This is a genomic window from Flavobacterium sp. B183 (assembly GCF_023539155.1).
GTDB lineage: Bacteria > Bacteroidota > Bacteroidia > Flavobacteriales > Flavobacteriaceae > Flavobacterium > Flavobacterium tructae.
Genome location: NZ_CP097434.1, coordinates 57672 through 519044, shown reverse-complemented (window position 1 = coordinate 519044; position 461373 = coordinate 57672). Strand labels below are relative to the sequence as shown.

General features: G+C 35.4%; 407 protein-coding genes, 10 tRNA genes, 6 rRNA genes, 2 pseudogenes and 1 riboswitch. Of the genes and pseudogenes, 265 read left to right on the top strand and 160 right to left on the bottom strand.

The window, feature by feature from the left end; translation table 11 throughout:
- Positions 1 to 88 precede the first annotated feature (88 nt).
- From queA to M4I44_RS02415, 3 genes are all read left to right on the top strand, one after another.
- Positions 89 to 1138 (top strand): tRNA preQ1(34) S-adenosylmethionine ribosyltransferase-isomerase QueA, encoded by a 1050-nt coding sequence (queA, locus tag M4I44_RS02425; protein ID WP_017496163.1) that lies wholly within the window; start codon positions 89 to 91, stop codon positions 1136 to 1138.
- Between the two features lie 196 nt (positions 1139 to 1334).
- Positions 1335 to 2612 carry a kynureninase gene (kynU, locus tag M4I44_RS02420; protein ID WP_249966413.1) on the top strand — a complete coding sequence of 426 codons (1278 nt, stop codon included), beginning with the start codon at positions 1335 to 1337 and terminating at the stop codon, positions 2610 to 2612.
- A gap of 185 nt (positions 2613 to 2797) precedes the next feature.
- Complete coding sequence (locus M4I44_RS02415; RefSeq protein WP_249966412.1) at positions 2798 to 3250, top strand: glycine zipper family protein; 453 nt, start codon at positions 2798 to 2800, stop codon at positions 3248 to 3250.
- Positions 3251 to 3307: 57 nt separating this feature from the next.
- On the opposite strand, the gene M4I44_RS02410 is transcribed toward M4I44_RS02415, so the two are convergent.
- On the bottom strand, positions 3308 to 5119 hold the full coding sequence (locus tag M4I44_RS02410) for a hypothetical protein (RefSeq protein ID WP_249966411.1): 1812 nt from the start codon (positions 5117 to 5119) through the stop codon (positions 3308 to 3310).
- Between the two features lie 129 nt (positions 5120 to 5248).
- Positions 5249 to 6811 (bottom strand): hypothetical protein, encoded by a 1563-nt coding sequence (locus M4I44_RS02405; RefSeq protein ID WP_249966410.1) that lies wholly within the window; start codon positions 6809 to 6811, stop codon positions 5249 to 5251.
- A 116-nt stretch (positions 6812 to 6927) separates the two neighbouring features.
- Between M4I44_RS02405 and M4I44_RS02400 the strand changes: the two genes are divergently transcribed.
- Complete coding sequence (locus M4I44_RS02400; protein WP_249966409.1) at positions 6928 to 9318, top strand: penicillin acylase family protein; 2391 nt, start codon at positions 6928 to 6930, stop codon at positions 9316 to 9318.
- Positions 9319 to 9480: 162 nt separating this feature from the next.
- Here the strand turns inward: M4I44_RS02400 and M4I44_RS02395 are convergent, their stop codons facing one another.
- The 6 genes from M4I44_RS02395 to M4I44_RS02370 all read right to left on the bottom strand — a co-directional run bounded on the left by M4I44_RS02395 (position 9481) and on the right by M4I44_RS02370 (position 15600).
- Entirely contained in the window at positions 9481 to 9924 is a 444-nt protein-coding gene (locus M4I44_RS02395; protein WP_017496156.1) for a hypothetical protein, read from the bottom strand.
- 205 nt (positions 9925 to 10129) lie between these two features.
- Entirely contained in the window at positions 10130 to 11593 is a 1464-nt protein-coding gene (locus tag M4I44_RS02390) for a serine hydrolase domain-containing protein (protein ID WP_249966408.1), read from the bottom strand.
- Positions 11594 to 11950: 357 nt separating this feature from the next.
- Entirely contained in the window at positions 11951 to 13480 is a 1530-nt protein-coding gene (locus M4I44_RS02385; RefSeq protein ID WP_249966407.1) for a class A beta-lactamase-related serine hydrolase, read from the bottom strand.
- A gap of 80 nt (positions 13481 to 13560) precedes the next feature.
- Positions 13561 to 14355, bottom strand: a complete 795-nt coding sequence (locus M4I44_RS02380; RefSeq protein WP_249966406.1) for an AraC family transcriptional regulator — start codon at positions 14353 to 14355, stop codon at positions 13561 to 13563.
- A 29-nt stretch (positions 14356 to 14384) separates the two neighbouring features.
- Positions 14385 to 14942: an HD domain-containing protein gene (locus M4I44_RS02375; RefSeq protein WP_249966405.1), complete on the bottom strand. Its 558-nt coding sequence runs from the start codon at positions 14940 to 14942 to the stop codon at positions 14385 to 14387.
- Between the two features lie 64 nt (positions 14943 to 15006).
- A complete protein-coding gene (locus tag M4I44_RS02370) occupies positions 15007 to 15600 on the bottom strand; it encodes a GNAT family N-acetyltransferase (RefSeq protein WP_249966404.1) in 594 nt (197 codons plus the stop codon).
- Between the two features lie 219 nt (positions 15601 to 15819).
- Here M4I44_RS02370 and M4I44_RS02365 point away from each other — a divergent pair, with 219 nt between their 5' ends.
- Positions 15820 to 17160 carry an NAD(P)/FAD-dependent oxidoreductase gene (locus tag M4I44_RS02365; protein ID WP_249966403.1) on the top strand — a complete coding sequence of 447 codons (1341 nt, stop codon included), beginning with the start codon at positions 15820 to 15822 and terminating at the stop codon, positions 17158 to 17160.
- Between the two features lie 146 nt (positions 17161 to 17306).
- Here M4I44_RS02365 and M4I44_RS02360 read toward each other — a convergent pair whose 3' ends face one another.
- The gene (locus tag M4I44_RS02360) at positions 17307 to 18824 is read right to left on the bottom strand and encodes a helicase HerA-like domain-containing protein (RefSeq protein ID WP_249966402.1); all 1518 of its coding nucleotides are present in this window, start codon (positions 18822 to 18824) and stop codon (positions 17307 to 17309) included.
- A gap of 379 nt (positions 18825 to 19203) precedes the next feature.
- Between M4I44_RS02360 and M4I44_RS02355 the strand changes: the two genes are divergently transcribed.
- From M4I44_RS02355 to M4I44_RS02320, 8 genes are all read left to right on the top strand, one after another.
- A complete protein-coding gene (locus tag M4I44_RS02355; RefSeq protein WP_017496148.1) occupies positions 19204 to 20028 on the top strand; it encodes a MotA/TolQ/ExbB proton channel family protein in 825 nt (274 codons plus the stop codon).
- Between the two features lie 52 nt (positions 20029 to 20080).
- A complete protein-coding gene (locus M4I44_RS02350) occupies positions 20081 to 20707 on the top strand; it encodes a biopolymer transporter ExbD (protein ID WP_017496147.1) in 627 nt (208 codons plus the stop codon).
- 19 nt (positions 20708 to 20726) lie between these two features.
- Positions 20727 to 21284, top strand: a complete 558-nt coding sequence (locus M4I44_RS02345) for a biopolymer transporter ExbD (RefSeq protein ID WP_017496146.1) — start codon at positions 20727 to 20729, stop codon at positions 21282 to 21284.
- A gap of 37 nt (positions 21285 to 21321) precedes the next feature.
- On the top strand, positions 21322 to 22122 hold the full coding sequence (locus M4I44_RS02340; protein WP_017496145.1) for an energy transducer TonB: 801 nt from the start codon (positions 21322 to 21324) through the stop codon (positions 22120 to 22122).
- A complete protein-coding gene (locus M4I44_RS02335) occupies positions 22122 to 22352 on the top strand; it encodes a hypothetical protein (RefSeq protein WP_017496144.1) in 231 nt (76 codons plus the stop codon). The genes M4I44_RS02340 and M4I44_RS02335 overlap by 1 nt, the downstream gene beginning before the upstream one ends.
- Before the next feature lie 2 nt (positions 22353 to 22354).
- Entirely contained in the window at positions 22355 to 23272 is a 918-nt protein-coding gene (locus M4I44_RS02330) for a PstS family phosphate ABC transporter substrate-binding protein (protein WP_249966401.1), read from the top strand.
- Between the two features lie 17 nt (positions 23273 to 23289).
- Positions 23290 to 24957 carry a tetratricopeptide repeat protein gene (locus tag M4I44_RS02325; protein ID WP_249966400.1) on the top strand — a complete coding sequence of 556 codons (1668 nt, stop codon included), beginning with the start codon at positions 23290 to 23292 and terminating at the stop codon, positions 24955 to 24957.
- Between the two features lie 100 nt (positions 24958 to 25057).
- A complete protein-coding gene (locus M4I44_RS02320) occupies positions 25058 to 25690 on the top strand; it encodes a 7-carboxy-7-deazaguanine synthase QueE (RefSeq protein WP_017496141.1) in 633 nt (210 codons plus the stop codon).
- 86 nt (positions 25691 to 25776) lie between these two features.
- On the opposite strand, the gene M4I44_RS02315 is transcribed toward M4I44_RS02320, so the two are convergent.
- Both M4I44_RS02315 and M4I44_RS02310 read right to left on the bottom strand, forming a co-directional pair.
- Positions 25777 to 26322 carry a YfiT family bacillithiol transferase gene (locus tag M4I44_RS02315; protein WP_089077268.1) on the bottom strand — a complete coding sequence of 182 codons (546 nt, stop codon included), beginning with the start codon at positions 26320 to 26322 and terminating at the stop codon, positions 25777 to 25779.
- A gap of 11 nt (positions 26323 to 26333) precedes the next feature.
- Positions 26334 to 27041: a bifunctional 2-polyprenyl-6-hydroxyphenol methylase/3-demethylubiquinol 3-O-methyltransferase UbiG gene (locus M4I44_RS02310; protein WP_249966399.1), complete on the bottom strand. Its 708-nt coding sequence runs from the start codon at positions 27039 to 27041 to the stop codon at positions 26334 to 26336.
- A gap of 74 nt (positions 27042 to 27115) precedes the next feature.
- On the opposite strand from M4I44_RS02310, the gene M4I44_RS02305 reads away from it, so the two are divergent.
- The 12 genes from M4I44_RS02305 (at position 27116) to rrf (M4I44_RS02250) (ending at position 42124) form a co-directional block, all read left to right on the top strand.
- Positions 27116 to 27610, top strand: coding sequence for a YkgJ family cysteine cluster protein (locus M4I44_RS02305; protein WP_017498845.1), 495 nt, complete (start codon positions 27116 to 27118; stop codon positions 27608 to 27610).
- Between the two features lie 117 nt (positions 27611 to 27727).
- Positions 27728 to 28963, top strand: a complete 1236-nt coding sequence (locus M4I44_RS02300) for an ABC transporter permease (RefSeq protein WP_249966398.1) — start codon at positions 27728 to 27730, stop codon at positions 28961 to 28963.
- Positions 28964 to 29884: 921 nt separating this feature from the next.
- Positions 29885 to 31398, top strand: a 16S ribosomal RNA gene (locus tag M4I44_RS02295).
- A 127-nt stretch (positions 31399 to 31525) separates the two neighbouring features.
- A tRNA-Ile gene (locus M4I44_RS02290) sits at positions 31526 to 31599 on the top strand.
- Between the two features lie 142 nt (positions 31600 to 31741).
- Positions 31742 to 31815 (top strand) — tRNA-Ala (locus M4I44_RS02285).
- A gap of 154 nt (positions 31816 to 31969) precedes the next feature.
- A 23S ribosomal RNA gene (locus tag M4I44_RS02280) occupies positions 31970 to 34848 on the top strand.
- A 152-nt stretch (positions 34849 to 35000) separates the two neighbouring features.
- A 5S ribosomal RNA gene (gene rrf / locus M4I44_RS02275) occupies positions 35001 to 35110 on the top strand.
- Positions 35111 to 36900: 1790 nt separating this feature from the next.
- Positions 36901 to 38414, top strand: a 16S ribosomal RNA gene (locus M4I44_RS02270).
- Between the two features lie 125 nt (positions 38415 to 38539).
- Positions 38540 to 38613, top strand: a tRNA-Ile gene (locus tag M4I44_RS02265).
- A 142-nt stretch (positions 38614 to 38755) separates the two neighbouring features.
- A tRNA-Ala gene (locus M4I44_RS02260) sits at positions 38756 to 38829 on the top strand.
- A gap of 154 nt (positions 38830 to 38983) precedes the next feature.
- Positions 38984 to 41862, top strand: a 23S ribosomal RNA gene (locus tag M4I44_RS02255).
- A 152-nt stretch (positions 41863 to 42014) separates the two neighbouring features.
- A 5S ribosomal RNA gene (gene rrf, locus M4I44_RS02250) occupies positions 42015 to 42124 on the top strand.
- The 16S, 23S and 5S rRNA genes sit together here with 4 tRNA genes alongside, the layout of an rRNA operon.
- 620 nt (positions 42125 to 42744) lie before the next feature.
- On the opposite strand, the gene M4I44_RS02245 is transcribed toward rrf (M4I44_RS02250), so the two are convergent.
- The gene (locus M4I44_RS02245) at positions 42745 to 43206 is read right to left on the bottom strand and encodes an Lrp/AsnC family transcriptional regulator (protein WP_017498786.1); all 462 of its coding nucleotides are present in this window, start codon (positions 43204 to 43206) and stop codon (positions 42745 to 42747) included.
- 121 nt (positions 43207 to 43327) lie between these two features.
- On the opposite strand from M4I44_RS02245, the gene M4I44_RS02240 reads away from it, so the two are divergent.
- Positions 43328 to 44557: an aminotransferase class V-fold PLP-dependent enzyme gene (locus tag M4I44_RS02240; protein WP_249966397.1), complete on the top strand. Its 1230-nt coding sequence runs from the start codon at positions 43328 to 43330 to the stop codon at positions 44555 to 44557.
- 63 nt (positions 44558 to 44620) lie between these two features.
- On the opposite strand, the gene M4I44_RS02235 is transcribed toward M4I44_RS02240, so the two are convergent.
- Both M4I44_RS02235 and M4I44_RS02230 read right to left on the bottom strand, forming a co-directional pair.
- Positions 44621 to 44695 (bottom strand) — tRNA-Val (locus tag M4I44_RS02235).
- Between the two features lie 177 nt (positions 44696 to 44872).
- Positions 44873 to 46099 carry a folylpolyglutamate synthase/dihydrofolate synthase family protein gene (locus M4I44_RS02230; RefSeq protein ID WP_249966396.1) on the bottom strand — a complete coding sequence of 409 codons (1227 nt, stop codon included), beginning with the start codon at positions 46097 to 46099 and terminating at the stop codon, positions 44873 to 44875.
- Positions 46100 to 46230: 131 nt separating this feature from the next.
- Between M4I44_RS02230 and M4I44_RS02225 the strand changes: the two genes are divergently transcribed.
- The gene (locus M4I44_RS02225) at positions 46231 to 46923 is read left to right on the top strand and encodes a MotA/TolQ/ExbB proton channel family protein (RefSeq protein WP_017498783.1); all 693 of its coding nucleotides are present in this window, start codon (positions 46231 to 46233) and stop codon (positions 46921 to 46923) included.
- A gap of 3 nt (positions 46924 to 46926) precedes the next feature.
- A complete protein-coding gene (locus M4I44_RS02220) occupies positions 46927 to 47322 on the top strand; it encodes a biopolymer transporter ExbD (RefSeq protein ID WP_026110223.1) in 396 nt (131 codons plus the stop codon).
- A 136-nt stretch (positions 47323 to 47458) separates the two neighbouring features.
- On the opposite strand, the gene M4I44_RS02215 is transcribed toward M4I44_RS02220, so the two are convergent.
- The 3 genes from M4I44_RS02215 to M4I44_RS02205 form a co-directional block, all read right to left on the bottom strand.
- Positions 47459 to 48355 (bottom strand): energy transducer TonB, encoded by an 897-nt coding sequence (locus M4I44_RS02215; RefSeq protein ID WP_249966395.1) that lies wholly within the window; start codon positions 48353 to 48355, stop codon positions 47459 to 47461.
- A gap of 241 nt (positions 48356 to 48596) precedes the next feature.
- Positions 48597 to 49823 (bottom strand): Glu/Leu/Phe/Val dehydrogenase dimerization domain-containing protein, encoded by a 1227-nt coding sequence (locus M4I44_RS02210; RefSeq protein ID WP_017498779.1) that lies wholly within the window; start codon positions 49821 to 49823, stop codon positions 48597 to 48599.
- A gap of 143 nt (positions 49824 to 49966) precedes the next feature.
- A complete protein-coding gene (locus M4I44_RS02205) occupies positions 49967 to 50542 on the bottom strand; it encodes a chalcone isomerase family protein (RefSeq protein ID WP_017498778.1) in 576 nt (191 codons plus the stop codon).
- A 490-nt stretch (positions 50543 to 51032) separates the two neighbouring features.
- Here M4I44_RS02205 and M4I44_RS02200 point away from each other — a divergent pair, with 490 nt between their 5' ends.
- The 12 genes from M4I44_RS02200 to M4I44_RS02145 all read left to right on the top strand — a co-directional run bounded on the left by M4I44_RS02200 (position 51033) and on the right by M4I44_RS02145 (position 59787).
- Positions 51033 to 52175 (top strand): acyl-CoA dehydrogenase, encoded by a 1143-nt coding sequence (locus M4I44_RS02200; RefSeq protein ID WP_026110222.1) that lies wholly within the window; start codon positions 51033 to 51035, stop codon positions 52173 to 52175.
- A 105-nt stretch (positions 52176 to 52280) separates the two neighbouring features.
- Positions 52281 to 52958, top strand: a complete 678-nt coding sequence (locus M4I44_RS02195) for a Crp/Fnr family transcriptional regulator (RefSeq protein ID WP_017498776.1) — start codon at positions 52281 to 52283, stop codon at positions 52956 to 52958.
- 93 nt (positions 52959 to 53051) lie between these two features.
- A complete protein-coding gene (locus M4I44_RS02190; protein ID WP_249966394.1) occupies positions 53052 to 53648 on the top strand; it encodes a peroxiredoxin-like family protein in 597 nt (198 codons plus the stop codon).
- 6 nt (positions 53649 to 53654) lie between these two features.
- Positions 53655 to 54113 (top strand): YHS domain-containing (seleno)protein, encoded by a 459-nt coding sequence (locus M4I44_RS02185; RefSeq protein WP_249966393.1) that lies wholly within the window; start codon positions 53655 to 53657, stop codon positions 54111 to 54113.
- A gap of 4 nt (positions 54114 to 54117) precedes the next feature.
- Positions 54118 to 54507, top strand: coding sequence for a DoxX family membrane protein (locus M4I44_RS02180; RefSeq protein WP_070907936.1), 390 nt, complete (start codon positions 54118 to 54120; stop codon positions 54505 to 54507).
- A gap of 2 nt (positions 54508 to 54509) precedes the next feature.
- Positions 54510 to 54998, top strand: coding sequence for a DinB family protein (locus tag M4I44_RS02175; RefSeq protein ID WP_249966392.1), 489 nt, complete (start codon positions 54510 to 54512; stop codon positions 54996 to 54998).
- On the top strand, positions 54986 to 55696 hold the full coding sequence (locus M4I44_RS02170) for an NRDE family protein (RefSeq protein WP_249966391.1): 711 nt from the start codon (positions 54986 to 54988) through the stop codon (positions 55694 to 55696). Before M4I44_RS02175 ends, M4I44_RS02170 begins: the two co-directional genes overlap by 13 nt.
- A 10-nt stretch (positions 55697 to 55706) precedes the next feature.
- Positions 55707 to 56741, top strand: coding sequence for a hypothetical protein (locus tag M4I44_RS02165; protein ID WP_017498770.1), 1035 nt, complete (start codon positions 55707 to 55709; stop codon positions 56739 to 56741).
- Between the two features lie 3 nt (positions 56742 to 56744).
- On the top strand, positions 56745 to 57401 hold the full coding sequence (locus M4I44_RS02160) for a hypothetical protein (RefSeq protein ID WP_249966390.1): 657 nt from the start codon (positions 56745 to 56747) through the stop codon (positions 57399 to 57401).
- A gap of 28 nt (positions 57402 to 57429) precedes the next feature.
- Complete coding sequence (locus M4I44_RS02155) at positions 57430 to 58407, top strand: M20/M25/M40 family metallo-hydrolase (RefSeq protein ID WP_249966389.1); 978 nt, start codon at positions 57430 to 57432, stop codon at positions 58405 to 58407.
- A 36-nt stretch (positions 58408 to 58443) separates the two neighbouring features.
- Positions 58444 to 59121: an SDR family oxidoreductase gene (locus tag M4I44_RS02150; RefSeq protein WP_017498767.1), complete on the top strand. Its 678-nt coding sequence runs from the start codon at positions 58444 to 58446 to the stop codon at positions 59119 to 59121.
- A 72-nt stretch (positions 59122 to 59193) separates the two neighbouring features.
- Entirely contained in the window at positions 59194 to 59787 is a 594-nt protein-coding gene (locus tag M4I44_RS02145) for a SprT-like domain-containing protein (protein ID WP_249966388.1), read from the top strand.
- Positions 59788 to 59891: 104 nt separating this feature from the next.
- Here the strand turns inward: M4I44_RS02145 and M4I44_RS02140 are convergent, their stop codons facing one another.
- From M4I44_RS02140 to gcvP, 6 genes are all read right to left on the bottom strand, one after another.
- On the bottom strand, positions 59892 to 60653 hold the full coding sequence (locus M4I44_RS02140; RefSeq protein WP_017495095.1) for an ABC transporter ATP-binding protein: 762 nt from the start codon (positions 60651 to 60653) through the stop codon (positions 59892 to 59894).
- Entirely contained in the window at positions 60650 to 61399 is a 750-nt protein-coding gene (locus M4I44_RS02135; protein WP_017495094.1) for an ABC transporter permease, read from the bottom strand. Before M4I44_RS02135 ends, M4I44_RS02140 begins: the two co-directional genes overlap by 4 nt.
- 73 nt (positions 61400 to 61472) lie before the next feature.
- Positions 61473 to 62327, bottom strand: coding sequence for a glycosyltransferase family 2 protein (locus tag M4I44_RS02130; RefSeq protein WP_249966387.1), 855 nt, complete (start codon positions 62325 to 62327; stop codon positions 61473 to 61475).
- 92 nt (positions 62328 to 62419) lie between these two features.
- Positions 62420 to 62947 carry a methyltransferase gene (locus tag M4I44_RS02125; protein ID WP_017495092.1) on the bottom strand — a complete coding sequence of 176 codons (528 nt, stop codon included), beginning with the start codon at positions 62945 to 62947 and terminating at the stop codon, positions 62420 to 62422.
- Between the two features lie 190 nt (positions 62948 to 63137).
- Entirely contained in the window at positions 63138 to 64196 is a 1059-nt protein-coding gene (locus M4I44_RS02120; protein ID WP_017495091.1) for a 3-oxoacyl-ACP synthase III family protein, read from the bottom strand.
- 329 nt (positions 64197 to 64525) lie between these two features.
- Positions 64526 to 67375 carry an aminomethyl-transferring glycine dehydrogenase gene (gcvP, locus tag M4I44_RS02115; RefSeq protein ID WP_249966386.1) on the bottom strand — a complete coding sequence of 950 codons (2850 nt, stop codon included), beginning with the start codon at positions 67373 to 67375 and terminating at the stop codon, positions 64526 to 64528.
- A 135-nt stretch (positions 67376 to 67510) separates the two neighbouring features.
- Between gcvP and M4I44_RS02110 the strand changes: the two genes are divergently transcribed.
- Positions 67511 to 68323 carry a hypothetical protein gene (locus M4I44_RS02110; RefSeq protein WP_249966385.1) on the top strand — a complete coding sequence of 271 codons (813 nt, stop codon included), beginning with the start codon at positions 67511 to 67513 and terminating at the stop codon, positions 68321 to 68323.
- A 65-nt stretch (positions 68324 to 68388) separates the two neighbouring features.
- Here the strand turns inward: M4I44_RS02110 and M4I44_RS02105 are convergent, their stop codons facing one another.
- The 6 genes from M4I44_RS02105 to M4I44_RS02080 form a co-directional block, all read right to left on the bottom strand.
- On the bottom strand, positions 68389 to 68787 hold the full coding sequence (locus M4I44_RS02105; protein WP_249966384.1) for a DUF1090 family protein: 399 nt from the start codon (positions 68785 to 68787) through the stop codon (positions 68389 to 68391).
- 64 nt (positions 68788 to 68851) lie between these two features.
- Complete coding sequence (locus M4I44_RS02100) at positions 68852 to 69307, bottom strand: SRPBCC family protein (RefSeq protein WP_249966383.1); 456 nt, start codon at positions 69305 to 69307, stop codon at positions 68852 to 68854.
- Between the two features lie 282 nt (positions 69308 to 69589).
- The gene (locus M4I44_RS02095) at positions 69590 to 70498 is read right to left on the bottom strand and encodes a TIGR01777 family oxidoreductase (protein ID WP_249966382.1); all 909 of its coding nucleotides are present in this window, start codon (positions 70496 to 70498) and stop codon (positions 69590 to 69592) included.
- 66 nt (positions 70499 to 70564) lie between these two features.
- Positions 70565 to 71077, bottom strand: a complete 513-nt coding sequence (locus tag M4I44_RS02090) for a hypothetical protein (protein ID WP_249966381.1) — start codon at positions 71075 to 71077, stop codon at positions 70565 to 70567.
- Entirely contained in the window at positions 71044 to 71382 is a 339-nt protein-coding gene (locus M4I44_RS02085; RefSeq protein WP_249966380.1) for a hypothetical protein, read from the bottom strand. Before M4I44_RS02085 ends, M4I44_RS02090 begins: the two co-directional genes overlap by 34 nt.
- Positions 71383 to 71437: 55 nt before the next feature.
- Positions 71438 to 71941: a GbsR/MarR family transcriptional regulator gene (locus M4I44_RS02080; RefSeq protein ID WP_249966379.1), complete on the bottom strand. Its 504-nt coding sequence runs from the start codon at positions 71939 to 71941 to the stop codon at positions 71438 to 71440.
- A gap of 332 nt (positions 71942 to 72273) precedes the next feature.
- On the opposite strand from M4I44_RS02080, the gene M4I44_RS02075 reads away from it, so the two are divergent.
- The 18 genes from M4I44_RS02075 to M4I44_RS01990 all read left to right on the top strand — a co-directional run bounded on the left by M4I44_RS02075 (position 72274) and on the right by M4I44_RS01990 (position 96219).
- A complete protein-coding gene (locus M4I44_RS02075; protein ID WP_017495082.1) occupies positions 72274 to 72933 on the top strand; it encodes a hypothetical protein in 660 nt (219 codons plus the stop codon).
- Positions 72934 to 73021: 88 nt separating this feature from the next.
- Entirely contained in the window at positions 73022 to 73198 is a 177-nt protein-coding gene (locus M4I44_RS02070) for a DUF1843 domain-containing protein (protein ID WP_017495081.1), read from the top strand.
- A 73-nt stretch (positions 73199 to 73271) separates the two neighbouring features.
- The gene (locus M4I44_RS02065) at positions 73272 to 73445 is read left to right on the top strand and encodes a DUF1843 domain-containing protein (RefSeq protein WP_017495080.1); all 174 of its coding nucleotides are present in this window, start codon (positions 73272 to 73274) and stop codon (positions 73443 to 73445) included.
- Positions 73446 to 73629: 184 nt separating this feature from the next.
- Entirely contained in the window at positions 73630 to 75060 is a 1431-nt protein-coding gene (locus tag M4I44_RS02060; RefSeq protein ID WP_089077659.1) for a radical SAM/SPASM domain-containing protein, read from the top strand.
- A 1-nt stretch (position 75061) separates the two neighbouring features.
- Positions 75062 to 75640 carry a hypothetical protein gene (locus tag M4I44_RS02055; protein ID WP_249966378.1) on the top strand — a complete coding sequence of 193 codons (579 nt, stop codon included), beginning with the start codon at positions 75062 to 75064 and terminating at the stop codon, positions 75638 to 75640.
- Positions 75641 to 75698: 58 nt separating this feature from the next.
- Entirely contained in the window at positions 75699 to 76511 is an 813-nt protein-coding gene (locus M4I44_RS02050; RefSeq protein ID WP_017495077.1) for a hypothetical protein, read from the top strand.
- 48 nt (positions 76512 to 76559) lie between these two features.
- Positions 76560 to 77786: a hypothetical protein gene (locus tag M4I44_RS02045; RefSeq protein WP_249966377.1), complete on the top strand. Its 1227-nt coding sequence runs from the start codon at positions 76560 to 76562 to the stop codon at positions 77784 to 77786.
- A 7-nt stretch (positions 77787 to 77793) separates the two neighbouring features.
- Positions 77794 to 78708 carry a glycosyltransferase family 2 protein gene (locus tag M4I44_RS02040; RefSeq protein ID WP_249966376.1) on the top strand — a complete coding sequence of 305 codons (915 nt, stop codon included), beginning with the start codon at positions 77794 to 77796 and terminating at the stop codon, positions 78706 to 78708.
- Between the two features lie 11 nt (positions 78709 to 78719).
- Positions 78720 to 79916 (top strand): hypothetical protein, encoded by a 1197-nt coding sequence (locus M4I44_RS02035; RefSeq protein WP_249966375.1) that lies wholly within the window; start codon positions 78720 to 78722, stop codon positions 79914 to 79916.
- A gap of 259 nt (positions 79917 to 80175) precedes the next feature.
- Complete coding sequence (locus tag M4I44_RS02030; RefSeq protein ID WP_249966374.1) at positions 80176 to 82020, top strand: hypothetical protein; 1845 nt, start codon at positions 80176 to 80178, stop codon at positions 82018 to 82020.
- A 104-nt stretch (positions 82021 to 82124) separates the two neighbouring features.
- Positions 82125 to 82538, top strand: coding sequence for a DUF1842 domain-containing protein (locus M4I44_RS02025; RefSeq protein ID WP_017495072.1), 414 nt, complete (start codon positions 82125 to 82127; stop codon positions 82536 to 82538).
- A gap of 182 nt (positions 82539 to 82720) precedes the next feature.
- Positions 82721 to 84541, top strand: coding sequence for a hypothetical protein (locus M4I44_RS02020; RefSeq protein ID WP_249966373.1), 1821 nt, complete (start codon positions 82721 to 82723; stop codon positions 84539 to 84541).
- A 608-nt stretch (positions 84542 to 85149) separates the two neighbouring features.
- Positions 85150 to 85881 carry a helix-turn-helix transcriptional regulator gene (locus tag M4I44_RS02015; protein WP_256472437.1) on the top strand — a complete coding sequence of 244 codons (732 nt, stop codon included), beginning with the start codon at positions 85150 to 85152 and terminating at the stop codon, positions 85879 to 85881.
- Between the two features lie 358 nt (positions 85882 to 86239).
- The gene (locus M4I44_RS02010; protein ID WP_017495067.1) at positions 86240 to 86461 is read left to right on the top strand and encodes a hypothetical protein; all 222 of its coding nucleotides are present in this window, start codon (positions 86240 to 86242) and stop codon (positions 86459 to 86461) included.
- 230 nt (positions 86462 to 86691) lie between these two features.
- Positions 86692 to 87402: a hypothetical protein gene (locus M4I44_RS02005; RefSeq protein ID WP_017495066.1), complete on the top strand. Its 711-nt coding sequence runs from the start codon at positions 86692 to 86694 to the stop codon at positions 87400 to 87402.
- Between the two features lie 85 nt (positions 87403 to 87487).
- Positions 87488 to 88213 (top strand): hypothetical protein, encoded by a 726-nt coding sequence (locus M4I44_RS02000; protein ID WP_017495065.1) that lies wholly within the window; start codon positions 87488 to 87490, stop codon positions 88211 to 88213.
- 242 nt (positions 88214 to 88455) lie between these two features.
- Positions 88456 to 92604 carry a glycosyl hydrolase family 18 protein gene (locus M4I44_RS01995; protein ID WP_249966372.1) on the top strand — a complete coding sequence of 1383 codons (4149 nt, stop codon included), beginning with the start codon at positions 88456 to 88458 and terminating at the stop codon, positions 92602 to 92604.
- 126 nt (positions 92605 to 92730) lie between these two features.
- On the top strand, positions 92731 to 96219 hold the full coding sequence (locus M4I44_RS01990; RefSeq protein ID WP_249966371.1) for a T9SS type B sorting domain-containing protein: 3489 nt from the start codon (positions 92731 to 92733) through the stop codon (positions 96217 to 96219).
- Between the two features lie 35 nt (positions 96220 to 96254).
- Here M4I44_RS01990 and M4I44_RS01985 read toward each other — a convergent pair whose 3' ends face one another.
- From M4I44_RS01985 to M4I44_RS01965, 5 genes are all read right to left on the bottom strand, one after another.
- The gene (locus tag M4I44_RS01985; protein ID WP_249966370.1) at positions 96255 to 96914 is read right to left on the bottom strand and encodes a vancomycin high temperature exclusion protein; all 660 of its coding nucleotides are present in this window, start codon (positions 96912 to 96914) and stop codon (positions 96255 to 96257) included.
- 144 nt (positions 96915 to 97058) lie between these two features.
- Entirely contained in the window at positions 97059 to 99086 is a 2028-nt protein-coding gene (locus M4I44_RS01980) for a M3 family metallopeptidase (RefSeq protein ID WP_249966369.1), read from the bottom strand.
- 115 nt (positions 99087 to 99201) lie between these two features.
- Complete coding sequence (purE, locus tag M4I44_RS01975; RefSeq protein ID WP_012022518.1) at positions 99202 to 99687, bottom strand: 5-(carboxyamino)imidazole ribonucleotide mutase; 486 nt, start codon at positions 99685 to 99687, stop codon at positions 99202 to 99204.
- Positions 99688 to 99754: 67 nt separating this feature from the next.
- Positions 99755 to 100903 (bottom strand): 5-(carboxyamino)imidazole ribonucleotide synthase, encoded by a 1149-nt coding sequence (locus M4I44_RS01970; RefSeq protein ID WP_017495047.1) that lies wholly within the window; start codon positions 100901 to 100903, stop codon positions 99755 to 99757.
- Positions 100904 to 101035: 132 nt separating this feature from the next.
- On the bottom strand, positions 101036 to 101590 hold the full coding sequence (locus tag M4I44_RS01965) for a hypothetical protein (protein WP_249966368.1): 555 nt from the start codon (positions 101588 to 101590) through the stop codon (positions 101036 to 101038).
- Between the two features lie 213 nt (positions 101591 to 101803).
- Here M4I44_RS01965 and M4I44_RS01960 point away from each other — a divergent pair, with 213 nt between their 5' ends.
- The 6 genes from M4I44_RS01960 (at position 101804) to murC (ending at position 109558) form a co-directional block, all read left to right on the top strand.
- Positions 101804 to 102334, top strand: a complete 531-nt coding sequence (locus tag M4I44_RS01960; protein ID WP_017495044.1) for a phosphoribosyltransferase — start codon at positions 101804 to 101806, stop codon at positions 102332 to 102334.
- A 74-nt stretch (positions 102335 to 102408) separates the two neighbouring features.
- Complete coding sequence (locus M4I44_RS01955) at positions 102409 to 102981, top strand: adenylate kinase (RefSeq protein ID WP_017495043.1); 573 nt, start codon at positions 102409 to 102411, stop codon at positions 102979 to 102981.
- Positions 102982 to 103192: 211 nt separating this feature from the next.
- Positions 103193 to 104467: a hemolysin family protein gene (locus tag M4I44_RS01950; protein ID WP_081603501.1), complete on the top strand. Its 1275-nt coding sequence runs from the start codon at positions 103193 to 103195 to the stop codon at positions 104465 to 104467.
- Positions 104468 to 104568: 101 nt separating this feature from the next.
- A complete protein-coding gene (gene obgE, locus M4I44_RS01945) occupies positions 104569 to 105570 on the top strand; it encodes a GTPase ObgE (RefSeq protein ID WP_017495041.1) in 1002 nt (333 codons plus the stop codon).
- Between the two features lie 230 nt (positions 105571 to 105800).
- Positions 105801 to 107945 (top strand): S46 family peptidase, encoded by a 2145-nt coding sequence (locus M4I44_RS01940; RefSeq protein WP_026109821.1) that lies wholly within the window; start codon positions 105801 to 105803, stop codon positions 107943 to 107945.
- 257 nt (positions 107946 to 108202) lie between these two features.
- The gene (gene murC, locus M4I44_RS01935) at positions 108203 to 109558 is read left to right on the top strand and encodes a UDP-N-acetylmuramate--L-alanine ligase (protein WP_249966367.1); all 1356 of its coding nucleotides are present in this window, start codon (positions 108203 to 108205) and stop codon (positions 109556 to 109558) included.
- 73 nt (positions 109559 to 109631) lie between these two features.
- Here the strand turns inward: murC and M4I44_RS01930 are convergent, their stop codons facing one another.
- Entirely contained in the window at positions 109632 to 110279 is a 648-nt protein-coding gene (locus tag M4I44_RS01930; RefSeq protein WP_017495038.1) for a DUF1287 domain-containing protein, read from the bottom strand.
- Positions 110280 to 110386: 107 nt separating this feature from the next.
- On the opposite strand from M4I44_RS01930, the gene radC reads away from it, so the two are divergent.
- From radC to M4I44_RS01915, 3 genes are read left to right on the top strand one after another with little or no spacing between them, the layout of a single operon-like run.
- Positions 110387 to 111124 (top strand): DNA repair protein RadC, encoded by a 738-nt coding sequence (gene radC / locus M4I44_RS01925; RefSeq protein ID WP_017495037.1) that lies wholly within the window; start codon positions 110387 to 110389, stop codon positions 111122 to 111124.
- Positions 111125 to 111127: 3 nt separating this feature from the next.
- Positions 111128 to 111814, top strand: a complete 687-nt coding sequence (locus M4I44_RS01920) for a YjjG family noncanonical pyrimidine nucleotidase (protein WP_017495036.1) — start codon at positions 111128 to 111130, stop codon at positions 111812 to 111814.
- 2 nt (positions 111815 to 111816) lie between these two features.
- Positions 111817 to 112563 carry a hypothetical protein gene (locus M4I44_RS01915; RefSeq protein ID WP_017495035.1) on the top strand — a complete coding sequence of 249 codons (747 nt, stop codon included), beginning with the start codon at positions 111817 to 111819 and terminating at the stop codon, positions 112561 to 112563.
- Positions 112564 to 112578: 15 nt separating this feature from the next.
- Here the strand turns inward: M4I44_RS01915 and M4I44_RS01910 are convergent, their stop codons facing one another.
- Positions 112579 to 113856, bottom strand: coding sequence for a replication-associated recombination protein A (locus M4I44_RS01910; protein ID WP_017495034.1), 1278 nt, complete (start codon positions 113854 to 113856; stop codon positions 112579 to 112581).
- Between the two features lie 219 nt (positions 113857 to 114075).
- Here M4I44_RS01910 and M4I44_RS01905 point away from each other — a divergent pair, with 219 nt between their 5' ends.
- Positions 114076 to 114840: a rhomboid family intramembrane serine protease gene (locus M4I44_RS01905; protein ID WP_017495033.1), complete on the top strand. Its 765-nt coding sequence runs from the start codon at positions 114076 to 114078 to the stop codon at positions 114838 to 114840.
- A 149-nt stretch (positions 114841 to 114989) separates the two neighbouring features.
- Here M4I44_RS01905 and rlmB read toward each other — a convergent pair whose 3' ends face one another.
- The 9 genes from rlmB to M4I44_RS01860 form a co-directional block, all read right to left on the bottom strand.
- Complete coding sequence (gene rlmB, locus M4I44_RS01900; RefSeq protein ID WP_017495032.1) at positions 114990 to 115724, bottom strand: 23S rRNA (guanosine(2251)-2'-O)-methyltransferase RlmB; 735 nt, start codon at positions 115722 to 115724, stop codon at positions 114990 to 114992.
- Between the two features lie 82 nt (positions 115725 to 115806).
- Positions 115807 to 116688 (bottom strand): hypothetical protein, encoded by an 882-nt coding sequence (locus M4I44_RS01895; protein ID WP_017495031.1) that lies wholly within the window; start codon positions 116686 to 116688, stop codon positions 115807 to 115809.
- Positions 116689 to 116707: 19 nt separating this feature from the next.
- Positions 116708 to 118423, bottom strand: a complete 1716-nt coding sequence (locus tag M4I44_RS01890) for a SusD/RagB family nutrient-binding outer membrane lipoprotein (protein ID WP_017495030.1) — start codon at positions 118421 to 118423, stop codon at positions 116708 to 116710.
- A gap of 11 nt (positions 118424 to 118434) precedes the next feature.
- Complete coding sequence (locus M4I44_RS01885; protein WP_249966366.1) at positions 118435 to 121590, bottom strand: SusC/RagA family TonB-linked outer membrane protein; 3156 nt, start codon at positions 121588 to 121590, stop codon at positions 118435 to 118437.
- Positions 121591 to 122156: 566 nt separating this feature from the next.
- A complete protein-coding gene (locus M4I44_RS01880; protein WP_249966365.1) occupies positions 122157 to 123590 on the bottom strand; it encodes a SusD/RagB family nutrient-binding outer membrane lipoprotein in 1434 nt (477 codons plus the stop codon).
- A 14-nt stretch (positions 123591 to 123604) separates the two neighbouring features.
- The gene (locus tag M4I44_RS01875) at positions 123605 to 126793 is read right to left on the bottom strand and encodes a SusC/RagA family TonB-linked outer membrane protein (RefSeq protein WP_017495026.1); all 3189 of its coding nucleotides are present in this window, start codon (positions 126791 to 126793) and stop codon (positions 123605 to 123607) included.
- Between the two features lie 314 nt (positions 126794 to 127107).
- A complete protein-coding gene (locus M4I44_RS01870) occupies positions 127108 to 128610 on the bottom strand; it encodes a SusD/RagB family nutrient-binding outer membrane lipoprotein (RefSeq protein ID WP_249966364.1) in 1503 nt (500 codons plus the stop codon).
- 11 nt (positions 128611 to 128621) lie between these two features.
- Complete coding sequence (locus M4I44_RS01865) at positions 128622 to 131834, bottom strand: SusC/RagA family TonB-linked outer membrane protein (protein ID WP_017495024.1); 3213 nt, start codon at positions 131832 to 131834, stop codon at positions 128622 to 128624.
- Positions 131835 to 132109: 275 nt separating this feature from the next.
- Positions 132110 to 133825 carry a hypothetical protein gene (locus M4I44_RS01860; RefSeq protein ID WP_249966363.1) on the bottom strand — a complete coding sequence of 572 codons (1716 nt, stop codon included), beginning with the start codon at positions 133823 to 133825 and terminating at the stop codon, positions 132110 to 132112.
- Positions 133826 to 133994: 169 nt separating this feature from the next.
- Here M4I44_RS01860 and rpsL point away from each other — a divergent pair, with 169 nt between their 5' ends.
- The 37 genes from rpsL to ctlX all read left to right on the top strand — a co-directional run bounded on the left by rpsL (position 133995) and on the right by ctlX (position 157684).
- The gene (gene rpsL, locus M4I44_RS01855; RefSeq protein ID WP_007136570.1) at positions 133995 to 134378 is read left to right on the top strand and encodes a 30S ribosomal protein S12; all 384 of its coding nucleotides are present in this window, start codon (positions 133995 to 133997) and stop codon (positions 134376 to 134378) included.
- 119 nt (positions 134379 to 134497) lie between these two features.
- Positions 134498 to 134974, top strand: a complete 477-nt coding sequence (gene rpsG / locus M4I44_RS01850) for a 30S ribosomal protein S7 (RefSeq protein WP_017495022.1) — start codon at positions 134498 to 134500, stop codon at positions 134972 to 134974.
- A gap of 11 nt (positions 134975 to 134985) precedes the next feature.
- Positions 134986 to 137142 (top strand): elongation factor G, encoded by a 2157-nt coding sequence (gene fusA, locus M4I44_RS01845; protein WP_017495021.1) that lies wholly within the window; start codon positions 134986 to 134988, stop codon positions 137140 to 137142.
- An 11-nt stretch (positions 137143 to 137153) separates the two neighbouring features.
- Positions 137154 to 137459 (top strand): 30S ribosomal protein S10, encoded by a 306-nt coding sequence (rpsJ, locus tag M4I44_RS01840; RefSeq protein ID WP_007803605.1) that lies wholly within the window; start codon positions 137154 to 137156, stop codon positions 137457 to 137459.
- 405 nt (positions 137460 to 137864) lie between these two features.
- Complete coding sequence (gene rplC, locus M4I44_RS01835; RefSeq protein ID WP_017495020.1) at positions 137865 to 138482, top strand: 50S ribosomal protein L3; 618 nt, start codon at positions 137865 to 137867, stop codon at positions 138480 to 138482.
- Positions 138482 to 139111, top strand: coding sequence for a 50S ribosomal protein L4 (gene rplD, locus M4I44_RS01830; RefSeq protein ID WP_017495019.1), 630 nt, complete (start codon positions 138482 to 138484; stop codon positions 139109 to 139111). Before rplC ends, rplD begins: the two co-directional genes overlap by 1 nt.
- A 7-nt stretch (positions 139112 to 139118) precedes the next feature.
- Positions 139119 to 139409, top strand: a complete 291-nt coding sequence (rplW, locus tag M4I44_RS01825) for a 50S ribosomal protein L23 (RefSeq protein WP_017495018.1) — start codon at positions 139119 to 139121, stop codon at positions 139407 to 139409.
- A gap of 9 nt (positions 139410 to 139418) precedes the next feature.
- Positions 139419 to 140243: a 50S ribosomal protein L2 gene (gene rplB / locus M4I44_RS01820; RefSeq protein WP_017495017.1), complete on the top strand. Its 825-nt coding sequence runs from the start codon at positions 139419 to 139421 to the stop codon at positions 140241 to 140243.
- Positions 140244 to 140249: 6 nt separating this feature from the next.
- Positions 140250 to 140528, top strand: coding sequence for a 30S ribosomal protein S19 (gene rpsS / locus M4I44_RS01815; protein ID WP_008464288.1), 279 nt, complete (start codon positions 140250 to 140252; stop codon positions 140526 to 140528).
- Between the two features lie 6 nt (positions 140529 to 140534).
- Positions 140535 to 140948 (top strand): 50S ribosomal protein L22, encoded by a 414-nt coding sequence (rplV, locus tag M4I44_RS01810; RefSeq protein ID WP_007803631.1) that lies wholly within the window; start codon positions 140535 to 140537, stop codon positions 140946 to 140948.
- A gap of 5 nt (positions 140949 to 140953) precedes the next feature.
- Positions 140954 to 141715, top strand: a complete 762-nt coding sequence (rpsC, locus tag M4I44_RS01805) for a 30S ribosomal protein S3 (RefSeq protein ID WP_007803635.1) — start codon at positions 140954 to 140956, stop codon at positions 141713 to 141715.
- Between the two features lie 19 nt (positions 141716 to 141734).
- The gene (gene rplP / locus M4I44_RS01800; RefSeq protein WP_017495016.1) at positions 141735 to 142160 is read left to right on the top strand and encodes a 50S ribosomal protein L16; all 426 of its coding nucleotides are present in this window, start codon (positions 141735 to 141737) and stop codon (positions 142158 to 142160) included.
- 13 nt (positions 142161 to 142173) lie between these two features.
- On the top strand, positions 142174 to 142365 hold the full coding sequence (rpmC, locus tag M4I44_RS01795; protein ID WP_007803639.1) for a 50S ribosomal protein L29: 192 nt from the start codon (positions 142174 to 142176) through the stop codon (positions 142363 to 142365).
- Between the two features lie 17 nt (positions 142366 to 142382).
- Complete coding sequence (gene rpsQ, locus M4I44_RS01790; protein WP_007803646.1) at positions 142383 to 142643, top strand: 30S ribosomal protein S17; 261 nt, start codon at positions 142383 to 142385, stop codon at positions 142641 to 142643.
- A gap of 2 nt (positions 142644 to 142645) precedes the next feature.
- Positions 142646 to 143014 (top strand): 50S ribosomal protein L14, encoded by a 369-nt coding sequence (gene rplN, locus M4I44_RS01785; protein WP_007803649.1) that lies wholly within the window; start codon positions 142646 to 142648, stop codon positions 143012 to 143014.
- 11 nt (positions 143015 to 143025) lie between these two features.
- On the top strand, positions 143026 to 143340 hold the full coding sequence (gene rplX / locus M4I44_RS01780; RefSeq protein WP_007803650.1) for a 50S ribosomal protein L24: 315 nt from the start codon (positions 143026 to 143028) through the stop codon (positions 143338 to 143340).
- A gap of 2 nt (positions 143341 to 143342) precedes the next feature.
- Positions 143343 to 143894, top strand: coding sequence for a 50S ribosomal protein L5 (rplE, locus tag M4I44_RS01775; RefSeq protein ID WP_017495015.1), 552 nt, complete (start codon positions 143343 to 143345; stop codon positions 143892 to 143894).
- Positions 143895 to 143897: 3 nt separating this feature from the next.
- A complete protein-coding gene (rpsN, locus tag M4I44_RS01770; protein WP_008464305.1) occupies positions 143898 to 144167 on the top strand; it encodes a 30S ribosomal protein S14 in 270 nt (89 codons plus the stop codon).
- Positions 144168 to 144271: 104 nt separating this feature from the next.
- Positions 144272 to 144670 carry a 30S ribosomal protein S8 gene (gene rpsH, locus M4I44_RS01765; RefSeq protein WP_017495014.1) on the top strand — a complete coding sequence of 133 codons (399 nt, stop codon included), beginning with the start codon at positions 144272 to 144274 and terminating at the stop codon, positions 144668 to 144670.
- 18 nt (positions 144671 to 144688) lie between these two features.
- Positions 144689 to 145231, top strand: coding sequence for a 50S ribosomal protein L6 (rplF, locus tag M4I44_RS01760; protein WP_017495013.1), 543 nt, complete (start codon positions 144689 to 144691; stop codon positions 145229 to 145231).
- A gap of 11 nt (positions 145232 to 145242) precedes the next feature.
- Positions 145243 to 145593: a 50S ribosomal protein L18 gene (rplR, locus tag M4I44_RS01755; protein WP_017495012.1), complete on the top strand. Its 351-nt coding sequence runs from the start codon at positions 145243 to 145245 to the stop codon at positions 145591 to 145593.
- Between the two features lie 3 nt (positions 145594 to 145596).
- Positions 145597 to 146121, top strand: coding sequence for a 30S ribosomal protein S5 (gene rpsE, locus M4I44_RS01750; RefSeq protein ID WP_085950926.1), 525 nt, complete (start codon positions 145597 to 145599; stop codon positions 146119 to 146121).
- A gap of 12 nt (positions 146122 to 146133) precedes the next feature.
- The gene (gene rpmD / locus M4I44_RS01745) at positions 146134 to 146316 is read left to right on the top strand and encodes a 50S ribosomal protein L30 (RefSeq protein ID WP_017495010.1); all 183 of its coding nucleotides are present in this window, start codon (positions 146134 to 146136) and stop codon (positions 146314 to 146316) included.
- An 11-nt stretch (positions 146317 to 146327) separates the two neighbouring features.
- Complete coding sequence (gene rplO / locus M4I44_RS01740; protein ID WP_017495009.1) at positions 146328 to 146780, top strand: 50S ribosomal protein L15; 453 nt, start codon at positions 146328 to 146330, stop codon at positions 146778 to 146780.
- Positions 146781 to 146793: 13 nt separating this feature from the next.
- A complete protein-coding gene (gene secY / locus M4I44_RS01735; protein ID WP_017495008.1) occupies positions 146794 to 148140 on the top strand; it encodes a preprotein translocase subunit SecY in 1347 nt (448 codons plus the stop codon).
- Between the two features lie 7 nt (positions 148141 to 148147).
- Positions 148148 to 148363, top strand: coding sequence for a translation initiation factor IF-1 (gene infA, locus M4I44_RS01730; RefSeq protein ID WP_007136545.1), 216 nt, complete (start codon positions 148148 to 148150; stop codon positions 148361 to 148363).
- A gap of 12 nt (positions 148364 to 148375) precedes the next feature.
- Positions 148376 to 148492: a type B 50S ribosomal protein L36 gene (ykgO, locus tag M4I44_RS01725; RefSeq protein WP_002987490.1), complete on the top strand. Its 117-nt coding sequence runs from the start codon at positions 148376 to 148378 to the stop codon at positions 148490 to 148492.
- Positions 148493 to 148494: 2 nt separating this feature from the next.
- Entirely contained in the window at positions 148495 to 148869 is a 375-nt protein-coding gene (gene rpsM / locus M4I44_RS01720) for a 30S ribosomal protein S13 (RefSeq protein WP_012022478.1), read from the top strand.
- A gap of 8 nt (positions 148870 to 148877) precedes the next feature.
- Positions 148878 to 149261, top strand: a complete 384-nt coding sequence (gene rpsK, locus M4I44_RS01715; RefSeq protein WP_007803677.1) for a 30S ribosomal protein S11 — start codon at positions 148878 to 148880, stop codon at positions 149259 to 149261.
- 91 nt (positions 149262 to 149352) lie between these two features.
- Positions 149353 to 149958 (top strand): 30S ribosomal protein S4, encoded by a 606-nt coding sequence (gene rpsD / locus M4I44_RS01710; protein WP_008464326.1) that lies wholly within the window; start codon positions 149353 to 149355, stop codon positions 149956 to 149958.
- Positions 149959 to 149979: 21 nt separating this feature from the next.
- On the top strand, positions 149980 to 150972 hold the full coding sequence (locus tag M4I44_RS01705) for a DNA-directed RNA polymerase subunit alpha (protein WP_026109818.1): 993 nt from the start codon (positions 149980 to 149982) through the stop codon (positions 150970 to 150972).
- Positions 150973 to 151008: 36 nt separating this feature from the next.
- Positions 151009 to 151497: a 50S ribosomal protein L17 gene (gene rplQ / locus M4I44_RS01700; protein WP_017495007.1), complete on the top strand. Its 489-nt coding sequence runs from the start codon at positions 151009 to 151011 to the stop codon at positions 151495 to 151497.
- 249 nt (positions 151498 to 151746) lie between these two features.
- Complete coding sequence (gene carA, locus M4I44_RS01695) at positions 151747 to 152865, top strand: glutamine-hydrolyzing carbamoyl-phosphate synthase small subunit (RefSeq protein ID WP_017495006.1); 1119 nt, start codon at positions 151747 to 151749, stop codon at positions 152863 to 152865.
- A 102-nt stretch (positions 152866 to 152967) separates the two neighbouring features.
- Positions 152968 to 154260 carry a phosphopyruvate hydratase gene (gene eno, locus M4I44_RS01690; RefSeq protein ID WP_017495005.1) on the top strand — a complete coding sequence of 431 codons (1293 nt, stop codon included), beginning with the start codon at positions 152968 to 152970 and terminating at the stop codon, positions 154258 to 154260.
- Positions 154261 to 154418: 158 nt separating this feature from the next.
- Entirely contained in the window at positions 154419 to 155696 is a 1278-nt protein-coding gene (locus M4I44_RS01685) for a citrate synthase (protein WP_017495004.1), read from the top strand.
- A 66-nt stretch (positions 155697 to 155762) separates the two neighbouring features.
- A complete protein-coding gene (locus M4I44_RS01680; protein WP_070907887.1) occupies positions 155763 to 156677 on the top strand; it encodes a dimethylarginine dimethylaminohydrolase family protein in 915 nt (304 codons plus the stop codon).
- Between the two features lie 71 nt (positions 156678 to 156748).
- Positions 156749 to 157684: a citrulline utilization hydrolase CtlX gene (gene ctlX, locus M4I44_RS01675; protein WP_017495002.1), complete on the top strand. Its 936-nt coding sequence runs from the start codon at positions 156749 to 156751 to the stop codon at positions 157682 to 157684.
- 77 nt (positions 157685 to 157761) lie between these two features.
- On the opposite strand, the gene M4I44_RS01670 is transcribed toward ctlX, so the two are convergent.
- Positions 157762 to 158391 carry a MarC family protein gene (locus M4I44_RS01670; protein WP_017495001.1) on the bottom strand — a complete coding sequence of 210 codons (630 nt, stop codon included), beginning with the start codon at positions 158389 to 158391 and terminating at the stop codon, positions 157762 to 157764.
- A 154-nt stretch (positions 158392 to 158545) separates the two neighbouring features.
- Between M4I44_RS01670 and M4I44_RS01665 the strand changes: the two genes are divergently transcribed.
- From M4I44_RS01665 to M4I44_RS01325, 69 genes are all read left to right on the top strand, one after another.
- On the top strand, positions 158546 to 158911 hold the full coding sequence (locus tag M4I44_RS01665; protein WP_070907885.1) for a CoA-binding protein: 366 nt from the start codon (positions 158546 to 158548) through the stop codon (positions 158909 to 158911).
- A gap of 85 nt (positions 158912 to 158996) precedes the next feature.
- On the top strand, positions 158997 to 159617 hold the full coding sequence (gene recR, locus M4I44_RS01660; RefSeq protein WP_017494999.1) for a recombination mediator RecR: 621 nt from the start codon (positions 158997 to 158999) through the stop codon (positions 159615 to 159617).
- Between the two features lie 70 nt (positions 159618 to 159687).
- Complete coding sequence (locus M4I44_RS01655) at positions 159688 to 160482, top strand: polysaccharide biosynthesis/export family protein (protein ID WP_017494998.1); 795 nt, start codon at positions 159688 to 159690, stop codon at positions 160480 to 160482.
- 15 nt (positions 160483 to 160497) lie between these two features.
- Entirely contained in the window at positions 160498 to 162939 is a 2442-nt protein-coding gene (locus M4I44_RS01650; RefSeq protein WP_249966362.1) for a polysaccharide biosynthesis tyrosine autokinase, read from the top strand.
- Between the two features lie 10 nt (positions 162940 to 162949).
- A complete protein-coding gene (locus tag M4I44_RS01645; protein ID WP_249966361.1) occupies positions 162950 to 163933 on the top strand; it encodes an SDR family oxidoreductase in 984 nt (327 codons plus the stop codon).
- A gap of 31 nt (positions 163934 to 163964) precedes the next feature.
- On the top strand, positions 163965 to 165356 hold the full coding sequence (locus M4I44_RS01640) for a UDP-glucose 6-dehydrogenase (RefSeq protein ID WP_249966360.1): 1392 nt from the start codon (positions 163965 to 163967) through the stop codon (positions 165354 to 165356).
- Positions 165357 to 165439: 83 nt separating this feature from the next.
- Complete coding sequence (locus tag M4I44_RS01635) at positions 165440 to 165904, top strand: UpxY family transcription antiterminator (RefSeq protein ID WP_089077693.1); 465 nt, start codon at positions 165440 to 165442, stop codon at positions 165902 to 165904.
- Positions 165905 to 166172: 268 nt separating this feature from the next.
- Entirely contained in the window at positions 166173 to 167486 is a 1314-nt protein-coding gene (locus tag M4I44_RS01630; protein WP_249966359.1) for a nucleotide sugar dehydrogenase, read from the top strand.
- Positions 167487 to 167514: 28 nt separating this feature from the next.
- Positions 167515 to 168522, top strand: a complete 1008-nt coding sequence (locus tag M4I44_RS01625) for a mannose-1-phosphate guanylyltransferase (RefSeq protein ID WP_249966358.1) — start codon at positions 167515 to 167517, stop codon at positions 168520 to 168522.
- Between the two features lie 12 nt (positions 168523 to 168534).
- A complete protein-coding gene (gene rfbB / locus M4I44_RS01620; RefSeq protein ID WP_249966357.1) occupies positions 168535 to 169581 on the top strand; it encodes a dTDP-glucose 4,6-dehydratase in 1047 nt (348 codons plus the stop codon).
- A 49-nt stretch (positions 169582 to 169630) separates the two neighbouring features.
- Positions 169631 to 172150: an SLBB domain-containing protein gene (locus tag M4I44_RS01615; protein WP_249966356.1), complete on the top strand. Its 2520-nt coding sequence runs from the start codon at positions 169631 to 169633 to the stop codon at positions 172148 to 172150.
- 7 nt (positions 172151 to 172157) lie between these two features.
- Entirely contained in the window at positions 172158 to 173219 is a 1062-nt protein-coding gene (locus M4I44_RS01610) for a Wzz/FepE/Etk N-terminal domain-containing protein (RefSeq protein ID WP_249966355.1), read from the top strand.
- Between the two features lie 28 nt (positions 173220 to 173247).
- The gene (gene lhgO, locus M4I44_RS01605) at positions 173248 to 174441 is read left to right on the top strand and encodes an L-2-hydroxyglutarate oxidase (RefSeq protein ID WP_249966354.1); all 1194 of its coding nucleotides are present in this window, start codon (positions 173248 to 173250) and stop codon (positions 174439 to 174441) included.
- 34 nt (positions 174442 to 174475) lie between these two features.
- The gene (locus tag M4I44_RS01600; protein ID WP_249966353.1) at positions 174476 to 175663 is read left to right on the top strand and encodes a UDP-N-acetylglucosamine 4,6-dehydratase; all 1188 of its coding nucleotides are present in this window, start codon (positions 174476 to 174478) and stop codon (positions 175661 to 175663) included.
- 2 nt (positions 175664 to 175665) lie between these two features.
- A complete protein-coding gene (locus M4I44_RS01595) occupies positions 175666 to 176811 on the top strand; it encodes a LegC family aminotransferase (RefSeq protein ID WP_249966352.1) in 1146 nt (381 codons plus the stop codon).
- Positions 176801 to 177427, top strand: coding sequence for an acetyltransferase (locus M4I44_RS01590; protein ID WP_249966351.1), 627 nt, complete (start codon positions 176801 to 176803; stop codon positions 177425 to 177427). Before M4I44_RS01595 ends, M4I44_RS01590 begins: the two co-directional genes overlap by 11 nt.
- A gap of 23 nt (positions 177428 to 177450) precedes the next feature.
- On the top strand, positions 177451 to 178530 hold the full coding sequence (locus M4I44_RS01585; protein ID WP_249966350.1) for a nucleotidyltransferase family protein: 1080 nt from the start codon (positions 177451 to 177453) through the stop codon (positions 178528 to 178530).
- A complete protein-coding gene (locus M4I44_RS01580) occupies positions 178531 to 179949 on the top strand; it encodes a lipopolysaccharide biosynthesis protein (protein WP_249966349.1) in 1419 nt (472 codons plus the stop codon).
- 4 nt (positions 179950 to 179953) lie between these two features.
- Positions 179954 to 181099, top strand: a complete 1146-nt coding sequence (locus M4I44_RS01575) for a hypothetical protein (protein ID WP_249966348.1) — start codon at positions 179954 to 179956, stop codon at positions 181097 to 181099.
- Positions 181096 to 181710, top strand: a complete 615-nt coding sequence (gene hisH / locus M4I44_RS01570) for an imidazole glycerol phosphate synthase subunit HisH (RefSeq protein WP_249966347.1) — start codon at positions 181096 to 181098, stop codon at positions 181708 to 181710. Before M4I44_RS01575 ends, hisH begins: the two co-directional genes overlap by 4 nt.
- A 1-nt stretch (position 181711) precedes the next feature.
- Positions 181712 to 182458 carry an AglZ/HisF2 family acetamidino modification protein gene (locus M4I44_RS01565; protein ID WP_256472436.1) on the top strand — a complete coding sequence of 249 codons (747 nt, stop codon included), beginning with the start codon at positions 181712 to 181714 and terminating at the stop codon, positions 182456 to 182458.
- A gap of 26 nt (positions 182459 to 182484) precedes the next feature.
- On the top strand, positions 182485 to 183633 hold the full coding sequence (locus tag M4I44_RS01560) for an N-acetyl sugar amidotransferase (RefSeq protein WP_371922990.1): 1149 nt from the start codon (positions 182485 to 182487) through the stop codon (positions 183631 to 183633).
- A gap of 2 nt (positions 183634 to 183635) precedes the next feature.
- Complete coding sequence (locus tag M4I44_RS01555; RefSeq protein WP_249966344.1) at positions 183636 to 184769, top strand: hypothetical protein; 1134 nt, start codon at positions 183636 to 183638, stop codon at positions 184767 to 184769.
- 13 nt (positions 184770 to 184782) lie between these two features.
- Positions 184783 to 186006, top strand: a complete 1224-nt coding sequence (locus M4I44_RS01550) for a glycosyltransferase (RefSeq protein ID WP_249966343.1) — start codon at positions 184783 to 184785, stop codon at positions 186004 to 186006.
- 16 nt (positions 186007 to 186022) lie between these two features.
- Positions 186023 to 187039 carry a Gfo/Idh/MocA family protein gene (locus M4I44_RS01545; RefSeq protein ID WP_249966342.1) on the top strand — a complete coding sequence of 339 codons (1017 nt, stop codon included), beginning with the start codon at positions 186023 to 186025 and terminating at the stop codon, positions 187037 to 187039.
- Complete coding sequence (locus M4I44_RS01540; RefSeq protein WP_249966341.1) at positions 187039 to 187509, top strand: acyltransferase; 471 nt, start codon at positions 187039 to 187041, stop codon at positions 187507 to 187509. Before M4I44_RS01545 ends, M4I44_RS01540 begins: the two co-directional genes overlap by 1 nt.
- Positions 187509 to 188615, top strand: coding sequence for a DegT/DnrJ/EryC1/StrS aminotransferase family protein (locus tag M4I44_RS01535; RefSeq protein WP_249966340.1), 1107 nt, complete (start codon positions 187509 to 187511; stop codon positions 188613 to 188615). Before M4I44_RS01540 ends, M4I44_RS01535 begins: the two co-directional genes overlap by 1 nt.
- A 4-nt stretch (positions 188616 to 188619) precedes the next feature.
- Positions 188620 to 189333, top strand: a complete 714-nt coding sequence (locus tag M4I44_RS01530; RefSeq protein WP_249966339.1) for a glycosyltransferase — start codon at positions 188620 to 188622, stop codon at positions 189331 to 189333.
- Between the two features lie 168 nt (positions 189334 to 189501).
- A complete protein-coding gene (locus M4I44_RS01525; RefSeq protein WP_249966338.1) occupies positions 189502 to 190635 on the top strand; it encodes an SDR family NAD(P)-dependent oxidoreductase in 1134 nt (377 codons plus the stop codon).
- Complete coding sequence (locus M4I44_RS01520; protein ID WP_249966337.1) at positions 190632 to 191666, top strand: hypothetical protein; 1035 nt, start codon at positions 190632 to 190634, stop codon at positions 191664 to 191666. Before M4I44_RS01525 ends, M4I44_RS01520 begins: the two co-directional genes overlap by 4 nt.
- Before the next feature lie 10 nt (positions 191667 to 191676).
- Positions 191677 to 192567: an NAD(P)-dependent oxidoreductase gene (locus M4I44_RS01515; protein ID WP_249966336.1), complete on the top strand. Its 891-nt coding sequence runs from the start codon at positions 191677 to 191679 to the stop codon at positions 192565 to 192567.
- A 33-nt stretch (positions 192568 to 192600) separates the two neighbouring features.
- Entirely contained in the window at positions 192601 to 193572 is a 972-nt protein-coding gene (locus tag M4I44_RS01510) for a glycosyltransferase family 4 protein (RefSeq protein WP_249966335.1), read from the top strand.
- On the top strand, positions 193562 to 193987 hold the full coding sequence (locus tag M4I44_RS01505; protein WP_249966334.1) for a hypothetical protein: 426 nt from the start codon (positions 193562 to 193564) through the stop codon (positions 193985 to 193987). Before M4I44_RS01510 ends, M4I44_RS01505 begins: the two co-directional genes overlap by 11 nt.
- The gene (locus M4I44_RS01500; RefSeq protein WP_249966333.1) at positions 193980 to 195119 is read left to right on the top strand and encodes a DegT/DnrJ/EryC1/StrS aminotransferase family protein; all 1140 of its coding nucleotides are present in this window, start codon (positions 193980 to 193982) and stop codon (positions 195117 to 195119) included. The genes M4I44_RS01505 and M4I44_RS01500 overlap by 8 nt, the downstream gene beginning before the upstream one ends.
- A gap of 29 nt (positions 195120 to 195148) precedes the next feature.
- Complete coding sequence (gene rfbC / locus M4I44_RS01495; RefSeq protein ID WP_249966332.1) at positions 195149 to 195697, top strand: dTDP-4-dehydrorhamnose 3,5-epimerase; 549 nt, start codon at positions 195149 to 195151, stop codon at positions 195695 to 195697.
- Complete coding sequence (gene rfbD / locus M4I44_RS01490; RefSeq protein ID WP_249966331.1) at positions 195697 to 196542, top strand: dTDP-4-dehydrorhamnose reductase; 846 nt, start codon at positions 195697 to 195699, stop codon at positions 196540 to 196542. The genes rfbC and rfbD overlap by 1 nt, the downstream gene beginning before the upstream one ends.
- 72 nt (positions 196543 to 196614) lie before the next feature.
- Positions 196615 to 197499, top strand: a complete 885-nt coding sequence (rfbA, locus tag M4I44_RS01485; protein WP_249966330.1) for a glucose-1-phosphate thymidylyltransferase RfbA — start codon at positions 196615 to 196617, stop codon at positions 197497 to 197499.
- Positions 197500 to 197584: 85 nt separating this feature from the next.
- The gene (locus M4I44_RS01480; protein WP_249966329.1) at positions 197585 to 199555 is read left to right on the top strand and encodes a nucleoside-diphosphate sugar epimerase/dehydratase; all 1971 of its coding nucleotides are present in this window, start codon (positions 197585 to 197587) and stop codon (positions 199553 to 199555) included.
- A gap of 204 nt (positions 199556 to 199759) precedes the next feature.
- On the top strand, positions 199760 to 200623 hold the full coding sequence (locus M4I44_RS01475; protein WP_249966328.1) for an ABC transporter permease: 864 nt from the start codon (positions 199760 to 199762) through the stop codon (positions 200621 to 200623).
- A gap of 23 nt (positions 200624 to 200646) precedes the next feature.
- Entirely contained in the window at positions 200647 to 201915 is a 1269-nt protein-coding gene (locus tag M4I44_RS01470) for an ABC transporter ATP-binding protein (RefSeq protein WP_249966327.1), read from the top strand.
- Position 201916: 1 nt separating this feature from the next.
- Complete coding sequence (locus M4I44_RS01465) at positions 201917 to 203161, top strand: glycosyltransferase (RefSeq protein ID WP_249966326.1); 1245 nt, start codon at positions 201917 to 201919, stop codon at positions 203159 to 203161.
- Complete coding sequence (locus M4I44_RS01460) at positions 203158 to 204234, top strand: DegT/DnrJ/EryC1/StrS aminotransferase family protein (protein ID WP_249966325.1); 1077 nt, start codon at positions 203158 to 203160, stop codon at positions 204232 to 204234. The genes M4I44_RS01465 and M4I44_RS01460 overlap by 4 nt, the downstream gene beginning before the upstream one ends.
- A complete protein-coding gene (locus tag M4I44_RS01455; protein ID WP_249966324.1) occupies positions 204228 to 204503 on the top strand; it encodes a hypothetical protein in 276 nt (91 codons plus the stop codon). The genes M4I44_RS01460 and M4I44_RS01455 overlap by 7 nt, the downstream gene beginning before the upstream one ends.
- Positions 204455 to 204877 carry an acetyltransferase gene (locus tag M4I44_RS01450; protein ID WP_249966323.1) on the top strand — a complete coding sequence of 141 codons (423 nt, stop codon included), beginning with the start codon at positions 204455 to 204457 and terminating at the stop codon, positions 204875 to 204877. The genes M4I44_RS01455 and M4I44_RS01450 overlap by 49 nt, the downstream gene beginning before the upstream one ends.
- Before the next feature lie 29 nt (positions 204878 to 204906).
- On the top strand, positions 204907 to 205338 hold the full coding sequence (locus M4I44_RS01445; RefSeq protein WP_249966322.1) for a glycosyltransferase family 2 protein: 432 nt from the start codon (positions 204907 to 204909) through the stop codon (positions 205336 to 205338).
- A gap of 453 nt (positions 205339 to 205791) precedes the next feature.
- Positions 205792 to 206658: a glycosyltransferase gene (locus M4I44_RS01440; protein WP_249966321.1), complete on the top strand. Its 867-nt coding sequence runs from the start codon at positions 205792 to 205794 to the stop codon at positions 206656 to 206658.
- Positions 206655 to 207287, top strand: a complete 633-nt coding sequence (locus M4I44_RS01435) for a CatB-related O-acetyltransferase (protein ID WP_249966320.1) — start codon at positions 206655 to 206657, stop codon at positions 207285 to 207287. The genes M4I44_RS01440 and M4I44_RS01435 overlap by 4 nt, the downstream gene beginning before the upstream one ends.
- Before the next feature lie 18 nt (positions 207288 to 207305).
- Positions 207306 to 208112, top strand: a complete 807-nt coding sequence (locus M4I44_RS01430) for a glycosyltransferase family A protein (protein WP_249966319.1) — start codon at positions 207306 to 207308, stop codon at positions 208110 to 208112.
- Positions 208112 to 209257 carry a glycosyltransferase family 4 protein gene (locus M4I44_RS01425; protein ID WP_249966318.1) on the top strand — a complete coding sequence of 382 codons (1146 nt, stop codon included), beginning with the start codon at positions 208112 to 208114 and terminating at the stop codon, positions 209255 to 209257. The genes M4I44_RS01430 and M4I44_RS01425 overlap by 1 nt, the downstream gene beginning before the upstream one ends.
- On the top strand, positions 209257 to 210159 hold the full coding sequence (locus M4I44_RS01420; RefSeq protein WP_249966317.1) for a beta-1,6-N-acetylglucosaminyltransferase: 903 nt from the start codon (positions 209257 to 209259) through the stop codon (positions 210157 to 210159). The genes M4I44_RS01425 and M4I44_RS01420 overlap by 1 nt, the downstream gene beginning before the upstream one ends.
- Positions 210156 to 211169, top strand: coding sequence for a glycosyltransferase family A protein (locus M4I44_RS01415; RefSeq protein WP_249966316.1), 1014 nt, complete (start codon positions 210156 to 210158; stop codon positions 211167 to 211169). Before M4I44_RS01420 ends, M4I44_RS01415 begins: the two co-directional genes overlap by 4 nt.
- On the top strand, positions 211169 to 212239 hold the full coding sequence (locus tag M4I44_RS01410) for an acyltransferase (RefSeq protein ID WP_249966315.1): 1071 nt from the start codon (positions 211169 to 211171) through the stop codon (positions 212237 to 212239). Before M4I44_RS01415 ends, M4I44_RS01410 begins: the two co-directional genes overlap by 1 nt.
- Before the next feature lie 3 nt (positions 212240 to 212242).
- The gene (locus M4I44_RS01405) at positions 212243 to 213127 is read left to right on the top strand and encodes a glycosyltransferase family 2 protein (RefSeq protein ID WP_249966314.1); all 885 of its coding nucleotides are present in this window, start codon (positions 212243 to 212245) and stop codon (positions 213125 to 213127) included.
- Position 213128: 1 nt separating this feature from the next.
- Complete coding sequence (locus M4I44_RS01400) at positions 213129 to 213797, top strand: cytidylyltransferase domain-containing protein (RefSeq protein WP_249966313.1); 669 nt, start codon at positions 213129 to 213131, stop codon at positions 213795 to 213797.
- Between the two features lie 16 nt (positions 213798 to 213813).
- Positions 213814 to 214854 carry an N-acetylneuraminate synthase gene (gene neuB, locus M4I44_RS01395; protein ID WP_249966312.1) on the top strand — a complete coding sequence of 347 codons (1041 nt, stop codon included), beginning with the start codon at positions 213814 to 213816 and terminating at the stop codon, positions 214852 to 214854.
- The gene (gene neuC / locus M4I44_RS01390; RefSeq protein ID WP_305881776.1) at positions 214847 to 215980 is read left to right on the top strand and encodes a UDP-N-acetylglucosamine 2-epimerase; all 1134 of its coding nucleotides are present in this window, start codon (positions 214847 to 214849) and stop codon (positions 215978 to 215980) included. The genes neuB and neuC overlap by 8 nt, the downstream gene beginning before the upstream one ends.
- Positions 215981 to 216040: 60 nt before the next feature.
- The gene (locus M4I44_RS01385; protein WP_249966311.1) at positions 216041 to 217432 is read left to right on the top strand and encodes a hypothetical protein; all 1392 of its coding nucleotides are present in this window, start codon (positions 216041 to 216043) and stop codon (positions 217430 to 217432) included.
- Positions 217423 to 218523 carry a glycosyltransferase family 4 protein gene (locus M4I44_RS01380; protein ID WP_249966310.1) on the top strand — a complete coding sequence of 367 codons (1101 nt, stop codon included), beginning with the start codon at positions 217423 to 217425 and terminating at the stop codon, positions 218521 to 218523. The genes M4I44_RS01385 and M4I44_RS01380 overlap by 10 nt, the downstream gene beginning before the upstream one ends.
- Positions 218524 to 218540: 17 nt before the next feature.
- Positions 218541 to 219974, top strand: coding sequence for an MBOAT family protein (locus M4I44_RS01375; protein ID WP_249966309.1), 1434 nt, complete (start codon positions 218541 to 218543; stop codon positions 219972 to 219974).
- On the top strand, positions 219974 to 220855 hold the full coding sequence (locus tag M4I44_RS01370) for a hypothetical protein (RefSeq protein WP_249966308.1): 882 nt from the start codon (positions 219974 to 219976) through the stop codon (positions 220853 to 220855). The genes M4I44_RS01375 and M4I44_RS01370 overlap by 1 nt, the downstream gene beginning before the upstream one ends.
- A gap of 3 nt (positions 220856 to 220858) precedes the next feature.
- Positions 220859 to 222010: a glycosyltransferase family 4 protein gene (locus M4I44_RS01365; RefSeq protein WP_249966307.1), complete on the top strand. Its 1152-nt coding sequence runs from the start codon at positions 220859 to 220861 to the stop codon at positions 222008 to 222010.
- A gap of 4 nt (positions 222011 to 222014) precedes the next feature.
- The gene (locus M4I44_RS01360; protein WP_249966306.1) at positions 222015 to 223553 is read left to right on the top strand and encodes a glycosyltransferase family 2 protein; all 1539 of its coding nucleotides are present in this window, start codon (positions 222015 to 222017) and stop codon (positions 223551 to 223553) included.
- Positions 223546 to 225180: a hypothetical protein gene (locus M4I44_RS01355; protein WP_249966305.1), complete on the top strand. Its 1635-nt coding sequence runs from the start codon at positions 223546 to 223548 to the stop codon at positions 225178 to 225180. Before M4I44_RS01360 ends, M4I44_RS01355 begins: the two co-directional genes overlap by 8 nt.
- A 6-nt stretch (positions 225181 to 225186) precedes the next feature.
- Positions 225187 to 226056 (top strand): hypothetical protein, encoded by an 870-nt coding sequence (locus M4I44_RS01350; RefSeq protein WP_249966304.1) that lies wholly within the window; start codon positions 225187 to 225189, stop codon positions 226054 to 226056.
- 4 nt (positions 226057 to 226060) lie between these two features.
- On the top strand, positions 226061 to 227074 hold the full coding sequence (locus M4I44_RS01345; protein ID WP_249966303.1) for a glycosyltransferase family 2 protein: 1014 nt from the start codon (positions 226061 to 226063) through the stop codon (positions 227072 to 227074).
- Positions 227071 to 228189 (top strand): glycosyltransferase, encoded by a 1119-nt coding sequence (locus M4I44_RS01340; protein WP_249966302.1) that lies wholly within the window; start codon positions 227071 to 227073, stop codon positions 228187 to 228189. The genes M4I44_RS01345 and M4I44_RS01340 overlap by 4 nt, the downstream gene beginning before the upstream one ends.
- Positions 228186 to 229265, top strand: a complete 1080-nt coding sequence (locus M4I44_RS01335; RefSeq protein WP_249966301.1) for a glycosyltransferase — start codon at positions 228186 to 228188, stop codon at positions 229263 to 229265. The genes M4I44_RS01340 and M4I44_RS01335 overlap by 4 nt, the downstream gene beginning before the upstream one ends.
- Entirely contained in the window at positions 229262 to 230611 is a 1350-nt protein-coding gene (locus M4I44_RS01330) for an O-antigen ligase (protein WP_249966300.1), read from the top strand. The genes M4I44_RS01335 and M4I44_RS01330 overlap by 4 nt, the downstream gene beginning before the upstream one ends.
- A 56-nt stretch (positions 230612 to 230667) precedes the next feature.
- Complete coding sequence (locus M4I44_RS01325; RefSeq protein WP_249966299.1) at positions 230668 to 232062, top strand: sugar transferase; 1395 nt, start codon at positions 230668 to 230670, stop codon at positions 232060 to 232062.
- Between the two features lies 1 nt (position 232063).
- On the opposite strand, the gene M4I44_RS01320 is transcribed toward M4I44_RS01325, so the two are convergent.
- Positions 232064 to 233200: a DUF4105 domain-containing protein gene (locus tag M4I44_RS01320; RefSeq protein WP_249966298.1), complete on the bottom strand. Its 1137-nt coding sequence runs from the start codon at positions 233198 to 233200 to the stop codon at positions 232064 to 232066.
- Positions 233201 to 233237: 37 nt separating this feature from the next.
- Positions 233238 to 234221 (bottom strand): PorV/PorQ family protein, encoded by a 984-nt coding sequence (locus tag M4I44_RS01315; protein ID WP_249967401.1) that lies wholly within the window; start codon positions 234219 to 234221, stop codon positions 233238 to 233240.
- A 296-nt stretch (positions 234222 to 234517) separates the two neighbouring features.
- Between M4I44_RS01315 and M4I44_RS01310 the strand changes: the two genes are divergently transcribed.
- Together M4I44_RS01310 and M4I44_RS01305 are read left to right on the top strand one after the other, a co-directional pair.
- On the top strand, positions 234518 to 235234 hold the full coding sequence (locus tag M4I44_RS01310; RefSeq protein WP_017494921.1) for a phosphatidylcholine/phosphatidylserine synthase: 717 nt from the start codon (positions 234518 to 234520) through the stop codon (positions 235232 to 235234).
- A gap of 11 nt (positions 235235 to 235245) precedes the next feature.
- Positions 235246 to 236106, top strand: coding sequence for a glycoside hydrolase family 25 protein (locus M4I44_RS01305; RefSeq protein ID WP_249966297.1), 861 nt, complete (start codon positions 235246 to 235248; stop codon positions 236104 to 236106).
- Positions 236107 to 236150: 44 nt separating this feature from the next.
- On the opposite strand, the gene lptB is transcribed toward M4I44_RS01305, so the two are convergent.
- The 4 genes from lptB to M4I44_RS01285 all read right to left on the bottom strand — a co-directional run bounded on the left by lptB (position 236151) and on the right by M4I44_RS01285 (position 239105).
- On the bottom strand, positions 236151 to 236891 hold the full coding sequence (gene lptB, locus M4I44_RS01300) for an LPS export ABC transporter ATP-binding protein (RefSeq protein WP_017494919.1): 741 nt from the start codon (positions 236889 to 236891) through the stop codon (positions 236151 to 236153).
- Between the two features lie 87 nt (positions 236892 to 236978).
- Complete coding sequence (locus M4I44_RS01295; RefSeq protein ID WP_249966296.1) at positions 236979 to 237332, bottom strand: carboxymuconolactone decarboxylase family protein; 354 nt, start codon at positions 237330 to 237332, stop codon at positions 236979 to 236981.
- Entirely contained in the window at positions 237325 to 238140 is an 816-nt protein-coding gene (tatC, locus tag M4I44_RS01290) for a twin-arginine translocase subunit TatC (RefSeq protein WP_017494917.1), read from the bottom strand. Before tatC ends, M4I44_RS01295 begins: the two co-directional genes overlap by 8 nt.
- Positions 238140 to 239105 carry an SIS domain-containing protein gene (locus M4I44_RS01285; RefSeq protein ID WP_249966295.1) on the bottom strand — a complete coding sequence of 322 codons (966 nt, stop codon included), beginning with the start codon at positions 239103 to 239105 and terminating at the stop codon, positions 238140 to 238142. Before M4I44_RS01285 ends, tatC begins: the two co-directional genes overlap by 1 nt.
- 87 nt (positions 239106 to 239192) lie before the next feature.
- On the opposite strand from M4I44_RS01285, the gene recQ reads away from it, so the two are divergent.
- Positions 239193 to 241388, top strand: a complete 2196-nt coding sequence (gene recQ, locus M4I44_RS01280; RefSeq protein WP_017494915.1) for a DNA helicase RecQ — start codon at positions 239193 to 239195, stop codon at positions 241386 to 241388.
- 122 nt (positions 241389 to 241510) lie between these two features.
- Here the strand turns inward: recQ and M4I44_RS01275 are convergent, their stop codons facing one another.
- Positions 241511 to 241750: a hypothetical protein gene (locus M4I44_RS01275; RefSeq protein WP_017494914.1), complete on the bottom strand. Its 240-nt coding sequence runs from the start codon at positions 241748 to 241750 to the stop codon at positions 241511 to 241513.
- A gap of 249 nt (positions 241751 to 241999) precedes the next feature.
- Here M4I44_RS01275 and M4I44_RS01270 point away from each other — a divergent pair, with 249 nt between their 5' ends.
- Positions 242000 to 243559, top strand: a complete 1560-nt coding sequence (locus M4I44_RS01270) for an NAD(P)/FAD-dependent oxidoreductase (RefSeq protein WP_249966294.1) — start codon at positions 242000 to 242002, stop codon at positions 243557 to 243559.
- 68 nt (positions 243560 to 243627) lie between these two features.
- A complete protein-coding gene (locus M4I44_RS01265) occupies positions 243628 to 244710 on the top strand; it encodes a hypothetical protein (protein ID WP_249966293.1) in 1083 nt (360 codons plus the stop codon).
- 89 nt (positions 244711 to 244799) lie between these two features.
- Here the strand turns inward: M4I44_RS01265 and M4I44_RS01260 are convergent, their stop codons facing one another.
- The 3 genes from M4I44_RS01260 to msrB all read right to left on the bottom strand — a co-directional run bounded on the left by M4I44_RS01260 (position 244800) and on the right by msrB (position 247088).
- Positions 244800 to 245759, bottom strand: a complete 960-nt coding sequence (locus M4I44_RS01260; protein ID WP_249966292.1) for a quinone oxidoreductase — start codon at positions 245757 to 245759, stop codon at positions 244800 to 244802.
- A gap of 148 nt (positions 245760 to 245907) precedes the next feature.
- The gene (gene msrA, locus M4I44_RS01255) at positions 245908 to 246525 is read right to left on the bottom strand and encodes a peptide-methionine (S)-S-oxide reductase MsrA (RefSeq protein WP_249966291.1); all 618 of its coding nucleotides are present in this window, start codon (positions 246523 to 246525) and stop codon (positions 245908 to 245910) included.
- Positions 246526 to 246533: 8 nt separating this feature from the next.
- Positions 246534 to 247088: a peptide-methionine (R)-S-oxide reductase MsrB gene (gene msrB / locus M4I44_RS01250; RefSeq protein ID WP_017494909.1), complete on the bottom strand. Its 555-nt coding sequence runs from the start codon at positions 247086 to 247088 to the stop codon at positions 246534 to 246536.
- Between the two features lie 292 nt (positions 247089 to 247380).
- Between msrB and idi the strand changes: the two genes are divergently transcribed.
- From idi to M4I44_RS01215, 7 genes are all read left to right on the top strand, one after another.
- Positions 247381 to 247908 (top strand): isopentenyl-diphosphate Delta-isomerase, encoded by a 528-nt coding sequence (gene idi / locus M4I44_RS01245; RefSeq protein WP_017494908.1) that lies wholly within the window; start codon positions 247381 to 247383, stop codon positions 247906 to 247908.
- Positions 247909 to 247930: 22 nt separating this feature from the next.
- Positions 247931 to 248344: a 6-carboxytetrahydropterin synthase gene (locus tag M4I44_RS01240; protein ID WP_017494907.1), complete on the top strand. Its 414-nt coding sequence runs from the start codon at positions 247931 to 247933 to the stop codon at positions 248342 to 248344.
- Complete coding sequence (locus M4I44_RS01235) at positions 248345 to 248803, top strand: peroxiredoxin (protein WP_202702467.1); 459 nt, start codon at positions 248345 to 248347, stop codon at positions 248801 to 248803.
- 143 nt (positions 248804 to 248946) lie between these two features.
- A complete protein-coding gene (locus M4I44_RS01230; RefSeq protein ID WP_017494905.1) occupies positions 248947 to 249213 on the top strand; it encodes a hypothetical protein in 267 nt (88 codons plus the stop codon).
- A gap of 76 nt (positions 249214 to 249289) precedes the next feature.
- Positions 249290 to 249363: transfer RNA gene (locus tag M4I44_RS01225), tRNA-Thr, on the top strand.
- A 104-nt stretch (positions 249364 to 249467) separates the two neighbouring features.
- A tRNA-Thr gene (locus M4I44_RS01220) sits at positions 249468 to 249541 on the top strand.
- Positions 249542 to 249867: 326 nt separating this feature from the next.
- Entirely contained in the window at positions 249868 to 250326 is a 459-nt protein-coding gene (locus M4I44_RS01215; RefSeq protein WP_017494904.1) for a hypothetical protein, read from the top strand.
- A gap of 66 nt (positions 250327 to 250392) precedes the next feature.
- Here M4I44_RS01215 and M4I44_RS01210 read toward each other — a convergent pair whose 3' ends face one another.
- From M4I44_RS01210 to htpG, 3 genes are all read right to left on the bottom strand, one after another.
- Entirely contained in the window at positions 250393 to 251109 is a 717-nt protein-coding gene (locus tag M4I44_RS01210) for a DUF4369 domain-containing protein (protein ID WP_017494903.1), read from the bottom strand.
- A gap of 131 nt (positions 251110 to 251240) precedes the next feature.
- Complete coding sequence (locus M4I44_RS01205) at positions 251241 to 252071, bottom strand: hypothetical protein (protein WP_017494902.1); 831 nt, start codon at positions 252069 to 252071, stop codon at positions 251241 to 251243.
- A gap of 185 nt (positions 252072 to 252256) precedes the next feature.
- Positions 252257 to 254140 (bottom strand): molecular chaperone HtpG, encoded by a 1884-nt coding sequence (htpG, locus tag M4I44_RS01200; RefSeq protein ID WP_017494901.1) that lies wholly within the window; start codon positions 254138 to 254140, stop codon positions 252257 to 252259.
- Positions 254141 to 254344: 204 nt separating this feature from the next.
- Between htpG and M4I44_RS01195 the strand changes: the two genes are divergently transcribed.
- The 3 genes from M4I44_RS01195 (at position 254345) to M4I44_RS01185 (ending at position 256618) form a co-directional block, all read left to right on the top strand.
- Positions 254345 to 254848, top strand: a complete 504-nt coding sequence (locus tag M4I44_RS01195) for a lipocalin family protein (protein ID WP_026109809.1) — start codon at positions 254345 to 254347, stop codon at positions 254846 to 254848.
- A gap of 18 nt (positions 254849 to 254866) precedes the next feature.
- On the top strand, positions 254867 to 255562 hold the full coding sequence (locus M4I44_RS01190) for an OmpA family protein (RefSeq protein WP_017494899.1): 696 nt from the start codon (positions 254867 to 254869) through the stop codon (positions 255560 to 255562).
- Between the two features lie 105 nt (positions 255563 to 255667).
- Positions 255668 to 256618: an ABC transporter ATP-binding protein gene (locus tag M4I44_RS01185; protein WP_017494898.1), complete on the top strand. Its 951-nt coding sequence runs from the start codon at positions 255668 to 255670 to the stop codon at positions 256616 to 256618.
- Positions 256619 to 256717: 99 nt separating this feature from the next.
- Here the strand turns inward: M4I44_RS01185 and M4I44_RS01180 are convergent, their stop codons facing one another.
- Positions 256718 to 259129 (bottom strand): prolyl oligopeptidase family serine peptidase, encoded by a 2412-nt coding sequence (locus M4I44_RS01180; protein WP_249966290.1) that lies wholly within the window; start codon positions 259127 to 259129, stop codon positions 256718 to 256720.
- Between the two features lie 264 nt (positions 259130 to 259393).
- Between M4I44_RS01180 and M4I44_RS01175 the strand changes: the two genes are divergently transcribed.
- The 3 genes from M4I44_RS01175 to M4I44_RS01165 all read left to right on the top strand — a co-directional run bounded on the left by M4I44_RS01175 (position 259394) and on the right by M4I44_RS01165 (position 261776).
- Entirely contained in the window at positions 259394 to 260401 is a 1008-nt protein-coding gene (locus M4I44_RS01175; protein ID WP_017494896.1) for a 3-oxoacyl-ACP synthase III family protein, read from the top strand.
- A 194-nt stretch (positions 260402 to 260595) separates the two neighbouring features.
- Positions 260596 to 261267: a copper homeostasis protein CutC gene (locus tag M4I44_RS01170; RefSeq protein ID WP_249966289.1), complete on the top strand. Its 672-nt coding sequence runs from the start codon at positions 260596 to 260598 to the stop codon at positions 261265 to 261267.
- Positions 261268 to 261563: 296 nt separating this feature from the next.
- Entirely contained in the window at positions 261564 to 261776 is a 213-nt protein-coding gene (locus tag M4I44_RS01165; RefSeq protein WP_017494894.1) for a SymE family type I addiction module toxin, read from the top strand.
- Positions 261777 to 261896: 120 nt separating this feature from the next.
- On the opposite strand, the gene M4I44_RS01160 is transcribed toward M4I44_RS01165, so the two are convergent.
- Together M4I44_RS01160 and M4I44_RS01155 are read right to left on the bottom strand one after the other, a co-directional pair.
- Entirely contained in the window at positions 261897 to 264311 is a 2415-nt protein-coding gene (locus M4I44_RS01160; RefSeq protein WP_249966288.1) for a TonB-dependent receptor domain-containing protein, read from the bottom strand.
- A 388-nt stretch (positions 264312 to 264699) separates the two neighbouring features.
- On the bottom strand, positions 264700 to 267114 hold the full coding sequence (locus M4I44_RS01155) for an outer membrane beta-barrel family protein (protein ID WP_089077507.1): 2415 nt from the start codon (positions 267112 to 267114) through the stop codon (positions 264700 to 264702).
- Positions 267115 to 267426: 312 nt separating this feature from the next.
- Between M4I44_RS01155 and argS the strand changes: the two genes are divergently transcribed.
- A complete protein-coding gene (gene argS, locus M4I44_RS01150; protein ID WP_089077506.1) occupies positions 267427 to 269205 on the top strand; it encodes an arginine--tRNA ligase in 1779 nt (592 codons plus the stop codon).
- 402 nt (positions 269206 to 269607) lie between these two features.
- Entirely contained in the window at positions 269608 to 270318 is a 711-nt protein-coding gene (locus tag M4I44_RS01145; RefSeq protein WP_249966287.1) for a YgdI/YgdR family lipoprotein, read from the top strand.
- 508 nt (positions 270319 to 270826) lie between these two features.
- On the opposite strand, the gene M4I44_RS01140 is transcribed toward M4I44_RS01145, so the two are convergent.
- Complete coding sequence (locus tag M4I44_RS01140) at positions 270827 to 271729, bottom strand: DUF6607 family protein (protein ID WP_017494888.1); 903 nt, start codon at positions 271727 to 271729, stop codon at positions 270827 to 270829.
- 104 nt (positions 271730 to 271833) lie between these two features.
- Here M4I44_RS01140 and M4I44_RS01135 point away from each other — a divergent pair, with 104 nt between their 5' ends.
- The 11 genes from M4I44_RS01135 (at position 271834) to M4I44_RS01085 (ending at position 286828) form a co-directional block, all read left to right on the top strand.
- A complete protein-coding gene (locus M4I44_RS01135; protein WP_017494887.1) occupies positions 271834 to 273945 on the top strand; it encodes a TonB-dependent siderophore receptor in 2112 nt (703 codons plus the stop codon).
- A gap of 20 nt (positions 273946 to 273965) precedes the next feature.
- Positions 273966 to 275048 (top strand): HmuY family protein, encoded by a 1083-nt coding sequence (locus M4I44_RS01130; protein WP_017494886.1) that lies wholly within the window; start codon positions 273966 to 273968, stop codon positions 275046 to 275048.
- A gap of 294 nt (positions 275049 to 275342) precedes the next feature.
- The gene (locus tag M4I44_RS01125; protein ID WP_070907797.1) at positions 275343 to 276827 is read left to right on the top strand and encodes an SGNH/GDSL hydrolase family protein; all 1485 of its coding nucleotides are present in this window, start codon (positions 275343 to 275345) and stop codon (positions 276825 to 276827) included.
- A gap of 82 nt (positions 276828 to 276909) precedes the next feature.
- Entirely contained in the window at positions 276910 to 278241 is a 1332-nt protein-coding gene (locus M4I44_RS01120; RefSeq protein ID WP_249966286.1) for a GDSL-type esterase/lipase family protein, read from the top strand.
- Between the two features lies 1 nt (position 278242).
- On the top strand, positions 278243 to 279928 hold the full coding sequence (locus tag M4I44_RS01115; protein ID WP_017494883.1) for an MBOAT family protein: 1686 nt from the start codon (positions 278243 to 278245) through the stop codon (positions 279926 to 279928).
- 322 nt (positions 279929 to 280250) lie between these two features.
- On the top strand, positions 280251 to 281603 hold the full coding sequence (gene ffh, locus M4I44_RS01110; protein ID WP_249966285.1) for a signal recognition particle protein: 1353 nt from the start codon (positions 280251 to 280253) through the stop codon (positions 281601 to 281603).
- A gap of 130 nt (positions 281604 to 281733) precedes the next feature.
- A complete protein-coding gene (locus M4I44_RS01105) occupies positions 281734 to 282618 on the top strand; it encodes a bifunctional 5,10-methylenetetrahydrofolate dehydrogenase/5,10-methenyltetrahydrofolate cyclohydrolase (RefSeq protein WP_017494881.1) in 885 nt (294 codons plus the stop codon).
- A 648-nt stretch (positions 282619 to 283266) separates the two neighbouring features.
- A complete protein-coding gene (locus M4I44_RS01100) occupies positions 283267 to 283884 on the top strand; it encodes a hypothetical protein (RefSeq protein ID WP_070907794.1) in 618 nt (205 codons plus the stop codon).
- Between the two features lie 8 nt (positions 283885 to 283892).
- Entirely contained in the window at positions 283893 to 284183 is a 291-nt protein-coding gene (locus M4I44_RS01095) for a transcriptional regulator (protein WP_017494879.1), read from the top strand.
- A gap of 122 nt (positions 284184 to 284305) precedes the next feature.
- Entirely contained in the window at positions 284306 to 285691 is a 1386-nt protein-coding gene (locus M4I44_RS01090) for a DUF4173 domain-containing protein (RefSeq protein WP_249966284.1), read from the top strand.
- Positions 285692 to 285901: 210 nt separating this feature from the next.
- Positions 285902 to 286828, top strand: a complete 927-nt coding sequence (locus tag M4I44_RS01085; RefSeq protein ID WP_017494877.1) for a magnesium transporter CorA family protein — start codon at positions 285902 to 285904, stop codon at positions 286826 to 286828.
- A gap of 76 nt (positions 286829 to 286904) precedes the next feature.
- Here the strand turns inward: M4I44_RS01085 and rluF are convergent, their stop codons facing one another.
- The 5 genes from rluF to M4I44_RS01060 all read right to left on the bottom strand — a co-directional run bounded on the left by rluF (position 286905) and on the right by M4I44_RS01060 (position 291618).
- Complete coding sequence (rluF, locus tag M4I44_RS01080; RefSeq protein ID WP_017494876.1) at positions 286905 to 287717, bottom strand: 23S rRNA pseudouridine(2604) synthase RluF; 813 nt, start codon at positions 287715 to 287717, stop codon at positions 286905 to 286907.
- Between the two features lie 141 nt (positions 287718 to 287858).
- A complete protein-coding gene (locus tag M4I44_RS01075) occupies positions 287859 to 288206 on the bottom strand; it encodes an antibiotic biosynthesis monooxygenase (protein ID WP_249966283.1) in 348 nt (115 codons plus the stop codon).
- A gap of 489 nt (positions 288207 to 288695) precedes the next feature.
- A complete protein-coding gene (locus tag M4I44_RS01070) occupies positions 288696 to 289547 on the bottom strand; it encodes an alpha/beta fold hydrolase (RefSeq protein ID WP_249966282.1) in 852 nt (283 codons plus the stop codon).
- Between the two features lie 192 nt (positions 289548 to 289739).
- Positions 289740 to 290519, bottom strand: a complete 780-nt coding sequence (locus tag M4I44_RS01065; RefSeq protein WP_026109806.1) for a zinc ribbon domain-containing protein — start codon at positions 290517 to 290519, stop codon at positions 289740 to 289742.
- Positions 290520 to 290523: 4 nt separating this feature from the next.
- A complete protein-coding gene (locus M4I44_RS01060; RefSeq protein WP_249966281.1) occupies positions 290524 to 291618 on the bottom strand; it encodes a Nif3-like dinuclear metal center hexameric protein in 1095 nt (364 codons plus the stop codon).
- Between the two features lie 84 nt (positions 291619 to 291702).
- On the opposite strand from M4I44_RS01060, the gene lpxK reads away from it, so the two are divergent.
- Complete coding sequence (gene lpxK, locus M4I44_RS01055) at positions 291703 to 292725, top strand: tetraacyldisaccharide 4'-kinase (protein ID WP_249966280.1); 1023 nt, start codon at positions 291703 to 291705, stop codon at positions 292723 to 292725.
- Positions 292726 to 292747: 22 nt separating this feature from the next.
- On the opposite strand, the gene M4I44_RS01050 is transcribed toward lpxK, so the two are convergent.
- The 3 genes from M4I44_RS01050 to lipA form a co-directional block, all read right to left on the bottom strand.
- The gene (locus tag M4I44_RS01050) at positions 292748 to 294916 is read right to left on the bottom strand and encodes an ATP-binding protein (RefSeq protein ID WP_249966279.1); all 2169 of its coding nucleotides are present in this window, start codon (positions 294914 to 294916) and stop codon (positions 292748 to 292750) included.
- Positions 294917 to 294942: 26 nt separating this feature from the next.
- Positions 294943 to 295941 (bottom strand): type I glyceraldehyde-3-phosphate dehydrogenase, encoded by a 999-nt coding sequence (gene gap, locus M4I44_RS01045; protein WP_249966278.1) that lies wholly within the window; start codon positions 295939 to 295941, stop codon positions 294943 to 294945.
- Positions 295942 to 296032: 91 nt separating this feature from the next.
- A complete protein-coding gene (lipA, locus tag M4I44_RS01040; RefSeq protein WP_070907788.1) occupies positions 296033 to 296899 on the bottom strand; it encodes a lipoyl synthase in 867 nt (288 codons plus the stop codon).
- 331 nt (positions 296900 to 297230) lie between these two features.
- Here lipA and M4I44_RS01035 point away from each other — a divergent pair, with 331 nt between their 5' ends.
- Complete coding sequence (locus tag M4I44_RS01035) at positions 297231 to 298094, top strand: M48 family metalloprotease (protein ID WP_017494867.1); 864 nt, start codon at positions 297231 to 297233, stop codon at positions 298092 to 298094.
- 68 nt (positions 298095 to 298162) lie between these two features.
- Here the strand turns inward: M4I44_RS01035 and M4I44_RS01030 are convergent, their stop codons facing one another.
- From M4I44_RS01030 to M4I44_RS00980, 11 genes are all read right to left on the bottom strand, one after another.
- On the bottom strand, positions 298163 to 298543 hold the full coding sequence (locus tag M4I44_RS01030; RefSeq protein ID WP_017494866.1) for a PH domain-containing protein: 381 nt from the start codon (positions 298541 to 298543) through the stop codon (positions 298163 to 298165).
- A 169-nt stretch (positions 298544 to 298712) separates the two neighbouring features.
- Entirely contained in the window at positions 298713 to 299534 is an 822-nt protein-coding gene (locus M4I44_RS01025) for an energy transducer TonB (RefSeq protein WP_249966277.1), read from the bottom strand.
- A 155-nt stretch (positions 299535 to 299689) separates the two neighbouring features.
- On the bottom strand, positions 299690 to 300241 hold the full coding sequence (locus M4I44_RS01020) for an RNA polymerase sigma factor (RefSeq protein ID WP_017494864.1): 552 nt from the start codon (positions 300239 to 300241) through the stop codon (positions 299690 to 299692).
- Positions 300232 to 301338 (bottom strand): glycosyltransferase, encoded by a 1107-nt coding sequence (locus M4I44_RS01015; RefSeq protein WP_017494863.1) that lies wholly within the window; start codon positions 301336 to 301338, stop codon positions 300232 to 300234. The genes M4I44_RS01020 and M4I44_RS01015 overlap by 10 nt, the downstream gene beginning before the upstream one ends.
- A gap of 83 nt (positions 301339 to 301421) precedes the next feature.
- On the bottom strand, positions 301422 to 302036 hold the full coding sequence (locus M4I44_RS01010; protein WP_249966276.1) for an FMN-binding negative transcriptional regulator: 615 nt from the start codon (positions 302034 to 302036) through the stop codon (positions 301422 to 301424).
- A 138-nt stretch (positions 302037 to 302174) separates the two neighbouring features.
- On the bottom strand, positions 302175 to 303188 hold the full coding sequence (gene murB / locus M4I44_RS01005; RefSeq protein ID WP_249966275.1) for a UDP-N-acetylmuramate dehydrogenase: 1014 nt from the start codon (positions 303186 to 303188) through the stop codon (positions 302175 to 302177).
- Between the two features lie 129 nt (positions 303189 to 303317).
- Complete coding sequence (hisC, locus tag M4I44_RS01000; protein WP_249966274.1) at positions 303318 to 304418, bottom strand: histidinol-phosphate transaminase; 1101 nt, start codon at positions 304416 to 304418, stop codon at positions 303318 to 303320.
- Positions 304419 to 304526: 108 nt separating this feature from the next.
- On the bottom strand, positions 304527 to 305588 hold the full coding sequence (locus M4I44_RS00995; protein ID WP_249966273.1) for a glycosyltransferase: 1062 nt from the start codon (positions 305586 to 305588) through the stop codon (positions 304527 to 304529).
- Positions 305589 to 305779: 191 nt separating this feature from the next.
- Positions 305780 to 306457 (bottom strand): DUF2461 domain-containing protein, encoded by a 678-nt coding sequence (locus tag M4I44_RS00990; protein WP_249966272.1) that lies wholly within the window; start codon positions 306455 to 306457, stop codon positions 305780 to 305782.
- A gap of 10 nt (positions 306458 to 306467) precedes the next feature.
- Entirely contained in the window at positions 306468 to 307166 is a 699-nt protein-coding gene (locus M4I44_RS00985; RefSeq protein ID WP_249966271.1) for a thioredoxin domain-containing protein, read from the bottom strand.
- A gap of 107 nt (positions 307167 to 307273) precedes the next feature.
- Positions 307274 to 308368 carry a DNA replication/repair protein RecF gene (locus tag M4I44_RS00980; RefSeq protein WP_249966270.1) on the bottom strand — a complete coding sequence of 365 codons (1095 nt, stop codon included), beginning with the start codon at positions 308366 to 308368 and terminating at the stop codon, positions 307274 to 307276.
- Positions 308369 to 308767: 399 nt separating this feature from the next.
- Here M4I44_RS00980 and M4I44_RS00975 point away from each other — a divergent pair, with 399 nt between their 5' ends.
- The 6 genes and pseudogenes from M4I44_RS00975 (at position 308768) to M4I44_RS00950 (ending at position 315156) form a co-directional block, all read left to right on the top strand.
- The gene (locus M4I44_RS00975) at positions 308768 to 309547 is read left to right on the top strand and encodes a tetratricopeptide repeat protein (RefSeq protein ID WP_017494854.1); all 780 of its coding nucleotides are present in this window, start codon (positions 308768 to 308770) and stop codon (positions 309545 to 309547) included.
- 76 nt (positions 309548 to 309623) lie between these two features.
- The gene (gene ribH, locus M4I44_RS00970) at positions 309624 to 310196 is read left to right on the top strand and encodes a 6,7-dimethyl-8-ribityllumazine synthase (protein WP_017494853.1); all 573 of its coding nucleotides are present in this window, start codon (positions 309624 to 309626) and stop codon (positions 310194 to 310196) included.
- A 218-nt stretch (positions 310197 to 310414) separates the two neighbouring features.
- Positions 310415 to 312373, top strand: coding sequence for a DNA mismatch repair endonuclease MutL (mutL, locus tag M4I44_RS00965; protein ID WP_017494852.1), 1959 nt, complete (start codon positions 310415 to 310417; stop codon positions 312371 to 312373).
- Positions 312373 to 313184: pseudogene (locus M4I44_RS00960) on the top strand (rhomboid family intramembrane serine protease). The gene mutL and the pseudogene M4I44_RS00960 overlap by 1 nt, the downstream one beginning before the upstream one ends.
- A 43-nt stretch (positions 313185 to 313227) precedes the next feature.
- Positions 313228 to 314091 (top strand): rhomboid family intramembrane serine protease, encoded by an 864-nt coding sequence (locus M4I44_RS00955; protein WP_249966269.1) that lies wholly within the window; start codon positions 313228 to 313230, stop codon positions 314089 to 314091.
- Between the two features lie 48 nt (positions 314092 to 314139).
- Positions 314140 to 315156 (top strand): endonuclease/exonuclease/phosphatase family protein, encoded by a 1017-nt coding sequence (locus M4I44_RS00950; protein WP_249967400.1) that lies wholly within the window; start codon positions 314140 to 314142, stop codon positions 315154 to 315156.
- Between the two features lie 190 nt (positions 315157 to 315346).
- Here the strand turns inward: M4I44_RS00950 and M4I44_RS00945 are convergent, their stop codons facing one another.
- The gene (locus M4I44_RS00945; protein WP_249966268.1) at positions 315347 to 316192 is read right to left on the bottom strand and encodes an AraC family transcriptional regulator; all 846 of its coding nucleotides are present in this window, start codon (positions 316190 to 316192) and stop codon (positions 315347 to 315349) included.
- A gap of 178 nt (positions 316193 to 316370) precedes the next feature.
- Here M4I44_RS00945 and M4I44_RS00940 point away from each other — a divergent pair, with 178 nt between their 5' ends.
- The 9 genes from M4I44_RS00940 (at position 316371) to M4I44_RS00900 (ending at position 334181) form a co-directional block, all read left to right on the top strand.
- Entirely contained in the window at positions 316371 to 317285 is a 915-nt protein-coding gene (locus M4I44_RS00940; protein ID WP_249966267.1) for a dihydrodipicolinate synthase family protein, read from the top strand.
- Between the two features lie 246 nt (positions 317286 to 317531).
- Positions 317532 to 319118, top strand: a complete 1587-nt coding sequence (locus M4I44_RS00935; RefSeq protein WP_249966266.1) for an aldehyde dehydrogenase (NADP(+)) — start codon at positions 317532 to 317534, stop codon at positions 319116 to 319118.
- Positions 319119 to 320129 (top strand): 4-hydroxyproline epimerase, encoded by a 1011-nt coding sequence (locus M4I44_RS00930; protein WP_017494845.1) that lies wholly within the window; start codon positions 319119 to 319121, stop codon positions 320127 to 320129.
- Positions 320130 to 320201: 72 nt separating this feature from the next.
- Positions 320202 to 321437 carry an FAD-binding oxidoreductase gene (locus tag M4I44_RS00925; RefSeq protein ID WP_017494844.1) on the top strand — a complete coding sequence of 412 codons (1236 nt, stop codon included), beginning with the start codon at positions 320202 to 320204 and terminating at the stop codon, positions 321435 to 321437.
- 3 nt (positions 321438 to 321440) lie between these two features.
- Positions 321441 to 322736, top strand: a complete 1296-nt coding sequence (locus M4I44_RS00920; RefSeq protein WP_249966265.1) for an aminopeptidase P family protein — start codon at positions 321441 to 321443, stop codon at positions 322734 to 322736.
- A 3-nt stretch (positions 322737 to 322739) separates the two neighbouring features.
- Positions 322740 to 324902, top strand: a complete 2163-nt coding sequence (locus tag M4I44_RS00915) for a DPP IV N-terminal domain-containing protein (protein ID WP_249966264.1) — start codon at positions 322740 to 322742, stop codon at positions 324900 to 324902.
- A gap of 262 nt (positions 324903 to 325164) precedes the next feature.
- The gene (locus M4I44_RS00910) at positions 325165 to 328371 is read left to right on the top strand and encodes a SusC/RagA family TonB-linked outer membrane protein (protein ID WP_249966263.1); all 3207 of its coding nucleotides are present in this window, start codon (positions 325165 to 325167) and stop codon (positions 328369 to 328371) included.
- A gap of 11 nt (positions 328372 to 328382) precedes the next feature.
- The gene (locus tag M4I44_RS00905) at positions 328383 to 329840 is read left to right on the top strand and encodes a SusD/RagB family nutrient-binding outer membrane lipoprotein (protein WP_249966262.1); all 1458 of its coding nucleotides are present in this window, start codon (positions 328383 to 328385) and stop codon (positions 329838 to 329840) included.
- Between the two features lie 492 nt (positions 329841 to 330332).
- On the top strand, positions 330333 to 334181 hold the full coding sequence (locus M4I44_RS00900; protein WP_249966261.1) for a M43 family zinc metalloprotease: 3849 nt from the start codon (positions 330333 to 330335) through the stop codon (positions 334179 to 334181).
- 76 nt (positions 334182 to 334257) lie between these two features.
- On the opposite strand, the gene M4I44_RS00895 is transcribed toward M4I44_RS00900, so the two are convergent.
- Positions 334258 to 335478, bottom strand: a complete 1221-nt coding sequence (locus M4I44_RS00895) for a Xaa-Pro peptidase family protein (protein ID WP_249966260.1) — start codon at positions 335476 to 335478, stop codon at positions 334258 to 334260.
- 178 nt (positions 335479 to 335656) lie between these two features.
- Between M4I44_RS00895 and M4I44_RS00890 the strand changes: the two genes are divergently transcribed.
- Positions 335657 to 336967: a S28 family serine protease gene (locus tag M4I44_RS00890; protein WP_017494835.1), complete on the top strand. Its 1311-nt coding sequence runs from the start codon at positions 335657 to 335659 to the stop codon at positions 336965 to 336967.
- 154 nt (positions 336968 to 337121) lie between these two features.
- On the opposite strand, the gene M4I44_RS00885 is transcribed toward M4I44_RS00890, so the two are convergent.
- The 6 genes from M4I44_RS00885 to M4I44_RS00860 all read right to left on the bottom strand — a co-directional run bounded on the left by M4I44_RS00885 (position 337122) and on the right by M4I44_RS00860 (position 342427).
- Positions 337122 to 337739, bottom strand: a complete 618-nt coding sequence (locus M4I44_RS00885; RefSeq protein WP_249966259.1) for a WbqC family protein — start codon at positions 337737 to 337739, stop codon at positions 337122 to 337124.
- Positions 337740 to 337829: 90 nt separating this feature from the next.
- On the bottom strand, positions 337830 to 339383 hold the full coding sequence (gene lepB, locus M4I44_RS00880; RefSeq protein ID WP_070907763.1) for a signal peptidase I: 1554 nt from the start codon (positions 339381 to 339383) through the stop codon (positions 337830 to 337832).
- 66 nt (positions 339384 to 339449) lie between these two features.
- Positions 339450 to 340151: a 4-hydroxy-tetrahydrodipicolinate reductase gene (gene dapB / locus M4I44_RS00875; RefSeq protein WP_017494832.1), complete on the bottom strand. Its 702-nt coding sequence runs from the start codon at positions 340149 to 340151 to the stop codon at positions 339450 to 339452.
- A 40-nt stretch (positions 340152 to 340191) separates the two neighbouring features.
- A complete protein-coding gene (locus tag M4I44_RS00870; protein ID WP_051041425.1) occupies positions 340192 to 340752 on the bottom strand; it encodes a DUF5683 domain-containing protein in 561 nt (186 codons plus the stop codon).
- Positions 340752 to 341654 (bottom strand): ParB/RepB/Spo0J family partition protein, encoded by a 903-nt coding sequence (locus tag M4I44_RS00865; RefSeq protein WP_017494830.1) that lies wholly within the window; start codon positions 341652 to 341654, stop codon positions 340752 to 340754. Before M4I44_RS00865 ends, M4I44_RS00870 begins: the two co-directional genes overlap by 1 nt.
- Before the next feature lie 5 nt (positions 341655 to 341659).
- Positions 341660 to 342427 (bottom strand): ParA family protein, encoded by a 768-nt coding sequence (locus M4I44_RS00860; protein ID WP_017494829.1) that lies wholly within the window; start codon positions 342425 to 342427, stop codon positions 341660 to 341662.
- A 608-nt stretch (positions 342428 to 343035) separates the two neighbouring features.
- Here M4I44_RS00860 and M4I44_RS00855 point away from each other — a divergent pair.
- The 3 genes from M4I44_RS00855 to M4I44_RS00845 all read left to right on the top strand — a co-directional run bounded on the left by M4I44_RS00855 (position 343036) and on the right by M4I44_RS00845 (position 344608).
- Positions 343036 to 343110, top strand: a tRNA-Pro gene (locus tag M4I44_RS00855).
- Between the two features lie 57 nt (positions 343111 to 343167).
- A tRNA-Pro gene (locus M4I44_RS00850) sits at positions 343168 to 343226 on the top strand.
- Between the two features lie 440 nt (positions 343227 to 343666).
- Positions 343667 to 344608 (top strand): pentapeptide repeat-containing protein, encoded by a 942-nt coding sequence (locus tag M4I44_RS00845; protein WP_249966258.1) that lies wholly within the window; start codon positions 343667 to 343669, stop codon positions 344606 to 344608.
- Positions 344609 to 344672: 64 nt separating this feature from the next.
- On the opposite strand, the gene M4I44_RS00840 is transcribed toward M4I44_RS00845, so the two are convergent.
- Positions 344673 to 346562, bottom strand: coding sequence for a prolyl oligopeptidase family serine peptidase (locus M4I44_RS00840; protein WP_249966257.1), 1890 nt, complete (start codon positions 346560 to 346562; stop codon positions 344673 to 344675).
- 326 nt (positions 346563 to 346888) lie between these two features.
- Here M4I44_RS00840 and trxB point away from each other — a divergent pair, with 326 nt between their 5' ends.
- Complete coding sequence (gene trxB, locus M4I44_RS00835) at positions 346889 to 347836, top strand: thioredoxin-disulfide reductase (protein ID WP_249966256.1); 948 nt, start codon at positions 346889 to 346891, stop codon at positions 347834 to 347836.
- Between the two features lie 597 nt (positions 347837 to 348433).
- Here the strand turns inward: trxB and M4I44_RS00830 are convergent.
- The 5 genes from M4I44_RS00830 to M4I44_RS00810 all read right to left on the bottom strand — a co-directional run bounded on the left by M4I44_RS00830 (position 348434) and on the right by M4I44_RS00810 (position 352906).
- Positions 348434 to 349303, bottom strand: coding sequence for a GIN domain-containing protein (locus tag M4I44_RS00830; protein ID WP_017498069.1), 870 nt, complete (start codon positions 349301 to 349303; stop codon positions 348434 to 348436).
- Between the two features lie 86 nt (positions 349304 to 349389).
- Positions 349390 to 350124 (bottom strand): head GIN domain-containing protein, encoded by a 735-nt coding sequence (locus M4I44_RS00825; protein ID WP_249966255.1) that lies wholly within the window; start codon positions 350122 to 350124, stop codon positions 349390 to 349392.
- Between the two features lie 3 nt (positions 350125 to 350127).
- Complete coding sequence (locus M4I44_RS00820; RefSeq protein WP_249966254.1) at positions 350128 to 351861, bottom strand: PspC domain-containing protein; 1734 nt, start codon at positions 351859 to 351861, stop codon at positions 350128 to 350130.
- Positions 351862 to 351864: 3 nt separating this feature from the next.
- On the bottom strand, positions 351865 to 352197 hold the full coding sequence (locus M4I44_RS00815; protein WP_017498072.1) for a PadR family transcriptional regulator: 333 nt from the start codon (positions 352195 to 352197) through the stop codon (positions 351865 to 351867).
- Between the two features lie 229 nt (positions 352198 to 352426).
- The gene (locus M4I44_RS00810) at positions 352427 to 352906 is read right to left on the bottom strand and encodes a DUF4870 domain-containing protein (RefSeq protein ID WP_083342557.1); all 480 of its coding nucleotides are present in this window, start codon (positions 352904 to 352906) and stop codon (positions 352427 to 352429) included.
- Positions 352907 to 353137: 231 nt separating this feature from the next.
- Between M4I44_RS00810 and M4I44_RS00805 the strand changes: the two genes are divergently transcribed.
- On the top strand, positions 353138 to 353590 hold the full coding sequence (locus M4I44_RS00805; RefSeq protein WP_017498074.1) for a DUF4442 domain-containing protein: 453 nt from the start codon (positions 353138 to 353140) through the stop codon (positions 353588 to 353590).
- 358 nt (positions 353591 to 353948) lie between these two features.
- Here M4I44_RS00805 and M4I44_RS00800 read toward each other — a convergent pair whose 3' ends face one another.
- From M4I44_RS00800 to M4I44_RS00775, 6 genes are all read right to left on the bottom strand, one after another.
- Positions 353949 to 354143 (bottom strand): hypothetical protein, encoded by a 195-nt coding sequence (locus tag M4I44_RS00800; RefSeq protein WP_070907754.1) that lies wholly within the window; start codon positions 354141 to 354143, stop codon positions 353949 to 353951.
- A gap of 198 nt (positions 354144 to 354341) precedes the next feature.
- Positions 354342 to 356579: a multicopper oxidase family protein gene (locus M4I44_RS00795; protein WP_249966253.1), complete on the bottom strand. Its 2238-nt coding sequence runs from the start codon at positions 356577 to 356579 to the stop codon at positions 354342 to 354344.
- 485 nt (positions 356580 to 357064) lie between these two features.
- Positions 357065 to 357610 carry an AraC family transcriptional regulator gene (locus M4I44_RS00790; protein ID WP_249966252.1) on the bottom strand — a complete coding sequence of 182 codons (546 nt, stop codon included), beginning with the start codon at positions 357608 to 357610 and terminating at the stop codon, positions 357065 to 357067.
- 2 nt (positions 357611 to 357612) lie between these two features.
- Complete coding sequence (locus M4I44_RS00785) at positions 357613 to 358143, bottom strand: DUF3347 domain-containing protein (protein ID WP_249966251.1); 531 nt, start codon at positions 358141 to 358143, stop codon at positions 357613 to 357615.
- Between the two features lie 165 nt (positions 358144 to 358308).
- Positions 358309 to 358695 carry a hypothetical protein gene (locus tag M4I44_RS00780; RefSeq protein ID WP_249966250.1) on the bottom strand — a complete coding sequence of 129 codons (387 nt, stop codon included), beginning with the start codon at positions 358693 to 358695 and terminating at the stop codon, positions 358309 to 358311.
- Between the two features lie 67 nt (positions 358696 to 358762).
- Positions 358763 to 359596 carry an AraC family transcriptional regulator gene (locus M4I44_RS00775; RefSeq protein ID WP_070907749.1) on the bottom strand — a complete coding sequence of 278 codons (834 nt, stop codon included), beginning with the start codon at positions 359594 to 359596 and terminating at the stop codon, positions 358763 to 358765.
- Between the two features lie 102 nt (positions 359597 to 359698).
- Here M4I44_RS00775 and M4I44_RS00770 point away from each other — a divergent pair, with 102 nt between their 5' ends.
- The 4 genes from M4I44_RS00770 (at position 359699) to M4I44_RS00755 (ending at position 368208) form a co-directional block, all read left to right on the top strand.
- Complete coding sequence (locus M4I44_RS00770) at positions 359699 to 360865, top strand: MFS transporter (protein ID WP_249966249.1); 1167 nt, start codon at positions 359699 to 359701, stop codon at positions 360863 to 360865.
- Between the two features lie 721 nt (positions 360866 to 361586).
- Positions 361587 to 364817, top strand: a complete 3231-nt coding sequence (locus M4I44_RS00765) for a TonB-dependent receptor (protein WP_017498083.1) — start codon at positions 361587 to 361589, stop codon at positions 364815 to 364817.
- Between the two features lie 18 nt (positions 364818 to 364835).
- Entirely contained in the window at positions 364836 to 366632 is a 1797-nt protein-coding gene (locus tag M4I44_RS00760) for a RagB/SusD family nutrient uptake outer membrane protein (RefSeq protein WP_249966248.1), read from the top strand.
- A gap of 22 nt (positions 366633 to 366654) precedes the next feature.
- Complete coding sequence (locus M4I44_RS00755; RefSeq protein WP_249966247.1) at positions 366655 to 368208, top strand: DUF4957 domain-containing protein; 1554 nt, start codon at positions 366655 to 366657, stop codon at positions 368206 to 368208.
- A gap of 148 nt (positions 368209 to 368356) precedes the next feature.
- On the opposite strand, the gene M4I44_RS00750 is transcribed toward M4I44_RS00755, so the two are convergent.
- The 6 genes from M4I44_RS00750 to M4I44_RS00725 all read right to left on the bottom strand — a co-directional run bounded on the left by M4I44_RS00750 (position 368357) and on the right by M4I44_RS00725 (position 371702).
- Positions 368357 to 368557 carry a hypothetical protein gene (locus tag M4I44_RS00750; RefSeq protein WP_249966246.1) on the bottom strand — a complete coding sequence of 67 codons (201 nt, stop codon included), beginning with the start codon at positions 368555 to 368557 and terminating at the stop codon, positions 368357 to 368359.
- Between the two features lie 70 nt (positions 368558 to 368627).
- The gene (locus M4I44_RS00745) at positions 368628 to 369548 is read right to left on the bottom strand and encodes an AraC family transcriptional regulator (RefSeq protein ID WP_017498087.1); all 921 of its coding nucleotides are present in this window, start codon (positions 369546 to 369548) and stop codon (positions 368628 to 368630) included.
- A gap of 3 nt (positions 369549 to 369551) precedes the next feature.
- Positions 369552 to 370115, bottom strand: a complete 564-nt coding sequence (locus M4I44_RS00740; RefSeq protein WP_249967399.1) for a DUF6642 family protein — start codon at positions 370113 to 370115, stop codon at positions 369552 to 369554.
- A gap of 177 nt (positions 370116 to 370292) precedes the next feature.
- Positions 370293 to 370691, bottom strand: coding sequence for a hypothetical protein (locus tag M4I44_RS00735; protein WP_198288060.1), 399 nt, complete (start codon positions 370689 to 370691; stop codon positions 370293 to 370295).
- 454 nt (positions 370692 to 371145) lie between these two features.
- A complete protein-coding gene (locus tag M4I44_RS00730; RefSeq protein ID WP_017498092.1) occupies positions 371146 to 371403 on the bottom strand; it encodes a hypothetical protein in 258 nt (85 codons plus the stop codon).
- 225 nt (positions 371404 to 371628) lie between these two features.
- Positions 371629 to 371702: transfer RNA gene (locus M4I44_RS00725), tRNA-Met, on the bottom strand.
- 155 nt (positions 371703 to 371857) lie between these two features.
- Between M4I44_RS00725 and M4I44_RS00720 the strand changes: the two genes are divergently transcribed.
- Together M4I44_RS00720 and M4I44_RS00715 are read left to right on the top strand one after the other, a co-directional pair.
- The gene (locus M4I44_RS00720; protein WP_017498093.1) at positions 371858 to 372250 is read left to right on the top strand and encodes an START-like domain-containing protein; all 393 of its coding nucleotides are present in this window, start codon (positions 371858 to 371860) and stop codon (positions 372248 to 372250) included.
- 54 nt (positions 372251 to 372304) lie between these two features.
- On the top strand, positions 372305 to 373144 hold the full coding sequence (locus tag M4I44_RS00715) for an aminotransferase class IV (RefSeq protein WP_249966245.1): 840 nt from the start codon (positions 372305 to 372307) through the stop codon (positions 373142 to 373144).
- Here M4I44_RS00715 and M4I44_RS00710 read toward each other — a convergent pair.
- From M4I44_RS00710 to M4I44_RS00685, 6 genes are all read right to left on the bottom strand, one after another.
- On the bottom strand, positions 373141 to 373701 hold the full coding sequence (locus M4I44_RS00710; RefSeq protein ID WP_026110149.1) for a YqgE/AlgH family protein: 561 nt from the start codon (positions 373699 to 373701) through the stop codon (positions 373141 to 373143). The genes M4I44_RS00715 and M4I44_RS00710 overlap by 4 nt on opposite strands.
- Before the next feature lie 128 nt (positions 373702 to 373829).
- Positions 373830 to 374102: an HU family DNA-binding protein gene (locus tag M4I44_RS00705; protein WP_017498096.1), complete on the bottom strand. Its 273-nt coding sequence runs from the start codon at positions 374100 to 374102 to the stop codon at positions 373830 to 373832.
- Positions 374103 to 374280: 178 nt separating this feature from the next.
- Positions 374281 to 375228: a methionyl-tRNA formyltransferase gene (gene fmt / locus M4I44_RS00700; RefSeq protein WP_249966244.1), complete on the bottom strand. Its 948-nt coding sequence runs from the start codon at positions 375226 to 375228 to the stop codon at positions 374281 to 374283.
- Positions 375228 to 377123: an ATP-dependent DNA helicase RecQ gene (locus tag M4I44_RS00695; protein ID WP_249966243.1), complete on the bottom strand. Its 1896-nt coding sequence runs from the start codon at positions 377121 to 377123 to the stop codon at positions 375228 to 375230. The genes fmt and M4I44_RS00695 overlap by 1 nt, the downstream gene beginning before the upstream one ends.
- 65 nt (positions 377124 to 377188) lie before the next feature.
- Positions 377189 to 377722 carry an AAA family ATPase gene (locus M4I44_RS00690; RefSeq protein ID WP_017498099.1) on the bottom strand — a complete coding sequence of 178 codons (534 nt, stop codon included), beginning with the start codon at positions 377720 to 377722 and terminating at the stop codon, positions 377189 to 377191.
- A 333-nt stretch (positions 377723 to 378055) separates the two neighbouring features.
- Positions 378056 to 378967, bottom strand: coding sequence for a carboxylesterase family protein (locus tag M4I44_RS00685; RefSeq protein WP_249966242.1), 912 nt, complete (start codon positions 378965 to 378967; stop codon positions 378056 to 378058).
- Between the two features lie 289 nt (positions 378968 to 379256).
- On the opposite strand from M4I44_RS00685, the gene M4I44_RS00680 reads away from it, so the two are divergent.
- The 4 genes from M4I44_RS00680 (at position 379257) to M4I44_RS00665 (ending at position 382649) form a co-directional block, all read left to right on the top strand.
- The gene (locus M4I44_RS00680) at positions 379257 to 379553 is read left to right on the top strand and encodes a DUF493 family protein (RefSeq protein ID WP_017498101.1); all 297 of its coding nucleotides are present in this window, start codon (positions 379257 to 379259) and stop codon (positions 379551 to 379553) included.
- A gap of 3 nt (positions 379554 to 379556) precedes the next feature.
- Positions 379557 to 380279 (top strand): DUF4290 domain-containing protein, encoded by a 723-nt coding sequence (locus M4I44_RS00675; RefSeq protein ID WP_017498102.1) that lies wholly within the window; start codon positions 379557 to 379559, stop codon positions 380277 to 380279.
- Positions 380280 to 380360: 81 nt separating this feature from the next.
- Positions 380361 to 381674, top strand: coding sequence for a UDP-N-acetylglucosamine 1-carboxyvinyltransferase (murA, locus tag M4I44_RS00670; protein WP_249966241.1), 1314 nt, complete (start codon positions 380361 to 380363; stop codon positions 381672 to 381674).
- Between the two features lie 99 nt (positions 381675 to 381773).
- Complete coding sequence (locus M4I44_RS00665) at positions 381774 to 382649, top strand: cation diffusion facilitator family transporter (protein WP_249966240.1); 876 nt, start codon at positions 381774 to 381776, stop codon at positions 382647 to 382649.
- Positions 382650 to 382842: 193 nt separating this feature from the next.
- Here M4I44_RS00665 and M4I44_RS00660 read toward each other — a convergent pair whose 3' ends face one another.
- The 3 genes from M4I44_RS00660 to M4I44_RS00650 all read right to left on the bottom strand — a co-directional run bounded on the left by M4I44_RS00660 (position 382843) and on the right by M4I44_RS00650 (position 386763).
- Positions 382843 to 385332: a DUF5686 and carboxypeptidase regulatory-like domain-containing protein gene (locus tag M4I44_RS00660; RefSeq protein WP_249966239.1), complete on the bottom strand. Its 2490-nt coding sequence runs from the start codon at positions 385330 to 385332 to the stop codon at positions 382843 to 382845.
- Positions 385333 to 385610: 278 nt separating this feature from the next.
- Complete coding sequence (gene aroQ, locus M4I44_RS00655; RefSeq protein ID WP_017498106.1) at positions 385611 to 386024, bottom strand: type II 3-dehydroquinate dehydratase; 414 nt, start codon at positions 386022 to 386024, stop codon at positions 385611 to 385613.
- Between the two features lie 178 nt (positions 386025 to 386202).
- Positions 386203 to 386763: a porin family protein gene (locus M4I44_RS00650; protein ID WP_017498107.1), complete on the bottom strand. Its 561-nt coding sequence runs from the start codon at positions 386761 to 386763 to the stop codon at positions 386203 to 386205.
- Positions 386764 to 387165: 402 nt separating this feature from the next.
- On the opposite strand from M4I44_RS00650, the gene M4I44_RS00645 reads away from it, so the two are divergent.
- The 3 genes from M4I44_RS00645 to M4I44_RS00635 all read left to right on the top strand — a co-directional run bounded on the left by M4I44_RS00645 (position 387166) and on the right by M4I44_RS00635 (position 390396).
- A complete protein-coding gene (locus tag M4I44_RS00645; protein ID WP_249966238.1) occupies positions 387166 to 387747 on the top strand; it encodes a porin family protein in 582 nt (193 codons plus the stop codon).
- Positions 387748 to 387826: 79 nt separating this feature from the next.
- Positions 387827 to 388723 (top strand): site-specific tyrosine recombinase XerD, encoded by an 897-nt coding sequence (xerD, locus tag M4I44_RS00640; RefSeq protein WP_017498109.1) that lies wholly within the window; start codon positions 387827 to 387829, stop codon positions 388721 to 388723.
- Positions 388724 to 388875: 152 nt separating this feature from the next.
- The gene (locus tag M4I44_RS00635; protein WP_249966237.1) at positions 388876 to 390396 is read left to right on the top strand and encodes a PAS domain-containing protein; all 1521 of its coding nucleotides are present in this window, start codon (positions 388876 to 388878) and stop codon (positions 390394 to 390396) included.
- 262 nt (positions 390397 to 390658) lie between these two features.
- On the opposite strand, the gene rny is transcribed toward M4I44_RS00635, so the two are convergent.
- The 3 genes from rny to M4I44_RS00620 form a co-directional block, all read right to left on the bottom strand.
- Entirely contained in the window at positions 390659 to 392221 is a 1563-nt protein-coding gene (gene rny / locus M4I44_RS00630; RefSeq protein ID WP_017498111.1) for a ribonuclease Y, read from the bottom strand.
- 209 nt (positions 392222 to 392430) lie between these two features.
- Positions 392431 to 392724, bottom strand: coding sequence for a cell division protein ZapA (locus M4I44_RS00625; protein ID WP_017498112.1), 294 nt, complete (start codon positions 392722 to 392724; stop codon positions 392431 to 392433).
- Between the two features lie 10 nt (positions 392725 to 392734).
- Positions 392735 to 393025 carry a Mis12-Mtw1 protein family gene (locus M4I44_RS00620; protein ID WP_017498113.1) on the bottom strand — a complete coding sequence of 97 codons (291 nt, stop codon included), beginning with the start codon at positions 393023 to 393025 and terminating at the stop codon, positions 392735 to 392737.
- 179 nt (positions 393026 to 393204) lie between these two features.
- Here M4I44_RS00620 and M4I44_RS00615 point away from each other — a divergent pair, with 179 nt between their 5' ends.
- The 3 genes from M4I44_RS00615 to M4I44_RS00605 all read left to right on the top strand — a co-directional run bounded on the left by M4I44_RS00615 (position 393205) and on the right by M4I44_RS00605 (position 398231).
- Positions 393205 to 394899, top strand: coding sequence for a M23 family metallopeptidase (locus M4I44_RS00615; protein WP_249966236.1), 1695 nt, complete (start codon positions 393205 to 393207; stop codon positions 394897 to 394899).
- A gap of 53 nt (positions 394900 to 394952) precedes the next feature.
- Positions 394953 to 397370, top strand: a complete 2418-nt coding sequence (locus tag M4I44_RS00610) for a carboxypeptidase-like regulatory domain-containing protein (RefSeq protein ID WP_017498115.1) — start codon at positions 394953 to 394955, stop codon at positions 397368 to 397370.
- A 138-nt stretch (positions 397371 to 397508) separates the two neighbouring features.
- Positions 397509 to 398231 (top strand): hypothetical protein, encoded by a 723-nt coding sequence (locus M4I44_RS00605; protein WP_249966235.1) that lies wholly within the window; start codon positions 397509 to 397511, stop codon positions 398229 to 398231.
- Between the two features lie 194 nt (positions 398232 to 398425).
- Here the strand turns inward: M4I44_RS00605 and M4I44_RS00600 are convergent, their stop codons facing one another.
- The 6 genes from M4I44_RS00600 to M4I44_RS00575 form a co-directional block, all read right to left on the bottom strand.
- Entirely contained in the window at positions 398426 to 399127 is a 702-nt protein-coding gene (locus tag M4I44_RS00600) for a hypothetical protein (protein ID WP_017498118.1), read from the bottom strand.
- A gap of 132 nt (positions 399128 to 399259) precedes the next feature.
- A complete protein-coding gene (locus M4I44_RS00595) occupies positions 399260 to 401089 on the bottom strand; it encodes an ABC transporter ATP-binding protein (RefSeq protein ID WP_249966234.1) in 1830 nt (609 codons plus the stop codon).
- Complete coding sequence (locus M4I44_RS00590; RefSeq protein ID WP_017498121.1) at positions 401086 to 402126, bottom strand: YhcG family protein; 1041 nt, start codon at positions 402124 to 402126, stop codon at positions 401086 to 401088. The genes M4I44_RS00595 and M4I44_RS00590 overlap by 4 nt, the downstream gene beginning before the upstream one ends.
- A 4-nt stretch (positions 402127 to 402130) precedes the next feature.
- Positions 402131 to 403858 carry a phospho-sugar mutase gene (locus tag M4I44_RS00585; RefSeq protein ID WP_249967398.1) on the bottom strand — a complete coding sequence of 576 codons (1728 nt, stop codon included), beginning with the start codon at positions 403856 to 403858 and terminating at the stop codon, positions 402131 to 402133.
- Positions 403859 to 403987: 129 nt separating this feature from the next.
- Positions 403988 to 404944, bottom strand: coding sequence for a glycosyltransferase family 2 protein (locus M4I44_RS00580; RefSeq protein WP_070907617.1), 957 nt, complete (start codon positions 404942 to 404944; stop codon positions 403988 to 403990).
- 8 nt (positions 404945 to 404952) lie between these two features.
- Positions 404953 to 405483 (bottom strand): DUF4199 domain-containing protein, encoded by a 531-nt coding sequence (locus M4I44_RS00575; RefSeq protein WP_202701459.1) that lies wholly within the window; start codon positions 405481 to 405483, stop codon positions 404953 to 404955.
- A 262-nt stretch (positions 405484 to 405745) separates the two neighbouring features.
- On the opposite strand from M4I44_RS00575, the gene M4I44_RS00570 reads away from it, so the two are divergent.
- From M4I44_RS00570 to M4I44_RS00560, 3 genes are all read left to right on the top strand, one after another.
- Entirely contained in the window at positions 405746 to 406000 is a 255-nt protein-coding gene (locus M4I44_RS00570; protein ID WP_008464817.1) for a type B 50S ribosomal protein L31, read from the top strand.
- A 294-nt stretch (positions 406001 to 406294) separates the two neighbouring features.
- Positions 406295 to 407470, top strand: coding sequence for a GlmU family protein (locus M4I44_RS00565; protein WP_249966233.1), 1176 nt, complete (start codon positions 406295 to 406297; stop codon positions 407468 to 407470).
- A 263-nt stretch (positions 407471 to 407733) separates the two neighbouring features.
- Positions 407734 to 409368, top strand: coding sequence for an ABC-F family ATP-binding cassette domain-containing protein (locus M4I44_RS00560; protein WP_017498126.1), 1635 nt, complete (start codon positions 407734 to 407736; stop codon positions 409366 to 409368).
- Between the two features lie 77 nt (positions 409369 to 409445).
- Here the strand turns inward: M4I44_RS00560 and M4I44_RS00555 are convergent, their stop codons facing one another.
- From M4I44_RS00555 to M4I44_RS00545, 3 genes are read right to left on the bottom strand one after another with little or no spacing between them, the layout of a single operon-like run.
- Entirely contained in the window at positions 409446 to 410603 is a 1158-nt protein-coding gene (locus tag M4I44_RS00555; RefSeq protein WP_249966232.1) for an ABC transporter permease, read from the bottom strand.
- Positions 410604 to 410605: 2 nt separating this feature from the next.
- The gene (locus M4I44_RS00550; RefSeq protein ID WP_017498128.1) at positions 410606 to 411559 is read right to left on the bottom strand and encodes an HlyD family secretion protein; all 954 of its coding nucleotides are present in this window, start codon (positions 411557 to 411559) and stop codon (positions 410606 to 410608) included.
- Positions 411560 to 411571: 12 nt separating this feature from the next.
- Complete coding sequence (locus M4I44_RS00545) at positions 411572 to 412954, bottom strand: TolC family protein (RefSeq protein ID WP_249966231.1); 1383 nt, start codon at positions 412952 to 412954, stop codon at positions 411572 to 411574.
- 267 nt (positions 412955 to 413221) lie between these two features.
- On the opposite strand from M4I44_RS00545, the gene M4I44_RS00540 reads away from it, so the two are divergent.
- The 3 genes from M4I44_RS00540 (at position 413222) to M4I44_RS00530 (ending at position 417085) form a co-directional block, all read left to right on the top strand.
- Entirely contained in the window at positions 413222 to 414454 is a 1233-nt protein-coding gene (locus M4I44_RS00540; RefSeq protein WP_249966230.1) for a hypothetical protein, read from the top strand.
- 98 nt (positions 414455 to 414552) lie between these two features.
- A complete protein-coding gene (locus M4I44_RS00535) occupies positions 414553 to 415632 on the top strand; it encodes a porin (protein ID WP_249966229.1) in 1080 nt (359 codons plus the stop codon).
- 22 nt (positions 415633 to 415654) lie between these two features.
- Positions 415655 to 417085, top strand: a complete 1431-nt coding sequence (locus M4I44_RS00530; RefSeq protein WP_249966228.1) for an anion permease — start codon at positions 415655 to 415657, stop codon at positions 417083 to 417085.
- Here M4I44_RS00530 and M4I44_RS00525 read toward each other — a convergent pair.
- Positions 417082 to 417366, bottom strand: coding sequence for a GNAT family N-acetyltransferase (locus M4I44_RS00525; protein ID WP_371923033.1), 285 nt, complete (start codon positions 417364 to 417366; stop codon positions 417082 to 417084). The two genes, M4I44_RS00530 and M4I44_RS00525, sit on opposite strands and share 4 nt — an antisense overlap.
- 317 nt (positions 417367 to 417683) lie before the next feature.
- Here M4I44_RS00525 and M4I44_RS00520 point away from each other — a divergent pair, with 317 nt between their 5' ends.
- The gene (locus M4I44_RS00520; protein WP_249966226.1) at positions 417684 to 418343 is read left to right on the top strand and encodes an alpha/beta hydrolase; all 660 of its coding nucleotides are present in this window, start codon (positions 417684 to 417686) and stop codon (positions 418341 to 418343) included.
- 228 nt (positions 418344 to 418571) lie between these two features.
- Here the strand turns inward: M4I44_RS00520 and M4I44_RS00515 are convergent, their stop codons facing one another.
- The gene (locus M4I44_RS00515) at positions 418572 to 419087 is read right to left on the bottom strand and encodes a hypothetical protein (protein ID WP_017498817.1); all 516 of its coding nucleotides are present in this window, start codon (positions 419085 to 419087) and stop codon (positions 418572 to 418574) included.
- Positions 419088 to 419252: 165 nt separating this feature from the next.
- Here M4I44_RS00515 and rpmH point away from each other — a divergent pair, with 165 nt between their 5' ends.
- The gene (rpmH, locus tag M4I44_RS00510) at positions 419253 to 419414 is read left to right on the top strand and encodes a 50S ribosomal protein L34 (protein WP_008464848.1); all 162 of its coding nucleotides are present in this window, start codon (positions 419253 to 419255) and stop codon (positions 419412 to 419414) included.
- A 147-nt stretch (positions 419415 to 419561) separates the two neighbouring features.
- Positions 419562 to 422417, top strand: a complete 2856-nt coding sequence (carB, locus tag M4I44_RS00505) for a carbamoyl-phosphate synthase large subunit (RefSeq protein WP_017498818.1) — start codon at positions 419562 to 419564, stop codon at positions 422415 to 422417.
- Positions 422418 to 422509: 92 nt separating this feature from the next.
- Here the strand turns inward: carB and yiaA are convergent, their stop codons facing one another.
- The 5 genes from yiaA to M4I44_RS00480 form a co-directional block, all read right to left on the bottom strand.
- The gene (yiaA, locus tag M4I44_RS00500) at positions 422510 to 422908 is read right to left on the bottom strand and encodes an inner membrane protein YiaA (RefSeq protein WP_017498692.1); all 399 of its coding nucleotides are present in this window, start codon (positions 422906 to 422908) and stop codon (positions 422510 to 422512) included.
- A gap of 162 nt (positions 422909 to 423070) precedes the next feature.
- Positions 423071 to 423610 (bottom strand): DUF4252 domain-containing protein, encoded by a 540-nt coding sequence (locus M4I44_RS00495; RefSeq protein WP_017498691.1) that lies wholly within the window; start codon positions 423608 to 423610, stop codon positions 423071 to 423073.
- Between the two features lies 1 nt (position 423611).
- Positions 423612 to 424139 (bottom strand): DUF4252 domain-containing protein, encoded by a 528-nt coding sequence (locus M4I44_RS00490; RefSeq protein WP_017498690.1) that lies wholly within the window; start codon positions 424137 to 424139, stop codon positions 423612 to 423614.
- Positions 424140 to 424156: 17 nt separating this feature from the next.
- A complete protein-coding gene (locus M4I44_RS00485; RefSeq protein ID WP_017498689.1) occupies positions 424157 to 424615 on the bottom strand; it encodes a hypothetical protein in 459 nt (152 codons plus the stop codon).
- Positions 424602 to 425111, bottom strand: a complete 510-nt coding sequence (locus M4I44_RS00480) for an RNA polymerase sigma factor (RefSeq protein WP_017498688.1) — start codon at positions 425109 to 425111, stop codon at positions 424602 to 424604. The genes M4I44_RS00485 and M4I44_RS00480 overlap by 14 nt, the downstream gene beginning before the upstream one ends.
- A gap of 166 nt (positions 425112 to 425277) precedes the next feature.
- On the opposite strand from M4I44_RS00480, the gene M4I44_RS00475 reads away from it, so the two are divergent.
- The gene (locus M4I44_RS00475; protein ID WP_249966225.1) at positions 425278 to 426750 is read left to right on the top strand and encodes a S41 family peptidase; all 1473 of its coding nucleotides are present in this window, start codon (positions 425278 to 425280) and stop codon (positions 426748 to 426750) included.
- Between the two features lie 63 nt (positions 426751 to 426813).
- Here the strand turns inward: M4I44_RS00475 and M4I44_RS00470 are convergent, their stop codons facing one another.
- The 8 genes from M4I44_RS00470 to M4I44_RS00435 all read right to left on the bottom strand — a co-directional run bounded on the left by M4I44_RS00470 (position 426814) and on the right by M4I44_RS00435 (position 434529).
- A complete protein-coding gene (locus M4I44_RS00470; protein ID WP_249966224.1) occupies positions 426814 to 427866 on the bottom strand; it encodes a YncE family protein in 1053 nt (350 codons plus the stop codon).
- Between the two features lie 4 nt (positions 427867 to 427870).
- Positions 427871 to 429724 (bottom strand): TonB-dependent siderophore receptor, encoded by a 1854-nt coding sequence (locus M4I44_RS00465; protein ID WP_249966223.1) that lies wholly within the window; start codon positions 429722 to 429724, stop codon positions 427871 to 427873.
- A 26-nt stretch (positions 429725 to 429750) separates the two neighbouring features.
- Positions 429751 to 429954: riboswitch (cobalamin riboswitch) on the bottom strand.
- A gap of 67 nt (positions 429955 to 430021) precedes the next feature.
- A complete protein-coding gene (cobC, locus tag M4I44_RS00460) occupies positions 430022 to 430555 on the bottom strand; it encodes an alpha-ribazole phosphatase (protein ID WP_249966222.1) in 534 nt (177 codons plus the stop codon).
- Complete coding sequence (locus tag M4I44_RS00455) at positions 430540 to 431325, bottom strand: adenosylcobinamide-GDP ribazoletransferase (protein WP_249966221.1); 786 nt, start codon at positions 431323 to 431325, stop codon at positions 430540 to 430542. Before M4I44_RS00455 ends, cobC begins: the two co-directional genes overlap by 16 nt.
- Before the next feature lie 57 nt (positions 431326 to 431382).
- A complete protein-coding gene (cobT, locus tag M4I44_RS00450; protein ID WP_249966220.1) occupies positions 431383 to 433062 on the bottom strand; it encodes a nicotinate-nucleotide--dimethylbenzimidazole phosphoribosyltransferase in 1680 nt (559 codons plus the stop codon).
- A 113-nt stretch (positions 433063 to 433175) separates the two neighbouring features.
- The gene (cobU, locus tag M4I44_RS00445; RefSeq protein ID WP_229998678.1) at positions 433176 to 433685 is read right to left on the bottom strand and encodes a bifunctional adenosylcobinamide kinase/adenosylcobinamide-phosphate guanylyltransferase; all 510 of its coding nucleotides are present in this window, start codon (positions 433683 to 433685) and stop codon (positions 433176 to 433178) included.
- A gap of 55 nt (positions 433686 to 433740) precedes the next feature.
- On the bottom strand, positions 433741 to 434115 hold the full coding sequence (locus M4I44_RS00440) for a four helix bundle protein (protein ID WP_249966219.1): 375 nt from the start codon (positions 434113 to 434115) through the stop codon (positions 433741 to 433743).
- A 51-nt stretch (positions 434116 to 434166) separates the two neighbouring features.
- Positions 434167 to 434529 carry a DUF5522 domain-containing protein gene (locus tag M4I44_RS00435; RefSeq protein ID WP_017498679.1) on the bottom strand — a complete coding sequence of 121 codons (363 nt, stop codon included), beginning with the start codon at positions 434527 to 434529 and terminating at the stop codon, positions 434167 to 434169.
- 179 nt (positions 434530 to 434708) lie between these two features.
- On the opposite strand from M4I44_RS00435, the gene M4I44_RS00430 reads away from it, so the two are divergent.
- The 3 genes from M4I44_RS00430 to M4I44_RS00420 all read left to right on the top strand — a co-directional run bounded on the left by M4I44_RS00430 (position 434709) and on the right by M4I44_RS00420 (position 437782).
- Positions 434709 to 435851, top strand: a complete 1143-nt coding sequence (locus tag M4I44_RS00430) for an ABC transporter substrate-binding protein (protein ID WP_017498677.1) — start codon at positions 434709 to 434711, stop codon at positions 435849 to 435851.
- A 5-nt stretch (positions 435852 to 435856) separates the two neighbouring features.
- Positions 435857 to 436885 (top strand): iron chelate uptake ABC transporter family permease subunit, encoded by a 1029-nt coding sequence (locus M4I44_RS00425; protein ID WP_371922989.1) that lies wholly within the window; start codon positions 435857 to 435859, stop codon positions 436883 to 436885.
- A 120-nt stretch (positions 436886 to 437005) separates the two neighbouring features.
- Positions 437006 to 437782, top strand: a complete 777-nt coding sequence (locus M4I44_RS00420; RefSeq protein WP_249966218.1) for an ABC transporter ATP-binding protein — start codon at positions 437006 to 437008, stop codon at positions 437780 to 437782.
- A 63-nt stretch (positions 437783 to 437845) separates the two neighbouring features.
- On the opposite strand, the gene M4I44_RS00415 is transcribed toward M4I44_RS00420, so the two are convergent.
- From M4I44_RS00415 to M4I44_RS00405, 3 genes are all read right to left on the bottom strand, one after another.
- Positions 437846 to 438304: a tRNA (cytidine(34)-2'-O)-methyltransferase gene (locus M4I44_RS00415; protein ID WP_202702912.1), complete on the bottom strand. Its 459-nt coding sequence runs from the start codon at positions 438302 to 438304 to the stop codon at positions 437846 to 437848.
- Positions 438305 to 438398: 94 nt separating this feature from the next.
- Positions 438399 to 438980, bottom strand: coding sequence for a pseudouridine synthase (locus tag M4I44_RS00410; protein ID WP_249966217.1), 582 nt, complete (start codon positions 438978 to 438980; stop codon positions 438399 to 438401).
- A 305-nt stretch (positions 438981 to 439285) separates the two neighbouring features.
- Entirely contained in the window at positions 439286 to 439762 is a 477-nt protein-coding gene (locus M4I44_RS00405) for a copper resistance protein NlpE (protein WP_249966216.1), read from the bottom strand.
- 421 nt (positions 439763 to 440183) lie between these two features.
- Between M4I44_RS00405 and M4I44_RS00400 the strand changes: the two genes are divergently transcribed.
- Positions 440184 to 443618: a T9SS-dependent choice-of-anchor J family protein gene (locus M4I44_RS00400; protein ID WP_249966215.1), complete on the top strand. Its 3435-nt coding sequence runs from the start codon at positions 440184 to 440186 to the stop codon at positions 443616 to 443618.
- 118 nt (positions 443619 to 443736) lie between these two features.
- Here the strand turns inward: M4I44_RS00400 and M4I44_RS00395 are convergent, their stop codons facing one another.
- The 5 genes from M4I44_RS00395 to M4I44_RS00375 are packed head-to-tail and all read right to left on the bottom strand — an operon-like array spanning position 443737 to position 447987.
- Positions 443737 to 444258, bottom strand: a complete 522-nt coding sequence (locus tag M4I44_RS00395) for a MepB family protein (protein WP_249966214.1) — start codon at positions 444256 to 444258, stop codon at positions 443737 to 443739.
- Positions 444259 to 444309: 51 nt separating this feature from the next.
- The gene (locus tag M4I44_RS00390; protein ID WP_249966213.1) at positions 444310 to 446106 is read right to left on the bottom strand and encodes a hypothetical protein; all 1797 of its coding nucleotides are present in this window, start codon (positions 446104 to 446106) and stop codon (positions 444310 to 444312) included.
- Positions 446103 to 446654: an RNA polymerase sigma factor gene (locus M4I44_RS00385; RefSeq protein WP_202702918.1), complete on the bottom strand. Its 552-nt coding sequence runs from the start codon at positions 446652 to 446654 to the stop codon at positions 446103 to 446105. Before M4I44_RS00385 ends, M4I44_RS00390 begins: the two co-directional genes overlap by 4 nt.
- A gap of 50 nt (positions 446655 to 446704) precedes the next feature.
- On the bottom strand, positions 446705 to 447103 hold the full coding sequence (locus M4I44_RS00380; protein ID WP_249966212.1) for a hypothetical protein: 399 nt from the start codon (positions 447101 to 447103) through the stop codon (positions 446705 to 446707).
- A gap of 8 nt (positions 447104 to 447111) precedes the next feature.
- Entirely contained in the window at positions 447112 to 447987 is an 876-nt protein-coding gene (locus tag M4I44_RS00375; protein WP_249966211.1) for a protease complex subunit PrcB family protein, read from the bottom strand.
- Between the two features lie 179 nt (positions 447988 to 448166).
- Between M4I44_RS00375 and rmuC the strand changes: the two genes are divergently transcribed.
- From rmuC to M4I44_RS00355, 4 genes are all read left to right on the top strand, one after another.
- A complete protein-coding gene (rmuC, locus tag M4I44_RS00370; RefSeq protein ID WP_017498837.1) occupies positions 448167 to 449540 on the top strand; it encodes a DNA recombination protein RmuC in 1374 nt (457 codons plus the stop codon).
- Between the two features lie 63 nt (positions 449541 to 449603).
- Positions 449604 to 450152 carry an acyl-CoA thioesterase gene (locus M4I44_RS00365; RefSeq protein WP_026110234.1) on the top strand — a complete coding sequence of 183 codons (549 nt, stop codon included), beginning with the start codon at positions 449604 to 449606 and terminating at the stop codon, positions 450150 to 450152.
- 247 nt (positions 450153 to 450399) lie between these two features.
- Complete coding sequence (locus M4I44_RS00360) at positions 450400 to 450792, top strand: VOC family protein (protein WP_249966209.1); 393 nt, start codon at positions 450400 to 450402, stop codon at positions 450790 to 450792.
- Between the two features lie 269 nt (positions 450793 to 451061).
- The gene (locus M4I44_RS00355) at positions 451062 to 451631 is read left to right on the top strand and encodes a YceI family protein (RefSeq protein ID WP_017498466.1); all 570 of its coding nucleotides are present in this window, start codon (positions 451062 to 451064) and stop codon (positions 451629 to 451631) included.
- On the opposite strand, the gene M4I44_RS00350 is transcribed toward M4I44_RS00355, so the two are convergent.
- Positions 451632 to 452543, bottom strand: coding sequence for a TIGR01777 family oxidoreductase (locus tag M4I44_RS00350; protein ID WP_249966208.1), 912 nt, complete (start codon positions 452541 to 452543; stop codon positions 451632 to 451634). It lies immediately after the preceding gene.
- A 98-nt stretch (positions 452544 to 452641) separates the two neighbouring features.
- On the opposite strand from M4I44_RS00350, the gene M4I44_RS00345 reads away from it, so the two are divergent.
- Positions 452642 to 453301, top strand: a complete 660-nt coding sequence (locus M4I44_RS00345) for a TetR family transcriptional regulator C-terminal domain-containing protein (protein WP_249966206.1) — start codon at positions 452642 to 452644, stop codon at positions 453299 to 453301.
- Positions 453301 to 454605: an AarF/ABC1/UbiB kinase family protein gene (locus tag M4I44_RS00340; RefSeq protein ID WP_229998662.1), complete on the top strand. Its 1305-nt coding sequence runs from the start codon at positions 453301 to 453303 to the stop codon at positions 454603 to 454605. Before M4I44_RS00345 ends, M4I44_RS00340 begins: the two co-directional genes overlap by 1 nt.
- A gap of 75 nt (positions 454606 to 454680) precedes the next feature.
- On the opposite strand, the gene M4I44_RS00335 is transcribed toward M4I44_RS00340, so the two are convergent.
- The 7 genes and pseudogenes from M4I44_RS00335 to M4I44_RS00305 form a co-directional block, all read right to left on the bottom strand.
- Positions 454681 to 455976, bottom strand: a complete 1296-nt coding sequence (locus M4I44_RS00335) for a deoxyribodipyrimidine photo-lyase (protein ID WP_249966205.1) — start codon at positions 455974 to 455976, stop codon at positions 454681 to 454683.
- A 51-nt stretch (positions 455977 to 456027) separates the two neighbouring features.
- Entirely contained in the window at positions 456028 to 456492 is a 465-nt protein-coding gene (locus M4I44_RS00330) for an SRPBCC family protein (RefSeq protein ID WP_017498461.1), read from the bottom strand.
- A 9-nt stretch (positions 456493 to 456501) separates the two neighbouring features.
- Complete coding sequence (locus M4I44_RS00325) at positions 456502 to 456942, bottom strand: sterol desaturase family protein (protein ID WP_249966204.1); 441 nt, start codon at positions 456940 to 456942, stop codon at positions 456502 to 456504.
- Positions 456943 to 457007: 65 nt separating this feature from the next.
- Positions 457008 to 457846, bottom strand: a pseudogene (locus M4I44_RS00320) (phytoene/squalene synthase family protein).
- A 3-nt stretch (positions 457847 to 457849) separates the two neighbouring features.
- Positions 457850 to 459316: an NAD(P)/FAD-dependent oxidoreductase gene (locus tag M4I44_RS00315; protein WP_249966202.1), complete on the bottom strand. Its 1467-nt coding sequence runs from the start codon at positions 459314 to 459316 to the stop codon at positions 457850 to 457852.
- 37 nt (positions 459317 to 459353) lie between these two features.
- Positions 459354 to 460253: a MerR family transcriptional regulator gene (locus tag M4I44_RS00310; protein WP_017498457.1), complete on the bottom strand. Its 900-nt coding sequence runs from the start codon at positions 460251 to 460253 to the stop codon at positions 459354 to 459356.
- 71 nt (positions 460254 to 460324) lie between these two features.
- Positions 460325 to 461287 (bottom strand): ion channel, encoded by a 963-nt coding sequence (locus tag M4I44_RS00305; RefSeq protein ID WP_249966201.1) that lies wholly within the window; start codon positions 461285 to 461287, stop codon positions 460325 to 460327.
- Positions 461288 to 461373: the final 86 nt, after the last annotated feature.

The following is a 461373-nucleotide window of genomic DNA, read 5'->3' as shown; positions in this document are numbered from 1 at the left end:
GCCTATCTCACAATCGTATATTTGCACACGATTTACAATTTTAGATAAAAAAATCTAAAATCTACACTCTAAAATCAGCAATGTCAATATGAAATTATCACATTTTCAATTCAATTTACCAAAAGAACTTTTAGCGGAATTTCCAGCAGAAAACAGAGATGAGTCTCGTTTAATGGTAATCGATCGTCAAAAACAAACTATAGAGCACAAAATGTTCAAAGATGTTATCAATTATTTTGATGACGGAGACGTTTTGATCCTTAACAATACTAAAGTTTTCCCGGCACGTTTGTACGGAAATAAAGAAAAAACAGGAGCAAGAATTGAAGTTTTCTTATTAAGAGAATTAAACTCAGAGCAGCGTCTATGGGACGTTTTGGTTGATCCGGCCCGTAAAATCAGAATTGGTAACAAACTTTATTTTGGCGATGACGATTCGTTAGTGGCTGAGGTAATCGACAACACCACTTCACGTGGTAGAACTTTACGTTTCTTATACGACGGTTCTTACGAAGAATTCAGAAATAAATTGACAGAACTTGGAGAAACTCCGATTCCTAAATACATCAACAGAGAAGTAACTGCTGAAGATGCTGAAAGATACCAGACCATTTATGCAAAAGAAGAAGGAGCTGTAGCAGCACCAACTGCAGGTTTACACTTCTCGAAACACCTTTTGAAAAAATTAGAAATTAAAGGAGTAAATTTTGCAGAAGTAACACTTCACGTAGGTTTAGGAACTTTTAACCCGGTTGAGGTTGAAGATTTGTCCAAACACAAAATGGATTCTGAAGAATTGATCATCAGACAAGAAGCGTGTGATATCGTAAATGCTGCAAAAACAGGTAGAAAACGTATCTGTGCGGTTGGAACAACTTCAATGCGTGCCATCGAAAGTTCAGTTTCCTCTCAAAATACTTTAAATCCGTATGAAGGCTGGACGAATAAATTTATTTTCCCTCCTCACGATTTTAGTATTGCCAACTGTATGATTACAAACTTCCACACACCAAAATCAACATTATTAATGATGATTTCTGCTTTCTGTGGTCATGATTTAATGAAAAGAGCTTACGAAGAAGCGATCAAAGAAGAATACAAATTCTATTCTTACGGAGATGCAATGTTAATTCTTTAATTAGAATTTATCTTATAGACAGACCCGACAGGTTTTTAAAACTTGTCGGGTTTTTTATTTTATAATGGTTTCAAGTTTCAAGTTTCAAGTTTCAAGTTTCAGGTTTCAGGTTTCAGGTTCTGTTGGTAACTTGAAACCTGAAACTTGAAACAAAATAAACAATTTTTGTTATTTTAGCATTCAAAACAAAAACACAATGACTTTTCAAAATACACGCGAATTCGCGAAACAACTCGATTCAGAGGATATTTTAAATCACTATCAGGACCAATTTATATTTCCAAAAGTTAATGACAAAAGAGTGATTTATTTCACCGGAAACTCTTTAGGATTACAGCCAAAACGTACCAAAGCTTATATTGATGAAGTGATGAACGATTGGGCAGATCTTGCCGTAGAAGGTCACTTTTATGCCGAAAAACCATGGTGGGATTATCAGGAAAGATTCGCCCAACCTCTGAGTAAAATAGTGGGAGCTTTACCTTCTGAAGTAACGGTAATGAATACTTTGACTGTAAATCTTCATTTGTTAATGGTTTCTTTTTATCAGCCAACCGCAACCCGTTACAAAATCATCTGTGAGGAAAAAGCATTTCCTTCAGATCAATATATGTTTCAGAGTCAGGTACATTTTCATGGTTATAAAACAGAAGATGCGATTGTAGAAATTAAACGCCGTGAAGGAGAACATAATATTCGCCTTGAAGATATTCTGGCCAAAATTGAAGAAGTTGGAGATGAATTGGCTTTAGTATTAATAGGAGGAGTAAATTATTATACCGGGCAGGTTTTCGATATGAAAACCATTACCGCTGCAGGTCAAAAAGCAGGAGCAAAAGTGGGTTGGGATCTGGCACATGCAGCCGGAAATATTAAACTACAGCTTCACGACTGGAATGTAGATTTTGCTGCCTGGTGCAGTTATAAATATATGAACTCAGGACCGGGAAATGCTTCAGGCTGTTTTGTACATGAAAAACATCACAACAACCCGGACTTACCAAGATTTGCCGGATGGTGGGGACATAACAAGGAACGTCGTTTTAAAATGGAGCCTAATTTTGATCCGGTTCATGGAGCAGACGGTTGGCAAATTAGTAATTTACCAATACTTTCCTTAGCACCTTATTTGGCTTCCGTTGAAATGTTTGCTGAGGTTGGAATGGATAACCTGATCGCAAAAAGAGATAAAATTACCGCTTATTTAGAGTTTATCCTACATGAAATTGATAAAGAGGTAAAAGGCAATTTTGAGATTATAACACCTTCAAATCTTAGTGAAAGAGCTTCTCAGCTTTCTGTTTTTCTACATGGAGAAGGAAGAAGCTTATTTGATTACCTGATGAAAAATGGAGTGATAACAGATTGGCGTGAACCCAATGTAATCCGTCTGGCACCCGTTCCGTTGTATTGTTCGTATGAAGACATGTATGATTTTGGGCAGATTCTTAAAAAAGGAATTTTAGGAGAATAAGTCAAAGTATAATCCCATGCAGATTCAAATAGATTGAAGTAGTTCTTTAAAAATCATTTTAATCTTTATAATCTGTGGCGAAACAGAACCTTCAAATTCTATAAGTTTTCTGCAAAATCCTGTAACCTTCCAGAAAAAAGTTCTTCTTTACTTTGTAGTGTAATAATTTTTTAAACTACAATCTCATGAAAGCTTTATATATTTTTATAGCTGCGGTATTTCTTGTTTCTTGCCAGAATCAGGGAAAAGAGGATATCAATAAAGCAAAACAAGCTAGTATTGATTCGATGAAAGTTGAAATCAGTAAACAAAGAGTTATTGATTCGATGAGAACGGAAATGGCAAAGATCAGAGAAGAGCAAAAGGTAGAGGCACAACAAAAGTTAGAAACACAAAAAGTGGTAGTGGTCAATCAAAAAGCTGACGGAACCCTGACTGCAACACAAACCACTCCCAAAAAGAAAGGTTGGAGTTCAGCTGCTAAAGGAGCTGTAATAGGTGCCGGAGTAGGAGCAGTGACAGGAGCCATTGTTAGCAAGAGAAAAGGTGAAGGTGCAATAATAGGCGGTTTAGCCGGGGCAGGTGTTGGAGCCGGAACCGGAGCTATTATCGATGGCAGCAAAAAGAAAAAAGAGTAAACTAGAAAACAGTTTTAAAATAAAACCGCCGATTTAAATTTTAAATCGGCGGTTTCTTTATACCAACTCACAAGTTGGAACTTTAATTGTAGCCAGTTCCAGTTTGTAAAAATCGAATTGGTATTTAATTTTTTCGGGATCTTCCTGAAAATAGAAAGAAGACGAAAACAAATTTTCATAATAGGCAATTCCTTCTAAGAGATTAGCTTTAAAAACAGTCCATTTCTTTAATTGGGCATTGGTGATTTCTCCCGAAATGTTACTTATTTCATTCCTAAAGTAATCGATATACATTTTTAATTCCTTTACAAATAGATTAGGCCTGTTATTAGCCCTCAGAATTGATTTATTTCCATAAATATGTGCCAGCATATCAGACAAAGAAACTTCTTGATCAAAATAGGCCATATTAGGGCCTGGACAGATAACAACTCCCTGCGCCTGACCTTTTATCTGAATATTATTTTCTAAATAAGATGCATTGGCCAATCCGACGCATAAACAGGCTTTTTCGGTGATCGAAAACTTCTCTCTCTCGTAAGCTTCCTCCGAAAGACTATTTTTTTTAGCATCTAATTCTGCCAGTTTAATGTCCTGAAATTTCTTCGACGCTGTGCAAATTCCATGTGGATCATATTCCTTACTCAAGGCCAGGAATTTTTTCGGGCAGGAACTTCCCGCTTTATTTTGCTCGATTCTTTTTTGCTTTAAAGCCTCATTTGTAGTGCCTTTTAACGTGTTAAACGGAACTCCCAGTGGAGAAATGTGGCTCAGATACAAGTCTTTTTCTTTAGCATCCATTAATAATTTACGAGTCGCGGGGTCTACAGAAGTTGCTTCGGGAACCAGTAAAAAAGGAGATCCCCATCCTACAGAGTTCACTTCGTAATTTTGCAATAAAAAATCGTGTTCTTCGGCAGTACCTACGCCTCCCTGAACCGTAATTTTCAAAGGCAGTGGTGCTTCAGGGACATGAACTTGTTTTTGCTGTAATACCTTTGTCATCAATTCATGTGCAGACTGAATAAGCTGATTCTTTTTCTGCCTGAATTCTTCTAAAATCGGACCTAGTAAAAGACCTTCAGTGGCAAAAGCATGTCCGCCGCAGTTTAGCCCTGATTCTATGCGGTATTCAGAAACCCAAAGGCCTTTTTTGGCCAGGAAATTTCCCTGTATCATAGCCGATCTGAAATCGCTGACTTTTAGAATGATTCTCTTTTTAAGTTCGTTTTTACTATTGGGAAAGAAATCTGAAAAATTTTCGAAATAGCTGTACAATTTCGGATTCATTCCGGCAGAAAGTACCACCGAAGATTCAAGATCACTATTAGCGAAACCTCGTAAAGCAGCATGAGCATCATTAAATTCAATCGGAAGCTGTTCGTTTTTTTCAAAATTATCTTTATCGATTTTGGTCATGATATTCACATCAATACAACCGGGTGAAAGATGTGATTCAATGTAGTTTTGGATATTTTCTTTAAAAGAAATCCCGTCCTCCAGTAAATTCTGAAACCCCTTTTTGATGTCGGAAGTATTCGGTAACATCGCAATGTAGTTTTCTAACGCAGTTTTACTTTCGATTAATTCCGTTTTAAAATTTTCAAATTTCTCTTTCACAATTTTATCGACCAAATTGAGATATGAAGTAATGCGCTGTGCCCTGTAGTCCTGAAATTTTTGACTTATCTCTTCGTACGGAAAATTAAATTTAGTACTGTAAAAATTACGCATCTTCTCAATCAGATCATCATCAGCGATAGAAATTACAGACGAAATACCAAATTGTGCCACTCGAATCGGACTGTCAATTGTATATGCGAGACCCATTACAGGAATATGAAAAGTGTGTAACGATGGTTTTGCCATTTGTTTTTAAATTAAAATAAAAGCAAATGTTGGGAAAATAAAATTCAAAAAACCTGATAAATATCAGGTTTGCAGTTTATTATTCCTTTGACCTTATCCGAAATGAAACTCTTCCGAAGAATAAATAAGTTAAATTAAAATTTGGGTAAAAGACGCTGCAATACTTCTCCATAGAAAATTGTAAAAAGATTTTTCGGGAATTCGGTCCAATTCAACATCAGCAGTTTTAGATGTTGCTCCCGAGTCATCTTTGAGTACTAAATTGGCAACTGCAGTTTTTAGTTTCGCCTCCTTTTCAGGATGTTTCTTTTTAAAGAGTTTTACTTTTAAATTTTCATAGTCCAGCAAAGCGTTTCCTTTAACGTTATCATCGTTTCCGTAAAAATCAAATTGATATTTATGGAATTTGCCGGTAAAAGTAGTGTTGATGTAAGGTTTGGTAAAACGTTCCATCGCGGCAACATTGAAACGGGAGATTGTCCCCTCAATATGAAAACTATCTTTAGGATCGAGAACATTAAAACTCCAATCAACATGTAAAGGAGACGTTTTCATGAACAGGCAATTGATTTTAATTTTCACATCAGCAGTTTTCTTTAAAGCAAAACCGCTTTTCAGATGGATAGCCTGCAAATTGAAATTGTCAAAATTTAGAATCCCGGGACCTTTTGAAAAGTCAATTTCTTCCTCATAAACCAATTTTGATTTTAAAATCCGGATCGTATCAATCTGCAGAGGAAACTTAATTTTTCGCAATAAGGCATTGTAAAGATATTTTTTACTCAAATCATCTTTCGGTATTTTATTGCGATAGATATTAGCGTTCAAATGATGAGCAACCAATGAGTTGGCTTTGAAGAAAAATTGCTCTTTTTTAAAACCCCAATCCATTTTTTCAATGTCGGCCGAATCCAGTTTTAGCGTATAGATATCTTTCTCTTTGTCGAGTTTTTGAACAAATTCTTTTCGATTAAATTCAGGCAAATAAGAAAAATCCTTAAGCCTTAGAAATTGATTTTCACTACTGATTTTGCCAATATTCAGGCGATAAAAGGCATTGGGTTTAAAATATAAACTATCACAGACCAAAACATACTTTTCAAAATGCATGGGAATTTTTTCTTTTAAAGTAGTAGCAGTAACCAAAATTCCCTCGAGCTTTAGAATCATTTTTTTGATGCTAAAAATAGGTTGGTTATGGTTCAGCGAAACCACATCAACACTTCCTTCGTTCAAATAGATATTGGAAACCGCAATTATTTTCTGAAAAGGGGTTATAATTTCTGTTTGAATACTTCTGCTATTGTTTAAAAGCTTATCCCCTTTTTTATATAAAATAACGCGGGGTTTGTTGATGATGATACTTTCGGCTTGAATAATATCGCGAAAGGCCAGATCCCAAATGTTAAAATGACGAATCGTAATGGATTCAATTTTGGAGTAGATTCCGTTTTTAGTTTTGCTGTTCTGAAGTTGATTTTTGGGATGGATCAGTAAGGTTTGCGCATTGATGCTTCGGCTCCATAATGAGACTTCGATTTTTTCGTAATGAATCGAATAAGCAGTTTTGTTTTTTTCGTGTACAATAAGAGGCAATTGTTTTTTTATCCAATAGTTGAGGCCAATATCGAATAAAATCACAAAAAAAAGGACTGAAATGATACCGATCGCTATTTTTTTATAGATTGACATTTATAGTATTGATTTTAAATACATAAATTTAGACTTTTAAAAGAGATGTTTCTTACAGGATTTTAAATTTAAGTTACATCATTGCAAAATCATTTATCATTATACGTTTCATAAATATGAGAAAAATTAAAAAAATTCTGTTGGTTTTATTGGTATTGATTGTTATTCTTGGAATTGGTCTTTGTGCCTACATCTTTCATCTGAAGCCTAAATACGAAGGTGAAGTACAACTGAAAAACCTCCAGAAAGAAACCACAGTGTATTTTGATGATTTTGGAGTGCCTCATATTTATGCCGATTCTGAAAAAGACGCGATGACGGCACTTGGTTATGTTCATGCGCAGGAACGATTATGGCAAATGGAATTACTTCGAAGAATTGCACCCGGAAGATTATCAGAAATCTTTGGATCGGTTGCACTAAAAAATGATAAATTTTTCTCCGGAATCGGTATAGAAGAAGCTTCGGCAAAAGCCATAGCAAAATTAGATCCGAACAGTCAGAGTTATAAAATGACCATGGCTTATCTGGACGGGATAAATCACTACATGGAAGAGGGAGTAACGCCGATTGAGTTTACTCTGGTAGGAGTGAAAAAAGAAAAATTTACCATAAAAGACGTGTATAATATTTTTGGTTATATGTCTTTTAGTTTTGCAATGGCGCAAAAAACAGATCCTTTGTTAACTTTTATTCGTGATAAATACGGCGTTGAATATTTAAAAGATTTAGGGATCGAGGGCGAGTTTAATACCACCAGGATCAAAAACTCAAAAGAGAATATCGAAGAATATACCACCATTTCAAAGTCAGTAGCGGCATTGCTGGAGAATTCGCTTATTCCTCCTTTTGTGGGAAGTAACAGCTGGGTTGCGGGGCCCACTAAAACGAAAAGCGGCAAAGTGATTTTTGCGAATGATCCGCATATTAGCTTTTCACAGCCTGCGACCTGGTATGAAGCGCATTTGATAACGCCGGATTTTGAATTGTACGGCTGTTATCTGGCCGGAACACCTTATCCGTTATTGGCGCACAATCGCAATTATGCTTACGGACTGACAATGTTCGAAAATGATGATATCGATTTTTATCAGGAAAAAAACAAAGAGGGTGATTCTAATCAATATCAGACACCAACAGGTTTTGCGGCTTATACGTCGATTAAAAAGACGATAAAAGTAAAAGATACGTCAGATGTAGTTCTGACGGTTAAATCAAGCCGCCACGGGCCTATCATGAATGATGTGCTGGATCGTTTGGGAAAAAAGAATCCTATTGCAATGTCATGGGTTTATACACAACAGCCTATCCAGATTTTAGATGCCGTTTACGGACTTTCGCATGCTAAAAACAAAGACGATTTCAGAAAAGCAGTTTCGCTTGTAGCGGCACCGGGTTTGAATGTGATGTATGGTGATGCTAAAGGAAATGTGGCATGGTGGGCAACCGGAGCACTTTATAAACACGATAAGGGAGTGAACACCTTTCTTATTTTGGATGGTGCCAGTGGTAAAGACGATATTAAAGAACATTTAGATTTTTCGAAGAATCCTTCTGCCGAGAATCCAAAATGGGGTTATGTGTATTCTGCCAACAATCAGCCTGAAGCTATTGACGGTTTTTTATATCCGGGATATTATTTGCCGGAGGATCGTGCCAAAAGAATTTCAGGTTTGATGGATGCAAAATCAGATTGGGATAAAGAAGCCATCAGTAAGATGATTTTTGATAATACTTCACTGGTTTCACCGGGAGTGGTGCAACGTTTAATTTCGACTGTAGCCGCAAGTTCGCTTTCCGCAGAAGAAAAAGAAGCGATAAATGCTTTGCAATCATGGAAAGGAACCAATAATACGGAGGATGTTGGACCAACGATTTACAATAAATGTGTTTATCTGTACCTGAAAAATACTTTTGAAGACGAAATGGGAGCCGATAACTTTAGTTTGTATCTTGATACCTCACTGGGAAAACAAATCATTGCCAGACAAATTCAGAATGAAAATTCTGTTTGGTGGGACAACATCAAAACCAAAAATGTAAAAGAAACCAGAAGTGATATTGTTTCAAAATCCTTCCATGAAGCCATAGCGGAACTTCAGGAACAATTTGGGAATCAGGTCGCAGATTGGAACTGGGGGAAAGCACACACCGTAGAACATGAACATCCTTTGGGTAAAGTAGCGGCTTTGCGCAGTTTGTTTAATGTAGGGCCATTTGCAGCTCCGGGATCGAATGAAGTAATAAACAATCAGTTTTTCGGATTCAATAAAGAAGGAAAGTATCACGTAAAAGGCGGGCCATCAACCAGAAGAGTAGTGGATTTCTCTGATATCGAAAATAGCTGGAGTATTTTGCCAACAGGACAATCCGGTAATCCGTTTAGTAAACATTATGACGATCAGGCCGAGATGTACAATGCAGGAAAATTCAGAAAGATGAAACTAAACAAAGAAGAGATCATTAAAACATCCACCAAATTGGTATTTAAGCCTGCCGGGAAATAGTTTTTTAGTTTCAGGATTGCTGATTTTACCGCAAAGTGCGCAAAGTCTTTTCGCAAAGATTCGCAAAGTTTCTTTTGCGTTTTTATGATTACATCTTTGTCAAAGTGTAAGCTTTGACAAAGATTAAAACCTTAGCAACTTAGAATCCCAGAATCTCTGAACCTATTTATACCTTCCCCGAACAATATCATTTGCAAATATTTCGAGATTATAACCCAGTGCATCGTTGGTAACCATGACATTGGTTGTTTGATAAACAGTATCTTTCTGATAGGTTTTTAAAAGTGTTTCCAATTCTATTTCATTATAAAAAGCAAACATATTATAAACGGCGTCCCGGAAGTTTTTGTAGTCGATACTCTCCGTTATTTCAATCGTTTTTTGATCGTTCCATTTTTCTTTAAGGGCAGCTTCGCTAATAGTTGCCAGACAAAAATCGGTCACATAATTTTTGTAACGGGCAGCCTCGACAATTTTATCAATGATAATTTTGTTTTGCTGACTGGGCATCGGGACGGTCTTGGTTGAGGTTTGAGCATTACCAGTAAGCGGAATAAACAGACATAGTACGAGTACTAAAAGAGTTTGTGTCTTTAATTTTTTCATAGGTTAAGTAAAAACAGTTCACAACAGTTCTTGTTGTAAATCGCATTGATTTGAGGGTTTACTATTGTTTTTTTGGGCAGCGCTAAAATAGTTCTTTTAATGCTAAATTATCGAATATGACTGTTAGAAATTGTAACAAAAAAACTCCGCTAAAACTGATTTTAAATCAATTTTAGCGGAGTTTTTTAAAGAGGATTGCTGAGAGCTATTTCGTTTTGTTTTTTGAAATTTCTTCTAAGACCTTTTTCCCGTTTTCATTTGAAGGATCTAGTTCCACCGATTTTTTATAGTTGGTTATCGCTAAATCTTTATTTCCATCTGTCAGATAGGCTTCTCCTAAACTATCATACACGTTTCCGGATTTTGGAAAAGTCTCCGCATTAATTTTAAAAACTTCAATTGCTTCTTTCTTTTTTCCGCTTTGCAGCAACTGATAGCCGGCTTCGTTCATATCGTTTTCTTTAATAACAAAAGTGGGGTCATTCTTTAGTTTTTTATAAGTATCCATTCCGGCTACTAATCCTTTTGTAGAGAAAACATCCAATAAATCAATTGCCAATGATTTTCTGGCAGGTTTATAAGGCTGGTTGTATAAAATAGCACGAATAGCAGTGTTCATTTCGCCCAAAACAGTATTGCCTGTATTGTTAAGTAACACTACTAGAATTTTATCGGCAGGAACACGTGATATGAGCGTGTTAAATCCGTTAATTCCTCCACCGTGCTCCGTAACTTTCAGTTTATCTTTACTGCCATTATTAGTTTCTGAAATAAACCATCCGTAACTGTAAAAATCACCCCAGGCTTTTATATAAGGTTTAAAAAAAGACTCCATCAATTTTTCTGAAAGCAATTTAGTGGTATAAAGTGCCTGATCCCATAAGTATAAATCTTCGACCGTAGAATATAAAGATCCCGCCGCATATGGAATACTCATGTCAATGAAAGAAGAATTGACAAAATTTTTGCCTTGTTTTTCATAACCCGCAGCTCTGTTTTTTAGGATAACTTCACTATGATCAAAACCTGTATTTACCATTTTTAGAGGAGTAAGAATAGTTTCCTGCAAATATTGTTCGTAGGTTTTACCGGTAATTTTTTCGATAATATACCCCAAGAGGAAATACCCGGAATTACTATAGTTGAATTTTTCACCCGGTGTAAACTCCAGAGGCAATTTATTAAATGTTTTTACAAAGTCTTCCGGAGTATAAGGATTGCGGCTTTTATCTCTTAGAAAATTTGGTGTAGCAGTATAATTTGGAATTCCTGAGGTATGTGTTAGTAAGTGATGCAGTGTTATTTTATCGCCGGTTTCTTTGGGGTAATCCGGTAAGTAAGTCGTGATAGGAACGTCCAGTTTTAGTTTTCCGTCGTCCACTAATTTTAAGATTAAAAAAGCGGTAAATTGTTTGGTGATCGAGCCCAATCTGAATTTGGTATCAGACTGATTCGGAATATCCCATTCCATATTGGCTGAGCCGAATCCTTTTTTAAAAATTACCTTTCCATTTTCGGCAACCAGTGCCGAACCATTAAATTGACCATATTGATTGTAGGTAGTTAATAATTGGTCAATTTGTTTCGCTTTGTCCTGTGCGGAAGTAATGTTCAAAGCGAAAAATAGCAAAAGAACGCTAAGAACAACTAGTTTGATTGGTTTCTGCATATTGATTGATGGTTAAGGTTAGTAAATCAGTGATTGATTTTTGATTTGATGATTGAAACTCTTTAATCTGTTCAGGATTATGTCGTTGTCTTTTGTTAGACGACGAATTTTTAATTATGTTTCAGAATCAATCCTTTTTTATCTTTTCTTAACACTCTTGCGGGAGAGCATAGACCGGGAACTGCCAGGAACCACCACTATTTATAGGCCTATGCTCATAACTAACAAATTTCTTTTAAATCAATAATAGGTTTATGCAAATAGAACTTCACTTAAAAATAACACAATAAGAATACATAATTTTACCATAGATTTCCGAATAATGATTATATACACATCACTTTTTTGTATTGAGATTTACTTGGTTTCAATCTCAATTATTTTCTTCCCTTTTTCACCCATATAATGTGTAAGGATTTTTTCGTAAACCTTATATCCATCATCAACATTGGTAAAAATAATCAGACCTTGTTTGGTTTTTGGAAGTAACAGGAAAATCGTCTGAACCCCATTGTCAGCTCCGCCATGTGACAAAGCAAAATCGTCATTTCCTAAATCATAAATCTCAAAACCTAAGCCAAAATATTTATTCTTTTTAGTTTGAACCTGATGTGCGGTCATGTCTTCGTAAACTTTTTTGCTCAAACCGTCACTGTTCATCACACTGCATAGAAATGTCCCGTAATCTTCAAGGGTTGTGAGCAAGTCATCGGCTGCACTTGCTGTTTTATTTTTGGTAGGCTCGTAAGCATTCCCCTTATTGTCGTAACCAGTGGCATATCTCGAAACATCGGTTATGGCGCCCCAGGTAAATTTGGTGTCATTTATTTTTAACGGTTTAAAAATCAATTCATCCGCTAATTGATCCAGTGATTTATGAAACTTTTTTTCCAGAGCCTTTCGCAAATATTCCATGCCTTCTCCCGAGTATTGGTATTTTGTTCCGGGTTTGAATTTGAAATCTAATTTGCCGGATTTGTTCATATACCTCCAATTCGGAAAACCGGTTTGATGACTTAAGACAATTCTCGTGGTCAATAATTTAGTATTCGGATCATTAGCGATATCCGGATCTGTCCAGTATTTGTATAGAGGCTCGTCGAGATCCCATTTTCCGGAACTTACCAATTTTAAAGTGACTATGGCAGTAATTGGTTTAGTCAGAGAAGCCACATTCCAAATCGTATTGTAGGGTGCTGCAACTCCTTTTTTAAGTTCACCAAAAACTTTTACTTCCTGTAGTTTCCCATCATTGATCACGCCAATACCCAGTGCCGGAACATTATTCTGAACCAGCCATTTTTTAATGGCAGCATCGTTGTCAAAGATATCCGATTGGGTGCCCGCTGTATTGGTCTCCTGATGATCGTAGCTAAGGGATCTTTTAAGTTTCCATGTCCCATTTTCTAAAATCCATAGGTGAGTAAATCGTGCAGTACTGCCAAATTTCTCCTTCACGTCTGCAAGAGATTCATTTTTTCCTGCTGATTTTTCGTAAAACTGATGAATTCCCATTTGAATGGCACCATACAATACGCCTTTTTGATATAACGGATAAACTTCGGTGCTGCCAGGAACCAGGTACCTTCTGGCTTTGTAAGTTTCAACCGATTTACATAAGCCTTTTTTGAGATTGACTAAAAAAAGAGCCTTATCCGAGGGACCGTCCTTGTCGTGATAAAATTCAAAACTGTCACTGTAAAGATTTTCAAACTGGCTAATGTCACAGGTATTAAAGCCAACATTAAAAAGAAGACTGTCTCGTGACATAATGATCTTGTACAATTCGGAGTTTTTTTCTTCCTGAGAAAACCCGGTTTGGAAGTGGAAAAGTAATATTCCAATTAAAAAAACTTTTAGCGGGAAAAGAGATGGATTGATTTTCATTTTATATTTGGTTTGATTGATTGATGATTTTGCAATAGTACTGCAATCTAAAACCTAAAAATTGTACAAATGCGAAAATCTTATCTTTTTTTAGAAAGAAAGTACAAACTGGAATTGAATGTTTTTGGAGTTGTTTTCATAACTTCTTTAAATTGTTTTATAAAATGCGACTGGTCAAAATACTTATTGTAAAGAGCAACCTCTGTCAGACTGAGTTTTTCAGGATTCGAATGTACCATCTGATCCACAGATTTTCTGAACTTCAGAATCTGAATGTATTTTTTAATCGTAAGCCCAGTTGCCGTTTTAAACTTCATTTGCAGCAATCGCTGAGAGACCTTTAAAATCTCCCCAATTTCCGAAACCGAAATTTCTTCGTTGTGATGTTTTATAATCTCGCAGATTTTTTCGATAGTATTTTTCTCTGAATGTAAAGCAGACAATTCTTCAAAATAAACATTTATAGCCTGCAACAAATTTTTAGTAACCGCATCAGATTGTATTTTAAAGGGAAGCTCTTCGGGATTAATCCTGATAATCGAATCGCTAAAATGGCTCAAATCATATTGAGGAAACATCGAAAGCGTCCAGGGCTGGAATTGAATGATGGTTACTTTGGTCTTAGGTCTTATGTTGACCAAAACCTTGTTCGTCATTTGCGAACAAAAGTAAAATCCTTCGTTCATCTCATATTTTCGCTTACTGGTGTGTACTTCTATTGATTCGCCACTAATAAGAGCGAGATTAAAGCAGCCGTTGGGTAAGACAAGCTTATTTTCAACTGTTGTTTTGCCATTGCCATTATCCAGACACCAGATTTTGGTAACAAATCGCTCGCTTTTTTTGCTTACATAATGTTCTGAATAGAGGTTCATTTTGAGATTATGTTTGGATGAGTTGTGACCTATGATTTTTCGACGGTACAATACAGTAAATAATTTTGAATTCTTTCTAAAAGTCTTTTTTCTAAATAAGCGTTGCCGTCTTTAAGTGTATTTAGTATTTGTATCGCTTGTTTATGATATTCTTTTATCTTTTCCACACTCCAGTCTTCTGGCGGAACCTGTAAATTAGTTATTCTGTCAGCTAATTTCACAGCCCAGACCTCTTTTGATAATGCTTTAATTCGGGCCAGACTATCGGTCATTCTTTCTTCTTTAGGTATTTTAGAATTCTTGGTTAGTGCCAGGACGGCCTGAGCAATTTCTTCATCAAATTCCGCTGTAAGTTCTTCAGAAGTAGTTGCTGTATCTTCTAGAATATCGTGAAGTAATGCAATTTGAATTGCAAATGCAGTATTAAAAGACGTTGTGTTTTGCGAAGCAAATAGAATTTCCATGGTTACATTGCTTAAATGAACAACATAAGGTAAATTGGTTCCGGGAATTACCTGATTCTGATCGGCGTGTCTTTTTGCAGCAAATTTTAGGGTTCTTTGATAGATAGTCTGTAATTCAGTCATAGAAGAGGTACTTTAGAAGAAGCTAAAATACCATTTTTCTATCACAATAGTTGAGGCGCTTTTCCTATATAAATTCAGGAAAGTAATTCGTTTTAACTGCTTGCCACTCTTCGGAAATAATACTGTAATACACATCATCTTTGCTTTTCCCTTCCGAATCGATATAATTGTTTCTGAAAAGACCTTCTTTGGTTGCTCCCAGTTTTTCAATTGCCCGTTGTGACTTTCTGTTTTCAAGATCAGCGCTGAATTGTATTCTTCTGAATTGAATGGCTTCAAATCCAAAATTTAGCAACTCAAATTTACAGGCTTTGTTTAAACCGGTTCCCTGAAATTTTTCCCCGTACCAGGTCCATCCAATTTCACATTTCTGACTAGTATGATTCAGGTAGCCGTATCTGGTGCTTCCTGCAACCCGGTTGGTAGCTTTGTCAATGATTAAAAAAGGATAACAAATCCCGGCGGCTTTTTGCTCTAGAGTATTTTGAATGTAATTTTCAAAATCTTTTTCATCGCGAACGTACATGCCCATGTATTTCCAGATCCCATCGTCAAAAATGATTTCTTTGAGTTCAATGTTTCTTCGGCTCTCAAACGGAATTAATAGTACTTTTTCGTTTTCCAGAATAATTTCTGATTGTAAAATTGTGCTGTCCATGATTGTGATATATATTAAGGTAAAAACGAAAGCGAATGTAAGAGTTTAAATTTTTTAGATAAATCGAATAAAATAACATTTTGTTATATTTTTAAATTAACTCTGAATTCTGGCAAAAATCGAAACGGTTGTGAGTAGCTACAGTAAATAATTGATTTATTTTAAAGCTTATGTACAATTATTACTTATTTTTACGATCTTATATTTAGATTTTTCTTGATGCAAACTCCACTAAAAATTGCTGTTGTTGGTTCCGGATTAGTAGGATCACTCTTGGCGATTTATCTTAAAAAAGCAGGTCATACCGTTCATGTTTATGATCGTAGTCCCGATATCCGTAAAATTAATTTCTCAGGTCGTTCTATAAATCTGGCAATGTCAAACCGGGGCTGGAAAGCACTTGACGGCGTTGGTGTTGGAGATGCCGTTCGGGAAATCGCTATCCCAATGGACAAACGAGCCATTCATTTGGTGGACAAACTCAATTTTCAGAACTACGGTCAGGAAGGCGAGTCCATTTATTCCATTTCCAGAGGAACTTTAAACCGGAAAATGATTGATCTTGCGGAAGAAGCCGGTGCAGAATTTCTTTTCGAACAAAAAATCTGGGACGTAACGTTAAATGATGCTACCTTACATATAGGTGAAACCGAAAGAGGAGAGTGGGAAGAGAAAAAATACGATATGGTTTTTGGTGCCGACGGTGCTTTCTCGAGAATACGACACAGAATGCAGCGTCAGAGCATGTTCAATTATTCCCAGGAATTTTTGAATATGGGGTACAAAGAACTAAACATCCCGGCAAATGCAGATGCTTCCCATAAACTGGATAAAAACTCTTTTCATATATGGCCACGTGGTGAGTACATGTTAATTGCACTTCCTAATCTCGATGGAAGTTTTACCTGTACTTTGTTTATGCCTTTTGAAGGCGAAAATTCATTTGCATCGCTTACAGATCGTAAAATGGTTGAAGACTTCTTTTTGAAGAATTTTCCCGACTCGATCGAAGTAATCCCCGAACTGGCAAATGATTTCTTTAAAAATCCAACCAGTACTTTGGTAACCATGAAATGTTTTCCGTGGACATACGAAGATAAAATTGCTTTAATCGGAGATGCTTGTCATGCCATTGTTCCGTTTTATGGACAAGGAATGAATGCGGGTTTTGAAGATATCACTGTTTTAAGTGAAATGATCGGGAAATATGGAGACGACTGGAAGAAAATCTTCTCCGAGTATCAAATTTCACGTAAACCGAATGCCGATGCAATTGCCGAATTGTCTTATCGCAATTTCATGGAGATGAGTACCAAAACGGCCGATGAAAAATTTTTATTGCAAAAGAAAATCGAAAAAGCATTCTCAGATAAACATCCTGATAAATGGATTCCGCTTTACAGTCGCGTAACCTTTAGTGATCGTCCTTATTCCGAAGCTTTGGCAATTGGCGATTTTCAAAATGTAATAATGGAACAAGTTTTACGAATAGAAAATATTGAAAACATCTGGAACAGTCCGGAAGTAGAAAATAAAATACTGGAATTATTGCAAAAATAGATCAATTACAATAGCAATATCAAAAAACAATATCAAAAAGCAATGTCAAAAGTCAATTTAAAATTAGCATTGACATTGCAATTGATTTTTGATATTGACATTGGCATTGCCATTGATTTTTGACATTGTCATTGATTTTTGATAGGTTATTTTTTGAATATTTTTGATAAAACTCCAAAAACACCTCTTATAAAGGTAGCGCTGGTAACCACTTTTAAAACCGATTTACCAACTACACTAGCTGTGCTGGGTTCAGATTTAGATGATTTTGTCGGTGTTTCTTCTTCCTGTTCTGCAGCTGCCTGAGTGGCATCTTCGATTTTTTTGTTCAGAATTTCGTAGGCACTCTCTCGATCAATTTCTTCAAGGTATTTTTTTACGAGTTTCGATTTGCTGTTGATCCCTTCAATTTCTTCAGCAGTTAACACATCCATTCGACTCATAGGTGCACGCATCATAGTCGCTACAAGCGGAGTAGGGACTCCCTTTTCATTCAATGCTGTTACCAAAGCCTCTCCAATTCCTAAACTGGTTAGTAACTCATCTGTCTTATAATAAGGAGAAGTTGGATAATTGTCTGCTGTTTTTTTAATCGCCTGACGGTCATTGGCAGTAAAAGCCCTTAGCGCATGCTGAATCTTTAAACCCAATTGTGCCAATACGCCACTCGGGACATCCATTGGATTCTGAGTTACAAAATAAATTCCAACCCCTTTAGAACGTATTAGTTTTACAATCGTTTCGATTTGTTCCAGAAGAGCCTTGCTGGCTTCATTAAAAATTAAATGTGCTTCATCAATAAAAATAACCAGTTCAGGTTGCACAACATCTCCTTTTTCCGGCATTTGCTGATAAATTTCAGCCAATAAACTCAGCATAAAAGTCGAGAACAATTTAGGTTTGTCCTGAATATCCGTCAAACGAATAATGTTTACGTAACCCTTTCCGTTTTCATCAATTCGCATTAAATCATCAATTTCAAACGAAAGTTCACCAAAGAACAAGTCACCGCCTTGCTGCTCCAATTCTATGATTTTTCTCAAAATCGTTCCTGTGGTTGCGGTTGAGATCTTGCCGTAGTTAGAAGTTATTTCATCTTTACCTTCCTCGGTAATATAATTAAGGACCTTTTTAATATCCTTTAAATCCAAAAGCGGCATTTTATTATCATCACAATATTTAAAGATAACGGCTACCACACCCGCCTGGGTATCATTCAGGTCTAATATTCGGGAAAACAATACCGGTCCGAACTCTGAAACAGTAGCTCTTAAGCGAACGCCGTTCTGTTTAGAGAGTGACATTAATTCAACAGGAAAAGAAGCTGTATTATAAGGTATGTTTATTTTAGCATGACGCTCCGTTATAAAACCTTCTTCTTTACCCTCTTTAGCAATTCCGCTAAAGTCACCTTTAATATCCATCATCAAAACTGGAACTCCCACATTCGAAAGCTGCTCAGAGAAAACCTGTATCGTTTTGGTTTTTCCGGTTCCCGTTGCTCCTGCAATCAGTCCGTGGCGGTTTAATGTTTTTAGAGGAATTTTGACATGAGCTTCTCCAAGTGGTTCTCCGTCCAGAATGGCACTTCCAAGAACAATACTATCTCCCTTCGAAGAATAGCCATTGTTGATATCCTGAATGAAATTGTCTTTTTTATTCATGTTTTTATTTGTAATTTAGATGATTATAAGAGGTTTGCTAGGTTTATTAACATTTTAGGCTGTTTTTCTTTAGTAGGAAAAAACTTTTTTGGGTTAAAAAAAATATAAAAAACAATTTCGCAACTTTTTAAGAAGATATCAATGGAATGTTTGAATATTTACTAAAACGTTGTAATTTTCCCATTATTAGCCCTTATTTTTGTTTTATCTAAAAAATGATATCGGCAATTTAATGAGATATTTTTTAAATTGACGTTAAATTTCCTTCAATTAAATTAAAAAAAGTTTTTTTATTTAAACTAAACGTATAAATTTGCTCCTCTACAAGTTAAATATAACTAAAAAATAAAATTATTTAAAACTATTAAAATTAAAAAAAATGGCAAACGTTAAAGTTAAAAAAGAAAGCACTTCAAACGGAGGAGGAATGATCACTGGAATCATTATTGTAGCGTGTATTTTAGTTGGGGTGTTTATTTGGAAAGTAATCATGGGAGATGCAGCTAACTTTGAAGGAGGAAATCCAGAAACTGGTCACCCTATCAATACATTAGGACAGGTTTATAAAGGAGGTTTTATCGTACCAGTATTATTAGGTATGTTTTTAATGGTTGTTGTTTTTTCTATTGAAAGATTTATTGTTATCGGTAAAGCTGCTGGTAAAGCTAACTTAGATACATTTATGAAAAATGTACAAGGAAGCATTAAAGAAGGAAACATCGAGGCTGCTATCGCTTCATGTGACAAACAACAAGGTTCAGTTGCAAATGCAATTAAATCTGCTTTGATTAAATATCAAGATGTTAAAAAAGAAGGTTTCAACAGTGAAGAAGCTTCAGAAGTAATCCACAAAGAAATCGAAGAGGCAACTTCATTAGAAATGCCAATGTTAGAAAAAAACATGACTATTATCTCTACTTTAGTATCATTAGGAACTTTAGGAGGATTATTAGGAACAGTATCTGGTATGATTAAAGCGTTTGGTGCGTTAGCTTCTGCTGGAACTCCAGACCAGGCTGCTCTTGCAACAGGTATTTCTGAGGCACTTATCAACACTGCAACAGGTATCTCTACTTCAATCTTAGCGATCGTTTCTTACAACTTCTTTACTGCTAAAATTGATGATTTAACTTACTCTATCGATGAGGCTGGTACTACAATCGTAAATACTTACAGAAGATTCAGAGGAAGTTTGAAACAATAATTAATTTTTGATATTATATAATTAATTATTTATCAAAATAAAATAAAAGAGAATGGCTAAAATAAAAATGAAAAAAAAGTCAACATCGACAGATATGACTGCCATGTGTGATGTTGCGTTCCTTTTGCTTACGTTCTTTATTTTGACCGCTACTGCTAAGGTGCCAGAAGCACTTCCTGTAGATATGCCTTCTTCTACTGTTCAAAGTAAATTACCAGATTCTGATTTGGCAATTATTACGATCGGTAAAGGAGCAGACGGAAAAAGCAAAGTGTTTTTTGATATCAAAGGAAGAGAGATTCGTAAAAGAACTCTTGAAGGAATGGGAGCTAAATTTGGTGTGACTTTCTCAGAAGATGATAAAACTAAATTTGCCTTAATGGATGACTTCGGTGTACCAGTAGCAAATTTGAAACAAATTATCGCTATGAAAGCTGCGGATAGAGTGAAAGCTGATCAACCTGGAATTCCAATTGATTCTTTAGACAATCAATTAAAAGAATGGCTTTTGGTTTCAAGAAGAGCCGCAATTGACCTTGATGATAAAGAATTGCAGATTGCGATCAAAGGTGACGCTAAAGAGCAGTATCCACAAATCAAAAAGATTATGGATATTTTACAAGATCAAAAAATCAATTCCTTTAACTTAGTTACAGGTATGAGAGGAAAAGACTTTTAATTAAAAAAGATACACTAAAATGGCTGAATTAAATACCGGCGACGGTGGTGGCGGAAAAGGTGGTAAAGTAAGAAGTAAAAAGCAAAACTCGAAAGTCGATTTAACGGCGATGGTAGATTTGGCATTCTTATTGATCACATTCTTTATGTTAACCACATCGTTGTCAAAACCTCAATCGATGGATTTGTCGTTGCCAAATAAAGATGAAGATCCTACCAAGAATAAAGATATTAAGGTGGATGAGAATCGTACGATGACCGTGATGTTAGGTGAAAATAACAAAATGGTTTATTATATGGGATTGCTTGAAAGTCCAATTGCTGGACCTAAAGACATTGCATATGGTAAAGATGGAATTCGTAAAGAAGTTCTTAAAAGAAAGAAATCAGTTTTAGAATATTCTACAGGTTTAGGGAAACCTAAAAACGGAATTATCGTGATCATTAAGCCAACTAAAAAGTCAACTTACAGAAATTTAGTTGATATGTTGGATGAGATGGCTATCACTGGAGTAGATACTTATGCTATCGTTCCTGAGTTTAGCCCTGAAGAAACAAAATTGATAGATAAAAAATAAGAGTTGTCTTGTTTTAACATCCTAATAATCAAGAAAAATGAAATTAGATATAATTAAAAATCAGTGGCTTGATATCGTATTCGAAGGGCGTAATAAGATATATGGTGCATATGAGTTAAGAAAATCGAACGGTAAGACGACTGTAAAGTCGCTTATTATTGGATCGGTTATTTTTAGCTTTGCTGTTGCAGCTCCTCTTATTGCAAGCTTTTTACCAGATTCTAGTGAAGAAGATGTGAATAATGATATTAAGATTGCGACAGTAAAATTACCTCCTAAAAAAGAGGAAGTAAAGCCAAACCAACCACCACCACCACCACCACCACCAAAAGTGGATCAGGTGAAATTCGTGAAGCCGGTTGTTGCTAAGGCAAATGAAGTTACTGAAGACCCTCCGAAAATTGAGGAACTTAAGGACAAAAAAGTAGGTAACGAAACCATCAAAGGAGATCCGGATGCAGTTTTAACTGTTGATGAGCCAGTTGGTAAAGGACCAGTTACAGAGATCATTCAGGAAGATAACAACGTTTATAATACTGCAGGTATCGAAGTAAAACCAGATTTCCCTGGAGGAATTGAGAAATTCTACAAATTCGTAGGAAACAATTACAAGACTCCGGAAGAAGAAGGTTTAAAAGGTAAAGTTTATGTTACTTTTGTAGTTGAAAAAGACGGTTCATTAACCGACATTAAAGTTTTAAGGGATATCGGTTACGGTACAGGAGCAGAAGCAATTCGTGTTCTTAAAAAGTGTCCAAAATGGACTCCCGGCGAGCAAAATGGTAAAAAAGTTAGGGTACTTTACTCTCTGCCTATTACTATTCAATCTGCAGAATAATGTTAAAAGGTATACTTAATAATATTCAGAAGAAATCGCTCAAAGAGCGATTTCTTCTTGTTTTAGGAATACTGTTCTTTTTAATATATCTTGTACTCGGTTTAATGATCATGTTTTGGGAGAAACTTCCGCTAAATATGGAGCAAAAGTATAGATATGCTTTTGGAGGATTATTGATAGTGTATTCAGCAATTCGTTTTTTGAGATTAATTAATTCAAACGCAGAATAATTATGTTAAAGTATAGTAAGATTGCAGGCTTGGTTGTTTTTGTTTTTTTGTTTGCCATGTGCAACCAAAAAAGTAAAAACGATAAAGAAACAATTTTAAAAGGAGCAATCGATATTACTGTCGATGAAACTATAAAGCCTATTGTGGACGATCAGGTTGCTGTCTTCGAAGGAACTTATTACGATGCAAAGATTACGGTAAAACCTAAGTCAGAAGCTGAGCTTATAAATGATTTACTCAATCAGAAAGCTTCAGTAGTAGTGACAACGAGAGATTTGACTAAAGAAGAATTGGCTAAATTCGAAAAAAGTAAAATAAAACCCAGAGTTACCCCTTTTGCGACCGATGCAATAGCTTTTATTTCGAACAAAGGCAATAATGATACATTAATAGCGTTGAAAACGGTAATCGATTTTATGCTGGGTAAGCCTGATGCAAGAATTAAAGGACTTGTGTTTGATAATCCAAATTCAAGTACCGTACGTTATATGAAAGAATTGGCTAAAGTTAAAGATGTTCCTGCAAAAGGTGTGTTTTCTTTTAAAACGAACGATGAAGTCATTAAATTTGTATCTGAGAATGATGGTATGATCGGGGTAGTTGGTGTAAACTGGCTTTCTCAGCCGTCACCAAACATGGCGGAAGTGGTTAAGAAAATAAATGTATTGAGTGTTAAAGGATTAAACAGTAATCAATATTATAGCCCAACTCAAAATGATCTTGCAGAAGTGAAATACCCTTTGGCACGTGATTTGTTTATCATAAATTGCCAGGGTTATTCTGGCTTGGGAATGGGGTTTGCATCCTTTATTGCTGGCGATATCGGACAGAGGATAGTTCTGAAATCAGGTTTGTTACCGGTTAGAACTCCTGGAAGAAAGCTTAAAATAAGGAATCAAATAGTAAAAGATAAAGAATAAATTAATTACAATTAGAGATGAATAAATTTAAAATTTTTAGTCTTGCCTTAGTTGCTTCAGCTACTGTAGTAAAAGCGCAAGATATCAAAGAAGCTAAAAAAGCAATCGATGCTGAGCAATTTCAAAAAGCAAAGTCATTGCTAAAATCAATCATCAAAGCAAAACCTTCTGATGGAGAAGCTAATTTTGTTTTAGGTAATGTATATTTAAATCAGGCAATCATTGATTCTGCTAAAATTTATTATGCAAATGGTTTACAGGCATCAGATAAGAAAAACTTAAATTATATTGGATTAGGTCAGTTGGATCTTGATGCGAAGAATGCTGCTGCAGCTCAGGCAAATTTTGCTTTGGCCGCAAAAGATATGAAGCGTAAAGATGTAGAGGAATTCATTTACATTGGTAGAGCTTACATGAATTCTTCTTCACCAGATTATACAAATGCGATAGCTGTTTTGAAGCGTGCGTTGGTAATTGATCCTCAAAATGCGACTGCACTTTTAGCTATTGGTGATGCATACTATGGAGCAAACAATCAAAACGATGCTTACAAGGCATACCGTGATGCATTTACAGCTGATCCAACGCTTTTAAGAGCAAAAATGCAGCTTGGAGTTTTATTAAAGGGTGCTAAATCTTATGATGAAGCAATTAAATCTTTTAATGAAGTAATTGCTTTGAACGCTAGTTATGGTCCGGTTTACAGAGAGTTGGCTGAGACTTACTATAAATGGGGAAGAAATAAACCATCTACTTCTAAAGTTAACATGCAAAATGCAATTACAAACTACGAGAAGTATTTAAGTCTTACGGATTACTCTTTAGATTCTAAAATGCGTCACGCAGATTTCTTAATCTTGGTTAAGGATTATAAAAGTTTAGAGACTGTTGCAAACAAAATGATTGCTGAGGATAAAGTAAATCCTAGAATTTTCAGATATTTAGGTTATGCTGCTTATGAGAATGGAAATGTAGATGTAGCGATCAAATCTATTGAAGATTATATCAAAGTACCTTCTAACAAAGTAATTGGTAGAGATTATTTGTATTTAGGTTTATCTAAAATTAAAAAAGGAACTGCTGCTGACGGAACTGTTGATCAGGCTTCTTTTGATGCTGGTATAGCTGATATCAAAAAAGCGATCGAACTAGAGCCTTTAGTGGTTGAAGAATTATCTGATTTAGGAAAAGCTTTGTTCGGGAAAAAACAATTTGCTCAGGCTGCTACTGTTTTAGAGCTTGGAACAACAAACAAAGAGTCTAAAAACTACTTAGATGATAATATTTACTACGGTATTTCTCTTTATTATGCTAACGCAAATAAAACAAATGGAGCTGCAGATGCTGTGGCTTTAGGAAAAGCGGATGTTGCTTTTGACAGAATCTTAGAAGCTTCTCCAACTTATAATGAGGCTTACTTATACAAAGGTAGAATCAACAACTTGTTAGAGAAAGATGATTTAATCATTAAAAACTACGAAGAGTACGTAACAAGAATTACTGCAAAAGGTGCTGAAGAATTGGCTAAGCCAGCTACAGTTAAAAAAGTTGTAGAAGCTTACAATAGTATCGGTGCTAGTTATGCAAATACTGATAAAGCAAAGGCAATTGAATATTTCAATAAGAGTTTAGCTTTAGATCCTGCAAATGCTTACGCTGCGCAATCTGTAAAAGCTCTAAAATAATATAAATTTACAGTCAAATATAAAGCCGATAGTTTCTTTGAACTATCGGTTTTTTTTGTTCCGTATTTAATTGACTATCTTTGCACTTTAAAATAGAATAATGTTATCAAAAGAAATACAATTAGAAGTAAATAAAGGAGCGATGTTGCCTTTGATGGAAGAATTTTATACCATTCAGGGAGAAGGGTTCCATACTGGGACAGCTGCTTACTTTATACGAATTGGAGGTTGCGATGTGGGTTGTCACTGGTGTGATGTGAAGGAAAGTTGGAATGCCGAGTTACATCCGCCAACAAGTATTGATTTAATTGTAAATAATGCATCAAGTCAGGCTGATACTGTTGTGATTACAGGTGGCGAGCCTTTGACCTGGGATATGAGTTTATTGACTCAACAGTTGAAGGATAAAAACATGAAAGTTCATATCGAGACTTCAGGAGCTTATCCGTTATCAGGTACTTGGGACTGGATTTGTCTTTCGCCAAAAAAAAATAAGTTGCCTACTCAAACGGTATATGACAATGCGCATGAGTTGAAAGTAATTATCTATAACAAACACGATTTTATTTTTGCAGAAGAGCAAGCTGAGTTAGTAAATGACAACGCAATTTTGTTTCTTCAGCCGGAATGGAGTAAAAAAGAAGAAATGACACCCCTGATTGTGGATTATGTGATGAACAACCCAAAATGGAGAGTTTCGCTTCAAACGCATAAATATTTAAATATTCCTTAAGGTATCTAAACAAAAAATCTCTTCAATTGAAGAGATTTTTTGTTTCTGGTAAATAGTATACACTGTGTAAAAAGGAAACATCAGATTTAGATCCAATTTTTGCTGTTTTTTAAATTTGTTATATGAGCCAGGTGATGGTTGCTGTGCCAGGCATACATTCCGATGATTTGTTTGATCAGAAATTCGGAATTGTTTTCGGGATGAATAAATGATTTGTTTAAATCTTTCGGACTTAGATTTTTCATGATATAAGCTAGTCTGTAATGTAGTCCTTCCAGTAATTGTAAGGTTGGTTGGATTGGCATGGTTAGATTGTCCTGCAATTCAGACCATAATTTTTCATCATAAGCTTTTATTACAGGGTTATTTTCGGTTAAAGCCCATTTTATTCTGATATAACAGTTCATGTGGCTTTCGGCACAATGATGAATTACCTGACGAACAGTCCATCCGTCCGGACGATAAGGAGTGTCTAGTTGTTCGTCGGTTAAATGAATCGTTTCTTTTTTTAATCTTTCGGGAAAAGAGGCAATGATGGCAACACTGTCGGAAATGTACTCCGAGGTATAATCTGTTGGAGTTTTAAACTTGCCGATCGGATATTTTAGTTTTTCTAAATCTGTTTCGTTCATGTTTTGTTGTTTTATAGAGAAAGTTTAGCCAAATAATCGTAGTGGTCGCCTTCAAGGATGAGCTCACATTTTAATCCATTTGCAGCAGCGGCATTTTGAAGAGTGTTGTAATCAAGGTACAGCCAGTCGAACGGCTCTTCTTTCTCGCCTTTATAAGAAATGTTGAACACAAGCTCTCCATAATAATCGTTATCGGATGGGATCCATTTTCCGCCATCTTCATCTTCGTCAAACATATAGATAATGTCTGAGCTGTCGAGTAAAATTTGTCCGCCCGGGTTCAGAAGTGATTTTAGTTTAGAAAGGTACTTGTTGCAATTTTCTAGTTTACCAAAAATTCCCACTCCATTCATTAGTAAAATGATAGTGTCGAATTTTCCCTCCTCAAAATCCAGGATATTTTTGACTATAGCATTTTTGACTCCGCGAAGCTTGCAGGTTTCGATTGCATTTCTTGAGATGTCAATTGAAACAAGCTCCAGATTTCTGTCATTTTGTAAAGATAAACTATGACTTCCGGCTCCGCAGCCTACGTCCAGAGTTTTTCCGAAGGCTAATTGCAATGCTTTTTGTTCGAGTTTAGGCATTTCATTGTACGAACGGAATAAATAATCCACACTCATTTCATCTTCTTCAGAAATCGAAGTTTCAGTGATAATATTCTCAGGTGAATTATTGGTTTGGAAATCGTACATGGCTTTCCCGAAAAGATCTTTCATTGTATTTTAGTTCAAAGTTTAAGGTTACAAGTTTAAAGTTGTTTAATTTTGCAGTTCAACTTTAAATCTTAAACTTGAAGCAAATTTTAAATAACTTAAATAAGTTAGCCAAAGATAAGCATATCGAAAATAAAAAGTATTTCGATAAGCTTAAAAAGAAACAGCCAAAGAATTTGGATTATGTAATGCAGGATTTACATGACGCCGAATTTAAAAAAACAGACTGCTTGCAATGCGCGAATTGCTGCAAAACTACCGGTCCTTTGTTTACTTTGGCTGATATTGAAAGGATTTCGAAATCATTCCGACAAAAGCCGCAGCAATTTATCGAACAATATCTTAGAATTGATGAGGACAAAGATTATGTTTTGAAAAGTGTTCCTTGTACTTTTTTGGACAATGAAAATTATTGTATGATTTATGATGTTCGTCCGAAAGCGTGCAGAGAATTTCCGCATACAGATCGTAAAAAGTTTCATCAGATAGCGGACTTAACATTGAAGAATGTTGCCATTTGTCCTGCTGCATATAATATAGTGGAGGAAATGAAGAAAAAGCTTCCTTTATAACCTTCTAACATTTGATAATTGTTCTTAGAAGCAATTCATTTTTGCTTTTTAAAATGTACTTTTGATTCGAATGAACCGGAAACGGGTGTAATTAATAATTTCAAGACAACATAAAATTTGAGTTTAGAATATTTCATAGCTAAAAGGCTAATTACTGCAAAAGATTTTAAAAGCAGTATTTCGGCGCCTATTATTAAAATTGCTATTTCGGCCATCGCTATTGGTATGATAATGATGATCGTTTCTGTTGCGACAGGGATTGGTCTTCAAAAAAAAATAAGGGATAAAGTTTCTGCTTTCAACGGGCAGATTATAATTTCAAACTACGATAATAACAATTCTGATGTTACTTTGATTCCTATTTCTAAAAAACAGGAGTTTTATCCTGAATTTAAATCAGTTCCTGAGGTAAATCATATTCAGGCAATCGCAAGTAAAGCGGGAATCATCAGAACAGAAAATTCTTTTGAAGGTATAATCTTCAAAGGAGTCGGAGCGGATTACGACTGGAAAAATATAGAAGAGTATTTGGTTGAAGGAAAGTTACCTGATTTTTCAGCTGCTTTAAACGAAGATGTTTTGATTTCAAAATTCCTTGCAGATCGACTTCATCTAAAAGTAGGAGATAATTTTAATACTTTTTTTATCAAAGAAGAACAAGGGAAAATGCCTAATAGCCGCCGATTCAGAATAGCAGGTGTTTTTAGTTCAGGCTTTCAGGATTTTGACGCCACCTATATATTGGGAGATATAAGGCATATTCAAAGAATTAATAAATGGAGTTCCAATCAGGTTGGCGCTTTTGAGGTATTCATTAATGACTTTGATGCTATTAAAGCAACAGGAGAAAAAATCTACGATCAAACATCGTCTAATCTGGATACCAAAACAATAATAGAGAAGTATAGTTATATATTTGATTGGTTGCAGCTTTTCGATTTTAATATCATAGTAATATTAGGGGTAATGATATTGGTGGCTACGATTAACATGGTTGTAGCGCTGTTGGTTTTGATTTTAGAACGAACCCAAATGATTGGAATTTTAAAAGCGTTGGGAGCTAATAACTGGATGGTTCGTAAAGTGTTTTTGTATAACGCATTCTATTTGATTGTTCGGGGATTGTTTTGGGGAAATTTAATTGGTATTGCTTTGTTGTTAATTCAGCAGCAGTTTGGAGTGATTCGCTTAAATCCTGAAAATTACTATGTAAATCAGGCTCCGGTCTATTTTAATCTTTGGCATATTATTTTATTGAATTTGCTTACGATTGGAGTTTGTTTTGTGGTGCTGTTGATTCCTTCCTATATAATCACAAAGATTTCTCCGGTTAAAGCTATTCGTTTCGAGTAATTGTATTGTTCTGGAGTGTATACACAACCCGACAGGTTTTCAAAACCTGTCGGGTTTGTTTTTTTACTACCTATATATAAGGAGTGATTCTGTCCATCTGAGCGAAGTCGAAGCTTGGTATTTGAGATTCTATACTATATAATAAGAGTAGTTTTTCTGTCCAGCTGAGCGAAGTCGAAGCTTTATCCCGCTATCCGCTGCAATCTTTTGCTTTTTAAAGGAAAAAGCAAAAGGATTTCCACTACTATCGGGGCTAGGGTATGGGTTTTCAAAGGAAATAAGACAAGAAAAACAAAAACTTCGCGCCTTTGCGTCTTTGCGAGATTAAAAAGAAACCAGTAAAAATGGGGCTTTGTATCTAAGAGTTTCATTTGAACGAAGAAAAACCTTTCAAACCTGAAAAAAGTTTAATTTGTAAAAGAGGTGTTATCAGAGTGTTAGGAAAAAGTTTTGAAAAAGATTTAAAATAAGTTTAGAAAAAGCTTGTAGAAGCGGATAAAGTGACTACTTTTGCACCCGCAACAGCGATAAACGTTCACTGAAATACTGACAAGCAAAGGAATTAAAAGGGAAAGAAATTTTCAAAAAAAGATTCCAAAAAGCTTGCGAGTAAAGAAAGAAAGTTTTAAGTTTGCACCCCGCAAAACAAGGGAAGTTCATTGAAAGATTGGTAAGGAGAGGAGTTAAAAACGAAAAGAGATTTTCTAAAAAAAAACTTCAAAAAACTCTTGCCGATTAGAAATAAGTTTTCTACTTTTGCACCCGCTTTGAGAGACAAGCGAGATTAAGAAAAAAGAATACGTTCGTAGACATATTGAATTGACAGCCGTCCCGATTAATCGGGACAAAAGAATAAGAGTAATAGAATCGTAAGATTCGAAAAGAACCGATAGATATCATCGCAATATAATATAAAAATATACGATGAAGAGTTTGATCCTGGCTCAGGATGAACGCTAGCGGCAGGCTTAACACATGCAAGTCGAGGGGTATATGTCTTCGGATATAGAGACCGGCGCACGGGTGCGTAACGCGTATGCAATCTACCTTTTACAGAGGGATAGCCCAGAGAAATTTGGATTAATACCTCATAGTATAGTGACTCGGCATCGAGATACTATTAAAGTCACAACGGTAAAAGATGAGCATGCGTCCCATTAGCTAGTTGGTAAGGTAACGGCTTACCAAGGCTACGATGGGTAGGGGTCCTGAGAGGGAGATCCCCCACACTGGTACTGAGACACGGACCAGACTCCTACGGGAGGCAGCAGTGAGGAATATTGGACAATGGGCGCAAGCCTGATCCAGCCATGCCGCGTGCAGGATGACGGTCCTATGGATTGTAAACTGCTTTTGTACGAGAAGAAACACTCCTTCGTGAAGGAGCTTGACGGTATCGTAAGAATAAGGATCGGCTAACTCCGTGCCAGCAGCCGCGGTAATACGGAGGATCCAAGCGTTATCCGGAATCATTGGGTTTAAAGGGTCCGTAGGCGGTTTAGTAAGTCAGTGGTGAAAGCCCATCGCTCAACGGTGGAACGGCCATTGATACTGCTAAACTTGAATTATTAGGAAGTAACTAGAATATGTAGTGTAGCGGTGAAATGCTTAGAGATTACATGGAATACCAATTGCGAAGGCAGGTTACTACTAATTGATTGACGCTGATGGACGAAAGCGTGGGTAGCGAACAGGATTAGATACCCTGGTAGTCCACGCCGTAAACGATGGATACTAGCTGTTGGAAGCAATTTCAGTGGCTAAGCGAAAGTGATAAGTATCCCACCTGGGGAGTACGTTCGCAAGAATGAAACTCAAAGGAATTGACGGGGGCCCGCACAAGCGGTGGAGCATGTGGTTTAATTCGATGATACGCGAGGAACCTTACCAAGGCTTAAATGTAGTTTGACCGATTTGGAAACAGATCTTTCGCAAGACAAATTACAAGGTGCTGCATGGTTGTCGTCAGCTCGTGCCGTGAGGTGTCAGGTTAAGTCCTATAACGAGCGCAACCCCTGTTGTTAGTTGCCAGCGAGTCAAGTCGGGAACTCTAACAAGACTGCCAGTGCAAACTGTGAGGAAGGTGGGGATGACGTCAAATCATCACGGCCCTTACGCCTTGGGCTACACACGTGCTACAATGGCCGGTACAGAGAGCAGCCACTGGGCGACCAGGAGCGAATCTATAAAACCGGTCACAGTTCGGATCGGAGTCTGCAACTCGACTCCGTGAAGCTGGAATCGCTAGTAATCGGATATCAGCCATGATCCGGTGAATACGTTCCCGGGCCTTGTACACACCGCCCGTCAAGCCATGGAAGCTGGGGGTGCCTGAAGTCGGTGACCGCAAGGAGCTGCCTAGGGTAAAACTGGTAACTAGGGCTAAGTCGTAACAAGGTAGCCGTACCGGAAGGTGCGGCTGGAACACCTCCTTTCTAGAGCCTTAATGTTAGCCTAGTGCACGTTAAGGAAAAAAGATGATTATTTATGGGTCTCTGAATTGGAGATTGTATTACTCTTGCTGTTAATTTAAAAAAAAATGAAAGAATTAAGTAAAAACAGAGTCTCGTAGCTCAGCTGGTTAGAGTACTACACTGATAATGTAGGGGTCGGCAGTTCGAGTCTGCCCGGGACTACTTTTTAAAAAGAATTGATAATTAATAATTAACAATTGATAATTAAAAAGGACTGAAAGCTTAATTTAAAAGGAAATTTTAGAGGTTGAGTAACCGTTTTAAGTACTGTTAACTGAAAACTGTTAACTGACAACTAAAAAATGGGGGATTAGCTCAGCTGGCTAGAGCGCCTGCCTTGCACGCAGGAGGTCAACGGTTCGACTCCGTTATTCTCCACGAAATAATTGACAATTATCAATTGATAATTATTAATTATAAAAGTTCATTGACATATTGAGATAAGAAAATAATAAGAAAGTAGAAAGCGTTTTTTATTAGCAATAATAAAAGACAAAAAAAAACGGTCTTGTTTTAAGAAACAAGATTGGTACAATAAGCAAAATAAGGGCGTATGGGGGATGCCTAGGCTCTCAGAGGCGAAGAAGGACGTGATAAGCTGCGAAAAGCTACGGGGACGAGCACACATCGATTGATCCGTAGATATCCGAATGGGGCAACCCACTATGTTGAAGACATAGTACACCGATAGGTGGGCAAACCCGCTGAACTGAAACATCTAAGTAGGCGGAGGAGAAGAAAACAAAAGTGATTCCGTAAGTAGTGGCGAGCGAACGCGGATTAGCCCAAACCAATGATGTTACGGCATTGTTGGGGTTGTAGGACCACGACATTTTATGTACAAGGAACCGGAATTGACTGGAAAGTCGAGCCATAGAGAGTGATAGCCTCGTATGGGTAACAAGTATAATAGATAGTGGTATCCTGAGTAGGGCGGGGCACGTGAAACCCTGTCTGAATTTGGCGGGACCATCCGCTAAGGCTAAATACTCCTGAGAGACCGATAGTGAACCAGTACCGTGAGGGAAAGGTGAAAAGAACCGTGAATAACGGAGTGAAATAGATCCTGAAACCATACGCTTACAAGCGGTCGGAGCCCTTTTGTGGGGTGACGGCGTGCCTTTTGCATAATGAGCCTACGAGTTAACGTTGCTGGCAAGGTTAAGTGATTAAGTCACGGATCCGTAGCGAAAGCGAGTCTGAATAGGGCGCTTTAGTCAGTAGTGTTAGACGCGAAACCGTGTGATCTACCCATGGGCAGGATGAAGCGCTGGTAACACAGTGTGGAGGTCCGAACCGGTTGACGTTGAAAAGTCTTCGGATGACCTGTGGGTAGGGGTGAAAGGCCAATCAAACTCGGAAATAGCTCGTACTCCCCGAAATGCATTTAGGTGCAGCGTTATTTTAGTTATATAGAGGTAGAGCTACTGATTGGATGCGGGGGCTTCACCGCCTACCAATTCCTGACAAACTCCGAATGCTATATAATGATTGATAACAGTGAGGGCTTGGGTGCTAAGGTCCAAGTCCGAGAGGGAAAGAACCCAGACCATCAGCTAAGGTCCCCAAATATATGCTAAGTTGAAAGAACGAGGTTTGTCTGCCCAGACAGCTAGGATGTTGGCTTGGAAGCAGCCATTCATTTAAAGAGTGCGTAACAGCTCACTAGTCGAGCGGACGAGCATGGATAATAATCGGGCATAAGCATATTACCGAAGCTATGGATTTTGTAGTAATACAAAGTGGTAGGGGAGCATTCTAACAGGGTTGAAGGTGTATCGTAAGGTATGCTGGACTGGTTAGAAAAGAAAATGTAGGCATAAGTAACGATAATGCGGGCGAGAAACCCGCACACCGAAAAACTAAGGTTTCCACAGCTATGCTAATCAGCTGTGGGTTAGTCTGGTCCTAAGGCGAACCCGAAAGGGACAGTCGATGGCCAACGGGTTAATATTCCCGTACTACTAATTACTGTGATGGGGTGACGGAGTGATGAAAGCGCCGCGAACTGACGGAATAGTTCGTTGAAGTACCTAGCTATATTCTCTATAGGCAAATCCGTAGAGAATGGTGAAATACGATAGTACTCGGAGTCTTCGGACAAAGAGATAGTGCGCCTAAGGGCTTCCAAGAAAAACCTCTAAACTTCAGGTAATTAGTACCAGTACCGTAAACCGACACAGGTAGTTGAGGAGAGAATCCTAAGGTGCTCGAGAGATTCATGGCTAAGGAATTAGGCAAAATAGACCTGTAACTTCGGGAGAAAGGTCGCCAGCGCAAGCTGGCCGCAGTGAAGAGGTCCAGGCGACTGTTTATCAAAAACACAGGGCTCTGCAAAATCGTAAGATGAAGTATAGGGCCTGACACCTGCCCGGTGCTGGAAGGTTAAGAGGAGATGTTATCTTCGGAGAAGCATTGAATTGAAGCCCCAGTAAACGGCGGCCGTAACTATAACGGTCCTAAGGTAGCGAAATTCCTTGTCGGGTAAGTTCCGACCTGCACGAATGGTGTAACGATCTGGACACTGTCTCAGCCATGAGCTCGGTGAAATTGTAGTAACGGTGAAGATGCCGTTTACCCGCAGTGGGACGAAAAGACCCTGTGCACCTTTACTATAGCTTAGTATTGACCTTGGATAAATGATGTGTAGGATAGGTTGGAGACTGTGAAGTGGCGTCGCCAGGCGTTGTGGAGTCATTGTTGAAATACAACCCTTTGTTTATCTGAGGCCTAACTCTTCGATGAAGAGGACAGTGCTTGGTGGGTAGTTTGACTGGGGTGGTCGCCTCCAAAAGAGTAACGGAGGCTTCTAAAGGTTCCCTCAGTACGCTTGGTAACCGTGCGTAGAGTGCAATGGCATAAGGGAGCTTGACTGAGAGACATACAGGTCGATCAGGTACGAAAGTAGAGCATAGTGATCCGGTGGTTCCGCATGGAAGGGCCATCGCTCAAAGGATAAAAGGTACGCCGGGGATAACAGGCTGATCTCCCCCAAGAGCTCATATCGACGGGGGGGTTTGGCACCTCGATGTCGGCTCGTCACATCCTGGGGCTGGAGAAGGTCCCAAGGGTTGGGCTGTTCGCCCATTAAAGTGGCACGCGAGCTGGGTTCAGAACGTCGTGAGACAGTTCGGTCTCTATCTACTGTGGGCGTTAGAAATTTGAGTGGATCTGATTCTAGTACGAGAGGACCGAATTGGACAAACCTCTAGTGTATCTGTTGTCCCGCCAGGGGCACCGCAGAGTAGCTACGTTTGGAAGGGATAAGCGCTGAAAGCATATAAGCGCGAAACCCACCACAAGATGAGATTTCTTTTAAGGATCGTGGAAGATGACCACGTTGATAGGCTATAGATGTAAAGGCAGTAATGTCATAGTCGAGTAGTACTAATAATCCGTAAGCTTATGTACGCACTTTTCCCTCCGAGCAATCGGAGGGAGAGAACTTTCTTAAGAAAAAAACTTATTTGTTTCTTTATCTCAGTATGTTAAAATATTGTTTTAATTATCAATTGTTAATTATCAGTTGTCAATTAAAAAGTTGCCCAAGCAACTAACAGCCTTAAGGTGGTTATTGCGGCGGGGCTCACCTCTTCCCATCCCGAACAGAGAAGTTAAGCCCGCCTGCGCAGATGGTACTGCAGTTATGTGGGAGAGTATGTCGTCGCCTTTCTTTTGAAGAACCCTATCCAAATCGGATAGGGTTTTTTGTTTTATACTAGTTTTAAATTCTTACGCGCTTTGCGGTTAAAAAAAAGTACACAGATGATACGGATTCGCCAGGCGAAAACGCGGATTAGAACGGATTTTTTATTAGGTGTATGGGTTTTTGCCCTTTCAGGGCGATATTTATTGCTCATTTTGGTTCGCACCATGCTTTCTGCTTTTCGGGCTTTCAGCCCTTTTTCCTTGTGTGCTTTGCGTAAACCTTTGCGGTTAAAAACTTTAGTCCTTTTTTTTCTTTGAATATTCTTTTATCGCAAATTGCGTTAGGGATGGAAGTGATATCCTTTTGCGATGCTCATACTTTTAAAAATTCCCTGAAACTTCTATCGCAAAAGATTTAGCGGACAGCCCGACCCAAAGGGGAACGCCATAATTGTGGGTTAAAAAGAAATAAAGAGATTGTATGTAAAATGTGTAATTCAAAGAGTTTGTAGGTTGAGTATAATTAATGTCTTTAAGATGTTTATTTCCTGTCCCCTGGTTTAATATGCAATTGCTAGCTTTTGTAGTTGATTAATTAAATAGTAATTTGTCTTGAAAGAGTCTTAGTGATAGAGAAACGATAAGCTTAGGGGTTGATGAAGATTATTGCTCAGAGTTTCTAAGAAGAGGTGGAGTCTCGGGGAAAGCATTTGTTCTGTTTTCGTGTTTTGTTAGATAAATAGCTATTCTTGATTGAAATTTTAGAGTTTTATGTTTGTTCTTGGAAAAAAGAAAGGAATTTTTTAATTGCTCAAATTTGATTTGTCTTTAAGTTTTAATCTTTGTAAGCTGTTTTGGTATTTGTTTGTTTTTTTTGTTTTTGTTTTTGTTTGAGTAAGCTAAGAGTTGTCTCTGACTTTTTGAGTCATGTTGATTTTAAAAGTTGATAAGTAGAAGTGTTTGGTATGAATGTCTTGTAAATCTAAAAGAATAATGGTTTGCTGCTTTCTTGAGTTTTTTTCGTTGATTTTTTATTGTGGTTAGTTATTTTGTAAAGAGATGGTTTAGGTGTTTGTGAAATCTGCTGTATTTATTTGAATATGTGTTTTGGTTGCTGTTTGGTTGGAAAAGTTGTCAAATGAGATGGAATTGACATGGTGTATGGGTTGGGATTTGGTGATAAATGACAAAATATATTGAGAATGGTATAAAAAGGGAATGGTATTGAAGGATAAAATTACGATAATTACAGATGATTTAAGAAAAATCGTATAAATTTAAAAAGAATGATAATTTGTAAAAGGGGTGTTATCAGGGTGTTAAGATAAAGTTCCGAAAAAGTTCCGAAAAAGATTAAAAATAAGTTTAGAAAAAGCTTGTAAAAGCGGATAAAGTGACTACTTTTGCACCCGCAACAGCGATAAACGTTCACTGAAATACTGACAAGCAAAGGAATTAAAAGGGAAAGAAATTTTCAAAAAAAGATTCCAAAAAGCTTGCGAGTAAAGAAAGAAAGTTTTAAGTTTGTACCCCGCAAAACAAGGGAAGTTCATTGAAAGATTGGTAAGGAGAGGAGTTAAAAACGAAAAGAGATTTTCTAAAAAAAAAACTTCAAAAAACTCTTGCCGATTAGAAATAAGTTTTCTACTTTTGCACCCGCTTTGAGAGACAAGCGAGATTAAGAAAAAAGAATACGTTCGTAGACATATTGAATTGACAGCCGTCCCGATTAATCGGGACAAAAGAATAAGAGTAATAGAATCGTAAGATTCGAAAAGAACCGATAGATATCATCGCAATATAATATAAAAATATACGATGAAGAGTTTGATCCTGGCTCAGGATGAACGCTAGCGGCAGGCTTAACACATGCAAGTCGAGGGGTATATGTCTTCGGATATAGAGACCGGCGCACGGGTGCGTAACGCGTATGCAATCTACCTTTTACAGAGGGATAGCCCAGAGAAATTTGGATTAATACCTCATAGTATAGTGACTCGGCATCGAGATACTATTAAAGTCACAACGGTAAAAGATGAGCATGCGTCCCATTAGCTAGTTGGTAAGGTAACGGCTTACCAAGGCTACGATGGGTAGGGGTCCTGAGAGGGAGATCCCCCACACTGGTACTGAGACACGGACCAGACTCCTACGGGAGGCAGCAGTGAGGAATATTGGACAATGGGCGCAAGCCTGATCCAGCCATGCCGCGTGCAGGATGACGGTCCTATGGATTGTAAACTGCTTTTGTACGAGAAGAAACACTCCTACGTGTAGGAGCTTGACGGTATCGTAAGAATAAGGATCGGCTAACTCCGTGCCAGCAGCCGCGGTAATACGGAGGATCCAAGCGTTATCCGGAATCATTGGGTTTAAAGGGTCCGTAGGCGGTTTAGTAAGTCAGTGGTGAAAGCCCATCGCTCAACGGTGGAACGGCCATTGATACTGCTAAACTTGAATTATTAGGAAGTAACTAGAATATGTAGTGTAGCGGTGAAATGCTTAGAGATTACATGGAATACCAATTGCGAAGGCAGGTTACTACTAATGGATTGACGCTGATGGACGAAAGCGTGGGTAGCGAACAGGATTAGATACCCTGGTAGTCCACGCCGTAAACGATGGATACTAGCTGTTGGAAGCAATTTCAGTGGCTAAGCGAAAGTGATAAGTATCCCACCTGGGGAGTACGTTCGCAAGAATGAAACTCAAAGGAATTGACGGGGGCCCGCACAAGCGGTGGAGCATGTGGTTTAATTCGATGATACGCGAGGAACCTTACCAAGGCTTAAATGTAGTTTGACCGATTTGGAAACAGATCTTTCGCAAGACAAATTACAAGGTGCTGCATGGTTGTCGTCAGCTCGTGCCGTGAGGTGTCAGGTTAAGTCCTATAACGAGCGCAACCCCTGTTGTTAGTTGCCAGCGAGTCAAGTCGGGAACTCTAACAAGACTGCCAGTGCAAACTGTGAGGAAGGTGGGGATGACGTCAAATCATCACGGCCCTTACGCCTTGGGCTACACACGTGCTACAATGGCCGGTACAGAGAGCAGCCACTGGGCGACCAGGAGCGAATCTATAAAACCGGTCACAGTTCGGATCGGAGTCTGCAACTCGACTCCGTGAAGCTGGAATCGCTAGTAATCGGATATCAGCCATGATCCGGTGAATACGTTCCCGGGCCTTGTACACACCGCCCGTCAAGCCATGGAAGCTGGGGGTGCCTGAAGTCGGTGACCGCAAGGAGCTGCCTAGGGTAAAACTGGTAACTAGGGCTAAGTCGTAACAAGGTAGCCGTACCGGAAGGTGCGGCTGGAACACCTCCTTTCTAGAGCCTTACTGTTAGCCTAGTGCACGTTAAGGAAAAAAGATGATTATTTATGGGTCTCTGAATTGGAGATTGTATTACTCTTGCTGTTAATTTAAAAAAATGAAAGAATTAAGTAAAAACAGAGTCTCGTAGCTCAGCTGGTTAGAGTACTACACTGATAATGTAGGGGTCGGCAGTTCGAGTCTGCCCGGGACTACTTTTTAAAAAGAATTGATAATTAATAATTAACAATTGATAATTAAAAAGGACTGAAAGCTTAATTTAAAAGGAAATTTTAGAGGTTGAGTAACCGTTTTAAGTACTGTTAACTGAAAACTGTTAACTGACAACTAAAAAATGGGGGATTAGCTCAGCTGGCTAGAGCGCCTGCCTTGCACGCAGGAGGTCAACGGTTCGACTCCGTTATTCTCCACGAAATAATTGACAATTATCAATTGATAATTATTAATTATAAAAGTTCATTGACATATTGAGATAAGAAAATAATAAGAAAGTAGAAAGCGTTTTTTATTAGCAATAATAAAAGACAAAAAAAAACGGTCTTGTTTTAAGAAACAAGATTGGTACAATAAGCAAAATAAGGGCGTATGGGGGATGCCTAGGCTCTCAGAGGCGAAGAAGGACGTGATAAGCTGCGAAAAGCTACGGGGACGAGCACACATCGATTGATCCGTAGATATCCGAATGGGGCAACCCACTATGTTGAAGACATAGTACACCGATAGGTGGGCAAACCCGCTGAACTGAAACATCTAAGTAGGCGGAGGAGAAGAAAACAAAAGTGATTCCGTAAGTAGTGGCGAGCGAACGCGGATTAGCCCAAACCAATGATGTTACGGCATTGTTGGGGTTGTAGGACCACGACATTTTATGTACAAGGAACCGGAATCGACTGGAAAGTCGAGCCATAGAGAGTGATAGCCTCGTATGGGTAACAAGTATAATAGATAGTGGTATCCTGAGTAGGGCGGGGCACGTGAAACCCTGTCTGAATTTGGCGGGACCATCCGCTAAGGCTAAATACTCCTGAGAGACCGATAGTGAACCAGTACCGTGAGGGAAAGGTGAAAAGAACCGTGAATAACGGAGTGAAATAGATCCTGAAACCATACGCTTACAAGCGGTCGGAGCCCTTTTGTGGGGTGACGGCGTGCCTTTTGCATAATGAGCCTACGAGTTAACGTTGCTGGCAAGGTTAAGTGATTAAGTCACGGATCCGTAGCGAAAGCGAGTCTGAATAGGGCGCTTTAGTCAGTAGTGTTAGACGCGAAACCGTGTGATCTACCCATGGGCAGGATGAAGCGCTGGTAACACAGTGTGGAGGTCCGAACCGGTTGACGTTGAAAAGTCTTCGGATGACCTGTGGGTAGGGGTGAAAGGCCAATCAAACTCGGAAATAGCTCGTACTCCCCGAAATGCATTTAGGTGCAGCGTTATTTTAGTTATATAGAGGTAGAGCTACTGATTGGATGCGGGGGCTTCACCGCCTACCAATTCCTGACAAACTCCGAATGCTATATAATGATTGATAACAGTGAGGGCTTGGGTGCTAAGGTCCAAGTCCGAGAGGGAAAGAACCCAGACCATCAGCTAAGGTCCCCAAATATATGCTAAGTTGAAAGAACGAGGTTTGTCTGCCCAGACAGCTAGGATGTTGGCTTGGAAGCAGCCATTCATTTAAAGAGTGCGTAACAGCTCACTAGTCGAGCGGACGAGCATGGATAATAATCGGGCATAAGCATATTACCGAAGCTATGGATTTTGTAGTAATACAAAGTGGTAGGGGAGCATTCTAACAGGGTTGAAGGTGTATCGTAAGGTATGCTGGACTGGTTAGAAAAGAAAATGTAGGCATAAGTAACGATAATGCGGGCGAGAAACCCGCACACCGAAAAACTAAGGTTTCCACAGCTATGCTAATCAGCTGTGGGTTAGTCTGGTCCTAAGGCGAACCCGAAAGGGACAGTCGATGGCCAACGGGTTAATATTCCCGTACTACTAATTACTGTGATGGGGTGACGGAGTGATGAAAGCGCCGCGAACTGACGGAATAGTTCGTTGAAGTACCTAGCTATATTCTCTATAGGCAAATCCGTAGAGAATGGTGAAATACGATAGTACTCGGAGTCTTCGGACAAAGAGATAGTGCGCCTAAGGGCTTCCAAGAAAAACCTCTAAACTTCAGGTAATTAGTACCAGTACCGTAAACCGACACAGGTAGTTGAGGAGAGAATCCTAAGGTGCTCGAGAGATTCATGGCTAAGGAATTAGGCAAAATAGACCTGTAACTTCGGGAGAAAGGTCGCCAGCGCAAGCTGGCCGCAGTGAAGAGGTCCAGGCGACTGTTTATCAAAAACACAGGGCTCTGCAAAATCGTAAGATGAAGTATAGGGCCTGACACCTGCCCGGTGCTGGAAGGTTAAGAGGAGATGTTATCTTCGGAGAAGCATTGAATTGAAGCCCCAGTAAACGGCGGCCGTAACTATAACGGTCCTAAGGTAGCGAAATTCCTTGTCGGGTAAGTTCCGACCTGCACGAATGGTGTAACGATCTGGACACTGTCTCAGCCATGAGCTCGGTGAAATTGTAGTAACGGTGAAGATGCCGTTTACCCGCAGTGGGACGAAAAGACCCTGTGCACCTTTACTATAGCTTAGTATTGACCTTGGATAAATGATGTGTAGGATAGGTTGGAGACTGTGAAGTGGCGTCGCCAGGCGTTGTGGAGTCATTGTTGAAATACAACCCTTTGTTTATCTGAGGCCTAACTCTTCGATGAAGAGGACAGTGCTTGGTGGGTAGTTTGACTGGGGTGGTCGCCTCCAAAAGAGTAACGGAGGCTTCTAAAGGTTCCCTCAGTACGCTTGGTAACCGTGCGTAGAGTGCAATGGCATAAGGGAGCTTGACTGAGAGACATACAGGTCGATCAGGTACGAAAGTAGAGCATAGTGATCCGGTGGTTCCGCATGGAAGGGCCATCGCTCAAAGGATAAAAGGTACGCCGGGGATAACAGGCTGATCTCCCCCAAGAGCTCATATCGACGGGGGGGTTTGGCACCTCGATGTCGGCTCGTCACATCCTGGGGCTGGAGAAGGTCCCAAGGGTTGGGCTGTTCGCCCATTAAAGTGGCACGCGAGCTGGGTTCAGAACGTCGTGAGACAGTTCGGTCTCTATCTACTGTGGGCGTTAGAAATTTGAGTGGATCTGATTCTAGTACGAGAGGACCGAATTGGACAAACCTCTAGTGTATCTGTTGTCCCGCCAGGGGCACCGCAGAGTAGCTACGTTTGGAAGGGATAAGCGCTGAAAGCATATAAGCGCGAAACCCACCACAAGATGAGATTTCTTTTAAGGATCGTGGAAGATGACCACGTTGATAGGCTATAGATGTAAAGGCAGTAATGTCATAGTCGAGTAGTACTAATAATCCGTAAGCTTATGTACGCACTTTTCCCTCCGAGCAATCGGAGGGAGAGAACTTTCTTAAGAAAAAAACTTATTTGTTTCTTTATCTCAGTATGTTAAAATATTGTTTTAATTATCAATTGTTAATTATCAGTTGTCAATTAAAAAGTTGCCCAAGCAACTAACAGCCTTAAGGTGGTTATTGCGGCGGGGCTCACCTCTTCCCATCCCGAACAGAGAAGTTAAGCCCGCCTGCGCAGATGGTACTGCAGTTATGTGGGAGAGTATGTCGTCGCCTTTCTTTTGAAGAACCTTATCCAAATCGGATAGGGTTTTTTGTTTTATACTAGTTTTAAATTCTTACGCGCTTTGCGGTTAAAAAAAAGTACACAGATGATACGGATTCGCCAGGCGAAAACGCGGATTAGAACGGATTTTTTATTGGCTGTAGATGGCTTTTGCCCTTTTAGGGCGATGTTTGCTGTTTATTTTGGTTCATAGTGCTTCGCATTTCGGGCTTTCAGCCCTTTTTCCTTGCGTGCTTTGCGTATACCTTTGCGGACTTTGCGGTTAAAAACTTTAGTTCTTTTTTTCTTTAAATATTCTTTTTATCACAAATTGCGTTAGGGATGGGAGCGATATCCTTTTGCGATTACCATTCATTTAAAAATTCCCTTAAACTTCTATCGCAAAAGATTTAGCGGACAGCCCGACCCAAAGGGAAACGCCATAATAATTAGCTAACATGAAAAGATGAATATGCAACCGCATAGGGAATGTGTAGTTGAGATGTTTTTTTAAGTGTTTTTTAGTGCTTTATTTTTAGTTTTATCCGGAGAGTGAGGTTCTTGTTTGTTTTAGATGAGAAAAGCGATTTAAACCCCCTGTTTTGAAGTGATTTTTATGGAAAGGAATATGAGGTTAAATTGCTACATCGTAGCCAACTTTTACCTTGTCCATTATTACATGAGTGTAGAAATGTTTAACATTCGGATCATCCATTAGCCATTTTTTGGCAAAAGATTCATAATGCTGCATGTCTTTTGCGTTTACAATAATAACAAAATCATAGGTACCGGTGACGAAATAACATTGCATCACTTCGTGGCATTTCCGCATAGAATCCTTGAATTTTTCTAAAGCTTTTGAATTTCCGTCCGCTAGAATGATGTCTACTATGCAAGTAATCGTTAAGCCAATAGTGCTTGGTGCTATTATTGATATATCGGCCTCTATTATTTTATTTTCTCTTAATCTTGCTAATCTTCTTTGTACGGCTGAACTGCTTAAATTTACTAAGTCGCCAAGTTCTTGGGCGGTCAGTCTATTGTTTTTTTGAATGTATTGTAAAATTTTTTTGTCGTATTCGTCGAGTGCTTGCATTTTTTACCTGATTTTCAAGTAAATTTAGGTTAAATTAGTTATTTGTAGTATTTATTTGCCGAAATAAAGCAGGAAGGTATAAGTAGTTTTGTGTTGTAATATTTAACATAAAAGAAGAATAATGAAAAGAAATGAAAGTGTTTTTTCTGAAGAAGAAATCGAAAAATTTAGAAGTGAAACAATTGGGTGTAAAAATGTAAACCATCTTAACAATGCAGGCGCAGGTTTAATGCCTGATGTGGTAACTCGGTCTATATTGGAACATGTAAAGTTAGAATCTGAAATTGGGGGGTATGAGGCTGCGGCTTTGAAGGCAGATGTAATAAAGGAATTTTACGCTCAGGCTGGAAAATTAGTTAATTGTGATCCCTCGAATATTGCTTTTACGGCGAGTGCTACGGATTCTTATACCCGTGCATTGTCTTCTATTCCTTTTTTGAGGGATGATGTGATTTTGACGGACAATGATGATTTTATTTCGAATCAAATTCAGTTTATTTCATGTCAAAAACGATTTGGAATTAAAATAGTAAGAATCAAGAATGCTGAGACTGGTGGTGTTGATCTAAAAGATCTTGAGGAAAAATTATTTTCTCTTCAGCCAAGATTATTGGCTATAACGCATATTCCAACCAATTCCGGTTTGGTTCAGCCTGTTAAAAGTATAGGTGAAATATACAATCGTTATAGAAAAGTACATGCTGATAAAACCTGGTATATTCTGGATGCTTGTCAATCGGCGGGACAAATGAAGTTGGATGTTGAGGAATTGAAATGTGATTTTTTAAGTATTACGATCAGGAAATTTTTGAGAGGTCCGCGTGGCACGGGGTTTCTGTATGTTTCAGACAGGGTTCTTGAGTCTGGACTCGAGCCTTTGTTTATTGATATGAGAGGTGCTGATTGGATTGAAAAAGATGAATATAAACAACAACCGGATGCTAAACGTTTTGAAGATTGGGAATTTGCTTATGCTCTTGTTTTGGGAAGTAAAGCTGCTATTGAGTATTGTTTAAGTATTGGAGAGGATAGAATTTGGAGGCAAATACAGTTGTTGTCAAAATATATGAGAGACGAACTGGCTAAAATTTCTAAAGTTAGGGTTTTGGATAAAGGACCTGAGCTTGGGGGCTTGGTGACATTTTTTGTCGAGGATTCTCAACCAAAATATATTGTTGATGAGCTACTGAAGAGAAAAATAAATGTGGTTCCGAGTTTTAGAAATTTCGCCGTGATTGATTTTGATGAAAAGGGGGTAAAATGGGCAGTGAGAGCATCTCCTCATTATTATAATACTTTCGATGAAATTGATTTGTTTATCGAGGCAGTTAAGGAAATTGTATCTATTTAATATTGCTAAGTCGTCGTGATAAATAGCAAAAAAAAACTCCTTAATTTCTTAAGGAGTTTTTTGTGGGCGATGAGGGGTTCGAACCCCCGACCCCCTCGGTGTAAACGAGGTGCTCTGAACCAGCTGAGCTAATCGCCCTATTTTACTAGGTTGCTATCGTTTGTGATTGCGAGTGCAAATATACGCTAGTTTTTGAGTTCTGCAAAGAAAATCGAATAAAAAATAAAACTTTTTTAAAAATGATTTATATCTCGCTGTTTATGAATTTGTTATTAAATTGTTTTTTTGCAGCTTTTTTTCTTTTGGGACTTTTGTTTAGGCAAGCGGCAATTCAGCGACTACAAAAGTGCTTCCTCCAACGTAAATAAAATCATTTTTTGAAGCATTTTTTCTGGCTGTAACAAAAGCATGCTCTACCGAGTCGTAATTTTCCCCTATTAAATGGTGCTTTTTAGCGGCTTCATTTAAAATTTCTGTCTTTAGACCTCTGGATGAATTTGGGCTGCAAAAATAGTATTGTGCATTTTTAGGAAAAAGAGGTAAAATAGAATCGAGATCTTTGTCGTTTACAACTCCCAGAACAATATGTAAATTTTCGAAACTCTCTTTTTGGATTTGTTTCATTACAACAGCCAGTCCGTGCTGGTTGTGGGCAGTATCACAGATGATCTTTGGGTTTTCTCCCAATTGCTGCCATCTGCCTTGTAAGCCGGTATTTTTTACAACCTGTAACAAACCGTTTTTTAGATTTTCGTCTGAGATTTTAAACTCATTTTGAGAATTTAAAATGTGGATTGTCTGCTGTACCGTTTTTTTATTGTGAAACTGATAATCCCCAATTAGATCGGAAGGAAAAACTTCTGTGATTAAATCGGAAGCAAAATAAATAGGAGCTTTATTTAGTTCTGCTTTAGCTAAGAATATAGGTTGAGTCTCAAAGGTGTATTCCCCAATAACAACAGGAACATTTGGTTTTATGATTCCGGCTTTTTCACCAGCAATTGCTGCCGGGGTATTTCCTAAAAACTGAGTATGGTCTAAATCGATGTTGGTAATAACCGATACTAATGGTGTGATTATGTTGGTTGCATCGAGTCTTCCGCCAAGACCAACTTCAATAATAGCAATGTCAGTTTTCTCTGAAGCGAAGTAATCGAAGGCTAGTCCAACAGACATTTCGAAAAAACTCATATCATTGGCTTCAAAAAAGTTTTTGTGTTTGGCTACGAATTGACAAACAAAATCTTCGGAGATTTCCTGGCCATTAATTTTAATTCGTTCCCTAAAATCTTTAAGGTGCGGAGAGGTATACAATCCTACTTTATATCCGGCTTCCTGTAAAACTGAAGCCAGCATGTGCGAGGTCGATCCTTTACCATTGGTTCCGGCAACGTGGATGCATTTTAACTGATCTTGAGGGTTGCCAAGATGTGCAGCCAGCAACTTAATATTAGTCAAATCTTCTTTGTATGCCGAAGCTCCCTGAAGTTGGTACATTGGAAGCTGATTAAACATCCAGTTTGTGGTTTCCTGATAGTTCATTGAATTGCGTTAAAATAGTTTCGAATTGAAATAATTTTCATTTTTTTTAGTTTTATAAGAGAGTGAAAATTATCTTTATTGCAAATTTCAAATATTTTTTAGAATTAATTATTAAAAACAAGAATTAATATATGTTTAGCTACATTCAATTACAAGCTGATACCATCGCAAATGCCTCAAACGTAGTTATCGAAAAGATTGCACCTGAAAATGAAATTTCAATGTTTGGGTTTATTATGAAAGGAGGAGTTTTCTTAATTCCGATTGCACTATTATTATTTTATACTATTTATATCATTTTTGAACGTTACTTATATATCAAAAAAGCATCAAGAATCGATTCCCGATTGATACAGGATGTGGGAGATAAATTAAATGCCGGAAATATTGAATTAGCCAGGACTATTGTGGAAAGAAGTGATACAGCAGCAGGAAATATTCTGAAAGAAGGTGTGCTGGTTATTGGAAGGCCAATTGCTGAGATTGAATCTAACATGGATCGTGCCGCTGATATTGAAATTGGTGAAATGGAAAGAAATTTGGGACATCTGGGACTTATTGCCGGGATTGCTCCAACGCTTGGTTTTATCGGAACTATTTCGGGTGTAATTAAGATTTTCTACAGTATTTCGGTTACTGAAAATATTAGTATTGGAAATATTTCTGGAGGATTGTATGAGAAAATGATCAGCTCGGGTTCCGGACTAATTGTGGGGATTATTGCCTATAGTGCTTATCATTTACTGAATGGAAAGATTGATGATTTTGCGTTGAAGATTCAGAAACAAATATTAGAATTTGTCAATATAATTCAAAGAGCATAAGGTATGTCTATTAAGAGAAAAAGAAGGTTTCATGCTGAAGTGGCGACATCGTCATTAAGTGATATTATGTTTTTCCTGTTGTTGTTTTTCCTTATTATATCAACACTTGCGAATCCTAATGTGATTAAAATGACATTGCCGAAAGCGAAAGCCAATGAAAAAACAAATAAACAATTAATTAGTTTGTCTGTTACCGAAGACAAAAAGTTCTATATCGACAAAGTACCTGTTGAATTTGATGCTTTGGAAACCACTTTAATGTCGAAAATTGGAGCTGACAAACAGCAAACCGTGGTGGTTCGAATTCCGTTTAATCTTCAGGTTCAGGATTTAGTTGATGTGTTGCAAATAGGAGTAAAGAATAATTTAAAGTTTGTTATTGCTACCAGTCCGAAGTAGGATAAACACACAGTTTTGTCCTCTTGGGACGACAGAAAAAAGAATAAACTACTTGATGAAAATAAAAAAGGCTTTCAGGAAATTATGAAAGCCTTTTTTATGGAAACAGATTTATGTAAATCTGTGCAATTTGTGTTTAATCCAGACTGAAATTGTAAATTATTTTTCCAACCTGTTTTGCGGCTGCTTTGTCGTCTGCTGACCATTTTGTGTTCAATGCCGCTATTTTTGCCTGCTCCAGTAAACAGCTTGCCGTATTAGTTGTTCCTTTTATTCCCGCAGTTGCGCTAATGGTTTTACCATTTTGGTCTACAGTAACTTCTACCACTACTTTTCCTTCTTCATTGCAGGTGTATTTTGGTGCCGGTTTAGACAGTGCTTTGCGTCCGTTTAGTGAATATCCAGATCCTCCACCGGAGCCGCCGCCACTTCCGGGGCCATAACCGCTTCCGGTACCAATTCCATTTCCGGTTCCGTTGCCACCGCCAGTTCCTCCTCCCGAACCTCCCGTTCCATAATATCCGTTTGAACTTAGACTGCCGTTCGCTTTTCCTTTGTTTCCAGCTGCTTTATCGTCGCCATCACCACCTTTATTCGATCCTTTTAAAATACTTGATAAAGCATCGTTTGTAGAATTGGAAACTTTTGGTTTTTCAGGAATCGGTTTTACTTCCGGTTTTACAACGGGTGTTGCTTTTTTTGGTTTTTCCTTTGTTGGAATTGCAACACTTTCATCGGTTGTGGTATTTTCCTGAGTTAAAATTGCTTCGTCCGGTGTTGCTTTTGCTGGAGTTTGTCGGGCTTCGTTTTTTACATTTAAAACTTCACTTTTATAATTTGCTCCCGAGCCTAAATCGCTGTCTCCAAAATTTACCGTAACACCTCCGCCACCTCCGCCAGAAGCCAAAGCCACATTGTTCTCCGGATTGTAAGGAGGCCAAAAGCGTATGAGAAATAACAACGCAATTAGTACTGCATAAATAGCAGTAGTGAGTAGTAAGGATTTCTTTTGATCTGAAGAAATGGAACTCATTTTTATTTTGAATTTTGAAATTGTATTATATAAAAAACGCTTAAAAGTAGTAAAAATTGTTTAGAATAGAAGAGTGGGTGATTTTGTGGCTTACTGTTTTTTGCACGCCGATTTAGCTGATTTGCGCAGGTTTTGTAATTAATGGGGAAGCTGAATCAAAAGGATCAGCTGAATCAGTGTGAAACATAAAAAAAAACAGGCCAGATGTTCATCTGGCCCGTTTTGATAAAGTATAAAAAAATTATACTAATTGTTTCAATGCAATTTCAAAAGCAGTTGCACTGATATTTGTTTTGGATGGATTTAAAGTGTGAGCTTTAACAATCGCATTTTTTATAATTTCTGAAGTATCATTAAAGATATCTTCGTCCGTCATCTGAACTTTTTTCTCCATGAAATAAGCAAAAACTCTTGCCATTCCACAGTTTGAAATGAAATCAGGAATCAAACTTACTTTGCTATCCACTTCTTCCATGATAGAACCGAAGAAAATTTCTTTATCAGCAAAAGGTACGTTTGCTCCACATGAAATAACTTCTAATCCATTTGCGATTAAGTTATCGATTTGTTCCTGAGTTACCAATCTTGAAGCTGCACAAGGGGTGAAGATTTCGGCACCAATTGTCCAGATTTTAGTGTTGATTTCGTCAAATGGAATCATGTTATCGGCAACTAATTTGTTTCCGTCTTTATTTAAAAACAAAGTTCTGATTTCTTCAAATGAAAAACCTTCTTCTTTAATTAATCCTCCGTCACGGTCAATAATTCCGATTACTTTAGCACCCATTTCAGCCAAATAGAAAGCGGCAGCTGAACCTACATTTCCAAATCCCTGAACAATTGCTTTTTTACCTTTGATGTCTCCACCGTAAGTGGCATAGAAATGACGAGCCGCTTCGGCAACACCATAACCGGTAATCATGTCGGCAACCGTATATTTTCGGGTTACATCAGGAGAGAACTTTGGGTTTTCGATTACTTTGATAACACCCTGACGCAATTGTCCGATTCTATTAATTTTATCTGCTTCGGTAGGTTTGAAGTGTCCGTTGAAAACACCTTCCTGCGGATGCCATACACCACATTCTTCGGTCATTGGAATTACTTCGTGAATTTCATCTACATTTAAATCTCCTCCAGTTCCGTAGTAACTTTTTAATAAAGGAGAAACGGCTTTGTACCAACGTTGTAATACTCCTTTTTTACGTGGATCATTTGGGTCAAAATTTATTCCTGATTTGGCACCTCCAATGGCTGGTCCTGAAACAGAAAATTTAACTTCCATAGTTTTGGCCAACGATAAAACTTCATTCATATCTAAGCCTTTTCTCATTCTTGTTCCTCCACCCGCAGCTCCACCGCGCAGTGAGTTGATAACAGTCCATCCTTCGGCTTCTGTTTCGGAATCTTTCCAGTTAAAAACAATTTCAGGTGCTTTATTTTCAAATTGCTGTAATAAATCTTTCATTTTGTTGAGATATGTTTAGTTTGTGTAAAAGTATAAAATAGAATAATGCGAATAATGTATCTCGTGTCAAAATTTTATGGAAGCGAAAAAAGAAAGCCGAAAACAATACGTTTTCGGCTTTTGAATTTTATAAATCTAACAAATTATATTCCTAATAAGTGTTTTTTTAATGTCTCATCAACAGGTTTGTCTGAAAGCCAGATTCCGAATAATGCTTTTTTGAAATCAAACCCGGGAATTTTTCCTTTTAAAACTTCATTTTTGTATACATTGATGGTTTGGTCCAGCGGATTATAAGCAAGAACAAACACATCTTTTTCAGTAATCATGTCACTTAAAAAAGTTTTAAATTCTTCGATTCGGGGACGCAATTGATTAAGATTGCTTGACGCAGATTTTTCAAAACCGGCATTCATCGCTTTAGTAAGTTTGCTTGAAGAAACCATTGAAGAAGTAATTTCAATTCGGATTGCCATTTCGGTATCGCTGTCAATAATAAATTGAGGATCCTGACTTAGCTGCGATAAATATAAGGCCTGAACATAAACTTCCAACCACATTTTTGATCGGCCTCCAGCACCATTAAGCTGTAAAGTTTTGCCCTGAAATTCAATTTTTCTTGGAACCGTTACGCCATTCACATCAAGCTGAGTCTGGGCTGAAACGGTTGAGAATTGTATACTAAAAAGGAATGTAAGTAGAAGTAAACTTTTTTTCATGTTTTATGGAAATTATAATTATTGAGCAAAAATAATGTTAATTTATTAATTTTATAGCGTTCTTAAATATGTTTTTTTTGACTCAATTTTGCTTTTTTTGTTTGTATAAGATTAGTAATCAAATTAGTAAGAGTTATTTTACGGGAAGCCGTATATTTTAAGAATTGTTTAATCTTTTGAGCAACTAAACTTTACTAAAATTTTAGAGATCGGACTTTTTTGATCCTGTATTTTATTCTTGTTTTTTAGAGTAATGATTGCAAATTTGATGCGTGTTACGCTAAATTTTTAAGATTATAACGAAAACGTTATCGTAATTATTGCCGATCTAGTAAATTTATATGCGCGCATTGTTAAACTCACTTTTAAAATTTATCTTTGGGAGCCTTTTTACAAAAAAGCAATTCAAAAAAACAAAACAAAAATAACCGTCATCTTAATTTCGATATTTTAAATCGGGTTAAGCTGAGAAAAATAAAAAAGGATAACTATGGATTTTAATCTTACCGAAGAACATTTAATGATTCAACAAGCTGCAAGAGATTTTGCTCAAAACGAATTGCTGCCGGGAGTTATTGAACGTGACGAAAAACAAATTTTTCCGACAGAACAAATAAAAAAAATGGGGCAATTAGGATTCCTTGGAATGATGGTTGATCCTAAATATGGAGGAAGCGGACTGGATGCCATTTCTTATGTAATTGCGATGGAAGAAATTTCAAAAGTAGATGCCTCAGCTTCTGTAGTGATGTCTGTAAACAACTCATTAGTTTGTTGGGGACTGCAGGAATTTGGAACTGAAGAACAAAAACAAAAGTATTTACCAGGTTTAGCATCGGGAGAGATTCACGGAGCATTTTGTTTGAGTGAGCCTGAGGCGGGTAGTGATGCGACTTCTCAAAAAACAACCGCGGTTGATATGGGAGATCATTATTTGGTAAACGGAACAAAAAACTGGATTACCAACGGAAATACAGCATCTGTTTATTTAGTGATTGCACAAACGGATCCGGAGAAAAGACACAAAGGAATCAACGCTTTGATCATGACGAAAGACATGCCAGGCTTTTCTATTGGACCAAAAGAACAAAAAATGGGAATCCGTGGTTCTGATACGCATTCTTTAATGTTTAGTGATGTAAAAGTTCCTAAAGAAAACAGAATTGGAGAAGATGGTTTCGGATTTAAATTTGCCATGAAAACGCTTGCAGGAGGTCGTATCGGAATTGCTTCTCAGGCTTTAGGAATTGCTTCAGGAGCTTATGAACTGGCTTTGAAATATTCTAAAGAGCGTAAAGCTTTCGGAACTGAAATCTGCAACCATCAGGCCATTGCTTTTAAATTGGCAGATATGGCGGTTAATATTGAAGCAGCGCGTCATTTGTGTATGAAAGCAGCCTGGGATAAAGACCAGCATAAAAATTATGATGTAAGTGGTGCAATGGCAAAATTGTTTGCATCGCAAGTAGCAATGGATACTGCCGTTGAAGCGGTTCAGATTCATGGAGGTAACGGTTACGTAAAAGAGTATCATGTAGAGCGTTTAATGCGTGATGCAAAAATTACTCAGATTTACGAAGGAACTTCAGAAATTCAGAAAATTGTAATTTCAAGAGCCGTTATTGCGGGATAAATCTCTTCGAAACTTAGATAATCAAAACCCTTTCAGGCTGCCCAATGTCTGAAAGGGTTTTTGTTTGGATTTTAATTTCGTTATATTTACAGAAATAAACTTTTTATGTACGAAGATTTAAAATACTGGTATTTACGAGACCATAAATTGTTTAGAACTTTGAGTTACTCACAGATCAAACAATTGTGCATTATCACAGGTTTTAAAAAAGCGTCAAAAGGAGAAATTATTTATTTTTCTACTTCAGATTTACCCCGCATATTTTTACTCAAAAAAGGAAATATTAAAATCGTATCTATTGATGAAGAAGGTAATGAAACCATAAAAGACATCATTCAGAAAGGGGATTTGTTTGGCGAATTAACTTTGGAAACAGATGCAAAAAATGAAGAATATGCAAAAGTACTTTCAGATGATGTTGCGATTTGCAGCTTCCTGATGTCAGATTTCGAAGATTTATTACTGAGAAATCCAACGCTCGCACTTTCATATACCAAATTTGTGGGGCTGAAAATGAAACGTATTAAAAATAGTTATGCTAATTTAGTTTCTAAAGATGCAAAAACCAGATTGTATCAGTTTCTTAAAGACTGGGCAGATAAGGAAGGAGTAGCGGAAGGGAATTCGGTAAAGATGGAAAACTATTTGACACAGAATGATATTGCACAAATTATTTGTACTTCAAGACAAACGGCAACCCAATTGCTGAACGAGATGGAAACGAATAAGCTGATACATTACAATAGAAAAGAGATTGTTATTGTTGATATTACCAAAATCTAAGTTATTTTAAGCTAAGTGTAAATTAGCCGACATTTGCCTTTTTCATACTACCGTAATTTTACATTATCAAATTAAGATGTAAAGTTAAAAATTATGAAAAAATTATTTTTTATTGCTCTAGTAGCCTTATGTACTGTTGCTACTGCGCAAAGTTCGCTTCCTAAAATGGCGACCGATATTGCTCCTTTATTAATAGGAGAGAAAATTCCAAATACCACATTAAAATCAGTTGAAAATGCAGCGGTAAAAATCTCTGATTTGCTTGAAAAGAAAAAAACGGTTTTAGTTTTCTATCGCGGTGGCTGGTGCCCTTATTGTAATATGCATCTTCAGGCTTTAGCTGAAGCAGAAAAACAAATTCTGGATCTTGGATACCAGATTATTGCAATAAGTCCTGATGCTCCGGAGCATTTAAAAATTACAGAAGAAAAAGATAAAGTAAAATATACTTTGCTTTCTGACTCTGAAGGAGAATTTACCAAAGCGATTGGAATTGCTTACGAAGCTCCTGAAAACTATAAATCAGTAATTAACGTACATTCTAAAGGAGTCAATAAAAGTTTCTTACCGGTTCCGTCAGTTTTTGTTGTGAATCCAAATGGTGAGATTGCATTCGAGTATATTGCTCCTGACTTTAAGCATCGCATTTCGACTGAATTACTCGTTTCAGTATTAAAAAACCTAAAATAAAACAAGATGAAAAAGCTGTTATTTTTTGTATTGATTTTGGTTTCGGGTATTTCATTTGCTCAGAATGATGCGAAAAGAATAAGTCAGTACAATCTGGAAAATAAAGTAGCCATTCAGGGCTATGATCCTGTGGCCTATTTTAGTCCGGGAAAAGCGATTAAAGGAAAGAATGAATTATCAGCTTCTTATCAGGGAGTGATTTATAAATTTTCTTCCAACGAAAATAAACAGGAATTTTTAAAAAATCCCTCAAGATATGAACCGCAATACGGAGGCTGGTGTGCCTATGCTCTGGGAAGTTCCGGAGAGAAAGTGGAAATAAATCCGGAAACTTTTAAAATTATCGACGGTAAACTCTATTTGTTTTACAATGCCTATTTTAATAATACTTTGAAAAGCTGGAATAAAAATCAGACTAATCTGAAAAAGCAAGCCGACGAGAACTGGAAAAAAATAAACAGGTAACAAGATGGAAAAATCAGAAAAAATAATCTGGGCTTTAAGGATTATAGCAGCCGGAATTTTGTTGCAAACCTTATTTTTTAAATTCAGCGGAGCAGAAGAAAGCATTTATATTTTCTCGACTTTAGGAATTGAACCATACGGAAGAATTGGATCAGGAATAGCCGAATTGGTTGTTGCGATTTTAATTTTAATTCCAAAAACAACATGGATTGGAGCTTTGGGCGGATGTGGAGTGATGGCGGGTGCTATTCTATCTCATTTATTTGTTTTGGGAATTTCAGTCCAGAATGATGGAGGCTTACTTTTTTTACTGGCCCTTATCACCTTATTATGTTGTTTAGGATTACTTTATTTCAATAAAAGTAAATTGTTTAATCTTCTAAATTTAAAATAGCCATGTTACTAAAATCAATACGCCACAGTTTAGATGAACTCGATGATCTGTTAGGTCAATTGACAGATACAGATTATGCAAGACCTTGCCCTGCTCTCAACAATGCAACAATTGGCGAGCATTTGCGACACATTCTGGAAATGTTTATAGGTCTGGAAAAGGGTTACAATTCAGGAGTTGTAAATTACGATAACCGTGAGAGAAATATTCGAATGCAAACGGAAACGGCGTTTGCAAAAGAACTTATAACCGGAATAAAAGCAAATCTGAAAAGTGAGAACAAAACCATTTATTTAGAACAGGTAATAGACGGGCTTGCCCTTCGAATTCAAAGCAATTATTACAGAGAATTGCTATACAATCTGGAGCATTGCATCCACCATCAGGCTTTGATCAAAGTGGCCGTTATGCCGTTTAAAGATGTTTTGATTCATGAGAATTTTGGTGTGGCCCGTTCCACCATAGAATACAGAAAACAATGTGTACAGTAAGTTTCGTCAACCATAACGGAGTGGTAATGATTACTTCAAATCGGGATGAAAAAGTAATCCGTCCGGAAGCTATTGCACCCAGAAACTATTGCCATAATGGTAAAAATGTGATGTACCCGAAAGATTCAAAAGCGGGAGGGACGTGGTTTGCCGTAGATAAAAACGGAACTGTGCTGGTACTTTTGAATGGAGGTACAGAGAAGCATCGGATTTCATTTTTGTATAGAAAAAGCAGGGGACTGATTGCTCTCGATATGATTTCGAGTTCGTCACCTAAGGATTTCTGGGATGAAATTAATCTGGAAGATATCGAACCGTTTACATTGGTTTTGTATCAAAATGAAGAATTATATGAACTGATTTGGGATGGTCTGGTAAAAATTAAGACTCTGTTGGAGAGTTCAAAGAATCACATCTGGTCATCGGTAACTTTATATTCTCCGGAAATTAGAAAGAAACGCTCCAATTGGTTTTTTGATTTTTTAGAGGGTAAGGATGAAATCTTCTCTGCCGATATTTTAGATTTTCATAAAAACACTCAAAATGATGATTCTGAAAACGGATTGGTCATTAATAGAGAAAATGTTTTGAAAACACTTAGCATAACTCAGGTGGTAATCAAGCAGAATAAAGGTACTATGAAGTATTGCGATTTAATTAAGACAAAGGAGTTCTCGACTTCTTTTATAAGTATTTAATGTAGTAAAGATGAAACTATTTTTTCATAAAGTAACCAATTGGGAGTACTGGCCTTTTAAAGTGCTGTACGTTCCTATTTATTTTCTTTGGGCCTATTATGCGATCAAAGCAAGATCAGTATTTTTCTTTAATGCGTCTAATCCGAAGATAAAAAACGGCGGGTTTATAATGGAAAGTAAAAAACAAATTTATGATTTGCTTCCCAGAGAATGTTATCCCAATACTATTTTGATCAAAGAGAATACGGATCTAAATAAGATTGCAGAAAAAATAGTCGAAAACAGAATTTATTTTCCTTTAATCGCTAAACCTGATATCGGTTTAAGGGGGTCTGGTGTGAAAAAAATAAGAAATGTTTTTGAGTTGAGTGAATATGCCGGAAAAGCAAATTTTGATTTTTTATTGCAGAATTTGATTCCATTTAAAAATGAAGTTGGTATTTTTTACGTGCGTCACCCACACCAAAAAGAAGGCAAAATTACCGGAATTGTTTCGAAAGAATTTTTAATTGTTACCGGTGACGGAATCTCGACTATTGAAGGGTTAATCTGTAAAACGCCAAGATTTCAATTGCAGCTTGATGTTTTAAAAGAGGAATACGGAGATCAACTGCAGCAGGTTTTGAAATATGGTGAAAGAGTAAATTTGGTTCCTTTCGGGAATCATGCTCGTGGCGCAAAATTTTTAGATGGAAGCGATTGGATCACACCAAAGTTAACCGCAATGATTGATAAAATTGCTAAAGAGGTTCCGGAATTTTATTTTGGGCGTTTTGATATTATGTACAACACTTTCGAAGAATTAGAACGTGGAGAAAAATTTCAGGTTGTAGAACTTAACGGGGCAGCCAGTGAACCAACACATATTTATGATCCTAAACATTCTGTTTGGTTTGCCTGGAAAGAATTGGCAAGACACATCACTTATATGTATGAGATCAGTGCTGCGAATCATAAAAAGGGAGTCCCATATCTGAATTACAAAGTTGGAATCCGGGAATATAAATTGCATTTGGCTCAGAACAGTAAGATTATAAATTTTTAAAAAATGAAAAGGTTAAAGAATATCTCAGTTGGATTTTTGGTGAGCTTCATCGGATCGATCCCGTTAGGATATTTGAACGTAGTAGGTTTGGAGATTTATTCGAAATCAGGACTTTTTAATTTGGTTTTCTTTCTGTTCGGAGTCATTTTTGTCGAAAGTTTTGTCATTTATTTTACTTTGCTTTTTGCCAGAGAACTAATCGATAATAAAAAATTAATGAAGCTAATTGATTTTTTTGCTATTGGGTTTATGTTTGTTCTGGCTTTTCTCTTTTATTATGGGTTTCATCAAGCCGAAAAATCAAACGATAAATTAAGGGAGTATTTAGGGTATTCACCATTTGTCATCGGAATGATTTTAAATTGTTTCAATTTTTTACAGCTGCCTTTCTGGACGAGCTGGAATCTGTATTTGCTTAACGGAAAGCATATTGTCGTAGAAAAAAAGTTAAAATATTATTATATTGCAGGAACTTTGATTGGTATTTTTTTGGGAATGTTAAGCCTGATTGTGGTTTTACAGACTATTTTTGAGAAAAGTAATCCATTATCAAGGTACGTGATGCCTGTTTTTATTCCGATATTTTTTATGGTCTTAGGGAGTATTCAGGTATTTAAAGTGTATAAAAAATATTTTAAATCGACCGCTTTAGAGGTTTAGCTCCTGAAGCGCAATTAAATCATTCTTTATGAAAAAACTTTATATTCTACTTCCTTTTGTTTTTCTGGCCTGTAAATCAAATCCCGTTACAGTGAACACTACATCTTCAACAGCTGTTTCAAAACCTATTGAAGTAACCTATAAAGTAAAAGAATCTGAGGTTTCAGATTTTCTGAAAGAATTGTCTTCCGATGAGATGGAAGGTCGTGAAACAGGCACAAAAGGTATCGAAAAGGCAGCCGCTTTTTTAGAAAATTTTTTAAAGAAGAACCATGTGACACCTTATTTTACTACCTATAAAGACACGTTGACGAACTTTAAAACACCAGCCTATAATATTGTGGGAGTGATAGAAGGAACCGATCCTGTGCTGAAAAAAGAATTTGTGGTCTTAAGTGCGCATTACGATCACATCGGATTAGAGAAAAAACAACAGGCAGATGTTGTTTTTAACGGAGCGAATGATGATGCGTCCGGAGTTACAGCAGTTGCAGAGATGGCAAAGTATTTTAGCGAAACAAAATCGAACAAACGCAGTATTCTTGTTGTGTTTTTTGCCGGAGAAGAAAAAGGATTGTTAGGTTCTAAAAGTTTGGTGCAAAAACTTAAAAAGCAAAATTTTAATTTATACACACAATTGAATATCGAAATGATTGGTGTACCTATGAAACGGGACTATCTGGCCTATATTACCGGTTTTGACAAAACCAATATGGCTGCGAAAATAAACGAATACACGGGTAAAAAGACTATTGGTTTTTTACCGAAAGAAGCAGAGTACAAACTGTTTTACCGATCGGATAATTATTCTTTTTATGAGGCATTCAAAAAACCATGTCAGTCTATAAGTACTTTCGACTTCGAAAACTTCGACTTTTACCATCATGTCTCAGACGAATTTAAAGTAATGGATATTTCACATATGACTTCTTTTATTCAGGAGTTTCTGCCGGCAGTGACCAAAATTGCAATCACACCAACTGAGGAAATTACAATGAATAAATAATTCTGTCCTTTTATTCGATTTGCTTATTTTTGCTTTATGAAAAATATTATTGTTACCGGAACCAGTCGTGGAATTGGTTACGAATTGGCATTGCAGTTTGCCAATGCAGGTCATCAGGTTTTGGCAATTTCAAGAAAAACACCTCAGGCTCTTTTGGAGCATCAAAACATTAGCTGTTTGTCAGTAGATCTGTCAGATGAAGCGGCTTTACAAGAAGTAGATCAATTTCTTTCGTCTGCCTGGAATAGAGTAGATGCGGTGGTTCATAACGCAGGTGCATTGTTGTTAAAGCCTTTTGCCGAAACCACTCAGTCCGATTTTGAAAGTATTTATAAAGTGAATGTTTTTGCGGTTGCCAACTTAACCCGTATTTGTCTTCCTTATCTTCAAAGCGGAAGCCATGTGGTTACCATCAGTTCTATGGGCGGCGTAAGAGGAAGTCTGAAATTTGCAGGTTTAGCGGCTTATAGTTCCAGTAAAGGAGCTGTAATTACTTTAACCGAATTGCTGGCGGAAGAATATAAAGAAAAAGGAATCTCATTTAATGTTTTGGCACTGGGCTCCGTTCAGACCGAAATGCTAAATGAAGCTTTCCCTGGTTATCAGGCGCCAATATCCGCCGAAGGAATGGCAACCTACATTTATGATTTTACGCTTAACGGAAATAAATATTTTAACGGAAAGGTTTTAGAAGTTTCGTCCACCAATCCATAAGCTAAAATTCCAAACATATATGTCAGGCCGAGCGAAGTCGAAGCCCTTTTTACAAATAACATTTAACTTATAGTGAACGAGACCCTTGCAAAATATATACCGGAGCATGCTGTAAGGCCTGTTTTTGATTTGATTGTTGCCAATCAGGTTCATCTGAAAATCGTCAATGAGCGTCAGACGCGCCATGGGGATTACAGAAGAGGGCCTAGTGGCAAACATGAAATTACGGTGAATGCAAGTTTAAATAAATATCGTTTTCTGATCACGCTGATTCATGAAATTTCGCATTTAGTGGCGTTTGAAAAGTTTGGCAGAAATATTAAACCTCATGGAAATGAATGGAAGTTTACCTTTCAAAGAATGATGGTTCCCTTTATTCGTCCTGAGATTTTCCCAAGTACTTTATTGCCGTTATTAGCCCGACATTTTAAGAACCCTTCAGCAAGTAGTGATACCGATACGACCTTGTCTTTGGCCTTAAAACAATACGATGCACACAACGATAAGAACTATATTTTTGAAATCCCCTATGGAAGTGTATTCAGGATTAAAAATGGTAAAACATTCAAGAAATTGGCCGTTAGAACCAAACGTTTTGAATGCATCGAAATTAGCTCAGGAAAAACATACCTGTTCAATCCAAATGCCGAAGTGGAGATAATCTAATAAAAGAAAATTTCAATAAAAAAAATCCAAATTCCAACTGCATAAGTATTGGAATTTGGAATTTTTTTATTGAGTTTTCCAACGGAATTTGGAATTTTAAAATCTTATCCTTTCAAATAAGCCTCTCGGACTTTTTTAAACAGATTAGAAGAATAAACGAATTTTACAATGGCTTCGTTATCCGTTCTAAAGATTTCTTCTTTAGTTCCCTGCCACGCTTTAACTCCTTTTTTCAGGAATACGATATTCTCACCAATTTCCATCACCGAGTTCATGTCATGGGTATTGATAACGGTTGTAATGTTATATTCTTCTGTAATTTCTTTGATCAGATTATCAATCAGAGTAGAGGTATTTGGGTCCAGACCGGAGTTAGGTTCATCGCAAAATAAGTACTTCGGATTATTTACAATTGCACGTGCAATCGCAACACGCTTCTGCATTCCTCCTGAAATTTCAGAAGGTAATTTTTTATGGGCATCAATTAAGTTTACTCTTTCCAGAACAAAATCAACACGTTCTTTGACTTTAGCCTTGTTATCGTTTGTGAACATTTTTAGCGGGAAAGCGACATTTTCTTCAACAGTCATCGAATCAAATAAAGCACTTCCCTGAAAAACCATTCCGATTTCAGTTCTTAATTCTCTTTTTTCATCCGGATCCAGTTCTGAATAAACACGGCCATCAAATTCAATAGTTCCATTATCGGGAGTATGAATTCCTAGCAGGCTTTTTAATAAAACAGTCTTTCCGGATCCACTTTGTCCAATAATTAAGTTCGTTTTTCCAGTTTCAAAAACTGTCGAAACACCTTTCAGAACTTTGCTGTCGCCAAATGATTTTTCTAAATTTTTTACTTCTATCATGATCCTAGTAACAATTGTGTTAGTATATAATTAAAAAGAATGATTGAAACCGAAGTCCAAACAAACGATACTGTACTGGCTTTACCTACCTCTAGTGCGCCACCTTTCATGTAATAACCGTGAAAAGAAGGAATAGTAGCTAAAAGCATAGCAAATATTAGAGTTTTAATAAAAGCATAAACGATGTGAAAAGGAATGAATTCTATTTGGGCTCCAATAATAAAGTCACTGCTGCTCGTAAAACCTCCGTAAACACCAGCAAGCCATCCACCAAAAATTCCCAAGAACATACTGATTCCAATCACAAAAGGATATAATAGTAAAGCAATAATTTTAGGGAAAACAAGATAGTTAAGAGAGTTTACACCCATAACTTCCAAAGCATCGATTTGCTCTGTAACACGCATAGTTCCGATGCTTGAAGTAATAAAAGATCCCATTTTTCCGGCCATAATTACCGAAATAAAAGTAGGAGCAAACTCCAAAATCACAGATTGACGTGTAGCAAAACCGATTAAATATTTTGGGATTAAAGGATTAGTTAAGTTTAAAGCCGTTTGAATCGCAACAACACCTCCAACAAAGAAAGAGATAAAGCAAACGATACCAAGAGAGTCAATAATCAAATCATCAATTTCTTTAAAAATTAATTGTCGCATAACAGGCCATTTAGTCTGTTTATTGAAAATCTCTTTCAGCATTAAAAAATATTTCCCAACCTGGGATAAGTAACGAATTAGCATCATAGTTTTACAAATATTGGCTAAATTAAGGATTAGTTTACAGTTTATAGTTTCAGTTTACAGTTTTTTAATTTTTTTAAGATTTAAAAAACTTCTGTTTCATTTTCTGCAAACGATAATTTCTAATAAATTTAGCTTGTTCGGGAGTAACGAGTAATGGCGTTTTTGCTTTTTTTGCTTTCCAGAATCCACGGATATAATCCAAAAAGAGAAATGGTTTTTTCTTCATCATGGCCAGTTTAGCCGATGCGATTGCGGTAATCCAGAAACCATATCCTAAAGTATAAAATGCTTCGCCTTGTTTGTATCGGGCCGTTTTGTTATAGTTGGCACCGGTTGGCTTTAGATGTTTTACGTGTAAAGAAGCGTCGGTGGCAATTTTCCATCCGTAATATTTACAAAGAAGTTCGTCTACAGTGTCCCAGCCCATAGCAGGTTTTAAACCTCCAATTTGCTGAAAAGTTTCTTTGCGATAGGCTTTGAGTGCTCCGCGAATATGATCTTTATCGGTAAGGTTTTCTAAAATCCAGTCTCCATTTTTTTCAATATAACAAAAACCTCCCGCCATTCCTACTTTTGAATCAGACTGAAAATGTGCGATAATAGTTTCGAAATAATTGAAAGGAAAAATAAGATCACCGTCTATTTTTACCATAATATCATAGTCGGAATCCAAAGTTTCTAAGCCTTTCTGAAACGCCTGAATCACTTTACTTCCCGGCATATGAATGGCATCTGATGTTTTGTTTACAACAGAAATAAAAGGATTTTCTTTTGCAAAACCCAGTACGATTTCTTCTGTTCGATCTGTTGAATTGTCATTTACCACAACAACTTTTGATGGTAAAACAGTTTGTGAAACCAAAGACTGTAAGGTTAAGCCAATTAAATCTTGTTCGTTGTGAGCCGGGATGACGATGTAATACTTCATAATTTTCAATTTAAATCCCAATTCTTTAAATTCCAAATTCCAATCAAAACGGGCTTAATTGGAATTTGGAATTTTTTTATTGGAATTTGACTTTAGGCTTTTATTTTTTCCGCCACAACAATATAATATCGTGGAGTAAAATATCTCAATAAAGGTCTGAAACCAAACTTCTTTACCGGATGCGTGAATTTTTGACGATCAGTAATTTTCCAGCCTGTTTTTTCTAAAAGCCAGTCCAATTGCCAGTCTTCGAATTCATGATAATGTCTGTCCCACATATCAGTTTTAGAACGATATGCAGATGAAAACCATAAACGTAATGGAATTGATATTAACAATTTATCACATTTTACATTTTGCAGAATAGTATAGGGATTTAGCAAATGTTCGAAAATTTCAAAAGCGGTAAAAACACTATATTCTTCCGTTTGTAAAGCCGTTTGATCGTTGTCCAGATCTTCGCCTTTTGTATTTTTTACAGTATAACCATTTTCTTCCATTATCTTAGAGAATGGATTTGGTACACCAAAATCAAAAATAGTCTCTGATGTTTTAACGTGTTTTTGTAAAAATTCTAAAGTAAGTTTGAATCTTTTATTGGGAAACGTTTTTTCGTACATAGTCATTGCGAGGAACGAAACAATTTCTCGTTCTTGATTTTATAATTAGGTCGCAAATATACTAAAAAAAGTCCGCACCATAGGTTACGGACTTTTTTAGTTTACAGTCGCAGTATTTAGTCACAGTATTCCGTCTCAGTTTGCAGTCTACTGAATACTGAGACTGAATACTGAAAACTGCGACTTAAAACTAATATCTGTAAACAAAAGCATTGACATTCATTCCTGCCCCAACAGAGGCAAAAATAACAACATCACCTTTATTTATTTCGTGATTTTCCAGTTTCCCCTGTATCAATAAATCATAAAGAGTTGGTACTGTAGCAACACTGGAATTTCCTAAATCATGTATGCACATTGGCATAATGTTTTCAGGAGGTGTTTTTTCGTATAGTTTATAAAAACGGGCAATAATGGCTTCATCCATTTTTTCATTGGCCTGATGAATCAGAATTTTTTTCACTTCATCAATGGATATTCCACTTTTATCAAGACAGCTTTTCATCGCACATGGTACCTGACTTAAGGCAAATTCGTAAATTTTACGTCCGTACATTTTGATGTATTTAATGTCCGGATCTAAATCGGGGTTGTATGATTTTCCAAAGAATAGGTAGTTGGCTTCATCAGTTGCAAAAGTAGCACTTTCATAAGATAGTAATCCTGCTTCATCATCAGAAGCTTCTAAAATAGAAACACCTGCACCATCTGAGTAAATCATAGAATCGCGATCGTGATCGTCAACTACTCTTGAAAGTGTTTCAGAACCAATTACCATCACTCTTTTTGCCATGCCTGATTTTATAAAGGCATTGGCCTGCAGGACACCTTCAATCCAGCCCGGACAGCCAAAAATAATATCATAAGCCACACATTTAGGATTTTTAATACCTAGTTTGTTTTTTACACGTGTTGCTAAACTTGGAAGAATATCAGTTTGATGGGTTCCCGCTTTTACGTCACCAAAATTATGTGCGTAAATGATGTAGTCTAAGGTTTCGCGATCTATTTTAGCATTTTCAAGAGCTTTTTCGGAGGCAAAAAAGGCCAAATCAGATGAGGTATGTTGGTCTTCGGCATAACGACGATTTTCGATACCAGTGATGCCTTTGAATTTTTTTATTACAACTTCGTTAGGGTAACCAAAAGGAGTTCCGTCCTCATTTAAAAAAACATGATCACCAAAGTCAGTATTACTTACTTCTTGAGTAGGAATGTAACTTCCTATACCTATTATTTTTATTTTCATTATTCCTTTATTGTCCGGTAAATTTAGGGCTAAAGTATAAATAAAATCATGATAACTATCATAAAAAATAGTATGCACGCATATAATTGAGGAATAGTAATTTTTTGGGAGATATATTGGTTATTTTATAATGAATTATAGATTTTAGCGAGATTTCAAACGTTTGCGATCGGTGGTTTATTGGTGTAATTTTTCTCTTAGAGTAAAAAGTTTTTTTTGATTTGTTACAAATGAAACAGAAGCATGTAAAAGTGTTGAAATAAAAAATCCGACAGGTTTTTAAAACCTGTCGGATTTGGATAATATATATTAAAAGAAAAACTTAATTTTTAGTTTTCCATATAAGCCTCAATAGGAGCACAGCTGCAAACTAAATTTCTGTCTCCGTATGCGTCATCTACACGACGAACTGATGGCCAGAATTTATTGTCGGCAATGTATTCTAATGGGTAAGCTGCTGTTTCTCTTGAATAAGGGAAATCCCAGGTGTCAGCAGTTAACATTGCTAATGTATGAGGTGCATTTTTTAATACATTGTTTTTATCATCAGCTGTTGCAGCTTCAATTTCTTTTCTAATTGAAATAAGAGCATCACAAAAACGATCTAACTCTGCTAAATCTTCAGATTCTGTAGGTTCAATCATTAAAGTTCCGGCAACCGGGAAAGAAACGGTAGGAGCATGGAAACCATAATCCATTAAACGCTTCGCGATATCACCAACTTCAATTCCGTTTTCTTTAAATGCACGGCAATCTAAGATCATTTCGTGAGCCGCTCTTCCGCATTCTCCTGTATAAAGAATTGGGTAGTGTCCTTCGAAACGTGTTTTCATGTAGTTAGCGTTCAAAATTGCATGCTCAGTAGCACTTTTTAATCCTTCACCACCCATCATTGTGATGTAGCCGTAAGAAATTAAACATACTAAAGCTGATCCGTAAGGTGCAGATGAAATGGCTGTAATCGCTTGTTCACCACCTACTTTAAGGATTGGGTTTGTTGGTAAGAAAGGAACCAGTTTTTCGTTCACACAGATTGGTCCAACTCCAGGTCCACCGCCACCGTGAGGAATAGCGAATGTTTTGTGTAAGTTTAAGTGACAAACGTCAGCGCCAATTGTAGCCGGGTTAGTTAAACCAACCTGAGCATTCATATTAGCACCATCCATATATACTAATCCGCCATTGTCGTGGATTAATTTAGTAATTTCAATGATTGAAGATTCGAAAACTCCGTGAGTAGAAGGATATGTTACCATCAAACAAGATAAATCATCTTTATGTTCGATCGCTTTTTCTCTTAAATCCTCTACATCAATGTTTCCTTCAGGAGTAGTTTTGGTTACAATGATTTTCATTCCGGCCATAGCTGCAGAAGCAGGATTGGTTCCGTGAGCTGATGAAGGAATCAAACATACATTACGGTGACCATCGTTTCTTGACATGTGGTAAGCACGAATAGCCATTAGACCGGCATATTCTCCTTGTGCTCCTGAGTTAGGTTGTAATGTTGTTCCCGCAAATCCGGTAATTACATTTAACTGCTGCTCTAATTTTTTAAGCATGGTGATGTAACCTTCTGCCTGTTCAACTGGTGCAAAAGGGTGAATGCTGTTCCAGTTCGGCATTGATAAAGGAAGCATTTCTGAAGCTGCGTTTAATTTCATTGTACAAGAACCTAATGAAATCATCGAATGATTCAATGATAAATCTTTACGTTCTAATTTTTTGATGTAACGCATCAACTGACTTTCTGAATGATGATTGTTGAATACATCATGTGTTAAGAAAGGAGATGTTCTTTCTAATGAAGCCGGTAACTGACTTGCCTCAGATAATTCAGAAACGGTAAAAGTTTCTTTTCCTAAAGCTTCAGCAAAAATGGCAATAATTTGGTTGATGTCAGCAATTGAAGTCGTTTCGTTAAATGAAATCGAAATGGATTCGGCATCAGGATAGAAGAAGTTTACTTCGTTTTTCTCCGCAACAGCTTTTACTTTTTGAGCGTCAGCTTTTACTAAAATAGTATCAAAGTAAGCAGTGTTGGTTTGGTAAACTCCTAATTTATTTAAGGCTTCAGCAGCAGTAACCGCCGATGCATGAACTTTGTTTGCAATGTATTGTAGCCCTTTTGGTCCGTGGTAAACTGCGTACATTCCGGCCATAACCGCTAATAATACCTGAGCAGTACAAATATTTGAAGTCGCTTTTTCACGTTTAATGTGTTGCTCACGAGTTCCTAACGCCATACGTAACGCACGGTTTCCGTTTACATCGATCGAAACACCAATGATACGGCCCGGCATAGAGCGTTTGTATTCTTCTTTAGTGGCAAAGAATGCAGCATGAGGTCCGCCATAACCCATTGGTACACCAAAACGTTGTGAAGTTCCAACTACTACAGCAGCTCCCATTTCTCCAGGAGAAGTTAAAGCAGCTAATGATAAAATATCAGCAGCGAAGGCCACTTTAATTTCATTTTCTTTTGCTTTAGCAACAAAAGTGCTGTAATCGTTTACCTGACCGTATTTTCCTGGGTACTGTAAAATAGCTCCGAAAAATTCATTTGAAAAATCAAATGTTTCATGGTTTCCAACTACTAATTCAATTCCAACCGGAGTTGAACGTGTTTGAAGAATAGATAAAGTTTGTGGCAAAATTTCTTCAGAAACGAAGAATTTGTTTGTATTGTTTTTCTTTTGGTCACGTGTACGAACGTCAAATAATAACGCCATAGCTTCTGCAGCAGCAGTTCCTTCATCTAATAAAGAGGCATTGGCGATTTCCATTCCAGTTAATTCAATAACCGTAGTCTGGAAATTTAAAATAGCTTCAAGACGACCTTGAGCAATTTCAGCCTGATAAGGAGTATAAGCTGTATACCATCCCGGGTTTTCAAAAATGTTTCTTTGAATTGGAGCCGGAACGATTGTTGGATGGTAACCCAAACCAATATATGATTTGAATACTTTATTTTTCTTTCCTAATTCCTGAATATGGTTTGCAAACTCATACTCCGTCATAGCCGGATCTAAGTTTAATGGTGCTTTTAAACGAATATCATCCGGAAGGGTTTCATAAACAAGTTGTTCGATCGATTCAACTCCGATAGTCTGTAACATGTGTTGAAGATCTGTTTCTCTTGGACCAATGTGTCTTAAAGCAAAAGCATCTGTTTTCATATAGTAGTAAAAGTGTTGTTTTTTAGTCGCGCAAAATTAAGTATTAATAATAATTTAATGCACATTTTTAACTTCATTTTTTGTGAAATTTTCAATTAAAGATATGGTTTCTTAATAATTGATTAGATTTGAATAATGAAAGTGTTAAAGTACATATTAGATTTTTACCTGAATGGCAGTATTCATGTGGCTTTATCATGTTACGCACTCATTCGGATTACCTTTCATGTGTTTCATATTCAGTACGATGAGTCGATGGCATTGTTTGGTTTTTTTGGAACAATTGTGGGGTATAATTTTGTTAAATACGATGTTTTGGTTCGTGTTCAAAAGAAAAAAATCGGAAACCAGTTGAAAATTATTGCCATTTTGAGTTTTATTTCACTGTTTTTGGTGGGCTATTATTTTTTTCAGTTGAAGCGGATTACTCAAATTGTTTCAATTGTGATTTTTTTAATAACGGCACTTTACACCCTTCCGTTTTTTCCGAATCGGAGAAATGCACGAAATTGGGCTGGGGTAAAAATTTATATCGTAGCAGTTTGCTGGGTGGGCGCTACCTTAGTTTTACCTTTGATAAATGCCGAAATTCCTTTTACCAGTGATTTTTTTATAAAATGCATTCAGCGTTTTGTTTTGGTTTTTGTTCTGGTTTTGGTTTTTGAAATTATCGATTTGGCCAATGACGATCCACATTTGCAAACGGTTCCTCAAACAATCGGGGTAAAACGAACCAAAATTTTAGGACTCTTATTGCTGATTCCTTTTTGGGGATTAGAAGTTTTTGTTTCTACTTTTAATTATCATGATGCTTTTATCAATCTGATTATGATTTTTGTATTGATGTTATTTATTGCATTTGCAAAACCCAATCGTTCCAAATATTATACTTCTTTTTGGGTGGAAAGTGTACCGATATTTTGGTGGCTGATGATATTGTTTCTTTAAAGTAGTTTTCCTAAAATAAAAAACCGATGCGCATACATCGGTTTCCTTAGGAGTGAAATAAAATCTTACTTCGTTTTTTGTTCTTCGAGGGCTTTATTCAGGTCGGCTTTAGCTTCGGCTAGTTTCTTTCTTTTCTTATCAATTTTTTCTTTACTTTCCTGATCTTTTATGGCTTTGTTTAGATCATCGGTTCTTTCCTTGACTTTTTGCTGTTTTTCCTGAACTTTTTTGTTAAGGTCTTTGTTTACTGTTTTTGTTGTACAGTTTTTTTTGGTTTTCGAGATAGCTTCTTCAACTCCTTTTATTTGATTTTGATTGCCGGCCTTTTTGGCAGCAATCAATTTTATGTTTAATTCACATAGTTTTCTTTCACAGCCTTTTAGTGTTTTGCAATTGCTTTGTGCAAATCCGATGAAAGAAATAGTAAAAAAAACAACCGATAGTATTTTCGCTTTTAATGTCATAAAGTTTAGTTTTAGTTAGTTTACGGATTCTCGAAAATCGTGTCTGACTATAAAAGTAAGAAATTTAAAGTTTTTTTTCCGAAACTATTTTGAGTGTTTTATTTCGTTCCAAAAGGAAGTTCGTTAGATGTTTTTCTAAAAATAAAATATCAAAAAGTTCACCCAAAATTCCAAATGGAGTTTCATATTGCAGTTTATCTTTCATGATAGTAAATCCGTCTTTTTCTTCAAAAAAATGTTCGTGTTTGAAAGATTTGAATTTGCCCTGCTCCATTTCGTCGACAAAGTAGGTATAAGGTTTCATTGCTGTAATTCGGCTTTTGTGAGTGAGATAAAAACCGAAATGTTTGCCACGCCAGGTTACTGTTTCATTTAAATGGATTAAACCGGATGTTACGCCGGCAATTGCTTTTTCTTTTGATGGACTTGCAGATTGCTGATGAATATCAATATTTCTTGAAGCATCAAAAACCGATTTTTGAGAGGCTTTTATTCGGGTTGTAAGGTTTAGGACCGTCATTTTCGGTATCATTTTTTTAGGTTGGGGATATGAGTGTTACCAATATGTAATCTCCCCGAGATTAATTGCCTCATATATTTAATTTTAGTTAATCACCACACTTCAATCCGTGAAACTGCTCCTGTAGGAGCGATATAATGATAATATATCCTATCTCGGAGAGATTACATATTGGTAAAACTACTTCGCCACTCTGCATAACTGTCCTGTAGGGACTATACGAGACTTAGCACAAAGTGATTTTTGTAGCTTTTCTGGTTTCAGTACAGTATTTCGTTTCTTTCAGGATAAGAGGTTCTGAAAAGCAGGATCAATATTTTCAAACTTAAACGCAAAACCTTTTTCTAATAGTCGTTTCGGAATCACATTTCTGCTCTTTAAAACCAGTTCTGTTTCTGTTCGAATAAAAAAAGACCCGATTTCTAAAAATAATTGGTTGAGTGAGATTCCAAAAGGTACACCAATTGCTTTTCGAAGCTTTTGCATAAAGTCAGTATTTGAAATAGGGTTTGGCGAAACGATATTTACTTTTCCGGTCATCTCTTTTTTTATTATAAACTCGATTGCACGTGCAAAATCATCTTCGTGAATCCAGCTGATCCATTGATTTCCTTTTCCTTGTTTTCCTCCAAAACCTATTTTAGCCAAAGTTTTTAACGGAAGGAGAGCACCGCCGTTTTTTCCCAAAACGATTGATGTTCGTAATGCCGTTTTCAGGGTATTTGGAGTTTCTGTTTTAAAAAAAGCTTTTTCCCATGAGAGAGCCACATTTATAGAGAAGTCATTTCCGATCTCGCCCTCGACTTCGTCCATTTGTTTGTCTAAAGAAAAACGGTAAATGGTGGAAGTTGACGAATTGAGCCAATGTTTTGGTGGATTTTTACAATTCAAAACGGCTTTGTTTAAAATTTTTGTACTTTCAAGACGAGACAATAAAATTGCTTTTTTATTTTTTGAAGTATAGCGACAATCAACAGATTTACCTGCCAGATTAATTAATACCGTGGCATTTTCCAGTTCGCTTTCCCAGCCTGAAAAAGTTTTGGCATTCCAGTTTACATATTTTATTCCATCAATGATTTGCGATTTCCCTCGAGTCAGAATAACAATTTCTTCAAATTTGTTTTTGAAATGATGTATTAAAACCTGTCCCAGAAATCCTGTTCCGGCTGCGATGATGAGTTTGCTCATTGTTGTGTTTTTTTGGTACGAATTGCCCGAATGGTAATCCGTGCAATCTGTGACGATTTTTTAAAATCAGTTTAAAATGAAGAATAAAGCAATAATTCGATAGAGAATCCAGGTGTAAGATAAGTAAATTGGAAGTTTCAAAATTTTGATTCTTCTGAAATGTTCCAGAAACAGGATCAAAACGGTGACTCCGAACCAGCCTAAAACGATACTGTCAGTAAGTGGTATAAATTTACTTAGAAGTAGGACAGGGCTTAAAATTAAGGAACCCATTAAAGAAACGGTCATTAGATTTCCGGCATAATTCATAATGGTTTGTCTGTCAAATTGGAATAAAAACAAACTTTGGAAAACAATTTGGCCCAATGTAATAATGATTTCTCTCGAAATACTGGTTTTCGGTAAACCCGGAATCAGATTAGCATAGCCAAAAAGGATAGAGCTTGTTACCATTAAGGCAAATCCGATAAACAGAAATCGATATTTATAATTAAAATCCGGAGTACATTGTAATTTGTTTTCTTCGACTGCATTTCCAGGGATAATTACTTTTCGATTGTAGGAAACAAAAGAATACATTTTTTGAGGATAAAGTGAATCGGTTTTAGAGTTGCAATTTTTTCAATAAACGGAAATGAAAAACCGACAACTTTAATTAAGCTGTCAATTCCATAAGTTACTGTTTTTGTTTTGTTATCAATTAAAGCGATTTCGTTTGGAGCGCGTTTTAAATCAACAAAATTTTGTTCTTCCTCAGATAGCTGACAGTATGATTTTCTTCCGTTTTGATCTAACATGCCGCTTTTTACAAAGCCAGTGGTATACAAACTGCATAGCGGACAATCTTCATCGTAAAGTAGGGTTTGGTTTTCCAGCGTTTTCATAGTTATTGTTTATTTTAAACTTTCAGAAAAAAATGAAAGTTTTGATTAAATTTTTTTATTTCATGATTTTAAGGACAAGACGTCCCAACCAGTTTTCATTAAATTCGGTCATTTTATCCATCATATTATCTGCTTTTAATACAAAATCATACAATTTAGAAGTCTGATCTACAAAGTGTTTTTCTTCAGCAGTATCATTTGCTCCAATTGTAGAAACTTCTTTCAATATTTTAAGAGCAGGTTTAATTTCTCTTTTACTTCTTTCTCTGGCAATTTTTACAGCTAGTTCGTCTAAATCCTTTTCAGCAGTAAAAAATTCCCTTCTTTCTCCGGCTTTGAATTCTTTGTACACAATTCCCCAATCCATTAAAGCTCTCAGGTTCATGCTGGCGTTTCCGCGTGAAATTTGTAATTCGTCCATGATATCTTCCATAGAAACAGCTTCGTTCGAAACCATTAACAGCGCATGAATCTGTGCCATGGTTTTATTAATACCCCACTGAGAACCTAATGCTCCCCAGGTTTGTACGAACTTATTTTTTGCTTCTTTGAATTCCATGAAACAAATGTAAGTAAAAGTTTTTAAACTTTCAAAAATAAATGAAAGTTTGTTTGATGAGGTTTTTCTAAGAATTATCTTATGTCTTGTTTTTTGTCTCTTATGACAGATAATTCTCATTTTATAACATTTTTTCGATTCGATCTTCATATCTAAAATAGCTTTGATATAGAAATTTAATGAAAGAAAATTATCTGATTAACTAGTTAATTATTAATTAGTTGTGATTGAAAAAAGTGGAGCAGAACCCACTTTAAAAAACGGACTGTTTCGCACAGTTAAAAGCGAAGGCGGATCTGAAAAGCCTCATGAGTAGGACAAAAACTATTATTATGCAAGCAATACCTCAAAAAGTAAAAAATGTAAATGTGTATCCTTATGTAGAATGGCATGGAGGAGGAGTTGGACCAGTTATTCTTCCTGTTGTTGAAAAAGCTACCGGTACCTTTGCAGTTGGAACACTTATTAAATCAGTGTTTTATAACCTTGATTTGAACACACTGTCCGAAAAACCAAAATTAGGTGTACACCAAAGATATATAGCAACTGGAGAATATGAAGACGGTACTCCTTTTACTACTCCGTGGATGTATTGTACAAATGCGGGTACACAGCCTGAGTTTGGAAGAACTATTACGCTTGGTAAACCAGAATCTGAAACAATTAATGCCGAAACTTTGCCTCCTTATATCACACTGGGAGAACTTACTGATATTACAGTTTCTCAGTTATTTCCGGCACCGGCAATAGGACAGAGAGTATTAATTGAAAATGGAACCGGAAATGTTATCGCTACCAGAACAGGAACACCTCATGAAATGGGAAGCGAAGTAAATACCGGAAATCGTTTAGGCAAATTAACAGCTGGAGCGAAGAATATTATTATCACCGGAAAAAATAATGAAGGTAGAACAGTGACTTTAGGTAATTTGACTTGCTTGAGTCCAAATGAACCAGCACTTTTCCTGCATCAGTTTGGTTATAGTAATTAAGGAATCAGAAAGTTTCTTCGGTAGAAATTTCTTCCTGAAAAAGGATAAATCCTCAAACAAAACAAATAATAACTAAAAAACAACAACTATGGGAATAATCATGCCTTATGGTGTCGCTGTTAGAGAAGCTCTTGCCTCTAATGACCTGGCTAAGATGGAAGCTGTTGCCAAGCAAGCAAAGCAAACAATACGAGATCATGGAGATCTGACTGTAGCTTTATTAGACTTATTGGACGCAATAGATTCTCTAAAGAACAAGAAATAAGCTGACTTGTACAGAAAAACAAGGGGGTATCTGAAAAACCTAAAGAGTAGGAATAATCCAAAAACAAAATAGTATGGCAACAGTACTTTACGGAGTAGGAATCAGAGAGGCGATTGCCTCGAATGATTTAGAAAAAATGGTTGCGGTAGCTGAACAAGCTAAGAAAACCATAAGAGAACAAAAAGATTTGCATGTAGCATTAGTAGAATTGCTTGATGCAATTGATGCCTTGAAAAAGAAAAGGTAATCTAAAAAAAGACGGTTTATCAAGTTTTACTTTTTAAACCGTCTTTTAAATAATTGTCAAACCACAAACAAAACTAATACCGATTGTATATTCAATATAGTCCAATTGCATGGTACTATTTTCATATTACATCGGCATTATATCAGAAAGCATTGAACTAAAATATAAGTAAAATTGATATAAGATGGATACTATTAAGACTTCAACAAGATACAGAGTAAGGGATGATTATGCAACGGCTACTCCAGTGCATGTCGTATGGGAAATTACGCTGGCTTGCAATTTGAAATGCTCACATTGCGGATCGAGAGCCGGAAAAGTAAGACCGGGTGAATTAACTACAGAACAATGTTTTGGGGTTATTGATAGTCTTAAACGTCTTGGTACCAGAGAAATTTCGATTATTGGGGGGGAAGCTTTTTTAAGAAAAGACTGGATTGAGATTATCGAAAGAATACATCAAAGCGGTATCGAATGCTCTATGCAGTCCGGTGCCTATAATTTAAACGAAGAAAGAATCATTGCTGCAAAAAAAGCGGGAATAAATAATATAGGTGTTTCTATTGATGGAATGCCGGATACTCATAATAAAATAAGAGGAAGAAGAGATTCTTTTGAACATGCTGTTAATTGTCTGGGATTACTTAAAAAGCACAATATAACTTCTAGCGTAAATACAGTAATTACAAAAAGAAGTAAAAATGAGATGAATGAGCTTTTGGATGTTTTGATTGAAAATAATGTAAAAAACTGGCAGATACAACTTGCCGTTGCTATGGGGAATGCCGTAGACAATGCGGATGAACTGATCGTTCAGCCTTATGAATTAATTGATTTTTATGATGAGCTTATTGTAATCTATAGAAAAGCCTTAGCCCATAATATCCTAATACAGGCGGGGAATAACATTGGTTATTTTGGACCGTATGAACACATTTGGAGACAGGGCAATGAGAAATATTATACCGGATGTTCGGCAGGGCATACCGGAATAGGGATTGAAGCAGATGGTAAAATTAAAGGCTGTCCTTCCTTACCAACAAGTGCCTATACAGGAGGAAATGTAAAAGATATGGCACTGGAGGATATTTGGAAATACAGTGAAGAGATGGTTTTTTCCAGATATAGAAATAAAGAAGAGTTATGGGGTGGTTGTAAAGGCTGCTATTATGAATCTTCTTGTCTGGCGGGCTGTACCTGGACAAGTCATGTATTGTTCGGTAAGAGAGGGAATAATCCTTTTTGTCATCATCGTGCTTTAGAATTAAAAAAGAAAGGTCTTAAGGAACGAGTAAGAAAAATACAGGAAGCACCAGGCGACTCTTTCGATATGGGACTTTTTGAAATTATCGTCGAAGATGAAAACGGAGTAATAGTAGAAATACAATCACCTCATACTGAAACTCCTGTTCCTGTTGTTGATGTGACAGCAAGAGTTCCAAGAATACCTAAAGCATTGAAGTTGTGTAACGGCTGTGATAATTATGTCTATGAAGAAGAAGAGGTTTGCAGTTTTTGTAACAGCAACGTGAAAGAGGTAAATGATGAATATGCCGCTAAAATGGAAAAAGCAAAACGCTCACTGGAAAAACTGGAATTCTTAATGATGAAATAGTATGGAGCAATTAAGAAGTATTCAATCAGAAATTGATCAGTATTTGCATCATATTGAAGAAGGTTTAAGTCTGTCGGAAATTACGATTAAATACGGACTCAACTCTTATCGATACGGATCTTCCAGTTTCTTAGAGGCTCTTTTTGACCCGCTTCCAATGACACCACAAACGGTATTTTATGATTTGGGTTCCGGTTATGGAAATATCATTTTATACGGTGCCGTAAAACATCCGGATGTTCAGTTTAAAGGAATCGAAATTCTTGAAGAGCGAAATAAAGTTTGTGTTGCTTTAATCGAAAAAGAAGGACTTGCGAATGCCAGGGCAATTTCGGGAGATATTTTAAAAGCAGATATCTCAGATGGAAATGTTTTTTATCTGTACAATCCTCTTTACGATTTTCAATATGCTGAATTATTAGAGAAACTCTATCACATCTCTCTCCGTAAAAACATTATAGTAATTGCCGAGTCCAGCTGCATCTTTTTCGATGAAGCCGATTGGTTAGAGCAATATCACTTTAAAGATATTGATGTGCTTCGGAAAATTAAATACTACCGCTCTAAATCTGTTCATTAAAAACCACCAACAAACAATAGAAATCAAAATCATTAATTAACCTAAAATCAAAACAGTTATGGCAAGTTTAAGTTCAATTATTCTTCCGGTTCTTGAAGGAATGGAAGAATCACATTTAAAAGATCAATTATTAAAATTCCTTCCAAATCAGGAGGAAGCATTTTCAAAAATTGAGAAAAGTTTCAATCAGCTGACTTCTAAAGTTCAGGACAAAGAACGTTTACAGCGTTTCTTTCACAGCTGGAGTCAAACCAATAACAGTGCAATGACAGTATCCGGAATCAGCAATCGTATGACCATGCTGGTTCATAAAAATCAACCTATTGCAGATGAAAAAGCACTATTGCAATCCATCACCAGCTTAAACCGTATCGTCGATGAAGATCTGGCAGTGGTAGGCAGAATTTTGCATTCGCAGCTGTTTTATACTATGGCCACTACAATTTGTACAGATGATGACTGGCTTTCCCGACGTTACCTGAATCAAAGCGCCTGTGATTTTAAAGCATGGAAAGATCAAAATTCATTACGAAATAAAGACATCATGATTGCTTTACTGACAACTTTGATACATGAAATTTATACGCATGGAGAAGTAGAAGTGATCTTGCCAAAATTCCAGTCCTGGTTGATTAATGATTACGGTTACACAGAAGAAGAGTGCGACAAAACATTAGCATGGATCAGTGTTCACTGTGGACCAACAGAGAAAAATCACTTCTTTTTTGCTGTTAGTTCAATTTTTCACTACGCCAAGGCCATGAATATCGATCTTGAATCGTATGATCTTGAAGCAATTGTCAACGACTATTTAGCAAAAAAATCGGCCGTGATGGTGGATCTTTTGGAAGTAGAAGAATTGAGTTTTTAAATCTACATATCTAATAATCTATTACAAAAAAATAAACTTCAATCTTATATGTCAAAAATTAAACTACAGCAAAACCAAGCTGATCAACAGGAAAAATGGAATCAGTTGTTTTTTGAATACTTTCAGAATATCAACATATTAGGCAGAGATGCTTTTGCTAATTCGTCTGTCGTCCTGTCTCCGGAGTATAACAAACCGATGGATCGCCTGTGTGCTGTTTTAAACAAAGCTTGTACAGCAATTGTTTTGAATTACTTTGAAGACAGTAGAATCCGGAACTATTATCAACTGGAGAATGACCTTGAAGCTTTATTAAAAAAGTGTAGTAACCAAAGCTATAATCAGGGTTTTTATCGCCCTGATTTTTTATATGATAGTAATGACCAGCCCAAAATCTGTGAAATAGGAGCACGTTATCCGTTAAATGGATGGATGATCAGTTACTATTTACACCTGATAAACAATCAGACTAATGAATATAAAGATCAAATAGCTGCGGGAGGTACAGATTTAAAAAATCTTATCGACGATCTGTCTCATCAGTTTGCTCCCCATAAAAAAGTAGCTCTTATTCATGATGATGAAAAAGGCAGCGATATTTTTAATGCACAAAGAGAGTTGGCAAAATTAAATATTGAATTAATTTCTGCAAAACCTCAGGAGCTCGTGATTGTAAAGGATTCAATAGAAGCCAACGGAGTACCGGTTTCACAATTTATACTTGAAATGGATCGGGAAGAATTAAAAAAAATTAGCCCCGATGTATTGGACAAGTTAATTGAAGAGAATTGCTATTTCAATGACATCCGAACTTTAATCCTTATTCATGACAAAAGAGTTTTGGCTGTTATGTATGATGCCGGGATTATGCAGGACTACCTGAGTAAGGAAGAGTACCATTTTTTGAAAGAGTACCTTATTCCAAGCTTTGTTATTACCGATCCTGTTGAATGCGATGAATTTACAAATACAAAACAAAATCTGATTTTAAAACTAAACAGCGGCGGAAGGGGAATCGGAGCCTATGTGAAAAGTGATTGCACTGATGAAAACTGGAATACTATAGTGAGAGAAAACTGGAAGAGCTATCTCATTCAGCATTTTGTAGATCAAAAAGAGTTTGACGATGCTGAAAACAACCGTCAGATTTATTTAGTGGGAATGCTGTTGTGTAAAGACGATAAAAGTTATGGATCCGGTATGTTTCGGGGATCAGATGAATCTGTTGTGAATGTGCATCAGGGAAGAGCTTTGATTTATCCAATAGCACAGTAGTCAAAATATGAAACATACCGTTGTGATACCTCTTTATAATAAGGAAGCTTACATCTATGATACTATTCGTTCTCTGGCTTTTCAGGAAAAAAAAGTGTCAGAGCTTATTATTGTCGATGATTGCAGTTCAGATCTGAGTTTGGTATATCTAAAAGACGCACTCTCTTTTTTTGCTCCTCAATTTTTGCAGACGGATGTTCAGATCATCGAGCTGGAAGAGAATAAAGGTCCGAGTAACGCCAGAAATATTGGAATTGAGTTGGCAACCGGAGATTTGATCAGCTTTCTGGATGCAGACGATTGTTATTTACCAACTTGTTTACAGGATAGTAGTTCTATGATGGAGAAGGAGAATCTCGATGTGCTGATACTTGGCATTCTGCTCCTCCCGTCAAACTATTACTTACCGAAAATTAAATCATTTGAAAAAGAAATGATTCCCTTTTCAGAGGAACTGTTTTTAATTCCGGATCCATTACACACTATTAGTTCTCCCGATTTTATTATGGGTTTTGGCAGTAATGTTGTGATCCGAAAAAAACATCTTGAAGATATTTTTTATGAAACGGATGTTTCAATAAGCGAAGGCATTGACTTATGGTATCGGGTACTAAAAACATTACCTCAGCCTTCCAGAGTTGGATTACTGAATAAAGCCTGCATTGAAGTACGGGAAGTAGAAGGAAGTTTGTCCAGAATCAGCCCCACAGATTGGAAAGCAATTGAAATCCCGATCATCATAAAGCGGTATAGAAAAAGCTCCAATCGATACGATCAGCAGTTAATGGGGATGTATTCGCAACGATGGCTGGAACACGCCATGGAGCGATTGCCATCCTGGCAGCAAAAAGGGCTGTTTATTTTCAATCATTTCAAACTATTGGTCAAGAACAGTTATTATTTAAAAAGAAGAAACTCCTAAAACAACTCCTTATGTATCCCGTTTGTATCCCTCCAAAAATAGACCATTCTGAATTACAGGATTACTTTGAATTGGCCAAACAAAATCCGTTGTATATTGAATTTTACAAAGGAAATGATTTTGCTGCCGGAGCACCTGTACTGAGTAAAAAAGAGTTAATGCCAATTTTAGAGACAAAGTTTAAACTTGAGGAAGAAAAAACAGGCGTTTATCTCGTACGCTCAGGCGGGAGCACTCAAAAGCCGTTGGTTTTTCCGGTTGATATTCAGGAGAATCATAATCAGCGTCTTGCATTGGCAGGCGAACTTACCCGAAATAATTTTTTTACTTCCAAAACAATTGCCCTGAACATTTTTGGTTATTCCGATATGTATCGTACGGCAGCTATCATGGATGATATTCTTGAAAAATGTCAGGCAACAACTTTGGCATTAAGTGCCCATGCCAGTTATGCCGATATGGAACAGGCAGCCCGTTATTTCAAACCTGATTTTATATTCGGAACTCCTTCAAAACTAATCTGCTTTGCTCATTTTTTACAAAAGAACAACAGAAAAATAGAAATCGGGAAGTTGTTTTATGCGGGAGAGTTTTTACGACCTAATACACAAAAATTTTTACAGCAGGTACTGGGTTTTCAGGAAGTGTATTCCATGTATGGTTCTGCCGAAACCGGAATTTGGGCCTGGTCCCATTGTACTAAAACGCCATCCTTGTTTTCCGTTATTAATGGTATTGTTGTTGAAATTATAAATCCCGATGAGGAAGGATACGGTACAATAGCGGTTACTAATACATTCCGTAAAAGGTTTCCGGTTTTTCGATATGCCATCGGAGATATAGGCCGATGGGTGGAACTGGATGGAAAATCTTTTTTGGAATTAAAATCCAGAGAGGCAAAATCTTTTATAGTTTGTGAACAGCATTACGACTTAGACAAATTTCTGTCGCTTACAAATGAGGCAACCGCTTTTCAGATTCAATTGTCAACAAATAAAAATTTTAAGGATGTTGTAAAGATGTTAATCGTACAAAATGTTTCTGAAGATAAAAAAGAGGCTTTCGTTGAGGAAAAAGGTGCGGCATTGAAAAAACTATTGAACTATGAAGACGGTTTTATGGAGGTTGAGGTTTTGCTGGTTACGGCGGCAGATCTGTACATAGATCCCAATACGACTAAGACACCAGTATTACTGGATCGTAGATAATGCTTTTGTGCAAGTTTGTAATTTTTATTCCCTCTTTAAAAGAATTCTGTTCCATTGATTATTCGCTTTATGGATAAAAAAACCAGTCTCATGACATTTTTTTATCTAGGGTTTCTTATGCATTGTAATTTTAATCGGGAAAATTAAAAATACTGGTTTCGTAAAGTTATTCTAAAGGAAATCAGAATGATAAGGTTATCCATTGAGAATCAAAACAATACCAAACAATCCGAATTAGTAACCCCAAAAGCAAACTACCATGAAAGATTTAACCTCTTCCTCGAAAAATTGCGTGGATCCGATACCAGATTCAAGATATCCGGTTTTGGAGACTTTTACAGGGCCTCAGCCCAGACTTCCACAATTTTGGAAATGTACTTGTGTACTTCACCCTTTTAGCCCCCTGCAGAGTAATAGTACTACTGCTGACAAAGAGAGCCCTTTTTTTGAAATTTGTACCGCGACGGTTTATTATGCCGAAGGACTTGGATTAAACGCTTTGCTGGTAGGTGCTTCCGGCAGAAGATGGTGGTACAAAGTAACGCCAACTCAAACAGAAGTGTCGACCGACGGAATCCGCTATACACCGATCAATGTAGGTTGGAGAATTCCAACTACAAACTGGTTTGGAAATGAAAGCAGTAGAGCAAAATGTTCCGGAACCAGTTATCTGAACTGGATGAAAGCACAAAAAGTAGATTGGTGGAAAATTCCGGTAGGTAACAGCAGTCCTGCACCTGCTACCTGGATGTGGTTTGATCATAAAACTAATTTTCCGGTGCGTCTTATGTTTGGACAAGGACCTGTTGCACGCCCGGGTTTAGGAGATGTTAATCAGTTGGCCTTATTTCAAATGTTCTCGTTTACTTATTTCTCTACTTTTGAGAAATTATCAAGCAATCCTTTAAACACACCTTTGGTACTTCCGGTTGTAGAAGGTTTTTCATTTGGAAACCCTGATAACTATGAGCTGTTTACATGGAATACTAATTTTGGGATGACTGTTTTCATGACACCAGTCAATGAAGCATTCAATCCTCTTCCTACAAGGGTTTTATACAATTGGAGAGACAATTCGCAATACAGCGTTTCATCAGACAGGAGTCAGAGTACCCTGATGAAATATACCTACAATCCCACAAATCCATTTACTGCGCAACAAGCGCTTCTTACCGGACCAACTCCTACCGGAATGACTCCGCCGCCTAATAGTGGTGCAGGATTTTTAATTAATTATGTAGGAGACAGAATAACAAATGCGATTGGTTTTGGAAATTTTCCATTCCCGCAACAACCGCCAAACTGGGTTCAGATTCCGGCGGTACAAGGAAAAATTCATGCCACTATTGTGAGGAATCCTGCGCTTTGTCCGGGTAATATAGCCACGGTTGTTGGTGTATTTTTTCCGCCTTCAGGAAATAATTATCCAGATTCTACTTATTTATGGACCTGGTATAGCCCTTTCGATCGAACCGGAAGACGCAGCCGACCAATAACTTTTATGCAATCGCAGTCAGGTGTAGGTTTAGGAACGAGTCTTGCTTTGGCAGATTATTTTGATTATGAAGAATTTACAACGCCAATTCCGGCTTGCAATTTCGCGGTTCCGCCAGTTGATTTTACCGTTCAGGCAAAACCGAATCCAAGTACTCCTGATAATCCTAATCCTTCTTATCCATGGTTGGATACAGGTGTTCGATTGAATCCTAGTAGAGTTGCTACCATAAAATATAAAGATGGGCTATGGACGGCGAATCCAAATATCAATAACGGTCATTTGTACAATTCTGCCGGAAACCCAACTTTTATTAGTGCTAAACCCGGTTACGCACTTCCAGGGGCAAACGAGGGAGCATTGGTAGGTAAAATAGGAGATACTGTTTTCTTAATCGGATTGGGAGCAAACACACCACCGGGATTAGTTGGAAAATTAGAATTATGCATCAATGACGATTTAAAAGGCATTTACGGAGCAGGTCTGACAGATAATATAGGACAGGTAAACGTGCAGATAAGTGTTAGTTCTCCAAGAAAGGAAAAACTGGAACCCGTAATAGAAAGCGGGACAGAACCCACTCTGGAAAACGAGCCGGTATCTGAATAAGGAGAAACTTGATCCAATAATAAAAAGTGGAGCAGAACCCACTATAAAAAACGAGGCGGTATCTGAAAAGCCCCATGAGTAAGAAAAATTTAAATTAAAAGATTATGGCAGATTTATTAGCAGGTGCCTATTTAGCAAAAGGCACAATCGGGAATGTAGGAACACCAGGTGCTCCAATTGCATCATTTAGTTTAGTTGTTGTACCATCACAACATTCTGTTTCGGGTACAGTAGTCATTACACAGGCCATCCCTGGTCCTGATAGTCATATCGTTGTTCATGTTAAAGGAAGAATATACGCAACCGGATTCGGTAAAATTACTCAGGTAGTTAGCCTAAGCGGACAATATGTTCAATCTGTTCCTCCTCCTGCAATTGGTTCTTTCTTGGCTAATTTTGAGGCGCACTTAGCAATCGATAGTTCATGGAACGGAACAGGAGGATTCTCTTATTGGAATCACCACATAGAGAATGTGCCGGTAAAGTCTGCAAAGACCCCGAAAAAAGAACTGGCATAGAAACTAAATTCTCCCCTAACAATTCAATACAGGAATACTGAATTAAGAAAAAAATCGTATTTCATTAAAATCTAAAGACCGCCTGCTTCGGGCGGTTTTTTTTTAAAGAGGTTCTGATAATTAAAAACTTCAGACGATTCAAAAAAGCAAACAAAAGAAACACCCATTAACTACACCAAATCATGAAAAAAATAAATATAAAAACAACAGCTACCGTTATCGCGGTTTTTGCCATCTTAATCCTTGGGTGCAAAAAAAATGATATACTGGCAAAGGTTGATTCCGATTACGAATACCTGCCACAAGATGTACAGGATTCATGCAGTGTTTCAGAAGATGAATTCAAGACCTGGTTTAAAACAAAAAAAATTACCGAAAATGGACTTGTTGAACCTGCAAACAGTGTTGATTTTCCACATAGAAATAATTGCGATTTTTATAAATGGTCTGAACAAATGTTTTTATGGATTACCTCTCCAGTTTCCGACGGGGACTATAAAAGTGGTGGCACTGTAATAGAATCTCCCGTTTTCTATAATGTTTCTGCAGAAGATCCGGTTACCAAAAAACGTGTTTTAACACCACATAAACCAAATACTTTATTGAGTGCTGTGAGTAATATTAGCCAAACAGGACCAAACAGACTTCCAATTATAATTGATAAAAAAGGAAGAGCATTTGAAGTAGAACCTCAAAGTAAAAATGAAGCTGTTAAAGATGCGTCAAATAAATCTGTGATAGTAGGTGGGGTTATTGCTAATGCCAATGGGGTGCATTCTTTTATAGATACCAAAGGAAAAGCTATTTCTAAGCCTAAAGCGATAATAGATACTAAAGGTCATCGTGAAAACATTGTGCAGGAGTTTATAACAAAAGATAATAAAACTTTGTTCCTGGATGCAAAGGGAGATGTAATTGATACAGAACAAGGACAGGCTGGTTCTAACGGAGCGTTAGTTGCGGTAAATAAATCACTGGTGTATTACATCACAATGGTAAACGATGTTTATGCTTATTTCCTCACGGGTGTACAAAACAAGAAATTAAATGGTAATCAGTTCCCTACTACAGCCAGTGCTAGAGATAGTATTCTTGCCTATGCAAAGAGCAGCGGTTTTGCCGCTCCACCGGATCCGGACGCTTTGGCAATAGAATTAAAAACATCATGGGTGGACGTAAAGGATTTACCAAATCCGGAGAGTTATGTTACGATCAAAGCTAAGATTCCTGTATACGACAAATCAGACCCTAAGTTGTGGAAGCTAACAAATAAAACAACAACAGCAACACTGGCGTTGGTTGGAATGCACATTGTAGGAAGTGTTGCAGGACATCCCGAAATGATCTGGGCAACTTTTGAACACCAAAAAAATGCACCAAACGAAGCGTATTCTTATAGAGATGTTAATGGTAAAATCAAGCAAGTAAAAGCTGATGGAGGAAAAGACTGGCTCTTTAATGTTAATGCCGACGATACAACAAAAAATACCCAGAAGATGACCGTTGAAAACAATACAATTAAAATTACTGACCCTGCGATAGACAAGCCTAATATAAAAAGAGTTATGGCTTGGGGAGTTGCTTCTGATACTGTTCCAAATCAAGAGAATAGAACTCCTGCAGATTCGAATAGTGAAGTTATTGCTATTAACAACAGTATACGTAAAATGCTGGCGGGTAATGATATTAGAAAGAATTATTTACTAATAGGTGCGACCTGGACTTTTGGTGGTGCAGGGCCTAATGGTAATTCATATCCTTACGGTGGAAATAACGGAGATGCAATTGGAACAGGGCGATTAGCAAATAGTACTATGGAGACCTTTTTTCAGTCCCCAAGCTCCAATTCTGTTCCGGATGGAAATTACAAATCAGTTACGTCCTGCTTTTTTTGTCACAGTGGCGGAAATAGTGTAAAACCAGATAGTCTGAGTCATGTGTTTACTCATATAATACCATTGTCTACAAAGACGAGAGATTTACTTAAAAGAAAAATAAATTAATTCAACAAAAGCCGGGACTAAATTTTAGTTACCGGCTTTTAATTTTGTAAAAGGAATGATGAAGATAAGTAAATTTATCTTTGGTATTTGTAGTCAGATCGAATCAAAAAAACCGAAGCATTTCTACCCCGGTTTTTAAATATATCTAATAATCTTAAAGTAACCCAGCTCTTTTCAATAAACTTCCGGTTTGGGTTTCTGACCACCGAACAGTTCGCAAAAAAAATATAAGTTTTAGAGACTTTTACAATTACAGCATTAAGAAAAATCTTATGACTGATTTATTTGTTTTCGTGCCATCATATAGGGATCTCGTGACATTTTCCGATATTAAATTGAATGGCTCGTTTAGTTTTGAACAGATAAAGATATAAAAGCCATAGATTTAGTATGCTGACCCCAAACAGTATAAAACATCCCTTTTTGAAAATTAGTTCGACATTATTTTTTTAGTTGGTTTTTAAATGTTTTTCTGTTTTGCAGTTCTTTCTCTCGGCTTGTCTTTATTTAAATATGATAAAGTATTATTTAAAGCGTACAAACTATGAAAGAACTTGAGATTGAAAAAAACATTAATTTATCGGATGAAATTTTTTTAAGGCAGATTGATGCTATCATGCAAGAAAAAAACGGACCCATCTTTTGGTGTCTCTCAATTAGCCGATCAGTTAAAGATCAGTAAAGCACAGCTTAATCGTAAAGTGCAAAATCAAATGAGTTTCCCGCCAGGGAAACTCATTTTGTATTATAGGATGCAGCTGGCCAAAGATATTTTAGAAACTAATAAATATTCTATTGAAGAAACAGCTCTTTATTGCGGTTTTAGCGGAGTGACTTCTTTCAGCCGTAAATTCAAACAAGAGTTTGGAATTTCCCCCTCAGTATATCGTAATGATAGTCTGATTACAGGATTTAAACCGGAAGATTGGAAAATTCCTTTAAGCAATGCGTGTTTCAACAAACTGATTCAGTTAAAAGAAGAATACAAATGGCTGGCGAAATTGCTGATCATCGTTATTGATAATCTTGATAACGAGGCATTCTGTATAGAGATGCTGTCAGCGAAACTTTTTATGAGTCAGTCAAATCTTAACCGTAAGGTGAAATCATTATTTGGATTTCCGGCTATACGTCTGTTACGAGATATACGCCTTCAATTTGCTGCTGAGGTATTAGTGGTACAAAAGAAATCAGTTACTGAGGCAGCCTCTCTTGCCGGCTTTTTTGATATCGCTCATTTTTCCCGTGTTTTCAAACAGAATTTTAATTATCCCCCAAGTAAGTATAATACAGATAACCGTTTATTTCCATTTGTTAATTTATTAAGAAAAGTGCTATGATTCAAATTGACAAAAAGTAGCTTATTCTGTACAAATAAAAGCAGGAACAAACAGATAATTTTGACTTATTAGAATTAAGGATTGTACAACCCGAATCTAAAAAACTCATTGAAGGATACTGCAGATCACGAAAATGAGAAAATCAATAGTAAGGTAAAAATGGAATCCGTCTCAACAATGTAAATGAGATTTTTATCTCAAAGAAAAAAGAAAAATACAGTTTGATTGATACAGATTTTGTGTTTACGTTATGGATAAAAGTATATCATTTATAGGAGTAAAATCCACAATTTTTCTGAGGCAGGCAATGAAAAAGAAATGCCTCATCAAGTAATGTTTAATTTAAAAAAGGAAAATCATGGCAGATGTATTAATTAAAAACGAAGCAGGAACCGGGCCTTTAGCAACAGGAAGAACAAATGACCCAATAAATGCTGATCACTTACATGTAACTGATATCGACCCTGTAGTTCGAATTGTATTAGGAAATGAGTACGTAGTAGGTTTGGACAATGGTACTAATATGGTAGGTCGTATGTGTACAGCATTAGCAGGAACTAATGCAACATTTACAAAATAAGTAAAGGTTCCGTTTGCGGGTCATTAGGTTTGTTTCTAAAAATAGGGTATCACTTTTACGAACCATGAAATTTTACTATTAGAGTTTCAAAAAGTGCAAACTATTTTACAGAAGCATTAATAAGGAGTGGAGCAGATTCCACTTTAAAAAACGAACTGTTTGCATTCAGAAAATAATGTAAGGCGTTACCCGAAAAGCCTCATGAGTAGGGCCAAACAAACAAATTTATTATGGCAACTTTTAACACGACAGTTAGTATTAGTCCTGAAGACGTAAAAATTTTAAAAGCAGAAGGATATTCTTTATACGGATTCAAATCTGTAGCAGCGTCAGGGGATGGTTCTCCAACCGTATGGTTTCATTTACCGGCTGAAAAATTATTGACTTCAACCAAAATTACCTGGCAAGAACAGTTTCAGGCCTACAATTCAACAAGTACGGTGGCACCTCAGGTTGTAATTGAAGCGAGTAATACCATCGATACAGATTTGGGGGAAAAGATAACAATTGAAAAAGGGTCCGGTAATATCGAAGCAACTTCAGACGGTTATCCGGGAACGGTATCTTTTTTGAACGAAGATACACAGCGTTTTACAGTGGGGATTAATCAGTTAGTAAACGGGAAATCGAACATTTTGTGTGCCTTTCCAATTTTAGGGGCTGGGTCTGCAAGAGTGATCACACCTATTACTAAAATTGCTCTTATTTTTTCTACAGAGAAGATAGAAACAGCAACCGTAATTACAAAAGCAATGTCTGCCGGAGCTTTTATTGACCTTACTGGTACAGAGTCACGTGTGGTTAATTATAACATAGATGAAGGTTGGAGTGCAAAAGGAGGTAATTGGCTGAAAAACTTTAATGCTTTTACAGATTTGAAAAAGCTGTTAATTGAAAATACCAGCGCCCGAGAAAAAGCGTTAAGCGAAAGAAGTAAGTAACAATATAGGGTAGTGTTGTTTGAATTACTCTTCATCTGTATTTGGATGAGGAGTAATTCTTTTGTTTAAACTTAAAGAAAATAGAATGGCCAATAGACTAATAATTAACTTCTCTCAGGAAACCGTTGAGGTATTAAATAAAGGAAACTATAGTTTATGCTGTTTTCTGGCCTCAAGATCCAGAAATGTTTCACAGTTCAGGCCTTTGTGTTGGAGTGTGACTAAAAATTTTCTGAGATCGGTCCTTATAGAATGGGAATACAATCTGAGTGGTTATATATCGACAAGTGAGATTACAGAAAATCAAACGATATATATTCCGCAGCCACAATCTGAGAGCCCCGCATCTAGTTCAACTTCAAGAAGAAGTATAGGAGGAACAAATTACAAAATAGAGTTAAAACAACGATTGCTGATTCAGGATTTTGGAGGACTTTCAGTAGATCCCCATAATGATAATCCAACCGTATTAATTCAGAACGAATCCGGTACAGAGTATGCCACTGGAATTTGTGTTCACAATACTAACGATAATCGGTACTATGGCAGCTGTACTTTTAGAATTTTCGGAAGGCAAAATATTGAGGTTACTCCCGACAATAAAGCCTTCTTAATGTTTAGTGACAACAATCCTCAAAACAATACGGTAATGCTTATTTCGGAAAGTCCAGGAATATTGGTTGATTTTGATTTGATGAATGATTCCAGAACAGTCACATTTGATGTAGATCAGGGCTGGAGTTCAAATGACGAAGCATGGGGAACAAAATATCCTGCGGGCACAAACTTGCAAACTTTGTTAGTTTCTTAAAGCAGTAAAAAATCCATTTGAAGGTATCGTTTCAAACTTTGACTATTACGACAAGTTTAGAAAAATATACCCCACATTCTATAATGCTTCGATAAAGCAGTCTTAATTTTTTGTAGAAGAAAATCTCCCTGCCAAATATTAACTATTCCGGTGTAATCTGCTGATTATTACATGTAACGAGCCAGTTGTTACACTGTGAAAGTTAATTCTATAACATAGCTTTATTTTTGAAAAAAAAAGTTATGAAACAACGCTACTTATTATTTTTATTTTCAGTTTTATTCCCAATCTTCTTAGTTTCTCAACCGAGTCATACTAAAAAAGTAGTTGGCTATTATGCACAATGGGCTATTTATGGTAGAGATTTTAATGTCCCTAAGATAGATGGAAGTAAATTGACACATTTAAATTATTCTTTTTACGGTACAAGTTATGATCCTGCCCATCCGGAGAATACAAAATTACAATGTTTGGATACCTATGCTGATTTTGAGCATATGGAAGGAGGGATTCCGTGGGATGCTCCCGTAAAAGGGAATTTTTATGATTTAATGAAGCTGAAGCAAAAGTACCCTCATTTAAAAGTACTAATATCTGTTGGTGGCTGGACAAAAGGTCAGGATCTTTCTCCAATAGCGGCCAGTCCTGTGGCAAGAGCCGCTTTGGCTGCCGATATGGTAAAATTCATGACTACTTATCCGTTTATTGACGGATTTGATATCGACTGGGAATATCCCCTCTCAGGTGGTACGGATGGTACTGAGATTCTTAATGGTGCCCCGGTTCCTCCTCAAAAATACAATCCTGACGACAACAAAAATTTAGTGTATTTATTAAAGGCAATGCGTCAGGCAATGCCCAATAAATTAATTACAATCGCGGCTGGGAACAATGTTCGCAATGTATCTAAACAATATCTTGGACCAAATAACAGAGCTCAATACGGAATGACAGAAGATATTTCGACCTATTGCGATTATATCACTTATTTTGGTTATGATTTTGGAGGAAACTGGTATGATAAAACCTGCTACAATGCTCCATTGTATGCAAGTGGAAACACCAACGATCCGCTTTATGGTGCAACGCAGTCAGAATCATTAGACGAATTAACGAGTCAATATTTGAATGTAGTTGGTTTTCCTGCCAATAAATTAATCATGGGATTACCTTTTTATGGAAAAAAGTTTGATCATGTTGCTAATGACGGAACCAACCCTAATTTGCCCGGATTATTCGTTGCCGCACCAAGAGATGTAGTTTCCGCCTGTAAAAATGCACAGCCTCCCCTCGGAACCTGGGATACAGGTGCTCCATGTGAAAATTCAGGAAGTATTGAAATTTGCGATTTGGTAGGGAATGCGGCAACCAATCCGCATCCTTATCTTGATCCTAATACCATGATGGTTACGCCTACTGCAGCAGCTGCAGGCTGGGTGAGATATTTTGATAACACCACCAAAGTTCCTTATTTATACAACTCGAAACTAAAACAGTTTATCTCTTACGAAGATAAGCAGTCGATCGATCTTAAAGCCAAATACATAGCGTCTAAAAACCTTGCAGGAGGTATGGTTTGGGAATTGTCCCAGGATACCAGAGGAGCTGTCCCTAATGCACTATTGAGTCAGATAAATGATTCGTTTAATGTTGCTGTTGAGGGAACTTTAGTCTTTAGTGGTGCTGTAAAAATGGGTGCAAATTTGGTTTCGGATGCCACAGTTCAGTTAAAAGATGAGAATGATGCCGTTATTCAAACTGTTAAATCTTCAGATGGAAATTTTACTTTTAACAAAATAGTTTCGGGAGGCAATTATTCGGTTACCGCTTTAAAAGTTTCCTATACTTTTACGCCGGTAAAATTAACAAAGGTTAATGCAAACCAAACAGGTATCGTGATACAAGGTACACAACCTCTTTATGCCATTACGGGAACCGTGCTAAATGGTACTACGGCAGTTTCTGGAGTAACCGTTACGGTAGCCTCGGCAACAGCTAATGCTACTGCGGTTTCAGATTCAAAAGGAGCTTATAGCATAAGCGGTTTAACAGCAGGAGCAGACTATACCATTACTGCTGCCAAAACAGGAATGACATTTTCACCAGTTTCTACTTTATACAGTGCGTTAAGTGAAAACAAAGTTTTAGATTTTAATCAAAATGCCACTCCAACTAATAAAATAAGCGGAATGGTTAAAAATGGTGCTGTGCCAATCGCTGGTGCAAAAATTGAACTAAATCTTCCATGGACAGATAGTACACATCCTTATGCTACTTTTGTTGCTACAACAGATACCTATGGGAAATATAGCTTTGACAATGCAATATTTTCGGGTTATACAACCATTTCAAGTTTAAAAATGAATGCCTGGGATAACAACTCTGTTGTTTATTATCCTACAGATTTGGCCAATTTACCAATTCCGGTTTTATCAAAAGAATATAATTTTAACTCAAGCGGTGTTACTCCGGAAGTGACAATCACGAGTCCGTCTGCGGCAAACCTTGCAATAGTTCCGGGAACAGCTATCCAGCTTAAAGCAAATGCCAGTATGACTTTTGAGGATGGAAAGACTACAGTATCATCCGTTGTATTTAATGTGAATGGGTTAAATATTACAGGAACTCCTACAACAGGTACAGAGTATACGGCAACATGGACACCGGCAACAGCTGATTTTAATAAAAACTATACGCTAAAAGCTACAGCTACAGCCTCTAATAATGCTACAGCTGAAAATAGTTTTCCATTTTATTTGCAATGTTCAGGTACAGCATGTCCAAATGTATTACCCGAAATTGTGTGGACTGCCCCAGCGTCAACCACAATTAATCAGGCATCAGGTTTTCAACCCATTTCAATAAGTGTTAATGTTACAGATAGAGATGGCACAATTTCAAGTGTTGCAGTAAATGTAAACGGAACTTATTTTCCTATGATAAAAGGTTCTGGAGACACTTACAGCTATACTTTTACTCCTAATAGCTATAAAGAATATCCAATAATTGTAAAAGCAATTGATAATAAAGGCGGTGAGAATTTATTGAATCAATCGATTACTATTGTTAACTCAAAGTTCAATCCGTTGCCGGCTAAAGTTATTGTTGGCTATGCACATGGATGGGAAAGTGGGAGTGCACCATTTTTGTATTTTAAAGAAATTGCAGACAAGAAATACAATGTTGTTGTTTATTCATTTATAGAAACGGTGAATAGAGATGGTTATACTCCAGTGTTAGTAGTAAATGAACCTCGATTTTTTACAAATGGAGTCTTTGATCCGCAATTGTTAAAAAATGATATCAAGACCTTAAGAGATAAAGGTATTCCGGTAATTGTGTCAATTGGTGGACAGAATGGACATGTTGTACTAAGCACCGCTGACCAGAAAAATATTTTTGTAAATGGAGTAAAAGCGATTGTTGATCAATATAATTTTGATGGTGTTGATATTGATTTTGAAGGCAGCTCTATGAATTTTGGAGCGGGAGCACTAAAAGATTTTTCTTATTCGGCGATTTCGGCCTACCCAAAACTTAAGAATGTAATTGATGCTTTCAAGGAATTAAAGGCCTATTATGGAACGGGTTTTATTTTAACTGCTGCTCCGGAAACCTATTATGTACAAGTTGGATATTCGGTGTATGGAGATGGAGCCGGATCTTTTTTGCCAGTAATTCATAATTTGCGTAATGAGCTGGATCTTTTGATGGTGCAATTGTATAACACCGGATCTGTAAATGCTTTAGATAACATAGCATATTCTCAAGCCACTCCGGATTTTTTAGTAGCCATGTCAGATATGTTGATGAAAGGATTTAATGTGGCTTCTACAGGATTTTATTTTGCACCATTGCCGGCTTCTAAAATAGTGATTGCAATTCCGGCTTGTCCGGGAGCGGCACCGGCAGGAGGGTATCTAACACCTGATAAAGGGATTAATGCTTTTAATTACTTACGATTTGGCACTACATATTCCGGAAGAACTTACACCATGAAATCTTCTTTACAGCCAGGAATAAGAGGTGTCATGACCTGGTCTATCAATTGGGATGCTAGTTGTGGCAGTGGGTATGAGTTTTCTAATAAGTATCACGACTACTTTAGTAAATCACTTTCAGTGGATCAATTTGATAAAACAGCTGGTAAAAATATAATTGCCCATTTTAAAAATAATGTATTAACAATAGCGGTACATAATGAAGCAATAGACATTGACCATGTTGAGGTTTATAATATTCTTGGCCAAGCTGTATTAAGCTATAAAAACAGTCAAAACCATAGAAATTTATTGTTAGAAGATGGAAGTTTCCTGACGAAGCAGCTATTTATTGTAGTCATAACCGATAATCTGGGACGAAGAAAATCGTATAAGCTGGTTAATTTCTAAGACTAAATAATATCCAATTTCCTGAAAAATGAAGTTGACTAATAAAGTTAAATTCGTTAGGTCATCTAATTCTTTATGCCGATCGAAAATGAACTGTTTGGAGATCCTAATAAATACAAATAAATAATGATGAAATTTTATAAAATACCACTTCTTTTATTGTTTTTTTTGTTTAACCTAAATAACGCGTATTCTCAAGTAAGTTATGAGTTTTGTATGACCGCTAAATATGGAAATACGATTGTTTTGGATTTTAAAGTTCATAATAATACGAATGCTTCCATACCGAATTATAGTTTTGTTTTTAATTGGAAAGGAGTCTCTAATGTTATCATGTGGTCCGGAATGGATGTCATTCAAAACGGAGATAACGGTATAGTTGAGCTTAAAAAAACGACTTGGGGAAATGTTCTGCCGGTAGGAACTACAACTTATAGTATCACGATGGATTATGTGCCGGGAATGTTTCCGCCGGGCCAGGGTACATTAAATGGTACTCCCATAAAAGGAATTACTTGTTATACTCCTCCGGCTACCGAGAATTTTAAGTGTGAAAAAAGCTTTAGCAGTATCTGCGCCATAAAACCTGCGGGACCTAATGGTAATGAAATAAAAATCGGTGAAGGTTCTGTCTGGGCATGGGGTGAACGTGTAGATGTTTATATTCCCGAAAACAGAAAAGGCTGGGCTATTGGTATGGCTGTTTCTCACAGTTTGTTTACCAACCTGATGGGATTTGAGGCCATGAGTATCAATGAGTATTTTGCAACAACAATTCAGGAAATAAACGCAGGCTGCGAAGGGAGTAAACTTATTGCTCCAAGTTGGGTCACAAAAAAATACCCTTATCAGGATTTAATTAACGGTGGAATTAATTGTTATGATACTACAGGGAGTGTCGCAGCAGGATACTTTCAGCAAGAGATGGGAGGAAGCTGGATGGAGATGTTTATGAACTATCCTTGTTTTATACCTCAGGTTCCTAAGAATAATTTTATAAGCGATCCGGCCATAGGAGCAAGTTTTGAGTTTCAATCGATTATAAAAACGTATCATGATTACAGAAATATTGCTTTTTGGCAATATGTTAAATGCTGGAATCCCGTAGGATTCATAAAAGACTCAAAAGATCCTTATGCAGCGGTTAAAATTTTAGCTCTGGCTTATAATCAGGGAATGAACAGTGGTGCTTTTGAACCTGTTTTTGTTAAAAATCGTGCGAACGCTGTCGCTGCAACAAATTTGATGGATTACATCTCTCCGGCTTCACCTTCCGGTCTGGACCGACTTTATGCAGAACAAATTAACCGGCTCACAAAAGTATTAGACGACAGGATAGCAGATATCAGCTGGACAGATGCGGCTATCTGGGGCGTAACCGATAAATCGGCTCATACATTTAGAGGATTTTATGACTCACAAATTGAATGGAGTGACGTAGACGAGTATATAAAAAAAATTACGCCTTTTTATGCTGCTTTCGGAGTAACAGAAACAAATTTCAGAGCCGCAGTCAAACCTGTTTTTGATCGTATCAATGGAGGGAATTCTATCTCTTTCAGATACCAGATGCACGATGTAGTAGAGGCAATAGTTGTCTTTTTGCCAGCCTTTGATCCTAAAAAAGGATTGTCTGAAGTTTATGGTAACGAATCAAACGGGTGTTATGCTCCTACAGCCAGAATGGAAGGATTTAACGGAGGCTGCGGAAAAGATTTAGGATTAACAGTTTATTTCTCCGGTACACCTCCTTATAAATTTACGTACAAGAGAACAGATGTATCTCCGGAAATTGTTTATCCGGAAATAACCACTTCACAAAATCCGTATTCGATAAATTCGGCATCTCTATCAGAAGGAACATATGCTATTGTTGCAATCAGTGATGCTAATTCTGCCGGAGAAGTTGTGTGCGAACCTATAGAAATAAAAAATGTTGGAGTTGCAATATCAGCAAAATTAGTTAAAGACGGAGGAGGAACATGTACGGGAACAGGAGCAGGGATTAAGGTTGAAATAAACGGCACTGGATCCGGTCCTTTTATAATAGAATATATAATAAACGGAGTGGCTCAATCTCCCGTAACAATAAATAATATAGGTTTGCATCCTTTAATAGTTGCTCCGGCTAAGGAAGGAACTTATCGATTGACTAAAATTTCTACAGGGGGATGTACTTCGGTGCTTGACGATACAATTGTTATTAATAAAGAAATTCCAGCATCAGCCAGTGCTAAATTAACGAGATATGGAGGAGTTTCTTGTTCTGGGCTAGGTTCAGGGATTCAAGTAAACATAACTAGTACGAAATCAGGACCATTCACAATAGAATATGAAATTAACGGAACCGTTCAATCTCCTGTAACGATAAGCAGTACAGGTTTGCACACCTTAATAATGGCTCCGGCAAATGTTGGAACGTATCGATTAACAAAAATTTCAGTTGAAGGCTGTGATTTTTTGCTGGATGATACTTTAATTATTTATGGAGGAGTGCCTCCTAAAGCCAGCGCCGACCTAATTAAATACGGAGGGAATGCTTGTTTAGGAGAGAATTCAGGAGTACAGGTAGAAATTATGAGTCCCGATTCAGGCCCTTTTGTAATAGAGTATGAAATTAACGGAATACCACAATCTCCTGTAACTATAAATGATGCGGGTTTACATACTTTAGTAACAGCTCCCTCTAAGGCCGGAATCTATCGAATTACAAAAATTTCAAACGGAGGATGTAGCTTTTCATTAGATAATACTCTTGTAATTGATAATGAAGAACCATTTACTGCAAACGCTAAATTAGTCAAGTATGGGGGAGATTTTTGTTTAGGAGAGAATTCAGGAGTTCAGGTAGAAATTACGAGTAAAGATCAGGGACCATTTACAATAGATTATGAATTAAATGGAATAGCTCAATCTCCCATAACAATAAACAATACAGGTTTGCATACATTAATCGGGTCTCCGGCTAAGGAAGGAACTTATCGATTGACTAAAATTTCAACAAGAAGTTGCAGTCTTTTAATGGATGATGTTTTAATTATTGAGGAGAATATAATACCGGCAGAGGTAGTAATTGAAGGAAATTTAATGATTTGTAAAGGGGACAATACTGTTTTGAAGGTGAACATTCCTTCAAATCACACAATTAAGTCCTATCAATGGGAAGTCGATGGCAATGCTATCTCCGGAGCCAGTACGAATACTTATGTTGCAACTCAGGAAGGAAACTATACCGTTAATGTTGTTACCAGTATGGGATGTTATTTACTTTCTTCTGTGGCAAAAGTGGTTTTTTTAAACAAAGAAGATTGTGAGTTACAAAAACCTGAATTAACCGAATTTGATTATCCTAAGTTTTTTACGCCTAATAGTGATGGATATAATGATACCTGGCATGTAAATAATTTGGAGAATTTCACCAAATTAGAGATCGATATTTTTGACAGATATGGTAAGTTCATCACTCATTTGACTAAAGATAGTCCGGGATGGGATGGCACTTATAGAAACAGTCCTGTTTTTGCTTCAGATTATTGGTTTGTTCTAACGTATGAAGAGATAAATAACCCGGGGATTACAAAACAAATAAGAAGTCATTTTTCTCTAAAAAGATAGTCCGGAAACTTTTGGGAAGTAAAAAAAGACCTTTATTATCGTTTATCCTCTTTCGAATAATTGGAAACACCATTTATATTAATTTCATTTCCTAAAAAGCGGGGTTCGCGATTTCTTAAAACATCAAAAAAAGACTTAAAAATAGAACCGCATTCTCTAAAAGTTACATATTGATATCCCAGATATTCTCCTTTGTTGGCAGAAAATCCAATTGATTTTACCCCAAGTTTTTGTCCAATGTAAATGGCCCTGTTTAAGTGATATTCCTGAGAAATTAAAGTTGCTTTTTTAATTTTAAAAATATGTGAGGCCCTGTACATAGTGGAGTAGGTGTCAAAGCCGGCGTAATCAATAAATATTTTAGTAGTGTCAACTCCGTGATTGAAACAATATGTTTTCATAACGGTAAGCTCATCATATTCATCTCGGCCATTGTCGCCTGAAAGCAGAATTTTATCTATTTTATGTGTTTTATACAATAGAATTCCGGCATCCAGTCTGTCTTTTAAATATTTACTGGGCTGATCACCGTTGATTCCGGCTCCAAAAATAATTCCCACCTCATTTTTTGGAAGATTGTTTACAGTGTGATGGATCAAATCACGAGTTGAGGATTTTACATACCAATTAATAGAAATGATTGCAATAACCCCAATGATGAAAAGGTAAATTAGTTTTTTGAAAAGCTTTTTCAATTTGAATTTCGAAGATAAAGGTTAAAAAGAATGGTGAAGATAAGTAAAATTATTTTTGGTATTTGTAGTCTGATTGAATAAAAAAACCGAAGCATTTCTACCTCGGTTTTAAATATATCTCATACGCTAAGAAGTCTAATACTCTTAAAGTAATCCTGCTCTTTTCAATAGAGCTTCCGGTTTTGGTTCCTGACCTCTGAAACGTTTGTATAAAGTCATAGGATGTTCCGTTCCTCCTTTTGAGAGAACATTGTCTCTGAATTTTGCGGCGACTTCGTAATTGAAGATGCCGTTTTCCTGAAAATATTCAAAAGCATCAGCATCCAGTACTTCTGCCCATTTGTAACTGTAATATCCTGAAGAATAACCGCCCTGGAAAATATGAGAAAAGGCAGTACTCATTGCATTCTCTTTTACGTCAGGGTATAATTGAGTGTTCGCAAATTGCTCTGTTTCAAAAGTTTTTAGATCCGTAATACCTGTCGGATCCTGTCCGTGCCAGGCCATATCCAAAAGTCCAAAACTCAATTGACGCAAAGTGGCAAGACCTTCTTGAAAACTGGCACTTTCTTTAATTCTTTGAACATATTCGATCGGAATAATTTCGTTCGTTTCGTAGTGATTGGCAAATAAAGCCAAAGCTTCAGGCTCGTAACACCAGTTTTCCATAATCTGACTTGGTAATTCTACAAAATCCCAAAATACAGAAGTTCCGGACAAGCTAGGGTAAGTGGTGTTGGCAAGCATTCCGTGTAAACCGTGACCAAATTCGTGAAACAAAGTAGTAACTTCATTAAACGTCAATAACGAAGGTTTGGTTTCTGTTGGTTTTGTAAAGTTGCAAACGTTCGAAATATGAGGTCTTTCGTTTGTCCCATCTTTTATAGATTGCGATTTGAAAGAGGTCATCCAGGCCCCGTTTCGTTTTCCTCTTCTAGGGAAAAAATCCGCATAGAAAATAGCAACTAAATTGTTTTCTGCATCTTTTACCTCGTATGTCATCACTTCTTCGTGATATTTATCGATATCAAAAACTTCCGTAAAAGTTAACCCGTAAAGTTTTTGGGCAACCGTAAAAGCTCCGTCTAAAACTTTTTCCAATTGAAAATAAGGTTTCAGTTTTTCGTCATCTAAGTTGAAAAGCTGCTGTTTTAATTTTTCAGAATAGTAAGCACCATCCCATTTTTCCAATTGTTCAATTCCGTCCAAATCTTTGGCAAAAGCGGTTAATTCGGCAAACTCTTTTTGAGCTGCAGGTTTTGCTTTGGCCAGCAAATCATTAAGGAAAGAGAAAACTTTTTCCGGACTCTCGGCCATTCTTTCCTCTAAAACAAAATGAGAATGAGTTTTGTATCCTAATAAATTAGCTCTTTTAAAACGTAATTTGGCAATTGCCAGTACGTTCTCCTGATTGTCAAATTCATTATTTTGAAAAGCTTTTGCACCAAAGGCAATCGCCATTTTTTTGCGTAATTCACGATTATCGGCATACGTTACAAACGGAATATAACTTGGATAATCTAAAGTGAAAATCCAGCCCTCTTTTTCCTGACTTTTAGCTAATAATCTCGCAGCTTCGATAGTGCCTTCCGGTAAACCTGCTAAATCTTTTTCGTCAGTTAAATGCAACTCAAAAGCATTGGTTTCGGCCAAAACATTTTCGCCAAACTGCAGGCTTAATTTCGACAATTCTTTATCGATTTCACGTAAGTTTTCTTTTTTATCTTCAGGTAAATTGGCTCCGTTTCTAGAGAAGCTTTTGTATTTTTTATCCAAAAGCGTAGTTTGCTCCGGATTTAAATTCAGCTTTTCCTTTTGCTCGTAAACGATTTTGATTTTAGCAAATAATGCTGCATTTAAGGTAATGTCATTTCCGAACTCCGAAAGTAAAGGAGAAACTTCCTGTGCAATTTTTTGCATCTCATCAGTGGTTTCTGCCGAATTCAGATTGAAGAAAATACTGGAAAGACGATCCAGAACATCGCCTGTAAAATCCATTGCTACAACCGTATTTTCAAAAGTGGGTTCATCCGGATTGTTTACGATGGCATCAATTTCGGCTTTAGCCAAAGCAATTGCTTCGTTGAAAGCAGGAACATAATCTTCGATTTTAATTTGCGAAAAAGGTGCTGTATTGTGTTTCGTATTGAAATGTTGTGTTAAGATGCTCATAGTATTTTTGTGTTACGCAAAGTTTCGCTAAGAAAACAAGAGCTTCGCAAAGTTTTTTTAATTATTCTTTGCGAAGCTTTGTGTTTGTTTTTGTGAATCTCTGTGGAATTAATTTTTACTTCTTTAATCCTTCAGCCGCTTTATTAACTGCCGCTTTTAATTCTTCTTTATACGAAATAATAGTATCAAGTACTTTTTTATCGTGACTTCCAATGATTTGTGCGGCTAAGATTCCGGCATTTTTAGCTCCGTTTAGCGCTACTGTTGCAACAGGAACTCCGCCTGGCATTTGAAGAATCGATAGTACCGAATCCCAACCATCAATAGAATTGCTTGATTTTACCGGAACTCCAATTACCGGAAGTGGCGACATTGAGGCAACCATTCCTGGCAAGTGTGCAGCTCCTCCGGCTCCGGCAATAATTACCGAAATTCCGCGAGTGTGTGCATTTTTACTGAAATCGAATAGTTTTTCCGGCGTTCGGTGTGCCGAAACGATGTCTACTTCAACTTCAACATTAAATTGTTTTAATATGTCGATAGCATCCTGCATGACCGGCATGTCAGAGATACTTCCCATGATGATGGCTACTTTGCTCATTTTATTTTTTTGTTTCAGGTTTTTTTGTTTCAGGTTTCAGACTGTTGACTGTGAATGAAAACTGCGACTATTCACTAATCACTCTAATCGTATTCTTAACGTCCTCAGCAATTCTTCTCGCCTCGGACATGTTTTCATTTACGATGGTAACATGCCCCATTTTTCTAAAAGGACGCGTTTGTTTTTTACCGTAAATATGTGGGGTAACACCGTTCCATCCCAAAATGGTTTCGATATTTTCATAAACAACATCTCCCGAAAATCCTTCGGCACCTACTAAATTAACCATAATTCCGGCAACTTTACTGTCGGTATTTCCCAAAGGAAGATCCAAAATCGCACGCAAATGATTTTCGAATTGCGAAGTATAACTGGCTTCAATCGAGTAATGTCCTGAATTGTGCGGACGCGGAGCTACTTCATTTACTAAAATATCATCGTCATTAGTCTGAAACATTTCAACAGCTAAAAGACCAACATGATTAAATTTTTCCGAAACATTTAAGGCAATCGCTCTTGCTTTTTCGGCTACTTTCTCATCAATTCTGGCAGGACAGATTACATATTCGACCTGGTTGGCTTCCGGATGAAATTCCATTTCAACAACCGGATACGTTTTTATTTCTCCTGATGGATTTCTACAGACAATAACAGCCAATTCATTTTTAAACGGAATCATAGTTTCTGCAATGCATTCTACATTTGGTAAAGCATCCAGATCCGAAATCTGACGAATTACTTTTACGCCGTTTCCGTCGTAACCAAACTCAGTGCATTTCCATACAAATGGTAATTTTATATCTTGAATTTTAGCTTTTAGACCTTCTAAATTTTCAAAGCGCTCAAATGGTGCTGTCGGGATATGGTGATCGGCGTAAAATTGTTTTTGAATTCCTTTGTTTTGAATTCCTTTTAAGGTTTTAGGCGAAGGATAGATTTTCAAGCCTTCATTCTCTAATTGTGTCAGGGCTTCAAGGTTAACCAGTTCGATTTCAAAAGTCAGAACATCTACTTGTTTTCCAAAATTATAAACTGTTTCATAATCCATTAAATCCCCCTGAAAGAATTTATTGCAGGCAAATTTACTTGGAGCTTCGTCGCTTGGGTCTAGAACATAAGTTTGGATGTCAAATTTTCGGGTGTCAAACAAAAGCATTTTACCTAATTGTCCGCCGCCTAATATTCCTAATTTAAAATCAGAAGAAAAATAATTCATTGTAGTTGTGTTTTTGCAAAGATACTTTTTAATCTTTTTTTAGCCAAAAAATCGTTTTGCACTATTTTTTTCGCCACGAATTCACGAATTTTTACTTTTTCTGACTTGGAAATATAATTCATGACAAAAATACTACTTCTCTATTTTCTTTAAAACTTCTTTGGCAACGGCTTTGTAAGCAGCAGAATGATCGCCATAATCCTTATTCAGAATAACTTGCAGTTCAGGATGTATCCAGTCATAATGGTTGCCTAATAGGTATAAAGTTCTGATTGAATAAGCCTTGGTGGCTACTTTTACATCATTGATAAGCCAGTCAAATGATGCTTCTATACAATCCTGCAGATTAGTTTCGGAAAGAGAAATGCCGTTTTCATTTTTTTTATAGTGGGCTTTTACCAATAGCTGAACAACTTTTGCGATAGGACGGATGGCACTTTCGTCTTTTAAAAGTTTCAAATTCGAACAGAAAAAATCAAGATACGGTTGCAGCCAGATCAATTCTTGGTATGAAACAAATTCCATAATCCAGCAGGCTTTGTGATTGTTTTTGTCTGATGGAGAAAAACAAATTGAAACAAGTTCTTTAAATAAGGATGGGTTTTCTAAAACTTCGTTTGCAACATTAAGACGGTTTTCCCGATAAGCTTTTACGTAGTCTAATTTCGTTTGTAATTCAGAAGACATTTTGAGGAGTTTAGGACAGGTCTAAAATAAGTAATTTAACGTTATGGTTTTAAAATCTGCTGATTTAATAAAATCAGACCTGTTTTTAAGAAAAGATTTCTAAATAGTAAGTGATATTTAACATTCTTAAAAAAATAGGTATGCAGTTTGTTTTGATACCCGCAGTTTATTTCTAATTCTGTATCTTTGCCCATTATTTTAAATGTAAAAATAATGATACAACTTCACGATAAACAATTTGTTCCGTTTATTTCGGCTAAAGAAATTGATTTCGCTTTAAGTAAAATAGTAGCACAGGTAGAAGATGATTTTGGAGACGATACCCCGATTTTTATTGGTGTATTAAATGGGGCTTTCATGGTAGTTGCCGATTTTTTGAAGAAATACAAAGGCCTTTGTGAGGTTTCATTTATCAAAATGGCTTCTTACGAAGGAATTGAAAGTACCAATACGGTAAAAGAGTTAATAGGAATCAATCAGGATTTATCAGGAAGAACGGTTATTCTTATTGAAGATATTATTGATACGGGAAATACAATTGAAGAGTTGAAAAAACTGTTTAAAGCGCAAAATGTAAAGCATTTTAAAATTGCTACATTGTTTTTTAAACCGGAAGCTTATAAAAAAGATATCAAAATAGATTATATCGGAATCAGAATTCCGAATAAATTTATTGTAGGTTATGGACTGGATTATGATGGTTTGGGAAGAAATTTGCCCGAAGTTTATAAATTGGCAGAATAAATTTAAACACGCACACAACTATATATTCATTTAAAACTTCTTGTAAAATAGAAGTCACAACACTTACTCATATTATGATTAACATTGTTTTATTTGGAAAGCCAGGGGCAGGTAAAGGAACTCAGGCAGAATTTTTAAAAGAAAAGTACAAATTAACACACCTTTCGACAGGAGATATTTTTCGTTTTAACTTAAAAAATGATACAGATTTAGGAAAACAAGCGAGAGTTTTTATGGACAACGGAGAGTTAGTTCCGTGCGAAGTAACTACTGCAATGTTAATTGATGAGGTGAAAAAACATCCTGATACAGCAGGGTTTTTGTTCGATGGTTATCCTAGAACTTTAGATCAGGCAGAAGCTTTAGATCAATTTTTACCAACGATCGGATCAAGTGTAACGGCGACTGTTGCATTAGAAGCAGATGATGAAATTCTAGTGGCTCGTTTGTTAGAAAGAGGAAAAACAAGCGGAAGAGCTGACGATCAGGACGAAGAGAAAATCAGAGTAAGATACCAGGAGTACAATGAAAAAACAGCTCCGCTAATTGGATATTATAAAGAGCAAAATAAGTTTCATGCCGTGAACGGTATCGGAACTATCGAAGAAATTACAGAGCGATTAACGTCAGTTATAGATAATTTGTAGAAGCTTTTTTCGGCTGTCGTTTCATCCCGACTGCGATCGGGACTTTTAAGAACTATTTTTCTTGTCATAAAACGTGCATCTTTGGGTTGCTGTTTTCTGGGAAGAAAAATTAGTTTTTTAAGACAGGATTCTTTTGAATGATAGGGAGACGAAGTTTTAAGATGACAGAATTATCTTGATGGAGACAATTTTATAACGAATAAACCAAAAATTGGAAATACTAATAATATTTTTTCTAATACTATTGAATGGTGTTTTTTCCATGTCAGAAATTGCATTGATTTCGGCCCGGAAAAACAGACTTGAAACTGCCGCAAAAAAAGGAAACAATAGTGCTAAAATAGCACTTGATCTGGCCAATTCTCCAAACAAGTTTTTATCCACCGTGCAAATCGGAATCACTTTAATCGGTATTTTGACCGGTATTTACAGTGGTGATAAGATAACAATGGATGTTGAAGTTTTTGTTAGCGGATTTACATTTTTAAAACCCTATGCACATTCTGTTGCAGTAGGGATTGTTGTCGTGGTTTTGACATTTTTCTCTTTGGTTTTAGGAGAATTATTGCCAAAACGAATTGGTTTAAATTATCCGGAGTCGATTGCCAAAATGGTAGCGCTGCCTATGAAAACCATCTCGATAATTACAGCGCCCTTTATCTGGCTGCTTACTTCTTCGACAGATTTTTTACTGAATGTATTTCAGATTAAACCAACTGCCGACGGTAAAGTAACAGAAGAAGAAATTAAAGCAATTATCAAAGAAGGAACTGAGGGTGGAGAAGTTCAGGAAATCGAACAAGATATTGTAGAACGTGTTTTTCACATTGGGGATCGAAAAGTAAATTCGTTGATGACACACCGTAAGTCAGTTGATATGCTGCCTTTCAATGCCGATAAAACGAAGATTAAGGAATTGGTTCTACAGGATTTGCATACTGTTTATCCGGTGTACAGAGACAATTATGATGATATTGTGGGGGTTGTAACCCTAAAGAATATCTTTGCAAACATAGAAAGTGAACATTTTGATTTGGCGGGAATCATGATTGATGCGCCTTATCTGATGGAGCAGACAACGGCATACAAGGCATTGGAGAATTTCAAAAAAACAGGAATTCATTATGCTTTAGTTTCTGATGAGTATGGTGTTTTTCAGGGAATTATTACCCTAAATGACATTCTGGAAGCTTTAGTAGGTGATGCATCTGATTTTTATAAAGATGAATTTCAGTTAATTGAAAGAGAAGACGGTTCGTGGCTCGTTGACGGACATTATTCGTTACACGATTTTTTAACTTATTTTGAGTTAGACGAATTGACAAACGATTATGAAGTAAATACGGTAAGCGGAATGATTATGACAGAGCTTTCACATATTCCAAAAGAAGGCGAAAAATTAATCTGGCAAAAATTTGTGCTGGAAGTAATCGATATGGATGGCGTAAAGATTGATAAAGTGTTGGTAAAAGCGCTTAAAGAGTAGAAAGAATTTGTTTTAAGTTTTAAGTTTCAGGTTTCAGGTTGCGCAATGCATAATCTGAAACCTGAAACCTGAAACCTGAAACTACACATAAACAAGTAAAAATGACAGAAGGAAATTTTGTAGATTATGTTAAGATTTATGTTTCTTCCGGTAAAGGAGGGAAAGGATCTACGCATTTACATAGAGAGAAATTTATTGAAAAAGGAGGCCCTGACGGAGGTGATGGTGGTCGTGGAGGACACGTGTATTTGGTGGGGAATAAAGGACTTTGGACATTATTTCATCTAAAATTTGCACGACATATTAAAGCGGGTCACGGTGGAGATGGAGGAGGAGACCGTAGTACAGGTGCTGACGGAGAAGATAAATTTATCGAAGTGCCTTTAGGAACTGTTGTAAAAGACAAAGAAACAGGAGAAACCTTATTCGAAATTACCGAAGATGGTGAAAAAAGAATCCTCTCAAAAGGAGGAAAAGGAGGTTTAGGAAACTGGCACTTTAGAAGTTCAACCAATCAAACACCTCGTTATGCTCAGCCGGGTTTACCGGGAGTAGAAATGGATGTAATTTTAGAGCTTAAAGTATTAGCCGATGTTGGTTTAGTAGGTTTTCCAAATGCCGGAAAATCAACCCTATTGTCTGTTTTAACTTCGGCAAAACCAAAAATTGCCGATTATCCTTTTACAACCTTAAAGCCAAACTTAGGAATTGTGGCTTACAGAGATTATCAATCTTTTGTAATTGCAGATATTCCCGGGATTATTGAAGGAGCTGCAGAAGGGAAAGGTTTAGGTCATTACTTTTTGCGTCATATCGAACGTAATTCAACATTATTGTTTCTAGTTCCGGTTGATACACCGGATATTAAAGCAGAGTACGATATTTTGGTTAATGAATTAACCAAGTACAATCCTGAAATGTTAGACAAAGAGCGTCTTTTAGTAATCTCTAAATGTGATATGCTGGACGACGAACTGAAAGCTGAATTGAAGACCGAATTAGACGTCGCTTTCAAAGACGTTCCATATATGTTTATCTCATCAGTTGCCCAGCAGGGTTTAACAGATTTAAAAGATAAGCTTTGGAAAATGCTTAACGAATAAAAAATACAATTTGTAATAAAGGTGTTCTGGAAACAGAGCACCTTTTTTGTTTTGTGTACTATTCATACAACAAGAAAATAACAGATTTTCTTGGGCTAAAATTAAACGCATTATTGGTGTTAAATTCGTAACAAAATGCTAAAAAATCACTGAGATATCTAATTTCGGCAGGAATTGCGGTAATATAATTATGAAAATGAATTATATTCGCATCACTTAAACAAAATAACATGAAAAAAATAGTTTTATTCTTGACCATGTGTCTGATGGCTTTTCCTGTAAGAGCTGATGAGGGGATGTGGTTTTTGATGTTTATCGAAAGATTGAACCATAGAGATATGGAAAAAATGGGCTTGCAATTGACAGCCGAAGAAATTTACAGTATCAACCATCATAGTTTAAAAGATGCTATTGTACAATTTAATGGAGGATGTACAGCAGAAATTGTTTCTAAAGAAGGATTGGTTTTAACCAATCACCATTGTGGTTATGACGCAATTGCAGAACTATCTTCGGCAGAGCAAAACTACTTAAAAGACGGTTTTTGGGCAAAACAAAGAAGTGCCGAAATGAAACCTAAATCATTGTATGTACGTTTCTTCGTGCGTATGGATGATGTTTCTAAAAGAATTTTGTCAAAAGTAAATGATAAGATGACCGAGGCTGAAAGAAGTAAAGCAATTCAGCAAGAAATTGCATTGATTGAAAAAGAAAATAATGAAGGTGGAAAATATACCGTTTCTGTTCGTCCTTTCTTTCAGGGAAATGAATATTACTATTTCGTTTACCAGGATTACACAGACGTACGTTTAGTAGGAACGCCTCCTGAAAGTGTTGGTAAATTTGGTGGAGATACGGACAACTGGGAGTGGCCTCGCCAAACAGGAGATTTTTCTATGTTCAGAGTGTACGCAGATAAAGACGGAAATCCGGCAGCATATTCTAAAGATAATGTGCCTTTGAAACCAAAGCATTACTTACCTGTAAGTATCAAAGGGGTTAAAGAGAATGATTTCGCTATGATCTTAGGATATCCGGGAAGAACAAACCGTTGGATGCCGGCTGGAGGAATTGAGCAAAACGTTAAGTTTGCTTACCCTGCTTGGGTTGAAGGTGCTAAAACCGGAATGGATCAAATGAAAAAGTACATGGACAAAGATGCAACAGTTCGTTTGCAATACGCGTCTAAATATGCTTCTACAGCAAATTACTGGAAAAACCGTCAGGGGATGATCGATGCTTTAACAAAAGCTGGAACAGCAGAGGTTAAAGCGGGACAAGAAGATAAATTTTACGAGTGGGCTACTAAACCGGCTAATAAAGAAAAATACGAGAATGTAATTCCAACGATCAATGATTATTACAGATCTACAAATGTAAAATCAACGCACGACAATTACCTGACACAGCTTTTACGTACGTCAGCTTACGCAACGGGACCTGCTAACCTAGGAAACGCATTGATCGCTTATTATAACGAAACTGATGCTAAGAAAGCTGAGATGCTGCCTAAGATCAACGCAATGATCGAAAACATCTACGGTGAATTTTATGCACCTCTTGAAAAAGATGTGTTAACAGCACAATTGAATTTGTACGCTTCTAAAGCTGCTGAATATGGTTTAGCGACACAAATTGCTAAAATGAAATCAGAGAACAATGGTGACTTTACTGCCGATGTAGCAAAAGCAACTGAAATCAGTTATTTTACTTCTAAAGACAAAGTATTAGCATTTATGGCTAATCCTAAACCATTAGCAATTGTACACGATCCGTTGTATATTATTTCTAACGATTTGTTGACAAAATACCGTGCTAAAACAGACGATCAGTTGAAAGCTGATGACGGTTTCGCAAACGCTTATCGTAAATTGGTAGAAGGTTTAAGAGAATCTAAATTGAACGCTATTCAATACCCTGACGCTAACTCAACATTGAGACTAACTTACGGAAAAGTAAGAGCTTTACCTGCTGATCCGCGTAACGATGCTAAAATCAATAATTATACAACAATGGAAAGTATGGTTAAAAAGTATAAAGCAGGAGATCAGGAATTTGACTTACCAAAGCGTTTATTAGAGTTAAACAAAGCAAAAGACTTTGGACAGTATGCTGATAAAGCTGGTTATATGCCGGTAAACTTCTTGACAGATAACGATATTACTGGTGGAAATTCAGGTTCTCCGGTATTGAACGGAAAAGGAGAATTAATTGGAGTTGCTTTTGACGGAAACATCGAAGCAATGGCAGGAGATGTTATTTTCGATTCTAAATTACAAAGAACAATTAACGTAGATATTCGTTACGTACTTTGGATTATCGACAAATACGCCGGAGCTAAAAACATTATTGACGAAATGACGATTATTAAATAATTCGATTTTTTGTATTGAAAAACACCCGACAGGTTTTTAAAACCTGTCGGGTGTTTTTGTTTCTAAACGATGATTTCGATGAAAGGTTGGGAATGATTAAAAAATATTATTCATACAAATTACTAATTTAGTATTAAAAGCAAAAAGGACATTTTATAATTCCTTATTTTTGAAAAATAATTAACCGATTTAAGCGTTGAATTGTACTTTCATTTCTCGAAGAAACAGTTCAACAAATAAACGATTTAACGTATTCAATGAAAACACATTTCATCGCCATAGGCGGAAGCGCCATGCACAATTTAGCACTTGCATTGCACAATAAAGGATATCAGGTTACAGGAAGTGATGATGCTATTTTTGAACCTTCAAAATCAAGATTGGAAAAGAAAGGAATTTTACCGGCTGAACTGGGTTGGTTTCCTGAAAAAATCACTGCCGATATCGACGCCATAATTCTCGGAATGCATGCGAAAGCGGATAATCCGGAGTTGCTAAAAGCGCAGGAGTTAGGTTTGAAAATTTATTCGTATCCGGAATTTTTGTATGAGCAGTCTAAGAATAAAACCCGAGTGGTAATTGGAGGTTCTCATGGAAAAACAACAATAACCTCGATGATTTTACATGTCATGCATTATCATAATATCGAAGTAGATTATATGGTTGGAGCACAGTTAGAGGGTTTTGATACGATGGTACATCTTACCGAAGAAAATGATTTCATGGTTTTGGAAGGGGATGAGTATTTATCTTCACCAATAGACAGACGCCCTAAATTTCATTTGTACCAACCCAATATTGCTTTGATTTCCGGAATTGCCTGGGATCATATCAATGTATTTCCAACCTATGAGAATTATGTAGAGCAATTCGAGATCTTTATTGGAAAAATTACAAATGGAGGGATTTTGGTATACAATGAAAATGATCCGGAAGTAAAACGTGTTGCCGAAGCTGCTACGAATCCAATTCGAAAATTAGCCTATTCTACTCCAAAGTACACCGTTAATGATGGTGTAACTTTATTAGAAACTCCTGAAGGTGATATGCCAATTGAAGTTTTTGGAGCGCACAATTTAAATAATCTTGCTGGTGCGAAGTGGATTTGCCAAAATATGGGTGTTGACGAAGCCGATTTTTACGAAGCAATTGCCAGTTTCAAAGGAGCTTCAAAGCGATTGGAGAAAATTGCTGAAGGAAAAGGAAAAGTAGCATACAAAGATTTTGCACACTCCCCAAGTAAAGTTGCTGCAACTACAAAAGCAGTAAAAGAGCAATATCCAAACAGAACCTTAGTGGCTTGTTTGGAATTACATACCTACAGCAGTTTGAATGCAGAGTTTCTAAAAGAGTATGAGGGAGCTCTTGAATATGCAGATGTTGCATTAGTATTCTATTCGCCTGATGCCGTAAAAATCAAACAACTAGAAGAAGTAACCTACGGGCAAATTGCAAGTTCTTTTAACCGTGAAGACTTAATTATTTATACCAATCCTGATGAATTTAAAAAATACCTTTTTAATTTAAATCTTGAAAACTCAGCTTTATTGTTAATGAGTTCCGGAAATTACGGAGGATTGAATTTTGATGATGTGAAAGGGTTGATTGAGTAATTCGTCAATTAGAAAATTTAATAAAGTGCCAATTGTTACACAGTTGGCATTTTTTTTTGATGGGGTTTGAAACTTATTTTTGATATTTAAAATGCCCAACAATTTTATATTCAAACAAACAATCTTCCAGAATCTGACCGTGTCCCACGTTATGTACGATTAAATTTCGTTTTCCATCTCTGGATTTTTTGTTGGTTACAATTCCGATGTGAGGCAATTTATTATTAATTATCCACGTTACAATTTCTCCGGTCTTATAATCTTTGGCATTTTGAGAAAGTGGTAATTTTGCGCCTTTTCGCTCAAAGAATACTTCAAGATTGGGAACCCTTCGATGGTCGATATTGGTGTCAGTTTTGATCATTCCCCATTTTTTTAAGTTTGGATAATCAGAGAAATTTTCAAGCATATCTTCGTGAACTTCCTTTTGTAAATCAATACCTAATTTTCTATAAGATCGAATAATGACGTCCGTGCAAACTCCTTTGTTTTTTGGGATATCTCCATTAGGATAATCAATTTTAAAGTAAGATGGATCGTAGTCTATAGAAGGATCAATGATCGAGATTGCTGCATCGGATAATTTTTCTGGAAAAGTTTTTGTAATACCCGATGACAAGCTTTCCGCAACAGCTGTTTTGTCCTCTTTTTGATTGCAGGAGAGGAGAAGAAGTAAGAGGGAAAAAGTACCTATTATTTTCATGCCCTTAAGATAAGCCATTTTGATGGGACATTTATAGTAATGAAATAATTAATTTGAGATTAGTATTGTTTTATTTGAGGGATTTTTCTTATTTTTATAAATTAACCCTCTAAGAGTATTGTAAAATGAGAGCAAGCTTAAAAGTTGTAAAAACAACAAATGAAAACGCGGATTTTGTAGCAACTTATTTTCCCATACCGGATTGGTCAGAAGAAGATCGTCCTCGTGAAAAATTGATGTTAAAGGGCAAAGAAGCTTTAAGTAATGCTGAGTTGATTGCGATATTAATAGGGTCAGGCAGTCGTAATGAATCTGCAGTAGATTTAAGTAAACGGATTTTGGCTAGTGCCGGAAGTTTAAATTCTTTAGGGAAAAAATCTACTGCTCAATTAATGGAATTTAAAGGAATAGGGGAGGCAAAAGCTATAACAATTATTGCGGCATTAGAACTTGGAAGAAGAAGAAGGGCAGAGGATGTGTCACAATTGAAGATAATAACTTCCAGTAAAATTGTCTTCGAAATCATGCAGCCTATTATTGGTGAACTTTCTCACGAAGAGTTCTGGGTGCTTTTTCTGAATAATTCCAATAAAGTAATTTCTAAATCCCAAGTGAGTAAAGGGGGAATTACCGGAGCCGTTGTGGATGTACGTATCGTTTTTAAATTGGCACTTGAAATTGGTGCTACAGGATTGATTTTGTGTCACAATCATCCGTCAGGAAATTTGCTGCCCAGTGATGCCGATAAAAAGTTGACGAAAAAGATCAAATTAGCAGGGGATAGTTTAGATGTTAAAGTTTTGGATCATTTGATTATAACTGAAGCAAAATATTATAGTTTTGTAGATCAAGGAATTTTATAAATTATGAATACCACTATTACCGATGTCTTTTTTGATTTAGATCATACACTTTGGGATTTTGACAAAAACTCTGAAATGGCTTTTGATCGAATTTTTAAAAGTAAATATCCCGAAATTAAAACAGAAGATTTTATCGAGAAATATGCTCCAATCAATCAGGAGTGCTGGAAATTATACCAGAATGATAAAATAACGCATCTGGAACTCCGTTACAATAGATTGAAGTTTTCATTTGATGCTTTAAATTACACCATGTCAGATGAAAATATCAATGAGATTGCCAATGATTATATTGAATTTTTAACCGACAACAATCATCTTTTCGAAGGAGCAATTGAAGTGCTGGAGTATTTAAAACCAAAATACAAGCTGCATATCATTACTAACGGTTTTGCAAATGTTCAGGATAAAAAAATTAATAATGCGGCACTTTCGGGTTATTTCGAAACCATCACAAATTCTGAGTTGGCTGGTGTGAAGAAACCAAATAGTATTATCTTTGATTATGCACTTAGTGCTGCCAAAACTTCAAAAGAAAACAGTGTTATGATAGGAGATTGCCTGGATGCCGATGTCAACGGTGCCTTAAATGCAGGTCTTGATGCTATTTTCTTTAATGAAAAAAGAATCGAAGCTCCGCAAAATATTAAACAAGTAAACCATTTATTAGAACTAAAAAAATATTTATAATTATGAGAATAAAATTTTTGTTAATTGCATTCCTTACATCAGTTATAGGATTTTCACAATCGGTTAATGATTACAAAGCGGTTATTGTTCCCTTAAAATATGATTTCCTTAAAACGGAAAATCAATATAGAACGTCAACAATGACTAAAGCTAATTTAAACAAAGCCGGTTTTCAGGCTTTTTATGCCAACGAGATACTTCCGGAAGGTTTTGGAGATCGTTGCGATCTTTTGTATGCCGATGTTAAAAGAGAGAATGGTTTTTTAATTACCAAGCTTTTTGTAGAGTTTAAAGATTGTTACGGTAAAGTGATTTTTACATCTGCAATAGGAAAAAGTAAAGAGAAGGAATATGAAACGGCTTACAGAGAGTGTCTTGATCTTGCGTTTGTTTCAATAAACGGTTTACGCTATAAATATAATGGAAAAAGTGCTAATACTGTAAAATCTTCAATTCCGGCTACTCCGTTGACAACTGCAGTTGTAGCTGCTAAAGTTGTAGAGGCGACTCCGTTGGTTGATCTTAAAGATCCAAATTTATTGTATGCACAACCTACAGAGAATGGTTACCAGTTAATTGATAAGACCCCAAAGGTGGTAATGAAATTGTTGAAAACATCTCGTCCCGATTCATTTATCGCTATAAAAGACGGAGTTCAGGGATCTTTAAATGCAAAAGACAATCAGTGGTTTTTTGAATATTATAAAAATGATCAGTTAGTTTCTGAAAAAGTTTCAGTTAAATTCTAAAAATAGAATACGGTTTTAATAACCGTATTTATCTTTCCAACGGTTCTTTAAAAATTCGCGGTTGCTGTTCTCTCTTGAATTGCGCCCCGGATTATAAAGAACCGTTTCTTTTATGGCATCCGGTAGAAATTCCTGTTCAGCAAAATTATTAGCATAATCGTGCGAGTATTTATAATCATCACCATAACCCAGTTCTTTCATAAGTTTGGTTGGAGCATTTCGTAAATGAATCGGAACAGGCAAATCCCCCGTTTGTTTTACTAATTGTTGAGCATTTCCAATCGCCATATACGAGGCATTGCTTTTAGGAGAAGTTGCCAGATAAATAGCGCATTGACTCAGTATGATTCTGCTTTCCGGATATCCAATGGTAGTTACGGCCTGAAAGGTATTATTGGCCATAATAAATGCGGTCGGATTCGCGTTTCCGATATCTTCACTGGAAAGAATAAGCATTCTGCGGGCAATAAATTTTACATCTTCACCGCCTTCAATCATTCTGGCCAGCCAATAAACAGCCCCATTAGGATCACTTCCACGAATGGATTTTATAAAAGCAGAAACGATATCGTAATGCTGTTCTCCACTTTTGTCATACAACACTGTGTTTTGTTGTACCAATTCAAAAACACGATCGTTGGTGATTATAATTTCATCGCCCGCAGAAGCGTTGATAACAAGCTCAAAAATATTGAGAAGTTTTCTTCCGTCACCTCCCGAAAGTCGCAGTAAAGCTTCTGTTTCTTTTAAAGTGATATTTTTTGAAGCCAGATACGTATCCGTTTTTAGCGCCCGGTGCAATAAAGCTTCTAAATCGGCTTTTGTGAAAGCATTTAGAATATAGACCTGGCAACGTGACAATAATGCAGGAATGACTTCGAAACTTGGGTTCTCGGTCGTTGCACCAACCAATGTAATCCAGCCTTTTTCGACAGCAGCCAAAAGCGAATCTTGCTGTGACTTACTAAAACGATGAATCTCATCAATAAACAGAATGGGATTTTTAGCAGTAAATAATCCACCGCTTTGTTTGGCTTTTTCGATCACATCACGGATATCTTTTACACCTGAATTGATGGCGCTCAGGATATAAAACGGACGCTTGGATTCCTGCGCGATGATTTGCGCCAAGGTGGTTTTTCCTGTTCCGGGAGGTCCCCAAAAGATCAACGACGGAATTATTCCTTTCGAAATTTGCTGCGTTAAGGATCCATTTGGGCCAACCAAATGACTCTGACTGATATAATCTTCTAAGTGTTGTGGGCGAATACGCTCGGCTAAAGGTGCTTCCATTTTGTAAAATTACAGTTTTCGGGTTTAATTTTATAGTTTTTAGAAGCTATTCCTGCTATTCGCTGTATCTTTTGCGTCCACCGTAGCGGAAACAAAAGGATGTCACTTCCATCAGGGCTAGAACAGGGTTTAAGAATATTTCAATAAGCTGACAAATTATCAGTAAATTGTAATTGGATAGTTTTTTGATGTTATCATTATAAATTTACCTTAAAAATTATGAACGACAACCACTTTAAATTTACGACTGCAGTTATTGGTCTTCCGGTATTTTTTGTTCTTTTTTTGTGGATCGTGTACTGGGTTCAGATACGCTTTGATTTCGACTTTTACCAATATGGAGTCTACCCAAGAGATCTGTCAGGCCTGCAGGGTGTTTTGTTCAGCCCTTTCATTCATGAAAATTTAAGCCATTTATACAATAACTCTATTCCTCTTTTGGTATTATTGGCGGCGCTGCAATTTTTCTATCCTAAACAATCCTTTGCAGTGATTGGTTATGGGATTTTATTCTCAGGGCTAATTACCTGGATTATTGGCCGCGAAAATTTTCATATTGGTGCCAGTGGATTGATTTACGTCTTAGTCAGTTTTATTTTTTTTAAAGGAATCCAAACCGGCTATTATCGTTTAGTGGCACTCTCATTATCTGTTATCTTATTGTATGGTGGAATGATTTGGTATGTCTTTCCGGAGGTTGATAAAACTATTTCCTGGGAAGGACATTTGGCAGGCTTCATTACCGGATTTGTTATGTCTTTACTTTATAAAACCCCTGAGTATGTAAAACCTATTGTTTATGAATGGCAGAAACCGGATTTTAATCCCGATGAAGATGCTTTTATGAAGCATTTTGATGAGAATGGAAATTTCATAAATACGGAGATTGTTGAGGAAGAACCGGAGGAATTAATGACTTATTTTAATTCAGATGTTTCGGTTAATTATATTGTGACTAAGCCTGAGACAAAGGAGGATAGGTAATGTTAGGCTCAGATGTTTATTTACCCGTAGCTTAAAGTAGTAAGTAAGAGCACTACAATTAAACTACAGGTTTTAAGAAAGAATCGATGAGTATATTTTGAAGACAATACTATATTATTTATCTCGTAATTCTCAATTCTTTGTGTTATTTAGCTTCTTTGGCGAACAGCCTCATATAGAAATGCACCGCAGGCAACAGAAACATTTAAGGATCCAATGGATCCGAACATAGGTAATTTTGCTTTTTCATCAACAATTTTCAGAACAGAAGGATTTATACCTCTGTCTTCAGATCCCATGATGATGGCTACGGGTTCATTTAAAGTTACGTCGTATATATTTTGGTCTGTTTTTTCGGTAGCAGCTACTGTTTTGATACCCGACCCCTGAAGATAAAAAATAGCATCTTTGATATGTTCAACTTTGCAAATAGGAACATTAAAAACTGCTCCGGCTGAAGTTTTAACTGTATCTCCGTTCACTGGGGCAGAACCAGCTTTCTGAACAATGATTCCATTTACACCGGTACATTCAGCAGTTCTTATAATAGCACCAAAATTTCTGGCATCTGAAATCTGGTCCAGTATTAAAAATAAAGGTTTTGATCCCGATTCGATTGTTGATTCAACCAAATGTTCCAGTTCAATAAAACCAATAGGGGAGATGGTCGCTACCGCTCCCTGATGATTGTTTGGAGTTAAGCGATTGAGTTTTTCTACAGGAACATACGAGAAATTAATGTTAGCGCGTTTCATCACCTTCATTAAATCTTTCATTAATTCTCCGGAAATTTCTTTTTGAATAAATACTTTATCAACTTCTTTTCCTGCCTGAATGGCTTCTATAATGGCTCTAATTCCAAATATTTGATGTTCTTTTTCCATGGGACAAATATAGGTATAATGTTGAGATAAAAAAAAACCACTCTGAGTGAACAGAGTGGTTTCAATATAAAATTTATTTTGATTAAGGAGCTTTAACTAAATTGAATGTATAGTCAGACGATCCGCTAAAACTAATTTTTAAATTAATGTCTCCGGTACATGAACTAACGTTACCGGTTCCGGTTACAGTATAAACCTGACCAGGCCCGTAATTCCATTGCTCATTGCTGGTAACGGTAACCGCATTTGTAGCCGGATTGATAGTACCAATAATATAAGAAGTACTTCCGTTTATCAAATAAGGGTTAGCTGTATTCAAAATTCTGAATACATATTTACCATTTGCTGCATTATAAACTACAGGAACAATATCTCCAATACTGTAATCCTGCCATGTGTCAGCAGTAACTTTATAGTTTCCATTGAACAGAGAAGCATCGTTTAAAGGACAAAGTGCAGTGTAAGTTTGTTGCACTTTCCATAATGTTGAATTGGCTACGTCAGCTCCGTATAATGGCTGGCCGTTATCAGTAAACATTTTCAAAACGCTACCGTCTTTCAATTTTAAATCAGCAGTGATTACTAATTTATCAGTAAGACCAAAACTTGCAAATGTTGGGAATGCCTTAATAAGGTCAGCTTTAGTATATTTTAGTGTTGCAGGAAAAGTGGTAACATTAGCTTGCAGAGTTGCTTTTGAAACTACACCGCTTTTTGTAAAATAACCCACTACATCCATAGAGGTAACATCACCAGTAGCAACTGTTAGAGTTAATCCTAGATTTACATCTCCTCCGCCTTGCAGTGCTATAATGTTTATACCCTGATCTGCAGTAGCGATTTTAATTAAGTTTGGAGTAGCCCCTTCAACAGCGCCAATCTGTGATGTTCCGCCATCGTCATCACATGAGAACGCTATTAGTAAAAATAGCATTGATGTGAATATTAGTTTTATATTTTTCATTTTATTCGTTTTTTAATGATTAAAGATCCCAAAAGATTTTGTAAGTACCTGGATTTTTCTGAGCTGGTGCATTAGCATTAGAGTTTAGCTCTACTTGTGGCCAGTACCATGATAGCTGAAATGGATTGTTCAGTACAGTTTGAGAATCATTCAGAGGGAAAGCATCATTGTTATTCAGCTGGTATTCTTTCGTGGTGCTAAGCGGGTTTGCTAATACAGGGAAGCCAGTTCTTCTGTAATCAACATATTGATCTGCTGGATCACCGAAAGTACCTACCCACTTTTGTGTCATAATAATTTCTAATTTCTTTGTAGCATCTGCAGCATTAAATTCAGTCATTATTTTTGTTATGAAGTTAGTTACTGCAGTAGAACCTGTCAGAACAGGAATTGTTGCTAACTGAGGCGATTGGCTTTTTGCTACTACCTGGTCTACTTTAGCAAAACTTGCCGTAATTGCCTGCTGAAGTTTAGTTGAGGCACTTCCAGCTAGTTTTCCAGTTTGTATTAACTCCGCTTGAATATATAGGAATTCATCATAAGTTAAAATTCTGTGAGGTGCAATACCTGTTCCTGATTTTGCAGCTAATGTTGATACAGAACCACCTTGTCCATCATCATATCTACCTCCTGAAGGGAAGATACCAGGATAGGTAAAAGTATTTTCAGCACTCTTATCTCTGTCCGGACCAGTACTTCCAAATCGAATACTAACAAAACCAGTTGATTTATCCCAATAATCTGCACCTGGGTTTCCTGTTGTGGTGTTTCCTTGGTCAGGAGGGAATTGGTTTGGCTTTAATTGGTTGTAGAAGTAATATTTCATCCTTGGATCCGGATTACCGTTATGGATGTTAGGATTTACTCCTTTTAAAATTTCATACATCCACGGGCTTTGGTAAGATCCAAACTGAGTACTCTCGTAAGATTCAATAAACAATCTGTTTCTTTCATTAGTAGGTGAAATTGAATTGAAACGTGCAAATTGAAAATCATCAGCATTAGAAGTGAAGAAGTCACCTTCGGCTACAAGTGCATTAAACCCTGCCTGATCAAAATCTGAAGTTAATCTTACCTGATTGTACAGTTTTAGTTTAAAGGTGTTCGCAAATTTGATCCATTTCGTATTGCTACCTCCATAAAAAACATCATCAAGACCTGGTTTTTTTAAACCGGCATTTGTTTTTAAGTTAGCTTTTGCAGCGTCTATTAATTTAAAAATACTGGCATAAATTTCTTTTTGGTTGTCAAATTTTGGCCCAAGGTTACCAGAAGTTAATTTGGTTGCTTCTGTATAAGGAACATCTCCCCACATGTCTACGGCATATGCCATAATATATGCCTTTTCCATCTGAGCAATACCAAGATATACTAAATTTCCTGATTCAGTAGCTTGCTTTATTAAGGTCTCAATGTCATTTAAACCTAAATAAACAGTATTCCAGTCATTATTCATTGGAATGTTGTCAACTTTTACGCCATATTGATCTTCTTCTTCTCTTGAAGTCATTTGATGGGTGTAGACCGCTAATATGTCTCCAGTACTGTTATTGAAATCACCTAGTTCAGAAATGGTCGTTTGCGTATTTGTTAACAGGTAATTTAACGGGGCAACTGTAGGGTCATCTGTATCTTTATCAACATCTAAATAATTACTGCAGCTACTGAAAAAAGTAGTGAGGGATAATAAAACCAGAGCAGTTTTATTATTTTTTATAGAGTTATATAATTTCATGTCGTTTTGTATTAAAATGTTAAATTAATTTTGAAGCCCCATCTTTTTGCAGTCGGAGCAGCTGAAGTCTCTATACCTTGTAATGTTGAATTACCGTAGCTTGTTGTTTCAGGATCAAAATTGGTATACTTAGGAACGTTTGGTGCAAAATACCATAAGTTGTTTGCAATAAAACTTAAACTGATTTTTCCAAATGGAGTTTTTTCCAAAATTTTACTTGGTACATCATAAGTTAAGTTTATCTCTCTTAATCTAAATACTGTTCCGTCATAAATTGTTGCTTCATCAACAGAATTTATTCCAAAAGTACTTCCTCCGGCAGGAGAAAAGTAAAGCTCATTCATACTTAATTGTGTGCTGTTTGGAATTTGATTTCCATTAGCATCTAAGATCGGAGTTCCATCGTTGTTTCCGTAATAACCTGGAATTATAAATGTTTTTTCTCTGTCTTCAGTATCTCTGGTTACACCTCTTCCTAATAATGACTCAATAGTAGAAGAAGATATGTCACCTCCTTGTTTCCAATCAATTTGTGCTCTTAAGCTCCACGCTTTGTAAGTAAAAGTATTTGCGAAACTCACTCTAAATTTAGCATTTGGATCTCCAATAACGCCAAGTGAAGGATCCTGAATAACTGCTCCTCCGGATCTGTTGATTAAATAGTTTCCATTGGCATCACGAGCAAATCTTGTTCCGTAGAAAACTCCAAAAGGTTGCCCTGGAATTGCATATGCAATTTGATTTGCATTAAGCTGAATTCTGTCTAAACCTTCTTTCAATGTTAATACTTCATTTTCGTTTTTAGTGAAGTTAGTTAGTAATGACCATGTGAAGTTTTTAGATTTAACCGGTACTAATGTTAATCCAAGTTCAATACCTCTGTTTCTAATAGAACCTGCATTAGTGTTTAACTCTGTAAATCCAGTTGAAGATGCTACAGTTACAGGTGTAATTAGGTCTTTTGTTGTTTTAGAGTACAAACTCAAATCTACTACGATTCGCTTTCTGAAAAATTCTAAGTCTGTACCAATCTCAAATTCTTCTGAGAATTCTGGCTTAACATCTTGATCTCCCAAGAAAGTATTGTTTCCAATTCTAGGAAGGCCATTGTAGGCTTGTCCTTGATTGTAAGATATTTTTAAGAATTCTGCAGGTACATCTCTACCAACTTTAGCGAAACTCGCTCTTAGTTTTGCAAAAGTTAAAATATCGCTTTGGATGTTGAAAGCATCAGTTATAACTGCTGAGGCACTTACAGATGGATAGAAATAAGAGTTTCTTTCTTTTGGTAAAGAAGAACTCCAGTCATTTCTGGCTGTAGCATTTAAAAACAGGTAATCTCTATAAGACAGAGTTACATCGGCAAATACTCCGACATTTCTTTTCATAGCTCGCTCATCTGTTAGATTTGCTATACTTTTAACATTTTTAAAAGTAAAGATGTTTGGAACAATGAATTCTCTTCCTTCGTTTGCAAGTCTTGAATACTCATTCTGCAATACGTTATTACCAACTATAGTTGCTAATTTAAAGTTCTCATTCAATTCATAATTGAAGTTTAATAAGAATGTAGATTCAATATCTTGGTTTACGTAGTTATCAGCAAGTAAATTACCTAATCCATTATTTGCTCTGGAAGCCAGATCACGAACCTGAGTTCTTGCTAATGAATATTTGTTAATACCAGCTCTGTAAGATGCAGAAATATTGTCGTTTAAAGTGTAGTTTAAGTTAATACCTGCAACAATTCTATCTGTATTAGTGATAATCTGATCGTGTTGCCAAGACCAAAGAGGGTGGTCAAATTGTGTTCCGTTTGGAGTAACAGATCCACCTGTTACAGGGTCTATGTATGGAAGATTTAAATCCCAGTTTCTAGCTAAGAACAAAGTTCTCGCAAATGAAGAAGAAGATCCTGCAAATTGATTTTCTCCAAAGAAACCTCCTACTTGTTTTGTTTTTGAGTAAGCTAAGTTGGCTCCAACAGTGAATTTTTTGCTTAATTTGAAATTTCCACCTGCAGACATTGATGTTCTGTCGTAAGAGTTGTAAGGAATGTAACCATCCTGACGTAAATCTGAAATAGTAGCATTAAAAGTTCCGTCTTGTCCGGCATAGTTAAAACCAATTGTTTTGTCTAGCACCGTTCCTGTTCTGAATAAGTCTTTTACGTTGTTTGGTTTTGCAACATAAGGAACTGTAGGTCCAAATTGGTCAGGGAAAGCAGCTAGCAATGTTGGCCAAGTTGGAATTGTAGCTAATGAATCAAAGCGTGGTCCCCATGAACCATTTGCGTTTGAGTACTGGAAATTTGCTCCTGAACCGTATGTGTTTTGGTAGTCTGGTAAGTTAGCAATGGTTTCAAAATAAGTACCCATTCCAACATTTACATTTAATTTTTGTGTTTTATTTGGTTTAGATGCACCGGATTTAGTGGTTACAACGATTACCCCGTTCATAGCTCTTGAACCGTAAAGTGCAGCAGCAGCAGTACTTTTAAGTACGTTGATACTTGCGATGTCATTAGGATCTAATGAAGATAAAGCAGATTCATATCCTCCTCCTCCAGTGATTTGACTAGTTGAAGTTACGGATACATTACTGTATGCAATACCGTCAACGATAATCAAAGGATCTGTATTACCTGTTAATGAGTTTACCCCTCTAATGGTAATTTGGTTGGCAGCTCCTGCAACACCAGTTGATGTATTAATGTTAACCCCCGCAACTTTTCCTGCAAGAGCTCTTGATAAATCTGGTTCTGAGTTTTGAGTAATTTGTTCTGCTTTTACTTCGCTAACAGAGTATCCTAGTTTTTTAGGGTTACGCTTAATACCGAATGCAGTTACAACAACACTTTCCAGCTGTTGTGCGGCACCATCTAATAATTTTACATTAATTGCAGAAGAGGTGGCTGCTACTTCCTGGCTTTTCATACCGATGTAGCTAAATACCAAAACCTGGTTTGAAGAAGCTTTGATAGAGTATTTACCATCAAAGTCTGTTTGTGTCCCTGTTTTTGTTCCTTTAATCAATACACTAACACCTGGTAAAGGCATTCCTGTATTGTCAGAAACTGTTCCAGAAACAGCTCTTTCTTGCGCAAAAGTAAGTTGCGCTACTAGTACTAATAAAAGTACTAGGAGTCCATTGAACTTTAGTTTCATTTTTATGTGTTTTGAATTAGTCTGGTAAAAATCTTAATTATTTGTTAATCTACCTAATATAAAAAGCTTTTTTTTTGGTCATTTTGCAGTTTTGTTGTGAGATGTGTTTTTTTAATGTTAAAAAGCAAGGGTTAATATTGCCTATTTCTTTTTTGTTTAACATGTGTTAATGCTTGATTTTGCTGGTTTTTTTCGCGATTTTGATCAATTTTAAAAGACACTTTTTTGAGTGTACTTTTGTCCTCGGCATCTTTTAAAAAAAAAGAGGCCATCCTGATATGGATGACCTCTTTTTTATTAGTTTCAGATTTAGGGTGCAAGGGTGTATTTTATTGCAATAGTCTGAAGAAGCAAAAGAATTGAATGTTTGATTTTTTTATATTGGGAAGTAAGTTTTGAAAATTAATTTGTAGAAAGGTCTCTTGTCAAATAAGCTTCCATGAGCAGATGGGCTGGCTGTTTGAGTTTTGTTTTCTTATTGCTTCAGCAAGTTATTCATGAAAAAAGGGCGCTCATCATTTGATAAGCGCCCTTTTTAGGAGTTGTTTTGTAAGTGAAGAATACTATTATCTAGTACCTCCAGCCCACCAAACTTTTTCTTTGTATACGTAAGAACCGTCTCCATATAGTTCTTTAACGTTTGTGTTTGAAGCAACGTCAGATTGACCGTAAGCAAATCTTTGTGGGAACAATTCAGGTTTTGGATTTACCATAGGAATTAGGTCTCCATTACCCATTGCTTGTAAACGTCTGATATCGTTGTAAGATTCAATACCTTCATTTTCGAAGAAAGAAATGTGTTTTTCTACCATGATCTTTTTCAACAATGCATTACCAGTTAATGCTCCAATAGAAGCAATGTAAGTATCTGCTTGCGCTGGTGTAAATGCTACAGCTGTTTTTTTAGCGTAAGCTGCTTTAATAGCTGCATTCATTGTAGTTTGTGCCTCAGGTAAACCTAATCTCGCTTGTGCTTCAGCTTTCAGGAATAATAATTCGTGGTAGCTTAATAAGTAGATTGCGTTTGCTTCACTCATAAGAGCTGAGATAGAATATCTACCTTGCGCTTCAACATCTTCTTTTGAATTGTCAAAAGGAAGTACTACACCAGCCTTTTTTGTAAAGAAAGAAGCTGTACGAGCGTCTGCTGGTCCGTTAGCAACCATAGTGTCGTAGAAACTCTTAGCAACACAAATAGCACCTCTGTTTAATTCGAATCTTGCGAAAGGATTTGGAACACCACCATTTACAAGTTTTAATTCGTCGCTAGCGTCTGCGAAAGAAGCATTTACATAGTTAATTACACCTTGGTAATCCGCTTTTCTAAGAGATAATCTCATAGTGTATCTTGCCAATAATCCGTTTGCAGCTTTGATCCATTTAGCAGAATTTCCACCATAAATAGGATCCTGAACACCTAAAGTTGCGTAAGTTGAAGTTTTGTTCAAGTTAGCAATACCTTCAGTAAGGTTTTTAAAGATGTCCTGATAGATAGCCTCCTGTTTGTCAACTTTTGGTTGAAAAATTACTCCTGGTTTTACAGCTTCAGAGTAAGGAACGTCTCCAAAAAGATCGGTAAGGATCGCTAAGTTGTAAGCCTTTAAGATTTGTGCTACACCTAAGGTTTGGAAGTTTCCTTTTTCTTTACCAGTTGTACAGTTGTCAATAATAACTCCTAAATTCAATAATTGTCTGTAGCTATTGTTCCAGCCGTTATTGTAAGTTGAAGATAATTGTGGATCAGCTCTTCTAATCTGAGCATTGTACATTTGATTGTGATTTCCTGCACTTAACTCAGAGTAGATACCTCCATAAAATGAAGCATCAGCACCAGTTACTGTGAAGGCAGAATTCACCATAACATCCGTAATGATTAAGCGGCTAGCCATCTCTGTCGGATTGTTCACATTCTTATTTATTTCGTCCATCTTGTCCTCAGAACAAGCTTGGAATAAGAACGTAGCCATTAAAGCTGTTAGTGTTATTTTTATATTTTTCATTTGATTTTTTTTAATTAAAATGTAAAGTTCAATCCAAAACCAATGCTCTTAGTTTGTGGCATTGACCATTGTTCGAATCCACCAGCAAAGTTGTTGTTTCCTTGTGTTGCTTCTGGATCAAGGTTTGGCATTTTAGACCATAACAAGATGTTTCTTGCGAAAACAGAAGCTTTAATGTCTACTGCGTTGTCTAATAATTTAGGGAATTGGTATCCTAAAGTAACCTCTCTTAATTTTACAAAACTAGCATCAAATACTGCAGACTCTGCAATACCATTTAAAGCTGCTTGTAATTGTTGAGCTCCGTTTGGATCTGCAGCACCACCTCTAACGATGTCGTTTGGAGTTCCGTCAGCTTTAACACCTGGGTAAACAAACTGAGAAGTTCTGTCTGCTGTTCTTGCATCTACACCGTAAAAGTTCATTAAGTTGTTAGATCCACTGTACATTTTTCCACCATTTTTCCAATCTACAACTGCTCCTAAAGATACTCTTTTGTATGTGAATTGCGTAGAACCTCCTAAAGTAAATTTAGGTGCAACTTCTCCTAATACTTTTAATTTACCGTCAGCTTGTGGAAGACCTTGAGCGTTTACAACGATGTTGTTGTTAGCATCTCTTAAGTATCCTGTACCGTAGATAACTGGGAAACGATCTCCAACGCTAGCTCTAAGCTGTGGAGTTGTAAATCCTCCAAGGAAGATGTTGTCTACACCGTTTGCTAATGCCTCTACGTAAGAATCAATTTGAGAATAGTTTACGTTAAATGTCCAGTTGAAATCAGCAGTACGAACCGGATTAACGAATAAACTTAATTCGTGTACGTCATTACGCATTTTTCCTCCGTTTGTTACAAGAGAATTTGCTCCTGTAGAACCTGATAATGGAACATTGAAGATTTGATTTGTTGAATTTTGCTTAGAGAAAGTATAATCAACTCCAACTCTGTTGTTGAAGAATTTTAAGTCAACTCCAAGTTCATACGATTTTGTATTTTGTGGTTTTAAGTTTGGATCGTATTGTACGTTGCTAGGAATAAATGAGCTAACTCCTCCTAATGGGTATTGTACAGGATTTCCAGACCAGAATCCACCTGAGTAACTTGGTGTTGTGAAAGAGTTACCAACGTAGTTTCCTGCTTGTCCTACTTCAGCAATAGATCCTCTAAGCTTAGCATAAGAAACAACTGAACCACCTTTTAATCCTTCTAATTCAGTTACCACAAAACCTAACGAAGCTGATGGGTAAACAAAATCTCTGTTACCTCTTGGCATATTAGACGCAACATCTTTACGGATAGTACCACTTAAGAAAACCATATTTTTATATGAGAACTCAGCATTACCGAAGAGACCAACAGTACGAATTTGTCTGCGGAATTCTGAAGCTGTTACGATTCTTGCGTTAGTGATAGTTGGGAAACCTCCAAAGTTGAAAGCTGTTCCATTATCATCATATTCTTTAGTGTTTTGGTGATTGTACTCGTTTCCAACCAAAACATTTAAGTTAAAATCATTAGTGATGTTCAAGTTGTAGTTTACTGTAAGTAAAGAGTTGATAACATCATTAGTTGTACCGTAAAGGTGTGCGCTACTAGTTTGTCCTGAAAGATCAAGTTTGCTTCCAAATTCAAAAATATCTCTGTAGTTTGTAGTCCAAGAGTCTACACCTGCTTGATATTTAACAGTAAGTTTTTGACTTCCGTTTTCACTGATAATTGGAGAGTATTGTATGTAAGCGTTACCGTAAACACGGTTTGTTTTTTCGCTGAACTCATTGTTTTTAGCAGCCCAGTAAGGGTTGTTGAAAACACCTGGTCTGTAATAAATCTGATCGTATGGGTTTGAAGGATTAGCATAACCAATTCCTTTTAAGTCGTAACTTCTTGGACCTCCAAATACACCAACAATAGCACCGTCATTTGCAGCTGAACTTTTGTTGATTTTAGTTTGAACGTAGTTAAAAGAGAAACCAGTTTTCCACTCGTTGTTTAACTTTGTATCTACAAGGGCTTTTACAGTATATCTGCTCATTCCTGTTTCAGGGATGATACCGTCTTGCTTAGAGTTTCCTACTCCAAAAGAGTAATTTGTTTTTTCAGTTGACTGAGCAATATTTAAAGTATTGTTGATTGTGAATCCTGTTTTGAAGAAATCACCAATATTGTCATAAGCACGAGGTGCAACCCATGGGTCTAATCCTGCTTTTGCTCTTTGTGGTACATAGTAAAGACCTGGTCTTAGAGTTCCACCGTTTAATGCGTTAGCAACGTTTCCTCCGTAAGTTGCATCATTTGGTAATTCAGAGATTTTTGGACCCCAGTTCATTGAAGAGTTTGGATCAAATTTTCCATTTATACCTTGTGCATACTCATTTTGAGTACTTGGTTTTTTTGAAATAGTTTCAAAACTTGTAGAAGTGTTGAAAGTAATAGTAGGCTTCCCGCTTTGTGCTAAGTTTTTACCACTTTTTGTAGTAATTAAAATTACACCATTAGAAGCTCTTAATCCGTATAAAGCAGATGCTGCTTGTCCTTTAAGAACGTTGATAGATTCAATTTCGTTTGGATCGATATCTACTGCTCTGTTAGCAACATCGGCTCCTGTTACACCGTTTCCAGTACCGAAATCAGGTTGAGATGCTACAGGCATACCATCAATAACATACAAAGGTGTGTTGTTTCCTGTGAAAGAACGGGCACCACGAATTATGATTTGAGAAGAAGCTCCAGGAGCACCACTAGAAGGAGTAATAGATACACCCGCTAATTTACCTTGTAAAGCTCCGGCAAGACTGTTGTTGTTTGCTCTTGTGATGTCTGCAGCTTTTACCTCCTGGGTTGCATATCCAAGTGCACGTGAACTTTTCTTAACACCTAAAGCTGTAACTACTACGCTTTCCAATTCTACTGAATCGTCTTTTAATTTTGTGTTAACAGTGGTAGAACTAGCTGATACTTCTTGAGCTTTCATCCCAATGTAGCTAAAAACTAATACTTGATTTGGTGCTGCTTTGATAGAGTATTTTCCATCAAAATCTGTTTGCGTTGCTGTCTTAGTTCCTTTTACTAATACACTAACACCTGGTAAAGGTATTCCTGTATTGTCAGAAACTGTTCCAGAAACAGCTCTTTCTTGCGCGAAAGTAAGTTGCGCAACTAGTACTAAGAAAAGTACTAGGAATCCATTGAACTTTAGTTTCATTTTTAAATATTTTGAATTAGTCCGACAAAAATCTTAATAATTAGTTAATATACCTAATCAAAAAAGTTTTTTTTTCAGTGAAACGGCATTTTTGCTGACGGGAGTTATTTTTTTATCGTTAAAATGCATTCAAAAATGATGAATTGTTATTTTTTTACTTAAAAAGCAATGGATAGTTTAGTTTGCGCCTGCTGAATTAAATGTTAAATTTTATAGGAAGGACGATGAATTTCAGTTTTTTCTGCGTTTTCAACAAAAAAACCACCCCGGAAGGAGGTGGTTTTGTGTTAAATTATGTTATTTTTTGGCGATTCCTATTTATCCCAAAAAATCTTTGTGCTTAGTTTATCTCCTCCAATCGAAGTTGATGCAGCGTTATAATTTGTTGCATTTAATGTTTGTTCTCTAATAGGGTATGCCATTCTGGATGGAACCTTACCTTCGGCAGCTGCGTCTGCACTTGCTGGTGCTGTCAAAACTGGGAAGTCTAGTCTTCTTGTTGATGTCCAGCCTTCAAATCCTCTATTGAACAATGCATACCATGCTTGTTCTCCTACTTTTTGTTGCCATGTTCCTGTGGCTGTAGCATATGCTACAGCTGGTTGGGCAAGATAAGCATTTGCATCTGCTGATGAAACGCCCCAGTCTTCCATAGAAGCTAGAATTGCTGCATTGTAATGTGAAGCAATTGTTCCTCCAACAGCAACTCCTCTTCCGGAAGCTTCTGCTAATAAGAATTCTACTTCGGCATAATCTAATAAAGTACCGCTAAAGTCCGGAGCTTTAATTTTGTCACTTGCATGAGTGTATCTTGATTGAGAGTTTTTTATTCCAACAATTCCACCTCTATAACCGGTTACAGTAATTAAGTCGCCTGCAGCATTTGTGTCTTTATAAGTTGGTCTGAAGTAAGGTGTTTTTCTTGGGTCATTTAGTGCGACCAGTTTGTCTACAAATGGTTTTGCTACAACAAAGTCATTTCTTCCTGAGAATACCATATCTACATAAAGCGGGTTAGTGTTTGGAAGATCTAACATATAAGGAAGTTTTGCGTTATCAGCATTTGATGTGAATCCGCCTGCTGCGCCAGAGATGATTGCTGCGTCTGCAATTGCTGATTCAAGACCAGATGATTTTAAGTTGATTCCTAATTTTAGTTTGATGCTATTGGCAAACTTAATCCAGGCAGTTAGGTTGTCTTTGTAGATAACTTCAGCAGAGCCAAAGGCCGGTTTTGAGGTGTCTAATCCAGCGATGTCTTTGTTTAGACGTACTATTAAGTCTTTATAGATGTCTACGGCTTTATCATATTTAGGTAAATAATCTCCGGATCCTTTTAGGGATTCTGAGTAAGGAACATCGCCAAAAGTGTCTACTAAAATTTGGTACGTATAAACCATTAATATGTCAATAAGGATCAATTGATTCTTTTTGACTGTAGTTTTTTGTGCAAATTCAGGATCTGCAGGTGAGATTACATCTTTTTCCAGAAAGCCCTTCGCTTGAGATAAATCAGCAAGTGGTCCTGCATAAAGCCTGTCCCAGTGATTGTCTGAAATTTTACGGGTTACCCAGTTGTAATTAGATTCATCCAGATAGGTGGTTTCAGTCCATTGTTGGTTTACTAATCTGAATATGTTTCTGTTTACATTGGTGTTGACAAGTTGCTCTGTTAAGTTTTTTTCAGCATTTGTAAATAAAGTGCTAGGGGGTACTACAGAAGGGTTTTTTACATCTACATTTAAGTCTGTTAGGCTGCTGTCGTCACATGAAACTGTGAGAAGCATGATTCCTAATGCATATAGTATTTTTTTCATTTTGTTCTGTATTAAAATTTGAATGTTAAGTTAAAACCAATATCTCTGGTAGTTGGAAGAGATCCAACTGAATAGCCTCTTGAGCTGTTTCCTGATGATAGTCCACTTTCTGGGTCTGCGTATGGTAGGTTTTTATGAATTATCCATAAGTTCGAACCAACTAAACTTGCTGATGCCGCGTTTATGAATGTATTTTCGAACATGCTTTTAGGGAAGTTGTAAGTGATAGATACTTCTCTAAGCTTAACAAACGAGGCATCGTAAATAAAAGCTTTGTTTGGTGCAGCTTGGTAGCCCATGCTGTTTGCGATTGATCCACCTTTTGTTTTTACAGTGTTTGGAGTTCCGTTAGGAGCAACTCCAGGATTTAAAAGACCATTTTCTCTAATGTCTCCTACAGCTGTTTCTCTGTATAGTCCGGATGCAAGCCCGTAGTACATATCTAATGAGAAGATGTCTCCTCCTTTTTGAGTGTCAATTAAGAATCCAAAAGTCAAATTTTTATAAGTAAATTTGTTTCTAACCCCACCAATCCAATCCGGAGTAATGTTTCCGATTGTGTTGCTTGAAGATGTAGTGATCATGTATTTACCTGTGGCTTGATCTATTGTTGGCTGTCCGTTTGTGTAAACGAAATCAGTTCCTTTTAGGGCGCCATAAGCTTCACCAGGAGCTGCGTTAACTGTAACACCACCTTGGAATGCACCTAATTGAAGATTATCTAGTCCATTTGGTAATGTGATAACTTTACTTCTATTGTTTGACCAGTTTACAATTATTTCCCAGCTAAAGTCTTTTGTTTTAATTGGAGTTCCGTTTAACTGAATTTCAAAACCTTTGTTTTCGATGTTTCCACCGTTAACAAGTGCGTTCGTAAAGCCGGATCCTGAAGATACTGCTGCCGCAACAATCTGGTCAACTGAATTTGTTTTGTAGTAGGTAATGTCAAATCCTAAACGTCTGTTTAATATACTTGTCTCTAGACCAACTTCGAAAGATTTTGTTCTTTCCGGTTTAAGGTCTGGGTTTTTGTTAATGCTACGGAATGGAAGTAATAAGGAGTTTGTGTAAAGAGGTTGTCCTTGAAAGTTAGGAACTCTTGTGTAAGTGTTGTTTAGTTGAAGTGCATCTGCATCATTTCCTACTTCAGCATAGTTCACTCTGAATTTTCCAAAATTTAACCAGTCAGCCTTTACTACGTTTGAGAAAAGGAATGATCCTGAAACCGCTGGATAAACATAAGAGTTGTTATTGTCAGGTAATGTAGAAGAAACATCTCTTCTGATAGAGGCATCTACAAAGTAAGTGTCTAGATAGCCAACAGATGCTTGAGCGTAGATACCATTAACACCTGAGGATATTTTGGCTTCTCTTGGGAATGGTAAGTCTAAACGTGAGTTAGATAGAGCATATATTCCAGGGGTAACTAAACCTCCAATAGTTGAAGAAAGTACATTGTCTCTTTTGTTTCTTCTGATGTTGGTTCCAATTACTCCATTTAAACTAATGTCTTCACCAATTTTTTTGTTGAAGTTTAACATGAAATCATAATTAATTTCCTGGAAGTCGATTTCGTTTCTTTGGTATCCTGATGATTCGTTAACAGGAGAAAGACCAAATCCTGAAGCAATTGACCCGACAGCTCTTCTTTCTTCCTGAAGTTGCTTATAGGTGTCAAGTGAGACTCTTCCTAATGCACTTAACCATGGAGCGATCTCATAATTAAGGGAAGCGTAGCTGAATAAACGGGTTCTGTCATCAGAAGAATAATTTTGATAACGTGTGAAATAAGGATTGTCCCAATATGCTGGTTTCAAACCTGAAGGATCTGTCGGATCAGTCCAGTTCCAGGTTATATTTTGACCACCTGATGCAAAGTAAACATCTTTTTGCGCTTGAACGTCAGTGTTGGTTTGCCACCATTGTCTGAAGTTACCCATAATGTTATCGTTATAACCAGTTGAGTTTCTACCTACAGTGCTTTGTAGGGTAACGGCAGCATAAGCATTAGCGGTAAGTTTATCGGTAACTTTTTGACTAAATCTTGCACTAATCTGATTTTTTTTCAATTCACTGTTTGGAAGAATACCAGTTTGATTAGTGTTTACATAAGTCAATGATAAGCTTGATCTGTCAGTTGATTTTTCTAATGCAATGCTGTTAACGAATGTATGAGCATTATTAAAGAAAGTTACAGGGCCATTTTTTGCAGCTGTCCATGGAGTGGCTTTTCCGTAGTTTGGCGAGAAAGGAGTAAAAGCATCCCATTGGTAAACTGGTTGGTTGTCAAAAGCATCTCCGTCAGAGGCATCATTTGATGTGTCTACAGTATCTGGTGTACCAGTTCCTAAAAATGAGGAGCCAATACCATATCCTGATCCATATCTGTTTTGATATTTAGGAAAAGTTGATTTGTCAACACTTCCGTTTGTGAATCCGCTTGAGAACGAAAAACCGATTTTGTTGTCTGATTTTCCTTTTTTAGTGGTAACCATTACAACTCCATTTGCAGCTCTGGATCCATATAATGCTGTTGCAGCAGCTCCTTTTAGGATGTTGATGCTTTCAATGTCTTCCTGGTTGATATCCGAGGCATTGTTACCGTAATCGTAACCGCCTCCACCAACTTGTTGCGAAGAAACGTTTGAGTTGGAGTTGTCAATAGGCACCCCGTCAATAACCCAAAGAGCCTGGTTATTTCCGGTAAGGGATTTATTACCTCTAATTACAACGTTAGTAGAACCTCCGAAGTTGTTGTTTCTTTGAACTTCTACACCCGCGGCTTTACCTGATAATAAATTGGCAACGTTGGTGTTTCCTGCCCCTCCGTTAACATCTTTTCCTGAAATTTGTTGAGAAGCATATCCTAAAGATTTTTTTTCTCTTTTAATACCCATCGCTGTGGTTACTACAACTCCTTCCAGTTGCTGGGCATCTCCGGATAATTTTGTGTTTACCTGTGATGAGCTGGCGGCAATTTCCTGAGTCTTCATGCCGATGTAGCTAAATACTAAAATTTGACTTGACGTGGCTTTGATGGAATACTTACCATCAAAATCGGTCTGTGTGCCTGTTTTGGTTCCTTTGATTTGTACGCTTACCCCTGGTAGTGGCATACCTGCATCATCGGTAACAGTTCCCGAAACGGCTCTTTCTTGCGCAAAGGTTAGTTGCGCGAATAGTACTAAAAGTAGTACTAAAAATCCATTGAACTTTGGTTTCATTTTTGTAATTATTTTGAATTAGTCCTACAATATTCATAATAATTTGTTAATAATCCTAGCGTTGTGTTGTTGAATTTTCTCACAATGTAAAAATTTAACATTGTAACATATTGTAATCATTGTGTTAAATAATTGGGTTAATTGGGTGTTTTGCCCGTCAATGCTGAGATTAATCTGATATAATGGGTGTTATTATTTAGAATTTTTCGGTATTTTTTATTCCTTAATAATTTGTTAATAATAAGAATATTGTTTTGGTGAATTTTCTCACAACGTTAAAATTTAACATTGTAGTGTATGTTAACGATTGTGTTAAATAATTTTATTTCCTGAAGATTTTCCCCGCCATTGCTGAGATTAATGCGGAGCAGACCACTCGTTGTCTGAATGGTTGTGCCGATTCCGACTCCTGATAATTTTTGTAATTTATTAAGATTTTGAGTGTTGGTTAAATCCTGATAAATGGCAAAATCGATAATGGAATTGATATACAGGTTGTTAGAGACTTTGTATCTGTATTCGGTAAGTAGTATAGAGGCGAAATTGCCCTGGAGACTGTTTTCTGCAAAACCTCTTATAGAGTTTGTTCCTCCAAATCGAAACAATTCGTTGGTAATGTAATTTTGACTTTTCAGATAAAGGATTTGTGGATTTATGTAGATGAAGTTTTTCTTGTTTAACTCAAAATTATAAGAGAGGTTAAGGTTGGTGTAGAATTGTTTGCTGGATTCGACGGTTTTAGGGCTGTTGTTGGTGTCTCTTTTTCCGTAGCCTAAAAGAAGGTTGAGGGAGGCTTTTTTTGGGAATAAACTTTGAAGATAATCTGTTTTTTTGTATTCAAGGGTAGAGGTGATATATGAATTTTTGTAGTCGCTAATTCTGGTGTTGTTTGTGTTTTGAATGTCGCTAGATTCTGTTGATTGATAGCCTAAGTATAGTCTTGTATTGTAGTTTAAAAAATAACCTAGGTCAATTGCGGTTTTGGTGTTTTGAAAAGTACTGTCCTGTTTGAAAATATTTAATTGTGCTTTGATGCCTAGTGAGGATTGAAATATGTAAGGAATTTCAATTTTAGTATTGAAGGTCTTTTGTTGATTTCCGTCACTTTTCCAGTATAGTGAAAATTGTTCTCCTGCGTGAAGAGTGTTTAATAATGATAAGTCCAGATATCCATTTAGAGTTGTTTTTTTATTTTCGTCATTAGAAAAACCAATATAGCCGTCAAAAGTGTTTGCTTGTCTTTTTTCTACATAGGTGTATATTTTTGTAGAATCGGTTGTGAATAATACCTCCGGATATTTGATTTGGGATGTAAATTCAAATGCATTAATGTCGTTGTATAATTGTTTTACGGTTTCCTGATTAAAAGTCTTATTTAAGTACTTCTTTTTAAGTTGTTTTAGATGTCCTTTTGGGAAATAATCTCTTTTTGTTGGGTCAGTCTGAGTTAGAATAATGGAATTTACGACGCGTTTTTTTTCGGATTTATAATTTAACTCCGCGTAAATTATGGATTTCTTTTTTTGTAGGTTTTCAAGTTTTAGTTTGTTTAAGGCGAAACCTGCTTTTTCAGCATCTAATGTTTTTTGGTTTAGATAATTTTCCAGTTCTTCATATGCTAGAATTAAAGTGTCGTTTTTGATTTTTGCTTCATCAAAAAAACGGTGATTCGCTCCTATATATATATGAACTTCTTTTGTTTTGTTTTTTAAGTCGATTTTTGAGATAAAAGTACTATCGTTTGTTTTTTTTGTTTCAAGTATAGCGTGGTCGAGATATCCTTGTTTGGTTAATTTTTCGGATACATTTTTAACTTCTTCGAAAAGAGATTTTATGTTAGTGTGATTTCCTGAATAATTCAGTGAATCAATAATTTGTGTTTCGATTTGATTTGCTCCTTTAATTTGTAAATGAAGGTTTTGAGCACAAGAAGAGATGCCGATTAGAAAAAACAGGAGAGGTAAAAGCGATTTCAAAAGCAATTGTTTCATTAAATTAAAAGTATTACAAATATCTATTGTTTGTTTGTAAAATCATATGCTTAAATAATGTTATTGAAAATTAATGAATTAACGTTTGTATAGTGAAAAATATTTTATACATTTGCAACCCCGTAAAAAGCGGGAATTTAATATACATAATAAATTTTTAGTATTAATTATGCCAACAATTCAACAATTAGTAAGAACAGGAAGAACTCAGATCACTAAGAAGAGTAAATCGGTTGCTTTAGATTCTTGTCCTCAAAGAAGAGGGGTTTGTACGCGTGTTTACACTACTACACCAAAAAAACCAAACTCTGCAATGCGTAAAGTTGCGCGTGTACGTTTGACAAATGGTAATGAAGTGAATGCTTACATCCCTGGAGAAGGACACAATTTACAAGAGCACTCGATAGTATTAGTGCGAGGTGGAAGGGTAAAAGATTTACCAGGTGTTAGATATCATATCGTTCGTGGAGCGCTTGACACGTCAGGAGTTGCAGGAAGAACGCAAAGAAGATCTAAGTACGGTGCTAAACGCCCAAAAGAAGCAAAAAAGTAATTTAAAACGTTAAGAGTTGGAGGTTAGGAGTTAAGGGTTGGGGTTTTAAGCATGTGCTTGAAATCTGTAACACATAACATTTAACGGATAACCTATAACTTTTTATTTAAAAAAAAGACATGAGAAAAAGAGCGGCAAAGAAAAGACCACTTTTACCAGATCCAAGGTTTAATGACCAATTGGTAACACGTTTCGTGAACAACTTAATGTGGGATGGTAAGAAATCTACAGCTTTCAAAGTATTTTATGATGCAATTGATATCATTGAATCTAAAAAGCAAAATGATGAGAAAACTTCATTAGAAATTTGGAAAGATGCTTTAACAAACGTTATGCCTCACGTAGAAGTACGTAGCCGTAGAGTAGGTGGAGCTACATTTCAAATTCCAATGCAGATTCGTCCAGACAGAAAAATTTCTATGGCAATGAAGTGGTTGATACTTTATTCAAGAAGAAGAAACGAAAAATCTATGGCACAACGTTTAGCGTCAGAATGTTTAGCAGCTGCTAAAGAAGAAGGTGCTGCGGTTAAGAAAAGAATGGATACTCACAAAATGGCAGAAGCTAACAAAGCATTCTCTCACTTTAGATTTTAATTCGTAAAGAAATGGCTAGAGATTTAAAATATACAAGAAATATCGGAATTGCTGCTCATATTGATGCTGGTAAAACAACAACTACTGAGCGTATTCTTTTTTATACTGGAAAGTCACACAAAATTGGTGAGGTGCATGATGGTGCTGCAACAATGGACTGGATGGCACAAGAGCAGGAAAGAGGTATTACAATTACTTCTGCTGCTACAACTTGTACTTGGAATTTTCCAACAGAGCAAGGTAAAGTTCTTCCGGAATCATTGCCTTACCACTTTAATATTATTGATACTCCTGGACACGTTGACTTTACTGTAGAGGTAAATCGTTCTTTGCGTGTATTGGATGGTTTGGTATTCTTGTTTAGTGCAGTTGATGGTGTTGAGCCTCAATCTGAAACTAACTGGAGACTTGCTGATCAATATAGAGTTCCTCGTATGGGATTCGTAAATAAAATGGACCGTCAAGGTGCTAACTTTTTAGGAGTATGCGGACAGGTTAAAGATATGTTGAAATCGAATGCGGTTGCAATTACTTTGCCTATTGGTGATGAGGCTGATTTTAAAGGTATCGTTGACTTAGTTAAAAATCAAGCTATTGTATGGCATGATGAGACTCAAGGAGCTACTTTTGATATCGTTGATATTCCAGCTGACATGGTTGACGAGGTTAGACAATATCGTTCTATTCTTATTGAAGAAATTGCTACTTACGATGAAAATCTTTTGGATAAGTACATGGAGGATGAGAACTCTATTACTGAAGATGAGATTAACAATGCTTTAAGAGCTGCTACAATTGATATGGCAATCATTCCTATGCTTGCTGGTTCTTCTTTCAAAAACAAAGGAGTTCAATTCATGTTAGATGCAGTTTGTAAATATTTACCATCTCCTTTAGATAAAGAAGGTATTGAGGGAATTCACCCTGATGATGCTGATTTATTAGAAGAAGATCAAACTAAAATCTTGCGTAAGCCAGATGTAAAAGAGCCGTTTGCTGCTTTGGCATTTAAAATTGCTACTGACCCATTCGTAGGTCGTTTAGCTTTCTTCCGTGCTTATTCTGGTCGTTTAGATGCTGGTTCTTATGTTTTAAATACTCGTTCTGGTAACAAAGAGAGAATTTCTCGTATTTACCAAATGCACGCTAACAAACAAAATCCAATCGAATTTATTGAGGCTGGAGATATTGGAGCTGCTGTAGGATTTAAAGATATTAAAACTGGAGATACATTATGTGATGAAAAGAATCCAATTATTTTGGAGTCTATGAAATTCCCTGATCCGGTAATTGGTATTGCTATTGAACCTAAAACTAAAGCTGACGTAGATAAAATGGGTATGGCTTTGGCTAAATTAGCTGAAGAAGATCCAACGTTTACAGTTAGAACTGATGAGGCTTCAGGTCAAACGATTATCTCAGGTATGGGTGAGCTTCACTTAGATATCTTAGTAGATCGTATGAAACGTGAATTCAAAGTTGAAGTAAACCAAGGTGAGCCTCAGGTTGAATACAAAGAAGCTTTCACAAGATCAGCTACGCATAGAGAAACTTATAAGAAACAATCTGGAGGTCGTGGTAAATTCGGTGATATCGTATTTACAATCGAGCCTGCTGATGAAGTTGATGGTAAAGTTCCTGTAGGATTACAGTTTATTAATGCTGTAAAAGGTGGTAACGTTCCTAAAGAATATATTCCAGCTGTTGAAAAAGGATTTAGAGAGGCTATGAAAACTGGTCCGTTAGCAGGATATGCTGTGGATAGTTTGAAAGTAACTTTAACTGATGGATCTTTCCACCCTGTGGATTCTGATGCATTATCTTTTGAGTTAGCTGCAAGAATGGGTTATAAAGAATCAGGACGTGCTGCCGGAGCTGTTATTCTTGAGCCAATCATGAAAATCGAGGTTATTACTCCTGAAGAAAACATGGGTGATATCGTAGGTGACTTGAACCGTCGTAGAGGTCAGGTTAATGATATGGGTGACAGAAATGGGGCTAAAACTATTAAAGCTGATGTGCCTTTATCTGAAATGTTTGGATATGTTACAACATTAAGAACATTGTCTTCAGGTAGAGCTACTTCAACAATGGAGTTTTCTCACTATGCAGAAACGCCTTCTAATATTTCAGAAGCGGTAATTAAAAAAGCAAAAGGTAACGCTTAATTCTTAAGAAAATGAGTCAAAAAATCAGAATAAAACTAAAGTCTTACGATCACATGTTGGTAGATAAATCTGCTGAAAAGATCGTGAAAACAGTAAAAACTACTGGTGCAGTTGTAACAGGTCCAATTCCATTGCCAACTCACAAAAAACTTTTCACTGTGTTACGTTCTCCGCACGTTAACAAAAAAGCGAGAGAGCAATTTGAAGTAATGTCATACAAGAGATTGATTGATATTTATTCATCTTCATCTAAAACTATTGATGCTTTAATGAAACTTGAATTGCCAAGTGGGGTTGAAGTAGAGATAAAAGTATAATTTTTTTATATTTTTTATATAAAAAGCGAGTCAGAAATGTCTCGCTTTTTTTTGTTTTAAAATATTGCTTTTTTACGGTGTGATTTTGAGTTTTTTTTATTTTTAATTTTTCTGTAAATTTTCATAAAGGCCTTTGTTTTAAGGGGATTCGGGTGTTTTTTGTTGTGAATTTATTAATTAATTGTTAAGCGTGAATGTGTTCAAAATGTAAAAAATGATTTCATTATTGGAAAAAAATATGGTTGTTTTTGAAGTTGTTTTGATGCTTGGTTTTTGATAATGAGCGATTTAATTTTTCTAACTGTTTGGTATATTCAATTTTAATATCTACTTTTGCACTCCCTGTTTGGAAATTTCTGTTATTTTCAAATTGAAGGGAATTTTAGTAATTAATAATTAATATTTATGTCTGGGTTAATTGGTAAAAAAATCGGCATGACTAGTATTTTCGACGAAAACGGGAAAAACATTCCTTGTACAGTAATCGAAGCTGGTCCTTGTGTTGTTACCCAAGTCAGAACCAAAGGTGTTGACGGGTACGAAGCGTTGCAACTTGGTTTCGATGACAAAAACGAGAAACATTCCACAAAAGCGGCTTTAGGGCACTTTAAAAAAGCTGGAACTGTAGCTAAGAAAAAAGTCGTTGAATTTCAAGATTTTGCAACTGAGCAAAAATTAGGAGATCTTATTGATGTTTCTATTTTTTCTGAAGGAGAATTTGTAGATGTACAAGGTGTATCTAAAGGTAAAGGTTTTCAAGGGGTTGTTAAACGTCACGGATTTGGTGGTGTTGGACAAGCAACTCACGGTCAACACAACCGTTTAAGAGCGCCAGGTTCTGTAGGAGCATCTTCTTATCCATCTAGAGTATTCAAAGGAATGCGTATGGCTGGAAGAATGGGAGGAGACAATGTAAAAGTTCAAAACCTTAGAGTTTTAAAAGTAGTGGCTGAAAAGAACCTACTTGTTATTAAAGGATGTGTTCCTGGACATAAAAACTCTTATGTAATCATTCAGAAGTAATGGAAGTAAAAGTATTAGATTTCAACGGAAAAGATACTGGAAGAAAAGTTCAACTTTCTGATTCAGTATTCGCAATTGAACCAAACAATCACGCTGTATACCTTGATGTTAAGCAATATCTTGCTAATCAAAGACAAGGGACTCACAAAGCTAAAGAAAGAGCTGAAGTGACAGGAAGTACACGTAAGATTAAAAAACAAAAAGGAACTGGTACAGCTCGTGCGGGAAGTATCAAAAATCCATTGTTTAAAGGTGGTGGAACAATTTTCGGACCAAGACCAAGAAGTTATTCATTCAAATTGAATAAAGGCTTGAAAAGATTGGCAAGAAAATCAGCTTTCTCAATCAAAGCAAAAGAGTCGAATATTATCGTTCTTGAGGACTTTAATTTTGAAGCGCCAAACACTAAAAATTTCATTAACGTTTTGAAAGCTTTAGGGTTAGAAAATAAAAAATCTCTATTTGTGTTGGGAGAGACGAATAAAAATGTATATTTGTCGTCACGCAATTTAAAGGCTTCTAATGTCGTAACTAGCTCAGAATTAAGCACTTACGCTATTTTAAACACTAACAATTTAGTGCTTTTAGAAGGTTCTTTGGAGTTAATCGAAGAAAATTTAAGCAAATAATAGGAGTATGAGCATCATAATTAGACCTATAGTAACAGAAAAAGTAACCAAAGAAAGTGAAGTTTTAAACCGCTTCGGATTCGTTGTTGACAAAAAAGCAAACAAAGTTCAAATTAAGAAAGCTGTTGAAGCTGCTTATGGAGTAACTATCGTTTCAGTTAACACGATGAACGTAAGACCGGACAGAACTACAAAATACACTAAAAGTGGTTTAATCAGTGGAAAGACAAATGCTATTAAAAAAGCAATTGTACAAGTACAAGAAGGAGAAACAATTGATTTTTACAACAATATCTAAGATAGAAAAATGTCAGTAAGAAAATTAAAACCTATTACCCCAGGTCAGCGATTTAGAGTTGTGAATGGTTATGACGCCATTACAACTGATAAGCCGGAACGCTCTTTGATAGCGCCGATAAAAAACTCTGGAGGTAGAAATAGTCAAGGAAAGATGACCATGCGTTATACGGGTGGTGGTCACAAGCAGAGATATCGTATTATTGATTTCAAAAGAACTAAAGTTGGAATTCCAGCTACTGTGAAATCAATCGAATACGATCCAAATCGTACTGCATTTATCGCTTTATTAGCTTATGCTGATGGAGAGAAAACTTATATTATCGCTCAAAACGGATTGAAAGTTGGTCAGAAATTAGTTTCTGGTCCAGAATCTCAACCAGAGATTGGTAATACATTGCCTTTAAGCAGAATTCCTCTTGGAACTGTTATATCTTGTATTGAGTTACGTCCAGGACAAGGAGCAGTTATTGCTCGTTCAGCTGGAACTTTTGCTCAGTTAATGGCAAGAGACGGAAAATACGCTACAATTAAAATGCCATCTGGAGAGACAAGATTGATCTTGTTAACATGTTCGGCTACAATTGGAGCTGTTTCTAATTCTGATCACCAATTAGTTGTATCTGGAAAAGCAGGTAGAACAAGATGGTTAGGAAGAAGACCTAGAACTAGACCAGTAGCGATGAACCCAGTTGATCACCCTATGGGAGGTGGTGAAGGACGTTCTTCTGGAGGGCACCCACGTTCAAGAAACGGATTGCCAGCTAAAGGTTACAGAACTCGTTCTAAGAAAAACCCGAGTAACAAGTATATCGTAGAACGTAGAAAGAAATAATAAGATATGGCACGTTCATTAAAAAAAGGACCTTTCGTTCATTATAAGTTAGACAAGAAAGTTCAGGAAAACGTAGAAAGTGGTAAAAATGCAGTTGTAAAGACTTGGTCTAGAGCTTCAATGATTACTCCGGATTTCGTTGGACAAACTATCGCAGTTCATAACGGTCGTCAATTTGTACCAGTTTACGTAACAGAAAACATGGTAGGTCACAAATTAGGAGAGTTTTCACCAACTAGATCTTTTAGAGGTCATGCTGGAGCAAAAAATAAAGGTAAAAAATAAGAAGCAATGGGAGTTCGTAAAAGAGAAACAGCAGATGCGAGAAAAGAGGCTAATAAGTCTATTGCTTTCGCAAAATTGAATAACTGCCCTACTTCACCTAGAAAAATGCGCTTAGTAGCGGACTTGGTAAGAGGTCAGAAGGTAGAAAGAGCACTTAACATCTTAAGATTCAGTTCTAAAGAAGCTTCAAGAAAATTAGAGAAACTATTATTATCTGCAATCAACAACTGGGAGCAAAAAAATAGTGAAGGTAATTTAGAAGAAGCTGGATTATTTGTTAAAGAGATCAGAGTAGATGGTGGAATGATGTTGAAAAGACTTCGTCCAGCTCCACAAGGTCGTGCACACAGAATAAGAAAACGTTCTAACCACGTTACAATCGTGCTTGGAGCTATCAATAACACACAAAGCAATTCTTAAGCAGCATGGGACAAAAGACAAATCCAATTGGAAATAGACTTGGTATCATCAGAGGGTGGGACTCAAACTGGTATGGTGGAAATGACTACGGTGATAAACTTGCCGAAGATCACAAAATCAGAAAGTATATCCACGCTCGTTTATCAAAAGCTAGTGTATCTAAAGTAATCATCGAGAGAACTTTGAAACTTGTAACCGTTACTATCACTACTGCTAGACCTGGTATCATTATCGGAAAAGGTGGACAAGAGGTAGACAAGTTGAAAGAAGAACTTAAGAAAGTTACTGACAAAGAGGTTCAAATCAACATCTTTGAAATTAAAAGACCTGAGTTAGATGCTTATCTTGTGGCGACAAGCATCGCTCGTCAAATCGAAAGCCGTATTTCTTACAGACGTGCAATCAAAATGGCTATTGCTGCTTCTATGCGTATGAACGCTGAAGGTATCAAAGTTTTGATTTCTGGTCGTTTGAATGGTGCTGAGATGGCGCGTTCAGAAGGTTTCAAAGAAGGTAGAATTCCTCTATCAACTTTCAGAGCTGATATTGATTATGCTTTGGCTGAAGCTCATACTACTTATGGTAGAATGGGTATCAAAGTATGGATCATGAAAGGTGAAGTTTATGGAAAGAGAGATCTTTCTCCACTTGCAGGAATGGATAAAAAACAATCTGGAACTGGTGGTGGTAAAGGTGGCGATTCTCCAAGAGGAGACAGAAAGCCTTTTAATAAAGGTGGAAAACCAGACGCTCGTAAAAGAAAGTAAATTTTTAAACTAAAGAAAAATGTTACAGCCTAAAAGAACAAAATACCGTAAGGTACAAAAAGGTAAGATGAAAGGTAACTCTCAAAGAGGGCATGAACTTTCTAATGGAATGTTTGGTATTAAATCTGTACATGAAGATGGAATGTTCTTGACTTCTCGTCAAATCGAAGCTGCACGTATCGCTGCAACTCGTTACATGAAGAGAGAAGGACAATTATGGATTAAAATATTTCCAGACAAGCCTATTACTAAGAAACCTCTTGAAGTACGTATGGGTAAAGGTAAAGGAGCAGTTGAGTATTGGGCTGCTGTTGTTAAACCAGGAAGAATTATGTTTGAAGTTGGAGGAGTTCCATTGTCAGTTGCAAAAGAGGCTTTACGTCTTGCAGCTCAAAAACTTCCAGTAAAAACTAAATTCGTCGTTGCTAGAGATTTCGAAGCATAATTAAATTTATATTATGAAACAATCAGAAATAAAAGATCTTTCTGCAGCGGAGTTGCAAGAAAAACTTAGTCAAACTAAGAAAATATATGCTGACCTAAAAATGGCTCACGCTATTTCTCCAATTGAGAACCCACTTCAAATTAGAAGTGTAAGAAGAACAGTTGCAAGATTGGCTACAGAGTTAACTAAAAGAGAGTTACAATAATTGTATTCTGCTGAAAGATGGAAGAAAAAAGAAATTTAAGAAAAGAAAGAATAGGTGTTGTTACTTCAAATAAAATGGATAAGTCTATTGTTATTGCTGAAGTAAGAAAAGTAAAGCACCCATTATACGGTAAGTTCGTGTTGAAAACTAAGAAATATGTTGCACACGACGAAACAAACGACTGTAACATTGGAGATACTGTAAGAATTAGCGAAACGCGTCCTTTAAGTAAAACAAAATGTTGGAGATTAGTTGAAATCTTAGAAAGAGCTAAATAATTATGGTACAACAGGAATCAAGACTAAAAGTAGCAGATAACACGGGAGCAAAAGAAGTTTTAACTATTCGTGTTTTAGGAGGTACCAAAAGAAGGTATGCCTCTGTTGGTGACAAGATTGTAGTATCTATTAAAGATGCAACTCCAAACGGAAACGTGAAAAAAGGAGCTGTTTCAACTGCAGTTGTTGTACGTACCAAAAAAGAAGTGAGAAGAGCTGATGGTTCTTATATCCGTTTCGATGATAATGCATGTGTTCTTTTGAACGCTGCAGGGGAAATGAGAGGAACACGTGTTTTTGGTCCGGTAGCAAGAGAACTTCGTGAAAAACAATTCATGAAAATTGTATCATTAGCACCAGAAGTGCTTTAATTCGTTTTAAGATGATAAAGCTAAAAATAAAATCAGGAGATATCGTAAGAGTTATTGCTGGAGACCATAAAGGTGCTGAAGGTAAAGTATTACGTGTTTACCGTGAGAAAAATAAAGCGATAGTTGAAGGTGTAAACATGGTTTCAAAACATACAAAACCAAGTGCTAAAAACCCTCAAGGTGGTATCGTTAAGAAAGAAGCTTCTATACAAATATCTAACATTTCACTAATTGATCCTAAAACTAAGGAAACAACTAGAGTTGGTATTAGAGTAGAAGGAGATAAGAAAGTAAGATTTTCAAAAAAATCTAATCAAGTACTATAGTAATGGCATATACACCTAGACTAAAAGAAGAATATAAGAGTAGAGTAATCTCTGCTCTTAAAGAAGAATTCGGATATACAAACGTAATGCAAGTTCCTAAACTTGAAAAAATCGTTTTGAGCCGTGGAGTTGGTGCAGCTGTATCTGATAAAAAACTAATCGACTATGCAGTTGATGAGTTAACAAAGATCACTGGACAAAAAGCAGTATCTACAATTTCAAAGAAAGACGTTGCGTCTTTCAAATTGAGAAAAGGGATGCCTATTGGAGCAAAAGTTACTTTACGAGGAGAGAGAATGTATGAGTTTTTAGACAGACTTATTACTTCTGCTTTGCCACGCGTTAGAGATTTTAGTGGTATCAAAGCTACTGGTTTTGACGGAAGAGGGAATTACAATCTTGGAGTTTTAGAGCAAATCATTTTCCCTGAAATTGATATTGACAAAGTAAACAAAATTTCAGGAATGGATATTACATTTGTTACTACTGCAAAAACAGACAAGGAAGCAAAGTCATTATTGGCTGAATTAGGATTACCTTTTAAAAAGAATTAAGACATGGCTAAAGAATCAATGAAAGCCCGTGAGGTGAAAAGAGAGAAAACGGTAGCTAAGTACGCTGAAAAAAGAAAAGCTTTATTAGAAGCTGGAGATTATGAAGGCTTACAAAGATTACCTAAAAATGCTTCACCAGTTCGTTTACACAACCGTTGTAAATTAACAGGTAGACCAAGAGGTTATATTCGTCAATTTGGTATTTCACGTGTAACTTTCCGTGAGATGGCAAATAATGGATTAATCCCTGGAGTAAAAAAGGCTTCTTGGTAATCTCGCAATAAGTTATTACTTTTGCAAACCGAAAAATAATTTTAATTGATTAAAGGTTCGGGAGACGGGTGTCTCCCGAAAACCATAATCGCAATCAAATACATATGTATACAGATCCTATTGCAGATTATTTGACTAGAGTTCGTAACGCTGTGGCTGCAAACCACAAAGTTGTTGAAATTCCAGCTTCTAATCTAAAAAAAGAAATAACTAAGATCTTATTTGATCAAGGTTATATCTTGAGTTACAAATTTGAAGACAACTCTGTTCAGGGTTCAATCAAGATCGCTTTGAAGTATGATAAAGATACTAAAGAGCCTGTAATTAAAGATATCCAAAGAATTAGTAAACCTGGTTTACGTAAATACGCAGGTGCTGCCAAATTACCAAGAATCCTTAACGGATTAGGAATTGCTATTGTTTCAACTTCAAAAGGTCTTATGACTGGAAAACAAGCGAAACAATTAAATGTAGGTGGTGAAGTAATTTGTTACGTATACTAATTTTAAAGACTAAATAAGATGTCAAGAATAGGTAAAAGCCCAATTGTAATCCCTGCTGACGTAACTGTAGAAGTTAAAGACGGTATCATTACAGTAAAAGGAAAAAAAGGTCAACTATCTCAGGAGTTTTCGGACGTAACTGTAAAAGTTGAAGGCGATCAAGTACAAGTTGAAAGATCGTCTGATCATAAAGACCAAAGAGCAAAACACGGATTGTACAGATCTTTAATCAGTAATATGATTGTTGGTGTATCTGAAGGTTTTACAAAAGAACTTGAATTAGTTGGAGTTGGTTATAGAGCTTCAAACCAAGGTCAAAAGTTAGATTTAGCTCTTGGATATTCTCACAATATTGTTTTAGAAATTGCTCCAGAAGTAAGTTTAGAAACAATATCTGAAAAAGGAAAGAACCCTATCGTAAAATTAACATCATTTGATAAACAACTTTTAGGTCAGGTTGCTGCGAAAATCAGAGGTTTCCGTAAGCCTGAGCCATACAAAGGAAAAGGTGTTAAATTTGTGGGTGAAGTATTAAGAAGAAAAGCAGGTAAATCAGCTTAAAAAATAAGATTATGTCATTAACAAAATCTGATAGAAGACAGAGAATTAGATTCAGAATTAGAAAATCGATTAGTGGTACTGCTGCTAACCCAAGACTATCTGTATTTAGAAGTAACAAAGAAATTTACGCTCAACTTATTGATGATGTAAATGGAGTTACTTTATTAGCTGCATCTTCAAGAGAAAAAGAAATAGGAAAAGGTACTAACGTTGAAGTAGCTGCTGCTGTTGGAAAACTAGTTGCAGAGAAAGCGTTAAAAGCCGGGATTGATACCATCACTTTTGACAGAGGTGGATATTTATACCACGGTCGTATTAAATCATTAGCAGAAGGCGCAAGAGCGGCTGGACTTAAATTCTAATATATTATGTCTAAATACAAAAATGTAGAATTGGTAAAACCAAGTGGTCTTGAACTTAAAGATCGTCTGGTAAGTGTTAATCGTGTTACTAAGGTTACAAAAGGTGGTAGAGCTTTCGGTTTTTCTGCTATTGTAGTTGTAGGTGATGAAAACGGAGTAGTTGGTCATGGATTAGGAAAATCTAAAGACGTTTCTGAAGCAATTGCGAAAGCAGTAGAAGATGCTAAGAAAAATTTAGTAAAAATTCCTTTGAACGGACAATCTGTTCCTCACGAACAAAAAGGTAAATTTGGTGGTGCACGTGTATTCTTAATTCCTGCTTCTCATGGTACAGGAGTTATTGCTGGTGGAGCTGTTCGTTCAGTTCTTGAATCAGTAGGTATTCACGATGTATTATCTAAATCTCAAGGATCATCAAATCCTCATAACGTGGTAAAAGCAACTTTTGATGCTTTATTACAAATGAGAAGCGCTCATACTGTTGCAAAACAAAGAGGTGTTTCTTTAGAAAAAGTTTTTAAAGGTTAATTCAAGGAAATTATGGCTAAATTATTAGTAAAACAAGTAAGAAGCAAAATCAACTGCCCTCTTTCTCAAAAAAGAGGTTTGGAAGCTTTAGGTCTACGTAAAATGGGACAAGTTGTAGAGCATGATTCAAATCCTGCAATCCTTGGGATGATAAACAAAGTTAAACACTTAGTTTCTGTAGAAGAAGCTAAATAACAAATACTGTTATGAATTTAAGTAACTTACAACCAGCTGAAGGGTCAACACACAATCAAAATAAAAGATTAGGTAGAGGAGAAGGTTCTGGAAAAGGTGGTACTTCTGCAAGAGGTCACAAAGGAGCAAAATCTCGTTCTGGTTATTCTAAAAAGATTGGTTTTGAAGGAGGACAAATGCCACTTCAAAGACGTGTGCCTAAGTTTGGTTTCACAAACATCAATCGTAAAGAATACGAAGGTGTTAATTTAGATACGCTTCAATTATTAGTAGACAATGGTGTGATTACTGATTCTGTTTCTATGACAGATTTCGTAGCAAATCGTCTAGCTACCAAAAATGAAATCGTTAAGATTTTAGGTAGAGGAGAGTTGAAAGCAAAATTAAAAGTAACTGCCCACAAATTTACCGCTACTGCAAAAGCTGCTATCGAAGCTGCTGGTGGAGAAGCTGTAACTATATAACTTATCTATTAAGATGAAGAAATTTATTGAATCAATAAGTAATGTTTGGAAAATCGAAGAACTGAAAAATAGAATCTTAATTACATTAGGATTGCTTTTAGTATATCGTTTTGGTGCACACGTTACGCTTCCTGGAATTGACGCAACTCAGTTAACAGGTTTAGCGGGACAAACTAAAAATGGTTTAGGATCTATCCTGGACATGTTTACAGGAGGTGCTTTCTCTAAAGCTTCAGTTTTTGCTTTAGGTATTATGCCTTATATTTCTGCATCTATTGTTGTTCAGTTAATGGGAATTGCGATTCCTTATTTGCAAAAACTTCAAAACGATGGAGAGAGTGGTAGAAAAAAGATTAATCAAATCACTCGTTGGTTGACTATAGCTATTACACTGGTTCAAGGTCCAACTTATATCTATAATTTGTACAGAACATTGCCTGGAAGTGCATTCTTACTAGGCTTTAATTCACCTGAATTTTTGTTCTCGTCAGTTATTATCTTAGTTACAGGTACAATTTTTGCTATGTGGCTTGGAGAAAAAATTACAGATAAAGGTATTGGAAATGGAATTTCATTATTGATTATGGTTGGTATTTTAGCACGCTTACCGCAAGCTTTTATACAAGAATTCACAACCAGAGTTACCAATAACAATGGAGGTCCAATGTTGTTAGTTATTGAGATTATCGTGTGGTTATTAGTAATCATTTCTTGTGTATTGCTTACAATGGCAGTACGCAGAATCCCGGTTCAGTACGCTCGTCGTACGACAACTGGAGATTATGAGCAGGATTTAGCTGGTGGTAACAGACAATGGATTCCTCTTAAGCTTAATGCTTCAGGAGTTATGCCAATCATCTTTGCTCAGGCAATTATGTTTATTCCTGCAGCTGTAGCTGGATTGTCTAAATCAGACACATCACAATCTATTGTTGGTGCGTTTAGTAATATGTTCGGATTTTGGTACAATTTTGTATTTGCAACTTTAATTATTGTATTTACATTCTTTTATACTGCAATCACTGTTCCTACTAACAAAATGGCCGATGATTTAAAAAGAAGTGGTGGTTTTATTCCTGGAGTTCGTCCGGGAGCTGAAACTTCAGACTTCCTTGATAAAGTGATGTCTTTAATAACTTTCCCAGGATCTTTATTCCTTGCTTTGATTGCTGTGTTCCCAGCTATTGTTGTAAGTATTATGGATGTACAACAATCTTGGGCAATGTTTTTTGGAGGTACCTCATTAATAATTATGGTTGGAGTTGCAATAGATACTATTCAACAAATCAATTCATACTTGTTAAACAAACATTATGATGGTTTAATGAAGACTGGTAAAAATAGAAAAGCGGTAGCTTAATATATTTATGGCAAAACAATCAGCAATAGAACAAGACGGATCAATCATCGAAGCATTATCAAATGCGATGTTCCGTGTAGAGTTAGAAAATGGACATATTGTAATTGCTCATATTTCCGGTAAAATGCGTATGCATTACATCAAGTTATTACCTGGTGATAAAGTGAAATTGGAAATGAGTCCTTACGATTTGTCAAAAGCAAGAATTACTTATCGATATTAAAGGATATTCACTATGAAAGTTAGAGCATCAGTAAAAAAGAGAAGTGCCGAGTGCATTATCGTGCGTAGAAAAGGGAGATTGTACGTAATAAACAAAAAGAATCCTAGATTTAAACAAAGACAAGGATAATTATGGCAAGAATAGCAGGGGTAGATATCCCAAAAAATAAGAGAGGTGTTATCGCACTTACCTACATCTTTGGATTAGGAAAAAGTAGAGCTATTGAGATTTTAGAAAAAGCTCAAGTTAGCCAAGATAAAAAAGTTCAAGATTGGAATGATGACGAGATCGGAGCAATTCGTGATGCAGTTTCATTTTACAAAATTGAAGGAGAATTACGTTCTGAAGTTTCTTTAAACATCAAACGTTTAATGGATATTGGTTGTTACAGAGGTATCCGTCATAGATCTGGTCTTCCGTTAAGAGGGCAAAGAACTAAAAACAACTCTAGAACAAGAAAAGGTAAAAGAAAAACTGTTGCTAACAAGAAAAAAGCAACTAAATAATAAGTAATATGGCTAAAGCAACTGCAAAAAAACGTAAAGTTATCGTTGAATCAACGGGTGAAGCTCATATTTCTGCCACTTTCAACAACATTATCATTTCTTTGACTAATAAGAAAGGTGAAGTTATTTCTTGGTCTTCAGCTGGTAAAATGGGTTTCAGAGGTTCTAAAAAGAACACTCCGTATGCAGCTCAAATGGCAGCAGAAGATTGTAGTAAAGTAGCTCTTGAGGCAGGACTTAAAAAAGTGAAAGTTTATGTAAAAGGACCAGGAAACGGACGTGAGTCTGCTATCCGTTCTATTCATAACGGTGGAATTGAAGTTACTGAGATTATCGATGTTACTCCAATGCCTCACAACGGATGTCGTCCTCCAAAGAGACGTAGAGTTTAATTTTATTTATTCATAGTATAAACAAGGTAGAGCATAGATTATCGAAGGATTAGACCTGAATTCATAATCTCTACCTTAAATTTTTTTTAAAATGGCAAGATATACTGGTCCTAAAACCAAAATCGCTCGTAAATTTGGCGAAGCAATCTTCGGAGATGATAAATCATTCGAAAAAAGAAATTACCCACCTGGACAACACGGGATGGCTAAAAAAAGAGGAAAAAAATCTGAGTACGCTGTTCAGTTAATGGAAAAGCAAAAAGCTAAATATTCTTACGGAATTTTAGAAAAACAATTCAGAAATTTATTCGAAAAAGCGTCAGCAACTAAAGGAGTAACTGGTGAAGTTTTATTACAATTATGTGAAGCAAGATTAGATAATGTTGTTTTTAGAATGGGAATTGCTCCATCTAGAAGAGGTGCGCGTCAAATCGTATCTCACAGACACATTACTGTTAATGGTGAAGTTGTAAATATTCCTTCTTACCACCTTAAGCCTGGTGATAAAGTAGCAGTTCGTGAAAAATCTAAATCTTTAGAAGCTATCGAACGTTCTTTGTCAAATTCAAGTCATGTTTATGAATGGATTACTTGGAACAATGATCTTAAAGAAGGAACTTTCGTTTCTGTGCCTGCAAGACTACAAATTCCAGAAAACATTAAAGAACAATTAATCGTAGAGTTGTACAACAAATAATAATTGACTTAGTCGAAATTTATGGCAATATTTAATTTTCAAAAGCCCGATAAAGTTATCATGATCGATTCAACCGATTTTGAAGGTAAATTTGAATTTAGACCTTTAGAACCTGGTTACGGATTGACAGTTGGTAATGCACTTAGAAGAGTTTTGCTTTCAGCATTAGAAGGTTATGCAATTACATCTGTTCGTATCGAAGGTGTAGATCATGAGTTTTCTACTATTTCAGGTGTTGTTGAAGATGTTACCGAAATTATCCTTAATCTAAAGCAAGTGCGTTTCAAACGTCAAATTGAAGATATCGATAATGAAGCAGTTACAATTTCTGTTTCCGGTAAAGATCAATTGACAGCAGGTGATTTTCAAAAATTTATTTCAGGTTTCCAAGTTTTGAATCCAGACCTTGTTATCTGTAATTTAGATTCTAAAATCAAATTGAACTTCGATTTAACAATCGAAAAAGGTAGAGGATATGTTCCTGCTGAGGAGAACAAAAAACAGAATGCTGCAATTGGAACTATTTTTACAGATTCTATTTTTACTCCGGTAAAAAATGTAAAATATGCAATTGAAAACTTCCGTGTTGAGCAAAAAACAGATTATGAAAAATTAGTTTTTGAAATTAAAACTGATGGTTCTATTAATCCTAAAGATGCTCTTACTGAAGCTGCTAAAGTTTTAATTCACCACTTCATGTTGTTCTCTGACGAAAGAATTACACTCGAGGCTGACGAAATTGCACAAACAGAATCGTATGATGAAGAGTCATTGCATATGAGACAATTGCTTAAAACTAAGCTTGTTGATATGGATTTATCTGTGAGAGCATTAAATTGCTTGAAAGCGGCTGAAGTTGATACACTTGGTGATTTAGTATCGTTCAATAAAAATGACCTAATGAAATTCCGTAATTTTGGTAAAAAATCTTTAACTGAACTTGATGAACTTGTTGCAGTGAAGAATTTAACTTTCGGAATGGATTTAGCTAAATACAAATTAGATAAAGAATAATTCAATCCGCTACGGCGGGTTAAATTTAAAATAGCAATGAGACACGGAAAAAAATTCAATCACTTAAGCAGACAGACTGGACATAGAAAAGCTATGTTAGCTAATATGGCTTGTTCTCTTATCGAGCACAAACGTATTAACACTACTGTTGCTAAAGCTAAAGCGCTTAAACAATTCGTTGAGCCTTTAATTACAAAATCGAAAGAAGATACGACTCACAACCGTCGTATTGTTTTTGCTTACTTACGTAGCAAATATGCAGTAACTGACTTGTTCAGAGACGTAGCTGCTAAAGTTGGTGACCGTCCAGGAGGATACACTCGTATCATTAAAGTTGGAAATCGTTTAGGAGATAATGCTGATATGGCAATGATCGAACTTGTAGATTTCAACGAACTTTACAATGGAGGTAAAAAAGAAGTTAAAAAAGCAAAAAGCCGTCGTGGTGGAAAAGCTAAAAAAGCTGAAGGTACTCCTGAAGCTCCAGCAGCTGAATCAGAAACGACTACTGAAGCTTCTGAATAATTATGAAAGTAATGATTCTATAGAAATCAAGGATAAACTAATTTTTAGTTTATCCTTTTTTTTTGATTTTTTTGGAGTGAAATTAAAATTTAACTGATCTGACTTTATTGGTTTTATTTTTAGAGAGGAAAGTTTTAAAAAATCTTGGAGGCACTCTTTTAAAGAAGTAAATTTGCAAAATATCTAATTACAATTGAAAAACCTATCGGGGATTTCATGAAACAATTAAAAAACAATACAAATTAAAGAATGAAATACACAACACGACAAAGCGCCATTTTATTACTTAGTGATGGGACTATTTTTCACGGAAAATCTATCGGAATTAGCGGTAAGACTTTTGGTGAGGTTTGTTTTAATACGGGAATGACCGGATACCAGGAGATTTTTACAGACCCTTCTTATTTTGGTCAAATAATGGTTGCGACTAATACTCATATTGGAAATTACGGTGTTAATGATTCTGAAGTTGAATCAGAAAGCATCAAAATTGCCGGTTTGGTTTGTAAAAATTTTAGCTTTAATTATTCCAGAGAAGATGCTTCCGGAAGTCTGGAAGATTATTTTACGAAACAAAACTTAATCTGTATTTCTGATGTTGATACCAGAGCTCTTGTAAGTTATATTCGTGACAATGGGGCTATGAATGCTGTTATTTGTACAGATGGTACTTCGATTGAAGATTTGAAAAAAGAATTGGCAAATGTGCCTAACATGGAAGGTTTGGAGTTGGCATCAAAAGTTTCAACTACTGAGCCTTATTTTTTTGGTGATGAAAATGCTACCTACAAAATATCAGCTTTAGATCTTGGGATAAAAAAGAATATCTTAAGAAATTTAGCTAAAAGAGATTGTTATATTAAAGTGTATCCATATAACTCAACGTATAAAGATTTGGCAGAATTTAATCCGGATGGATACTTTTTGTCTAATGGTCCCGGAGATCCGGATCCGCTTTTTGGAGCTATTGAAGTGGCAAAAGAAATTTTAGCAAATGATAAACCGCTGTTTGGAATTTGTTTAGGACATCAGGTAATTGCTTTGGCAAATGGTGTTCAAACGTATAAGATGTTTAATGGTCATCGTGGAATCAATCACCCCGTGAAAAATTTAATTACAGGTAAAGGTGAAATAACTTCTCAAAATCATGGATTTGCTGTAAACAAAGAGCAGTTGGATAATCACCCTGAATTGGAGATTACACATTTGCATTTAAATGATGAAACGGTTGCAGGTATGCGCATGAAGAATAAGAATTGTTTTTCAGTACAATACCATCCTGAAGCAAGTCCGGGACCTCACGATTCATCTTATTTATTCGATCAGTTTGTCGAGAATATAAAAGAAGCTGCTGCTAAAACGATGTAGTTAATAAATAAAGCTGTTTAATGAGTTAAATGCGTATTTGCTATTAAATATTTTTATAATTTCGAAAAAAAAATATAATTTATTAATAAAAAAATAAAAATAATGAGTATTATAATTAAAGTTCACGCTAGACAAATTCTTGATTCCAGAGGTAATCCTACTATTGAAGTTGATGTAGTAACTGAAAATGGTGTTTTAGGTAGAGCAGCTGTTCCATCTGGAGCATCAACAGGAGAGCATGAAGCTGTTGAATTACGTGACGGAGGTAAAGCTTATCTTGGAAAAGGAGTTTTAAATGCAGTGAACAATGTAAATACTGTTATTGCTGAAGAATTAGTTGGTACTTCTGTTTTCGAACAAAATACAATCGACCAGTTAATGATTGACTTGGATGGTACTCCAAACAAATCTAAATTAGGAGCTAATGCTATTTTAGGAGTTTCGTTGGCTGCTGCAAAAGCTGCTGCTAATGAATTAGGGTTACCATTATACAGATATGTTGGTGGAGTTTCTGCTAACACGTTGCCAGTACCAATGATGAACATCATCAACGGAGGTTCTCACTCTGATGCACCTATCGCATTTCAGGAGTTTATGATTTTCCCTGTAAAAGCGACTTCTTTTACACATGCTATGCAAATGGGAACTGAAATCTTCCATAGCTTAAAAAAAGTATTACACGATAGAGGTTTAAGTACAGCTGTAGGTGATGAAGGAGGTTTTGCGCCAAACTTGGCCGGAGGTACTGAAGATGCTTTGGATACTATCAAATTGGCAGTTGAAAAGGCTGGATATTCTTTCGGTGACGAAATTATGATTGCACTTGACTGTGCTGCTTCTGAGTTTTATGTAAACGGAAAATACGATTACACCAAATTTGAAGGAGAAACCGGAAAAATCAGAACTTCAGAAGAGCAAGCTGATTATTTAGCTGAATTGGCTGCTAAATATCCAATTATCTCTATCGAAGACGGTATGTATGAAGATGACTGGAATGGATGGAAATACTTAACGGATAAAATTGGAGATAAAGTTCAGTTAGTAGGTGACGATTTGTTCGTAACTAACGTAGCTCGTTTGTCTACAGGAATTGAAAAAGGGATCGCTAATTCAATTTTAGTAAAAGTAAACCAAATTGGTACTTTGACTGAAACTATTGCTGCTGTGAACATGGCTAAAAATGCTGGATATACTTCAGTAATGTCTCACCGTTCAGGAGAAACAGAAGATAATACAATTGCTGACCTAGCGGTTGCTTTAAACTGTGGACAGATTAAAACAGGTTCAGCTTCACGTTCTGATCGTATGGCAAAATACAATCAATTGTTAAGAATCGAAGAAGAATTAGGAAGTACAGCTTATTTTCCTGGCTTAAATGCTTTTAAAATTAAATAATTGTAAGAGTTATATATATTCAATTTAAACCATCTGCTGCGGCAGATGGTTTTTTTTTGGAGTTTTAACAAATTCATAGCAGGATTCTTTTTTTAATTAGTCTTAAATTCATTAGATTTGATAAATTATTATTTTATAAGATTTATTTCCGATATATTATGTCAAAAATAGCTACATTAGAAGTAGATGGTCAAAAAATTGAACTTCCGGTAATCACGGGGAGTGAAAATGAATCAGCTATCGATATTAACAAATTACGTGATTTAACTGGTATTATTACTTTAGACCCGGGATACAAAAACTCTGGTTCTTGTAAGAGTGAAATCACCTTCTTAGATGGAGAATTAGGGATTTTACGTTACAGAGGATATTCAATTGAAGATTTGGCTGAAAAAGCAAGTTTCTTAGAAGTATCTTACCTTTTAATTTTTGGGGAATTACCGACTGCTAAGGAATTAGAGCAATTTGAAAATGGTATTAAAAAGCATACTTTGGTAAACGAAGAAATGAAAAATATCATTGACGGTTTTCCAAAAACGGCTCACCCAATGGGCGTTTTGTCTGCTTTGACTAGCGCTTTAACGGCATTCAACCCAAAAGCAGTAAATGTTGAAAATGAAAAAGAGATGTACGAAGCCATTTGTAAAACAATGGGTAAATTTCTTGTAATTGCAACATGGACTTATAGAAAATCTATGGGGTACCCGTTGAATTATTATGACAATACAACTGGTTATGTAGAGAATTTTATGCAGTTAATGTTTAAACTGCCTACAGGACCATACTCTGCAAATCCAATTGTGATTGATGCATTAGACAAATTATTTATTCTTCATGCTGATCACGAACAGAATTGTTCTACTTCAACAGTAAGAATGGTAGGTTCTTCTCATGCTGGTTTATTTGCTTCTATTTCTGCAGGTGTTTCTGCGCTTTGGGGACCTTTACATGGTGGTGCAAATCAGGCAGTACTTGAAATGTTAGAGGAAATCAACAAAGATGGTGGAGATACGGATAAATTCTTAGCAAAAGCAAAAGACAAAAATGATCCATTCCGTTTAATGGGATTTGGTCATAGAGTTTACAAAAGCTTCGATCCTAGAGCGAAAATCATCAAAAAAGCGGCTAAAGAAGTATTAGATACATTAGGTGTAGAAGATCCTATTTTAGAAATCGCTAAAAAATTAGAGTCAGCAGCTCTTGAAGACGAATACTTCAAATCAAGAAATTTATATCCTAATGTTGATTTCTACTCTGGAATTATCTACAGAGCATTAGGAATACCAACAGATATGTTTACTGTAATGTTTGCTATTGGAAGACTACCAGGCTGGATTGCGCAATGGAAAGAAATGCGTGAGAACAAAGAGCCAATTGGCCGTCCAAGACAAGTTTATACTGGACATCCATTGAGAGACTTTAAGTCAAACAAATAAAAAAAAATTAAAGCTTCACTTAACCTGTGAAGCTTTTTTTATCTTTGCCCAAAATACAATATAGTTATGTTGCAATTAAATATAAAGAACGAAACGTCAAGACTGCGGGCAGTAGTTTTGGGTTCTGCAGTTCATAATGGGCCAACTCCATCTTTAGAGGAAGCTTATGATCCTAAATCATTGGAACATATTAAAGCCGGGACTTATCCAATCGAAAAAGATATGATTGTCGAAATGGATGCTTTTAATGCTGTTTTTCAAAAATATGATGTAAAAGTATATCGTCCGGAAATGATTGAGAGTTACAATCAGATTTTTGCCCGTGATATAGGATTTGTGATAGATGATACTTTCGTGAAATCTAATATTCTGCCTGACAGAGAGCGTGAGTTGGATGCAATTCAATACGTAATCGACCAGATGGATCCGTTAAAAGTAATTCGCCCACCGGAAGAAGTTCATATTGAAGGTGGAGATGTGATGTTGTGGAATGATCATGTGTTTATTGGAACTTATAAAGGAAGTGATTACAAAGATTACATTACGGCAAGAACTAATATGCATGGTGTTGAATATTTAAGGAAAATGTTTCCTAATAAAATTGTCAAAGAATTTGATTTGGTGAAATCTAAATTAGAAGCTCGCGACAATGCCTTACACCTTGATTGCTGTTTTCAGCCGGTTGGAAAAGATAAAGGAATTATCTACAAGAGAGGTTTCCGTGAAGAAGCAGATTATTTGTATTTGGTGAACCTTTTTGGAAAAGAAAATTTGTTTCATATCGAAAGAGACGAAATGTATAATATGTTTTCAAACGTATTTTCGATCGACGATAATGTAGTAGTTTCCGAAAAGAATTTTACCCGTCTGAACAATTGGTTGCGTGCTAATGGTTTTATTGTAGAGGAAATTCCATACGCAGAAATTGCAAAGCAGGAGGGATTGTTGAGATGTTCCACTTTACCATTAATAAGAGACTAAAAAAGTTTTAAGTTTCAGGTTTCACGTTCGTTAACATGAAACCTGAAACTTGAAACAAAAAAACATATAAAATGAAACAAACTACAAATGCAATCGTAATGATTCGGCCAGTAGCTTTCAGAATGAATGAGCAAACGGCAGTAAATAATTATTACCAAAAAGTATTAGACGGACTTTTACCAAGTACGGTAAATGCAAAAGCACAACAGGAGTTCGATACTTTTGTTGAAAAACTCAGAGCGGTTGGAGTTGATGTCACCGTTATTGAAGATACTTTAGAAACCGATACCCCGGATAGTATTTTTCCAAATAACTGGATTTCATTTCATGAAAATGGAGATGTAGCACTATATCCGATGTTTGCGGAGAATCGTCGTCAGGAGCGCCGTGAAGATATTTTAGATGTGCTTGAAGAGAAAGGCTTTGAAATCTCAAATATAGTTGACTATACATCGGCAGAAGAAGATGGTTACTTTTTAGAAGGAACCGGAAGTTTGCTTTTGGATAGAGCAAATGCAAAAGCGTATTGCGCTTTGTCTCCTCGTGCAGATGAAGAGTTGTTTATCGAATTCTGTGAAGATTTTGATTATGCTCCGGTTATTTTTGAGGCTTTTCAAACGGTTGACGGAGAACGTAAATTGATTTATCATACGAATGTAATGATGTGTTTGGGTGAAACATTCGCTGTTATCTGTGCAGATAGTATCGATGATAAAAAAGAACGTAAAATGGTTCTTGAAAATCTAAAAGCGGATAAAAAGGAAGTTATTCTAATTACCGAAGCACAGGTAAATAATTTTGCCGGAAATATGCTGGAAGTTAGAGGTACAAATGATAAGAGGTATATTGTAATGAGCGCATCGGCACATCAGAGTTTGACTCCGAAACAAATTGCACAATTAGAAAATCATGCGGAAATTTTAAGTTCCAGCTTGGATACTATTGAAGCTTGCGGGGGTGGAAGTGCCCGCTGTATGATGGCTGAAGTATTTTTGCCAAGAAGTTAAATAGAACGGTTAAGTATAAAAAAGGGGATAAAATTTATATTTTATCCCCTTTTTTATTAGATGTATGTTGATAGTGTTTACATCAAGTTTCCTTTAATAATATTGATGATGGAGCTAACGATATATTGAATTCCAATAGAAATTACAATAAAACCGACAATTCTGGAAATAGCTACAATTCCTGAAGCACCAAGTATGCGCGCTAAATAATGAGCGCTTTTAAGGATTGCAAAAATTGTAAATGCAATTGCCAGGATAGCTGAACATGAAATTATAATTTCGTTTATTCCGTGGTGTTCCTGATAAAAAGCAATTAATAGAGACATTGATCCTGGTCCTGCAAGCATTGGTATTGCAAGAGGTGTTAAAGCGATGTCGTTTCTTTGTTGTGCGTCCGTTTCGATTTTTTTATTGATTCCTCGTTTTTTATTGAATTTTCCCGAAAGTAAAGAAAAACCGGAATTTACAATTACGATTCCGCCCGCAATTCTTAAAGCATCAATGCTTATTCCAAAAAAAGTCAAAACATATTGACCGATAAAATAGGAGACCAATAAAATGATTCCAACATTAATAGCAGTCCAAAGTGAAATTCGGGAACGTTCTTTTTGAGAATCGTGTTGCGTTAGTCCAACAAAAATAGGCACGGTGCCGATAGGGTTTAATACTGAAAACAGTGCGGCAAATAAATAAATGAATAAATCCATAGAGTTTAGGTTAGTGCCGTAAAAATAGACATTTTTTAAAACTTCGGACTAAGATCATGTAAGGATATTGTTTTTTTTATTGCTTTTAATTCTAAAAAGATAACCTAAAATAAGCTCATTCTTTTTGATTACTTTTGCAGTATATTTAAAAATAATGAGAAATAAGAAAACCCTTGTTCTTGGTGCTACTACAAAACCGGAACGTTACGCTTTTAAAGCTATAAATATGCTGGTTGAAAAAGGACATACTGTATTGGCAATCGGTCAGAACAGAGGCGAAGTTGCCGGCGTGAAGATTCATACAAAAACAATTCCGGTAAAAAATATTGATACTGTTACGTTGTATTTAAATCCTGCCCGTCAGCGCGAATATTACAATTATATTATAGAAGCGCAGCCTAAAAGAGTTGTTTTTAATCCAGGAGCAGAGAATCCGGAATTTTATCAATTGTTAGAATTAAACAATATCAAGGCAGAAGTGGCCTGTACTTTAGTTTTATTGGCTACAAATCAGTATTAAGTTTTTTGTTTTTGACCTCAGAACATTGAGGAATTCATTTTTAATCGGATCAGAAAAGAAACATTAATGTATTACTTTTGTCGTCATGGAGTTTTCATCAAAATTAATAGAAAAAGCAGTAAGTGAAATGTCGCAGTTGCCCGGAATTGGTAAACGTACGGCGTTGCGATTAGTGCTGCATTTGTTAAAACAGCCGAAAGAACAAACCAGTTTTTTATCGCAGGCTCTATTGAATATGCGTGAGAATATTAAATTTTGTCAAAATTGTCACAACATCTCAGATACCAAAGTCTGCGAAATTTGTGCTAATTCATCAAGAAACCATCAAACGATTTGTGTTGTCGAGGATATTCGTGACGTTATGGCGATTGAAAACACAGGTCAGTATAAAGGAATTTATCATGTACTGGGAGGAAAAATTTCTCCAATTGAAGGAGTTGGTCCCAGTCAGTTGAATATTTCAAGTCTGGTCGAAAAAGTAAAGGCAGGAAAGGTGGTAGAAATTATTTTTGCACTCAGTTCTACAATGGAAGGGGATACCACTAATTTTTACATCTATAAACAAATTGCCGAATCGGAAATCATAATTTCTACCATTGCAAGAGGAATTTCGGTAGGAGATGAATTGGAATATGCAGATGAAATTACCCTTGGGAGAAGTATTTTGCATAGGGTTCCATTCGAAAAAACTTTCAAAAACAATTAAATAAACCCAAATAACACTTAGATTTTCTGAAGATTAAAGGAAAGTCTATATTTGCGATAAAATTTCACTAATGACAAAAAAAGGCTTTTATATACTGTTATTAATTAGCATACTATTTACTTCTTGTATTCCCGTAAAAGATCTGGTTTATTTACAAGATAAAAATAATTCGGGAGAACAGAATAATATTACTGCTGTGGAATCTAAGCCTTACAGATTGCAGGTAAATGATGTTTTAAGTATTGACATAAAAGCAATTGACCCAAAGTTGGTTTCTATTTTTAATACTACAGAAACTGCTTCTTCGGGAGCTGGAAAATCAGAGTCAGGATTGTATTTTAATGGATTTACAGTTGACGATCATGGAAATATCAGAATGCCAATCTTAGGAGAAATCAATGTTATCGGATATACTCTTGAAGAAGTGCGTGTTCGAATCGAAAAGAAATTACTTGAAGAGTATTTTAAAAGTGAGGCTAATATTTTTGTTACTGTGAAATTAGCTGGTTTTAGATATACCATAAATGGAGAAGTGGGAAGTACAGGTACAAAAACGCTGTTTCAGGAACACGTAAATATTATGGAAGCTATCGCAAATGCCGGAGATATCACAGTTACGGGTAATAGGAAATCGGTAACCGTAATTCGTCAGACACCGACTGGTGTACAAATGCAAGATATCGATTTGACGGATATTAATGTGATGAAATCGCCTTATTATTATTTGCAGCCTAACGATTATATTTATGTAAAACCGGTCAAACAAAAATCATGGGGGACTGGAAAGACTGGTATAGAATCTATTACAACAATTATTACCGTTTTGTCATTGGCTACAACGGTATATTTGTTGCTTAAAAACTAAAATTAAATTCAAAAGATGTTAGATATAAAAGATTTTTCCATTTTTGAAAATCATTCAAATTTTGATTTTAAAGGATTTCTACTGAAAATTGCCAGCTACTGGAAGCTCTTTGCGGTTAGTTTGATAATTGCTTTTGCCATTGCTTATCAGGTAAATATTCGTAAAGAAAAAATTTACGGAATGCAGACTATGGTTTCGATTAAGGAAGAACGAAACCCGTTTTTTACTTCTAATACAAGTCTGGTTTTTAATTGGGGAGGGGTTTCGGATCAGGTCAATGGAATTTCAACCGTTATACAATCAAGATCACACAACGAGTTAGTTGTGGATAAATTGGAGTTTTATATTGATTATCTTGTTCAGGGAAAATATAATTTGATTGATTCTTATGGAGCAGTTCCATTTTACGTAAAAATCAACAAAACAAAAGGACAGCTTGCCAATACATTAATAGGTATTAAGTTTTTAAGTCCAACTGAATATGAAATTCGAATTCCGTTTGAAGGTAATTCTGCTTCATTAATTACGTATTCCAATAACAGTTATAGCAATACAACCGTTCAGCCTAAAGAGTATGTAAGAAGGTGTAAGGCTGGAGAACAAGTCACGCTTCCTTTTTTAAATTGGAATTTACAGATAAATGATAATCCGGGATTTTACACAGGAAATGAGTATTTTGTTAGGTTTAATGATTTTGACGGAACCGTATCGCGTTATAGAGGTGTGAGTGTTAACGCTGATGAAAAAGGAGGATCAATATTGACTCTAGGAATGCAAGGTACAAATAAAGCCAGGATGGTTGATTATTTGAATGCAACGGTAAGAATGTTAATCAAAATTCAGCTGGACGGAAAGAATCAGTTTGCGACAAATACCATCCGATTTATCGATAGTACTCTTATTGCTATGGAAATGCAATTGAAGCAAACAGGTAATGAGTTGAAAACTTTTAGGAAGGATAAAAATATCTATGAAATTGAAGCCGGAGGAGCTAAAGTTTCGGATAAAATAATGGATTTTGATGTTGAAAAAGATCAGGTCACAAGAAAAATAGCCTATTACAATTCTTTAAAATCGTATTTAAATAATAGTACGGATTATTCAAGATTACCGGCTCCTACAGTTGCAGGTATTGAAGATCCAAACGTTATTTTGCATGTTTCAAAACTTATTGCGCTTTCGGCACAAAGATCGGAAATGGCTTATGCAGTAAAAAGCGACAAGATGTTTAAAGATTTTGACAATCAAATGCAAGCTGTAAAAAGTGTTTTGTTAGAAAATATAACTTCTGCAAAAGCTTTATTATTGACTGATTTGGCTATGGTAAATGCTAAAATTGGTCAGGCGGAAAGTACTGTCAAAAAACTTCCGGAAGAACAACAGGAGCTGTTAAAAATTCAGAGAAAATATGACTTAAGTGATAATATTTATACTGAATTTTTGAAAAAAAGAAACGAAGCTGAAATTGTAAAAGCATCGAACTTATCCGATATTCATTTTATTGATCCTGCAAAAGATATCGGAGGCGGATTAATTGGTCCGAAAACTTCAGTGAATTATATACTCGCCTTATTTATGGGGATATTAATTCCGTTGTTGTTCGTTTTTGGAATTTTCTTTGTCAATAACTCGATCCAGAATACCGAAGATATTAGTAAATTAACACAAATACCGTTAATTGGTATCATTGGAATAAATAAAGATTCGTTGAGTTTGGCGGTATTCGACAAACCAAAATCGGCGTTATCAGAAGCATTTAGAGCTATTCGTTCCTCTTTGCAGTTTTTATATAAGAAACAGCAGGTGAGCGGTTCGAAAACTCTAATGATTACGTCGTCAATAAGTGGTGAAGGAAAAACATTTTGTTCCATAAATATTGCTACAGTATTCGCTTTAAGCGAAAAGAAAACGGTAATTCTTGGTTTGGATTTGAGAAAACCAAGATTGGCAGATGAGTTCAATTTGAAAAATCAAACAGGTGTTGTTAATTACCTCATAAAGCAAAATAGTTTAGAAGAAATTACACACCCTACAGGAGTTCCAAATCTGGATGTTATACTTTCGGGGCCAATTCCACCAAATCCTTCAGAGCTAATTTTGAGTGATGCGATGAGAGAGATGATCTTAGAGTTGAAGCAAAAATACGATTATATTATTTTGGATACACCTCCGGTTGGGTTGGTTTCGGATGCGTTAGAACTTGCACAATTTGCAGATGTAACTCTTTATATAGTAAGGCAAAATTATACCAAAAAGGATATGATTACATTGCTAAACACCAGAGTTAAAAGAGGGGAGCTGAATAATGCCAGCATTGTATTAAATGGTTATGAGAATAAGGCAAAATATGGAGCTGCTTATGGATACGGTTACGGAGCTTATGCAAATGGTTATCATGATGAAGAAGAAAAACCTAGTGTTTGGAAGATGATTTTGAGTAAATTCAATAAAAAATAATTGGTAGCAAATGAGTACATCAAAACAACATACAATTTTGATTACAGGTGGAGCGGGATTTATCGGATCAAATTTATCGGAGTATTTTTTAGAACTTGGATATAAAGTGGTTTGTCTGGATAATTTTTCGACTGGTCATCGTCATAATTTAAAGGATTTTATTTCAAATCCTAATTTTAGATTAATTGAAGGAGATATTCGAAATTTTGCCCACTGTATTTCAGCTGTTGAAGGTGCTGATTATGTTTTGCATCAGGCCGCTTTAGGTTCTGTTCCGAGATCAATTAATGATCCTATTACGACAAACGATGTGAATGTCTCCGGGTTTTTAAATATGCTGACCGCTTCTCGTGATGCGAAAGTTAAAAGGTTTATTTATGCAGCTAGTTCATCAACTTATGGGGATTCTCAGGGATTACCGAAAGTTGAGGATGTAATAGGAAAGCCTTTGTCTCCATATGCTATTACAAAATATGTAAACGAACTCTATGCTGAGATTTTTAGTAAAACTTATGGATTAGAGACTATTGGATTGCGATATTTTAATGTTTTTGGCAGAAAGCAGGATCCTAATGGAGCTTATGCAGCTGTAATTCCAAAGTTTGTTATGCAGTTAATGAAATATGAAAGTCCTGTGATTAATGGGGATGGAAATTATTCCCGGGATTTTACTTATATAGACAATGTAATTCAGATGAATGAATTGGCCATGACGAGTGAAAATCCGGAAGCCATAAACACAGTTTATAATACCGCTTTTGGCGATCGAAATACTTTAAATGATTTAGTAGGTTATTTAAAGGAATACTTAGTAGCATTTGATTCTAAAATTTCTGATGTGGAGATAGTTTATGGGGCAAATCGTGCAGGAGATATTCCACATTCATTAGCAAGTATTGATAAAGCAAGAAAAATGCTGGGATATGATCCTAAATATTCTTTACAGGAAGGATTAAAGGAAGCGGTGAACTGGTATTGGAAGAATTTGAAATAGAAATAAGATAACAATAAAATAATAGAAGTAAATGAAAATTACAAAAATTTGTTGCATTGGTGCGGGTTATGTTGGAGGTCCAACTATGGCAGTAATTGCTCAAAAATGTCCACATATTCAAGTGACTGTTGTCGATTTAAACGAACAAAGAATTACAGACTGGAATGATCCAAATACGGATAATATTCCGATTTATGAGCCTGGACTTTCAGAAATAGTAGGGGAGGCCAGAGGAAGGAATTTATTTTTTTCGACAGAAGTTGAAAAAGCAATTGATGAGGCGCAGGTGATTTTTATTTCAGTAAATACACCAACCAAGACTTATGGTAAGGGAAAAGGGATGGCGGCTGATTTAAAATACATTGAACTATGTGCCCGACAAATTGCAAAAGTAGCCAAGGAAGACAAAATTGTTGTGGAGAAGTCAACTTTACCTGTACGTACAGCGGAAGCTATTAAAAGTATTTTGGATAATACAGGGAATGGAGTTCAGTTTCAAATTTTATCAAATCCGGAATTCCTGGCAGAAGGGACTGCGGTTACTGATTTGTTGAATCCGGATCGAATTTTAATTGGTGGAGATACAACACCGGAAGGTGAGGAAGCAATTAGCGCATTGGTTGATGTTTACGCAAACTGGGTAGACAAAGAAAAGATTTTGACTACTAATGTTTGGTCGTCGGAATTGTCTAAATTAACCGCAAATGCATTTTTGGCACAACGAATCTCTTCTATAAATGCAATGTCCGAATTATGTGAAAAAACAGGTGCTGATGTTAATGAAGTTGCCCGTGCCATTGGAATGGATAGCAGAATTGGACCAAAATTCTTAAAGGCATCAGTTGGTTTTGGAGGTTCTTGCTTTCAAAAGGACATTCTTAATTTAGTGTATATTGCAAAATCTTACGGATTAAATGAAGTAGCAGATTATTGGGAACAAGTAATTATAATGAACGATCATCAGAAGAAAAGATTCTCAAGTAAGATTGTTCAGACTTTATACAATACTGTCGCCGATAAGAAAATTACATTTTTAGGTTGGGCTTTCAAAAAAGACACCAATGATACAAGAGAATCTGCTGCAATATATGTAGCAGATGATTTGATTAATGAGCAGGCAAAAATTTCTGTTTATGACCCGAAAGTTTCAAAGACTAAGATATTAAATGATTTAAATTATTTAGAAACGAGGTCCGCGGAAGAGAACAATGTAGCAGTTTCAACGTTTGCTAACGCTTACGACGCATGTAAAGGTGCTCATGCAATTGCTATTTTAACAGAATGGGACGAGTTTACAATGTACGATTGGCAAAAGATATACGATTCTATGCATAAACCAGCTTTTCTTTTCGATGGCAGAAATATCTTAGATGCAAAAAAACTAGAATCAATTGGTTTTATTTATAATGGGATTGGTTCCTAATTGAAAAAGATATTGAAGTGAAATTCAATCTAAAATAAGGAAGAAGAGGGTGTTGGAGATTTTATTCATTGTAAAGGAAAATTATGAATTGGTATGTTGTTTATACAAAACCGAAATGGGAGAAGAAAGTTGCGGATAGACTGATCCAAATGGGTATTGAATGTTATTGTCCATTAATTACGCAAGTGAAAGAATGGTCAGATAGAAAGAAGAAAGTTGAAGTCCCCCTTTTTAATTCTTACGTATTTGTTCAGTTGAAAGATATTGATCGAAATTCAGTTTTCCAGATAGCCGGGGTAGTTCGTTATTTGTTTTGGTTAGGGAAACCGGCCATAGTTCGCGATGAAGAAATTAATAGTATAAAAGCAAGTCTGAAAGCTCCAAATATAAGCGATATATCAGTGACTTCAATTCAGGCTGGAGATCGAATTAAAATAGAATCCGGCGCTTTTAGTAATCAGGAAGCGATAGTTCAGGAAGTGTCAAATACACATTATATATTGGTTTTAGAATCTTTGGGATGTGTGCTTAAAATAAAATACAAATAAAATAGTTATAGTTTAACTATTTCAGTTAAAACAGAGGGTAAAATTCTTTAATTTGAGATTTTATTTCTCTGTTTTTTTTACAATGTAATTTTTTGCATGCTGATTGATAGAGGATTGTTGGATTAAGTTTTTTTAATAGTCCGTTTTTTTGGGTATTACGGGAAAGCGTATTGATTAACTTGAGTTAATATACTATATTTGCCGAAAATAAATGTAGGGTGTCTGGGGCAAAAAAATGTGACTCAGAAGGGCGGAGCCGTGAATTGAAATGACTGAAGTGGATAAAAAAGAATACAAATTGGATGAAAACATAAAGATAGCCGTTATTGGTTTAGGTTATGTTGGTTTGCCTTTGGCCAGATTATTTGCTACAAAATATGCTGTTGTAGGTTTTGATATCAATGAAGGGCGGGTTGCTTCTCTAAAATCGGGTACAGATACTACATTGGAAATAGACGACGAAACTTTACAGAAGGTTTTGGTCGATAATTCTGATGACAAACAAGGGTTGTACTGCACAACTTCTATAGAAGATATCGCAGATTGCAATTATTTTGTGATAACAGTTCCTACTCCGGTAGATAAAAATAATCGCCCTGATTTAACTCCATTGTATAAATCTAGTGAAACAGTTGGAAAAGTATTAAAAAGGGGAGATATTGTTATATATGAATCGACTGTGTATCCCGGTGTAACGGAGGAAGAGTGTGTGCCTGTTTTAGAAAATATTTCCGGTTTAAAATTTAATGAAGACTTTTTTGCAGGATACTCGCCTGAAAGAATAAACCCTGGTGATAAGGAACATACTGTTGAGAAAATTCTAAAGGTGACCTCAGGGTCTACTGCGGAGATCGGTCAAAAAGTAGATGCACTTTATAAAAGTGTAATTACTGCCGGAACCCATTTGGCACCTTCAATAAAAGTTGCGGAGGCAGCTAAAGTGATCGAGAATTCACAACGAGATATTAATATTGCCTTTGTAAACGAGTTAGCCAAGATATTCAATCTTATGGATATTGATACTCAGGAAGTATTGGCAGCAGCTTCTACAAAATGGAACTTTTTACCCTTCAAACCTGGATTGGTTGGTGGACATTGCATTGGTGTAGACCCTTACTATCTGGCACAGAGAGCTCAAGAATTTGGATATCATCCTGAAATAATTTTGGCAGGACGACGTTTAAATGACAGTATGGGGGAATATGTGGCCGCCCAGGTGGTAAAACTGATGATAAAAAAAGGAATTTCTGTTAATGGAGCTAATCTGTTAATGTTAGGAATTACTTTCAAAGAAAACTGTCCGGATGTTAGAAATACAAAGATTGTTGATGTAATCAAAGCGTTAAAAGAATACGGAATAACAGTCACATTATATGATCCTTTAGCCAGTATAGAGGAAGTTAAAAAAGAATACAAATTACAAACTATTAATTCTGTACCAAAAGAAAAATTTGATGCTGTTGTACTTGGAGTAGCGCATGCTGAATTTTTAAAACTGGATTTTTCAGAGTTGCAGAAAGAAAATAGTTTATTATACGATGTAAAAGGAGTCTTAGGTACTTTAGCTGATAACAGGCTATAGTAAAAAGGCTTTTTTTATTTTAAAGAAAATGGAAGTAAATAATTCAATCATACATGTTATTTTGACCGGAGGTATTGGCAGCAGACTTTGGCCTTTATCCAGAAAAAGTCAACCAAAGCAATATTTGGAGATGTTTGAAGGAAAGTCTTTATTTGAATTGACAGTCGATCGCAATAATCATTTAGCTGATAAAGTAATGGTTGTTGGTAATGTAGACAATCATTCTCTTAGTGCCAAAGTAATGGATAAGTCTAAAAGAGAGTATGTTAATATTGTTGAAGCGACTCCTCGAAATACAGCTGCGGCAATTGCTTTTGCTGCATTTGCTTGTGATTCTGATGATATTTTAATTGTAACCCCATCTGATCATATTATTGAAAAGATGGAAGATTACAATAAGGCTATAGATGAAGCGATTGTAAAGGCTAAAGAAGGGTGTATCGTAACTTTTGGGATTATTCCAACTAAACCGGAAACGGGATACGGTTATATTGAATCAAAAGGCGATAAAGTAGTTTCATTTCGTGAAAAACCAAACGAAACAACCGCTAAAAATTTCATCGCAAGAGGTAATTTTCTGTGGAATAGTGGTATGTTTTGTTTTAAAGCTGGAGTTCTTTTAGAGGAATTGAAACAATTTCAACCGGACGTTTTTGAGAAATCTAAAGCTGTTTGGGAAGCTAATAAAGAGGGTTTTTTAGATTTAGATTTGTCTTTAGAAATCCCATCCATAAGTATCGATTATGCTGTTATGGAACGCAGTAAGAAAATAAAAGTAGTTCCTGCAGCATTTTCATGGTCGGACTTAGGTTCGTTTGAATCCGTTTACGACTATTTAGTGTCAAGAGGACATCCTATCGATGATAATGGGAACATGATTATTGGTACCGAAAAATATACCGCATTTCTAGGATTAAAAAACACCATTTTTGTCTATACAGATACTGCAAATTTAATTCTGCAAAAAGAAAATTCGCAAGACGTAAAAGATTTATATGGTGAGCTGGAAAGGCAAAATTCAGAATTATTAAATTAATCAGAAAGTAAAATGAAAAAGATTCTTGTAACTGGCGGTGCCGGTTTTATTGGTTCACACGTAGTAAGACGTTTTGTAAATAAATATCCGGAGTATCAAATCTTTAACCTTGATGCATTGACTTATGCTGGAAATCTTGAAAACATTAAAGATATTGAGGATAAGTCTAATTATACTTTTGTAAAAGGAGATATTGTGGATGAAACTTTTATAAATGAACTTTTTTCAGAACATAATTTTGACGGTGTTTTACATTTAGCTGCAGAATCTCATGTCGATCGTTCTATTGAGGATCCCTTAGCTTTCGTTAAAACGAATGTGATAGGGACAATGAATTTATTAAACGCAGCGAAAAATCAATGGAAAGGGAATTTCGAAGGAAAACGTTTTTATCACATCAGTACGGATGAAGTTTATGGTTCACTTGGTGTTGAGGGACTTTTTACAGAAACCACTTCTTACGATCCTAATTCTCCTTATTCAGCTTCTAAGGCAAGTTCAGATCATTTTGTGAGAGCTTATGGTGAGACTTATGGTTTGCCTTATGTGTTGACAAATTGTTCCAACAATTATGGCTCTTATCATTTCCCAGAGAAATTGATACCTCTTTTTATAAATAATATTATAAATAACAAAGCTTTACCAGTTTATGGTGATGGTAATTATACACGTGATTGGTTATTTGTGGAAGACCATGCTATTGCTATCGATTTAGTTTTTCACGAAGGTAAAAATCATGAAACTTATAATATTGGAGGTTTTAATGAGTGGAAAAATATAGATCTGGTTAAATTATTATGTCAGATTATGGATCAGAAACTAAGTAGACCAGAAGGAACCTCACAGGGATTAATTACTTATGTGAAAGACAGACCTGGACATGATTTGCGTTATGCGATAGATGCATCAAAAATTAATAAAGAATTGGGATGGAAACCCTCGGTTACTTTCGAAGAAGGCTTAGAAAAAACGATTAATTGGTATCTGGATAATGAAGAGTGGTTACAGAATGTGACTTCTGGTTCTTATAAAGATTATTATCACAAACAATACTCATAAAATAAACATTTCGTTTCAACCAAACTTAAGGTTAAATTTTAACTCAAATATGAAAAAGATAATATACGTTCTTGCTTTGTTTTTTATTTTGCTAGCGTCTTTTAATGCAAATGCTCAGGATATAATAAAGTCGAAAGATTTAAGTACAGTAAAAGTGGATTATTTATCGGATGACGAAATAGGCAAAATTGTTGCTCAGTTAAAGAGCAATAATGCGACCATCAACGATGTTCAGTCTATGGCGTTGTCAAAAGGGATGACTCAAAGTGAGTTTGATAAATTAAGAACACGAGTAACGGAGTACGAGAAAAAAAACAGTAAAGACAAAGATAAGAACTCGAAAGATAAGGATAAAAAGAAAGATGATAAGTCAAAAGAATTTGATAAAGATTCTGAGTTTGGAAGAAAACAGGAGAAGATTAAAAATGAAAAAATAAAAGATTCATTAAACGCTTTGATTTTTGGATCCGAATTGTTTGATAACCCTACTTTAAATTTTGAACCGGATTTGAAAATGGCAACACCTGTAAACTATATCTTAGGGCCAGGTGATAAGTTAGAGGTTAGTATTTATGGTATTCAACAGTTTGATGATACTGTTCCGGTGAATTTTGAAGGTAAAATTGCGATTCAAAATGTTGGACAAATAGCAGTATCCGGGATGTCAATCGAAGCTGCCTCACAAAGAATAAAAGCTGCGATTGCGAGAGTTTATAGTACGGTTCGATCCGGACAATCTCAGGTTAGTGTTAGTTTAGGTGATATTAGAACAATTAAAGTAACAATTGTTGGAGGAAAGCAACCGGGTAATTATTCTATTTCTTCTCTTGCCTCTGTTTATAATGCACTTCACTTAGCAGGAGGTCCAGGTAAGAATGGCAGTTATAGAAATATAGAATTGATTCGAAATAACAGAGTTTACAAGAATGTTGATATTTACAAGTTTCTGGTAAAAGGTGATCAGTCAGATAACGTTAGTTTAAAGGATAATGATGTTATTAGAATTCCTGCTTATACTCAAAGAGTGACAGTTGAGGGAGAGGTGAAACGACCAGGGATTTTTGAGATGAAAAAAGGAGAAAAGTTTTCTGATCTTTTAAATTTTGCCTCAGGATTCAATGAGTTTGCTTATACTGCTTCAGTAAATGTACTTCAGAAAACAGGAAAGGAATTTAAAGTTCATGATATCAACGAAAGTGAATATGGTTCCTATGTTCCGCAATCGGGAGATGTTTTCAAGGTGACAAAGATTTTGAACCGATTCGAAAATCGTATTAAAATTGAAGGAGCTGTTTTCAGACCAGATTATTACTCTTATAGTGAAGGAATGAGAGTCTCAGATCTTATCACAAGAGCTGAAGGACTTAAGGAAGATGCTTATACCAAAAGAGCACGAATTATCCGTTTGAAGACCGATTTAACAACTGAAATCGTTAATGTAGATTTAAGTGCTGCTTTGTCGGGAGATTTAAATGCTGATTTGGAACTTAAAAGAGAAGATATTGTTACGGTGTATTCTATTTTAGAGTTTAGAGAGGAATACAAAGTAACTATTGATGGAGAAGTTAAAAATCCCGGTGAATACGAGTATTTCGAAAATCTAACTTTAAATGATCTAGTAGTACAAGTTGGTGGTTTGACTGGATCGGCATCAAAAAGAGTTGAAATAGCGAGAATGGTAAAATCTGATGTAATCGATGATGCTGACCCAAAAAAAATTGAATTGGTTGAGCTTGAAATTACCGCTGATAACAACGAACAGATTAAAAACTTTGTGTTAAAGCCTTTTGATGTGATCAACATAAGAAGAATGGCAGTTTATGAAAAGCCTGAAATGGTTAAGGTAAGTGGAGCTGTTACCTATCCAGGTAAATATGTTCTAGCCAATAAAAAAGAAACGGTTTACAACGTTGTAATGAGAGCAGGAGGTTTAACATCTATTGCGAACCTGGATGGTATGAAAATAAAAAGGCCAATAAAGCAAGAGCAAATAGAACAATTAGAAACTGTAAATCTTAATTTGGATAAAAAATTGACTGCGGAAGAAGAAGCATTGAAACCAAAACAGGAAGGTCTGAATTTAAAAGAAAAAGATACACTTAGTTCTAAATTATCTAAAAAACTTAGAGACGAATTAAAATTCGCGACTATTCCTGTAAACTGGGAAAAGATTGTGAAAGATAAAAATCACTATTCAAACGTTACTTTGTTTCCTGGTGATGAAATTGAGGTATCAGTTTATAATGAAGGAGTAAAAGTAACTGGGAATGTATTGTTAACTTCTGAAATTCCTTATAGAAAAGGAAAAGGATTTAAATATTACATAAATTCTGTCGGTGGTGTAGATAGTAAAGGATGGAAAAAGAAAGCTTACATTATTTATCCTAATGGGAAAGCTTCTGTAACGACATCATTTTTGTTTTTCAGATCTTATCCGAGAGTTGAGCCTGATTCGCAAATTGTTGTCCCTGAAAAACCTCAGACTAAGAAAATGACAGCTGGAGAATGGGTTGGTATCGGAAGTGTGATTTCTAGTTTAGCATTATTAATTGTTACAGCCTTTAAATAAAAAATAGATGGAAAATTCAGTTGCTAATGATGAAATTTCATTAAAAGAATTGATTGAAAAAATAAAAGTATTGTTTCACGTCTTAATTTTAAAATGGAGAATCATTATTTTTTGGGGTGTTATTGGAGCAGGTACTGGGGTGATCTATTCTTTTGTAGAGAAACCTATTTATACTGCGACATTAACTTTTGCATTGGAAGATGAAAAGCAGGGTGGTGGATTGGGAGCACTAGGCATCGCTAGTTCACTAGGTCTTGATATGGGGGGAGGAGGAGGAAGTCTCTTTACCGGTACGAATTTAACAGAATTATTTAAATCTCGTATCATGGTAGAAAAAGCCTTACTTTCTAGTGTTCAGTTAAACAAACAAACATTTTCTTTAGCAGAAATGTATATTCAAAATAAACAATGGAGAAAAAAGTGGGATGACAATTCTAAGTTAAAATATATTCAGTTTGCCCCAGAATCTAATCGTAAAAACTTTACTCGTGTACAAGATAGTATTTTTGGAGTTATTTATGATGATTTGACGAAAAATTACTTAAGTGTTCAACAAAAGGATAAAAAGAGTGCAATTATTTCAATGGATGTTAAATCAAATAATGAATTATTCTCTTTATATTTATGCGAGGCACTTGCTAAGGAAGTCGGAAAGTTTTATGTGGAGACAAAAAGTAGAAAAGCCCGCATAAATATGGATATTCTGGAGCGACAAACAGATTCTGTAAGAGCTGAATTAAATAGTGCAATTACTGGTGTCGCTGTAGCAAATGATAATACTTTCAATTTAAATCCTGCATTAAATGTTCGTCGAACCCCATCTGCAAAACGACAAGTTGATGTACAGGCCAATACTGCAATTCTTACAGAGTTAGTTAAACAAAGTGAAATGGCAAAAGTAACTTTGAGAAAAGAAACTCCCTTAATTCAAATGATTGATAGACCTATATTGCCTTTGCATAAGGAGAAAATTGGAAAAACTAAAGCTTTTGTACTTGGTTTATTTATAGCAAGTTTTCTTTGTATTTTATTTTTGAGTATTCAACATTTTATTAAAAAATTAGCCTAAGATTTTTTGCTATAATAGATTTAGAATTATGTATGATTATATTATAATTGGAGGAGGAATCGTTGGATTGTCATCAGCTTTACATCTGAAACAAAGGAATCCAAATTTGAGAATAATTGTTTTAGAGAAAGAAGCGAAAATAGCACGGCATCAAACAGGACACAACAGTGGAGTAATTCATTCTGGTATCTATTATAAACCACAAAGTTTGAAAGCGACCAATTGCAAAAGAGGGTATGAGCAATTATTACGATTCTCTGCTGAGCATGGGATTAATTTTGACATATGTGGTAAAATTATTGTTGCAACCGACAAAAGTGAGTTGCCAAGTTTGAATAATATTTACCAAAGAGGGATTGAAAATGGTTTAGTTGGCATTAAAAAGATAAATGCAGATCAAATTAAAGAAAGAGAACCGTTTTGTAGTGGTTTGGAAGGTATATGGGTGCCTCAAACTGGGATTATAAATTATACAGACGTTTCTAAGAAGTACGCGGAATTGTTTATTCAAGCTGGAGGTGAAATTTTACTTAATCAAAAAGTTTGTCAAATAAATCATAGTGGTTCAACGTCTGAAATTCAAACAGAAAATAAGATTTTCATAACAAAATATATAATAAATTGTGCAGGTCTATATTCTGATAAGATTGCTAAAATGAATGAAGACGTCGATGTACAAATTCTTCCTTTTAGGGGGGAATATTATAATCTTAAAAAAGAGAAGGAATATCTTGTGAAAAATCTAATTTATCCAGTTCCAGATCCAAATTTCCCATTTCTAGGAGTTCATTTTACAAGAATGATTGATGGAGGGATTGAAGCGGGGCCAAATGCGGTTTTGGCATTTGCTCGTGAAGGTTACACAAATAAAACAATTAACTGGAAAGAGTTATTGGAAACATTAGGCCATTCTGGTTTTCAAAAAGTTGCATTAAAATATTGGAGAGAAGGGATGTATGAAATGTATAGATCTTATTCCAAAGTTGCATTTACCAAAGCACTCCAGAAACTAATTCCTGAAATTCAAAAAGGTGATTTAGAGTCTGGAAATGCTGGTGTTAGAGCACAAGCTTGTAATCGATTAGGAGATTTATCGGATGATTTTTTAATTTTTGAGAATAAGAATGTAATAAATATATGCAATGCGCCGTCTCCAGCAGCAACATCTTCATTATCAATTGGAGAAAGTATTGCAGATTTAGCATTAAAAAGATATAACTAGTGAATTTTACGATCAAATATAAGACAATAAGAAAATGAATATTTTAAAACTAATAGGACGAGATGAAGAAATATTTGAAAAAGATATTTTAAAGCATGAACATGAATTGTCTCAAATTGTTAACATATCTTCTTTTTTAGTTATTGGTGGCGCAGGATCAATTGGCCAAGCTGTTGTTAAAGAAATATTTAAACGTAACCCAACTAAACTACATGTTGTTGATATAAGTGAAAACAATATGGTTGAACTAGTTCGTGATCTGCGTAGTTCATATGGATACATTGATGGAGATTTCCAAACTTTTGCTTTAGATATTGGATCTGTTGAGTATGACGCGTTTATAAAAGCTGATGGTAAATATGATTATGTTTTAAATCTTTCGGCATTAAAGCATGTACGTAGTGAAAAAGATCCTTTTACATTAATGCGAATGATAGATGTCAATATTTTTAATACTGAGAAAACATTAAAACAAGCTATAGAAAAAGGTACAAAGAAATATTTTTGCGTTTCAACAGATAAGGCTGCAAATCCAGTCAATATGATGGGAGCGTCAAAAAGGATTATGGAAATGTATTTGATGCGTAAAAGTGAGCAAATTAAAATATCTACAGCTCGTTTTGCCAATGTTGCTTTTTCAGATGGATCTTTGTTACATGGTTTTAATCAAAGAATTATTAAAAAACAGCCAATTGTAGCTCCAAATGATATCAAAAGATATTTTGTTACGCCTAAGGAGTCTGGAGAACTTTGCTTAATGTCTTGTATTTTTGGTGAGAATCGGGATGTTTTCTTCCCTAAATTAAGTGAAAACTTACATTTGATAACTTTTGCAGATATTGCAATTAAGTATTTATCTGAATTAGGTTATGAAGCTTATCCTTGTACTACAGAAGAAGAAGCTCGAGACAAATCTGAAGAATTAATCAAAGAAAGAAAATGGCCATGCCTGTTTACTGCTAGTGATACTACTGGTGAAAAAGACTTTGAGGAATTTTTTACAGAAAGTGAAATACTTGATTTGAAACGGTTTAATAATTTGGGCGTTATAAAAAATGAAGTTAATTTCCAACAAGATAAATTGGAGAACTTTTCAGAAAAAATAGCTGAAATGAAATCAAGTAGAACCTGGAAAAAAGATGAAATAGTTGATTTATTTCATACCATGATTCCTAATTTTGGACATAAAGAAACTGGTAAATATTTAGATTCAAAAATGTAATTATGAGTAATGCCATTAATTCTACAATCTCTTTTATAAAAGAACAATATAAAACAGAAAAATTTATACCTCTACATGTGCCTCATTTTGGAGGTAATGAAAAAAAATATTTAATTGAGACAATAGATTCAACTTTTGTTTCTTCGGTTGGAGCCTATGTAGATCAGTTCGAAGAAATGATGCAAAATATTACCAATACTGGAAAGGCGGTTGCTGTAGTTAATGGTACTGCTGCTATTCAGGTGGCTTTGCGTTTGATTGGCGTAAAGAATGGTGATGAAGTTTTAACACAAGCGTTAACTTTTGTTGCTACTGCTAATTCTATAAGCTATCTAAATGCTACCCCTGTTTTTTTAGATGTTGATCTTGACACTATGGGCTTGTCACCAAAATCTGTTGCAAATTTTTTGGAAGAATTTGGAGATTTGCGTGAAGATGGTTGCTATAATAAAAAGACAGGAAAGAAAATAAGTGCTTGTTTACCAATGCATACTTTCGGATTTCCTGTTCATCTCGACGAATTAATTGAAATTTGTAGTGCTTGGAAAATTCCAGTAGTTGAAGATGCTGCCGAGTCATTAGGATCTGAATACAAAGGAAAATCTACAGGAAGTTATGGAAAGCTAGGTGCGTTTTCATTCAATGGGAACAAGATAGTAACATGTGGCGGAGGTGGAGCAATCGTAACTAATGATTTTAAATTAGGAGAAAAGGGTAAATATTTGACTACTACAGCAAAGATTCCGCATCCCTACGAATATGTTCATGACGAAATGGGATATAATTTCAGAATGCCAAATCTAAACGCAGCTCTTGCATGTGCTCAATTAGAGCAATTAAATAGATTTCTTGAAAACAAAAGAGAATTAGCAAATGAGTATGAATCTTTTTTTGCTTCAAATGGAATAAATTTTAGAACTGAAACTCCCGATACTAAAGCAAATTATTGGTTAATGTGTGTTGAACTTGAAAATAAAATGGAGAGAGATTTATTTTTGAAAGAAACAAATGCAAAATCAGTCATGACTCGCCCAATTTGGCAACTTATGTATCGATTACCTATGTATAGCAATTGTCAAAGAGATAATCAGGTAAATGCTGAATTTTTAGAAGAAAGAATAGTAAATATACCAAGTAGTGTCCGATAAAAAAATAATTTTAGTTGGTTACTCTGGTCATGCATTCGTTGTTGCTGAGACTCTTATAGATAATGGTTTTGAAATAATTGGTTATTCAGAGAGGGAGGAAGTGATTTTAGATCCATATAATTTTTCGTATTTAGGATTTGAGAGCAATGAGGAATTTGGTGGTTGGAATTTAGATTGTTCGTATGCTATTGGTATTGGCGATAATAAATTGCGTAGTAAAATTGCTGATTTAATCGAGAGCAAAGGGAAAACGTTGCCGAATATAATTCATAAAACTGCTCAAATTTCAGCTACTTGCAAAATTTATACAGGAAATTTTATAAACAAAAATGTAACAATTAATGCATTAGTGCAAATTGGGAAAAATGTAATTTTAAACACTGGTTGCATTATAGAGCATGAATGTGTAATTGGAGATGGAGTTCATATTGCGCCAGGAGCCGTGTTGGCAGGAAACGTTACGGTTGGTAAAGGATCATTTATTGGCGCAAATTCAGTAGTAAAACAAGGTGTTAAAATAGGAGAGGATGTCGTAATCGGTGCTGGTTCAGTAATTATTAGTGATATAAGTGATGGCAATACTATAGTGGGAAATCCTGGTAGGATTATTAAATAAATTGATAAAATCTAAATTTTAAGATGAAAGAATTTTTAAATAAAAAAATAGAGAGTCTTTTTGTCTCTGAACTTTCTAATCTTACCGATGCACTAAAGCAGATGGATAATATTGGCAAAAAGCTGCTTATTGTAATAGATGTGTCTGGTAAATATAAAAGTGTTGTGAGTGTTGGTGATATTCAAAGGTATCTAATCGAATATCAGGATTTTAGCGCAAGTATTTCAAAAGTATTGCGCAATTTCGTAAGAGTTGCGACTACTTCTCAAACACTAGATGAAATAAAAAAAATAATGCTGGAGTTTCGAATAGAAATAATGCCAGTTATTGAAAATAATGAATTAGTTGGGGTTTATTTTTGGGAAGATATTTTCGGAAAAATACAAAAAAATAAGGAAGTTAGTTTGAATCTGCCAGTTGTAATAATGGCAGGTGGGAAGGGGACAAGATTACAGCCACTTACGAATGTAATTCCTAAACCATTAATACCTATAGGAGACAAAACAATTTTAGAAGAAATTATGGATAAGTTTGTTGATGTTGGTTGTTCTGAATTCTATATGTCAGTTAATTATAAAGCAAAGACTATTCAACATTATTTTACGGAATTAAATAATGAAGATTATAAAATAAATTATTTTCAAGAAGGAAAGCCATTAGGTACAGCAGGTTCAATGTATTTATTAAAAGACAAATTAAAATCTACTTTTTTTGTTTCTAATTGTGATATAATAATTGATCAGGATTTGGAAGAAATTTATAAATATCATAGAGATAACAAAAATGATATAACTATTGTATCTGCTTTAAAACACAATACAATTCCTTATGGGACAATTGAAACTGGAAAAAATGGTGTCTTATTGAAACTATCTGAAAAACCTCAAACCACTTACCAAATAAATACAGGCGTTTACATTCTTGAACCACATGTGCTTAATTTTATTCCGGAAGACGAATTCTATCATATAACAGATTTGATAGAAAATGTAAAAGATAATGGTATTGTTGGAGTCTTTCCTATTAGTGAAGGTGCTTGGCAAGATATCGGCGAATGGCCAGAATATAAAAAAGTAATTGCAAAAAAAGGATATATTATTTAAATGCTAAACAGTAAATCGCTTGCTCTCTTTTTAAAATTTTCTTATGGAGGTTTAATTTCGGCTGTTTTATCATTTTTAAGCACGCCTATAATTACAGCTTTAGTGTTACCAAATGAATTTGGAAAAGCTTCTATGATTACTTTAGGTTTTAGCTTGTTAATGAACTTCGTACAGTTGGGGGCAGATCAAAGTTTTGTCAGGTTTTTTTATCAGGATAAGTACAATCAAAGTACTAGTCTTTTACTGTTAAATTCAATAATAGTGCCTGTAATATTAAGCTTTGTCACTATAGGGGTAATTTTTTTACTAGGAGATGAAATCAGCCTTTTTTTAACTGATGAAGTTAACAAATCGGTGCCAATTTTATTGTCTTTATTACTTTTAGTGGGGGTAATTGAAAGATTTTCTACGCTATTAATTCGAATGAATCAGAAAGGTGTATTGTTTTCTAATTTAAAAATCATTCAAAGTTTGACTAACATTATTATTGTAATTTTATATGCTAATTTTATTAAAAGCTCTTTTATCGCAATTGTATATGGATTATTAATTTCAACTTTTCTGACAGGGATAATTGGAATATATGTTGAGAGAAAATATTGGTTAAATTCCACTAGTATTAATAAAAATGATATAACTGAAATCTTAAAGTATGGATTACCTTTTGTTCCCACATTTCTTATTTCTTGGATTTTTGAAGGAATTGATAAAATCGCATTAAAAAATTATTCTACATTTAGTGAAATTGGACTTTATACAGCAGCCTATAAAATTGTTGCAATATTGACTATTATACAAGTAACATTCTCCAATTTTTGGGTACCAATATCATATGAAGCGTACGAAAAAAACTCTAATGAAAGTAGAAAACTGTTTCAAAATATATTTAGTGGGTTAAGTGGCCTTTTCTTCATACTTGCTATTTTAATAATTTCTTTTAAAGATATAATCATAATTTTTTTCGCAAAAAAATATAATAGTGCAAGTATAATTATGCCTTTTTTAATTTTTATGCCGGTAATGTATACCTTGTCTGAGATAACGGTTGGAGGAATAAATTTTAAAAATAAGACATATTGGCATCTTATGATATCGATCATATCAGCCTTTGTAAATATTATAGGAGTATATTTTCTTGTCCCGTTATATGGAGCAATTGGGGCAGCTATATCGACAGGTTGTGCTTACATAGTATTTTTTTATGCAAGAACATTAATTTCAAATTATTATTTTCCATTGAATTTTCAACTTCTTAAAACTACGATTTCAATCCTAATTCTTTTTTTTGTCTGTACAATAAATACTTTTATATCTTCTTTAATTTTTTGCAGCATAATAAATTTTTTATCATTGGTTTTTATATGTTTTATTTATAGAAATGAATTGAATATTTTAATTGCCAAATTTTTAAAGAGATAGAAATATGAAAATTATAATTGTTACTTTAATTAAAGGTTCGTTTCCTTTTGTAGAAGAACTTAAGGATGAATTAATAAAAAAAGGGAATGTTGTTGAGATTTTTGATATGTTCGATATGTATACCTTGAAAATTGAAAATAATAGTACACAGATAAAATATCATTTACAATCATCTTTTTTAAGAAAACTATGCGGAATAAGATTTTTTGGAGCAATAATTAGGCTTTTTTTTTATAAAATCTATTTAATTTTTAAGCCTCTAAAATGCGATCATATAACTATTCATTATGTTTTACCATTTTATTCTTTCTTTATAGATGCATTTAAGAAAAAATCAAGTTCAGTTAGTGCTTGTGTGTGGGGGTCTGATTTTTATAGGATATCAGAGAAAAAACGAAATAAAATGAAAAAAATTTTCTATAAATGTGACTCAATTGTTATCGGGAATTTAGAGATGGGGAAGGAATTTTCTAATTTTTATGGTGAGAATATTTCAAAGAAAGTCCGAAATGTAGCTTTTGGAATAAAAAAAATAGATATCATTAAAGATTTTAAAGAAAAATATTCTACTAAATTTATTAAGTCATCTATAAATTTTCCTTTAAATAAATTAATTGTTACAATTGGCTATAATGGACTTTTTGCACAGCAGCATCTTTTAATTTTAAGATCACTTGAAAAATTATCAGACGAAATAAAGAATAATCTTTTTTTAGTAGTTCCTTTTGGCTATGGAGGAGATTTGAAATATAAAAATATATTAATAGATAAATTAGATTCTTTAAATATCGAATATATTATTTTTGATCATTTTATTACAGATGACGAGGTAGCAAAAATTAGAATAGGAACAGATTTAGTAATTAATGCACAAATATCAGATGCTGCTTCAGCGTCAATTCAAGAACATTTGTATTCTGAAAATGTTGTATTAGCAGGCGAATGGTTACCTTATGGTTACTTTTTAAATAAGGGGATACATTTGTGGACTTTTAAAGAAAGTGAACTTACTGAAGAAATAGAAAAAATTATTGGTAATTTTAGCAAATATCTAGAAGAAGTAAGATTCAATAGCGAAAGAGTTCATAATCTTTCTAGTTGGATGTTAAAAATAGATGAATGGATAAACGTTTTCGAAAATAAATTATGATTTCAATTATAAATTACGGCATGGGGAATTTAGGTTCTATACAAAACATGCTAAAAAAGCTAGGTGTCAGTTCTGAAATTGTTAGTAAACCTGAAGATTGTGTCAATGTAAAAAAAATAATACTTCCGGGTGTTGGACATTTTGAAGAAGGAATGAGAGTACTTAATGAAAATGGATGGATACCAATTTTAAATCAAAAAGTTATCGATGAGAAAATCCCTGTTTTAGGGATTTGTCTCGGTATGCAGTTAATGGCTTCTTATAGCGAAGAGGGAAATTGTGAAGGATTAAATTGGATAAATGCTAAAGTTAAGCGTTTCAAATTTGAAGATCAAAACTTGAAAGTCCCGCATATGGGCTGGAATGAAGTGCATCCAAAATTTAATTCTCCTTTATTTGAAGATTTTGAAATGTTAGAAGATATAAGATATTACCATGTTCATTCCTATTTTGTTGAACTTAGTGATCCTCAACTTGAAATTTCAGAAACAGTTTATGGAATTCCATTTACGAGCGGATTTCAAAATAAAAACATATATGGTGTTCAATTTCATCCGGAGAAGAGTCATAAATTTGGTTTAAAGATGTTGTCTAATTTTTCTAAAATATAAAATGCTAAAACCTCGAGTTATTCCGATCTTACTATTACAAAATGATGGATTGGTTAAAACAACTAAATTTAAAGACCCAAGATATGTTGGTGATCCTATTAATGCAATCAAGATTTTTAATGATAAAGAAGTAGATGAACTTGTTTTTCTTGATATATTGGCATCAAAAGGGAAAAAAAGCATAGATTATGAATTAATTTCAAATATTGCTTCAGAATGCTTTATGCCACTTTGTTATGGTGGAGGAATTAAAGATATTGAATCAATTAGAAAAATATTACAATTAGGAGTAGAAAAAATTGCCATTAATAGTTATGCGTTCGAGAACCCGAACCTAATTAAAGAAGCGGCACTTTTATTTGGGACTTCTACAATAGTAATTTCAATTGATGTTAAAAAAAATCTTTTTGGAAAATATGAGATTTGGACAAATGGAGGTACAAAAAAAATAAAAACAGGACTTAATGAAGCTGTTTTAGAAATGGAGCAACTCGGGGCTGGTGAAATATTGATTAACTCGATTGATAAGGATGGTACTATGCTTGGGTATGATTGTAAACTTATCGAACAAGTGAGTAAGTTGGTTTCTATTCCTGTGGTTGCTGCGGGAGGAGCGGGAAAAATTTCAGATTTTACAACTGCAATAAATAGTGGTGCGTCTGCTGTTGCTGCTGGTAGTATGTTTGTCTTTCATGGCAAGCATAAAGCAGTACTGATTACCTATCCATCCAGAAAAGAAATTTGGTAATTGAATAAATTATTTATGAATAAATTATGAGCGAAAAATATACAATGTGTACTAAATGTGTTATGGACACAACAGACCCAGATATTATTTTTAATGATCAAGGGGTTTGTAATCATTGTTTGCATTATGATAAACAAATCAATCAATTACCAAAAGGTGATGAAGCTGAGAGAGCTTTGGTTGAATTGATTGAGAAAATAAAAAAAGATGGAAAATCTAGAGAATATGATTGCATTATTGGATTAAGCGGTGGAGTAGATAGTACATATGTTGCTTATTTGGTAAAAGAAAAATTTGGATTGCGCCCACTTGCTGTACATTTAGATAATGGATGGAATTCTGAATTATCTGTTACAAACATGGAAAATATTGTTAAAAAGTTAGATATAGATTTATACACTCACGTAATAGATTGGGAAGAATTTAAAGATATTCAGCTTTCATTTTTAAAATCTTCTACTCCGGACTCAGAAGTTCCTACTGACCATGCTATATTTTCTGTTTTGCGACAAGTTGCAAAGAAATATAATATTAAAAATGTTATTAATGGCATTAATATAAAAACAGAGAGTCACCATGCATTAAGCTGGTCTCAAGGACATTCAGATTTTGGTTATATAAAAGGAGTACAAAAAATATTTGGAACTAAAAAAATAAAGACCTTTCCACATGGTAACAGATTAACTATACTCGAGGATATATTCTCAAAAAAATGGATTAATATATTAAATTATATTGACTATGATAAAAATGAGGCTAAGAAAATAATAACTGAAAAATTAGAGTGGAAAGATTATGGTGGTAAACACTACGAATCTATTTATACAAAATTTTATCAAGGATACATTTTGCCAACAAAATTCGGTTATGACAAAAGAAAGATGCATTTGTCTAGTCTTATTTGCGCAGGAGTGATCACTCGTGACGAAGCGATAGATGAGTTAAATCAGCCTCCTTATCCTGTTCATGAACAACTCGATGATAGAGAATATTTAATAAAGAAATTTAAAATTTCGGAAGAAGAATTTGACGAAATCATGAATCGTCCAATTAAGACCTACTATGATTATCCATCTTATTATGGTAAAATTCTTAAAAGCAAATATTTACATAGTATTAAGAGATTAGCTAAATTTATACTTGGGCAACGTACAAAAAAAAACTTAAATAATTAACCTTGAAGTTCAGAAAGATAGATGGTAAATATCTAGTTTATTTTATAGTAATTTTCCTTTTAACAATGGGGTCTGAACTGTTAAGTAACCTGATAATATTAATTTTGTTGTGTACACAATTTAAAGAATTAAAAGTCAAAATCAGTGATTTATTACTGACGATACTAATTCCCTTAATTTTACTGCCTTTTTATCTGTATTCTTTAAATGAACATTTGCTTCGTATTATCTTATATGTTCCTCGATTTCTGATCATCATATTAGTTTTTAGAAGTTTTCTTTCAAACGTTTCATATGGTTTACTAAGGAGTATTTTGCAGATGGTTTTTTTTATACATTGTTTTATCATATTGTTGTGTGCCGCTTATCCACCATTAAATGTATTTTTCAATGTTATATTAGGTAAGAGTTTTACTTCTGAATTTAGAATTTCAGGACTTTTTTCAGGGTATGATCTGATCTCTTTTTTTACAGTTTTATATCTATATGGTGAATATAGATGCAGTGATTATAAGTTTAATCTTTTTGGTTACTTGCAATTATTATTAGGCTTTGCAGCAACTTTAGTTACAGGAAGATTTGGTATAGTAGTGTACTTGGTTTTTTTTTGTATTATTTTTTTTAAGAAGATAACTTTCTATAAAATCATATCTTTAGTTCTAAGTGGAGTTATTTTGTTTTTTCTTTTTTATCAAAGGATTGTTTTATTTTACAGTACCTTTTTATTATTAAAAGATACTATACAGTTAGATGATCAGGAAACTAGCACACTTAGCTTAGAGGATTATGGGTCAGAAGTACAAGACGGGATGTATTCTTTAAGCCCATTAACATTGTACGAAGAAGCGGCAAGGCCATTTAAAGACATCACAAAATATATTTTTCCAAATACTATTGCAAGTGTAGTAGATTCTGGGCCAACTTTTATAATTTTAAATGCAGGCTTTATTCTTTTCTTTGTGTTATATTTTTATTACTTCAAACTAATATATAGGTCATTTACCGGAATTACATTCATAACAATATTGATTTTAATAATGGATTTTAAAATAAGAATTATGTTTACGGTATTGCCTGCTATTTGGATACTTGTAAATTTAGATAGAATAAAAAAATATGAATATTTACATAGATAAATTTTAATAAGAAATGCATATTACCTATTTTACAATTGAAGATATTGGTTCAGGATTGTTTAAAAATCAAGTAATCAATAAATTGAATGCGATACTTCATGTTGATTCAAGTGTTAGTTTTGAAATTATTGTTCTAAATAGCCCACTCAAGCATAAAAGAAATAAAAAAATATTACAGCATTATAAAAATATTCTTCCTGAACGAATCAAAATTAAATATTATGCTGTACTACCGCCATTGCGTTATGCATTAAGCAGTAAAATGCAATCCTATCTGCTTTTAAAATGGCTAGAATTATTTTGTAGAATATTTGTAAAATTTCGAGGAGATATTATTCACTGTCGAAGCTACTGGACAACTATTATCACATCGCGTATTTCTGATAAACCTATTGTATTCGATTTGAGAAGTCTATACCCAGCAGAAAATGTTGCCGCTGGAAACTTAATTTTGAATTCTAAGGAATATAATTATTGGTTAGAACTAGAGAAAGAATGCCTTATTCGAGCAACAGTAAATTGTGCTGTATCCCCAGCTATGGTGACATACATTAACGATGTAAATCCTAAATCAGTAACACGACTTAATCCTATAATAGTTAACACAGAAGAAATTTATTTTAATGAAGATTCACGATTTAAAATAAGAAAGCAATTAGGATGGCAAGAAAATATAATTTTAGTTTATTCTGGAAGCTTAGGTGTTAGTGGACTAAATGTGCAAACATTGTCTAATGTTTTATCACTTTTCGTAAAATCAAGCGATAATTTTAGGTTTCTATTTTTATCCAGTGATAGCAAAGAATCTATTGTAAATCTGTTGTCTAAAGCAGAGGTTCCAGAAGAGCGATATTATATTACTGAAGCGAAATCTAATGAGCTTTATAAATGGTTGTCAGCCTCGGATATTGGGTTTCATGCACTTCCTGTACAATTAGATTCTGCTACACGATTAGGAACAAAAGTAGTTGAATATTGGGTAAATGGTTTACCTGTTATAGTGAATAAGAATGTTGGCGCGGCAGTCGATTTAATTTCAGAATATGGAATAGGATATACAATAAACGAGACTATCAACTCAGATGAAGTAATGGAGGAAATTAAATTGTTACTGAATAAAAATAGAAATGAAATCGCTGAAATTAGTAAATCATTGTTTGATTCTAAGATAATAGCAAAACAATATGTAGAAATATATGAGTATTGCTTAAATAGCAACAATAAACAAAACAATTAAAATAAATATTAATATTATGAAACAGATAAATTTTGCAATTATCGGATGTGGTAGAATTGCTCAAAGACATGCCGAACATATAAATAACAATGGTAAATTAGTAGCAGTATGCGATAACGTTAAAGAAAAAGCAGATTCTTTAGCTCAAAAATATAATGCTAAAGCATACTATTGTATTTCTGATATGTTGCAATCTGAAGATTTAAATATTGATGTTGTAGCTGTTTGTTCTCCAAATGGATTACATTCAGAACATAGTATTGAGTCTTTAAAATCGGGTTATCATGTTATATGTGAGAAACCTATGGCGATAAGTTCTGGAGACTGTGGAGAAATGATTCAAGTTGCTGAAAAATCTAATAAAAGACTTTTTGCTATTAAGCAAAACAGATTTAACCCGCCTGTTGCTGCAATAAAACAAGCAATTGATGAAGGTAAATTAGGTAAGATTTATAGTGTTCAATTAAGCTGTTTCTGGAATAGAAATGAAGATTACTATAAAGATTCTTGGAAAGGAACGAAAGATATGGATGGAGGAACTTTATATACACAATTTAGCCACTTTGTAGATTTGCTTTATTGGATGGTAGGTGATGTTAAAAATGTTCATGCTTTGACAGGTAATTTTGCTCATAAAAATATAATTGAATTTGAAGATACTGGGGTGGTTGCCTTAGAGTTTAACAATGGGGCTTTAGGAACAATAAACTATACGGTTAATAGTTACGGTAAAAATATGGAAGGCTCACTAACAATATTTGGAGAAAAAGGAACAGTAAAAATTGGAGGACAGTACCTTAATGAATTAGAATATCAAAACATCGAAGGATTTAAGATCGAAAATTTACCTGCAGGAAATACAGCAAACAATTATGGAGCATATCAAGGGTCTATGTCTAATCATGATAAGATCTATGAAAACCTAGTTGACGTTCTGACTAATGACGGTGTTATAACCACAAATGCATTTGAAGGTTTGAAAACTGTTGAAATAATTGAAAAGATTTACAAATCAGCAAAAAAACAAAACTAATGAATACGCCTACTTATTTTAATTCACAAATCAAATCAGATGTTGAGTTCGGAAGTGGTGTTAAAATTGTTAATCCAGTTAATTTATATGGATGCTCTGTTGGTGATAATACATTCATAGGACCTTTTGTAGAAATACAAAAAGATGTTAAAGTGGGAAATAATTGTAAAATACAATCTCATACATTTATTTGTGAATTAGTAGAAATTGGAAATGATTGTTTTATTGGTCATGGAGTAATGTTTATAAATGATTTATTCTCAAAAGGAGGACCTGCGATGGGAGATAAGTCTTTATGGAAAAACACAAAAATAGGCGACAATGTATCAATAGGTAGTAACGCAACTATTTTACCTGTAGATATTTGCAGTAATGTTGTCATCGGAGCAGGAGCAGTAGTAACAAAGAATATAATTGAACCTGGAGTATATGTAGGTAATCCGGCAAAACTTTTAAAAAAAGAAAAATAATGAAAGTACCATTTGTAGATTTAAAAAGTCAATATCTTTCGATTAAAGAAAATATTGATAGTGCAATTGAAAATGTAATCAGTGAAACAGCATTTATTGGAGGGAAATATGTAGAAGAGTTTGAACGTAAATTTGCATCTTTATATGGAGTAAAGAATTGCGTTGCTGTTGGAAATGGTACAGACTCACTATACATTCTTATGAAAATGCTTGGTATTGGTAGTGGGGATGAAGTTATTACAGTTGCTAATAGCTGGATCTCTTCTTCAGAGACAATTACACAAACAGGAGCTAAACCAGTTTTTGTAGATATTGATCCGTCTTTATATACAATCGATGAAAATTTATTAGAAGCTGCTATAACATCAAATACAAAAGCGATTATTCCGGTTCATTTACAAGGACAAATGTGTGAAATGGATAAAATAATGAGTATTGCTAATAAATATGGAATTCCTGTAATCGAAGACTGTGCGCAATCTCACTTTTCAGATTTAAATGGGAAAAGAGCGGGTACTATTGGAATTGCAGGATCATTTTCTTTCTATCCAGGAAAAAACCTTGGTGCATATGGAGATGCAGGATGTATTTTAACAAATGATGATGATCTAGCTTTGAAATGCAGAATGTTTGCTCGTCATGGTGCATTAAAAAAGCATAATCATATTATTGAAGGTATAAACAGCAGAATGGATGGTTTGCAAGCAGCAATATTAACAGCAAAGTTACCACATATTTTGTCATGGACTGAAAGCAGAATTTCAAATGCTAAACTATATCAAAAATACCTAGGTGGAATTCAAGAGATTATTTTGCCAGTTATCAGATCAAATTCTAAACATTCATTTCATTTATTTGTAATTAGAACAAAGGAAAGAGAAAATCTAGCATCATTTTTAAAGGAACGAAATATTGAAACAGCAGTTCATTATCCTGTAGCACTTCATAATATGGAAGCATATAAATATTTAGGATACAAACCTGGTGATTTTCCTGTTGCAAATGCCTACCAAGATGAAATCCTTTCATTACCAATGTATCCTGAGCTTACTGAGGAACAGATTATGTATGTATCTGAAACTATAAAAGAGTTTTTTCAAAAATAATTGTATGATATCAGTTTGTTTAGCAACATATAACGGTGAAAAATTTATAAAAAAGCAAATCGAGTCTATATTACACCAACTTTGCTCAGATGATGAAATCATAATTTCAGATGATGGATCAGTTGATAATACCATACGTATTGTTAATGGCTTTAATGATAAGAGAATCAAAATTGTTTTTAATAAATTAGAAAGAGGCTACACAAATAATTTTGAGAATGCCATAAATCATGCAAGTGGTAATTATATTTTTCTTTCTGATCAAGATGATGTATGGATGGATACTAAAGTTTCAAAAACTTTAGAATTATTAAAAAATAATGATTTTGTAGTTAGTGACGCTTTATTCGTTGATACGGATTTAAATAATTTAAATTATACTTATTTTGGAATAAGAGGCGGAAAAAACGGCTTTTTTCAGAACTTATATAAATCACAATATTTAGGTGCTTGCATGGCATTTAAAAGGGAAATTTTACCACGAATATTGCCATTTCCTGTTAAAAAGGAATTATGTCCCCATGATATGTGGATTTCATTTATTGCCCAATTTTATTATAAAGCAACTGTGATTAAAGAGCCCTTAATCAAATATAGGAGGCATGAAAAAAATGTTTCTACTGGAGGTAAATCAAGTGAGAATTCAGTATTTAAAAAGCTTGAAATTAGATTTTATTGCTTTTTTCAGGTAATATCACGTTTTAGAATATCTTCATGAATTAATTGGGTAAGAGATATTTGATTTGTCAAAACCTAATATTAGGGCAATTATTATACTAAACTTATAAATTTTCCACAATAATAGAGAAGAAGGGGAATTGTAGTTTATAAAAAAAACAATATCTGAAAAGGGGAAATAATTAAAACTAAGCATTAATAAAAATAAATGAAAAATATACTTATAACTGGAGGGGCAGGATTTATTGGGAGTAATCTTGCATTGAAACTTATTGAAAAAGGTTATAAAATTACGGTTTTAGATAATCTTTCTCAGCAAATACACGGACAAAATCCAGAAATTACATCACCATTATACAATAGTATAAAAGATAAAGTCTTTTTTATTAAAGGAACAGTAACGTCAAGAGAAGACTGGACAAAAGCCTTAGAAAACCAACATATAATTGTACATTTTGCAGCCGAAACAGGAACTGGGCAATCAATGTATTGTATCGAAAAATATACAGAGGTTAATATTCAAGGAACAGCAATTATGTTAGATATTTTAGCTAATAATAAAAACTCTGTAGAAAAAATTGTAATTGCTTCTTCAAGATCTATTTATGGAGAAGGAAAATACAAACATCCTCAATTAGGAATTGTTTATCCTTCTCACAGAAAAGAAGAAAGTATGTTGGCTGGAAATTTTGAGTTAACATACAAAGACAATGAACTACTTGAGTTATTGGCTACAGATGAAGAATCGAAAATTCATCCTTCTTCTGTATATGGTATTACAAAGCAAAATCAAGAGCAAATGATTATGACTGTTTGCCCTACATTAGGTATAGCACCAGTAGGATTTAGATATCAAAATGTTTATGGCCCAGGACAATCACTTTCCAATCCATATACAGGTATTTTATCTATTTTTTCAACTCAAATTAGAAATAATAATCCAATTCAAATTTTTGAAGATGGAAAAGAAACTAGAGATTTTGTATTTATTGACGATGTCGTAAATGCGACAATTCTTGGAATTGAAAAAGAAGAAGCAAACGGACAAGTTTTTAACGTAGGAACTGGTGTTGCAACAGATGTCCTTGAAGTTGCAAATTCATTGATTAAAGCTTACGATATTAATGTTCCTGTAACTGTGACTGGAAAATTTAGATTAGGGGATATACGTCATAATTTTGCGGATTTAACTAAAATAAAATCCTTATTAGGATTTGAACCAAAAGTTTTTTTTAGAGAAGGTATTGCGAAATTTTCTGCATGGGTCTTAGAGCAAGAAATCCAAGAGGATAGACTAAGTATTTCATTGGAAGAAATGAAAAAGAAAGGTTTGTTAAAGTGATAAAAAATAAAAGTTTTAATAATAAAAGGATTCTTTTTTTCTCTGTTAAATTATTTAACTATGAAAATATCATTGCAGATAAGTTAAGGTCGTTGGGAGCTCATGTTGATTATTATGATGAGAGGCCTAGTAATTCAATATTAACGAAAGGAATAATCAGATTAAAAAGAAGTCTCTATTATGTTAAGATTTCAAACTATTATAGAGACATTTTAAAGGATATTGAAAATAAAAATTACGATTATTTTTTTTTAATTAAAGGAGAAGTTATTCCACAGTATTTTATAGAGAAGGTTCGAGAGTTAAATCCGAATATTACTCTTTTGTACTATACTTTTGATTCTTTTGAGAATAATCCAAATGGAGTGGATATTTTGAAAAATTTTGACAAGAAATACACTTTCGATTCAAAAGATTCACAAACTTATAATATTGCATTTAGACCTTTGTTTTTTTCTGATGATTACTATAAATTGGGAAGTATAAATAACCCAAAGTACGATTTACTTTTCATAGGGACCGCCCACTCGGATAGATATGTTATTAGTGAAAAAGTAGCTGAGTGGTGTAGACAGAAGAAACTTAAAAATTTTGCATTTTATTATTCTCCTAGCAGATTAGTTTTTTTCTTTTTTAAATTGTTTGATGAATCGTTTAAAAAATTTAAGTACAAAAATATTTCATTCAAGAGTTTAAAGCATGAAGAAATAATAAATTTATATAAAGATTCTAAAATCGTTTTGGATATAAATCATCCTAATCAAAGAGGATTGACAATGAGGGTTTTCGAAGCTTTAGGCAGCAGTAGAAAATTAATAACTACAAATACTGATATAAAACAATACCCTTTTTATAATACTAATAATATTTATGTGATTGATCGAAACGATATTAGTTTAGATTATAGTTTTTTTGAATTGCCTTTTATTGAAATTAATGAAGATCTATATGATAGAATGTCGATATCTGGTTGGCTTGAAGAATTATTTTTTGATGAATATTTTTTTAATTGGTTAGATTATAAATTTTAAATTTAAAGTTTTGATAAACACACTGCTAACAGGGGCAAACGGTTTTTTAGGATCAAATATTAGAGAGGAATTGTCTAATGTTTTTAATATTAAAACATTATCACGGAAAAATGCTGATTACAGTGTTTGCCTAGAAAAAGATAAACTTGAGCTTAAAGAAAAGTTTGATTTAGTTATTCATGCAGCTGGAAAGGCTCACTCCGTTCCGAAAACTGAATCGGAGATAAAAGAATTCTATAATGTGAATGTTTTAGGAACATTAAATTTATTGAAAGCACTTGAGAAATGTTTGCCTAAAGAATTTGTTTTTGTAAGTTCTGTTGCAGTATATGGACAAGAAAAAGGAAATAACATAAATGAAAGTTATTCATTAGAGGCCGTTGATCCATACGGTTTAAGTAAGATCGAAGCAGAGAGAGTAATTATCAATTGGTGTCATAAAAATGATGTTACGTGTACAGTTTTACGCTTACCACTATTAGTAGGTAAAAACCCTCCTGGTAATTTGGGAGCTATGGGAAAAGCTATAAATAAAGGTTACTATTTTAATATTGATAGTGGTAAGGCTAAAAAAAGTATGGTTTTAGCTAAGGATGTAGCTTCTTTTATTACTATAGCTGCCCCAGTTGGCGGAATTTATAATTTGACAGATGGTAAGCATCCGAGTTTTTTTGAATTAAGTTATGCAATTTCTAAAAAGAAATTTTTTAGTTTACCATTAAGTTTAGCTAAGTTATTAGGGAAAATAGGAGATGTTTTAGGTGATAAAGCTCCAATTACATCATTAAAAGTAAAAAAAATAACATCAGATTTAACTTTTGACGATTCAAAAGCAAGACTATTTTTAGATTGGAAAAGTGAACCAGTTTTAGATTACATAAAAAGAAAAAAAATATTTTAATTTGATAACAATCAGAATTATCATAAGTTAGTAATGGAATATACAATTCTAGGATTTTTTTTAATGATTATAATGCTGCTTTATTTTAAAGTAGCTGATCGTTTTAATATTATCGATAAACCCAATCAGAGAAGTTCGCATACAGAAATAACTTTAAGAGGAGGAGGGATCATCTTTTGGTTTTCTGCTTTGATATACTTTGTTCAGCATATCCAAAATAATTACTTTTTCTTTACAGGAATAACATTAGTTAGTTTAGTTAGTTTTTGGGATGATATTCAAAATTTATCTAATAAGATTAGAATTGGTGTACATTTTTTGGCAATCAGTTTAATTTTTTATGACCTAGATTTATTTCATTTACTACCAATTTGGGGCGTTGCAATTGCATATGTTTTGGCAATAGGTCTTATCAATGCTTATAATTTCATGGATGGTATTAATGGAATTACTGGCTTGTATACTTTGACCGTTATGGCATTGTTACTGTATGTAAATACAAATATTCAGCTTTTTACCGATGGAAGTTTTATTTGGTATGCCATGATGGCAAGTCTTGTTTTTCTTTTTTTTAATTATAGAAAAAAAGCAAAATGCTTTGCCGGAGATGTAGGAAGTATTGCTATAGCTTTTTGGGTAATTTATTTAGTATTAAAATTAATCCTGAAAACAGAATCACTTCTTTGGTTATTATTTTTGTCAGTTTATGGAGTTGATGCTGTTTGTACAATTCTGCACAGACTTTATCTTAAGCAGAATATTTTTGAAGCTCATAGATTGCATTTATATCAGATACTTAGTAACGAATATAAGATACAGCACAGACTGGTATCTCTTCTTTATGCTTTAGCTCAGGCAGGAATTTCGTTAGTAGTGATTTTTCTTTACCAAAAAGTTGAGGATGCAATTATATTCATAATTGTAATTGTACCCTTATTACTTCTTTATTCATCAAAATTTTATTTATTAAAAAAAAGTAATTTACGATTGAATCATGGAGCCTAAAATTATACAAGGAGGGAAATTTTCAGATTATAGGGGGAGTATCACCTATGTAAATGATTTTACTTTTGAAGATATTGAAAGATTTTATATAATTAGTAACTCTGTTGAAAACCCTATTCGGGCTTGGCAAGGGCACAAATTAGATGCTAAAAATTTTTATTGCTTAAACGGTTGCTTCAAAATTCATTTTATTAAAATAGATAATTGGGAAAGTCCTTCAAAAGATTTGCTTATCGAGACTGTTCTGGTGTCAGAATCTGACAGTAAAATAGTTCATATTCCGGCAGGTTATGCAAATGCTATTGAATCCTTGGAAGCAGGTTCAAAATTGATATCGTTCTCTACTTTGCCATTAACCAGTGTAAATGAAGATGATGTTCGTTATCCTTTAGATTATTGGTCTATAAATGGATAAAAAAAGGATCTACTTATCATTGTCGCAACAAACTGGCTTTGAAAATGAATATATTCAAAAAGCATTGGAGACAAATTGGATAACTTCTGGAGGACCAAATGTTGAGGAGTTCGAAAGTAAACTTGAAAATTATTACAAAAATGATTCATTTGTAACAGTATTAAATTCAGGGACATCCGCAATTCATCTAGCCTTAATTTTACTTGGAGTTAAAGCAGATGATGAGGTAATTTGTCAAACCATGACATTTTCAGCATCAGCTAATCCTATTTTATATCAAGGAGCAAAACCTATTTTTATTGATAGTGAAAGTGACACCTGGAATATCTGTCCTGAGAGTTTGGAAATTGCGATAAAGGACAGGATAAAAAAAGGAAAGAAACCAAAGGCAATAATTGCTGTTCATTTATATGGTACGCCTTATAAAGTTGACGAAATTCATGCAGTCGCTGATCGTTATGAAATACCTGTTATAGAAGATAGTGCCGAAGCTCTAGGTAGTGCTTACAAAGGAAAAAAATGTGGTAGTTTTGGTAGTTTTGGAATTTTATCCTTTAATGGTAACAAAATTATTACCACTTCATGTGGAGGGGCATTAATTTCTAATTCCAAAGAGATAAAAGAACGAGCCATTTTTTATGCAACGCAGTCAAAGGATAAAGCAGTTCATTTTCAACATAGTGAAATAGGTTATAATTACAGAATGAGTAATATTTGTGCAGGTATTGGCCTAGGACAAATGAGAAGTTTGGAAGCAAATATTGAATCAAAAATTATAAATCATAACTTCTATAAAAATATTTTTAGTTCAATTGATAATGTTGAACTTTTTGAAGTCTTTAACGAAGATCATTTTTCAAATTACTGGCTAAATACTATTTTGATTGATCCGGATATTACTAGTAATATAATTAGAGAAAGTTTACAATTGGCTTTGGAAAAAGAAAATATTGAGAGTCGTCCGCTTTGGAAGCCTTTGCATTTGCAGCCTGTTTTTGAAACATATCCGTATTATGGAAGTAAAATTGCAGAAGACTTGTTTGAAAAAGGATTATGTTTACCTTCAGGTTCAAATCTTACAAATGAGAATAAAAATAGAATTGAGGAAGTAATAAATGCTTTTTTTAAGTAATAATTTAGTTTAAAGAATATAATATAAAAATGAAAATAGAGAAAACATTTATAAAAGATCTAGTGATTGTAGAACCGACCATTTTTGGAGATGAACGTGGTTACTTTTTCGAATCTTATAGTAAAACTAAATTCGAAGATTTAGGAATTGATATTGAATTCGTTCAGGACAATCAGTCCTTTTCAAAAAAAGGAACTTTGAGAGGTTTACATTATCAGAACCCTCCGTTTGCTCAAACAAAATTGGTTCGTGTTTTGGAAGGCGAAATTATTGATGTTGCAGTAGATTTAAGAAAAGATTCACCAACTTATGGAAAATCGTTCAGTGTTTTATTATCGGCAGAAAATAAAAAACAGCTATTAGTTCCTCAAGGTTTTGCTCATGGATTCTCTGTGATAAGCGAAACAGCATCTGTGATGTATAAATGTGATCAGTTTTATAATAAAGCTTCCGAAGGAGGAATTAAATTTGACGACCCATCTTTAAATATTGATTGGGGGATGGATTTAAAAGAAGCCATCGTTTCTGAAAAAGATCAAATTCTTCCTTTTATTGAAAATTGTAATAGTTTATTTTAATGAAAAAGATTCTTGTAACAGGAGCAACCGGACAGTTAGGATCTGAACTTTCAGTTTTATCTACTTCTTGTTCTCAATACGAATGGATTTTTGCTGACCGTACAAAAGCGACTTTAGATAATTTAGAATTATTGCAATTTCAATTAAATGAAATTAGTCCAGATGTTATATTTAATTGTGGTGCCTATACGGCGGTAGACAAAGCCGAAAATGAAAAAGAGTTAGCATTTATTGTTAATAATAAAGCTGTAGAATTAATTGCTAAATATGCTAAAGACAATAACACACAGCTGATTCATGTTTCTACTGATTATGTATTTGACGGAACTTCATCAGTTGCTTTAGATGAAGAGGCAGAAACGAATCCGGTAAATGTTTATGGAGAAAGTAAATTAGCTGGAGAAAATTGTTGTATAAAAGAATGTCCTAATTCAATTATTATTAGAACTTCATGGGTTTATAGCAAATTCGGAAATAATTTTGTTAAAACCATGCAACGTTTGATGCAGGAAAGAGAAGAGATTAACGTGGTTAATGATCAGGTTGGCTCACCAACTTATGCTGCAGATTTAGCTCAGGCAATGGTAAATATTCTTGAATCTTCAAAATGGATTCCTGGGATTTATAATTATTCAAATGAAGGAGAAATTAGCTGGTACGAATTTGCGTTAACTATTAAAGAATTTGGTGCTTATAACTGTAAAGTAGGAGGGATTCCATCGTCATCTTACCCAACTCCAGCAAAGCGACCAAACTTTTCATTATTGGATAAGAAAAAAATCAAAACTATTTATAATTTAGATGTACCAAATTATAAAGAAAGTTTAAAAAAAATGTTTGTTTAAAAATCTAACATTAGAATTTTTGGCGTTTTGAGTAATCAGAGTCTAAAATCTAAAATCTAAAATTAAAGATTTATGAAAGGAATTATATTAGCAGGAGGCTCTGGCACCCGTTTGCATCCTTTAACACTTGCCATGAGCAAGCAGATGATGCCTGTTTACGATAAACCGATGATCTATTATCCTTTGTCAACATTGATGATGGCTGGAATTAATGAAATTTTGATAATTTCAACGCCTCATGATTTGCCAAATTTTAAAAAGCTCTTAGGTGATGGGAGTGCAATCGGATGTAAATTTAGTTATGAAGAGCAGCCAGATCCTAATGGACTAGCTCAGGCTTTTGTAATTGGGGAAGACTTTATTGGTAATGATAAAGTGGCATTAGTTCTTGGAGATAATATCTTTTTCGGAACAAATATGCAACAATTATTAAAAGATAATGCAGACCCTGAAGGAGGCGTTGTTTTTGCTTACCATGTTTCAGATCCTGAAAGATATGGGGTGGTTGAATTTGATGAGAATAAGAAGGCTGTTTCTATTGAAGAAAAACCTCTGGAACCAAAATCAAATTATGCCGTTCCGGGATTATATTTTTATGATAATTCGGTTGTAGAAATTGCTAAGAATATTAAACCTAGTGCACGTGGTGAATACGAAATTACTGATGTTAATAAAGTTTATCTTGAAAAGGAGAAATTAAAAGTTGGTATTTTAAGCAGAGGAACGGCTTGGCTAGATACAGGGACTTTCAATAGTTTGATGCAGGCTGGCCAATTTGTGCAGGTACTTGAGGAAAGACAAGGTTTAAAAGTGGGTTGTATTGAGGAAATTGCTTGGCGACAAGGGTTTATTAATGATGCTCAATTAGAGGAACTTGCATTACCTTTAGTGAAATCAGGATATGGAACATATTTATTAGAATTTTTAAGACAAAAGAAAAAAGGTGTTAAAATCTAATTTATATAGGGGAATAATTTTTTAAAACCTTTAATTTGTACCTTTGTAGGTTATACAAAGTTTACAAAATCAAACGGAACCAGAATTGGATACTGATAAATCAACCAAAATAGCTTCTATATTGCATAATTCTTTCTCACCAAGAAACTTGCGAGCTAGTATTAATAACCTAAGTTATTTGCCTAGGTGGATCATTATTGCCATTGATATAATGGTGTTGATCTTCTCGTTTACTTTTACCTATATGCTGTTTGAAGGAACGGCATTAGGCTATATTATTACCTCTCATCAGTCTTTTTTCGTCTCGAGTTTAATAGGTATTAATATATTTTTCTTTTGGTTATTCAGAACATACTCTGGTATTATACGACACTCTTCATATATAGACGCTATAAAATTACTGTTTTCTCAAATGTCAGTTTTGGTGTTTTTCTTGTTTTTCAATTTGGTTTTTGAATTGTATACAGGTCATAAAGCATTTTTAAACACGGCTCTTTTTATTAATTTGGTATTGTCATTCTGTGGATTGTTTTTATATCGTGTGATTGTAAAGCAAACATTTGAACTTTACTTTTCTGAAAAAACAACCACAAAGTTAATTCGAACTGTAATTTACGGAACAGATGCCAATGCAATTTCTGTTGCTAATGCATTAAAGTTTGAAACTCCTTCGAGATTTAAAATTGTTGGATTTGTTGACAAAAACAATCAGAATGCATCTAAGCGAATGCTGGATTTGCCTATCCTGATTTTAAGAAAAAAATTACCGGCTTTAATGCGTTCTGTAGCTGCAGAAGGTGTTATTATTGCTGATAAAAGTTTATCCAAAGACGAACAATTAATTATTGTAGACCAGTGTTTAGAGTTCAATTATAGAGTATACACAGTTCCCTTGATTTCGGATTGGGAGAACCAAAAAGAGATTTCTCAAAAAGTAAAAAATATTCAGATTGAAGATTTATTAGAAAGAAAACCTATTGTTCTCGACAGTAAGTCAATTTCGAAACAATTAAAAGACAAAACAGTTCTTATTACTGGTGCAGCAGGATCTATAGGGAGTGAAATTGTTAGACAAGTTCTAGGTTTTAATCCCAAAATGGTTGTTATTTTGGATCATGCCGAAACGCCGCTTCATAATTTGTGTTTGGAAACCGCAACATTTGGTTCCGAATCAAAAATTATAGCTGTAGTTGCTGATGTTAGAAGTAAAAAAGCTTTGGAAAAAGTTTTCAAAAATTATAATCCACATGTTGTTTTTCATGCCGCTGCATACAAACATGTTCCATTAATGGAAGAAAATCCGGCACAGGCTATTCATACTAATATTAAAGGAACTAAGAATTTAGCAGATTTATCCTGTAAGTATCATGTCAAGAAGTTTGTCATGGTTTCTACAGATAAGGCCGTGAATCCTAGTAATGTAATGGGAGCGAGTAAACGAATCGCTGAAAAATATGTTCAATCTTTATTCCTGAAAAATCAGAGAGAGAATGGTGGTGAGAGTGTAACTAAATTTATCACAACACGTTTTGGTAATGTACTAGGCTCAAATGGATCAGTTGTTCCTTTGTTTACGAAACAGATTGCGGAGGGTGGTCCTGTAACTATAACTCATCAAGATATTATTCGTTATTTCATGACTATTCCTGAAGCTTGTCAATTAGTTTTAGAAGCTGGGGCGATGGGAAATGGAGGCGAGATTTATATTTTCGATATGGGTAAACCTGTAAAAATTATCGATCTGGCTAGGAAAATGATTAAACTTGCGGGCTTTATTCCTGATAAAGAAATAAAGATTAAAGTGGTTGGTCTTAGACCTGGAGAGAAGCTTTATGAAGAGTTGTTAAACGATACTTCTAAAACTTTACCAACGTATCACAATAAAATTATGATCGCTCAGGAAATTCAGGACGAGTACGAGAATCTGCATATCGAGATTGATGAACTTATTGGAATAGCTGATTTTTATGATAATGAAGATATTGTAGCCAAAATGAAGAAAATTGTTCCTGAATTTAAAAGCATGAATTCTACTTTTGAAGTTCTGGACAAATAAATTGACTTTATTTGAATTAGGATTTAATTTTAAGATATTAAAAGGTGTTTTTTTAAAAACGCCTTTTTTGCTTTTTTGAACGTTTTTAACCGAATAATAATCCTGTTAATTATCTATTGATTGGCCGCAATTAAAGGAAAAATTGAGTTTTAGAAAATAGTTTTATCAAAAATTTAGCTGCAATGTGTTTGCAGCAATTATTAAATGAACAACAATAGCCCCAATGATTGGTTGTTTGAAATAACACCTAAAAATAAGTTCTTCTCGTTAAACTTAAAAGAAGTTTGGCAGTATCGTGACTTATTATTTCTTTTCGTAAAACGTGACGTAATCACGGTTTATAAGCAAACTGTTTTAGGCCCACTTTGGTATCTGATTCAGCCATTGTTTACTTCAATAACTTTTACAATAATATTTAATAATGTTGCTGGGATTAACACAGGAGCGGTTCCTCCATTTTTATTTAATCTGGCGGGAATAACAGTTTGGAATTATTTTACCGCCTGCCTGACTGGGACATCAGACACTTTTAAGGCTAATGCCGCGATTTTTGGAAAAGTATATTTTCCGAGAATCATTACTCCTCTGTCCGTTGTAATTTCAAATCTTGTAAAGTTCGGAATACAATTTTTTATTTTTATTGGATTCTATATTTTCTACTATTTTCAAGGAGCAGATTTAAGTCTAAACGGTCTTGTTTTATTTTTTCCTGTTTTAATAATCATAATGGGGATTTTAGGATTAGGTCTCGGAATGCTTATCTCAGCGATGGTAACAAAATATCGCGACTTTAGTCATCTAATTGGTTTTGGTATACAATTGTTGATGTATTTATCAGCAGTGATGTATCCTATGGAGCTTATTAAAGATAAATTACCTAGTTACGGTTGGCTCGTCGGGTATAACCCTTTAGCTTACATTATTGAGACTGCCCGCTTTATGTTATTGAATGTTGGGGAAATTTCGATTTTAGGATTAGTCTATACTTTAGTTGTCACTATAACAGTATTTTTTATTGGACTTCTGGTTTTTAATAAAACAGAGAAAAGTTTTATAGATACTGTTTAATTACTGATTTACCATTTACAATTTTGAAAAGAGATATAATATTAAAGGCCGAGAACATTTCTAAACAATATCGTTTAGGACAAGTAGGTACCGGAACCTTAAGTCATGACATTAATCGTTGGTGGCATAAAATTAGAGGTAAAGAGAATCCTTATTTAAAAATTGGGGATACAAATGATCGTTCCACAAAAGGAAATTCAGATTATGTCTGGGCACTGCAAGACATTAATTTTGAAGTTGAACGAGGAGAAGTTCTCGGAATTATTGGTAAAAACGGAGCGGGAAAATCGACACTTTTAAAGATACTTTCAAAAGTAACAGCTCCAACTACAGGAAGTATCAAATCTCGTGGTCGTATTGCTTCACTTCTTGAAGTGGGAACTGGTTTCAATGGAGAAATGACCGGAAGAGAAAATATTTTTCTAAATGGTGCCATTCTTGGAATGACCAAAAAAGAAATTTCTTCTAAGCTTGATGAAATTATAGAATTTTCAGGTTGTGAACGTTATATAGATACGCCTGTAAAAAGATATAGCTCCGGAATGACCGTTCGTTTAGCTTTTGCGGTAGCGGCATTTTTGGAACCCGAAATTTTGGTAGTTGATGAGGTTTTGGCAGTTGGAGATGCCGAATTTCAGAAAAAGGCTATTGGTAAGATGCAGGATATATCGCGTGAAGGTGGCCGGACTGTTTTGTTTGTGAGTCATAATATGGCGGCTGTAAAGAGCCTATGTACCAGAGGAATAGTTTTAGAGAATGGAACTGTAAAATTTAATGGGGATATTAGTGAAGCTCTCAATGTATATAATTTTAATTTATCTGATCTTGTTACTACTATAAAATGGGAGGTTGAAGAAGCACCAGGCAATTTAAACGCTAAAATAACTTCTATAAAACTTATTGCAGAAAAAGATTCATTTTTTATTGAAAATCAAATTAGATTAGAAATTGAGTATATAAATTTTATTGAAAATCATTTACTTAATTGTTCAATATCTATTTTTGATGATAAAGAGGTGTATGTTTTAGCTTCCCCAAATTTAGAAAGAACACCTTTAGGAAAGGGAGTTTATAAAAGTGTATGTACTATTCCTGAAAATCTATTAAATAAGGGTAGATATTTTTTTACAATAATATTAGTGGGTAATAATTTTGAGATTGTTACTCAGCTCGATAAAATGATTTCCGTAGATCTTGATGAAGAAGGGATTTATAGAAAAGATTATTTTGGGTATTGGGGGGGAACTGTTCGACCTTATTTAAACTGGGAGAATACTCAAATAGGAGAGTAATATGAATATTTTTAGAATTATTAAGCAAAAAATCAGGAACAGTTTTTACATAATTAAGTGTCTTTATCGTCAAGAGCTTTTTATCCCGTTTAAAGTTTTTAAAAAAAACGATATTTTAATATTTGATGATATTTTTCCCCATCCAGCTTCAGGTTTTAGATTTGAAGAGTTTCGAGTTTTACTTGAAAACTTTACAAAATCAAAAGTTATAGTTGAACCAACAGCTTATCGTATCGTAGGGACTCCTATAGAGAATCATCAAAAGCATATTAATGAGTTTGAGGGACAATATAAATCATTAAAGAATAAAATAAGCTCTAGAAAAGGATTTGTTAATATAAATAGCAAACTGTTCTACTGTGTTTTTATTAATAACATTTTCAGAAACTTAAGCTGGTTAGAAAAACATAAAATACCTTTTGTTTTTACTTTATATCCAGGTGGCGGATTTCAGTTAAATGAAATTACAAGTGATGATAAATTAAAAAAAGTTTTTCTTTCACCAATGTTTCGTAAGGTTATTGTAACACAAAAAATTACTCATGATTATTTATTAGATAAAAAACTGTGTGATCCTGAAAAAATAGAATTTATTTTTGGCGGAGTTGTTCCGCAAGTATCTTTAAAAAAAGATTTGAAGGAGAAAAAAAACTATTTAGACAACAAAACAACTTTTGATATTTGCTTTTGTGCTGCTAAATATATGTCAAAAGGAGAAGATAAAGGATATGATGTTTTCATAGAATTTGCTTTGGAAATTGCTAATAAATACGATTTTATAAGATTTCATGTTGTTGGCGGTTTTACAGATGAGGACATTGATATAATACCAATTAAGGATAAGATCAGTTTTTATGGATATCAAAATTTTGAATCTTTAGGAGTGATATATAAAAATATGGATGTCTTAATTTCTCCAAATAAAGCCTTTATTTTAGGAAAAGGAGCATTTGATGGCTTCCCTTTAGGAACAGTTGTAGAAGCAGCTTTAAATGGCGTAGTCGTACTGATTACAGACGAATTAAGACAAAATAATGCTTTTGTTCCGGATATAGACCTTATTTTAATTGAAAGTAAAAAAGAATCAATTGTAAAGGAGGTAATAAATTTAATAGAAAATCCAAAAAGATTATATGCAATTTCGAACAATGGCAGGTCTAAATTTGAAAACGTATATTCAAATGAAATTCAGATGTCACCTAGAATTGCATTACTTCAAAACGAAATTACAAGAAATATAAAATGATAAATGTAACAAAAACATTTCTTCCTCCTTTAAAAGAATACAACAAGCAGGTACAGCGTGCCTGGGATAACGAATGGTTAACTAATAGAGGAGAACTTGTTTTAGAACTTGAAGAAAGATTAAAGAGCTATCTAAAGGTTTCTAATATTATTCTAACAAATAACGGAACGATACCACTACAAATTGCATTGAAACTATTAGGCGAAAATGGAGAAATTATTACAACGCCATTTAGTTATGTAGCCACTACCGCTGCAATTGTTTGGGAAAATTGTACTCCCGTTTTTGTAGATATTCATCCAGACTATTTAACAATTGATGAAACTAAGATAGAAGCAGCTATCACATCAAAAACAACTGCAATATTGGCGACACATGTTTTTGGGAATCCATGTAATATAAATGCAATTGAAATTATTGCAAAAAATAATAATCTGAAGGTAATTTATGATGCTGCTCATTCTTTTGGGGTAACTTATAATGGACAATCTATATTTGATTTCGGAGATATTAATACTTGTAGTTTTCATGCAACCAAATTATTTCATACAGGAGAAGGAGGAGCTATGTTTGCTAACGATCTAAATTTAAGTAACAAATTATTTCATAGTCATAATTTTGGACATAACGGGCCATTGTCATTTCATGGGTTAGGGATAAATGGTAAGATGTCTGAATTGCAGGCAGCACTAGGATTGGCCGTTTTACCTTATATGGAGGAAATAATCTCAGAAAGAAAAAAAGTAGTTAGTTACTATAATTCGAAATTAGATTTATCCAGAATCCAAACTTTAAAAATAAGAGAGAATACAAATTGGAATTATAGTTATCACCCCTTAATCTTTGAGAGTGAAGAACTATTATTAAAAGTTCAAAAAGAGTTAAATGAAAACGAAATTTTTAGTCGACGTTATTTTTATCCTTCTTTAAATACTATTGAATATACAGAAGGGGAGCCAATGCCGATATCTGAAAGCATTGCCTCCAGAATTATGTGTTTACCACTATACGTTGGTTTAAAGGAACAAGATTTATTTAAAGTAATTACGATAATAAATAGTATAGTATGCTAATTGTAGGATCAAAAGGTTTTGCTAAGGAAGTTTTAGAAGTAGTATATCAATTAAACCAACTTGAAGATTTGGTTTTTTATGACGATGTAAATCTTGATGTAAAAGGTACTTTGTATAATAAATTTACTATTCTAAAAAATACAGAAGAAGTATTGTCTTATTTTAAAACAATAGATAATAGATTTACAATAGGAATAGGCGGTCCTGTTTTAAGAAAAAAATGTATGATAAATTTAGCGCTTTGGGAGGTATTTTTACCTCGACTATAAGTCCTTTATCTAACATAGGTAATTTTGGAAATGAAATCGAATTAGGTTGTAATATTATGACTGGAACAGTTATAACCTCTGATGTTACTATAAAAAAAGGATCTTTAGTGAATTTGAACTGTACAATTGGTCATGATTCGATATTAGGAGAATTTGTAGAACTTTCTCCGGGAGTAAGTATTTCCGGAAATTGTATCATTGGTACGTATTCTCTTTTGGGAACAAATTCTACAGTCTTACCAAAAGTTACAATTGGTAAAAATGTTATTGTTGGAGCCGGAGCAGTAGTCACGAAAGATATTCCAGATAATTCGATGGTAGTAGGAATACCCGGAAAGATTATCAAAGAGTTAAAGCCTTTAGAATTTTTTTAATGAACCGGAATCTGAAAGTTAGTGTTTGTATGATTACATATGGTCATGAGAATTATATTCTTCAGGCTATAGAAGGAGTTTTGATGCAAAAATGTGATTTTGAAATTGAACTAATTATTGCTAATGATTGTTCACCGGACAATACAGATCTTGTTGTTAAAGACATATTAGCTAATCATCCTAAAAAATCAAGGATTAAATATTTTAACCATAAAAAGAATCTGGGTATGATGCCTAATTTTCTTTTTGCTTTAGATCAATGTTCAGGTAATTATATTGCCGTTTGTGAAGGTGATGATTATTGGATTGATCCTTTAAAACTTCAAAGACAAGTTGATTTTTTAGAAATGAATAAAGAATATACTATTTGCTGGACTAAGTATTTGATAAAAGAATCAGAAAATTTATCTTTATTAGCAGAACCTGACTGGGTGTCACAAATAGAAAAAATAAAAATGTGACTATTGATTTAGATACAATATTTACACCTTATTGTACCTATACTTTGACCGTTTTGTTTAGGAGAAAAAGTCTTGAGTTACCTCTGTTAAAGAGTTTGAAACATAGTAAAGATAACAGTTTGTACGCCCTTTGTTTGAGTAAGGGAAAAGGAATTTTACTAGATTCTTTTTCTGCTGTTTATCGATTGCACGAAGGAGGAATTTATTCGAATGCATCACTTTTTAAACAAAGATATTATAGTTATTTAAACTTAAAAGAAATCACTTTTAGAATTCCTCTGTGCGATAATTCAAATATTAGAAATGTTCGCAATTATCTGTTATGTGAGTCAATAAAGTTGCACCCCAACCATTTTTCATTAAACTACATAAAGCTGTTAAAAGATAGATTTATTTTTTTAGGGATTAAAGGAAGTCTATCATTTATATATCATAAAATTTTAAAATAAAAAATTGGAAACTATTTCTTTAGTTAGCATTATCATGCCTGCTTATAATGCTTCAAATTATATTCGGGAAGCAATTGAATCAGTTTTATCTCAAACATTTTCAGAATGGGAATTGATAATAATTGATGACGGTTCAACGGATGATACGGCTGAAATAATAAAAGAATACTTAAAGAAGGATAATCGTATTTATTATTATTACCAGGAAAATGGAAAGCAAGGAAAAGCAAGAAATCTTGCTATAACAAAATCGAAAGGAGATTATCTTGCATTTTTAGATGCCGATGATATGTGGGTGAGTAATAAATTAGAGGTTCAGTTAAATCAGATAAAAAAGAAAGAAGCTGATTTGGTTTTTTCAGCGGCTTATACAATGAATGGTGCATCTGTAATAGACTCAAAGAGTATAATCATGGGACATTTTGGTTTTCTATCGTATGAAAATGGATTGGAAAAAATGATTGAAAGAAACAGAGTCCCTATTTTAACAGTTTTAGTAAAAAAGGCAAAAGTTATAGAGGTGGGAATGTTTTCTGAAAAGTTAGAAGTTCAAAATGCAGAAGATTCCCATCTTTGGATCAGATTACTAGTGAATAGATTAATTTTTTACGGTTCTGAAGAAATATTAGCTGTTTATAGAATTCATGAAAAATCTGTTACTAAAAATGAGAAGGATCATCTGAGATTATATATAAATGTTCTTTCAGATATAGGTTTTAATAATGAAGAATTCAATTTTAAAGTCTTGTATCATTTAATAAGTAAGCAAATTAAAGATCTAGATCAGCTGCAAAATGAAGTTAAAAAAATAAAAAGTAGTTTCTTTTACAAGTTTAAAAACTATTTTACTATCAAGAAAAATAAAGGATGACAAAATTAAAAATTGTAATAATCTTTTTTAAAACATTCTTTTTTAAAAAGAAACTTAAAGACGAGGTTTCGGTTAACAATTCCAATGCCGTGCTCATGAAGAATGTTGATTTTCATAATTCTGAAATAGGAGATTATTCTTATGTTTCAAATAATTCAATTGTTCATAATACGATAATTGGAAAATTTTGTTCTATTGGACCAAATGTAGTAGTTGGTTTTGGAAACCATCCAATCCATCAGTTATCAACTTCTCCAGCTTTTTATAGTTCTGATTGTAGTTTTGATATAAAACCCTTAAATGATTTGTATCTTGGAAAGCAAACTGTTCACATAGGTAATGATGTCTGGCTAGGAGCGAATGTTTTTGTGAAAAATGGAGTAACAATAGGTCATGGTGCTATTATTGGAGCTGGTGCTGTTGTGTTAAAAGACATTCCGCCTTATGCGGTGGTAGTAGGTGTACCTGGTAGTATAAAATCATATCGTTTTTCTGAGAATGTTATAGAAAAGTTATTATTAAGTAAATGGTGGGACTTATCTCCTAAAATCATAAAAGATAATTTTGAACTTTTTACTTCAGATAAAATAATTGATAGTTTAGAGTCGATTTTAAAATTAAAAAATTAAGACTATAATTTCTAATTCATGCAAAATCCCAAAATCTCGATAGTTATAACCTGTTATAATCTTGGTCAGTATCTTAAAGAAGCTATTGATAGTATCAAAGATTATCAGAAAAAAGAAGATTATGAAATCATTCTGGTAAATGATGGTTCAACAGATCCGGTAACAAATACTATTTTAGATGATATTGTTTTGAAAGATAAAACGATATACTACATAAATCAGCCTAATTTAGGATTAGCAAAGGCTAGAAACAATGGAATTAAAGAGGCGCATGGACAATATATTATTCCGTTAGATGCCGACAATAAATTAAGGACTGAGTTTATTACTCGAACAATAAGTATTCTGGACAATAATAAAGATGTTGATGTTGTGCATGGGAATGCTCAGAATTTTGGGAATAAAAATAATATCTGGCAATCTAAGTCTTTTTATTTTCCGGAAATACTTCTTAATAATTATATTGATGCCTGTGCCGGATTTAGAAAGTCTACATGGGTAAAACTAGGAGGATATGATGAAAATATGCCTGTTATGGGATTTGAAGATTGGGATTTATGGCTTAGGATGGGTAATATAGGATGTAAGTTTGAATATGTAAATGAAATATTTTTTGATTATAGAGTTAGAGATAACTCAATGTTGACAGATGCATGGGAAAAAAGGAAAGTTTTATTAGATTATATTTTCAATAAAAAAGAGCTAAAACATTTAGGCCTTTTTAGAGCGTATATTATCGAAAATCAAAGATTAAAAGAAGAACCTTCGTTTAAATTTTTAATGAAAGTAATGATCAAAAAAGTAAAAAGAAAATTTCATGTTTAATGGATAATTCTACAAGAATATTATTTACCACTGAAAATGTTTCTTGGGGTGGGAGTGAACTACTTTGGACTCAAACGGTAATAGAATTGTTTAAGATGGGGTTTTCGATTGCCATTTGCATTCATGAAAAATTAAAACTTCCGAAAGAATTAACCTCATTGGAAAAAAAAAAGGAGATCAAAATTATTCGTTTCAATAATGATAAGCTGTCATCTTCGAAAAGAATTGCAAATCGATTTCTACCCTATCATAAAAGATTTAAGTCAACTAATTTAAAAGAAGTTTATATTTTAGAATTTAACCCAGATTTATTAATCATTAATCAGGGATTTAATTTCAATGGAGTTGATACAATGTTATTTGCTTGCCAGAATAAAATAAAATATGTGACATTATCTCATGCTGTAAATGAAGGTTTATGGCCTAATGTCGCATTAAGAAAAAAAATGGAAATTGGTTTTCAAAATGCGATTAAAAACTATTTTGTAAGTCAGGATAATCTTTTGGTAACTCAAAATCAGGTGGGAACAATTTTAAAGAATGTAGAAATTGTCCGTAATCCTTTTAATGTTTCTTTTAAGAATGAGTTAGATTTTCCACAATCAGCTAATTTTACATTAGCTTTTGTGGGGAGATACGATTTTTATGCTAAAGGTCAGGATGTAGTATTACAGGTTTTATCAGATGAAAAATGGAAAAACAGAAATTTGATTGTTAATTTTTATGGAGAGGGAAATGATATCGAAAATCTGAACGATTTAGTTCAAATGTATCAATTGAAAAATGTTATAATTCATTCGCATACATCAACAGAGGAAATCTGGAAAACAAATCAAGGACTAATCTTAACTTCTAGATTCGAAGGTTTACCTATTGTAATAGTGGAAGCAATGCTCTGCAAGAGATTTGTAATTGTTACCAATGTAAGTGGAAACAAGGAACTTGTGATAGATAATGAAACAGGATTTATTGCTGCTGCCCCAAGGCCGGAGTATGTTAACGAAGCTCTAGAACGTGCATGGCAAAAGAGACTAGACTGGAAGGTAATGGGACTTAAAGCAAGACAAGAAATCATTACTCAGATCCCAGAAAATCCGGCGCTCAATTTTGCACTTAAATTGCAAGTTATATTAAATAATTTGTGATGTATAAAAAAGCATACTGTATTCTAGCACATAAAAATCCTGTTCAAATTAAAGAGTTGATCACGCTATTAGATGATAATAATTCAGTTTTTTTTGTTCATCTTGATAAAAAAGTAAATCAAATTGAATTTCAGAGGTTACTTGAAAACACACCTTCACATTTTGTAAAAAATAGAATTTCATGTTCATGGGGGAAATATAGTTTAGTTCAGGCAACTTTAAACAGTATGAAAGAAGTTCAAAAATTTATGGATTTCAATTATAAAAACTCAGATTATCATTTTATCCTATTGTCTGGGGAAGATTTACCTTTAAAATCTAATACTTTTATACATGATTTTCTAAAAAGTAAAGCCAAAACTTCGTTTATCAACTATTGGGAATTGCCATATAAAAAGTGGTGGGGTGGAGGTTTATTTCGATTTGAAAATTTCTACTTTTTTGAGTATAAAAAAAATCCTGGATTAAATTATTGGGCGAATAAAATTATAAAAAAGATAAATTTAAAATCTTTACTTCCGATGAATCGATTCAAAAAACAATTTCCGGATTTTAAGATTTATGGAGCTAGTCAATGGATGTTGCTTAATAATGAAATGATTAGTTTTATTCTTGAAACAAATAATGCTAATAAAAAATTCAATTCCATATTTAAGTATGTTTTAGCGCCCGACGAATTATATTTTGCCACTTTAATTTTAAATTATGACAGGGAAAAACAATTTCCGATAGATAATTTAGAAACACATTTAGTTTGTTTTAGTGGAGCAGAGGCTAGCCCAAAATATTTAGAAGTTGAAGATTTAGAGATTAATAAAAATGATTTATTATTTGCGAGGAAGTTTGATTCTGATGTAAATCAGGAATCTATTGATAAAGTTAAAAAAATAATTGCCCAATGAAAAAGTTGGCTGTTTTAATTCCGACTTATAATTCGGCTCAATATCTAAAAGAAAGTATTGATTCTATTTTAAATCAAACCTATTCTAATTTTGATTTATATATATATGATGATTGTTCTACAGACAATTCAAAAGAAGTAATAGAGAACTATAGCGATAAAAGGATTTTTTATAGAAAAAACAATGAAAATCTGGGTATCTCAAAAACATTAAATAAAGGTCTGGACGAGCTTTTACCGAATTACCAGTTTATAGCAAGGATGGATGCAGACGATTGGGCATTTCCGGAGCGATTTGAGAGACAGATGTGCTATCTTGAAGAAAATGAATCTATAGTGTTATGTGGAACTCAGGGGGTTTGGCTTAAAAATATAAATGAAAACGTTTCATCAGGATGGGAATATCCCGGTGAAGATAATTATCTGAAATTGTACCTGTTGTTTAGTGCGTCTTTTGGGCATTCTTCAGTTTTTTTAAGAAGTGTTTTTTTTGATTCAAATGCTTTAAGATATGATGAAGATATAAAAACTTGTGAAGATTGGGATTTATGGATTAAAGTTTCTGAAAATGGTGAAATGCATAATTTGCCTGATTTTTTGATGAAATATAGAATAGTCGAAAATAGTAATCATCGTTCAGCAGGAAATAAAAATAAGCATCTTAGAGAACGATCTATTATTATCTCAAATTATTGGAAAACGTTTGATATCAATTTATCTCCAGAACAAGTGTTTGAATATTATTATGCTACAGATGGAATCATTAGCCAAAATTTTAGATGTAAACTAGAAATATTAATTACTTGCTTTAATCACTTATTTTTTAATTACACTAAAAACTTAAGCAATTCGGATAAAAAGAAATTTAGTTATTTGCTGTCTCGTAAAATTTCTGATTTTTGGAAACGATCAAACAGTAGTAAATACAATCTCGTGGTTTGGTTCGTACTATTGACTAAAGTTAAATTTATTGGCAATATCCGATTAATAAAAAACCAGCTTACCTTATAATGCAAAATAATAGGATTGAACTTTTAGATAGTTTTAGGGCAATTGCCATTATTATGGTGATTTTTTTTCATTTTTTCTCTCGTTGGAGTAATTTGTATCCATATCAAAATGAATATGATTTTTTTAGATATGGTAAATTTGGAGTACACTTCTTTTTCATGATTAGTGGTTTTGTAATTTTTTTTACACTTGAAAAAACAAAAGCGTTAGGGCAATTTTGGTTCAATCGATTTATAAGGTTATTGCCTTCGATGTTCTTTGCTTCAATTATAAGCTACATCTTTTTTAATTTATTTGATGATAATTTTTTATTTCCATCAACTCATTATGTAAAGAATATTTTGGTTAGTTTAACTTTTATTCAACCAGATCTTTTGTCGAAACTAACAGGCTATTCGATTGATTTGGATTACATAAGTGGTTCTTATTGGAGTTTATGGCTTGAGATTCAATTTTATGTTTTGGCTTCATTTTTTTATTTTTTTTATCAAAAGAAGTTTTATTTCTACTTCTTTATGGCTGCAGTATTTTTAGTCATTTTTAATTTCTTATTATCACATATTTACATTGATAATTATATTATTTTAAAACTGAAGTCATTAAGATCTACCTTTAATTTATTAGATTCCTTATCTTTTTTTTCATTAGGAGCTATTTTTTACATCTTTTATAAAAATCATTCAAATCAAGTTAATAATTCAGTTTTTGAAATTGGTGTTTTTGCGTTTTTTTTATTGTTTTTAGTATTTACGAATTATCAGGATTTAAAAAAAATTTCACTCTTTGGTCTCTTTATTACACTGTTTTTATTAATGATTTATTATCCTAAAAGCATATCATTTTTAAATAATAAACTTTTAAATACAATCGGAATTGCATCTTATTTTCTGTATTTGATACACGAGAATATTGGCGTTTTTTTAATTCATCAAAATTATATATCGATAAGTGCCTTGCCTTTTCTGGCGCCACTTTTTTATATGTTACTATTAATTAGTGTCAGCATTTTTTTTACGAAACAGATCGAAGGAAAAATTATAACATTTTTAAAGAAATTATATAAGTTTTAATTCATGAGAGCTTCAATTTTAATTGTTTCAAAAAATCGTAAAAAAGATTTACTTAAAACACTACTAATTTTAGATTCATTAATTAATAAATCTGAAGTTGAGGTTTTGGTTTTCTTAGACGGGTGTACAGACAACTCAATTGATTTGCAAGATGAATTGAATTGGGTAAGATGGTTTGTTTCGTTTAAATCGATAGGTGCTTCTGCGGCGAGACATCAAATTTATCCACTGGCAGTTTCTGAGATTTTAATTGGTTTAGATGATGATGCTCATCCATTAAATATTGAGTTTATTTTTAAAATTGAAAATTTATTTAAAATTTATCCAAATGTTGGAATTTTGGCCTTTGAAGAAGTAAAGGGTGTTTTTTCCTCTGATTCTGAAGCTTTGGAGCAATCAGAGAAACAAGGTAAAGTATTCCTCACTTCTGAATTTATTGGTTGTGGTTTCGCTATTCGGAAATCTGTTTATAATCAAACCAATGGATTTCCGGTATGGGTCGATATTTATGGGGAAGAAGCTTGTCTTTCCATTGAAGTTTTGTCTAAAGGACAAGATATCTTATATTCTAATGAAATTAAAGTAAATCATAGAGTTAATAAAGAACAAAGAAAACTAAATAACCAAAATTATTTTAGATTTGGAAAGCAATTAAAAAATTCAACCTATTATTTTTTAGTATATTATCCATCGCCACTAGTGAAAATTCTCAAATTATACTGGCATAATTTTAAAAAATATGCTTTAACTGATTTGCACTATTTTAAAATTTATTTTAAAACTATTTTTATGGTACTAATTCATGCTCCAAAAATTTTAAAATATAGACAACCGGTTGAGAAAAGGGTGATCTTGAATATGAAAAAATTATCAAGTTTAAAATTCTAAAATGAAAAATATCGTTATCATTCCTGCTCGAGGCGGGTCTAAGAGATTACCTCAAAAAAATGTAAAACTACTGGATGGGATGCCATTGCTTTCATTTAGTATATTATTTGCGAAGACAAATAGTGAAATTATAGATGAGGTTTATGTTTCGACAGATGATAAGGATATAAAAAAAATAGCTCTCGAATATGGTGCAAAAGTTATCGACCGACCTGAGAATATTTCGGGAGATTTTGAGCCGACAGTTTCGGCTTTAAAACATGTTTTAGAAAGTATTGATACTGAGGTTGAAAATGTTATCCTATTACAAGCAACAAATCCATTTCGTCCTGATAATTTATTGAAAGATGCTTTTAAAATTTATCAGAAAGAGAACTTTAACAGCTTATTTACCGTTTCAAGAAATCATAAAAAATTAGGAAAAATCATCGACCAAAAATTTGTTCCCTATAATTATGAAATTGGACAAAGAAGTCAGGATCTTGAGCCTCTTTATTTTGAAAACGGATTACTTTATATCACAAAAGCATCTTTAATTTTACAAGATATAATTATTGCCGAAGATGCATTTCCTTTCGAAATAGATCATATTTTTGCCAACGTAGATATCGATACTCAGGAAGATTTTGATTATACCGAATATTTGTATCATATATATATAAAACCCTAAATACCAAACCTACTTTATGAATCCATATATAGAAATAGCAGGAAGAAAAATCGGGCAGGATTTTCGACCTTTAGTAATTGCCGAAATAGGAATTAATCACGAAGGTTCTTTGCAGGTAGCCAAAGAAATGGTTGATGCAGCACATAGAGCAGGGGTTGAAGTTGTAAAACATCAAACTCATATTGTTGAAGATGAAATGAGTGGTGCGGCTAAAAAAGTGATTCCGGGTAATGCAGATGTTTCTATTTACGAAATCATGGAACGTTGTTCATTGAATGAAACCGATGAATTAGAACTTAAAAACTATGTAGAAAGTAAAGGAATGATTTTCATTTCGACGCCATTTTCTCGTGCTGCAGCTGATCGATTGAAGAAATTCGACATACCGGCTTATAAAATTGGTTCAGGAGAGTGTAATAATTATCCGCTCCTTGAACATATTGCTTCATTTGGAAAGCCGGTAATTTTAAGTACAGGAATGAATACGATAGAAAGTGTTCAAAAAGCAGTCGCTATTTTTGACAAACATAATATTCCGGTTGCCTTATTGCACACCACAAATTTATATCCAACTCCAATTCATTTGGTAAGATTTGGCGCAATGATAGAATTGCATATTGCTTTTCCGGATAAAGTTTTTGGCTTGAGCGATCATACTTTAAATAACAATGCCTGTTTAGGTGCTGTTGCACTTGGAGCAAGTATTTTAGAAAGACATTTTACAGACCATATGCAACGCACAGGTCCGGACATTGTTTGTAGTATGGATGAAAAGACTTGTCAGGAATTAATTGTTTCATCAGCAGAAATGGCACAGATGCGGGGCGGAATAAAAAAACCAGCTTTAGAGGAGCAAGTTACGATAGATTTTGCTTTTGCTACTGTTTGTAGTATTAAAGAGATAAAAAAAGGAGATGTTTTTACCAAAGATAATATTTGGGTGAAACGTCCCGGCACCGGTAAAATTCTGGCGGAACATTTTAATGATTTAATTGGAAAAGTGGCAACCCGTGATATTGAAAATGATGAACAATTAGATTTCTCTGATTTTGAATAACACAATTAAAAAAGTTCTATTCCTTACAGGCACGCGTGCAGATTTTGGCAAAATAAAGTCATTAATTCAAACTCTTGAAAAACAAGAAGATTTTGAAGTGTATATTTTTGTTACCGGAATGCATTTGCAGGAAGTTTATGGTTACACTTTAATCGAAATTGAAAGATGTAATTTTAAAAACATTCACACTTTCAAAAATCATACTGACGAAACCACAATGGATTTAACTCTTGCAAAAACCATAGAGGGATTATCGGCTTATTGTAAAGGTGTAAATCCGGATATGATAGTTGTTCATGGTGACAGAGTTGAAACTCTTGCCGGAGCTATTGTAGGATCGCTTAATAATATTCTTGTCGCACATATTGAAGGCGGAGAAGTTTCAGGAACTGTAGATGAATTAATTCGTCATAGTGTGAGTAAATTAAGTCACATTCATTTTGTTTCTAATAAGCAAGCACAGAAACGATTGATACAAATGGGAGAAATCAAAGAATCGATATTTACAATTGGTTCACCAGATGTAGATATTATGTTTTCAGATCAATTGCCAGATTTAGATATTGCGAAAGCCTATTATAGGATAGATTTTGAAGAATATGCCGTGGTCATGTTTCACCCGGTTACTACCGAAATTAGGGAGATGCAGCATTATGTAGAGAATTTTGTTACTTCATTGTTAGCAGACAAGCATAATTACATTGTTATTTTTCCAAACAATGATTTAGGGAGCCAATTTATTCTTGAGGCCTATGAAAAGTTAAAAGGAAATGAAAGATTTAGGGTTTTTCCATCTCTGCGATTTGAGTATTTTTTGACCTTATTAAAAAACAGTCAATTTATTATTGGTAATAGTAGTGCCGGAATTAGAGAAGCTCCTTATTATGGAATTCCAATTATAAATATTGGAACTCGCCAGCAAAACAGGGCAATACATGCTGATATTATCAATACAGACTATTCTGAAACAGGAATAAAAAAAGCACTTTCGATTATTAACTTACATGAGGTAAAAAGTATTCAGGATGATTTCGGAAAAGGGAATAGTAATGAATTATTTCTTCGATGTCTTCAAAAAACTGACATTTGGCAACTCAATCATCAAAAACAATTCAGAGATATTTGATTTTTATAATTGAAAAATATCTTTTAACATAATATATCGCCTTTTTGGTACAGATTAGAAATGAAAAAACTAGGAATAGTAATTACGGATGGCGTTGGTTTCAGGAATTTCATTTTAAGTGATTTTTTGGTTGAGGCAGAAAAGACATTTGATGAGGTGGTAATTCTTTCTTGTTTACCATCTACAATATATTCTGGTTTTGTTGCAAAATCAAGAATTATCGAGTTGGATGTTTTTGAAGAAAAATTTAAGACTTGGTTTTTTAGAAAAGCAAAAGAGGTTGCCCATTTAAAATTGCACAAAAAGAATAATTTTGGTATTCAGGATAGTTTAAAAATAAATGCATCGACTTCTAAAAGCAACAGAGGTTATGCAACGCGCTTTATTTTTAAAGTAACATCGGTTTTGCATTCAGAAAAATGGATTCAAAGATTTAATTTCTGGCAACAATTGTCTTTTAAGAATGACTCAAAAACAGTTGGTTACAGAGAGCTGTTGATAAGAGAGAATTTTGATCTTTTGTTTTTTACACATCAACGACCTCCATTTATAGCCCCATTGGTTTATCAGGCAGAAAAACTAAATGTTAAGACAGCTTCTTTTATTTTTAGCTGGGATAATTTGGCATCAAAAGGCCGAATGGCTGCTAATTTTAATTATTATTTGGTTTGGAGCGATTTGATGAAATCTGAATTGCAGCAATTTTATTCAGCTGTTAAATCCGAAAACATTGAAGTTGTAGGAACTCCTCAGTTTGAACCTTATGTTTTAGATCATTATAAAGTTTCCCGAGAAGAATTCATTTCAAGGTTCCAATTAAATTCAAACTTTAAAACAATTTGCTTTAGTTGCGGAGATATTGCAACTAGTAAAAATGATGAATTGTATATTGAGATTATCGCAAATGCTATAAAAGAAGGAGAAATAAAAAAGGTGAATCTTATTATTAGGACCTCTCCGGCAGAAGACCCGATTCGTTTTTCTGAATATGTAGAAAAATTTCCTTTTATAAAGTGGAATTATCCAAAATGGAATTTATCAAGAGAAAATCATCAGGAATCCTGGTCACAAAGAATACCTTCAATTGAAGATGTTAAAGATTTAAGAAGCCTGTTAGAATATTCAGATCTTAATATCAATATGTTGTCCACGATGAGTCTGGATTTTATTCAGTTTGACAAACCTGTAATAAATACCGTTTTTGGTAATTCTAAAAATGGATTATATGATGATCAAAGATTTTTAAATTACGCTCATATAGAAAATGTTGTAAACAGTAAGGCAACAAAAATTGTAAAAAGTAAAGAAGAGTTAGTTGATGCAATAAATTTATATCTGGAAAATCATAAATTGGATTCAGAAAACAGAAAACAATTGCTCCAATTGCAAGTTAGCAAGCCATTGCAAAGAACAGGTAAAAGAATCGCTGAGACACTTTTAAAATGGGCTTAAATCAAAGTAAAATAGCAGTTTTGTGCAATTATGAATTGCTTCCGGAAAGAGTTGGGGGGATGGACTATTTTTTCTGGTATTTTGATAAAAAATGCAAAGAAAATGATATTGAAGTAGATTGGTTTTTTCCAAATCAATCCGATCATGGACTTTATTCAGCTTTGAATATCAATAGTAGTAAAATTAATAATGTAGAAAATTATTTTCTTAGTTTTTGCAGTATAAATAAACCTGAGTATACGCATATAATTACTCATTTTATAGAATTGTGTACACCTTTTTTCTTTCAAGTAAAGAAGCTTTCAGGGGCTAAAATAATAGCGGTTGATCATAACCCAAGACCTTTAAATGGGTATCCATTCAAAAAGAGAATAAAAAAGAGGGTAAAAGGAATTTTATTTTCAAGGTATATTGATGTCTTTGTTGGAGTATCGAATTATACCGTAAATGAACTTTTGAAAGATTTTGGGGGGCATTTAAAATCTAAGACTTTAACCATTTATAATGGTGTTATTTTAGATGCCATAGCAGTAAGAAAAACTAGGGCTACTATAGAACCGAGTTTTTTAGTGGCCTCTCATCTTAGAGAATCAAAAGGAATTCAGGATTTAATTGAGGCGGTAAGCCTTCTTACTTTCCAAGTCAAAAGTCAAATTCATATTGCGATATATGGCGACGGACCTTATAAAGAGAAACTGTTTGAGCAGATCGAAAAATTAGGATTGCAGAATAATTTCGATTTTATGGGAAGCAAGCCTAATTTAAATGAGATTTTTTCGCAATATGATTATATGCTGCAGCCTACGCATATGGAATGTTTTAGTTTATCAATTTTAGAAAGTCTTGCTGCAAATGTACCCGTAATTACAACCGATGTTGGAGGGAATAGGGAAGCCATAACTTCCGGAGAGAATGGATATATTTTTGAGGCCAAAAATGTAAAAGCTTTGGCAGAAATTCTGGAAGATCTTTTTTTAGGAAATAAAAAGATCTCAATGAATACAAGAGAATTAATTTCGAATTCCTTTTCTTTGCCGAAAATGGTGGAAAACCATTTTAAATTACTAATGCAGAGTGATACTAATATTTAAAATTTCAAAAACCACAGATGTTTTTTAATTCCTTAGCTTTTGCTATTTTTTTACCAATCGTTTTTTTTCTATATTGGTTTGTATTCAATAAAAACAAAAGTACTCAAAATGCTTTATTAATTGTTGCCAGTTATTACTTCTATTCTTGCTGGGATTGGAGGTTTCTGTTTTTGTTGGTATTTTCTACTTTTTTGGATTATTATACAGGAATTCAAATTGAAAAAGGAAAAACAGAACGGAGTCGAAAGTTTTGGTTCTGGCTTAGTATTTTAGTTAATTTAGGTTTTTTAGGGGTTTTTAAGTATTATAACTTTTTTGCATTATCATTTGCAGAATTATTAAGTTCAGCAGGGTTAAAAAGCAGCCCATTATTATTAAATGTAATTCTTCCGGTCGGAATTTCATTTTATACTTTTCATGGGTTATCCTATGTAATTGATATTTATTACAAGCGTATAAAAGCCGAGTACAACTTTGTAGATTATTCCTTATTTGTAAGTTACTTTCCGCTTCTTGTTGCCGGGCCAATAGAGAGAGCAACACATTTATTACCTCAGGTGAAGGTAAAACGAGAGTTTAATTTTCAAACTGCTAAAGAAGGGGTTTGTCAAATTATTTGGGGGTTAGTTAAAAAAGTAGTGATAGCAGATACTTGTGCGACTTATGCTAATGCCATTTTTGATCATTATCCTTCAATGAATTCTTTCTCTCTTATTTTGGGGGCCGTGTATTTCGCATTCCAGATTTATGGTGATTTTTCGGGATATTCAGATATCGCTTTGGGAGTATCAAAACTATTTGGTTTAGATCTGCTTAGGAACTTCAATTACCCCTATTTCTCCAGGGATATTGCAGAGTTTTGGCGTCGATGGCATATTTCGCTTTCTTCTTGGTTTCGTGATTATTTATACATCCCTTTAGGAGGAAGTAAAGGTGGATTATGGATGAAAATCAGAAATACATTTATCATTTTCGTAGTAAGTGGATTTTGGCATGGAGCTAATTGGACTTATATCGCATGGGGATTTATAAATGCCATGTACTTTTTACCATTGCTTTTATCAAATAGTAACAGGAATAACATAGATGATATTAAGCTCAGCTTCAACTTTGATTCGATAAAAGTACTACTAAGTATTCTGTTTACCTTTTTGATTACTTGTATAGCGTGGGTGTTTTTTAGAGCCAAAACAATTACGGATGCTGTATCTTATTTAAAACGAATAATTTTCAATAGAGATTTTAATTTTCAATATCTGGACAACGAGAGATATAACTACGAACTATTGTTGATGATAGGACTATTTGTTTTAGTAGAATGGAATAATCGAACTAAAGTAGAACCCTTGTCAGGGAAAAGAAGTATGCTGAGGGTTGCTTTGGCCATAGGAGCGGTATTGGCATTTGGCACATACTCAGATTACAAAGAATTTATATATTTTCAGTTTTAATGAAACAATTTTTAATTTATACAGCTAAGATTTTAGCAACAGTATTACTGATTGCAATCTTGTTGGACGGGGTGTATACATTCATTTTTTTGCAATCAAAAAACAGAGGAAAAATTGAAACTGTTTTTAATTCTAAAGCTCAGAAATTAGATGTGGTAATTTTAGGTTCTTCGAGAGCCAATAACCACTTTGTCGCTCAGATGTTTGAAGACAAAGGATTGAAAGCTTTTAATTATGGTATGAGTGGCGGACATTTGTTTGAAGCTTCATTGATGTTAAAATTAATGATCGAACGAAAATATGAAATCAAAAATGTAATTCTTGAGGCCGATTTGAATCTTTCAAATGATCAGGAAGCAGAGGGTATTGCAGCTTTGTTTTTGCCTTATATTCACAATTCAAATGTCATTCGAGAGCATTTTTCGAATCAGGAAAACTTCAACGAGTTGTATTATATCCCATTCTATAGATATATAAAATATGATTCTAAAATCGGATTTAGAGAAACTTTCTTCACAGCAATTCATAAAAAAACAAATTCATTAGATAATTTAGGCTATTATCCGTTGGAGAAGCACAAGAATGGTAATATGAAAAATAATATTGTCAATCTAAATCCCTTACCCCATAATAAATATTACGAAGAGATTAAAAATATTTGTAAAGCCAACAATATCAATTTTATTGCTGTAATGACACCAATGTGTGAAAATGTTATAGGGATGAATTATTTTGATAAAGTAAAAAAAGCTTATCCGGAAATTTACAATTATGAGAATGTTGTCGTAGAAAATAAATATTTTTCATCTTGTGGACATATGACTAATACCGGAGCAACAATGTTTACCTCCCGAATTTTAAAAGACTTTTTCGGTAAATAAATTATGACAATAGCCTTTTTAACACCCGAATACCCACATTTTAAAACTGGAAATTCCGGAGGTATTGGAACAAGTATTAAGAATTTAGCACTTGGTCTTTTAGCAAAGGGTATTTTAGTTCGGGTTCTTGTGTATGGTCAGAAAGAAGAAGGTATTTTTAATGATGACGGAATTGTTATTCAGCAAATAAAGAATGTAAAATTTAAAGGATTATCATGGTTCCTCACTAGGAAAAAGATAGAAAAGATTATCGATCAGCTGTATACTGCCAAAGAGATTGATTTAGTAGAAGCACCTGACTGGACAGGAATCACTTCCTTTATTCAGCCTCGTGAATGTCCTTTAATAATCCGATTACACGGCTCAGATGCTTATTTTTGCCATTTGGACGAGCGCCCTGTTAAATGGGTAAATAAATTTCATGAAAAACATGCTTTAAAAAAAGCAGCTGCTTTATTGTCTGTAAGTCAATTTGCAGCAGTTACAACAAATGCTGTTTTTGGTTTAAATGAAAGCTTCACAGTTATTCCGAATCTTATTGATATAGATCTGTTTAAGTCAGTGAAGAGTTTTTCTCAGAGCGATAAAAATATACTCTATTTTGGAAGTTTAATTAGAAAAAAAGGACTTCTGGAGCTACCTTACATTTTTAATAAAGTAGTAGAGAGTAATCCGGAGGCAAAACTAGTTTTAATTGGTAAAGATGTACCGGATATTGTTTCTGGTAATTCTTCGACCTGGAAGATGATGCAGGAATCATTTTCAGAAAAGGCAAATAAACAGGTGTCATATTTGGGGAGTATTCCTTATTCTGAAATTAAAAGTAAAATAGAAGAAGCAACAATTTGTGTGTTTCCTTCATTTGCTGAGGCTTTTCCGGTTTCGTGGCTTGAGGCTATGGCGATGCAAAAAGCAATTGTAGCGTCAAATATCGGTTGGGCAAAAGAAATGATTGTTGACGGAGAAAGTGGTTTTTTGGCTCATCCTTCCAATCATGATATATTTGCTGCTAAAATCCTTCAGCTTTTGAATAATCCAGTCGAGGCAGAAGAAATGGGAGAAAATGCAAGAATTAGAGTAGAACAGTTTTTCAGTAGGGCAAAAATAGTGGACGACAATATTAATTTTTACAGAAAAGTAATAAATCAGGAATAAATAAATGAAACTGAATGAATTTATAACAACTGGTGGAGAGATTATTCTTTACAATGGACAGCCTGATTTAGAAAAACTGGAAGATCTGTGTTCCGGTGCTGGAGATATCTGGCATAGTTCATTTGAACAGGGGTACAAAAATGCCTTTCCTGAATTAGTATATCAAACTGCTACTTTCTTTTGGTACATAAATGATTTTGATAATTTGGACAAATGTGTAAGTTGGAGAATTAACCCAAACTCGTTTGCAGTTCGTAAATCTGTATGGGAAACTTTAGGTGGGTTTGATTCTGAATATAAAAACAATCAAATGCAGGCGCTGGATTTTGGTTATAATGCTTTACGAAATTCTGCAGCAATTCCCCTTTATGTAAAAGATTTATTCAAAGAGACTATTAAAGAGGAAATAAACATAACAGTAAAAGACAGATATATTTTTTTTATAAAAAACTTCAAAAAAGAGCACTCTGTTTTTATGCTTTATAGAGAAGGTTTATGGAAATGGAAGGAATGGAATGCTTATTTTTTTGCAAAGAAAAATTTTAAGATATCAAAAATAAAACCACTTGTCAAGCCTCGAAAATTAAACGAAATAAAAGAGAAACCTTCTGTAAGTTACATTATTCCAACAATGATGCGACAGAATTTTACTCTCAGTTTATTAGATGATTTGGTCAATCAAAGTTATCCGGTTTCTCAGGTGATTGTAGTTGATGCTACTCCGAAAGAACAAAGAAACGAAGTACTTTATCAGGAAAAAAGATATCCTTTTGAATTAATTGTAAAATGGCAAGAGACCAAAGGAAGTTGTAGAGCGAGAAATGAAGCGATTGATTTATGTACAGGCGATTATATCGTTTTTGGGGATGATGATATTCGATTTAAATCAGATTTTATAGAAAATCATCTCAAAGTATTACAAACGTATAAGACATATGCTAACAATGGTTTAGATATTAGGGCTGATAATGAATACCAACAATTAGAAGATCTTGATTTAAAATTAGAAAAGTTAAAGGATCAGAGATGGAAAATTGGTGTTTCAGATACATTTAGTAATGCCAATTCTTGTGTAAAAACAGAGTATGTTAGAAAATTAAAGGGAAACGATGTTAATTTTGACGGAGGTTATGGTGAAGATAGTGATTTTGGTTTTTCACTGGCTAAATTAGGAGTTGTACTGGTTTCAAACCCATTTTCTCCAATTTTGCATTTAAAACCCCCAGTTGGAGGTTATCGTTTTTGGGGTAATCAGGCTAAAATTTTAGGAAAAAAAAGAAAAGCTCAGCCTTGGGAACAAGGAGAAGCTGTAAAATGGATAAAACCAGTTCCTAGCCCAACAGTTATGTATGGAATTATAAAGAATTTTACACCGCAGCAAGTAATAGAATACAAACACAAACATTTTTTTCTATATCTTTTTAAGGGGGCTAAAAGAGGCTTTTTTTATCGTTTTTTGAGATTACCCTATAAAAACCTGCAATTTAAAAAGTCCCTGTTTTATGCTGGCAGATTAATAGAATTAGGAAAGAGGCATGAATAAACCGGAATCTTTGATACAATCTATTACATTACTAAAATCTTCAGAAAATCGTGAGATTCTGTTCGATAATCAGATGAACAAAGTTATCATTGATTTGTCTTCGATTAATCTTTCCGATTGTAATTCATTCGATATAAAAATTGTTTTTTCGGAGCCGGTAGCACAGTTTAGAAACCACGACTATACATGGCAAAAATTGAGAACTAATTTTATAGCTAATGAGTTTAGTCCCAAAATTGTAAAATTTCAGAATGATAAAGTCGTTCAGGCAAACATAACAAGTGGAATTTGGGAAATTGATAAAAATGCCCCATGTGTTTTGTTATGGAGATTTAATCCAGAAAATGCTGCACCGATAGCAAGTTATTTGGGAAGTGAGAATAGAAAAACAGCTTATCAGGCAAGGCAAAAGTTTGATTTTGTTGAAAATCCGGCATTATTATATCCTAAAGAATGTGGGATTGAGTTTAGCAGGTCTAAAATTCCATTTTCTGCTGTAGCTTGTTTCACAGATCATTGCGATTTTGACACTGAAGAGAATTTGGTCATACAAAGAAAGTTTTTCAATGAACACCAAATAAAAATTACTAAAGGATTCTTTTTAAATCATTTTTCTAAAAGAGATAATAACGCCTCTTATCAAAATCAGGCAGAAGAATTATTAAAATGGAGTGAATCCGGACACGAATTGTGTTATCATTCGCTTTCACAATCTCTGAAATCAAATGATGCAAGTTTTCAGGATTTTAAACAGTTCAAACCTCCATTTGATCCAATTAAAGTATGGATTGATCATGGGTTTCAGCCTTATAATTTTTCTCTTTTAAGAAAAGGTGTTTTAACCGATTGTGATTTTGAAGAAATTCTACAAGATAAAAAAATTAATACACTTTGGAATTACATTGATTCAGGTACAGCAACTACAGGAGTTATCAATCAATTTAACACGGAACATTTTACACTATCAGGGTTTTATAATGGGAATAAAGATCAGGGATTTGCGAAGGAAATACAGTTAATAATTAAAAATATTATTTTTCATTACTACAATGATGAGGATTTAATTTCTAAGTACAGAAGTACAGCGTCAAATTTTAAAAAGGTATTTTTTCAAAAAAAAATAAAATCATTTTTTCCACTAATAAATGATCTTTTAAAACTTGGAGCTTCTATTTTTTCTGTTTTATTATTTTGGAAGACGAAGAAAAATAGGCCTTATAAATTAGCAAAATATTCTCCTATCGTTTTTAAACATAGTATTGCAGAGAAAGAATTTTATATTTTTCAAACTTTAGAAATGCTGGATTTTAAAAAATCTTTATCTCAGGAGAATATTAGTACTTTGATCAATGAAAGTGGTGTTTTTATAGCACATACCTATTTTTCAGTTCCGATGCATTATCATAAAGGAAGATTATTTTCTTCATCGGCTATAATAGATGAAAAAGTGTCTAAAAATTTCGAATTTTTAGGAAATAAAATTAAAAACAACGAGATCTGGAACCCAACTCTAACTGAGCTAATTGAATATTGGTCCGGATTTGAAAATTTATTATTAGATATAGATTTTCAAGGAAATCTATTCGAGAAAAGTAATACGGGTTTACAAATGCGAAAAGTAGTATAATTAAAAATGAATCATAAATTAAAAACTATATTATTTAAGACATTAGCTTTATTGCCCAATAAAGTTGGTGATTATTGTTATCATAAAATTCAAAGTTTTTTTGATAAATCACCATTAGAAGATCGTTTAAAAAGTGTTGAGTCAACGTATTTAAGACTTTCCAAAGTTTTAAAAGATTTGAATATAGATGCAAAAGGGCGGACTGTTTTTGAGTTTGGTTCTGGCTGGTTTCCTGGGATGCCTTATTTTTTTAAATATAAGTTTGCGGTAAAAAAAGTCTATACTTTTGATATCAACCAGCATTTTAAAAAAGAAACTGTTTTAGAATTAAATGGTCTGTTTTCTAAAAGATATAATTGTGAGGTTCTGGCGAATGTAGATAGTAAATATGGACTTCCGACTGATGTTGAATATTTTCCGAAGTACAATGTTGTAAATAATTGTTTTCCAGATGCCGATATTGTTTTTTCACGTTATGTACTTTCACATATGAATGAGAATGACGTTGATGCATTGCATGAAAAAATGAAGAAGGAGCTTAAAAAAGGCACTTACGTCATTCATTTTATATCACCAAGTGATTTAAGACAACATGCAGATAGTAGATTGTCTATGCAGGATTTTTTGAAGTATAGTAAGAAAGAATGGAATCGAATTCATACCAAATTTGATTATCATAATCGTTTAAGATTACCTCAATTTCTTGAAATATTTAAAAAGTATAATTTTGAAATTATGCATTTAGATTATGAAAGTCTTAACGAAGGAACTCAAAAGTATAATCTGTTTAAAGAAGTACTATTGCACGAAGATTATCGTAAGTATTCTCATGAAGAATTAACAGCGGGTAATATTTTAGTAGTTTTAAAAGTATAGTTTGATGAATACACCATTGCGATTTTCTTTAATTGTTTGTACTTACATGCGTGCTGATTCTTTGTTATTGTTACTAAAATCAGTTCAAAAACAAAACCTTTATCCAAACGAAATTTTAATAATTGACGGGTCAACCAATAAAGAAACTAAGGTTATTCTGGAGGAAAATAAATTTGATAACTTAAAGTGTTTTTTAGTTTCAGATGAAAACAGAGGACTAACGAAGCAAAGAAATTTTGGAATATCCAAGCTAAGTACGGATAGCGAAGTAGTTTGTTTTTTAGATGATGATACAGTGTTAGAACCCAATTACTTTTTTGAGATCATAAAAACATTTCAAACCAATTTTGATGTTGCGGGAGTGGGAGGAGTGTCGATTAATGACAATAAATGGAAATTTCAAAACAGTGATTTTTTTTACAATAAGAAAAAATATTACTTATTTGAAGGTTTTTTTTACAAAGAAGGAGCACGTAATGTGGTGAGGAATTATTTAGGTCTTGGATTTCCTTTAGACTCCGGAAAAATGCCAAACTTCTCACACGGTCGTACTTCTGGATTTCCAATTACCGGAAAACTCTATGAAGTAGATTTGCTTATTGGAATGTCGATGGCATTTAGAAGAGATGTTGTCGATCATATTAAATTTTCTAAATTTTTTGAAGGTTATGGTCTTTATGAAGATGCAGATTTTAGTTTAAGAGCCCTTGAATTTGGTAAAAATGCTATTAATACAAATGCTCAATTGTCTCATTTTCATGCTCCTTCAGGACGCCCTAATCAATATCGTTATGGGAAAATGGTAGTACGTAACGGTTGGTATGTTTGGCGCGTTAAAAACCCAGATCCAATTTTTAAAGACCGTTTAAAGTGGAATTTAATAACAGTACTTTTAATCTTAATTCGCTTTTCAAATGTAATTACAGAACAAAAGAAAAAAGAAGCCCTTACTGAAGCTTTGGGAAGAAGTATTGGCTTTTTGAAGTTATTTGTTAATAAACCAAAGCTAAATTCATGAAGTTTTTGATTGTTACACATGTTCCTCATGTTCTGAATGAAAACCAGTATTTTGGTTACGGCCCTTACATTCATGAAATGAATATTTGGCTTAAATATACTGATGAGGTTACTATTCTTGCACCATTGAAGAGTAAAAAGCCAACTACAATTGATACCGCTTACCAACATAATAAAGTCAATTTTAAAAAGGTACCTGATTTTAGTTTTACCAACTTTAGTAATAGCTTAGTTTCGATATTTAAGTTACCAATAATTTTCGGGAGAGTTTTTTGGGCAATGAAAAAAGCAGATCATATTCATTTGAGGTGTCCGGGGAATATGGGGTTAATTGGTTGTTTGGTTCAGATTTTACTTCCAGGGAAGATAAAAACAGCAAAATATGCTGGAAATTGGGACCCAAAAAGTAAACAGCCCTATACTTACAAAATTCAAAAATGGATATTAAATAATACTTTTTTGACTCGTAATATGACAGTTTTAGTTTATGGTCAGTGGGAGAACCAATCAAAAAATGTAAAACCTTTTTTTACTGCTACTTATTTAGAATCTGAAAGAGTTTTTGTAGAGAAAGCAGATTTTAATTCAGTACTAAACTTCATTTTTGTTGGGAGTCTAGTTTCGGGCAAAAATCCTTTGTATGCTGTAAAATTGATTCAAGGATTAAGAGATAATGGATATAAAGTAGTTTTAGATTTGTATGGAGAAGGTATTGAGAGGGAGTCCTTGAAAAAGTATATTAAAATAAATAATCTCGAAAATTTCATCATTTTGCATGGAAATCAAAATCGAAATACTCTAAAAAAAGCTTATCAAAAAAGTCATTTTGTGGTCTTACCATCAAAAAGTGAAGGCTGGCCTAAAGCTATCGCTGAGGGAATGTTTTGGGGGTGTATTCCTATTGCAAGTAACGTTTCATGTGTAGCTTATATGCTGGATTTCAGGAATAGAGGTATTTTGTTAGAAATGAATTTAGATCAAGATATTAAACAAATCGAAAAATTAATTGAGGATCATGGTAGTTTTGAAACAAAAAGCAACTTATCGGTCAAATGGTCTCAATATTATACCACAGATCTTTTTGAAACTGAAATACAAAAACTCCTAGCCAAATGAGAATTGTTCAAATCATAGATTCTTTAAACGCTGGAGGAGCAGAACGGATGGCTGTGAATTATGCTAACGCATTAATAAAGAAAGTAGACTTTTCAGGCTTAGTTGCAACTAGAAATGAAGGGAGTCTGAAAAAACAAATAGATTCTCAAGTGTCTTATGTATTTCTCAAAAAGAAGAGCCTTATAGATTTGCGTGCAGTTTTTCGTCTAAGAAAATATATTACAGGAAATAAAGTTGACATAATTCACGCGCATAGTTCCTCATTTTTTATTGCAGTACTAGTCAAATTGACTTTGCCCAGAATAAAAATTATTTGGCACGACCACTATGGAATGAGAGAAAAAGAAACTAAGGAAGGAAACAGAGTTTTGATTTTTTTATCGGTTTTCTTTTCTTCCATTTTTGTGGTTAATCATCAATTAGAAAGTTGGAGTAAGAAAAACATGAAGTGCTCGAGGGTAGTTTTTATTCCTAATTTTGTAATTTCTAAAGATGGAAATCAGGAAATAACCAAACTGAAAGGAAATGCAGGTAAAAGAATTGTCTTTCTGGCGAATTTAAGAAATCCAAAGAATCACATTTTAATTTTGGAGGCATTTCGAGATCTTAAATTAGACGAAGCCGGTTGGAGTCTTCATTTAATTGGTAAAGACTATTTTGATTCATATTCAGACAATTTAAAAAGATTTATAGCATCACATGTTTTGCAGGATTACATACATTTGTATGGAGAAAAGAGTGATGTTAAATACATTTTATCACAAGCCTCGATAGGAGTTTTAGCCTCAACAAACGAAGGATTTCCAGTGACATTAATAGAATATGCATTAGCGAATTTAGCTGTTGTTTCGACAAACGCAGGATATTGTTCAGTGATAATTGAAAATAATTATAATGGACTGTTGTTTGACTCATCTTCTGTCGCTGGAGCAAAGACTCAATTATTAAAATTAATAGAGGATAACATTTTTAGAGAGAAAATGTCAGAAAAGTTTAATCAATCCGTTTTGGAAAATTATTCGGAAGAAATTGTGATTGAAAAATTAATTTTGGCATATAAAAGAAGTAAAAAATGAAAAATGTTTCTTTGTCTTATAATTATCTGCTTATACTGCATGCAGCAATTGCTTTAGTACTTTTTGCAGTTCCTTTCTTGTCTAAAATTTATGCACTCTTAATTCCTGTTTTAGGTTTTTTTCTTGTTTACCGAACCAAGAATAAAAACAATGAGGTTATTTTGGTTTCTGCATACTTAATTGGAGTTGAGGTTCTTTTGCGAATGACCGGAGGCAATTTAAATAATGAGTTTGTAAAGGTCACAGTGATTTTTTTCATGCTCCTGGGTATGATATATAGCAATTTTTCCAGCAACGCATTTGTGTACTTCTTTTTCTTGATTCTGTTAATCCCAGGTATTTTAATTACAGCTACAGTACTCGATGGTTCAGTAGATGTGAAGAAATCGCTGGTCTTCAATTTATCAGGTCCAGTCTGTTTAGCAGTATGTTCTATTTACATGTTTAAAAGGAAAATTTTGTTTTCTGATTTGCAAAATGTATTAATGTCAATGGGATTACCAATAGTCAGCACAACTTTTTATTTATTCTTGTACAATCCTAGTGTTAGAGATGTGGTAACCGGAACCCAATCCAACTTTGAAACTTCAGGAGGTTTCGGACCCAATCAGGTTTCGACTGTTTTAGGATTGGGTATATTTATCTTTTTTACGCAATTAGTACTGTTCTCTAAATCGAATAAAATGATGATTTTAAACGGAGGATTATTAATTTTTATAACCTATAGAGGAATTGTAACCTTCTCAAGAGGAGGCGTTATAACTGCAGTTGTTATGATTGTTTTTTTGTTGCTTTTACTCTATAGTTTTTCAAATGCTAGAGGAAAGAAGAAGTTTGTATTAGTTTTTGCATTAACGGGGTTAATAGCTGTTGGAGTATGGACTTATTCTTCTCTACAAACAAAAGGGCTTATTGAAAAACGCTACTCAAATCAGGATGCGCGTGGTAGACAGAAGAAAGATCGTTTAGGAGGAAGGGAACAAATTATGAATGAAGAATTAAAAATTTTTATGGATAATCCCGTCTTAGGTGTTGGAGCTGGGATGGGCAAACAAATTCGAAAAGAAACTTTTGGAGAAGAAGTTGCTTCACACAATGAAGTTACCCGAATGCTTAGTGAGCATGGTTTGTTTGGTATTTTGGGACTTTTAATAATTTTTGTAACACCTTTGATTTTGTATATTAACAATCGACAACATCTATATTTTTTATCTTTTTTTGTCTTTTGGCTGTTAACGATTAATCATGCTGCCATGCGTACTGCAGCACCAGCTTTCGTATATGCACTGTCATTACTTTTTGTTCAGGTTAAAATTCCTGAAAAAGCAGAAAATTCCGTCGATTAAGTTCTTTTTTTTATAATACATTTGCCTCAAGTTTAAGCCCCTAACAAACTTATTAAATGTTTTCAAACCATAAAATGCATTTCGAAATTTCGGAAAGAAAAGTATTACTTCTTCTTTTTGATGTTGTTTTTATTTTGTCCGCATTGTATCTGTTAAGTTTAGTATTTCATTATAACTATTTTGTTTTTGATAAGAAAAATTTTCCAAGTATACTTTTACTCCTGACTTATGTATACGCTTTTGGAATAATATTCGAAATGTACAATTTACAGGTTGCCAGCAGTCAGTTGCAAATTCTTCAAAGTGTAATTTTTACGGCCACAGCTTCAAGTCTGGCGTATTTGTTTACCCCTGTTTTATCTCCGGAATTGCCTAAACAGCGATTAATTATCGTAATTTTTTATTTTACAATACTTGTTACATTGTTATTGTGGCGTTTGTTTTATGTTTACTTTTTGGCATCGCATCGTTTTTCTCAGAATGTAGTTTTAATATGTGACCAGAATCAGGTTGAAGAATTGGTTTTGGGACTTGAGAATGTTGACCCGCATTATAAAATTATTGGTTTTGTTAATTCAGATGCAATTTCAGAAGAAGATTCAAATTTTCACTATGTAAAAGAAGTTAAAAAGAAAGATTTAGAGGAGTTTGTGGTGCGTAATCAAGTTTCGGAGATTGTTATTGCTTCCCAAAAAACAGATGGAATCACAGCCGATTTATACCAGCAATTACTTCACTTGTTAGAATCAGGAAATATTATCAGAGAGTATACTCAGGTTTACGAAAGTAAAACACAGCGTATTCCGGTACATTATATAGCCCGTGACTTTTATAGATTCTTTCCCTTCAGCAGAAATAATAGTAATAAATTATACTTGTTTTTTGTTCGTTTCATAGAGTTGTTGTTCTCCATTACCGGCCTGTTGATTTGTTTTCTGTTTATTCCCGTTATTCTTGTTACGAATTTGTTAGCGAATAAAGGGACTTTGTTTTACACGCAGGAACGCGTAGGTAAAAACGGAGTTGTTTTTAAAATCTATAAGTTTCGAACTATGGTAGAAAACTCGGAGTCTAATGGGATTGTTTTCGCTACTTCAAATGATAAACGGATTACGCCTTTCGGTAAAATGATGCGCAAATCAAGAATTGACGAATTACCGCAGTTTTTTAATATTTTAAAGGGCGATATGGCTGTAATAGGGCCAAGACCTGAGCGACCATTTTTTGTGGATGAAATAGCTCGTATAATGCCTTTTTACGAGACAAGACACGTTATAAAACCAGGACTTACTGGTTGGGCGCAAGTAAACTATTCTTATGGAGAATCTATAGAGGAGAGTTTGATCAAACTGCAGTACGACTTATACTATATCAAGCACAGAAGTATCTTTTTAGATTTGAGCATTACTTTTAAAACGATTACCACCGTTCTGTTTTACCGCGGACAGTAAATTAGATAATAATTGGAATACGTTTTTTGTTTCGGATTGCTACTCTTACCAAAACAAATCCACTAGTTATGATCATTGGCAGAACAATAAAGAAGTGCGCTTTGTTGATCATAAAAAGGGTGTAAACGATCAAAAACAGTAAATGTAGAACTGCGAATCGATACGTCCATCTTTTGTTTTTTAAGAGCGAAAAGAGGATTAATACCAATAAAAGCGGACTTAATAAAAGTACATTATAGTTCATTGCCAGTTCCTGATGAAGCGAGTAGAACCCAATCATAACAAAAAAGATTCCTATCAACGATAAGATTAAAAGATAGATTTTATCTACCACTTTATGGTGTGCCAAAACTACAAAGCCCAATAGCAGGAGGTAAGTGTAAATATTATTCCACCATGAACTTGGAATCTCTTTTTCAAAACTTAGCAGCGTTTTGCTTTTATTTACTAAAGGCTGATTCTGAAAAGTAGTTTTTTCTAAACTGTTTTTTAATTCGAAGGGTAAAAAGATCTTCGTGCCTGCCTGGTCTACTTTTGTTCCGAAAATAATACTAGTTCCCAGCTGCTCATAAAAATGATCTTTGAAGTAAGGAAACAAAATAGATCGATAGGTTTCAGTTGTATCTCCTTTTTTAGTTACAATATTTGCCTTTAAAGATTTATTGATGACATCTACAACCATCGAAGTACAGTTTTTGTCAATAAATTTATAGGTGTAATATCGTTCCTCAGAGAATGCGGCCGCATTTAAATTGTCAAAAAGTTTTTGTTTTAAATCTGGAGAGATCAAAAGTTCCTGCTCGAAAACACTTCTTTTTTCGTTAGTGTAATCGTTTATAAACTCAGGAAATGATCGTACACTGACAAAATACTGTAAATCCCCCTTAGCGAACTTAGCGACAAAATTAGGCGTTCTAAAATCAAAATTACCGTAATTGTAGACAACATCGATATTGTTCGCCAGATCAGCAACACGAATGGCAGTGTGGCCAAAATAACTATAACTTTCGTTACCCAATCCGCAGGTAATAACGCTTATTTTAGCCTCTTTTGATAAGGGTACATTTTGGGTATAACCTAAAAAACCTAGTAATAATAGTAAACTAAAAAGTGTTTTTTTGAAAAGGACATTTTTCATAATTTAAAATTTTAAGAAGTTTAACGGTTAACAAATATTATCTAAAGATACCTAAATCTACTTTTAATGAGAAAATATTAGAGTATAAAGCGGTGCTTTGATTTCCTAAATCAGTCAGAGCATAATCCACCTGAATGCCTTTGTATTTAAAACCAAGGCCAATGTTGGGCTGAAAATTTAACTTTTCAGTATTATCCAGTTGAGTTACGTTTTGAAAATTTCCCGCTCCTGCTCTTAAAAACACAAGATCAGTATAACCAAACTCAAATCCCAAAGCAGGATCTATACTAACCACTTTTGAGGAAATAATATCATTGGTTTGCTCGAAACGCATGTTTAAATTGGTAGCGACCAAAAGACTATAATCGCCGTGAAACTCAATTTTTTTAGAAACTCCCAGTTGAGCTTTTGGTAAAGTAATCTCAGTACTTTCTGGTAATTCGTTGTTTTCTCCCGGAATGGCATTGGCAATTTTCTTGTATTCCTCTTCATTAATATTCCACACATTATAAGTAGTGGTAATATCTCGAAGCATCAAACCAAAGTTCCATCCATTTCTTTCAAATTGAAGGCCAAAGTCAAAGCCAAAGCCCCAGGAATTGGCAAATTTTCCAATAACCCTTCTGATTACTTTTGCATTTACACCATACTGAAAACCATCTACAGGTAATTTTCTCGCGTAAGAAAAAGTAAAACCATAATCGGCAGTAGAGAACAATCTAATTCGGTTGTAGTCTATATTTCCCTGATTGTCGATCAATTGAGTGGTATCCATGATATCATCAACTCCAAAACGAATCATCGAAATTCCCCAGGCACTTCTGTCATCAATCGGGCTGGCATATCCAATGTAGTCGTATTGTGCAATATTGGCAAAGTAATTGGCGTGCATCAATGAAATTTGATGATCCTCAAGATGAGTAAGACCAGCCGGATTCCAATAAACAGAATTGACATCATTGGTAGAAGCGACAACAGCACCCGACATTCCTAAGGCGGCTGCATCAACACCAATATTCATAAACTCATTCGAATATTTTCGAACGGTTTGTGCATACTGTAAGGTGCAACTCCACAATAATAAAAATACAAAGATTTTCTTCAACGGATATATTTTAGCAAACCGGAGTCTGTTTTAATTTTCATCAAAAATATAATATTTTACTCATCTAATTGAAATTATTGTAAAACTTAAATTTTTCAGGAGAAAATGTTTATAAAGCTTTTGAAAGAAGAGAATTTTAATAGAAATTTTTGCTATTAATGTCGCTTATTTATACGAAATTTGCCCTTCACCATTTGTTAAAAATATAAATCATGAACATTAAAAAACACATTCCTAATTTAATCACATTAATCAACTTGTTCTGCGGCTGTATTGCTGTCGTTTTTGTTTCTCAAGAGAACTTTTTAATGGCTTTTTGCATGGTTTCCTTAGGGATCTTTTTTGATTTTTTTGATGGTTTTTTTGCCCGATTGTTCAAAGTTTCAAGTCCGCTTGGATTACAGTTAGATTCGTTAGCAGATATGGTAACCAGTGGTGTTGTTCCGGGTTATGTAATGTACAGTTTGTTCTTAAAAAGTGCTGACCCGAACAATGAAGTTGCCTTAACAATCGTTCCTTTTCTTGGATTTATTGTAACATTAGGTTCTTGTTACCGATTGGCTAATTTTAATATTGATACACGTCAGACTGATTCGTTTATTGGTTTGCCAACTCCGGCGAATGCGCTTTTTATTTTAAGCCTTCCATTAGTTATCGATTTCTCTGATTCATTATTTATATTTGAAATGTTAACCAATCATTGGGTTCTTTTGGGAATTACTTTATGCAGTGCTTATATTTTAAATGCCGAAATTCCATTGTTCGCTTTAAAGATTAAAAAGTTTACTGTAAAAGATAATGTCCTGCAAATTGTATTTTTATTGATTTGTTTGGTTTTGGTGGTGTTATTGCAGTATATGGCAATTCCGTTAATTATTATCATTTATGTATTGCTTTCAGTAGTGAATAATATCTTTTTGAAAAAGTAGTTTTATTTGGAATGGCAAGAAAAACGACCACCCGAAGAGCTTCTTACTCCCGAAAATCGAAACCTCAGAGGTCGATTTTGGCGAGCGGACTTCGTTTTATTATTTACTCTTTTTTAGTATTGCTTTTTTTTGCAACAGTTTATCATTATCGTGATGGACTGGCTTATTATCTGGGCTTTAAATCAAATAAAGTTCTGGAAGAGGATGCTGTAGAGAAACATCTTTCGGATGTTAGAAATGTCCAGGTTCTGGAAAATCACAAAGGAAAAGTAATCGGTATTGACGTTTCTGAATTTCAGGGAACTGTTCATTGGAGTGATGTTGAGGTTTTGGAAGAAAAATACCCGGTTCAGTTTGTTTTTATCCGGGCTACGGCAGGAAATAACAAAGTCGACAGGCAGTTTATGCACAATTGGTTAGGTGCGAAAAAGCATAAAATTATTCGAGGGGCCTATCATTACTATCGTCCCAACGAAAATTCGATAGAACAAGCAGATTTGTTTATTAAAACAGTAAAATTACAAAAGGGGGATCTACCTCCGGTTTTAGATATCGAAAGATTACCTAAAAATCAGTCATTAGACAGTTTGAAGAAAGGATTAAAACGCTGGTTGAATAAGGTCGAGGCGCATTATCAGGTACGTCCGATTATTTATACCGGAGAGCGTTATTATGGTGATTTTCTTAAAGAAGAATTTGGAGAATATTTATTCTGGATCGCTAATTATAATTTCTACAGAGAGAAGATTGAAGAAGATTGGTTATTCTGGCAATTTACTGAAAAAGCAACTTTACCGGGAATTAAACACAGTGTAGATGTGAATATCTATAATGGAGATTTAGAACAGTTGCAGTTTATTACTGTAGAATAAGTTTTCAGTCGCAGTTTTCAGTTTTACTGCGACTGAAAACTTCCTTAAAATTCAAGTTTCTTTTTACGAAGTTCAAAATTTTGTCCCAGGTAAACACGACGAACCATTTCATCTTCCACTAATTCTTCAGGTACTCCCGCTTTTAAAATTCCACCCTCAAACATTAAGTATGTTTTATCAGTGATGGCTAAAGTTTCCTGAACGTTGTGGTCGGTAATTAAAATTCCGATGTTCTTATTTTTCAACTGTGCTACAATTCTCTGAATGTCTTCAACCGCAACCGGGTCAACTCCTGCAAAAGGTTCATCTAGTAAAATGAATTTTGGATCTGTTGCCAGAGCACGTGCAATCTCAGTACGACGACGTTCTCCACCCGAAAGCAAATCTCCACGGTTGGTACGAATGTGTTCTAAGCTGAATTCTTCAATTAAACTTTCCATTTTGGCGATCTGCGCTTCTTTCGATAGTTTAGTCAATTGTAAAACACTCAGAATATTGTCTTCAATGCTTAATTTTCTAAAAACAGAAGCTTCCTGTGCTAAATAGCCAATTCCTTGTTGAGCACGTTTGTACATAGGATAATCGGTAATATTCAGATCGTCCAGGTAAATGTTCCCTGAATTAGGTTTAACCAATCCTACAATCATGTAAAACGAAGTCGTTTTTCCGGCACCGTTAGGCCCCAAAAGACCTACAATTTCCCCTTGATTAACTTCAACGGAAATTCCTTTTACAACACTACGTCCTTTATAGGTTTTTATTAAATTATCGGCTCTTAATTTCATTTTTTAAGTTTAATCGTTTAAACGTGTGAATCGTTTATTCGCTACAAATTAACAAATAAACGATTCAACAAATAAACGTATTAACAATTATTTAGTTTCAGCTTCTTCTAAAGCTTCCCAAAATTCGTATGCTCTTCTCAAATGTGGAATTACGATGGTTCCGCCAACTAAAGTTGCAATCCCCATAGCTTCCATCATTTCTTCTTTCGTAATACCTTCTTTATGGCTGGTTTCAAGATGGTATTTTACACAATCATCACAACGCAAAACAGCTGAGGCTACTAATCCTAAAAGCTCTTTTGTTTTAACATCAAGAGCTCCGGGAGCATAAGCATTGGTGTCAAGATTGAAAATTCTTTTTACAATTTTATTATTGTCAGCCAACAATTTTTCGTTCATTTTAGAACGGTAATCATTAAATTCTTTTATGATATCAGACATTTTCTTTCATTTTATTTCGATAAACAATCTTAGAAATCAGGATACTTACTTCGTAGATAAGCAGCATTGGTATCGCTACAATAGTTTGGCTCACTACGTCAGGAGGTGTTACAATCGCTGCGATAATCAAAATGATAATAACGGCGTATTTCCAATATTTTCTTAAGAATTCAGGAGTTACTAATCCTAATTTAGTTAAAAAGTAAATGGCAATTGGCAGTTCAAAAAAGATGGCACTTCCCAGTATACTTGTTTTCACCATTCCCATATAAGAGTCTAATGTGAATTGATTTTTTACAACATCACTCACCGAAAAAGTGGCAACGAAATTTACCGACATTGGGATCACGACGAAATATCCGAACAGTACCCCTAAAAAGAAAAGTAAAGAAGAGGTGAAAATAAAAACTCTGGCATTTTTTCGCTCTTTTTCATATAAAGCAGGGCTGATAAATTTCCAGATTTCCCATAAAATATATGGAAAACTCAGAATAAAACCGGCTAAAAGACACATCCATACAAAGATATTTACCTGGCCTTCCATTTCTGTATTTTGGATAATGAAATTCAGCTGTGTGATACAGATGCTGTCAGCAAAACCTAGTTGGTGTGATAAATCGCAGAACCAAACATAAGTAAAAAAAGTAGGTCGGGTTGGACCCAGAATAATTTCGTCAAATAAATAGTCACTTATAAAATAGGTTACAAATGCCATTATCATAGTTGCAATTGTACTTCTAACCAGCAACCATCTTAATTCTTCAAGATGATCCAGAAATGACATCTCGCCAAGGTTTTTTTTTGCCATTATACGATTCCTTCTTTTAAAATGTCATGTAAATGTAATACTCCTTTGTACTCTCCATTATCTGCAACAATAAGCTGCGTTATCGAAAAATCTTCTAAGATATTCAAAGCGTCAACCACCATTGTTTCTGAAGATACGAATTTAGGATTTTTAGACATAATATCTTTTGCAGTTAAATCAGCAATAGTATCTACGTCATTTAGCATTCTTCGGATGTCTCCGTCAGTAATGATTCCGATAATTTTATCGTTTTCGATTACCGCAGTTACACCCAGTCTTTTTTCAGAGATCTCAAAAATTGCTTTTTTTATAGAGGTATCAGGAGTAACCATTGGTTTTAACGAATGCTCAATCATGTCTTTAACACGAAGTAATAGTTTTTTTCCTAAAGCTCCGCCAGGATGATAAACCGCAAAATCTTCGGGTTTAAAATCGCGCATTTCCATCAGACAAACCGCTAAGGCATCTCCCATAACAAGTTGAGCAGTGGTACTGTTGGTTGGTGCCAGATTGATCGGGCAGGCTTCTGTTTCGACAGTGGTGTCTAATACATAGTCAGAGCCTTTAGCTAAAAAGGAAGTTACGTTCCCGGTCATTCCAATTAAGATGTTTCCGAAACGTTTTAACAAAGGAACCAACACTTTTATTTCAGGACTGTTTCCGCTTTTTGAAATGCAGATTATGATGTCTTCGTTTTGTATCATACCCAAATCACCGTGTATGGCTTCTGAGGCATGAAGGAACATAGAAGGTGTACCGGTTGAGTTAAAAGTAGCGACCATTTTTTGAGCAATAATGGCGCTTTTTCCGATGCCTGTAACGATCAATCGGCCTTTAGTTTCGTAAATACGTTGGACAGCTTCGTAGAAATTTTCGTCCAGAAAATCAATTAGATTTGTAATTGCTTCGCTTTCAGATAGTATGGTTTTTTTGGCGATAGCCAATATATTTTCTTTTGTGATCAAAACAGAATATTTAAAATTTGTATGTATAAAAGAAAGTTGTATCTTTATGTGTTGCAAATTTATACAAAATATCCATTAATATAAAGAATGAATTCAAACGAAATTGAAATACACAAGGAATTAAAGAAGTATTTCGGCTTTAGCCAATTTAAGGGCTTGCAGGAGCAAGTCATTACGAGTATTTTAGAGAAGAAGAATACTTTTGTAATTATGCCAACTGGCGGTGGAAAGTCTCTTTGTTATCAATTACCCGCTTTAATTCAGGACGGAACGGCCATAGTTGTTTCTCCTTTGATAGCTTTGATGAAAAATCAGGTTGATGCTATTCGAAGCCTTTCCTCAGAAAACGGAATTGCCCATGTGTTAAACTCCTCTCTCACCAAAACAGAAATTGCCCAGGTTAAAAAAGACATCACTTCAGGTTTGACTAAGCTTTTGTATGTAGCGCCTGAATCGTTAACAAAAGAAGAGTATGTGGCTTTTTTACAAAGTGTATCCATTTCCTTTGTAGCGATTGACGAAGCGCATTGTATTTCAGAGTGGGGTCATGATTTCAGACCGGAATACCGTAATTTGAAAAATATAATCAAACAATTAGGGAAAGTACCTATTATTGGACTTACCGCCACTGCAACCCCAAAAGTTCAGGAGGATATATTGAAAAATCTTGAAATGGCCGATGCGAATACTTTCAAAGCATCGTTCAACAGACCGAACTTGTACTACGAAGTTCGAACAAAAACAAAAAATATAGAGTCGGATATTATTCGATTTATCAAGCAACATAAAGGCAAATCTGGAATTATTTACTGCCTAAGCCGTAAAAAAGTAGAGTCTATTGCCGAAGTTTTACAAGTTAACGGGATCAGTGCTGTGCCGTATCATGCAGGTTTAGATGCTAAAACCCGTGCCAAACATCAGGATATGTTCCTGATGGAAGACGTTGATGTGGTAGTGGCAACTATTGCATTTGGAATGGGGATTGACAAACCGGACGTTCGTTTTGTAATTCATCATGATATTCCAAAATCACTGGAGAGTTATTATCAGGAAACGGGTCGTGCCGGTCGTGATGGAGGAGAAGGACATTGTCTGGCTTACTACTCCTATAAAGATGTAGAGAAGTTGGAGAAATTCATGTCCGGGAAGCCAGTAGCGGAACAAGAGATTGGATTTGCTCTTTTGCAGGAAGTAGTAGCGTATGCCGAAACTTCAATGTCACGCAGAAAGTTCCTATTGCATTATTTTGGTGAAGAATTCGACAGCGAGACTGGTGAAGGTGCAGATATGGACGACAACGTTCGTAATCCTAAAACAAGAATTGAGGCCAAAGATCAGGTAGTTAAATTGTTGGAAATTGTTCGGGATACCAAGCATATTTATAAGTCAAAAGAAATTGTGTTTACCTTAATTGGCCGGATAAATGCCGTAATTAAGGCACACAAAACAGATACCCAGTCGTTTTTTGGATCGGGCTCTGACCATGACGAGAAATATTGGATGGCCTTGCTCCGACAAGTTTTGGTAGCAGGTTATTTGTCAAAAGATATTGAAACTTATGGTGTGGTGAAAATCACGAAAGAAGGTTTGAGCTTCATTAAAAAACCGGTTTCATTTATGATGTCTGAAGATCATGAGTACAGTGAATCTGAAGATGAAGCAATTGTAACCGCAGGAAAATCGTCAGGAACAGCCGATGAGGTTTTAATGGGCATGCTTCGTGAATTGCGTAAAAAAGTAGCTAAAAAATTAGGAGTCCCTCCGTTTGTGGTTTTTCAGGATCCTTCACTTGAGGATATGGCTCTGAAATACCCAATTACTTTAACGGAACTATTTAATATTCATGGTGTAGGTGAGGGGAAAGCTAAAAAATATGGTGGTGATTTCGTTTCTTTAATCAGCAGATATGTTGAGGATAATGATATCATTCGTCCGGATGATTTAGTAGTCAAATCTACAGGAGTCAACTCCGCTAATAAATTATATATCATTCAAAACATCGACAGAAAATTGCCATTAAGTGATATCGCTTCTGCAAAAGGACTTTCGATGGACGCTTTGATCAAAGAAATGGAACAAATCGTTTATTCGGGTACCAAGCTAAATATCAAATACTGGGTTGATGACATGCTGGATGACGATCAGCAAGAAGAAATTCATGATTATTTCATGGAATCGGAATCTGATAAAATCGAAGACGCATTAAAAGAATTCGATGGAGATTATGATATTGATGAACTACGTTTGATGAGAATTAAGTTTATCAGCGAAGTCGCAAACTAAAGTTAAATTCCAAAATAAAGAAAATATAAAAACCAAATTCCAAGCTAGTTAAGCAATTGGAATTTGGTTTTTTTTTATTGAAATTTGAAATTTGAAATTTGAAATTTGAAAAAATTAGAATTTTATCCTTCAAATACTTCCCCCCGATGCGGCTTCAAAGCATCTCTTACGGGAATCATATTTTCATCGGTAACTACCATAAAAGCAATCGCGTGCATATCGTTTATTATTGAAAACCCCGTAATGTTCAACGGTAGTTTTTCTATGGCGATATATTCTTTTAAATGAATTTCATGATGCTCGGCTGTTTTAGCAGAAGCTGGCCCACGGAAATCCCAAATTAGTTTTATTTTTCTGGACATTATTTATAGGTGCAAAGGTTTAGAGTGGCAAAGGTACAAAGGTTAGTTTGAAGTTTCACTTTGAAATTGTCTTATTGTCCGTTCGAGCGGAGTCGAGAACCTTTGCTATATTTTGACTTCACTCAATGTGAAAGAACGTTATCATCTTAGTTCAGATAAAATTTTCAATTGATGTATTTTCATTTCAAAATAGTACTTTTGCATGTTCTTTTCATAGAAAGAAAAGCTAATTTGAATAAATAAAATACAATGCCAAGAGAACTTTTACTTCAGGTAACACCGGAAATAGCAGCAAACGAATTGTTGCTGAAAGACCATTTGTCTAAACAAATAAAAGTTTCTCCCAAAGAAATTCAGCACGTTTCGATCTTGAAACGATCTATTGATGCGCGTCAAAAAGCGATCAAAATCAATTTAAAAGTTATTATCTATCTGCAAGGTGAACCTTTTCAGGAAACAAAAATAGAGTTGCCAGTATATAAGGATGTTTCGTCTGCGCAGGAAGTAATTGTGGTTGGAGCAGGTCCGGCAGGGCTTTTTGCGGCGCTTCAATTAATAGAGTTAGGTTTAAAACCAATTGTACTGGAGCGCGGAAAGGATGTACGCGGACGTCGTCGTGATTTAAAAGCAATAAATCGTGAACATATCGTTAACGAAGATTCTAATTATTGTTTTGGTGAAGGCGGAGCAGGAACCTATTCAGATGGAAAATTATACACACGTTCTAAAAAACGTGGAGATGTAACCCGAATCTTAGAATTGCTTGTTGCTTTTGGAGCTTCTGAAGATATTCTCATAGAAGCACATCCACACATTGGAACCAATAAATTGCCAAAAATTATTGAAGATATTCGAAATAAAATCATAGAGTTTGGTGGTCAGGTTTTGTTTGATACACGCGTTACCGATATTCTGGTAAAGAATAATGAAGTTGAGGGCGTCGTTACTCAAAACGGCGACAAGATTCTGGCCAATAAATTAATCCTGGCAACAGGACATTCAGCACGTGATATTTTTGAGTTATTAGACAAAAAGAAAATTTTTATAGAAGCAAAACCTTTTGCTTTAGGAGTTCGTGCAGAACATTCTCAGCAATTAATTGATAGTATTCAGTATAGTTGTGATTATCGAGGGGAGCATCTGCCTCCTGCGCCATATTCTATTGTAAAACAGGTCAACGGTCGTGGAATGTATTCGTTTTGTATGTGTCCGGGTGGTGTAATTGCACCTTGTGCAACGAGCCCGGGTGAGGTGGTTACTAATGGTTGGTCGCCTTCGAAACGAGATCAGGTTACGGCAAATTCAGGAATTGTAATCGAATTAAAGTTGGAAGATTTTAAGCCTTTTGCAAAGTTTGGAGCTTTGGCCGGAATGGAATTTCAAAAAAGTATAGAACAAAAAGCATGGCATTTGGCTGGAGAAACTCAAAAGGTTCCTGCTCAGCGAATGATCGACTTTACACAGAATAAAGTTTCAGCTGATATTCCGAAAACTTCTTATGTTCCCGGAACAACATCGGTTGAGATGGGGCAGGTTTTTCCGGGATTTTTGTCGCAAATTCTACGTGAAGGGTTTAAAGAATTTGGTAAATCAATGCGCGGTTATTTAACCAATGAAGCTATTTTACATGCTCCGGAAAGTCGTACGTCATCACCAGTTCGAATTCCGAGAGACCCTATGACTTATGAACATTTGCAAATTAAAGGCTTGTATCCGTGTGGAGAAGGTGCCGGGTATGCCGGAGGTATTATTTCTGCAGCTATTGATGGAGAAAAATGTGCTTTAATGATTGCCGAGGCCTTGAAATAGAGTGTTTTTTATAGTAAAAGTAGTATGTTTGTAAAGCGTATTCTTAACTTTATACTCTAGTGTTTTTTATGAAAAACTTCTTTTCTAACTTCTTTGGAAGAAATAACAATCCGGAATCAATTGTTTCTTTTGATGTTTTGGATTCTATCTATGCTTATCTGCAAAATGAGTCAAGTCGTGTAGATTTTAAAATGAAAGGAATTCACGACACAGTTTCTGCAACGATGTATTCTTTTCCGGGTTCATTTGATCATGAAGAGGGCAGGACTGAGATAAAAAAGAGCGGATTCAAAAATTCGTATGAAGTTTTAAACGAATTGTACAAAAAGGTGAATATTACCCCGCTTTCTGATGAAGAAATGTTGGAGGAGCCAATATATAATTACCTTCATATTGAATTTTATTCAGAGCCTTCATTAGAAATGAAAAAACATCTGAAGCACGTTTTACAAAACTTTATTGTTGTCTTTTGTTGTACCAATAGCATAGAGTCAAATGATTTTAACCTACTGTATTCAAGCAGTTATTTCTTTGATTATACAAAGGGGCTTTTGGAAGTTGAGCCAATTGATATTGAAGCGCCAAAGAATAAACTTGAAGAAACAGGGTTTAATGATTTTAAAACAGTACTGCAGGGAATTTGTGAATACATGAGCATAGAGTTGGCGCCGACAATTATTCGGCCTTCTGCCGAAAGTTTAATGCCGGATGAGGTTTCAGTAGAACATTTTAGAGAATTCCTGAAATTGCTTTCACGAGGAGATATTGAAGAAGGCCTACTGGAAGATCAATCTCAAGTGCTTTTTGATAATTTTGGATTAGAGGAAGGGGATGAAGAATATGATTACGAATTTGACTTTTTTGAAGGAATAAACTCTTGGCACAGCGACTGGAAATTTGATCCCGAAGATATAGAATATTTCATCTCAGAAATGATTGGTGAAACTTTTACTTTTGAATATCCTGAAGAAACGTACAGTCATGATTTGTTTCCGTATATTCAAAAAGAACTGGCAAAACAAGATTTAGAATTAATGAGCTACGACACCCAAGGAGATAGCTATTTGTTTTTTGTAGCTAATAAAAAGGATGTAACCCGAATACTAGAATTGTCTGAAATAACCGAAATGGGAATTGACAGGTTGATTTAAGAGGAATCTTTAGGGTTTTTCGTTTAAGAAAAATGCTACGAATTCACGAATTTTATTTTAAATGATTCGTGAATTCGTGGCAAAAAAAATCAAGGAATCAGAATGATTTTTCCGGTGCTTTTTCGGCTTTCTAGATAGTCATGTGCTAGTTTTCCTTCTGATAATTTGAAAGAAGTTGGTTCGGAAAGTTTGATTTTTCCGTCAGAAATCCAGCGGAATAATTGCGTTGCTCTTTTGATTCTCTCCTCTTTGGAATTCAGGTAGCTCCATAAATCTCCTCCGGTTAAAGTTTTAGAACCGTCCATTAACATTCTCGGATCTACAAATGCAGGATCACCGCCCGCCATTCCGAAGAAGACAACTTGTCCGCATTCTTTTGTGACTTCAAAACTCTCAGTTAAGGTGCTTCCAATACTATCGTAGACAACATCGACGCCTTTTGGAGTCATTTTGAAGACTTGTGATTTCCAGTCTTCGTTATAAAGAAAAACATGATCAGCTCCTTGCTCAAATGCTACTTTTGATTTCTCTGAAGATGAGGTCAGACCAATCACTTTTGCACCTAAAAGTTTGCTGATTTGTGTTAGAATCTGTCCAACTCCACCAGCTACAGCATGAATTAATACCGTTTCATCTTTTTGAGTTTCATGGCTGTCAGTCGCTAAGTAATGCGCTGTTAAACCCTGCAGTAAAACTGAGGCAGCGGTTTCAAAAGAAATCGTATCGGGTAAAGGTAAAACGTGGTTTGTGTTTACTGCGACTAATTCTGCATTTGCAAAAGGGACATCGGCGAAAGCTACACGATCGCCAACTTTATATTCGGGATGATTGTTGGCGTCGACTATAATTCCGGCACCTTCGTAACCGGCAATAAAAGGAGGGTTTCCTTTTAAATGATAGTTTCCTTTTCGTCTGTAAACATCGGCAAAGTTTAATCCGATGGCTTTCATTTCGACTAAAATCTCATCGCTTTTTAATTGTGGATTCGGAATTTCAATATATTCCAAAACATCAGAATTTCCGAAAGAAGAAAAGGTAAGTGCTTTCATTTTTACATTATTTTGAGAATACAAATTACGGTAAAATTAGTTTGTAGTTTTAAAAGAGTTCTTAAAGATGTGTTTTGAGGAGAAAAGATAATAAAAAAACCGTCCACGATAGTGAACGGCAACTTGTGTTAACCTTTATAAACAAGTACTATTTCTTTTTTAGTTTGTCTTTAAAAACTTTTTCAAATTTTTCAATTTTAGGCTGGATCACCATTTTACAATACGGTTGGTTTTTGTTGTTGGCATAATAATTTTGGTGATAATCTTCGGCTTTGTAAAAAGCTCTAAAAGGCTCTATTTTTGTTACAATCGGATTGCTGTAGACTTTTGCTTTGTTCAGTTCGGCAATAATACTTTCTGCGGCCTTTTTTTGTTCGTCATTTTTATAAAAAATAACAGAACGATACTGAGTACCAACATCAGCTCCTTGTCTGTTTAAGGTTGTTGGGTCATGAACGGTAAAGAAAACTTTGAAAATTTCATTGATATCCGTTATGTTTTTATCGTAAGTAATCTGGACTACTTCGGCATGACCCGTTGTTCCTGTACAAACCTCTTCATAGGTTGGATTAGCTACTTTTCCTCCTGAAAAACCGGAGACTACAGATTTTACCCCTGCCAGATTTTCGTAAACGGCTTCAACGCACCAATAACAGCCTCCGCCAAGTGTGATTGTTTCCAGATTTGAGGAGCTTTTTGTTTTGCTGTTTTGTGCAAATCCATTTAAGGACAATGCAAATAGGCTAATTAAGAATAAGTTCTTCATTTTTAGTTTTATTTAGTATCGGGAATAAAGTCAAGTGCAATCGAATTCATACAGTAGCGTTTTCCGGTTGGTGGAGGTCCGTCATCAAATAAATGACCTAAGTGTCCGCCGCAACGTCCGCATAGTGCTTCAATTCTTTCCATGCCGAGGGAGTTGTCATTTTTGTAAACAACGCTTTTCTTGTTGTCTTGTTCGAAGAAACTGGGCCATCCGCAGCTGCTGGCAAATTTAGCTCCCGAGCGAAAAAGTTTATTGCCACATGAAGCGCAATAATAAGTTCCTTTTTCATCTGTTTTCCAGTATTTTCCGGTGAAAGGCCTTTCAGTATCCGCTTCACGCATTACAGCATATACATCTTCAGGGAGTACTTTTTTCCATTCGGCATTACTAACATTGAGTTTAGTTGTATCGGTATTGGAATAATAAGGATTTCCGGGCTTGCTGATTTTGTTTTCCATGGCCGTCGTTGTTGTATTTTGTTTTTTTGCATTTTGTCCGCATGCTTGTAGAATAAAGAGCGGAATTAAAAAGCAAAGGCTGAGAAATTGAGTTTTTGTTTTCATTGTTAGGAGTGCTTTAATTCTGTATTTCAAAGATACGGCTAGATTTCGCCTAGAAATGTCGCGTAGTTTACAATTCAGATTTTTTTAAGTATGTTTTAACTTTTATTATTTACGTAAAACAAAGGAATTCAGTTTTAAGGCTTGTATTTAAAGAGTTTTGAAGATTAATTGGTTTGTATTTTATTGATAGCTAGTTTTTTGTGTGATTGTAAGCTCGTTAAACTTTTCACAATCTCTTTCAGGATTTTCAAGCCATTTCTTTTTTCGTATTTTTGTTTGATCAATAAGCCCTATGACAGAAGAAAACGTAATACTAGTAAACCAACAGGATGAACAAATTGGCTTAATGCCAAAATTGGAAGCACATGAAAAAGCGATGTTGCATCGTGCTTTTTCGGTTTTTGTCTTAAATGATAAGAATGAAATAATGTTACAGCAACGTGCTCATCAAAAATATCACTCACCTTTACTCTGGACAAATACATGCTGCAGTCATCAGCGTGAAGGAGAGACAAATGTCCAGGCCGGAAGCAGGAGACTTTTTGAGGAAATGGGGTTTAAGACAGACTTAAAGGAACTCTTTCATTTTATTTATAAAGCTCCTTTTGATAATGGCTTGACAGAACATGAGCTCGATCACGTTATGATTGGGTATTTTAATGATGATCCGGCTATCAATACAGACGAAGTGGAGGATTGGAAATGGATGAAAATAGAAGATATAAAAGAAGATATTCAACAACAGCCCGAAATTTATACCGTATGGTTTAAAATAATATTTGATGAATTTTATCATTATTTAGAAGACCACAAACTTTAAACTAAACCAACCACCAACCAAAATGAAAGTAACCATATCAAGAAAAGCACATTTTAATGCTGCACATCGATTGTACAGGAAAGATTGGACATTTGAAAAAAACGATGCCGTTTTTGGAAAATGCAATAACCCCAATTTTCATGGTCATAATTATGGTTTAACAGTAAGTGTTACAGGAAAAATTGACCCCGAAACCGGTTTTGTTCTGGATGTGAAAGTATTAGCGGATATCATACGTGAAGAAGTAGAGATTCCGTTCGATCACAAAAACCTGAATCTGGATGTTCCGGAATTTCAGGATTTGAATCCAACAGCGGAGCATATTGCTGTTGTGATATGGAATAAAATTAAAAAGAGAATTCAACCCGATTTTGATTTAGAAATTGTTTTGAATGAAACCGACCGTAATTTTGTAACTTATAAAGGAGAAGAATAAATGTCATTAAAAATAGGAGATATAGTTCCGAATTTTACTGCTAAAGATAATCATGGAGAAGTTTTCGAAAGCCAAAGTGTTTTGGGACGAAAGCCGCTCGTGATTTATTTTTACCCAAAAGACAATACACCGGGATGTACGACAGAAGCTTGTAGCTTTAGAGATCAATACGAAGATTTCAAGGACTTGGGCGCTGAAGTTATTGGTATAAGTAGTGATACTGTAAAATCGCATCATAAATTTGCCAATAAACATCAATTGCCTTTTATACTATTGTCTGATCAGGATAAAAAATTGCGACATCTTTTTGGGGTGCGTAATACACTATTTGGTCTTTTGCCGGGAAGAGTTACTTATATTATCGATAAGAATGGAGTAGTCATTCTGATTTTTGATAGTATGAATGCGGCAAAACACATTCAGAAAGCTATGGAAACGATTAAAGAGCTGGTATTGTAGAGTAGAAAAGGTATTAGTTTCGAACTGAGATAAATGCATTTCTTTTAAATGGAAATGCTTCAATTTTAGAAATTTACATTTCATAGCGCGTAATAAAAAGATTATATGTACTTTTGCAGTCGCAAATTTAAATTAAAATAAAAATGGCAAACGTTAAAAACTTAAAGAAAGATATCAATTTCGTATTAGGAGATATTATTGAGGCAATTTACTTATTTGAAATGTCAACAACAGGAAATCCTACCCCTGAAACGAATGCTTTGGTTGATCAGGCTATCGCTGCATTTGATACTTTGATCACAAAAGTAAACGCTAAGAATGTTGAAAACAAAAAAGCGCACTTCAAACAAATCAATGTTGAGTTGGAAGAAACTGCTAATCAATTGATTGCTAAAATCAACGAATTGTAAGCAAAAAAAGTATAAAAAAAGTGCAAATTTATTTTGGGAAAACGAAAAACCGCTCTATATTTGCACCCGTATTGAGGCCGATGTAGCTCAGCTGGCTAGAGCAGCTGATTTGTAATCAGCAGGTCGTGGGTTCGAGTCCCTCTATCGGCTCAACATAAAACCACCTACTTTGTGGGTGGTTTTTTTACCAAAAAAAGTTGTAAAATTATTTTGGAAAATATAAAAAACTATTGTAGTTTTGCACGCGTTAAAAGGCCGATGTAGCTCAGCTGGCTAGAGCAGCTGATTTGTAATCAGCAGGTCGTGGGTTCGAGTCCCTCTATCGGCTCAAAAACCATTCACATTTTGTGAGTGGTTTTTTTTTGCTCCAAAGTGAAATCTGTCCGGATATATGTTTTCGTGAAATAGAATCTCTATATCTGTGTGTGTTTTTTAACCGCGAAGAGCACAAGGCTTTACGCAAAGCGCGCGGATGTATTAATGGAGGTATCTGTAGAAAATCTGCGTGATCTGCGAAATCTGCGTGAAACAAGCTTGGGGTCAAATGAAATGTAATTGAAGTTGTCTTTTTTTTGTATCTGACCTATTTGTGATGGAGGTGTTTGTAATACTATTTTTCTTATGTTTGTTACTTAACTAAAAAACATATTAATAATGGAAGAAACATCAGTTTTTGAAAAATTTGAGTTACAGCTTGACCAAACTGCTAAAGACTTTTTAAAGGAAACCGCCAAATGGGCTTATTTCCTGTCTATTTTAGGATTCGTAGGAATTGGATTGATGGTTTTAATTGCCGTTTTTGCAGGAACTATCTTTTCGGCTATGGGAAATAGCATGGCGGGAATGGGAGGTCTTGGAGGCTCTTTTGGAGCGTTAATGGGGTTCTTTTATGTTTTTATTGCGGCGATCTATTTCTTTCCGGTTTATTATCTGTACAAGTTTGCTGTAAATACAAAAAGAGCTTTTAGAGAGAACGATTCAGAGTTGTTGACCAGTTCTCTGGGGTATCTTAAATCACATTATAAATTCATAGGCATTTTCATGCTGGCTATTCTTGCTTTATACGGACTTATATTTGTATTTGGAATTTTGGGTGCTCTGCTTGGAAGATAGGAGGTAAAAAGATGAAATTTTATATAAAAAAAATGTCCTGATTATTCAGGACATTTTTGTTGGATTCTATTTTTGTTGCTCTTTCTTGATGTCGGCAACGTATTTTGTTAGTTTCTTACCGTATAGTGAATTGGCTACTTTTGGCGTCATTGATTTCTGAATCGTGTCTAAAAATTTAACGTTGATATCGTAAATCTCAGCTAAAGCAATATAAGGTGCTATTTCGTGATCTTTATTGTTTAGAGCAAAGTTAGTAGCGTATAAATACTTTCTTTTGATGTTAGATTCCTGTTTGATGTTAATACTGTCAATGGCTTTCTGATCTTTTCTTTTTACAGCCTTAAATCTTGATTCTACCATAGCAAGGCTTTCTTCATTGAAACGAGAATTTATCTTTTTATACTCATCGTATAATTCCTGATTTTTAGATCCTGTAATTTTTGCACCATAAATAAAGTTATCCAGGTTCGTGTCGATGTTGATGTTTCCGGGTTCTGCGAAAAACATAACATTGTTGTCCAGTGAGTTGGTTACTCCGCGATCCAGGAATAAATATAACATTTCAGGAGATTCTAGTTTTATATTTGTTTCAAATGCAGAATTTCCGTCTATTTTAATGCTGTCAATAGCAACAAGTGATGTGTCAACGATTTTCTGAATATATAAAGTTCCGTTTTTTAATCCTTTTATATTTCCTGTAAGGTGCAAACCGTCAGTTGATTCTTTTTTGCTGCATGATGCCAATAGGGCAAGAGTAACAAAAGCAATAATTGATTTTTTCATTGGTTTTTTAGATTTTGCTGCAAAATAAAGAAAATAGTTTGAATGTACGTAGTGGCATTTAAATTTTGCGAAAAAATAAATCCCAATTTATTTCTAAATTGGGATTTGATATTTTTGGGAATTAAAGAGTATTACATGGAGAGATTAAAGGTAGTCCCGTTTTGGTTTGTGAACGTAAATTTTTTGTCGCAATCATTGTTGCCATAATCAACTACTCCGTTTAGTAAATTACTCTGAACTTTCAGTTTTCCTTTGGAAATAAAATCACATGAATATTTTTTAATCAATGATTCCTGAACGGTTAAGGTCAATACAGCTCCGTTTGAACTGGTAATGGTGTGGTTTCCTTCAGTCATTTCATATGTATTGTCTTCCAGAACATAAGGAGTGTCGACACCTGCAGTTTGTTTTACAGTCCAGCTTCCGGAGTTAAGATAAACTCTGCCTTCTAAATCAGTGAACTTTCCGTTGGTCACTTTTCGGCTCCATTGTGGTACAGTTGCCACAGTTGTTGTGTTGGTGTATTCTATTGTTCCTTCCAATTTTATGCCATTAAAAGAATAATCGATTCTTTCGATGGTTATTTTGCTTCCGGTAGTAATTATTGGTCCGGAAAGCGTGATTTTTAATTTTCCTTTTCTGTTGATCAGATTGTCGGTACATCCGGTTCCGTAATCAACTGTGAAAACTTTAGGATAAGAGGTTGGGCTTTGTTGTGTAATTGTAATTGCACCACAGATTCCTGGTGTTGTCTCGTCTGATTTTGCTGAGGAGGTGTTTTTTGTTGTAACAATTAACCCGGTTTTGATGTCCATATCATTTATGGCATCGATGGTAAGAGAAGCTCCAACTGAAGTGACGTCAGATTCAGATTGGTTTTTTGTGTCATCATTGCTCGAACAGGAAACTTGTGTTAGTGTTGTTGCGCAAATGGTTAGTAGTAAAAATACTGTCTTTTTCATAGTAGTTTTTGTTTTTTGATTAGATTAAAAGGCAATCAAATGTAACAAAAAAAATGAAATGCAATAAAAAAATCAATTGGATTCAAAGGGGCTTGATTGAGGGCTGTTTTTCTAAAAGTAAAAAGCCCTGCAAGTAAATTTGCAGGGCTTAATTGTAATATTGAAAACTTGTATTGCCAAAAAAATTATTTGATCATTTCAAAACTTCTTTTTACGAAAGCGGTTAAAGCTTCTCCTTTTAATAAGTTTTGTGACAATTTAGCTAAGTCTAAAGCTTGTTTAACCAAATGTTCCTGATGTGTTTTGTCTTCTGTGTTCAGGATGCTTGACGCTAAGTCCGAATTGGTGTTTACAATCAAATTGTACATTTCCGGCATATTACCCATTCCGAACATTCCGCCACCACCTGACTGACTCATTTCTTTCATTCTTCGCATGAATTCAGGTTGCGTGATGATAAACGGAGCCGCCTGACTGTCCATTGCTTCCAATTGTACAGAGTATGCTTTAGGGATGTAAGTTTCTAAAGATGTTTTTAATGTTTCTTTTTCTTCATCTGATAATTTAGAAATAGTATTTTCTTCTTTCTTGATTAGATTATCAATGTGATCAGAGTCTACACGCACAAAAGTTAAACCGCTATTGTCGCCTTCAATTTTTTGAATTAAATGTGAGATAATAGGGGAGTCCAAAAGTAATACTTCATATCCTTTTTCTTTTGCTGTTTCAATATAAGAATGCTGTGCATCTTTGTTTCCGGCATAAAGAACGATCAGTTTTCCGTCTTTGTCGGTTTGATTTTCTTTTAATTTTTCTTTTAATTCTTCCAGCGTAAAGTAGGTATCGTCAACTGTTGGGTACAACACAAACGCACCGGCTTTTTCGTAGAATTTATCTTCAGAAAGCATTCCGTATTCTAAAACGATTTTAATGTCGTTCCATTTTTGTTCAAAATCAGCACGATTTTCATTGAACAAAGCTTTTAGTTTATCGGCTACTTTACGAGTGATATAGTTTGAGATCTTTTTGACCGCACCATCAGCTTGTAATCCTGAGCGGGAAACGTTCAATGGAATATCCGGAGAGTCAATAACACCTTTTAACATCGTTAAAAATTCAGGTACAATTCCTTCTACGTTATCTGTAACGTAAACCTGGTTTTGGTACAATTGAATTTTGTCTTTTTGAATCTGCATGTCCGAACCTAACTTAGGGAAATACAAGATTCCGGTTAAGTTAAAAGGATAGTCTACATTTAAGTGAATGTTGAACAACGGCTCCTCAAACTGCATTGGGTATAATTCTCTGTAGAAGTTTTTGTAGTCTTCGTCAGATAATTCAGTTGGTTGTTTCGTCCATGCCGGATTTGGATTGTTGATGATGTTGTCGATTTCAACAGTTTCATTTACATAATCTTCAGGAGCATCTTCCGGTTTTGGAAGTGTTTCTGTTCTGGTTCCAAATTTAATTGGCACAGGCATAAACTTGTTGTACTTATTCAATAATCCACTGATTTTTGAATCTTCTAAAAATTCAAGAGAATCTTCAGCAATGTGCAGGATGATTTCAGTACCACGTGAAGTTTTATCAGCTGGTTCTAAAGTAAATTCAGGGCTTCCGTCACATGTCCAGTGTGCTGCAGGTTCGTCTTTGTATGATTTTGTAATGATTTCTACTTTTTCTGCAACCATAAAGGCAGAATAAAAACCAAGACCAAAGTGACCAATAATTCCTGAATCTTTAGCAGAATCTTTGTATTTGTCAAGGAATTCTTCCGCTCCTGAAAAAGCAACCTGATTGATGTATTTTTCCACTTCGTCAGCAGTCATTCCAAGACCCTGATCGATAATGTGGATTTTTTTTCCTTCTTTGTCTACTTTGATTTCGATAACCGGATTTCCGTATTCTACTTTAGCTTCGCCAATACTAATAAGATGTTTTAGTTTTAAAGTAGCGTCAGTTCCGTTGGAAACAAGCTCACGTAAGAAAATTTCGTGATCGCTGTATAAGAATTTTTTGATTAAGGGAAAGATGTTTTCAACCGAAACATTAATTTTACCTGTTGTCATATTTTTTTATTTTTTAGTTTAATGTGATGATTTTCATTTCTTCAAATAGAATACCAATTGTTTTTTGGGTGACAAAATGGCGTAAGTGTTAATTTTGAAAGAAAATAATTAGATTCTGAAACCCGAGATATCCCTATGAATTGTATCTTTGTGGTATAATAATTGTTAAACGTGTCAGTATTAACTCTAAAAAAAATGTACAAAATGAAGAAAATTATTTTCATTTGCATGATGGCCGCGATGTTTTTTGCGTGTAAATCAGCTTCGTCTACAACAGCTTCAAATGGAGCACCCACACTATCGACTAAACTTGACAGACCTACTCAGGTAGCTATTAAAGGAAATTGGGTTTTAACCAATGTTTCTTATCCCGGTTCTGAATATATCAAGGTAAATTCTTTTGATCTTGCAGATTCTAAATGCTTCATCGGAAGTACGTGGAATTTCATTTCAAATAACAACAAAGGGTCAATGGCTTTGACAGCAGCAAGCTGCACCGGATTTAATTCACCAATTGTTTGGAGTGTTAATAATCAGGGAATGTTTGTTCTTAAAATTTTGGATGCTGGGATAAAAGCTAAAAAGGTAAGAGATGGATACCTATTAAAAGTTGCAGGTTTGACTGATAATTCATTTCAGTTGATCGATAACATTAACGTAGGTGGACAAACAAAAGATGTAGTGTACCAATTTCAAAGAGCCAATTAAAAATAAAAATATAGAAAGATGAGAAAGATAACCGTTTTAAGTTTGAGTTGTTTGCTAGTATTAGCAAGTTTTTTTACAAGCTGCGATTCAGTAAAAAATGCAAATAACACACAAAAAGGTGCCGGAATTGGAGTAGTTGCGGGTGGTATCATAGGTGCTGTTTTAGGTAATAACCTAGGAAAAGGCGGAAATGCTGCTTTGGGAGCTGCAATTGGAGCTGCTGTAGGTGGAGGAACCGGTGCTCTTATTGGAAACAAAATGGACAAACAAGCCCGTGAAATTGATCAGGCTTTACCAGGTGCAAACGTAGAAAGAGTAGGAGAAGGAATTCACTTAACTTTAAATGAAAATGCAGTGCGTTTTGATACTAATAAATCTACTTTGACACCTCAGGCTAAAGCAAATTTAGATAAATTGGTACCAGTATTTAACGAGTATGGAGATACTGATATTCAAATTTTTGGATATACTGATAATACAGGAAGACCAGAATACAATTTGACACTTTCAGGACAAAGAGCTGCTTCGGTACAGGCTTATTTAGTTTCAAAAGGATTAAAATCAAGCCGTTTTAAAACTTCAGGTTTAGGTATTGTTGATCCAATTGCGACAAACGACACACCGGAAGGAAGAGCACAAAACCGTCGTGTAGAGTTTTCTATCACTGCAAACGACAAAATGGTAAATGATGCTAAAGCTCAGGCTGGAAAATAATTTCAAACTACAATAAAATTTCTTAAAAGCTGTTTCATAATTGAAGCAGCTTTTTTTTGACTTTAGAAATTAAACATTGTAAATTTGGACTTTCAAATATAACCCATGCTCGACATTCAAAATATCTCTTTTTCGTACACCGAAAACCCTGTTATAAAAAACGTTTCTTTTACCATAAATAAAGGTGAGAATATTGCCATCATTGGTGAAAGCGGCTGCGGGAAAAGTACACTTTTAAAACTTATGTACGGCTTGTACAACCTGGATGAAGGCAAGATTTTTTATAATGAGAAGCCTATTTTAGGACCAAAGTACAATTTGATTCCGGGAATGCCATTTATGAAATATCTGGCTCAGGATTTTGATTTGTCTCCTTATGAAACAGTTGCGGAGAATGTTGGGAAGTTTCTTTCGAATGGTTTTGCAAACATGAAAAAACTGCGTGTTCAGGAATTATTGGAGATGGTAGAAATGGAACAGTTTTCAAACGTGAAAGCTAAATTTTTGAGTGGTGGTCAGCAGCAGAGAGTGGCGCTGGTGCGGGTTTTGGCATTAGAACCTGAAGTGATTTTATTGGATGAGCCTTTTAGTCAGATCGATGCTTTTAGAAAAAATGCATTACGCCGAAATTTATTTCGCTATTTGAAACAAAAAGGAATTACCTGTATTATTGCTACACACGATAGTACAGATGCTTTGTCATTTGCCGATGAAGCCATTGTGATGCGTAACGGAGAAGTTATTATTAAGGACAATCCAACAAAAATTTATGAAGATCCTGAAACGAAATATGTAGCCTCACTTTTTGGAGAGGTCAACGAAGTTCCTACACATTTGTTGGTTCCGTATGAAGATCAAATGCATAAAACTTTGGTGTATCCACATCAGTTTAAAATGGTTACCGAGTCTAATTTGCCGGTAAAAATCAGAAGAACTTATTTTAGAGGGAATCACTATCTTATCGAAACGGTTTATAAAAGGCAATTAATCTTTTTTGAAAGTGAAATTGACCTTCCGCTTGAACAGGAAATATTTTTAGGTTTGAACTATCTATAAAATAAAAGCCATAAACTAATCGATTAAGTTTATGGCTTTTTTTTTATTATTAAACCGGACAGGTTTTTAAAATCTGTCCGGTTTGCTTTTTGTAGTGATTTAGTTTTTCAGATATTTTTCTAAAAACTGATCTTGTTCCCAAAGCAAGTGTAAAATGTTTTCTTTGGCAACATAACTATGTGCTTCTTTCGGCAGGATAACCATTCTTGCAGTCGCTCCTAAGCCTTTCAAAGCCTGGTAGTAACGCTCTGTTTGTAAAGTAAAAGTTCCCGGATTATTGTCGGCCTCACCATGAACTAACAAAAGAGGTGTTTTCATTTTGTCGGCATTCATAAAAGGGGACATTTTAGTATACACTTCCGGAACCTCCCAGTAATTACGTTGTTCTGTCTGGAATCCAAAAGGAGTCAGCGTTCTGTTATAAGCACCGCTTCGGGCGATTCCACAAGCAAAAAGGTTGGAGTGAGTCAGTAAGTTGGCCGTCATAAAAGCACCATACGAGTGACCTCCAATTGCTACTTTTTTACGGTTAATATATCCCAAAGCATCAACCGCATCAATTGCAGCTTCTGCATTGGCTACCAATTGTGGCATAAAATTATCATTAGGCTCAGTCGTTCCTTCACCAATGATAGGGAAAGCGGCATCATCAAGAACAACATATCCTTTAGTTACCCAATACACAAACGATCCGTAATAAGGAGTTGTGAATTCATTTGAATTTTGAGTCGATTGTCCGGCACTGTTTCTGTCTTTGTATTCAGCTGGATAAGCCCAGATTAATAAAGGTAACTTTTCTTTTTTTGCTTTGTCGTAACCGGCTGGTAAATATAAAGTTCCTGAAAGTTCAAGACCATCTTTACGCTTGTATTTGATAACTTCCTTACTCACATTTTTAATGCTTTCAAACGGATTTTTGAAAGAAGTAATTGGTGTTAAGCTGTTTTGTTTTTTGATATTTCTAAAGTAATAATTTGGATATTCACTCTTAGACTGAATTTGTACCAAAACTTTCCCCGATTTAAAATCTTCAATTTCAAGTAAATCTTCTTTTTTGTCTTTGTATGGAGAAGTATAAATACGTTTAGATTGTAATGTTTTTAGATTGAATTCATCAATAAAAGGAAATTGTCCTTCTTTCGTATATCCGTCTCCAATACGGTAAGCGTTATCTTTTTCAATCGCCAGAACATACTTGTTGTATTCGTTCTTTCTGGTTTCGAAAACTCCCGGATCTGAGTAAACATCCTGTTGATTTCTGTCTGTAATTACTTTTGGCTGTTGAGCCGGGTTTGCAGGATTGATCAGGTAGGTTTTGGTGTTACGGGTGTCGTACCATTGGTCCGTTAGAAAAGCCACATTATCATTACCCCAGGTAATATCGGCGTAACGCTGCGGTACTTTTACTAAAGAAGTCGCGTCACTTGTAAAAGGAGCGTTCCAAAGAAAAACTTCGTCTCTAAAATCAACCTTATTGGCAGGATCACCTTCATCTAAAGCTACAACATAAGATAAGGTTGCAGGTTTATCATTTCTCCATGCCATTTCTCTTTTTCCTTTTCGAACAGCCATAAAACCTTTTGGTATTATTTCGTTTAACGGAACTTCATTAACTATTTTGATCTCTTTTCCTCTCGCATCATAAACAATCGTTCTGGATGGGAATCGGTATAAAGGAACTACGTAAGAAAATGGTTTTTGAATCGTGGTCAGCATAATAAAATTACCGTCAGGCGAAATTCTTTCTCCGTAATACATTGCAGCTTCTTTAAACAATGTAGCATTTCCGTTAAGATTAACTTTGTACAGTTCAGAAGTGGTGATGTTTTCAAAATTAATTTCGTCACTTTGATTTTTCAACATATCAGGATACGTTCTGTTTTGAGATTTTGTTCCTGCTGTATTAGAGATAATTGGACCAGTTGGTAAATCATTTTTAGGATCCAATAATGGTTTTCTGTTTTTTGGAAGCATTTTTACCAAAATAGTCTCATTGTCTAAGAACCAGCTAAACGGATTTCCTAAATTGGCATTAACAGTTGCCTCGGTAAGTTTTGTTGCTTTTGCAGTTTCAACATCCAGAAACCAAAGTTCGACACCAGAACTTGTGGTGTGAGAGAATAATATTTTTTTATCATTCGGAGACCAAAGGATGTTACTTATTTTTGGATTTTGAGGTAATCCTGAAACCTGAACCTCTTCTTTACCGCTAATTTTTCTTAGCTTTAAATTCGTTGTATAAGTTACAGAGCTGGAAATATTTGTTACCGGATTAATTCTTAAACCTCCTAAGCGAAGTTCGTCCTGGTTTAGATCATCGAGTGTTTTATATGTACTTCTGTACATTAATAGCATATTCTCCTTTTTTGTATCCATTGATACTGTAGGAGCTTTTTCGTAATCGGCTAAATCTAAGATAGATTTTGATGGTTTTTGGTAAGTGAGATTTTCCTGTGCAAAGGCAAAAAAGCCAATGTTAAGAAATAACAGTAATGTAACCTTTAATTTCATAATTTGAATTTTAGGAGTTTAGAGTTTGGTATTCCTATATGTTTGACTAAAATACTTCAAACTTGTTACATTTTAGGTGTTATTTTTGATACTTTTCACATTTTTCAGGCAAAAAATGTTTTTTCAGAATATAAACTGTCAGAATCCTATTTATAATTAAAGTATATTGAATTGCCAATTACGAAAAAAACACTAATTTGGACGTTAATGTTTTAAAGTATACTTAAATTTGCATTACAATTTTTTAACAAATAATAAAACAATATGTATCATTCAAAAATAGCGGGCTTAGGATATTATGTCCCTTCAAATGTTGTGACCAACGATGATTTGTCTAAGATAATTGATACCAATGACGAATGGATTCAGGAGAGAACTGGAATTCAGGAGCGTAGACATATTATTCGTGGAGAAGATACCACAACTACAATGGGTGTAAAAGCAGCTAAAATTGCTATAGAACGTTCTGGCGTCGCCAAAGAAGATATTGATTTTGTAGTTTTTGCTACCTTAAGTCCGGATTATTATTTTCCAGGACCTGGAGTTTTGGTACAGCGTGATTTAGGATTACGTACCGTAGGAGCACTGGATGTTAGAAATCAATGTTCTGGTTTTGTTTATGCATTGTCGGTTGCCGATCAGTACATTAAAACCGGAATGTATAAAAATATTCTGGTAATTGGTTCAGAAGTACATTCGACAGGATTGGATATGACTACTCGTGGCCGTGGAGTTTCGGTAATTTTTGGAGATGGAGCAGGAGCGGCAGTTGTAAGCCGTGAAGAAGATTTGACCAAAGGAATCTTATCAACGCATTTGCATTCTGAAGGACAACATGCCGAAGAATTAGCTTTACAGGCACCAGGAATGGGAGCACGCTGGGTAACCGATATTATAGCAGATAATGACCCTAACGATGAGAGTTATTATCCGTACATGAATGGACAGTTTGTATTTAAAAATGCAGTGGTTCGTTTTGCTGAAGTAATCAATGAAGGATTAGAAGCAAATGGTTTACAGGTTTCAGATATTGATATGTTGATTCCTCATCAGGCGAATTTAAGAATTTCACAATTCATTCAAAATAAGTTCAAATTGAGTGACGATCAGGTACACAATAATATTCAGAAGTACGGAAACACTACTGCAGCCTCTATTCCGATTGCTTTGACTGAAGCTTGGGAACAAGGAAAAATCAAATCAGGAGATACAGTTGTTTTGGCTGCTTTTGGTAGTGGTTTTACCTGGGCAAGTGCGATCATTAAGTGGTAAATTAATTCATCTTGCATTATATTTCATAGCCTGCTCCTTTTTAGAGCAGGTTTTTTTGTGCCTTGTATTGTCCGGCTGAGCGGAGTCGAAGCCTTTATGGTTGCTCTAACCTTTGATTTGCTTTGATCGTTCAGTTTTTAATTTATATTTTTGTTTGGCATCATTAAGCTGGTGCAATTCTTTAAATCAATCAAATGAAAAAAAATCAACTGGAGATAGCCTGTTTCAATTACGAATCGGCGATAATTGCGCAAGACAATGGAGCAGACAGAATCGAATTATGCGATGATATGCGACTTGGCGGGACAACGCCAAATCTGATAACAGCAGAAAGAGTTCGGGAAAAACTAACCATCAAAATGCACGTTATTATCCGGCCTCGTGGTGGTGATTTTGTTTATACGGAAGAAGAGTTTCTGGAGATGAAACAAGACATTAAACAATTGAAAGAACTGGGAGTTGATGGTTTTGTTTTCGGGATTTTAAATCAGGATGGCAGTATAAACAAAGAACAGAATCTGGAACTGGTGCAATTGGCTAGTCCGCTTTCGTGTACTTTTCATCGTGCTTTTGATGTTGTAAATTCGATAGAACAAGGATTGGAAGAGGTGATTGCATGTGGTTTTCAAACGATACTGACTTCAGGACGTGGAAAGAATGTTGAAGAAGGAATTTTTGATTTAGAAGTGATTCAGAAATTAGCGAATGACCGAATTGAAATTATGCCCGGAGGAGGTTTGCGCTCTTCAAACATTAAATTACTTCAGGAAAAATTGCAGCCTACTTTTTATCATTCGTCTGCGATTACAGATCAGACAGAAACGGCAAATCCTGAAGAAATAAAAGAATTGAAAAACTTCCTGTAAACGGAAGCTATAAAATAAAGGTCGGGTTTTAAAGGCAGGGTTACGTTCGGACAAATGTTATGTTTTTTAAAGCCACAGATTAGATAGATTAAAATGATTTTTTAAATAGTGTTTTTTTTGAAAGAAATATCTTATATTTGAAACGCGAATCAATATAAGAGAAATTTCATGATTAATTTATCAATTTTAAAAATCAAAGATAAAGCCTGGTGGAGAGCGGGTGCAAGTCCCGTGCTATACAAGTTCTCTTGTTGGTTCGCAGCATCGTCAGGCCTCTTTTTAAAAAACTCAATGTTATGCGAACCAACAAGAGACAAACAATCAGACGCCCGGATGTGCGTAGTCTGAAAATTCAACCCAAAATGAGATTTAATGAATACAGTCAGAAAAAAGTTCCTGAGATCAAACTCTGCGGAAACTGGATGCAGAAACTTGGCTTCGAATTTGGAGAAAGAGTAATTGTGACTTGTATGCCTAATCTGCTGATTATTCGACCGATCGAACAGTAAAATCGAAAGGGATCAATTAAGTTAATAGAAAATAGAATTCAACAAAAAAAGTCCGGAGTTTAAAAATTCCGGACTTTTTATTTTTAAATAAATAATTAAACTTTAGTGATGAATGCGGTATTAAAGAACTCCACCACTACTGCCAATATTGTTCTCTTCTCTATTTTTACGGTTCATACCGTTGATTTTTGCTCCTCCAAAATTGTAGGTCAGGCCTAAATAAACCGTTTGACTTTCCCAAGTGCTGAGCCCTGAGTGCGGGTAAGGATATTGTGTGTCAAAAGAATATTTCATCGTATCGAAAACATCATTAAAACGAAGGCTTATATTCATTTTATCGTTCAATAAAGTATAACGCGTGCCTATGTCCATTTTGTACATTTGGTGGCTGTTGCCCTGAAGACCGTCACTTGGCCCATTGTAAAGACCAAATAGTAAAAAGCTCATGCGTTTGTTGACTTTAAAATTAGAGCTTATTCTACTGGTTAAAGCAGAAACTGTAATTTTTCGATCGATTGGCGTTCCTGTGTTTGTGATTGGGTTTAATGAAAAAACAATTCCTCGCTGATTGATACTTGAGTAGTCAATCGATGGCGAGATATCCCACCATTTTGTGATTTTATAATTAAAAGAAGCTTCAAATCCATAAGCCGTATTATGATCAAAATTGGTATAAGATACGATTAGTTTATTGCCCACTGCCTCATTATAATACGTATCTATGACTCTGCTGATCTGATCGTTGATACCTCTGGCATAAATTCCCAAATTTAAACTCCCTTTTTCTAAGGTCTTCGTGTAATTTATCTCTACAGAATTCGTGAACTGAGGTCTTAATTCAGGATTCCCCAATGTCGTTACCATTGGTGTCGAAAATTCACGAATAGGTCTTGTTTGTTCTAAACTCGGGCGATCTACGCGACGGCTGTAGCTCAATTGCAGGGTATTTTTTTCATTTAGATTATAAGTAAAATGAGCAGATGGATATAATGTGATATAATCGTCATTAAACTTATCCTGACCATGATTAAAACTGGCAGCTGCTTTGTAGCTTTCAAAACGCGCGCCTAATTGATAACTGAATTTTTTAAATTTCTGACCGAATGTTACATAAGCCGAGTAGATATCTGTATCGTAAGTGTAATAGAGCAGCTGATCCTCGGTTGGGTTAACAGGGTTTATTCTGGCATAATCATTTTCTGATTTTGTGATTCTGGCCTCGGCACCCAGTTCGAGAGTTGTTTTTTCGTCCAGCGGATTAACATAGTCCAGGTTGACTGTATTTAGTTTACGATGACTTTTGTTTAAATCTGTATAATTTACATTTTTGACAGTGTTGTCAGGAGCGCTGTTTTGGGTGTCAAAATGGGCTTGTTGCGAGGCATTGTATTTGCTGAAGTTTCCTTCAATATCTAAAGTGTGACCTTCTTTTTTAAAGAGATGTTTATAAGCCAGATTGTAAGTTTCCATTTTTTGAGGGCCGAAGTATCTGGAATTTTGCAAGATATTGCTGATTTCAGGATTATTGTTGTAGTTGATATTAGCGTCAACAAATACGTCCTGATTGTATTTGCTTTGATTCGTGTAGAAAGAAATAGTATTCTGCGCGTCAATGAAATAATCCATTCCGATTTTATAAAGATGAGAGTCGGCAATCGATTTAAAGTCTATTTTTTGATAAAGATCCTGATCGAATCTTTGAAGAGAACTGTCGAAAAAATAGGTTCCTAAATTTTGACCGGCATTTCCATAAAAATTTACTTTTCCGTTTTTATAATTCAAATTCAGGGATTGATTGTGTTTGGTAGCTTCCCCAAAAGTGATTCCTCCGCTGTAACTTCCGTTAAAACCTATATTGGTATTTTTAATTAAAACGATGTTGATGATTCCCGACATTCCTTCCGGATTGTATTTGGCAATTGGATTGGTAATGAGCTCAATTTTTTTGATAGAAGTTGACGGGATTTGTTTTAGCAATTGAGCAGGGTCAATATTACTGGGTCTTCCGTCAATCAATACTCGGACATTATCATTTCCGCGAAGCGAAATCTTTCCGTTTTGATCTACATTGACAGATGGAATATTATTCATAATCTCAGAAGCTGTAGCTCCGGCAGTAGTCAGGTCTTTACCGACTGTGATTACTTTTCGATCCAGTTTTTGTTCAATGGTTGAGCGTTCGCTAATAACATTAACCCCTTTAAGTTGTGTTGCTTCTTCTTCAAGAGCAATTTTAATACTAGTCTCTTTTTGATTTTCACTTAAAACAACAGATCCCGTGTATTTCTTAAATCCGATATATTGAATTTCGATCGTGTAATTTTTTAAAGCCAGATTTTTAATGGTAAAATCTCCATTATCATCAGTGTTAACTCCTGAGACAATTTTTCCATTGTCTTTAAGTGAAACCATAGCATAAGAAATAGGGGCATGGTTTGATTTTTCGGTAACTTTTCCGGAAACAGTTCCGGAAGTTTGTGCCTGAAGAGTTGTCATTGTAGTCAGTAAGACTAGTAAGAGTAATTTTAATTTCATGAACATGTGATTGATTTGATTGATGATTGTTTCATTTTGAAATACTTCAAAATGTATCACTAGAGACCGTCTTTCCAATCCGATGTTACAGTAAAAATTAAAATCAGAAATGTCTTTTTTGTGATGTGCTGTTTTAGAGTAAATTAGTTTTTGAATTTTTGATAATTTTAACAATTTGTAGAGTTGAATTTTGGATGGATTTTCATTTCCTTCAATAGAATTAGGAGGTAACACAGAATGCGTGTCTTATTATTATGGTAAGTATGGCAGGAACAAAAACAGCGATTCAATTTTAACTAAAGTTGCCAAATATTCATAAAAAAAAGCCCGAAGTTGGCAAACTCCGGGCTTTTTAAAAAACTATTAAAATCGATTAGCAAAAGTTGGATTAGAACAATCCGCCTCCACCTTTATTGGTATTGTCTTCTCTTTGTTTACGTTGCAGGTTTTTGATTTTAGCACCTCCAAAGTTGTAAGTTAACCCTAGGTAAACCGTTTGGCTCTCCCATGTAAATTGCCCTGAATGTGAATAAGGATACTGAGAATCAAAAGCGTATTTCATTGTATTGAACACATCGTTAAAACGTAAACTGATGTTCATTTTATTGTTTAACAAAGTATAACGGGATCCCATATCCATTTTATACATGGCATGGCTGTTATTTTGAAGGCCTTCAACTTCACCTCTGTAAAATCCGAATAATAAAAAGCTTAAACGTTTGTTTACTTTGAAGTTAGAATTCATACGTCCGTTGAAAGCACCAACAGTAATTTTTCTTTCCAGAGGACTACTTTTTTGAGTTACAGGATCGTATACAAACACAATACCTTGTTGGTTAATGCTTGAAAAGTCAATAGATGGTGAAATGTCCCACCATTTTGCAATTTTATAAGTGAACGAAGCTTCGAAACCATAAGAAGTATTACGGTCAAAGTTAGCATAGGTCAGGATTTGTTTGTTACCACTTGGATCTGTATCGTCCGGAAGTAAAACTCTGCTGATTTGGTCGTTGATGCTTCTCACAAAAACACCTGTAGTAAAGCTTCCTTTTTCGAAAGTTTTAGTATAATTTACTTCAACAGAATTCGTAAACTGAGGTCTTAATTCAGGATTTCCTAATGCTGTAATTAAAGGAGTAGAAAACTCACGAATAGGTTTTGTTTGTTCTAAACTCGGACGGTCTACACGACGGCTATAGCTAAACTGTAACGTGTTTTTCTCATTCAGATTGTAAGTCAAATATGCCGATGGGTATAACGTGATGTAATCGTCATTGAATTTGTCAAGACCATGATTTAAATTCGCAACCACTTTATAACTTTCGAAACGAGCTCCTAATTGATAACTGAATTTTTTGAACTTCTGTCCGAATGTCACATAAGCAGAATAAATATCAGTATCATAAGTATAATTAGAAACTGGAAGTGCTGCTAACGGATTTCCAGTGATATAATCGTTATCAGTTTTTGTAATTCTGGCTTCGGCACCTGCTTCAAGAGTCGTTTTGTCGTTTAATGGATTTACGTAATCAATGTTTAAAGTACTTAGTTTACGAGTACCGGCAATATAATCGTTATAAGACTGATTGTTTAAAGTATTGTCTTTCTTTCTTATTTGCGTATCAAAACCAGCATTTTGGGTTTCTTTATTGTCACTATAGTTTCCTTCAATATCTAAGGTATGACCTTCTTTTTTAAAGATGTGTTTGTAAGCTAAATTATAAGTTCCTACGTTATCCGGACCAGTATATTTTGATTTCTGTAGCATATTGTTAATATCTGAACTGGATACATTGCTGTAATCAATATTGGTGTCTACAAAAAACTTACCGTTTGATTTATTCTGGTTGGTATAAAAAGAGATCGTATTGTGATCATTGATAAAATAATCCATCCCGATTTTATACAAGTAAGAATCATTTTCGTTCACAACATCAATTTTCTGACGAATGTCCTGATCGTATCTGTTGATGAAACCATCATTGTAATAAGTTCCAAAATTTTGTCCCACGTTTCCAAAGAAATTTACTTTTCCTGTCTTGTAGTTCAAATCTAAAGACTGATTGTACTTCGCTACTTCTCCAAAAGTAATTCCCCCACTGTAACTTCCGTTGAAACCGGTATTGGTGTTTTTGTGTAAGATGATGTTGATGATACCAGACATTCCTTCCGGATTGTACTTGGCACTTGGGTTGGTAATCAACTCAATTTTTTTGATTGACGTTGATGGAATTTGTTTCAACAACTGAGCAGGATCAATGTTTGAAGGTCTTCCGTCGATCAATACACGAACGTTATCATTTCCGCGAAGCGAAAGTTTTCCGTCCTGATCTACGTTTACAGATGGAATGTTGTTCATGATGTCAGAGGCAGAAGCACCGGCAGTAGTCAAATCTTTTCCGACAGTAATTACTTTTCGGTCAATTTTTTGCTCGATTGTCGAACGCTCACTTACAATGTTCACTCCTTTAAGCTGAGTAGCTTCTTCTTCAAGCGATACATTAATGGTCGCTGTTTTTTTGTTATCACTTAAAAGTAAAGAGCCTACATATTTTCGGAATCCAATATATTGAATTTCGATAGTATAACTTTTTAAAGCCAGGTTTTTGATAGAGAAATCTCCGTGATCATCAGAATTAACTCCTGCGACTACTTTTCCGTTCTCTTTAACCGAGATGGTCGCGTAAGAAATAGGAGCACTGTTTGATTTTTCAGTAATTTTTCCGGAAACACTTCCTGAATTCTGTGCATTTGCTGTTGTTATTACACCCAGTAATACGAACAGAAAGAATTTTAGTTTCATAATGTAATAATGATTTTTTGATGGATTGATGATGATTGTTTCTTGTTTTTGTTTTTTGTCTCCAAACTATTTTGAAGTCTCTATTAAGACTCGTTTGCTAAGGATATGTTACAGAAAAAAGTAAAAAAAAATATTTCTTTGGTGAGAACGTCTGTTTTATAACAGGTTAGCATTTTGGTTTTTGCATAATTTTAACACTTGAAAGGAGAGGTTTTTTAAGAAATTGGAACTGTTTTATTCGATTTAATATGTTTTTGATTTTCTGTAATTGATGAATAAGCAGTATATTTGCACACTTTAAAATAAGTTTACATGTCATTATCACAAATTCTTACACCTTCTATACAAAAAGCAATACAAGCATTATTTGATGTTACTGTTGAGAAAATCGAATTTCAAACCACCCGAAAGGAATTTGAAGGCGATATCACAATGGTGATTTTTCCTTTATTGAAAGTGATTAAAAGCAATCCTGTCGAACTGGGAAATAAAATTGGAAATTATCTGGTAGAGAACGTTTCTGAAGTAGCGCGCTTTAATGTGGTTTCGGGATTTTTGAATATTGTCATTGCAGACAGTTATTATTTGAATTTCTTCAATGAAATAAAAGACAATACCAAGTTCGGATATGTAACACCAAATCCGGAAGATAAAGCAATCATGGTCGAATATTCTTCGCCAAACACCAATAAACCTTTACACTTAGGTCACGTACGTAACAACTTGTTAGGGTATTCGGTAGCCGAAATTATCAAAGCATCAGGGAAAAAAGTATACAAAACACAGATTATCAACGATCGTGGAATTCATATTTGCAAATCGATGCTGGCCTGGCAGAAGTTTGGAAATGGTGAAACTCCTGAAAGTTCAAATTTAAAAGGAGATAAATTAGTAGGGAAGTACTATGTTGAGTTTGATAAAGCTTACAAGGCAGAGATCTCTCAGCTAATGGAAGCCGGAAAAACAGAGGAAGAAGCAAAAAAACAGTCTCCAATTATTATTGAAGCACAAGAGATGCTTAAAAAATGGGAGTCAGGAGACGAAGCGGTAATTTCGCTTTGGAAAATGATGAACCAATGGGTTTACGATGGTTTTGCTATCACTTATAAAAATCTGGGTGTTAATTTTGATAAATACTATTACGAGAGCAATACCTATTTATTAGGAAAAGATGTGGTTCAGGTAGGTTTGGACAAAGGGGTTTTTGAAAAAGATCCTGACGGTTCCGTTTGGATTGATCTTACCGATGAAGGTTTAGATCGTAAAATTGTTTTGCGTTCAGATGGAACTGCTGTATATATGACACAGGATATCGGAACAGCAATTCAGCGTGTAAAAGACATGCCGGATGTGGGCGGAATGGTATATACAGTAGGTAACGAACAGGATTACCATTTTAAAGTACTGTTTCTTATTCTGAAAAAACTAGGTTTTGACTGGGCTTCAAGCTTGTATCATTTATCATATGGTATGGTTGACTTGCCTTCAGGAAAAATGAAAAGTCGTGAAGGAACCGTTGTAGATGCCGATGATTTGATGCAGGATATGACCGATACAGCGAAACAGATTTCTGAAGATTTAGGAAAATTGGACAGTTATTCAACCGAAGAAAAAGCCAAATTGTACCAAACCATTGGTCTTGGGGCATTGAAATATTATATCTTAAAAGTAGATCCAAAAAAACGTATTTTGTTTAATCCTGAAGAATCTGTTGATTTTGCCGGAAATACAGGACCGTTTATTCAGTACACTTATGCGAGAATCCAATCGATAATCCGTAAAGCTGATTTTGAATTTTCTGTAAAGACAAATACGGAAGAATTACACGAAAAAGAAAAAGAGCTGGTAAAACAAATTGAGCTTTTCCCGGAAGTAATTCAAAATGCGGCACACAATCATAGTCCGGCTCTGATTGCTAATTATACTTACGATTTGGTAAAAGAATATAATTCTTTTTATCAGTCGGTACACATATTAGGAGAAGTAGATTTAACTAAAAAAGTATTCAGAGTGCAGCTTTCGCAAAAAGTAGCTGAGGTTATCAAAGCCGCTTTTAGTTTGCTGGGAATCGAAGTTCCGGAGCGCATGTAATTGCTGTACAAAAGATAAAATACAAAGGGTCGATAATTATGAATGTAATTATCGACTCTTTTTTTTTTGTCCACCCGAAATCTAAAAGTCTATTGTTTTTCGAGAGTAGAAAGGGAAAGTTTCTAAAGAGTTACGATCGAAGAGAATTGTATTTTATTAGAAAATATAAGGTAATTAATACGAAAAACAGGTAAAGGTTTTTGGGGCGAATTTTCGTGTAAAAAACACAATTTAACATTTGTAAATCTCGTTTTTATAACTATGTTTACGGTAAGAAAATAATTTATAAAAAAAGTTGGTGAAATCAATAAATACAGGCTGTTAGCTAAAAATTTCCTGTTAAAATAATAATCGAGGAAGCCGAAAATCGCAAGAGTAGGCAAAAAATTAACCAAAAAACAAATGATTAAAAATTCCTTTTTACTACTAGTGTTTCTAGTAGTGTGTTGTTCTGCAAATGCGCAAGATTTGATTTCTCCTTCTTATGGATTTTCTCACAGTAAAACTGCTTACATTACTTTAGCTGATGGTACCGAAATAAATGGTACTATTAAAGATATCGACAGAGACAAAGGTTTAATTGAGTTCATCAAATTACAAGATGGAACGGGTAAAAAACACAAACTAAAACCAGAAGATATTAAATTCATGTACTTGCCACCAAGTGGATTGGATAACTTAGGGAAAAGATTAAATTTTCTTGAAGACTTTAAAAAATGGAATGACGATAAGTTAAACCAGGATTTCTTAAACCAAGGATACGCTTATTTTGAAACTGCTGATGTAAAAATCAAAAAAAGAAACAGTAAATTGTTAATGCAATTACTTAATCCATCATTCAGTAAAGAATTTAAAGTGTATTGTGATCCTTATGCAAAAGAAACAACTTCATTAGGAGTTGGAGGAGTTAAATTTATCGGAGGTGATGCAAAATCTTATTATGTTGCTAAAAAAGATTCTCCTGCATTTTTATTGAAGAAGAAAGATTATAAAAAAGAATTTGTGCCATTATGGGGAAGCTGTGAAAAAGTAATTACTGCAAATCCGGAGCCTAAATGGACAGATTTAACAAAACATATTGTTTCTTATTCTGAGTGTACAGAAGCTAAATAATAGTTCATGTAAAACGTATTTTTTATACATAGCATAAATCAAAGGGCTGATAGTTATAAAACTATCAGCCCTTTTTGTTTTTTCTCGATTCTTATTATACGGTCTTGTATGATATAGTCAAAATACTGGATTTTAGTCTTCTAGAAAAAAGTAAAAAAATAGTCTGTTATTTGCTTGTGTGTTATAAAATAATATATTAATTTTCCTACTTTAATAAAGGAAGTACGACAGGGTACTAATATCCTTATTTACAGACTCTAATATCACTTCAAGAGTTTTTTTAGCATTTCCGCGAGGAATATTCCAAAATATCTATCATAGAGATTAAAAATACCAACCTTTTATTAATTTTAATTTTATGCTGTTTTGAATTAGTAAGCTAATAGCCTAATTAAACATAGAAGGTAGTAGACCGTTTGAATTCATTTTCAGACGGTTTTTTTTATGCATAAAAAAGCCGATAGTGACAAACTATCGGCTTTTAGAATATAAGTAGAAAAAGAATTTCTTATTTTACGAACTTATTAATGATTGCATCAGTTTCTGCTTTTGTAGCAGTTGGTTTCAAATCAAACAGAAGTGAGTAAAGTGCTTTTCTGTCTACTTTAGCTTCTAAGTTTAAGTCCTGGTGTCTGTCAAAAAGAGTTTGCCATTTGTCACGAACATTCTTCCAAAGGGCGTTGTTTTCTTTCCACCATTTTTGAGCAGCGATACATTTAATATCCGGAACTTTAGTGTAAACGTCCAGGCCTTTTTCTTGCGCTAATAAAACATCTTTTCCGCTGTCGTCACGTACCAATTTGTCATTGTCTTGCTCATGATTCCATCCTGTAGCTGTAATTTCGTGAATGTTTCTTCTTTTTAAAACATTATAGTCATTACGTTTGGTTTGCTCTCTTCTTGGAAGTGGTGCATCAGCAATGTTTGCCCAGTAGTTTTGTCCGTCTACGTGTACCCATGTCGAAGATCCTTCGTAACGTGGGCTATCGTCTACCTGAAATACTTTTTGTGTCCATTGGCCTTTTACTGCTTTTTTGTCCAGTTGTTTGTATTTCCATGAAGTTCCTTTATTAAAGGTATATAAATCAGTGTTTTCATACAACCAGTCTTGTCTCCAGTGTTTGATGATCATGTCGTCACTCACTATTAATAAGTGTTGCATTACAATTTTGTTAGGAGTGTCTTCTAATAACTCTACCCATTCTAATGCAGATTCGTGTTTTGTTTCTGATGGTTTATAAGTCGCCGAATCTTTAGCGTATTGAAAAGTTTCTGCGAAATTAAACTTCACTTCGTAGCAACCACACATAGATTTGATGGATTTGATGTCTTGTTGCTTTTTATCCTGACTGAAACCAAGGCTACAAGTCAAAGCCATAACAGCTGAAAAATAGAGGCTTTTTGAAATCATAACGTAATATTTTGTTTTTAAATTTTCGCAAATATATGTATTTAATTTAGAACAAATAAAAATAATTTATACATTTGCGCCATTATTAAGATTGAATAAAAATAATGAAAATCAAATTTATCTTTTTTGCAGCTTTTCTTTTTTGTCAAATATCTTTTGCACAAAAGAAAGATACCACGGCTGTAAATAAACTTTCTGAAGTGGTGGTTACCGGGCAGTTTGAACCACAGTCTATAAAAAAATCAGTGTTTAATGTTCGTGTGATTTCTAATCAGGACATACAAAATTTAGCAGCAAATAACTTAGCAGACGTTTTAAATCAATATTTAAATATCACCGTTAGACCTAGTGGAACAACCGGGCGCTCAACCGTTTCCTTGTTTGGATTAGATGCACAATACTTTAAAATTTTAGTGGATAATATACCATTAGTTAATGAAGCCGGTCTGGGGAACAATACAGATTTGTCTCAGATTAACCTAAATGATGTGGATCATATTGAAATTGTAGAAGGTTCTATGGGAGTTAGCTACGGAGCCAATGCTGTAAGCGGAGTTCTTAATATTATAACTAAAAAATCATCTAAATATAAGTGGGATATTAATGCCGCAGTGCAAGAGGAGACCGTTGGAAAAGAATACGCTCTTTTTGATAAAGGACGCCATATTCAATCTTTACGTGTAGCGCATACTTTTAATGAGAACTGGTTTGTAAGTGTAGGAGCAAATAGAAATGATTTTCAAGGTTTTTTAAATGGTAAAAAGGGTAAGGATTACTTTCAAACTGATTTTATGCGAGGTTACAGTTGGTTGCCAAAAGATCAGTTAAACGGAAACGCGATGTTATCGTATCGAAAAGACGATTTTCGATTCTTCTATAAATTTGAGTACTTAGATGAAGATGTAGATTTTTATAATAGTACAGTGCAGTCTCTTTTTAATCCTACTTTGGGATCCTATCGTGCTGCTGATGATAAAAGATATTTTACCAACAGGTACTTTCATAATTTAAATGCAACCGGATCGCTGTTCTCACAATTAACGTATAATGTTTCTGTTACACATCAGAAGCAACAGCGAGAAATAGAGAATTTCACGTATTATTTGTTTACTAAAACTGAAGGGGCGAACGAGAAGAAGAAAGATCAGTCGATGGAAGTTCTTTCCTCTACAGGGACATTAAATAATTTTTTCTCAGACAAAAGTATTGATTTGCAGGTGGGATATGAATTTGTAAACAATAAAGGATTCGCACTTGTTCAAAAAAAGAATAATGTGATTGAATCGGTTTATAAAACGATAGAGAACTATGATTTTTTTGTTTCTTCAGAAATTATGGCTACCGATCGGTTTTCTATAAAACCGGGATTGAGATTTTCGGCACAGTCTAAATTTAAAAATCAATATGCTTCTTCAGTTGCATTAAGATATTTGTTTGATAAAGGAGTTGAGTTGAGGGGATCGTATGGTAACGGTTTTAGAACTCCAAATTTTGAGGAATTGTATGTGAATCAAATTTTCGACGGACATTTCTTTGCGGGAAATGAAAACTTGATTCCGGAAACAAGTACTTCTTATGAAACAAGTGTTAAAAAGTTTACTTCGTTTCCTTCAGGACTACAAATATCAAATACAATTGGGGGAAGCTACCTGGATGTTAATGATAGAATTGACATGGTATTTATAGGGAACAATCCAAATACCGGTACACCTGAAAATCAATACATCAATATTAGTAAATACAGAATGTGGAATTTTTCTACAACGAATCAGTTCAGATTAAATAGCTTGACGATTAATGTTGGAGCTGCATTGGTAGGAGTTTCGCAGCGATTAGACAATCAAAAAATTGTTTCAAACGATGATTTTCTCTATTCGTTTAATTTAAATGCAAGTGTATCTTATAACATCCCAAAGTGGAAAACAATTATTTCGGGTTATTACAAGTACAACGGAAAAACGCAACAGTTTGAGGAAGGTGCGTCAGAATACGTGCTGTCTACTATCGCTGCCAGTAATTGGTTTGATGCATCAATCAGAAAGAATTTCTTCAAAGACAGATTTGAAGTAACGGTCGGAGCAAGAAACATTTTTAATGTAACCGATGTAAACCGAAGTAAAACAAGTGGAGGATCGGCACATGCAACATCTTCAAATTTAATGCTCGCATACGGACGTTCTTACTTTTTTAAATTAGCATATAATCTTAATCTTTAAATACTTAATACATAAATACAATGAAAAAACTTTTATTACTATCATTCGCTTTCTTATCACTTGCATCTTGCTCAAGTGACGACGATACTAAGGTCGAGATCCCGACCGTTGGAGCAACTTTACAGCCGACAGTTGGAGGTCCTAATCAGCCAAATCAGGTTTACCTTGATTTAAGTGCTGCGGAATTTAAAGCAGTAAACAGAGAATCATGGGATTTCGGATTCTCATCAGGAGATGATTTTAGAGTTGTTTTGAACGGATCTGTTAAAATGGCTGTTAAAAAATTAGCTACATCAGATATTACAGTATCTCAAACAATCGACACCAATGTTTCAGTTGGAGCTGGTGAGAACCCTTCATCAAACGGATATGTTGATAATCCAACTGGTGTTTTAGCTGGTGCAGGAGCAGGAGTAGGAACTGCTATTGCTGAAGTTTCTGCAACAGATGCAGACAATAAAGTATATTTAGTGAATCTTGGATTTAAAGTTTCAACAGCAGTACCGGCAAAAGGTTCCGTTAGTGTTGATGGTGATTCAAGAGGATGGAAAAAAGTTAGAATTTTAAGAAGCGGTAATGGATACAAAATTCAATACGCTGATTTGACTTCTACTACATTCACAGAAAAAGTAATTTCTAAAGATGCTGATTTTAATTTTACATTTTTCAGTTTAGCGACAGGAAATACAGTTGCAGTTGAACCGCAAAAAGCAAAATGGGATTTAAACTTTACCGTATTTACCAACTATTTTAATATGGGTAGTGGTGATGTGACTTACGGTTTTTCTGACTTTATCACAACAAATGCAAAATCTGGAACTCAGGTTTATCAGGTTTTAGTTACGGCTGATGTAACTTATGCTGCTTTTGCTAAAGCAAATGTAGTAGAGTCAAATTTCACGCTTTCAAAAACAGACCAGAGAGTTATTGGTTCTAACTGGAGAAGTGGTGGTGGACCAACTACTCTACCAAGCATAAGAGCAGATCGTTTTTATGTGGTTAAAGATGCAGCCGGAAATTATTATAAAGTTAAATTCCTGGCGATGACCAATGAAGCAGGAATTAGAGGTTATGTTACTTTAGAGTACGCAATCCTTAAATAAGAAGAAGATAGAAAACCCGAATAATTAATTTGTTCGGGTTTTTTTTACATCTGTAGTCTATCACATTCAATTTATTTCAAATTTTAGTTAATCATTGACTTTATTTTTTTATTTTTTTTTTTGATCAAGAGGTTGGATTCGTTCAGCCTCTTTTTTTTGTATTATTTTAATGTTAAAAAGAACCTAGAAATTAATTGTTTAATTCTATCTTTGCCCGTACTTTTTTATAAGGAATTAGTAGGAATTTTGAAATGAAATTTTTAGTGAATCCTTTCTTCAAATTTATTATTACGAGTGAATACAAAATCTTATTTCTTTCAGTCTTTTGCCATTGTGGCACTGGCATTTATAGCTTTCATCGGGTTTAAGCAAATCTTGCCGGACAAGATCTTTTCGGATAGTAAAGTAGATTCTAAAAACGTACTAATCGATAGTCTGCTTTTAGAGTCAGTCGCAAATGATTCTCTGGAACAGGGTGGAGACAGTCTGACCGAAGATGAGAAAAATGAAATGAGGGAAAAGATTGTTTTCGATGCTTCGGAAGGAATCGAATTTCCATCTGAAACTTTCGATAACTACAAAGGATATCAATACCTGATTTCTTTTTACGAAAAATTATACCAGCTGGAGAATAATCCGCAAGCCAAAGTCAGAATTGCCTATTATGGAGATTCCATGACCGATGGTGATTTAATTGTGCAGGATGTTCGCGCCAATTACCAGGAACGTTTTGGTGGAAGCGGAGTTGGTTTTGTGTCCATCAATTCAGAATCTGCAGCATCACGTGGTTCTGTAAAATCTTCGGCTTCCAAAAACTGGAAAATGCAATCGTATTTGAACGTAAAACATCCAACGAGTCCATTTGGAGTAAACGGGCATGTGTTTTTTGCTAATGATAAATCAAATACGACCTGGGTTCAGTACGAAGCAGGTTTAAACAAACACGCAACAACTTTAGATAGTCCGACTTTGTATTACGGCAGAGGGTCTAAAAAAGGTAATGTAAATTTCATTATCGGCAAAGATACCTTGCGAAAAAGCCTTGTACCAAACAATCTGATCAACACTCTAAAAGTAACTTCGGGAAGCATAAAAGGATTTAAAGCCAATTTTATTCATGCCGATTCCATTCCAATCTATGGTTTTAATTTTGATAGCGGAAACGGGGTTCATGTAGACAACTTCTCGCAAAGAGGGAACTCAGGTTTGCCAATTTCTACCTTTAATTCGAATGTTATGCAGGGGTTCAATAACAGTTTAAAGTACGACTTGGTTATTCTACATTACGGAACCAACGTTCTAAATTATGGAACCAAGAATTACAATTGGTACCAAAGAGGTATGACCAAAGCGGTGAATAAAATTAAAGAATCTTTTCCGGGAGTTTCGATCCTGATCATTTCGACAGCCGATAAATCTACCAAGTACGATTTAGAGATGAAAACCGATTCAGCAGTTGTTCCATTAATGAGAGCGCAAAAAAGATACGCTCTTGAAACCGAATCCGGATTTGTGAATTTGTACACCTTAATGGGAGGTGACGGATCAATGGTGAAATGGGTAGACGAATCTCCGGCCAGAGCCAATAAAGATTATACACACTTTAATCAGCGAGGGGCAAAAGCTATTGGTAAATTAGTATACGATCAATTGAACAAAGGTTACGAGCAATATAAAGTATTACGGGTAAACAGAGAGGCTGATACCAACAAAAGGAAAGCAGCCAGGAAGACCAATACAGATTCCGTAGCGGTAAAAACAGATAGCGTAAATGAATAGATTAATTATCTTCTTTTGTTGTCTTTTTTTCTCAACAAACGATAAAATACCAAAGACAGATTCAATTCCAATTACAAAAAATATGATGCATAAAGCCGATACAGCCGCTGTTGATTCTTTTTCGGGAGACAGGATTTATAATGCAGAAGTCTTAGTGCCGTTTTTTTTGAAATTGAAGTCGAACGAAAGTCAAAATAGTCAAAAAATCAATATGGTCCATGTGGGAGATTCGCACATTCAGAGTGATTTAATGACCAATGAGATTAGGAAAAAACTACAGCAAAAGTTTGGTAATGGCGGCCGTGGGTTAGTTTTTCCGTATCAACTGGCCAAAACAAACGGTTCTTATAACGAGCGGTTTCGTTCCAACAGAGGTTGGGAAAGTTACCGAAACATTCATCCTGTCAAAAATGTTCCCGTTGGTTTAAGCGGAATTGCACTTTGGAGAGACAATGGCGGTTTTGCTGTTGAATTGAACGTTAAAGATGCTGCGTATAATTTCAATACTATTAAAATTATTACGCCACAAAATCAGAACATGTTTGATTTAGCGATATCCTCTCAAACCAAAACGATTCAGTCTACAGAGCGAAAAGTAATTGCGCACAAGATTAAAAAAGGAGAAGCGATCTCGACAATTGCTGACAAATACAATGTTTCGGTAGCCGATATTAGAAAAGACAATCATCTGAAATCGAATAACATTCGTGCGGGAAGAACGCTTAAAATCCGAACAAACGAAACTAAGCCGAGAAATATTACAAGTTCAGAATTTGTTCCCCTAAATTTAGAATCGGATTCGTTTACTCATTATTACAACTCTGAAAAAACGTTGAGTCGTATTTTCCTGCTTCCCAATAAAGAAGCTTCAAAGTACGAATTGAGCGGAATCGTTTTAGAAAAAGATACCCCCGGTTTAATTTATAGCAGCATTGGGGTAAATGGAGCCAAGTTTTCAGATTATAATAAGTACCCGTTATTTTTTGAACAGCTAAAAGCATTGCATAGCGATCTTATAGTTCTTTCGTTAGGAACAAACGAAAGCTACGATCATATGGAAGCTTCGGCGTATATAAAGGAATTGCGAGATTTTATAAAAAATGTGAAAGAACACAATAGTAAGGTTTCTATCATCGTGATGACTCCGCCTCCTTCATTACTCAAAGCAAGAAGACCTAATGTTTATATTCGCGATTACGCAAAAAGTATTATTGAAATAGCAAAGACAGATGGTTTTGCAGTTTGGGATTTATACGATGAATTGGGAGCGATGGAAGGAATTAGAGGTTTAAAGTCCTCTGGATTAATTGGCCCGGATTGGGTTCATTATTCTAAAAAAGGATATGAAAAACAAGGAAACTTGTTTGCAGAAGCATTTTTAAAAGCATACGATAATTTTAAATTAAAGAATTAAGTTGATTACAATAGATAGCATAAATAATTGGTTCATTCAGAATTTTGGAGCGATTACTCCAGAGCAGGTTCAAAGCTGGTTTATATATAATCCTGAAGAAAAATTACTGTTTAATACCGGTTTGTTCCTGGGGTTATTTCTGGTTTTTTATTTTGTGTATGCCTTTTTACGCAAAACATTTTATTTGAGATTAACATACGTTATCCTCTTTTCGCTTTTCTTTTATTACAAGTCAAGTGGAATTTACTTTCTACTATTATTACTTTCGTCTGTTGTTGATTACGGCCTGAGTCAGATCATTTACAGAGAAGCAAAAGACAGTACAAAGAAAATTTATCTGGTGATCAGTGTAATTCTGAATCTGGGATTGTTGGGGTATTTCAAATACATGAACTTCATGATTGTTACTTTCAATGATATGTTTCATGGAAATTATGAACTGCACGATATTTTTCTGCCGGTTGGAATTTCATTTTACACCTTCCAGTCGATGAGTTATATTATTGAAATCTACCGTGAAGAAATTAAACCAACCAAAAATTACATCGAATATTTGTTCTTCGTTTCGTTCTTTCCACAGTTGGTGGCAGGACCAATCGTTAGAGCAAAGGATTTTTTACCTCAGATTTATCAGAAATTAAACCTGACCAGAGAAGATGTAAACAACGCTTTGTTTTTGATTATTGGCGGATTGATTAAGAAAACAGTGATTTCAAATTACATCTCTATAAATTTCGTTGATCGTGTTTTTGATACCCCGATGAATTATACCTCGTTCGAAAATTTAATGGCATCTTATGGGTATGCCATTCAAATTTACTGCGATTTTTCAGGATATTCAGATATGGCAATCGGAATCGCTTTGCTGTTAGGATTCAAACTTCCGGCCAACTTTAGAACGCCTTATAAGTCAACTTCTATTACCGATTTCTGGAGAAGATGGCATATTTCACTATCCACCTGGCTGAAAGACTTTTTGTATATCTCGATCGGTGGAAATCGCGAAGGAACATTCGCAGGGTTTTTATTCCCAAGTTTATTCTTCTTCGGATTATTGCTTTGGGGAATTTCAAACATAAACGAAAGTTTCATTCCACTAGGGATCGCAATTGGGGCATTAGTGCTTTTCTGTCTGACCTTTTTACTTTCGAAAAAGAAAAACCAAACATTGGTGACCAATTTCAATTTATTTACCACGATGCTTTTAGGAGGATTGTGGCACGGAGCCGGAGCACAGTTTATTGTTTGGGGAGCATTACACGGATTGGCATTAGCCGTTCATAAAATTTTCATGGAATTTTTCCCTCCCAAAAAAGAGGGCAAAGGTTCTGGATTTTTATGGAAATTCTTTTCAATCGTCATTACCTTCCACTTTGTTGTTTTCTGTTGGATATTTTTCCGTGCCAGAGATTTTGAAACAGCACTTCAGGTCATTAATAATATTGGTCAGTTAACTTTTGAGCCGGAACATTGGCAGGCAATCATAATAGGTTACAAAAATGTATTTTTATTGATGCTTTTCGGATACGTTTGGCACGTCTTGCCGGAAGCTATTACCTCTAAAATGAAATTAGTTTTTGATAAAACACCTCTGATTGGAAAAGCAATTATTCTGGGATTTACGTATTGGATAGTCTATGCAACAGCAGTTGCCGGTTCGCAGCCGTTTATTTACTTCCAGTTTTAATTAAGAAGGGGCAAAGGGACAGAGTTACAAAGGCGCAAAGGTTTATTCCTTGCGTCTTTTTTGTTTTCGCAGATTTAACAGATTAGGCAGATTCCTTTTTTAGATTATGTATGTAAAAAAATCGGCGATATCTGCTAAATCAGCAGGAAAAAATATTGGGACTTCGCATCTTTACAAGCAAAAAAAACCTAGCGAGCTTTGCGTAAAACTTTGCGCTCTTTGCGGTAAAATTAGCGTACACTTCAAGTTTAAATGTGATTAAATAAAAATTGCCTGAAATGCCTAATTAGATTATCTTTGCACTTCAAATAAAGAAAAAAGTATGTTTGATAATTTAAGTGATAAGTTAGATAAAGCCTTCCATATATTAAAAGGACACGGTAAAATTACAGAAGTAAACGTTGCCGATACTTTAAAAGAAGTTCGTCGTGCCTTACTTGATGCCGATGTTAACTTTAAAATTGCTAAAGATTTTACCACTAAAGTAAAAGAAAAGGCAATTGGTCAGGACGTTTTAACAACGCTTCAGCCGGGACAATTACTGGTGAAGTTAGTTAAAGACGAACTAACCGAATTGATGGGTGGTGATGTTGCCGGTGTTAATCTTTCCGGGAATCCTTCTGTTATTTTAATGTCAGGACTTCAGGGATCGGGAAAAACAACCTTCTCAGGGAAACTGGCCAATTTCTTAAAGACAAAGAAAAATAAAAAACCACTTTTAGTAGCGTGTGATATCTACCGTCCTGCGGCGATTAATCAGTTACATGTTGTGGGAGATCAAATAGGTGTTGAGGTTTATTCAGAGCCGGAAAATAAAAACCCTGTTGAAATTGCTCAAAACGCAATCAAACATGCAAAAGAAAATGGCTTTAACGTAGTGATTGTCGATACAGCCGGTCGTTTAGCAGTAGATCAGGAAATGATGGATGAAATTGCTCGTGTTCATAAAGCAATTCAGCCTCAGGAAACCTTGTTTGTTGTAGATTCTATGACAGGACAGGATGCTGTAAATACGGCAAAAGCCTTCAATGACATCCTGAATTTTGATGGAGTTATTTTAACCAAATTAGATGGGGATACACGTGGTGGAGCTGCAATTTCGATTAAATCGGTTGTAAACAAGCCAATCAAATTTGTAGGTACAGGAGAGAAGATGGAGGCAATTGATGTTTTCTATCCGGATCGTATGGCTGAGCGTATTTTAGGTATGGGTGACGTTGTGTCGCTTGTAGAAAGAGCGCAGGAGCAATTTGATGAAGAAGAAGCCAGAAAACTTCAAAAGAAAATTGCTAAAAACGAATTTGGTTTTGATGATTTTCTTACGCAAATTCAGCAAGTAAAGAAAATGGGTAACATGAAAGACTTGGTCGGAATGATACCGGGTGCTTCAAAAGCCATGAAAGACGTAGAGATAGAAGATGATGCTTTTAAACATATTGAGGCGATCATCCACTCGATGACCCCGATAGAAAGAAGTAAACCTTCGATAATCGACGTGAAAAGAAAAGCCAGAATCGCTAAAGGTTCCGGAACCAAAGTCGAGCAGGTAAATCAGTTAATGAAGCAGTTTGACCAAATGAGCAAGATGATGAAGATGATGCAGGGTCCGGGCGGAAAAAATCTGATGAAGATGATGGGCGGAATGAAAGGAATGCCAGGCGGAATGCCGAGATAAAATAAAAAAGTTTCAAGTTTAAGGTTTCAGGTTATGAAACTACAACTTGAAACTTTTTTGATTAATATAAATAGGTGTTTCGCTTTTAACGTGAAACCGGAAATTTTAAATCAGAAACTAAAATAAAACAATGCAACTACTAGACGGTAAAAAAACAGCTGAAGACATTAAAAACGAAATTGCAGCCGAAGTTCAATCGATAAAAGATGCCGGAGGGAAAGTACCTCATTTGGCAGCAGTAATCGTTGGAACTGACGGAGCAAGTTTAACTTACGTAGGAAGTAAAGTGAGATCTTGCCAGCAAATAGGCTTTGATTCGACTTTGGTGAGTTTACCCGAAACAATTACAGAAACAGAACTACTGGCAAAAATTAAAGAACTGAATGAAGACGATAATCTGGACGGATTTATTGTTCAGTTGCCTTTGCCAAAACACATCAGCGAACAAAAAATTCTAATGGCTATTGATCCGGACAAAGATGTGGACGGCTTTCATCCTGCGAATTTTGGAAAAATGGCTTTAGAGATGGACAGCTTTATTCCTGCAACACCATTTGGAATCATGCAGTTGTTAGAGCGTTACAATATTGAAACTGCAGGAAAACATACTGTTGTTATTGGCAGAAGTCATATCGTGGGCCGACCAATGAGTCTTTTAATGAGCCGTAAAGGAAATCCGGGAGATTCTACAGTTACGCTAACGCACAGCAGAACCCAAAACATTGAGGAGTATACCAGAAGTGCTGATATTATTATCACGGCATTAGGTGTGCCAAATTACTTAAAAGCCGACATGGTAAAAGATGGGGTGGTCGTAATTGACGTTGGAATTACAAGAGTGGAAGATGCTTCGCATCCAAAAGGTTATGTGATTACAGGAGACGTTGATTTCGACGGTGTAAGTAAAAAATCATCATTTATCACACCGGTTCCAGGTGGAGTAGGACCAATGACAATCGCTATGCTGCTTAAAAATACACTTTTAGCGCGTAAAATGCGAAGCGCTAAGAATTAATAGTGTAGAAATAAATTTTAGATTAAAGCCTGTTCGAGAGAACGGGCTTTTTTTTGGATGGGGTGAAGTTAATGTTGGAATCTCAAGGTGTAGTCCCTACGGGACAAGACGAATCAGGTTAGTTGTTGTGTTACCTTTATTTGATCCTTATGGGATAAGCTCTTTCAAGAGTTTAATGTTAGTGTAGAAAAATGCTGTAATGGCTATTATGTTGTAATTACCTATTGTCTACGATATTGACTCCGTTAGGAGTCACATATCTGCAGAAAAAAGGTAAGTTATCTGTTGTTGTTAGCGTTTATTTATTCGCTACAATATAAACTCCGTTAGAAGTCACATTTCGGTAGAAAAAATAAGAAAAAATGTCCTATAGGGACTATCCATGTTTTATAAAGTTGGGATTTGGAATTTTTTTTAGAAAAGAACGCAAAAAAGACTCCGTGCATCTCTGTGCCAGCTTTGTGAGTCTTCGCGGGATTTTTTGGGTTCCGCAGAGGCTCGCAGAGATTACACAAAGCAACACAAAGTAATACGATAAAAATCTTTGTGAATCTTTGTGAATCTCCGCGCATCTTTGCGAAATTTTTCCAAAAATTAGCTTGTCAATTCAAAATAAAACATAACTTTGTGTCTCAAAGTACTTTATTTATGAATCAGAAGCACCAAGAAGATTTAGCCCATATTCGTTCCATGATGGAGCGCTCTTCAAGATTTATATCATTAAGCGGCCTTTCAGGAGTATTTGCGGGACTTTCGGCTTTAATTGGAGGACTATATGTTTACCAATTGTTTAAAGCAAATGGGACCGAATATTTTGGTGGAGATTATGAGAAGCAATATTCTGCTGACCTGGTTTCAGAACTGGTCTTTACAGGTTTGATTATTTTAGCAGTAGCTTTTACGTTTGGTTTGCTTTTTACTGTTAGAAAAAGCAAAAAGTATGATTTGCCTATTTGGACATCGGCAACCAAAAACATGCTTTTTAATTTAACCATTCCATTATTGGCTGGAGGTATATTTTGTTTGGCGCTAATCTATCATGAGGTTTATGGTTTAATTGCGCCGGCTACTTTAATTTTTTATGGACTGGCTTTGATAAATGCGGAAAAGTATACCTATTCTGATATCAAATATTTGGGCTTTTGCGAATTAGTTTTAGGATTTATTTCTCTTTTTTTAATTGGATACGGTTTGATTTTTTGGATCATTGGATTTGGTATTTTGCATATCTTGTACGGATTAATAATGTTCAAAAAATATAAATAATCCATTCGATGGGAATTATTGATAAATTAAATAAAGATTTTGAAAGTCGTGTCAGATTGGGTATTATGTCCATTTTGATGGTCAACGAGTGGGTAGATTTTACTGAAATGAAAAATCTGCTGAATATTACGGACGGAAATCTGGCAAGTCATTCCTCAGCTCTTGAAAAAGCGGAATATATCGAAGTGAAGAAAGAATTTGTAGGCAAGAAACCTAAAACATCTTACCAGGTAACTCCCAGAGGACGTGCGGCTTTTAAAGAGCACCTTTCTTTTCTTGAAAAATTAATGAAATCGTAATTACTCTATTTTTTTATCTGAAAACTTTGAAATACAAAGTACTTTTAAAATTGAAATCAACAAAAAACGCCATTATAGAATGGCAACAATCTATTTAACCATTAATAGTAAATTCAACAACAATGAAAAAACACCAAGTTATCCCAGCCTGCAGTTTGATTTTTATCCTGCTTTTTTACCATGAATCAATGGGAGTGAATCTCGCCATTTTTGGACTATTGTTAATCGGCCTGATTTGTTATTTCTTTCAGGATAAGTTTACCGATCGGTCTCATTTGATTTTGGTGGTTACGTCGGTCTTGTCGTGTATGGCTTTTGCCTGGTACGGAGATTTCCCTTCTTTTTTAGCACTTTCCATGTCTGTTTTGTTCCTGCATTTTAGACTACAAGATCCGGAATTAAAGATACTTCAGATTTTTCCACTTGTATTTCTAAACGCTTTCGCCACGTTAGGACGTGTTTTTATGTTCAGCCAATGGCTTCCTGAAAGACAAATTCACAACAATTTTGCAAAGAAATTAGTTGCATACGTTATTATCCCATTCATTTTTCTGGTGGTATTTTTTACAGCCTATTCTTTTGGAAGTGAGCATTTCTCCTCCTTATTAACGGACTATACTTTAGATCTTGATATTTTCGAAGTACTTCTGATAGGGACTGTAGGATTTTACATTTCATTTAGTTTCTGGAATTATTGGGTTCCTGAAGTGTGCTACGAGAAAAATAAACTTTTAGACAATGAGTTTGATAATGTAATTGATATAAAGAATCAGCAAACATTTTCGTTTTTAGATCTGGATTTTGAAAGAAAAAGTGGGGAGATTACATTAATCTTATTAAATTTTATGCTTTTGGTTTTTATCATCACCTACAATTATGAGCAATTTTTCGAGGTTGTTGAGACTTCTAAACTTAGTTCAGCTACTCACGAAAGAGTAAATGCTGTAATCTTTTCGATAATTATGGCGGTTGGAGTGATTCTGTTTTATTTTAAAGGAGGATTTAATTTTGATAAAAAAGCAGCTCGTCTAAAAAAGCTGGCTAAAGTATGGATTGTTTTAAATGGTGTGCTGATAGTGAGTACCATTATTAAAAACTCAGAATATGTCGCATTCTTTGGCTTAACTTATAAAAGACTGGGGGTTTATGCTTTTCTGATTTTAGCGGTAATTGGTTTGATTTTTACTTTTTTTAAAATCACCAGACAAAAAACAAATGCTTATCTTTTTAACCAAATGGTCTGGTGTTTTTACGGGACGATACTTTTATGCAGTTTTGTAAACTGGGGAAATCTAATTACAAACTACAATGTCTCGGTAAATAAAGGAATTGAGCCATGGTTTTTAAGAAGCTTGCATTTTAATGATGAAAGTCGGAATGCTTACTTTTCAACAATAAATATTGTTGGGGAAGGGCAAGGTTATCTGGAAGAGAATCGTGTAGAAGACCACAAGGACGATCCTTTTCTTTCAAAAGCACTTTATTACGAATTTGTAGAAAAAAAGTAGTAAATATTTGCAAAAACCGTCCTATAGAATTTATATAGGGCGGTTTTTTAATAATTAATTAGTACTTTAAAGTTTTTCGTTTTAAAAATAAAGGATACTTTTGCAGCACTAAAAAAACTTCTCCAATGGACGATTATTATTCGTTAGTATTTAATTAAAGTAGCTTTTGAATTTCTTCAAAATGCTACGCTAAACACCTGCAATTTTGAAATGAAAGCCTTTTACAAAAACAACAACGGACTAATCGAGATACAAGAATGGACTCCAAACTGCTGGATCAGCATTGAATCTCCTTCAGAAACAGAAAAAAAATACTTACTGGAAGAACTTCAGATTCCTGAAGCCTTTTATAACGATATTGAGGATATCGACGAAAGACCCCGTATGGAGTCTGAAGACGGCTGGACTTTGTTTATCATGAGGGTTCCTATAAAAAGTAACGATGTTAAGCTTCCTTTTCAAACCATACCTTTGGGTTTGATTTTTAAAGATGATGTTTGCGTTACGATTAGTTTTTATGAAACCGAGATAGTTTCTGACTTTCTTCAATATACAAGACGAAAAAATATAGTAATCAAAGACAATTTCGATTTAGTGATGAGGTTACTTCTGTCGTCAAGTGTCTGGTATTTGAAATATTTAAAGCAGATCAATCAAAAGATAAAACTGGCCGAAGACAACCTGGAGAAATCGATCAAGAACGAGGAATTACAGGCGCTTTTACAGATCGAAAAATGTCTGGTGTTTTTTATTACTTCCTTAAAAGGAAATGATGTTTTATTTCACAGAATCAAAAATCTAAAAGCTCAAAGAGAGCATTTTGATCCGGATTTGCTGGAAGATGTTGATATTGAATTAAGTCAGGCACAGGACACTGCAAATATTTACAGCAATATCTTGACAGGTATGATGGATGCCTATGCTTCAGTAATTTCCAATAACATGAATAATATTATGAAGCAAATGACTTCGATTTCTATTATTCTGATGATTCCTACTTTAATAGCGAGCTTGTATGGAATGAATGTGCCGAATGGTCTGGAAGAGAGTAAGTACGGTATTTGGATTCTTCTCTTAGTGTCTGTTATCTTATCATCAGTCGGAGTGTTTTTATTCAAAAGAAGAAGGTGGTTCTGATAAAAAAAAAAACAATTTCTAATATTAAAGAAAATCCCTTTCGTTTTATCGAAAGGGATTTTTTTATGCGAATATTTTAATAGTCTCCTCTTTTCTTAAATCGGGGATCGTGTTTCGATATAAATTCGGTTCTTCGTTTTGGAGCTTCCTCTTTTGGGAGACTGGCTTCCTCTGTTTTACTGGACGGTGCGATCAAATGATTCAGTTCTTTAATTTCAGCATCGGTTAAATCACGATAACGACCCACCGGAACATCCAATGAGATGTTGATGATTCGGATACGTTTTAAAGCAGTTACATCGTATCCTAAATATTCACACATTCTACGAATCTGACGGTTCAGACCTTGCGTCAGAATAATTTTGAAGGTGTATTTACTAATTTGTTCTACTTTGCATTTTCGGGTAACCGTGTCCAAAATTGGAACACCATTTCCCATTCGCTGTATAAAACGATCTGTTATAGGTTTGTTAACCGTAACGGTATATTCTTTTTCGTGATTGTTTCGTGCGCGTAGAATTTTGTTGACAATATCACCGTCATTAGTCATGAAAATCAATCCTTCACTCGCTTTGTCCAAACGTCCAATCGGGAAAATACGTTTAGGATAATTGATATAATCTACAATATTATTTCGAACCTCGAGATTGGTCGTGCATTCAATTCCAACAGGTTTGTTGAACGCTAAATAAACCATTTTTTCGTTTTTCTCGACAATCAGCTTTCCATCAATACGTACTTCATCATCCGGTGAAACCTTCGTTCCCATTTCTGGTACAGCACCATTTATTGTTACGCGTCCTTCTTCAATAAGTTTATCGGCTTCACGACGAGAACAATATCCTGTTTCTCCTATAAATTTATTCAGACGTTTTAAATTCTCTTCCATAGTGCAAAAGTAGTCAAAATTTGGACTTCTTAGATTGTTAGACTTCTTAGATTTTTAGATTGTTGGATGGTTAGATTTCTTAGATTCTTAGATTTTAATCTTAGAACCTCAGTATCTCAGTATCTCAGAACCTTAGAGCCTTTACTTCGCATGAAAATCTGAACTATCTGTAGGAGTTTCTTCGCGGTCAAACATTCCGTAATCCCGAACTACGGCGGCAATTCGTAAGTGATAATCTTTAAAAATTTCTTTACGTCCTCTGGCTTGTGCGTGGCGATGCATTTCTAAATTTCTCCATTGTTGAACACTTTCTTCGTCTTTCCAAAATGACAATGACAAAACTTTCTCAGGATCACTGAAACTCTGAAAGCGTTCGATTGATATAAAACCTTCTATCTTGTCTAATTCCGGTCGTAAACTTGCGGCAATAGACAGATATTCTTCTTTTTTTCCTTCGTTTGGAATTACTTCAAAAATTACAGCGATCATTTTTTTTAGATTTTTAGATGGTTAGACTTCTTAGATCCTTAGATTGTTAGATGGTTGGATTTTTAGATTGTTTGGCTTTGATTTAAAGTTGTCAACAACTTCGTGTCTTAGATAAGCCTTTGCACCTCTGTACCTTTGCATCTTTTTAAGAAGCAAACAAAATTTTTAGATTTTTAGATGGTTAGACTTCTTAGATCCTTAGATTGTTAGATTGTTAGATTGTTGGATTTTTAGATTGTTTGGCTTTGATTTAAAGTTATCAACAACTTCGTGTCTTGGATAAGCCTTTGCACCTCTGTACCTTTGCATCTTTGAACCTTTTTAAGAAGCAAACAAAATTTTTAGATTTTTAGATGGTTAGACTTCTTAGATCCTTAGATTGTTAGATTGTTGGATTTTTAGATTGTTTGGCTTTGATTTAAAGTTATCAACAACTTCGTGTCTTAGATAAGCCTTTGCACCTCTGTACCTTTGCATCTTTGAACCTTTTTAAGAAGCAAACAAAAACTCAATAACCTTTTGATACAATTCATCGTCATGCATTCCGTGGCCCAAACCTTTGGTTTCGATAAACTTACTGTTTTTCCAATTGCTGGCGATTTTTTTACCCTCCTCAAAAGCAACAATCTTGTCTGAAGTGTCGTGTGCAATTAACCCCGAAACATTAAATTCTGAGGCAAATCGCTGTCCTGAAAAGTCCTCCAGTTTAAAATTGAAACGATTCATGAATTTACTTTCCAAAAGCGAAAACATTTTGGTGTTCAGGCTTAACATTGAGATGTAATTGTCAATCAGTGTTTTTAGATCAGACGGTGCTCCCAGAATGACCATTTTGTTGATGCTGGTGTTAGGGAACAAATACTGATGATAGACACATGCTGCGCCACCGATGGAATGACCAATAATAATGGCAGGCTGGTATTTTTCGACCGCTTTATTGATAAATTCAGCATATAGCGGAACGTTAAACTCTTTACCGCTGCTTTGCCCGTGTGCCGGAGCATCAATCGCAATAATGGTACTGCCTGATTTTTGAAGATGCGGTAAGGTTTTTTTCCAACGCGAAGCATTACTTTCCCAACCGTGAACAAGCAATATTTTGGTTTCGTTACCTTTCCAGATATACGTTTGAAAATGATGTTCATTATGATGAAACGTCTCTGTTTCTGTATTTCTTAATACTTTGGGCAGTGCTTCTTTCTTTAGTCTTCCAATTCTGGGTTGGCTAAAAAGGGCATAAGAAAGTTCCATCGCTTTTTGCGGACGAACATAGCTCAAAAAGTTAATATAAGACCCAACCGATTTTAAAGTGATAAAACGGATTCCTTTTTTAATTCCCAAAACAAATAATTTAGTGATAAAAATAATATTCGGGAATCGACCTAAAAAAGTTTCGCCACGAATTACACAAATTTAGCGCGAATTTTTATTCTTTAATGTATCAAAATAGAAATTGGCAAAATTTGTATAGTTCGTGGCAAAGAAATAGTGCTGAGGCACAAAAAAAAGTCCCGATCAGATCGGGACAGTTATTTAGATTTTAGAGAACAATTGTTCCATTTTTTCTTTTTCTTCTTCAGCTAATGCGCTGTCAACCAGAATTCTTCCAGAATGCTCATCAGTGATGATTTTCTTTCTTGAAGCAATTTCCACCTGAGTTTGTGGAGGAATTGTAAAGAATGATCCCGCTGAAGCTCCTCTTTCGATAGATACTACCGCTAAACCATTACGAACACTGCTTCTGATTCTGTTGTAAGCAGCTAATAAACGCTCTTCGATTTGTGAAGCAAACTCTGCTGATTTCTCAGTTAAGAAGATTTCTTCTTTTTGAGTTTCAGCCATAATTGCATCCAGTTCAGATTTTTTATGTTTTAAATGCGAACTTTTTGCGTCAAGTTTTTCTTTTAAATTAGAAATAACTTCTTTTTTATGTTCGATAGAAGCTTTCATTTCTTTGATTTGCTTCTCAGCCAATTGAATTTCTAATTCCTGAAATTCAACCTCTTTAGTCAAAGAATTAAATTCTCTGTTATTACGAACTGATTCTTGTTGTTTCGTGTATTTTTTGATCACCTCTTTGTGCTCATCAATGGCAATTTTCTTCCCTTTGATTTGCTCTTCAATCACTTCAAGTTCTCCTTTCAGTTTCTCTGAACGCGTGCTTAAACCAGCAACTTCATCTTCTAAATCTTCTACTTCTAAAGGAAGTTCTCCTCTTACGTTTCTGATTTCGTCAATTCGGGAGTCAATAAGCTGTAAATCGTATATTGCTCTTAACTTGTCCTCAACACTTAATTCTTTCGTATTCGCCATATTCTTATAAGTACTTAACTGGATTTGTATTTTCTTCTGATAAAATGATGGCAAAATTAAGGATTTTTTTTCGAAGATAATCAACAATATAGTTTTTTGTATACCGTTCGCTCTCAAAATGACCAATATCGGCTAAAAGAAGTCGGTTTTCTGCTTCGTAAAATTGATGGTATTTTAAATCGGCAGTTAAAAAAGCATCTGCCCCCGCCTGAATAGCATTTTTTATAGCAAAGCTTCCTGAGCCTCCTAAAACAGCGACTTTCTTTATTTTTTTTCCTAAAAAAGCAGAATGACGAATTCCGTCTGCAATCATTTTGTCTTTTACGGAATATAAAAAGTCTTTTTCATCCATTTCAGTTTCAAATTCACCAACCATTCCCAATCCAATATTTTGATGGGAATTTTTCAGATCATAAATTTCATAAGCTACTTCTTCGTAAATGTGGCTGGCAAATAAAGCCTTTAAAATTTTAGACTGTAAGTGCTTTTCAAATACAACTTCGATTTTTATTTCAGTTCCCGTGTGTAGTTTTCCTCTCTCTCCAATTACAGGATTGCTGTTTTCATTTCCCTGAAAAGTAAAAAAGCCTTCGGTATTAAAACTACAGTTGTCATAATTTCCAATCGTACCCGCGCCGGCCTGAAACATAGCATTGCGAACTTTTTCTGAATTATCAGGGGTGGTGTAGGTAACCAACTTTTGAATGAAACTTTGTTTAGGTATTAAAACTTTAGTGTTGATCAGGCCTAAGGCATCACAAAATATTTTATTAACTCCCTGAGAATGGTTGTCTAATGCCGTATGAACGGCATAAATAGCGATGTCGTTTTTGATAGCCTTTAAAATGGCACGCTCCACATAGTTTTTACCTGTTATTTTTTTAATTCCCGAAAATAAAATAGGATGAAAGCAAACTACCAGATTACAGTTTTTGGCTACTGCTTCTTCAATTACAGTTTCTAAAGCATCATGGCAAACTAAAACTCCGGTACTTTCCGTTTCGGTATCACCGACTAAGAGTCCAACATTGTCAAAATCTTCGGCATAAGCCAAAGGAGCCATTTCTTCCAGAACAGCTAATATTTCTTTGATTTTCATTTTTTAGTTTTATTTCAGGTTTTAAGTCCTGTCTTGTGGTGTAAACTTGAAACAAATTAACGAAAAATATTATACTTTCGTAGAATGAATGTACTTAGAAAAATACTTTTTCCGTTTGCGATTTTATACGGATGTGTCACTGCAGTGAGAAATTTTCTTTTCGACAAAGGAATTTTAAAATCGACTTCATTTGATATTCCGGTTATTGCGGTTGGAAATCTTAGTGTTGGCGGTACAGGTAAAACACCACAAATAGAATATCTGATCCGGTTGTTATCTCAGAAATATAAAGTTGCCACTTTAAGCAGGGGTTACAAAAGAAAATCAGAAGGTTATGTATTGGCGAGTGAAAGTTCTAATGCCGAAATTTTAGGAGATGAACCGTTTCAGTTTTATCAAAAGTTTCCCAATATTCAGGTTGCCGTTGATGCAAACAGAAGAAACGGAATTACACAATTGCTTTCGCAAAAAGAAAAACCCGAAGTGATTTTGTTAGACGACGCCTACCAGCACCGAAAAGTGAAAGCCGGGTTTTATATTCTGTTAAGCTCCTATGATGATTTGTATGCAGATGATTTTATGCTGCCAACCGGAAATTTGCGTGAGAGTAGAAGCGGAGCGGATCGTGCCAATATTGTAATTATAACAAAATGTCCAAAAGAACTGTCTGAGGAAAAGCAGGAAGAAATCAGGTCGAAATTAAAGTTAAGAAGCTCTCAGCAGCTGTATTTTACGTTTATTAACTATGATGATTTTATTTATAATGAAGAAGAGCAACTTGCTGTAAAAGATATTAAATCAGAATCAAAATTGCTTTTAGCCGGAATCGCAAAACCTACACCGTTTTTTGATTACTTGAAAAATGAAAAAGAGGACTGTTTGACTTTTCCTGATCATCATCATTTTTCTGATGTAGATGTGGCAAATATTCTCGAAAAAGCCAATCATAGAAAAATCATTACAACAGAAAAAGACTATGTTCGGCTGAAAGATTCCAAATTGATTTCACAATTGTACTATCTGCCGATAAAAAGTACCTTTATCAATAACAGTCAGAATTTTGATACTGCGATTCTGAAGTATGTGCAAAAAAACTTAATAGCTTAGAGTCTTAGCTCCTAGCACCTTTCTAAAAAAACCGGGCTATAATACTGTAGAATTCGTCCGGAACAAATGGTTTTGTAATCACATCGTTCATCCCGTAAGACAGCAGCATGTCTCTGTTTTCGTCTAGTGAAATAGCGGTAAGAGCAATAATCGGAGTGGTTTTGTCAAACTCTCTGATAAGTTTTGTAGCTGTTGTTCCGTTGATTCCCGGTAAGTGAACGTCCATGAGGATCATGTCAAAACGTTTTACTTTTAAAAGCTCAACTGCATCTTCACCATTGTCGATGATTTCGCAGCTGATGTTTTTATTTTCAAGCATTTTTCGAGTAATCATTTGATTGATTTTGTTGTCCTCGATCAACAGAATTGATTTGTTGTTTAATTGTACGTCGTTGTATGGTTTTATTTCTTCAATCGTTTTCAATTGTTCTTTATTGATCTTAAAATTTAGTTTGAATGTAAAAGTTGAACCTTTGCCAACTTCGCTTTTTAGTTTGATTTCTCCACCCAAAAGCTCAATTAGTTTTTTGACAATCGTAAGTCCAAGGCCGGTTCCGCCATATTTTCTGTTTACTTCTATCGATCCTTGTGAAAAACTTTCAAAAACAGTCTGAAGCTTATCTTCCGGGATGCCAATTCCGGTGTCTACAATCTCAAAGTAAATAGTTGTGTTGTCTTCTTCCAATTCATATAATTTTGCAATTACATTGACATGTCCGTTTTGAGTAAATTTTAAAGCATTATTGATTAAATTCAGGATGATTTGAGACAGTTTTGTAGGGTCCCCAATTATATTATCCGGAATTGCCTCGTCTATTTCAAGGTTAAAGTAGTTTTTGTTGGCGGTAGCCAGTTCCTTTAATGAGCTCTGAATGTTAAAAAGAAGCTCTTTCAGATTAAAGCTTATGTTTTCTATTTCAACCTTTGTCGAGTCAATTTTATTAATTTCCAGAATCTCATTGATAAAAGTAGTCAGGTAATTTCCTGAGAATTTCAAAGACTCTAAATATTTTAGTTGTTTTTTCTTAGGGTTATCTTCCAGTAATAAATGAGTGATTCCGTTAATGGCATTTAAAGGAGTTCGCAGCTCATGACTTACTGTCGATAAAAACTCAGATCGGGCTTTAGATGCCTTTTCAGCTTTATTTTTGGCCAAAATGAGTTCTTTGTTTTTCTCTCTTAACAGTAAATTATTCTGATTTCTAATAATATTGTTTTTGTACAATGCTAAACTCAAAAGAGATAAGATCGAAATAAGAGCAATGGCCAGGATACTTACCAGTTTAGAATATCGGTAGGTTTTTAACTGAATTTTCTCTTCGCTTTCCTTTTTAATACTGGCTTTTAAGGATTCGTTTTTCTTGAATTTTTCGAATTCATCGTGATCCGTTTGAGTGTTTTTTAGCTTTAAGACGTAATTCTCTAACTGATAATGTTCTTCCAGGTACGAGTAAGCAAGATCAAATTTTTTGTTTTGTCGGTAATACTGACTGATGGCCAGAACGATTTTTGATTTTTGGGCCAGATTATTTGTTTTGGCATTATAATTTAAAGCATTTTCAAAATAAACGATAGCCGAATCATTTCGTTTCAGTTGTGTTTCAATTAAGCCTAGTTGATAATACGAATCGGTTTTGGTTTTTAGGATCTCAGTATTGTCCGGCCGTTGTGTTATTTTGTGAAAAGTTTCAGCTGCTAAGGGTAGGTTTTTAGCGGTTTTTAGAGCTATTGCTTTTTGATAGCTTAGTATTTCAGCATGATCCTTAATCTTTAGCTGGTTTAAAAGCTCTTCGGCTTTTCGGTAGTAGATTGCCGCAGTTTCGTAATTGCTTTTTGTGGTATTGGTTAAGCCAATATAATGCAATGCCAAAACTTTTGTGCAGGTTGGCTTTGTGTTTTCAAACAGAGCAACGCTTTTGTGAAAGTTTTTTAGAGCTTCTGCGTAATTTTTTTGCTGATAATAAATTTTTCCAAGCTTAAAAGTCTGATTGGCCAGGTTTTCTAATTTATTGTTGGCCTCACAAAAGTCAATTGATTTCTCGGTGTAATAAATTGCCTTTTCGTATTTTTTATTGCTGAGATTGGTGTCCGTTAGTTTGTTATAATAGGAAACGCTATCCGTACTCTTTTTAGATTGAGAGTACAAAAACGAATTTAATAGACAAACAACAATAAAAAGATAGTGTTTCATGTATGGCAATGCTTTTACAATGAATCTTAGGTTTTTCTTATTAGTAAAATTAAATCGATCAATCTTGATGAGTATCCAATTTCGTTATCGTACCAACCCACAACCTTTACCATTTTGTCAATAACCGAAGTTAATTGAGCATCAAACAAACACGAATGTGTGTTGCCAATTACATCAACAGAAACGATTGGATCTTCTGTGTAATCCAGTATTCCTTTTAAATTTGTTTTTGAGGCTTCTTCAAATGCTTTATTTATTTCTTCAATCGTAACAGCACGTTTTACGTTAAACGTTATGTCTGTTAAGGAACCATCGGGAACAGGAACACGAATTCCGCATCCTCCGATTTTATGATGCAAGTTAGGGAAAATTTTTGTTAATGCCTTAGCTGCACCTGTAGTTGTTGGAACAATCGACTGGCTTGCACCTCTTGCACGACGTAAGTCTTTATGTGGTTGGTCATGAAGACTTTGGTCTGTGGTGTAAGAGTGTATCGTTGTGATATAAGCCTGCTCAATTCCACACAGTTCATCGATGATTTTTATCATTGGAGCCGCATTGTTTGTCGTACAGCTTGCATTCGAAACAATGTTTTCGCTTCCGTCAAGAATGGCTTCGTTAACTCCTAATACTACTGTTTTGATGGTGTCAACTTCTGATGGAGCCGAAAGGATTACCTTTTTTGCTCCGGCTTCGATATGGGCATTTAGTTCCTCGTGCGTTTTAAATTTTCCTGTTGATTCAATTACAAAATCTATCTGGTGACTTTTCCAATCCAGATTAGCGATACTTTTTTCATGAAAAAAGAAAAAATGTTTTCCATCAACAATAATTCCTTCCTCGTCATGATTGACTTTAAAAGGTAAGACTCCATGAATACTGTCGTATTTTATCAAATGCGACATGGTTTTGTTGTCAGCAATGTCGTTAATGGCAATTACTTCAATTTCAGGATGGTTTAAAAGTAAGCGAAATAAATTTCGGCCTATTCTTCCAAAACCGTTTATAGCAATTCTTGTTTTCAAGCTTTTCGATTGTTTGTTACATCGTTTAATCGTCGACTGGTTTAACCGTACTGACGATTAAACGATTGAACAAATAAACGGTTAGACTTTTTTATAAAATGTGTTTTTGTGCTTTGTAAGAAGAACGAACCAGTGGTCCGCTTTCTACGTGACGGAAACCTAATTCAAGACCAAATTTTTCATAACGGGCAAATTGATCAGGTGTTATAAATTCTTTTACAGGCAAATGTTTTTTACTTGGTTGAAGGTATTGCCCAATAGTAACCACATCAACATTTGCATTTCGTAAATCAGTCATCGTTTGAAAAACCTCTTCTTCAGTTTCTCCAAGTCCAAGCATAATTCCGGATTTGGTTCTGTTGATTCCTTTTTCTTTCAGGTAACGTAAGACTTCCAGACTACGATCGTATTTTGCCTGAATACGTACTTCGCGAGTCAAACGACGAACAGTCTCAACATTGTGTGAAACCACTTCAGGATTGGCCTCAACAATACGATCTATATTTCTTTCGATTCCCTGAAAATCAGGAATCAGGGTTTCAAGAGTCGTATTCGGATTCATTCTTCGGATTGCTTTTACCGTTTCAATCCAGATAATTGAGCCGCCGTCTTTTAAATCATCCCTGTCTACGCTTGTAATTACGGCATGTTTAATGTTCATAATTTTTATAGAACGGGCTACTTTTTCAGGTTCATCCCAATCTACCGTTTCAGGGCGTCCGGTTTTTACACCGCAGAAACCACAGGAACGGGTACATACATTTCCCAATATCATAAAAGTAGCGGTACCTTCACCCCAGCATTCTCCCATATTTGGGCAGCTTCCGGAAGTACAAATAGTGTTTAGACTATACTTATCAACCAAACCACGAAGTTCAGTGTATTTTTGTCCAATAGGAAGTTTAACCTTTAACCATTTAGGTTTTCCTGTTGGTATATTTTCAGTGACTGTTTCCATATATCAAAATTCAAAGTACAAAGATAAGCAATGTAGTTTATTTGGAGATTCGTTTAAGATTTAATTTGGTACTGACAGACTTGGAGTTTCTATAACGCACTTTTGGTAATAATCGTGCAAGTGTGTTAAAATTTTATTTTTAAAGCATTGATGCGGAATAAAATGCCTCTTTTTTGTTTGCCAATTCGAGTAAGAGTGACGATTTTGTTTGACTGCTCATTTTTACTCATTTAAAATTTATATCTTTATTTGTTAAAAAATTAGTCGAAATGCAATTCAAATGGAATTGGCTTTGTACTACATTTGTTGTTAAATTGTAATCATATAAAACATGAAAAAGAAATTTATAGTATTGGGAGTTTTGTTTGCCGCTTTTGGTTTTACAAAAATAAATGCGCAGATTAATTTTGGTGAAAAAGCATTGGGTGCTGTTCAAAAAGGAGTTAGCGGTTTTACTTTTAGCAATGCTGATGCCGCTGCTTTATCAAAAGCTGCTGTTGATAAAATGGATGCTGAAAATCAGGTTGCAGCTGCGACTGATCCGTATACTCTAAGATTGAACAGAGTTTTTGGAAAGCATACTGCGGGTGACGGTTACACTTTAAATTATAAAGTTTATAAAGTAAAAGAGGTTAATGCTTTTGCAACTGCTGATGGAAGCGTACGCGTATATTCAGGATTGATGGATATTATGGATGACAATGAATTACTGGCAGTAATTGGTCACGAAATTGGTCACGTAGCGAATCAGGATTCCAGAGACGCAATTAAGGCGGCTTATAGAAAAGAAGCTTTGTTAGAAGGAGCTGCTTCTCAATCAGCTACGATTGCAAGTGTTACCGACAGTCAGTTGGGTAAAATAGGTAGTGCTATTATCGACAGTAAGTTCAGCCGTAAGCAAGAAGCAGAAGCCGATTTGTTTTCTTATGAATTTTTAAAGAAAAACGGTTACAATGTAAATGCTGAAGAATCGGCCTTTAGAATTCTGGCTAAGATGAGTGAAGGTAATGAAGCTTCCTTTATCGATCAGATGATGAGTTCACATCCGGATTCAAAACAAAGAGCTGAAGATGCTAAGAAAAGAGCGGAGAAAGATGGTTTGTATAAACCGTATGTACAGCAGAAAATTGTAAATACAGCTCCGGCTAAAAAAGGAACTCCTGCGAAGAAAGCTCCTGCTAAAAAGAAAAAATAATTTTATCTTGAGTCGCGTAAACTAAACCCGACAGGTTTTTAAAATCTGTCGGGTTTGTTGTATAAGGTTTAACCTAAAACGTGAAATGCCAGTACTTTTTGTACATCGTACACATTTACCGATTTGTTGAATTGTTTTACAATGCTTGGTTGTAATTCACTTGCCACCCAGATTTTTAGTTCGGCATCCAAATCAAAAGTTCCTGCTGTTTCTACACTAAAACGCGTAATACTTTTGTAAGCGATAGATTTGTATTCTGTTTTGCTTCCTGTTAATCCTTGCACATCAACCAGAATTAATCTTTTGTTGGTGAAGATAAAAGTATCACGAAGCAGTTTAAAACCCATTTCGATTTCTTCTCTGTCTGTTAAAAGCTGCCCGTATTTTTTTACTAACTCCTCCTGGCTAACAGAGCCGGCATTACCTAGAATAGCTGAAAATATTCCCATTTTTTAGTTTTTAATTTTAATAGATTTGATTTTTCTCCTAAGGAGCAGTAAAAGTAACTTATTTTGTTATTTTTTTTTACTGCATCGGGATTTAATTAAGAATGGGCTGGTGCTTAATGAAATAAAAAAGCAGAACCTAAGTTCTGCTTTTTCGTTTTTTATTGTTTTGTTATTCTGTTTTTATTGTGATTGGAAGGTTATAAGCAGTTCGAACAGGTTTTCCGTTTAAAATACCCGGGCTCCATTTTGTTTTTAATGATTTTAATACCCTGATGGCCTCTTTTCCGATTCCGTATCCCGGATCGTTTTTTACCATGATGTCTGTAATGGAACCGTCTTTTTCAATTACAAAAGATACATACACTCTTAAGGTTTTTTCAGCATCCAGTTCCGGTCTGTTGAAATTGTTTCCTACATAAGTATAGAACTTAGTCATTCCTCCCGGAAATTCAGGTAGTTTGTCTAAGATGGCTACATTAACAGGATCTTTACTTTCTCCGGTTAAAGCTGTAGTTTCTACGCCACCGCCACTTGCCGGTAATGCATTTACGGCATTTCCTGTTCCGGTATTTGCATTGTCAACAACAGGATGATTGTCTGTGTTTGGTGCAATAACATCGGGTGTGGCCTGAGTTGCGGCTGTTACAACCGGATTTACCAATTGTGTACTGGTAACGGGTGGTGCAGCAGCAGTCTGCTGAGGTGCTACAGGTGGAGCTGGTGGTTGTGGTTGTACCGGAATTGGTATGTCTGTAGGTCTTATTGGAACCGAAAAAACAGTTGGTTCTGTTTCTACAGGGCCATGTTTCCCAAACTTATTAATCAACACCGACGCACTTCCCAGACCTGCCAATAATAGCAATCCCATAAATAAAGCTGTAACTGTGTTTTTTGAACTCTCCTGGCGTAATTGATAAGCGCCGTACTCTTTGTTCTTGTTTTCGAAAACAAGATCGGTCCAATTGGTTTCGTAGATGTTTGATTTAGTCATGATTTTTGGATTTTAAGGTTAGGTAACGTTAAATCATAGGCAGTACGGTTTTGGTTTTAGCTAACAACGGAGATGTTGTTGTTTTAGTATGTGGATAAATAGGTTTTTTAAGAAAAAATACGTGGATATTTTATTCTTTATCTAAAGATAATAAATTATCTGTTGCGTTCGATGATTTCTGCTAGTAATTTTTTAGCGCGAAGTAATTTTACTTTGACATTGCTCAAAGGTTCGTTGATTTTCAGCGCTATTTCCTGATAAGTCATTTCCTGGAAATAACGAAGCTGGATGACTTCCTGGTAGTGAGGTTTTAATTCTTTGATGCATTGAAGCAGGCGCGAAAGATTTTGTTCTTTAATTAAAGCATCTTCGGCAGAAGGAGTAGGGTCGGCAATATTGTAGGCCTGTTGGTCTTCGTTGTCTGTGATTTCTATAAAAAGACTGGTTTTCTTTTTACGTAACAAATCAATATAAACGTTTTTTGCTATAGCAATTAACCAGGTGTTGAATTGAAATTCAGAATTGTAACTGGCTATTTTGTCGAAAGCTTTAGAGAAGGTTTCGATGGTAATATCTTCGGCGATGGTTTCATTTTCGGTACGCTTCAGCATAAAGCTGTACACTTCATTCCAGAAATAATCTAATAAAAAAGTAAAGGCGATCTGATCGCCTTTTTTAGCTTTTTCTATTTTAGAATTTATTTCCAATATACCGGTTTTGAAAAGATATTAGTTATAAAGATATTAATTTGCGTGAATATAAGAATGATTTCAACAACAGGAAACCAAACTTTCAGGTCATTTTCTTTTAATTTGCCGGCAGAAAATCCTATAACAATCCATGCTACAGTGTAACGTGTTGCTAAAATAGCCAATACAGCGATCCATTGAAACTGAAATGCTAGCAATACAATTGCTGATAAAAAGAAAAATAATTGTGAGGTGAAAAACAGCCCCAATTGCATTTTATCAAAAAATTTGTAATGTTCAGCGGTAGAAACATGTCTTCTTTTTTGAGTAAACCATTCTCTGTAAGTTTCCTTTGGTTTAGAATAAGTGAAACTTTCAGGGTTGTAAGCAATGGTAGTGTTGTTTTTAGTTGCGGCCTGATTGATAAACAAATCATCATCACCTGAACGAATCTGAATGTGCTCGATAAAACCGTTTACATTAAAAAATTCTTCCTTTTTATAGGCTAAATTTCGACCAACACCCATGTAAGGAAGTCCCAGTTTGGCCCATGAAAAATATTGAACAGCCGTTAAAACGGTTTCATAACGTATGATTTTGTTTAATAAAGAACGTTCTACTTTTTCATATCCGCCATAGCCTAAAACAATCGTTTTGTTCATGGTGAATCTTGAGGTCATTGCAGTGATCCATTCTGTTGAGGTTGGATAACAATCTGCATCGGTAAAAAGTAAGTAGTCTTTTTTTGAAGCTTTGATTCCTAAAGTTAATGCATACTTTTTGTTTCCCCAGAAAGCCTCATTGTTTTGCACTTTTACCAGACGAATATTGCTGTATTGTTGTTCGAATTCTTCAAAAACCTCCAGAGTTTCATCGCTTGAGGCATCATCAATTAAAACAATTTCAAAATCAGGGTAGTTTTGTTCCGCAAGAAGAGGGATGAACTTTTTTACATTTTCTTCTTCATTTTTTGCGCAGACGATAACAGATACCGGAATTTTCTTTGGAGTTATTTCCTGAGGTTTGCCGAAAGCGAACTTTCCAAAAATCCCTAAGTAATAGAAAATCTGAATGAAAACGATAGCAATAAAGAAGTAAAATAAAGTTATAAGCATCTGATTTTAATGTCTTTTAATTTCTGAATCTTGCGAGTGCAAATGTACTCATGAAATCCTAATTTTCAATACTGAAAACGGATTTACTTTCGGCATTTTGCCATTTCTTTTGCAACAGCAATAGCCTGAGGGTTTTCGGTTTTTTCTAACTCCGAAATTATGTTTTTATAATTATGATCGTCCCTGTTTTGGGAGAGTTTTTTAGTAGCCTGAATTTCGTCGATCTCAATTTCGAAGCCAAAAATACCTCTGGCTTCCCGCATGGTTTTGGTAGATAAATTTTCAACCCGAACCGGATTCACTGAATTCGCTTCGTATTTGTCGACTAATTTTTTTAGCTGTTCTATAGAAGTGGCTTCGTCGACAATTTTGATTCGGCCATAAACATGTACCGCTATATAATTCCATGTTGGAACATTTTCATGATCGTACCAGGACGATGAAATGTAGCTGTGCGGACCTGTAAAAACAGCTAATACCTGATCGTTTTCGGCAAAACCTTCTGCTTGCGGATTGAGTTTGGAAAGATGGCCTTGTAAAATTTCTTTTCCGTCCGAATTCACTTCAAGTTCTATCGGAATATGTGTGGCACATAATTTTCCATTAGTCTGATTGATCAGGATGCCAAAACTGTTTTCTTTTAGAAAAGCCCGAATCGATTCCGGATCTTCGTTTTTGTATAAGTCGGGTGTGTACATTTTTTTCTTTTTTAGGTTCAAGGAGGCAAAGAAACAAAGGTTTAGAGGTTCGCCAAAGATACTGAGATAGTAAGATCCTAAGATTAAAATCGAAATATCTAAGAAGTATAACCATCCAACAATCTAAAGATCCAATTTTTAAATCACATTTACTTCGGCTTCAATCTGAATTCCAAAAGTATCAAAAACAGTTTTTTGAACATCTTTGGAAACCGCCAGAATTTCTTGCCCTGTGGCATTGCCATAATTGACTAAAACCAGAGCCTGATTTTTGTGAATTCCGGCATCACCAAAACGTTTTCCTTTAAAACCGGCCTGCTCAATCAGCCAGCCCGCCGGAACTTTTACTTCGGTTTCCGAAACTTCGTAATATTTCATTTCAGGGAATTTTTGGTGTATTTTTTCGAAATCAGATTTTAATAAAATCGGATTTTTAAAGAAGCTTCCACTATTTCCTAATTCTTTCGGATCCGGTAATTTGCTCTGTCTAATAGCAATTACAGCATTGCTCACGTCTTTTAAGGTAGGAACAGTGATGTTCTTTTTAGCCAGTTCAGCGGTAATATCTCCGTATGAGATGTTGATTTTATGATTGCGTTTCGTTAGTTTGTAAATTACAGCGGTAATGATGTACTGATCTTTTACTTCGTTTTTGAAGATACTTTCTCTATAGCCAAACTTACAGTCGGCATTGGTGAACGTTTTCATTTCCTGAGTGGCAATATTGATCGCTTCGCACGAAACAAAGGTGTCTTTGATTTCCGTTCCGTAAGCACCGATATTCTGTACCGGTGTGGTTCCCACATTTCCGGGAATAAGTGACATGTTTTCTAAACCTCCGAAATTATTGTCGATGGTCCAAAGAACAAAGTCGTGCCAGGTTTCACCGGCCTGACTTTCAACCCAGACAAAATCATCGTCTTCTTTGAGGATTGTTTTTCCTTTTAAATCAATATGAACGACCAAAGCGTCGATGTCTTTGGTTAAAAGCATATTGCTTCCTCCGCCTAAAATAAATTTTTGTTCGTCTTTGTTTTCTTCTAAAATAGTTTTCAGTTCAGCAACCGTATGTACGGCAACAAATTGTCTGGCTTTGGCTTCGATGCCAAAAGTATTGTAGTTTTTTAAAGAAAAATTGGATTGGATTTCCATAAATAAAAGGCTTTTTTGAAGAATTAATTCTGACTCCAAAAGTAAGGATTATAATTTATTTGCATTGGATTTCTAAAAAATAACCAATATTAATTAGGGTACAAAACAGCTGGGATCTTTTCTCTGATCTTATTTTAGGGCTTGAATAAATCGTTGCATTTCTTTCATGGTGCCTATGGTAATTCGGGTCCATTTGCCGTTTTCTTCGTAAATTCTTGTTCCTGATATGTTGTGGTCTTTCAATTGCTGGAAAAAGTCCTTTTTGTAATTTTCTAATGAGAAGTAAATAAAATTAGAATACGATGGGATGCAGGTTAAATTAAGAAGACTCAATTGTGTTATGGTGTATTTTTTTACTTCTGCATTGGAGGTGCGTACCTGACGAATGAAACTTTCATCGTTTAGAGAGGCAATCGCCGCGGCAATAGAGACAACACTGAGGGATAAGTTGGGAGACGATTTCAAAATGCTCAATTCCTCAATCGTGGCAGCATGTGCGAGAGCATAGCCAATACGGGCGCCTGCCAGGCCATACATTTTAGAGAAAGTTTTGGTAATAATCAGATTTTTATTGGAGACCACTAAATCACTTAGCGATGGCTCGTCTGTAAAATCGATATAAGCTTCATCTACAAAAACAAGTGTTTTTTGAGTGGCTTCTTTGATGAAAGAAATCAGTTCTTCTCTTTGACATAGCGTTCCCGTAGGGTTGTTTGGGTTGCAGATGTAAACCATTTTGGTATCATTATCAATGGCTTTTAGCATCGCAGCTAAATCATGTTTTTTATCTTTGGTTAAGGGTACAGTGATTTTTTTTATGCCTAGTTTCTCAGCAGGAGCTGTCCAGTAATCAAAGGTTGTTTCGGCGATTATAAAATTGCCTTTTTGCAATGCGGTATATTGAAGTACTAAATCTAAAATTTCGGTGGAACCGGCACCTAAAAGAATATTGTTTTCTGAAACCGTATTCTTTTTTGCCAGCAGCGTAATGAGTTCCGGTGAAAGATTCCATCCGTATCGATTGCTGATGTTGATACTTTTGGCCATTGCTTCCCGTGCCTTTGGTGACGGACCATAAGGGTTTTCGTTGGAACGCAGCAATATGGGTGAATTATCGATATAGGGTATTATAGGCTCAGTAGTGCCGTTGGCAAAGGTTTCAAAAGGGTAAAGTCCTAGGCCAATAGTTCCTAGTCCAATTTGTTTTAACCAAATTCTTCTGTTACTCATCTTTTTATCAGATTAAATTAAACAATTCAATGAAATAAGTAGGTCGTTGCGACGGAAGAAAAGTTACGTTTTTTTTGTTAAGGGATTTACAGATTTTTCTGAGAAAGCTTAATTTCTTTTTAAATCCAGAAGCTCATGATACCTATTAGAAATAATCTTCATGTTGGTGCTGTAATTTGCATTTTCTTCCACAAATTTTCTATTTCGGATGATAGCCTGATTTCGTAATTCCGAATTTTCAAAAGACCAGATTAGTTCTTCGGATAACATTTCGATATGGTCAATTTCAATCAATTGTCCGTTTTCACGATGTTTGATCCAGCTTTGGTTTCCGGGAATGTTCGAAACTACCGGGTAACAGTTGCAGGCCATGGCTTCAAATAAGGATGCCGATACTCCTTCGGTAATGGGCATGCTGATGTAAATGTTGGATCGCTGTAATAATTTAGGGAGTTCTGTATTCGGAATTCTTCCGGTGAAAATCACTTTATTTTCAATTTGCAATGCTATGGCTAGGTCTTTCAAAGATTGTAGTCGGGTTCCGTCACCCACAATGGTTAATGAAAAGTCAATTCCTTTTTGATGTAAAATGCCAAAAGCTTTTAAAATGGAATCATGACGGTATTCGGGTTGCAAAGAACGTGTAACAATCGCTTCGATTTTTACTGAGTTATTGATTGATGGTGTGAAAAGGGATAAATCAATTCCTTTTGGGAGCACTAAAACTTTACTCATGTCTACGCCAATTGCTTTCATCGAAATGGTCATAACAGGTCCCCAGGCGTGTATTAAATCTGCTTTTTTGAAGGCGTGTTTCTGAATGAACTTTTTAAAAGGAAGTAGTATTGAACCTTCCGGCCACAAATCGGTTCGGCCTTGTTGTGCAATTGCAATAGGATGCATTCCTGAAATTGCTGCCAGAAAACCATAACTGGTGGTTCTTTCGGCAATAATCATGTCCGGTTTTTCCCGTTTGATTTTTTTTCGAATCGAAAGGGGAGAGAAAAGATATTCTAAAATACGTTTGAATCGGCTGAGTTTGGAATGGTTGGGTGTTTGAAGTTCCCAGGTGCAAATTTCAAAACCGCCAAATTCTTCAAGGCCTTTCATCCACGTAATGGCGTCAGCACGATAAGATTCTCCAAGAAAAAGTATTTTTCTTTTTTTCATTTGGCAAACTTAATTTTTTTGCCACAGATTAAAAGATTTTTAATGGATTTTTTGATGTATGGCAATCGGTGAAATCTGTCGCCAAACTTTATCTCGCATTTCTGGGGCGGAGCATATCCTTTTTGAAGTTTTTTTCGCCACGAATTCACGAATTATTTAAATAAATTGTGAATTCGTGGCGGTGTTTTTCTCTAAAATTCCTCAGTGTCTAAAGCGCGATTAAAGAATTCGTTTAAAGGTTTTAAGGCGATGAGTTTTTGACTCATTTTCGAAACGAAATCTTTTTGAGTGACTTCGTCGATGTTGTATTTTTGGGTAGCGGTAAAGCTTTTTAATTTTAAAAACGCAATGGCAGGATGGTCTTTTTCATAACCTCTTGGCGGGTTTTTGAGAGCGTTGTTTTCATTGACATCCAGACTGCTAAATTCCTTTTTGAAGTTTTTATCTGCCAGTATCGCTTCCAAATCTTCATGGAAAAAAGCAATTTCTTTGCGTATTTTTTTCAGATCTTCGGCTTCAGGCGAATAAAACCCTCCCGCAATAAAACTGGCTCCTTTTTCAATATGTACATAATATCCGGCTCGGTTGAGGCCTTTGACGGCTGAAGACATCCAGATTCCTAAATGTGCTTTGTATGGCGATTTGTCTTTAGAAAACCGAATATCACGATTGATCCTGAAAGTACAGTTTTTGACTTCTAATAGTTCCAGTGCTGGATCCAAGGGTTTCATTGCATCCAGTAAATCACTAACTAATTGGTGATAATCTTTTTTGAAAACTTCATATCGTTTCTTGTTGTCCAGAAACCAATCCCGATTATTGTTCTTCTTTAAATCGTCTAAAAATTGCAATGATTCTTTCGTTAACATATCTTCTCTGTTATTGCAGTTGTTTTTTTAAGTCTTCTTCTTTGATGAAGCCGATGTTTTTCCATTTTTCGGTTTTGTTTTCGTATAAAATCATAGTAGGAAGCTGTTCGATTTTCATCTGAGTCGCTAAAGTTTCGTTTTTGTCCACATCAATACGAATGATAACCACTTTGTCTGCCATTTCTTTTTGCATTTTCAAAAGGTACGGTTCCATTTGTTTGCAGGGACCACACCATTCTGCATAAAAATCTACCAGAACTTTTTTGTCTGTCTTTAGTAAATTGTTAAATTCATCGATTGTCATTCCTGCGTTAGCTGTTGAAGGTTTGGAAAATCCTTCTGCATTCCATTTCATGATACCGCCTTCTAATTCATAGATGGTGGTAAAGCCCAATTCGTTAAGTTTTGCAGCTGCTTTTTTACTTCTTCCGCCGCTTAAACAATATACAAAAACGGGTTTCGATTTATCGTAAGCCGCGACTTTGGCTTCAAAATCATCACCGTTCCAGTTTACATTTACCGCATTGTCAATATGATTGGATTCAAATTCTTCAGGAGTTCGAACATCCAGTATTTGAGCATTTTCGGTTGTTTTAATTTTTTCGGCAAAATCCTTTGGAGTAATTTCTTCAATGATGCCGGATTTTTTTTCGTTGCAGGAAATCAATACGACAGAAAGTATAAGGAATAGAATTTTAGAGAACTTCATAAGGTTGTGTTTAAAAAATAGAACTGCTAAAATAATGATTTTTAATTAGTCAATTAGATAATGAAATAAATCAAAATCATTATTTAATTATCTCATTGACACATTATTTAATTGGCGTAATTGTCTAATTTAAATATTTTGTAACTCTGATGCGTTGATTTTACAATAGCTTCGGTACGCTCAGGATGCGTGTCTGAGATAAAAAGCTGTCCGAAAGTTTCGCTGTTGACCATTTCGATAATTTTAGCCACACGGGTTTCATCTAATTTATCAAAAATATCATCAAACAACAGCAGAGGTTTTACGCCGCTTTGTTTCTTTAAAAATTCAAATTGAGCCAGTTTCAAAGCAATCAGGAAAGATTTTTGCTGCCCTTGAGACCCGAATTTTTTAATGGGATGTGAATCAATTTCAAAGGAGAGGTCATCTTTGTGGATGCCTACGCTTGTGTATTGTAATGCCCGGTCTTTGCTGATGTTCTCCTTAAGCAGAGTCAATAAGTCTTTTTCGAACAAATTACTTTCGTAAACCAACTGTACGGTTTCTTCCGATCCGGTTATGGCCTGATGGTGTACATTAAATATAGGTATAAATTGTTCCAGGAAATTTTTTCGTTTCTCGAATATCGATTGACCAAAAGTATTCAGCTGTTCGTTGTATATGGATAAAGTATCATTATCAAAAGTATGGTTCAGTGCAAAATATTTCAACAGTGCGTTACGCTGTACAATTACTTTCTGATATTGAATGAGCTGATGCAAGTAAGTGGAGTCCAATTGCGAAATCACACTGTCCATAAACTTACGGCGCGTTTCGCTTCCTTCCACAATTAAATCACGGTCGGCAGGGGAAATAATAACGAGCGGAATAAATCCGATATGATCGGAGAATTTATCGTAAGCTTTGCCGTTTCTTTTTAAAACCTTTTTCTGCCCTTTTTTTAAACTGCAGACAATCTGTTCAGTCCTGTCGTTTTTTTCTAATTCGGCATCGATTACAAAAAACTCTTCTCCGTGTTTGATGTTTTGAACGGCCAAAGGATTGAAATAACTTTTTCCGTAGGCCAGATGATAAATCGCATCAAGCACATTGGTTTTTCCAATTCCGTTTTTGCCGACAAAACAATTGATCTTGTGGTCGAAATCAAAATTGATTTCGGAGAAGTTTTTATAATTGAATAAAGAAATTTTGTTTAAATACATTTTTTTGGAAACTCTAAGGGAAAAATAGGATGTTTATTAATTTAGACCTCGCGTTACTGGTTTCTTTTGCCGCAGATTAAATGATTTTTAAAAGATTTCTTTGTTAAATCCAGCATGATAATTTTGTAATCTGTGAGAATCTGTGAAATCTGTGGCAAAAAATCTAGCTAATAGCTAAGGAAAATCCTGTTTTGAATAGCAAAAATTTGAGGGTGCAAATTATCGAAAATTATCGAAATAAAAGGCTTTTGATCGGTTTGAAGCGGAATTATTTTCAGCTTGAGGAGGAAGGACTTGTTGTTGATGAAATTATTTTTTTTAAAATAGTGATAAAATTGATTTTTTTTACGTCGGTTTCAATAAAAATTTTATTTTTGCCGTTCACTAAATTAATTTTAAATGGCAACTTACAATAAAAGAGGATATAAAGCACCAAAAGAGAAAGAAGTTAAAGAAGTAAATGAGGAAACACAGGTAGTTATTGACGAGAAAGACAGTACAACAGCAGGTGTTTTTTCAAAGTTAGATGAAACTGCTTCAAAAACTGAGGATTGGGTAGCTAAAAATCAAAAAATCATTATTGGTTTAGTTGCTGGTATCGCAATTGCTACTATAGGATATTTAGCGTATCAGAAATTTGTTGAAAATCCTAAGCAGGATGAGGCTGCAAGCGAAATGTTTGTTGCTCAGCAAAACTTCGAAAAAGCGACTAATGGTGTAGCAAGTGATTCTCTGTACAAATTGGCTTTAAATGGTTCTGAAGGTAAATTCGGTTTCGTTAAAATCGCTGATGAATATTCAGGGACTGATGCCGGAAATTTAGCGAACTATTACGCAGGTATTGCTTCTTTGAACATTGGTAAATACGATGATGCAATTAAATATTTAGGAGAATTTAAATCAAAAGAAGCTATTGTAGGAGCTTTGGCAATTGGTGCTATTGGAGATGCTTATTCTCAAAAGAACCAACAAAAAGAAGCTTTAGATTATTACGTAAAAGCAGCTGAATCTAATAAAAATGATTTCACTACTCCTCGTTTCTTACTAAAAGCGGGTAAAACAGCTTTGGCTTTAGGTCAAAAAGAAGATGCTTTGAAGTACTTAACAGATATCAAAGACAACTACGACGCAACTCCGGAAGCTGCTGCTGTTGATGTATTGATCGGATTAGCACAATAATTTTAATTGCAGAGTTCAGATTTAGATTTTAGATTCGTATTTTAGCAATCTAAAATTTATACTCTAAAATATACAGATGGCTACTCAAAATAAAAATTTATCAGAATACGATAAAAACACAATCCCAAATGCGAAAGATTTTCGATTTGGGATTGTTGTTTCTGAATGGAATGAAACGGTTACCGAAGGACTTTATAATGGCGCTTTTGACGCTCTAACAGATTGTGAAGTTCCGGCTCATCAAATTATCCGCTGGAATGTTCCGGGGAGTTTTGAGCTTGTTTATGGTGCCAAGAAAATGCTGCAAACACAAAACGTTGATGCGGTAATTGTAATTGGATGTGTGATTCAGGGAGAAACAAAACACTTTGATTTTGTATGTGAAGGTGTTACTCAGGGCATAAAAGATTTGAATGTTCAAACGGATATTCCGGTTATTTTTTGTGTTTTAACAGACAATAACATGCAGCAGTCCATTGACAGAAGTGGAGGAATTCACGGAAACAAAGGGACTGAGGCGGCAATCGCTGCAATCAAAATGGCTTATATTCGCCAACAGGCTTCTATGTCACACCCGTTCAATCAACCATTGTTGTCTTCAGGAGCACTTCAGATCGAAGATAAGCCAAGAAAAATTGAGAACGAATAAAACACAATTGTTTTAATAATACTAAAACCTATACTGTGTAAAATAGTATAGGTTTTTTGTTTTTTTTATGATAGCTGTTGTTTAAAAAGCCAACAGAAATTCATTAAATTTGTACACCTTGGTTTTAAAAACCAGAATTGAAATAATAATATTACCCTGAGATTTTGCGGATTATTTTCGATAAAAATCGATGGACAACCTTTAACCCAAATTTTTTAATGTCGAGTATCATTCAATTACTTCCTGATCACGTTGCGAATCAAATTGCTGCCGGAGAGGTGGTTCAAAGACCTGCTTCGGTTGTAAAAGAGCTGTTAGAAAATGCTGTTGATGCGAAAGCAACTGACATTAAATTGATTATTAAAGATGCCGGAAAATCATTAGTTCAGGTTATCGATAATGGAATGGGGATGAGTGTAACTGATGCACGTTTGTGTTTTGCACGTCACGCTACTTCAAAAATACGCCAGGCCGAAGATCTTTTTTCGCTTCATACTAAAGGGTTTCGTGGAGAAGCATTGGCTTCTATTGCGGCGATTGCGCACATGGAAATGAAAACGAAACAGGATCAGGAAGAACTGGGGACGCATATTGTAATTGAAGGAAGTAAATTTGTGTCGCAGGAAGAAGCTGTTTTGCCTAAAGGAACTTCTTTCGCGGTTAAAAATTTATTTTTTAATATTCCTGCACGTCGTAATTTCTTAAAATCGGATACGGTGGAATTTCGTCATGTTATGGACGAGTTTCAGCGTGTGGCAATGGCGCATCCTAATATTCATTTTACCTTTTACCACAATGGAAGCGAATTGTATAATTTGCCAGCGGCAGGTTATCGTCAGCGAATTGTGGGAATCATGTCCGGTAAAACCAATGAGAAATTGGTTCCGGTAAGTGAAGATACAGAGATCATTAACGTTCAGGGATTTGTTTGCAAACCAGAGTTTGCAAAGAAAAGCAGAGGAGAGCAATTCTTTTTTGTAAACGATCGTTTCATTAAAAGCGGTTATCTGCATCATGCAGTAATGGCGGCTTATGACGGACTATTGAAAGACGGTTCGCAGCCAAGTTACTTTTTATATTTGAAAGTTCCGCCCAATACGATTGATATCAATATTCATCCTACCAAGACAGAAATTAAGTTTGATGATGAGCAGGCCTTGTACGCTATTTTAAGAGCCTCTATAAAACACAGTTTGGGGCAGTTTAATGTTGCACCGGTTTTAGATTTTGAGCGTGACGCCAATTTAGATACTCCGTACCATTATAAAGATTTAGAAGCCGAAACGCCAACGATTCAGGTTGACGGGACTTTTAACCCGTTTACAGATGATAAAACCAATCAGCATTATGCGAAATCGGGATCAGGTTCCGGTTTTAGTTCGGGTTCTGGTTTTAGCTCAGGATCAGGTTCGGGGTCCAATTCAGGTTCAGGCTCAAGTTATAGCTCAGGAGCAAATTCTTATTCCGGTTATTCTAAAAGAGTCGAGCCAACGGCAAGCTGGGAAAGTTTGTATACTGGTTTAGAGACAGAAAGTATCGAAAGTTCACCGTTTACCTTCGAAAACGAAGAAGTGACCTCCTCCTTATTTAACGATAATGAAATTGAACAAGCGAGTCAGGGAACGTATCAGATTCATAAAAAATATATCGTATCGCCAATTAAATCCGGAATGGTGATTGTCGATCAGCAAAGAGCACATCAGCGTATTTTGTACGAGCAGTTTTTGTTGAATATGACCGTTAATCAGGCTTCCAGTCAGCAATTATTGTTCCCGTTGAATTTATTTTATTCTTCGGCCGAAATGAAACTGATCGAAGAACTGAAACCTTCTTTAGAAACAACCGGTTTCGTTTTTGATGAAGCGCAAACTGATCATATTGTGATTTCCGGAATTCCGGTAAACATTACCGAAAGCGAAGTCTCTCTGGTTATCGAACAGTTATTAAGTGATTTGCAGGACGGAATTCCGGCCAACAGTTACAGTCAGAATGATACCATTGCCAAGTCGATGGCTAAAAGTTTAGCGGTTAAAACCGGATCGTATTTAACCGAAAAAGAACAGGACAATCTGGTTAACGGATTATTTGCCTGCAAAGATCCAAACATTTCACCTTTTCAAAAACCTACCTTCATCACGATGCGTGTAGAAGATATAGATAAAAAGTTTGCCTTATGATGAACAACATGACTCCTGTCGTAAAACAACTGCTTATAATTAATATCATATTTTTTATTGGTGCGCAGTTAGTGCCTGTTTCCGAGCAGTTTTTTGCACTATTTTTTCCGGAAAGCGATTTTTTTAAACTTTGGCAGCCCATAACACACATGTTTATGCACGGCGGTATTTTGCATATTGCCTTTAATATGTTTGCGATGGTTTCTTTCGGATCGGCCTTGGAACATTTTTGGGGAGGAAAGAAGTTTATTTTCTTTTACATCTCCTGTGGATTAGGTGCCGCTTTATTGCAAATAGGGGTAAATTATTTGCAATTCCAGGCAGCTTTAGAGCCGGTAAGAAGCTTAGGGTTATCAGATGCAACATTACATCAGATCTTAAATGTAAATTTTAGTGACGGGTCGGGTTTTAGATCCGATTTGTTTTTTGATCAAATTAAGCCAATATTGGAAGGGGTTGGAAAGACCAATCTTACTGAAGAAGGATTTAAAGGATTATTTAATGCTTCTGTAATTACTCAGGTGCCAATGGTAGGAGCTTCGGGTGCTATTTACGGACTTTTGGTGGCTTTTGCTTTTATGTTTCCAAATGCTGAGCTTGCTCTGATGTTTATACCAATTCCGATTAAGGCGAAATATTTTGTACCCGGAATTTTAGCAATTGATTTGTTTTTAGGTTTCAAAGGAGATTCTATATTTGGAGGAGGAGGTACAGGAGTCGCTCACTTCGCTCATATTGGAGGTGCGGTCATTGGGTACTTCATGATGTGGTACTGGAAAAAAATCAGTTTAATAACAATCGTTGGAATTAATTTTTAACTTTAATATTGCAAATAAAAACTAAAGAAAGCTTTTATGAATATTCTGGATGATTTAAAATTACAATATCGATTAGGCGGAATAGCCATGCGTGTTATTTTTTGGAACATTGGTTGTTTCCTGATTTCATTAGTGTTATTCTATAACTTTTCTACAGCTCAGTTTGCTTTTCCGAACTGGTTGGCATTGTCATCAGATCCTGCCGTTTTTATGTTCAAGCCCTGGACATTTTTGACGTATGCTTTCTTTCATTATGGCTTTCTGCATCTATTGTTTAATATGATGGTGTTGAATTTTGCGAGTCAGTTGTTCCTGACTTTCTTTACTCAAAAACAATATCTCGGACTGTATATTTTAGGAGCCATTTTTTCAGGGATTGTTTTTGCACTGAGTTTTTATTTTTTAAATATTTCAGCGCCTATAGTAGGAGCTTCGGCTGCAATTATGGCAATCCTGATGGGTGTTACCACTTATCAGCCTTTGATGAATGTGCGTTTATTGCTTATAGGCAATGTAAAGCTTTGGCACATTACAGCTGTGATTCTGGTTCTTGATTTAATGCAATTTCGTTTAGACAATACCGGAGGACATATCTCGCATTTGGCAGGAGCTTTCTTTGGATTTCTTTTTATCAAGCTGCTTCAAAACGGTACAGATCTTAGTAAAATTGTTTCCAGAACATTAGATTTCTTTGCCAATCTGTTTAAAAAATCCCCATCGACCCCATTCACAAAAGTTCATAAAAATTACAATAAACCTACTGAAAAAGTGACGTCAAGAATTGTTACGAAAGATAAAACGCAACAACAAATTGATGAAATTTTAGACAAAATCAGCCAGTCCGGCTATGATTGTCTAACAAAAGAAGAAAAAGAGTTTTTATTTAAAGCTGGAAAATAATCGTTTTAGGCCCGCAATATGAAAAACCTTTCATGGTTTAATAAAATAATGTTCTTTTTGAATATAGTGCTAACTGTACTGACCTTTAGTATTTATATTTTACCATTTCTGGCACCAAAGAGTTTTCCGCTTCTATCGGTCTTAACGCTCTTTATGCCGGCTTTCTTCGTTCTAAATGGTTTGTTCTTTGTCTATTGGGGAATTCAGTTTAAAAAACGTCTTATTTTATCCGGTTTGGTATTGTTAACAGGAATTACTTTTATCAGTAAATTTTATAAATTCTCAACAAAAGAATATGTTAGGGACGAGAGAGATTTCTCTGTAATGAGTTATAACGTGCGTCTTTTTAATGTTTTTAAATGGCTCGACCGCGACGATATTCCTTCCAATATAAAAGCTTTTATAGACGAAAAAGACCCGGATATTCTGTGTATTCAGGAGTATTCCAACTCGGCTCATCTGGATTTGAAAGTGTATCCGCATCGTTACATTTTCATCGAGGGAAATAAAATTAAAACCGGTCAGGCGATCTTTTCAAAATTTCCTATTATTAATCAGGGAAATATCATCTTTCCAAAATCAGATAATAACGTAATCTATGCCGATATTAAAAGAGGTAAAGAGGTTATTCGGGTGTACAACATGCACCTGCAGTCTATAAAAATTTCGCCGGATGTAAGTGATATTTCAGATAATATTGATCATGTCAATCAGGAAAAATCGCAGTTAATTTATACCCGAATCAGTAAAGGATTTAGACAGCAGCAAGAACAAGCCGAGATCTTTAAAGAAAATATCAAACAATGCGAAAACCCGATTATTATTTGTGGAGACATGAACAATAGTCCGTTTTCGTATGTGTACCGAAATATCAAAGGAAAACTCAAAGACGCCTTTGAAGAAGCTGGAGAAGGATTTGGAGCCACCTATAAGTTTCGTTATTATCCGGCACGTATTGATTATATTTTTACGGATAGTAAGATGAAAGTCAAACAATTTGAAAGTTTTTCCGACTTCGAAAATTCAGATCATTATCCTATTATGACAAGGCTTTCTATTGAGTAGCGTTTTTAGGATCGCGTAAGGAGTGAGAATATTTAACCGCAAAGGACGCAAGGAGTTTTTACTTATTAGATTTTATATAAACGCAAGGTTCGCAAAGCTTTATCTTATTGCTTTGCGTCCCTTGCGTTTATATGTGTAAACTTAGACAAAAAAACTTTGCGTCCCTTGCAGTTAAGTCACAATAAACTACTTATAGATTCAGTTTTCGGTATTGCAATGGAGAGGTCTGTTTGAGTTCTTTAAACTTTCTGTTGAAATTGGAGATGTTGTTAAAGCCGCATAATTCGGCAATTTCGAGAACCGACAGTTCACTGTTGTTGGCCAGCAGCTTGGAAGCATGTTCGATTCTCACTTCGATTAAAAACTGGAAAAAGGACTTGTTGGTCCGGACTTTAAAATACCGGCAGAAAGCATTTTTAGTCATATTGGCAATCGAGGCGATCTCATCCAGGTTAATGTTTTTTTGGTAGTTGGTCATTACATGTTCAAATACTGTCTGCATTCGTTTACCTTCATTATCCGTAATTTTTTTATCGTACAAATGGTTGGAGAGCTGTTCTCTCTCGCTGTTAGAAAGCCACTTTATGATTTCCAGAAATAAAATGAAGCGTTCGTAGTTGTCTGATTTATTAAGCTTTTTAAAAGATTTGACGATTTTTTTAGGGGGATTGTGGGTGATAAATCCATTTTTGCTATTTTCTAAAAAAGGCTGGATGTTTTTGAAAGTGGTTAGCGAGAAGAAATCTCTTCCAAACGAGCTTGTAGTAAAGAATAAGGTACGCATAATGGAAGATTCATTGTCATATACTTCACTTCTGAAAACGTGAGGTAAATTGCTTCCAATCATTAAGATGTCGCCTTCGCGGTAATGCGAGATGGTATCTCCGGCAAATATGGCACCCTGTCCTTTTTCGATAAAACTAATTTGTATTTCTTCGTGCTGATGGAGTTTGTCGTAAAAAACGATCTCCCTATCCTCTTGATATATAAGAGGATCTTCTCCCGATTTAGGGATTTTAAATGGAAAAACTTTCATGGTTGGTCAAGGTTAGTTCATTCAAATATATTTTATTTTGTCAAAAAAATAGCAATATATTAATTGGTTTTTTGTGTAATCAGTTTATATAGGGTAATATAGTATTGTTTTGAGGTAATTTTTAAGCCTCCTGCTTTGTTCAATATAAATAATTTTGGTTTTAATTAAAATCGATATTATGAGTATTCAATGGAAAGGCGTTATGCCGGCAGTAACAACCAAATTTACTGCAGATGATAAATTAGACTTCGGAATGTTTGAAGTTAACTTACAAGCACAATTAGAAGCAGGTGTTGAAGGAATAATTCTGGGCGGAACATTAGGAGAAGCCAGTACTCTTTTGGAAGAGGAAAGAAGAGAATTGGTAAAAAATACGGTTAGCCTGGTAAACAATCAGGTACCGGTGGTTATGAATATTGCAGAGCAAACTACACGTGCCGCAATTTTAGCAGCCAATAAAGCCGAACAAGATGGAGCAAAAGGATTGATGATGCTGCCTCCAATGCGTTACAAAGCTTCTGATTTCGAAACGGTAACGTATTTTTCTGAAGTCGCAAAAAATACATCACTTCCAATAATGATATACAATAATCCGGTAGATTATAAAATTGAAGTTACATTGGATATGTTTGAAGAACTGTTGAAATTTGATAACATTCAGGCCGTAAAAGAATCAACAAGAGATATTTCAAATGTAACCAGAATGATTAACCGTTTCGGTGATCGATTAAAGATTTTATCAGGAGTAGACACTCTGGCTTTAGAGAGTTTGCTGATGGGGTCTGACGGATGGGTTTCAGGTCTGGTATGTGCTTTTCCAAAAGAAACCGTTGCGATATACAAATTAGCCAAAGCAGGAAGAATTGATGAGGCTTTGAAAATATACAGATGGTTTCTTCCTTTATTAGAATTAGACATTAATTCATTTTTAGTACAAAATATTAAGCTTGCAGAAGTAGCAACGGGTATCGGGACAGAATATGTTCGCGCACCAAGATTACCGCTTCAGGGAGCTGAAAGAGAAAAAGTTTTAGATATTATTGCCAAATCCTTAGCATCAAGACCAACTTTGCCTGATTATAAAAACTTGTAACAGTAAGTAAGCTGATACAATTGGTTTTACAAATTTCTTCTTTAAGAGTCTGTTTAAATTTTATTTGTTGGCTTTCTTATGATGATTTTCGGCTGCAACGTCGTTAAATTTTAATACAATAGCGCTGCTATTCTATTAAAATTTGCCTCTTTTCGCTCGAAAATCCTTTGATAATAAATCTCAAAAATAAATTTTATACAGACTCTAAGAATTGTAAAGTATTTATTCAAACAACAAAAAAGAAATATGATTACAGGAAAAAATTACGTGGGAAGTACACTCAAAGCTGCTGGAAATAAAACATTTAAAACATTTAATCCGCAGCAGAATGTTGAAAATCCCTGGGTTTTTACAGAAGCAACTCATGAAGAAATTGAAGAAGCAGTTGCTTTGGCTCATCAGGCATTTGGAACGTATAAAAAATGTTCCGGTTTAGAAAGAGCAGGTTTTTTAAATGCTATTGCTGACGAAATCGTAGCTTTAGGAAATGATTTGTTAGTTCAGTATTGCAGTGAATCCGGCTTTCCAATGGGCAGAGCAGAGGGGGAGCGCGGAAGAATGGTTGGTCAACTACGCGCGTTTGCCCAAATGCTCATTGAAGGGAGCTGGGTTCAGGCTGCAATTGATACGGCAATAACAGACAGGGTTCCTGCACCAAAAGAAGATTTGCGTAAAATTTTGGTACCCCTTGGCCCGGTGGTGGTTTTTGGATCCAGTAATTTTCCGTTTGCATTTTCAACAGCTGGTGGAGATACCGCTTCAGCATTAGCGGCGGGTTGTCCTGTGATTGTAAAAAGTCATTCGATGCATGTGGGAACAGGCGAAATGGTTGCTTCGGCAATTATAAAAGCAGCACAAAAAACAAATATGCCAGAGGGTGTTTTCTCCAATCTTATTGGTGGGGGAACAACTCTTGGAACTGCATTGGTGAAACATCCGTTGGTAAAAGCAGTTGGTTTTACCGGAAGTATCCGTGCCGGAAGAGCCTTGTTTGATTTGGCAGCACAGCGACCGGAGCCAATTCCGGTTTTTGCCGAGATGGGAAGTGTAAATCCTGTGGTGCTTTTGCCAAATGCTGTAAAGGTAAACAGTCAAAAATGGGCTACGGCTTATGCAGGATCTATCACGCTTGGAGCAGGTCAGTTTTGTACCAATCCAGGATTACTGTTTGGAATTAAAGGAGCTGAGTTGAATAAATTCTCAGAAGAATTAACTCAGGCCATTGAAAAAATAGAACCATTTTGTATGTTGCATCCTTCAATGAAAGAAGGTTTTGAAGAAGGATCAGCAACTATGCTGGCACAGAAAGGTGTTGCAAAAATTGCAGAATACAAAGGTGACGCGGCACCAAATTACGGAGTACAGAAAGTTTTAACCGTAGACGGGAAAACTTTTTTAGAGAATAAAATCTTAAGTCATGAGGTTTTCGGACCTGTTTCGGTACTGGTGCAATGCGATGATGAACAACAATTGCTGACGATTATCAATCAATTAGACGGGCAGTTGACAGGTACTATTATTGGAGAGCCTGAGGAATTGAAAAATCAGGACGAATTAATTGCAGCGATGCAGAGTAGAGTGGGACGATTGATTTTTAACGGTGTTCCTACAGGAGTTGAAGTTTGTCCTTCAATGATTCACGGAGGGCCTTATCCAGCTTCTTCTGATTCGAGATTTACTGCCGTTGGAATTCATGCCGTTTATCGCTGGGTTCGACCGTTTAGTTATCAGAATTGGCCCAATGAATTATTACCTGCAGAATTGCAAAACGAGAATCCATTACAGATTTTAAGAACCTTAAATAATATTCAAACAAAATCCCAGATAGTATAAATGGTAAAGAAGACTTTTTTTTGTGTAGATGCACACACTTGCGGGAATCCTGTAAGAGTGGTGGCAGGCGGTGGGCCGAATTTGACTGGCGCTAACATGAGCGAAAAACGTCAGCATTTTTTAAAAGAATTTGACTGGATCCGTAAAGGCTTAATGTTTGAACCCCGCGGACATGATATGATGAGCGGAAGTATTTTATATCCGCCAAGCGATCCTGCAAATGATTTCGGAATTTTGTTTATCGAAACTTCCGGTTGTCTGCCAATGTGTGGTCACGGAACTATTGGTACCATTACCATTGCCATTGAAGAAGGTTTGATTACCCCAAAAATACCGGGAAAAATAAGAATGGAAGCTCCTGCCGGTCTCGTGAATATCGAGTACCAGCAAACCGGAAACAAAGTCGACTGGGTACGTCTGACCAATGTAAAGTCCTATTTAGCAGCAGAAGGATTGACTATTGATTGTCCTGAACTGGGAGAAATTACTTTTGATGTGGCATATGGAGGAAATTATTATGCGATTGTGGATCCACAAGAGAATTTCTCCGGAATTCAAAATTTTTCGGCAGGTAAAATTATCCAGCTGAGTCAGGAAGTTCGTAAGAGAATTAATGCGAAATATCCGGACTATTTTATCCATCCGGAAAATGATACCATTCGTGATGTGAGTCATATGCTTTGGACGGGAGAGCCTTTAGATCCAACATCGTCAGGTCGAAATGCTGTTTTCTACGGAGACAAAGCCATCGATCGTTCTCCTTGCGGTACCGGAACATCAGCGAGAATTGCGCAGCTGCATGCCAAAGGGAAACTTAAAGTAGGAGAAGATTTTATTCACGAAAGTTATATTGGCAGTAAGTTCATTGGAAAAGTGGTGGAGGAAACTTCAATTGGAGAAATTCCCGCTATTGTACCAAGTATTCAGGGCTGGGCAAAAGTATACGGTTACAACACCATCATCATCGATGAAGCAAATGATCCGTATGCTCATGGTTTTCAGGTAATTTAAAAAATATTAAAAATTTAGATTCATTGAAGGAGGATAAGATTCTTCTTCAATGAATTTTTTAATTTCGTACAAATGAAAAGAATAAGTATAGTTGGAGGAGGTATAATAGGCTTGTGTACCGCTTATTATCTGGCTAAAGAAGGATATGAGGTAACTATTTTTGATCAGTCTCCTATGGATGACGGTTGTTCTTATGGAAATGCCGGAATGATCGTTCCGTCGCATATTATTCCGTTGGCACAGCCCGGTATGATTGCTCAGGGAATCAAATGGATGTTCGACAGTCAGAGTCCGTTTTATGTAAAACCGAGATTAGATGCCAATTTGATGAAATGGGGGCTGCAGTTTTACAAACATGCCAATGAGAAACACGTCGCAAATGCAATGCCTGCACTACGTGATTTGTCACTGTTGAGTAAAGAATTGTATCAGGATTTTGCCAGAGAAAACAATTCGTTTTTCTACGAAGAAAAAGGACTTCTGATGTTGTATAAAACGGATAAAGTAGCACATGAAATGTTTCATGAAGGACGAGAAGCCGAAAAACTGGGTTTAAAAGTAGATTATCTTTCTGCGGCAGCAGTTGCAAAATTAGAGAACGGTACTAAAACCGATATTTTAGGAGGGATACACTATAAAGGCGATGCCCATTTGTACCCACAGAAATTCATGCAGTTTATCAAAGAAGAATTAAAGCATTTAAAAGTAGAAATTCACTCCGGTACAACAGTACAGGATTTTACTTTCGATCATCATAAAATTACAAAGGTCGTAACAGATAAAGGCACATTTAGCGCAGATGAAGTTGTGTTGGCGGCCGGTTCCTGGAGTCCTTCATTGGCTAAAAAACTCGGGATTTCAGTTTCTATTTTACCGGGAAAAGGATACAGTTTTACACTGAAGGATCAAGATCATAAACCTTCGATTCCTTCGATTCTATGTGAAGGAAAGGTAGCTGTAACCCCTATGAACAATGATATTCGTTTTGGGGGAACTATGGAGATTACCCATACCGGAGATACCAAAATCAATAAGAACAGATTACAGGGAATCATAAACAGTATCAATGAGTTTTATCCCGATATGCAGGTAGGAATGCCTGAAAATAAGGATACCTGGTTTGGTTTCAGACCTTGTACACCTTCGGGAATGCCAATCATCACCCGTGCCAAAAAAGTTGTAAATTTGACTTTCGCCACCGGACATGCGATGATGGGTTTAAGCCTTGCACCGGCAACCGGAAAAATAATCACAGAGATTATTTCAGGCAAAAAAACTTCGGTTGATACTAAAATGTTTCAATTATAAATTATGAGATACGATTCAATTCCGGCTTCTTTATTCGAAAATAACCGTAAGAGGTTTATCGAAAAAATGCAGACTAATAGTTTGGCTATTCTTACTTCAAACGATGTGATGCCCAATAATACAGATGATGTCATGGGGTTTGCGCAAAATAATGATTTGTTTTATCTGTCCGGAATTGAGCAGGACGAAACCATTTTGGTACTTTATCCCGATGCTTTTAAAGAAGAAAACAGAGCTGTTTTATTTGTAAAAGAAGTCACTGAACATACATTAATCTGGGATGGAGATTTCTTGACCAAAGAAAAAGTTACGGCGCTTTCCGGAATTAAAAATGTAAAATGGATACACGAATTTGAAAAAGCCCTACAGCTGTTTGCCTTTGAGGCCGATGCCATTTATCTGGGGCACAACGAACACATTAAAAGAATAACTTCGGAAATGAATACCCGCCAGGATCGAATGATTCAGTGGTGCAAACAAAAATATCCGTTGCATCACTACGAACGTGTGGCCAAAATAACAAGAGAGCTGCGTCCTGTAAAATCAGAGGAAGAGATCGCTTTGATTCAAAAAGCAGTGGCAATAAGTATCGAAGGATTCAAAGCATTGTTAAAAGCAGTAAAACCTAATGTAAAAGAATACGAACTGGAAGCTGAGCTGGCGTACCATTACATCAAAAACGGAGGAAATCGTCATGCCTTCAAACCTATTATCGCTTCGGGCAGGAATGCCTGTGCTTTACATTACAATACCAATGATTCGGTTTGTCAGGACGGCGATATGCTTTTGGTCGATTTTGGGGTTTGTTATGGCAATTACAATTCTGATACTACGCGCTGTCTTCCGGTAAACGGAAAATTTTCTCCTCGTCAGAAAGAAGTTTACCAATCGGTTTTACACTGTCTGAAAGAAGGATCAAAATTTTTAAAACCGGGTGTTTTATCCAAAGAGTACGAATTACAGATGGCAAGTCTGGTGGAAGCCGAACTGGTAAAACTAGGTTTGATTACTTTGGAAGAAATTGAAGCGCAAGACCCCGAAAATCCTGTGTACAAAAAATACTTCATGCACGGAACGGCTCATTTTGTGGGACTGGATGTTCATGATGTGGGATTGTATTCCAAACCTTTTGAAAAAGGAATGGTGCTTACCTGCGAGCCCGGAATTTATATTCGGGAAGAAGGAATCGGCTGCCGACTGGAAAATGATTATTTGTTAACCGAAGACGGAAACATTAATTTATCTGAAGGATTGCCTATTGAAATTGAAGAAATAGAACAGCTATTAAATACTAAATAAACCATGATTAAAAAACACTTCTTACTGCTTCTTTTGGTTTGCTCGGGCATTTGGGCTCAAAAGGACATTGATATTAACGAACTAAAGTGGCTGCCCAATTCACATTCGTTTTGGGTAAATTCCGGAAAGGATATTTTGGTGTATGATGTGGATAAGCTCGATCAGAATACCACTGTTTTAACCCAACAACAGCTCACAACAGCAGGTTTTAATGGAGAAGTAGAAGAATTAGTCTGGAACCAGAATAAAACTAAAGTTCTGGTGTATACCAACTCAAAAAAAGTATGGAGAGCCAATACCAGAGGTGACTATTGGTTTTTTGACTTGACGACCGGAAAAGGAAGAAAATTGGGAGCCAGTTTAGAAGAGTCTTCTTTAATGTTTGCCAAATTTTCTGCGGATAACGAAAATGTGGCCTACGTTTCAAAACACAATATTTACCTTGAAAATCTGGCGTCAGGAAAGATTACCGCTTTAACGACAGATGGAACTGATAAAGTAATCAATGGAACTTTTGACTGGGTTTACGAAGAAGAATTAGCTGCGCGTGACGGATTTCGCTGGAGTCCTGATGGTAAAAGTATTGCTTTTTGGCGTGTAGATGCTTCGGAGACAAAGTTTCACTTAATGATTAACAATACAGCTGCTTTATATCCATTTGTAATTCCGGTAGAATATCCTAAAGCTGGAGAAAAACCTTCTGCTGTAAAAATTGGAGTTATTGATATCACTTCTTTAAAAACCAACTGGCTTGATATTCCGGGAGAACCGGATAATAATTATTTGGTTCGTATGGAATGGATAGCTAAAAATGAGGTAATGGCCATACAATTGAATCGAAATCAAAATCAGGTTTCGATTTACAATTGCAATACACAATCCGGAAAGGCAACTTTGGTATATCAGGAAAAGTCAGCAGAATGGATTGATGTTTTTGATATTTCCTCTGGCGTGTACGATGGTTTCCCTTGTCAGTTTGTAGACAATGGTAAATCTTTTTTATGGAGTTCAGATGCCGATGGCTGGATGCATGTGTACAAAATAAGCCGTGATGGAAAAAAGAAAGAACTGATCACAACCGGAAATTTCGATGCTTATTTTAAAGCCTATAATGACAAGACAAAATCAATTTATTATATCGCAAGTCCAAAAGATGCTACGCAGCGTTATCTGTATGAGACGAATATTAATTCGCTTAAAACCAAAAGAATAACTCCGGAAGTATTTGAAGGAACCAATGAATATGAGTTTTCGACAGACGGATCGTACGCCAAACACACCAATTCTAATATCAATCGTGATTTTAATGTACGTTTGGTTTCACTTTCCGATCATAAAAAAATACTGCCAAAAGAGGCTGATGTTTTTGTAAAACCAACACGTGACTTTTCATTAGAGAAATTCAAAGTAGCCACTGTCGACGGAGTTGAAATCGATGGAATCATGGCAAAACCTCTTGATTTTGATCCGACAAAAAAATACCCGGTGTTCTTTTATGTTTATGGAGAGCCAATGGCTTCGGTAGCGAATGACATGCCTTATTTTAATGGATTTATTGATTTGTTGATTCCGAAAGGATACATTGGGATTGCCATGGACAACAGAGGAACTCCGGTTTTGAAAGGAAGAAAATGGAGAAAATCAATCTATAAAAATATTGGAATCATCAACACCCGTGATCAGGCTATGGCGGCCAAAGAAGTACTGAAATGGAACTTTATTGATACGAACAGAGTGGCCATACACGGATGGAGCGGAGGTGGAGCCGTAACTTTGAACCTAATGTTTCAGTACCCTGAAATATACAAAACCGGTGTAGCGATCGCCGCAGTTACCGATCAGCATTTTTACGATAATATTTACACCGAACGTTATATGGGATTGCCGGACGAGAATGAAGCTGCCTACATTCAGGCTTCACCCGTAACACACGCAAAGAACTTAAAAGGAAATTTGCTTTACATTCACGGAACCGGCGACGATAATGTGCACTATAAAAATGCAGAAGTTTTGATTGATGAACTGATAAAATACGACAAAGTTTTTAATTTAATGATCTACCCAAATCGTACGCACAGCATTCATGAAGGCGAAGGAACCCGAAAACATTTAGTCGATACTTTTATAAAATTTATTGAAGAAAAGTGTCCTCCGGGAGCGAAATAAAATCATTTTAAAAGCATAAAAAAAGGGAGAATTTCTGTAAAAAGGATTTCTTCCTTTTTTTGTGGTCTAAAATCAATTAAAAAAACATTAAAAGTAAGAAAATAAGCACGTATGTTGCGCGAATTTGAAAGGGTAAGATAATACATGTAAAATATTAAATATGTAACAAAAGGGTAATATAATAGGTTTTTGCGATAATATATTATCATAAAAATTATCAAAAAAGCAAAACATTTGCCAATACTAATTATAAAACCATTTTATGAAATTCAAGTTTTTTCAAAGAAAAACGGTAGTACTTTTTTTTGTACTGCTAGCACAATTTGCGCTCGCACAGGAGCGGGTTGTATCGGGAATTGTTTCAGATAATGCAGGCTTACCTTTACCGGGTGCGAGTGTATTGATCAAAGGAACAAAAACAGGAGCTCAAACTGATTTTGACGGTAAATATTCTATAAAGACAAGTCAAAATGCTGTTTTAATCTTTAATTATATTGGCATGAAGGCTGTAGAGGTAACCGTTACGGGGAACACTGCCAATGTTTCTTTATCCCCTGCTTCAGAGCAGCTGCAGGAAATTGTCGTTACCGCTCTGGGGTTAAAAAGAGAAAAGAAATCTTTGGGATATGCCACTCAGGAAATTAAAGGAGAAGACCTGACCAAAGTAAACAATGGTAACGTTGCCAATGCGATTTCAGGTAAAATTGCCGGTGTACAAATCAGACGTAACAATAATATTGGAGGTTCAACGAATGTGGTGATTCGTGGTACTACTTCCTTAACTGGAAATAATCAGGCGTTATGGATTGTAGACGGTATTCCGTTGAATAATGACAATACCAATAGTGCCGATCAGAAAAGCGGAGGTAACACAGGAGGATACGATTACGGAAATGCCGCTTCGGATATCAATCCTGACGATATCGAAACGATGAACGTGCTGAAAGGAGCTGCAGCTTCTGCTTTGTATGGTTCAAGAGCTTCAAACGGGGTGATCCTTGTAACGCTAAAAAAAGGAAGTAAATCTAAAGGAGGTTTAGGTATAAGTTTTAGCTCCGGAGTAACTGTTGGTGTAGTCGATAAAAAAACATTACCGGAGTATCAAAACCAGTACGGTGGTGGATATGGTGACTTCTATGGCACAGTAGATTTAGGAAGTGGAGTACATCCGTATGCTGCAACCGATGATGCTTCATGGGGGCCTAAATTTGATCCTAATTTGTTAGTGTACAACTGGAGTTCTTTTTACCCTGAATTACCGGGTTACGGAAAAGCTACTCCCTGGACAGCAGTAAAGAAAAATCCAAATGATTTTTATCAAAAGAGCTTAACGTTTATTAATAATATCGCTTTTACCGGATCAGGTGAAAAAGGAGATTTCAGATTTGGTTATACGAACTATAACATGAATCAGGGTATTTTGCCAAACAGTAACAATCGTAAAGACAATTTTAACTTCTCAGGAAGCTATAACATTCTGCCTAAAACTAAAATTTCGGCATCGGCCAATTATTTAAAAGCAAATGCGAAAGGAATGAATGAGACTGGTTATGGTGACGGTGGAAATAACTATCTGAGCAGTATCAGACAATGGTATTCTACAAGTGTAGATTTTCAGGATTTAAAAGATGCTTATGACCTTACAGGAAAAAATACAACCTGGAGTGTTGGAGGGCCAAATGATTTAACATTGCAGTTTCATGACAATCCATATTTTCAAAGATACAACAACTACAATACTTTAGATCGTGATCGTTTTTTCGGAAACTTTGCTTTGAGTACACAAATCACCGATTGGTTTGATGTTACAGGTAAGGGTGCTATAGATACCTATAGTCAGTTACAGGAAGAGCGTATTGCTGTGGGATCAAAAAGAACACCAAATGCACTTGGACAGTATACCAGATTTGATAAAACGTTCAGAGAGATCAACTTCGATTTGATCATGAATTTTAAAACCAATATTACAGACGGAATTAAGTTCAACGGAATGCTTGGAGCTAATTCAAGACGTTCAGTGAGTAAGTCAATTTTTGCAGCCACAAATGGCGGACTGGTAGTGCCTGGAATTTACGCTTTGAGTAATTCTATTGATAAAATCAACAGCCCTGGTGAGTCAGAAGTAGCCATCGGTACCAACAGTGTTTATGCTAATGCGAGTTTCAATTTTATGGAAACTTATTTCTTAGAGGGAAGTTATCGTGTAGATAAGTCTTCAACGTTACCATCAAGTAATAGTACTTATACGTACCCTTCGATTACAGGAACTTATATCTTTAGTAACCACATTAAAACAAATTGGTTGTCTTTTGGAAAACTTCGTTTGAATTATGCAGAAACAGGTAATGATGCTCCGTTTGCTGTGATTGCAGCAACTTATCCAAAAGGTGATAATTTTGGACCTGACGGAATTCGTTTCTCTACAGAAAACAATAAAAGTAACTCTAATTTAAAAAGTGAGTTGACAAAAGGTGTTGAAGCCGGTATAGAGCTTAAATTGTTCAATAATCGTGTAGGTCTTGATTTCTCTTACTACAAAAGCAATACAACCAACCAGATTCTTTCAGTGGAAACACCTACACAGACCGGATACACCAGAGCCTGGATAAACGGAGGAGATGTTCAGAATAAAGGATATGAGGTGACCTTGTCTGTAATTCCGGTAAAAACAGCCAATTTTAGCTGGGAAGCAAAAGTAAACTGGTCTACCAATAAAAATGAAGTAATTTCATTAGGAGGAGCTGACAGAATTTCGTTAGGATCTTTCCAGGGAGTAGGATATGTTGCTGAGGTTGGAAAACCAATTGGACAGTTGATCGGTTCCGGATTTACTTATTTAAACGGAGAAAAAGTAATTCGTTCAAACGGAAGATATTTACAAACGGCCGGAGCAACAATTGGGGATATAAACCCGGATTGGATTGGTGGTTTGAACAACGTAATTACGTATAAAAATTTCTCATTGAACTTTTTGATTGATGTGAAAAAAGGAGGAGACGTTTATTCATTAGACCAACGTTTCGGGCATACTACAGGTATTTATGAAAGTACGGTTTCGAACAACCATTTAGGAAATCCACAAAGAAATCCGATTGCAAGCGGCGGAGGTATTCTGTTGTCTGGGGTTAAAGAAGACGGAACTCCAAATGATAAAGTGGTAAGTGTAGAAGGAGCAAATGGATATTCATTTTACAATTCCATGCCGGAACAGCAATATGTTTACGATGCTTCTTATGTGAAATTACGTGAATTAGGATTAAGCTACAGATTGCCATCAAAATTCCTTGCAAAGACTTTTATCACTAATATGATTTTGTCAGTTAATGGAAGCAACTTATGGATCATTCATAAAAATTTACCTTATGCTGATCCGGAAGCGGGACTTTCTTCAGGAAATCTTCAGGGCTTTCAAACCGGAGTTTTGCCTACCTCAAAAGAGTATAACTTTAATATGAAAGTTCAATTCTAAAAACAAAAAAAATGAAAATAGTAAAAACGATATTTTTTGCAGGAGCCATTTTACTTTCGGTAGCCTCTTGTGATAACTTAGAAGATTTAAATCAGGATAAAAAAGCATATACCACCGTTTTGCCGGGGGCGCTCATGACCAATGCGCAGGTAAATTATGCGTTCTTCCTGACCAATGCCTCAGTAAACAGCAACAACTTTAGAGGATATGCTCAATATTGGTCTACCACAACCTATACCGATGAGGTGAACTACAATATGGAAAGAAGAAATTTAGGAAGTTCTCTTTCAACGTTGTTATACAGAGACGTTTTGCAGGATTTGGTAAACGCTCAAAAAGACATAAAGAGCAAAGAAGCTTTAGGAGCTGTTGATACTGCAATTAAGAAAAACAAAATCGCAGTACTTGACGTTCAGATTGTGATGGCGTATCAGGCGCTTGTAGATTTATTTGGAAACGTGCCTTACAGTGAAGCTTTGGATATTAATCTATATCCTTATCCAAAATACGATGATGCCAAAACCATTTATTTAGATCTGGCTGCCAGATTAGATGCTGCTATTGCTGCTATGGACAGCAGTAAAGAGAGCTTTGGTAAAGCCGATTTAATTTACAAAGGCGATGTGGCAAAATGGAAAACATTAGCGAATAGTGTGAAATTAAAATTGGGATTACACCTTGCAGACATTGAGCCTGCTAAAGCAAAAGCAATAGTAGAAAGTGCTTACAATTCAGGCGTAATGACCAGTGAAGATCAAACAGCATTGTTCCAGTATTTTTCATCACTTGTAGACATGAATCCGTTGTATGATACGCTGGTAAACGAAAGTCAGACTATCCCGACTGAATATTTTGTGAATCAGTTAAATGGAAAAAATGACCCAAGACGTGATATATTCTTTAATCCAAATTCTAAAAAGCAAGGAAATTATAAAGGAGCTCCTTATGCCAAACAAGTAAGTTATGGTGATTTCTCAAACATGGGATCAAGATTGAAAGAAAAAACAAACCCAGGAGTAATTTTTGACTACACCGAAACCTGTTTCCTTTTGGCAGATGCTGCAAACAGAGGATTTAGCGTAGGAGGAACTTCGGAAGAATACTATAAAAAAGGAATTTTGGCCAGTATGAATTTCTGGGGAGTTGCGAATGCTGATGCGCAAACTTATTTGAGCAGAACCGATGTTGACTTTGCAACTGCTGCCGGAACGACAAAAGAAAAAATCGCTTACCAGCTTTGGATTGCTTATTACAATAGAGGATTTGAAGCCTGGACAGAATACAGAAGATTAGATTTCCCTGTATTGTTAGCCCCTTCAACTGCTGTTGATGCGGCAAAAGGAAAAGTACCGGTTCGTACTATTTACTCTCTTTTTGATAAAACCTTAAACAAAGAAAATTATGAAGCTGCCTCAGCTGCAATAGGAGGAGATTTAATGACTACAAAAATTTTCTGGGATAAATTTTAATTTGAATTAGTTTTCCTGTTTTTAACCGGGGCCTTTAATTAGGTTCCGGTTTTTTTTGTTTAATCCCATTGTCAGACTGAGTGAAGGTCAGGTCTTACTTATTGAATTACATTGTCCGATTGAGCGAAGTCGAAGTGTTTATTGAATCTCATTGTCAGACTGAGTGAAGGTCAGGTCTTACTTATTGAATTACATTGTCCGACTGAGCGAAGCCGAAGTGTTTATTGAATCCCATTGTCAGACTGAGTGAAGGTCAGGTCTTACTTATTGAATTACATTGTCCGACTGAGCGAAGTCGAAGTCTCGGTTTTGTTTTGTTTAAAAAATAACCCATTTTGTTCGTGAATGCTTGATTTATTTGGTTTATTTTTTAATTATGTGTTTTTTTAAAGTTAAAAAGTTGTTAATTATATATTATTTTTAAATAACATAGTATCAGTAAAATAGAAGCTATGCTGGTAAATTTGGTGGCAACAAATTAACCCAAAAAAAATGAAAACAAAACTACTAGTATTAATGCTCGTTTTTTCGATAGGGAAAATGAGCGCGCAGGGACTTCCTTGCCGGACGACAGAAGAAAACGCCAAAGTGTATCGGAATAGCCCCAAATCACTTCAGGAAAAAAAAGATTTTGAAGCCTTTACCAAAACATTTGCCCTCCAGCGTAAAAGCAAAACTTCAAAAACAGCAGCAACACCTACTTATGTTATCCCCGTGGTTTTCCATATTTATGGAGACGTTCAAAGCGGAAAAACCATTACCTATGAAAAAATTGTCAATCATTTGGCTCAACTAAATGACGATTTCAATGGCAGGAATGCCGACTACCAAACAGTTGAGCCCTTTTTTCAAGCAAGAAGAGGAACATTAAACATCGAATTTAAACTGGCAAAAAAAGATCCTAATGGCGGATGTACGACAGGAGTTGTTTTCCATGCAGCTAAAAACGGTTACGGAAATGGCGGTGGCTACGATGATCAGATTGCTGCCGATGCCTGGGACAATAAAAAATATATGAACGTTTATATTCAGAACGATTTGTATAACGAAGGAGTTTTTAACAATTCAGGAGTTGCATGGTATCCTGATTCTGGTATGACGGCCAATAATACAGCACGTGTCGTTTTTAATGGAGCTTATCTTTACGACAACTCCTACAGCAAAGAATTTTCAGCAACCCTTACACATGAATTCGGACATTTCTTAAACCTTATTCATACTTTCGAAGGAGGATGCTCCGGCACAGATGAAGTTGCCGACACCCCTGCGGAAGACGGTCAGCACACCTTGGCTTGTACACCGGGAACCAATTGTACAGGAGATAAAGTAAATATAGAAAACTACATGGGGTACAATGGCGCACAAGGCTGTTACAAAATGTACACCCAAGGTCAGATTGATAGAATGTTGGCAGCTTTACAGCATCCGGCAAGGATCACACTCTGGCAGCCTCAAAACTTAATTGATACCGGAGTAAACACGACTGAAAGCAGTTTAGTGGCAACCGGAACTACTTTTAAAGAAGCCATTATCAATGATGGATCTTTTGATACAGCCTCAGTGGTAACTTTAAGCGGAGGAAAAACTTTTGCACTAAGTTCAGGAACTTTGTCAGCCGGAACCCATTTTACACATACTTTTCCAGCCGGAATCACACCAGTTGTTACTGTAAATTCAAATGGTCAGGTGACAGTAACACTTTCAGGAAAAGCGACAAATCACGCGGCAGCGCAAAATACAACTGCCGGAATAACATTCTTACCTGCGGCATTTACAGGAGGAACCACAGGATTGTCTTGTACTGCTTTGTTTTATAATTTAAGATTTACGGATCCTTATGGAATCTTCTTTGTAGACATGCCGGATATTAACATCTCCTCAAATTTAGTCTGGAAGTTTTTTGATATTGCAAAAGGAGACGACACTTCATTCGGAGGTTGGCGTTATGCGGCCAATGCGCTAAAAATTGAAACTTATGGCAAAAGATTAACTTGTGAGAGTGGCAGCCGAAACATTACCTTATTAGCACAAAACACCGCAGTTGGTCCGACAAGTAATATGACCGCTCCGGGAGCATACCCAAATCAATTAGATTTAAGAACAGCGAGTTATACCGCTTGGGATGGAAAATCCGGATATGTAGGTTTTGAATACAAAATCGATGGATTACCTTGTTATGGCTGGTTCAAAATAAGTGTTGCGGCAAATGGAGACGGTTACACCATTTCTGAATATGCCTATAATACACAACCCAATGCACCTATTTATACCGGTGTGACTAACAAAACGGCCGTTGTTCTATCAGAAAGTATACTGTACGAGGCAGAGGCAAATGATGGTGGTGTTACTACGACCAGTACAATTTCGTTATCTACTAACAATGGAACTTTTACAAAAAGCACAGGAACTTTAACAGCCGGAACTGATTATACGATTACAGGAGTTCCTTCAGGATTAACCGCTGTATTGACGCTTCAGGGAAATAATAAAGTTGTGGTTTCCTTTACCGGAAAAGCAACCGCACATCTACCTGCAAATGATGCTGCTGTGACGATTACCTTTAAAGATGCTGCAATCACTGGCGGAATTGCAACTCTTGATATGTCATCAAAAACAATCAATTTGAAATTTGATGCGCCTTACGGAGTTTTCTATGTAAACAATCCTGATTATGTTGCTTCGTCGGCCCAAACCTGGCAGTATTTTGATTTAGGAATTGGAGATAATACAGAGTATGGAGCATGGCAGTTTGCCGCTGCCGCTTTAAAAGTAGAAACTTATGGTAAAAGACTGGTAGGACCTGCAGGTACACGTAACATTAGTTTAATTACAGAGGGAACTACAATTGGTGCTTCAAGTAATTTTGTAACCCCTGGAGCGGCATATCCGGATCAGTTAGATTTAAGAACGGCAAGTTATACAGCCTGGGACAATCAAACAGGTTATATCGGTTTTGAATATAAAAGCAGAGGGCGTACATGTTATGGCTGGATGCATGTTAAAGTAGAAGCGGGTGGAGTTGGTTATTCCGTTTTGGACTATGCTTACAATACGAAGCCAAACGAATCCATTCAGGCCGGAACTCAGGCACCTGTAACCGTTTTGGCGCCTACAAGTCTTGCAGCTACAGTAAACAACACCAGTTTACAAGCACAATTGACATGGGTGAACAACGCAACTAATGCGACAAACATTGTGGTAGAAAGAGCGGGAGCAGATAATGTTTTTGCCGAGATCACAACATTAGCAAGTACAGCAGTTACTTATACCAACACAGGTTTGACAGCCGGAAGTACTTATAAATACAGAGTACGTGCAAAAGCAAACAGCATTTACTCCGCTTATTCTAATGAGGTTACAGCCACTCTTACGGCAGGCTCAGCGTACTGTACTGCTCAGGGGAATAATAATTACGAATACATCAATTCAGTAACTATTGGAAGTTTCACCAATACATCCGGTAAAGATGCAGGCGGCTATGCCAATCTTACTTCTAAAACCGTGACCGTAACTCCGGGAACAGCAACAAGTGTAAGTCTGGCAGCAGGTTTCTCAGGAGGATCTTATTTAGAATATTGGGGAGTGTGGATCGATTACAATAAAAACAATGTTTTCGATGCTTCTGAAAAAGTGATTGACGGAATTTCTTCTACCGGAACAGCGACAGGCAGTTTTACACCGATTGCGTTTACCGGAACGACCAGAATGCGTATTGTAATGAAATATTATTCGAACCCGTCAGCTTGTGGAAACATTGGTGATGGTGATGTCGAAGATTATACAGTCGTTGCAGGTACAGCACCTAATCCGACAACTTTGCCGACACCAACCAATATTGGGAATTCAGGAGTGTATTCATCCGGATTTTATGCTTCATGGAATACAGTGGCAAATGCAACAAGTTATGAAGTGCAGTTGAATAATGCTACTACAGGCTGGACCACTTTCGGAACTTCCACAACCTATTATTTATGGGTTCCGAAACAAGGTACGCAAACCGTTTATCAGTTTAGAGTTAGAGCTAAAAATGCAACTGATGCAAGTAACTGGAGCGCTCCGTTGACCATCGATTTACAAAATGGAAGTGCAGGAGCAGATCAGACTGATTTTACAAAATCATTTACGATGTATCCTAATCCGGCGTCGGATGTGGTTAATTTCAATTTCGCTAATTTAAACCTGGCGGATACTAAAATCACCATCTACGACAGTACAGGAAATGTTATTGACATTGTAAAAAACACACTTTCTTATCCGGTAAACCGTCTTAGAAAAGGAGTTTATATAGTGGTAGCTACAGATGGAAGCTTCACAGATACTAAAAAGTTATTGGTTAAATAAATAATTTGGTTTGTAAAGAAGAAAAGGGAAACGATATTGTTTCCCTTTTTTTATGCTTTTTAAAATTAAATACAGCTTAATTAATGCCAATACCAAACGGATTATCAATACTGTGCATTGGAGTAGTGAACCATTTTGGGCCTTCGGCGGTCATGTAAAAATGATCTTCATGACGAATCCCGAATTGACCCGGGATGCAAAGCATAGGTTCGTTGCTTACTACCATTCCTTCTTGCAGAACAGTAGTATTACCTCTTACCAAATACGGATGTTCGTGAATATCTAATCCTGTCCCGTGACCCACGCGATGAGGTAATCCAGGCAATTCGTAATCGGCACTCAAACCGCCTGCTGCAATTACTTTACGTGCGGCATCATCGACCGAACCGCAGGTTGCTCCTAATTGTGCGGTATCAAAAGCAGCTTTTTGTGCAGCCTTTTCTAAATTCCAGATTTTGATGTGTGCTTCTGTTGGAGTTCCGTACACATAAGTTCTGGTGATATCAGACAGGTAACCTTCCAAACGACAGCCTGTATCAATAAGTACAACATCGTTATCTTTTAAATCCTGAGGAGTAGTAACCCCATGAGGATATTGAGAATCATCGGCAAACAACACAATACAAAAGTAAGAACCTGAAGCAATTCCCGCTTTGATATGTGCCTGATTGATAAAATCGACAACCGTTTCGGCTTTTATACCCGGATACAAAATACGTGCAGCGGCACGTTGAACCATCATCGTAATTTCTTTAGCTTGTTGGATGATCGCAATTTCATTTGCTGATTTCTGAATACGACAGCCAGTTGTAACCGGTTGAGAATTTTCGAATTCGTAATTTGGATTGGCTTTTACGATAGCATCAACTAAAAAATATCCGGCAGATTCGTCCAGTGCAATTTTACCGTTGTTTATGCCTTTGGTCTCCAGGATCTTTCCAAATAAAACAGATGGCGATTCGTGTTCTTCCCAGCAATTTAAATGCCCTTCAATTTGCATGAATTTTCTAAAAGTACCTTCCTCAAATTTTGGAACAATATATTCCAGGCTGCCGTCTTCAAACAATAAGGCTCCAACCATTCTTTCAGAGGGATTCCATTTGGTTCCGGTAAAATAGTATAAATTGGTTCCTGCGTTCACGAATAACGATTTAAAACCTGCTGTTTTCATAAGCGATACCGCTTTCTGAATGCGCATTTGATATTCCTCCGGCTGAATGGGTTTTACATTCAGGGTCATGTTTTGTATTTTTTCTAATTCTGCAATTGCGTTAGATCCGCCAACTCCAATGGTCATATTTGTTGTTTTAAGGTTAATAGTTTTTTGTTGTTTTTCTGGATTAAAAATAAGCCAATATTTTGGGATAGTGGTATTTTAACTTAAAGTAGATAAAATAGAATAATTTAAGGGTAATATACTATTGGATTTTGGGTTGTAATGCCTGTATTTTTAAAGATCAATTAAAACTTAAAAAATGAAAAGTATACAGCGTTTAGTATTGCTACTGTGTGTTGTTCTGAGTTCGTATTTTGTGTCAGCGCAGAATAAATCAGATTTGTACCAGAAGCTCACGGTATTGTTTCCAAAAGCCGAAATCACAACGATAGAAAATTTGGAAGGTTATGCAGAGTCATATCAATTGATTTTAGACGAACCTTTAGATCACAAAAATCCGCAAAAAGGAACTTTCAAGCATTATGTTTACCTCTCACATTTGAATTTTAATAACCCAATGGTTATTGAAACTCATGGTTACAATACCAATAATATCAAAAGTGAGGTGAGTAAACTGTTAAACGCTAATCAGATTGCAGTCGAATATCGCTTTTATGGAAAGTCGCGACCGGAACCACTTCCATGGGAATATTTAACAAACGATCAGGCTATCGCCGATTACCACAATCTTGTAACAAAACTGAAGCAGTTGTATACGGGAAAATGGATTTCGACCGGAATAAGTAAAGGTGGTGAAACAGCTTTGATTTACAAATCAAAATATCCGGATGATGTTGATGTGGCAATGCCTTATGTGGCACCGTTAATTAATACTCAGGAAGATCCCCGAACGGTAGAGCATACTAAAACAGTGGGCACAGCAGAATGCAGGGCTAAAATTACAGCCTTTCAGAGAGCAGTTTTAGAAAATAGAGAAGCCGTTTTAAAGGAGTTTAAACAATATGCAGAAGAAAAGAAAATGACTTTTGCCGAAGTTCCTTTCGCTGAAGCATTAGAATATGCAGTTTTAGAATTTCCTTTTTCTTTTTGGCAATGGGGAGGAAAATGCGAGGCCATTCCGTCAGTAACAGCGAGCCCGAAAGAGCTGTTTGCCTATTTGGATGAGGTTTCAGGCGTAAGAACTTATAACGATAAGATGTATTTTCATTATTTGCCGTCCTATTATCAACATTTAAAAGAATTGGGGTACTATGGTTTTGATTTTTCTCCGGTTGCTGATTTGCTTCAAGTGGTAAAAAGTACTTCCAATGATCGATTTGCACCTAAAGGAGTGGCTATAAAATACAATCCGAAATACATTAGAGACGTACGAAAATATGTAGAAAATAAAGGCAGCAAAATTTTGTACATCTATGGTGGTTACGACACCTGGTACTCGTGCGCTCCAACACCTGATTCCAAATTAGATGCATTAAAAATGGTTCTTCCCGGGGGGAGTCACACTACAAGAGTGAAGGATTTTCCGGAGAGTGATAAGAAGCGAATCATGGAAACATTATCAAGATGGCTTGACTTAAAAGCACTTAACGATAAGGCCGAAATAAATTAAAAAGAAAAGGGGATTCAGGTTCTCTGGATAGTTTAACCGCAAAGTGCGCTAGGATTTTTAATTGTCAGATTTTATATAAACGCAAAGTTCGCAAAGCTATGATAATAAACTCTGCGAACTTTGCGTAAAACCTTGCGCGCTTTGCGGTTAACCTTTAAACCAGTAGTTTTTGTGTTTTCAAATAATCCATAGCAAATTTACCCTCATTAAAAAGTAAATCCAAAACACTTAAATTGTTGATAAAACCATGTTTATCGTCAAAAACCTGAGTGTATTTTTCAAATGAATTAAGGTCTTTTTTTCCGTTAGCCAAAATCCTGAAATCGGAGATATTTTCTACCTCATGAAAATACTCGGTGGTTTTGCTGAATTCTAATTTCATGCGCAGACATTTAGTGGTGATGTCCAGAACTTCCAGATTCAAATCCATTAAAAAAGTGTGCTGCTTTTCAAAAACAGGACGAATATCATCTTCAAAGAACTCAAAAAAAGGAGAACTTCTGTAGGCAGCTTCCAATGATTTGAAATGCTGTTTTTGCCAGTCAAATTCATTCTCGATGATAACATCTTTTGTTTTCTGATGACCTGATTTCGAATGTTTAACCGGTATATTTAGTAACTGAATTCCGTTCGGGCTATAGATGTAGGTACGGTTTCTGTTGGTTTGTTTCTGAAAATTATCTTCCATTTCAAAAGTAATATTTTCAGATTGTGCCATAACTGCAAAGTGGCTGATCGATGGAAAATAAGTAGGAAGTAAAAGAGAGTTCATCTTTAATTGCTTTAAAAGTTTCAGGTTTCAAGTTTCAGGTTGTGAGTGAACCTGAAACTTGAAACCTGAAACAAAAATAACTTTTTTTATTTATGCTTTGTTTTGTTTTCTTTTTTTCCAGAAATATTCTCCAACGAAATAGGCTGCAAGAATAAACAAGAAATACTTAAAGTAAGATTGTGGTTGTCCTTCACCATCAACAGTTGTGAAAACTCTGCTCCAACGAATTTTGTTGATTCCTTTACCGTTAGTATCCCAGCTCATCCAGATGAAAACCGGTTTCCCTACAATGTGATTTTCCGGAACGTAACCCCAGTAGCGGCTATCTTCAGAGTTGTGACGGTTGTCTCCCATCATCCAATAGTAATTCTGCTTAAAAGTATAGGTTGTAGCAGGTTTACCGTTGATTAAGAATTTAGAGCCATCCAGCTGCAAAGTATTTCCTTCATAAGTGGTGATAATGTCTTTGTAAAATGGTAATGATTCATTGGTTAAAGCAACTGTTTTCCCTGCTTCCGGAATATAAATCGGACCAAAATTATCCTGATTCCATTTGTTGATGTGCGGGAAAATAGCGTTGTCATTTCCGTGGTCAATTTCTCTTGTAACGGCAGTAATACCAGGAGTATTTTTCAGACGTTCTGCACTTGCCTCAGTCAAAGCTCTGAAATAAAGAGTGTCTCTTTTTTCGCTTTTAAATCCTGCTCCGTCTGTAATGTCAAGTTCTCTTACTAAAGATTCAAAATCAATAGGGATTTTTGGGTCTATGGCTACCGAATAAGAATATTGAGGTTTTGCTCTTTCCGGTAAAACTAATTTTTTTCCGTTAATGAAAACAAATCCGTCTTTAATCGATAAGCTGTCTCCCGGAATACCTACGCATCTTTTTACGTAATTTGATTTTTTATCAATTGGTTTGATAACCCCCGGTCTTCCTTTTGGTTCATAAAAATAGTGAACTGTGTCTACCGGCCAGTTGAAAACGACAATATCAGTTCGTTTTATTTTTTCTAAAGCAGGTAATCTGAAATAAGGTAATTGTGGCCATTTCAAATAGGATCTTTGTTTTACAAACGGAATAGAGTCATGTACCATTGGTAATGCAACCGTAGTCATAGGGACTCTTGGACCGTAATTTACTTTACTTACAAACAGAAAATCCCCAATCAATAAAGATTTTTCTAAAGAAGAAGTAGGAATTGTATAAGGCTGTACTAAATAAGTATGTACCAATGTTGCTACGATAACGGCAAAAAGTAAAGAACTCAGGGTGTCACCTGCTTTATTTTCAGAAGTTAATTTTCTGTCAGCGTTGTATACTAATTTTTGAGTGTAGCTAACATAATAGATGTAGAAACCTAAAGTGAAAATTCCTAAAAGAGTATCTAAAGTTGTTTTTTTGCCAAACGTTCTTAAAGTCTCCACCCAAACTACCGGAAACATAATCAGGTTAATAATAGGAATGAAAAGCAATAAAGTCCACCAGGTAGGACGGCTGATTATTTTCATTAAAACGATTGAATTGTATACCGGAATCGCAGCTTCCCAGCTTTTTCTTCCGGCAGCCTGATATAATTTCCAGGTTCCGATAAAATGAATAACCTGAACGGCTAAGAAAAATACAAACCAAAGATATAGTGTCATAATATTTTATTTAAAGTTTTAGGTTCGGGACTTAATTTGAAATTTTACCTAAACCTTCCTAACTGTTTATTTTAAATTTAATACGTCTTTCATAGAATAGATTCCCGTTTTTCCGGCAAGCCACTCTGCTGCGATTACCGCTCCAAGAGCAAACCCTTCGCGGTTGTGTGCAGTGTGTTTTAATTCGATGCTGTCTACAGGGGAGTCGTAAGTTACAGTATGAGTTCCTGGTACTTCGCCTATTCTTTTAGCTTCAATATGAATTTCGTTGTTTTTTGCTTCGTCCAGAGTCCAATTGGTGTATTGGCTGTTTTCGATAACTCCTTTGGCTAAAGAAATTGCCGTACCGCTAGGGGCATCCAGTTTTTGTGTATGATGAATTTCTTCCATCGTAACTTTATACGAATCCAGTTGAGACATGATTTTAGCTAAGTATTCGTTCAGTTCGAAGAAAATATTAACCCCTAAACTAAAGTTAGAGCTCGAAATAAAAGCACCCTTCTTTTCGTTGCAAAGCGATATCATTTCGTCATAGTGTTCTAGCCATCCTGTAGTTCCTGAAACCACAGGTACATTAGCATGAAAGCAATTGGAGATATTGTCAACGGCAGCAGTAGGGACGCTGAAATCGATCGCGACATCGGCTGTTGAAAGTCCGTCGTAAGTACTGAATTCGTCTTTTTTCAAAACAATTTCATGACCTCTTTCCAAAGCAATTCGCTCGATTACTTTACCCATTTTTCCGTATCCTAAAAGCGCAATTTTCATTTCGTGTATTTTTTTTAAAAATTCAAGTAACCGGAGTTATTTAAAAGTGGTAATTAAAAGTTAGTCCAACATTTGGTTTGAAAGTTACAGCGTCAGGGTAAATTTCCGGGCGCAATGATAATCTTTCGTTTACGTTAAACTGAATCAGTGCAGCGTCAACATTGGCGTCGATAATGTTTAAGGCATAAAAACCAACGACAAATAATAGTGATAAATCTCTGTTTCGCTGATAAAATTTCTGACCGGCAATAAGTCTGCTGTCGTCCAGAAATTTATATTTATCGTCATTGTAGCCTTCCAGTCTTCGTTTGTAAGCTTCGCGATAATCGTGGTATTTTTTGTTGTTGTCAAGATAGAAGTATAAACTCGTACCAATCGCTCCGTAGACCAAAGGGATTTTCCAGTACTTTTTATTGTATGCCTGACCTAAACCCGGTAAAATTGCCGAGTAGAATGCTGCTTTTGCAGGTGTAAGAGGATCGATTTCCTGTAATTTGCTAGTGTCTTTAACAACCAAAACCGTGTCTTTTTTTACCTGAGCAAAAAGAGAAACGGTTCCTATGAGAAAGAACAATAGACTTATGGGGACAATTTTATTCACTATCCGTTTATTAATTTTATTATTCTGTTAAAGTCGGCTTCAGAATCAAATGGAATGGTGATTTTTCCTTTACCCGTGCCGGCGACTTTTATATCAACTTTCGAACCAAAATAATCGTTGAAAGTGTTTTTTTGTGTTTCTCTAACCACAAAAGAAGATTCTGCTTTAGGTTTTCCTTCTACTTTTGGTTTTAAACTTTCGTGATAGTTTTTTACCAGAGTCTCAGTTTCACGGACAGATAAATTCTGACTTACTATTTTTTGGTAGATATCAGTCTGAATGTCTAAGTCTTCAATATTAATGATTGCTCTACCGTGTCCCATACTGATAAAACCGTCACGGATACCTGTTTGAATGATCGGATCCAGTTTTAAAAGACGTAAATAATTGGCAATTGTAGAGCGTTTTTTTCCAACGCGCTCACTCATTTGCTCCTGTGTCAGTTGAATTTCGTCAATCAGACGTTGATAGGAAAGTGCAATTTCAATCGGATCTAAGTCATGACGCTGGATGTTCTCAACCAAAGCCATAACCAATGATTCGTTGTCATTGGCAATACGAATATAGGCAGGAACATGTGTTAAGCCTACTATGGTCGAAGCACGTAAACGACGCTCTCCTGAGATTAGCTGATATTTGTTGAAATCTAATTTACGAACAGTAATAGGTTGAATTACACCAAGTTCTTTAATAGAGGTGGCTAATTCGCGTAACGATTCTTCATTAAAATTGCTTCGGGGCTGAAACGGATTTATTTCGATAGCACTTATTTCAAGCTCAATGATATTTCCAACAACCTTGTCAGCATTTTTGTCTTCTACTGATGTAATGTCGTTTTCCGGATCTTTTAATAACGCTGATAATCCTCTTCCTAAGGCTTGTTTTTTAATTGCTTTTGTCATAAAAACTATTTGCTGTTTTTCTTTATAATCTCCTGAGCTAAATTAATGTAATTAACGGCTCCTTTACTGGTTGCGTCATAATTAATGATGCTTTCTCCAAAACTTGGTGCCTCGCTCAGTTTAACATTTCGTTGAATAACGGTATCAAAAACCATATCATTAAAGTGTTTTTGAACTTCTTCTACAACCTGATTAGACAAACGTAATCTTGAATCGTACATGGTTAGTAACAATCCTTCGATGTCAAGATCCGGGTTGTGTATTTTTTGAATACTTTTTATGGTGTTCAATAATTTTCCTAATCCTTCAAGTGCAAAATATTCGCATTGGATTGGGATAACCACAGAATCAGCAGCTGTTAAAGCATTCAGGGTTAATAAACCTAGAGAAGGCGCACAGTCGATAATGATAAAGTCATATTCGTCTCTTACGCTTTCTAACGCTTTTTTAAGCATGTACTCTCTGTTTTCTTTGTCAACCAATTCGATTTCGATGGCAACAAGGTCAATGTGTGCAGGTATTACATCGACATTTGGAGATGTACATTTTAAAACAGCTTCTTTTGGTGTTATACTGTGTTCCAGGATTTGATAAGTTCCGGCTTCAACTGATTCTACGTCAATCCCAAGGCCAGATGTAGCATTGGCTTGTGGATCAGCATCGATCAACAATACTTTCTTTTCTAAAACACCTAATGAGGCTGCAAGATTTACAGATGTTGTAGTCTTTCCAACGCCTCCTTTTTGATTAGCAATCGCAATGATTTTGCCCATTTATTTTCTGAATTTTGAACCGTAAAAATACAATTATTTATGGTTTCTGAAAATCTATTTTGTTAACATTTGTGAATCTTCGGTTAATCGTTGTATGGTGCGTGTTTTCTGGAATTGATTTTAACGATAATGAAAAAACAGGAACGAAATTTCGTTCTATTTTTCGATTTCTTTTAGTCTAAAAAGAACAAAATCTTACTTTAGTCAGAAAAAGGGAATTAAAAGTGGGTGTAAATTTTACTGCTCATTTTTCTTTTTCAAATCTTTTACAAGGCGGGTTGTGAAAAATAAAAGGATAGCACCTCCAAACAAAATGCAATGCGAAAAAATTTCTTTCGCATTGGAGGGGAGATGTATTTAAATAAAGTGAAATCCCTTCATTAAATAAGTTCAGAACTTACGATACTATGTGTTAAAATGAAGTGTATGTAAAGGACTGAATCGTTGTAATATTTTAATCTGAGGGGATATTTATTTTTTTTTGTGCTAATTGAAAAGTGAAGTGTTTGATATTCTATATTTTGAAGTTATTTTGAAAATAAAAAAACGGATATTTTTAAAATTGTTGTTGGATAAGTAAAAAATAGTTCTATCTTTGCACCCGCTTACGGGGTGTAGCGTAGCCCGGTTATCGCGCCTGCTTTGGGAGCAGGAGGCCGCAGGTTCGAATCCTGCCACCCCGACAAAAGTCTTTTCATTTTTTGGAAAGACTTTTTTTTTGCTTTAAACTGAAATCCTATAGCTGAATTGTTATCGCGTCCCGATTGGAATCGGGAAGGCCGCAGGTTCGAATCCTGCCACCCCAACAAAAGTCTTTTCATTTTTTGGAAAGACTTTTTTTTTGCTTTAAACTGAAATCCTATAGCTAGAACTGTTATCGCGTCCCGATAGGAATCGGGAAGGCCGCAGGTTCAAATCGGGGCACCCCGACAAAAGTCTTTTCGGTCCTTTGAAAAGATTCTTTTGTTTTTTACCCGATTTGTTTTAGTGTAGAAAATATTCAAACGCTTTTATGTCTAGTGTGCTTTTTATCAGGACAAAAAAAAATCTTTAATTACTTCTTACTTTTTTGAAACATTACAGTTTGTTTGGTGAGTATAGTCTTTAAATTTGTTACCGGCTACCGGTAGTTGCGAAATACAACTATAAGTAGCGTGATTACAACTATAAGGAGCGGTATTTTTGAGGCTTCAGAGAATAGGTCAAACTAATTTTGCGGTATCACAAAAGATAGTATTTATGAAAGCTAACAAAATCGGCAACAAGATTGCCAAAGCACGAAAAGAGCAAAACATGTCTCAGGCGCAACTTGCTCAACTTTTATTTATCAGTCCGCAGGCAGTAGGGAAATGGGAACGTGGAGAATCCTTTCCGGATATTGCTACTTTAGACCGACTTGCAGAAATTTTAAACGTAGATCTTAATTATTTTTCAGAAAATCTTCAATCTTCTGAAAGTACGTCAATTTCTAAGGTAATTAATGATACTAACGTACAGGAACAAAAAGGATCTAAAGAAATGGATGCTTTTGACAGACCGGAACGGCCATTGTTGATAAATTTTAGCGGAAGTGCTCTTGCAAAAACAGACTTAGCGGGAGTTAGTCTGGTCAATAGAAAATTTGTTGGAAGTGATTTGCGTGACAGTGACTTTTCGAATGCCGATCTAACCGGCAGTGTATTTAAGGGTAGTGATGTGCGTGAAGCTAATTTTACCGGAACGAATCTGACAGATTGTACTTTTTCTGCACTTGATCTTTCCAATACCAGTTTCATCAAGGCGACTCTTGTGCGCACCGAATTCAGTGCTTCAGAATTAAGCGGAGTAAAGTTTATGGATACAGAGCTGGTTGATGTAAAGCTAACCAGAGCCGATCTTCGAAAAATAACCTTTATAGATTGCATCTTTAATGGGGTTGATTTTAAATATTCAGATTTGTCGGGGCTTTGTCTTGACGGACATATTTTTATGGATGTGAACTTCTCTAATGCGGCATTGAATAAAGTTTCGTTTAAGGGAGCAGTTTTTAGAAATGTTTCGTTCCGTCCGACATTTGCATTGACAAACCGATATTACAAGACACTTCAAACCATCTGTTTTGACGGAGCGGTGATGGACAAATTAACCTATGCAGCACTCAAAGGTGTTGGAGTCGATTTGTCGAAGGTAACAACGATCTAGTTTAAAAATTTTAAAATCCGTAAAGTTCATTGAAGCTTTACGGATTTTGTGTAAATTTCAGTAACTACTTTTCTGTGATTTTAGTCAGCCATTCAAAGTAGATTTTATTGGTTTCTGCGTCAGGGTATTCGTGGGTTTTGTCTTCAATTATTCTTCCGATGACAGGAATTCCATTCGATTTTAGTTTTTGTATTAATTCTTCTGCGACCGATACGGGTAAAGCTCCATCTTTTTTTCCATGATAAACAAATACGGGAGTTTTTGAAAAAGAAACCAGAAATTGATCCTCCAAAAAATTAGGATGTCCTGCACCCAGCCACTCGTTTGCCAAATCAGGATGGCCTGCAAATACGGCTACTCCTTTATAAAGTTCAGGATGCTGATAAAAGGTTCGTAAAGCACCGTAACCACCCATCGAAAATCCGGCAATAACGATTTTATTTTTATCACCTGAAAAATGTAGCAGTACATCTTCAATGGCTTCAATAATATCATTTTGCGAACTTTCAGAATCATAACAATTATACCTATCTCTGGCAAACGGAGCAATCTCAATAAAATTACCGCTGCTTCTGGCCTGGTTCAAGACGGTTTGTTCATCTTGTCCGCTGCCATGAAGAAAAACCAGTAGCGGGTATTTTTTTTCAGGGTTGTAATCTTGAGGTAATTTTAGGGTATAGGGCTGAAATGTAGTATCGTATTTTGATTGGAAGGCTCTTCGATAAGGTTTTACAATTCCTTTGTAAGGATCACTGCCTTTTAAAAAGGAATTCAATTCCGTTTCAAATTGGAGATATTCTTTCAATACATTTTTTCCGTTTTCGTAGGATTTCAAATTGTTGAAATGCTGTTGGACTTCGTTTGTTTTAAACAACAGGGTATTTACAGTACCTTGCTGTAAATGGTATGGATTTCTGGTAATTTGTGAACGAATGCTGTCGAAGTTAAACTTAGGGAAAATGACAAAATCGTATTGTGCAATTGTATCAGAGGCTGAACGAATGAGAAAATTATAATGACCCGATTTTAGATTATGAGAGTCAAAGGAGGCTAATTTATGCTGTAGTTTGTTCTTAAAACTGACCTTTATTTTTTTATCAGGAAATATTTTGGAAGAATCATTTTGGATAGTAACATCAATGGTTTTATTCAGAGCTGTTTTTGCTATTGTTATTAGGTTTAATTGCAGAGGTTCATCAGCCTGAAAATTTCTTTTGGTCGGTTGAGCTGTTATAATGGATTGATTGACCTTTTTAGGTTTTTCAAAAGCGATTGGCATGAAATTCCTTTTCGGAATTTCTTCATCCCAGATTCCTTCATCCTTAACAACCGAGTAGCCATTTGCAGCGTTGTTTGGTATGGCTTTTGCGAAATACAGATTATATCCTAATGGGTTAGAAAACCAGGGATGATAAGGGTATACGTCTTTCCATGCCAATAATACCTCAAAACCGCATTTGCCATTATCGGAGATTTCTTCATATCGGGTTTCACGACTTAATTTTTTACCATGGCTCTGGTTTCGGTTGTAGTCCCAGATTCGTTTTCGGGCCCAGTATTTTTTGTCTTTAGAAGGGGAGAAAGCAATGTCATAGTATTCGTCTGTAAGTGAGTCATTTTGACGTTTTGCCAGAAGTAATTTAAAGCCGTCACCATTGATAAAACCTCTATCGCGATAAGTAATACTATCTGCTTTAGCTTCGATATACAAATAAAGATGTGTTGCGGTATATCCCAACAGATAATTTACTTTAGTGGGCGTGACTGCAGGATTGTCAAACTGAAAAAAATGGTTGAATTCCTTTTTCTGAAGACTTATCAGCTTGTCATCTAGCTTTCCGTCAATAATAGGAGTGAAATCCAGAAAGCGTATCTCTTCAGATTTCGAAGATTGTGCCTGCATCAGTTGAAAAATAAACAGCACTAGACATATTAGCTTTTCTTTTGTTGTCATATCCTGAAGGTATAATTTTGTATTAACGGTACATTTTATGAGGATTTAAGATAGAATAGATTGGTTTGATGTTTGTTAAGGTGTTGAAATAGAATGGTTAAGTTTTTGAAAATGAGCACTATTAAAGGTCAAATATAGTCAAAAGGAAAAAGTCTTCTGTAATTAGAAGCTGGCTTTTTAAAGCAGGAGTATTCTGTTTCCATTTTTAATTTCCCTTCGGAGGTTAAAGCCTCTATTGAGAAATAGTTAAAACTGATTTAATCTGTTCCGTTTTCCAACAATAAAAACTTATTTTTGTGACCATTAATTAATAATACAATCATATTATGTCAGATACAATCGAAAAAATTAAATGCCTTATTATTGGTTCAGGTCCGGCGGGTTACACTGCTGCTATTTATGCTGCCAGAGCAAATATGAATCCGGTTTTATATCAGGGAATGCAGCCAGGGGGTCAATTGACTACAACGAATGAAGTAGAAAATTTCCCGGGTTATGTGGATGGAGTTACCGGACCGGAAATGATGATTCAATTACAAGAACAAGCAAAACGTTTTGGTGCTGATATCCGCGATGGATGGGCTACTAAAGTTGATTTTTCGGGAGACATTCATAAAGTTTGGATTAACGATACGATCGAATTACACTGTGAGACTGTTATTATTTCTACAGGAGCTTCGGCTAAATATTTAGGATTGCCTTCAGAGCAGCATTATTTACAAATGGGTGGAGGAGTTTCTGCTTGTGCTGTTTGTGATGGATTCTTCTACCGTAATCAGGAAGTGGTTATTGTAGGGGCTGGAGATTCAGCTTGTGAAGAAGCACATTACCTTTCTAAACTTTGTAAAAAAGTAACGATGTTGGTAAGAAGTGAGAAATTCAGAGCTTCAAAAATTATGGAAGAGCGCGTTCGTAAAACTGAAAATATCGAAATTTTAATGAACCACGATACCGTTGAAGTTTTAGGGGATGATAATGTGGTACATGCAATAAAAGCAAAAAACAAAACGACTGGTGAAGTTTTCGACATTCCGGCAACCGGATTTTTTGTTGCCATTGGTCACAAACCAAATACAGATATTTTTGCAGATTACATCACACTTGATGAAACCGGTTATATTGTAAATGTTCCGGGAACTTCTAAAACAAATGTAGAAGGTGTTTTCGTAGCCGGAGATGCTGCCGATCACGTATACCGTCAGGCTATTACTGCTGCAGGTACAGGATGTATGGCTGCTTTGGATGCTGAGAGATATCTTGCTGCGAAAGAGTAGTGAGAAGGTTCTAAGGAGCTAAGGTTCTGAGGTTCTAAGTTGCAAAGTTGTAAAGTTGCAGAGGTACAAAGTTACAGAGGTACAAAGTTGCAAAGGTTATCCATAAAAAAAATCCATTCGCGCAGCGAATGGATTTTTTTATAGAAAGAATCTAAGAATCTAAGAATCTAAGAATCTAAGAATCTAAGAATCTAAGAATCTAAGAATCTAAGAATCTAAGAATCTAAGAATCTAAGAATCTAAGAATCTAAGAATCTAAGAATCTAAGAATCTAAGAATCTAAGAATCTAAGAATCTAAGAATCTAAGAATCTACCCCTGTAACGTCGTAAGTGGAGTTTCAAGTCTGAAAGTTTCAAGTTTCAAGTTGTCGGAACTCTTAAAATAGAAAAAGTCCATTCGTTTTTGCGAATGGACTTTTTGTTTTTGTTTATCAGTTCATCAGCCCGATATATTTTAAAAAGTAAAAACTTTGCGTCTTTGCGTCTTTGCGAGATTAGGTTAGGTGTTCATCATCGCTTTATCAATTCCCTTCATTCCAACCTGAAACCTGAAACCTGAAACCTGAAACTTGAAACTTCTTCAAACCACACAAACTCTACCCCTGCAACGGCGTAGTTGCCTTCGCTTTTACAGGACTTGGTTTCTTGATGAGTTTTGCTTCTTCGCTAAAACGGGTAAGTTCGATTTTTGGACTTCCAAACAGTGAGATCTCTGACTTATCGCCGGCTGCGATTGCTAAATTGTTCTCCGCTAAAATAGTAGCGACAGAAGAGCCTTCAGTGGTAACGTTAGCCTCTTTTAAAGTAAATTTTATTCCTGTAAAAACAGCGTTATTGTCTAAACGGATTGTTGCTTTTTCGGCGATACCTTCAATAGCGGCAGTTGTTTTTTGGTACAAATCACATTTGAATTTTATGGCAGAAACTAATGTTTTAATCGAAGCGTTTTTGCTTAGCTGTAAGGAAGCATCTTCTGATTTTAAGTTTAGTTCGGTTTTGGATCTGTCATCTGCAAACAAACTGAATTTTTTAGAATTTACGTTGAGCAGTAATTTAGCATAATCGAAGCTATGAAAAGTGATATCGTCTAATTTAAGTTCCTGAATGGCATAGACTACAGCCTCATTTTTAGCAATTACGGTTTTTAATGAACCGGTATAGATAACATGAACAACCAGTTTTTTGAAGATCGTACTTTCTTTGGCAGTATAGAGACGAAGTACTTTTTCTCTTAAATCCGTTCCAATGATTTCATGCAGATTGTCATCGGCTTCAATTCTAATTTCGTTTTTTTCTCCTCGTTCCAGGTAAACTTCCAGATTGTCATCTGCTTCAATGCCATCAAATTCACCAACTTCTTTTACCGAAGTGGTTACAATTTTAGATCCTTTTATTTTTTCTCTTCGCTGGGCAAAAGTTAAGGTCGTAACCAATAATAATAGAAGAAGGGCCGTATTCTTTTTCATTAATTCTAAGATTTGATTTGGACAAATATAAAAAAATCATCCACTTTCGATGAATGATTTTTTTACATTTAACAGATAAATAAGGTTTATCCCTGGCTAATCGTTCCTCCTGAACTTGAAGTTTTTTCAATTGTTTTTGGAGTGATGTCATAATTGACAGTTCCTCCGCTGCTGGCTGAGGCTTTAAGGCTTACAATTGGATGAACATTTACGTCTCCTCCGCTTGAGGCTTCGGCATGAATTTCATTTGCCAAAAGTTTACGAGCACTAACGCTGCCGCCGCTTGAAGCTGAAGCCTGCATTTTTAATGCTTTTCCTTCCAGGCGGATAGAGCTCCCGCTGTCTGAATCACAAGTAATGTTATCCGATTCGATATTCACATCTACAGTTGAAGCACTTGAAGCTTCAATATTAATATCCTGACCCTGAATTAGGCCTTTACTCATAATAGATGCGGCGCTCCAGGCTGCTAATTTATCGATAACAGGCATTTTTACGGTTACCCTTTTTGTGGCAATATCCTGAAAACTATTGTATTTGCATTTGATGTATAGCGTTCCATTTTCCACTTTTGTTGTGATTTCCTGTTGTATGTTATCGTCAGCTTCAACAACAACTTCCGTAGAATCAGATTGGATAATAACAAGATCTATCGCATTGCTAACCGACACTTTTGTAAAATTACCGGATAGGGTTCTTTTTTCAGTAGTAACATTTCCGCTTCCTTTAATAGTATTCACATTAAGGTTACAAGAGGCAAACAATAATGCAGTAACTGCTGCAATAATGAATTTTGTAATATGAATGATTATTTTTATCATGGCCTAGTTAATTTTGATTACAACTCCGTTTTCATCAGTGGTTAATTTTCCTTTGGTTTTCTTTGCGTTTAAAATTTCTTTTCCGTTTACTTCGATGGAAACTCCATTTACGGTATCGTTTTCTATGAAACTTTTTTCGGTCGTATCATCATATTCGTCTCCATACTCATTTTCTTCGGCAGGGCAGTCAAGGCATTTGATTTTTGAACCTTGCACTTTGTAATTGTAGTTACCGCTAAAGTGTAAGTTGAAAAAATCATTGTCAGAATCGTCATAATCTTGTACAGATGAATCCGGCTTGAATAATTGCCCTTCAGGTAAGTATAAATATACATCTACTTCCTGTCCTCTGAATTTGTTTTTTACATCTGTAAGAAAATAATTATCCAAAATTAAGCGATTTCCGTTAAGCTCAAACTTGTAGTTGATTTTTTCTGCTCTTTGTTTGGCATTGATAAACGAGTTTCCTCTGGCTGTTTTTTCAATTTGAATGTAAGGAGCAGCTTCATCTGTAGGTAAAACATGCAAGCGAACATCGTTAGAATAGATTAACTGATTGTTGGCAGAGTCTTGTACAAATTCAAAATCGCTACGGTGGTCCAGATCTTTCGCATAGTAATCATTGTATCTGAATTTTACGAAAAGAGTATCTTTTGGAGTAATGTTGATTGATTTTTTCTCGACCATCTTGTTGTCGTATGAAAGTTCTGTCGCTTGTTTGATTCCAATGCTGATCGCGATAGCAACTGCAATAATCCAAATGGCTAACAAGGTATATTTGGTAATGTTTCCAATGGACTTCAGGTTTGGAGATAACAATTTGAAACCTAAAAGTGTCAAAAAGAAAAAGGGAATTCCAACAGCAAAAAACATTAATAAACCAAATGACCAAAGCGGATAATCTGTAAAGTTTCCGGCATCTACAAAGTTTTGCCATGGAAAATCAACAAAAACATTAGTTCCTAAAGTAAAAACTCCAATCAATAACATAATCAAAGTACTGATTCCGGATATGATTAAAATGACACCTAAGAATTTAGCGAATATTTTAAAAACCGTCATGATAAAGTCTCCAAATGAACTACTTATTCTCTCAGCTCCCGACTTTACCTGGTTTCCCATTGCGTCATAATCTGCATTTTTAAATTTATCAGATAAGTTTTCAATTTCTTCACGAACTTTTTTCTCAATGTTCGAGATCGTTACCGGTTCACCTGTCATTTCCAGTTTCTCCGAAGTCGTAATTGCTTCAGGAGTTACGATCCAAAGAACGAAATAAGCTAAGATTCCGGTTCCAAAACCTGCGAAAACAAATATTAAGAAAATAATTTTGATCCAAACAGCGTCAATTCCAAAATAATGCCCTAAACCGGTTGCTACACCACCAATCATTCCTTTTTCTTTGTCACGGTATAATTTTTTGTGTTTTCTTGTTCCGTAATCATTAAAAGACTGACCTGTTTTTTCTTCATCTTCCAGAATATAGTCTTCAGGCTGCCCCATAACGGTAATCACCTCATCAACATCTTTCAGTCCTACAACATGTTTATCGCTTTTTTGTTTCTCAATTAATAATTCTGAGATACGCATTTCGATATCTTTGATGATTTCATCCTGTCCGGACGAGTTGGTAAGAGATCGTTTTATGGCATCAAAATAGCGTGTCAGTTTTAGATATGCATCTTCATCGATGTGAAAAACCATACCGCCTAAGTTAATATTTACTGTTTTGTTCATGACTTATTGATTTTGATTGGTGATTAGTTTTACGGCGTCAGACAATTCTGTCCAGGTACCGCTAAGTTCGTTTAAAAATGTTTGTCCTATTTCGGTTAATCCATAATATTTCCTTGGTGGTCCAGACGTAGATTCTTCCCATCGATAATTAAGCAAACCGTCGTTTTTCAGCCTAGTCAAAAGTGGATAAACTGTTCCCTCAACAACTAGTAATTTTGCGTTTTTTAAAGTGTCTAATATTTCTGATGTGTAAGCATCTTTTTCTTTTAATACAGATAGGATGCAAAACTCAAGAACACCTTTGCGCATCTGTGCTTTTGTGTTTTCAATGTTCATAATTTCATTTTGTTTTTTTTGATTGAACAATTCGTTTTTTGATTGATGATGATTGATTGATGATTGAGATGCCGGTTTGCCCTTCCGGCTCGGGTGATTGATGATTGATTTTTTTAAGGAGCTGTTTCCTGCTATCCGTTTCAATCTTTTGTGCCGAACCCCGGCACAAAAGGATTTCCGCTTCTATCAGGGCTAGATCCTTTTAACCTATAACTTTTAACTTTAAAATTTATTTAATAAAAGGAATCGTAATTGGATACTTGTATAGTTCTCCGTTTGATGCTTTTATCGAAGCGTAAATCACTAAAAAGAATTCAACAAATTTTAACAATCCAAAAAGCACTACTGCTGTGGCTCCAATAGTCAGCAAACCAATGTTACCCTCGAAGTTGAAATTGCGAATAACATAATTGTCATCATACATTAAAGCTTCGATCGGAATGTTTTGCAAGACTACAGTGATGAAAATCGGGATTGCAATTAAGGCCAAAACCAGAGTGTAAAGCAAAAGACTTAGTTGAAAATTTAAAGTCTGTTTTCCGTGATGGTTTACAAATTCTGATTTGTCTTTGTAACTCGTCCAGATTAATATCGGGAAAATGTAATTCCCAAATGGAATGATGTACTGACTTAAAGTGCTTAAGTGTGTGAACGTTGCAGTGTTCTTTTCTGATGAAGTTTCCATGATGAGTGGTGTTGTTGTTTCCATGATTAAAAGTATATAGTAATTTCTTATGCAAATATATATCTAAAAGACAGTATCTTGTTTTGCATAGTACCAAATATTAACAAAATATTAACAAGTTTAAAATTGGTTGAATGCCTATAAAACGCTGAAAATCATTCGGAGTGCCCGAGTTTATTGGTAGTCCTTGAAAGTATTTTAAATTTATTGTGCGCGCATAGTTTTTTTGTATTTTTACATAAAAAAATAAATACCATGGCATTATCCGTTTCCAAACTCAATAAATTTGTATTATTCAAACTGCCGTCGGCCTACATTTGTGGTGTGCGTGTAAAGGCAATCGACAAAGACAGATGTGTCGTAAGTGTTAAGCACCGATGGATCAATCAAAATCCGTTCAATTCGATGTATTTTGCCGTTCAGGCAATGGCAGCAGAGTTAACTACCGGAGCATTGGTAATCTCTCAGATTCAACAAAGCGGGAAAAAGATTTCGATGTTAGTTGCAAACAATAAAGGGAACTTTACCAAAAAGGCGACAGGAAGGATAACATTTGTTTGTAATGACGGACACTTAATCGCCGATGCAATAAAAGAGACCATCAAAACCGGTGAAGGACAAACCTTCTGGATGAAATCAATTGGAACAGATGAAAGTGGTACTCAGGTTTCAGAAATGGACTTTGAGTGGAGCGTTCGTGTTAAATAGTTTTTTAGCCAAATTCCGCCAAAGGGAACGCACGAAGTGATTTCGCAAATTATTTTTTGCAAATGTTCAGATATCTGGGAGGAGCAATGATGGCCTTTGATGAAATTTAGAGCTTGGTCAAGGGAATAGAGACAGACATTTGGTCATGAATTAGTATGCAATTTAAAGTCAAATGATGAATGTCGAATGTGGTTTGTGACAATTGCTTTACGCGTTCCCTTTGGTTGGGGCATATTTTTACACAGAGATTTAACGGATTTCGCAGATTTTTTTCTGTTATCGTTGATCTTAATCGAAATGTTAAGGAACAAAAAAAGAGGCTAATGACAGCCTCTTTTTTGTTGAAATTAAGTTTCGTTTATTTTTTAGCGCAACAAGATTTCTTATCTGTTTTTGCAGTATCTGTCTTTGCAGTGTCTGTTTTCGCATTATCCATTTTTTTACAGCAGGATTCTTTTTTAGCTTTTTCTTTTTTTGGAGCTGGTTTAGTGTCTTGAGCCTGAACACCAATTGTAAATAAAGCAACAGCTAAAACGGCAAATAAGTTTTTCATTTTTGTTTAATTTAAGGTTTTACGATTTTGTTTTTTAATTGAAGATAGAAATTCAAATATAGAAAGACTTTCTAAAGTTAACTCTTACGGTTTAGTTAATGTTTTTGTAATAATTCATTTTAAAACAGGGCATAAAGAGAAGGTTATTATAGCGCTTTAATGTTATAAATTTGGATAAAAGTACATACGCTGATCTGTTTAATAATTCAGATTTACTCCAAAACCAACTCCCATATCACTGTCATAATGCGTTGTGATTCCAAAGTTGCGTCCGACGATGTATTTCAAACCGGCCATATACTCCTTATCTGTATTCCACATCAAATTCATGCGCAGACGTTTGGCAAGGGGAATGTCTTTTCGTTCAAACTGAATTCGGACATTTCCATCAGTAAAAACCTCAACTTGTGCTTTTACCAGCATAGGCAAGGTATACTCAATACCGGCGCTTAGAACCGAACGATGGTCTTTGGTATTCTTTTGTCCGAACATATTTTGTTCTTGTTCGTCAATTCCCATTTTTCTGTAACGCCAGTCAAAACCGATGAAAGGCATAAACCATTGCATTTTGCCTATGTAACGGCCAATATGAGTCTCTGTTTCGAAACCGTTTTTGTTGTTATAGCCTAATCTCCATTCGGTACCAATACTCCAACGCGTACTGCTTAAAAGAGCTTCTCCGTCATTTCCGTTAGAGGCAAAGTCATTTTCGGCTCTAAAATGAAACATACGATCGTCCATCTTCAGCATTTTATCGGCCATTTTTTTATCGTGAATTAGTGGATTGGGTGCCTGATTCTCGTAAGTAAAAATACGTCCCATTCCGGCCATCATGTGGTACAGGATATGACAATGAAAAAACCAGTCTCCTTCGGTATTGGCCTGAAATTCGATGGTATCGGTTTCCATCGGCATAATATCAATCACATTTTTTAACGGAGAGTAATCACCATGTTCGTTCAAAATTCTAAAATCATGTCCGTGTAAATGCATAGGGTGACGCATCATTGATCCGTTGTACAATACGATTCGGACGTTTTCGCCTTTTTTGATCAGGATTTTATCGGTTTCAGAAATAACTTTATTGTCTAAACTCCAAACATAACGGTTCATATTTCCGGACAACTCAAAGCGTAGTTCTTTTACCGGTGCATCTTTAGGCAGCGTTGTTATGGTTGGTGATTTTAGCATTCCGTAATTCAGAGTCGTAATTCCGGCAACTTCAGTTGTGTCTGTAGCCATGTTCATGCCTTCCATGTTGTGATTGGAGTGATCTTCCATTTTCATAGGCTCGCCACCTCCGGTAATCTCAGGATACATAACAGCATTCATATCCATTTTGTTCAGCGACATTTGCATGCCCATATCGTTCATGTCACCGTTCATCTTCATCATATCATTCATCATTTTCATTCCTTCGAAATATTTTAATTTCGGAAGATGGTTGACAGACTGTTTTGTTCCTGCTCCTAAAAATAATGAAGCAGATCCGGTTCTGTCTTCGGCTGTAGCCAGGAATGCAAAGGATTTTTTATCTTCAGGAATAGTAACTATCACATCATAGGTTTCTGAAACTGAGATAATCAAACGGTCAACTTCTACGGGCTCAACATCATTTCCGTCACTCGCCACAACAGTTATTTTTCCACCGCCGTAGGTCAGCCAGAAATAACTCGAAGCGCCTCCGTTTGCAATTCTCAGTCTTACTTTATCGCCCGCTTTAAATTGTGAAAGCTGCTGTTCGTTTTTACCGTTGATCAGAAACTTTTCGTAATAAATATCACTAACGTCCATGGCATTCATACGTTTCCATTCGTTGGTTACCTTTGTTGCAAAGTGACCTTGTTTAATGGCTTCGGCATAACTTTGTGTCGTTCCTTTTTTTATGGCGAACCAATCGTCGGCATTGTGCAGCATTCGCTGTACATTTTCCGGTTTCAGATCCGTCCATTCGCTTAGAATAACGGGAATTGTCGGTAAATCATCGATTCCTTTTCTAATGGTCGGATCGTCTTTCTTTTTATTGATGATAAAAAGACCATACAAACCAATTTGTTCCTGTAACCCGGAGTGGCTGTGGTACCAATACGTTCCATTTTGAATAATAGGAAAACTGTATTTGTGCGTTGTTCCCGGTTTTATGGGCATCTGGGTCAAATAAGGAACACCGTCTTCCTTATTCGGAAGGAATAATCCGTGCCAGTGCAATGCAGTGTTTTCTTTTTTTAAGTCGTTGTGTACGTAAATTTCTGCGATATCTCCTTCAGTGAAAGTCAGAGTTGGCATCGGAATTTGTCCGTTGACTGTAAGAGCTCTTTTTTCTTTTCCGGAAAAATTCACAATAGTGTCCCGAACATGCAGATCGTAACGAACCACTTTTTGCGCTTTTGTACTAAAAGTGATTAAAAAGAGGAGTATAATAGTCTGTAGTTTCATATTGATTTTTTTAAGGTTTGGATTTCGTAATCGTAAAGTGTTTACCATTACTAAAACCGAACTTGATTTTTACCTGCGTTATTTGGGTACTTTCGATCTCCATTTTGGTTCAGGTTCCCATTGCTGTAATTTTTTCCTTAGGCTGTAAATGTCATTTTTTCAATGTTTTAAGTATTACAATGCAAATTTCCGAAGTAAAGATTACTTGAGGGTTGTACAATTTTGAGAATGATTTGTAAGATTTCAAAAAGCATCCAGTCACAAAGCTCACAAGGGCTTATGTAAAAGACGTAATCATTTATAGGAACCGCAATTTTTTTGTCACGCAGATCTTAAAAGATTTTGAGCAGATTTTGCAGATTATCTATGAGCAAATTTTTAAAATTTAAATCTGCTCAATCTGTGGAATCTGCGAGAAACAAAATCTCTCAAATTCTTTTAGTTACAGGTCAGAATAAATGAGAAAGGGTTGCAAATTCTCAATCTCAACGCGTTTTTTTGTCCTTCAATTGTTTAAAACCGGTAGGAGTAAAGCCTGTGATTTTTTTAAATTGATTGCTCAAATGTGCTACATTACTATAGTTTAGAGCATCCGCAATCTGACTTAACGACAGTTCATTATAAAGGAGCAGCTCCTTTACTTTTTCTATTTTTTGGCTGATAAAGTATTTTTCAATAGTTGTGTTTTCAATTTCTGAGAATAAATTGCTTAGCGTGCTGTAATCCTGGCTGAGGTTTTTAATTAAGTGATCAGACAAGTTGACTTTGTGGTCGTTGTTTTTAGAATGAATCAGGTCAGCGATGAGCTTTTTTATGCGCTCAACTGTCTTGCTTTTTTTGTCATCAATAAAATCAAAGCCCAGTGTCTGTAAACTTTTCAGCAGCACTTCCCTTTGACTTTCAGAAATAGAGTCCTGTAGTTTGACTTCACCTAATGCAACAGAAATTGGATGGAGTCCAAGTTTTTTAAACTCAGACTCCACAACCATTATACATCGTCTGCACACCATGTTTTTGATGCAGAGTGTCATATTTACTTGATCGTTTCTACCACACTTCCGCAAGTTAACATTGACGAACCGTAATAAGGATTTTTAATCGTCTTTTCTTTGCTCAGCCAGTCGGCATCCACCATCGGGCAGTGTTGTTTGTATACCGCCTGATCTGATTTTGACACTTTAATAAGTTCGTAAGTGTTTTTGGAGAGCGATTTGAAAGTTTCGCGCTGTTTTTTAAGATCTGTGGTAGTCGAAATACTTTTAGCGTCAGCCGTTATTTTTTTCATGACTTTCATCCAGGCGTTGTGTTCTTCACCCTTCAATTGGTTCATTTTTATAGCTGTGATGGCATCCAGTAAATCTTTGGCTTTTGCCGAAGTGAGTTTGGCATCGCTTTTAATTAAGGCATCTTTTACCGTAAAATAAGCATCATAAACGGTTTGTAACTGACTTGAATCGGCAACTTCTATTGTTGTAGTTTCTCTTTTTATGGAAGTGGCCAAAATAATATTAGCAGAAAAAGCGACTAAGATTACTATTACTATGGTTAAAATTGATTTTTTCATTGTATCTGATTTTATTAGAGCGTTAAATTCCCTCTAAGTTAAATAATTTAAGATTGATTATTACTAATTATAGTCTCATAAATAATCTGATAAACAGTGTGTTGCTTTTTTTATGAGAGATAAAAGCTTCGTTACAAAGCGTAACTTTGGCTGTCAGAGATACAATTATTTTATTTTTGGGGGTGACCAAATAGAAGTAAAACCAGCAGAAATACTGATGTTTTTGTAGTAAGGTATTGTTTTCTCTGAAGAGAAATTGAACAGATTTTTTTCAAATTCAAATTCATTCTTTGTCATTAAGCTGAATTGAAGTCCAGATGGGGTACAGCCCGAATGATCACATTTTCGGTTGCAGCCGTGCTCATCATTTTTTGAGCCGTTATCTTTTTTGCAACAGTTTTTTTGAGAAATATCAGCCGTCTCGTGTTTTGAAACCGCTTTCTTTTCGCAGGAACTTTTCGCGTTCGTTTTTCCGCAGGCATAACCTTCACTTGGCATCAGTAAGAAGCCAAAGGTCATGATTAGAAACACTATGTAAATTTTTCCTGTCAACGAAAATGTTTTAGAATTACAAATTTAGGTATTTTTTTTTACTCTTTAGTTTTTTGAAATTCAATACTCACAGTTTTTTATAATCCGTAGGTTTCATGTTTTTCCTTTTTTTAAAGTAATTGGAAAGGTGGCTTTCATCGGTAAAACCAAATTCATGAGCAATTTGTTTAATGGGCAGCTGATTGTTGTGAATTCGCTTTTCGATTAAAGTAGTTCTCAGATTGTGAATGTACTCACGATAGCTTATGGCAAAAGTTCTTTTAAAGTAAGCGCTGAAATAAGTTTGGGCAATATTAAAGTGATCTGCAATAACTTTAATCTGGACCAATTTGGGGTTGTAAATGTTTTGATGAATATAGGTTGCGATTTGTTCGTTGTCAATAGGAGTTGATTTCAGTTGCAGATTCATGCAGCGGATGGTCTCTTTAATCAATCCAAAAATGGAAAGGATCTGATAAAAAACTATTGGCGAGCTCGAAACATCCGTCTTACAATTGTAGGCAGTAATGTTTTCGATCGTATTTTTTAAAATGGTTTTACAAGGATCGTCTAGTTTTAAAATGGTCTCCTTCAGTAACTTGTTCCGCATAAAATCCTCCGGAGTGTTCAGCAGTAAATCATCACAAAAAAGATTCCTGTTCGAATCAAAATAGTTATCAGTAAACTTGATGTAAACAAAACGCGTTCTTTTTTTAATATCGAAGTAATGCTCGTCTTCCGGAGAAATCACAAAGAGATCACCAGATTTATAAGGCAATAAGTTGTGGTTAAGATGATGAATTCCGTTGCCTTTTTTGATGTAAATAATCTCATAATAGGTATGAGTGTGCGGAACATGGGGAAATACGTCATCTTCGAACTCATGAATGACAAGCTTTTCAAACTGATTGAATTTAGGCATAACTTAAATTTACAAGTTTATGTCGTAAATGTACAATTTATTTTCCGCTTAACGGTGTTAAATTTGCAACATAGAAATTCTATTCCTTTCTATTACAAACAAATGAAAAAAAGTCTTATTGCACTCTCATTAGGAGGTTTGACTATCGGAATTACCGAATTTGTCATGATGGGTTTGCTGCCTGATATTGCTTCAGATATGAAAGTTTCGATTCCGGTTGCCGGATATTTAATCTCTGCTTACGCACTTGGTGTTGTCATTGGTGCGCCTTTATTAGTTATTCTGGGAAGAAATTTTGCACCCAAAAAAATGCTTTTAATTTTGGCTTTGATGCTGACGGTATTTAATGCTCTTTCGATTATTTCCCCTGATTACAATTTTCTATTCGCTTCAAGATTTCTTTCGGGATTACCGCACGGAGCCTTTTTTGGAGTCGGTGCTGTGGTAGCGAGCCGTTTGGCCGATAAGGGTAAAGAAGCTCAGGCGATCGCTATTATGTTTTCGGGTTTAACACTGGCGAATTTAATAGGTGTGCCTATTGGCACCTATATTGGACATAACTTTATCTGGCGTTATACTTTTGTTTTAATTGCCGCTGTAGGTTTACTAACGTTTTTATTTATTTCGTTATGGATGCCAAATCTGGAAAAGAGCGGAATGGTCAATATGAAAACCCAGTTATTGTTCTTTAAGAAAACAGAAGCTTGGCTAATTATTGGAATTACAGCCATTGGATTCGGAGGTCTTTTTGCATGGATTAGTTATATCGCACCTCTAATGACAAATGTTTCTAAGTTTGCGCCCGAGGATGTGTCTTATATTTTGATTTTGGCTGGTTTAGGAATGCTGGTAGGCAATTTTGCCGGAGGTAAACTGGCTGATAAATATTCTCCGGCACCTACTGTACTGGCGCTGCTTTTTGTTATGGCGATTGATTTAATTATGGTGTACTTTTTCTCCTTCAATCAATATGTATCTTTATTTCTGACTTTTTTAACGGGTGCTGTTTCTTTTTCGGTGATTGCTCCAATTCAGATGTTAATGATTAAAACGGCTAAAGATGCTGAGATGATTGCTTCGGCAGCGCTGCAGGGTAGTTTTAATATCGGAAATGCGTTGGGAGCCTTTTTGGGAGGTTTGCCATTGTCTGCTGGGTACAGTTATGCTTCGCCAAATTTAATCGGTTTGGTTATGGCGTTAAGCGGAATGGTAATTACTTTTGCTTTAATGCAGAAACATAAAGGGAATTTGCAGTTGCAAAAAGCGTAAAGATTTTGTTGTAATCTTTGAGAGCTATTGTTGTTAGTTAGATTTAAACGATGCGAGAGAAGCGTAAGCGGTAAAAAGTTAGCTAACGTTAAGGTTTGCAAATTATATTAAAAAAGAGTCTTTGAACTTATCGGGTTCAAAGACTCTTTTTTTGTTTTTTGATTCCTCCCAAGCAGGGTTGTAGTATGTTGTTTTTCTTTTTAGTAAGAATATGGTGTCTTTACAGTGGTAGCTTGACTTCGTATGCGATAATTTTTGTGACAGGAATACTGTTTTTTGTTATTTTTTTTGAAAAAACAGCCATTAAAAACAGCTCAAAAAAGAAGTTGACAATATCGCAATGAGTTCCCTTGTAATCGATTGTTTTTTTTTGTAAAACCACCGCAATCCGCTAAAAAAATAAAAATATATTTACTATTTATATCGGACTTAAATTGCATTTGTGATATAAAAAGGCGGTTTTATTTTTGGTATGTCATTTATTTTGGGAAATTTTTATGACTTTTAATTTTTTATCTCAAAAAAATATTTAAGTTTGTGTAATCGATTACAACTTTTTTTAAGGCTAAAAAAATGACCTTATTTAGAAGGTCAAAAAACAACTCAAAAAAGAAACTGTTGTCTTAGAAGTGAGGCTTTGATAATCAGTTAAAAAAGAGGGAACCTAATCAAAACGAAATAACCACTTAGAACAAACAATTAATAACTTAAACAATCAACCATGAATTTTAAAGATTTATTTAACAAAGGAGCAAATTGTTGCTTTGCAGTTGTTTTCTTATTGTGCTTACTGGCCGGCAATCAAATGCAGGCGCAAAGTATTACACTCGAAGGAACCGTTAAGGATGCTGCAGGACTCACCTTGCCGGGTGTTAATATATTAGAGAAAGGAACAAAAAACGGAACTTCCTCAGATTTTGACGGACGGTACAAATTAAAATTGACCAATCCCAAAGCAGTTGTAACCTATTCGTTTATAGGTTTTAAAACCAAAGAAGTCAATGCTGCCGGAAAAACGAAAGTTGATGTTGTTTTAATCGAAGATTCAAATGCTTTAAATGAAGTGGTTGTGGTAGGTTACGGTACCGTTAAAAAATCGGATCTGACAGGGGCAGTTTCTTCCATTTCAGGAAATGACCTGAAAAAAGTTCCGGTTTCTAATATCGCCGAAGCTTTAACGGGCAGAATCGCCGGAGTTCAGGTTACTTCAAGCGAAGGTTCACCGGATGCCGATATTAAAATCAGAGTGCGTGGAGGCGGGTCTTTAACACAGGATGCTTCTCCGTTAATTATTGTAGATGGTTTTCCGGTAAACAGTATGAATGATATTGCGGCTTCTAATGTTGAATCGATGACGGTTTTGAAAGATGCTTCTTCTACTGCAATCTATGGATCAAGAGGAGCAAACGGGGTTATTATTATTACGACTAAAACCGGTAAAGACGGAAAAATGGCTGTGAGCTATAATATGTTTTACGGAATGAAAACCATGGCCAAAGAAATCGAGGTTCTTCCGGTTGATGATTTTGTAAAATGGCAATACGAATATGCATTATTGGATCAGACGGATAAAACGATTTTGAGCAATCCAAGCTCCTATACCAAGTATTTTGGCAGCTGGCAGGATCGTGATTTGTATAATGGTTTAAAAGGAACGGATTGGCAAAAACAGATTTACGGCCGTCGTGGTGAAGTAAACAGCCGTGATTTAGGAATTCGTGGAGGGAATGAAAAGCTTAGTTACAACTTTAACTATGCATATTACGATGAAAAAGCAATTATGGCAGGTTCGAATTTTAAAAGAAATAACCTCTCATTGGCCTTAAAAAATAAAGCAAGCGAAAAAATAGACCTTGGATTTACAGTACGTTACTCTGATACTGATATAAATGGTGGCGGTGCAAACGATCAAAATCAGGCTTCATCATTAGACAGCCGTTTGCGTCATAGTGTAGGTTATGCGCCTATTCCAATGCCGGGATTAACTACTGATAATGATGATCAGTCTGTGAACAGTTATCTGGTAAATCCATTTTTGGCAATAACAGACAATGACCGTCAGCAGTTCCGAAAAAATTATAATTTATTGGGAAGCTTTGGTTGGAAACTGGCTAAAGATTTAAAATTTCAAAGTGATTTAGGATTGGACAATTCCAATTATTCTGATTATCGTTTTTATGGGTCTTCTACTTATTTTTCAAGTACAGCCAAAATAGGTGCAGGAAAGCCGGGTATGGTCATGAGTGATCGTAAAGACGTACGTTTTAGAAATGCCAATACTTTAAACTATGATTTTAAAAATATTCTGGGAGACAATCATCATTTGACGGCACTTTTAGGAGAAGAGATGATTACGACAACCTCAAACACCGTAACCACGACGATTTTAAATTATCCGAAATTTTTTGATTTAGATCAGGCTAAGAAATTAACGACACAGGGAACACCTTTTTCAGTGGACAATTTTTACAGTGCGGATGATAAATTGCTGTCCTTTTTCGGACGTTTAAATTATGATTATAAAGACCGCTATTTGTTAACAGCTTCTTTTCGTGCAGACGGTTCTAGTAGGTTTTTAGGAAACAACCGTTGGGGGTATTTCCCGGCAGCAGCGGCAGCATGGAAAATTTCTGAAGAGGATTTCCTGAAAAATGCTTCCTGGTTAAATCTTCTAAAGCTAAGACTTAGTTATGGTGAGGCGGGTAACAATAACATTCCTGTTGGGCAAACCGTTCAGAGTTATTTGTCCAGTACAAATGGGTTCATAAACGGTTTCGATAGCTATTGGTCTCCATCGAGTGTTTTGGCAAATCCGGAATTGAAGTGGGAGACTACTGTAACGCAAAATATTGGTCTTGATTTCGGATTTTTCAAAAATCGTCTGAACGGAACTTTTGATGTGTATAAAAATGTTACGAAGGACTTACTGATCGAATTTCCGGTAGGAGGTACAGGTTACAAAACCCAGTTTAGAAATATGGGTGAAACACAAAATACCGGTTTTGAAGCAACCCTGAATTTTATAGCCATCGAAAAGAAAAATTATGGTTTGAGCTTTTCTGTGAACGTTGGAATGAACAAAAACCGAATCAACTCTCTTGGCGTAATGGATAATTTTGGCACAAATACCAATTGGGCGTCTACTGATGTTGGGAATGATTATGTGGTAAATGTAGGTTCTCCAATGGGATTAATGTACGGATATCAAAGCGACGGACGCTATGAAGTTTCTGATTTTGATTATACAGGAGGAAAGTACACCTTAAAAGCAGGAGTTGTTGATGCAAGCAGTGTAGTAGGTGCTTTACAGCCGGGGATGATGAAGCTGAAAAATACAGATGGTTCTGCTGATAATAAAGTGACAGCATCGGATCAAAAAGTAATAGGAAATTCTAATCCTAAACATACCGGAGGTTTGGTTATTAATGCAAATGCTTACGGTTTTGATCTTTCTGCCGCTTTCAACTGGAGCGTTGGTAATGATATTTACAATGCCAATAAAGCCGAGTTTTCAACAGCAAACCGAAACGGGCAATACAAGAATTTAAGTACCGAGATGGCAGATGGCAAAAGATGGACAAATTTAGATCCTGCTTCGGGACAATTGGTAACAGATCCTGCTGCTTTAGAAGCGCTAAATGCCAATACTACGATGTGGTCTCCTTACATGCAAAAATTCATGTTTACAGACTGGGCAGTAGAAGACGGTTCGTTCTTCAGGTTGAATACGCTGACTTTAGGATATAGTACACCGCAAGCCTTAACCTCTAAGCTGGGAGTAAGTAAATTGAGATTCTATTTTACCGCAACGAATGTGTTTGTAATTACAAATTACTCTGGTCCGGATCCTGAAGTGTCCACAAGAAGAAAAACTCCGCTAACACCGGGAGTTGATTATTCGGCTTATCCGCGCAGCAGGCAGTTGGTTTTTGGTTTAAACCTTAATTTCTAATTTAAAACGTATCACAAAATGAAATATAAAGTAATAATAGCAGGATTGATAATCTCAGGTTTGTTGACTTCTTGTCAGGATTTCGGGGAGGAATATTTTGATACACCGGCACAGTCAACCTTAGACGAACAGCTTATTTTTTCTACTGCCGGACTAGCTCAGGGTGCTGTCGATGGAATAAAAGTCTCATTTGGAGAGGAGCAATCTTACAGAGGAAGACTTTTGGCTTATCAAGGACTAAATACAGATACAGAATGGCTTTTGACTTCTTCAAGTGATAATGTCAAATCGGATCTGGTAGTTTATGATGCAAAATCGGATAATACAGAAATGAATTCGCCAAAAAATGCCTGGGCCATGATGTATGAAGGAATTGAACGTGCTAATTTGTGTATCAGAGGTCTGCGAAAGTACGGCAATCCATTACCGAATTCAGAGATGGGGCAGTTATTAGGAGAAGCACTGACTTTACGAGCCATTTATTATGCCGATCTGATCAGAAACTGGGGCGATGTTCCAGCCCGTTTTGAACCAGTTTCTACGTCGACAATCTATGTGTCTAAAACAAGTCGTGACGAAATTTACAAACAGTTAATTGCCGATTTAGGCGAAGCTTCAACTTTAGTAGCATGGCCTAATGAAACTGCCGCGACAACAAGCACAGAGCGTATCAACAAAGCTTTTGTAAAAGGTTTAAGAGCCCGTTTGGCTTTGATGTCCAGTGGCTTTCAGCAATATCCGGACGGAGTGAGAAGAAGTACAGATCCTGCACTTTCAGTAGGTACGATGTACAAACTGGCATTAGACGAATGCCGTTCTGTAATTGCGAGTGGTTCTGCACATTTAGAGCCTACTTTTGAAGGTTTATGGAGAAAATACAATCAGGAAAGTACAACAGCCGGAGGAGAATCGCTTTGGGAAATTCCATTTGCAGCCACACGAGGCAGAGTCCTGTTTACTTTTGCAGTGCGTCATGATGCTTCAGATCAGTTTCAACAGATGGGAACTAATAAAGGCGGTGTAAACGGACCGTTGCCATTTGTTTTTTATGACTACGATCAGGCCGACAGTCGCAGAGATGTTACTTGTGTGCCTTACAAATGGGGAGCTGCGGTAAACGGCAAGTCCAAACAAGAACTTACAGATTTACAAACCTGGTATTTTGGTAAATATCGTTTCGAATGGATGAATCGTATCGTTTCTGCACCAAATGACGATGGGGTAAATAAAATTTACATGCGTTATGCCGAGGTACTTTTAATGGCTGCTGAAACGGCAAATGAATTAGAAGGCCCGGGATCTGCCGCAGTCTACTTAAAAGAAATCCGCCGCAGAGCGTTTGCTTCGCAAAACCAGGCGGTAAAAGTAGACGCTTATGTAGATGGTCTGACAAGTAAGCAAGCCATGCTGAACGGTATTATCGAGGAGAATAAATATGAGTTTACCGGAGAAATGGAACGTAAGTTTGCCCTGATTCGCTGGAATTTATTGAAAATAAAATTAGACGAAGCTAAAGTTAAAATGACTCGTTTAAAAGCACGCAGTGATGAATATGCCAATGTGCCTTCAACACTTTATTATAAATACAAAGCAGATAATACTACACTTGAGATTTATGGTTTAAACCGTGGAGAAACTCAGGCGCAGGGTACTGATTATACGTCAAAAAGCTGGGATAAACTGGATGACAACAAAATAACCACACTGTACAAAGCCGGAGTTAATCCTGATAAAAGACAATTTTGGCCAATCTGGCAAACGTTTATTGACGGAAGTAATGGACAGTTAGCAAATGACTGGGTTTTTGGAAACTAAAAACAATTAACAAATAATAATTATGAACGCAAAATATATATTTAAAGGACTGCTGGCTATGTTTTTATTGGTAATTGCCGGTTGCGAAAGTTACAATGAAGCAGTGTTGGAGGATATAGGAGCCAATAGAGTATTTTCTCCAATCGAACTAAAAGCGGTAGTGAAAAATCAAACCACGGTCGAACTAAACTGGACTGCCAAAGAGGATGTTGATCATTATACGGTAGAATTCAGTGCTGATGATCCGGATTTCAAAACAATTTACAAAACAGTTAATGTTACCGCAAAAGAACTTCCGGTAAAAGTTGCATTAGAAGGAGAAACAGTTTATTCGATAAGAGTAAAAGCAGTCAGTACTTCAGGACTTGCCGATTCGAAATGGTCTGTAACAACAGCAGCAACATTAACGGAGCAAATCTTCTTCCCTGTGCAGCCTGCCGATATCGAAGCAAAACAAGTGACGTTAAGATGGACGCCTAACAGCTCTGTTACCCAAATTACTGCGGGTCCGGGCGGAATTACGCACACGATTACAGCAGCCGAAAAAACGGCCGGAGCAGCGATAGTTACGGGATTTACAGGAGAAACGGCCTATACTGCCACTTTATTTAACGGAACCAAAAAGAGAGGAGTGGTTACTTTTACTACAGGAATTGACATTGGAACAGCCACTTTAGTTAAACCTACGGATGATTTGAATGCAAAAATCGCAGCGGCAGATCCTGATGCAGTATTGGTATTGATGCCGGGAGAATACAATGTTTTTGTTGGTGAAATTATTTTGAATAAATCGATTACGATTAGAGGTCTAAGAAGCGATAATAAACCTTTGCTTCATAATAAGTTTACACTAAACGCAGGAGCTAAATCCGTTAGTTTAATTGATTTAGATATTAACGGAGATAAAACTCAAAGTGATGCTGTAAAATACAATGAAGTAAGTACTGCTTATGGGGCACTTTTAATTAGTGGTTGTAATGTTCATGATTTTGTGAAATCGTTTATAACACAAACGGCAACAGGTAGTACTAAAATTGTTTCGGTAACGGTTGAAAATAGTGTCGTTACTAACATATTAACGGTACAAGGTGATTGTATCGATTTTAGAACTTCGCATTTGGCATCGTTAACCCTTAAAAACAGTACTTTTAACAATTGTGCTACAGGCCGCGATTTTATCCGTATCGATAACGCGCCTGGCATTACCGGGACGGGTTTAACAACTACAGTATTGGTAGATGCCTGTACGATTTCAAATAAAGCGATGACAGCTTCTAATAGAATTCTGTATGTGCGTTTTGCCAGTAATGCTTCAACAATTCGCAACACGCTTTTTGAAACACCATTAGCGATGTATACCAATCAGACCTCAACGACACCACCTACTTTCTTGAATAATAACTATTTTAATTCGGCTGCATTACATACAGCTGGTGTTGCTGCGGTAAAATATGATGCTTCGGGAACTTACGGAACGTTGGATCCTCAGTTTACGAATAGTGCAACAGGAGATTTTACTCTTAAAAATCAAACGTTAATTGACAAAAAAGTAGGAGATCCGCAATGGAGACAGTAATTAGTTTATAAGTTGTTTAAAAAGGAACAGGGATGCAATTGGTTTTGCATCCCTGTTTTTTTGGGTATAGAGGAAAAAATTGCCGACCATTTAAATCAAGCTTTTCTAACAAACAGAAAAGTGTTGTGTACTATACTTTTTTTTGAATTTATTCTAATTCGACACAATCGAAAATCGCATTCTTGAGAATCTTTTCATTTATTTCGGACTCACTGTCAATCCTTAAAATATTATCGCAGTCCTCAAGGTCAAAATTCCATATGGCATTTGGTATCCGTTCATCAAGTAATGCACTTGCGAATTCCAGCTTTGATGGTGTGTCAACAGATGTTTTGAAAACGTAAATCATAATTTGCTTTTTTTAACGGAACAAATTTCAATAAACGTTTTTCAAGTTTATAGGATGCAGGAAGCAATAATTAGGACTTATCAATCAATTTACGATATTGAATAGGAGTGATTCCTTCGTGTTTTTTAAAGAAACGGCTAAAGTAAGAATGATCCTCGTGTCCTACCTGCATGGCGATTTCACTTACAGAAAAGGTAGTTTGGTACAGCAGGTATTTTGCTTCTGTTAAAATGGTCTCATCAATCCATTTGACCGCAGACTTACCGGTTGCCGATTTGACCGATTTATTTAAATGATTGGGGGTAACATTAAGTAAAGAGGCGTAATAATTTACCTGATGATGCGTCCTGATATTAGCGTAAATGAGTTTTTTGAACTTAGCAAAAATAACAGCTGCGGCTGTATTGCTTTTAGATGTTTTGGGAGCATTTTTATTCATCTCAAAGAACAAAGCCATTAAATAAGACTGAACGATATCAGAATTATCGATTTCAGTTTCAAGATAAGCGGCCTGTAAACGCTTAAAGAGATTCACTATAAAATGGAAGTTGTCCGGAGAGATTATAATTTTTGGATTTCCTCCAATTTTAAGAAAGTCGAAATCATTGAGCATTTCACTGTTGCCGTATTTGCCGATCAAAACATCCGGATGAAACTGGCAAATAAAACCAATATGTTTCGTGTTAATATGCTCAATAGAGAAAATCTGCCCGGCCGGAACAATAAGCATTTCATTTGGATTGGTTTGGTATTCTTCGAAACCAACCTTTGCAACATGAACTCCGGAAGTCACAAAAAGTATAGTATGACAACTGTGTTTTGAAGGAGGAACGGCGTAACGAAGCTGCATCATTTCTTCCATTTCCAGACAAAAAAAATGGTCAGAGCTGGATTTAAACAATAAATGCATTGGATTTTCCTGTCCCAGAAATTTTTCACGAAACACTTTCGCGCCATAGGTTTTTATCTCTCCGTTGGCATTACTTTTCATAATTTAATAATACAGTCTAAAATCAAGTAATTTGCAAAGAGCATAATGTTTTTGATAAAGTTCTTCCACCACTTCAGTAATGTCGTCATTTTCCTGATACAAGCTAAAAAAAGCTTTGTCGATGGTACTACAGCTCGCGATCTTATTATAAGTAGAGCCGTAACCCGAAATCGCCCGTGCACCGGTAATGTCTAAAAAGTACTGCGCTTCTTCTTCGTTTAAATCAAGTACTTTTAAATTGGCAAAATGAATAATTTTTCCTTTCATTTTTCCTTCAAAAAGTTCTGCGATTTCTTCCAGACTATAATAGTAATCATGCAGGCAGATATTGTTGGGGCCGCCTGGCATTACCAAATAAATAATTTCGTAATCTTTAAAATTGTGATCTTCATAAAGTAAAACATTCAGACTTTCTTCTAAGCCTTCAATGGTATCGCAAGTTTTGTAAATACTGGCGATACCCTGATCAATAGCGATTTCTTCCAGGTTTTTTACTACCTGGGTAACAGCGTTGTTTTCTATGTCAGGAACACCTTCGAGGCAGAAGATGAATTTTTCGGAATCCATACCAATGTGTGTTTTCGTTCTCACAAAAGTATTTTTAATTGTCGAAGAATTGTCGTCCGAAAGCTATTTTAACGCATTTTTTACATTAAAAAAACAGCGGTATATTCCTGAAAGCAGAAAATCCACTTTTAGTACAACTAAAAATGGATTCCAGGATTGATTTCGTTTTTTTGATTTTTATAAATTTAAATCCAGTTTTGCAATTAAAGCACTAACCGCAAGCACTGGTTGACTAAAGGTGTTTGATTCCAATAGTTTTTGCCACCATTTTTGTTCCTCCTCGGTAAAGGTGTGAGTATTGTTGGTTACCGCTGCTGTTCTTTTGTGTCCGCAGGCTGCACAAAATTTTGCCTGAGGAGTTCGGTAAGGTTTAGAACAACATTCGCAAGGCGGACCGTAAAGATCAATTCGATGATGCATAATAGCATTGGGATTGGTTTCTTTAAATCCGGTTAGTTCTTTATAGTAATTTAGAAGTTCACTGAATCGCTCTGTTCTGGTCATATTACATTTTCCATGTTCAAAGCCATTACGATAGAGTTTAGTTGCAATTTGATATTCTTCTGTATGTAACATAGGAACTTCTGTTTTGCAACGCCAACACCAAAGTTTTTCCATGGTTCGTTTTTTTGGTTTTTATTTTATGGTTAAGTATTATAGTTTTCTTTTTGTGATTTTTATTCTTTTTAATACGCTAAGTTATATCAGTTTTTAGAGAATAACTTACGGTTTCACGTAATTTGCAACAAAAATCGTTTTTTAATAGATTAATTCACTAAGTAGAAATACCTGATTTTAGTTTGGATTTTGAAGTAAGTTTTTGATTTTAGTCTCGTAAAAAGACAGTGTAAGCCTCAGATTAAGGTTTTAGAGAAGTTGTTTTTTGAAGAACAAAAGCTGGAGATTATAATTTGGATGTTCTGAAATTGTTTTGAATCTAACAAAAAAACAAAAAAAAAGAGAAAATCTCATGGTGTGGAGACTTTCTCTTTTTTAGAAAATAAATTTTCAATGATAAACTAATGATGGTTTATTTTTCCTGCTCCAGATTATCCGCAGCAGAAATCTGATCCAAAATGTTAGTTTGATTAGGTGAAATATAGTTTTTAATTTCAGGATGAGTTTCTTTTTTAAAAAGAAGGTCCAACGCATTGTACAGTCTTAATAAAACCTCTCTGTCTTCTTTTTCAATCTCTAAAGCCGTGTTGAAATTAAAAACGTAATTATTCGAATTGCGTACTTCTACTTTTATCGTTTTTGACGTGATTTTAAATTTAACTATATCCATGTTTTTATAAATGATTTAGCTTATAAAATACTATTCTGACCTGTCCGCATACTTTTCTTATAAAAAAAGAAGAAGTACAAAGTCTGAAGTCCGCTGTCGTATTGTTTACATTGTTCGAATTTTAGTTGCTTTTTTTTAATTTCCTCATTCTAATTAACGGGTTAGAGAGGGTGTAAATTTAAATAAAAACCCCTAATCAATTGATGATTAGGGGTTTGTTTTTTGTAGCGAGGACGGGAGTTGAACCCGTGACCTCAGGGTTATGAATCCTGCGCTCTAACCAACTGAGCTACCTCGCCAAGACTGCAAGTAGAACCGTGTTCCTCATTGCGGGTGCAAAGATAGAAATAATATTAAAGCTTGCAAGCATAAAATGAAGAAAAAAAAATATTTTTAAAAATGTGTTGTTTTTGGACATATATTCTTATATTTCCAAAAAAATTAAAAGTAGCACATGGATCCAAAAATACGTTACGAAATCGAGTTTCCGATCAATTCTTCGCCGCAACTATTGTATCAATATATATCAACTCCGTCAGGATTATCAGAATGGTTTGCTGATAATGTAAATTCAAGAGGAGAATTTTTCACTTTTATCTGGAACGACTCACAGGAAAAAGCGCGTTTGGCTTCCAAAAAAACAGGTGAAAAAGTCAAATTCAAATGGGTGGATGAAAGCAGTAAAGACACCGAGTATTTTTTTGAATTGCACATTCTGGTTGATGAACTTACCAAAGACGTATCGTTAATGGTAGTAGATTTCGCTGATAAAGAAGAAGTAGGAGAAGCTAAACAACTGTGGGAGAATCAGATCTCAGATCTGAAACATCTTATCGGATCTGTTTAGTAAAATTCTATTTTATACCTTATATTTGCCCTGAACAAAATTCAGGGTTTTTTTATGATTAATTTTAACGGAAATATAGTAGCAGAAGAAGATAATATATTAACTCAAAACCGCGCATTTTTATACGGAGATGGTGTTTTTGAAACAGTAAAAATTATCAATAATAAAATCTTGTTCCTGGAAGATCATTATTTCAGATTAATGGCTTCTATGCGTGTGGTTCGAATGGAAATTCCGATGAATTTTACCATGGAATATTTTGAAGAGCAGATTTTAAACCTTGTTCAGCAAAAAGGAATTTCAAAATCTGCCAGAGCCAGAATTACTGTTTTTAGAAAAGAAGGCGGACTTTATTTGCCTAAAACAAATGAGGTTTCGTATTTAATTCACGCAACAACACTTGAAGATGTTTTATATACTTTAAATTCAGCTGAATACGAAGTAGATTTGTATAAGGATTTTTATGTGACTAAGCAATTGTTATCGTCGATCAAAACTACTAATAAGATGATAAACGTTACCGGAAGTATTTTTGCTCATGAAAATGGTTTGGCCAATTGCATTTTGCTTAACGATACTAAAAATGTAGTTGAGGTATTACAGGGGAATTTATTTATGGTTATGGGTAAAAAACTTATAACTCCGCCAATTTCTGAAGGTTGTCTTAATGGTGTGATGCGCAAGCAGATTTTAGCTTTGGCTAAAAAAGTAGAGGGCATAGAAGTAATAGAAGAAATAATTTCACCATTTGATCTTCAAAAAGCAGATGAATTATTTCTGACTAATGTGATCATGGGAATTCAGCCGATCACGAAATATCGAAAAAAGGACTTTACAAGTAATTTGGCTCATCTGTTATTACAAAAGCTGAACGAATCCATTTCTGAAAATTAATTCAGATATGGATTTTCAGGTGCATTTGACCAAATAAGATAGTCGCCTCCAAGTTCAATGATTTGCTCTTTCCAGAAATGGGTGGTTGATTTTCCGATAATTTTATTTTTATAACTATTATCGGCAATGATCCAGGAGTTTCCCTGCATTTCATTCTCAAGCTGATTTTCATCCCAACCGGTATACCCTAAGAAAAAACGAATGTTATTTTTACTGATAGATCCGTTGTTTATTAAGTCTTTGGTCGATTCAAAATCACCTCCCCAATAAATTCCATTAGAAATCTCAACACTATTCGGGATTAACTCTGGAATATTGTGAATAAAATAAAGGTTGTCCTGTTCAACAGGACCTCCGTTATATATCTTGAAAGAGGCTTCAATCTCAGGAATCAGGTCATTAATAGTGTACTTTAAAGGTTTATTAATGATAAATCCTATTGATCCTTCTTTGTTATGGTCTGCTAATAAAATTACCGATCTATTAAATGATAAATCTCCAATTATAGAAGGCTCGGCAATAAGCAGGTGTCCTTTTTTTAATTTTTCTGAAATCATACGGCTACAATTTTTATTAAATTTAATCATAAAATTTCTAAAATCCCAAATAAAATCGTTGAAGCGCAAAAAAAAACCCTTCATAAGAAGGGTTTTGATTATATTATTAGTTTGGAGAACTTTCTTACTTAGTTCACCGCACCTTCTAATTCAGCACCAGCTTTGAATTTTACAACATTTTTCGCAGCGATTTGAATAGTTTTTCCTGTTTGCGGGTTTCTACCGTCTCTTGCAGCTCTAGCAGATACAGACCATGATCCAAAACCTACTAATGAAACTCTCCCACCTTTCTTTAGAGTAGCTCCTACGTTCCCTAAAAATGACTCTAAAGCTAATTTTGCCGCAGCTTTTGTGATTCCTGCATCAGCAGCGATAGCATCGATTAATTCTGATTTGTTCATAATATTAGTTATTAATTGTTGGTTAAAAAAATTGTTAATACACAAATTTAGTAGGAAATCCGTTCCTTGCAAGTGTTTTCTTTATTTTTAGCAAAAATTGTTAATAACTTGCTTTTTTTGTTCATAAAGCAGAGCGTTAGTTGGTCAAAATCAGGTAGAAACCCCTGTTTTATTGACCTTAATAGACTTTGGCGCTTTCAGAAAAAGTTATTCCGTTTAGTAATTCTGCCACCTGCATTCTTTTTTTCCCGGGTAACTGTAAACTCAAAATTTGAATGTAACCGTCTTCAACTGCTACTTTGATTTCTTTTTTACTGCAAATCAGACTTCCGGCTTCGTGAGAATGTGTCTCAGGAAGTAGTTTTGCCTCATATATTTTGATGGTTTGTTCTTCTTCTTTATCTTTTAAGAAGCACCAGGATGCAGGATACGGACTTAAACCGCGAATGAGATTGTTGATTTCTGCACCGGATTTGGTCCAGTCAATTTTGCAGTTTTCTTTGTTTAATTTGTAAGCAGTTTTTATTTCGGCAGTGTCTTCCTGAATGGTAGTTTTTACATTTCCGCTTTCAATAACTTTTAAAGTATCAATAACAGTTTCACTTCCTAATAGCATAAGTCGGTCGTGTAATTGTCCGGCATTTTCTTCCGGCTCAATTGCAATTTCCGAATTCAGGATCATTGCTCCGGTATCTATTTTGTCATCGATAAAGAAGGTGGTGACTCCAGTTTTGGTTTCTCCGTTAATAATGGCCCAGTTAATTGGTGCAGCACCACGGTAATTGGGTAATAAGGAAGCGTGAAGGTTAAATGTTCCAAATTCCGGCATTTCCCAGACTACTTTTGGAAGCATTCTGAAGGCAACAACAATTTGTAAATTCGCATTCAAAGCTTTTAACTCCGCTAAAAAACTCTCGTCTTTTAAGTTTGTTGGCTGAAGTAACGTAAGGTTGTTTGCCAGTGCATACTCTTTTACTGCAGAGTATTTTATTTTTTGTCCGCGTCCTGCAGGTTTGTCTGCTGCAGTAATTACGCCCACGACATCGTAGTTGTTTTTAAGAATGGTGTCCAAAATGCCGACAGCAAATTCGGGAGTCCCCATGAAAATAATTCTCAATTTTTCCATTATGATTTTAAAGTGTATTTATTGTTCGCCAGTATGGTGATATGATTGTTTTCTAATAATTGCTGAAGTACCAAAATAATATCATTGGCATCCAGTTTGATTTGAGACTGAATTTCTCTAGAAGTCAAAGCGGTTGATTTTAACAAATACAGAATTTTATCAGCAATCGAATCGGCTTCAGTTATTTTTCCCTTCAACGTAATACAATAGGAACAAACGCCACAGTTTTCGTTGGTTTCTTCTCCAAAATAATCCAGAATCAATCTGTTTTTACAGGTTTTGTTTTCTTTTATATAATAGAGGACGGAAGAAAGCTGCTCTTTTTTGAGTTCATTCTGTTTTTCCAGATATTTAGAAACGCGATTTATAGTTAATTCGTCTTCACGCACTTCATTGAATAATACAGTTGAATCGTTGTTTTTGGCTTTGTATTCGATAATTTCTTTCTCTTTTAATTTTTCTAATAGAGCTAAAACCTGTTCTTCTGTATGGTGTGATTTTTTTGCAATCAGCGAAAGATTAAAAGGAGTTTTAATATCATAAACTCCGGGGTAAGTTCTTAGAATTGCTAATATAATTTCCTCGTCGTTTGAATTGAGATTCATGTATCGAATTACCTCTTTGGATTCGATTATAAATTGTAAAGTAATTTTTTCTGAGAATTCCTGCGACAAAGTAATGATTCCCTGCTGGTTTAAAAACTGTAATGCATTGTATGTTTTTAAAGTGGGGAAATCGTATTTGTTACAAAAGTTATTTAGTTTAAAAGAAAAGGACTCGTCTAAACCTTCTCCGTACGCTATCTGAAAATAGTTACAGAGTTTTATATACATCGTTTTTAGAAATTTTTTATCGGGCAGAATGCTTAAAAACTGCTGTTCAGTCTGAGTGGCATCTGAATTGTTAAAAAGCAATACTGAGAAAGCTTTTTCTCCGTTTCGTCCGGCTCTTCCGGATTCCTGATAATAGTTTTCTAAGTTTTCCGGTAGTTGTGTATGAATGACTGTTTTTACGTTGTCTTTGTCGATTCCCATTCCAAACGCATTAGTTGCTACAATAACCTGTGCTTGTTCCGACATCCAAAGCTGCATGTTTTTGTCTTTTTCCTTAGCCGAAAGGCCACCATGGTAATAGGTTGCAGTAAAACCTAATGATTGTAATTGAGTGGAAAGGTTAATGCACGATTTTCGGTTTCGTACATATATAATAGAAGGCTGCGGGTTTTTCTTTAAGATTTGTTCGGTGCGATACAACTTGTCTTCGACTTCAAAAACCATGTAGGCAATATTTTTTCTTTCAAAAGATTGCTGAAAAAGTACGGGGTCTTTTAATCCCAGTTCTGATTTAATGTCTTCGATGACTCTGGGTGTTGCTGTTGCAGTTAAGGCTAAAAACGGAATCTTTGGAAAATATTTTTTAAGTTCTGAAATTTTCAGATAGGCAGGGCGAAAATCGTGTCCCCATTGCGAAATACAATGCGCTTCGTCGATTGCAATTAAATTAATCGGAAGGTTTTTAATGCGTTCTAGTATCCAGTCTGATTGCAGTCTTTCGGGAGAAAGGTATAAAAACTTGTAGTTTCCGTATTGGCAATTGTCAAGAAGATCTATGATTTCTTCGGTATGAATACCTCCGGTTAGTGCAATAGCTTTTATGTTGCGTTTCTGCAGGTTGGCAACCTGGTCTTTCATAAGAGCAACCAAAGGTGAAATGACTAAGCAAATGCCTTCCAGCATCATACTTGGAACTTGGAAACAAATCGATTTTCCTCCACCTGTTGGCAGCAGGGCAAAGGTATCCTGACCGTCCAAAACAGAGTCAATAATCTCCTTTTGCAACGGTCTGAAACTGTCGTGTTTCCAGTATTTTGAAAGAATTTCCTGCGCTTGTGGCATTGGTCGTGTTTTAAAGTTAAAAAATTTAGAAATCAGTTTCTAGTTTTGCAACTTTAAACGCCTGCCTAAATTTTATCTAAGATATAAAGAATTCTGTTTTCAACCGTATCTTTAGGTACTTCAATTAAGTCGTATCCATATTTTTTATAGGTATCAACAAGATGTTTTTGGATTTTTTCGGCCTGCTCGAAATTTTCGTAGCGCTCGGTGTCGCTTTCGTAAATTTCTTCCCATGGCGGTAAAATGAAAGTTTTTGAATATTTATAATCCTCACAGGCTTGTACAAAACTCTCAGGATAATCATCATTAATGTAATCCATGTAAGCTGTTACATCAGGAATTCCACGATCTATAAAGACTACTTCATGCGGTTCTTCAACTGCGTCTTTGAATTGTTTAATTCGACCATTCAACAACATTTCACTAAATAATAAAGGTTGTTCAAGGAATAATTGTTCGATGCCTCTTTGCTGTGCTTCGAGTGTAACTTGTCTTGAAATTTCTGGGTAACAACAGTAGCCACGAGCTACCAATTCGTTGATTAGAGTAGATTTTCCCGTTCCCGGGCCACCAATGAGAACTATAATTTGTTTTTGCACTTTCTAAAAATAAAGCGCAAATTTACCTAAACTTATTGGTATTTAAAAAGATTATTTTGCCTTAACCAGATGATTTCGCAATTTAAAATAAATATAAGGTTCAGCTGTTTATTAAAAATCTTTTGTTTTTTGAATTTCAAGAAGCTCCGAAGGAGCGATATATTTATAGAAAATAAGAGGTTGTAGAAGGAGGACCCCATCGGGGTGAAATAATTTTTGGCTGAGATATTATATTTAAATTTCAGGATTTTTTGAAAATCGAATGTGTTTTAGAAATATTGATAAGTCCCATCGGGACGAAATATTTATAGAAACCCCGTCGGGGTGAAATAATTATTCACAAAATAAATAATTGCCGGAGTTTTTCTTTTGGGAAGGAATAATCAAATGCGATTCGATTTTTTTGCCTTTCAAAACGTTATTTACAAAATCCAGAACATATTGCTGTCCTTCATGAAATAAATATCCCGAAAATTCGTGCCCGCCTCCGCAAAAAGTAATCAATTCTATATTTTTATGTAAGTCTTTCATGTGATTGTACACGGCATAAGATCCAAATAAAATCAGCCAACCGGAAGCATTTGTTAAGCAGGAGCGATGCGAGCCTGCATTGTAAGGAACCGTTTCGTCGTTGTTTCCGTGTGCTAACAGCATTGGGATGGCTTTTCCTTTGGTAATTAGATTAATGTTCATAATAGCGCCCGAGCCTCCAATGAAACCGGCATATTTGAAATCAGGAGATAAATTGTTTGGGTATAAATTCATCAGTTTGTAATCCCAGAACGAAGCGTGAAAGCCAATTTCGGCACCTGCACTGATTCCTGAAATAAAGAATTTTGAAGTGTCGAGATTGTATTGGGCTGCATTTTTAACTAGAAATGAAGTGGCTTGCCACATATCACTAACGCCAATTTGAATTGCTTTTATCTTTTCGGTTAAAGCACCTTTGCATCCAAAATCTTTTCCTTTCATGTATAGGCTGTAGGAGATGCTGGCAACCGCGTAGCCATTTTTCGCCATAAAAAGCCCAAAATCTTTTTCACTGGTTCGTTCTCCACCCGAAAACCCTCCTCCAAATGCAAATAAGATTAAAGGCGTTTTTTCATTGGCTTTTTTCTTGGGCAGGTATAAATCTAAATCCAGTTTGAGTGTGTCGTTTTGGAAATAGGTTAAGGTTTTAATTTCCTGTGCGTGAATGTTGTGAAAAGTGAGAGTAGTAAAAAGTAAGAGGATAATTTTTTTCATTGTAGTGTGGTTCAATCCCGTAATCCTGATAGCTATCGGGAGCAAAGGCGTGAAGTTTTTCAAATATAAAAGTTTGCCACGAATTCCACTAATTTTCACTAATTTTTTTAGGTATTAACTTGTTTTAAAATGGTGAAAAAACTAAAGTTTTTATCAGTATATTTTATTTACTAATAATTAGTGGAATTTGTGGTAAAAAAACAATCATTATTTCCTTCTGAAAAATCTAAAATCTAAAATCGAAAGTCTGAAATCAAAACCGTATATTTGCGTTTATTTTTAATTACGAATGGAGAACGATAAAGAAAAAAACACCGCTGAATTTTACGAAAGATTAAAAGTTGAGTTAGACAATTCAAATACCTGGCCAGCAGAATACTTGTATAAATTCATAGTACCTTCAGTAGACGATAATGTTGAGCGAGTTGAAAAAGCTTTTGACAGTATGGGAGCGGTTATCAAAACCACAAAATCTAAAACCGGTAAATTTACCAGTGTTTCGGTTGATGTTACCATGCATAGTGCTGACCAGGTGATTAGCAAATACAAAGAAGTTTCTACCATAGAAGGTATAGTTTCATTATAACTTATGAACGAAAAATATAAAAAAGAAAGTGCGAATGATGTTGTTTTTAATTTAGAATACAATTCTGAAAGACAACGATTAATCATTCCGGAATATGGTCGTCATTTGCAAAAACTGATTGATCAGGCTACTGCAATTGAAGATGCCGAAACACGCAACAAGGCTGCTAAATACATTATTCAGGTAATGGGAAGTCTGAATCCGCATTTGCGTGATGTGCCGGATTTTCAGCATAAATTATGGGATCAGCTTTTTATTATGTCTGATTTCAAATTGAATGTTGATTCACCATACCCAATTCCGTCTCGCGATGTTTTGCAATTAAAACCAGATGCTTTACAGTATCCGCAGAATTTTCCAAAATACAGATTTTACGGAAACAATATCAAGTATATGATCGATGTTGCCAATAAATGGGAGGATGGCGAGATGAAAAATGCTTTGGTAATGGTGATTGCCAATCACATGAAAAAGTCGTATTTAAGCTGGAACAAGGATACCGTTAAAGACGATGTGATTTTTGAGCATCTGTATGAGTTGTCGGGAGGTAAAATCAATTTGCTTCAAAGTTCTGAAGAGCTTTTAAATACAACTGATTTATTGCGTACCAATAAGCGTATGTCAAATAAGATTACACCGGCAGGACAGCCAAAAATCCAAAACAATAAAAACAATAAAGGCTCGGGAAAACCGAAACCTTTTCAGAAAAATAATAATCAGAAGTAAAAAAGAGACTAAGATGCTAAGGGGCTAAGATATTAGCTTAGAACCTGAGAATCTCAGAACCTTAGAACCTAAAAAAGAAATATGGGAATTTTTAAAATCGAAGGAGGAACACCTTTAAAAGGAGAAATCACTCCGCAAGGAGCAAAAAATGAAGCATTACAAATTTTATGCGCCGTGCTTTTAACGGGGGATAAAGTGAGAATTAATAATATTCCCGATATTATTGACATCAATAAATTAATTACTTTATTGGGTAATTTAGGTGTTAAAATCCAACGAAATGAGCCGGGTTCGATTACGTTTCAGGCAGATGAGGTTAATGTAGGTTATTTGGAAACTGAAGCTTTCAAAAAAGAAGGTGGAGCTCTTCGTGGTTCTATTATGATTGTCGGACCGCTTTTGGCACGTTTTGGTAAAGGATATATTCCGAAGCCTGGAGGAGATAAAATTGGACGTCGTAGATTAGATACACACTTCGAAGGTTTCATTAATCTTGGAGCAAAATTCAGATACAACAGAGAAGATCATTTCTATGGAGTAGAATCTCCTGAGGAAGGTCTTACCGGAACAGATATGCTGCTTGATGAGGCATCAGTAACCGGAACAGCAAACATCGTCATGGCTGCTGTTTTGGCAAAAGGAACAACAACTGTTTACAATGCTGCATGTGAGCCTTACTTACAGCAGTTGTGTAAAATGTTAAACTCTATGGGAGCTAAAATTACCGGAGTAGGTTCAAACTTATTGACTATTGAAGGTGTTGAAAGCCTTGATGGATGTGAGCACAGAATTCTTCCGGATATGATCGAAATTGGTTCATGGATTGGTCTTGCGGCGATGACAAAAAGCGAAATTACGATCAAAAATGTAAGCTGGGAAAATTTAGGTTTGATTCCAAACACCTTTAGAAAATTGGGAATTACCATTGAAAAACGCAATGACGATATTTACATTCCTGCTCATAAAGACGGGTATGAGGTAAAAACAGATATTGATGGTTCTATTTTAACTATTGCTGATGCACCATGGCCAGGATTTACTCCTGATTTATTGAGTATTGTTTTGGTTGTAGCAACACAAGCCAAAGGCGATGTTTTAATTCACCAGAAAATGTTTGAAAGCCGTTTGTTTTTCGTAGATAAATTAATCGATATGGGAGCAAAAATTATGTTGTGCGATCCACACAGAGCGGTGGTTATGGGACATAATTTTGAGTCTCAATTGAAAGCAACAACCATGTCATCTCCTGATATTCGTGCAGGAATCTCCTTGTTGATTGCCGCTCTTTCAGCAAAAGGAACTAGTACAATCCAAAATATCGAGCAAATTGACCGTGGTTACGAACGTATCGATGAGCGTTTGAGAGCAATTGGAGCAAAAATCGTGAGAGCGTAAACGTAGAAATATTTGCTGCGAATTCACGAGTTTAAACTAAGATTATAATTTTTTGTATAATTCGTGAATTCGTGGCTAAAAAAATATAAACGTAGTTAAATGACAGATGAACAAAAAGCTGTAAAAGCTACTTATTTTAGTATTATAGGAAACACCTGCTTAGCCATTTTAAAAGGGCTGGCAGGTTTTTTTGGCAATTCATATGCCCTAATTGCCGATGCAATCGAATCGACAACCGATATATTTTCGTCATTTTTGGTTCTGTTCGGAATTAAGTATTCGAATAAACCGGCAGACGAGAATCATCCTTATGGTCACGGTCGCGCAGAACCTTTAATTACGTTTTTGGTGGTTGGTTTTCTGATTACTTCAGCGACTATTATCGGATATGAGAGTATTGCTAATATCCAGACTCCGCATGATTTACCAAAATCATGGACACTTTATGTTTTGGGTGCTATTATCATATGGAAAGAATATTCATTTCGTCTGGTAATGAAACGAAGCAAACAAACCAACAGCTCATCATTGGCGGCAGATGCCTGGCACCATCGTAGTGACGCAATCACTTCGGTAGCAGCGTTTACCGGAATTTCTATCGCCTTGATTATGGGGAAGGGATATGAATCAGCAGATGACTGGGCGGCACTTTTTGCTGCTTTTTTTATCTTATACAACAGTTATAAAATTTTCAGACCGGCCTTAGGTGAAATTATGGACGAAAATCTGAATGATGATTTAGTAGAAGAAATTCGTGTAAAGGCTTTAACTGTTCCGGGTATTCTGGGTACCGAAAAATGTTTTATCCGTAAAGCAGGAATGCGATATCACGTAGACCTTCATGCCATAGTTTCGGCTAAAATTTCGGTGAAAGAAGGGCATGAGCTATCGCACAAACTACAAGATATTTTAAAAGAAAAAATTCCGCAATTAGGCAATGTGTTGATTCATATTGAACCGGATGATTATCATTGAGGTGAAAGGTTCAAAGTTACAAAGGTTCAGAGGGGCAAAGGGATGCGCTTTGCGAAGTTCCTGACTTCACTGGAATTGACACATATTAAGAAAATCCGTTTACTCTTGATTAAGATTAAACGGATTTTTTTATCTCAATCCTAGAGGAAGTTACATAAAATCTTTGTCTCTCTGAACCTTTGCAGCTTTGTGCCTAGTCTAGAACATTCAAAATCTTCAATCCAAAGACAACGCCATTTTGCTGAATGCCTCCCTGATAAGAATGAACATAATCTACTCTGAAGATTTTGAACTTCCCAAATCCTAAATTGTCTAAACCGGCTGTAAACTCAGAATAAGGCTTTCTTTGTGGTATGGCCAACGAGTGAAAACCAATATTCAGAGTTGATTTTAAAAGATTTAGCAGCGGTATTTTATTCATAATATAGCCTTTGTCGTTGTGTTCCAGATGCATTTCAAAATAACTGTCATTAGTGCTGTTGGTGTAGTAAGGCATCAGGTTGAAAACGTTCAGGTAACGGCCGCTTGTGCCAATGTGAGTCTGGTTTCCGTTAAAATGTTTATAATCGACAAACGAAATGTTATCGGCATTAAAGAATTTGGCGACTTTAAAACTCATTCCTAAAACACCTTTATTGCCTAAAGATAAATCGTAGAGAACTGCTGCTCCTATTTTTTCAAACTCATATTTCTTTTCGCTTGCTGCAAATGCTTTCTCAATACTTAAGAAGAGTGTTGGAAATTTGTCGTTTTTAAAATTATATCTTCCATCCGGTCTTGAAATGTATTTGTTTCCAAAGTTAATTCGGGCACTTAAAGCCGTTTTAAACAGATGATGTTTTTCAAATGCAGGAGTGGTAAAATCGTTTGGAGCTAATGGATTATTGGAAGAGTATAAGTCCTCTCTTTTAAAGAAAGAATAATCGGTGGTGTTAAAAAGCGGTTTTCGCTGCTCATAACCCAATTTTGCGTTGAGACTGACACCATTTAGCACGTTTTGCGAATAGTTGATCTGTGCAAATTCTAAATTATACAGTTTCATGTAATTGTCTTTAAAAAATAAAGAACTTATAGAATTGACCAATTTGGTTATGGGTTCGGCACTATTGAATTGTGTTACTTTAGTTCCCCCTGAGGCACTGATCGTAGCGTGATTTATAGTGTTGAATTTATGGCTGAATTCTCCGGTAACCCTAAAACGTTCATCTGAAAAACCATAATTAAAAGTGGTGCTTAACGAAGTCGTTTTACTTTCGTCTTCACTCCATTTTTTAAAAGAGAAACCGGAATCCAGATTAAATCCCTGAACGGTATTAAAACTTAGCGAAGCCAAATTCAACAATCCTTTATATTCGAAAGAATGTCTTTTGTAGGTGTTTTTATAGTCGTAGCCCATTAAGACATCCAGAACTTTAAATTTGTTGTTTTTGGCATCAACAGAGTCCGTATATTTTTGAGATTTTCTGATTATTTGCAGGCTATCCTTTTTAGTGTAATCGTTACTTTCTTCAATGGTTAGAGGAATTGGACGAATGTTGTTCCAGAAAGCATCATCCTTTTTATTTGCGTTGAGTTCAAAAGAGACAATTTCATTACCGAATGTTTTATTTTCAAACGAAGCAGGAAAGTCGTAATTGGAATATATATAAGCAAATTTTCCGGAGAATTTAATACCAAAAAGGCCAGCGGTGAAATCTAAGGTTTGCGCATTTTTAATCCAGATTTTATTTTGTGTATTGTAGGTGAAATTTTGTTTTAGATTCATTACCTCCGTGAATTCGTTTTTCATGCGATAGCCTTTGATGTCCAAATCGATGGCGTAAATGGCAAAGCTGTCATCTACAATGTAAATGTAGCCTTCAAAAACAGGTTCTTTATCACGTTTTGGGATTACCTTGATTTTGTAGATCTGCTGTTTGTTGTCGTCAAAAAAAGTGCCTTCGAGTTTGTATTTATAATAAGCGAAAGCATTGTCGGCAATAGGAGAAATGAGTTTGGTGTCGAAGTTTATCGTGTTTTCATAAAAATCATAAGTCGAGCGTGAAGCAGTATTGTAGCTATACCCTCTATTGTTTCCTGAGATTTTAGAAGCAATAATGCGTTCTTTTAATTTGTTAGGTTTTTCAAAAGTAACCTTAGAAATGGTTTCTGATAAATACAAAATGCCAGTTCCGGTAGAATCTAAATTCGATGCAAGATCGTCACCCAGATCTACTTTTTGCCCCAGAATCTTCTTCGGTAAGTCTTTTACCTTAAACATTCCTTTGGAGTAGAAATCGGCGGTATATCGTGCAATTTTGTCGGAGTTGTCTTTTTTTGCTGCAATAGCACTTTTAATAATGGCGTTGGCAGGATTGTTTTTCGGATCAATTACCACCTCGTTTAAAGCAAAACTTTCCTCAGTCATTTTCACATCCGGCAGCGTCGTTTTTGCGTTAGCAGAAATGGTTATTTTTTGAGTTTTATATCCCAGATATTGAAAAACAATTTTGTTTTTGCCTGGCTCTTTTACGGTAAGCTGATATTTTCCCTGCTCATTAGAAGTAGTTCCGCTATAGGTGTTTTCTTCAAAGATGGATACAAAGGGCAATGGAGTCCCTTTTTCATCGGTTACAGTTCCTTTAATTTGAGCGAAATTTGAAATTGAAAAGAATAAAAAGGCAAGTAAAGTATAGTTTTTCATGAGAGTTGTATCTCTCACAAAAATAGAATAAGTTAAAAATGAGGCTATTAAAAATTTGTTAAATGTAAGATGTTAAATGTAAGATGTTAAGTGTGAAATGTGAGATGTGATCTGAAATGTTTTATTGGTTTAAGTTGTAAATCCTGGAACACTGCATTTGGTTACGTTTTAAGAATCAAAATAGTATCGGTAAAAATTAATCTGTTGCCTACAGCTCACATCCTGCAGTTTACATCTGACATTTCGCATCTGACATTTCACATCTGACGTTTTACGTCTCACAGAAAAGACTGAATGGCCAGTTCGTAGCTTTTTAGTCCGAAACCAAGGATAACACCTTTGGCATTTCCGGATAAATACGACTGATGTCTGAAACTCTCTCGGGCGTAAGTATTTGAAATATGTACTTCGATTACGGGAGTAGTAACGGCTTTCATGGCATCGCCCAATCCTATAGACGTGTGGGTATAGGCTCCGGCATTCAGAATAATTCCGTCAAAATTAAAACCACATTCCTGAATTTTACCAATCAATTCGCCTTCAATATTGCTTTGGTAATACGAAAGTTCAATGTTTGGAAATTTAGCCTGCAACGTTGCAAAATAATCTTCAAAAGTTTGACTTCCGTAAACTTCCGGTTCTCTTTTTCCTAAAAGATTCAAATTGGGTCCGTTGATAATGCAGATTTTCATGGATAGTAAGGTGTGATATGTGAAATGTAATATGTGAAATGTAAAACAATTGATAGTATCATTGAATTTTGACATTGTCATTGTCATTGATTTTTGCCATTGCCACTGAACAGTTGTAAAAATAAAAAAACCGTTCCAATTAATAGAACGGTTTTGGTAAAAGTATGTGATATATTTTTTAGAACAAGAATCCGGCAGAGATCTGGAAAGTTGAGTTTTTAACATCAGCATTTTTAGAAGCTTCAGTTAATCCTAGACCATAACGACCCTGAACAAAAATGCTTTTAGTAAGTTTTACTCCTAATCCGGCATTAAGACCGAACTCAAAAGTTTGTGCATCTTTAACATCAAACTTATTCTTTTCACTTAATAAAAAGGAAGCCTGAGGACCTACTTCTAAGCTAAAAGTATCGTTTAAGTAAAACTTAGCCATTACAGGAATAGATAAGTAGCCTAATTCATTTTTAAATTCATTTACAGCATTTTTGTAAGTTGCTCCCTGAGTAGAATATAAAAGCTCCGGTTGAATAGCAAATTTGTCTAACAATTTAAGTTCTGCAACAACCCCTACGTGGTAGCTAGTGATTCCCTCTTTGTCAAATGCTACACCCTGAAGACCTGCGTCTCCGGTTTGGCTCGCAAAGTTAACCCCCGCTTTAACTCCAAATTGTACTAATTGTGCCTGAATTGTAGCTGAAGTTGCGATAAACAATACAGCTGCTAAAATTATCTTTTTCATAAAAGTGTTTTTAAAATTTGATTTTTTTAAATGTTATTTATTAGTCAAAACTACAGAATTAGGAATTTATTGTTTTATATTTTGGTTTAAATAATTACTAAATTTCCCATTTTTATTGATTTTAGGCCTGTAATTGGCTCTATTTAAGAAGTTTATTTGTGATTGTTTTTTTGAGACGCACTTATTATTTAGTAAGATTTGTATTTCAAATTGTGTTTTTGAATTTTTTATTTCGTAAGTTTATTTTGATATTATAGATTTGATATTGGGCTGTAATGAAGAAGAAAGGTCTGTTAATAGGGTGATAAAACAGTATTTACCAATTTATTAATTAGCATACAAGTTCTTTTTTAATAAGGTTATCTTTATATTTGTTTTGAATAACTCAAAAAACAAATTGTAATGAAAAGAATAATTTTGGCTGCTATGGCAGTAATGGTATTTGGTTTTGCTAATGCACAAAAGACCAGATTTGGAGTAAAAGGAGGTCTTAATATTTCGACAGTAGTTGGAGGAGATGTGGATCATGTTAAATCTCTTGTAGGTTTTCACGTTGGAGGTTTTGCAGAAATTCATGTGGTTCAAAGATTTTTTATTCAGCCGGAGCTTTTGTTTTCTGCTCAGGGAACTAAAGTAGACGGACCTGTTGGTAATGATACTGATATTAAATTGAATTATTTGAATATTCCTGTACTAGCAAAATATTATATTGTTGATAAAAAATTCAGCGTTGAAGCTGGTCCACAATTAGGTGTTTTATTGTCGGCTAAAGCAGATAGTCAGAATATTAAAGATTTTACCAGATCAGCAGATTTAGGATTTAATCTTGGAGCCGGATATAATTTCACGGATAATCTTTCAGTAGGTCTTCGTTACACAATCGGATTATCTCCGCTTTCTGATAAAGATATTGATAATTCAGATGATTATTATGACAGTGCTAAAAACAGTAACCTTGCGTTATCTTTAGCATATAAATTCTAATTTTATCCAACAATAAAATTTGTAACCTTCCCTAATCCGGAAGGTTTTTTTATGCCTGAAAATGTTTTACTTTGTAGCTATGAATTGGAACCGTTACATAAAAGATTATCAGTCGTATTTGCGCATCGAGAGAGGTTTGTCTAAAAACACGATCGAAAACTATGGTTTTGACATCGAGCGTTTGTGTCTTTTTCTGGAAACCAATAGTATAGAGATCTCTCCCATAAAGATTGATGACGAAACGGTTCAGCAGTTTATTTATGCGGTAGCTAAAGAAGTCAATCCACGTTCACAGGCGAGAATTATTTCGGGATTGAAAAGTTTTTTTAATTATCTGGTTTTTGAAGATTACAGAAACGACAATCCGATGGAACTGATCGAAACTCCTAAAACAGGGCGGAAATTGCCCGATACGCTGTCTTTAGATGAAATTGATTCTCTTATTGCGGCAATTGATCTAAGTACCAATGAAGGGGAACGGAATCGCGCTATGTTGGAAACTTTGTACGGTTGCGGACTTAGGGTCTCGGAATTGGTTTCTTTGAAAATTTCTGATTTGTTTTTTGAAGAAGGATTCGTTAAAATTACCGGAAAGGGAAATAAAGAGCGTTTTGTTCCGGTGGGTAAATTTGCTCAGAAATACATTCAGATTTATCAGAAGGAGATTCGGGTGAATCTTAAAATAAAAAAAGGTTGTGAAGATACTTTATTTTTGAACAGGCGAGGAAATCAGCTTACACGCGCCATGATTTTTACCATTATAAAAGATCTCGCGGTAAAAATTAACCTCCATAAAAGTATCAGTCCACATACATTAAGGCATTCTTTTGCAACTCACTTACTTGAAAATGGTGCCGACTTAAGATCAATTCAGTTGATGTTAGGGCACGAATCGATTACTACGACCGAAATTTATGTGCATTTAGACAGGAGTTTTTTGAAAGAGGTAATGTTATCTTTTCATCCACGGAAGTAATTTTTGAAGCCGGAAGTCGTTTTTAAATCAAAAAAGTGATATATTGTATAATATTTTGTGGTAATTAGGGAATAAAAGAGCCAATTTCAGCTTTTGTTTTTTACTATTGGGATCATTGTTTTAATATTTCAATCTACATAAATAAGTGATATATGGTTTTTGATTTATATGGAAATGAGAATTGCTTAGAGGTAAATAATTTTTATAAAAAATTACTTGCCGAAATGCCGGACCTGCTGTTTCAGTTTGTTGTTGACAGCGAAAACAGGTATACTTTCCCCCTGGTCAGTAAATCAGCTGACGATATTTTTGAACTTAGTGTAAAAGAGTTTACCAATGATATTAAGTTGGTTATTTACGATCGTATTTTTCCCCAGGATCGTGATCTGTTTTTTCAGTCTTTAGTCAAAGCACGTAAAGAAGCAAAGCCCTGGAATGTCGAATTTAGAGCTGTTTTGCCTAAAAAAGGAATGCGATGGTTTAAGGTTTCTGCTAAAACAGAGCAGTCCACTGACGGGCGTGTTAGCTTTTTTGGACATGTTTCGGATATTACGGAACTAAAAGATAAGGAAGAAAAACTACGTATTTCTGAAGAGCGTTTTCAATTTGCTCTTGAGGCCTCTACTGCCGGAATCTGGGATTGGGATATGGTGACTAATAGGGTTTTCTATTCGTCATTGTCGTTAAAGATTTTGGAATTGGATTCTGCTGATATTTTCGATGATCCGGAACGTTGGGATAAGATTGTGCATCCCGAAGATCTTCCAAAATACTATTCGGATATACAGGAGCATTTTGATAATAAGATCCCATATTACGAAAATTACCATCGTGTCATGACTTCAAGCGGTAATTATAAATGGATTCTGGATCGCGGAAAGGTTATTGAAAGGGATGAAAATGGAAAACCATTGCGTGTGATCGGAACACATACTGATGTTTCTTTGCAGAAAGAGAAGGAGTTGGAGCTCTTAAAAACGATGAAATTGTACAGCGATCAAAATAGCCGATTGGTGAATTTTTCACATATTGTTTCGCATAATTTGAATACGCAGGCCGGAAATATAAAGTCGATCCTGGATTTTATTGACGCGGATGTTGACAAACAAACTGTAAACGAAATGTTGGAACATTTACGAACTGTTTCTAATGACCTGAACGATACGATTGCCAATTTAACTCAGATTGTAAAGACACAAAGCAATATCAATATTGCTGTGGCGCCATTAAAGCTTTCAGAATATATTGAGAAAACAATTTCAACCATTAGAGGGTACGACAAGCATAAGAAAGTCACAATTGTAAATAATGTTCCAAGGTATTTGACAATTAATTTTAACCCGGCTTATCTGGAAAGTGTTTTGCTGAATTTTACAACAAACGCTATAAAGTATGCGCATCCGGACAGAGATCCTGTTATTATTTTTGATTTTTCAATCGAACCGGACGGTTACAAATCATTAAAAATTACAGATAATGGTTTGGGAATCGATTTGGCGGTGTACGGTGATTTATTATTCGGGATGTATAAAACTTTTCACAAAAATCAGGAGGCAAGGGGAATAGGGCTCTATATTACCAGAAATCAAATCGAGGCAATGAAGGGAAGTATTTCAGTAGAAAGTACAGTGGGAGTAGGAACGAGCTTTAAAATTATCTTTAACGATATTTAGGGGGGTGCGGCAGTCTCAGTCGAACTGACAGTAGTCTTGGCTGTAGTTTTATTGATAATGTTAGTACCAATATTTAGGACGGTTTATCACGGTTGCCGTCCTGAGTGAAGTCGAAAATTTGAGTCTGGGCGAAGAGGTGAGTGTCAGTCTGAGCGAAGTCGAAGACTGATGAGCTAAGTGTAAATTACCAGACCGTAGTGTTATAAAAAATAAAGGCTATCTTGTTTAAGATAGCCTTTATTTCTATGAATAATGATAGAGATTACTTTGCAATATTAACCGCTCTGGTTTCTCTAATTACGGTAACTTTTACCTGACCCGGATAAGTCATTTCAGTTTGGATTTTTTGTGAAATCTCGAAAGATAAATTCGCAGCATTGTCATCAGAAACTTTTTCGCTTTCTACAATTACACGAAGTTCTCTACCGGCTTGGATTGCGTATGCATTTTTCACACCGCTAAATCCGTAAGCTACTTCTTCAAGGTCTTTCAAACGCTGAATGTATGAGTCTAAAACCTGACGTCTCGCTCCTGGTCGTGCGCCTGAAATAGCATCACAAACCTGAACAATCGGAGAAAGTAATGATTTCATTTCGATCTCGTCGTGGTGCGCTCCAATAGCGTTGCAAACTTCTTCTTTTTCGCCATATTTCTCTGCCCACTGCATACCTAGTAAGGCGTGAGGTAAATCACTTTCAGTATCCGGAACTTTACCAATATCGTGAAGTAAACCAGCTCTTTTGGCTAATTTTACGTTTAAGCCTAATTCGGCAGCCATGATACCACAAAGTTTAGAAACTTCTCTTGAGTGCTGTAGTAAGTTTTGTCCGTAAGAAGAACGGTATTTCATCCTACCTACAACTTTAATCAATTCAGGATGTAAACCGTGAATTCCTAAGTCGATAACAGTACGTTTACCAACTTCGATAATCTCGTCGTCAATTTGTTTCGCTGTTTTAGCAACTACTTCTTCAATTCTTGCAGGGTGAATACGTCCGTCTGTTACCAGTTTATGCAAAGATAAACGGGCAATTTCTCTACGAACAGGGTCGAAACAAGAAAGGATGATCGCTTCAGGTGTGTCGTCAACAATGATTTCAACTCCCGTTGCAGCTTCAAGAGCTCTAATGTTACGTCCCTCACGTCCAATGATTCTACCTTTTACATCATCAGATTCAATGTTGAATACTGAAACGCAATTTTCAACTGCTTCCTCAGTTCCAACTCTCTGGATCGTATTGATGATGATTTTCTTTGCTTCTTGCTGAGCAGTAAGTTTAGCCTCTTCGATAGTATCCTGAATGTGAGACATCGCTTTGCTTTTAGCTTCGGCTTTTAATCCTTCTACTAATTGCTCTTTTGCTTCTTCGGCAGAAAGTCCTGAGATTACTTCAAGCTGTTGCAATTGACTTTTGTGTAATTTGTCAACTTCAGTTTGTTTTTTGTCTAAAACTTCAATTTTGTTGTTGTATTCCTGTGTTTTAGATTCAAACTCGTCGTTTACTTTTTTTGCCTTCGAAAGTTCGTTAGAAACTTGTGATTCTTTATCGCGTACTCTTTTTTCTACCTCTGCTACTTTTTTATCTCTTGCTAAAATAACTTGTTCGTGCTCTGATTTTAGTTCGATAAAACGTTCTTTTGCCTGAAGGATTTTATCTTTCTTAATATTTTCGGCTTCTAAATTAGCATCTTTTAAAATGGAAGCTGCTTCTTTTTTAGCGTTTTTGATGAGGTTAGAAATATTGCTTTTTTCGATGATTTTAGCAATCGCAAAACCTGCTGCAATTCCTATAACGCCTGAAATAATGATCGTTATTATGTCCATGTTTGTTAAAATTTATATATAAAAAAAGCCTACATTAATTGCTTGAATAAACTCGTAAAGACAAGTTTTGAGCTAACTCACTGTTCAAGTTTCCAAGCCGAAGCATGGCATACTATAGTAGCGACGATTTGCTCATTCTAAATTGTTAGTGTTGAGTTTACCAATTGTGAACTAATGTAGGCAGTATCTTAGTTGTTGTAAAAGAACGTTTAATTTTCGAGATATTGATCTAATAGCGCATTTAATCTTTTAATTCTTTCGATAGTTTCTTCTCCATCGATTGCATTGTCAATTTGTTTTTGTTCGACTTGCGATGCAAATTGCAGGGCACACATCGCCAGAACATCCTGTTTGTCACGAACCGCATAACTTTCTTCGAATTGCTTAATCATAGCATCAATTTTTTTAGAAGCACTTCTGAGTCCTTCTTCCTGAGCAGGTTCAACCGTTAAAGGGTAAACTCTGTCTGCAACTGATATTTTAATTTTAAGCTTTCCGTCCATGTCGTCTTGGTTAATCGGATAACTGTGCTATACAGTAGTCAATTTCGCGAATTAATGAATTTATTTTAAGCTTTGTCTCTCTCTTGTTGTTGTCACTGCCGAGTAACGAATTGGCGATCTTAAGTGTTTCATGTTGCTTTTTCAAAGCTTCAATTTCTTCAGATTGTTTCTGGATAATTTGCGCAGCTTTGGCTAATTCTAATTGTAAAGCCTGATTATTATGCTCTAGGCCTTTTGATTTCTCAAAAAGCTTTTCGACTTTATATTCAAGAGTATCAATTATTTCGGCAATTACACTCATTATAAATCCTATTCATTACTTAATCCTACAAAGTTAGTATTCCTTTTTATTAATGCAATTTTTTATCGATTTTTTTACATTAAAAATAAACAAACGAATGAAATTCAATCGATTGTATTTTTGTGGCGTTATACTCGGTTTTCGCTTCTTAATTTTTTATCTTAGCAAAAATGTTACTTATGAGATTTTCGTTACTTGCCCTGCTTTTTAGTCCGTTTATTTTTGCGCAGACGCAATATCCAAAAGATTATTTTCGTCCGCCGCTGGATATTCCCATGCAGCTTTCCGGTAATTTCGGGGAGTTGCGACCAAATCATTTCCATGCGGGGTTTGATTTGAAAACGAATCAGAGAGAAGGATTAAAGGTCTACGCCATTGCTGACGGATATGTGTCGAGAATTAAAATTTCGACTTTTGGCAACGGTAAATGCATCTACATTACACATCCAAACGGATACACTTCGGTATACGGACATTTGCAAACTCCGGTAGGACCAATTTTGGATTATGTAACCAAAACACATTATAAGGAAAAGGCTTATGAGATTGAAATGTTTCCAAAACCCAACGAACTACCGGTTACAAAAGGTGATCTGATTGGACTTTCCGGCAATACAGGTTCATCAGAAGGACCGCATCTTCATTTTGAAATTCGGGATACTAAAACAGAATTTGTAATTAATCCCATATTTTTTGGTTTCGATAAAAATCTAAAAGATACTAAAAAACCTAGTATTTCGAGTGTGTATGTTTATCCGATGGATAATGCGACGGTAAATCAGTCCAAACAGCCTTTGTTGCTGAATGTTGCCCTGCAAAAGGACGGGACTTATCTGGCTGGTAAAGTAAAAGCTAATGGTAGAATTGGTTTCGGAATTTCTGCAGTAGATTATGATGATGTTTCGTTTAATAAAAATGGTGTTTTTAGTGTTTCTACTTTTCTGAACGGAAATCAAAATTACAATTATCAATTCAATACCTATTCCTTCGATGAGATGCGATACATAAATGCTTTTATCGATTATGGCAAATATAAAAAGTCAGGTCAGCGGGTTCAGAAACTCTTTATGAAAACACCTTACGCGTTGAGCATTATTAAAACCGATTCCTTGCGTGGGATTGTTTCGGCCGAACCTAATTTAGCATCCACTTACAGAATTGAGGTTTCGGATTATTTTGGGAATTTAAGCACGGTTACTGTTCCGGTTGAATATGATACGGCGACGCCAGTTGTAAAAGAGCAGCCAATAACTTCAAAATACTTTATTAAAGTCAATAAAGATTCAAATTTTGAAAAAGACAATATGTCTGTGTTTTTTCCGGCTGGAACTTTTTATGATGATTTTAATTTAAACTTTGATGTTAAAAATAACCGTATTTACGTTCACGACGATACCGTTCCGGTACATTCCAATTTTACCATTACGATTAAGGACAGCTCGTTTCCGGAGGCTTTAAGAGATAAACTTTTTATTGGAAGATTTAACGGAAACTCCGCCAGTTATAACGGAACAGTAAGAAAAGGCGATGTTTTTACTGCCAAATCAAAAATATTAGGGCAGTTCGGATTAGTTCTGGACACTATAGCGCCTGTCATTAAAATCGTAAAACCAATTCAGGACAAGTGGGTTACCGGAGTTAAAAAGATAGAATTTATCATTAATGATGCTTCTTCCGGAATCAAATCATACAACGGTTATCTTAATGGAAACTGGATTCTGTTTGAATATGAAAGTAAATCAAGAAAAATAACGCATACTTTTGATGATACTCTCCTTGCTGAAGGAGCAAATGATTTAAAAATTGAAGTGATTGATAATGTAGGAAATTCTGCTATCTTTGAGACTCATTTTTTTAGAAGCCAACAAAAATAAAACCCAAACACTTGAATCAAATTAAGTTAATAGCTGTTTTCCTTTTTTTATGCATGACCAGTATTTCATTTGCTCAAAAGGCTCATGTAAAAGGTGTTATTCTGGATGAGCAGAAACGTCCTGTGGCTGGAGTAAATATCAGTTCTTCCGGGAATGTTTCGCAATCTGATTCAAATGGTTTTTATGAAATCATAGTGCCGTCAGGTAAAAAGATTTCGTTGATTTTTACTCACGTTTCTTTAAAAATGATGAGTCTGACCGTACATTTAACCTCAAATGAGATTTTCGTTTTTAATCCCTTAATGAGTAGTTCCGAAGAACAAATGGGAGAAGTTTTTGTTTCTTCTAAAAGTAAGAAGAGGATTCAGGGTATCGCAAATGTCGATGTCGCTACTATTAAGAAAATACCGGGAGCCAATGCCGGAATCGAGAATATTTTAAAAACACTGCCAGGTGTAAATTCCAATAATGAACTGAGTACACAATATGCTGTTCGGGGTGGAAATTACGATGAAAATCTGGTGTATGTGAACGAGGTTGAAGTCTACCGTCCGTTTTTAATTCGTTCCGGACAACAGGAAGGGTTGAGTTTTACCAATACCGATTTAGTGCAGAATGTTGACTTTTCGGCAGGAGGATTTCAGGCAAAGTTTGGAGATAAATTATCCTCTGTTTTAGACATCACTTACAGAAAACCAACGCAGTTTGGCGCTTCGCTTGAAGCCAGTTTGCTTGGCGGAAGTATATCGGTCGATGCTGTTTCTAAAAATAAAAAATGGTCGGCTGTAACCGGAGTTCGTTATAGGAATAATAGCTTGTTGGTGAATAGTCAGGATACACAAACGAATTATACTCCAACTTTTGCAGATATTCAGACCAATGTTAATTATGATATTTCTGCAAAATGGCAAATGAGCTTTTTAGGGAATATCTCTCAAAATAAATATTTGTATCAGCCTTTAACCCGTGAGACAAAATTTGGGACGATAGATCAGCCAATGGCACTTGCCGTGTATTATGACGGCAGGGAACGGGATCAGTACAATACCTATTTCGGTGCCTTGAAAACGACTTACAAAGCTTCACCCACTTTTACTTTGAAAGTAATTGGTTCGCTTTTTCATACCATAGAACAGGAGCATTTTGATATTCTCGCACAATATCGTTTGGGCAGTATAGAGAATGAAGATACCTCAAATGTTGATTTCACTCGTGGAATAGGTTCGCAATTGAGCCATGCCCGAAATGATTTAGATGCTTTAATCGCTAATATAGAGATTAAAGGTTTTAAAGAATGGAAAAATGACAGTCAGCTGGAATTTGGTTTGAAATATACGCGTGAATCAATTAGGGATCGAATTGTAGAGTGGGAGATGATTGATTCGGCTGGATTCTCGATTAATCCACCAATCGCTTTTTTACCAAAGAACAATCAGCCTTATGAGCCTTATACCGGACCGTTATTACCGTATCAGGAGGTACGGGCGACAAATTTTAATACCATAAACCGCTTTTCGGGATATGCGCAATGGAATAAAAAATCAGAAATAGGATCCAGTCAGGTTTGGTACAATCTCGGAGCTCGTTTTCAGAGTTGGAATGTTTCAGGAAGTGCTGTTGAAGGTAAGACTCAAACCGTTTTCAGTCCGCGTGCCCAATTTGCTTTAAAACCGGATTGGGATATGGACATGCTCTTCCGACTTTCCGGAGGATTGTACCATCAGCCCCCTTTTTATAGAGAACTTAGAGATTTAAATGGTGTGGTCAATCCAAATGTGAAAGCGCAGGAATCTGTTCATATCGTTTTGGGGAACGATTATAATTTTAAAATGTGGAACCGCCCTTTTAAATGGGTTACAGAACTTTATTATAAATCGCTGTCGGATGTAAATGTGTATTCGATCGATAATGTCAGAATTCGATATGTTGCCAATAATAATGCGAAAGCCTATGCGCAAGGAGTTGATTTCAGACTGAATGGAGAGTTTGTACCCGGAACAGAATCGTGGATTAGCTTTGGGTATTTAAAAACCGAAGAGAATTATGAAAACAAAGGTTATATCGCGAGACCTACAGATCAGCGATTGAAATTTGCGATGTTGTTTCAGGATTATATGCCAAGTATTCCAAGTGTAAAGTTGTATTTGAATCTGGTTTATAATACCGGTTTACCCGGAGGAGCACCGGCTTATTCAGATCCATATCTGTACCAAAGAAGATTGAATGATTATCGCAGAGCCGATGTTGGTTTTGCGAAAGTTTTTGTAGATGGAAACACGAAAGTTGCTAAGGCTAAATGGTTGAAGAACTTTAAAGAATTGTCTGTTGGAGTTGAAATTTTCAATCTTTTCAATAATCAAAATGCGATTACCAATACTTGGGTTCGCGATGTGTATTCTAAAAATCAATATGCAATTCCAAATTATATGACCTCGAGGGTTTTTAATGTGAAGTTGAATGCGAGATTATAAAATATTGATTTCGTTCTTTCTGCTGAGTATGCAAGTATCTGCGTGAACAACCTATAGAAATGGTTCTAGTAAAATTCAATAAAACTAGATAATACAATCAAAAATACTATATTTGATATCCTAATAGAAGTAGCATACATGAAAAAGATCTTAACCTATATAGCCCTGGCAAGCATCGGAATACTTACAAGTTGTAAAGATGAAGTGAAGAAACCTAAAGTAATTTACGACACCGCCAGTAAAACGAATACTGTTGCAAAAACAGATTCTACACAGATTGAAATAGCCGATTTGCCTATTCAAATGGAAGGAACAAGTTATTTGATTCATCCGGTTGGAGACTTGCGTGTTTTTGAAAAAGGAACAAAAGCCCGTTATGGCTCTTCGAGTGTAAATGATGTAAGTTTTACAATCTCTAATTTAGGAGAATTTGAAATCACGGGTTATTTGCAGAACCTGAAGTTTCAGAAAGTTGATTCAGATTCCATACGTCCTTTGACAGATAAACCAGCCCTGATTTTGACGGCTACTTATTTAAAAACGGTTGCTGATAAAACACAGAATCAGATTATGGTCTATACTCTGGCCGACTCAGATACCAATAAAGATGGTAAAATTGACACCAGTGATATTAAGACCTTGTATTTAAGTAATATCAGCGGTGAGCGTTTTACTAAAATTTCAGAAGACTTTCAGGAATTGGTAGACTGGAATTTAATCGAATCAAGAAATCGTTTGTATTTCAGAACGATTGAAGATACGAACCAAAATGGGCAGTTTGATAAAAATGATGTTTTACATTACAATTATATTGACTTAGCTTCAAAAAAATGGGAAGTGAAGAGTTATAAGCCTATTTAGAAGGTTCTAAGGTGCTGAGATTCTAAGATCCTGAGATTTTTGAACCAGAAAAAAGGTTTTTAAAAATTAAGTAAATTAATTTTTAAAAACCTTTTTTCTTTTAGATGATGCGTAAAATCTTTTTCATCTGTGCAATCTGTGGCAAAAAAAACTTAGAACCTTAGCACCTCAGAATCTCAGCACCTTTAAAAAACCTATATCAAAATATCACTTTCCAGATCCGATTTCTCGATATCAAGATCAAATCCCAGGCGTTCCGTTAAATCGATTACCAGTTTTTTGTACCAGTTTTCAGATTTTGGATGAATGTAAATCTTTTCGATCAATTGCTTTAGGTCAACATTGATTTTTAAGCCATCGTTTAGTTTAATGTCGCTTTTTGAAGTATCGGTAAGAATTCGAACTTCTCTTTCGTACTGAAAGCTTTTGCGCTTAAATAAAAAGGGAAAAAATAAATCATCAAACGGAATGTACTCTTTTTTGTAGTCGATATAATTTACCTCGCCAATGTATTGATCGTAATTGTTTTCCGGTTTTACAGCATTCTGTAATCTTCCTATGGTAGACTGAATAGCTAGACCCTCATTGTTTTTGGTGAAAATCTGCCACATAGCAAACGATTCATATTCGTTGATGTGCCAGCTGCTTATGGCTACCTGTTCGCGATGGGTTTTGTAGTAGTTTAAGAAATCAGGATTGTCTATGGCTAGTTTTTTTATCTCTTCAAAGGTTGGCTCGCTAAAAGTACCCTCGTACTGATCCTCAAACTTGTCAGAACGAGACATGAATAGTTTTTTGGACATTAATAAATCAAGGAATTTAGATAAGTCTAAGTATTTCCAGACAATTGTATCCGGGTCATCCGGAAGTTTTATGTTTGAATTATTAAGGTACATTTTTACGGATTTAAGATTATTCGAAATAAAAAAGCCACAAATTATACAGATAAATATAAGATTTTAATTCGTTGAGAGAAAAATAATCTGTGGTAATCTGTATAATTTGTGGCTAAGCCTGTCTGCTTATGTTTAGGACTCGAAAGACTGCATGGTCACCAGTTTGTTGTAGGTTCCGTTATGCGCAATCAGTTCGTCATGTGTTCCTTGTTCTACGATTTTTCCTTTTTGCATAACAACAATTAGATCTGCTTTCTGAATGGTTGAAAGTCGGTGAGCAATTACAATCGAAGTTCTGTTTTGCATCATGTTTTCTAACGCCACCTGAACAAATTTCTCGCTTTCAGTATCCAATGCCGATGTGGCTTCATCCAAAATCATAATTGGTGGGTTTTTCAAGACCGCTCGGGCAATTGATAATCGTTGTTTTTGTCCTCCTGAAAGTTTGTTTCCGCTGTCTCCAATATTGGTGTAAATGCCTAAAGGAAGTTCTTTTACAAATTCAAAGGCATTTGCAATTTTTAATGCCTCGATAATTTCATCGTCTGTCGTGTCGAGTTTTCCTAAGGCGATATTAGCTTTGATAGTATCATTGAATAAAATACTGTCCTGCGTAACCAGTCCCATCAAACTGCGAAGCGACTGAAGATTCATGTCTTTAATATTGATGCCGTCAATTGAAATTGTTCCGTCGTTTACATCATAAAAACGGGTTAACAAATTAGCAATCGTACTTTTTCCACTACCGGATTGTCCAACAAGTGCAACAGTTTGTCCTTTTTTAATGTCAAGAGAAAAGTCTTTCAGAACCGTTTCGTCTTCGTATTTAAAGTTGATATTCTGAACGCTAATGTTACTGTCGAACGTTGTTTTTTCAACTGCTTTGTCTTTAGAGGTAATGGTATTTTCCTGTTCTAAAATTTCAAGAACACGTTCCGCAGCGGCGTTTCCTCTTTTTACCCCGTAAGAAGCTTTAGAGATTGCTTTTGCTGGAGTTAAAATGTTATAAGCTAATCCCATATAGGCAATAAAAGATGGGCCGTCGAGTGTTTTTTCAATCAGAACCATTTGACCTCCATACCAAAGCAATATGGCAATTACGGTGATACCCATAAATTCACTGGCAGGCGATGCTAAGTTCTGGCGATTTCCAATACTATTGGACAGTTTGAAAAAACGTTCCGTTGAATTTTGAAAGATAGTGTTAAAGTAATTCTCAGCATTGTATCCTTTTACCACTTTTAAACCACCAATCGTTTCTTCGATAGTAGATAAAAAGCTGCCTTGTTCCTGTTGAGCTTTACCCGATTGTTTCTTTAATTGTTTTCCGATTAAGGAGATAATATATCCCGAAACAGGAATAAAAACAAATACAAACAGGGTAAGTTTAGCGCTGATGATTAACATAGCGCATATGGTAAATACAATAGTTAAAGGCTCTTTTACGATAAGTTCTAAGATCGCTAAAAACGAAGTTTGAACCTCATTGACATCAGCAGAAATTCGGGAGATAACATCTCCTTTTCTTTTTTCAGAATAAAAAGCCAAAGGCAATTCCAGTGTTTTTTTATACAGCGCATTTCGCATGTCTCGTAATACACCATTTCGCAAAAAATTAATGAAAAACATAGCGAGATAGTCGGCTAAATTTTTCAATAAGAATATCGAAATAATAAGTGCCACCATCACAGAAAGTATAAATCCGGGATTATTAGGATCGGTATTCTTTGTAATGTAATAGCTTAGGTAGTTTTCGGCAAATTCTTTTGCATGGGTAATTCCGTCATAAGTTGGCATCACATAATTCTTCTTTGTTTTGTCAAACAAAACCTGAAGCATCGGAATTAATGCCATGAAAGAAAGCGTGCTAAAAAGTGCATACAAAATATTAAAAAAGATATTTAAGAATGCATATCTTTTATACGGATATATAAAAGGAACTATTTTTTTGAAATTACTCATTTATTTTTGATGTTATTTTCTGCTATGGCAATTGCTTTTTCTAGCTTTTCTAATAATAATTTTTTTTCAGGTAATTGGGTTAAATAGGCTGAGACTTTGATTTGTTTGTCATTATCCAGCATTAGATAATTAATCTGTTCGGGTGATTTTTCACTGCATAAAATTAATCCAATTGGTTTGTTTTCTCCTTCTTTTTGTTCGTTTTTCTCTAACCAGCGTAAATACAATTCCATTTGGCCTTTATAGCCGGCTTTAAATTTTCCTAGTTTTAGATCGATAGCGACCAGAGATTTTAATCCCCTATGGTAAAAAAGTAAATCAATATAAAAATCTTCATCATCAATAGTAATTCTTTTTTGACGGGCTAGAAAAGCAAATTCACTACCCATCTCTGTGATGAAGTTTTGTAATTGAGCTAAGATGGAACTTTCTAAGTCTTTTTCGGAATAAGTATCATGTAATCCTAAGAAATCTAAGAAATACGGATCTCGAAAAGTTAAGTCCGGACTAATTTGTTTTTCGTTTTTCAGTAAAGCTAAATCATTAACGATTGTTTCTTCTGGTCTTTTGCTGATAGCTGTTCTTTCAAAAAGCATGCTGTCCATACGTTCTTGTAAAGTTCGAACACTCCATCTTTCGTGAATACTCATTTGGATGTAAAATTCACGTTTTATATCATCTTCAATGTAAATTAATGATCTGATATGAGACCAGGTCAATTGTGCACACACTGTGTGCACAATTGTAAAGTCTTGTATTACAGTGTTTAATTTGATGAAACTATGTAAGTTTCTTTTGTTGAAACCAGTTCCGTATCTGTTTGAAAGATTAATGCTTAGATTCTGAATAAGTCTCTTTCCATAATCAGCCCGATCATTTTTTAAAATCTCTTCATTGATTGTTTTTCCAATCTTCCAGTATAAGAGCGTTAATTCCTGATTAACCGTTTTGGCAACAAAATGACGTGTCTGATCTATTAGTCCAATGATTGAATCTAATAGTTCAGGTTTGTCATTTGTGTCAGGCTTGTCACTCATTGTTTTATTTCAATTGCATACCTGCAATAATGCTTTGTATCTTTTCGTCCAGGTAGCTTTCTGCCGCATCAAAATCCTCAACGGTATCCAACTGTGCATTAACACTAATGTAGAATTTAATTTTAGGCTCAGTTCCGCTTGGTCTTGCGCAAATTTTAGAACCGTCTTCAGTATAATAAATCAATACATTTGATTTTGGAATATCCATTACTGATTCTTCTCCGGTCAATAAATTCAAAGCAATTGATGTCTGGTAGTCTTCCATCATGATCACACGCTGTCCGCTGATTTCTTTTAACGGATTGTTACGCAGGCTGATCATCATTTGATTGATTTCCTCCAGACCCTGCATTCCTTTTTTGGTTAAAGAAATCAAATGTTCTTTATAGAAACCGTTTTCAACATAAAGTTGTAGAAGCTCTTTGTAAACACTGCTTCCTGCTGCTTTTGCCTGAGCGGCAACTTCACAGATTAATAAGGTTGCAGCAACGGCATCTTTGTCTCTTACGGCATCACCAACCATGAAACCAAAGCTTTCTTCACCACCTCCAATAAATTGAAGTTGAGGGAAATCTTTGATCATTTTGGCAATCCATTTAAAACCTGTCAATCCTACTTTGCATTCAACACCATAATTAGTGGCTAATTCCATCATCATCGGAGTGGAGACAATAGTAGATCCAATAAATTGTTTTCCGTTAATTTTACCTGCTTTTTTCCATTGTTTCAATAAGAAAGCAGTCATCATAACCATGGTTTGATTTCCGTTCAGTAAAATCAATTTGCCTTCGTTGTTTCTAACAGCAACACCAAGACGATCGCAATCAGGATCCGTTCCGATTACAATGTCTGAATTCGTTTTATCGGCCAAAGCCAGAGCCATAGTTAAAGCTTCAGGTTCTTCAGGATTTGGAGATTTTACCGTTGGAAAATTTCCGTCAGGAATAGCTTGTTCCGGTACGATGTGTACGTTTTTATAACCTGCCTGTGATAAAGTATCAGGAATAGATTTTATAGAGGTTCCGTGTAAAGAAGTAAAAACAATATGTAGATTGTCTTTTGCTTTAGCAGGAGTATTAAAGCTTGCGTTTTCGATAGACGATTTTACAAAAGCTTTGTCGAGTTCGATATCGATATACTCGATCAGGCTTTCGTTAGCTTTAAATTTAATTTTATCGTAAGTTAAATTTTCAATAGTGTTGATAATTGCATTGTCCTGTGGAGGTACAATTTGTCCGCCATCTTCCCAGTATACTTTATAGCCGTTATATTCCGGTGGGTTGTGAGAAGCAGTTAATACAATTCCGCATTGGCAACCTAAATATTTAAGTGCAAAGGATAATTCCGGAGTTGGTCGCAAATCTGAAAATAAATACACGTGAATTCCGTTTGCCGAAAAAACATCTGCAACAACCTTTGCTAAGGTATTGCTGTTGTGACGACAATCATACGCAATGACTACTTTTAAAGGTTGATTTGGGAACGCAATATGTAAATAATCAGATAAACCCTGAGTGTTTTTCCCAAGGGTGTATTTGTTAATTCGGTTGCTTCCAACACCCATCACACCACGCATTCCACCAGTTCCAAATTCCAGATTTTTATAAAAACTTTCCTCTAGTTCCTTTGGTGAGGTGGTCATTAACTCTTTAACAGCAGCTTGCGTTTCGCTGTCAAATGTAGGGGTTAGCCATTCGTTTACTGCATTTAGAATATTAGGCGCTATATTCATCATTCGTGTCTTTTTGTATTAAAATAATAAGTTTTTTATAGAGCTTATTCCCGCTATCCGTTTCAATCTTTTTCTTTTTAAAGGAAAAAGAAAAAGGATTTTCACTACTATCGGGGCTAAGGTTTTGCGTTAAAAATTAACCTCACGGGCTACTTTGTAACGAGCTTCGTTGTTTTTGGTTCTCAGGATAATTTCACCCAGAAAACCAGCCAGGAACAATTGTGTTCCCAGTATCATGGTAGTCAAAGCAATGAAAAACCATGGATTATTGGTGATTAGGCTGTACTTCATTCCATTATACATATGGTATAATTTTGAAATTCCAATATAACCAGCCAATAAAAAACCGATGATAAACATCAAAGATCCAATGGCACCAAACAAGTGCATAGGTCTTTTTCCGAATCGGGATAAGAACCAAATAGTAATTAAATCAAGAAAGCCGTTTATAAAACGTTCCATTCCAAATTTAGTTTCACCATATTTACGGGCCTGATGAATAACCACTTTTTCTCCGATTTTATTAAAACCGGCATTCTTAGCCAAAACCGGAATGTAACGGTGCATTTCGCCCGAAACTTCAACGTTTTTAACTACGGCATTTTTATAAGCTTTCAATCCGCAGTTGAAATCGTTTAACTCGACACCTGAAGTTTTTCTGGCGGCCCAGTTAAATAGTTTTGAAGGAAGATTTTTTGCTACAACAGAATCGTAACGTTTCTTTTTCCATCCTGAAACCAAATCAAATTTCTGAACTGTGATCATTTCATATAAACCCGGAATTTCATCCGGGCTATCTTGTAAATCCGCATCCATGGTGATGATAACATCTCCTTGTGCTTTGGCAAAACCAGCATGCAGAGCCTGCGATTTTCCAAAGTTTTTCATAAAACGAATTCCTTTTACATTCGGATTTTCGTTAGAGAAACTTTCAATGATATTCCAAGAATCATCTGTACTTCCATCATCCACAAAAATGATTTCATAAGAGTAATTGTTAGATTGCATCACTTTAATAATCCACGAATAGAGTTCTTTTAGTGATTCCTCCTCATTAAGAAGCGGTATAAGTATAGATAAATTCATTTATTTTTTTATTCTTGTGTAGTTTTGCTTTTAAAAAATGCGGCGAAAATTAATCCAAAAATGGCACTGATAACAATTGCAAAAACAGATCCTTTTAATAATTCAAAAGTCGAGTAAGGGCTGCTTTCTTTCATTTTGCTAATGGCTTCATTAATAGATGAAGCAGGAGCTCCAAATTTCTGCATCATGTTTGCAGTGTATTTGATCATGATTTCGTTTAAAGTATCTTTTGCGCCCGGATCAATAACGTTAAATAAAACAATATTAAATAAAGTAGAAATTAGAACCCCAATTACAGCAGCTATAAAGTAAGTGGTAAAAGCATCTTTGAAAGGGAAAACTCCTTTTAATTCTTTCTTGGTTTTAGAAAGTAAAACAATGCTGATTGTCAAACTAATTACAATACCTATGATACCCATCCACCAGGCTGTGAACAGATTCAGATCAATCGCGTATATCGTAGCAGTAAATAATGCAGATGCAATTCCAATCATTACACCGTAAGTAATTCCATTCTTTTTAATAACTTCATTGATCATATTTATATATGTTTTAAAATTAATCCACAAATATAGTAATTACGAGTACACACCAGATAGATATTAAAAATTTTAATGCAAATCGCCGACTCGTTAAAAATATTGATTAAAAGATTTGTTAATTCGAAAAAAGTTGTAAATTTGCACACTTAAAAATAATTAAAAGTTTTAAACAAAAAAAGAGTAGTGTTGTTTACACCTTTTTCTAACCATGGAAAAGCTTCAAAATAAAAATGCTCTAAACAATAAATAAAATAAAAAGATGAAAAAAGGAATTCACCCAGAAAATTACAGATTAGTTGCATTTAAAGACATGTCAAATGACGAAGTTTTTATCACTAAATCTACTGCAGATACAAAAGAAACAATTGAAGTTGACGGAGTTGAGTATCCAGTTGTAAAAATGGAGATTTCTAGAACATCTCACCCATTTTATACTGGTAAATCTAAACTTATCGATACTGCAGGACGTATTGATAAATTCAAAACTAAATATGCAAAACACGCTAAAAAATAATAGCGGTTTAAAGTTATACAAAAGCCTTCCATTTGGGAGGCTTTTTTTATTTAATAGAAACAAGTACAAGGTTTCATGTAAAGCCTCTGTTTACAAAGCTTTGCGAGCTTTGTCCCTTTAAAAAGGCATACCTGCAAAAAAAACTTGGCGAACTTTGCGTAAAATCTTAGCGCAATTAGCGGTTAAAAAAAATGTACTATATCTGTTACAGTACAAATGACACAAATAAAATAATTGTAACTTTGAACCCGATAACCAAATCAAGATTTTAACAAGTATCAAATTTAATTATTTATGAATTACATTCTTTTTGACGGTCCCGTCCGGAATGCATTATTACCTTTTACTTTTACAAGACCTGTTGCCGACATATTAATTGGAATTATGACGATTCGCCAGAAATGGGAAGCACGTCTAGGTTCGACTATAACTACCATTACCGAAGATTATTTATCGCAAAAATTTCCGATGGTAGAAATGGAAGAGAATGTAATGATCAATGCAGCGTATTTACCAAATGATGCACTTGCTGAGATGGTTTCAGATTTAAAGGCTAATCAGGCTATTTTTAAAGGGGATGATGTAATTGCTTTTTTTACGAATGAAAATCAGGAAGAAGTTGATTTTGATTCCTATGAAATTATTCCATACAATGACGCTTGTTTGACCGTAGAACATACCTGGGATATTTTTTCTAAAAACGATGCTGCCATCCGTCAAGATTTTCAGTATTTGACCGAAGACAGAAAATCGCAGCCAATCCCGAAAAGTGTAAACGTTATTGCTCCCGAAAATATATTTCTGGAAGAAGGAGCAAAATTAGAGTTCGTAACACTGAATGCTTCTAATGGGCCTATATATATAGGTAAGAATGCAGAGATTATGGAAGGAACTGTAATTCGCGGACCTTTTGCTTTATGCGAGAATGCACAGGTGAAACTAAACGCTAAAGTTTACGGAGCTACAACAGTAGGTCCCGGATCCAGAATTGGCGGAGAAGTTAAGAACTCGGTACTTTTTGCAAATTCAAACAAAGGTCATGATGGGTTTTTAGGGGATTCTGTTTTAGGCGAATGGTGTAATATTGGGGCTGACAGCAACAATTCGAACCTGAAGAACAATTACGAAGAAGTGAAACTATGGAGCTACGAAACCGAAGGATTTGCTAAAACCGGACTTCAGTTTTGTGGTTTAATGATGGGAGATCACAGTAAATGTGGAATCAATACCATGTTCAACACCGGAACAGTAGTTGGAGTAAGTGCTAATATCTTCGGAAGCGGTTTTCCACGCAATTTTGTTCCAAGTTTTTCTTGGGGCGGAGCAGCCGGTTTTACAACTTATGTGACTAAAAAAGCTTTTGAAACAGCGAAATTAGTTATGGGACGCCGAAATATTGAATTTGACGAAACAGAAGCTGCAATCTTAGAACACATTTTTGAAGAAACTAAAAAATGGAGGAAAGATTAAATTTAGACTTCTTGGATTTTTAGATCTTTAGAATATTTAGATTTTACGACTATAAGATAATTTATTTAAAAGCTTCGCAGATTTATACTCTGCGAAGCTTTTTTTTTAATTTGAAATTGGAGAAACCAATGGTCTAATAATCTAAGAAGTCTAAAAATCCAACAATCTAATTGCCTAATTATCTAATTAATCTATCTTTGCACCACGAAAAAAATGGGTTATTAAATAAACGATTAACCGATTAAACAAATTCACAGAAGATAATGATTACAGTTAACGATATTTCGGTTCAGTTTGGTGGAACTACATTATTTAGCGATGTTTCTTTTGCTATCAATGAAAATGATAAAATTGCCCTTATGGGTAAAAATGGTGCGGGAAAATCGACACTTTTAAAAATAATTGCCGGTCAAAGTAAACCTTCTACCGGAAGTGTTTCGACTCCGAAAGATGCTGTTGTGGCTTATTTGCCTCAGCATTTGTTAACAAAAGATGGCTCGACTGTAATGGAAGAAGCTTCTAAGGCTTTTGGAGAAATTTTTAAAATGAAAGCTGAAATCGATGAAATCAATGAGCAATTAACGGTTCGTACCGATTATGAAAGTGATGCTTACATGAAATTAATCGAGAGAGTTTCAGATTTAAGTGAGAAATATTACGCGATCGAAGAAGTAAATTATGAAGCTGAAGTTGAAAAAATATTAACAGGTTTAGGTTTTGAGCGCGAAGATTTTACTCGTCAGACTTCTGAATTTTCAGGAGGATGGAGAATGCGTATCGAATTGGCTAAAATTCTTCTTCAAAAACCGGATTTGATTTTACTGGATGAGCCAACCAATCACATGGATATTGAAAGTATTCAATGGTTGGAAGAGTTTTTGGTTAATTCGGCAAAAGCAGTAGTTGTGATTTCGCACGATAGAGCATTCGTAGATAATATTACGAATCGTACTATTGAGGTGACCATGGGAAGGATTTATGATTACAAAGCAAAATATTCTCATTATTTAGAATTGAGAAAAGACCGTCGTATACACCAACAAAAAGCATACGATGAGCAGCAAAAAATGATTGCTGATAACAGAGCTTTTATTGATCGTTTTAAAGGAACATTCTCAAAAACAGACGCCGTTCAGTCTCGTGTAAAAATGTTGGAGAAACTTGAAATTGTTCAGGTTGATGAAGTAGATACTTCTGCATTACGTTTGAAATTCCCGCCAGCGGCACGTTCCGGGCAATACCCTGTTATTGTAAAAGAAATGTCTAAGGCTTATGGAGACCATGTGGTGTTTAAAGATGCTAATGTTGTAATCGAACGTGGTCAGAAAGTAGCATTTGTGGGGAAAAATGGAGAAGGAAAATCGACTATGATCAAAGCGATCATGAAAGAAATTGGTGTTGATTCCGGAAGTGTTGAGATTGGACATAACGCACAAATTGGATATTTTGCACAAAACCAAGCGTCATTACTAGATGAGAATGCTACTATTTTTGAAACGATTGATGCTATTGCAGTAGGAGATATCCGTACTCAAATTAAAAATATTCTGGGAGCGTTTATGTTCCAGGGAGATGATATTACCAAAAAGGTAAAAGTGCTTTCAGGAGGAGAAAAAACTCGTCTGGCAATGATTAAATTATTGTTAGAGCCTGTAAACTTATTGATTCTGGATGAGCCTTCGAATCACCTGGACATGAAAACCAAAGATATTATTAAAGATGCCTTACGTGATTTCGACGGAACTTTAATTTTAGTTTCTCACGACCGTGATTTCCTTGACGGTTTAGCGACTAAAGTGTTTGAATTTGGAAACAAACGTGTAAAAGAGCACTTTGAAGATGTTGCAGGATTCCTGGCACATAAGAAAATGGATTCTATGCGAGAAATCGAAAAGTAATTTTCGTTTACTCTTAAGATACAAAAGCACAGAAATTGAATTTTCTGTGCTTTTTTTTATGTCTTGTAGCGAAGGAATTAAATTTCCTTAAGGGCTTCTTTCTTTTTGAAGTACAAGGCAATGTAGGCAGCTACGGCACACACGAGTCCAATGATGATCATGTTGCGGATAGAAGCTGTGGTTTGTGAAAATGTACCGTTCTCTATAATCAGTATTCTGAAAGCCTTTAAAAAATGGGTGAGCGGAATTACATTGGCAATGGCTTGTATAGTCTGTGGCATCTGACTTAAGGGCCAGGTAAAACCGCTTAGGATAAAGCTTGGTGTGGCTATTACCATTAAAATCTCGGTTGCTTTTAACTGATTCGGAACTACGATGCTGACCAGAATTCCGATGAAAGAAGCTGCCAGCACAAAAATTCCGGCAATAAAAGTAAGAGGGGCTAAGTTTTCGTAAAAGGGAAGTCGGAACCACAAAGTGAAAAGCCAGTAAATGATCCAGATTCCAAAGCTCATGATCAGGTAAGGGATTATTTTCACTGCCAGCATTTTCAGAAGAGAAGGGCATTTTTTTACGAGGTCTCTAAAAGTTCCATTTTCAAATTCTGATGCAAATGAAAGCGCCAGTCCTAATAGTAAAACTTGTTGAAGAACGGTCGCCAAAACCCCCGGCCAGAGGAAATACATATAATTAGTACTTCGGTTGTATTTTTTGATAAATGTAGTTTTGAAGGGTTCGTATTGTGAGGCAAGCAAGTTTTCCGGAACTCCTTGTTTTCTTAAGGTTTCGATCTGAACTCCCGCCTTTAAAGTGCCCAGGCAAATTTGTATGGCTGTTGAGGCATAGTTCGCAGTGAGTACATTAGAGGTGTTAACGATCGTTGTAATTTCAGGATATTTTTTGGTGAGCGTCATTTTCTCAAAATCTTTCGGAATGATAACCACACAAGTGGCATCTTTTTGTATGGCAATTTTAGATAGGTTGTTCTGGTCGTATAAAATGGAGGAGACGGATAATACTTCGTTGTCTTCAAACATCTGAATGGCTTTTGAGCTTAGTTCAGAACGGTCCTGATCGACTACAAGAATGGGTAAGTCGGTAACTTTGCCCTTTCCGTAAACGTAGCCTAATAAAACACCATATAAAATAGGTGCACCGATAAAAAGGATTCTCAGGACTTTGTTTTTCCAGAACAATTGAAATTCCCGTTTAAGCAATGAAAAGAAATTTTGCATAGTTAATGAGATAAGGTGACAGTTGTTTTCGTAATCAGATCCTTAGTTTGCTCCATATTAACAGGTGTTATTTTTATTTCAAACAAGCTTTCCTGCATTTCATAGTCAGGATAGGCCGTAGCAATATTTCCGTAGGCTCCCAGCTGTTTTATCGTTGAGATTTTCCCTTTAATGTTTTCTTTTTTATAGGGAACATGAACGGTAATTTCCTGTCCTTTTTTAAATTCTCCCAATTGATTTTCAGGAATCGTAAAGCGAAAATAAATACTGTTATCGATATAACCATTAAACAAAGTATAACCGGGTAGGGCCAGTTCGCCAAGATTTAAGGTGATGGTTTCGATACTCATATTTTGAGGAGCAATGATGTAGCGTTCCTTGTTGGCGGTTTCTACTTCTTGCAACGCTCCAAGCGCTCGGTCCTGTTGTCCTAGTGCCATTGTTTGCTGTTCGATTCGGGCTCCTTTTTTAGCATCGTCTAATTCTGCAACAACAGCGTTGTATTGTGCTTGTGCGCCCTGGTATTTGGCAAAGGTTTCATCGTAAGTTTGCTGTGATATGAGAGAATCTTTAAGCATGTTGGTCAGTCGTCTGATCGATTTTTGAGCAAATTCGTATTGTTCTTTCAGTCCCGTTCTTTTAGCTTCCAATTGCTTGATTTGGTTTTCGGTGGCTCCTTTTACAGCCATTTTGTATTGTGCCTTTGCCGAGACAACAGCTCCTTCGGCCTGACTTTTTTTAGCGTCTACTTCAGGAATATCCAAAACAGCGAGCGTATCTCCTTTTTGAACCAAATCGCCTTCTTTGACCCATATTTTTAAAATCTTGCCCGGAATTTTACTCACAACGGCAATTTGTTCTTTTTCTATTTTTCCCTGAATTAAATTTCCTTTTTCTGTCTTTTGACAGGCTATGAAAAGAAAAATGATTGCGGTGCTAATGATTGCTTTTTTCATAAAACAGAACTTTTATTTGGATAATTTTTTCGACAGATCGCCAGTGGCAATTATGGTTTCAATAGCGGCAAGTCTTTGCTCGATTAAAGTGGTGGTTTTGTTTACTGCCGCTTTATAAGAATCGTTTTCTGCTTCAAGCCGTTCCGATATGTTGATGAGACCTTCTTTGTATTGTTTTATAGCCAGATTCAAATTATTACTGGCGACTTTTTCCTGTTGCTGAGTGATGTCTATTTTTTGAGTCAGAACCGTATAATCAACAAGGTTTTTTTCAAGAAGAAGTTCAAGTTTTTCTTTCGTATCATCAATTTGATTTTGTACCTGTTCAATATTAATCTTCGCTTCGTGCACTTTGTGCTTTCTTTCAAAACCGGAAAAGACTTCCCATTTCATAGCTGCTCCCACGATCCAGTTCTGACTTATGGTCAGTTCGTTAAGACCTAAATATAAGGCCTGATTGATTCCCGTAACAATGGGAGTCGTAGCATTGGCATTGAATAAACTTGAATAGGATACTCCACCAAAAGCGCCGAGTGTGGGTAAGTAAGTTCCTTTTTCCTTCTTTAATAAATATTCATAAGCCAATTTGAAAGATTCTAAAGCTTTTATTTCCTGCTTGTTTTGTGTGCTTAATTTCTCGTCCGTAATCAAATAAGGTGCTAAGGTATACTGCACATGATCTATCTCGCTAATCGAATAACCAGTTAAATATTGAATTTTTTTATAAATTAGTTTCCGTTTTCCATCCAGTTCAATCTTTTTGGAGGAAAGTTCCAGTGCCGCTAGTTTGATCTTATCCCTGTCATACGGAATAGCAAGTCCCTGTTCAATTGCTTTTGTAACACGTTTGGTTTCCGTGTCCAGTCGGTTTTCGCTTTCTTTAATAAGTTTGTCTATTACTTTTAGTAGTTCCAGTTGGTCAAAAGTGTTGATGACTTCTTTTGTGATGGCATCTTTTTCGGATTCTTTTAAAAACACCGTTCCTTTCGTTTTCTCTGCGATGGCTTTCGCTCCGTTTGGGATTTGCATGCCGCTGAATAGTACTGTTTTGGCCATGACACTTCCTGTAAAAATGTTGCCATAGTTTTTAAAAGCGGTTTTTCCGTCAAACAAAGGATAGTTTACAATTGGAATGGTAGCTGTAGGAAGATCGACCGTGAGTTTGTTATCAAAATAAGAATATAAGGCACTGGCTTCAATTGTTGGAATGTATTTGTTCCGGACGCCTTTCTCCTGAAGATTTAATTTTTCAATATCTAAATCTTTGTTTTTTAAAGAAGTGCTTTTTTCAATAGCCTTTTGAATGGCTTCTTCCAGAGTTGAAGAAACTGCAATCTGACTTTGTACAGAGTGGAAAGAAAGAAAAAAAAGAAAAGGGAGTAAGTGTTTTTTCATTACAATTTTTATTTCTGTTATTGGACAAATCATGAAACAGGTTTTGTAAGATAGTACAAGAAATGGGAAGGAATCGAAAGAACAATTATTACAAAGTTAAGAATATAAGTCTTACATTAGTGCTGTTGAGATATTTAAAAAATAAAATGCATTTAAAACTTTTTTAGTATTTTATACTTGTATTACAGAAAGTTATCGGCTTGCATTGGAGTTTGTCTGTTTTTTCATACCTTAGTAAATGTATTTCCAAATTAACTTAATTTTAACATGAAAAAGAGTTTTTTGTTTTTGGTAGTTTTGATGGCGTATTTGTTTAGTTTGCCATCGTTTTCTCAAAATGATAACGAACCTGTTGCTTTAGGTTTGCCGGGCGATAATCTTAATTTGTATGCTGTTTTAGACGTCTTTCAGAAATCCAAAACTTTAGAGGAATTTGAAAGAGTCTTAAATGAACAGGATAGTAAGGTAAATAATCTGGATTTGAATAATGATGGCGAGATTGATTATATCGAAATCGAAAGTCAAAAGAAAGGGAATACACATGTGATTGTACTTCAGGTTGCAGTGAGCAGTACAGAAAAGCAGGACGTTGCTGTTATTGAGGTAGATAAAGATAAAAAGAATAATGTACATGTTCAGATCATAGGAGATGCGGATTTGTATGGCAAAAATTATATTGTAGAGCCTTCAGGTACTGCAGCCGGAACACCTAATCCCGGATATAAAGGAGATGCTCCCGTAATTGTAAATAATAATAATACAATCAATAATTATAATACAACAGCCGGTAATCCGGGTTATGTGACAACAAACATAAACGTATGGCCAGTAGTATTGTATTTGTTTTCTCCTGTATATGTAGTGTACCGATCTCCGTGGTATTGGGGATATTATCCTCCTTATTGGCGTCCGTGGCGTCCGGTTTATTATCATGATTATTGGGGATATCATGGGCATTACTATAGAAATCCTTATTATAGAAGAACGATCACTATAAGAAACCAGCGCTATTATAATAATTATACAACCAGAAGAAATTCATCGACTGTAGTTCGAGATTATAGAAGCAGCGGCCGTTACAATGCAACTTACAACGGAAGGGATTATAAAAGACCTGCTCCGGTAACCAGTACAAGACCAACGAGACCCGCTACCACTCGTCCCGTCAATCCGTCAACAAGACCGATAACACGTCCGACAAATCCGTCAACAAGACCGGTGACGCCAACAGATCCATCAACCCGACCAGAGGCGAGACCGTCTCGGCCAGAGAATCGGCCAACAAATCCAACAACGAGACCAATAACGCGTCCGGTAGCCCCAACAAATCCATCAACCCGACCAGAGGGGAGACCATCTCAGCCCGTGAATCGGCCAACAAATCCAACTACAAGACCAACGACCCGGCCGGTAACACGTCCTGCGACCCGACCGGCAGGTAATAGAGGTATGGCAGCGCCACCAGGTTCCAATCGTGGTTCTGGTGCCAATAGAAGGTAAGATTAAATTATAAATATTAGACTAATTTCTGATTTACAGCATTTATGAATAAAGCGCTACTATTAAAAATTATTTTTTTCTTTGTAATGTCATTTTTTATGAATGCGCAAACAGCCGCTGATAAGGAAAGTGATGTTAAATACCCACAATTTCAGTTTAAAGGGCTTTTTCAAGCGCGTTATTTGGAAAGTACCGGTAAAAATGTTGATGTTTTGGGAGCTCATCATTCTACAGGTCAAGTAACACAAAGCTCCTTTGATATTAAAAGAATGCGTGTTGGGCTCAATACCAAATTAAGCGAAGCTACAGAAGTCGTAATTCTGGTAAATCTTGCCGATTTTAAATCTGATCCCAAATCTAAAGTTCTTGAAAATGCTTACGGAAAATATACTTTTAGTAAATATTTAGCCTTGACAGGAGGGCAGTTCCGTCCTGCTTTTGGTATAGAAGAGCTGGTGCCTGTTGATATTATAAAGTCATTTGATTTTTCCAATCAGTACTATGAATTTGGTAAAAACGGATGGACAAGTTTTCAAATTGGAGCTTCGGCAACGGGAGCTTTCGATATTGGAAAGATTCCTGTTAACTATGCGATTTCTGTTTTAAATGGTAATGGAAAAAATCAGGAAATGGATAATGATAACGGAAAATTGTACACGACCAGATGGGGTTTTGGCCTGTCCAAAGAACACAAGATCAATCTGGGTCTAAATGGTGGAATCGGGAAAAGAGCCAATCAAAAAGTTTTTGCTTTGGGGATTGATATTACCAGTGATTTTAAGCTTACCGACAGATTGACTTTTGATTTGCAGATTGAATACAAGCAGGGAACCAATCATAATTTGTATTTTTCATTACCGGCAGATGCGAGAACGTCAAATGTTGACGATTATCAAATGCGGGGAATTTACTTTTTGCCTAATTTGAGATACTTGGTCGATTATAAAAAATTAACATCACTGGAGTTGTCCTGTCGTTTTGAATCGTTTGACAATAATTATAAAGTCAATTCAAATGTACGTCAGACGTATACGCCTATGTTGAGTCTTGAGTTTGGGAAAGCGTATACGGGACGAATAGAATTGGGATTTGAAATTGATCGTTTCGACAAAAATATTCCTGACACCTCATTTTATAATGACAACTTATTTTTACTTCAGTTACAACTTCGTCTATAACACAATTTAATTTCCTTTTTTTATGAAAGAAGTACAAATACCTCAAACCCTGATTACACTTGCCGTTGGACTTGCAATTTGGTTTATTCCGGCGCCAGATGGTGTTGTTGCAGAAGCCTGGCATTTGTTTGCCATTTTTGTGGCGACTATTCTTGGAATCATTTTAAAAGCAGCTCCTATGGGTACTATGTGTATGATTGCGATTGCATTAACCGCCTTTACACAGGTGCTGGCTCCCGGAGACGCTGGAAAATCGATCACTTTGGCTTTGAAAGGCTTTGGTGATAAGGTAATTTGGCTTATCGGGATTTCGTTTTTTATTGCGAGAGGATTTATCAAAACAGGTTTGGGAAACAGAATTGCTTTTTTGTTTATCAGGATATTTGGAAAAAGTTCACTTGGACTGGCTTATGGCCTTGGACTTGCCGATTTGGTTTTGGCTCCGGCAGTGCCAAGTAATACGGCAAGAGGAGGGGGGATTATTTACCCAATTATGAAATCAATGTCGATGAGTTTTGGTTCGATGCCGGATCAGCCTGAAACACATCGAAAATTAGGATCGTATCTTACTCTGAGCAGTTACAATGCAAATCTGATCGCGTCATCAATGTTTTTAACAGGAACGGCAAGTAATCCGATGTGTCAGAAATTTGCCCTTAATCTGGGAATTAAAATCAGCTGGATTTCGTGGGCAACAGCTGCGATAGTTCCGGGTCTGGTGGCTTTTTTTGTAATTCCTTTGGTGCTGTACAAGATTTATCCGCCTGAATTGAAAAAAACAGGTGATGCTCCGCAAATTGCAGCTCAGAAACTAAAAGAAATGGGAGCGATCACGCGTAACGAATGGATGATGCTGTTAACCTTTTTTATTCTGTTGTTTCTTTGGATGACTGGTGATCTGTTTTCTATTGATGCGACAACTACTGCTTTTATCGGATTGGTTATTTTATTATTGACTTCGGTGTTAACCTGGGATGATGTAAAAGCCGAAAAAGGAGCCTGGGACACCATAGTGTGGTTCTCCGTTTTGGTGATGATGGCAAGCTCTCTCAATGAACTTGGATTTATTGGCTGGTTTAGCGACGTGGTAAAAGCTGAAATAGGAGGTTTGAGCTGGCAAATAGCATTTCCTATTATTGTATTGGTGTACTTTTTTAGTCATTACCTTTTTGCAAGTGCAACAGCTCACGTGGCTGCTATGTATGCTGCATTATTGGGTGTTGGAATTTCACTTGGAATCCCGGGCTTGCTATTGGCTTTTATGTTGGGATTTGTAGGTTCTATTTACGGAACTTTAACCCATTATGGGCACGGGCCGGCACCAGTTTTCTTCGGAAGCGGTTATGTCGACCTGAAAAGCTGGTGGGTCAAAGGTTTGATAACCGGTTTGGTTATGCTCTTTATTTATATGGTAATAGGAGGGTTATGGCTCCGATTAATTGGGGATTTCTAAATACGGATTCCCGGAGGAAGTAACTCTTTGTATTCCGGATTTTTTTTAATAAACAATACAATTTTTGGGTGGATAGGCATTATTCGGAATTTCTTTTCGCTAACCACTTCCATGATGCCTTTTAGTAAAGTGTCAATTGTGACTTGATTATCAAAGCCTTCAGGGGAGTTGATTTTGGTTAAGAAAATTTTCTTTTCCTGAAAAGAATACTCCACAGAAAGTAAGCCTTCAGGGACTATGGTTTCAAATTGTCTTGCAAAAGTATTGTCTTTGATTTCCATAGTTTCAATGTGTTCCATATTTGTCATGTTTTGGGGGATTGAATTAAAAAAAATAATAGAAAAGAACATTTGATAATTTTATAAAGAACATTCTGGAAAAAATGTTTCAATATAAGTTAACGGGATTGCAAAGTTAATCAATTGATTTTCAATATAAAATTATTTTTTAATCTCGTGAAATAGCTCCGAATTGTGCATGTTTACTACTGTTGTTTGGTTTGTGGAGTAATTTATGGTGTAAGATTTGCATTGGATATTGCTAAAAAAAGTAATTTTAGCTTAAAAAAAGCGGTAACCTTAAATTCTCGTGCAGTCAAATGAGTAAAATTCCTGTATATTTTATGCCCGGCCTTGCGGCAAGTCCCGCTATTTTTGAGCGGATCAGTTTAGACGAGTCTGTTTTTGAAATGTGTTTGCTGGAATGGGAGATTCCGCAGCCAAAAGAATCTTTATCAGATTATGCTCTTCGAATTTCTAAAAACATTAAACATGAGAATCCGGTTCTGGTAGGAGTTTCTTTCGGAGGTGTCCTGGTTCAGGAAATAGCAAAACATATTATTGCGCGAAAAGTAATTATTATTTCGAGTGTAAGAAGTAATAAAGAATTTCCAAGGCGAATGAAAATCGGAAAAACTACAAAAGCATATAAGCTCATTCCGATGAAGTTAATTTTGAATATCGAAAATCTGGCGAAATATTCTTTTGGAGAAAAAGTAAACAAGCGTATTAAGTTGTATGAAAAGTTTCTCGCGGTACGGGATCTCAATTATTTGCAATGGGCTGTCGAATCGATTATTTTATGGAACAGAAGTGAAATTGATCCTAAAGTGATTCATATTCATGGAGATCAGGATGATGTTTTTCCTATAAAGTATATTAATAGCTGCATTGTAGTCAAGGGAGGAACACATATTATGATTCTTAATAAATACAAATGGCTGAATGAAAATCTGCCTTCGATCATTTTGGAAAATTAAAATTTCAAGTTTTTTAAGTTCCAAATTCCAAGTTTCAGGTTTCAAGTTTCAAGTTTTAGGTTTTTACGGGTAATATTATCATCATGAGGAACGAGGGATGATAAATTTGATCCTAAGTCAAAAACTCCATCTCACATTTCACATCTTAGACTTTATTCCGAAATCTAAAACAAAAAAAAATCCCAAACTCTCGTGGAATTTGGGATTTAAAATATTGTAATTGAAAAATTAGATTTTCTTCATTTGCTCTTTCATCATCGAGATTTGCTCTTTTAGCATTCCCTGTTTGTCTAATTTTTTAGCTTCGTTTAATAAATTAGTCGCTTCAAGTTTTCTTCTGCGTGACATTGCAACTCCGGCAAGGTTTAATTTTGCAACGGCAAGGTCCATATCCATTGATAATCCAAGTTCGATTGCTTTTTTGAAATGTTTCTCCGCCAGATTGATATTGGTTTGAGATAACATGATACCGTGTAGGTAATTGAAGTATCCTTGTTGTTTTCTTACTAAGGCAGCTTCAGGGTTTTTGATATAAGCAAGCCATTTTTTAGCTCCTTCAAAGTCTTGTTTTCTTAATTTAAGGAAGGCTAAAAGGATAAATTCGTTTTTGAAGTAAAGAAAAACAGGAATTGCAGTTAATAATATAAGGAAAATACCATTCCCGATATTACTCTCTGTAAATTGCCAAATACCAGCGACTACAAGAAGTCCGGCTAAAATAAGTTTAATATTTTTGTGAAACATAATTATTGTAAATTTGTGATTGCAAAGATAGCAAAAGGAATTAAAAATATTTTTATAAAACTACTTGCCAGAAAAAAAAGTCTTTGTATATTTGCACTCGGTTTTGGAATAATGATATTCAAAAACAGAAAAAGATATTAGATACCATTTTAAAGATACAAAACAATGAGCAAAAGAACATTTCAACCATCGAAAAGAAAAAGAAGAAATAAGCACGGATTTATGGACAGAATGGCTTCAGCGAATGGAAGAAAAGTTCTGGCGCGTAGAAGAGCTAAAGGAAGACATAAATTAACTGTTTCTAGCGAACCTAGACACAAGAAATAATGTTTCTATAAACATAAATAAGGCGTTACTTTTTTAGTATCGCCTTTTTTATACCTTGTCGGTAAAAAAATCTGCAACGTTCTAGTTTAGAATACACTACGAATGTTTTTTGAAGTACTTTTATAATAACTACACAATACAAATAAAATGCCTAAAGACACATCAATAAAATCAGTTTTAATAATAGGGTCAGGACCTATTGTTATTGGCCAAGCTTGCGAATTTGACTATGCAGGTTCTCAATCTGCACGTTCTATTCGTGAAGAAGGGATTGAAGTTATCTTGATAAACTCGAATCCAGCAACAATTATGACCGATCCAAGTATGGCCGATCATATTTACCTGAAGCCATTAACGACAAAATCGATTATTGAAATTCTGAAAGAACATCCACAAATTGATGCCGTTTTGCCTACAATGGGAGGACAAACTGCACTGAACTTGTGTTTGGAAGCTGAAGAGAAAGGAATTTGGCAGGATTTCGGAGTGAAATTAATTGGAGTTGATGTCAATGCCATTAATATTACAGAAGACAGAGAGCAGTTCAAACAGCTTTTAGAAAGAATAAATGTACCAACTGCACCTGCAAAAACGGCCACTTCTTATTTAGAAGGTAAAGAAATTGCACAGGAGTTCGGTTTTCCGTTAGTAATTCGTCCTTCTTTTACTCTTGGAGGAACCGGAGCTGCGGTAGTTTATAAAAAAGAAGATTTTGATGAGCTTTTAACCAGAGGTCTTGAGGCTTCTCCGATACATGAAGTTTTAATTGATAAAGCTTTAATGGGGTGGAAAGAATACGAGTTAGAGCTTTTAAGAGATAAAAATGATAATGTTGTGATCATCTGTTCAATCGAAAATATGGACCCAATGGGAATTCATACCGGAGATTCGATTACAGTTGCGCCGGCGATGACATTATCGGATACAACATTCCAAAAATTACGTGACTATGCAATCCTGATGATGCGTAGTATCGGAAATTTTGCAGGAGGCTGTAACGTACAGTTTGCAGTTTCACCAGATGAAAAAGAAGATATCGTAGCGATCGAGATCAACCCTCGTGTGTCGCGTTCATCAGCTTTAGCGTCAAAAGCAACGGGGTACCCGATTGCTAAAATCGCTTCTAAACTGGCTTTAGGATACAACTTAGACGAATTGCAAAATCAAATTACAAAATCAACTTCGGCTCTTTTTGAACCGACTTTAGATTATGTAATCGTAAAAATACCACGTTGGAACTTTGATAAATTTGAAGGTGCCGACAGAACTTTAGGACTTCAAATGAAATCTGTTGGAGAGGTAATGGGAATCGGACGTTCGTTCCAGGAAGCATTACACAAAGCTACCCAATCTTTAGAAATTAAAAGAAACGGTTTAGGAGCTGATGGAAAAGGATATAAAAACTACGAGCAGATTATCGAAAAACTGACTTTTGCAAGTTGGGATCGTGTTTTTGTAATTTATGATGCCATCGCAATGGGAATTCCGTTGAGCCGTATTCATGAAATCACAAAAATCGATATGTGGTTCCTGAAACAATACGAGGAATTGTATACTTTAGAGAAAGAAATTTCAAATTATAAAGTAGAGACTCTTCCGAAAGAGCTTTTGCTTGAGGCTAAGCAAAAAGGTTTCGCCGACAGACAAATTGCTCACATGATGAATTGTCTGGAAAGTGAAGTACACACTTTGCGTATGGATAAAAATATCAACCGTGTGTTTAAACTGGTAGATACTTGTGCGGCTGAGTTTAAAGCTAAAACACCTTATTACTACTCGACTTTTGAGGCAGAAATTGAAAAAGCAAACGGGGAGCGTTATGTAGATAACGAAAGTATTGTAACGGAGAAAAAGAAAATCATCGTTTTAGGTTCAGGACCAAACAGAATTGGACAGGGAATTGAGTTTGATTATTCTTGTGTACACGGGGTTTTAGCAGCCAAAGAATGTGGTTATGAAACTATCATGATCAACTGTAATCCTGAAACGGTTTCGACTGATTTTGATACGGCTGATAAACTATACTTCGAACCGGTTTTCTGGGAACATATTTACGACATCATTCAACATGAGAAACCGGAAGGTGTTATCGTACAGTTAGGTGGACAAACTGCTTTGAAACTGGCAGAAAAATTATCTAAATACGGTGTAAAAATCATCGGAACCAGTTTTGATGCACTTGATTTAGCCGAAGACAGAGGAAGATTCTCAGATTTGTTGAGAGAATTACACATTCCTTTCCCGCAATTCGGAATTGCAGAAACGGCTGACGAAGCTTCTGCACTGGCAGATCAGTTGGATTTCCCACTATTAATTCGTCCTTCTTATGTATTAGGAGGTCAGGGAATGAAAATCGTAATCAACAAGAAAGAGTTAGAGGAGCATGTGATCAATTTATTGAAAACTATTCCTGGAAATAAACTGCTTTTAGACCACTATTTGGCTGGAGCAATTGAAGCGGAAGCGGATGCGATTTGTGATGCAGACGGAAACGTTTACATTATCGGAATTATGGAGCATATCGAACCTTGCGGAGTTCACTCCGGAGATAGTAATGCTACTTTACCTCCTTTTAACTTAGGAGAATTCGTAATGCAGCAGATCAAAGATCACACAAAGAAAATTGCCAGAGCTTTAAAAACAGTGGGTCTGATCAATATTCAGTTTGCGATAAAAGACGATACCGTTTACATTATCGAAGCCAATCCAAGAGCTTCCAGAACAGTACCGTTTATTGCTAAAGCTTATGGTGAGCCTTATGTGAACTACGCTACAAAAGTAATGTTAGGACACAATAAAGTAACTGATTTTGACTTTAACCCACAATTGAAAGGATACGCGATTAAACAACCGGTCTTCTCCTTCAGTAAATTCCACAATGTAAACAAAGCATTAGGACCTGAAATGAAATCGACAGGAGAGAGTATCTTGTTTATTGATGATCTAAAAGACGATCAGTTCTACGAATTGTATTCCAGAAGAAAAATGTATTTGAGTAAATAATCTCAAGTCTTACTATAAAAAAAGCTCCAGTGATGGAGCTTTTTTTGTGGTTAATTTTGGAAGTTGTTTTTGATTAATTCTAGTTTGAAATATTATTCATTTGAAGAGTACGCCATATTGTCTCTCGTATTTTTTTGTACCGAAATAGCTCCAAAAAGAGCCAATAAAAAAGCAAAAGCATAAAAACCTTTTTCACTTGGTAAGATCGTAGCGTTCCATAGGCCCACGATTAATAATACAATAGATAAAAGAGTTCCAAACCAGCAGATTCCGTAATACATATCAGTCACCGGAAGTTTTTCCAGTCTGTCTCTAACACTTTTTTGTAAGGAGACAACAGCAAAAAGACCAAACATTAAAACGGTGAAATAATATCCTTTTTCGTTTAAAAGCATTTCGGCTCTTGCAAGTCCTACTATAAATCCAACTGTTCCTGCTCCAAGAGCTACCCATGATGCCGCAATAAAGGCGTTCGATGTTTTTTGTACCATACTTAGTTTAATAATTTTGTTTTGGTTGATGAACAAATATAGATAAATTCGGGTCATCTCAAAACAAACGCAAGTAATATTATTCAGTATTATCTTCTAAAAATGTTAAATAAAAAAAGCTCCGGATTACGGAGCTCTCTTCTTTTAATATAAAGTAAGATGTTATGGTTTCATTAATTGCTGCAAAGGTTTTAATTGATCCATGTTAATGTTAGATTGTTTCATAACCGACATCAAGGTCATAATGTTGTTAGGGTTCATGTTTTTTCCTAACACACGTACCACTACAAAACCACTTTCTTTTTTGTTGGCAAAAACCACAAATTCTTCGATGTTGTCGTCGGCTCCTACATAACTTATTGATGCGCCGTCTTTACCTGAACCGACCTTCATTAATTCCTGGTATTTTGGATTTTTCAAGATCTCTTTCAGTTTGCTGCGTTCTGTTTCAAATTGCGCCTGATTTTTAGACGTCTCTTTGAAAGCCAGAATATTCATTTTATCGAATGATTTTAAGGCTTCATTTTGCTCTGCAGATAATTTTGCTTTTTCCACATTTAGAATCGATGATGAAATGTCAAGTGCAATAAAATCTTTGTTGTCTGTGTTTTCAACAAAATACTTCTGCAATGAAGGGGTAGAATTACAACTTACTAAAGTCAGTAAAACTAATAGGGCTGAGGTAATAACGTTTGCTTTCATCTTATTTTCTGCCTTTAGAAGCTTTTTTTAAGTCAGACCCACCAGGAAGCTGCATCTTATCTGTTAGTACTGAGATTTCGTTTAAGTCAAAGTTACCAATAAGAGACAGTAATACAGTTTCACTGCCCTTAGCTCCGTCGATGTACATTAGTAATTCTTTTACCTGCGTATCACTTGATCCTGATTTGATCAGGATTCTAACATTTTTACCGCCATCGTTTACTCTCATTAGTTCCTCTAAACCGGCAGTTTTTACATATTTGTCTGCAGAAGCTTTCATGTCAGCTTCAATTTTAGGATTTTTAGTGGTAAACACTTTTAAGTAGTCTAATTTTTTAATCAGATTAATGTACTGTTGCGTTTCTTTATCAGAAGTGTCGGCCTTTACTTTACTCATTAAATCAAACATTTTTTTGTTTACGATTACTGAGGTTACATCGTCCTGACCATCATATTTATCAAATGCTCCCTGAGCATAAAAAGTGTGGCTAACGAATGCTAAAACTAGTGTTATGATGAAATTTTTCATTTTGATTGAGATTTAAATTACTGTTTAAAAATTTTGTTTTTTGATTGTTCGTATTCTTTAATGTATTGTACACTTTCAATACCTACATTAACATTGTTTGATAATAAGGCTAAAGCTTTTTGCGTTGCGGCAAGTGCTTCTTCCGGATCATCGTAGGTTCCTAATTCTGATTGAGCTGTAACCGGAGTTGCATTTTTTTCGCTCGTATAGAAATAGGTTCCAATTCCCAGTAAAACAACAGCTGAAGCTGCAATCGATAACCACGCCACATTTCGTTTTTTAGTTTTTAGTGGGATCGTCTGCGTCGATTTCTGTTCTTTTACCTGAGAGAAATAACCAAACATTGGTTTGTATTGCTCCAAATGCTGCGCAACATCCGGTGAAGAAAAATATTCTTTTAATTGATTTTCTTCGGCAATCGTGGTTTCTCCCTGAAAGTATTTTTCTAATATATCTTCTATTTTATTGAATTCCATAACTGTGTGTATTAACCATTGATTCTCTTATTTTTTTTCTCGCTCTTGAAAGGGCTACACGTATAGCCGTTTCGTTCATATTGACAATTTTCGCAATTTCGTCAAATTCATATTGCTCTACATCCCGCAACTGAATTAATATTTGTAATTGTTCCGGTAATTGGCTTATAATTTTTTCAACCCATTCTAGACTATTCGAATCCTCCAGTTTTTTGTCTAATTGAGGCTCCCGGTCCGTATAATTATTATGTACAATTTTAAGATTTCCGGCCCTTTTCGATTTCAACTGATCCAGACAATAATTCTTGGTCATTGTCATTGCAATAGCTTCAACACTATTATAGGAGTCCAAAGAATCTTTTTTGTTCCATAACTTTACCATAACTTCCTGAGTGGCATCTTCAGCCTCCTCGGTACTGGTTAACAATCTTTTTGCCAGACGAAAAACTTTGTCTTTGAAAGGATTTATTAATTCTATAAACACATTCTGATTCATAAAATTTGTTGGTTATTCGTTAGCTTATATAGTGAAGACGAGACACTATTATTTTTGTTACACGGGGTATTAAATTTTTTTTACAATAAAAAAAGCAATAAAATTCTTAGAGTTAAAACTAAAGATAGTATTTTTACGTTACTACTACTACATAGATATTTACTATATGAAGACAATATTAAGAAGCGTACTGTTATTATTTTTACTTGCTTTTTCTTTACAATCTTGTGAAGATCAGGATGATGTAGCGGCTCCGGCCTCGTTGCAGGTTAATGATTTTGTCTGGAAAGGACTGAATCAGTTTTATTTATGGCAAGCTGATGTTCCTACTTTGGCAGATGACCGTTTTAGCAATCAGGAAGCCTTAAATGCTTTTTTGAGAGGATATTCTAAACCGGAAGAATTATTTCAGGATTTATTGAATAAACCTATAAGCAAATTTCCAAAAGGTCAGGCAATTGATCGTTTTAGCTGGATTGTTGACGATTACACGGTTTTAGAACAGGAACTTCAGGGAACTTCAAAAAATAATGGTGTAGATTTCAGATTGAGTTATAAACCGGGAAGTACTACAGATTTAGTGGGTTATGTACGTTATATTATACCTAATTCTGATGCTTCTAAAAAAGACATCAAAAGAGGGGATCTTTTTACAGGTATTAACGGAACTTCTTTAACTGTTTCAAATTATCAGTCGCTATTGGCAGCGGATAGTTATACACTGAATATGGCTACTTTTAACGGTACCGGTTTTGATAGTAACGGAAAAACAGTTGCATTAGTAAAAACAACTTTAGATGAAAATCCTGTTTTTATCAATAAAGTGATTACATCCGGAAGTCGAAAAATCGGTTATTTGATGTACAATGGTTTTTATGCCAATTATGATGCACAGCTTAATGCGGCTTTTGGAGAACTAAAAGCGCAGGGTGTTACTGATTTGGTTTTAGATTTAAGATATAACGGAGGAGGCTCAATACAAACTTCAACCCGTCTGGCGAGTATGATTACCGGACAGTTTACCGGCAAAGTTTTTTCGAAAGAAAAATGGAATGCCAAAATCAACGAATATTACCAAAGTGAAGATCCTGAGTCGCTGCTGAATAAATTTGTAGATAAAATGGACGGTGCGGCGATTAATAGCCTGAACATGACTAAAGTTTATATTATAACCACAAGCGGTACAGCATCGGCAAGTGAATTGGTTATAAACGGATTAGTACCTTATATTTCTGTAGTTCAGGTAGGAGAGACTACTGTTGGAAAAAATGTGGGATCGGTAACCTTATATGATTCTCCAACTTTTGGAAAAACGAACCGTAATCCAAATCATAAATATGCCATGCAGCCTTTGGTTTTAAAAATTGTAAATGCATCTGATTTTGGAGAATACACAGACGGTTTGAGACCAACGTATGAAAAATTAGAACGCATTATGAACTTAGGAGTTTTAGGAGATCCAAATGAACCGTTGTTGAGTGTGGCAATATCTCAAATAACAGGAATCAGCGCGAAAAAAGCAGGAGATGACAGTGGGGTAACGCTGAAAGCATTTACAGATGCTAAAGCAATGGACGGAATTAAAAATCAAATGTATATTGAAAAAGCTCCGGAAGGACTTTTACGAGCATTGAAATAAAAAAAAAAGGCTTTCATTTCTGAAAGCCTTTTTTTATGTCATAATCTAAACGAATTACAGGAATTAATCGTTGAAATAGAAACCGTTTGGTCCAACACCAACAGTTAATTCTTTTTGTAATGTTCCGCTTAAATTGTAGATGTAAGCTTTGCTGTTTGATTTAAAATCACCTCCGTCAGCAAGATATATACGATTATCGTTTACTGCAAATCCATATAAATAACCTACAGGAGAAGTTAAGATTGGTGTAGTAGAAGCTGTTGTAGCAGTAGTATTCATAACATAAACAGAACTTGAAGCAGTATAATAAATCTTACCATCTTCAATATCTAATTGACCAGCATTTCCTAAATTAGCAGGTAAAGCAATTTTGGAAACAGATTTGTCTGAAATTTTTACTTTTACAATTTCCCCGGCAGCACCGTAAGGTTTTCTAAGGATAAAAAGAACTCCGTTTTCTTCTTCAATTGAATCTGCATCTGAACCAATAGTAACAGTTTCTACTGTTTTGGTTGTAATGTTTACCACCAACAACTTGTCGCTGTTATTTGGCTCAGTGATGTATAGTTTTCCATTATCTAACACAATTCTGTTTCCTGTACCTTTCAATTCGATTTTAGATTCAACAGTATTTGTGCTTAGATTAATTACGGCAACATAATCGTCAATATTGGCGTTAGGGTTTTTTTCCGGGTCAGTGTAGCTAGGATAGGTATTAGCATTAGTTACATAAGCTTTACCATCCTTTACAACACCATAGCGAGGGTTAGCAAGTCCGGTGTCAATTTTTGCAATCAATTTAAAACTATAACGGTCTACTACATTAATAACATTTGATCCACCGGCAATAATATAAGCCTTGTCTCCGTCAAAAAAGATGTTTTGAAGATATTTTCCAACGAAATCACTGCTGTTTACTGTCTTGTAAACATCTTTTGTGAAAGTATTTAAATCGTCAGATATGAAAGAAACGGAGCCACCGTCAGTAAAGTTTCCTTCATTTAAGATGAAAACGCCATTATCATAAACTCCCTTAGGTCCGTCAGAGTCGTCATTAGAGCAAGAAACAAAAAGCGATGCGCTTAATGCTAATAGGAATAATCTAGTTAGTTTCATTATTTTAAAATTTAAAGTTTAAGTACAGGTTATAATTTCTTCCGGGCATAGGTCGGTATTCCAGACTTTGATAGAAGGTGTTCCAAACATTCAAAACCTGAATGCCTACTTTGAAAGAAGATAAAAGTTTAAAATCGTAGTCTACACCAATGTTCGAAACAGTGTAAGCCGATACGATTTTTTCGGGGTCATTGTCAGCTTGTGTGTACACAAATCCATTATACAGAAATTGATAATTGGCTGAAATGTTATTTCTTGAGTAAGCGATGGCAGCGGTTACTTTATGAAAAGGAACAAAAAACAATTGCTTTTTGGTTTCTACATTTTCTGAAATTGAATAGGCATACGTCGCATTTGCAGTCAGGTTGTTTTTGCCAAAACTCTTTTTCCAACTCAATAGTGTTTCGGCTCCGTAACTGTTTACTTTGTCTGTGTTTTGCGGTGACCAGATACCATTAGCTCCCGGGACCCATTGCAATAGATCTTTTATTTTGATATAATAAAAAGTCTGAGTCAAAGAGAAGTTCTTAATGGTGAAAACGTTTCCAATTTCGGCCTGATAAGAACTCTCCGGTTTTAAATTAGGATTTCCGCCTTGTTCCCAGTACAAATCATTGAAAGTTGGAATTCGGAAATTACGGGATACATTCAATTTTAAATTGTACAGTTTCCCAAATTGATAGGAGGAACCTGCGGAGAATAGAACGGGTGATTTGTAATTGTCTGTAAACTCTTTACGAACCCCAAATTCGTTTTTCCAGTCCGCAGAAATATCTTGTTTTATAAGTAAAGCAGCAGAACTTATTTCTCTAACATTATCACCAAAACCACTTCCGTATCCTTTAGTTCGGTTGTAGTCCAGGATACCATTTAGTTGTATCGATTCCAGTAATTGATAGCCTAAATCTGCCTTAGAGATGAAGTTTTCGGTCTTTCCATAAGTGTAAATATTGCTCGAATTGTCGGCATAATATTTATAGTTTTCGAAAATATAGGCTGTTTTTAAATTGGTTTTGAATCTGCCAAAATCACCATCATATTCCAATAAGTTCCGATTAAAACCATTTACATATTTACTTTTAGTTTCAGATTCCGAAACTAATGAGGTATTTCGGTCTGTGTTTGAGGTTTGGGTATATAGCTTTAAACTGTTTTTGTCGTTGATTTTATATCCTGCATTGGCACTTAGGGTAATAACATCATACTGACCGTTTTGATTCCAGCGCTGTTCGCCTTTCCAGTTGTATTGGTTCAGGTATTTATAATCGTTTGTAGAACTATTTTTAGAAAAACCAATCTGAGTACTCCATTTTTTATTGGAGATACTTGTTTTATAATTAATTCCGATCGTGTTGAAACTTCCGTAATCCAATCTTAAACTGTTTTCAAATTTATTGTAAAAAGCGAGATCCGTATTCAAGTGTACGGTTCCTCCAACGGCTCCGCTACCGTAAATAACACTTCCTCCTCCTGCTTTTACACTTATAGAATTATAATCGGATCCGGAAATGGTATTAAAATCAGTACTTCCGTTCATTTGAGAATTAATGTTGATTCCGTTCCAGATTACAGCCGTTTGCGATGATGTTGTACCTCTAAAAGCAACTGTAGAAAGCATTCCACGGCCGTACTCTTTAAAATAAATGGTCGAATTAAAGTTTAACAAATCCGTTAATAAGGCTTCATTTTTGCCAATAACAGAGTCATTTAGTTTTAAAACCGATTGTGAATTGGAGTATTTTTTAAGATTAGCGTCAGAAACGACAACTGTTTTAAGTTTCGTAATAGAATCGTTCTGCGCCACAGTAATCTGGCACAACAATAAGAAACAAAGAGCAAAAAGTTTTTTCAAAGTCATAATTTCTACACTCTTTTTCCCGAGAGCTCGATATTGATTATAAAGGCAGGTCTCCTGGCTTGCGTCTTGTTGTTTACCTTCCCATTCGTCAGCGCGAGCAGTGGTTTTGTAGTTAACAACAAGCATTCTTTTCAGAACAAAGCTTACAGTTGCGGGTACAGCTCAAGATTTATGACTTGATTCCCTTTTAATGTGTATGAATGAACACAACCTTAATTTTCTGCAAAGATAAAGTTAAAATTATTGAATTTTCAAATTTGTTTTCGTTTTGGAGAGGGATTCTGAACAAATGATAATTTAATTCACTATTTTAATAACCTGTCCGAACGCTACTTTATTGGTAAAAGCGTCTTTTAGTGGTAATCCGGACTGATGACATAAAATACTTCTGATCACACCCGCATGTGAGACAATGACTACAGGAGCTGTCTGGTTGAAAACATAATCTTCTAAAAACGTACCCACTCTTTCATGAAGTATTGTAAAAGACTCCCCATTTGGGACTTGTGTGGTGACAAAATCTTCCATCCAGGGATTAAGTTCTTCCGCAGGAATTGCATCCCAGTTTTTCAATTCCCAATCGCCAAAATTCATTTCCATTAAACGACCGTCCATAATAAAGGAAGCTGGTTTTATAGTATTCTGAATGTATTCTGCCAGCATAGTACAACGTTTCAAAGGACTTGAAAAGAGTAGGGCCTTAGGAGGTAATTGCGAGACAATATCCTTAAAGATTTCTTCGAATGGAACAGCCAAATCTACATCGGTCTGACCGTAGCAGATCCCTTTTTCGCAGGTTGTTTCGGTATGACGAACTAGATAAATTTCCATATCAGAAGAATGCTTAAATAGTAAATAACTTCACAAACCTGTTGCGTTGCTCCCAGGCAGTCACCCGTGTAACCATCAATCCATTTTTGGAAGTAGCGGGCTAAAAAATAACGCATGATGAATACCGGAATAATTGCCAAAAGAAATTCAGATTGAAAAAATGAAAGTACCAATAATGGAATTAGTCCGAAGAAGAACGAACCTGTAATTTCTTTCCAACTGTGTTTCTTAGCTATAGGCTTGCTTTTACTCGTCGCATCATCGCGGGAGTATTCATGTGTGAAAATAATTGATATTGCTGCAAGGCGACTTAAGGAATGGGCCGAAATGAATAAGAGGAAAATTAGAAAAATGTTAGTAGTAAAAAGTGAAATGGATTCTGAAAGCAGTTTGAATTTTAATAGAAATAGTAAAACTAAACCAATCGCTCCGTAAGCTCCAATCGCACTGTCTTTCATAATAAGCAGAATTTTTTCTTTGGTCCAGCCGCCTCCAAAACCATCACAAACATCAGCAAAACCATCTTCATGAAAAGCTCCGGTGGTTAATATTGAGGCGATAATAGCCAAAAGTACTGCGGTTTCAATAGAGAGAAAAAGCGAGAAAAGATAAAAAGCCAGAAAGGAAATGCTCCCAACAATCCAACCAATGAAAGGAAAATAACGTGTTGCCTTATTTAAATAGTCAGGATCATGATTGATGTTTTTAGGGCACGGGATTCTGGTGTAAAACATTAAACAGGTAAAGAAAATATGTAGTTCTTTTTTCATTTAAGATAATTGATTAAGGCAAAATTAAAGGATAAAATTGTAAACTGAGAGTGAAAACTATTTCCGGCTCACTCCCGCGCTTTCAAAACTGGCCATTTCATTCAGAAAAACTTCAGCTGATTTCAGAATTGGAAAGGCAATCGCGCAGCCTGTACCTTCTCCCAAGCGCAAATCCAGATTCAGAATAGGTTTTGCATTTAAATAATCTAATAATTTCTGATGGGCTTTCTCGGCGGAACAGTGACAGAAGACCGCATTTTTATGAATAGCAGGATTTATTTTTGAAGCGATTAAAAAGGCTGTACTACAAATAAATCCATCCACCAGAAGGAGCATATTGTTCTCAAAAGCAGTTAACATCCCGCTGGCAATTTGTATAATTTCAAAACCTCCAAAGTAGGCCAGCTGTTGTTTTAACTCGGCCGGACCGGTATAATTTTCAATAGCTTTTCGCAGTAAGTCTTGTTTTTGAAGTAATTTTTCATCTTCAACACCCGTTCCTTTTCCGACGCATTCTTCGATAGAGAATCCGGTTAGAAGGCTCATCAATACCGAGGCAGTAGAGGTGTTTCCAATTCCCATTTCACCAAAACCAATACAATTGGAGCCTTTTCTTGCAATGTCTTCCACAATTGATTTTCCTTTTTCAAAACACAACTGTAACTCTGCTTCACTCATTGCGGGAAGGTGTAGAAAGGATTGTGTTCCTTTGGCTATTTTGGCATTAATCAGATTGGCATTGGTTGGGAAATCATAATTAACACCGGCATCAACGATGGATAACTGAATGTCATTTTGCTTACAGAAGACGTTAATGGCAGCGCCGCCTTCCAGAAAATTGGTCACCATTTGTCTTGTGACATCCTGCGGGTAAGCGCTTACGCCATGATTAGCAATGCCATGATCGGCAGCAAAAACAACGATAGAAGGATTTATGATTTTTGGGTTTAACGTTTCAAAAACAGTTCCCATCTGAAAGGCTAAAGTCTCGAGAGTGCCTAAAGCGCCAATGGGTTTGGTCTTCGAATCTATTTTGTCTTGTAGCTGAGTGCTGAAGTTGAAATCTTTTGAGCTTTCTGTTTTTGAGTTTAAATTTAAATTTGGAATTAGATTTTCAACGGTAGTTTTGATTTCCGTACAATCCGGAGCCTCTGATTTTTGTTTCCAGTGTAATTGCTGCAACATGGGCTGATTATCATAATTTGTAGCAGGTTTTCCGATGCAGAAATACCCCAACGGCTCAATGTTTTCAGGTAAATCGAGAATCTTTTTAAACTGATAATAGTTTAGAATAGACACCCAGCCCATTCCGTAACCCTGCTCAGTGAGAGAGAGCCAGATGTTCTGAGCAGCGCAAACTGAACTGAATTTTACCGCTTCATTGCTGCCAACCGTTCCAATCGTAAATTGGTTCAGTACAGATCGATCATAAGCAATAATGAGTCCGATTGGAGCTTCCTCAATGGCCTCCAGTTTTAAGGATTTATAGTGTTCCTTTTGTTCGGGATTGTCGGTAAGTTCCTCAGCTTTTTTGTTATAATCTAAAAAAAGCTCTTTTATGGTACTTTTAACCGCAGCAGATTTAATAAGATAATATCGGGTAGCATCTGTTAATCCAACTGACGGTGCCCAATGTCCGGCTTGAAGTGCTTTCTGAATGACTTCGTCAGGAAGTTCGTCATTTGTAAAATGGCGGGTATCACGACGTGATTTTAGTATATCGTCTAAATGACTCATTTTTAAATTCCAATTTTTAAATTCCAAAAACTTCGGGTTTGTAGAATAGTAACCGTAAAGATAAAGTATCGTATTGTAATTTGGGATTTAAAAATTGGATTTTCTTTCGATCACTATCCTTTTATCTTAACAGGAATTCCCGAAACCATTAGAACCACTTCATCTGCGTTTGAAGCCAAAAACTGATTCATCCAACCCTGAAGTTCGGTAAATTTTCGGCCGATATGAGTTTCGGCATGAACACCCATTCCGATTTCATTTGTGACAATAATCAGCGTAGCATTTTCCTGTTGCGCTATGGATAGAAATTCTTTTTTTGCTTCCTCTAAACTTAAAGTAACCTCATTTTTATGGTCGACAAAAAAGTTGGTCAGCCAAAGGGTAACGCAATCTATTAAAGCCACTTTTCCGGAAAAGTCAATTTCACTTAAGTATTTCTCTTTTTCAATATTGGTCCAGCGTTCGTCGCGTTCTTGTTGATGTCTGTCAATTCTGTTTTGAAAATCAGAGTCCCATTTTCTGGCTGTCGCTACATATATAGGGGTATCTGAAAGTTGTAAGGCCAGGTTTTGGGCGTAACTGCTCTTTCCTGATCGTTCGCCTCCTGTAATTAGGTAGATCATTTTAATTGTTGATTGTTGATTGTTAATTGTTAATTGTTAATTGTTGGTTGTTAATTTAAAGAAGAGGCTGTTTAGGAGGAATTTGACTTTTGGTCGTTTTGATAATACTTGTTATTAATTTTAATATTGAAATGGCGTCATTATTAATAGTCGCAAATTCTTTTTCATTTAAGTAATTGGTTGCTTTTAGTAATTCTAACCAATAAACAGCTTCATTGGCCTCTTTTTGGGCAATTGCAAATTTATGAATAAAATCATTTTTGCTTTCGGCATGTTCAGCTTCTCTTATCATAGCACCTATACTTGTTCCAGATCGCAGAAGCTGTTTAGAAAGGATAAATTCTTTTTTCTCCGTGGATAGGTACTGATATAATTTAACTATTCGAATCGCAAAATCAAAACTCTTATCTTTGATTATATTCTCTTTCATAATTCACAGCTAACAATTTATAATCAATAATTCACAATCAACAATCAACAATTAGTAAGGGCAGTGTCGGCATTCGTTTCCGCAGCAGCTTCCTCTTTTTAAGTGAAACCAGGCTTTGAAAACATAATTTCCGTCTTCCAAATAATAATCAATTCCTTCGATTAACTTTTCTTGTTTGGGTAAAGATATGGCTTTATTTTTAAGAGCTTTTTGTGGGGTAAGCGTTTCTACGTAAGCGTCGATTTTATCTTCGCAGGCTTCTTTAAAACAAACGGGGCAAAGACAGTCGCCTCCTTCGGAAAGATTAAAAATAGGGGGGAAATCATTACACCAACACTTGTTTTCATTTGAAGTATCTCCACAGCTGAAAGAAGATTCACAGCTCGAGCAGACTTTGGTTTTTATGGGATTCATTAGGGAAAAATGATGTTTATTTGATTTTGTAGGAATAAAGGTAGATAAAAAAAATAGAAATTGCGTTACCTTTGTCAGTAATGAAATTGTAAAATTTATAAGGAAGACGATTCAAATTATATGCCATAAAAGCAGCATGATGAAACTGAGCCCTTTAAAAAAAATAACAGAACCTATATATGAGACATTTACTGCCAAAAATGATTTTTGTTTTACCTTTTTTTCTTCTAATCGGATGCAAAAAAAATGAATCTTCGGAGATTGTAAAAACAGAAACCGAAAAAAATAGTATCGAATATGCGTCCGGACTCTCGATTATAAAGCACGAAGGATATTCGGTAGTAACTGTTTCAGATCCCTGGCCGGATGCCCATACCAAGTTTACTTATGTACTGAAAGAGAAAGAAGCGAAAGTACCGGACAGTTTACAAAAGTACACAACTATCAAAGTTCCTTTAGAGTCAATTGTAGTGACTTCAACGACTAACATTCCATTTTTGGAGATGTTGGAAGTAGAGAATAAACTGGTAGGTTTTCCGCATACCGATTACATTTCTTCCGAAAAAACCAGAGCACTGATAGACAAAGGTGCTGTTAAAAATGTGGGACAAAACGAGAAATTAAATATCGAACAATTAATAGAGTTATCTCCGGACTTAATAGTGACTTTTGGAGTAGACAATAACAATGCGATGCTTGATAATTTGAAAAAAAGCGGTTTAAATGTTTTGATTCAGGCCGACTGGATGGAGCAATCTCCTCTTGGAAAAGCAGAGTGGATTAAACTCTACGGTGCTTTATTTGGTAAAGAAGAACAGGCGAAAGAGTTGTTTGATAAAATTGTTTTGAGTTATGACCAGGCTAAAAAATTAGTAGCGGGAAAACCAGCAACTTCAAGTGTTTTATATGGTTCTATGTACGAAGATATCTGGTATGTAGCTAAAGGAAACAGTTGGGTGGCGCAGTTTATGAAAGATGCTCAGGCCAATTACCTATGGGCCGATTTAAAAGGTACGGGAAGCGAAGGCTTGTCTTTTGAAAAAGTCTTAGTGAAAGCCAAAACAGCTAATTTCTGGATCGCTGCAGGTTCCTTTAAAAGTTTGGACGAATTCGGAAAGAGTAATCCTCATTATACAGAATTTGATGCCTTCAAGTCTAAGAATGTTTATACGTTTGAAGGTAAATCGGGAGCAACGGGAGGAACAGTTTATTATGAGCTGGCACCAAGCCGTCCTGATTTAGTATTAAAAGATTATATCAAGATTTTTCACCCGGAGTTGTTGCCAAGTTATGAATTTACTTTTGCCTCTAAATTAAACTAAGTTCATTGATTCATAAAAAACGAAATATAATACTGTTTTCGGTACTCGGTCTGGCCTTATTGTTTATGTTTTTTTTAGACATTAGCCTGGGATCAGTAACCATACCTTTTAAGGAAGTATATAACAGTATGACCGGAAGCCATGCCAGTAAATCGACCTGGGAATATATTATTGTCAATTATCGTCTGCCAAAGGCTATTACAGCTATGTTGGTTGGTATTGGTTTATCGGTGAGTGGTTTGCTGATGCAGACTTTGTTTAGAAATCCGCTCGCAGGACCTGATGTTTTAGGTTTAAGTTCGGGAGCAATTCTGGCAGTTGCGATTGTGATTCTAGGGGCAGGTTTTTTGCCTTCATTTTTAAACTCGATTTTATTGTCGCCGTATGCAATTGTACTGGCTTCGACAATAGGAAGTGTTTTGGTTTTACTATTGGTTTTATTGGTAGCACAGCGTTTACGAAATACGATGGCAATTTTAATTGTCGGATTAATGTTTGGCAGTTTTACCAGTGCTATTGTTGGGGTCTTGACGTATTTTAGTTCAGCAGAACAATTGCAGAAATTTACCTTTTGGTCTTTGGGAAGTCTTGGGAATCTTTCGTGGACTTCGATCTTGATTTTGGCAGTTTGTGTTGCTTTTGGTCTGTTTTTGAGTGCCGGAAGTATTAAACCTTTAAATGCCTTGCTTTTAGGTGAAAATTACGCCAAAAGTATGGGGTTGAATTACAAGAGAGCCCGATTGATCATTATTTTTGCAACAAGTATTCTGGCCGGAACTGTTACTGCTTTTGCAGGGCCGGTTGCATTCATAGGTTTGGCAGTGCCACACATTGCAAAATTGACTTTTCAGACGAGTAACCACACGGTTTTATACTGGAGTACTTTTTTCTACGGAGGAATAATTATGTTGTTTTGCGATATGGCATCACAAATGCCGGGACTAGAGACCACATTGCCCATTAATGCAATCACGTCTATAATTGGCGCACCAATTGTCGTTTGGCTGCTCATGCGTAAAAGAAATTTTCAGTAAATAAATTAGCCACAGATTAAGTGGATTCAACGGATTTTCGCAGATTGATTTTTAAAAATTAAAAGCGGTGAAGAAAAAACTTAGAACCTTAGCAGCTTAGAACCTTAGTACCTTTAAACAATGACTACTATTTTAAAAACAAAAGATCTCGATATCGGCTATAAGTCGAAGAAAGGAGTTGTGACCATTGCTGAAAATCTAAATCTGAATTTAGCTTCGGGGAAACTAATCTCGTTAATTGGTGCAAACGGAATTGGGAAATCGACTTTGCTTCGCACGATTACCGGAATTCAGCAGCCGTTGAAAGGACATGTTTTTCTAAATGAAAAAAATATAAGTACCTATAAGCCTCTGGAATTGGCTCAAAATTTAAGCTTAGTTTTAACCGAAAAGCTACCGCCAAGTAATTTGTCTGTTTTCGAATTAGTAGCTTTAGGACGTCAGCCTTACACCAATTGGATTGGGACTTTAAGTCAGAATGATATCGGGAAAGTTCAGGAAGCTTTAGAGTTGACTCAAATAGAGCATCTGGCTCAGAAAAAACATTTCGAAATTAGTGACGGACAATTGCAGAAGGTTTTAATTGCGCGAGCTTTGGCACAAGATACTCCGTTGATTATTCTGGATGAGCCGACAACACATCTTGATTTACTGCACAAAGTCTCGCTATTCAAACTCCTCAAGAAACTAACAGAGGAAACTCAGAAATGCATTTTATTTTCGACTCATGACATAGATCTGGCAATTCAGTTAAGTGATGAAATGATTATTATGACTCCTGAATTGGTGGTACAGGATGCGCCATGCAATTTAATTTCAAAAGGAAGTTTTGCCACCCTATTCAAAGACGAACATATTATTTTTGATGCCGAAAAAGGAAAGTTCGTAATTACGTAGCAGACCTGTCGAATACTTTACAAAGGGACCAAAATAGCGTTTTAAAACTAAAGAAATAAACGGCTAACTATTTTTCAGTCCGATTTGTCTTTTTGCTTCTCCTACCACAAAAGCCACAGAATTGGCAATATTAAAACTTCGGATTAATTTTGACATGGGAATGGTGAGGTGATTCTCAAAACGTGCCAGAACTTCTTTACTTAAACCGACACTTTCTTTGCCAAATACAAGCCAGTCTCCGTCCTGAAAATCAGTTTCGAGATATGATTTTTCGGCATGAGAACTCATCAGAAAAACACGTGACTGATCAGGAATCTGTTCAATCCATTCTTCTATATTTTGGTATTCGGTAACGTCAAGATGTACCCAGTAATCCAGTCCCGAACGTTTCAGGTTTTTATCGTTAATTACAAATCCGAAAGGATGAATTAAATGTAATCTGCTTTCTGTACCAACACATAAACGTCCAATGTTTCCGGTGTTATTAGGGATTTCAGGCTCTACAAGAACTATGTTTAGCATTTTTTTTTTTGAGTTATGGGTTATGAGGTGTAAAATGTTAGATGTGAAATGGGTATGAGTGTTTTTATTCTTTTAAATAATAATTGTCACATTATCAAATTATCTCATTATCTAAATTAAAATCAGTCACTTCCAGTACTTCTCCGGCTTTTAAGTTTTGCAAAGATACATTTCCTATGCGAACACGAACCAGTCTTAAAGTTGGAAATCCAACAGCCGCGGTCATTTTCCGAACCTGACGAAATTTTCCTTCTCTTATTGTAATAGAAGCCCAGGAGGTTGGGCCATGGCGTTCATCTCTGATTTTTTTGGCTCTTGGACCAAAATCCGGAATTTCGGTAACGATAAAAGCAGTGCAGGGTCTAGTTTTGTATTTACCGCCATCAAAACCTATTTCAACGCCTTTTTGTAAGGCCTCGATTGCTTCGGGAGTGATGATTCCGTCGACCTGAACGTAATATTCTTTGTCTACTTTTTTGCTTCTTACCAGTTCGCTTATTCTTCCGTCTGTCGTCAATAAAAGTAAACCTTCAGAGTCTTCATCAAGTCTTCCGATGGCCATAGTACCTTCGGGGAAATTATATAATTCACCTAAAAGCTTTTTCTTTCTCTTCAATTCATAAATAAACTGACTTAGATAGCCGTAAGGTTTAAAAAGAAGAAAATGGTGATGCATATTTGTTTTTTGACTGCAAAGATAACTTTGTTTGCAGAGTTTAAAAGGAAATCTTAAGATTTAGATTTTTCATGTTTCATTTTTTTTAGCCATTGCAGAACAAACCAGATTGTCGTAATTGCAAATAGGACTAGAATTGGGAAATAATAATTTTTGAAAAAATCATGAAAATAACTTCCAATTAATACGTAAGCTGAAGCGATACACAATTTGATTCCAATAAATTCAGTATTAGACCAGGAAGTTTTGATTTTGAAGAAGTTCATAATTCTGGATTGAATCGTTAGTAACTACTGTTAAAGAGGTTATTTTTTTAAAGTCAAAAAGTAGTTTAGATCAGATTTTATCCTTTTTCTGTCTTTATCCAGTAGATAGATCTTTTCAGGATTAGAACTATAATAGCCATAGTACAGCTGTTTTTCTTCAGGCTGATCCCAGTTTAGGACATAAATTGTACCGTCCGGATCTTTATCTAATCCTCTTTCTGTATTAAAATTTCCTTTCTGGGTAAAGACATTTCCGGGTTCTTTTCCCTGATAGACACTTATGAGTTCAAATTTATTGTTTTGTGAAACACTATAATCGGTGTAGATTTTCAAGGTCATTTGAATTCCACTGCAATCAGCACACGGAATTATTCCTTCATAGATTGTTGTTTTGCTGAAACTGTTGTCGGTTTTAGTGACCGTTTCCTTGTTTGTAGAACTGTTTTCTTTAGTTGTTTTTGTATTGCAGGACAGCAGCAGAGAAAATAGAGCCGAAAAGATAAATAAGTTTTTCATGTTGTATCGTATTAGTTAATGCCTAAAACGACTTAAAGGTAAAGAAAATTGTACAGATAGAAAGTGAAAGTAAACGATTCATTTTTCAGTTTTAGGAGTTCTAATAGCATAGACTAATGAGAAAAAAGAATGTCGTTAAAAATATTTGGGGGCTAAATTAAGTCCGATTGGTTTTTAGACAGAGAAATTTTAAAAAAGAAATAACTTGTTAAATTGTAATAATCTCTTAATTCATACAAAAACAAAATGTTTTGTGAAGTCGCGCCAAATCTAAGAATAATTGAAAGAACTGACGGATAATTTATTTTTTGCTGGAAAATTTTCACAAAAGTGCGATACGATAAGTTTATGTTTTCACAATATTCTGTTAACTTTAAAGAATATAAATTTGATTTCTAAAAACTCTATTTTTTTAAACTGTATGAAAAACAATTACTCTGTACGCCATCTCATGGCTTTTTTAAGTTTTTTTTGTTGGTCAGGGAATCTTTTTGCCCAAACCATGCCCACGCCTCAATCTATAACGCCTGAATTTGTGCAAGATTTTAGTACGTTAGCTGCAGGATCATCTACTTATCCGCCAGGTTTTCAGGGTTGGACTGCTAATGCTGGTGCCCCGGGGACAAGCTATAATACAGCTTTAACTGCGACTAACCAAAATCTTCGAGCCAGTAGTACTGCAAACACAAATTCAGGAGGTGTTCACAATTATAACGGGAAGATTGGCTTCCTGGATACAAACAGTTTAGATGCAGCAATAGGTTTTGCGTTCATAGCTACCGACCGTAAAAATATCCAGGTGAAATATGATGCTATGGTTATTCGTAATCCTTATAACGGAACGAATAATCTTTGTATTTATGAAATGGCACTGCAATACAGAATTGGAACTACAGGACCTTTTATCACTTTGCCGGGAACGGATTATTTAAGTGATAAAACGGTTCCATTAGATGTAAATAAGACTGAGCCAATTAATCTTACCACAATTAAGACTATTTTACCTGCAGCCTGTAACAACCAGCCAATAGTTCAAATTAGATGGATAGCGAAACAAATTATCGGCGGAGGAGCACGTCCTTCATTTGCGATTGATGATTTAGATATTAGAGAAGATATCCTTGCTCCGGTAAGTGCGGTTGGTTATCCAAAAGCTGATAACATTTTATCGGAAAGTTTTGATTTCTCGAATAAATTAGATGAAGCAGGAAAAACTTACTATGTTTTATTGCCAGGAGGAAGTACAGCGCCAACAGCTGCACAAATTAAGGCAGGTCACGATGCTAACGATGCAGCGGCTTTACAATCAGGATTTTTGGATGTTGTTAATGCTTCTCAGGTTTATACCAAAACTTTTTCAGGTTTAACGCTAAATACCAATTATTCTGTTTTCTCTGTTTCTGAAGATATTTTTGGAAATTTACAGTTGAATCCCACTAAAGTTGATGCTTCAATTGCAAGTGCACCAATTCCGTCTTTTGTAACAACGGTTACTGCTTTAGATTTTGGATTTTCAGAAGCGGGCTTTAGCTCTGATAATTTTAGTTATCAAATTCAGGGAACTAACATTTCAACTGATGTTACTTTAGCGGCTACCGGAAACTTTACCATTTCGAAAGACGGGACTACGTTTGGAACTTCGCTTGTTTATGGTGCTTCTGACTTTGCTTCCGGGGCGACGCCAACAGTTTTTGTGAGGTTTACACCGGATGCTATTGGAAATTTTTCGGGACAAATAACACATGATGCGACCGGAGCAACAACCAAAACAGTGACGCTTACCGGAGTAGGAATTGATCCGTACCAACAAGGTTTTAACGATGCAAATGTTTTAAGCAATAGCGGGTGGACGCAATACAATGTTGCCGGTACAGCAAATAAATGGACTCCAACTACTGTGGCCAGAAATGTAAATTCAGGAGCGGGAGCGGTAATCATGAATGGTTATTCCGATAGCGGAGCTAGTAAAGACTGGCTGATTTCTCCAAAATTGCGTTTAGATAATACAGCTAAATTTGATAAAGCAATTTTACTTTCTTTTTACTCCCGTAAATTTTATGCGGGTACCGATCTGAAATTAATGGTTTCTACCGATTATGATGGAAAAAGTAATCCTGAAAATGCAACCTGGACCGTAATTGACGGTAAATTTCCAACCATAACAGGAACCTATGCACAATCGCAATACATTAAATTAGACAGTTACAAAACAAGTCATACTTATCTGGCCTGGGTGTATGAAACTACAGCCGGAGGAGCAAACAATGCTGCAGAATGGTCATTTGATGATTTTGCTATCACCAATGCAACAGGTTATATAGATGCAAATCCTGTTTTAGATTTTGGAGATGTAAATGTAAGTGCCGTTTCCGGAGCTCAGGCTTTTACACTAAAAGCAGAAGGGCATGGAGATATTACTCTTACAGCTCCAGCTGATTATCAATTGTCTTTAGATAACACTTTATTTCAGTCAAGCGTTGTAGTTACTGCAGCCGATGCAGCTGCGTCTAAAAAGATTTATGCTAGGTTTGTACCGTCAGTAAAAGCATTAACAATTTCAGGGGTGTTAACAGTTACAGGAACTTCTTTAAATAAGCAAATAGGTTCGTTTACCGGTTCATCTATACCAAAGGCAGATACTTTTGATGTAGTGACCTATAACTTAGAATTTTTTGGGACTGATGTAAAAGATGCATCCAATAAAGAATTTGGACCTACAGACGATGCTCTTCAAATTGAGAACGTGGCTAAGGTAATGAACAAGTTAAATGCTGATGTTTATGTGGTTCAGGAAGTTTCTGATGAACCGGCTTTAGATGCTTTGGTGCAAAAAATTAGCGTTAATGGTAAAACGTTCGATAAAGTAATTTCACCATCATGGTCGTATTCTTTTAAACCTGCAGATCCGAATTTTCCACCTCAAAAATTGGTAGTGATCTACAATACACAGACAGCAACGGTAAAAAATACCAAAGTAATGTTTAAAGATCTATACGATCAGATACGTGCTAAAACGGTCACACTAAACAATTATCCAAGCCCTGATGGTGACGATGGAGATTTTTTCTCATCAGGACGTTTGCCTTATATGGTGCAAATTGAGACGAATGTTGGGGGAGTAAAAAAGCTGATTAATTTAGTAGATCTTCATGCCCGTGCGAATAAAGGAACTGATATGGACAAATACAACATGCGTAAATACGATGCACAAGTATTGAAAGACAGTTTAGACCGTTACTATGCTAATTCGAATCTGATTATTTTGGGAGACTATAACGATGATGTAAGTAAATCAGTTATTACGCCAAATCCATCTTCTTATAAGATGTTTGTTGATGATCAGACTAATTATAATGCACTTACTTTAGAAATCAGTAAAGCAGGAGCATATACTTATTTAAGTTCGGGCGGATTTTTAGATCACATCATGATTTCAAACGAATTAAACGACCAGTACATCGCAAATTCGATTGCAGTTTATGATCCTCGTAACGATATTAATAATTATACCAATACAACTTCAGACCACGGTCCGGTAATGGCCCGTTTTGAATTGAAATCTTCGAATCTGTCAACTATCGATTTTGAAACTAAAAATGGTTATGCGGTTCAGGCTTATCCGAATCCAACTACCGATGTGGTGAATGTGGTCGTAAAAACCAATACTGATAAAAACCTGAAATTGAAGTTCTACGATGTTTCAGGCCATTTATTAGGGAATCCGGTTGATATTAATGCAACACAGGATCTAAGTACTACGGCTGTTCCGGTAAGTTATTTGCAAACGGGGATTTACTTTTATACGCTAACCGAGAATAATAAAGTAGTTTATAAAGGTAAGATCGTTAAAAAGTAAGAAGTGAAATGTAAAATGTGAGGAGGAAATTGATTTGTGGTTTCTTTTGAACAGTTTACAATAGCTTTCAGTAAAAAGTAAAAGCAGTCCAAAGTAAAATTTGGGCTGCTTTTTTTATTTAAAACAATGTTTTGAATGGTTTCGGATTTGTTTCGGGCATAATGAAGTAAAAGTAATTCAATTGCCATTGCTGCGTTTTCTGAGCTTGTTTACTTGTTGTTTCATCCCACGGAGGATATACTCTTGTGGCTCTTTTACCTTCTTTTGTCGAAGTGGTAAAAATACCTTTCTCTAATAAAACAGATTTAGGAAAAACAAATTGTCCGAAGAGTTCGTTCTTTCGAACACTGACAATCACAAAGTCAATAGCGTCTGTGAAATCAAAAGGCTCAATAATTCCCGTCGTATTGCGTTTCCATAAAGTTACAAACTGACCTGTTTTGGTGGGTGTGATTTTCGCTTTCCTGTAACGGATGTTTTTCTGATTCAATCGAAAACGGTAAGCATCGTACTCATTGCTTTCAGCTTCCGGTTGAGGTTGAGTGAGGTCAAAATCGCAACAATCGTAAAGTATTTCTTTGGCAATTATAAGATCTTTAGGTAGTGACTCCGGATCGGTCCCATTATTTTTGAGGATCATTTTATCGTTTTTTCTAGGTAATTTTTTGGTAAAACTACCACAAAAAGAACTTTAAAAAGTAACATTCAATCCAAAATTTAATCCCCATTGAAACTGATTAAAAGATTGGCTGCTTAGTGGATTAACGTAATAATTCATAGCGGGCTCCACAAAAACACTTGTTTTCTTGTAAACTCGATATTGTAAAGTACTGCTTAATGTAGAACCGTAGATGAAATCGTTGGCATTGACATTCTGACCAATCGAATTTCCGTTTAAGGCCATGTTATTTGAAATCAGTTTCCCCACAAAACCACCGGTATTGATGTTGATGTTGGTCCTGTTTTTACTGAAAACAGAATACGAAACCTCTAAAGGCATTTCGATATATCTTAAGTTTTGATCCAGATTCCCACTTTCAATAGAATTGCTTTCAATGTTATTTTGTTTTAACGCATTTGTAGTGTTTTTAGAAACAAAAATGTAACCTGAACTAGTGCTAATTTGGGGAGCTGCTGCGACTACTGTTGCATTTTGATTAAAATAGTCATTAGAAGTCATGGCAGCATTAGGTGGACCATTGCTTATGTACGATACATCGGCAACACTTTGTCCTAATTCGTTGATCTTAAAACCTGAACCAACGGCCCATTTTTTGTTGATTTTATATTTTGTTTTAACACCGTAAGTACTTCCCTGTTTTGAGTCGTTTACATTGCCGAGCGTTTTGTCATTTTTATAATTTTCCGAGTTGGCTAATCCGGCAAAAACTTCAACGGCCCATCTTTCTCCTTTAGAAATTATCGTTTTCTTTTCTTTCTCGTTTTTCTCTTCCGGATTAATTATACCTTTTTCCAAGTTTTGAAGTTCTGCCAACTGAACGGAATCCTGCTTGCTTAAAACGGTACTGAATTTCGAATTGTTTTTTGAATTACCTGTTAATTCTCTGCCTGGGAATGTGTTTTCAACAGCAGTTTTCTGATGCTTATCAGAAAGCGGGTTCACAGCACTTAAAGCTGTACTAATGTTATTTTTAGCAGGCAATTGCTCTTCGAAAACAGAAGCCGACACCTTATTTTTTGAATTTGGATAGAAAGGGTTTGCCTTTCCTGCACTAAAAGTTTGTTCAGCTACTATTTGATTAGCAGCTTTTTTATCAGCACTAATAGAATGATTTTTTGAATAAGAAGCTAATGGATTATTTTTCCCGGCAGCATACATTTTTTCAGCTACATTTTGATTGGAATTTTTCCCCGTTGGATTTAGAAATTGATTTGTTGAAGCAGAATTGAATGCATTTGATGGATCTGAATGGGCTGTATTTGTTTGGGCAGAAACAATTACTTTTTGGGTTGCGGTATGATCTTCATTTCTCTTTTGAAGAGTGGAGTTCAGATTTGCATTCCCTGAATTAGCCTTATTTGTTACATCAGAATGAGCAACTGCCGTTTTTTGATTGTGATTTTTTATAGAAAGCTCAGACGAATTTGTACTGTTCTTCAGAGAAGAGTTACTAACGGTATGATTTGATTCTTGCTGAGTGGTATTTACAACAGCATTATTCTCTTTACTTTGAATTGTTTTGTTAGAGTTTGGATTGTTTTTCTTCTCATCAAGAACCACACTATTGTTTTCTATCGCGCCATTTTTTACCGTTTGAATTGCCGAAGTAGAGGTAAAATGTAAAACAGAAGGAAGCAGCAAACCTAATAATAAGCATGCAGCAGCTGACCACCAAAGAATAGCTTTCTTCTTTTTCTTTTTGGGTTGGTCTAATTTTTCTTCAATCTGACTCCATAATTCAGGAGGAGGAACACTTGAAAAGTTTTCCATTGATGAAAAAAGATCTTCTATATTTTGCTTTTTCATGCTATTTTAAAATTTTTTATGCTCATTATTTTTTTTTGCAAAATGCTTTTGGCCCGATTTAGATTTGATTTTGATGTTCCTTCAGAGATTTTTAAAAGTTCGGCTATTTCTTTATGCTTTAGTTTTTCAAAAACATACAGGTTGAAAACGGTGCGGTACTGATCCGGTAGATCCCGGATATATTCCAGCAGTTTCTCCTGTTCGACCGGAGCAATATCCAATTCCTCCTCCTCAACAAAATCAGTATCCGGATCAAAAACGTCCAAAAAGAAACTCTCTTTTTTCTTCTTGTTCAGCGTTTCAATCAGTTTATTAATGAAAATACGTTTTAGCCAGCCTTCAAAACTTCCTTCAAATTTATATTGGCCGATTTTCTGAAAAACGATCACAAAAGCCTCCTGAAATACATCTTTGGCATCGTCTTCATTTCTCATATACTTCAGGCATATACCATATAAAACAGGAGAGAACAACTGATAGATTTTCAGTTGCCCTTCTCTGTCATTTTTGATGCACAGTCGTATGTATTTTTCTAAATCGTCTTTCAAAAAAGTGGTTTGTTTGGTTTTGCAAAAATAGTTCTTATAAGCTTATAAAACTACCTTTTGTAAATAGTACGTGATGCATCGGTATTATTGCTGACAATGGTTAGGTTTTGATTGTCAAGGTTTTCTATGATATAAGTCTTGCCTTCAAAAGTGATTAAGTCATGTTCGGCCTGATCAAAGTAACCAACACCTTTTTCAATTGTATAGGCACTATTTCTTATTTCAACATTGTTTTTGTACGTGATTACTCTTCCGTTTGGTGTAAAAACGACTTTTTTGTTAAATCCGATCGTTTTAGGAGTTGCCGTATAAGGATTACTGTTTCCTCCAATCGATTTTTCCCAAATCCAGGTGTTTACAATCGAACCCGAATTTATACCCGTAGATTCCAATGAATATGCCGACGAAAAGAGACCGCATACGATGATAAATAAGAAATATTTTTTCATGAATCAGATTATTTTAGACTTGTTATTTTATCCTGAATAGCCTTTTTGAATGCTTTTATTTCGGCACTTTGATCGGCAGTATCTTTGTTGTCGATGGTAATTTTAGTAACATTTATACCCTGACGTAATTCAAAATATACCCCTCCCTGATCTGCGGCGTCTGGAGAGCCATAGGTTTTAGTTTGTCCTTTTAAAGCTAAAATTTCAGCAGGTACCGATTTTAAGAAAAGCGTGTAATCTCCTTTTTTGGTAGTCGCCGTATAACGGTATTGATCGAAATCGTAAGCACCAGCTTTAACGTTTAAGAATTTCTGGATATTAAAATCGTTGATCTGATAGAATTTTTGACAATCAGCACCTGTACATTGACTGCTGAAACTTCCTATTACGACATTGTCACGGTTGTCTGCTACTTTATTGAATAGTATTGTTTTAGTTGTTTTTGGTATCAAAATGAAATCTGACGGATACGTTGCCCCGGGTGCAATTGTCTCGCCCACTTCAGGTTCTTTTTCGTAGTAATTGACCAGAATCTGACATTTGTTTTGAACAATGCTGGTTATCTTAATTTTAAAACCACCTGTAGGTTTAAGTCCTGAGAAAATACCAACGATCATTTCTTTATTAAAATCGATAGGTGTAATAGTAGCGTTTGGACACGTATTCTCTTTTTTGGTGAAGTAAGCATTCAATCTTTCTTCAGAAGCAGCTAAAAATGCAACAGGATTGGTAGGTAAAGATTTAACACTATAGTTGCATAAAAGTGGAATTCCTGTAAAAGCTAAGTCTTCACTTTCTCCGCAAACTACATTCATATCTTCATTATTAAGGGAGCAGGCACTGAATCCAAAAGCTATAAACAAGCTTAGCATTAATTTTTTCATAACAATATTTTAATAGTTTATAATTAGTAGATGTCTTCTTTTGGAAATGGTTGCGTGATTTTTTTTATTTTTTTAGAATAATGATTTTATTTTTCGAGATTAGGGATTCGTGAAATTTCTAATTTAGAATAAAGCACTTCGTATTATTGTGTACTTTTACTTTATATAAAAATGTAATTATGTTTGAATTTCTTCCGTATTTGTTAGCCTTCACAGCTGCGTTATTTCTAGGGATATATTTAGGAAAGACGTTATTTGCTGCACGATTTCAATCCGAAAAAGTGAGTCTGGAAGAAAGGCTGAGTGCCACCACAAATCAATTACAAATTCAGAAAGAGCAGTTTGAAAACGAAAGAAGAAATTTTGAAAAACAGCTCCATCTGAGCAGTTCTGAAAAAGAGAATATCCGAACCGAAAAAGACAGTCTCGCGATTCAGCTTTCTAAAAAAGAAGTTGATTTTGAAAACTTGTGGGAACGTCATAAAGAACAAAAGAATGAAGTAAGCGAACTTCAGGAGAAATTTACCAAAGAATTTGAAAACCTGGCGAATAAAATTCTGGAAGAGAAATCGGCAAAGTTTACGGAGCAGAATAGCGAAAATATGAAAAGCATCCTGCTGCCTTTGCAGGATAAAATTCAGGGATTCGAAAAAAAGGTAGAACAAACCCACAAAGAAAGTATTGATTATCATGCGGCTTTGCGTCAGCAGATTTTAGGATTGAGTGAAATGAATGCCCAAATGAGTAAAGAAACCCTGAATTTAACCAAGGCTTTGAAAGGTGACAGTAAAATGCAGGGGAACTGGGGCGAATTGGTTTTAGAACGTGTTTTAGAAAAATCCGGTTTAGAAAAGGGGAGAGAATACGAAGTACAGCAAAGTTTTACAAATGCTGAAGGAAACAGAGTTTTGCCCGATGTTGTAATCAATTTACCCGACGGTAAAAAGATGATCGTCGATTCAAAAGTTTCTCTGGTTGCTTATGAAAAATGGATCAATGAAGAATCTGAAATTCTTAAAATGGACTTCCTGAAAGAACATGTGAACTCTATTAAAAGACATGTCGAGCAGTTGGGAAGCAAAAATTATCATGATTTGTATCAAATCGAGAGCCCGGATTTTGTCTTATTGTTTATCCCCATTGAACCTGCTTTTGCGATTGCTTTAAATGAAGATTCGACCTTGTACAATAAAGCGTTTGATCGAAATATCGTTATTGTAACTCCTACAACCTTACTGGCGACTTTAAGAACTATTGATAGTATGTGGACCAATCAAAAACAACAGGAAAATGCCTTTGAAATTGCCAGACAGGCAGGAGCATTATACGACAAATTTGAGGGATTTGTTACCGATTTGGTACGTATTGGAAATAAAATAAAAGACACAAAAACGGAATACGAAAATGCCATGAGCAAGTTGGTAGACGGAAGAGGAAATCTGATTTCAAGTGTCGAAAAATTAAAGAAAATGGGAGCGAAGGCTAAAAAATCGCTTCCTGAAAATATTATTGCCAGAGCTTCTAATTCAGATGAAAATCAATCTTTAAATTAAAAACGTAGTTTCATCCAAGCTGTTCGCAAATAAACCTTTCCATTCAAATACAAATAAAAAATTATGACCGCAGATTTCAAACACGTTTCTTCATCGAAAATAAGTATATCAGAATTAATGTTGCCTTCGCATACTAATTTTAGTGGAAAAATTCACGGAGGATATATTTTACAGCTGTTAGACCAGATTGCTTTTGCATCAGCCTCAAAATTTAGTGGCAACTATTGCGTAACCGCTTCTGTGGATACGGTAAACTTTTTAAAACCTATTGAGGTTGGAGAATTAGTAACCATGAAAGCATCGGTAAATTACGTGGGAAGAAGCTCTATGATTGTGGGAATTCGTGTGGAAGCTGAGAATATCCAAACGGGAGCCATCAAACATTGTAATTCATCTTATTTTACCATGGTGGCTAAAGATAATGAGGGGAAAAGCGTACCTGTTCCCGGACTTATTTTGTCAAATTTAGAAGAGGTGAGACGCTTTAGGAAATGCATCAAACAAATCGAATCTAAAAAAGAAGTAGAAGAACATGCAAGAATGACGGACGTTAATTCTATCGAAGATCTGGCAAATTTAAATCAGTACAATGTGCTTTTAGAAATTCACTAAGATAAGGCCTTAGAGATGAGTTCTTTTTGGTAAATAGTGAGATGGGTTTTTAAAAAGAAAAAAGAAAAAAGAAAAAAGAAAAAAGAAAAAAGAAGAAAGAGAAAAGAAAAGAGAGAAATATAGTCTTCTGCGTTTTATTAGAAGTGAAACGCTTTTTTCGGTTAGTAAACTATGTTTCTATGTGTTAAAAAAGATTTTTTATGTACCTACACCCAATTAAGATAATTTACAATCAAATCAAAAAGTAATGGTAAAGTTTGGCTATACAATTTTATACGTTGAAGAAGTAGAAAAATCAATTTCGTTTTATGAAAATGCATTTGGATTTTCAAGAAAATTTGTAACTCCGGAGGGAGATTACGGTGAATTGAGTACAGGTGAAACCACAATTTCGTTTGCTTCAAAAGAACTAGCAGCCCAAAATCTGAAAGACGGTTTTATCGAAAGTAAACCGGAGCAGAAACCTTTTGCCATCGAATTGGGTTTTATAACCGATGATGTCGAGGAATTGGTACAGAAAGCAATTTCAGCAGGAGCCGCACTGGTCAAAGAACCTGCTCAGAAACCATGGGGACAAGTAGTGGCCTATGTACGTGATCTGGATGGATTTTTAATTGAAATCTGTACACCAGTGCAATAAGATTTCGTGGAGTTTCTGATGTCATAATTGGAGTGCCAGTAAACGGTATCAGAATTGATTTTTAGGCAGGTAAAACATTCACAAATATTTAGCAGTAAATCGGCAACCGTAATCCTGAAAAAATCGTAACTTTAAGTATAAATGATTGGGTTACTGTTTTTTCACGGAGTACTGCCATTCTATTTTTTTAATTTATCTTAAGTCCAGTTGTTTCTCTTCTTAAAAATAGAAAAAGATCGAATGACATAATTGTTTAATTGTTAACGATTATGAAAAAAATTACATTACTTATTTTACTGTTTACAGCTCATTCCGTTATGGCTCAGGATAAATTTTTTACCAGTACGGGAACCATAAATTTTGAAGCATCAGTGCCCTTTTTCGAAGATGTAAAAGCTGTAAACAGACAGGTCACAATTATTGTTGAGCCCAAAACGAGTACTTTTATCTGTACCGTTTTTATTAAAGATTTTCGTTTTAAATTAGACCTGATGCAGGAACATTTTAATGAAAATTATATGGAAAGCCATCGTTATCCGAAAGCTGTTTTTAAAGGAAAAATTCAAAAATTTGATCTAAAAAACATAGACGAAATCGAAAAGGAATATCAAATTAAAGGAAAACTTTCGATGAAGGGAAAATCAAGAGAAATTCTGGTAAATGCACTCATTAAAAAAGTGGGTGATGGAATCCAGATCATTTCCGATTTTCCAATTTTGATCTCTGATTATAATATCGAAATTCCGAACAGAATAGCCGCTAAGATTGCTAAAACGGTGAATACCGAATTAACAGGAGTAATTAAAAGTGATGATCCGGTATATCTAACGCTAAAATGACTAATTAAGGCAGTTGACTAGCGCGCCTTCTAAATCGGTAAATTGAAATTCAAATCCTGTCTTTTGTATTTTTTCAGAGGAAACCCTTTGTCCTTTTAAGACAGCCTCGCTCATTTCGCCTAAAACAATTTTAAGAATAAAGGCGGGTACTTTTGGGAGCCAGATTTTATAACCGTATAAGCTGGCAAGCATTTTTGAAAAACTAAGGTTCGTAGTATTGTCTGTCACGCAGGCATTGTACGGACCTTTTATCGTTTCATCAGTAAGTGCTTTTAGATAAATCTGGCATAAATCATCGATATGAATCCAGGGAAGATATTGTTTTCCCGTGCCCAAAATGGCACCGAAGCCGGCTTTGAAATTGGGTCCCAGTTTTTTTAGAAATCCTTCATTTCTTCCCAAAACAATCCCCGTTCTGATTTTAGCAGTCCGAATTCCTAAAGAAGTAATTTTATCTACGGCCTGTTCCCATTCAACGCAGGTTACCCCTAAAAAATCGGTTGCAGGGGGTGTGTCTTCCGCACAGATAACAGAACTGGTGACAGCTCCGTAAATTCCAACCGCCGAAGCCGAGATAAAAGCCTCCGGAATTTTATTGTTTTTCTTTAAGATCGAATAAATAAGATCGATGGGTTGTACACGACTTTCTACAATGACTTTTTTGCGTTTTTTAGTCCATCTCTTCTCAACAATTCCTTCGCCTGCTAAATGGATAATATAATCAGCCTGAAGAATTGCTTCTTCGTTGATATAATTCGTTTTTAAGTTCCATTTATAATAGGTGATTAATGAGGTGTTTTCTCGTGCGCTACGGCTCAAAATTGATACCGTAAAACCACTGTCAGTGAGTAGATCGGTAAGTTGTTTTCCAACAAATCCAGTGCCTCCGGTTAATAAAACATTTTTTGCCATGATAGTTTATAATATATTTAACAGTGCATTTTGTTTAAGGCAAAGTAAAGGTACTTAAACATTCCTTACCTTTAAGGCAAATTCTAAATTTTAATGAAATGGCAACTAAAAATAAGGCTATCACAAGAGAAGATATCGTTTCAAAATACATGGATGAAGTTTTAGAAAAGGGACAAAAACCAAAATCAGTTTATCATTTTGCAAAAGAAAATGGTTTTACGGAAGCGGAGTTTTATGCTTTTTTTGGAACATTAGAAGGTTTAGAAAAAGAAATATTCAGGCTGTTTTTTGTGAATACAGTTGATTTGCTGCACAAAAATGCCGATTATCACGAGTATGATATGAAAAACAAGATGTTGAGTTTCTACTATACATTTTTTGAGATTTTAACGGCCAACAGAAGTTATGTCCTGCAAGCTCTGAAAATAGACAGAAATCCACTTAAAAATTTAGTACAACTGACTTCGCTTCGCGAGGCTTTTAAAGAATATGTTTCGGAAATACTGACTGATGATTACAGGCTGGAACAGGAAAAATTTCAAAAATTTCAGGAAAAAGCCCTTCAGGAATCGGCCTGGCTGCAATTAATGATGACGATAAAATTCTGGATGGAGGATTCTTCGGCAGCATTCGAAAAAACGGATATTTTTATTGAAAAATCAGTTAACGCATCCTTCGAATTAATGAATGTAGCCCCAATGAATCATTTAATTGATTTTGGAAAATTTCTGTTTAAAGAAAAAATATACAGTAAGTAATGAAAACGATCGATTATATACCTACCTCAAAAATAGAAAGAGCCAGTAAATTAGTGCAAACGGGTGCAAAAATCGGAGTCAACTATATTAAGCATTATGCGGAGAAAATGGTAAACTCAGATTTGACTCGTGACAAGCTGAATGAAAACAATGCGGAAGATATTTATGACGGACTCAAAAGTTTGAAAGGAAGTGCTCTTAAAGTGGCTCAAATGCTGAGCATGGACAAGAACTTTCTGCCTCAGGCTTATGTAGAGAAATTTTCATTATCGCAATTTTCAGTACCGCCGCTTTCGGCACCATTAGTCTTGAAAACTTTTAAAACCAATTTCGGAAAAACTCCCTATGAAATTTTTGATGAGTTTAATGCCAATTCGGTCAATGCAGCCAGTATCGGTCAGGTACATTTAGCGGTTAAAGACGGTAAAAAACTAGCCGTTAAAATTCAGTATCCGGGAGTTGCCAACAGTATCTCGTCTGATTTGGCTCTGGTAAAACCTATTGCGATCAGAATGTTTAATTTGCAGGGAAAAGATTCTGATAAATATTTTAAAGAAGTCGAAGATAAACTGATTGAAGAAACCAATTATTTGTTGGAACTTCAACAAAGCCAGGAAGTGGTACAAGCCTGCAGTAAAATCGAAAACATACTTTTTCCGAATTATTATCCTGAGTTTTCATCAGAGAAAATTATCACCATGGACTGGATGAGCGGTCTGCATCTTTCGGAGTTTACTGCTAAAAATTCAGATCAGGAAGTGGGTGACAAATTAGGTCAGGCACTGTGGGATTTTTATATGTACCAAATTCATGTTTTAAGAAAAGTGCATGCCGATCCGCATCCGGGAAATTTTCTGGTGAATGAAAACAATCAGTTAATTGCATTGGATTTTGGCTGTATGAAACAAATTCCGGATGATTTTTATGTGCCTTACTTTGAATTGATCAATAAAAATGTAATTACAGACGAAACACTTTTCAATGAGAAATTATTTGAACTGGAAATTCTTCGTCCCGATGATTCGGCTTCTGAGATTGCCTATTTTACTGAAATGTTTCATGATTTATTGTCTCTTTTTACCCAGCCATTTCAGAAAGAAACCTTTGATTTTTCAGACGAGACTTTCTTTGATAATATTGCCAAATTAGGAGAACGCTTTACCAACGATACCAATCTTAAAAAAATGAACGGAAATAGAGGTTCCAAACATTTTATCTACATGAACAGAACTTTCTTCGGATTGTATAATCTGATGTTTGATTTGAAAGCGAAGATTGTTGTAGAAAATTATTTGAAGTACTAAAAAAGTTTCAGGTTTCAGGTTTCACGTTGCAATATAACCTGAAACTTGAAACCTGAAACTTGAAACAAAAAAAAACTATTTCAAAATCCCTTTTTTATAAGTTTCAATGGCACGATCTCTTGCAAACGCATGGTCTACCATTGGTTCGTTGTAGCCTAAATCAAATTCCGGAATCCATTTGCGAATGTAGATTCCTTTCTCGTCAAATTTCTTTTGTTGAATTTCGGGATTGAAAACTCTGAAATAAGGTGCAGCGTCGCAGCCTGTTCCGGCTGCCCACTGCCAGTTACCTACATTGGAAGCCAATTCGAAATCCAATAATTTTTCGGCAAAGTACGCCTCGCCCCATTGCCAGTTGATGAGTAAATGTTTGCATAAAAAGCTGGCTACCACCATGCGAACCCGATTGTGCATATACCCTGTTTCGTTTAGCTGACGCATTCCGGCATCGACCATTGGGTAACCCGTAGTTCCGGAACACCAGCGTTTAAAATCTTCTTCGTTATTACGCCATTGAATGCCGTCGTAAGCCGATTTAAAATTATGGTTCACAACATTTGGGAAGCTAAATAAAATCTGGATGAAGAATTCTCTCCAAATCAGCTCGCTTAAAAAGGTTTGGTTTTTTCGATTGGCCCAATTTACGAGTTTGCGAATACTAACCGTTCCAAAACGTAAATGCGGTGAAAGGTAGGAAGTACTGTCCTCAGCCGGGAAATCGCGTGTTTCTTTGTAATTAGAAATTTGACTTAGATTCGGAGGAAGTACTTTTATAGGGCTTTTTTCAAAACCAATTTGGGCTAATTCCGGAAAAGTAAACTGATTTTTACTGAAGTTTTCATAACCAATTTTGGTATCAAATTCCGGAGCCTGTCCTGAAAGATGGTATTTTTCCAGCCACTTGTTTTTGTAGGGTGTATAAACGGTGTAAGGAAGTCCGTCAGCTTTTGTAATTTCCTTTTCTTCAAAAATCACATGATCTTTGAATGAGGAAGCTGTGATATGGTGTTGTGCTAATAATTGCACAATAGCAGCATCACGTTTGATGGCAAAAGGCTCGTAATCTTTATTAAAAAAAACGTGCTGAATGTCAAATTCAGTTGTAAGTGATTCCCAAACCTTACGTGTAGTTCCTTTTTTAATCAGAATGGAGGAATCAATTGCTTTTAGTTGTTCGTTTATTTTTTGAAGTGACTCAAAAATAAACTGAACGCGTGCATCATTTTTGGGAAGGTTTTCCAGAATTTCATCATCAAAAATAAATAGCGGAATTACCGGAAAATCCGATTGCAGGGCATGGAACAGTCCGGTATTGTCTTCTAAACGTAAATCACGTCGGAACCAGAAAAAAGAAACTTTTTGTTTTGTCATTGTATGATGTTCTGCTAGATTTTTTATCTCAGTTAAAAGATTTATACTGATTTAAGCTTTTGAATTGAATAGTTCTTCGATTTTGTTGTAGCGATAATCAAAAATAGTTTTGAGTTTATTTTTAACAATAAGACTGTTCATGATTCTGCCCAGATACCCTAATGGTAAAGCATAATGCACCACATCAATCATTTTTGTTCCGGTTGCTGTGGGCTCGAAAAAGTGTTTGTGATGCCATAAAGCGTAAGGGCCAAATCGCTGTTCGTCGACAAAATATTGGTTCTCCTTTGAAACCGTGATGATGGTCATCCAGTTAATTTTAATGCCCAAAAGAGGTTTTAAAGTATAGGTGATAATTTGTCCGGGATACATACGTTTGTTGTCAAAATCCTGAATTTCGAAACTCATATTATCCAGCGTTATCGTTTGGAGATTTTTCGGACTTGAAAAAAAATCCCAACATTCTTCAATAGTAGCGTTTACATGCTGTACGGTTTCTATTTTGTATACTTTCATAAAATCAATTTAAATTTTATAATATTTAAAAGGAACAAACAACATTCCGAAACATTCTCCGTCTTCTTTGCCTAAGTGCTTGTGGTGTGTTTTATGTGCTTTTCGCAAGCCAATCAAGTATTTGTTTTTGGTGTTTTTAAACCATTTAAAACGCTGATGAATAAGAACATCGTGAATCAAAAAATAACACACACCATAAAGCGTTACTCCACAGGCAATAAAAAATAAGTAGTTGAATCCGCCCTCAACACCAAAGTAAAAAAGAATAATACTGGGAATGGCAAATAGGACAAAGAAAATATCGTTGCGTTCAAAAGTGTTTTCGTATTTGGGTTGATGGTGATCTGCATGGAAATACCACATCAGCCCATGCATGATGTACTTGTGAGTGAGCCAGGTGACACATTCCATGAATAAAAAAACACCTAAAAAAATTAAAAAAGAAACCATTTTGTATGTCTTGAATTTACGTTTTAGCTTATAAAAGTTAATTTTCGCTGTATTAGAAATTGATTTTAAACTAACTTTAATTTGTAGGTTACAAAAGACTGTGCTAAAAGCCCGGCTTTGGTATAATTAGAAACTCTGATTCTCGAATTTCCAATTTCGTAATAAGGAGTGTTCTTAAGCTTCTGAAGCAGTTTTCGGTAATAAATATAAGCGGTATAAACACCAAATTTAGCGTCGATAGGAAGTTTTACAATACCCTGAAAAGCGATTCTGAAATCTTCTTCGATTTCAGCAATAATGCTGGTTTTAGCTTCTTCGTCAAAAGAATTTAAATCAATTCCCGGAAAGTAATTTCGGTTTAAGACCAAATTATCCTCTTTTAGGTCTCTGAGGAAATTAACCTTTTGAAAGGCCGATCCCAATCGCATGGCTTCATTTTTGAGCTGTTCGTATTTTTGCTCGTTTCCTTTTACAAAACTTTCAGACACATTAGGCCAACTACATCTGCAGAACCGTAAATGTAATCTTCATATTCAGTATGAGTAGGGTAACTTGACTTCACAAGATCGAGCTTCATACTTTTTAAAAAGGCCTGAATCAGATCATCAGTGATGTTGTACTGCTTTACAGTATGCTGAAAAGAGTTCAGAATAGGGTTAAGACTAATGCCTGTTTGTATCGCTTTGTAATATTCTTTCTCGAAATCATTGATGAGATTCTCTTTTTCAAAGTCATGAAAAGAATCGACAATTTCGTCAGCAAAACGTACAAAACCGTAAATGCTGTAAATAGCGTCACGAATATCCGGCGACAACATTTTAACTGCCAATGAAAATGAGGTACTGTAACTCTGAGTAACCAGTTTGCTGCATTTAAAAGAAACAGTGTCGAATAGTGATTTCATTTGTTAAGAACTAAAAGATTTTTGAATTAACTCAGCTGCTAATTTTCCTGAAATTAAAGCAGGTGGAACACCAGGGCCGGGAACCGTTAACTGTCCCGTAAAATATAAATTACGAACTTTTTTACTTTTTAGTTTGGGCCTCAGAAAAGCGGTTTGCAATAGTGTATTGGCCATTCCGTAAGCATTACCTTTATAGGCATTGTAATCGTCGACAAAATCGTTCTTGCAAAATGATCTCTTAAATATAATGCTATTTTTTATTTGTTGATTGGTTAATTGCTCAAATCTGGAGATTATTTTTTCAAAATAGACTTCACGAAGTTGTTCATTGTCTTGTATTCCGGGGGCTAACGGAATAAGAAAAAAACCGCTTTCCATTCCTTCCGGAGCAGCAGTTGAATCTGTTTTAGAAGGGAAATTGGCATAAAACAAGGGCTGTTCGGGCCATTTCGGATCGTCGTAGATGTCGGCTGCGTGTTGGTTAAAATCAACGTCAAAAAACAAAGAGTGGTGTGTGACGTTGGCTATTTTTTTATTGAATCCCACAAAAAAGAGAAGAGAAGAGGGGGCAAAAGTGCGACTTTCCCAGTATTTTTCTGAATAAGCGCGATGTTCAATGTCCAGCAAAGTTTCGGTATGATGATAGTCGGCACCGCTTAAAATAATATCCGCTTCTATTGTTTTTCCATCTATTAAAAGTCCTGTGGCTTTTTTGTCTTTAACAATAATCTTTTCAATAGGAGAGTTGGTTTTAATCGTTACTCCTAATTCAAATGCCAGTTTTTCGATTCCGCGTACCACATCGTACATTCCGGTTTTAGGATGCCAGGTTCCTAAGCCAAAATCGGCATAATTCATAAAATTGTAAAAAGACGGAGTTTTTGTTGGCTTTGCACCTAAAAACAAAACGGGAAACTCCAGTATTTGGATGAGTTTTTGGTTCTTAAACTGCTTTCGGATATCGATGCTAACAGTACTAATAAACTGATTGAGTTTGAAAGCTGTTTCGACTGTTATTAATTCTAGTGCCGAAACTCCGGGACGATAGACTAAATCTTTGATGGCAATGTCATAATTGCTTTTGGCGTGATTGATGAATTTTTGAAGTTTTTCACCACTTCCTGTTTCGATCTCTTCAAAAGTGTTTTTTATTTCTTCTAAATTGTCATAAATGCTGATAAAATCATTCAAACCAAAATACACCCTGTAAGCCGGATTCAGTTTGATGAGTTCGTAATAGTCGGAAGAGTTTTTATTGAAATCCTTAAAAAAACGTTCAAAAACATCGGGCATCCAATACCAGCTTGGTCCCATGTCGAAAGTAAAGCCTTCTTTTTTAAATTGTCTGGCTCTGCCTCCAATAGTTTCGTTTTTCTCATAAATAGTTACCGTATTACCTTGCTGTGCGAGATAACATGAAGCGGCTAGAGAAGAAAAGCCTGAACCTATTATTGCTATAGTTTTTTTCATTTGTTTAACAAATATACAAAAACTTTAAACAAAAATATTACAGCATACTGATTGTTTCGTCCATAGAATCAAAAACGCGTATTCTTTCTGATAAAATTTTCTGATCGATATGTTCGACCATGTTACCCATAAGCCAAATCTCATTGTTCTTTTGGAGCAACTTTTGTCCCATCGATTTGACATATTGGTTGATTACGTTGCGATCCGGTTGAACAGTCATGAAAGATACAAAGGTTATGTTCTCGAAATGTTTGGTTAAATCTTGCAGGTTTTCGATAGGCATGCTTTCGCCCAGATAAATGGTTTTGTATCCTTTTAGTAAAATCTCGTACTGCAAATAAAGTAAGCCTATTTTATGGATTTCATTCAAAGGAAGAGAAAGTACAAAAATTCGATCGGTTTTCGTTGGTTTTAGGATCTGGAGGCTTTCTGTATAAATTAAGATCTTCTGCTTGATCAGATGACTCATAAAATGCTCATTCGCCGGAGTGATGGTTTCAGATTGCCATAGTAAGCCCAATTCTTTTAACAGAGGAAGGAAGTTGTCTTTGAAGACTTCTCTAAATGATTTTTCAGAAATAAGCCAGTCGAAAGTATTGAAGAAGATTTCCTGATCAAAATTCATCATCGCCATCTTGAAGGAAGTGATGGCGTAATTTTGTGAGTTTTTCTTTGAGATGATTTCACGAACTAATTGTGGGATTTTTTCTTCGGGATAGGTTGCTATTTTAGATATTTTATAGCCGTATTCGTGTAATAATGTGATGTTTAAAAGTTTCTGAAGATTCTGCAAATTATAAAGCCTGATATTCGTGTCAGTACGCATGGGCTCTAAGATATTGTATCTTTTTTCCCAGATGCGAATGGTGTGTGCTTTTATCCCGGATAAGTTTTCAAGATCTTTTATGCTGAAAACAGTTTTAATATTGTTTATCATTTTTGGCTGTTTGGTGAACAAAAATAGAATAAAATCTCAAATTACCTTATAACTTGTCTGAAATACACAGGTTACGAGATGTTTACAGATTGATAATGATTTAATTTGTCTAAATGAAGGATCGTTTTAGAGCCATCTTTACTCCTGTTGTACATTGTTTCAAATTTGGCACCATAAATTACTTCATCAAAAGTATAAGAAGTTCTTGCGGCCACGGTATTGCTGTACATATCGTCGAAAGTGGTAATGAAAACCAGTATTTCGCCATGTACTTTTTTAAAATCTTCTTCTGTGAAATTATATAATGGACTGCTTTCTGTGATGGGATGTACCAGTGTCCAGCTTAAAGAAAGAGCATTTATACGTTCCAGTTCAAGGTCTAAGCTGTAGAATTTATTGGTTTTTTGACCATTTTCTTCCAGACTTAATCCCAGGGTCATTCTGGCAGTAGCATCAGTAAAATTGGTGTTTTTAAAAGGAACAAGGCGTACCATGAGTCCTCTCTTATCTTGGTAAGGTGAAATTAATGCATGATCGGCAAACTTTAAAAAAGCGGTTGGTTTACTAAATCTTCCAAAGAACAGACCAGTTGCTATGGCAAAGCTCAGCAATCCAATCAAAGCTTCGGCAGCAGAAAGAGCGCTCGTTAAAAATCCGGTAGGGCTGATATGTCCGTATCCCACAGTGGTAAAAGTCTGCGCGCTAAAAAAGTAAGCCTGCCCGAACTGAATCAATATGCTTTCTGATTGCTTAATTCCGTTAAGATTTTCAATCCCGATAGCATAATAAGCAAGCGCAAAAATAAAATTGATACCGATATAAAACGAAAAAAGGATAAGCATGAATTTCCAGTTGGGCATATCGATCATGGTATGGTACCAGCTAATGCGACGAAGTATATGCATTCCTCTTTTTTCGACATTAGGCGTTCCGTTTTTGTTTACAAAACGGCTTCCATAGCTGTTTGCATTTGATCCGAAACCAGAGTTAATGTCGGGTTGAGCTTTTTTGTTTATTTTCTTGAGAAGCGCCATTGCAGATTGGATTTAACAACAAATGTAAAAATATCTGTGAGATGAGGAAATGGGCTGTAAAGAAAAAGCAATCTGTAAATAGAAAT

Excerpts from the sequence above, each read along its gene's own strand:
- queA (WP_017496163.1), top strand. The coding sequence starts at position 89 with ATGAAATTATCACATTTTCAATTCAATTTACCAAAAGAACTTTTAGCG.
- kynU (WP_249966413.1), top strand. The coding sequence starts at position 1,335 with ATGACTTTTCAAAATACACGCGAATTCGCGAAACAACTCGATTCAGAG.
- M4I44_RS02415 (WP_249966412.1), top strand. The coding sequence starts at position 2,798 with ATGAAAGCTTTATATATTTTTATAGCTGCGGTATTTCTTGTTTCTTGC.
- M4I44_RS02410 (WP_249966411.1), bottom strand. The coding sequence starts at position 5,119 with ATGGCAAAACCATCGTTACACACTTTTCATATTCCTGTAATGGGTCTC.
- M4I44_RS02405 (WP_249966410.1), bottom strand. The coding sequence starts at position 6,811 with ATGTCAATCTATAAAAAAATAGCGATCGGTATCATTTCAGTCCTTTTT.
- M4I44_RS02400 (WP_249966409.1), top strand. The coding sequence starts at position 6,928 with ATGAGAAAAATTAAAAAAATTCTGTTGGTTTTATTGGTATTGATTGTT.
- M4I44_RS02395 (WP_017496156.1), bottom strand. The coding sequence starts at position 9,924 with ATGAAAAAATTAAAGACACAAACTCTTTTAGTACTCGTACTATGTCTG.
- M4I44_RS02390 (WP_249966408.1), bottom strand. The coding sequence starts at position 11,593 with ATGCAGAAACCAATCAAACTAGTTGTTCTTAGCGTTCTTTTGCTATTT.
- M4I44_RS02385 (WP_249966407.1), bottom strand. The coding sequence starts at position 13,480 with ATGAAAATCAATCCATCTCTTTTCCCGCTAAAAGTTTTTTTAATTGGA.
- M4I44_RS02380 (WP_249966406.1), bottom strand. The coding sequence starts at position 14,355 with ATGAACCTCTATTCAGAACATTATGTAAGCAAAAAAAGCGAGCGATTT.
- M4I44_RS02375 (WP_249966405.1), bottom strand. The coding sequence starts at position 14,942 with ATGACTGAATTACAGACTATCTATCAAAGAACCCTAAAATTTGCTGCA.
- M4I44_RS02370 (WP_249966404.1), bottom strand. The coding sequence starts at position 15,600 with ATGGACAGCACAATTTTACAATCAGAAATTATTCTGGAAAACGAAAAA.
- M4I44_RS02365 (WP_249966403.1), top strand. The coding sequence starts at position 15,820 with ATGCAAACTCCACTAAAAATTGCTGTTGTTGGTTCCGGATTAGTAGGA.
- M4I44_RS02360 (WP_249966402.1), bottom strand. The coding sequence starts at position 18,824 with ATGAATAAAAAAGACAATTTCATTCAGGATATCAACAATGGCTATTCT.
- M4I44_RS02355 (WP_017496148.1), top strand. The coding sequence starts at position 19,204 with ATGGCAAACGTTAAAGTTAAAAAAGAAAGCACTTCAAACGGAGGAGGA.
- M4I44_RS02350 (WP_017496147.1), top strand. The coding sequence starts at position 20,081 with ATGGCTAAAATAAAAATGAAAAAAAAGTCAACATCGACAGATATGACT.
- M4I44_RS02345 (WP_017496146.1), top strand. The coding sequence starts at position 20,727 with ATGGCTGAATTAAATACCGGCGACGGTGGTGGCGGAAAAGGTGGTAAA.
- M4I44_RS02340 (WP_017496145.1), top strand. The coding sequence starts at position 21,322 with ATGAAATTAGATATAATTAAAAATCAGTGGCTTGATATCGTATTCGAA.
- M4I44_RS02335 (WP_017496144.1), top strand. The coding sequence starts at position 22,122 with ATGTTAAAAGGTATACTTAATAATATTCAGAAGAAATCGCTCAAAGAG.
- M4I44_RS02330 (WP_249966401.1), top strand. The coding sequence starts at position 22,355 with ATGTTAAAGTATAGTAAGATTGCAGGCTTGGTTGTTTTTGTTTTTTTG.
- M4I44_RS02325 (WP_249966400.1), top strand. The coding sequence starts at position 23,290 with ATGAATAAATTTAAAATTTTTAGTCTTGCCTTAGTTGCTTCAGCTACT.
- M4I44_RS02320 (WP_017496141.1), top strand. The coding sequence starts at position 25,058 with ATGTTATCAAAAGAAATACAATTAGAAGTAAATAAAGGAGCGATGTTG.
- M4I44_RS02315 (WP_089077268.1), bottom strand. The coding sequence starts at position 26,322 with ATGAACGAAACAGATTTAGAAAAACTAAAATATCCGATCGGCAAGTTT.
- M4I44_RS02310 (WP_249966399.1), bottom strand. The coding sequence starts at position 27,041 with ATGAAAGATCTTTTCGGGAAAGCCATGTACGATTTCCAAACCAATAAT.
- M4I44_RS02245 (WP_017498786.1), bottom strand. The coding sequence starts at position 43,206 with ATGCAAGCACTCGACGAATACGACAAAAAAATTTTACAATACATTCAA.
- M4I44_RS02240 (WP_249966397.1), top strand. The coding sequence starts at position 43,328 with ATGAAAAGAAATGAAAGTGTTTTTTCTGAAGAAGAAATCGAAAAATTT.
- M4I44_RS02230 (WP_249966396.1), bottom strand. The coding sequence starts at position 46,099 with ATGAACTATCAGGAAACCACAAACTGGATGTTTAATCAGCTTCCAATG.
- M4I44_RS02225 (WP_017498783.1), top strand. The coding sequence starts at position 46,231 with ATGTTTAGCTACATTCAATTACAAGCTGATACCATCGCAAATGCCTCA.
- M4I44_RS02220 (WP_026110223.1), top strand. The coding sequence starts at position 46,927 with ATGTCTATTAAGAGAAAAAGAAGGTTTCATGCTGAAGTGGCGACATCG.
- M4I44_RS02215 (WP_249966395.1), bottom strand. The coding sequence starts at position 48,355 with ATGAGTTCCATTTCTTCAGATCAAAAGAAATCCTTACTACTCACTACT.
- M4I44_RS02210 (WP_017498779.1), bottom strand. The coding sequence starts at position 49,823 with ATGAAAGATTTATTACAGCAATTTGAAAATAAAGCACCTGAAATTGTT.
- M4I44_RS02205 (WP_017498778.1), bottom strand. The coding sequence starts at position 50,542 with ATGAAAAAAAGTTTACTTCTACTTACATTCCTTTTTAGTATACAATTC.
- M4I44_RS02200 (WP_026110222.1), top strand. The coding sequence starts at position 51,033 with ATGGATTTTAATCTTACCGAAGAACATTTAATGATTCAACAAGCTGCA.
- M4I44_RS02195 (WP_017498776.1), top strand. The coding sequence starts at position 52,281 with ATGTACGAAGATTTAAAATACTGGTATTTACGAGACCATAAATTGTTT.
- M4I44_RS02190 (WP_249966394.1), top strand. The coding sequence starts at position 53,052 with ATGAAAAAATTATTTTTTATTGCTCTAGTAGCCTTATGTACTGTTGCT.
- M4I44_RS02185 (WP_249966393.1), top strand. The coding sequence starts at position 53,655 with ATGAAAAAGCTGTTATTTTTTGTATTGATTTTGGTTTCGGGTATTTCA.
- M4I44_RS02180 (WP_070907936.1), top strand. The coding sequence starts at position 54,118 with ATGGAAAAATCAGAAAAAATAATCTGGGCTTTAAGGATTATAGCAGCC.
- M4I44_RS02175 (WP_249966392.1), top strand. The coding sequence starts at position 54,510 with ATGTTACTAAAATCAATACGCCACAGTTTAGATGAACTCGATGATCTG.
- M4I44_RS02170 (WP_249966391.1), top strand. The coding sequence starts at position 54,986 with ATGTGTACAGTAAGTTTCGTCAACCATAACGGAGTGGTAATGATTACT.
- M4I44_RS02165 (WP_017498770.1), top strand. The coding sequence starts at position 55,707 with ATGAAACTATTTTTTCATAAAGTAACCAATTGGGAGTACTGGCCTTTT.
- M4I44_RS02160 (WP_249966390.1), top strand. The coding sequence starts at position 56,745 with ATGAAAAGGTTAAAGAATATCTCAGTTGGATTTTTGGTGAGCTTCATC.
- M4I44_RS02155 (WP_249966389.1), top strand. The coding sequence starts at position 57,430 with ATGAAAAAACTTTATATTCTACTTCCTTTTGTTTTTCTGGCCTGTAAA.
- M4I44_RS02150 (WP_017498767.1), top strand. The coding sequence starts at position 58,444 with ATGAAAAATATTATTGTTACCGGAACCAGTCGTGGAATTGGTTACGAA.
- M4I44_RS02140 (WP_017495095.1), bottom strand. The coding sequence starts at position 60,653 with ATGATAGAAGTAAAAAATTTAGAAAAATCATTTGGCGACAGCAAAGTT.
- M4I44_RS02135 (WP_017495094.1), bottom strand. The coding sequence starts at position 61,399 with ATGATGCTAATTCGTTACTTATCCCAGGTTGGGAAATATTTTTTAATG.
- M4I44_RS02130 (WP_249966387.1), bottom strand. The coding sequence starts at position 62,327 with ATGAAGTATTACATCGTCATCCCGGCTCACAACGAACAAGATTTAATT.
- M4I44_RS02125 (WP_017495092.1), bottom strand. The coding sequence starts at position 62,947 with ATGTACGAAAAAACGTTTCCCAATAAAAGATTCAAACTTACTTTAGAA.
- M4I44_RS02120 (WP_017495091.1), bottom strand. The coding sequence starts at position 64,196 with ATGAAAATAAAAATAATAGGTATAGGAAGTTACATTCCTACTCAAGAA.
- gcvP (WP_249966386.1), bottom strand. The coding sequence starts at position 67,375 with ATGAAAACAGATGCTTTTGCTTTAAGACACATTGGTCCAAGAGAAACA.
- M4I44_RS02110 (WP_249966385.1), top strand. The coding sequence starts at position 67,511 with ATGAAAGTGTTAAAGTACATATTAGATTTTTACCTGAATGGCAGTATT.
- M4I44_RS02105 (WP_249966384.1), bottom strand. The coding sequence starts at position 68,787 with ATGACATTAAAAGCGAAAATACTATCGGTTGTTTTTTTTACTATTTCT.
- M4I44_RS02100 (WP_249966383.1), bottom strand. The coding sequence starts at position 69,307 with ATGACGGTCCTAAACCTTACAACCCGAATAAAAGCCTCTCAAAAATCG.
- M4I44_RS02095 (WP_249966382.1), bottom strand. The coding sequence starts at position 70,498 with ATGAGCAAACTCATCATCGCAGCCGGAACAGGATTTCTGGGACAGGTT.
- M4I44_RS02090 (WP_249966381.1), bottom strand. The coding sequence starts at position 71,077 with ATGTATTCTTTTGTTTCCTACAATCGAAAAGTAATTATCCCTGGAAAT.
- M4I44_RS02085 (WP_249966380.1), bottom strand. The coding sequence starts at position 71,382 with ATGAAAACGCTGGAAAACCAAACCCTACTTTACGATGAAGATTGTCCG.
- M4I44_RS02080 (WP_249966379.1), bottom strand. The coding sequence starts at position 71,941 with ATGGAATTCAAAGAAGCAAAAAATAAGTTCGTACAAACCTGGGGAGCA.
- M4I44_RS02075 (WP_017495082.1), top strand. The coding sequence starts at position 72,274 with ATGCAAGCAATACCTCAAAAAGTAAAAAATGTAAATGTGTATCCTTAT.
- M4I44_RS02070 (WP_017495081.1), top strand. The coding sequence starts at position 73,022 with ATGGGAATAATCATGCCTTATGGTGTCGCTGTTAGAGAAGCTCTTGCC.
- M4I44_RS02065 (WP_017495080.1), top strand. The coding sequence starts at position 73,272 with ATGGCAACAGTACTTTACGGAGTAGGAATCAGAGAGGCGATTGCCTCG.
- M4I44_RS02060 (WP_089077659.1), top strand. The coding sequence starts at position 73,630 with ATGGATACTATTAAGACTTCAACAAGATACAGAGTAAGGGATGATTAT.
- M4I44_RS02055 (WP_249966378.1), top strand. The coding sequence starts at position 75,062 with ATGGAGCAATTAAGAAGTATTCAATCAGAAATTGATCAGTATTTGCAT.
- M4I44_RS02050 (WP_017495077.1), top strand. The coding sequence starts at position 75,699 with ATGGCAAGTTTAAGTTCAATTATTCTTCCGGTTCTTGAAGGAATGGAA.
- M4I44_RS02045 (WP_249966377.1), top strand. The coding sequence starts at position 76,560 with ATGTCAAAAATTAAACTACAGCAAAACCAAGCTGATCAACAGGAAAAA.
- M4I44_RS02040 (WP_249966376.1), top strand. The coding sequence starts at position 77,794 with ATGAAACATACCGTTGTGATACCTCTTTATAATAAGGAAGCTTACATC.
- M4I44_RS02035 (WP_249966375.1), top strand. The coding sequence starts at position 78,720 with ATGTATCCCGTTTGTATCCCTCCAAAAATAGACCATTCTGAATTACAG.
- M4I44_RS02030 (WP_249966374.1), top strand. The coding sequence starts at position 80,176 with ATGAAAGATTTAACCTCTTCCTCGAAAAATTGCGTGGATCCGATACCA.
- M4I44_RS02025 (WP_017495072.1), top strand. The coding sequence starts at position 82,125 with ATGGCAGATTTATTAGCAGGTGCCTATTTAGCAAAAGGCACAATCGGG.
- M4I44_RS02020 (WP_249966373.1), top strand. The coding sequence starts at position 82,721 with ATGAAAAAAATAAATATAAAAACAACAGCTACCGTTATCGCGGTTTTT.
- M4I44_RS02015 (WP_256472437.1), top strand. The coding sequence starts at position 85,150 with ATGCTATCATGCAAGAAAAAAACGGACCCATCTTTTGGTGTCTCTCAA.
- M4I44_RS02010 (WP_017495067.1), top strand. The coding sequence starts at position 86,240 with ATGGCAGATGTATTAATTAAAAACGAAGCAGGAACCGGGCCTTTAGCA.
- M4I44_RS02005 (WP_017495066.1), top strand. The coding sequence starts at position 86,692 with ATGGCAACTTTTAACACGACAGTTAGTATTAGTCCTGAAGACGTAAAA.
- M4I44_RS02000 (WP_017495065.1), top strand. The coding sequence starts at position 87,488 with ATGGCCAATAGACTAATAATTAACTTCTCTCAGGAAACCGTTGAGGTA.
- M4I44_RS01995 (WP_249966372.1), top strand. The coding sequence starts at position 88,456 with ATGAAACAACGCTACTTATTATTTTTATTTTCAGTTTTATTCCCAATC.
- M4I44_RS01990 (WP_249966371.1), top strand. The coding sequence starts at position 92,731 with ATGATGAAATTTTATAAAATACCACTTCTTTTATTGTTTTTTTTGTTT.
- M4I44_RS01980 (WP_249966369.1), bottom strand. The coding sequence starts at position 99,086 with ATGAGCATCTTAACACAACATTTCAATACGAAACACAATACAGCACCT.
- purE (WP_012022518.1), bottom strand. The coding sequence starts at position 99,687 with ATGAGCAAAGTAGCCATCATCATGGGAAGTATCTCTGACATGCCGGTC.
- M4I44_RS01970 (WP_017495047.1), bottom strand. The coding sequence starts at position 100,903 with ATGAATTATTTTTCTTCTGATTTTAAATTAGGAATATTAGGCGGCGGA.
- M4I44_RS01965 (WP_249966368.1), bottom strand. The coding sequence starts at position 101,590 with ATGTCTTCTGAATTACAAACGAAATTAGACTACGTAAAAGCTTATCGG.
- M4I44_RS01960 (WP_017495044.1), top strand. The coding sequence starts at position 101,804 with ATGATACAACTTCACGATAAACAATTTGTTCCGTTTATTTCGGCTAAA.
- M4I44_RS01955 (WP_017495043.1), top strand. The coding sequence starts at position 102,409 with ATGATTAACATTGTTTTATTTGGAAAGCCAGGGGCAGGTAAAGGAACT.
- obgE (WP_017495041.1), top strand. The coding sequence starts at position 104,569 with ATGACAGAAGGAAATTTTGTAGATTATGTTAAGATTTATGTTTCTTCC.
- M4I44_RS01940 (WP_026109821.1), top strand. The coding sequence starts at position 105,801 with ATGAAAAAAATAGTTTTATTCTTGACCATGTGTCTGATGGCTTTTCCT.
- murC (WP_249966367.1), top strand. The coding sequence starts at position 108,203 with ATGAAAACACATTTCATCGCCATAGGCGGAAGCGCCATGCACAATTTA.
- M4I44_RS01930 (WP_017495038.1), bottom strand. The coding sequence starts at position 110,279 with ATGGCTTATCTTAAGGGCATGAAAATAATAGGTACTTTTTCCCTCTTA.
- radC (WP_017495037.1), top strand. The coding sequence starts at position 110,387 with ATGAGAGCAAGCTTAAAAGTTGTAAAAACAACAAATGAAAACGCGGAT.
- M4I44_RS01920 (WP_017495036.1), top strand. The coding sequence starts at position 111,128 with ATGAATACCACTATTACCGATGTCTTTTTTGATTTAGATCATACACTT.
- M4I44_RS01915 (WP_017495035.1), top strand. The coding sequence starts at position 111,817 with ATGAGAATAAAATTTTTGTTAATTGCATTCCTTACATCAGTTATAGGA.
- M4I44_RS01910 (WP_017495034.1), bottom strand. The coding sequence starts at position 113,856 with ATGGAAGCACCTTTAGCCGAGCGTATTCGCCCACAACACTTAGAAGAT.
- M4I44_RS01905 (WP_017495033.1), top strand. The coding sequence starts at position 114,076 with ATGAACGACAACCACTTTAAATTTACGACTGCAGTTATTGGTCTTCCG.
- rlmB (WP_017495032.1), bottom strand. The coding sequence starts at position 115,724 with ATGGAAAAAGAACATCAAATATTTGGAATTAGAGCCATTATAGAAGCC.
- M4I44_RS01895 (WP_017495031.1), bottom strand. The coding sequence starts at position 116,688 with ATGAAAAATATAAAACTAATATTCACATCAATGCTATTTTTACTAATA.
- M4I44_RS01890 (WP_017495030.1), bottom strand. The coding sequence starts at position 118,423 with ATGAAATTATATAACTCTATAAAAAATAATAAAACTGCTCTGGTTTTA.
- M4I44_RS01885 (WP_249966366.1), bottom strand. The coding sequence starts at position 121,590 with ATGAAACTAAAGTTCAATGGACTCCTAGTACTTTTATTAGTACTAGTA.
- M4I44_RS01880 (WP_249966365.1), bottom strand. The coding sequence starts at position 123,590 with ATGAAAAATATAAAAATAACACTAACAGCTTTAATGGCTACGTTCTTA.
- M4I44_RS01875 (WP_017495026.1), bottom strand. The coding sequence starts at position 126,793 with ATGAAACTAAAGTTCAATGGATTCCTAGTACTTTTCTTAGTACTAGTT.
- M4I44_RS01870 (WP_249966364.1), bottom strand. The coding sequence starts at position 128,610 with ATGAAAAAAATACTATATGCATTAGGAATCATGCTTCTCACAGTTTCA.
- M4I44_RS01865 (WP_017495024.1), bottom strand. The coding sequence starts at position 131,834 with ATGAAACCAAAGTTCAATGGATTTTTAGTACTACTTTTAGTACTATTC.
- M4I44_RS01860 (WP_249966363.1), bottom strand. The coding sequence starts at position 133,825 with ATGAAACAATTGCTTTTGAAATCGCTTTTACCTCTCCTGTTTTTTCTA.
- rpsL (WP_007136570.1), top strand. The coding sequence starts at position 133,995 with ATGCCAACAATTCAACAATTAGTAAGAACAGGAAGAACTCAGATCACT.
- rpsG (WP_017495022.1), top strand. The coding sequence starts at position 134,498 with ATGAGAAAAAGAGCGGCAAAGAAAAGACCACTTTTACCAGATCCAAGG.
- fusA (WP_017495021.1), top strand. The coding sequence starts at position 134,986 with ATGGCTAGAGATTTAAAATATACAAGAAATATCGGAATTGCTGCTCAT.
- rpsJ (WP_007803605.1), top strand. The coding sequence starts at position 137,154 with ATGAGTCAAAAAATCAGAATAAAACTAAAGTCTTACGATCACATGTTG.
- rplC (WP_017495020.1), top strand. The coding sequence starts at position 137,865 with ATGTCTGGGTTAATTGGTAAAAAAATCGGCATGACTAGTATTTTCGAC.
- rplD (WP_017495019.1), top strand. The coding sequence starts at position 138,482 with ATGGAAGTAAAAGTATTAGATTTCAACGGAAAAGATACTGGAAGAAAA.
- rplW (WP_017495018.1), top strand. The coding sequence starts at position 139,119 with ATGAGCATCATAATTAGACCTATAGTAACAGAAAAAGTAACCAAAGAA.
- rplB (WP_017495017.1), top strand. The coding sequence starts at position 139,419 with ATGTCAGTAAGAAAATTAAAACCTATTACCCCAGGTCAGCGATTTAGA.
- rpsS (WP_008464288.1), top strand. The coding sequence starts at position 140,250 with ATGGCACGTTCATTAAAAAAAGGACCTTTCGTTCATTATAAGTTAGAC.
- rplV (WP_007803631.1), top strand. The coding sequence starts at position 140,535 with ATGGGAGTTCGTAAAAGAGAAACAGCAGATGCGAGAAAAGAGGCTAAT.
- rpsC (WP_007803635.1), top strand. The coding sequence starts at position 140,954 with ATGGGACAAAAGACAAATCCAATTGGAAATAGACTTGGTATCATCAGA.
- rplP (WP_017495016.1), top strand. The coding sequence starts at position 141,735 with ATGTTACAGCCTAAAAGAACAAAATACCGTAAGGTACAAAAAGGTAAG.
- rpmC (WP_007803639.1), top strand. The coding sequence starts at position 142,174 with ATGAAACAATCAGAAATAAAAGATCTTTCTGCAGCGGAGTTGCAAGAA.
- rpsQ (WP_007803646.1), top strand. The coding sequence starts at position 142,383 with ATGGAAGAAAAAAGAAATTTAAGAAAAGAAAGAATAGGTGTTGTTACT.
- rplN (WP_007803649.1), top strand. The coding sequence starts at position 142,646 with ATGGTACAACAGGAATCAAGACTAAAAGTAGCAGATAACACGGGAGCA.
- rplX (WP_007803650.1), top strand. The coding sequence starts at position 143,026 with ATGATAAAGCTAAAAATAAAATCAGGAGATATCGTAAGAGTTATTGCT.
- rplE (WP_017495015.1), top strand. The coding sequence starts at position 143,343 with ATGGCATATACACCTAGACTAAAAGAAGAATATAAGAGTAGAGTAATC.
- rpsN (WP_008464305.1), top strand. The coding sequence starts at position 143,898 with ATGGCTAAAGAATCAATGAAAGCCCGTGAGGTGAAAAGAGAGAAAACG.
- rpsH (WP_017495014.1), top strand. The coding sequence starts at position 144,272 with ATGTATACAGATCCTATTGCAGATTATTTGACTAGAGTTCGTAACGCT.
- rplF (WP_017495013.1), top strand. The coding sequence starts at position 144,689 with ATGTCAAGAATAGGTAAAAGCCCAATTGTAATCCCTGCTGACGTAACT.
- rplR (WP_017495012.1), top strand. The coding sequence starts at position 145,243 with ATGTCATTAACAAAATCTGATAGAAGACAGAGAATTAGATTCAGAATT.
- rpmD (WP_017495010.1), top strand. The coding sequence starts at position 146,134 with ATGGCTAAATTATTAGTAAAACAAGTAAGAAGCAAAATCAACTGCCCT.
- rplO (WP_017495009.1), top strand. The coding sequence starts at position 146,328 with ATGAATTTAAGTAACTTACAACCAGCTGAAGGGTCAACACACAATCAA.
- secY (WP_017495008.1), top strand. The coding sequence starts at position 146,794 with ATGAAGAAATTTATTGAATCAATAAGTAATGTTTGGAAAATCGAAGAA.
- infA (WP_007136545.1), top strand. The coding sequence starts at position 148,148 with ATGGCAAAACAATCAGCAATAGAACAAGACGGATCAATCATCGAAGCA.
- ykgO (WP_002987490.1), top strand. The coding sequence starts at position 148,376 with ATGAAAGTTAGAGCATCAGTAAAAAAGAGAAGTGCCGAGTGCATTATC.
- rpsM (WP_012022478.1), top strand. The coding sequence starts at position 148,495 with ATGGCAAGAATAGCAGGGGTAGATATCCCAAAAAATAAGAGAGGTGTT.
- rpsK (WP_007803677.1), top strand. The coding sequence starts at position 148,878 with ATGGCTAAAGCAACTGCAAAAAAACGTAAAGTTATCGTTGAATCAACG.
- rpsD (WP_008464326.1), top strand. The coding sequence starts at position 149,353 with ATGGCAAGATATACTGGTCCTAAAACCAAAATCGCTCGTAAATTTGGC.
- M4I44_RS01705 (WP_026109818.1), top strand. The coding sequence starts at position 149,980 with ATGGCAATATTTAATTTTCAAAAGCCCGATAAAGTTATCATGATCGAT.
- rplQ (WP_017495007.1), top strand. The coding sequence starts at position 151,009 with ATGAGACACGGAAAAAAATTCAATCACTTAAGCAGACAGACTGGACAT.
- carA (WP_017495006.1), top strand. The coding sequence starts at position 151,747 with ATGAAATACACAACACGACAAAGCGCCATTTTATTACTTAGTGATGGG.
- eno (WP_017495005.1), top strand. The coding sequence starts at position 152,968 with ATGAGTATTATAATTAAAGTTCACGCTAGACAAATTCTTGATTCCAGA.
- M4I44_RS01685 (WP_017495004.1), top strand. The coding sequence starts at position 154,419 with ATGTCAAAAATAGCTACATTAGAAGTAGATGGTCAAAAAATTGAACTT.
- M4I44_RS01680 (WP_070907887.1), top strand. The coding sequence starts at position 155,763 with ATGTTGCAATTAAATATAAAGAACGAAACGTCAAGACTGCGGGCAGTA.
- ctlX (WP_017495002.1), top strand. The coding sequence starts at position 156,749 with ATGAAACAAACTACAAATGCAATCGTAATGATTCGGCCAGTAGCTTTC.
- M4I44_RS01670 (WP_017495001.1), bottom strand. The coding sequence starts at position 158,391 with ATGGATTTATTCATTTATTTATTTGCCGCACTGTTTTCAGTATTAAAC.
- M4I44_RS01665 (WP_070907885.1), top strand. The coding sequence starts at position 158,546 with ATGAGAAATAAGAAAACCCTTGTTCTTGGTGCTACTACAAAACCGGAA.
- recR (WP_017494999.1), top strand. The coding sequence starts at position 158,997 with ATGGAGTTTTCATCAAAATTAATAGAAAAAGCAGTAAGTGAAATGTCG.
- M4I44_RS01655 (WP_017494998.1), top strand. The coding sequence starts at position 159,688 with ATGACAAAAAAAGGCTTTTATATACTGTTATTAATTAGCATACTATTT.
- M4I44_RS01650 (WP_249966362.1), top strand. The coding sequence starts at position 160,498 with ATGTTAGATATAAAAGATTTTTCCATTTTTGAAAATCATTCAAATTTT.
- M4I44_RS01645 (WP_249966361.1), top strand. The coding sequence starts at position 162,950 with ATGAGTACATCAAAACAACATACAATTTTGATTACAGGTGGAGCGGGA.
- M4I44_RS01640 (WP_249966360.1), top strand. The coding sequence starts at position 163,965 with ATGAAAATTACAAAAATTTGTTGCATTGGTGCGGGTTATGTTGGAGGT.
- M4I44_RS01635 (WP_089077693.1), top strand. The coding sequence starts at position 165,440 with ATGAATTGGTATGTTGTTTATACAAAACCGAAATGGGAGAAGAAAGTT.
- M4I44_RS01630 (WP_249966359.1), top strand. The coding sequence starts at position 166,173 with ATGACTGAAGTGGATAAAAAAGAATACAAATTGGATGAAAACATAAAG.
- M4I44_RS01625 (WP_249966358.1), top strand. The coding sequence starts at position 167,515 with ATGGAAGTAAATAATTCAATCATACATGTTATTTTGACCGGAGGTATT.
- rfbB (WP_249966357.1), top strand. The coding sequence starts at position 168,535 with ATGAAAAAGATTCTTGTAACTGGCGGTGCCGGTTTTATTGGTTCACAC.
- M4I44_RS01615 (WP_249966356.1), top strand. The coding sequence starts at position 169,631 with ATGAAAAAGATAATATACGTTCTTGCTTTGTTTTTTATTTTGCTAGCG.
- M4I44_RS01610 (WP_249966355.1), top strand. The coding sequence starts at position 172,158 with ATGGAAAATTCAGTTGCTAATGATGAAATTTCATTAAAAGAATTGATT.
- lhgO (WP_249966354.1), top strand. The coding sequence starts at position 173,248 with ATGTATGATTATATTATAATTGGAGGAGGAATCGTTGGATTGTCATCA.
- M4I44_RS01600 (WP_249966353.1), top strand. The coding sequence starts at position 174,476 with ATGAATATTTTAAAACTAATAGGACGAGATGAAGAAATATTTGAAAAA.
- M4I44_RS01595 (WP_249966352.1), top strand. The coding sequence starts at position 175,666 with ATGAGTAATGCCATTAATTCTACAATCTCTTTTATAAAAGAACAATAT.
- M4I44_RS01585 (WP_249966350.1), top strand. The coding sequence starts at position 177,451 with ATGAAAGAATTTTTAAATAAAAAAATAGAGAGTCTTTTTGTCTCTGAA.
- M4I44_RS01580 (WP_249966349.1), top strand. The coding sequence starts at position 178,531 with ATGCTAAACAGTAAATCGCTTGCTCTCTTTTTAAAATTTTCTTATGGA.
- M4I44_RS01575 (WP_249966348.1), top strand. The coding sequence starts at position 179,954 with ATGAAAATTATAATTGTTACTTTAATTAAAGGTTCGTTTCCTTTTGTA.
- hisH (WP_249966347.1), top strand. The coding sequence starts at position 181,096 with ATGATTTCAATTATAAATTACGGCATGGGGAATTTAGGTTCTATACAA.
- M4I44_RS01565 (WP_256472436.1), top strand. The coding sequence starts at position 181,712 with ATGCTAAAACCTCGAGTTATTCCGATCTTACTATTACAAAATGATGGA.
- M4I44_RS01560 (WP_371922990.1), top strand. The coding sequence starts at position 182,485 with ATGAGCGAAAAATATACAATGTGTACTAAATGTGTTATGGACACAACA.
- M4I44_RS01550 (WP_249966343.1), top strand. The coding sequence starts at position 184,783 with ATGCATATTACCTATTTTACAATTGAAGATATTGGTTCAGGATTGTTT.
- M4I44_RS01545 (WP_249966342.1), top strand. The coding sequence starts at position 186,023 with ATGAAACAGATAAATTTTGCAATTATCGGATGTGGTAGAATTGCTCAA.
- M4I44_RS01540 (WP_249966341.1), top strand. The coding sequence starts at position 187,039 with ATGAATACGCCTACTTATTTTAATTCACAAATCAAATCAGATGTTGAG.
- M4I44_RS01535 (WP_249966340.1), top strand. The coding sequence starts at position 187,509 with ATGAAAGTACCATTTGTAGATTTAAAAAGTCAATATCTTTCGATTAAA.
- M4I44_RS01530 (WP_249966339.1), top strand. The coding sequence starts at position 188,620 with ATGATATCAGTTTGTTTAGCAACATATAACGGTGAAAAATTTATAAAA.
- M4I44_RS01525 (WP_249966338.1), top strand. The coding sequence starts at position 189,502 with ATGAAAAATATACTTATAACTGGAGGGGCAGGATTTATTGGGAGTAAT.
- M4I44_RS01510 (WP_249966335.1), top strand. The coding sequence starts at position 192,601 with ATGGAATATACAATTCTAGGATTTTTTTTAATGATTATAATGCTGCTT.
- M4I44_RS01505 (WP_249966334.1), top strand. The coding sequence starts at position 193,562 with ATGGAGCCTAAAATTATACAAGGAGGGAAATTTTCAGATTATAGGGGG.
- M4I44_RS01500 (WP_249966333.1), top strand. The coding sequence starts at position 193,980 with ATGGATAAAAAAAGGATCTACTTATCATTGTCGCAACAAACTGGCTTT.
- rfbC (WP_249966332.1), top strand. The coding sequence starts at position 195,149 with ATGAAAATAGAGAAAACATTTATAAAAGATCTAGTGATTGTAGAACCG.
- rfbD (WP_249966331.1), top strand. The coding sequence starts at position 195,697 with ATGAAAAAGATTCTTGTAACAGGAGCAACCGGACAGTTAGGATCTGAA.
- rfbA (WP_249966330.1), top strand. The coding sequence starts at position 196,615 with ATGAAAGGAATTATATTAGCAGGAGGCTCTGGCACCCGTTTGCATCCT.
- M4I44_RS01475 (WP_249966328.1), top strand. The coding sequence starts at position 199,760 with ATGAACAACAATAGCCCCAATGATTGGTTGTTTGAAATAACACCTAAA.
- M4I44_RS01465 (WP_249966326.1), top strand. The coding sequence starts at position 201,917 with ATGAATATTTTTAGAATTATTAAGCAAAAAATCAGGAACAGTTTTTAC.
- M4I44_RS01460 (WP_249966325.1), top strand. The coding sequence starts at position 203,158 with ATGATAAATGTAACAAAAACATTTCTTCCTCCTTTAAAAGAATACAAC.
- M4I44_RS01455 (WP_249966324.1), top strand. The coding sequence starts at position 204,228 with ATGCTAATTGTAGGATCAAAAGGTTTTGCTAAGGAAGTTTTAGAAGTA.
- M4I44_RS01450 (WP_249966323.1), top strand. The coding sequence starts at position 204,455 with ATGTATGATAAATTTAGCGCTTTGGGAGGTATTTTTACCTCGACTATA.
- M4I44_RS01445 (WP_249966322.1), top strand. The coding sequence starts at position 204,907 with ATGATTACATATGGTCATGAGAATTATATTCTTCAGGCTATAGAAGGA.
- M4I44_RS01435 (WP_249966320.1), top strand. The coding sequence starts at position 206,655 with ATGACAAAATTAAAAATTGTAATAATCTTTTTTAAAACATTCTTTTTT.
- M4I44_RS01430 (WP_249966319.1), top strand. The coding sequence starts at position 207,306 with ATGCAAAATCCCAAAATCTCGATAGTTATAACCTGTTATAATCTTGGT.
- M4I44_RS01425 (WP_249966318.1), top strand. The coding sequence starts at position 208,112 with ATGGATAATTCTACAAGAATATTATTTACCACTGAAAATGTTTCTTGG.
- M4I44_RS01420 (WP_249966317.1), top strand. The coding sequence starts at position 209,257 with ATGTATAAAAAAGCATACTGTATTCTAGCACATAAAAATCCTGTTCAA.
- M4I44_RS01415 (WP_249966316.1), top strand. The coding sequence starts at position 210,156 with ATGAAAAAGTTGGCTGTTTTAATTCCGACTTATAATTCGGCTCAATAT.
- M4I44_RS01410 (WP_249966315.1), top strand. The coding sequence starts at position 211,169 with ATGCAAAATAATAGGATTGAACTTTTAGATAGTTTTAGGGCAATTGCC.
- M4I44_RS01405 (WP_249966314.1), top strand. The coding sequence starts at position 212,243 with ATGAGAGCTTCAATTTTAATTGTTTCAAAAAATCGTAAAAAAGATTTA.
- M4I44_RS01400 (WP_249966313.1), top strand. The coding sequence starts at position 213,129 with ATGAAAAATATCGTTATCATTCCTGCTCGAGGCGGGTCTAAGAGATTA.
- neuB (WP_249966312.1), top strand. The coding sequence starts at position 213,814 with ATGAATCCATATATAGAAATAGCAGGAAGAAAAATCGGGCAGGATTTT.
- M4I44_RS01385 (WP_249966311.1), top strand. The coding sequence starts at position 216,041 with ATGAAAAAACTAGGAATAGTAATTACGGATGGCGTTGGTTTCAGGAAT.
- M4I44_RS01380 (WP_249966310.1), top strand. The coding sequence starts at position 217,423 with ATGGGCTTAAATCAAAGTAAAATAGCAGTTTTGTGCAATTATGAATTG.
- M4I44_RS01375 (WP_249966309.1), top strand. The coding sequence starts at position 218,541 with ATGTTTTTTAATTCCTTAGCTTTTGCTATTTTTTTACCAATCGTTTTT.
- M4I44_RS01370 (WP_249966308.1), top strand. The coding sequence starts at position 219,974 with ATGAAACAATTTTTAATTTATACAGCTAAGATTTTAGCAACAGTATTA.
- M4I44_RS01365 (WP_249966307.1), top strand. The coding sequence starts at position 220,859 with ATGACAATAGCCTTTTTAACACCCGAATACCCACATTTTAAAACTGGA.
- M4I44_RS01360 (WP_249966306.1), top strand. The coding sequence starts at position 222,015 with ATGAAACTGAATGAATTTATAACAACTGGTGGAGAGATTATTCTTTAC.
- M4I44_RS01355 (WP_249966305.1), top strand. The coding sequence starts at position 223,546 with ATGAATAAACCGGAATCTTTGATACAATCTATTACATTACTAAAATCT.
- M4I44_RS01350 (WP_249966304.1), top strand. The coding sequence starts at position 225,187 with ATGAATCATAAATTAAAAACTATATTATTTAAGACATTAGCTTTATTG.
- M4I44_RS01345 (WP_249966303.1), top strand. The coding sequence starts at position 226,061 with ATGAATACACCATTGCGATTTTCTTTAATTGTTTGTACTTACATGCGT.
- M4I44_RS01340 (WP_249966302.1), top strand. The coding sequence starts at position 227,071 with ATGAAGTTTTTGATTGTTACACATGTTCCTCATGTTCTGAATGAAAAC.
- M4I44_RS01335 (WP_249966301.1), top strand. The coding sequence starts at position 228,186 with ATGAGAATTGTTCAAATCATAGATTCTTTAAACGCTGGAGGAGCAGAA.
- M4I44_RS01330 (WP_249966300.1), top strand. The coding sequence starts at position 229,262 with ATGAAAAATGTTTCTTTGTCTTATAATTATCTGCTTATACTGCATGCA.
- M4I44_RS01325 (WP_249966299.1), top strand. The coding sequence starts at position 230,668 with ATGTTTTCAAACCATAAAATGCATTTCGAAATTTCGGAAAGAAAAGTA.
- M4I44_RS01320 (WP_249966298.1), bottom strand. The coding sequence starts at position 233,200 with ATGAAAAATGTCCTTTTCAAAAAAACACTTTTTAGTTTACTATTATTA.
- M4I44_RS01315 (WP_249967401.1), bottom strand. The coding sequence starts at position 234,221 with ATGAATATTGGTGTTGATGCAGCCGCCTTAGGAATGTCGGGTGCTGTT.
- M4I44_RS01310 (WP_017494921.1), top strand. The coding sequence starts at position 234,518 with ATGAACATTAAAAAACACATTCCTAATTTAATCACATTAATCAACTTG.
- M4I44_RS01305 (WP_249966297.1), top strand. The coding sequence starts at position 235,246 with ATGGCAAGAAAAACGACCACCCGAAGAGCTTCTTACTCCCGAAAATCG.
- lptB (WP_017494919.1), bottom strand. The coding sequence starts at position 236,891 with ATGAAATTAAGAGCCGATAATTTAATAAAAACCTATAAAGGACGTAGT.
- M4I44_RS01295 (WP_249966296.1), bottom strand. The coding sequence starts at position 237,332 with ATGTCTGATATCATAAAAGAATTTAATGATTACCGTTCTAAAATGAAC.
- tatC (WP_017494917.1), bottom strand. The coding sequence starts at position 238,140 with ATGGCAAAAAAAAACCTTGGCGAGATGTCATTTCTGGATCATCTTGAA.
- recQ (WP_017494915.1), top strand. The coding sequence starts at position 239,193 with ATGAATTCAAACGAAATTGAAATACACAAGGAATTAAAGAAGTATTTC.
- M4I44_RS01275 (WP_017494914.1), bottom strand. The coding sequence starts at position 241,750 with ATGTCCAGAAAAATAAAACTAATTTGGGATTTCCGTGGGCCAGCTTCT.
- M4I44_RS01270 (WP_249966294.1), top strand. The coding sequence starts at position 242,000 with ATGCCAAGAGAACTTTTACTTCAGGTAACACCGGAAATAGCAGCAAAC.
- M4I44_RS01265 (WP_249966293.1), top strand. The coding sequence starts at position 243,628 with ATGAAAAACTTCTTTTCTAACTTCTTTGGAAGAAATAACAATCCGGAA.
- M4I44_RS01260 (WP_249966292.1), bottom strand. The coding sequence starts at position 245,759 with ATGAAAGCACTTACCTTTTCTTCTTTCGGAAATTCTGATGTTTTGGAA.
- msrA (WP_249966291.1), bottom strand. The coding sequence starts at position 246,525 with ATGAAGAACTTATTCTTAATTAGCCTATTTGCATTGTCCTTAAATGGA.
- msrB (WP_017494909.1), bottom strand. The coding sequence starts at position 247,088 with ATGAAAACAAAAACTCAATTTCTCAGCCTTTGCTTTTTAATTCCGCTC.
- idi (WP_017494908.1), top strand. The coding sequence starts at position 247,381 with ATGACAGAAGAAAACGTAATACTAGTAAACCAACAGGATGAACAAATT.
- M4I44_RS01240 (WP_017494907.1), top strand. The coding sequence starts at position 247,931 with ATGAAAGTAACCATATCAAGAAAAGCACATTTTAATGCTGCACATCGA.
- M4I44_RS01235 (WP_202702467.1), top strand. The coding sequence starts at position 248,345 with ATGTCATTAAAAATAGGAGATATAGTTCCGAATTTTACTGCTAAAGAT.
- M4I44_RS01230 (WP_017494905.1), top strand. The coding sequence starts at position 248,947 with ATGGCAAACGTTAAAAACTTAAAGAAAGATATCAATTTCGTATTAGGA.
- M4I44_RS01215 (WP_017494904.1), top strand. The coding sequence starts at position 249,868 with ATGGAAGAAACATCAGTTTTTGAAAAATTTGAGTTACAGCTTGACCAA.
- M4I44_RS01210 (WP_017494903.1), bottom strand. The coding sequence starts at position 251,109 with ATGAAAAAATCAATTATTGCTTTTGTTACTCTTGCCCTATTGGCATCA.
- M4I44_RS01205 (WP_017494902.1), bottom strand. The coding sequence starts at position 252,071 with ATGAAAAAGACAGTATTTTTACTACTAACCATTTGCGCAACAACACTA.
- htpG (WP_017494901.1), bottom strand. The coding sequence starts at position 254,140 with ATGACAACAGGTAAAATTAATGTTTCGGTTGAAAACATCTTTCCCTTA.
- M4I44_RS01195 (WP_026109809.1), top strand. The coding sequence starts at position 254,345 with ATGAAGAAAATTATTTTCATTTGCATGATGGCCGCGATGTTTTTTGCG.
- M4I44_RS01190 (WP_017494899.1), top strand. The coding sequence starts at position 254,867 with ATGAGAAAGATAACCGTTTTAAGTTTGAGTTGTTTGCTAGTATTAGCA.
- M4I44_RS01185 (WP_017494898.1), top strand. The coding sequence starts at position 255,668 with ATGCTCGACATTCAAAATATCTCTTTTTCGTACACCGAAAACCCTGTT.
- M4I44_RS01180 (WP_249966290.1), bottom strand. The coding sequence starts at position 259,129 with ATGAAATTAAAGGTTACATTACTGTTATTTCTTAACATTGGCTTTTTT.
- M4I44_RS01175 (WP_017494896.1), top strand. The coding sequence starts at position 259,394 with ATGTATCATTCAAAAATAGCGGGCTTAGGATATTATGTCCCTTCAAAT.
- M4I44_RS01170 (WP_249966289.1), top strand. The coding sequence starts at position 260,596 with ATGAAAAAAAATCAACTGGAGATAGCCTGTTTCAATTACGAATCGGCG.
- M4I44_RS01165 (WP_017494894.1), top strand. The coding sequence starts at position 261,564 with ATGCGAACCAACAAGAGACAAACAATCAGACGCCCGGATGTGCGTAGT.
- M4I44_RS01160 (WP_249966288.1), bottom strand. The coding sequence starts at position 264,311 with ATGAAATTAAAATTACTCTTACTAGTCTTACTGACTACAATGACAACT.
- M4I44_RS01155 (WP_089077507.1), bottom strand. The coding sequence starts at position 267,114 with ATGAAACTAAAATTCTTTCTGTTCGTATTACTGGGTGTAATAACAACA.
- argS (WP_089077506.1), top strand. The coding sequence starts at position 267,427 with ATGTCATTATCACAAATTCTTACACCTTCTATACAAAAAGCAATACAA.
- M4I44_RS01145 (WP_249966287.1), top strand. The coding sequence starts at position 269,608 with ATGATTAAAAATTCCTTTTTACTACTAGTGTTTCTAGTAGTGTGTTGT.
- M4I44_RS01140 (WP_017494888.1), bottom strand. The coding sequence starts at position 271,729 with ATGATTTCAAAAAGCCTCTATTTTTCAGCTGTTATGGCTTTGACTTGT.
- M4I44_RS01135 (WP_017494887.1), top strand. The coding sequence starts at position 271,834 with ATGAAAATCAAATTTATCTTTTTTGCAGCTTTTCTTTTTTGTCAAATA.
- M4I44_RS01130 (WP_017494886.1), top strand. The coding sequence starts at position 273,966 with ATGAAAAAACTTTTATTACTATCATTCGCTTTCTTATCACTTGCATCT.
- M4I44_RS01120 (WP_249966286.1), top strand. The coding sequence starts at position 276,910 with ATGATGCATAAAGCCGATACAGCCGCTGTTGATTCTTTTTCGGGAGAC.
- ffh (WP_249966285.1), top strand. The coding sequence starts at position 280,251 with ATGTTTGATAATTTAAGTGATAAGTTAGATAAAGCCTTCCATATATTA.
- M4I44_RS01105 (WP_017494881.1), top strand. The coding sequence starts at position 281,734 with ATGCAACTACTAGACGGTAAAAAAACAGCTGAAGACATTAAAAACGAA.
- M4I44_RS01100 (WP_070907794.1), top strand. The coding sequence starts at position 283,267 with ATGAATCAGAAGCACCAAGAAGATTTAGCCCATATTCGTTCCATGATG.
- M4I44_RS01095 (WP_017494879.1), top strand. The coding sequence starts at position 283,893 with ATGGGAATTATTGATAAATTAAATAAAGATTTTGAAAGTCGTGTCAGA.
- M4I44_RS01090 (WP_249966284.1), top strand. The coding sequence starts at position 284,306 with ATGAAAAAACACCAAGTTATCCCAGCCTGCAGTTTGATTTTTATCCTG.
- M4I44_RS01085 (WP_017494877.1), top strand. The coding sequence starts at position 285,902 with ATGAAAGCCTTTTACAAAAACAACAACGGACTAATCGAGATACAAGAA.
- rluF (WP_017494876.1), bottom strand. The coding sequence starts at position 287,717 with ATGGAAGAGAATTTAAAACGTCTGAATAAATTTATAGGAGAAACAGGA.
- M4I44_RS01075 (WP_249966283.1), bottom strand. The coding sequence starts at position 288,206 with ATGATCGCTGTAATTTTTGAAGTAATTCCAAACGAAGGAAAAAAAGAA.
- M4I44_RS01065 (WP_026109806.1), bottom strand. The coding sequence starts at position 290,519 with ATGGCGAATACGAAAGAATTAAGTGTTGAGGACAAGTTAAGAGCAATA.
- M4I44_RS01060 (WP_249966281.1), bottom strand. The coding sequence starts at position 291,618 with ATGAAAATCAAAGAAATATTAGCTGTTCTGGAAGAAATGGCTCCTTTG.
- lpxK (WP_249966280.1), top strand. The coding sequence starts at position 291,703 with ATGAATGTACTTAGAAAAATACTTTTTCCGTTTGCGATTTTATACGGA.
- M4I44_RS01050 (WP_249966279.1), bottom strand. The coding sequence starts at position 294,916 with ATGAAACACTATCTTTTTATTGTTGTTTGTCTATTAAATTCGTTTTTG.
- lipA (WP_070907788.1), bottom strand. The coding sequence starts at position 296,899 with ATGGAAACAGTCACTGAAAATATACCAACAGGAAAACCTAAATGGTTA.
- M4I44_RS01035 (WP_017494867.1), top strand. The coding sequence starts at position 297,231 with ATGAAAAAGAAATTTATAGTATTGGGAGTTTTGTTTGCCGCTTTTGGT.
- M4I44_RS01030 (WP_017494866.1), bottom strand. The coding sequence starts at position 298,543 with ATGGGAATATTTTCAGCTATTCTAGGTAATGCCGGCTCTGTTAGCCAG.
- M4I44_RS01025 (WP_249966277.1), bottom strand. The coding sequence starts at position 299,534 with ATGACTAAATCAAACATCTACGAAACCAATTGGACCGATCTTGTTTTC.
- M4I44_RS01015 (WP_017494863.1), bottom strand. The coding sequence starts at position 301,338 with ATGCTTATAACTTTATTTTACTTCTTTATTGCTATCGTTTTCATTCAG.
- M4I44_RS01010 (WP_249966276.1), bottom strand. The coding sequence starts at position 302,036 with ATGTACACACCCGACTTATACAAAAACGAAGATCCGGAATCGATTCGG.
- murB (WP_249966275.1), bottom strand. The coding sequence starts at position 303,188 with ATGGAAATCCAATCCAATTTTTCTTTAAAAAACTACAATACTTTTGGC.
- hisC (WP_249966274.1), bottom strand. The coding sequence starts at position 304,418 with ATGAGTAACAGAAGAATTTGGTTAAAACAAATTGGACTAGGAACTATT.
- M4I44_RS00995 (WP_249966273.1), bottom strand. The coding sequence starts at position 305,588 with ATGAAAAAAAGAAAAATACTTTTTCTTGGAGAATCTTATCGTGCTGAC.
- M4I44_RS00990 (WP_249966272.1), bottom strand. The coding sequence starts at position 306,457 with ATGTTAACGAAAGAATCATTGCAATTTTTAGACGATTTAAAGAAGAAC.
- M4I44_RS00985 (WP_249966271.1), bottom strand. The coding sequence starts at position 307,166 with ATGAAGTTCTCTAAAATTCTATTCCTTATACTTTCTGTCGTATTGATT.
- M4I44_RS00980 (WP_249966270.1), bottom strand. The coding sequence starts at position 308,368 with ATGTATTTAAACAAAATTTCTTTATTCAATTATAAAAACTTCTCCGAA.
- M4I44_RS00975 (WP_017494854.1), top strand. The coding sequence starts at position 308,768 with ATGGCAACTTACAATAAAAGAGGATATAAAGCACCAAAAGAGAAAGAA.
- ribH (WP_017494853.1), top strand. The coding sequence starts at position 309,624 with ATGGCTACTCAAAATAAAAATTTATCAGAATACGATAAAAACACAATC.
- mutL (WP_017494852.1), top strand. The coding sequence starts at position 310,415 with ATGTCGAGTATCATTCAATTACTTCCTGATCACGTTGCGAATCAAATT.
- M4I44_RS00955 (WP_249966269.1), top strand. The coding sequence starts at position 313,228 with ATGAATATTCTGGATGATTTAAAATTACAATATCGATTAGGCGGAATA.
- M4I44_RS00950 (WP_249967400.1), top strand. The coding sequence starts at position 314,140 with ATGTTCTTTTTGAATATAGTGCTAACTGTACTGACCTTTAGTATTTAT.
- M4I44_RS00945 (WP_249966268.1), bottom strand. The coding sequence starts at position 316,192 with ATGAAAGTTTTTCCATTTAAAATCCCTAAATCGGGAGAAGATCCTCTT.
- M4I44_RS00940 (WP_249966267.1), top strand. The coding sequence starts at position 316,371 with ATGAGTATTCAATGGAAAGGCGTTATGCCGGCAGTAACAACCAAATTT.
- M4I44_RS00935 (WP_249966266.1), top strand. The coding sequence starts at position 317,532 with ATGATTACAGGAAAAAATTACGTGGGAAGTACACTCAAAGCTGCTGGA.
- M4I44_RS00930 (WP_017494845.1), top strand. The coding sequence starts at position 319,119 with ATGGTAAAGAAGACTTTTTTTTGTGTAGATGCACACACTTGCGGGAAT.
- M4I44_RS00925 (WP_017494844.1), top strand. The coding sequence starts at position 320,202 with ATGAAAAGAATAAGTATAGTTGGAGGAGGTATAATAGGCTTGTGTACC.
- M4I44_RS00920 (WP_249966265.1), top strand. The coding sequence starts at position 321,441 with ATGAGATACGATTCAATTCCGGCTTCTTTATTCGAAAATAACCGTAAG.
- M4I44_RS00915 (WP_249966264.1), top strand. The coding sequence starts at position 322,740 with ATGATTAAAAAACACTTCTTACTGCTTCTTTTGGTTTGCTCGGGCATT.
- M4I44_RS00910 (WP_249966263.1), top strand. The coding sequence starts at position 325,165 with ATGAAATTCAAGTTTTTTCAAAGAAAAACGGTAGTACTTTTTTTTGTA.
- M4I44_RS00905 (WP_249966262.1), top strand. The coding sequence starts at position 328,383 with ATGAAAATAGTAAAAACGATATTTTTTGCAGGAGCCATTTTACTTTCG.
- M4I44_RS00900 (WP_249966261.1), top strand. The coding sequence starts at position 330,333 with ATGAAAACAAAACTACTAGTATTAATGCTCGTTTTTTCGATAGGGAAA.
- M4I44_RS00895 (WP_249966260.1), bottom strand. The coding sequence starts at position 335,478 with ATGACCATTGGAGTTGGCGGATCTAACGCAATTGCAGAATTAGAAAAA.
- M4I44_RS00890 (WP_017494835.1), top strand. The coding sequence starts at position 335,657 with ATGAAAAGTATACAGCGTTTAGTATTGCTACTGTGTGTTGTTCTGAGT.
- M4I44_RS00885 (WP_249966259.1), bottom strand. The coding sequence starts at position 337,739 with ATGAACTCTCTTTTACTTCCTACTTATTTTCCATCGATCAGCCACTTT.
- lepB (WP_070907763.1), bottom strand. The coding sequence starts at position 339,383 with ATGACACTATATCTTTGGTTTGTATTTTTCTTAGCCGTTCAGGTTATT.
- dapB (WP_017494832.1), bottom strand. The coding sequence starts at position 340,151 with ATGAAAATTGCGCTTTTAGGATACGGAAAAATGGGTAAAGTAATCGAG.
- M4I44_RS00865 (WP_017494830.1), bottom strand. The coding sequence starts at position 341,654 with ATGACAAAAGCAATTAAAAAACAAGCCTTAGGAAGAGGATTATCAGCG.
- M4I44_RS00860 (WP_017494829.1), bottom strand. The coding sequence starts at position 342,427 with ATGGGCAAAATCATTGCGATTGCTAATCAAAAAGGAGGCGTTGGAAAG.
- M4I44_RS00845 (WP_249966258.1), top strand. The coding sequence starts at position 343,667 with ATGAAAGCTAACAAAATCGGCAACAAGATTGCCAAAGCACGAAAAGAG.
- M4I44_RS00840 (WP_249966257.1), bottom strand. The coding sequence starts at position 346,562 with ATGACAACAAAAGAAAAGCTAATATGTCTAGTGCTGTTTATTTTTCAA.
- trxB (WP_249966256.1), top strand. The coding sequence starts at position 346,889 with ATGTCAGATACAATCGAAAAAATTAAATGCCTTATTATTGGTTCAGGT.
- M4I44_RS00830 (WP_017498069.1), bottom strand. The coding sequence starts at position 349,303 with ATGAAAAAGAATACGGCCCTTCTTCTATTATTATTGGTTACGACCTTA.
- M4I44_RS00825 (WP_249966255.1), bottom strand. The coding sequence starts at position 350,124 with ATGATAAAAATAATCATTCATATTACAAAATTCATTATTGCAGCAGTT.
- M4I44_RS00820 (WP_249966254.1), bottom strand. The coding sequence starts at position 351,861 with ATGAACAAAACAGTAAATATTAACTTAGGCGGTATGGTTTTTCACATC.
- M4I44_RS00815 (WP_017498072.1), bottom strand. The coding sequence starts at position 352,197 with ATGAACATTGAAAACACAAAAGCACAGATGCGCAAAGGTGTTCTTGAG.
- M4I44_RS00810 (WP_083342557.1), bottom strand. The coding sequence starts at position 352,906 with ATGGAAACAACAACACCACTCATCATGGAAACTTCATCAGAAAAGAAC.
- M4I44_RS00805 (WP_017498074.1), top strand. The coding sequence starts at position 353,138 with ATGGCATTATCCGTTTCCAAACTCAATAAATTTGTATTATTCAAACTG.
- M4I44_RS00800 (WP_070907754.1), bottom strand. The coding sequence starts at position 354,143 with ATGAAAAACTTATTTGCCGTTTTAGCTGTTGCTTTATTTACAATTGGT.
- M4I44_RS00795 (WP_249966253.1), bottom strand. The coding sequence starts at position 356,579 with ATGAAACTACAGACTATTATACTCCTCTTTTTAATCACTTTTAGTACA.
- M4I44_RS00790 (WP_249966252.1), bottom strand. The coding sequence starts at position 357,610 with ATGACACTCTGCATCAAAAACATGGTGTGCAGACGATGTATAATGGTT.
- M4I44_RS00785 (WP_249966251.1), bottom strand. The coding sequence starts at position 358,143 with ATGAAAAAATCAATTTTAACCATAGTAATAGTAATCTTAGTCGCTTTT.
- M4I44_RS00775 (WP_070907749.1), bottom strand. The coding sequence starts at position 359,596 with ATGCCTAAATTCAATCAGTTTGAAAAGCTTGTCATTCATGAGTTCGAA.
- M4I44_RS00770 (WP_249966249.1), top strand. The coding sequence starts at position 359,699 with ATGAAAAAAAGTCTTATTGCACTCTCATTAGGAGGTTTGACTATCGGA.
- M4I44_RS00765 (WP_017498083.1), top strand. The coding sequence starts at position 361,587 with ATGAATTTTAAAGATTTATTTAACAAAGGAGCAAATTGTTGCTTTGCA.
- M4I44_RS00760 (WP_249966248.1), top strand. The coding sequence starts at position 364,836 with ATGAAATATAAAGTAATAATAGCAGGATTGATAATCTCAGGTTTGTTG.
- M4I44_RS00755 (WP_249966247.1), top strand. The coding sequence starts at position 366,655 with ATGAACGCAAAATATATATTTAAAGGACTGCTGGCTATGTTTTTATTG.
- M4I44_RS00750 (WP_249966246.1), bottom strand. The coding sequence starts at position 368,557 with ATGATTTACGTTTTCAAAACATCTGTTGACACACCATCAAAGCTGGAA.
- M4I44_RS00745 (WP_017498087.1), bottom strand. The coding sequence starts at position 369,548 with ATGAAAAGTAATGCCAACGGAGAGATAAAAACCTATGGCGCGAAAGTG.
- M4I44_RS00740 (WP_249967399.1), bottom strand. The coding sequence starts at position 370,115 with ATGGATTCCGAAAAATTCATCTTCTGCCTCGAAGGTGTTCCTGACATA.
- M4I44_RS00735 (WP_198288060.1), bottom strand. The coding sequence starts at position 370,691 with ATGTTACATACAGAAGAATATCAAATTGCAACTAAACTCTATCGTAAT.
- M4I44_RS00730 (WP_017498092.1), bottom strand. The coding sequence starts at position 371,403 with ATGGATATAGTTAAATTTAAAATCACGTCAAAAACGATAAAAGTAGAA.
- M4I44_RS00720 (WP_017498093.1), top strand. The coding sequence starts at position 371,858 with ATGGATCCAAAAATACGTTACGAAATCGAGTTTCCGATCAATTCTTCG.
- M4I44_RS00715 (WP_249966245.1), top strand. The coding sequence starts at position 372,305 with ATGATTAATTTTAACGGAAATATAGTAGCAGAAGAAGATAATATATTA.
- M4I44_RS00710 (WP_026110149.1), bottom strand. The coding sequence starts at position 373,701 with ATGATTTCAGAAAAATTAAAAAAAGGACACCTGCTTATTGCCGAGCCT.
- M4I44_RS00705 (WP_017498096.1), bottom strand. The coding sequence starts at position 374,102 with ATGAACAAATCAGAATTAATCGATGCTATCGCTGCTGATGCAGGAATC.
- fmt (WP_249966244.1), bottom strand. The coding sequence starts at position 375,228 with ATGGAAAAATTGAGAATTATTTTCATGGGGACTCCCGAATTTGCTGTC.
- M4I44_RS00695 (WP_249966243.1), bottom strand. The coding sequence starts at position 377,123 with ATGCCACAAGCGCAGGAAATTCTTTCAAAATACTGGAAACACGACAGT.
- M4I44_RS00685 (WP_249966242.1), bottom strand. The coding sequence starts at position 378,967 with ATGAAAAAAATTATCCTCTTACTTTTTACTACTCTCACTTTTCACAAC.
- M4I44_RS00680 (WP_017498101.1), top strand. The coding sequence starts at position 379,257 with ATGGAGAACGATAAAGAAAAAAACACCGCTGAATTTTACGAAAGATTA.
- M4I44_RS00675 (WP_017498102.1), top strand. The coding sequence starts at position 379,557 with ATGAACGAAAAATATAAAAAAGAAAGTGCGAATGATGTTGTTTTTAAT.
- murA (WP_249966241.1), top strand. The coding sequence starts at position 380,361 with ATGGGAATTTTTAAAATCGAAGGAGGAACACCTTTAAAAGGAGAAATC.
- M4I44_RS00665 (WP_249966240.1), top strand. The coding sequence starts at position 381,774 with ATGACAGATGAACAAAAAGCTGTAAAAGCTACTTATTTTAGTATTATA.
- M4I44_RS00660 (WP_249966239.1), bottom strand. The coding sequence starts at position 385,332 with ATGAAAAACTATACTTTACTTGCCTTTTTATTCTTTTCAATTTCAAAT.
- aroQ (WP_017498106.1), bottom strand. The coding sequence starts at position 386,024 with ATGAAAATCTGCATTATCAACGGACCCAATTTGAATCTTTTAGGAAAA.
- M4I44_RS00650 (WP_017498107.1), bottom strand. The coding sequence starts at position 386,763 with ATGAAAAAGATAATTTTAGCAGCTGTATTGTTTATCGCAACTTCAGCT.
- M4I44_RS00645 (WP_249966238.1), top strand. The coding sequence starts at position 387,166 with ATGAAAAGAATAATTTTGGCTGCTATGGCAGTAATGGTATTTGGTTTT.
- xerD (WP_017498109.1), top strand. The coding sequence starts at position 387,827 with ATGAATTGGAACCGTTACATAAAAGATTATCAGTCGTATTTGCGCATC.
- M4I44_RS00635 (WP_249966237.1), top strand. The coding sequence starts at position 388,876 with ATGGTTTTTGATTTATATGGAAATGAGAATTGCTTAGAGGTAAATAAT.
- rny (WP_017498111.1), bottom strand. The coding sequence starts at position 392,221 with ATGGACATAATAACGATCATTATTTCAGGCGTTATAGGAATTGCAGCA.
- M4I44_RS00625 (WP_017498112.1), bottom strand. The coding sequence starts at position 392,724 with ATGGACGGAAAGCTTAAAATTAAAATATCAGTTGCAGACAGAGTTTAC.
- M4I44_RS00620 (WP_017498113.1), bottom strand. The coding sequence starts at position 393,025 with ATGAGTGTAATTGCCGAAATAATTGATACTCTTGAATATAAAGTCGAA.
- M4I44_RS00615 (WP_249966236.1), top strand. The coding sequence starts at position 393,205 with ATGAGATTTTCGTTACTTGCCCTGCTTTTTAGTCCGTTTATTTTTGCG.
- M4I44_RS00610 (WP_017498115.1), top strand. The coding sequence starts at position 394,953 with ATGACCAGTATTTCATTTGCTCAAAAGGCTCATGTAAAAGGTGTTATT.
- M4I44_RS00605 (WP_249966235.1), top strand. The coding sequence starts at position 397,509 with ATGAAAAAGATCTTAACCTATATAGCCCTGGCAAGCATCGGAATACTT.
- M4I44_RS00600 (WP_017498118.1), bottom strand. The coding sequence starts at position 399,127 with ATGTACCTTAATAATTCAAACATAAAACTTCCGGATGACCCGGATACA.
- M4I44_RS00595 (WP_249966234.1), bottom strand. The coding sequence starts at position 401,089 with ATGAGTAATTTCAAAAAAATAGTTCCTTTTATATATCCGTATAAAAGA.
- M4I44_RS00590 (WP_017498121.1), bottom strand. The coding sequence starts at position 402,126 with ATGAGTGACAAGCCTGACACAAATGACAAACCTGAACTATTAGATTCA.
- M4I44_RS00585 (WP_249967398.1), bottom strand. The coding sequence starts at position 403,858 with ATGAATATAGCGCCTAATATTCTAAATGCAGTAAACGAATGGCTAACC.
- M4I44_RS00580 (WP_070907617.1), bottom strand. The coding sequence starts at position 404,944 with ATGAATTTATCTATACTTATACCGCTTCTTAATGAGGAGGAATCACTA.
- M4I44_RS00575 (WP_202701459.1), bottom strand. The coding sequence starts at position 405,483 with ATGATCAATGAAGTTATTAAAAAGAATGGAATTACTTACGGTGTAATG.
- M4I44_RS00570 (WP_008464817.1), top strand. The coding sequence starts at position 405,746 with ATGAAAAAAGGAATTCACCCAGAAAATTACAGATTAGTTGCATTTAAA.
- M4I44_RS00565 (WP_249966233.1), top strand. The coding sequence starts at position 406,295 with ATGAATTACATTCTTTTTGACGGTCCCGTCCGGAATGCATTATTACCT.
- M4I44_RS00560 (WP_017498126.1), top strand. The coding sequence starts at position 407,734 with ATGATTACAGTTAACGATATTTCGGTTCAGTTTGGTGGAACTACATTA.
- M4I44_RS00555 (WP_249966232.1), bottom strand. The coding sequence starts at position 410,603 with ATGCAAAATTTCTTTTCATTGCTTAAACGGGAATTTCAATTGTTCTGG.
- M4I44_RS00550 (WP_017498128.1), bottom strand. The coding sequence starts at position 411,559 with ATGAAAAAAGCAATCATTAGCACCGCAATCATTTTTCTTTTCATAGCC.
- M4I44_RS00545 (WP_249966231.1), bottom strand. The coding sequence starts at position 412,954 with ATGAAAAAACACTTACTCCCTTTTCTTTTTTTTCTTTCTTTCCACTCT.
- M4I44_RS00540 (WP_249966230.1), top strand. The coding sequence starts at position 413,222 with ATGAAAAAGAGTTTTTTGTTTTTGGTAGTTTTGATGGCGTATTTGTTT.
- M4I44_RS00535 (WP_249966229.1), top strand. The coding sequence starts at position 414,553 with ATGAATGCGCAAACAGCCGCTGATAAGGAAAGTGATGTTAAATACCCA.
- M4I44_RS00530 (WP_249966228.1), top strand. The coding sequence starts at position 415,655 with ATGAAAGAAGTACAAATACCTCAAACCCTGATTACACTTGCCGTTGGA.
- M4I44_RS00525 (WP_371923033.1), bottom strand. The coding sequence starts at position 417,366 with ATGGAAATCAAAGACAATACTTTTGCAAGACAATTTGAAACCATAGTC.
- M4I44_RS00520 (WP_249966226.1), top strand. The coding sequence starts at position 417,684 with ATGAGTAAAATTCCTGTATATTTTATGCCCGGCCTTGCGGCAAGTCCC.
- M4I44_RS00515 (WP_017498817.1), bottom strand. The coding sequence starts at position 419,087 with ATGTTTCACAAAAATATTAAACTTATTTTAGCCGGACTTCTTGTAGTC.
- rpmH (WP_008464848.1), top strand. The coding sequence starts at position 419,253 with ATGAGCAAAAGAACATTTCAACCATCGAAAAGAAAAAGAAGAAATAAG.
- carB (WP_017498818.1), top strand. The coding sequence starts at position 419,562 with ATGCCTAAAGACACATCAATAAAATCAGTTTTAATAATAGGGTCAGGA.
- yiaA (WP_017498692.1), bottom strand. The coding sequence starts at position 422,908 with ATGGTACAAAAAACATCGAACGCCTTTATTGCGGCATCATGGGTAGCT.
- M4I44_RS00495 (WP_017498691.1), bottom strand. The coding sequence starts at position 423,610 with ATGAAAGCAAACGTTATTACCTCAGCCCTATTAGTTTTACTGACTTTA.
- M4I44_RS00490 (WP_017498690.1), bottom strand. The coding sequence starts at position 424,139 with ATGAAAAATTTCATCATAACACTAGTTTTAGCATTCGTTAGCCACACT.
- M4I44_RS00485 (WP_017498689.1), bottom strand. The coding sequence starts at position 424,615 with ATGGAATTCAATAAAATAGAAGATATATTAGAAAAATACTTTCAGGGA.
- M4I44_RS00480 (WP_017498688.1), bottom strand. The coding sequence starts at position 425,111 with ATGAATCAGAATGTGTTTATAGAATTAATAAATCCTTTCAAAGACAAA.
- M4I44_RS00475 (WP_249966225.1), top strand. The coding sequence starts at position 425,278 with ATGAAGACAATATTAAGAAGCGTACTGTTATTATTTTTACTTGCTTTT.
- M4I44_RS00470 (WP_249966224.1), bottom strand. The coding sequence starts at position 427,866 with ATGAAACTAACTAGATTATTCCTATTAGCATTAAGCGCATCGCTTTTT.
- M4I44_RS00465 (WP_249966223.1), bottom strand. The coding sequence starts at position 429,724 with ATGACTTTGAAAAAACTTTTTGCTCTTTGTTTCTTATTGTTGTGCCAG.
- cobC (WP_249966222.1), bottom strand. The coding sequence starts at position 430,555 with ATGGAAATTTATCTAGTTCGTCATACCGAAACAACCTGCGAAAAAGGG.
- M4I44_RS00455 (WP_249966221.1), bottom strand. The coding sequence starts at position 431,325 with ATGAAAAAAGAACTACATATTTTCTTTACCTGTTTAATGTTTTACACC.
- cobT (WP_249966220.1), bottom strand. The coding sequence starts at position 433,062 with ATGAGTCATTTAGACGATATACTAAAATCACGTCGTGATACCCGCCAT.
- cobU (WP_229998678.1), bottom strand. The coding sequence starts at position 433,685 with ATGATCTACCTAATTACAGGAGGCGAACGATCAGGAAAGAGCAGTTAC.
- M4I44_RS00440 (WP_249966219.1), bottom strand. The coding sequence starts at position 434,115 with ATGAAAGAGAATATAATCAAAGATAAGAGTTTTGATTTTGCGATTCGA.
- M4I44_RS00435 (WP_017498679.1), bottom strand. The coding sequence starts at position 434,529 with ATGAATCCCATAAAAACCAAAGTCTGCTCGAGCTGTGAATCTTCTTTC.
- M4I44_RS00430 (WP_017498677.1), top strand. The coding sequence starts at position 434,709 with ATGAGACATTTACTGCCAAAAATGATTTTTGTTTTACCTTTTTTTCTT.
- M4I44_RS00420 (WP_249966218.1), top strand. The coding sequence starts at position 437,006 with ATGACTACTATTTTAAAAACAAAAGATCTCGATATCGGCTATAAGTCG.
- M4I44_RS00415 (WP_202702912.1), bottom strand. The coding sequence starts at position 438,304 with ATGCTAAACATAGTTCTTGTAGAGCCTGAAATCCCTAATAACACCGGA.
- M4I44_RS00410 (WP_249966217.1), bottom strand. The coding sequence starts at position 438,980 with ATGCATCACCATTTTCTTCTTTTTAAACCTTACGGCTATCTAAGTCAG.
- M4I44_RS00405 (WP_249966216.1), bottom strand. The coding sequence starts at position 439,762 with ATGAAAAACTTATTTATCTTTTCGGCTCTATTTTCTCTGCTGCTGTCC.
- M4I44_RS00400 (WP_249966215.1), top strand. The coding sequence starts at position 440,184 with ATGAAAAACAATTACTCTGTACGCCATCTCATGGCTTTTTTAAGTTTT.
- M4I44_RS00395 (WP_249966214.1), bottom strand. The coding sequence starts at position 444,258 with ATGATCCTCAAAAATAATGGGACCGATCCGGAGTCACTACCTAAAGAT.
- M4I44_RS00390 (WP_249966213.1), bottom strand. The coding sequence starts at position 446,106 with ATGAAAAAGCAAAATATAGAAGATCTTTTTTCATCAATGGAAAACTTT.
- M4I44_RS00380 (WP_249966212.1), bottom strand. The coding sequence starts at position 447,103 with ATGAAAAAATATTTCTTATTTATCATCGTATGCGGTCTCTTTTCGTCG.
- M4I44_RS00375 (WP_249966211.1), bottom strand. The coding sequence starts at position 447,987 with ATGAAAAAATTAATGCTAAGCTTGTTTATAGCTTTTGGATTCAGTGCC.
- rmuC (WP_017498837.1), top strand. The coding sequence starts at position 448,167 with ATGTTTGAATTTCTTCCGTATTTGTTAGCCTTCACAGCTGCGTTATTT.
- M4I44_RS00365 (WP_026110234.1), top strand. The coding sequence starts at position 449,604 with ATGACCGCAGATTTCAAACACGTTTCTTCATCGAAAATAAGTATATCA.
- M4I44_RS00360 (WP_249966209.1), top strand. The coding sequence starts at position 450,400 with ATGGTAAAGTTTGGCTATACAATTTTATACGTTGAAGAAGTAGAAAAA.
- M4I44_RS00355 (WP_017498466.1), top strand. The coding sequence starts at position 451,062 with ATGAAAAAAATTACATTACTTATTTTACTGTTTACAGCTCATTCCGTT.
- M4I44_RS00350 (WP_249966208.1), bottom strand. The coding sequence starts at position 452,543 with ATGGCAAAAAATGTTTTATTAACCGGAGGCACTGGATTTGTTGGAAAA.
- M4I44_RS00345 (WP_249966206.1), top strand. The coding sequence starts at position 452,642 with ATGGCAACTAAAAATAAGGCTATCACAAGAGAAGATATCGTTTCAAAA.
- M4I44_RS00340 (WP_229998662.1), top strand. The coding sequence starts at position 453,301 with ATGAAAACGATCGATTATATACCTACCTCAAAAATAGAAAGAGCCAGT.
- M4I44_RS00335 (WP_249966205.1), bottom strand. The coding sequence starts at position 455,976 with ATGACAAAACAAAAAGTTTCTTTTTTCTGGTTCCGACGTGATTTACGT.
- M4I44_RS00330 (WP_017498461.1), bottom strand. The coding sequence starts at position 456,492 with ATGAAAGTATACAAAATAGAAACCGTACAGCATGTAAACGCTACTATT.
- M4I44_RS00325 (WP_249966204.1), bottom strand. The coding sequence starts at position 456,942 with ATGGTTTCTTTTTTAATTTTTTTAGGTGTTTTTTTATTCATGGAATGT.
- M4I44_RS00315 (WP_249966202.1), bottom strand. The coding sequence starts at position 459,316 with ATGAAAAAAACTATAGCAATAATAGGTTCAGGCTTTTCTTCTCTAGCC.
- M4I44_RS00310 (WP_017498457.1), bottom strand. The coding sequence starts at position 460,253 with ATGATAAACAATATTAAAACTGTTTTCAGCATAAAAGATCTTGAAAAC.
- M4I44_RS00305 (WP_249966201.1), bottom strand. The coding sequence starts at position 461,287 with ATGGCGCTTCTCAAGAAAATAAACAAAAAAGCTCAACCCGACATTAAC.